Origin of the sequence: Chryseobacterium vaccae, assembly GCF_009602705.1 — a bacterium.
Taxonomy (GTDB): domain Bacteria; phylum Bacteroidota; class Bacteroidia; order Flavobacteriales; family Weeksellaceae; genus Chryseobacterium; species Chryseobacterium vaccae.
Genome location: NZ_VSWH01000001.1, coordinates 1,730,144 through 2,191,516 on the forward strand (window position 1 = coordinate 1,730,144; position 461,373 = coordinate 2,191,516).

The 461,373-nt window shown below is 37.3% G+C and carries 436 protein-coding genes, 2 tRNA genes, 1 pseudogene and 2 riboswitches (2 of these 441 only partly in view); of the genes and pseudogenes, 204 read left to right on the top strand and 235 right to left on the bottom strand.

The window, feature by feature from the left end; all coding sequences use genetic code 11:
* From FW768_RS07725 to FW768_RS07740, 4 genes are all read left to right on the top strand, one after another.
* Positions 1–378 carry the 3' portion of an SH3 domain-containing protein gene (locus FW768_RS07725; RefSeq protein WP_153394293.1) on the top strand. It extends 333 nt beyond the left edge of the window, so the window shows 378 of its 711 coding nt (coding positions 334–711); the start codon falls outside the window, past its left edge; it ends in the stop codon at positions 376–378.
* A gap of 14 nt (positions 379–392) precedes the next feature.
* Positions 393–1,025 (top strand): hypothetical protein, encoded by a 633-nt coding sequence (locus FW768_RS07730; protein ID WP_153394295.1) that lies wholly within the window; start codon positions 393–395, stop codon positions 1,023–1,025.
* 242 nt (positions 1,026–1,267) lie between these two features.
* Complete coding sequence (locus FW768_RS07735) at positions 1,268–2,080, top strand: hypothetical protein (RefSeq protein WP_153394297.1); 813 nt, start codon at positions 1,268–1,270, stop codon at positions 2,078–2,080.
* A 73-nt stretch (positions 2,081–2,153) separates the two neighbouring features.
* A complete protein-coding gene (locus tag FW768_RS07740; protein WP_153394299.1) occupies positions 2,154–2,525 on the top strand; it encodes a hypothetical protein in 372 nt (123 codons plus the stop codon).
* Between the two features lie 54 nt (positions 2,526–2,579).
* On the opposite strand, the gene FW768_RS07745 is transcribed toward FW768_RS07740, so the two are convergent.
* Positions 2,580–3,692 carry a 5-(carboxyamino)imidazole ribonucleotide synthase gene (locus FW768_RS07745; protein ID WP_153394301.1) on the bottom strand — a complete coding sequence of 371 codons (1,113 nt, stop codon included), beginning with the start codon at positions 3,690–3,692 and terminating at the stop codon, positions 2,580–2,582.
* A 40-nt stretch (positions 3,693–3,732) separates the two neighbouring features.
* Complete coding sequence (locus FW768_RS07750) at positions 3,733–4,284, bottom strand: DUF1543 domain-containing protein (protein ID WP_153394303.1); 552 nt, start codon at positions 4,282–4,284, stop codon at positions 3,733–3,735.
* 85 nt (positions 4,285–4,369) lie between these two features.
* Between FW768_RS07750 and FW768_RS07755 the strand changes: the two genes are divergently transcribed.
* Together FW768_RS07755 and FW768_RS07760 are read left to right on the top strand one after the other, a co-directional pair.
* Positions 4,370–5,200 (top strand): sulfite exporter TauE/SafE family protein, encoded by an 831-nt coding sequence (locus tag FW768_RS07755; RefSeq protein WP_153394304.1) that lies wholly within the window; start codon positions 4,370–4,372, stop codon positions 5,198–5,200.
* Positions 5,200–5,583 carry a DUF1634 domain-containing protein gene (locus tag FW768_RS07760; protein WP_062696585.1) on the top strand — a complete coding sequence of 128 codons (384 nt, stop codon included), beginning with the start codon at positions 5,200–5,202 and terminating at the stop codon, positions 5,581–5,583. The genes FW768_RS07755 and FW768_RS07760 overlap by 1 nt, the downstream gene beginning before the upstream one ends.
* A gap of 2 nt (positions 5,584–5,585) precedes the next feature.
* Here FW768_RS07760 and gloA2 read toward each other — a convergent pair whose 3' ends face one another.
* Together gloA2 and FW768_RS07770 are read right to left on the bottom strand one after the other, a co-directional pair.
* Positions 5,586–5,963: an SMU1112c/YaeR family gloxylase I-like metalloprotein gene (gene gloA2, locus FW768_RS07765; RefSeq protein WP_153399835.1), complete on the bottom strand. Its 378-nt coding sequence runs from the start codon at positions 5,961–5,963 to the stop codon at positions 5,586–5,588.
* 115 nt (positions 5,964–6,078) lie between these two features.
* A complete protein-coding gene (locus tag FW768_RS07770; protein WP_153394307.1) occupies positions 6,079–6,531 on the bottom strand; it encodes a nuclear transport factor 2 family protein in 453 nt (150 codons plus the stop codon).
* A 152-nt stretch (positions 6,532–6,683) separates the two neighbouring features.
* Between FW768_RS07770 and FW768_RS07775 the strand changes: the two genes are divergently transcribed.
* Positions 6,684–7,739: an endonuclease/exonuclease/phosphatase family protein gene (locus FW768_RS07775; protein WP_231128656.1), complete on the top strand. Its 1,056-nt coding sequence runs from the start codon at positions 6,684–6,686 to the stop codon at positions 7,737–7,739.
* 88 nt (positions 7,740–7,827) lie between these two features.
* Positions 7,828–8,535 (top strand): hypothetical protein, encoded by a 708-nt coding sequence (locus FW768_RS07780; RefSeq protein ID WP_153394310.1) that lies wholly within the window; start codon positions 7,828–7,830, stop codon positions 8,533–8,535.
* A gap of 87 nt (positions 8,536–8,622) precedes the next feature.
* On the opposite strand, the gene FW768_RS07785 is transcribed toward FW768_RS07780, so the two are convergent.
* Positions 8,623–9,909 (bottom strand): adenylosuccinate synthase, encoded by a 1,287-nt coding sequence (locus FW768_RS07785; protein WP_153394312.1) that lies wholly within the window; start codon positions 9,907–9,909, stop codon positions 8,623–8,625.
* 179 nt (positions 9,910–10,088) lie between these two features.
* Between FW768_RS07785 and FW768_RS07790 the strand changes: the two genes are divergently transcribed.
* The 3 genes from FW768_RS07790 to FW768_RS07800 are packed head-to-tail and all read left to right on the top strand — an operon-like array spanning position 10,089 to position 12,978.
* Positions 10,089–11,333, top strand: a complete 1,245-nt coding sequence (locus FW768_RS07790) for an AAA family ATPase (protein WP_153394314.1) — start codon at positions 10,089–10,091, stop codon at positions 11,331–11,333.
* 8 nt (positions 11,334–11,341) lie between these two features.
* On the top strand, positions 11,342–12,010 hold the full coding sequence (locus FW768_RS23485; RefSeq protein ID WP_185151951.1) for an HNH endonuclease: 669 nt from the start codon (positions 11,342–11,344) through the stop codon (positions 12,008–12,010).
* 35 nt (positions 12,011–12,045) lie between these two features.
* The gene (locus FW768_RS07800) at positions 12,046–12,978 is read left to right on the top strand and encodes an alpha/beta fold hydrolase (RefSeq protein ID WP_153394316.1); all 933 of its coding nucleotides are present in this window, start codon (positions 12,046–12,048) and stop codon (positions 12,976–12,978) included.
* Positions 12,979–13,472: 494 nt separating this feature from the next.
* On the opposite strand, the gene FW768_RS07805 is transcribed toward FW768_RS07800, so the two are convergent.
* Together FW768_RS07805 and FW768_RS07810 are read right to left on the bottom strand one after the other, a co-directional pair.
* A complete protein-coding gene (locus FW768_RS07805; RefSeq protein ID WP_153394318.1) occupies positions 13,473–14,177 on the bottom strand; it encodes a LytR/AlgR family response regulator transcription factor in 705 nt (234 codons plus the stop codon).
* Positions 14,174–15,196 (bottom strand): sensor histidine kinase, encoded by a 1,023-nt coding sequence (locus FW768_RS07810; protein WP_153394320.1) that lies wholly within the window; start codon positions 15,194–15,196, stop codon positions 14,174–14,176. The genes FW768_RS07805 and FW768_RS07810 overlap by 4 nt, the downstream gene beginning before the upstream one ends.
* A 144-nt stretch (positions 15,197–15,340) precedes the next feature.
* Between FW768_RS07810 and FW768_RS07815 the strand changes: the two genes are divergently transcribed.
* Positions 15,341–17,503, top strand: coding sequence for an outer membrane beta-barrel family protein (locus tag FW768_RS07815; RefSeq protein WP_153394322.1), 2,163 nt, complete (start codon positions 15,341–15,343; stop codon positions 17,501–17,503).
* A gap of 678 nt (positions 17,504–18,181) precedes the next feature.
* On the opposite strand, the gene FW768_RS07820 is transcribed toward FW768_RS07815, so the two are convergent.
* Positions 18,182–18,976, bottom strand: coding sequence for a S24 family peptidase (locus tag FW768_RS07820; RefSeq protein WP_153394324.1), 795 nt, complete (start codon positions 18,974–18,976; stop codon positions 18,182–18,184).
* A gap of 101 nt (positions 18,977–19,077) precedes the next feature.
* Between FW768_RS07820 and FW768_RS07825 the strand changes: the two genes are divergently transcribed.
* The 10 genes from FW768_RS07825 (at position 19,078) to FW768_RS07865 (ending at position 25,099) form a co-directional block, all read left to right on the top strand.
* On the top strand, positions 19,078–19,299 hold the full coding sequence (locus FW768_RS07825; protein WP_062696596.1) for a hypothetical protein: 222 nt from the start codon (positions 19,078–19,080) through the stop codon (positions 19,297–19,299).
* Complete coding sequence (locus FW768_RS23830) at positions 19,296–19,430, top strand: hypothetical protein (protein ID WP_262885774.1); 135 nt, start codon at positions 19,296–19,298, stop codon at positions 19,428–19,430. The genes FW768_RS07825 and FW768_RS23830 overlap by 4 nt, the downstream gene beginning before the upstream one ends.
* Before the next feature lie 22 nt (positions 19,431–19,452).
* Positions 19,453–21,510 (top strand): hypothetical protein, encoded by a 2,058-nt coding sequence (locus FW768_RS07830; protein WP_153394326.1) that lies wholly within the window; start codon positions 19,453–19,455, stop codon positions 21,508–21,510.
* A gap of 19 nt (positions 21,511–21,529) precedes the next feature.
* Positions 21,530–22,456: an AAA family ATPase gene (locus FW768_RS07835; protein WP_153394328.1), complete on the top strand. Its 927-nt coding sequence runs from the start codon at positions 21,530–21,532 to the stop codon at positions 22,454–22,456.
* Positions 22,453–23,085, top strand: a complete 633-nt coding sequence (locus FW768_RS07840; protein WP_153394329.1) for an ATP-binding protein — start codon at positions 22,453–22,455, stop codon at positions 23,083–23,085. The genes FW768_RS07835 and FW768_RS07840 overlap by 4 nt, the downstream gene beginning before the upstream one ends.
* The gene (locus tag FW768_RS07845; protein WP_062696600.1) at positions 23,082–23,291 is read left to right on the top strand and encodes a hypothetical protein; all 210 of its coding nucleotides are present in this window, start codon (positions 23,082–23,084) and stop codon (positions 23,289–23,291) included. Before FW768_RS07840 ends, FW768_RS07845 begins: the two co-directional genes overlap by 4 nt.
* 153 nt (positions 23,292–23,444) lie before the next feature.
* Positions 23,445–24,074: a DUF3164 family protein gene (locus FW768_RS07850; protein ID WP_153394331.1), complete on the top strand. Its 630-nt coding sequence runs from the start codon at positions 23,445–23,447 to the stop codon at positions 24,072–24,074.
* Positions 24,075–24,083: 9 nt separating this feature from the next.
* On the top strand, positions 24,084–24,413 hold the full coding sequence (locus FW768_RS07855; protein WP_153394333.1) for a hypothetical protein: 330 nt from the start codon (positions 24,084–24,086) through the stop codon (positions 24,411–24,413).
* Positions 24,414–24,525: 112 nt separating this feature from the next.
* A complete protein-coding gene (locus FW768_RS07860; RefSeq protein ID WP_153394335.1) occupies positions 24,526–24,810 on the top strand; it encodes a hypothetical protein in 285 nt (94 codons plus the stop codon).
* A gap of 85 nt (positions 24,811–24,895) precedes the next feature.
* Positions 24,896–25,099, top strand: coding sequence for a hypothetical protein (locus FW768_RS07865; RefSeq protein WP_062696604.1), 204 nt, complete (start codon positions 24,896–24,898; stop codon positions 25,097–25,099).
* 3 nt (positions 25,100–25,102) lie between these two features.
* On the opposite strand, the gene FW768_RS07870 is transcribed toward FW768_RS07865, so the two are convergent.
* A complete protein-coding gene (locus FW768_RS07870; RefSeq protein WP_153394337.1) occupies positions 25,103–25,642 on the bottom strand; it encodes a hypothetical protein in 540 nt (179 codons plus the stop codon).
* Between the two features lie 220 nt (positions 25,643–25,862).
* Here FW768_RS07870 and FW768_RS07875 point away from each other — a divergent pair, with 220 nt between their 5' ends.
* From FW768_RS07875 to FW768_RS07960, 18 genes are all read left to right on the top strand, one after another.
* Positions 25,863–26,321, top strand: a complete 459-nt coding sequence (locus tag FW768_RS07875) for a CHAP domain-containing protein (RefSeq protein WP_153394339.1) — start codon at positions 25,863–25,865, stop codon at positions 26,319–26,321.
* A gap of 1 nt (position 26,322) precedes the next feature.
* A complete protein-coding gene (locus FW768_RS07880) occupies positions 26,323–26,844 on the top strand; it encodes a hypothetical protein (protein WP_153394341.1) in 522 nt (173 codons plus the stop codon).
* A gap of 86 nt (positions 26,845–26,930) precedes the next feature.
* Positions 26,931–28,091, top strand: a complete 1,161-nt coding sequence (locus tag FW768_RS07885) for a DUF2586 family protein (RefSeq protein WP_153394343.1) — start codon at positions 26,931–26,933, stop codon at positions 28,089–28,091.
* An 8-nt stretch (positions 28,092–28,099) separates the two neighbouring features.
* Positions 28,100–28,537, top strand: a complete 438-nt coding sequence (locus FW768_RS07890; RefSeq protein ID WP_153394345.1) for a hypothetical protein — start codon at positions 28,100–28,102, stop codon at positions 28,535–28,537.
* Between the two features lie 18 nt (positions 28,538–28,555).
* Complete coding sequence (locus FW768_RS07895; protein ID WP_062696610.1) at positions 28,556–28,963, top strand: hypothetical protein; 408 nt, start codon at positions 28,556–28,558, stop codon at positions 28,961–28,963.
* A 181-nt stretch (positions 28,964–29,144) separates the two neighbouring features.
* The gene (locus tag FW768_RS07900) at positions 29,145–30,980 is read left to right on the top strand and encodes a hypothetical protein (RefSeq protein WP_153394347.1); all 1,836 of its coding nucleotides are present in this window, start codon (positions 29,145–29,147) and stop codon (positions 30,978–30,980) included.
* Position 30,981: 1 nt separating this feature from the next.
* The gene (locus FW768_RS07905; RefSeq protein WP_153394349.1) at positions 30,982–31,614 is read left to right on the top strand and encodes a DUF6046 domain-containing protein; all 633 of its coding nucleotides are present in this window, start codon (positions 30,982–30,984) and stop codon (positions 31,612–31,614) included.
* A complete protein-coding gene (locus FW768_RS07910; RefSeq protein WP_153394351.1) occupies positions 31,595–32,593 on the top strand; it encodes a hypothetical protein in 999 nt (332 codons plus the stop codon). The genes FW768_RS07905 and FW768_RS07910 overlap by 20 nt, the downstream gene beginning before the upstream one ends.
* Positions 32,593–33,084 carry a hypothetical protein gene (locus FW768_RS07915; protein ID WP_153394353.1) on the top strand — a complete coding sequence of 164 codons (492 nt, stop codon included), beginning with the start codon at positions 32,593–32,595 and terminating at the stop codon, positions 33,082–33,084. Before FW768_RS07910 ends, FW768_RS07915 begins: the two co-directional genes overlap by 1 nt.
* Entirely contained in the window at positions 33,081–33,305 is a 225-nt protein-coding gene (locus FW768_RS07920; protein WP_153394355.1) for a hypothetical protein, read from the top strand. Before FW768_RS07915 ends, FW768_RS07920 begins: the two co-directional genes overlap by 4 nt.
* A gap of 1 nt (position 33,306) precedes the next feature.
* Complete coding sequence (locus FW768_RS07925) at positions 33,307–33,600, top strand: hypothetical protein (RefSeq protein WP_153394357.1); 294 nt, start codon at positions 33,307–33,309, stop codon at positions 33,598–33,600.
* Positions 33,590–33,889 carry a hypothetical protein gene (locus FW768_RS07930; protein ID WP_153394359.1) on the top strand — a complete coding sequence of 100 codons (300 nt, stop codon included), beginning with the start codon at positions 33,590–33,592 and terminating at the stop codon, positions 33,887–33,889. The genes FW768_RS07925 and FW768_RS07930 overlap by 11 nt, the downstream gene beginning before the upstream one ends.
* Position 33,890: 1 nt before the next feature.
* Positions 33,891–34,790 (top strand): nucleotidyltransferase, encoded by a 900-nt coding sequence (locus FW768_RS07935; protein WP_153394361.1) that lies wholly within the window; start codon positions 33,891–33,893, stop codon positions 34,788–34,790.
* A 1-nt stretch (position 34,791) separates the two neighbouring features.
* Positions 34,792–35,331: a hypothetical protein gene (locus FW768_RS07940; protein WP_153394363.1), complete on the top strand. Its 540-nt coding sequence runs from the start codon at positions 34,792–34,794 to the stop codon at positions 35,329–35,331.
* A complete protein-coding gene (locus FW768_RS07945) occupies positions 35,321–36,139 on the top strand; it encodes a phage baseplate protein (protein ID WP_153394365.1) in 819 nt (272 codons plus the stop codon). Before FW768_RS07940 ends, FW768_RS07945 begins: the two co-directional genes overlap by 11 nt.
* A 132-nt stretch (positions 36,140–36,271) precedes the next feature.
* Positions 36,272–38,293: a hypothetical protein gene (locus tag FW768_RS07950; protein ID WP_153394367.1), complete on the top strand. Its 2,022-nt coding sequence runs from the start codon at positions 36,272–36,274 to the stop codon at positions 38,291–38,293.
* A 37-nt stretch (positions 38,294–38,330) separates the two neighbouring features.
* Positions 38,331–40,595 (top strand): hypothetical protein, encoded by a 2,265-nt coding sequence (locus FW768_RS07955; RefSeq protein ID WP_153394369.1) that lies wholly within the window; start codon positions 38,331–38,333, stop codon positions 40,593–40,595.
* Positions 40,596–40,615: 20 nt separating this feature from the next.
* The gene (locus FW768_RS07960; RefSeq protein WP_153394371.1) at positions 40,616–40,957 is read left to right on the top strand and encodes an LPXTG cell wall anchor domain-containing protein; all 342 of its coding nucleotides are present in this window, start codon (positions 40,616–40,618) and stop codon (positions 40,955–40,957) included.
* A gap of 385 nt (positions 40,958–41,342) precedes the next feature.
* Here the strand turns inward: FW768_RS07960 and msrB are convergent, their stop codons facing one another.
* The 5 genes from msrB to FW768_RS07985 all read right to left on the bottom strand — a co-directional run bounded on the left by msrB (position 41,343) and on the right by FW768_RS07985 (position 44,644).
* Positions 41,343–42,440 carry a peptide-methionine (R)-S-oxide reductase MsrB gene (gene msrB / locus FW768_RS07965; protein ID WP_153394373.1) on the bottom strand — a complete coding sequence of 366 codons (1,098 nt, stop codon included), beginning with the start codon at positions 42,438–42,440 and terminating at the stop codon, positions 41,343–41,345.
* Between the two features lie 19 nt (positions 42,441–42,459).
* Positions 42,460–42,906 carry a DUF417 family protein gene (locus FW768_RS07970; RefSeq protein WP_153394375.1) on the bottom strand — a complete coding sequence of 149 codons (447 nt, stop codon included), beginning with the start codon at positions 42,904–42,906 and terminating at the stop codon, positions 42,460–42,462.
* Between the two features lie 79 nt (positions 42,907–42,985).
* Positions 42,986–43,258, bottom strand: a complete 273-nt coding sequence (locus FW768_RS07975) for a hypothetical protein (protein ID WP_153394377.1) — start codon at positions 43,256–43,258, stop codon at positions 42,986–42,988.
* Between the two features lie 13 nt (positions 43,259–43,271).
* Positions 43,272–43,826 carry a sigma-70 family RNA polymerase sigma factor gene (locus FW768_RS07980; RefSeq protein ID WP_153394379.1) on the bottom strand — a complete coding sequence of 185 codons (555 nt, stop codon included), beginning with the start codon at positions 43,824–43,826 and terminating at the stop codon, positions 43,272–43,274.
* 26 nt (positions 43,827–43,852) lie between these two features.
* Complete coding sequence (locus tag FW768_RS07985; protein WP_153394381.1) at positions 43,853–44,644, bottom strand: hypothetical protein; 792 nt, start codon at positions 44,642–44,644, stop codon at positions 43,853–43,855.
* Between the two features lie 110 nt (positions 44,645–44,754).
* On the opposite strand from FW768_RS07985, the gene alaS reads away from it, so the two are divergent.
* From alaS to FW768_RS08010, 5 genes are all read left to right on the top strand, one after another.
* Positions 44,755–47,358: an alanine--tRNA ligase gene (alaS, locus tag FW768_RS07990; RefSeq protein ID WP_153394383.1), complete on the top strand. Its 2,604-nt coding sequence runs from the start codon at positions 44,755–44,757 to the stop codon at positions 47,356–47,358.
* Between the two features lie 198 nt (positions 47,359–47,556).
* Complete coding sequence (locus tag FW768_RS07995; RefSeq protein WP_153394385.1) at positions 47,557–49,044, top strand: PhoX family protein; 1,488 nt, start codon at positions 47,557–47,559, stop codon at positions 49,042–49,044.
* 66 nt (positions 49,045–49,110) lie between these two features.
* Entirely contained in the window at positions 49,111–50,928 is a 1,818-nt protein-coding gene (locus FW768_RS08000; protein ID WP_153394387.1) for a cytochrome-c peroxidase, read from the top strand.
* A gap of 160 nt (positions 50,929–51,088) precedes the next feature.
* Positions 51,089–53,503: a hypothetical protein gene (locus FW768_RS08005; protein WP_153394388.1), complete on the top strand. Its 2,415-nt coding sequence runs from the start codon at positions 51,089–51,091 to the stop codon at positions 53,501–53,503.
* A gap of 15 nt (positions 53,504–53,518) precedes the next feature.
* The gene (locus tag FW768_RS08010) at positions 53,519–53,755 is read left to right on the top strand and encodes a hypothetical protein (protein ID WP_153394390.1); all 237 of its coding nucleotides are present in this window, start codon (positions 53,519–53,521) and stop codon (positions 53,753–53,755) included.
* A gap of 161 nt (positions 53,756–53,916) precedes the next feature.
* Here the strand turns inward: FW768_RS08010 and FW768_RS08015 are convergent, their stop codons facing one another.
* Both FW768_RS08015 and folP read right to left on the bottom strand, forming a co-directional pair.
* A complete protein-coding gene (locus tag FW768_RS08015) occupies positions 53,917–54,780 on the bottom strand; it encodes a leucine-rich repeat domain-containing protein (protein WP_153394391.1) in 864 nt (287 codons plus the stop codon).
* A 190-nt stretch (positions 54,781–54,970) separates the two neighbouring features.
* Positions 54,971–55,840: a dihydropteroate synthase gene (gene folP, locus FW768_RS08020; RefSeq protein ID WP_153394393.1), complete on the bottom strand. Its 870-nt coding sequence runs from the start codon at positions 55,838–55,840 to the stop codon at positions 54,971–54,973.
* Positions 55,841–56,136: 296 nt separating this feature from the next.
* On the opposite strand from folP, the gene FW768_RS08025 reads away from it, so the two are divergent.
* The 5 genes from FW768_RS08025 to tpiA all read left to right on the top strand — a co-directional run bounded on the left by FW768_RS08025 (position 56,137) and on the right by tpiA (position 61,286).
* Positions 56,137–56,700 carry a DUF1599 domain-containing protein gene (locus FW768_RS08025; RefSeq protein ID WP_153394395.1) on the top strand — a complete coding sequence of 188 codons (564 nt, stop codon included), beginning with the start codon at positions 56,137–56,139 and terminating at the stop codon, positions 56,698–56,700.
* Between the two features lie 6 nt (positions 56,701–56,706).
* The gene (locus FW768_RS08030; RefSeq protein ID WP_153394397.1) at positions 56,707–57,816 is read left to right on the top strand and encodes a BT_3928 family protein; all 1,110 of its coding nucleotides are present in this window, start codon (positions 56,707–56,709) and stop codon (positions 57,814–57,816) included.
* 139 nt (positions 57,817–57,955) lie between these two features.
* The gene (locus FW768_RS08035) at positions 57,956–58,306 is read left to right on the top strand and encodes a TerB family tellurite resistance protein (protein WP_153394399.1); all 351 of its coding nucleotides are present in this window, start codon (positions 57,956–57,958) and stop codon (positions 58,304–58,306) included.
* A 26-nt stretch (positions 58,307–58,332) separates the two neighbouring features.
* Positions 58,333–60,456 (top strand): S9 family peptidase, encoded by a 2,124-nt coding sequence (locus FW768_RS08040; RefSeq protein WP_153394401.1) that lies wholly within the window; start codon positions 58,333–58,335, stop codon positions 60,454–60,456.
* A gap of 71 nt (positions 60,457–60,527) precedes the next feature.
* Positions 60,528–61,286, top strand: a complete 759-nt coding sequence (tpiA, locus tag FW768_RS08045) for a triose-phosphate isomerase (RefSeq protein ID WP_153394403.1) — start codon at positions 60,528–60,530, stop codon at positions 61,284–61,286.
* 249 nt (positions 61,287–61,535) lie between these two features.
* Here tpiA and FW768_RS08050 read toward each other — a convergent pair whose 3' ends face one another.
* Positions 61,536–62,798, bottom strand: a complete 1,263-nt coding sequence (locus tag FW768_RS08050; RefSeq protein WP_153394405.1) for an esterase-like activity of phytase family protein — start codon at positions 62,796–62,798, stop codon at positions 61,536–61,538.
* A gap of 246 nt (positions 62,799–63,044) precedes the next feature.
* Positions 63,045–63,234, top strand: a riboswitch (cobalamin riboswitch).
* Between the two features lie 79 nt (positions 63,235–63,313).
* On the opposite strand from FW768_RS08050, the gene FW768_RS08055 reads away from it, so the two are divergent.
* Positions 63,314–64,438 carry a T9SS type A sorting domain-containing protein gene (locus FW768_RS08055; protein WP_153394407.1) on the top strand — a complete coding sequence of 375 codons (1,125 nt, stop codon included), beginning with the start codon at positions 63,314–63,316 and terminating at the stop codon, positions 64,436–64,438.
* 140 nt (positions 64,439–64,578) lie between these two features.
* Here FW768_RS08055 and clpP read toward each other — a convergent pair whose 3' ends face one another.
* Both clpP and dnaG read right to left on the bottom strand, forming a co-directional pair.
* Positions 64,579–65,265: an ATP-dependent Clp endopeptidase proteolytic subunit ClpP gene (gene clpP, locus FW768_RS08060; RefSeq protein WP_027373257.1), complete on the bottom strand. Its 687-nt coding sequence runs from the start codon at positions 65,263–65,265 to the stop codon at positions 64,579–64,581.
* Positions 65,266–65,387: 122 nt separating this feature from the next.
* A complete protein-coding gene (gene dnaG, locus FW768_RS08065) occupies positions 65,388–67,370 on the bottom strand; it encodes a DNA primase (protein ID WP_153394409.1) in 1,983 nt (660 codons plus the stop codon).
* A 210-nt stretch (positions 67,371–67,580) separates the two neighbouring features.
* Here dnaG and tsaE point away from each other — a divergent pair, with 210 nt between their 5' ends.
* The 8 genes from tsaE to FW768_RS08105 all read left to right on the top strand — a co-directional run bounded on the left by tsaE (position 67,581) and on the right by FW768_RS08105 (position 74,799).
* The gene (tsaE, locus tag FW768_RS08070; RefSeq protein WP_153394411.1) at positions 67,581–67,988 is read left to right on the top strand and encodes a tRNA (adenosine(37)-N6)-threonylcarbamoyltransferase complex ATPase subunit type 1 TsaE; all 408 of its coding nucleotides are present in this window, start codon (positions 67,581–67,583) and stop codon (positions 67,986–67,988) included.
* A gap of 70 nt (positions 67,989–68,058) precedes the next feature.
* Positions 68,059–69,252 (top strand): alanine dehydrogenase, encoded by a 1,194-nt coding sequence (locus FW768_RS08075; RefSeq protein WP_153394414.1) that lies wholly within the window; start codon positions 68,059–68,061, stop codon positions 69,250–69,252.
* Complete coding sequence (locus tag FW768_RS08080; protein WP_153394415.1) at positions 69,252–69,623, top strand: hypothetical protein; 372 nt, start codon at positions 69,252–69,254, stop codon at positions 69,621–69,623. The genes FW768_RS08075 and FW768_RS08080 overlap by 1 nt, the downstream gene beginning before the upstream one ends.
* Before the next feature lie 109 nt (positions 69,624–69,732).
* Positions 69,733–70,503: a histidine kinase gene (locus tag FW768_RS08085; RefSeq protein WP_153394417.1), complete on the top strand. Its 771-nt coding sequence runs from the start codon at positions 69,733–69,735 to the stop codon at positions 70,501–70,503.
* Positions 70,481–71,191, top strand: coding sequence for a LytR/AlgR family response regulator transcription factor (locus FW768_RS08090; RefSeq protein WP_153394419.1), 711 nt, complete (start codon positions 70,481–70,483; stop codon positions 71,189–71,191). The genes FW768_RS08085 and FW768_RS08090 overlap by 23 nt, the downstream gene beginning before the upstream one ends.
* 214 nt (positions 71,192–71,405) lie before the next feature.
* Positions 71,406–73,688, top strand: a complete 2,283-nt coding sequence (locus FW768_RS08095; RefSeq protein ID WP_153394421.1) for a cation:proton antiporter — start codon at positions 71,406–71,408, stop codon at positions 73,686–73,688.
* Between the two features lie 82 nt (positions 73,689–73,770).
* Complete coding sequence (locus FW768_RS08100; RefSeq protein ID WP_153394423.1) at positions 73,771–74,259, top strand: hypothetical protein; 489 nt, start codon at positions 73,771–73,773, stop codon at positions 74,257–74,259.
* 6 nt (positions 74,260–74,265) lie between these two features.
* Positions 74,266–74,799: a hypothetical protein gene (locus FW768_RS08105; protein WP_153394425.1), complete on the top strand. Its 534-nt coding sequence runs from the start codon at positions 74,266–74,268 to the stop codon at positions 74,797–74,799.
* Positions 74,800–74,911: 112 nt separating this feature from the next.
* Here the strand turns inward: FW768_RS08105 and FW768_RS08110 are convergent, their stop codons facing one another.
* The gene (locus FW768_RS08110; RefSeq protein WP_153394427.1) at positions 74,912–75,556 is read right to left on the bottom strand and encodes a hypothetical protein; all 645 of its coding nucleotides are present in this window, start codon (positions 75,554–75,556) and stop codon (positions 74,912–74,914) included.
* 655 nt (positions 75,557–76,211) lie between these two features.
* On the opposite strand from FW768_RS08110, the gene FW768_RS08115 reads away from it, so the two are divergent.
* The 4 genes from FW768_RS08115 to FW768_RS08130 all read left to right on the top strand — a co-directional run bounded on the left by FW768_RS08115 (position 76,212) and on the right by FW768_RS08130 (position 79,718).
* Positions 76,212–77,054, top strand: coding sequence for a prephenate dehydrogenase (locus FW768_RS08115; protein WP_153394429.1), 843 nt, complete (start codon positions 76,212–76,214; stop codon positions 77,052–77,054).
* A gap of 157 nt (positions 77,055–77,211) precedes the next feature.
* Positions 77,212–77,484, top strand: coding sequence for a DUF2089 family protein (locus tag FW768_RS08120; RefSeq protein ID WP_153394430.1), 273 nt, complete (start codon positions 77,212–77,214; stop codon positions 77,482–77,484).
* Positions 77,485–77,494: 10 nt separating this feature from the next.
* Positions 77,495–78,076 carry a YIP1 family protein gene (locus FW768_RS08125; protein WP_153394432.1) on the top strand — a complete coding sequence of 194 codons (582 nt, stop codon included), beginning with the start codon at positions 77,495–77,497 and terminating at the stop codon, positions 78,074–78,076.
* A gap of 4 nt (positions 78,077–78,080) precedes the next feature.
* Entirely contained in the window at positions 78,081–79,718 is a 1,638-nt protein-coding gene (locus FW768_RS08130; protein WP_153394434.1) for a serine hydrolase domain-containing protein, read from the top strand.
* Between the two features lie 107 nt (positions 79,719–79,825).
* Here FW768_RS08130 and FW768_RS08135 read toward each other — a convergent pair whose 3' ends face one another.
* The 6 genes from FW768_RS08135 to FW768_RS08160 form a co-directional block, all read right to left on the bottom strand.
* Complete coding sequence (locus FW768_RS08135; RefSeq protein ID WP_153394436.1) at positions 79,826–81,247, bottom strand: L-serine ammonia-lyase; 1,422 nt, start codon at positions 81,245–81,247, stop codon at positions 79,826–79,828.
* 114 nt (positions 81,248–81,361) lie between these two features.
* On the bottom strand, positions 81,362–82,027 hold the full coding sequence (locus FW768_RS08140) for an alpha/beta hydrolase (RefSeq protein ID WP_153394438.1): 666 nt from the start codon (positions 82,025–82,027) through the stop codon (positions 81,362–81,364).
* A gap of 150 nt (positions 82,028–82,177) precedes the next feature.
* Positions 82,178–82,804, bottom strand: coding sequence for a YceI family protein (locus FW768_RS08145; RefSeq protein WP_153394440.1), 627 nt, complete (start codon positions 82,802–82,804; stop codon positions 82,178–82,180).
* Between the two features lie 78 nt (positions 82,805–82,882).
* On the bottom strand, positions 82,883–83,449 hold the full coding sequence (locus FW768_RS08150) for a YceI family protein (protein WP_153394442.1): 567 nt from the start codon (positions 83,447–83,449) through the stop codon (positions 82,883–82,885).
* A 147-nt stretch (positions 83,450–83,596) separates the two neighbouring features.
* Entirely contained in the window at positions 83,597–84,646 is a 1,050-nt protein-coding gene (locus FW768_RS08155; RefSeq protein ID WP_153394444.1) for a glucokinase, read from the bottom strand.
* A gap of 114 nt (positions 84,647–84,760) precedes the next feature.
* Positions 84,761–85,324 (bottom strand): hypothetical protein, encoded by a 564-nt coding sequence (locus FW768_RS08160; RefSeq protein ID WP_062696656.1) that lies wholly within the window; start codon positions 85,322–85,324, stop codon positions 84,761–84,763.
* A 450-nt stretch (positions 85,325–85,774) separates the two neighbouring features.
* Here FW768_RS08160 and FW768_RS08165 point away from each other — a divergent pair, with 450 nt between their 5' ends.
* Complete coding sequence (locus FW768_RS08165) at positions 85,775–87,151, top strand: DUF1800 domain-containing protein (RefSeq protein WP_153394446.1); 1,377 nt, start codon at positions 85,775–85,777, stop codon at positions 87,149–87,151.
* Positions 87,152–87,177: 26 nt separating this feature from the next.
* Positions 87,178–88,362, top strand: a complete 1,185-nt coding sequence (locus FW768_RS08170; protein WP_153394448.1) for a DUF1501 domain-containing protein — start codon at positions 87,178–87,180, stop codon at positions 88,360–88,362.
* A 750-nt stretch (positions 88,363–89,112) separates the two neighbouring features.
* Here the strand turns inward: FW768_RS08170 and FW768_RS08175 are convergent.
* Positions 89,113–90,498, bottom strand: a complete 1,386-nt coding sequence (locus FW768_RS08175; protein WP_153394450.1) for an RtcB family protein — start codon at positions 90,496–90,498, stop codon at positions 89,113–89,115.
* A gap of 379 nt (positions 90,499–90,877) precedes the next feature.
* Here FW768_RS08175 and FW768_RS08180 point away from each other — a divergent pair, with 379 nt between their 5' ends.
* The 3 genes from FW768_RS08180 (at position 90,878) to FW768_RS23490 (ending at position 92,893) form a co-directional block, all read left to right on the top strand.
* Positions 90,878–91,210 (top strand): HopJ type III effector protein, encoded by a 333-nt coding sequence (locus FW768_RS08180; protein WP_153394452.1) that lies wholly within the window; start codon positions 90,878–90,880, stop codon positions 91,208–91,210.
* Between the two features lie 43 nt (positions 91,211–91,253).
* Positions 91,254–92,267: a helix-turn-helix transcriptional regulator gene (locus FW768_RS08185; RefSeq protein WP_153394454.1), complete on the top strand. Its 1,014-nt coding sequence runs from the start codon at positions 91,254–91,256 to the stop codon at positions 92,265–92,267.
* A 488-nt stretch (positions 92,268–92,755) separates the two neighbouring features.
* Positions 92,756–92,893 (top strand): hypothetical protein, encoded by a 138-nt coding sequence (locus FW768_RS23490; RefSeq protein ID WP_185151952.1) that lies wholly within the window; start codon positions 92,756–92,758, stop codon positions 92,891–92,893.
* Between the two features lie 176 nt (positions 92,894–93,069).
* Here the strand turns inward: FW768_RS23490 and cobC are convergent, their stop codons facing one another.
* Genes cobC through cobT form a run of 3 tightly spaced genes read right to left on the bottom strand, consistent with a single transcriptional unit; the run spans position 93,070 to position 95,396 of the window.
* On the bottom strand, positions 93,070–93,624 hold the full coding sequence (cobC, locus tag FW768_RS08190) for an alpha-ribazole phosphatase (protein ID WP_153394456.1): 555 nt from the start codon (positions 93,622–93,624) through the stop codon (positions 93,070–93,072).
* The gene (locus tag FW768_RS08195; RefSeq protein WP_153394458.1) at positions 93,609–94,391 is read right to left on the bottom strand and encodes an adenosylcobinamide-GDP ribazoletransferase; all 783 of its coding nucleotides are present in this window, start codon (positions 94,389–94,391) and stop codon (positions 93,609–93,611) included. The genes cobC and FW768_RS08195 overlap by 16 nt, the downstream gene beginning before the upstream one ends.
* A complete protein-coding gene (gene cobT / locus FW768_RS08200; RefSeq protein ID WP_153394460.1) occupies positions 94,392–95,396 on the bottom strand; it encodes a nicotinate-nucleotide--dimethylbenzimidazole phosphoribosyltransferase in 1,005 nt (334 codons plus the stop codon).
* 295 nt (positions 95,397–95,691) lie between these two features.
* On the opposite strand from cobT, the gene FW768_RS08205 reads away from it, so the two are divergent.
* From FW768_RS08205 to FW768_RS08265, 13 genes are all read left to right on the top strand, one after another.
* Positions 95,692–96,444: a nucleotidyltransferase domain-containing protein gene (locus tag FW768_RS08205; protein WP_153394462.1), complete on the top strand. Its 753-nt coding sequence runs from the start codon at positions 95,692–95,694 to the stop codon at positions 96,442–96,444.
* A 1-nt stretch (position 96,445) separates the two neighbouring features.
* On the top strand, positions 96,446–97,120 hold the full coding sequence (locus FW768_RS08210) for a hypothetical protein (protein ID WP_153394464.1): 675 nt from the start codon (positions 96,446–96,448) through the stop codon (positions 97,118–97,120).
* A 10-nt stretch (positions 97,121–97,130) separates the two neighbouring features.
* Positions 97,131–97,760 (top strand): hypothetical protein, encoded by a 630-nt coding sequence (locus FW768_RS08215; RefSeq protein ID WP_153394466.1) that lies wholly within the window; start codon positions 97,131–97,133, stop codon positions 97,758–97,760.
* A 14-nt stretch (positions 97,761–97,774) separates the two neighbouring features.
* On the top strand, positions 97,775–98,419 hold the full coding sequence (locus tag FW768_RS08220) for a hypothetical protein (protein WP_153394468.1): 645 nt from the start codon (positions 97,775–97,777) through the stop codon (positions 98,417–98,419).
* Positions 98,416–99,147, top strand: coding sequence for an ATP-grasp domain-containing protein (locus FW768_RS08225; RefSeq protein ID WP_153394469.1), 732 nt, complete (start codon positions 98,416–98,418; stop codon positions 99,145–99,147). Before FW768_RS08220 ends, FW768_RS08225 begins: the two co-directional genes overlap by 4 nt.
* A gap of 137 nt (positions 99,148–99,284) precedes the next feature.
* On the top strand, positions 99,285–99,941 hold the full coding sequence (locus tag FW768_RS08230; protein ID WP_153394471.1) for a hypothetical protein: 657 nt from the start codon (positions 99,285–99,287) through the stop codon (positions 99,939–99,941).
* Positions 99,942–100,095: 154 nt separating this feature from the next.
* Positions 100,096–100,226: transfer RNA gene (locus FW768_RS08235), tRNA-OTHER, on the top strand.
* Positions 100,227–100,328: 102 nt separating this feature from the next.
* Positions 100,329–101,705, top strand: coding sequence for a TROVE domain-containing protein (locus FW768_RS08240; protein ID WP_153394473.1), 1,377 nt, complete (start codon positions 100,329–100,331; stop codon positions 101,703–101,705).
* A 76-nt stretch (positions 101,706–101,781) separates the two neighbouring features.
* Positions 101,782–102,492 (top strand): tunnelling fold family protein, encoded by a 711-nt coding sequence (locus FW768_RS08245; RefSeq protein WP_153394475.1) that lies wholly within the window; start codon positions 101,782–101,784, stop codon positions 102,490–102,492.
* 138 nt (positions 102,493–102,630) lie between these two features.
* Positions 102,631–102,912 (top strand): hypothetical protein, encoded by a 282-nt coding sequence (locus FW768_RS08250; protein WP_153394477.1) that lies wholly within the window; start codon positions 102,631–102,633, stop codon positions 102,910–102,912.
* A gap of 122 nt (positions 102,913–103,034) precedes the next feature.
* A complete protein-coding gene (locus FW768_RS08255) occupies positions 103,035–104,273 on the top strand; it encodes an ATP-binding protein (RefSeq protein WP_153394479.1) in 1,239 nt (412 codons plus the stop codon).
* The gene (locus tag FW768_RS08260; RefSeq protein WP_153394481.1) at positions 104,249–106,507 is read left to right on the top strand and encodes a helix-turn-helix domain-containing protein; all 2,259 of its coding nucleotides are present in this window, start codon (positions 104,249–104,251) and stop codon (positions 106,505–106,507) included. Before FW768_RS08255 ends, FW768_RS08260 begins: the two co-directional genes overlap by 25 nt.
* Complete coding sequence (locus FW768_RS08265; protein ID WP_153394483.1) at positions 106,482–107,540, top strand: nucleotidyltransferase domain-containing protein; 1,059 nt, start codon at positions 106,482–106,484, stop codon at positions 107,538–107,540. Before FW768_RS08260 ends, FW768_RS08265 begins: the two co-directional genes overlap by 26 nt.
* Before the next feature lie 378 nt (positions 107,541–107,918).
* On the opposite strand, the gene FW768_RS08270 is transcribed toward FW768_RS08265, so the two are convergent.
* Positions 107,919–108,263 carry a TfoX/Sxy family protein gene (locus FW768_RS08270; RefSeq protein ID WP_153394485.1) on the bottom strand — a complete coding sequence of 115 codons (345 nt, stop codon included), beginning with the start codon at positions 108,261–108,263 and terminating at the stop codon, positions 107,919–107,921.
* Positions 108,264–108,427: 164 nt separating this feature from the next.
* Here FW768_RS08270 and FW768_RS08275 point away from each other — a divergent pair, with 164 nt between their 5' ends.
* The 7 genes from FW768_RS08275 (at position 108,428) to FW768_RS08305 (ending at position 118,882) form a co-directional block, all read left to right on the top strand.
* Positions 108,428–108,943 carry a DUF2975 domain-containing protein gene (locus tag FW768_RS08275; RefSeq protein ID WP_153394487.1) on the top strand — a complete coding sequence of 172 codons (516 nt, stop codon included), beginning with the start codon at positions 108,428–108,430 and terminating at the stop codon, positions 108,941–108,943.
* Between the two features lies 1 nt (position 108,944).
* Entirely contained in the window at positions 108,945–109,148 is a 204-nt protein-coding gene (locus tag FW768_RS08280) for a helix-turn-helix domain-containing protein (protein ID WP_045494476.1), read from the top strand.
* Positions 109,149–109,285: 137 nt separating this feature from the next.
* Entirely contained in the window at positions 109,286–110,158 is an 873-nt protein-coding gene (locus FW768_RS08285) for an ABC transporter ATP-binding protein (RefSeq protein ID WP_153394489.1), read from the top strand.
* A 2-nt stretch (positions 110,159–110,160) separates the two neighbouring features.
* Positions 110,161–113,334 carry an ABC transporter permease/M1 family aminopeptidase gene (locus FW768_RS08290; RefSeq protein WP_153394491.1) on the top strand — a complete coding sequence of 1,058 codons (3,174 nt, stop codon included), beginning with the start codon at positions 110,161–110,163 and terminating at the stop codon, positions 113,332–113,334.
* A gap of 544 nt (positions 113,335–113,878) precedes the next feature.
* Positions 113,879–114,319, top strand: coding sequence for a MarR family winged helix-turn-helix transcriptional regulator (locus tag FW768_RS08295; RefSeq protein WP_153394492.1), 441 nt, complete (start codon positions 113,879–113,881; stop codon positions 114,317–114,319).
* A gap of 5 nt (positions 114,320–114,324) precedes the next feature.
* A complete protein-coding gene (locus FW768_RS08300; protein ID WP_153394494.1) occupies positions 114,325–116,733 on the top strand; it encodes a TonB-dependent receptor domain-containing protein in 2,409 nt (802 codons plus the stop codon).
* 82 nt (positions 116,734–116,815) lie between these two features.
* Positions 116,816–118,882, top strand: a complete 2,067-nt coding sequence (locus tag FW768_RS08305; RefSeq protein ID WP_153394496.1) for a M13 family metallopeptidase — start codon at positions 116,816–116,818, stop codon at positions 118,880–118,882.
* A 78-nt stretch (positions 118,883–118,960) separates the two neighbouring features.
* Here FW768_RS08305 and FW768_RS08310 read toward each other — a convergent pair whose 3' ends face one another.
* Positions 118,961–121,201 (bottom strand): polyribonucleotide nucleotidyltransferase, encoded by a 2,241-nt coding sequence (locus FW768_RS08310; protein ID WP_153394498.1) that lies wholly within the window; start codon positions 121,199–121,201, stop codon positions 118,961–118,963.
* 449 nt (positions 121,202–121,650) lie between these two features.
* Between FW768_RS08310 and FW768_RS08315 the strand changes: the two genes are divergently transcribed.
* Positions 121,651–123,072, top strand: coding sequence for a sugar MFS transporter (locus FW768_RS08315; RefSeq protein WP_153394500.1), 1,422 nt, complete (start codon positions 121,651–121,653; stop codon positions 123,070–123,072).
* 413 nt (positions 123,073–123,485) lie between these two features.
* On the opposite strand, the gene rpsO is transcribed toward FW768_RS08315, so the two are convergent.
* Complete coding sequence (gene rpsO / locus FW768_RS08320; protein WP_062696685.1) at positions 123,486–123,755, bottom strand: 30S ribosomal protein S15; 270 nt, start codon at positions 123,753–123,755, stop codon at positions 123,486–123,488.
* Between the two features lie 173 nt (positions 123,756–123,928).
* On the opposite strand from rpsO, the gene FW768_RS08325 reads away from it, so the two are divergent.
* The 5 genes from FW768_RS08325 (at position 123,929) to FW768_RS08345 (ending at position 127,405) form a co-directional block, all read left to right on the top strand.
* Positions 123,929–124,480: a pyruvate decarboxylase gene (locus FW768_RS08325; protein WP_153394502.1), complete on the top strand. Its 552-nt coding sequence runs from the start codon at positions 123,929–123,931 to the stop codon at positions 124,478–124,480.
* 312 nt (positions 124,481–124,792) lie between these two features.
* Positions 124,793–124,942 (top strand): bacteriocin-like protein, encoded by a 150-nt coding sequence (locus FW768_RS08330; RefSeq protein WP_153394503.1) that lies wholly within the window; start codon positions 124,793–124,795, stop codon positions 124,940–124,942.
* Between the two features lie 38 nt (positions 124,943–124,980).
* On the top strand, positions 124,981–125,145 hold the full coding sequence (locus FW768_RS08335; protein WP_153394505.1) for a hypothetical protein: 165 nt from the start codon (positions 124,981–124,983) through the stop codon (positions 125,143–125,145).
* A 171-nt stretch (positions 125,146–125,316) separates the two neighbouring features.
* Positions 125,317–126,639 carry a magnesium transporter gene (mgtE, locus tag FW768_RS08340; protein WP_153394507.1) on the top strand — a complete coding sequence of 441 codons (1,323 nt, stop codon included), beginning with the start codon at positions 125,317–125,319 and terminating at the stop codon, positions 126,637–126,639.
* A 22-nt stretch (positions 126,640–126,661) separates the two neighbouring features.
* Positions 126,662–127,405: an ABC transporter substrate-binding protein gene (locus FW768_RS08345; RefSeq protein WP_153394509.1), complete on the top strand. Its 744-nt coding sequence runs from the start codon at positions 126,662–126,664 to the stop codon at positions 127,403–127,405.
* Positions 127,406–127,662: 257 nt separating this feature from the next.
* On the opposite strand, the gene FW768_RS08350 is transcribed toward FW768_RS08345, so the two are convergent.
* On the bottom strand, positions 127,663–128,112 hold the full coding sequence (locus tag FW768_RS08350; RefSeq protein WP_153394511.1) for a GAF domain-containing protein: 450 nt from the start codon (positions 128,110–128,112) through the stop codon (positions 127,663–127,665).
* Positions 128,113–128,125: 13 nt separating this feature from the next.
* Complete coding sequence (locus FW768_RS08355) at positions 128,126–129,553, bottom strand: TonB-dependent receptor (protein WP_153394513.1); 1,428 nt, start codon at positions 129,551–129,553, stop codon at positions 128,126–128,128.
* Between the two features lie 54 nt (positions 129,554–129,607).
* Between FW768_RS08355 and FW768_RS08360 the strand changes: the two genes are divergently transcribed.
* Positions 129,608–130,375: an MBL fold metallo-hydrolase gene (locus FW768_RS08360; protein ID WP_153394515.1), complete on the top strand. Its 768-nt coding sequence runs from the start codon at positions 129,608–129,610 to the stop codon at positions 130,373–130,375.
* Between the two features lie 67 nt (positions 130,376–130,442).
* Positions 130,443–130,522: transfer RNA gene (locus FW768_RS08365), tRNA-Leu, on the top strand.
* Here FW768_RS08365 and FW768_RS08370 read toward each other — a convergent pair.
* On the bottom strand, positions 130,476–132,050 hold the full coding sequence (locus FW768_RS08370) for a recombinase family protein (RefSeq protein ID WP_153399837.1): 1,575 nt from the start codon (positions 132,048–132,050) through the stop codon (positions 130,476–130,478). The genes FW768_RS08365 and FW768_RS08370 overlap by 47 nt on opposite strands.
* 19 nt (positions 132,051–132,069) lie before the next feature.
* Positions 132,070–132,231 (bottom strand): hypothetical protein, encoded by a 162-nt coding sequence (locus tag FW768_RS23495; RefSeq protein ID WP_185151953.1) that lies wholly within the window; start codon positions 132,229–132,231, stop codon positions 132,070–132,072.
* Positions 132,232–132,868: 637 nt separating this feature from the next.
* On the opposite strand from FW768_RS23495, the gene FW768_RS08375 reads away from it, so the two are divergent.
* Positions 132,869–133,312, top strand: a complete 444-nt coding sequence (locus tag FW768_RS08375) for a JAB domain-containing protein (protein ID WP_042719913.1) — start codon at positions 132,869–132,871, stop codon at positions 133,310–133,312.
* A gap of 256 nt (positions 133,313–133,568) precedes the next feature.
* Here FW768_RS08375 and FW768_RS08380 read toward each other — a convergent pair whose 3' ends face one another.
* From FW768_RS08380 to FW768_RS08430, 11 genes are read right to left on the bottom strand one after another with little or no spacing between them, the layout of a single operon-like run.
* A complete protein-coding gene (locus FW768_RS08380) occupies positions 133,569–134,021 on the bottom strand; it encodes a DUF3872 domain-containing protein (RefSeq protein ID WP_042719912.1) in 453 nt (150 codons plus the stop codon).
* A gap of 12 nt (positions 134,022–134,033) precedes the next feature.
* Positions 134,034–134,594, bottom strand: a complete 561-nt coding sequence (locus FW768_RS08385) for a conjugal transfer protein TraO (RefSeq protein ID WP_153394517.1) — start codon at positions 134,592–134,594, stop codon at positions 134,034–134,036.
* 1 nt (position 134,595) lies between these two features.
* The gene (traN, locus tag FW768_RS08390) at positions 134,596–135,498 is read right to left on the bottom strand and encodes a conjugative transposon protein TraN (protein WP_123263123.1); all 903 of its coding nucleotides are present in this window, start codon (positions 135,496–135,498) and stop codon (positions 134,596–134,598) included.
* Positions 135,499–135,513: 15 nt separating this feature from the next.
* The gene (gene traM / locus FW768_RS08395) at positions 135,514–136,812 is read right to left on the bottom strand and encodes a conjugative transposon protein TraM (RefSeq protein ID WP_153394519.1); all 1,299 of its coding nucleotides are present in this window, start codon (positions 136,810–136,812) and stop codon (positions 135,514–135,516) included.
* A 3-nt stretch (positions 136,813–136,815) separates the two neighbouring features.
* The gene (locus tag FW768_RS08400) at positions 136,816–137,043 is read right to left on the bottom strand and encodes a hypothetical protein (protein ID WP_134197423.1); all 228 of its coding nucleotides are present in this window, start codon (positions 137,041–137,043) and stop codon (positions 136,816–136,818) included.
* A gap of 52 nt (positions 137,044–137,095) precedes the next feature.
* Complete coding sequence (gene traK / locus FW768_RS08405) at positions 137,096–137,719, bottom strand: conjugative transposon protein TraK (protein WP_042719908.1); 624 nt, start codon at positions 137,717–137,719, stop codon at positions 137,096–137,098.
* Between the two features lie 13 nt (positions 137,720–137,732).
* Positions 137,733–138,725 (bottom strand): conjugative transposon protein TraJ, encoded by a 993-nt coding sequence (traJ, locus tag FW768_RS08410; RefSeq protein WP_123263120.1) that lies wholly within the window; start codon positions 138,723–138,725, stop codon positions 137,733–137,735.
* Between the two features lies 1 nt (position 138,726).
* A complete protein-coding gene (locus FW768_RS08415) occupies positions 138,727–139,359 on the bottom strand; it encodes a DUF4141 domain-containing protein (RefSeq protein WP_123263119.1) in 633 nt (210 codons plus the stop codon).
* Positions 139,360–139,380: 21 nt separating this feature from the next.
* On the bottom strand, positions 139,381–141,891 hold the full coding sequence (locus FW768_RS08420) for a TraG family conjugative transposon ATPase (protein WP_153394520.1): 2,511 nt from the start codon (positions 141,889–141,891) through the stop codon (positions 139,381–139,383).
* Positions 141,888–142,220 (bottom strand): DUF4133 domain-containing protein, encoded by a 333-nt coding sequence (locus FW768_RS08425; RefSeq protein WP_042719906.1) that lies wholly within the window; start codon positions 142,218–142,220, stop codon positions 141,888–141,890. Before FW768_RS08425 ends, FW768_RS08420 begins: the two co-directional genes overlap by 4 nt.
* 10 nt (positions 142,221–142,230) lie before the next feature.
* Entirely contained in the window at positions 142,231–142,536 is a 306-nt protein-coding gene (locus FW768_RS08430; RefSeq protein WP_042719903.1) for a DUF4134 domain-containing protein, read from the bottom strand.
* Between the two features lie 185 nt (positions 142,537–142,721).
* Here FW768_RS08430 and FW768_RS08435 point away from each other — a divergent pair, with 185 nt between their 5' ends.
* Positions 142,722–143,696 (top strand): PDDEXK nuclease domain-containing protein, encoded by a 975-nt coding sequence (locus FW768_RS08435; protein WP_153394522.1) that lies wholly within the window; start codon positions 142,722–142,724, stop codon positions 143,694–143,696.
* A gap of 33 nt (positions 143,697–143,729) precedes the next feature.
* Here FW768_RS08435 and FW768_RS08440 read toward each other — a convergent pair whose 3' ends face one another.
* From FW768_RS08440 to FW768_RS08450, 3 genes are read right to left on the bottom strand one after another with little or no spacing between them, the layout of a single operon-like run.
* Positions 143,730–144,347, bottom strand: a complete 618-nt coding sequence (locus tag FW768_RS08440; RefSeq protein WP_153394524.1) for a hypothetical protein — start codon at positions 144,345–144,347, stop codon at positions 143,730–143,732.
* A gap of 9 nt (positions 144,348–144,356) precedes the next feature.
* Positions 144,357–144,752, bottom strand: a complete 396-nt coding sequence (locus FW768_RS08445) for a DUF3408 domain-containing protein (RefSeq protein WP_042720019.1) — start codon at positions 144,750–144,752, stop codon at positions 144,357–144,359.
* Positions 144,753–144,756: 4 nt separating this feature from the next.
* Positions 144,757–145,524, bottom strand: a complete 768-nt coding sequence (locus tag FW768_RS08450) for a ParA family protein (RefSeq protein ID WP_153394526.1) — start codon at positions 145,522–145,524, stop codon at positions 144,757–144,759.
* Positions 145,525–146,155: 631 nt separating this feature from the next.
* On the opposite strand from FW768_RS08450, the gene mobA (FW768_RS08455) reads away from it, so the two are divergent.
* From mobA (FW768_RS08455) to mobC, 3 genes are all read left to right on the top strand, one after another.
* Positions 146,156–146,590 (top strand): conjugal transfer protein MobA, encoded by a 435-nt coding sequence (gene mobA, locus FW768_RS08455; RefSeq protein WP_153394528.1) that lies wholly within the window; start codon positions 146,156–146,158, stop codon positions 146,588–146,590.
* Positions 146,587–147,840 carry a conjugal transfer protein MobB gene (gene mobB / locus FW768_RS08460; RefSeq protein WP_153394530.1) on the top strand — a complete coding sequence of 418 codons (1,254 nt, stop codon included), beginning with the start codon at positions 146,587–146,589 and terminating at the stop codon, positions 147,838–147,840. The genes mobA (FW768_RS08455) and mobB overlap by 4 nt, the downstream gene beginning before the upstream one ends.
* Positions 147,841–147,966: 126 nt before the next feature.
* The gene (gene mobC / locus FW768_RS08465) at positions 147,967–149,967 is read left to right on the top strand and encodes a conjugal transfer protein MobC (RefSeq protein ID WP_153399839.1); all 2,001 of its coding nucleotides are present in this window, start codon (positions 147,967–147,969) and stop codon (positions 149,965–149,967) included.
* 52 nt (positions 149,968–150,019) lie between these two features.
* Here mobC and FW768_RS08470 read toward each other — a convergent pair whose 3' ends face one another.
* Positions 150,020–150,865, bottom strand: coding sequence for an RteC domain-containing protein (locus FW768_RS08470; protein ID WP_042720015.1), 846 nt, complete (start codon positions 150,863–150,865; stop codon positions 150,020–150,022).
* Between the two features lie 46 nt (positions 150,866–150,911).
* Positions 150,912–152,615, bottom strand: coding sequence for a helix-turn-helix domain-containing protein (locus tag FW768_RS08475; protein ID WP_153394531.1), 1,704 nt, complete (start codon positions 152,613–152,615; stop codon positions 150,912–150,914).
* Positions 152,616–152,892: 277 nt separating this feature from the next.
* On the opposite strand from FW768_RS08475, the gene FW768_RS08480 reads away from it, so the two are divergent.
* From FW768_RS08480 to FW768_RS08490, 4 genes are read left to right on the top strand one after another with little or no spacing between them, the layout of a single operon-like run.
* A complete protein-coding gene (locus tag FW768_RS08480; protein ID WP_042720013.1) occupies positions 152,893–153,129 on the top strand; it encodes a hypothetical protein in 237 nt (78 codons plus the stop codon).
* Between the two features lie 13 nt (positions 153,130–153,142).
* Positions 153,143–153,310, top strand: coding sequence for a hypothetical protein (locus FW768_RS23500; protein ID WP_185151954.1), 168 nt, complete (start codon positions 153,143–153,145; stop codon positions 153,308–153,310).
* An 18-nt stretch (positions 153,311–153,328) separates the two neighbouring features.
* Positions 153,329–154,849 carry a DoxX family protein gene (locus FW768_RS08485; protein WP_153394533.1) on the top strand — a complete coding sequence of 507 codons (1,521 nt, stop codon included), beginning with the start codon at positions 153,329–153,331 and terminating at the stop codon, positions 154,847–154,849.
* 25 nt (positions 154,850–154,874) lie between these two features.
* On the top strand, positions 154,875–155,147 hold the full coding sequence (locus FW768_RS08490; RefSeq protein ID WP_153394535.1) for a hypothetical protein: 273 nt from the start codon (positions 154,875–154,877) through the stop codon (positions 155,145–155,147).
* 33 nt (positions 155,148–155,180) lie between these two features.
* On the opposite strand, the gene FW768_RS08495 is transcribed toward FW768_RS08490, so the two are convergent.
* The 3 genes from FW768_RS08495 to FW768_RS08505 form a co-directional block, all read right to left on the bottom strand.
* The gene (locus tag FW768_RS08495; RefSeq protein WP_153394537.1) at positions 155,181–157,673 is read right to left on the bottom strand and encodes an alpha/beta hydrolase family protein; all 2,493 of its coding nucleotides are present in this window, start codon (positions 157,671–157,673) and stop codon (positions 155,181–155,183) included.
* On the bottom strand, positions 157,673–159,022 hold the full coding sequence (locus tag FW768_RS08500; protein WP_231128658.1) for a RagB/SusD family nutrient uptake outer membrane protein: 1,350 nt from the start codon (positions 159,020–159,022) through the stop codon (positions 157,673–157,675). Before FW768_RS08500 ends, FW768_RS08495 begins: the two co-directional genes overlap by 1 nt.
* A gap of 82 nt (positions 159,023–159,104) precedes the next feature.
* Positions 159,105–162,098 (bottom strand): SusC/RagA family TonB-linked outer membrane protein, encoded by a 2,994-nt coding sequence (locus FW768_RS08505; RefSeq protein WP_153394541.1) that lies wholly within the window; start codon positions 162,096–162,098, stop codon positions 159,105–159,107.
* A 643-nt stretch (positions 162,099–162,741) separates the two neighbouring features.
* Between FW768_RS08505 and FW768_RS08510 the strand changes: the two genes are divergently transcribed.
* Entirely contained in the window at positions 162,742–162,963 is a 222-nt protein-coding gene (locus tag FW768_RS08510; RefSeq protein WP_153394543.1) for a helix-turn-helix domain-containing protein, read from the top strand.
* A gap of 183 nt (positions 162,964–163,146) precedes the next feature.
* On the opposite strand, the gene FW768_RS08515 is transcribed toward FW768_RS08510, so the two are convergent.
* The 4 genes from FW768_RS08515 to FW768_RS08530 are packed head-to-tail and all read right to left on the bottom strand — an operon-like array spanning position 163,147 to position 170,240.
* On the bottom strand, positions 163,147–164,784 hold the full coding sequence (locus tag FW768_RS08515; RefSeq protein ID WP_153394545.1) for a type I restriction-modification system subunit M: 1,638 nt from the start codon (positions 164,782–164,784) through the stop codon (positions 163,147–163,149).
* Positions 164,785–164,791: 7 nt separating this feature from the next.
* Positions 164,792–165,946, bottom strand: coding sequence for an AAA family ATPase (locus FW768_RS08520; RefSeq protein ID WP_153394547.1), 1,155 nt, complete (start codon positions 165,944–165,946; stop codon positions 164,792–164,794).
* A complete protein-coding gene (locus FW768_RS08525) occupies positions 165,947–167,245 on the bottom strand; it encodes a restriction endonuclease subunit S (RefSeq protein WP_153394549.1) in 1,299 nt (432 codons plus the stop codon).
* Positions 167,238–170,240, bottom strand: a complete 3,003-nt coding sequence (locus FW768_RS08530) for a type I restriction endonuclease subunit R (protein WP_153394551.1) — start codon at positions 170,238–170,240, stop codon at positions 167,238–167,240. The genes FW768_RS08525 and FW768_RS08530 overlap by 8 nt, the downstream gene beginning before the upstream one ends.
* Before the next feature lie 508 nt (positions 170,241–170,748).
* Here FW768_RS08530 and FW768_RS23505 point away from each other — a divergent pair.
* Entirely contained in the window at positions 170,749–170,889 is a 141-nt protein-coding gene (locus tag FW768_RS23505; protein ID WP_175550400.1) for a hypothetical protein, read from the top strand.
* Positions 170,890–170,957: 68 nt separating this feature from the next.
* On the opposite strand, the gene FW768_RS08535 is transcribed toward FW768_RS23505, so the two are convergent.
* The 4 genes from FW768_RS08535 to FW768_RS08550 form a co-directional block, all read right to left on the bottom strand.
* On the bottom strand, positions 170,958–173,045 hold the full coding sequence (locus FW768_RS08535; protein ID WP_153394553.1) for a type IA DNA topoisomerase: 2,088 nt from the start codon (positions 173,043–173,045) through the stop codon (positions 170,958–170,960).
* Between the two features lie 20 nt (positions 173,046–173,065).
* The gene (locus FW768_RS08540; protein WP_153394554.1) at positions 173,066–174,514 is read right to left on the bottom strand and encodes a DUF3945 domain-containing protein; all 1,449 of its coding nucleotides are present in this window, start codon (positions 174,512–174,514) and stop codon (positions 173,066–173,068) included.
* 98 nt (positions 174,515–174,612) lie between these two features.
* A complete protein-coding gene (locus FW768_RS08545) occupies positions 174,613–174,894 on the bottom strand; it encodes a helix-turn-helix domain-containing protein (protein WP_002980966.1) in 282 nt (93 codons plus the stop codon).
* Positions 174,895–175,300: 406 nt separating this feature from the next.
* On the bottom strand, positions 175,301–176,557 hold the full coding sequence (locus FW768_RS08550; protein WP_153394556.1) for a tyrosine-type recombinase/integrase: 1,257 nt from the start codon (positions 176,555–176,557) through the stop codon (positions 175,301–175,303).
* Positions 176,558–177,308: 751 nt separating this feature from the next.
* On the opposite strand from FW768_RS08550, the gene FW768_RS08555 reads away from it, so the two are divergent.
* From FW768_RS08555 to FW768_RS08575, 5 genes are all read left to right on the top strand, one after another.
* On the top strand, positions 177,309–178,064 hold the full coding sequence (locus FW768_RS08555; RefSeq protein ID WP_153394558.1) for a hypothetical protein: 756 nt from the start codon (positions 177,309–177,311) through the stop codon (positions 178,062–178,064).
* A gap of 9 nt (positions 178,065–178,073) precedes the next feature.
* The gene (locus FW768_RS08560) at positions 178,074–178,832 is read left to right on the top strand and encodes a hypothetical protein (protein ID WP_153394560.1); all 759 of its coding nucleotides are present in this window, start codon (positions 178,074–178,076) and stop codon (positions 178,830–178,832) included.
* Between the two features lie 2 nt (positions 178,833–178,834).
* On the top strand, positions 178,835–179,632 hold the full coding sequence (locus FW768_RS08565; RefSeq protein WP_153394562.1) for a hypothetical protein: 798 nt from the start codon (positions 178,835–178,837) through the stop codon (positions 179,630–179,632).
* 292 nt (positions 179,633–179,924) lie between these two features.
* A complete protein-coding gene (locus FW768_RS08570; protein ID WP_153394564.1) occupies positions 179,925–180,359 on the top strand; it encodes a transposase in 435 nt (144 codons plus the stop codon).
* Positions 180,349–180,711, top strand: a complete 363-nt coding sequence (locus FW768_RS08575) for a helix-turn-helix domain-containing protein (RefSeq protein WP_231128659.1) — start codon at positions 180,349–180,351, stop codon at positions 180,709–180,711. Before FW768_RS08570 ends, FW768_RS08575 begins: the two co-directional genes overlap by 11 nt.
* Before the next feature lie 201 nt (positions 180,712–180,912).
* Here FW768_RS08575 and FW768_RS08580 read toward each other — a convergent pair whose 3' ends face one another.
* Positions 180,913–181,689, bottom strand: a complete 777-nt coding sequence (locus tag FW768_RS08580) for an XRE family transcriptional regulator (protein ID WP_153394566.1) — start codon at positions 181,687–181,689, stop codon at positions 180,913–180,915.
* Between the two features lie 61 nt (positions 181,690–181,750).
* Here FW768_RS08580 and dinB point away from each other — a divergent pair, with 61 nt between their 5' ends.
* On the top strand, positions 181,751–182,893 hold the full coding sequence (dinB, locus tag FW768_RS08585; protein WP_153394568.1) for a DNA polymerase IV: 1,143 nt from the start codon (positions 181,751–181,753) through the stop codon (positions 182,891–182,893).
* A 7-nt stretch (positions 182,894–182,900) separates the two neighbouring features.
* Entirely contained in the window at positions 182,901–185,951 is a 3,051-nt protein-coding gene (locus FW768_RS08590) for a DNA polymerase III subunit alpha (RefSeq protein ID WP_153394569.1), read from the top strand.
* A gap of 1,800 nt (positions 185,952–187,751) precedes the next feature.
* Here the strand turns inward: FW768_RS08590 and FW768_RS08595 are convergent.
* Positions 187,752–189,107, bottom strand: coding sequence for a cbb3-type cytochrome c oxidase subunit I (locus tag FW768_RS08595; protein ID WP_153394571.1), 1,356 nt, complete (start codon positions 189,105–189,107; stop codon positions 187,752–187,754).
* On the bottom strand, positions 189,097–189,525 hold the full coding sequence (locus FW768_RS08600; protein ID WP_159102985.1) for a c-type cytochrome: 429 nt from the start codon (positions 189,523–189,525) through the stop codon (positions 189,097–189,099). Before FW768_RS08600 ends, FW768_RS08595 begins: the two co-directional genes overlap by 11 nt.
* 363 nt (positions 189,526–189,888) lie before the next feature.
* Here FW768_RS08600 and FW768_RS08605 point away from each other — a divergent pair, with 363 nt between their 5' ends.
* From FW768_RS08605 to FW768_RS08625, 5 genes are all read left to right on the top strand, one after another.
* Positions 189,889–191,376 (top strand): MFS transporter, encoded by a 1,488-nt coding sequence (locus tag FW768_RS08605; RefSeq protein WP_123263097.1) that lies wholly within the window; start codon positions 189,889–189,891, stop codon positions 191,374–191,376.
* 30 nt (positions 191,377–191,406) lie between these two features.
* Positions 191,407–192,738, top strand: a complete 1,332-nt coding sequence (locus FW768_RS08610) for an MFS transporter (protein WP_123263096.1) — start codon at positions 191,407–191,409, stop codon at positions 192,736–192,738.
* Between the two features lie 21 nt (positions 192,739–192,759).
* Positions 192,760–193,230: a hypothetical protein gene (locus FW768_RS08615; RefSeq protein WP_147367556.1), complete on the top strand. Its 471-nt coding sequence runs from the start codon at positions 192,760–192,762 to the stop codon at positions 193,228–193,230.
* A gap of 4 nt (positions 193,231–193,234) precedes the next feature.
* A complete protein-coding gene (locus FW768_RS08620; protein ID WP_153394573.1) occupies positions 193,235–194,521 on the top strand; it encodes an alginate export family protein in 1,287 nt (428 codons plus the stop codon).
* A 161-nt stretch (positions 194,522–194,682) separates the two neighbouring features.
* The gene (locus FW768_RS08625; protein WP_050009576.1) at positions 194,683–195,120 is read left to right on the top strand and encodes an RrF2 family transcriptional regulator; all 438 of its coding nucleotides are present in this window, start codon (positions 194,683–194,685) and stop codon (positions 195,118–195,120) included.
* 10 nt (positions 195,121–195,130) lie between these two features.
* Here FW768_RS08625 and FW768_RS08630 read toward each other — a convergent pair whose 3' ends face one another.
* The 30 genes from FW768_RS08630 to nrdD all read right to left on the bottom strand — a co-directional run bounded on the left by FW768_RS08630 (position 195,131) and on the right by nrdD (position 222,256).
* Positions 195,131–196,933 carry a hypothetical protein gene (locus FW768_RS08630; RefSeq protein WP_153394575.1) on the bottom strand — a complete coding sequence of 601 codons (1,803 nt, stop codon included), beginning with the start codon at positions 196,931–196,933 and terminating at the stop codon, positions 195,131–195,133.
* Positions 196,933–198,186 (bottom strand): hypothetical protein, encoded by a 1,254-nt coding sequence (locus tag FW768_RS08635; protein WP_153394577.1) that lies wholly within the window; start codon positions 198,184–198,186, stop codon positions 196,933–196,935. The genes FW768_RS08630 and FW768_RS08635 overlap by 1 nt, the downstream gene beginning before the upstream one ends.
* Before the next feature lie 13 nt (positions 198,187–198,199).
* Positions 198,200–198,820 carry an ATP-binding cassette domain-containing protein gene (locus FW768_RS08640; RefSeq protein WP_042721887.1) on the bottom strand — a complete coding sequence of 207 codons (621 nt, stop codon included), beginning with the start codon at positions 198,818–198,820 and terminating at the stop codon, positions 198,200–198,202.
* Positions 198,817–199,500, bottom strand: a complete 684-nt coding sequence (modB, locus tag FW768_RS08645; protein ID WP_042721886.1) for a molybdate ABC transporter permease subunit — start codon at positions 199,498–199,500, stop codon at positions 198,817–198,819. Before modB ends, FW768_RS08640 begins: the two co-directional genes overlap by 4 nt.
* Positions 199,501–200,301, bottom strand: a complete 801-nt coding sequence (gene modA, locus FW768_RS08650) for a molybdate ABC transporter substrate-binding protein (RefSeq protein WP_123263091.1) — start codon at positions 200,299–200,301, stop codon at positions 199,501–199,503.
* 103 nt (positions 200,302–200,404) lie between these two features.
* Positions 200,405–200,629 (bottom strand): hypothetical protein, encoded by a 225-nt coding sequence (locus FW768_RS08655; RefSeq protein ID WP_042721885.1) that lies wholly within the window; start codon positions 200,627–200,629, stop codon positions 200,405–200,407.
* Between the two features lie 24 nt (positions 200,630–200,653).
* A complete protein-coding gene (locus tag FW768_RS08660) occupies positions 200,654–201,106 on the bottom strand; it encodes a hemerythrin domain-containing protein (RefSeq protein ID WP_042721884.1) in 453 nt (150 codons plus the stop codon).
* Positions 201,107–201,162: 56 nt separating this feature from the next.
* Positions 201,163–203,406: a nitric-oxide reductase large subunit gene (locus tag FW768_RS08665; protein WP_042721883.1), complete on the bottom strand. Its 2,244-nt coding sequence runs from the start codon at positions 203,404–203,406 to the stop codon at positions 201,163–201,165.
* Between the two features lie 24 nt (positions 203,407–203,430).
* Entirely contained in the window at positions 203,431–204,147 is a 717-nt protein-coding gene (ric, locus tag FW768_RS08670) for an iron-sulfur cluster repair di-iron protein (RefSeq protein WP_042721882.1), read from the bottom strand.
* Between the two features lie 65 nt (positions 204,148–204,212).
* Positions 204,213–204,653, bottom strand: a complete 441-nt coding sequence (locus tag FW768_RS08675) for a c-type cytochrome (RefSeq protein WP_042721881.1) — start codon at positions 204,651–204,653, stop codon at positions 204,213–204,215.
* Positions 204,654–204,671: 18 nt separating this feature from the next.
* A complete protein-coding gene (locus tag FW768_RS08680) occupies positions 204,672–205,235 on the bottom strand; it encodes an SCO family protein (protein WP_042721880.1) in 564 nt (187 codons plus the stop codon).
* Between the two features lie 16 nt (positions 205,236–205,251).
* Positions 205,252–206,073: a formylglycine-generating enzyme family protein gene (locus tag FW768_RS08685; RefSeq protein WP_153394579.1), complete on the bottom strand. Its 822-nt coding sequence runs from the start codon at positions 206,071–206,073 to the stop codon at positions 205,252–205,254.
* Positions 206,074–206,143: 70 nt separating this feature from the next.
* On the bottom strand, positions 206,144–207,178 hold the full coding sequence (nirK, locus tag FW768_RS08690) for a copper-containing nitrite reductase (protein ID WP_042721878.1): 1,035 nt from the start codon (positions 207,176–207,178) through the stop codon (positions 206,144–206,146).
* A 122-nt stretch (positions 207,179–207,300) separates the two neighbouring features.
* Positions 207,301–207,732 carry an RrF2 family transcriptional regulator gene (locus FW768_RS08695; protein ID WP_153394581.1) on the bottom strand — a complete coding sequence of 144 codons (432 nt, stop codon included), beginning with the start codon at positions 207,730–207,732 and terminating at the stop codon, positions 207,301–207,303.
* A gap of 79 nt (positions 207,733–207,811) precedes the next feature.
* Complete coding sequence (locus FW768_RS08700) at positions 207,812–208,768, bottom strand: DUF438 domain-containing protein (RefSeq protein WP_042721876.1); 957 nt, start codon at positions 208,766–208,768, stop codon at positions 207,812–207,814.
* Between the two features lie 115 nt (positions 208,769–208,883).
* Complete coding sequence (gene moaCB / locus FW768_RS08705) at positions 208,884–209,789, bottom strand: bifunctional molybdenum cofactor biosynthesis protein MoaC/MoaB (protein ID WP_042721875.1); 906 nt, start codon at positions 209,787–209,789, stop codon at positions 208,884–208,886.
* 3 nt (positions 209,790–209,792) lie between these two features.
* The gene (locus FW768_RS08710) at positions 209,793–210,233 is read right to left on the bottom strand and encodes a molybdenum cofactor biosynthesis protein MoaE (protein WP_153394583.1); all 441 of its coding nucleotides are present in this window, start codon (positions 210,231–210,233) and stop codon (positions 209,793–209,795) included.
* Positions 210,220–211,314 (bottom strand): ThiF family adenylyltransferase, encoded by a 1,095-nt coding sequence (locus FW768_RS08715; RefSeq protein WP_042721873.1) that lies wholly within the window; start codon positions 211,312–211,314, stop codon positions 210,220–210,222. The genes FW768_RS08710 and FW768_RS08715 overlap by 14 nt, the downstream gene beginning before the upstream one ends.
* Before the next feature lie 14 nt (positions 211,315–211,328).
* Positions 211,329–211,562, bottom strand: coding sequence for a MoaD/ThiS family protein (locus tag FW768_RS08720; protein WP_042721872.1), 234 nt, complete (start codon positions 211,560–211,562; stop codon positions 211,329–211,331).
* A complete protein-coding gene (mobA, locus tag FW768_RS08725) occupies positions 211,552–212,142 on the bottom strand; it encodes a molybdenum cofactor guanylyltransferase (RefSeq protein ID WP_120231272.1) in 591 nt (196 codons plus the stop codon). Before mobA (FW768_RS08725) ends, FW768_RS08720 begins: the two co-directional genes overlap by 11 nt.
* A gap of 12 nt (positions 212,143–212,154) precedes the next feature.
* On the bottom strand, positions 212,155–213,351 hold the full coding sequence (locus FW768_RS08730; RefSeq protein ID WP_153394585.1) for a molybdopterin molybdotransferase MoeA: 1,197 nt from the start codon (positions 213,349–213,351) through the stop codon (positions 212,155–212,157).
* Positions 213,352–213,366: 15 nt separating this feature from the next.
* A complete protein-coding gene (locus tag FW768_RS08735) occupies positions 213,367–213,969 on the bottom strand; it encodes a molybdopterin-dependent oxidoreductase (RefSeq protein WP_227942458.1) in 603 nt (200 codons plus the stop codon).
* Positions 213,970–214,051: 82 nt separating this feature from the next.
* A complete protein-coding gene (gene moaA, locus FW768_RS08740) occupies positions 214,052–215,050 on the bottom strand; it encodes a GTP 3',8-cyclase MoaA (protein ID WP_227942459.1) in 999 nt (332 codons plus the stop codon).
* Positions 215,034–215,315, bottom strand: coding sequence for a DUF6755 family protein (locus FW768_RS08745; RefSeq protein WP_153394586.1), 282 nt, complete (start codon positions 215,313–215,315; stop codon positions 215,034–215,036). The genes moaA and FW768_RS08745 overlap by 17 nt, the downstream gene beginning before the upstream one ends.
* 23 nt (positions 215,316–215,338) lie before the next feature.
* Positions 215,339–215,860 carry a QcrA and Rieske domain-containing protein gene (locus FW768_RS08750; protein WP_042721863.1) on the bottom strand — a complete coding sequence of 174 codons (522 nt, stop codon included), beginning with the start codon at positions 215,858–215,860 and terminating at the stop codon, positions 215,339–215,341.
* A gap of 10 nt (positions 215,861–215,870) precedes the next feature.
* Positions 215,871–216,446: a 4Fe-4S dicluster domain-containing protein gene (locus FW768_RS08755; protein ID WP_042721862.1), complete on the bottom strand. Its 576-nt coding sequence runs from the start codon at positions 216,444–216,446 to the stop codon at positions 215,871–215,873.
* A 14-nt stretch (positions 216,447–216,460) separates the two neighbouring features.
* Positions 216,461–218,692 carry a molybdopterin oxidoreductase family protein gene (locus tag FW768_RS08760; RefSeq protein WP_042721861.1) on the bottom strand — a complete coding sequence of 744 codons (2,232 nt, stop codon included), beginning with the start codon at positions 218,690–218,692 and terminating at the stop codon, positions 216,461–216,463.
* Between the two features lie 11 nt (positions 218,693–218,703).
* Entirely contained in the window at positions 218,704–219,759 is a 1,056-nt protein-coding gene (locus tag FW768_RS08765) for a hypothetical protein (protein WP_042721860.1), read from the bottom strand.
* Positions 219,760–220,005: 246 nt separating this feature from the next.
* On the bottom strand, positions 220,006–220,476 hold the full coding sequence (nrdG, locus tag FW768_RS08770; RefSeq protein ID WP_042721859.1) for an anaerobic ribonucleoside-triphosphate reductase activating protein: 471 nt from the start codon (positions 220,474–220,476) through the stop codon (positions 220,006–220,008).
* Positions 220,463–222,256, bottom strand: a complete 1,794-nt coding sequence (gene nrdD / locus FW768_RS08775) for an anaerobic ribonucleoside-triphosphate reductase (protein WP_153394588.1) — start codon at positions 222,254–222,256, stop codon at positions 220,463–220,465. Before nrdD ends, nrdG begins: the two co-directional genes overlap by 14 nt.
* A gap of 547 nt (positions 222,257–222,803) precedes the next feature.
* On the opposite strand from nrdD, the gene FW768_RS08780 reads away from it, so the two are divergent.
* Positions 222,804–223,721, top strand: a complete 918-nt coding sequence (locus tag FW768_RS08780; RefSeq protein WP_262885796.1) for an oxidoreductase — start codon at positions 222,804–222,806, stop codon at positions 223,719–223,721.
* Between the two features lie 368 nt (positions 223,722–224,089).
* Here the strand turns inward: FW768_RS08780 and FW768_RS08785 are convergent, their stop codons facing one another.
* From FW768_RS08785 to pckA, 8 genes are all read right to left on the bottom strand, one after another.
* A complete protein-coding gene (locus tag FW768_RS08785) occupies positions 224,090–224,530 on the bottom strand; it encodes a Rid family detoxifying hydrolase (protein WP_120231278.1) in 441 nt (146 codons plus the stop codon).
* Positions 224,531–224,593: 63 nt separating this feature from the next.
* Complete coding sequence (locus FW768_RS08790; protein WP_120231279.1) at positions 224,594–225,502, bottom strand: alpha/beta fold hydrolase; 909 nt, start codon at positions 225,500–225,502, stop codon at positions 224,594–224,596.
* A gap of 116 nt (positions 225,503–225,618) precedes the next feature.
* Positions 225,619–226,440 carry an alpha/beta fold hydrolase gene (locus FW768_RS08795; protein WP_153394590.1) on the bottom strand — a complete coding sequence of 274 codons (822 nt, stop codon included), beginning with the start codon at positions 226,438–226,440 and terminating at the stop codon, positions 225,619–225,621.
* A gap of 211 nt (positions 226,441–226,651) precedes the next feature.
* Positions 226,652–227,479 (bottom strand): helix-turn-helix domain-containing protein, encoded by an 828-nt coding sequence (locus FW768_RS08800; protein WP_120231280.1) that lies wholly within the window; start codon positions 227,477–227,479, stop codon positions 226,652–226,654.
* Between the two features lie 579 nt (positions 227,480–228,058).
* Positions 228,059–228,628, bottom strand: a complete 570-nt coding sequence (locus FW768_RS08805; RefSeq protein ID WP_231128661.1) for a class I SAM-dependent methyltransferase — start codon at positions 228,626–228,628, stop codon at positions 228,059–228,061.
* Between the two features lie 133 nt (positions 228,629–228,761).
* Complete coding sequence (gcvT, locus tag FW768_RS08810) at positions 228,762–229,862, bottom strand: glycine cleavage system aminomethyltransferase GcvT (protein ID WP_153394594.1); 1,101 nt, start codon at positions 229,860–229,862, stop codon at positions 228,762–228,764.
* Between the two features lie 4 nt (positions 229,863–229,866).
* Positions 229,867–230,247, bottom strand: coding sequence for a glycine cleavage system protein GcvH (gcvH, locus tag FW768_RS08815; RefSeq protein WP_153394596.1), 381 nt, complete (start codon positions 230,245–230,247; stop codon positions 229,867–229,869).
* Positions 230,248–230,265: 18 nt separating this feature from the next.
* The gene (pckA, locus tag FW768_RS08820; RefSeq protein WP_153394598.1) at positions 230,266–231,861 is read right to left on the bottom strand and encodes a phosphoenolpyruvate carboxykinase (ATP); all 1,596 of its coding nucleotides are present in this window, start codon (positions 231,859–231,861) and stop codon (positions 230,266–230,268) included.
* Between the two features lie 161 nt (positions 231,862–232,022).
* Here pckA and FW768_RS08825 point away from each other — a divergent pair, with 161 nt between their 5' ends.
* Entirely contained in the window at positions 232,023–232,601 is a 579-nt protein-coding gene (locus FW768_RS08825) for a hypothetical protein (RefSeq protein WP_153394600.1), read from the top strand.
* 17 nt (positions 232,602–232,618) lie between these two features.
* On the opposite strand, the gene FW768_RS08830 is transcribed toward FW768_RS08825, so the two are convergent.
* Both FW768_RS08830 and FW768_RS08835 read right to left on the bottom strand, forming a co-directional pair.
* Positions 232,619–233,338, bottom strand: a complete 720-nt coding sequence (locus FW768_RS08830) for a YoaK family protein (RefSeq protein ID WP_153394602.1) — start codon at positions 233,336–233,338, stop codon at positions 232,619–232,621.
* Between the two features lie 80 nt (positions 233,339–233,418).
* Positions 233,419–234,456 (bottom strand): PLP-dependent cysteine synthase family protein, encoded by a 1,038-nt coding sequence (locus tag FW768_RS08835; protein ID WP_153394604.1) that lies wholly within the window; start codon positions 234,454–234,456, stop codon positions 233,419–233,421.
* A 319-nt stretch (positions 234,457–234,775) separates the two neighbouring features.
* Here FW768_RS08835 and FW768_RS08840 point away from each other — a divergent pair, with 319 nt between their 5' ends.
* On the top strand, positions 234,776–235,456 hold the full coding sequence (locus FW768_RS08840) for a Crp/Fnr family transcriptional regulator (protein ID WP_153394606.1): 681 nt from the start codon (positions 234,776–234,778) through the stop codon (positions 235,454–235,456).
* Positions 235,457–235,680: 224 nt separating this feature from the next.
* Here FW768_RS08840 and FW768_RS08845 read toward each other — a convergent pair whose 3' ends face one another.
* From FW768_RS08845 to FW768_RS08895, 11 genes are all read right to left on the bottom strand, one after another.
* Positions 235,681–236,871 carry a DUF3570 domain-containing protein gene (locus FW768_RS08845; protein ID WP_153394608.1) on the bottom strand — a complete coding sequence of 397 codons (1,191 nt, stop codon included), beginning with the start codon at positions 236,869–236,871 and terminating at the stop codon, positions 235,681–235,683.
* 24 nt (positions 236,872–236,895) lie between these two features.
* Positions 236,896–237,123, bottom strand: a complete 228-nt coding sequence (locus tag FW768_RS08850; protein ID WP_153394610.1) for a DUF4266 domain-containing protein — start codon at positions 237,121–237,123, stop codon at positions 236,896–236,898.
* Between the two features lie 40 nt (positions 237,124–237,163).
* A complete protein-coding gene (locus FW768_RS08855) occupies positions 237,164–238,090 on the bottom strand; it encodes an FAD:protein FMN transferase (RefSeq protein ID WP_153394612.1) in 927 nt (308 codons plus the stop codon).
* A gap of 6 nt (positions 238,091–238,096) precedes the next feature.
* Complete coding sequence (locus FW768_RS08860) at positions 238,097–238,543, bottom strand: thioredoxin family protein (RefSeq protein WP_153394614.1); 447 nt, start codon at positions 238,541–238,543, stop codon at positions 238,097–238,099.
* Between the two features lie 70 nt (positions 238,544–238,613).
* Positions 238,614–239,003, bottom strand: coding sequence for a hypothetical protein (locus FW768_RS08865; protein WP_100375373.1), 390 nt, complete (start codon positions 239,001–239,003; stop codon positions 238,614–238,616).
* 41 nt (positions 239,004–239,044) lie between these two features.
* Positions 239,045–241,552 (bottom strand): cation-translocating P-type ATPase, encoded by a 2,508-nt coding sequence (locus FW768_RS08870; protein ID WP_153394616.1) that lies wholly within the window; start codon positions 241,550–241,552, stop codon positions 239,045–239,047.
* An 88-nt stretch (positions 241,553–241,640) separates the two neighbouring features.
* Entirely contained in the window at positions 241,641–242,105 is a 465-nt protein-coding gene (locus FW768_RS08875; protein WP_153394618.1) for a heme-binding domain-containing protein, read from the bottom strand.
* A gap of 28 nt (positions 242,106–242,133) precedes the next feature.
* Positions 242,134–243,288, bottom strand: coding sequence for an efflux RND transporter periplasmic adaptor subunit (locus tag FW768_RS08880; protein WP_153394621.1), 1,155 nt, complete (start codon positions 243,286–243,288; stop codon positions 242,134–242,136).
* A gap of 2 nt (positions 243,289–243,290) precedes the next feature.
* Positions 243,291–247,634, bottom strand: coding sequence for a CusA/CzcA family heavy metal efflux RND transporter (locus FW768_RS08885; RefSeq protein ID WP_153394623.1), 4,344 nt, complete (start codon positions 247,632–247,634; stop codon positions 243,291–243,293).
* 133 nt (positions 247,635–247,767) lie between these two features.
* Positions 247,768–248,154, bottom strand: coding sequence for a hypothetical protein (locus FW768_RS08890; RefSeq protein ID WP_185151955.1), 387 nt, complete (start codon positions 248,152–248,154; stop codon positions 247,768–247,770).
* Between the two features lie 67 nt (positions 248,155–248,221).
* Positions 248,222–248,608 (bottom strand): hypothetical protein, encoded by a 387-nt coding sequence (locus FW768_RS08895; protein ID WP_153394627.1) that lies wholly within the window; start codon positions 248,606–248,608, stop codon positions 248,222–248,224.
* 93 nt (positions 248,609–248,701) lie between these two features.
* Between FW768_RS08895 and FW768_RS08900 the strand changes: the two genes are divergently transcribed.
* The gene (locus FW768_RS08900; protein ID WP_153394629.1) at positions 248,702–249,022 is read left to right on the top strand and encodes a cyclic nucleotide-binding domain-containing protein; all 321 of its coding nucleotides are present in this window, start codon (positions 248,702–248,704) and stop codon (positions 249,020–249,022) included.
* A 169-nt stretch (positions 249,023–249,191) separates the two neighbouring features.
* Here the strand turns inward: FW768_RS08900 and FW768_RS08905 are convergent, their stop codons facing one another.
* From FW768_RS08905 to FW768_RS08915, 3 genes are all read right to left on the bottom strand, one after another.
* Entirely contained in the window at positions 249,192–250,034 is an 843-nt protein-coding gene (locus tag FW768_RS08905) for an SDR family oxidoreductase (RefSeq protein ID WP_196782924.1), read from the bottom strand.
* Positions 249,973–250,398 carry a YybH family protein gene (locus FW768_RS08910; RefSeq protein ID WP_050009546.1) on the bottom strand — a complete coding sequence of 142 codons (426 nt, stop codon included), beginning with the start codon at positions 250,396–250,398 and terminating at the stop codon, positions 249,973–249,975. The genes FW768_RS08905 and FW768_RS08910 overlap by 62 nt, the downstream gene beginning before the upstream one ends.
* 112 nt (positions 250,399–250,510) lie before the next feature.
* Positions 250,511–251,404: an AraC family transcriptional regulator gene (locus tag FW768_RS08915; RefSeq protein ID WP_153394633.1), complete on the bottom strand. Its 894-nt coding sequence runs from the start codon at positions 251,402–251,404 to the stop codon at positions 250,511–250,513.
* Between the two features lie 481 nt (positions 251,405–251,885).
* Here FW768_RS08915 and FW768_RS08920 point away from each other — a divergent pair, with 481 nt between their 5' ends.
* Complete coding sequence (locus FW768_RS08920) at positions 251,886–253,070, top strand: chloride channel protein (protein ID WP_317163056.1); 1,185 nt, start codon at positions 251,886–251,888, stop codon at positions 253,068–253,070.
* Positions 253,071–253,383: 313 nt separating this feature from the next.
* Here the strand turns inward: FW768_RS08920 and FW768_RS23980 are convergent, their stop codons facing one another.
* The 4 genes from FW768_RS23980 to FW768_RS08935 form a co-directional block, all read right to left on the bottom strand.
* Positions 253,384–253,473, bottom strand: coding sequence for a hypothetical protein (locus FW768_RS23980; protein ID WP_368811048.1), 90 nt, complete (start codon positions 253,471–253,473; stop codon positions 253,384–253,386).
* A 32-nt stretch (positions 253,474–253,505) separates the two neighbouring features.
* Positions 253,506–254,897 carry a glycosyl hydrolase 115 family protein gene (locus FW768_RS08925; RefSeq protein ID WP_394349973.1) on the bottom strand — a complete coding sequence of 464 codons (1,392 nt, stop codon included), beginning with the start codon at positions 254,895–254,897 and terminating at the stop codon, positions 253,506–253,508.
* A gap of 720 nt (positions 254,898–255,617) precedes the next feature.
* Positions 255,618–256,043, bottom strand: coding sequence for a transposase (locus tag FW768_RS08930; protein ID WP_153394637.1), 426 nt, complete (start codon positions 256,041–256,043; stop codon positions 255,618–255,620).
* Positions 256,044–256,174: 131 nt separating this feature from the next.
* A complete protein-coding gene (locus tag FW768_RS08935; protein ID WP_153394639.1) occupies positions 256,175–256,480 on the bottom strand; it encodes a helix-turn-helix domain-containing protein in 306 nt (101 codons plus the stop codon).
* A gap of 377 nt (positions 256,481–256,857) precedes the next feature.
* On the opposite strand from FW768_RS08935, the gene FW768_RS08940 reads away from it, so the two are divergent.
* Positions 256,858–257,523, top strand: a complete 666-nt coding sequence (locus tag FW768_RS08940) for a LuxR C-terminal-related transcriptional regulator (RefSeq protein WP_153394641.1) — start codon at positions 256,858–256,860, stop codon at positions 257,521–257,523.
* 321 nt (positions 257,524–257,844) lie between these two features.
* Here the strand turns inward: FW768_RS08940 and FW768_RS08945 are convergent, their stop codons facing one another.
* Positions 257,845–258,822 (bottom strand): hypothetical protein, encoded by a 978-nt coding sequence (locus tag FW768_RS08945; RefSeq protein WP_153394643.1) that lies wholly within the window; start codon positions 258,820–258,822, stop codon positions 257,845–257,847.
* A gap of 258 nt (positions 258,823–259,080) precedes the next feature.
* Here FW768_RS08945 and FW768_RS08950 point away from each other — a divergent pair, with 258 nt between their 5' ends.
* Genes FW768_RS08950 through arsB form a run of 4 tightly spaced genes read left to right on the top strand, consistent with a single transcriptional unit; the run spans position 259,081 to position 261,611 of the window.
* Positions 259,081–259,407 (top strand): ArsR/SmtB family transcription factor, encoded by a 327-nt coding sequence (locus FW768_RS08950; protein ID WP_153394645.1) that lies wholly within the window; start codon positions 259,081–259,083, stop codon positions 259,405–259,407.
* A 57-nt stretch (positions 259,408–259,464) separates the two neighbouring features.
* Positions 259,465–259,938, top strand: a complete 474-nt coding sequence (locus FW768_RS08955; protein ID WP_153394647.1) for a DUF6428 family protein — start codon at positions 259,465–259,467, stop codon at positions 259,936–259,938.
* A gap of 12 nt (positions 259,939–259,950) precedes the next feature.
* Positions 259,951–260,562 (top strand): low molecular weight phosphatase family protein, encoded by a 612-nt coding sequence (locus FW768_RS08960; RefSeq protein ID WP_153394649.1) that lies wholly within the window; start codon positions 259,951–259,953, stop codon positions 260,560–260,562.
* A gap of 20 nt (positions 260,563–260,582) precedes the next feature.
* Positions 260,583–261,611, top strand: a complete 1,029-nt coding sequence (gene arsB / locus FW768_RS08965; protein WP_153394651.1) for an ACR3 family arsenite efflux transporter — start codon at positions 260,583–260,585, stop codon at positions 261,609–261,611.
* A gap of 623 nt (positions 261,612–262,234) precedes the next feature.
* On the opposite strand, the gene FW768_RS08970 is transcribed toward arsB, so the two are convergent.
* The 4 genes from FW768_RS08970 to FW768_RS08980 all read right to left on the bottom strand — a co-directional run bounded on the left by FW768_RS08970 (position 262,235) and on the right by FW768_RS08980 (position 264,166).
* Positions 262,235–262,651 carry a PIN domain-containing protein gene (locus tag FW768_RS08970; RefSeq protein WP_196782925.1) on the bottom strand — a complete coding sequence of 139 codons (417 nt, stop codon included), beginning with the start codon at positions 262,649–262,651 and terminating at the stop codon, positions 262,235–262,237.
* Positions 262,644–263,099, bottom strand: a complete 456-nt coding sequence (locus FW768_RS08975; protein WP_185151956.1) for a helix-turn-helix domain-containing protein — start codon at positions 263,097–263,099, stop codon at positions 262,644–262,646. Before FW768_RS08975 ends, FW768_RS08970 begins: the two co-directional genes overlap by 8 nt.
* Positions 263,100–263,210: 111 nt before the next feature.
* The gene (locus FW768_RS23835; protein WP_262885775.1) at positions 263,211–263,339 is read right to left on the bottom strand and encodes a hypothetical protein; all 129 of its coding nucleotides are present in this window, start codon (positions 263,337–263,339) and stop codon (positions 263,211–263,213) included.
* A 131-nt stretch (positions 263,340–263,470) separates the two neighbouring features.
* Positions 263,471–264,166 carry a VIT1/CCC1 transporter family protein gene (locus tag FW768_RS08980; RefSeq protein WP_153394654.1) on the bottom strand — a complete coding sequence of 232 codons (696 nt, stop codon included), beginning with the start codon at positions 264,164–264,166 and terminating at the stop codon, positions 263,471–263,473.
* A 166-nt stretch (positions 264,167–264,332) separates the two neighbouring features.
* Between FW768_RS08980 and lgt the strand changes: the two genes are divergently transcribed.
* On the top strand, positions 264,333–265,169 hold the full coding sequence (gene lgt / locus FW768_RS08985) for a prolipoprotein diacylglyceryl transferase (protein WP_153394656.1): 837 nt from the start codon (positions 264,333–264,335) through the stop codon (positions 265,167–265,169).
* A gap of 296 nt (positions 265,170–265,465) precedes the next feature.
* Here the strand turns inward: lgt and FW768_RS08990 are convergent, their stop codons facing one another.
* The 4 genes from FW768_RS08990 to FW768_RS09005 all read right to left on the bottom strand — a co-directional run bounded on the left by FW768_RS08990 (position 265,466) and on the right by FW768_RS09005 (position 268,577).
* Positions 265,466–266,170, bottom strand: a complete 705-nt coding sequence (locus FW768_RS08990; RefSeq protein ID WP_153394658.1) for a LytR/AlgR family response regulator transcription factor — start codon at positions 266,168–266,170, stop codon at positions 265,466–265,468.
* Positions 266,151–267,224: a sensor histidine kinase gene (locus FW768_RS08995; protein WP_153394660.1), complete on the bottom strand. Its 1,074-nt coding sequence runs from the start codon at positions 267,222–267,224 to the stop codon at positions 266,151–266,153. The genes FW768_RS08990 and FW768_RS08995 overlap by 20 nt, the downstream gene beginning before the upstream one ends.
* Before the next feature lie 83 nt (positions 267,225–267,307).
* Positions 267,308–267,697, bottom strand: a complete 390-nt coding sequence (locus FW768_RS09000) for a DoxX family protein (protein WP_153394662.1) — start codon at positions 267,695–267,697, stop codon at positions 267,308–267,310.
* 124 nt (positions 267,698–267,821) lie between these two features.
* On the bottom strand, positions 267,822–268,577 hold the full coding sequence (locus FW768_RS09005; protein ID WP_153394664.1) for an SDR family oxidoreductase: 756 nt from the start codon (positions 268,575–268,577) through the stop codon (positions 267,822–267,824).
* Positions 268,578–269,377: 800 nt separating this feature from the next.
* Between FW768_RS09005 and FW768_RS09010 the strand changes: the two genes are divergently transcribed.
* Positions 269,378–269,806 (top strand): cold shock domain-containing protein, encoded by a 429-nt coding sequence (locus FW768_RS09010; RefSeq protein WP_153394666.1) that lies wholly within the window; start codon positions 269,378–269,380, stop codon positions 269,804–269,806.
* A gap of 129 nt (positions 269,807–269,935) precedes the next feature.
* Here FW768_RS09010 and FW768_RS09015 read toward each other — a convergent pair whose 3' ends face one another.
* From FW768_RS09015 to queG, 8 genes are all read right to left on the bottom strand, one after another.
* The gene (locus FW768_RS09015) at positions 269,936–271,381 is read right to left on the bottom strand and encodes an efflux transporter outer membrane subunit (RefSeq protein ID WP_153394668.1); all 1,446 of its coding nucleotides are present in this window, start codon (positions 271,379–271,381) and stop codon (positions 269,936–269,938) included.
* Positions 271,362–274,484, bottom strand: coding sequence for an efflux RND transporter permease subunit (locus FW768_RS09020; protein WP_153394670.1), 3,123 nt, complete (start codon positions 274,482–274,484; stop codon positions 271,362–271,364). Before FW768_RS09020 ends, FW768_RS09015 begins: the two co-directional genes overlap by 20 nt.
* Positions 274,485–274,508: 24 nt before the next feature.
* Positions 274,509–275,597, bottom strand: a complete 1,089-nt coding sequence (locus tag FW768_RS09025; protein WP_153394672.1) for an efflux RND transporter periplasmic adaptor subunit — start codon at positions 275,595–275,597, stop codon at positions 274,509–274,511.
* A gap of 58 nt (positions 275,598–275,655) precedes the next feature.
* Positions 275,656–275,952 carry a hypothetical protein gene (locus FW768_RS09030; RefSeq protein WP_153394674.1) on the bottom strand — a complete coding sequence of 99 codons (297 nt, stop codon included), beginning with the start codon at positions 275,950–275,952 and terminating at the stop codon, positions 275,656–275,658.
* Between the two features lie 475 nt (positions 275,953–276,427).
* A complete protein-coding gene (locus FW768_RS09035; RefSeq protein WP_153394676.1) occupies positions 276,428–276,889 on the bottom strand; it encodes an SRPBCC family protein in 462 nt (153 codons plus the stop codon).
* Positions 276,890–276,899: 10 nt separating this feature from the next.
* Positions 276,900–277,553: a murein L,D-transpeptidase catalytic domain-containing protein gene (locus tag FW768_RS09040; protein WP_153394678.1), complete on the bottom strand. Its 654-nt coding sequence runs from the start codon at positions 277,551–277,553 to the stop codon at positions 276,900–276,902.
* 6 nt (positions 277,554–277,559) lie between these two features.
* Entirely contained in the window at positions 277,560–278,237 is a 678-nt protein-coding gene (locus FW768_RS09045; protein ID WP_394349958.1) for a TIGR02117 family protein, read from the bottom strand.
* A gap of 357 nt (positions 278,238–278,594) precedes the next feature.
* Complete coding sequence (gene queG / locus FW768_RS09050) at positions 278,595–279,539, bottom strand: tRNA epoxyqueuosine(34) reductase QueG (protein WP_153399843.1); 945 nt, start codon at positions 279,537–279,539, stop codon at positions 278,595–278,597.
* Between the two features lie 243 nt (positions 279,540–279,782).
* Between queG and FW768_RS09055 the strand changes: the two genes are divergently transcribed.
* The 3 genes from FW768_RS09055 to FW768_RS09065 all read left to right on the top strand — a co-directional run bounded on the left by FW768_RS09055 (position 279,783) and on the right by FW768_RS09065 (position 281,419).
* Complete coding sequence (locus FW768_RS09055) at positions 279,783–280,082, top strand: rhodanese-like domain-containing protein (RefSeq protein ID WP_153394682.1); 300 nt, start codon at positions 279,783–279,785, stop codon at positions 280,080–280,082.
* Positions 280,083–280,109: 27 nt separating this feature from the next.
* On the top strand, positions 280,110–280,727 hold the full coding sequence (locus FW768_RS09060; RefSeq protein WP_153394684.1) for an HD domain-containing protein: 618 nt from the start codon (positions 280,110–280,112) through the stop codon (positions 280,725–280,727).
* An 83-nt stretch (positions 280,728–280,810) separates the two neighbouring features.
* Positions 280,811–281,419, top strand: a complete 609-nt coding sequence (locus FW768_RS09065) for a hypothetical protein (RefSeq protein ID WP_153394686.1) — start codon at positions 280,811–280,813, stop codon at positions 281,417–281,419.
* Positions 281,420–281,423: 4 nt separating this feature from the next.
* Here the strand turns inward: FW768_RS09065 and FW768_RS09070 are convergent, their stop codons facing one another.
* A complete protein-coding gene (locus FW768_RS09070) occupies positions 281,424–281,750 on the bottom strand; it encodes a hypothetical protein (protein WP_153394688.1) in 327 nt (108 codons plus the stop codon).
* A 40-nt stretch (positions 281,751–281,790) separates the two neighbouring features.
* Here FW768_RS09070 and FW768_RS09075 point away from each other — a divergent pair, with 40 nt between their 5' ends.
* From FW768_RS09075 to FW768_RS09085, 3 genes are all read left to right on the top strand, one after another.
* Positions 281,791–281,973 (top strand): DUF5522 domain-containing protein, encoded by a 183-nt coding sequence (locus FW768_RS09075; protein ID WP_007842321.1) that lies wholly within the window; start codon positions 281,791–281,793, stop codon positions 281,971–281,973.
* A 1-nt stretch (position 281,974) separates the two neighbouring features.
* On the top strand, positions 281,975–282,502 hold the full coding sequence (locus FW768_RS09080; RefSeq protein WP_153394690.1) for a DUF4136 domain-containing protein: 528 nt from the start codon (positions 281,975–281,977) through the stop codon (positions 282,500–282,502).
* A gap of 215 nt (positions 282,503–282,717) precedes the next feature.
* Positions 282,718–284,250, top strand: coding sequence for an endonuclease (locus FW768_RS09085; RefSeq protein ID WP_153394692.1), 1,533 nt, complete (start codon positions 282,718–282,720; stop codon positions 284,248–284,250).
* Between the two features lie 305 nt (positions 284,251–284,555).
* Here FW768_RS09085 and FW768_RS09090 read toward each other — a convergent pair whose 3' ends face one another.
* The 19 genes from FW768_RS09090 to namA all read right to left on the bottom strand — a co-directional run bounded on the left by FW768_RS09090 (position 284,556) and on the right by namA (position 301,960).
* Positions 284,556–284,924, bottom strand: coding sequence for a hypothetical protein (locus tag FW768_RS09090; protein ID WP_185151957.1), 369 nt, complete (start codon positions 284,922–284,924; stop codon positions 284,556–284,558).
* Complete coding sequence (locus FW768_RS09095; protein WP_153394696.1) at positions 284,911–285,471, bottom strand: LemA family protein; 561 nt, start codon at positions 285,469–285,471, stop codon at positions 284,911–284,913. The genes FW768_RS09090 and FW768_RS09095 overlap by 14 nt, the downstream gene beginning before the upstream one ends.
* Positions 285,471–286,256, bottom strand: coding sequence for a hypothetical protein (locus FW768_RS09100; RefSeq protein WP_153394698.1), 786 nt, complete (start codon positions 286,254–286,256; stop codon positions 285,471–285,473). Before FW768_RS09100 ends, FW768_RS09095 begins: the two co-directional genes overlap by 1 nt.
* A gap of 123 nt (positions 286,257–286,379) precedes the next feature.
* On the bottom strand, positions 286,380–287,033 hold the full coding sequence (locus tag FW768_RS09105) for a hypothetical protein (protein ID WP_153394700.1): 654 nt from the start codon (positions 287,031–287,033) through the stop codon (positions 286,380–286,382).
* A 17-nt stretch (positions 287,034–287,050) separates the two neighbouring features.
* The gene (locus FW768_RS09110; protein ID WP_153394702.1) at positions 287,051–287,404 is read right to left on the bottom strand and encodes a hypothetical protein; all 354 of its coding nucleotides are present in this window, start codon (positions 287,402–287,404) and stop codon (positions 287,051–287,053) included.
* 23 nt (positions 287,405–287,427) lie between these two features.
* Complete coding sequence (locus FW768_RS09115; protein WP_153394704.1) at positions 287,428–288,288, bottom strand: hypothetical protein; 861 nt, start codon at positions 288,286–288,288, stop codon at positions 287,428–287,430.
* 79 nt (positions 288,289–288,367) lie between these two features.
* Positions 288,368–291,211 (bottom strand): OmpA family protein, encoded by a 2,844-nt coding sequence (locus FW768_RS09120; protein ID WP_153394706.1) that lies wholly within the window; start codon positions 291,209–291,211, stop codon positions 288,368–288,370.
* Positions 291,212–291,214: 3 nt separating this feature from the next.
* Entirely contained in the window at positions 291,215–291,715 is a 501-nt protein-coding gene (locus tag FW768_RS09125; protein ID WP_153394708.1) for a DUF4280 domain-containing protein, read from the bottom strand.
* A gap of 2 nt (positions 291,716–291,717) precedes the next feature.
* Positions 291,718–292,755, bottom strand: a complete 1,038-nt coding sequence (locus FW768_RS09130; RefSeq protein WP_153394710.1) for a hypothetical protein — start codon at positions 292,753–292,755, stop codon at positions 291,718–291,720.
* 17 nt (positions 292,756–292,772) lie between these two features.
* Entirely contained in the window at positions 292,773–293,813 is a 1,041-nt protein-coding gene (locus FW768_RS09135; protein ID WP_153394711.1) for a LysM peptidoglycan-binding domain-containing protein, read from the bottom strand.
* Positions 293,814–293,841: 28 nt separating this feature from the next.
* Positions 293,842–294,801: a DUF2931 family protein gene (locus FW768_RS09140; protein WP_231128662.1), complete on the bottom strand. Its 960-nt coding sequence runs from the start codon at positions 294,799–294,801 to the stop codon at positions 293,842–293,844.
* A gap of 76 nt (positions 294,802–294,877) precedes the next feature.
* Positions 294,878–295,159: a hypothetical protein gene (locus FW768_RS09145; protein WP_153394715.1), complete on the bottom strand. Its 282-nt coding sequence runs from the start codon at positions 295,157–295,159 to the stop codon at positions 294,878–294,880.
* Positions 295,156–296,616 (bottom strand): phospholipase effector Tle1 domain-containing protein, encoded by a 1,461-nt coding sequence (locus FW768_RS09150; protein WP_153394717.1) that lies wholly within the window; start codon positions 296,614–296,616, stop codon positions 295,156–295,158. Before FW768_RS09150 ends, FW768_RS09145 begins: the two co-directional genes overlap by 4 nt.
* 12 nt (positions 296,617–296,628) lie before the next feature.
* Complete coding sequence (locus FW768_RS09155; protein ID WP_153394719.1) at positions 296,629–296,799, bottom strand: hypothetical protein; 171 nt, start codon at positions 296,797–296,799, stop codon at positions 296,629–296,631.
* A gap of 1 nt (position 296,800) precedes the next feature.
* Positions 296,801–298,732: a type VI secretion system Vgr family protein gene (locus FW768_RS09160; RefSeq protein WP_153394721.1), complete on the bottom strand. Its 1,932-nt coding sequence runs from the start codon at positions 298,730–298,732 to the stop codon at positions 296,801–296,803.
* Positions 298,733–299,064: 332 nt separating this feature from the next.
* Entirely contained in the window at positions 299,065–299,469 is a 405-nt protein-coding gene (tssD, locus tag FW768_RS09165) for a type VI secretion system tube protein TssD (protein WP_153394723.1), read from the bottom strand.
* Between the two features lie 172 nt (positions 299,470–299,641).
* Positions 299,642–300,463 (bottom strand): tetratricopeptide repeat protein, encoded by an 822-nt coding sequence (locus FW768_RS09170; protein WP_153394725.1) that lies wholly within the window; start codon positions 300,461–300,463, stop codon positions 299,642–299,644.
* Positions 300,464–300,493: 30 nt separating this feature from the next.
* On the bottom strand, positions 300,494–300,772 hold the full coding sequence (locus tag FW768_RS09175) for a DUF2752 domain-containing protein (RefSeq protein WP_153394727.1): 279 nt from the start codon (positions 300,770–300,772) through the stop codon (positions 300,494–300,496).
* Positions 300,773–300,907: 135 nt separating this feature from the next.
* Positions 300,908–301,960, bottom strand: a complete 1,053-nt coding sequence (gene namA, locus FW768_RS09180; protein ID WP_153394728.1) for an NADPH dehydrogenase NamA — start codon at positions 301,958–301,960, stop codon at positions 300,908–300,910.
* A 103-nt stretch (positions 301,961–302,063) separates the two neighbouring features.
* On the opposite strand from namA, the gene cdd reads away from it, so the two are divergent.
* The 3 genes from cdd to FW768_RS09195 all read left to right on the top strand — a co-directional run bounded on the left by cdd (position 302,064) and on the right by FW768_RS09195 (position 306,321).
* A complete protein-coding gene (cdd, locus tag FW768_RS09185) occupies positions 302,064–302,546 on the top strand; it encodes a cytidine deaminase (protein WP_153394730.1) in 483 nt (160 codons plus the stop codon).
* Positions 302,547–303,214: 668 nt separating this feature from the next.
* Positions 303,215–303,390: riboswitch (cobalamin riboswitch) on the top strand.
* 32 nt (positions 303,391–303,422) lie between these two features.
* On the top strand, positions 303,423–305,264 hold the full coding sequence (locus FW768_RS09190; RefSeq protein ID WP_153394731.1) for a TonB-dependent receptor plug domain-containing protein: 1,842 nt from the start codon (positions 303,423–303,425) through the stop codon (positions 305,262–305,264).
* A 13-nt stretch (positions 305,265–305,277) separates the two neighbouring features.
* Positions 305,278–306,321, top strand: a complete 1,044-nt coding sequence (locus FW768_RS09195; RefSeq protein ID WP_153394732.1) for a YncE family protein — start codon at positions 305,278–305,280, stop codon at positions 306,319–306,321.
* A gap of 90 nt (positions 306,322–306,411) precedes the next feature.
* Here FW768_RS09195 and FW768_RS09200 read toward each other — a convergent pair whose 3' ends face one another.
* The 12 genes from FW768_RS09200 to gldB all read right to left on the bottom strand — a co-directional run bounded on the left by FW768_RS09200 (position 306,412) and on the right by gldB (position 319,650).
* Positions 306,412–308,757, bottom strand: a complete 2,346-nt coding sequence (locus FW768_RS09200) for a hypothetical protein (protein ID WP_153394733.1) — start codon at positions 308,755–308,757, stop codon at positions 306,412–306,414.
* Positions 308,717–309,754 (bottom strand): hypothetical protein, encoded by a 1,038-nt coding sequence (locus FW768_RS09205; RefSeq protein WP_153394734.1) that lies wholly within the window; start codon positions 309,752–309,754, stop codon positions 308,717–308,719. The genes FW768_RS09200 and FW768_RS09205 overlap by 41 nt, the downstream gene beginning before the upstream one ends.
* 132 nt (positions 309,755–309,886) lie before the next feature.
* Entirely contained in the window at positions 309,887–311,308 is a 1,422-nt protein-coding gene (locus tag FW768_RS09210) for a CCA tRNA nucleotidyltransferase (protein ID WP_153394735.1), read from the bottom strand.
* Positions 311,309–311,354: 46 nt separating this feature from the next.
* The gene (locus FW768_RS09215; protein ID WP_153394736.1) at positions 311,355–311,699 is read right to left on the bottom strand and encodes a nuclear transport factor 2 family protein; all 345 of its coding nucleotides are present in this window, start codon (positions 311,697–311,699) and stop codon (positions 311,355–311,357) included.
* A 105-nt stretch (positions 311,700–311,804) separates the two neighbouring features.
* Complete coding sequence (locus FW768_RS09220) at positions 311,805–312,353, bottom strand: L-threonylcarbamoyladenylate synthase (RefSeq protein ID WP_153394737.1); 549 nt, start codon at positions 312,351–312,353, stop codon at positions 311,805–311,807.
* Positions 312,354–312,706: 353 nt separating this feature from the next.
* Positions 312,707–313,213 (bottom strand): DinB family protein, encoded by a 507-nt coding sequence (locus tag FW768_RS09225; protein WP_153394738.1) that lies wholly within the window; start codon positions 313,211–313,213, stop codon positions 312,707–312,709.
* A 75-nt stretch (positions 313,214–313,288) separates the two neighbouring features.
* A complete protein-coding gene (locus FW768_RS09230; protein WP_153394739.1) occupies positions 313,289–313,747 on the bottom strand; it encodes a GNAT family N-acetyltransferase in 459 nt (152 codons plus the stop codon).
* A gap of 74 nt (positions 313,748–313,821) precedes the next feature.
* Entirely contained in the window at positions 313,822–314,961 is a 1,140-nt protein-coding gene (locus FW768_RS09235) for a cystathionine gamma-synthase (RefSeq protein WP_153394740.1), read from the bottom strand.
* Positions 314,962–315,075: 114 nt separating this feature from the next.
* Positions 315,076–315,402 carry a gliding motility protein GldC gene (gene gldC / locus FW768_RS09240; RefSeq protein ID WP_153394741.1) on the bottom strand — a complete coding sequence of 109 codons (327 nt, stop codon included), beginning with the start codon at positions 315,400–315,402 and terminating at the stop codon, positions 315,076–315,078.
* A 25-nt stretch (positions 315,403–315,427) separates the two neighbouring features.
* Positions 315,428–317,629, bottom strand: coding sequence for a thioredoxin-like domain-containing protein (locus tag FW768_RS09245; protein WP_153394742.1), 2,202 nt, complete (start codon positions 317,627–317,629; stop codon positions 315,428–315,430).
* A gap of 6 nt (positions 317,630–317,635) precedes the next feature.
* Positions 317,636–318,538 carry an ABC transporter ATP-binding protein gene (locus tag FW768_RS09250; protein ID WP_153394743.1) on the bottom strand — a complete coding sequence of 301 codons (903 nt, stop codon included), beginning with the start codon at positions 318,536–318,538 and terminating at the stop codon, positions 317,636–317,638.
* Between the two features lie 134 nt (positions 318,539–318,672).
* A complete protein-coding gene (gene gldB / locus FW768_RS09255) occupies positions 318,673–319,650 on the bottom strand; it encodes a gliding motility lipoprotein GldB (protein ID WP_153394745.1) in 978 nt (325 codons plus the stop codon).
* Positions 319,651–319,705: 55 nt separating this feature from the next.
* Here gldB and FW768_RS09260 point away from each other — a divergent pair, with 55 nt between their 5' ends.
* The 7 genes from FW768_RS09260 (at position 319,706) to FW768_RS09290 (ending at position 323,717) form a co-directional block, all read left to right on the top strand.
* Entirely contained in the window at positions 319,706–320,344 is a 639-nt protein-coding gene (locus FW768_RS09260) for a leucine-rich repeat domain-containing protein (RefSeq protein WP_153394747.1), read from the top strand.
* A 10-nt stretch (positions 320,345–320,354) separates the two neighbouring features.
* Complete coding sequence (locus tag FW768_RS09265; protein WP_153394749.1) at positions 320,355–320,879, top strand: GNAT family N-acetyltransferase; 525 nt, start codon at positions 320,355–320,357, stop codon at positions 320,877–320,879.
* Positions 320,880–321,416, top strand: coding sequence for a GNAT family N-acetyltransferase (locus tag FW768_RS09270; protein WP_185152046.1), 537 nt, complete (start codon positions 320,880–320,882; stop codon positions 321,414–321,416).
* A 12-nt stretch (positions 321,417–321,428) separates the two neighbouring features.
* On the top strand, positions 321,429–322,223 hold the full coding sequence (nadE, locus tag FW768_RS09275; RefSeq protein ID WP_153394753.1) for an NAD(+) synthase: 795 nt from the start codon (positions 321,429–321,431) through the stop codon (positions 322,221–322,223).
* A gap of 84 nt (positions 322,224–322,307) precedes the next feature.
* Positions 322,308–322,814, top strand: a complete 507-nt coding sequence (locus FW768_RS09280; protein WP_231128663.1) for a ribonuclease domain-containing protein — start codon at positions 322,308–322,310, stop codon at positions 322,812–322,814.
* 82 nt (positions 322,815–322,896) lie between these two features.
* A complete protein-coding gene (locus tag FW768_RS09285) occupies positions 322,897–323,418 on the top strand; it encodes a matrixin family metalloprotease (RefSeq protein WP_153394755.1) in 522 nt (173 codons plus the stop codon).
* Positions 323,415–323,717 carry a barstar family protein gene (locus FW768_RS09290; protein WP_153394768.1) on the top strand — a complete coding sequence of 101 codons (303 nt, stop codon included), beginning with the start codon at positions 323,415–323,417 and terminating at the stop codon, positions 323,715–323,717. Before FW768_RS09285 ends, FW768_RS09290 begins: the two co-directional genes overlap by 4 nt.
* A 486-nt stretch (positions 323,718–324,203) precedes the next feature.
* On the opposite strand, the gene pafA is transcribed toward FW768_RS09290, so the two are convergent.
* Entirely contained in the window at positions 324,204–325,847 is a 1,644-nt protein-coding gene (gene pafA / locus FW768_RS09295; RefSeq protein ID WP_153394769.1) for an alkaline phosphatase PafA, read from the bottom strand.
* A gap of 96 nt (positions 325,848–325,943) precedes the next feature.
* On the opposite strand from pafA, the gene FW768_RS09300 reads away from it, so the two are divergent.
* From FW768_RS09300 to FW768_RS09345, 10 genes are all read left to right on the top strand, one after another.
* Complete coding sequence (locus FW768_RS09300; RefSeq protein WP_185151958.1) at positions 325,944–326,729, top strand: DUF6896 domain-containing protein; 786 nt, start codon at positions 325,944–325,946, stop codon at positions 326,727–326,729.
* Between the two features lie 44 nt (positions 326,730–326,773).
* Positions 326,774–327,166 (top strand): VOC family protein, encoded by a 393-nt coding sequence (locus FW768_RS09305; RefSeq protein ID WP_153394770.1) that lies wholly within the window; start codon positions 326,774–326,776, stop codon positions 327,164–327,166.
* A gap of 7 nt (positions 327,167–327,173) precedes the next feature.
* Positions 327,174–327,707, top strand: a complete 534-nt coding sequence (locus FW768_RS09310; RefSeq protein ID WP_153394771.1) for a GNAT family N-acetyltransferase — start codon at positions 327,174–327,176, stop codon at positions 327,705–327,707.
* A 154-nt stretch (positions 327,708–327,861) separates the two neighbouring features.
* Positions 327,862–328,107, top strand: coding sequence for a hypothetical protein (locus tag FW768_RS09315; RefSeq protein WP_153394773.1), 246 nt, complete (start codon positions 327,862–327,864; stop codon positions 328,105–328,107).
* Between the two features lie 192 nt (positions 328,108–328,299).
* Complete coding sequence (locus tag FW768_RS09320; protein WP_153394775.1) at positions 328,300–328,896, top strand: hypothetical protein; 597 nt, start codon at positions 328,300–328,302, stop codon at positions 328,894–328,896.
* Between the two features lies 1 nt (position 328,897).
* Positions 328,898–329,146, top strand: coding sequence for a redox-active disulfide protein 2 (locus tag FW768_RS09325; protein ID WP_153394777.1), 249 nt, complete (start codon positions 328,898–328,900; stop codon positions 329,144–329,146).
* A 134-nt stretch (positions 329,147–329,280) separates the two neighbouring features.
* Positions 329,281–329,541 (top strand): hypothetical protein, encoded by a 261-nt coding sequence (locus tag FW768_RS09330; RefSeq protein ID WP_153394779.1) that lies wholly within the window; start codon positions 329,281–329,283, stop codon positions 329,539–329,541.
* Between the two features lie 21 nt (positions 329,542–329,562).
* A complete protein-coding gene (locus FW768_RS09335; RefSeq protein ID WP_153394781.1) occupies positions 329,563–330,285 on the top strand; it encodes a YwqG family protein in 723 nt (240 codons plus the stop codon).
* A gap of 288 nt (positions 330,286–330,573) precedes the next feature.
* Positions 330,574–331,491, top strand: a complete 918-nt coding sequence (locus tag FW768_RS09340) for an alpha/beta fold hydrolase (RefSeq protein WP_185151959.1) — start codon at positions 330,574–330,576, stop codon at positions 331,489–331,491.
* An 87-nt stretch (positions 331,492–331,578) separates the two neighbouring features.
* A complete protein-coding gene (locus FW768_RS09345) occupies positions 331,579–333,300 on the top strand; it encodes a S41 family peptidase (protein WP_153394784.1) in 1,722 nt (573 codons plus the stop codon).
* Positions 333,301–333,794: 494 nt separating this feature from the next.
* Here FW768_RS09345 and FW768_RS09350 read toward each other — a convergent pair whose 3' ends face one another.
* The 3 genes from FW768_RS09350 to FW768_RS09360 all read right to left on the bottom strand — a co-directional run bounded on the left by FW768_RS09350 (position 333,795) and on the right by FW768_RS09360 (position 337,607).
* Complete coding sequence (locus FW768_RS09350) at positions 333,795–334,721, bottom strand: malate dehydrogenase (protein ID WP_153394786.1); 927 nt, start codon at positions 334,719–334,721, stop codon at positions 333,795–333,797.
* 117 nt (positions 334,722–334,838) lie between these two features.
* Positions 334,839–335,390, bottom strand: a complete 552-nt coding sequence (locus FW768_RS09355) for a biliverdin-producing heme oxygenase (protein ID WP_153394788.1) — start codon at positions 335,388–335,390, stop codon at positions 334,839–334,841.
* A 27-nt stretch (positions 335,391–335,417) separates the two neighbouring features.
* Positions 335,418–337,607, bottom strand: a complete 2,190-nt coding sequence (locus tag FW768_RS09360) for an ATP-binding protein (RefSeq protein ID WP_153394790.1) — start codon at positions 337,605–337,607, stop codon at positions 335,418–335,420.
* 369 nt (positions 337,608–337,976) lie between these two features.
* Between FW768_RS09360 and FW768_RS09365 the strand changes: the two genes are divergently transcribed.
* From FW768_RS09365 to FW768_RS09390, 6 genes are read left to right on the top strand one after another with little or no spacing between them, the layout of a single operon-like run.
* Positions 337,977–339,026: a linear amide C-N hydrolase gene (locus FW768_RS09365; RefSeq protein ID WP_153394791.1), complete on the top strand. Its 1,050-nt coding sequence runs from the start codon at positions 337,977–337,979 to the stop codon at positions 339,024–339,026.
* Positions 339,027–339,050: 24 nt separating this feature from the next.
* Positions 339,051–340,208: a porin gene (locus FW768_RS09370; protein WP_153394793.1), complete on the top strand. Its 1,158-nt coding sequence runs from the start codon at positions 339,051–339,053 to the stop codon at positions 340,206–340,208.
* A 20-nt stretch (positions 340,209–340,228) separates the two neighbouring features.
* Positions 340,229–341,659 carry an anion permease gene (locus FW768_RS09375; RefSeq protein WP_153394795.1) on the top strand — a complete coding sequence of 477 codons (1,431 nt, stop codon included), beginning with the start codon at positions 340,229–340,231 and terminating at the stop codon, positions 341,657–341,659.
* A 16-nt stretch (positions 341,660–341,675) separates the two neighbouring features.
* The gene (locus FW768_RS09380) at positions 341,676–342,332 is read left to right on the top strand and encodes a succinate dehydrogenase cytochrome b subunit (RefSeq protein ID WP_153394797.1); all 657 of its coding nucleotides are present in this window, start codon (positions 341,676–341,678) and stop codon (positions 342,330–342,332) included.
* A 12-nt stretch (positions 342,333–342,344) separates the two neighbouring features.
* Complete coding sequence (locus FW768_RS09385; protein WP_153394799.1) at positions 342,345–344,261, top strand: fumarate reductase/succinate dehydrogenase flavoprotein subunit; 1,917 nt, start codon at positions 342,345–342,347, stop codon at positions 344,259–344,261.
* Between the two features lie 12 nt (positions 344,262–344,273).
* Positions 344,274–345,023, top strand: coding sequence for a succinate dehydrogenase/fumarate reductase iron-sulfur subunit (locus FW768_RS09390; RefSeq protein WP_153394801.1), 750 nt, complete (start codon positions 344,274–344,276; stop codon positions 345,021–345,023).
* Between the two features lie 128 nt (positions 345,024–345,151).
* Here FW768_RS09390 and FW768_RS09395 read toward each other — a convergent pair whose 3' ends face one another.
* Both FW768_RS09395 and FW768_RS09400 read right to left on the bottom strand, forming a co-directional pair.
* A complete protein-coding gene (locus tag FW768_RS09395; RefSeq protein WP_153394803.1) occupies positions 345,152–345,925 on the bottom strand; it encodes a cyclase family protein in 774 nt (257 codons plus the stop codon).
* A 343-nt stretch (positions 345,926–346,268) separates the two neighbouring features.
* Positions 346,269–347,282 (bottom strand): nucleoid-associated protein, encoded by a 1,014-nt coding sequence (locus FW768_RS09400; protein WP_153394805.1) that lies wholly within the window; start codon positions 347,280–347,282, stop codon positions 346,269–346,271.
* 250 nt (positions 347,283–347,532) lie between these two features.
* On the opposite strand from FW768_RS09400, the gene FW768_RS23515 reads away from it, so the two are divergent.
* The 4 genes from FW768_RS23515 to FW768_RS09410 all read left to right on the top strand — a co-directional run bounded on the left by FW768_RS23515 (position 347,533) and on the right by FW768_RS09410 (position 348,714).
* Complete coding sequence (locus FW768_RS23515) at positions 347,533–347,694, top strand: hypothetical protein (protein ID WP_185151960.1); 162 nt, start codon at positions 347,533–347,535, stop codon at positions 347,692–347,694.
* Positions 347,695–347,698: 4 nt separating this feature from the next.
* Positions 347,699–348,055, top strand: coding sequence for a DUF7674 family protein (locus tag FW768_RS09405; protein ID WP_153394807.1), 357 nt, complete (start codon positions 347,699–347,701; stop codon positions 348,053–348,055).
* Between the two features lie 81 nt (positions 348,056–348,136).
* On the top strand, positions 348,137–348,268 hold the full coding sequence (locus FW768_RS23840) for a hypothetical protein (protein WP_262486735.1): 132 nt from the start codon (positions 348,137–348,139) through the stop codon (positions 348,266–348,268).
* A 50-nt stretch (positions 348,269–348,318) separates the two neighbouring features.
* Complete coding sequence (locus FW768_RS09410) at positions 348,319–348,714, top strand: DUF7674 family protein (RefSeq protein WP_153394809.1); 396 nt, start codon at positions 348,319–348,321, stop codon at positions 348,712–348,714.
* A 289-nt stretch (positions 348,715–349,003) separates the two neighbouring features.
* Here the strand turns inward: FW768_RS09410 and FW768_RS09415 are convergent, their stop codons facing one another.
* Entirely contained in the window at positions 349,004–349,693 is a 690-nt protein-coding gene (locus FW768_RS09415; protein WP_153394810.1) for a hypothetical protein, read from the bottom strand.
* A gap of 36 nt (positions 349,694–349,729) precedes the next feature.
* Positions 349,730–350,869: a TlpA disulfide reductase family protein gene (locus tag FW768_RS09420; RefSeq protein WP_153394812.1), complete on the bottom strand. Its 1,140-nt coding sequence runs from the start codon at positions 350,867–350,869 to the stop codon at positions 349,730–349,732.
* A gap of 220 nt (positions 350,870–351,089) precedes the next feature.
* On the opposite strand from FW768_RS09420, the gene FW768_RS09425 reads away from it, so the two are divergent.
* The 5 genes from FW768_RS09425 (at position 351,090) to FW768_RS09445 (ending at position 358,574) form a co-directional block, all read left to right on the top strand.
* Positions 351,090–351,605 carry an RNA polymerase sigma factor gene (locus FW768_RS09425; RefSeq protein WP_153394814.1) on the top strand — a complete coding sequence of 172 codons (516 nt, stop codon included), beginning with the start codon at positions 351,090–351,092 and terminating at the stop codon, positions 351,603–351,605.
* An 82-nt stretch (positions 351,606–351,687) separates the two neighbouring features.
* Positions 351,688–352,953, top strand: coding sequence for a histidine-type phosphatase (locus tag FW768_RS09430; protein WP_153394816.1), 1,266 nt, complete (start codon positions 351,688–351,690; stop codon positions 352,951–352,953).
* A 104-nt stretch (positions 352,954–353,057) separates the two neighbouring features.
* The gene (locus FW768_RS09435; protein WP_153394818.1) at positions 353,058–353,879 is read left to right on the top strand and encodes a FecR family protein; all 822 of its coding nucleotides are present in this window, start codon (positions 353,058–353,060) and stop codon (positions 353,877–353,879) included.
* Between the two features lie 83 nt (positions 353,880–353,962).
* Entirely contained in the window at positions 353,963–356,953 is a 2,991-nt protein-coding gene (locus tag FW768_RS09440) for a SusC/RagA family TonB-linked outer membrane protein (protein WP_153394820.1), read from the top strand.
* A gap of 4 nt (positions 356,954–356,957) precedes the next feature.
* Positions 356,958–358,574, top strand: coding sequence for a RagB/SusD family nutrient uptake outer membrane protein (locus tag FW768_RS09445; RefSeq protein WP_185151961.1), 1,617 nt, complete (start codon positions 356,958–356,960; stop codon positions 358,572–358,574).
* Positions 358,575–358,655: 81 nt separating this feature from the next.
* On the opposite strand, the gene FW768_RS09450 is transcribed toward FW768_RS09445, so the two are convergent.
* The gene (locus FW768_RS09450) at positions 358,656–359,621 is read right to left on the bottom strand and encodes a hypothetical protein (protein ID WP_153394823.1); all 966 of its coding nucleotides are present in this window, start codon (positions 359,619–359,621) and stop codon (positions 358,656–358,658) included.
* A gap of 138 nt (positions 359,622–359,759) precedes the next feature.
* Between FW768_RS09450 and FW768_RS09455 the strand changes: the two genes are divergently transcribed.
* Positions 359,760–360,128: a hypothetical protein gene (locus tag FW768_RS09455; protein ID WP_153394825.1), complete on the top strand. Its 369-nt coding sequence runs from the start codon at positions 359,760–359,762 to the stop codon at positions 360,126–360,128.
* A 73-nt stretch (positions 360,129–360,201) separates the two neighbouring features.
* On the opposite strand, the gene dnaK is transcribed toward FW768_RS09455, so the two are convergent.
* Positions 360,202–362,103 (bottom strand): molecular chaperone DnaK, encoded by a 1,902-nt coding sequence (gene dnaK, locus FW768_RS09460; protein WP_153394827.1) that lies wholly within the window; start codon positions 362,101–362,103, stop codon positions 360,202–360,204.
* 475 nt (positions 362,104–362,578) lie between these two features.
* Between dnaK and FW768_RS09465 the strand changes: the two genes are divergently transcribed.
* The 5 genes from FW768_RS09465 to FW768_RS09485 all read left to right on the top strand — a co-directional run bounded on the left by FW768_RS09465 (position 362,579) and on the right by FW768_RS09485 (position 373,343).
* Positions 362,579–364,129 carry a T9SS type A sorting domain-containing protein gene (locus FW768_RS09465; protein WP_153394829.1) on the top strand — a complete coding sequence of 517 codons (1,551 nt, stop codon included), beginning with the start codon at positions 362,579–362,581 and terminating at the stop codon, positions 364,127–364,129.
* Positions 364,126–367,830, top strand: a complete 3,705-nt coding sequence (locus FW768_RS09470; protein WP_153394831.1) for a DUF5977 domain-containing protein — start codon at positions 364,126–364,128, stop codon at positions 367,828–367,830. Before FW768_RS09465 ends, FW768_RS09470 begins: the two co-directional genes overlap by 4 nt.
* Positions 367,831–367,838: 8 nt before the next feature.
* On the top strand, positions 367,839–371,378 hold the full coding sequence (locus FW768_RS23670; RefSeq protein ID WP_231128664.1) for a DUF6443 domain-containing protein: 3,540 nt from the start codon (positions 367,839–367,841) through the stop codon (positions 371,376–371,378).
* A gap of 10 nt (positions 371,379–371,388) precedes the next feature.
* Positions 371,389–371,913, top strand: coding sequence for a hypothetical protein (locus FW768_RS09480; RefSeq protein WP_153394833.1), 525 nt, complete (start codon positions 371,389–371,391; stop codon positions 371,911–371,913).
* Positions 371,914–372,317: 404 nt separating this feature from the next.
* On the top strand, positions 372,318–373,343 hold the full coding sequence (locus tag FW768_RS09485; RefSeq protein ID WP_153394835.1) for an outer membrane protein assembly factor BamB family protein: 1,026 nt from the start codon (positions 372,318–372,320) through the stop codon (positions 373,341–373,343).
* A gap of 392 nt (positions 373,344–373,735) precedes the next feature.
* Here FW768_RS09485 and FW768_RS09490 read toward each other — a convergent pair whose 3' ends face one another.
* The 3 genes from FW768_RS09490 to FW768_RS09500 all read right to left on the bottom strand — a co-directional run bounded on the left by FW768_RS09490 (position 373,736) and on the right by FW768_RS09500 (position 376,153).
* On the bottom strand, positions 373,736–374,971 hold the full coding sequence (locus FW768_RS09490; RefSeq protein WP_153394837.1) for a T9SS type A sorting domain-containing protein: 1,236 nt from the start codon (positions 374,969–374,971) through the stop codon (positions 373,736–373,738).
* 197 nt (positions 374,972–375,168) lie between these two features.
* Positions 375,169–375,531 carry a hypothetical protein gene (locus tag FW768_RS09495; RefSeq protein ID WP_153394839.1) on the bottom strand — a complete coding sequence of 121 codons (363 nt, stop codon included), beginning with the start codon at positions 375,529–375,531 and terminating at the stop codon, positions 375,169–375,171.
* 157 nt (positions 375,532–375,688) lie between these two features.
* Positions 375,689–376,153: a hypothetical protein gene (locus FW768_RS09500; protein WP_153394841.1), complete on the bottom strand. Its 465-nt coding sequence runs from the start codon at positions 376,151–376,153 to the stop codon at positions 375,689–375,691.
* A 173-nt stretch (positions 376,154–376,326) separates the two neighbouring features.
* On the opposite strand from FW768_RS09500, the gene ppk1 reads away from it, so the two are divergent.
* The 12 genes from ppk1 to FW768_RS09560 all read left to right on the top strand — a co-directional run bounded on the left by ppk1 (position 376,327) and on the right by FW768_RS09560 (position 391,752).
* Positions 376,327–378,399 carry a polyphosphate kinase 1 gene (ppk1, locus tag FW768_RS09505; RefSeq protein ID WP_153394843.1) on the top strand — a complete coding sequence of 691 codons (2,073 nt, stop codon included), beginning with the start codon at positions 376,327–376,329 and terminating at the stop codon, positions 378,397–378,399.
* On the top strand, positions 378,396–379,280 hold the full coding sequence (locus FW768_RS09510) for a Ppx/GppA phosphatase family protein (RefSeq protein WP_153394845.1): 885 nt from the start codon (positions 378,396–378,398) through the stop codon (positions 379,278–379,280). Before ppk1 ends, FW768_RS09510 begins: the two co-directional genes overlap by 4 nt.
* 301 nt (positions 379,281–379,581) lie before the next feature.
* Entirely contained in the window at positions 379,582–380,235 is a 654-nt protein-coding gene (locus FW768_RS09515; protein WP_153394847.1) for an NAD-dependent epimerase/dehydratase family protein, read from the top strand.
* Complete coding sequence (locus FW768_RS09520) at positions 380,232–380,384, top strand: hypothetical protein (protein ID WP_153394849.1); 153 nt, start codon at positions 380,232–380,234, stop codon at positions 380,382–380,384. Before FW768_RS09515 ends, FW768_RS09520 begins: the two co-directional genes overlap by 4 nt.
* 137 nt (positions 380,385–380,521) lie before the next feature.
* Positions 380,522–383,560 (top strand): choice-of-anchor I family protein, encoded by a 3,039-nt coding sequence (locus FW768_RS09525; protein ID WP_153394851.1) that lies wholly within the window; start codon positions 380,522–380,524, stop codon positions 383,558–383,560.
* A 171-nt stretch (positions 383,561–383,731) separates the two neighbouring features.
* On the top strand, positions 383,732–384,559 hold the full coding sequence (locus tag FW768_RS09530; protein WP_153394853.1) for an SIR2 family NAD-dependent protein deacylase: 828 nt from the start codon (positions 383,732–383,734) through the stop codon (positions 384,557–384,559).
* 90 nt (positions 384,560–384,649) lie between these two features.
* Complete coding sequence (locus FW768_RS09535) at positions 384,650–385,033, top strand: DUF3060 domain-containing protein (protein ID WP_231128665.1); 384 nt, start codon at positions 384,650–384,652, stop codon at positions 385,031–385,033.
* A gap of 147 nt (positions 385,034–385,180) precedes the next feature.
* Entirely contained in the window at positions 385,181–385,588 is a 408-nt protein-coding gene (locus tag FW768_RS09540) for an HYC_CC_PP family protein (protein ID WP_153394857.1), read from the top strand.
* Positions 385,589–385,660: 72 nt separating this feature from the next.
* Positions 385,661–387,046 carry a TolC family protein gene (locus FW768_RS09545; RefSeq protein WP_153394859.1) on the top strand — a complete coding sequence of 462 codons (1,386 nt, stop codon included), beginning with the start codon at positions 385,661–385,663 and terminating at the stop codon, positions 387,044–387,046.
* Between the two features lie 13 nt (positions 387,047–387,059).
* Complete coding sequence (locus tag FW768_RS09550; RefSeq protein WP_153394861.1) at positions 387,060–390,212, top strand: efflux RND transporter permease subunit; 3,153 nt, start codon at positions 387,060–387,062, stop codon at positions 390,210–390,212.
* A gap of 11 nt (positions 390,213–390,223) precedes the next feature.
* Positions 390,224–391,309: an efflux RND transporter periplasmic adaptor subunit gene (locus FW768_RS09555; protein ID WP_153394863.1), complete on the top strand. Its 1,086-nt coding sequence runs from the start codon at positions 390,224–390,226 to the stop codon at positions 391,307–391,309.
* Positions 391,310–391,317: 8 nt separating this feature from the next.
* On the top strand, positions 391,318–391,752 hold the full coding sequence (locus FW768_RS09560; RefSeq protein ID WP_153394865.1) for a hypothetical protein: 435 nt from the start codon (positions 391,318–391,320) through the stop codon (positions 391,750–391,752).
* A gap of 124 nt (positions 391,753–391,876) precedes the next feature.
* On the opposite strand, the gene FW768_RS09565 is transcribed toward FW768_RS09560, so the two are convergent.
* Both FW768_RS09565 and FW768_RS09570 read right to left on the bottom strand, forming a co-directional pair.
* Positions 391,877–392,125, bottom strand: coding sequence for a NifU family protein (locus tag FW768_RS09565; protein ID WP_002977212.1), 249 nt, complete (start codon positions 392,123–392,125; stop codon positions 391,877–391,879).
* Between the two features lie 42 nt (positions 392,126–392,167).
* Positions 392,168–393,277: an Mrp/NBP35 family ATP-binding protein gene (locus FW768_RS09570; protein WP_153394867.1), complete on the bottom strand. Its 1,110-nt coding sequence runs from the start codon at positions 393,275–393,277 to the stop codon at positions 392,168–392,170.
* Between the two features lie 164 nt (positions 393,278–393,441).
* On the opposite strand from FW768_RS09570, the gene FW768_RS09575 reads away from it, so the two are divergent.
* Positions 393,442–393,897, top strand: a complete 456-nt coding sequence (locus FW768_RS09575; protein ID WP_153394869.1) for a hypothetical protein — start codon at positions 393,442–393,444, stop codon at positions 393,895–393,897.
* 429 nt (positions 393,898–394,326) lie between these two features.
* Here FW768_RS09575 and FW768_RS09580 read toward each other — a convergent pair whose 3' ends face one another.
* A complete protein-coding gene (locus FW768_RS09580; RefSeq protein WP_153394871.1) occupies positions 394,327–396,669 on the bottom strand; it encodes an outer membrane beta-barrel family protein in 2,343 nt (780 codons plus the stop codon).
* A 102-nt stretch (positions 396,670–396,771) separates the two neighbouring features.
* Between FW768_RS09580 and FW768_RS09585 the strand changes: the two genes are divergently transcribed.
* On the top strand, positions 396,772–399,573 hold the full coding sequence (locus FW768_RS09585; RefSeq protein WP_153394872.1) for a GH92 family glycosyl hydrolase: 2,802 nt from the start codon (positions 396,772–396,774) through the stop codon (positions 399,571–399,573).
* Positions 399,574–399,846: 273 nt separating this feature from the next.
* Here the strand turns inward: FW768_RS09585 and FW768_RS09590 are convergent, their stop codons facing one another.
* From FW768_RS09590 to FW768_RS09605, 4 genes are read right to left on the bottom strand one after another with little or no spacing between them, the layout of a single operon-like run.
* The gene (locus FW768_RS09590; RefSeq protein ID WP_153394874.1) at positions 399,847–400,854 is read right to left on the bottom strand and encodes an AAA family ATPase; all 1,008 of its coding nucleotides are present in this window, start codon (positions 400,852–400,854) and stop codon (positions 399,847–399,849) included.
* On the bottom strand, positions 400,851–401,528 hold the full coding sequence (gene pnuC, locus FW768_RS09595) for a nicotinamide riboside transporter PnuC (protein WP_153394876.1): 678 nt from the start codon (positions 401,526–401,528) through the stop codon (positions 400,851–400,853). The genes FW768_RS09590 and pnuC overlap by 4 nt, the downstream gene beginning before the upstream one ends.
* Before the next feature lie 9 nt (positions 401,529–401,537).
* Positions 401,538–402,254 carry a phytanoyl-CoA dioxygenase family protein gene (locus FW768_RS09600; RefSeq protein WP_153399849.1) on the bottom strand — a complete coding sequence of 239 codons (717 nt, stop codon included), beginning with the start codon at positions 402,252–402,254 and terminating at the stop codon, positions 401,538–401,540.
* A 5-nt stretch (positions 402,255–402,259) separates the two neighbouring features.
* On the bottom strand, positions 402,260–403,510 hold the full coding sequence (locus FW768_RS09605) for a dicarboxylate/amino acid:cation symporter (RefSeq protein ID WP_153394878.1): 1,251 nt from the start codon (positions 403,508–403,510) through the stop codon (positions 402,260–402,262).
* Positions 403,511–403,731: 221 nt separating this feature from the next.
* On the opposite strand from FW768_RS09605, the gene FW768_RS09610 reads away from it, so the two are divergent.
* From FW768_RS09610 to FW768_RS09625, 4 genes are all read left to right on the top strand, one after another.
* The gene (locus FW768_RS09610) at positions 403,732–404,214 is read left to right on the top strand and encodes a BON domain-containing protein (protein ID WP_153394880.1); all 483 of its coding nucleotides are present in this window, start codon (positions 403,732–403,734) and stop codon (positions 404,212–404,214) included.
* 6 nt (positions 404,215–404,220) lie between these two features.
* Positions 404,221–404,640 carry an SH3 domain-containing protein gene (locus FW768_RS09615; RefSeq protein WP_153394881.1) on the top strand — a complete coding sequence of 140 codons (420 nt, stop codon included), beginning with the start codon at positions 404,221–404,223 and terminating at the stop codon, positions 404,638–404,640.
* A gap of 98 nt (positions 404,641–404,738) precedes the next feature.
* A complete protein-coding gene (locus FW768_RS09620) occupies positions 404,739–407,519 on the top strand; it encodes a TonB-dependent receptor (RefSeq protein ID WP_153394883.1) in 2,781 nt (926 codons plus the stop codon).
* A 426-nt stretch (positions 407,520–407,945) separates the two neighbouring features.
* Positions 407,946–409,805 carry a CocE/NonD family hydrolase gene (locus FW768_RS09625; protein ID WP_153394885.1) on the top strand — a complete coding sequence of 620 codons (1,860 nt, stop codon included), beginning with the start codon at positions 407,946–407,948 and terminating at the stop codon, positions 409,803–409,805.
* Between the two features lie 407 nt (positions 409,806–410,212).
* Here FW768_RS09625 and FW768_RS09630 read toward each other — a convergent pair whose 3' ends face one another.
* The 5 genes from FW768_RS09630 to speB form a co-directional block, all read right to left on the bottom strand.
* Positions 410,213–410,821 (bottom strand): alpha-ketoglutarate-dependent dioxygenase AlkB family protein, encoded by a 609-nt coding sequence (locus FW768_RS09630; RefSeq protein WP_153399851.1) that lies wholly within the window; start codon positions 410,819–410,821, stop codon positions 410,213–410,215.
* 285 nt (positions 410,822–411,106) lie between these two features.
* The gene (locus FW768_RS09635; RefSeq protein WP_153394887.1) at positions 411,107–411,877 is read right to left on the bottom strand and encodes a leucine-rich repeat domain-containing protein; all 771 of its coding nucleotides are present in this window, start codon (positions 411,875–411,877) and stop codon (positions 411,107–411,109) included.
* 21 nt (positions 411,878–411,898) lie between these two features.
* Positions 411,899–412,513, bottom strand: coding sequence for a prealbumin-like fold domain-containing protein (locus tag FW768_RS09640; RefSeq protein WP_153394889.1), 615 nt, complete (start codon positions 412,511–412,513; stop codon positions 411,899–411,901).
* Positions 412,514–412,869: 356 nt separating this feature from the next.
* Positions 412,870–413,712, bottom strand: coding sequence for a bifunctional helix-turn-helix domain-containing protein/methylated-DNA--[protein]-cysteine S-methyltransferase (locus FW768_RS09645; protein ID WP_153394891.1), 843 nt, complete (start codon positions 413,710–413,712; stop codon positions 412,870–412,872).
* Between the two features lie 73 nt (positions 413,713–413,785).
* Complete coding sequence (gene speB / locus FW768_RS09650) at positions 413,786–414,643, bottom strand: agmatinase (RefSeq protein WP_153394893.1); 858 nt, start codon at positions 414,641–414,643, stop codon at positions 413,786–413,788.
* 214 nt (positions 414,644–414,857) lie between these two features.
* Here speB and FW768_RS09655 point away from each other — a divergent pair, with 214 nt between their 5' ends.
* A complete protein-coding gene (locus FW768_RS09655) occupies positions 414,858–415,517 on the top strand; it encodes an HAD family hydrolase (protein ID WP_153394895.1) in 660 nt (219 codons plus the stop codon).
* 223 nt (positions 415,518–415,740) lie between these two features.
* Here FW768_RS09655 and FW768_RS09660 read toward each other — a convergent pair whose 3' ends face one another.
* From FW768_RS09660 to FW768_RS09680, 5 genes are all read right to left on the bottom strand, one after another.
* On the bottom strand, positions 415,741–417,135 hold the full coding sequence (locus FW768_RS09660) for a type III PLP-dependent enzyme domain-containing protein (protein ID WP_153394897.1): 1,395 nt from the start codon (positions 417,133–417,135) through the stop codon (positions 415,741–415,743).
* A 122-nt stretch (positions 417,136–417,257) separates the two neighbouring features.
* Positions 417,258–418,133 (bottom strand): tyrosine-protein phosphatase, encoded by an 876-nt coding sequence (locus FW768_RS09665; RefSeq protein WP_153394899.1) that lies wholly within the window; start codon positions 418,131–418,133, stop codon positions 417,258–417,260.
* Between the two features lie 89 nt (positions 418,134–418,222).
* Positions 418,223–418,870 (bottom strand): thiamine diphosphokinase, encoded by a 648-nt coding sequence (locus tag FW768_RS09670; protein ID WP_153394901.1) that lies wholly within the window; start codon positions 418,868–418,870, stop codon positions 418,223–418,225.
* Positions 418,860–419,429 (bottom strand): cob(I)yrinic acid a,c-diamide adenosyltransferase, encoded by a 570-nt coding sequence (locus tag FW768_RS09675; RefSeq protein ID WP_153394903.1) that lies wholly within the window; start codon positions 419,427–419,429, stop codon positions 418,860–418,862. The genes FW768_RS09670 and FW768_RS09675 overlap by 11 nt, the downstream gene beginning before the upstream one ends.
* An 86-nt stretch (positions 419,430–419,515) precedes the next feature.
* Positions 419,516–420,100 (bottom strand): hypothetical protein, encoded by a 585-nt coding sequence (locus FW768_RS09680; protein ID WP_153394905.1) that lies wholly within the window; start codon positions 420,098–420,100, stop codon positions 419,516–419,518.
* Between the two features lie 184 nt (positions 420,101–420,284).
* Between FW768_RS09680 and FW768_RS09685 the strand changes: the two genes are divergently transcribed.
* Entirely contained in the window at positions 420,285–420,776 is a 492-nt protein-coding gene (locus tag FW768_RS09685; protein WP_153394907.1) for a DinB family protein, read from the top strand.
* A 201-nt stretch (positions 420,777–420,977) separates the two neighbouring features.
* Here FW768_RS09685 and FW768_RS09690 read toward each other — a convergent pair whose 3' ends face one another.
* From FW768_RS09690 to hemB, 4 genes and pseudogenes are all read right to left on the bottom strand, one after another.
* Positions 420,978–421,931, bottom strand: a complete 954-nt coding sequence (locus tag FW768_RS09690) for a helix-turn-helix transcriptional regulator (RefSeq protein ID WP_153394909.1) — start codon at positions 421,929–421,931, stop codon at positions 420,978–420,980.
* Positions 421,932–422,015: 84 nt separating this feature from the next.
* Positions 422,016–423,743: an ABC transporter ATP-binding protein gene (locus FW768_RS09695; RefSeq protein ID WP_153399853.1), complete on the bottom strand. Its 1,728-nt coding sequence runs from the start codon at positions 423,741–423,743 to the stop codon at positions 422,016–422,018.
* Between the two features lie 515 nt (positions 423,744–424,258).
* A pseudogene (lptB, locus tag FW768_RS09700) lies at positions 424,259–424,984 on the bottom strand (LPS export ABC transporter ATP-binding protein); the annotation flags it as partial.
* Between the two features lie 173 nt (positions 424,985–425,157).
* Positions 425,158–426,147, bottom strand: a complete 990-nt coding sequence (hemB, locus tag FW768_RS09705; RefSeq protein ID WP_153394913.1) for a porphobilinogen synthase — start codon at positions 426,145–426,147, stop codon at positions 425,158–425,160.
* 119 nt (positions 426,148–426,266) lie between these two features.
* Between hemB and FW768_RS09710 the strand changes: the two genes are divergently transcribed.
* From FW768_RS09710 to FW768_RS09720, 3 genes are all read left to right on the top strand, one after another.
* Positions 426,267–426,617 (top strand): T9SS type A sorting domain-containing protein, encoded by a 351-nt coding sequence (locus FW768_RS09710; RefSeq protein ID WP_153394915.1) that lies wholly within the window; start codon positions 426,267–426,269, stop codon positions 426,615–426,617.
* Between the two features lie 225 nt (positions 426,618–426,842).
* Entirely contained in the window at positions 426,843–427,754 is a 912-nt protein-coding gene (locus FW768_RS09715) for an ABC transporter ATP-binding protein (RefSeq protein WP_153394917.1), read from the top strand.
* A gap of 4 nt (positions 427,755–427,758) precedes the next feature.
* The gene (locus FW768_RS09720; protein WP_153394919.1) at positions 427,759–429,069 is read left to right on the top strand and encodes an ABC transporter permease; all 1,311 of its coding nucleotides are present in this window, start codon (positions 427,759–427,761) and stop codon (positions 429,067–429,069) included.
* A gap of 288 nt (positions 429,070–429,357) precedes the next feature.
* Here the strand turns inward: FW768_RS09720 and FW768_RS09725 are convergent, their stop codons facing one another.
* From FW768_RS09725 to FW768_RS09765, 9 genes are all read right to left on the bottom strand, one after another.
* Complete coding sequence (locus tag FW768_RS09725; RefSeq protein WP_153394921.1) at positions 429,358–430,026, bottom strand: porin family protein; 669 nt, start codon at positions 430,024–430,026, stop codon at positions 429,358–429,360.
* Positions 430,027–430,049: 23 nt separating this feature from the next.
* Entirely contained in the window at positions 430,050–430,922 is an 873-nt protein-coding gene (gene sucD, locus FW768_RS09730; protein ID WP_002977143.1) for a succinate--CoA ligase subunit alpha, read from the bottom strand.
* Between the two features lie 91 nt (positions 430,923–431,013).
* Entirely contained in the window at positions 431,014–431,916 is a 903-nt protein-coding gene (locus FW768_RS09735; RefSeq protein ID WP_153394923.1) for a UDP-3-O-(3-hydroxymyristoyl)glucosamine N-acyltransferase, read from the bottom strand.
* A gap of 67 nt (positions 431,917–431,983) precedes the next feature.
* A complete protein-coding gene (gene efp / locus FW768_RS09740) occupies positions 431,984–432,547 on the bottom strand; it encodes an elongation factor P (RefSeq protein ID WP_153394925.1) in 564 nt (187 codons plus the stop codon).
* A 15-nt stretch (positions 432,548–432,562) separates the two neighbouring features.
* Entirely contained in the window at positions 432,563–432,949 is a 387-nt protein-coding gene (locus tag FW768_RS09745) for a hypothetical protein (protein ID WP_153394927.1), read from the bottom strand.
* A 29-nt stretch (positions 432,950–432,978) separates the two neighbouring features.
* Positions 432,979–433,773: an acyl-ACP--UDP-N-acetylglucosamine O-acyltransferase gene (lpxA, locus tag FW768_RS09750; RefSeq protein ID WP_062701872.1), complete on the bottom strand. Its 795-nt coding sequence runs from the start codon at positions 433,771–433,773 to the stop codon at positions 432,979–432,981.
* A complete protein-coding gene (locus FW768_RS09755) occupies positions 433,774–435,171 on the bottom strand; it encodes a bifunctional UDP-3-O-[3-hydroxymyristoyl] N-acetylglucosamine deacetylase/3-hydroxyacyl-ACP dehydratase (protein ID WP_153394929.1) in 1,398 nt (465 codons plus the stop codon). It lies immediately after the preceding gene.
* Positions 435,164–436,195 (bottom strand): UDP-3-O-(3-hydroxymyristoyl)glucosamine N-acyltransferase, encoded by a 1,032-nt coding sequence (gene lpxD / locus FW768_RS09760; protein ID WP_153394931.1) that lies wholly within the window; start codon positions 436,193–436,195, stop codon positions 435,164–435,166. Before lpxD ends, FW768_RS09755 begins: the two co-directional genes overlap by 8 nt.
* 72 nt (positions 436,196–436,267) lie before the next feature.
* Entirely contained in the window at positions 436,268–437,494 is a 1,227-nt protein-coding gene (locus FW768_RS09765) for an HD domain-containing protein (RefSeq protein WP_153394933.1), read from the bottom strand.
* Positions 437,495–437,894: 400 nt separating this feature from the next.
* On the opposite strand from FW768_RS09765, the gene FW768_RS09770 reads away from it, so the two are divergent.
* From FW768_RS09770 to FW768_RS09780, 3 genes are all read left to right on the top strand, one after another.
* Positions 437,895–439,538 carry a S41 family peptidase gene (locus tag FW768_RS09770; protein ID WP_153394935.1) on the top strand — a complete coding sequence of 548 codons (1,644 nt, stop codon included), beginning with the start codon at positions 437,895–437,897 and terminating at the stop codon, positions 439,536–439,538.
* Positions 439,539–439,669: 131 nt separating this feature from the next.
* Positions 439,670–441,214, top strand: a complete 1,545-nt coding sequence (gene porX / locus FW768_RS09775; protein WP_153394937.1) for a T9SS response regulator signal transducer PorX — start codon at positions 439,670–439,672, stop codon at positions 441,212–441,214.
* A gap of 343 nt (positions 441,215–441,557) precedes the next feature.
* Positions 441,558–442,322, top strand: a complete 765-nt coding sequence (locus tag FW768_RS09780) for an exodeoxyribonuclease III (RefSeq protein ID WP_153394939.1) — start codon at positions 441,558–441,560, stop codon at positions 442,320–442,322.
* 68 nt (positions 442,323–442,390) lie between these two features.
* Here FW768_RS09780 and FW768_RS09785 read toward each other — a convergent pair whose 3' ends face one another.
* The 18 genes from FW768_RS09785 to FW768_RS09870 form a co-directional block, all read right to left on the bottom strand.
* Positions 442,391–442,762, bottom strand: a complete 372-nt coding sequence (locus FW768_RS09785) for a septal ring lytic transglycosylase RlpA family protein (protein WP_153394941.1) — start codon at positions 442,760–442,762, stop codon at positions 442,391–442,393.
* A 992-nt stretch (positions 442,763–443,754) separates the two neighbouring features.
* Entirely contained in the window at positions 443,755–444,486 is a 732-nt protein-coding gene (locus FW768_RS09790; protein WP_153394942.1) for a hypothetical protein, read from the bottom strand.
* 23 nt (positions 444,487–444,509) lie between these two features.
* Entirely contained in the window at positions 444,510–445,142 is a 633-nt protein-coding gene (locus FW768_RS09795) for a hypothetical protein (protein ID WP_153394944.1), read from the bottom strand.
* A 372-nt stretch (positions 445,143–445,514) separates the two neighbouring features.
* The gene (gene rimO / locus FW768_RS09800; RefSeq protein ID WP_153394946.1) at positions 445,515–446,816 is read right to left on the bottom strand and encodes a 30S ribosomal protein S12 methylthiotransferase RimO; all 1,302 of its coding nucleotides are present in this window, start codon (positions 446,814–446,816) and stop codon (positions 445,515–445,517) included.
* 95 nt (positions 446,817–446,911) lie between these two features.
* Positions 446,912–447,457 (bottom strand): dTDP-4-dehydrorhamnose 3,5-epimerase, encoded by a 546-nt coding sequence (gene rfbC, locus FW768_RS09805; RefSeq protein ID WP_153394948.1) that lies wholly within the window; start codon positions 447,455–447,457, stop codon positions 446,912–446,914.
* Positions 447,458–447,466: 9 nt separating this feature from the next.
* Positions 447,467–448,429 (bottom strand): MraY family glycosyltransferase, encoded by a 963-nt coding sequence (locus FW768_RS09810; RefSeq protein WP_153394950.1) that lies wholly within the window; start codon positions 448,427–448,429, stop codon positions 447,467–447,469.
* On the bottom strand, positions 448,429–449,334 hold the full coding sequence (locus FW768_RS09815; protein WP_153394951.1) for an NAD-dependent epimerase/dehydratase family protein: 906 nt from the start codon (positions 449,332–449,334) through the stop codon (positions 448,429–448,431). Before FW768_RS09815 ends, FW768_RS09810 begins: the two co-directional genes overlap by 1 nt.
* 3 nt (positions 449,335–449,337) lie before the next feature.
* The gene (locus FW768_RS09820) at positions 449,338–450,150 is read right to left on the bottom strand and encodes a glycosyltransferase (protein ID WP_153394953.1); all 813 of its coding nucleotides are present in this window, start codon (positions 450,148–450,150) and stop codon (positions 449,338–449,340) included.
* A 4-nt stretch (positions 450,151–450,154) separates the two neighbouring features.
* Positions 450,155–450,886, bottom strand: coding sequence for a glycosyltransferase (locus FW768_RS09825; RefSeq protein WP_153394954.1), 732 nt, complete (start codon positions 450,884–450,886; stop codon positions 450,155–450,157).
* Entirely contained in the window at positions 450,876–451,946 is a 1,071-nt protein-coding gene (locus tag FW768_RS09830) for a glycosyltransferase family 4 protein (protein WP_153394956.1), read from the bottom strand. Before FW768_RS09830 ends, FW768_RS09825 begins: the two co-directional genes overlap by 11 nt.
* Entirely contained in the window at positions 451,946–453,109 is a 1,164-nt protein-coding gene (locus tag FW768_RS09835) for an EpsG family protein (protein ID WP_153394959.1), read from the bottom strand. The genes FW768_RS09830 and FW768_RS09835 overlap by 1 nt, the downstream gene beginning before the upstream one ends.
* Positions 453,110–453,113: 4 nt before the next feature.
* A complete protein-coding gene (locus tag FW768_RS09840; RefSeq protein WP_153394961.1) occupies positions 453,114–453,959 on the bottom strand; it encodes a glycosyltransferase family 2 protein in 846 nt (281 codons plus the stop codon).
* On the bottom strand, positions 453,956–454,681 hold the full coding sequence (locus tag FW768_RS09845; protein ID WP_153394963.1) for a hypothetical protein: 726 nt from the start codon (positions 454,679–454,681) through the stop codon (positions 453,956–453,958). The genes FW768_RS09840 and FW768_RS09845 overlap by 4 nt, the downstream gene beginning before the upstream one ends.
* Positions 454,671–455,927, bottom strand: a complete 1,257-nt coding sequence (locus FW768_RS09850; RefSeq protein WP_185151962.1) for a flippase — start codon at positions 455,925–455,927, stop codon at positions 454,671–454,673. Before FW768_RS09850 ends, FW768_RS09845 begins: the two co-directional genes overlap by 11 nt.
* Before the next feature lie 12 nt (positions 455,928–455,939).
* Positions 455,940–457,016: a GDP-L-fucose synthase family protein gene (locus tag FW768_RS09855; protein ID WP_153394966.1), complete on the bottom strand. Its 1,077-nt coding sequence runs from the start codon at positions 457,014–457,016 to the stop codon at positions 455,940–455,942.
* Positions 457,017–457,022: 6 nt separating this feature from the next.
* On the bottom strand, positions 457,023–458,081 hold the full coding sequence (gene gmd / locus FW768_RS09860) for a GDP-mannose 4,6-dehydratase (protein WP_153394968.1): 1,059 nt from the start codon (positions 458,079–458,081) through the stop codon (positions 457,023–457,025).
* A 76-nt stretch (positions 458,082–458,157) separates the two neighbouring features.
* Positions 458,158–459,156 carry a mannose-1-phosphate guanylyltransferase gene (locus FW768_RS09865; RefSeq protein ID WP_153394970.1) on the bottom strand — a complete coding sequence of 333 codons (999 nt, stop codon included), beginning with the start codon at positions 459,154–459,156 and terminating at the stop codon, positions 458,158–458,160.
* Between the two features lie 3 nt (positions 459,157–459,159).
* A protein-coding gene (locus FW768_RS09870; protein WP_153394972.1) for a GumC family protein crosses the window boundary here: on the bottom strand, positions 459,160–461,373 show its 3' portion. It continues 150 nt past the right edge of the window; 2,214 of the gene's 2,364 nt are visible here — the last part of the coding sequence; its start codon lies beyond the right edge, outside the window; it ends in the stop codon at positions 459,160–459,162.

A 461,373-nucleotide genomic window follows, 5' to 3' on the forward strand; every position in this document is an offset into this window, starting at 1 on the left:
AAGAATATAAAAGTGGAAATTATTGCCGAACCTTTCAGCTACAAAGAAAATAAAAAATATTTCTCTTCAAGCAGACGGGACATGCAACTCACAGACCTATACAAAGGAAAGCCTGTCTGGGGTACTGATGGAACCATTCCGCGGACACATTATAAATCAATTACGGTTAAAATTGGGAATAGTACGGTTGAAATCCCTGCTGCAGAAACAGAAAACCTCTTCAATGTTAACACTGAATTCACTGAATGCTATTTTGATTCTGAAAATGAAACCCTCTACATCAGCATGGTCAATTCGGATGGAGCCGGAGGATATGCTGTCCTTTTCAAAATAGAAAAAGGAAAATATAAAGGAAAAACGGTGATTATGCCGTTCTAAAAAATAAAAAAGCCATGAAAATCAACACATTATTAATTCCCTTGCTCGCTTTTATTTTATTTTCGTGTAAAGAGAAAAAAGAACCTGTTAAAAATGAGATTTCCGCATCTTCTGTAACAGATACTTTAGCTTCAGAGCAGCCCGCAGAAATGCCGGATACAACCAATACAAAGAAAATTGAAAGTAAGTCTTTTCAGGAATCGAAAATGGAGGCCGATACGTTAACTGCTGATTTTCATTTCGATAAATTTCCTTCAGCCAGCTATAAGTTCACCAAAAAAGCTAAACTGGATTTCTCCAGAGATAAAAACTTTTATGATTTCAGAACAAGGATAAGGGAGGCCTATGCATCGCGCACTCCCGATTTCGCAAGCTACTATATCACGGTTATTTTTGGTTGCGGAACGAGCTGCATTATGGGAATGATGATGGATGTTCGGGATGGAAAAATTTATGGTCTTCCCCTTGGAGAAGAAACCTCATGTTTGTTTGCGGATGACAGGGCTATTTTTGATCTGGACAGCAGGCTTTTCATTGCCAGTATCTGCCGGGAATCTAATGAGGCCGAAAATGTCTATTACAACGCTTTTGTATGGAATGAACAGAAGAAAGTTTTTGAAAAGGTGGATGAAAAAGATTTTAAATAGACCGGGTTCGGGCTGAGTAATAAAGCAAATTTCATCAATAGAATGTTTCCAGGATTAAAATATTGCTGTTTTTTGGAAACGCAAAACCTTATATTCTTTGTGTTTAATTTTTTGAAACGCAAAGTTTGATGATTAATGCTGTAGATTGTAGGAAGAGATGCATTAACCATATGAATCAGACCAGCATAGAAGCTTTATCTTTTATCATCAATTTTTGTATTTTAGTCCATAAAAAATAACCTATGAAACAGATAGCCGGAATTCTTTTGATCATCATGTCGGTACTTATTTCTGCACAGGAAAAAAAATATTCGGATCAGGAACTGAAACAGAAACTGGACTCTATCAAAGCAGAAGGAAACCTTTTGTTTTCTCATGAAAATGCATCATGGCATTCCGGGGACCTCATCAGCCAAAACAAATCAGTAGCAGGATCTGTGGGAACTTATCTCACGTATAAAGTTCATGACACGATAAAAACGGTTTTCCTGAACAGAGAGCAAAGTCTTGTTCTTGCGGAATATTCTTTTAAAAATAATGGAACAAAGCCTGTAAAAGAGAATTTCCGGCAGAGAAAGCTTAATAATACAGAATCAGGTATCAATAAAGTACGAAATACCATCATTCCACAGCTATCCGATCCCAAATACGAAGTAGGTGTTCCTGAGGGCTATAATCTGAATATCATTATTCTTCCGCTAAATGAAAAGTATAAGGTATATTTAATTCCCGGAACCTCTCAGAATGGGATCATTCCATTTGGAAATGACTATTTATTCATAACAGACGGGGAAGGTAAAATCCTTTCAAACCAGAGGTTCCATTCAAGATTAATTCCTGCGATTACCCAAATGGAAAACGGAACTACTTCTGTTAAAACTACCCACAGTCATTTAAAGACCAATCCGTTTATTTCTGCTACGGATATCTGTACGTTTAAACTCTATGCACCACTGACAAAAATGGAAGAATTTTCTGTCTATTCGCCTGCATTGGGTACGTATATGACTTATAATTATAAAAAGGATTCTCTTGAAAAAACAAAAAAACCCTAAATCTGGATGCTGTATAGAATACCAGCATTAAAATCAATAATGCCAACCAACTCTTAACAAAGAAAAAGCCTCAATGAAGAAGATCCTGCTTATTTTCATTTCAATCATTGTATTGATTGTGATTTCCTTTACTATTTACTGGAACCTGCCGATAAGCATAACCAGACATTCCGATATTGAATACGGCAACAGCCTCATTCAAAACGTTGAAAACTATAGGAAATCCCACCATAAATTACCGGAAAACAATGATTGGGAAACACTGGAAAAATTGGGATTCAAGCCTAATGACTTGGGAACTCAGCCAGATTATTCCTCTGATGGCACAAGCTTCTACGAAATCACTTACCTGGACAGCTTCGATGGCCCCTACTTAATCTGGAATTCTAATGAAAAAGAATGGAGCATTGATTTTCCTAAACTTTTTAAAAAGAAAAATCGTTAAATATAGAAAGAGCTGCAATGATTCATTACAGCTCTTTTATTTTGATGTGAATTGTTATTCAGCAATCACTTTTACCATTCCTTTTACTTTTACCAGTTTTTCCATCAGCTCTTCTCTGGAATCGGCCAGAACATTGATATGACCCATTTTTCTGCCCGGTTTGGTTTCTGTTTTCCCATATAAATGGACGTAGGTTTCGGGTAATCTAAGAACCTCCTCCATTCCCTGATATACCACTTTTCCGGCGTGTCCGTCTGCTCCTACAAGATTCAGCATTCCGCTGTACGTAATGGCATCGGTATCTGCTAAAGGCAGGTTTTTCACTACTCTGTACATCTGCTCAAACTGGGAATTGGTATTTCCTTCCTGGCTCTGGTGGCCGGAATTATGTAATCTTGGAGCCGTTTCATTCACCCATACTTTTCCTTCCTTATCCAGAAATAATTCAATGGCGAAAAGCCCTGGTGAGTTGACAGCATTCAGAAATTTTTCTGTAATTACATCAATCTGATTTTGAACATCCTCAGTCAGAAGAACCGGGCAGACGTTAAAATCCAGCAGGTTCAGTTTAGGATCAGCCACCATTTCCGTTACGGGGAAAATATTGGTTTCTCCGCTTTCATTTCTGGCAACAATTACAGAAAGTTCTTTGTCGATGTCTACCAGGTTTTCGATCACGGAAGGTTCTTTCCACAGATCCTGAAGATCATTTTCTGTTTTGATGACCTGTACACCTTTTCCGTCATAACCTCCGGTATTTATTTTCTGAACGAATGGCAGAGGCATCACAATCTCTTCGTCACTATTCCACACCACCTGGAATTCAGGGCTTGGAATATCATGGGTTTTATAGAATTCTTTTTGAAGGATTTTCTGCTGAATAGTTTTGATAATGGCTGCATTCGGGACTACTTTTATACCCTGTTTTTCAAGTTCTGCCAGCGCATCAGCATTTACGTGCTCTATTTCAATGGTCACTACCTCTTTATCTTTTCCGAAATTCAGTACGGTTTCATAATCATTGAAATTTCCCTGAGTGAAATAGGAGATATTATGACATGGGGCATCGGAAGCCGGATCCAGCGTATAAAATTCGTCATCGTATTTCAATGCACTCTGAATCAGCATCCTTCCCAACTGTCCGCCTCCTAAAATTCCTATTTTCATTTTTACTTTTATTTTTCTATTAGATTTAATTTGTGCAGGTCTATTGAATTTTATCAATTTTAAGATAACCCAATCCCATCGGATTTTCCTGATTTTCTTCTTCAGATTGGGTCAAAACAATGGAATATTTTTCTTTCATTTTCTCAGGCAGGATGTCACTGACATTGAAGATATCATCAATATCAACGCCGTGCTTATCGTCAATATGACTTACAGCACCCTCAAAACCCATTGTTGCATAAAATTCGGTAGCTTTTGCTCTTTTCACAATCTCCCCCATTGATTTTCCTACCATCAGATGCTGTTCATGAAATTCTTCGAAAAAACCTTTTTTATATCCGCCCAGATTAAGGAAGTACAGCTGATCTTCTGAAGATTTTTCTCCTTTTTCAACAATCTTTACTTCATATCCATCTGCAAATTTTACTTCCTGATAACAGTCCAGGTGGATCTTTCCTTCTGCTTCTTTCCAGAATTCTTTCATATCAGGCACAAGATCCTTAAGGCTTTCCGCTATTCCGAAAAAAACATCATGCTGCTCGATATTTCTGCCTTTAGGTGTGGCACCGAGGATAATATAGAATAATTTCATTTCAGTTTTCATGCCTACAAAAATACGTCAAATTTATCTTTTTTAAACGTTTGGCAGAGTACGGCAATAGTTTTATATTTGTAGCATGTCAGAAATCATCATTCTCTTCCTCGGCGCCATTTCAGCCGGGCTTTTAGGTTCACTTACGGGTTTAGGAGGAGGAGTTATCATTATTCCTTTATTGACGCTGGGTTTCGGCGTTCCTATGCATTATGCTATCGGTGCTTCTTTAATCTCTGTAATCGGAACTTCATCCGGTGCTGCGGTAGCTTTCGTGAAAGAAGGTTTTACCAATATGCGAATCGGAATGTTTCTGGAGATCGCTACTACAGCGGGAGCTATTATCGGGGCTTTGGTTTCGGGAATGCTTAATCCGAACACCATTGGGATTATCTTTGCCAGCATCCTTTTGTTAACGGTTATTTTAAATCTTAAAGGAAAGCCGGATCATCAGGAACCTTTAATTAAAGGAAGCCTTGAAGACAAACTGAAGCTTTACGGGACTTTTCCTGATAAAGGAGTTTTGAAAAGCTATTCAGCAAGAAATACCGTTCCTGGATTTTTGATGATGATGTTTGCAGGAGCGATGTCCGGTCTTTTGGGAATCGGTTCGGGAGCTCTGAAAGTTCTGGCTATGGACAACATGATGAAACTGCCGTTCAAAGTTTCTACAACAACCAGTAATTTTATGATTGGTGTAACAGCTGTAGCCAGTGCCCTGATTTATTTCCAGAGAGGTGAAATCATTCCGGTAATTGTAGCCCCGGTTCTGATTGGTGTGGTAGTAGGAAGTTTCATCGGATCAAAAACCCTGATGGTTTCCAAAACCAAGAAATTAAAGGTATTTTTTGCCATCGTAATTACGGTGCTTTCAATCTATATGATGTATAACGGGATCAATAAAAGCTTCAGATAATGAAAAAGAATTTTACAGATGTGGATCTGAACCGTTCGGTAGGAAATCTTCTGAGACTGGGCGTTATTTTGTCTGTGATCACTTCATTGGCCGGCTTTATCAAATTATTCCTAGAGGGCTTTAAAATGCCTAAGAAATATACCAGCCTTGATATAGGTACTTCCTCTGAAAAAGTATGGGGACATTTCTGGAACTCTTTGTGCAAAGGAGAAGGGATGGCTATCATTCAGCTGGGAATTCTTCTGCTGATCTTTACGCCTTTAATGAGAATTATCTTCGCTCTGATCGGGTATTTAAAAGAAAAAGACTACGTATATGTAGTCATTTCCTCTATTGTATTGGCCATTATGGCGGTAAGCTTTTTTACGGGATACGCTCACTAATTTTACATTTCATAGAACTCCAGCGGAAGCTGGTCCGGGTCCTGGGTAAAGAAAAACTCTTTTCCCGTATATTCGTCAATACGGATTTCTTCACAGGGAAGTCCTTTTGAAATGAGTTCCTGTCTTTTGTTTTCTACATTTTCTACAGAGAAAGCCAGATGTCTTAGTCCGCATGCCTCCGGGCGGGAAGCTCTTTTGGGTGGATCAGGAAATGAGAACAGTTCTATCACATAATGATCTCCTATAGCCAGATCCAGTTTATAGGATTGTCTTTCTTCACGGTACACTTCCCGGATCATGTTTAAGCCTAAGGTTTCAGTGTAGAATTTTTTTGAATTTTCATAATCCGAACAGATTATGGCAATATGGTGAATCTTCATATTCATTAGAATGTTTTAAATTTTTCTTTCAGGAGCTTTCCGTAAAGTTTTCTTAGTTTCCGGTCGACTTCCTGTGCTTTCATTGTCTTTCCTATTTTTGCGGATTTTACGGTGATTACCGTTCCTTTATTTCCTTGCAGCTATCTTTTCTTCTCGTATCAATAAGATATTGGATTTTCCAGCTGTTGTCCTTCTGTTTTACGAGTTGAAAACTATTGGCTCCGCAATGAGTAAACTTTTCTCGGTAATAAAAGGAATATGGTGTAAATACGCTGGCCAGCATTCCATCTGAATGAATAGCTTCAATCTCAATTCTTTCATCAATACTTCCTTTTGGAATCTTTACAATGGATGAAATAAAATTTTTGATTTCTTCACTTTTTACCGTACCATCCTTGGTGATCGTCTGAAGAACAGCAGTATCTGTAAAAGCAGACTGTATCAGGTCTGCATCTGCGTTCTTCATACCCAGAAATAAATTACGGATCGGTTTTTCTATCTCCTGATTTTGGTTTTGTGCAAGACAGAACGTGCTCAGTACTAATGTTACAGCGGCCAGTTTACTCATAATCGGTTTAATCTGATTCAATAAAAGTAAAAAAATATTAGAGATTATTAAAATTAACAAAGTTTAAAATATAAAGAGGCTGAATTTATAATTAAATAATTTATTTTTATCTGTTATTTATTAATATGTGGGGTATTTATTTATTTTTAACAGTGCTTCTGATATTGCTGACGCTGCTTCCCAAAATTCAGAATTCACACTGGGTATTCAGGGTTCCGGAATTTGGTAAGATTCAGATCACCTATGTTATACTTATTACGTTTATTTTAGGTTTCGGACTGAAAGAGCCGCAGTATTTTTTATATTCACAGGGACTTTTGATCCTGATGTTTGTTCATCATGGGGTTACTCTTATCAAATATACTCCGCTTTACCGTGTAAAAAAATACAGACAGCACAGCCTGCCTTCGGAGAAACTTCATTTTGTCTCTGCCAATGTTTATCAGTTCAATAAAGAATATGACCGGTTTATCAGACTTATTGAAAAATACCGCCCGGATGTTTTTCTTACGATGGAAAGTAACGGTGACTGGGAAAAAGCAATGAGGGTTCTCGAAAAAGATTATCCGTACCAGCATAAAGTAACGCTTGAAAATACTTACGGAATGCACTTCTACTCTAAAATTGAAATTAAAAATGCGCAGACCCATTATTTTGTTGCGGATGATATTCCGAGCATTGAAGCACATTTAGAAACTGAAGACGGATTTTCATTTGTATTTTTCGGAGTTCATCCACCGCCACCAAGCCCTACGGAAGAGGAAACCTCAAAAGAAAGAGACGGTGACCTTCTCAGTACGGCAAAAAGGGTGAAAAACCTTCATAAACCCGTTATTGTTGTTGGGGATTTTAATAATGTAGCCTGGTCGAAGTCCTCTATCCTATTCAGAAAAACGAGCGGTTTAATCGATCCACGAATCGGACATTCCTTCGTTTCTACTTTTCATGCCAGGTACCGTATGCTGAGATTTCCGATAGATTTGATGTTCCATAGCGAAGATATTTTTATAAAAGAATTGAAAACACTGGAAAATTTCGGTTCAGATCATCTTCCGGTGTATTGCGAATTTTTCATTGATCATCATAATGACGAACAGGAGGAACTTGTAGAAGAAGCCACTTCCGAAGAAAAAGCAGAAGCGGAAGAAATGATACAGGAAGGAAAAAAAGAAGACGGAAACCGGGATGAAGTGGTAACGGAAGACTGATCTGTAATCCTGGTAAAAAATACAGAATATTTCTTCGGATAATCATGAATAATTTTTGTATAATCGTGCTGAAATTAATAGCCGACGTATGAATCTTATAGACAATTTAAAATCAAATGCTTTTATAGAATTTGCTAAAGAGCATTCTACCCTCATTATTGCTATTCCTTACATTATCGGAGGTCTGCGCCAGTTATTCAGGCTTCTTAGCATTTCATTTGATCTGATTATTTTCTTCTCTTTTACCCAGCTTTTAATAGACGGGATCATCACGATTCTTAAAATGGTTGTATTATTATCCTATGTACAGCTCTATAAGTCCTTTTTAGATAAAAAAACCAACTCCGGCGAGCTAAAAGCCCTGAAGCAATATAGTATTATCTTAGGCTGCTTATTTGCTGGAGTCGTTGGAACTGTCATCTATTTTAAAACGGTTGTCGGAAATCTTCCTTATGCCCCTGTATTCCAGTTCTCCGTATTTCTTTTGTTAATTCTGCTGTCTATTAATCTTGTTATTTCATTAAAAGGCAGCCCTTATAAAGGCGCGGGATATTCTATGATCTTTGTCTTTCTGGTATTTATTCCAATGCCTGTTTCCTCAACGAATCATATTGACAATATAGACACTTTATCCAACAGTCTGAAGACGGAATATAAAGATGCCAAAATAGTATATTATAATGATCAGTATTTGTTTTATAAAATCAATCCTAAAGATTCAGCAGATAAAATTTTAGTCGTGAAAATTGATAAATTATTTGATGATGTGATATATAACGGGCAGAAAGAAAAGTAATATTTTTCAGTTTATTATAGCTGGTCCTCATAAAAAAAGCCGTTTCACAAATGATGAAACGGCCTTTTAATTTTATATAAATTATTTTTAGAATAATTCTTTTCTGATGATATTCTGACTTCTTTCAGGACCTACAGAAACAAGATATACGTTGATTCCTAAGTATTTCTCGATAAATTCAATGTATTTCTGAGCATTATCAGGAAGTTCATCGTAGCTTCTTGCTTTCGTAATATCTTCATTCCAACCCGGAAGTTCTTCATAAATTGCTTCGTAATCGTACAATTTTGTAGTAGAAGAAGTGAAATAATCGATAATTTTTCCGTCCTCTGTTTTGTAGTGCGTAGCGATTTTCAGAGTTTCAATTCCGGTAAGAACATCAAGTTTAGTGATCACAAGATTGTTAATCCCGTTAATCATACAAGCGTGCTTTAAAGAAACAAGGTCTAACCATCCTGTTCTTCTTGGTCTTCCGGTTGTAGCCCCAAATTCACCACCAATCTGTCTGATCTTTTCTCCCAGTTCATTATCCAATTCAGTAGGGAAAGGTCCGTTTCCTACTCTTGTACAGTAAGCTTTTGCTACCCCGATCAGGTTCTGAAGTGATGTAGGAGGAACTCCTGCTCCTGTACAAACCCCTCCTGTAGATGGAGAAGATGAAGTAACATATGGATACGTTCCGAAATCAATATCAAGCATTAACGCCTGAGCTCCTTCAAACAATACATTTTTCCCTTCTTGGATTGCCTCATTCAGTTCCAGTTCCGTATCAACGATTCTGTCCTGAAGCTGTTTTCCGATCTCCAGAAATTCGTTGTAGATCTCTTCAACATCCAATACAGGTTTTCCGTAATATTTTTCAAAAAGAGAATTCTTAACTTTTAAGTTTTTCTCAATTTTTTCTCTTAAAATCTCTGGATTCAAAAGGTCAACCATTCTGATTCCAACTCTTGCTATTTTATCTTCGTAGCAAGGTCCGATTCCTTTTTTAGTTGTTCCGATCTGAGTTCCGCCATGTTCCTCTTCACGGTACGTGTCCAAAAGAATATGGTAAGGCATGATGACATGCGCTCTTCTGCTGATAAAAATGTGGTCAGTTCTCAAACCTTTGCTTTCGATCTGGCCAACTTCTTTAATAAAAGATTTAGGGTTTACCACTACTCCGTTCGCAATGATACACTTCCCCTTGCACTGCAGTACCCCCGAAGGAAGAAGGTGCAGAACAAATTTCTCTTCACCCACATAAACCGTGTGACCTGCGTTGTCTCCTCCCTGGAAACGAACTACATAATCCGATTTAGCCGATAAAACATCTGTGATTTTTCCTTTACCTTCATCTCCGTACTGAAGACCTACAACTACGTAAGTTGACATATTTTACTTTTGTTTTTAGATTCATGCAAAATTACTCTGAAAAAATAGGGTGAGCAAATTATGAGGGAAATTTATTTTTGAGCGGGGTGGAAATCATATGGTTAAAATTTTCAAATTCAAGTTAATATTATCATCTTATATTTATTTATATTTGATCTTTACACGTATTTTACTAAACCATGATAGAAAATTACATTACTAATATTTTTGTTAAAGAATCTATAAATATAAGAGATTTCAATATTCCCCTTTCAGAAAACAAGAGACAACATCTTATACTAACAGGAAAGAATGGTAGTGGAAAGACAAGCTTATTATTAGAGATAAAAAAATACATTACCCTAATAGATGATGGCCAATTTATGCGTTTAATAAATGATAAAGACCATTATAAACACTTAAAAGAACAACTTGCTGATCCGAACTTCAACGATAGCACTCTTCTTACCCATAGAGCTGTAAATAACTATGAAATATTACAAAAATTAGCTGGTGGAACAGAAATTAATTTTTCAGGAACAACAAAAGATTTAATTACCAAATCTGAGAGCGGTAATTTTATTTTAGCATTTTTTGACTCTAAAAGACATACTCGATTAAATATACCTACAGGAATTAATAAAGTTGAACTTAATAAAAAATACTCAATAACCGAGCAAGTAAATCTAAATTTCATTCAATTTATAGTAAATCTAAAAGCTGATCGCTCATTTGCAAGAGATGATAATGAATTAGATACGGTTGAAAAAATTGACAAATGGTTTAATGACTTAGAAAATAGATTAAAATTAATATTTGATGCTGAAAATTTAGAGCTGAGATTTGACAGAAAAACTTATAATTTTGATATTATTATCAATAATCTCGAACCCTTTAATTTTAATACTTTATCTGATGGATATTCTTCTATAATAAGTATAGTTACCGAGCTACTTTTAAGAATGGAAGCTCATCAGGCTAAATTTTATGATTTAGAAGGTATAGTTATAATTGATGAAATTGAAACACATTTACATGTTGATTTACAGAAGAAAATTTTTCCATTTTTAACTGATTTTTTTCCAAAAATACAATTTATTGTTACAACACATTCACCATTTGTACTGTCTTCTATTTCAAATGCTACAATCTGTGATTTAGAAACAAGAATCATAACAACAGATTTATCAAGCTATTCGTATGACACATTAATTGAGAGTTATTTTGGAATAGATAAATATTCCGAAGAAGTTAAACAAAAAGTACTTGATTTTGAAAATCTAATTTTAAAAGAAGAGTTATCTTTTTCTGAAGAACATCACTTAAAAGAACTTAAAAGCTATTTTGATCATTCACCTAAATATCTTTCAAATGAGCTAAGAGTTAAATTACAAGAAATTGAATTAAATGCAATTTTAAAAAATAAAAAACGTAAATCTGAATAATTAAGATTATGATATATTTTGAAAAATCACAGCCAGCCCCCGAATGTCTAAATATTGAAAAAAATAAAGCTAGTGGTGACTATAAATGTGGAGATGTATTGAACAGAATTAAAAAAGATTTTTTTAACAAATGTTACATTTGTGGATATAAAGAGCCAACAACAATAAATGTAGAACATTTTAGGCCACATAAAGGAAATACAGAATTAAAATTCAAATGGGAAAATCTTTTTTGGTCCTGTGGACATTGTAATAATATCAAGCTTGATAATTATGATAATATTATTGACTGCACAGATATAAATGAAAATATTGAAGATCGTATAAAAATAACTATGAAACCTTATCCAAAAGAGTTTGTTGTTATAGAAGCTTTAGATACTAATTCCTCTACATTGTCTACCACAGCTTTACTCGAAGCTGTTTTTAATGGTACAACACAACTAAAAACAATTGAAGCTGGTAATTTAAGAAATAAAATTCTAGAAGAAATTGGAGATTTCCAAAAATATTTAATAAATTATTATTCTGATGGACTCATTGAAGATGAAAAGAACTTTTTGTTATTACACATAAAGAAACATCTCAGAAAGTCTTCTAATTTCACATCCTTTAAAAGAGCAATTGTAAGAGAAAATAAAATTTTAAAAGAGGATTTTGAACAATATTTTGATTAATAACTTTAGTTGATTCCAAGTAAAAAATATTTGCAATGAATTTTCAAAAATCAGCATTTCTACCTTCCAGAATTAGTAATGAACCTCAACTCTTCCACACCCTCTTCACTCCGGAAGCTATTCCCGTTAAAGCCACCTTTCTCATCATTCATGGTATGCAGGAGCACAGCGGAAGATATGCTGAAATAGCAACTTATTTTGCAGACCGCGGATTTGCTGTACTCACCTATGATCATTTGGGACACGGCAGATCAGTAAAGGACAAAATGGACATTGGATTTTTCCAGCTTAACGGACCGGATGAACGGCTGATTGATGATGCAGAAACAATGGCAGATTACCTTCATCAGCAATACCCGGATATTCCGCATTTTGTTTTAGGCCATTCCATGGGTTCATTTGTAACGAGATGTCTTCTTCAAAGGGCAAGCAATAAATTTACAGGAGCTGTGATCACCGGAACCGGAGGCCCTTTGGCAGGAATCAGCTTAATAAAGGGGTATCTGTCGTTAGCCAACAAAATAGCCCCTCATCATCCAACTTATCTCAACACTCTCTTCAGTAAGGTTAATAACAGTCATTTTAAGAAAGATAAAGATTTCAGTGATACAAGCTGGCTCAGTTTGAATCCGGCCAACAGAAAAGCATTTACAGAAGATGAACTCTGCGGAATTCCTTTTACCAACAATGCGTTCTATGCCCTGTTCAGCATTTACAAAAAAGCCACGGCAAGACATTGGGCAGATTCCATTTCCAAATCCTTTCCTCTTTTACTGATCAGCGGACAGAACGACCCAATCGGAGATTTTGGAAAAGGAGTGATGAAAACCGTTAATAACCTGAAACGGGACGGATTTACCCATATCGACTACAAGCTTTACCCGGAAATGCGCCATGAAATCCTGAATGAAGAGATCAAAGAAAAAGTTTTTCAGGAGATTTATGAATGGTTTCTGACATATTTATAGTTTTCAGGCTCGAAAATTGAGCAAATAACGTATTTTTTGTAGAAGTTTTGGCTAAAGCCAGAGAATTGGATTTTTATTATTAGGCGGACTAAAGTCCTATTGAATAAATTCTGCGGAATGGAAAATGTTTATCTATTTTTTCGCTCGCAGATTTCGCTGATGACGCAGATTTTTCAAGTACAAAAATTCGAGAAAGCTGTAGAATTTGTAAAAAATTTAAGTTGTATTGATAGGACTCCCTACATTTTTTGAAACGCAAAGATTTCTATGTTAATACCGCGGATTTTAGAAAGCAAAGGACAGGATCAACGAAGTTGATCCGATGAAGCTGATGGCTAGCCTTCGGCCTGTTTTTGATTCTTAAAATAATAGGTTACAACCCAAAAATTGCTGAAAATCTTTGATTTTCTAGCGCCTTAAAAACAGTACAATGGCTAAAACCCTTGCGACGTTGCGTTAAACCAACAAAAAACCTAAGCTATCCTGGACAACTATCACATCCCATTACTCTCAATCCAGTCAGAAAAAGGTTTCCGGTAGGTCTCTCCTACAGTTACAAAATCCAGGTTCCTCATCTGAATCCTGTTTCCTTCAATAACCTTGATTTTATCTGTAGCAATAATATAAGACCTGTGAATCCTCATAAAACAATTTTCCGGCAGTTTTTCCAGAATATCTTTCATATTTTCCAGCATCATCACTTTATCATTGACCGTGTGGATCCGGATATAATCTTTCAGACCTTCAATATAAACTATCTCTTCAAAAGCTATTTTATAGTATTTACGATCAGCTCTGACCAACAGATATTCTGTCTGAGGACTGGGCGCAAAAGCCTGCTGCCACTGGATAAACTTTTCTACACTCTGATAAAAACGGTTAAATACAATCGGTTTCAGTAAAAAATCAACAACATGAAAGTCAAAAGCTTCCAGGGCATATTCCGCATAGGCGGTGGTTACGATGAAATTGTGATTTTTATTGAACATTTTCATCATTTCGATTCCTGTAAGTTCCGGCATCTGGATATCGATAAAAATAAGGTCTATACTTTCCGATCTAAGGATTTTCATCACTTCATACACATCGCTTCCGGCGTAGATTACGTTGAGAACCCCGGCTTTCAATGCATAATCGTTCAAAAGCCTTACAGCAAAAGGTTCGTCGTCCAGGATAATACAATTGATTTTCTGTTTCATAGTTGAATGTGTATAGAAGCTTTAAATCTATTCTCAAAACGGTCGGTTGTAAGTTTATATTGACCCGGATACAGCATATCCAATCTGTTTTTCAGGTTATCCAGCCCAATTCCGCCTAATTTATCTGTTTTTTGCTTCCCGATGGTATTGATGACTTCAAAATTCAGGTTGTCAGCATTTGCTTTTATTGTAATTTCAATAGGATCTTTATCTGAATAAGCCCCATGTTTTAAAGCATTTTCTACCAGAGGCGAAAGGATATATGGCGCAATACGGATCTTTCCGTCTTCAACAGCATCTGTCCATTGAACAATATTATTTTCGTAATGTCGTAACTCTTCCAGTTCAATATAAGCTTTGATATAATCTATTTCTTCTGACAGCGCAATATGATCTTTCTGAGCTTCATAGGTTGTAAAACGCATAATGCTGCTCAGTTTTTCAATGGCGGAAAGAGATTCCGGCGACTGAAAATGCACCATAGAATAAATATTATTCAATGTATTAAAAATAAAATGCGGATTGATCTGGGCTTTAAGAAACTTGATCTCTGTATTTTTCTGTTCCTCCAGAATGATCTTATTATATTCCAGAAGCCTGATTACATGGATTACCAGCCATAAAAATGAGCTGAGGATAATAGGACGTGGACTGTACAGCAGATTATCAGTCAGATAACTTCCAAGAGCGGGTTTTGTATAATTCGTTTTTCCAAACCACCAGTCAGTCAATACCTGCTCAATGGTAAAACGGGCCAGTGCAAAAAACAGATAGGAAATGATTACTCCGGCAATAAGCTTCGGCCATTTGAAATCCTTAAAGATCTTAGGCATCACCAGGCTGTAATGAAAATAGAAAGTCAGGATAAAAACTACGGCATAAGTTTTAAGGAACAGATCAATTTCTGAAATCTTCAGATAATAGACAGTATTGCCTACCACTACAAAATACAGGGTAAGAATCCAAAACAGAATATGCAGGCCGGCTTCTGTTTTCTTATTCAGATAGAGTTTCTCCATTCCGGTTACTAATTTTTTGTAAAAATAGTCTTTTAAAAAAGAGATCTGCACCGGGTTCGTAGATAAAATTCCGGGAAACGTCGATAAAAGTAGCATGACGCAGAGCAAAGAAGCAGTTTTGCAGTACAATACATACAAAAACCTATGAAATCTCTATTAATACCCGCCTTTATTCTTCTCTCTATATACAGCATCAACGCTCAGGAAAAAGAAAAAACAGGTGAGACAGCTTTGGAAGCTGTTGTCATTAAAAACCGTAAAAAAGTTATTGAAAAAAAAGTGGACCGAATGATCTACTATGTGGAAAATTCTGCAGCTTCAACGGGAGGAAATGCTCTTGATGCACTGAAATCCGCTCCATTGGTAAGAGTACAGAATGAATCTGTTTCCATAGTCGGCAAAGGTGAAGTGCTTGTGATGATTGATGAACACTTACAGAGAATGCCGGAAAGTGAACTGGCCTCTTTTTTAAAAACCATTCCTTCTGATAATATCAAAAGCATCGAAATTATTACTGCTCCACCCGCAAAATATGAAGCTGAAGGAAACAGCGGAATCATCAATATCAGATTAAAAAAAGCCAGAGATAATTCATGGAATGCAAGCGTCGGAGCCAATTATACCCAAAGATATTTTGCAGGAAGCAGCCTTCAGGGAACATTTGGCTATAACCGTGACAGATTATCATTGCAGGCATCTGTTTATACGGAACAGCAAAAACTTCGTTCTTTTTCTGAAAGCCAAACCTTCTACCCAAATGAATTATGGATGATGAATCAGACAAATACTGACAAAAATAAAAATACGGGATTAAGCCTTGGTGCAGACTACAAACTCTCTGAAAAATGGATCTCCGGAGTAAAATATCTCGGAAGCTTTAACAGTGAAACCTCTTCCAGCTCTCCCCTTACTTCAAGGATCAATTATCAGACTATGAATCCAGAATCTTTCATTACATCTGATGTTAATGCTTCCAATAAACCAAGTACCCATACTTTCAACTGGTTCAATACCATCAAAGCAGACAGCACCGGAACCGTTATTTCTACAGATTTCGATTTCTTTCAGTATAAGAAAACCGACCGCAGGGATTTTGACGGCAGAGAACTCAATGCAGGATCTCAACCGATTCCCGGCACCTATTTTTCAGCATTGAATACCAATATCAACCAAATTCGCAATTATTCCGGGAAAGCCGACGTGGAAACCAAACTTTCCTGGGCAGATCTTAATTTCGGAGCTCGTTTTTCATATACAAAAACTGATAACGACCTTACCGTTTATGGAAGAGAGACCGGAATTTCTGTTTTGAATACCGATCAGTCCAATACATTCGTTTATAAAGAATACAATGAAGCCGTGTATGCATCTTTAAACAGAAAATTCAATGACCAATGGGAAGCAAAATTCGGTCTCCGAGCTGAAGCCACCCAAACCAAAGGACTTTCCGAAAATACAGGCCGTACAGACAAAAATGATTATATCAAACTGTTTCCTACTGCTTATGTAACCTATACTATCAATAGCAACCATTCCCTTTCCCTGAATTACAGCAGAAGAATCAGAAGACCAGGCTTCGATTACCTGAATCCTTTTGTAGTTCGCACCAGCCCGTTCTATTATTCTGAGGGGAATCCATATCTTAAGCCGTCTATTATTGATAATCTGGAATTTACTTATGTTAAAAGACAGCAATGGATTTCCTCTCTTTATTACTCCAAAGTTTCAGATTTCGGACAGGCATTATCTATTCTGGATGGAGAAACCAATATCACCAGAAATACTCCGGTGAACTATGCAGATACCTATCAGATCGGGTTTTCCTCCTCGTATAATTTCAACAAACTGAAATGGTGGAACAGCTTTACAGGATTTAATGTGAATTATCAGAATGTAAAATCCAAGGTTTCTTTCGCCGAATCAATCGATGGGTATAATGCCTATTTCTACACCAATAACGAATTTACTTTAAATAAGAATAAAACGGTTTCTCTAAGTGTAAATTATGCATTACAACTTCCGGGCAGGTACCAGATCTTCCATATTTCTACGATGAATATGATGGATCTTGCTGTTAAGTTTTTATGTTTAGATAAAAAATTATCTGTAACTGTTGCAGCAACCGATATCCTTAACGGCCGGAAACCTTTGATCTCTTATCAATCAAATGGTATCAATACCAATATCAGGAATAATAATTATACCCGGGGATTCAGAATATCCCTCAGCTACAGATTCGGAAATAATAACATGAAAACCAAAGACAGAAATTTCGGGAATGAAGACGAGCGGAACAGAATCAATTAATAAAGGTTAGAAATAGAAAAAATCACATAAGTTCTTGAAAAATCTACGATTTTTATTACGCGTCAAATAAAAGAATCTGCAAAATCTGCGAGAAAAAAAACACCAAAGAGTTTTTAGAGAAATCCTTTATGTTAGATTGTAGAATTTATTCAATAGAGATGGACTTTAGTCCGCCTAAATAATAAAAATCCAATCCTCTGGCTTTAGCCAAAACGTCTATAACAAATAGGTCATCCGCAAAATAAGTAAGAATATCTACACTCACCAGATTGAAATGTCCATCATAAAAATCACCATCTAAAGCTTAATAAATTAAATATCAAAACCTTAACCATAAAAACTCAATAACCACTGATTTTTTCCAAATGCCGGATTTCATTCACAATGTATCCAAAACAGAGAAAGCGCCTTAAGGCGCTTTTATATTTTAATTCCGAATAAACAGGGACTACAAAGGGAATTCAAACGATATACCCGGCTAAAAACAATCCGGAATAAATGTTATAAAAAGCACAAAAACCGTTGCATGGACACTTGGATGGACATCTGCACGGACATTTCTACGTTATTCCAACCAGATTAACCAACCTGTAAAGCCTGAAAAACAATCCATATTGTTGAAAAGCAAAGATTCAGAACCCTTTAGGGAATTCTGAAACAAATAAAAAAAACTGAAAATCAATTACTTATATTTCTATTAGTTTTTAAATACTGTATTTCTGCTTCCAGATCATTCAAACGGTCATAAAACTCTGCAGGATCCGGTAGGTTGAAATTCAGGTGAAGCTTTACTTCCCATACTTCTTTTATTGTACTAGGATGGATATTCTGCGTAGGATAATTACGTCTGTTATCTGATTTACAGATCAGGTTATCATATTTTTTGATTCTGTTCAGGCATCTTTTAATAAGACCGTCTTCAATTTCATTCGAAACAATAGCATACAGCTTGTTATCACTGATATCATGAATCCAGTCGTCCACAAACTGGGCAACTACGTGTGTACGATCGGGAAGCGTAGGAAACATGGAATGTCCTTCAATTTCAAACATCCTGAACACCCCGTTATTAAGGTTTGGAAGCCGGAACGTAGGTAATGATTTAATGAAATTAGGATCATTATATCCCTGAAGATATCCGGCCTTCAGCTTGTTGGGAACAAGGGCAATATTGTCCCTGTTATGAGAATCTACCGTTATTACCTGCGGAACCCTGTGGTAAAAATCAGACAGCAGAGCAGCCTGTTCTTTTTTATCTTCTTTCAGCATTTCTCCTTCACCTACAATAAGCCATTCGAAATTTATTGCGAGCGAAGTGCATATTTTTTCGATGACATTGAATTTAGGCTCTGTTCCATTGATATAACTTCTTATATTGGATTCATTTACCCCTATCATACCCCCGAAAACAGAATTATTTCCGTTAGCGAAGTAATCAACAAGTTGTTTTATCCGAAAATTTATTCCATTCATAATCAATAATTTGAATCTTGATTCGAGAAATTTTTCGAGTTTCCGTTTGGTTATTCGTAAAACTTTACGATATTTGTCCCGTACAAAAGACAAACATGATAATGAACAAAACTACTAAAAAAAGAACATATTACAATACAGAGATCTTAAATATTCTGATGAAACGTCATGACTGTTCCATTGACTTCATTCGTAAATCTTTGCGCGGTGACAGAGTGGGAGAAAAATCTGATGTTTTAAAGAAGGAATATAATATTTTTTTAAGGAAAACCGAAGAAGCTATTAATAACGAAGCCCAATCATTAAAAAATAAAATACCATGAAAAAAATACTTCAGACCCTGTTCTGTCACAAAAAGATAGAAGTGATAGACGCCAAAACAGGAAGAAAAGAAATTGCTACTTACAAAATAATACTAGGAATTTTCTTTAAGATCAGTTACCAACCTCAGTAAAACAAACAAAAATAACGATACCATGCCGATCCACTGGGGCAATATACTCGCAGTAACAAAAGATGAACTGGTTCCGGCATATTTCAGCACATTAGATGCTCTTCAGAAGAAAATCCAGCGGTACAGGGATCTGCCTTTCGGAATTAAGCAGGTCAGAAAAGGAGGAAACGGCCGCCAGATGCTCATTGACTTTGATTCGCTTCCCAAAGAAATACAGGATAGTCTTGGAGATCCGCGCAAAATGCAGCATCCCATGATCTCTTTCTTTCAGTTTGATCCGTCTGCGGTTCGTTATTATACCGATTTCAGATTTGAAGACGGCACCCCCTTAAAAGAAAACTTCAAACAGGAATACATCACTAATGCAAGCGTTCTCCGTGCTGCAGAAAGACTGAAGCAGGCAAGGCTTGAGGAATGGAAAAAGCTCAAAAAAACATCAGGGCGAGGGCTTATGCCTTCCATCTGCACCGATATTATAACGTTCAATGAATATCTGCCGAAACTTTTTAATACAGAACATAGCATTCCCGCATCATACAGGGCATTTGACAGGATATGGAAACCGTTTTTCAATACCTATGAAAACGGAGGCTATAACTACAGCTGCCTGATCTCCGGAAAACTGAAAAACCAGAACAGGAAACTGATGACCGATGAAATGATTGCACTGCTGAACGATATGTTTGCCGGACAGGATTATAAACCTTCAAGAACACAGATTGCCTCCCAGTATCAGGCTTTTCTGAACGGAGAACTGGAGATCATCTCCAATGAAACCGGTGAAATGTATGATCCGACAGACAGCAGAAAATTCAAAGAAATATCAGACAGTTCCATCATTGCATGGCTAGGAAAGTGGGAAAATAAGATAGGAACCTATGCCAGACGTTCAGGAGACCGCCAGAAACTGATGCAGGAATTCATCCCATGGCACAAGCTGGCTAAAATCAAAGAAGCAGGAACATTGATTTCGATTGATGACAGACAGCCGCCGTTCATGTATGACAAAAAGAGAAACCGGGTGTGGTTCTATATGGGAATAGATCTCGGTTCTGAAGCCTGGACATGCTGGGTACACGGAAAAACCAAGGAAGGAATCATCACAGAGTTCTACCGCCAGATGATCAGGAATTATACAGAATGGGGGTTCAATCTTCCTTTAGGATTGGAATGTGAAAGCTCACTGAACAGCAGTTTCAAAGATACATTCCTGAGAAACGGAGCGATGTTCGACACAGTCAATATTTATGCGAACCGGGCCAGATCCAAAGCCATTGAAAGAAAATTTGAAGAACTGCGGTACCGACACGAAAAAAGCAGACTGGGATGGATGGCCAGACCTCATGCCCGGAAAGAAGAAAATCAAAAGAGCGCAGATGAAGAAGTCATTATTCCGTACGATGACATTGTAGACGGCTCTCTGAACGACATTGAAATATGGAACAATTCACCTCATTCCATATATAAAGACAAAACAAGATGGGAAGTATTCTGTGAGATGCAGAACAAAAACACCCGTCCCACCAACTGGCAGGCACTCCTGCCCTACCTGGGAAAAGAAACAGTATCAAGCTGTAACGCGGGGATCATCAACTTCAGAAATACCACGTATGTTTTGGGACTAGACGGTGAAATTGTTTTAGGAGAAGACCTGATCAGGCTGATGAAGTATGTAGAAGGAAAAGAATTCAGAATATTCTGGCTCGATGGAAATGATGGAAGCACGCTAAAAGCCATGATCTATTATGAAGATATGATGCTCTGCGATATTGTTCCACATCCGGAATATTCAAAATCAAAGCACGAAAGAGGTGCACAAGGAGAAATCAACAGAAAGATGATGTCTGCCTATGAAAATACAGTGAATGCTTTCATGGCCCATCAGAAAAGAGAAATTGAACAGATCACGGTGATAGACAACCGTAAGAAAGTAATTAACAGCAAGTTTCAGATTCCAGGCAGAAAAAGATACAGGCAGACAGAATCGATTCCGGAGGAAATTCTTTTCAAAGAAACCCAGGAATATCACTACAAAGAAACAGAAAGTACTGCAAGAAGCTGGAAATCAAACTTCAGATAACAGACACAAAATAGAAAATATGGAGATCAATAAAGAATTAAAATACCAGATCCGGGAAGCGATGATGAAATACCGGAAGAATTTCGGAGGAACAGATGCTGCTTTTGCCCAATCACTAAATATAAGCAACTCAATCTACAGCAGAATTAAAAAAGGAGAAACAGAAAAAATTTTATCAGCCGGAGAATGGCTTCACATCGGAAGAAAATTCCGAGTAGACCTTAATAAGAACAGCTGGAAATTTGCCAGAACCGAGGTGTATGAGCAGATGTACGAAAGCTTCATCTTCTGCCAGAAATCAAAAACATCCATGATCCTGGTAGACGACTGCGGCATAGGGAAAACAGAATGCGCTAAGGCTATTATTTCACAGATGAAAAACGCGTTTTACATAGACGCCTCACAAACACATACCAAAGTAAGGTTTATCCGGCAGCTGGCCGTTGTTTTAGGATGTGGAACAAAAGGTAAATACCATGAAGTTCTGGAGAATGTAAAATACGCCCTGAACGTGCTGGAAAATCCATTCATCTGCATTGATGAAGCCGGAGACCTTGAATACAGTGCTTATCTGGAATTAAAAGGAATCATGAATGACACGGTAGATAACTGCGCCTGGTTCATGATTGGGGCAGATGGCCTGAGAGCAAAGATTACCAAAGGAATTAACAACCACAAAGTAGGATTTGCCGAGATATTCAGCCGCTTTTCTGACGATTTCGTCACTCTGGTTCCGAAAGGCCCGGAAGACCGGAAGAAATTCTACACCAAGCTGATTGGAGACGTAGCCTATGTAAACCTTGATGATAAAACAACCGTGAATGAAGTCATCAGGAGCTGTATGGTAAAAATAGACACGCCCTACTCTACCCGCAAAGGTCAGGAAGACGGAAAGATCAAATCATTAAGATATCTAAAAACCTTAGTAAACGTAAACAGATTATGAGATCCATATCAGTAAAACAGGCCCTGTCCATCGTCTTTAAACAGTTTGAATTTACCGGATTATGGCAGAAAGCTTTCGGACAGCCGGAAACAGCAGGATTCTGGTACCTGGGAGGTGCAGAGAAAAACGGAAAAACCACCTTCGCTATGATGCTGGCCAAATATCTGGCAGAATTTGGAAAAGTATTGTATGTATCTGCTGAAGAAGGCTTCTCCAAAGACATTATCTCTGCAATGGTTGCTGCAGGATTATCCGATACCGACAAAAACTTTAAGCTCCTGGATTATATGCCCTGGGATGAATTAAATCAAAAGTTTGAATCAAGAAAATGCCCGAAGATCATTTTTATAGACAACACGACGGTTTACCGTGACGAAATCACCAGGAAAATGGTTCTCGAGCTTAAAGAAAAGCACAAAAACAAGCTCATCATTTTCGTGAGCCACGAAGAAAAAGGACTTCCGGACAGTGCGCTGGGAACTGTCTGGAGAAAACTATCCAAGATCATCATCCAGGCGGAGGGCCTGAAAGCCATTATCTCAGGAAGATGTCCCGGCGGAACATTAAATATCAACAAAGAAAAAGCCAACCTCTATTGGGGAACAACAATTGAAAACCAACAACAATGAATACAAGAGAAAACCTATTAACCATCGCGCTGCAGTATGACAGCTACGGAGAAAAATACCTTACCGATTTCGACAGAATGTTTATCCATAAAGAAATCAGCTCTATCTGGAACGAATCAGGATATGTAGTTCCGGAAGACGTAGAAGGAAAGATTCAGATCAAACTCAGAATTATTAACCAGCTCCAGTGGGAATCGCCCTACTAAGAGAGGGGAAGCCGGGAGATGGAAGAAGGAAGAGCTGCTCGTCAATAGTTATAACTAAAAGAACTTCCAGCCTCCATCTCCCCTCTTCCAGCCAGAAATAAAAACCCATTATTAAAACCAAAAACAATTCATTAATCACCAAAAACAAAAAATATGATCACCGAAACATTAAAAATAATGACCATTGAGGAACTTGAAGCAGAGCTTAATGCAAGAAAACAGAAAGAAGCCCAAAAACGCGAGCAAAAGCGTACCCAGTATGAAAGCCTGAAAAAATCTGTTATCAGCGATCTGGCCACAACGGCAGACCATCTTTCCGCACAGATCCAGGACTTCAAGACCAAAGCCTTTTCAGATCTCGGTTCTCTTTTCGACCTGCTGAAAGATTACAGCAAAAGACATCAGGATGGAAAGGGAAACTTCAAAATTGAAGACGAAAATTTTAAGATTCAATATAAAAGACAGGGAAAAGGTGTTTTTGACGAAAGATCCCATCAGGCAGAGAGACACATCATAGACTTTCTAAGCTCGAAATATGAAGGAGATTTAGATACCAAAGATCTCATCATGTCCCTTCTGGAACGTAAAAACGGAGCGCTGGACATTCTTCTGGTTCAGAAATTATACAGCATGGAAGACCGATTTGAAGACGAAAACTGGAAAGAAGGAATCAGGCTGCTAAAAGAAAGCTACAGTTTCTCATTAAGCAAAGATTACATCTCTTTTTTCAAGAAAAACGAGAATAATGAATGGGAAGGAATTAATTTAAATTTCTCCTATTAAAAAGCTGAAATGAAACTTCTTCTATCCTTAGATAACAGTAAGCTCAGCGTTCTCAACAGCAGCATGCAGATCCTGGATATGCTGAACATCAACACTCAGCCCAGGAATCTGAAAAGCAGCATCTCCATCTGCATGGAGCTCAGAACCCAACTGCTGCAGAAAGCTGTAAAAACAAGACAGAAAGACAGATCTTTCATCATTAAGCTTCCTTATTATAAAGCCGATGCCCTCTGGCATTTCCTGAAGGAATATGAGATCTACTTTCCGGACGATTTCGGAAGTTATGAAACCAACGCGGTCCTGATGATGAAAAATGAACTTCACAGGCAGTTGCAGTAAAAAGCTTTCAATAACCTGATCTAAGCTGGATGAAAGCCGGAAGAGGGAGACTGGAAGTTATTTTTAGTTATCATTACAGACGGTCAAGATAAAACTGAAAAGTTATTCTTTTATGACTTTCATAACTTCCTCCATCCAGCTTCCAGCATCCAGCCATTTAACCTTTAAATTCAATAACATGATCAAAATAAACGGTCACTGGTACAGCAGTACCGAAGTAAAAGAAGCCCTTGAAAAGAAAGGATACACAATAATCACTCTGGAAATAAGTACAGAACTAAGGGATTACCCTCAGTATGAGACTTATGCACTGATAAACAGACAAGATCCAACCGTTTTGAACACTTTAAAAAGTGTGGCCCTAAAGGAGTTCCAAAAGAAGCCTCCGTTACTCTAAATACCAAAAGCTATGGGCATCCATAGCTTTTTTTGTGACCGAAAATCGGCTTGACTTGTACAAAAAGACCCTTTATTTTTGCCTTATGTCTTACAACAATAAAAATTACATCAAACGTGCCCGGTACATTATAAGTGTTTATAATGCACATAAGCACGCCGATGTTCCGGATACCAAAATCGTAAGGCATACTTTCCCGAAATACAACATTCACCTCTCCTACAGGCAATGGATGAACATCAAAGGAATGGTGATTCCCAAAGAGGAAACCCAGCTTACCTTATTCTAAATTCTAATTATCTTCCAGCCTGGCAAAATGATAACGTTTGATTTCCGCCAGCGTTTCTTCAGGATTGGCCGATACATCCTCATACTGCGTCGTAAAGATCAGTTCTCTTACTTTAAACCCAGCGTGTTGCTTGCTTGTACTTTTCACCATCGTTCTTGAAAATGGTGAGAAATAATCTTTGCTCCAGCCCTGAAGCGCTTGATACAGCTTCTGCTCGATTCTTAAAAAATCAAACCCTTTTTTCCTTTCTTCAACCGGAATCCCGTGCCATGTCGGAAATTCATCATTCGACACGAGCTGAAAAGATACCGGAACATTTCCCAATTGCCCGTTTGCTGACATATCGGAATAAGATGCTTCGGGGAAATCCACATCATACATGGCCTCCGGAAAATCAATAAATAAAGCAGGATAAGTTACCGTGCTCTGTATACCATTGGCAAGCTGTCCCAGCTGCTGATCGATATGCTGAATCTCCGGAACCTCCTGGGCAATTCTTTCCTGAAGGTCTAATAATAACTGTACATAAAAATATTCTTCCATAAGTAGTAAATTATAGTTTATCAAATTAGTTTCTGTTATGGAATAGTTTCATTTAAACAGGTTATATTTTCTTCCCGTCTACACTATTTCACAGTACAAAATTGAGCTTTAAACAGGGCATTTTAAAAAAGTTGTGCAATCCTTGCACTCTTATTTTCAAACCGTTGCAGGATGTTAGAAATTTGTACTCACAAAACAAACACAACACTTAATTATTAATATGGATTCACTATCTGCAACCGCATTAAAAGTCGCTATTACCCAAATAGGACAAGAGGAAAAACCTCAGGGATCAAATTGGGGAATCCCTGTTAAAACCTATCTGGCCTCAGTGGGAATTAATTTCCCGGCAAGCTGGTGTATGGCTTTTGTGTACTGGTGCTTCAATGAAGCTGCAAGACAGAATAAAACCACCAATACAGCCATAAGAACAGGCGGAGTTTTATACGCATGGAATAACGCTCCCAGAGAAAAGAAATCCTCAAAGCCTTCTGTTGGATCAGTATTTATCATGGACTTTGGAAAAGGCCTGGGCCACACAGGTTTCGTTGAAAAGTTCGACTCCCAATATATCTACACTATAGAAGGAAATACGAATGACAACGGAAGCCGCGAAGGCATTAAGGTCTGCAGAAGAAAAAGAACATTAACATCCATCAAAGGATATATACAATATTAGAATGAAACAATTCATGTTCTTCATATCGTTATTTTTTGTTTCGCTGGTTCAGGTTTCCTGCCTTAACAGGAAACCTCAGGAACCGGTGATCATCGAAAACACGAAAGAAGTGGTAACTGTGGTTAAAGACACCATTTTCAGAACAGAAGCAGACAGCACCTATTATCACGCGCTGATAGAATGCATCAACGGAAAGCCGGTTCTGAAAGAATCTGAATTCAATAAAAATATAAGCCGTAACGGAAATACCTCCGGAAGCGGCCTGCTGACACCGAAAGTATCCATTAATGAAGGAAAATTATCGGTAGAATGCTATAAACAGGCACAAGAGTCATTTAAAACATGGCGGGAAACCTATATCAAAGAACACGAGAAAACACCAATTTACATTGAAAAACCTATATACAAAGAAAAGGCTTTGTCATGGTTTCAGGAAACACAGCTATGGCTCGGAAGAATCTTTCTTGGTGTACTCGCCCTGTTCGCTCTTGTCCTCATCATCAGATGGAAAAAGATCATGTAAATACCATTTAAAAATAAAAAATGAACAGAAAAAGGATTTCTGATTCAAAAAATATGTACAACAACTTTTTAAAAAATAAGTAAAAAATGTCACAAGGAAATGGAACACCAAAAGTAAAAGCGAATGTGGCTTCAGGCAACTTACTACGTCAGATTCAGGTAATCGACGGCGTTGCAGGAATCGTGGGAACAGCTTACAAAGAAACCAATATTGGTCATGTAAAGACTGTTTACTCACCGGAAGACGCTAAAACCAAAGGGTACACTGAACAGGACGAACCGTTCTTGTTTCAGGCAATCAATGAATTTTATCAGGAGCTTGGGGGAAGCCAGGAGCTGTGGATCTTAGGAACACCAGCCGCAACAACAATGGAAGACGCCGTTAAAAGCACCAACGAAGCAGGCGTAAAAAAACTTCTTACCGCTTCCAATGGTAGAGTAAACTTAGTAGGAGTTTGCAGAAAGCCGGATGCATCTTACGTTTCTCCTGCAGGATTTTTAGACAAAGACGTTGAGAAAGCGTTATTAGCTTCTAAAATATTAGCTCAGTACCAGCAGTCCATCAACAGACCGGTAAGGTTTTTAATTGAAGGGAGAGTAAAAGATGCCTCTGCAACTCCTGTTTTTGAGCCGAAATCTGCGAACAATACATTTGCAGGAGTGGTTCTTGGAGGATCAAAAGATGACGGTTCTGCATCTGTAGCTTTGGTTCTGGCAAGAGCTTGTAAATATCCTGCTCACGTAAAAATCGGAGACGGACAGAACGGAGCACTAAGCATTACAGAAGCGTATATCGGAGAAGACAAAGTAGACAGTATTCCGGTTGAAAAATTAGATCTGCTTACCGAGGCAGGTTTCATTACTTTCCACACCAGAGAAGGAGCTGCAGGTTATTATTTCAGTGTAGATAAAATGGCTGGTTCAGATGACTTCAGAACATTGGTTCACGGAAGACTGATTGACAAAGCACAGAGAATTTCTACCGCTACAGATACTCCATTCCTGGAATCTTCCATCAGAATGGCTGCAGACGGAAGACTAAATGAAGCAGATGCTGTTTACCTGGAAGAGCTTACAAGAGCCCAGCTATTGAACAACATGGCAGGACAGATCAGCGGAGCGGAAGTATTGGTCCCGTTAGACCAGGATTTAATCAACACAAACACCCTTGAAAAACAAATTCAGATCCAACCGTTAGGCTATATGACCTGGATTGTACTGAACATGGGTTTAACAAAAACAATTTAATTTAAAACATGGCTAATATTAATATTACATCATCAGAATGCGCATGGGCTCATTTTGAAGTGAAGGTGTTATCAAAGGTAATCAAAGGACTTAGAGGTTTCAGTACAAAAAAGACTGTTGAATCAGAACATATCTACGGTTCAGGAAACGAGCCTATTGATATTTCGAAAGGGAATGCTAAATACGACGGAAACATCAAACTTTTAGGTTTCGAAGCAGATGCATTGAACAAAGCGGCAAGAGACGCAGGTTACGATGATATCACTGAGGTTCCTCACGAACTTATCGTAATCACAATTTCTTACAAGAAAAAAGCTTCTGACAAAGGAACAACCATTGTTACTTCAGGAGTTCAGTTCACAGAAGATGGTTTCGAAATGGAACAAGGGGCTAAAAACAGAGAAGTTACCCTTCCGTACATCGCAATGAGCAGAAGAATTGTATAATCAATAAAACAAAATAAAATGGCAAACGAAAAATTACAGGAAATTTTCAATAACAGAAAATCTAAAGAAGAAAAAAAGACCCAGGAAACCAAGAAAAGTGTAGTAAAAGACCTTAGCCCTTTTGAGGCAAGATACACTGCTAAAAAGCTTGATGAGTGGAAAAAAGAGTACGGCAACAGAGACCTTATTTATTTGAAGGTGGATGACTTCCTTGCTGTTCTAAGACCGCCTAAAGCAGATGATCTGGGTGATTATCTTACGGCTATTGGTTCCAACGGAATGAGTAAAGCTGTAGCGATGATCGTAGAACAGCTTTGGATTGAAGGAGATTATCAGCTGATTGAAGATGAAGACTGCTTCATCGCCGTGTTCTTACAGATGAACAACATTCTGGAGAGCAAGAAGGCCGACTTTTTTCGCGCTTAGTGAAGCAGGTCGGAATTCATTCTCTGATAAAAAGACCGAAGGAATAGAGTTCCTGATTGTTTTTGGAAGTATGCAGTTTGGAGCCGATGCATTAAAGAATTGGGGTGATGAAAAGTTTTTCTATCGCACCGGAATAGCCTTAGAAATTTGGAAAAAACAAGGCGAAAGAAAATTTTAAATTATGAACAATCTTACTAGTTTATCAAATTTTATTGATAATATAAATACCATCCTTGGATCGCAGTTAAACAGCTTCGCACATACTTTTTTTACAAAAGCAGATATAGGAAAAGCTATAACAACCGTCACCAATGATATCGCGGCCGGTTTTAGCAGAATAAAACAAAATGTAAATAATGCTTTTAATAAAATCGCAAATTTCAATCTGATTGATGGGATCAAAGATGTGTATGGAAAAGTCCGGGATTCTATCTCGTCAAATTACAACAAGTTTAAAGACTACATGAAGATAAAGCTGGGAGTACCAGGTTCATCTGCATCTTCAGCAGCTGCATCTGCACCAGATGCATCACAAAGTGGCGGAGGCGGAGGTTTCCTCAGCGGTGCCATGGGAGCTTTGGGAGGTGGGCTCAAACTAGTGGGTGATGCCGCACTAAACCTTCTCAAAAGTGGTGCTTCAGCAGCAATTTCCGGAGCAATGCAGAAAGAAAAAGATGTTGCCGGACTTTCCGGTCTTTTAGGAAAAGGAGGCGCTACCGCCGCTTATAAAAACATCAATTCCGATTCTAATAATACGGCATACGATATGACTACATTATTAGAAGCCAACAAAGCCCTTATTTCTGTAGACGGAGATGCCAAACGTGCCAGAGAGGAAGTAATGAACCTTGCTAACGCTGTAAGTGCAGCAGGTGGTGGAGGCAGTGAACTTGTGAGCCTTTCTGAACAGATGAAAGAAATCAAAAGTGAAGGTGTAGCATCCAGCGACCAGCTTAAAAAGTTCGGAGCTGCAGGTATCGATATATACGGAGCACTATCATCTTCCACAGGTAAAAGCATTGAGCAGCTGAAAGGAATGAATATCACTTATGATATGTTATCAAAGTCGCTTGCTGACGCCAAAGGAAAAGGAGGAATGTTCGAAGGCGGCCTTGAATCCCAGAGCAATACGGTAGAAGGGAAATTAGACATGATCAAAAAAACGTCTACCAGCATGCTTACAGAAATCGGAACCGCTTTCATGCCTCTCATATCGCGTGTATTGGATATAGGAGTTAACCTGGTAAAAGGTTTTGAACCTTTAATGACATTGGTACAGCCCTACATTGACACTATCGTGGGAAGCCTGGGCTCAGCTCTGGATTTCATCCTAAATCTCGGAGGTGAAACCAATGCCTGGGGAGGGTTTGTGGCAACAATTCAGGAATATTTCTCTATTGTCTGGAATACACTGGGAAGTGTTTTTGATGCTGTCTGGAGTATTGTTTCAGGACTTATTACCTGGATCGCAAACAGTGAAATGATCAAAGATGTCTTCGCTGCCGTGTATGGAATCTTAGGAGTTGTCCTGAAGGCTGTAGGATGGCTGGCAGAAGCACTCAAATGGGTTTGGAATAACGTCCTGACACCTATTCTGAATGGGATTGAAAGCGCTTACCGATGGGCGAAAGAACTGATCACCGGAAAAGAAATCAAAGTTACCAAAACCAATGAGATCAAAGCCAGTGCAGACCTTGCCAATGGGATGAAAGCAACAGATGCTCAGGTAAAAGGTTTTATGACATCGAAAGGGCCGGCAAAAACAGATCTTACCGCAGCAGGAAGACCAACAATCAACAGAAGTGAGGACACCAGAAGAGACAATGCTGCCAAATCCAGAGAAACCGGAGAAACCGTTTCCGGAGGAGGGCAGAAAACCATCAATATCACGTTGGGTAAATTCTTCGATACCATTCAGTTCAACACTCTGAATTCCGGAGAAACATCCGACCAGTTAGAAAGTATAGTAATGGAATGCCTTGGACGTGTTCTATATAACGGAGCAAAAGTAATGTAAGATGCAGACAGTTTTTGATTTACAAAATTTATATAAATCCTATTTTTCAAGGGCCCCATTCAACATTCCGGGTTCCGTCGGGGATACAGAAAATATCAGAATTTCACAAAACAGCAACAGGAATAAGATTCATAACAGCAAAAAAGATATTCCTTTCAACAAAGAGGGAGCGTATGGCAAGGATATCTGGTTTCCTGTTGAATTCAGAATCAATGGAAATATTGGCGGTTCCCTCACTATAGATGCCTGTACTGTTGCGGTAAACCTCAGCAAGACCATTGTGAAAACTGCCGTAAGTGAAAGGAAAGGAACTGTAAAGGAAATGTTCAATATTGATGATTACAAGTTCACCATCAGAGGTTTTCTGATTGATAAAAGCAGGAAAGTTCCGGAAGATGATATTGAAAAGCTCAAAGCTATTTTTGAAACAGACCTTCCTGTAACCCTTCACGGAGGATACCCGGAAATGTTTTTAGATAAAAGCTGCCGTGTAGCGATTACCTCTCTGGAATTCCTGGAAACACAGGGAAAAACGCATTGGATAAGACCGTTTAACCTTACCTGCGAGAGTGATTTTATTGCAGATGTAAAAGACTTAGAAGTACCAAAGAAAAATGCTAACACTAACCAGTAACATCTCTATTGCAGATGAAAAAAATGTAAAAGCCAGTAAGGTAACCTGGAAAAGCGAAGTAGGATCTTTTATTGACTCATGTACAATTGAACTTCCCCGTATCAGTTATCTGAAAAACGATAAAGTACAGACCCAGGACCTCAACAAAGAGCGTACAAGCAGTGATAGAATGGGTTATGCTTTCAAGGAAGGTGATAAAGTAAGTGTCTATTTAGGTTATAATAAAGCCAATAAAAAACGCTTCGAAGGCTTTGTGAAGAGAGTCAACATGGGAATTCCCGTGAAAATAGAATGCGAAGGGTATGGATACCAGCTGTATGAGACCATGTTCAGCGAATCCTACAGTTCCGTAACCGTCAAAAAGCTGCTGGAAGACCTTACTAAAAAAACAGACATCGTTGTTTCCAAAGAGATACCGGATATTCCGCTGAAGAATGTAAGATTCAAAAACGTCAACGGAATTAAAGTACTGGAATGGCTGAAAGACGAATGCAAGCTCGCGGTCTATTTCAATATGAACGAAATCTTCGTAGGAACCCTTTACGGGAAAGTACAGGAAAGGATAAAGGCGAGAATAGGCTGGAATACGGTAAAAGACGATGAATTCCAGCAAAAGAAAGTCGATAAAAGTACCCGGATTGTCATCAAAGAGAAAAATGACAAAGGAGAAGTAAACAAAACAAAATCTGACCAGGAGAAACCAACCAGCGAGAAAAGCCTGAAAGTAAAAGCCGGAATTCCTGCCCAGTTTTTAAAGCAGATTGCCAACCGTTTACAGACCAAGGAAAATTACAAAGGCTATGAAGGAAATATCACCCTCTTCCTAGAACCTTATGCCGTAAAAGGAATGGTTCTGGAGCTTGAAGGAGGAATGTATCCCGACAAAACCGGTGAATACTTTATTGAAAGCGTAAGCGGTGAGTTTGGGGCATCAGGAGGAAGACAGACGGTAACATTAGGATTTTTAATGCAGAAATAATGGCAACACCAGAATATATAAGAGAAGGTTTAAAACAGATCGCAAGCTCACACGCTCCGGCGGTAAGCAATATTGCACAGGTAAAATCGGTAGATGAAGGAAAGGCAATATGCATTCTGATTGATGAAGACGGCCAGGAATATATGGATGTAAGGCTCCGCCCGGTGCTTACCGGCAATAAAAGCTTTATCCAGATCCCAAAAGTAGGAAGCTATGTGCTGGCCGTAAGAGTGGAAGATGATGATGACTGGATGGTGATTGCCTGTGATGAAGTAGAGAAATTCTACTGGACAACAGGAAACACCAGCCTTGAACTGACCGACAGGATTCACATGGAAGCCAACGGAAAAAACTTCGCCAAGCTCGTGGATAAGCTTTTTGATGCCATCCAGAAGATGGCGTTCACCACCAACTACGGTCCTACCATCAATCTGATCAACCTTGCGGATTTTGAAAACCTTAGAAATGAATTTAAATCCCTTTTAAAATGAGTTTAAGCGCAGCAGAACCAATACTTATCAGCGACCTGCTCAAAATTATGGAAAAAGAGTCCGCTGAACAGAATGATGCAGGAGCATCAAGAACCAGAATTGCCCAGAAAATGGCCGAAGCAATAAAAAAATTTGTAGAAGCCGGACAGGTAAAAGTAATCGTAAACACAACGGGAACGGCAACCGCCCAAACCGGAACAGGAACAGGAAACATAACATAATATGCCAGTAGATATTCTTTTAGATAAAAATTTTGAACTGCAGTTTGCAGAAGGAGACTTCGCTTTTGGTGAAAGCACTTATGAACACCAGAAAGCCCTGCTTTTAGCAGATAAAGGAGAAATCAAGCTTTTCCCTAAAAACGGAGTCGGGGCAAGAAGGTACCTGGAACATGCTGCTCCTGATGAACTGGCCAGAGAGATCCGCCAGGAATTCTTTGCCGACGGAATGAATGTACAGAAGATAAAAATTGATGAAAACCTTGAAATAGATATAGAAGCAGATTATGGAGATTAAAGTATTAAACAGGCAGTCAATTTTAGATATCTCAATACAGTATACAGGAGACGTTCAGAAATGTTTTGATATTGCCATAGCCAACGGAAGAGCTGTTTCCGATCTTCTGACTTCCGGAACACAACTTATTATTCCGGATAAATTAGAAAAAAATATTGATGTAACCAACTATTACACATCAAGAATGATAAAGCCCGCAACAGGGACAACATTAGAACAGGAAAACCAGTTCCCATCCTTAAAAGGAATTGGTTACATGCAAATAGGAAACACCTTTAAAGTAAGTTAAGATGAATAAAACACTTCAGGAAATAATTAATCAGATTTTACAGCTTAAAAATGAAAATCCGGGTCTGCAGGGCCTCAATACATCTTCCAGAACCTCTTTCTGGACCAAAATATTTGAAACTGTAGGCTTTGTGATCTGGAATTTTCAGGAAGCCTGTAAACTTCACCTCAAAGAAATTGGAACCCTGATCCAGGAACAGAAAGTTCCCACATTAAGATGGTACAGGAACCAGGCGCTGAGATTTCAATATGGTTTCAGCCTGCTTCCGGACAGCGATCAGTTCTCCCCGACGTATGAGAATGCCAGCGGAAACGATGTGGTAGCCAGCCAGGAAGAAATTGACCAGTCAAAAGTCATCAAATATGTGGCCGTAACGAAAGCGCCCAACAGCTCCAAGATCTCCATGAAAATTGCTACCGAAGAAAATGAAGAAATCGTTCCGGTGAGTAACGAAATCAAAGACGCTTTTACCGCCTATATCGAAGAAATTCAGGCTGCCGGAGACAATATTGTTATTGTGAATTACAAACCGGACATCTTAAGACTGCAGTTTAAAATCTGCTATAATCCGGGCGTTCTTCTGCAGAATGGGATGAGTATCCGCACCTCCAGATTTCCGGTTCAGGACGCTATCAAAAGGTTTTTAAAGAACCTACCCTTCAATGGAGAGCTGAGTGTTCAGAAACTTGAAGCTGCCATTTTAGCCGTAGAAGGAGTTACGGATCTGTTAAACAAAGAAGTATCAAGCAGATGGATAGAAGCCGGAGCACCGGGATACGGAAATTTCCAGCCGATAGAGATCAGCAGAATTCCAAGCTCAGGAAGCTTTACCCTAAAAGACCCGGATACCCAGCAGGAAGACTGGAGCGGTATTGAATATCTTAATTATCAAGCACAATAATATGAATGATAACTTATTTAATATCAATTTTAAAAGGCTTGCCAACTGGTGGCTTTTTACATTCTGGAGAACAGGATCGGTCCTGAACTTAATGTCTGTCTTAATCTTTTATATCGAAGAACTGTATATAGAATTCGGAAGGGAGAGAAAAGACAATATCAGAAAAATGAAGTACAACTATCAGAAGTTTTCACTTCAAAGTATTCTGAATTACAACCATGACCGGGCAAAAAATCGGATCAAAATCATAAAAGCGGTCCAGCATGATGGTGTTTATGTTTACACTGAAGGAGAAACCAATAATCTAAGTGTAAATGACCCGAAGAGGAAATGGCTTTTCGGAGACGAAAGACCCCTGTACCTCTGGACAGAAGCAGAACTGTACAGCGAGTATGATTTTATCGTAGAAATACCGGTAAATGCTGAAAATCCGAATGTCTCATTAATTAATATAGATCAGCTGAAAGCAGATATAGACTTTTACAAACTGCCTTCTAAAAGATATCAAATAAAAACAAAAGAATATCCAAATGAAATATAATTTCAAATTTTTACAAACAGGCGGTGTGCCTTTAACCAATGACCTGATGGCCACCATTGAAGAGGCTTATGAAATCTTTGAAGCATTGGGAGATCTTGCCGGAGACAAAACAATCCTGTCGGGATGTGATGTTATAGGAGCCAGTGTAAACCCGGGCATTGTAGCCATAGAAGGTAAGCTTTATTATTTTGAAGGAGGGCTTTACTCCCCTACCGCTACCGTATATGTACACACAGAAAACATTTCAAAAATATTTGAAGACCAGTTTCCCAAAACATTAATCGAAAAAAGAACGGTAAAATTTGGTACTGGTACTGTAAGCTATAACTGGTCTGAATTTGTAAAGCTGGAAACCCTTAAAAACATCCAGATCAAAGTCAATAATACTGCGACCCAGATAGATGTTTCTGCATTAACGGCAAGAATTGCAAAACTGGAGCAGAAAACCGCACCTTTCATCAACGGAGGTATTGTCATAGCATGGAGAAAACCTGTCGCTGAAATTCCTGCAGGCTGGAAAGAATGTCTGGATTTCAGAGGAAAAACCATTGTAGGCTGGAATCCTGCCGAATTTGAATTCCAGAATCTGGGTGGCGAAATAGGTTCAAAAACCCATACATTAACCATTGATCAGATGCCGAGACACTCGCACCAACACTATTGGACTATAGGAAGCAGAGGAGCCAGCGGCACAGGAGGAACGCTGGTAGATGGTAACAGAAGTACCTCTGAAACCGGAGGGAACCAGCCTCACAACAACATCCAGCCATCCAGAATCGCTATCTACATAGAACCGAACTTCCAGTAATCCAACATCAATTACCCTTTAAAACCTGTACAAAAGTATATTTTACCTGACAGGAAATATGTTTTTAACAAGAAAGTATTTCCGGATCATCTTTAAGATCAGTAAACCTTTTGACTATAATTCAACTGAACAATGAAAATACCTTTAAACCAGATATTCAGCTATTTTGAAACCGGAGACTTTCCTACACAGGAACAGTTCCAGGCAGCATGGTCATCGTTTTGGCATAAAGATGATTCCATCCCTGCAGACAAGGTCACCAACCTTACCAATACACTACAGAATAAAGTAGATAAATCCGTGTATGAGCTGCATCTTTCCGATCCGGAAGCCCACGCAGCGGTTTTAGCTAAAAAAAATGCAGCCAATCTTTCCGATGCAGATAAAGAAGCATGGAAAACAGCCCTGGATGTGGGACAGCTTCCGGACAATATTGCTACAGTAGACAGTGATCCGCTTATCGGAAATGTATATACAAAATCTCAATCTAAAGATTTATTCATGATGATTGATGACTATGTAAACAATGACGGAAAGATTACCGCGGATAAACTGGAATCATTGGCACTGACTAGGATTTTTAAGGTAAATGAATATTCCCTTCAGGATTTTGTCAATAATTCTCATCTCTACCAGTATGAAGAAAGCGATCTTATTGCAATCCCTTCTGCAGACTGGAAATATACCCTGTATTTTTATATCGGCGGTGAAAAAACAAACGTTGAAAACTACCTTCCAACCGGCTTATCCAATGTAACCATAGGAATGGTGGAAGGCTTACAGAATGTCCTGAACACCAAAATGGACAAGCCCACTGCTTCAGGAAACTATATCGCTTCTCTTCTGAACGGAGCAGTCACCTGGAAAGCAGTCAACCCTGCCTCCAACTACCTTCTGTACTGGAACGGAACTGATTTTAAAGAATCAGGTGTTTTCCATAATGCCGGTAAGCTTGGAATAGGATTAACAACCCCTGCTGAACAGTTGCATTTAACGGGAAGAGTGCGAAGTACAGGGTATATTTTAGAGGACAATAATGAAACGGTCAATAATCAGATTACCGCCTTCAACAGAAGCCTTTTATTCACAAACAGTGTGGGAATCAAAAAGACCATTTTAACCAATGAAGATCTGCCGTCTGAATTTTTGAAATTGCCTGCAAAGCTCACCAAAGTTCAGAAAGAACAATTTGGAATCGATTGGAATAACCAATACTCCAACGGAAATCTGAATGTATATGGGCTCACTCCTCCTGTTATTAAAAATGATCATATTGTCAGATACTTTGTGTTGCAGGGATTAAACCTCAATGTCAATCCGGCATTTACTTCCATTAAATTTATACCGGCCGGAAATGCTATCGGAACAGGCGAAATTGAATGTTTAGGATTCCAGACTTTTGCCAACGGATTATCGATGATTGTTTCTGTGTATGGTGATTCTCTACAGTCCGGCAATAAGTATAATCTGGTCATAAGAACAACTAATCCAACGGTCCAGGTACATAGAACGACAGGCTCCATCAATGTTGTGGATACCATCAACAATATTGACATCAGCGGGCTTAAATGGGAAACCAAATCGTATACACCGGAACAGGAAGGAAATATATTTAACATGAACGGAGGATTGTTCAAGTATAATTCAAGCCCCAACAATAAAGCGTATGCTTACGAACCCAATGTTATTGTAGCAAGTGCTAAAAGTGATATTGTTTTTGAAGCCAACACCAACTTTTATATGGAAATGAATATGGCTCTTTCAACAGTGGGTCCTGCTACCGTCAATGAGGCGTATGATTTTTATGGTTACCTGGGTTTAATTCAAAAAAGTATCCCTTTAACCTTAGCAGATAATTCATTTTTAAGAGTAATAGGTTCAAGTTTCAGAAGTGGCGGCTACGAATCTGTATTGGTTTGGAATAATACTTCATCCCTTACTACCAAAATTGAGCCGGGTGCTGCAGTTCTCAATGCCAATATTATTATCATGAGACAAGGAAATGTTTATACTCAGTTTGTAACCGTAGGCAGTACCTCCATCATTCAGTCCATTACATCTACAACAGAAGCAGTTTCCTTATCACTAACTGCATCAAACAGTTCAAAACAGAAAACCATTAGCGGATCTGTTGTTCAGGCTTTTACATTTTAAGCAAAATATATAAGATCATTATTCAATTATAAAAATTATGTCAATCCCATTAAATACTATATACAGCTACTTTGAAACCGGAGACTTCCCTACTCAGGAACAGTTCCAGGCTTCATGGTCTTCATTCTGGCACAAAGATGAATCTATACCAACCAGCAAAGTGACAGGTCTTGAAAATCTGTTGCAAAATAAAGTAGATAAATCGGTATATGAACTTCACCTTTCAGACCCTGAAGCACATGCCGCGTTTTTAGCTAAAAGAAACGCATCCAACCTTTCCGATTCCGATAAACAGGCATGGAAAACAGCTTTAAATGTAGGTGAACTTCCCGAGAATGTTGCCACAGTAGACAGTGATCCGCTTATCGGGAACGTGTATACAAAGACCCAGTCAAAAGACCAGTTCATGATGATTGATGATTATGTAAACACTGAAGGAAAAATTACCGCTGATAAACTGGAAGCACTGGCATTGACCAGAATCTTTAAAGCAGCAGAAGAAACCCTTGATGACTTTATCAACAGTTCTGATGCTTATCAGTATGAAGAAAGTGATATCATTGCCATCCCGCACTATCCGGAAATAAGAGAAAACGGTCCCGATCCGGTTCTAATCCCTGAACCTCAATACACCCTGTATTTCTATATAGGAGGCGATAAAAAGAATGTTAACAACTATCTCAATACAGGAGTTTCTACGGTATCCATATCAATGGTAAAAGGACTGCCGGAGCGTTTAGACAGCAAAGTGGATAAACCGTTAACAGACGGTATTTACCATATTGAAAGAAGAGAGGGGGTTACTTCTACAGTACTTGCTACCGCTGAAACACTGACATCAGTGATGAACCGTAACAATTATGCTCCCAAAGGAATTTCCTTCACTGAAGAAACAGAAGGAACCGGGCAACCTGGTAAAGATGCCGTTTTAAGAGCCAATCCGGCAACCTATTCATTTTCCTTTGGAAATATCAATCCTGCCCATACCGGAGTATACAATATTGCCATTGGGTATAATAATATGCCAGCCATTACTGATGGTTCATCCAACACGGCAATAGGGCATTTTGCGGCACAGGGTCTTACCACAGGAGGAGCCAACGTTGCCCTGGGACTTGATTCAGCGAAAGGACTTACCACCGGTGACGATAATACCTTAATAGGGGTATCAGCAGGATATGGCATTGAAGGTGGTTCAGGAAACACCATGCTCGGAAAATGGACCGGATGTAATATCAAAGGAAATAATAATACCTTCCTGGGTTATCAGGCCGGCCTGAACTGGGGTAAAGGAGGAAGCGGCAAATGGTCCTCCAACATTGTCATCGGAGCCAATACCACCGGACATCCTATGGGAGTCTGGGGTGAAAATAGTATTATTATCGGATCCAACCTGGAATTGAATGGACAGCAGTACAATAAATTCATTATCAATAACTTCACTGCAAAAGATAATAATTACTACAAAACCCACTTCATTGAAGGAAACTTTGCAGACAGATGGCTGAGGTTTGATACCAGCTTACAGGTATTGAGAATGCCTGCAGCAGATGCTTCCTATACCAAAAATATCGTAGCAAGACCGGATGGTACATTCGGAACTGAAGATAAAGTAAATTATATCCCGTTAACAGGTACGATTCCGGGGAGACCAATTAATGGTTCTCTTGAATTTTCAAATGAATCCATAGGAATGTTATACTGTGGCCCTTCAGTAATTAATGTTAATGATGGACTCATTTCAATGACCACGCAAAATTCAAATGTTTCAGTCACCGCTTCTAAAGCCTCCATGTCAAATGGTTTCAAATCTATTGATATTGACAGCAGTAATTCCCATATTGATGTAAAATCTGATCTAAGAGGCCCCGGATTATTAGGAGCAGACTATTATGGTTACAACTATGAGCCTAACTCTTTTGTTCAGAAACAATGGGTAGAGGAGAAACTTGAATATGAATATGCAAGACCTTACAAAGTATACACCGCCCTTATTCAATTTACTGACAACGGAAATTTTGACCCTGTATTCCTTACTCTTGAGAATACAATTGGTGATATCGAGTGGAAACAAGATTCAGAAGGCAAATACCTCGGAACCTTTAAAGAAGAGCATTACGGAAACTGGTGGCTCGACAGTAAAATAAACAATTTTGATAAAGATCTTGTAAGCTGTCGTACCAAATCTTTAGATGCAAGAACCATTTCCCTGGATATTTTCAGAATGCTTGATTTCCGTCCAATAGGAATTTCTGGGAATGTAGGTCTCATGGAAATCCGCCTTTACACCGCAATGAGCTAACAACAAATAAATAATATTATATGAAAGAAATACTAACCGAACATTTAAGCACCTTTTTAGGACTTCTGGCTACAGGCCTGGCAGGATTCGTTTTCGGAAAAAAGAAAATGAATGCCGAAGTCGCTGGAATGGATGCCGACAATGAAGGAAAAGAAATAGAAAACGCCGACAAACTGGTCAAGCTCTACAAAGATGCCCTTGACGATCTTGCCGGGCGTTACGAAGTAAAATTTAAAGAATTTTCAAATCTGGCAGAAAGAAAAATCAAGCTGCTGGAAGAAGAAATAAACATACAGAAACGCATCAACGATCAGCTAAAAACTGAGAATGCCAAACTGAGATCAAAACTTAAAGAAAATTGAATTATTAAAAATATCCTGTAATTTTTTTAGTAATACTGCCATGAGACACCCGAAAGGGTGTTTTTTGGTTATATGAATTAAAAACAACCCAATCTTTTTCTCTGAAAAAAAAGACATTTGGAAAATCATTTCCGGCATCTGGTATTGCCGTCCGTAAACAAACACAGTCCCGAAGAGACGGCTTAACACAGGACAGGAAAAATTCCTGTCCATATCCCGTCTACATTTTAGTGAACAGGATCATTTTTAGCAGAGAATTCCAGGTCTTGAATTTTTGTTTCTTTTGTTTGGCTACGTCGAATCTTCGATTTCAAGACAAAAGAAATTAAAAACAAAAAAAGGATGAATCCTAAAATTCACCCTTCCACTTTTCATTTATTTTCTATTACTTTTTATCCAGCAAAGGCAGATATTCCCCGTACCCTTTCTGCTCCATTTCAGCTTTTGGAATAAACTTCAGGGAAGCACTGTTGATACAATAACGGAGACCGCCTTTATCCGCAGGACCATCTGTGAAAACATGTCCCAAATGAGCATCTCCGGTTTTACTCCTTACCTCTACCCTGTCCATTCCGTGAGAACGGTCTAGTTTTTCATCAATCAGCTTTTTGGTTATTGGTTTAGAGAAGCTTGGCCATCCGCATCCTGATTCAAACTTATCCGTAGAAATAAATAAAGGTTCTCCGGTAGTAATGTCTACATAGATTCCTTCACGGGTTTCATTCCAGTATTCGTTCTGGAAGGGTCTCTCCGTTCCGTTTTCCTGGGTCACATTATACTGTTCTGCGGTTAATTTTCCTTTCAAAGCCTTTTTATCCTGCTTCTGGTATTTTGCTTTTGGAAGCGGATTGGCTTTTTTAGCCATTTCAAAAAGTCCTGGTTCAATATGGCAGTATCCACCCGGATTTTTATCCAGATAATCCTGGTGATAATCTTCTGCTTTGTAGAAATTTTTCAAAGAAATTGTTTCTACCAAAATAGGTTTACTGTAATTTTTAGCCAGCTTCTGAACCTCATCTTTTACCACAGCTTCATCAGCTTTGTCGGTAAAGTAAATTCCGGTTCTGTATTGGTTTCCTCTGTCATTACCCTGTTGATCTTTACTGGTAGGATCAATGGTTTTAAAATACAAATCAATGAGCAACTTAAGATCTACCTGCTCGGGATCATATTTTACTTTTACAGTTTCTGCAAAACCTGTGGTATGGCTTACCACTTCCTCATACGTTGGATTTTTGGTATTTCCGTTGGCATAGCCTACCTCCGTTCCTACCACTCCTCGAATCTGTTGAAAAAAGTGTTCGGTACCCCAGAAACATCCTCCGGCAAAATAAATCTCTCTGACATTTTTATTATCCATAATTTCCTGATTTTCTTTCTCTTTCATTACTACTTTGGGCTTTCTGTTGTTAAAAAACCCGGATCCTGCAGCAAAAACTGCAACCCCCAGAATAATTCCGAGGACAATCAATATATTTTTCATTTTTTTCTTTTTATCCATTTTATTGTTTATTGCTTATAATCATCAGGCCAAATCCTAAAAGAACCAGATCCTTCAGAATAAAGAAATCCGTGACAGGAACTCCGTCCACTGTTTTCCATATACCCGGTGTGGTAAACAGATAACTTAATGTAATCAGGAAAGTTACGGTCATTCCAATGCCTGCATACTTACGTAACAATGCAAATTTCACACTAAATATCAATAATAGGGCAATGATAATTTCTATTATTCCGATAGTGTTTGACACTGCCTGAACGCTCATAATATCATATACGAAAAAACTAAGAAAATGGTTTTCAACCAAAGGTTTGATAGCGGCGGCTTCTGTAGGAGTAAACTTAAAAATTCCGATCCAGAGCAATATAAGCGATGCCCCGAAAAGAGAAATATAATAACCTGTCTGATACGTTACAGATTGACTGTTGAATTGTGATGTTCCGTTCATATTTTTAGGATTTTGAATGATACTTTATTATTTTCAAAAGTATAGTCGGAACAGATTCAGAATCCTGACAATTATTTTTCTAAAGATCTAAATTTTTAAGAACTTTTTCTTTAAAATACTGAATTTCAGAATCATTTATTTCATCACTTTCTTTCTGAGCCAGCTTTCTTTTTAAAATATCATCTAAAATCTTAAGTTTCGATTCATAAGCCCTGCACCATTTACAGATCTTCAGGTGCATAGAAAGCTGCCAGTTTTCCTTTCGGGAAATGGTCCGCGCATTTCTTTTCTCCATCAGCATCGTAGCGGTACTGCATGGAAGGAACAAAATATGAATAAATTTTCTCAACATGTTTCAAGTATGGTTATAAGTTGGCAAACCAGTTCAGATCCAGACATTCTCTCAACTGCATTCTGCTTCTTTGAAGGATCTTCCACAAATTAGTCGTAGAAATTTGTAATTCCTGACTTACCTCGGGGGCTTTTTTTTCCTGAAGATAATACATTTTCAGCGGAATCTTCCACCTGGCGGGTAAATTATCAATACAACTTTCCAGTATTTCATTAAAATCTTGGGCATCCAGAAGTTCAGGTTCCTGACCTGAAACATTCCAGTCATTTAAAACTCCGTCATTCCTCCAAGAACCTGTTTCATCAAAAAAATGATCCAGGCTGATCTGCGGTTCTGATTTATACTTTTTGCGATAAAAATCAGCAGCTTTTCTGTTCAGGATAGCCATAAGCCAGGTTATTGGCTGACTTCTCCCCTCAAAAGAATCATAGGACGAAAATGCAGCCAAAAAAACGTCCTGAACCATATCCTGAGCATCCTCTTTATTGGATAGCAGATAGAAGGCCTTCTTCAAAAGTGGTCCGGAATATTGGTCTATCCAGTTTCTGAGCACTTCATCTTTCGTCATTTTTATTTTTATATCAGATCCCGGGATTATATTTCCAATTTTAAATCATAATACCTTAGAGTATGCATAGGCAAGCCATCTTCAGCAATTGCCGGCAGTACTTTCTTATTCTTATAATATGCTTTCAAAGCACTTATTACACTCATATCAAGAAAAAAATCATTGGAAGACATATACATCTGCTTTACGAGAAACTCCCCCTTCGTAGTAACACCGTAAATAAGGGTGAGAGGTCTTACTCTTGAAGAATCTGCATCCTCTGAAATCCCTTGAGAAGATATTGCATTCGCAACATGCTTCTTTCCACAGGTGTTGAGTTCATCCGGATTATCGGCAAACTTTTCACATCCGGGAAAAACATGATACCTTTTCATCTTTTTCTTCTCGTCATATACCGTGTATTTTTGAAAGATACCAATGCCTTTATTATATTTCACATACGAAGCGTTGATCTTATCTATCGCCTGAGTATAAAAAAGTGCCGACACTTTCTCATCTCCCTTTACTTTGATAGCAATTTTATTCTTTTCAAAGCTCCTGTACTGAATCAGAAGTAATGAATCCGCTTTTAAAATTTTATTCTCTATAGGATTTTCCGGGGATAATGATGACATTTTCCCGGAAGTTCTGGTTTCCATTATTCTTCTTCCCTCATCACCTATTGACAGGATTTTCAAAATAGCATTCACCGTCTTTTCTTGATTTTTTAAACTTGTCTTTAATCCCGGATCTTTCACAGAGTTGATCTCATTAAACGAAAATATAGTCTGGGCAAAAGAAAAATTGAATAGTAAAATAAAAAATAAAACGGGTCTCATTAAATAGCTTTAAGAAATCAAATATATAAGAATCGTTAGTTTCAACAAAGGTTTTTTTTCTTTAAATTTGCATCTTATCATAAAATTGATTAAAAAGCAAAGCAATACATATGACATCACAAGAGATACGTCAAAAATTTTTAGATTATTTTAAAAGTAAAGGCCACCTTATCGTTCCTTCAGCTCCAATTGTGCTGAAAGACGATCCTACCCTTATGTTTTCCAATTCAGGAATGACGCAGTTCAAAGATTTTTTCTTAGGCTATAAAACGCCTACCGCCCCAAGAATTGCCGATACACAGAAGTGTCTGAGAGTTTCCGGAAAGCATAACGACTTAGATGATGTAGGTAGAGATACCTATCACCATACTATGTTTGAAATGTTAGGAAACTGGTCTTTTGGGGATTATTTCAAAAAAGATGCTATTGCTTTTGCCTGGGAATTACTGACGGAAGTTTATGGAATTCCTAAAGAGAATTTATACGTAACCATTTTTGAAGGTGATGCTTCAGAAAACCTTGACAGAGACCAGGATGCTTATGACTTCTGGAAATCCCATATTTCTGAAGACAGAATCATCAACGGAAATAAAAAGGATAACTTCTGGGAAATGGGAGAAAGCGGACCATGCGGACCGTGTTCAGAAATTCACGTTGACCTGAGAACTCCGGAAGAAAAAGCTAAAGTTTCAGGGCTTGAGCTTGTCAATAACGACCATCCGCAGGTAGTGGAAGTATGGAACCTGGTTTTCATGGAATTCAACAGAAAAGCAGATAAATCCCTTGAAAAGCTTCCTGCACAGCACGTAGATACGGGAATGGGCTTTGAGCGTCTGTGTATGGCGCTTCAAGGCAAATCGTCCAACTATGATACCGACGTATTCACTCCGCTTATTGCTAAAGTGGAAGAACTTTCTGGAAAAAAATATACCGGAATTTTAGAAGATGAAAAAGACATCGCGATCCGTGTGGTGGTAGATCACATCAGAGCGGTTGCTTTTGCTATTGCAGACGGACAGCTTCCTTCAAGCGGAGGAGCAGGATATGTGATCAGAAGAATCTTAAGAAGAGCGGTTTCTTATTCTTATCGATTCTTAGATATAAAAGAACCTTTCCTATATAAACTGGTGGCTGTTCTTCAGGAACAGATGGGACCATTCTTCCCGGAAATCGATAAGCAGGGCAAGTTGGTAACTGAAGTGATCAAAAGTGAAGAAGAATCCTTCCTGAATACCATTGAAAACGGATTGGTAAGAGTTGAAAAACTGATCCAGCAAACCATTGCCGACAACCAGAAAGTATTGCCTACACCGGAAGTATTCGAGCTGTATGACACCTATGGATTCCCTGATGATTTGACAAGAATTATTGCAGAAGAAAAAGGACTGACCATTGATGAAGAAGGCTTTAATGCTAAAAGAAAGGAACAGCAGGACCGCTCCAGAGGAGGAGATGCTAAGAAAGTATACGACTGGGTAATACTGGAAGAAAAACCTGAAGCATTTGTAGGATACGACCAGCTTGAAGCAGAAACCTATATTACGAGATACAGAAAAATAGAAAATAAAGACGGAGAATTTTACCAGGTGGTATTAAGCAACTCTCCATTTTATCCGGAAGGCGGAGGCCAGGTTGGAGATAAAGGAGTTCTGGAAAATGCAACGGAAAGCTTCGAAGTACTGGAAACCAAAAAAGAAAACGGACTGATTATTTCACTCCTCAACGGTCTTCCTAAAGATGCAGGAGCAGTTTTCTATGCTAAGGTAGATGTTACTGACAGAAAGAATTCCCAGGCTAACCACTCTGTGACCCACCTTTTACACGAAGCGTTAAGAGAGGTTTTAGGAACTCACGTAGAACAGAAAGGTTCTTATGTGGGGCCGGATTATCTGCGTTTCGACTTCTCCCACTTCAACAAAATGACGGAAGAAGAGTTGGCATTAATCGAGCAGAAAGTAAACCAGAAGATCAAAGATAGCATTGCTTTACAGGAATTCAGAAGTATTCCTATTCAGGAGGCTCTGGATAAAGGCGCAATGGCTTTATTTGGTGAAAAATACGGGGATAATGTAAGAATGATCCAGTTCGGAAGTTCAAAAGAACTTTGTGGAGGAACTCACGTAAAAAACACCAGTGAGATCGGTCATTTCAAGATCACTTCCGAAGGTTCTGCAGCAGCAGGAATCAGAAGAATTGAAGCGATTTCCGGAGATGAATCTGAGGCATACTTCAAAAATTTAGAACAACAGATGCTGGAAATTTCCCAGTTACTGAAATCTAAAGATGTCGTAAGATCCATTGAAAAGCTGATTGAAGAAAACGCTTCCCTTAAAGCTGAAGCAGATGCTCTTAAAAAAGAAAAAGCGAAAGGTGAAATCGGAGAATGGAAAAACGCTTACGAGCAAAAAGGCAACAAGCAGCTTCTTGTGAAGAAAACTTCCCTTGATGCAGGCTCTGTAAAAGACATTGTTTTCCAGCTGAAAAGAGAGATCCCTACTTCAGTAACGATCATTCTTTCCGATGCAGATGGTAAACCAATGATCACCGTAGGTGTTTCTGACGACCTTGCAGCAGATTATCAGGCCGGAGCTATCGTTAAAGATCTTGCAAAAGAGATCCAGGGCGGCGGCGGTGGAAATCCGGGCTTTGCAACAGCAGGCGGTAAAAACCTTGACGGGCTGGAAAATGCCTACCAAAAAGCATTAACTATCTAAGGTCACAGATCTTATATCATACAATAAAAAAACTTCTGAAAATTTTCAGAAGTTTTTTTTTATTTATAACTGTTCTAATTATTGACTTTACCTTAACAAAACATTATGCAAACTTAAACTAATAGTTTTCTCTTCTTAAAATATAATTCACAATAGACCTCTAGTTTTGCTTCAAATCGAAATTCAAAAAAAGTAAGTATGAAAATGAACAAAACTATCGGAGTCTTATTGTTTGCTGCTGCCGTATTTCAGGCTTGTAACGATAATAATGAGGACAATCCCTCAGAAGGAAATGAACCTATAAATTCTAACATTAAAATTGAGAATTTCTCTCAGGAACCGGCTTTTGTTTTCGGAATGCCAGGTTTTGAAAATCTGAACATCACCACCCTGATTTCAAGTTCTGATGTCCTTTCCGGATCTCCAAACTTTGTTTTTGCAGGCCAGCCGGACGGAATGGGAATCATGAAAGATCCTAATTCCGAGGGGTACCTGATGATCACCAACCACGAGATCACCCAATCCGTATCAAGAGTATATTTAGATAAAACATTCAGACCTTTCAAAGGAGAATATATCCTGAACGGAATCGGAGGGATGACCAGATTATGTTCTGCAACGCTTGCCACCCCAGAAACACATGGTTTCAGTGCATTCCTTACCGCAGGAGAATCTGGTGAAGAAAGTATGGTGCATGCGCTTAATCCACTGGCTCCGGCCTCCCAGGCTTCCGATCAGAGCAGGGTAAAACCGGCTTTGGGAAAAGCTTCTATGGAAAATGCAGTACCCCTTCCTAAAGATATCTCAGGTGGAAAAACCTATATCATGATTGGCGAAGATCAGTCCTACTCTTCTTCACATCAGTCTGCCGGACAGCTGATCATGTATGTTTCCAACACACCGGGAGATTTAGAAAACGGAAAACTGTACGCTTTAAAAAGAACCAACAACAATTATACGGAAACCGATATGGTAAAAGGAAGTTCTTACGATGTAGAATTCGTGGAAATTCCTAATGCTAAAAACCTTACAGGCGCACAAATCAACCAAAAGAATATTGACAATAATGCCATCCGTTTTTCAAGAGTGGAAGATGTTGATTATAGAAAAGGAGCAGGAAAAGGAAGAGAAATCTACTTTACAGCTACCGGTGAATCTTCAGATGGTGTAACCCCTAAACCAGGTTTAACGATGTGGGGAAGAGTCTACAAACTTGTCCTGAATGAAAGCAATATGCTGGCAGGAAAACTGGAAGTAGCAGCAGAGGGAGATTCCAATCCTGGAAATAACCTGATTAATCCGGACAATCTTTGTGTAACGGAGAACTATGTTTATATTCAGGAAGACGGTGATTCTTATTATACAGCCGCCGCTCACGATTCTTATATCTGGCAGCTGAATATCGCTACGAAGCAATACAAACCGTGGCTGAATATGAAGCACAACAGAACAGATTCAGCGTGGCAGACAGCCTACAACCAGTCAGGAAACCTGCAGAAATTTGGTTCATGGGAATTTGGTGCAATGGTAGACATCTCAAATATCATCGGACTTCCGAATACCTTTGCAGTTAACATCCACTCTCATACATGGCAGAAAGATAAATTCAAAAATGCAGACGGAGCCGGTGTTAATACCAACAAAGAAGGCGGGCAGATCGTTATCATCAGAAACGTAGAGAAATAACTATAACCTATTCAATAAAAATAGAAGTATCAGCGGAAAATCTTCCGTTGGTACTTTTTCATACCTATGAAAATCTTTTCAAAATACCCTATTCTTTTCGCTGTATTCGCAACACTGATCTTTTTTGTACTCTGGCAGTGTAAGAACGATAAGCACCAGCCTGTGAATGAAGACATGGCTGCCGTAAAAAGTGAAATCCTGAAAACCAATGCGGCTTTTGAAAAACAGATCAGTGAACTGCTGGTTCTTATTTCCAAAAATGCCGATGAAAAAATGCTTCAGGAAAAATTTGAAGCCCTCAGAAAAACTTATAAAAAAATGGAATGGGCGGTAGAATATTTCCTTCCTCATTCTGCAAGATTCATCAACGGGCCTGCCCTTCCGGAAATTGAAATGGATGAACATACAGAACTGGAACCGGAAGGTCTTCAGGTACTGGAAGAACTCTTTTATCCTTACACCACAGAGAATAAGGAAGAAACCATCCGTCTCCTGAAGAAACTGACCAACAAAAGCAATACGATAAAGACTAATTTCCAGACGATTTCCATCAGTAAAGATCAGATTTTTGATGCGGTACGACAGGAAATTTTCAGAATTTCAAGTTTAGGGATCTCAGGATTTGACACCCCGGTTTCAGGAACGTTTTTAAAAGAAATGCCCTACGCTTTGGAAGGAATCCGGCTTACCCTGAAACAAATTTCCACGGAACATTCTAAAGACAAAGCTTTAAAAGATCTCAATACAGCTATCGATTCAGCGATTGCCGTTCTGAAGAAAAATACAGATAAAAATACTTTTGATTATGTGAATTTTATTCCGGACCACCTGAACAAAATTTCATCTTTAATGCTCGAGTTTAAAAAGCAGGAAAGCATTCCGGACATAGAAGTTACGTCAGCATTAAGTAAAAATGCGCCTACTTTTTACTCTAAAAATGCATTTGATCCGAATGCCTTCACACCGGGAAAAGAATTCGCTTATTCGCAGGCAAAAGCAGACTTAGGCCAAAAGCTTTTTAATGATAAAATCCTTTCCAATAATAATGACAGAAGCTGTTCCACCTGCCATATTCCGGAAAAAGCCTTTACAGACGGATTACCCAAATCGTTGTCATTGGCCAATTCAGAATTACAGCGGAATGCTCCTTCACTCAATTATGCAGGGTTTCAGCATGGGCAGTTCTGGGATATGCGGAAAGATGATCTTGAGGGTCAGAGCTCTGATGTCATTTCCAACAAAGAAGAAATGCACGGTGACCTGAATGTGATCCTTGGCAAGATCAACAAAGACCCGAAATATCTTCCTGAATTCAAAAAAATATTCAAAACGTCAAAAGCAGAAACCTGGCAGTTACAGAATGCACTGGCAAGTTATATCCGTTCATTGGCTAAATTCAACTCGGATTTTGATGAATATATGAGAGGAAATACATCGGCCATGACCGAAAACCAGAAGCAGGGTTTCAATCTTTTTGTGGGGAAAGCCCAGTGTGCAATCTGTCATTTTGTACCATTGTTTAACGGAACCGTTCCTCCAAATTTCAAAAAAACAGAACAGGAAGTATTGGGAACAGCAGTGAACGGCAACAATAAAGCATTTGATCAGGATCCCGGCAGAGGAAAGTTCCATGAAACGGTAGCTTCTCTTCAGCATTCGTTTAAAACACCTACGTTAAGAAACATCAGCAAAACAGCTCCATATATGCATAACGGAGGCTACCAGACGTTGAAAGAAGTCATGAATTTCTATAATAAAGGCGGTGGAAAAGGGTTCGGATTTAAAGTAGAAAATCAAACTTTATCAGATACCCCTTTGAATCTTACAGATAAAGAAATTAATCAGATTATTGATTTCATGGGGGCTTTAAATGATCGTTACTAATTTCGGGAATTCGATATCAATTTAACAACAGTTCCTATATATTACTGATTGATATCCAACTTGTTTTTACAATCAGAATATTAGATTAAATCAATGTCATAACAAATCATAAAAACTTTTCCAAAAGGAGAAATATTATTACTTTTGAACTAGTTTTTGCATGAAAAGGTTTTTACTATTATTGTTTTTTCTGATGTATTTCTTTGGTTATTCACAATCAAAGATTAAAGTCATAGATGAAACTGACCGTAAGCCTGTATCCAATGCAAAGGTATCCTGCGGCGGCAAAATTCTCGGCTATACCAATGTTCAGGGAATACTGGAATTCAACGCATCCTGCAACACTATAGAAATTGAAGCGGAACATTATCAGAAAGAAACCGCCACTGCAGAAAATGATATGGAAGTTTCGCTGTCGAAAAAAACATCTAAAACCACGTCTATTGAGGAAGTAGTGATTGAAGACAGAAGTGATCCGCGAGCTTTGGAGATCCTTAAAAAAGTGAATAAAATGTTTAAAGACAATTCACCTAAAAGTCTGGATTCTTACACTTTCAAATCTTACGAAAAAGTTTCTCTGGATATTGATGAAGACAGCATTACCCAATTCAGTAAATTCTTTGATGATGCCAATCTTTTCAAAAGAAAAAGAGAAAAAGATTCATTGAATAACATTTCTGCAAGGCAGATTTTTTCCAAAAGCAAACTCTTCTTATGGGAACGAGCTCAGGAATTCATCTATTCAAAAAAATACGGTGAAAAAATCAATATCCTGGACAACAGAATTTCTGGTCTTAAACAACCGATGTATGAGATGATCGCCATCCAGCAGAGCAACAGAGATAAGGTTCCGAACCAGATCAAGCAGGAAAACAGAGGCCTGTACAGGTTCTTTCTCTCTGATACCATCGAGGTAGACGGAAGAAAAACTTTTGTCATTAAGTTCCGTGAAGTGAACTACAAAAAGCAGGATAAAAAACGAAAATACAACGGTGCGATCTATGTAGATACAGAAACTTACGGGATACAGAAGATTGAAAATTTCAGCAAAAATAAAAATGACGGAATTATTACGAGTACCTGGATTTTCTATAACAACAAGTGGTTTCTGGCTCAGGAAAAGGTAAAACTGCGGATGAGCAAAATGGCCATGGAAGAGGATGATAAAGAGAATCCAGAAAATAAACCTGAAAAAAAAGACCGGAGAAGTTTCGGAACTTACGCCTTTCTCACCTCTACCTATTTTGATTTCAAATCGCCTGTAGAAGAAGATCCCAAAAACTTCAGGGGCTATACTTTCTCAGTAAAAAATGCAGATGGACAATTGCTGGACCGCTACAGAACAGATCCTCTTACCGAAAGAGAGCGTAATACCTACACCACGATCGACAGTCTGGGCAGAAAATATAATATCGACAGCAAAGCCAGAATTCTGACCGGACTGATCAACGGACAGATCAGAGCGGGAATCGTAGATTTTGCAGTGGATGAAATCGTGAATTATAACTTGTATGAAGGCTTCAGACTTGGATTGAAGGCCAAGCTGAATGAGACTTTTAATCCTTATTTCTCCCCGGATTATTATTTTGCTTATGGTTTTAAAGACGATAAATGGAAATACGGAATCGGGCTGGATATGAAGACCACACTGGATAAAAATTCATTCTTCAGAATTGAATATTACAATGATGTCACCTCTTCCGGAGAGTTTTACAGAAGGTTGTGGAACTTCAAAATGAGAACGATGAATTACGGGAATAACATCAACAATGATAAATATTACCATTTCAGAGGAGCTTCCCTGTCTTATCTGAATGATGTAACCAACGGATTAACCCTCGTTTTTGCCGTAAAGAGAAATATTGAGGAAGCTAAATTCGACTATGAGTTCAGAGGAAGAGGTGCTGCATTTGATAATTTCAATACCTTATTCACCCTAAAATATTCTCCGAATTCCACGAATATTATGACTCCTCAGGGAAAATCCATCATCGATCAGAAGTATCCGGAGCTGTATTTGAATTATGAACAGAGTTACAAAGCATTGGGTGGAGATTTCAATTACACCCGTTTCGATGCCCTGTTTGTGCATAACTTTAAAACCATGCTCGGAACTACAGGTTTCAGGCTATACGGAGGAATCGTTTTAGGAGAAGCCCCGATCTGGAAACATTTTACCATGAACGGACTGGCCTCTCCGAGAAAGGATTTCAATTTCAACCTCACCTCCTATCTTGGCTTTGCCACACTGGAAGGCGGAAAATATTACAATGATAAATTCATCGCGTACTATTTTACCCATAAGCTTCCTCTATACTTTAAGAGCTTTGGGCAGAATATTTCCAGCTTCGATTTTGTACTGCGAGGTACTATCGGTGATATGAAACATCCGGAATACCATCAGTTCAGATTCAGAAAATTAGACCATTTGTATCAGGAAGTAGGTCTGGAATGGAATAACTTCTTATCCAGTTACTTCAATTTAGGACTATTTTACAGGGTCGGCTATTACACCACTCCGAATTTTAAACAGAATTTTGCCATCCAGTTCAAACTCAAATTATTAGAATTTTAAACATATATAACAGAAATGCAATCAATCGAAATAAAAGCAGAACAGTTTTTTGAATTATTAAAGCTAAAAGATACTTCTATGTGGGCTATTTTCTCCCAGATGATCGACGGAAATGAAAAAGAAATTATCTTTCTGGATAATGACGACAAAGTGCTTTTTAATTATGTACTTCCCTCAACACCTGAAAAATTGGAAGAAGACAGAAAAGAATTCTCAAAACAGTTTGCGGATAAACTGGCTGATCTGAATTAACAATTACCTTCTTAAAGGATGAATGAAAAAACGCGCCAATCCGGTGCATTTTTTTCGTTTTATAATATTGAATTTCAAAGCTTTGTGCAGTTTTAAAAACCTAACAGGTCTTGAAGACCTGTTAGGTTTTTATTTAAGACATTCATAGACTTTTTTATTTACTAAATCACCAAATGTTTTTGCCCTTTTTGTACAGATAAATTAAAAAGCTCAAGATGTGAATTTAAAATATCAACATCACACTTCGGGCAAATGGTTTGTGGCTTTACTTTTCCTGTTAACTTAATGATATTTTCGTTACAAACCTTACATTCTTTTAAGTTGTCAAACTTATCTGAATCTGTATGATATGGTTCAAAATCATAACATTGGGCATTTGGGAGAGCACCTTTTAAGTACGCTATTTCTTCTACTTTAAAATTGATTGCTAAGCCAAGCTTTTGTAAGTTTTTGAGATTGGCAATTAAAAGCAAATTATTTTTATTAACTGAAACATTGTGCAAATCCAATCTGAAAAGGTTTAATTTTTTTAAAAAATTTAAATTTCCTAATTTAAAGATACTCGAAACCCCTCCTTCAATTCTTAGATTATTTAAGGTCGTGAGATTTTCTATTTCATCATAATTAACCAATTTTTTATTATTTACTAAAGACAGATATTCTAAATGAACAAGGCTTTTTATGCCTTCCAATGACTCCAGATTACCAAACCCGTCAATATCCAAATAAATAAGGTTTGGAAATTTTGAAAGAAAATCTAGGGAAGAACAATCATCGCAACTTATCATTAAATGCCTGACTGATGGAAGTAAAGGAAAATCTTTAATTTGTTCATTTGTAATTCTAAAACATTTTATTGTTTCGATTGACTTAAAATTAGAAAGCAGATTAATGTTATCTGAATTTCTATTCAGACAAATTCCTTTTACGTTTTGATCATAATCTGTAATTTTCAGATCATAATTAAATGAAGATATAGAATTGTGAATATAATCTCCGTATTCAGTTATTTTATATTTTTCCATAATTTTTATTAAAATGAGCGAAATGCGGGCTGTATTAAAGACAAACTCAATTTCGGTCGAACCTAGCCGACATTTTTTTCATCAACTAAATTAATAAAAAAGGTGAGTGGAAAAATAGCCGCAACAACTTCTGTCTAAACCTAGCAGGTCTTCGAGACCTGTTAGGTTTTTATTTAAGCGCATTCATACACTACGATTGATTTCTCAAAAATTCATCCACTGTTTTTTTAGCTTCAGCCACATCATGCACTCTTAAGATTTTAGCGCCCTGTTCCAAAACTTTCCGATGAAGCTTTTGGGTTTCCTCATTAATATCTAAGGGTGATTTTCCGAGAGGCTTATAGATAAATGATTTTCTGGAAATTCCTATCAATAAAGGAAATTTTCCAAATCCAAGATATTCTGTCTCGCCAATCATTTTCATCTGGTCTTCCACTGTTTTTCCAAAGCCGAACCCGGGATCAAGGATAATATCTTTTACACCTCCCTTCAACAGTTCATCTGTTTTTTGAGAAAAATAACGATTTACTTCCAGGGTAATATCTTCAAATTTGATCTTATCATGCATCGTTTCATAGGACGGGTTGATGTGCATCAGAATATACGGAAGTCCTGTTTCTGCTGCTGCATCAAACATCTTGTCATCATACTGCCCGCCGGAAATATCATTGATCATATCAATTCCTTCATGATAACCAAACTTCACAGTTTCTGCATAGAAAGTATCCAGAGAAATCAACGCTTCCGGAAATTCTTTTTTAATTTGGGAAATGATGTTTCCCAGCCTTTTTATTTCCTCTTCACTGCTTAAAAATTCCGCATTCGGACGGGTGGATTGCGGGCCGATGTCGATTATTTCAGCACCTTCTTTCAGGAGTTTTTCGGTCTGTTTCAATGCTGTCTCTTCAGAATTAAATTTTCCTCCATCTGAAAAAGAATCTGGCGTAAGATTCAGAATTCCCATAATCTTTGGAGTATCCAGCTGTACCAGACGGCCGTTGCAATTGATTGAAAAGGTTTGAGGATCTAACAACTGAAAGGTTTGAGTGGTTGAGAGCATTGAATCGATGATTGATAAATGATTTTAAGTACTGCAAAAATAGTGATTTTACAGAATTGCATTGATCTATTGATTTAAAATATCTACAGCCTAACGGTATGAAATATAAATCTTCACAATCATCAACAGGAAGTCCAACCAAAACCTTAAACTCTAAACCTTGAACCTTGAACCTTGAACCTTGAACTTTGAACTTTAAACATTACCTACACCTTCACTCCTGCTTCTCCACTCTCCAAACCTCTCCGTTTTCAAACCCGAAACTAATTCGTATATTTGAAAGATTAAGAGAATTTATGTCAGAAACATCAGTACAGTTCGGAAAAGTTATTAGTGAGTGCCGTAATCTTTTCAGCAAAAAAATGCAGGATTACGGAGCAGCATGGAGGGTTTTGAGACCCAGTTCTATTACGGATCAGATTTACATTAAAGTCAACAGAATCCGCACCCTGCAGATGACTGATAAAAAAATGGTGGATGAGAGTGAAGAAGATGAATTCATTGCCATTGTAAACTACTCTATTATCGGACTGATCCAGCTTGAAAAAGGCCTTTCCAATGATTTTAACGAAAACAGAGAAGAGATCATCGCTCTTTACGATCAATATGCTCAGGAAGCACTGGCCTTAATGGAGCGTAAAAATCATGATTATGGTGAAGCATGGAGAGATATGAGAATCACTTCCATTACCGATCTTATTTATCAGAAAGTATTAAGAACAAAGCAGATTGAAGACAATCAGGGAAAAACCATTGTCTCTGAAGGCTTGGATGCCAACTATTTCGATATGCTGAATTACGCTGTTTTCTGTCTGATCAAATTCTCAGAAAAAGAAATGAATACTGAACCCAAAAAATAATTTGATATGCTTAAAGGTTTATTACGTTTTATTGTTGCTGTGATCTTCATCCTTTCAGGTTTTGTAAAGGCAGTGGATCTGGTAGGTTTTTCCTTCAAAATGGAAGAATATTTTTCACCTTCCGTTTTCAACATGCCTTTCCTTGAAAAATTTGCGCTGCTGTTTTCAATTATAGTGGTCATACTGGAACTTTTCCTCGGATTTATGCTGTTGCTTAAAATAAAACTTAAATTTACTCTTTCAGCATTAATTGCTCTTTGTATTTTCTTCGGATTCCTTACCTTTTATTCCGCTTATTTCAATGTGGTAACGGACTGCGGATGTTTCGGGGATGCTGTGAAATTTACGCCGTGGCAAAGTTTCATTAAAGATATTGTTCTTCTGGCAGGGCTGATCCTTCTGTTTATCCTGTACAGAAAAGAGTTCAGGAAAAAAGATGAGTACAGCAGCACGCCTCAAAAATCTTCCGGAAATTTTAAGTATTATATTCTGGGAATCTTCTCATTGATCATGATCTATATTATGGCTCAGGGCATCATGCATGAACCGATGATTGATTTCCGTGATTATAAAATAGGAACCAACATCAAAGCGGAAAAAGAAAAGATCAATAAAAATCCGTCGGAATACAAAACATTTTATTCCCTTAAAAACCAAAAGACCGGAGAAACAGCCAATGTAGATCAGGACGACTACATCAAAGAAACAAAATACTGGGCAGAAGGTTCCCCATGGAAAATAGAGGAAGGAAAAAATAAATCTGTCCTGATTAAAGAAGGCTACAAATCTGAGATCGCAAAATTTAAAATTGATGATCCTGCAGGAATGGAACTGACTGAAGAAATCATCAATGCTCCTAAAGCAATTCTTGTCTTTTCTTATCACCCGAAAGATGTACCTGCCGATCTTCTTCAAAAAACAGAAGCTAAAGTAAACGCACAAAAAGGGGTTGTAATCTACGGAGTTTCTACTCTTCCGAATACTTTTAAAACCATTAAAAATACCCTGATGGACGGAACAGCAATCAAAACCATCGCCCGAAGCAATCCTTTCGTACTGGTATTGGAAAAAGGAAAAATTGTAGACAAACAGCCTGCAAAAGACTATATTAAATAAAGAAGTGGCTGTCAATCGTTAATGGTTAATAGTGAGTTTTGAAACAATTAATTTCCTATAAATTGACCATTCACTTGCGAAGCAAAATTGACTATTCACGATTAAAAATCAACTATCAAATTAAAAACATACATTAAGAATGCAAAAATCAAATAAATCTATCGCCGGTTATCACCTTTTAATGATCCTTTCCTCTGTAGACGGAGAATTCGCCCCTGAAGAAGGAATGCTTGTACAGCAGTATCTTGCAGACGAGTTTCCGTTCAGAATGAATCTTGACAATGAGCTTGAAACCCTGGCTTTATTACAGCCTGAAGAATGGAAAGATCACTTTGAATTTCACGCACGATGTTTCCACGATGATTCTACAGAAGATGAACGCTTAAAATTTGCTGAATTTGCTAAAACTCTGATCAAAGCTGATAATAAGGTAACCGATGAAGAGCATACGTTCTACAAACTTCTGAAAAACCTGTGGAATATCGCATAGACTGACTCCAGAAACCAAAGTATATCATGAAAAAATTTTATTTAGCATTAATCGCAATAAGTTCGTCTATGCAGGCTCAGAAATTCCCTGCCCTTAAGGCACCCGTTGCCGAAAAACAGGAACATATCCGGGAGATTCACGGTGACAAGGTCAATGACCCTTATTACTGGATGATCGATTACTTCAAGAAAGGAAAAGATTCCACCAAGGTCGTTGACTACCTGAAGGCAGAAAACACCTATTGGGAAGGGATGATGAAAGATACAGAGCCTTTCAGGGAACAGCTTTTCCAGGAAATGAAGGCCAGAATCAAGGAGAAAGATGAATCTGTACCGGTTTTCAGAAACGGATATTATTATTATACGCGCACGGAAGCAGGAAAACAATACTACAAATACTGTAGAAAAAAAGGCAGTCTCAGTGCTCCGGAAGAAGTTGTTCTGGACGTAGATCAGCTTGCAGAAGGACATTCTTATTTTGCAGCAGCAGGGTTTAGCATCAGCCCGGATAATACCAAGCTGCTTTACGGAGTGGATGATGTTTCCAGAAGGCAGTATAAATTGTTTTTAAAGGATCTTACTACAGGAAAAACGACAGATCTCGGCATTAAAAATACCGGAGGTTCTGCTGAATGGGGGAACGATAACAAAACCATTTTCTATTCCGCAAATAACCCTGTTACCCTTCTATCCGAAAAGATCAAAAGACATACTTTGGGAACAGATCCCGGCAAAGATGTAACGGTTTATGAAGAAAAAGACAAAACCAATTTCATCTCTGTCTATAAGTCTAAAAACCAGAAATATATTCTGATTCATTCCGGAGCGACAACGTCTTCTGAAACCAGGTATCTTGATGCCGATAAACCGGACGGAACTTTCAAAGTTTTCCAGCCAAGGATGAAAAATGTTCTGTATACAGTTACACCTTTGGAGGATAAATTCCTGATCAGAACGAACAAAGACGCCCTTAATTTCAAGATCGCCGAAACTCCTTTAGACAAAACCGGAGCCGAGAACTGGAAAGATTTTATTCCTCACAGAAATGATGTTCTGATGCAGGGAGTAAGTGCTTTTAAAAACTATCTTGTTTTCAGTGAAAGACAGAACGGTCTTACCCAGCTTATTATTTTCGACAGAAAGACAGGTAAAAAAGAACCGTTGAAGTTTGACGAGCCTGTTTACACCGCTTCAGCAGCTGAAAACCCGGAATATAATACAGATAATTTCCGTTTTGGATATACTTCCATGATTACTCCTTCTTCCCAGTTTGAACAGGATTTGAAGACAGGAAAGAGAACCCTTCTGAAGCAGCAGGAAGTTTTAGGCGGCTATAATAAAGAGAATTATACTACAGAAAGACTTTTTGCAACGGCAAAAGACGGAACTAAAATCCCGATTTCCATTGTTTATAAAAAAGGATATAAAAAAGACGGAAACAGTCCGCTACTGCTTTATGCTTACGGTTCTTACGGAAGTTCCATGGATGCCTCTTTCAGCAGTACAAGATTAAGTCTTTTAAACAGAGGTTTTGCTTTTGCTATTGCTCACATCCGCGGAGGTCAGGAAATGGGAAGACAATGGTATGAAGACGGAAAAATGATGAAAAAGAAAAATACATTTACCGATTTCATTGATGCCGGAGAATATTTAGTAAAAGAAAAATATACATCCCCTAAACACCTGTATGCCCAGGGCGGAAGTGCCGGAGGTTTGCTGATGGGAGCTATCGCCAATATGAAACCGGAACTATGGAATGGAGTGATTTCACAGGTTCCGTTTGTAGATGTCATCAACACAATGCTTGACGAAAGTATTCCGCTTACCACCAATGAATATGACGAATGGGGGAATCCTAACAACAAAGATGCTTATTTCTATATGAAATCCTACTCTCCGTACGAAAATATAGAAAAGAAAAAGTACCCTAACCTTCTGGTAACAACAGGGCTTCACGATTCGCAGGTACAGTATTTTGAGCCAGCCAAATGGGTAGCCAAACTGAGAGATATGAAAACGGATAAAAACGTACTGATGTTGAAAACCGACATGAAATATGGCCATGGCGGAGCTTCAGGAAGGTTTGATTATCTGAAGGATCTCGCCTTGGTGTATGCGTTTATGTTTAAACTGGAAGGAATTAATAAATAAGAAAACTCCCACAGATTTTGCAGAATTATTGTGGGAAAAATATAAGAGTAAATAAATCAATATATAAAACTATGAGAAGAAAAATAGTTGCAGGAAACTGGAAAATGAACAAAAATGTAATTGATGCACAACAGTTGATGATTCAATTACTGAGCTATAAAAACAACAATGCCACTAATTGTGAAATATGGATCGCTCCGCCTTCTTTATATCTGATGATGGCCAAAGATGTCTTTGAAAAGGATGAGATCGGAGTATTTTCCCAGGATATGAGTGCGCATGAAAGCGGAGCTTATACAGGAGAGGTTTCTGCAGATATGTTAGAGTCTATTGATGCCACCGGATCTTTAATCGGACATTCTGAGAGAAGACAATACCACGGTGAAACCGATGCACAGTGCAACAAAAAGGTAAAGCTAGCTCTTGATAAGGGTCTTATTCCTGTTTACTGTAACGGAGAAACATTGGAGCAGAGAAAAGCAGGCCAACACTTTGATGTGGTAAAAAGCCAGACTGAAGAAGCCCTTTTCACACTTTCTGCTGACGAGATCAAAAAAGTAGTCATTGCTTACGAGCCGGTTTGGGCAATCGGAACCGGGGAAACAGCTACTCCGGAACAGGCTCAGGAAATCCATGCACACATCAGAGGGATCATTGCAGCAAAATACGGTCAGGAAGTTGCTGATGAGGTTTCTATCCTTTACGGAGGTTCTGTAAAACCGGATAATGCTAAAGAAATTTTCTCACAGCCGGACATTGATGGTGGGCTGATTGGAGGAGCAGCTTTAAAATTAGAGGATTTCTCTAAGATTATTGAGGGTTTTAATTAATATTGAAAAATAGGTTTGGGTTAAAGCCAATGGTTTTTTTAATAGCGTGAAGAGGATAAAGCCCTTTTCTATTGAATTGATTTATGATTAACCAGATCAAATGGTGTAAAAACAGCAGATAATATCTGTGAAATTTGTGGGATCTGCGGGGAAATAATTATAATATCATTTCTATTGAACTACACCCAATATACAACAACAAAAACGGCGGAATCTTCGATTCCGCCGTTTTCTTTTAAAAAAATCTAATTATTGAATATCGACTATATACATCGTTCCTTTGTCTACTTTCCCGGTTTTAGGAAGAATTTTGGCTTTTGGGTTTCCGTTTCCGTCATCTAGGATTCCGAAATCATCATCATTGAAAACAGCAAGTTTATTATTTCCCAGATAAACAATCCCTTCAAACTTATCATGTTCATAGCCTAGTTTGGCAACCAAGTCTACGGCTAGTGTTTTGGTTACGGGCTTTATTCCTGCGATGGTAATTTCATTCCATGTGCTTTGTTCCAGCGTTTTGTTGTTGATCTTCATTCCATCTACAGCAGCAACATCAGATCCGTTTACATCAGAAGCATCTGAGAGACTGATCCTGTATACTTTCTTCACACCGCCCTGCGAACCAAAGTTTCCGTCTCTTTCGATGACAAGAAATTCCGTGTTACTGATCGCTGTTATGTCACAGACAGAATCCGAAGTTCCTCCGTCCTGTTTATATAAAAACTGTTTTGTTTTCCCTGTGGCAATATCGAAAGTTACAATTCTGGTTAAAGTGGTATTGGTAGCCAGGGCTTTTGTAGGAACATACATCGTTGATTGAATGGTTCCTACCAGTGTTTTCCCGTCCGGAGTAATACAAAGTCCTTCCATTCCTCTATTTGCTCTCCTTTTGGCTAAAACAGCTGGCAGTTTTCTCGGTCCCGTATTAACGCCTATTGGGCTTATCCTTTCCATTTCCACTCCTTCTGCACTGTAATGGACAATATGCGGTCCATATTCATCAGAAACCCAGAAAGTACCGTCCGCAGCAGCTACAATACTCTCACTGTCCAGACCGTAATTATCCGTTCCTAAAACATTTCCGTTTACATCGTAAGCGGTCTCGCCTGTACTTCCCATCCCCGCAGGATTTGGAAGCCCAGTGATCGGTTGACCGGAAGGATTTTTCAGTTTAATGTATTTAATGACCTCGATATTTCCATCAGCATTGATCTTAAAATGCATAATGGTTGGAGTGAAATCCGGAGCCGGAAATTTTTTCCCGTTCAGATAATCAGTATTGGGACCACGGTCTGTGATAAGATAGAACTCACCTTTTCTGCTTGGATGGGCTGCTGCACCCGAACCAAAACCTCCGTTAATCACATCTACCCCATTTATGGTAGCCAGTTTGGAAAAAGGAAATTCCTGAGGAAGTTTAGAATAATTAATATCCTGGCTGCTTACATTGTCATCATCTTTACATGATGCCATAGCAATAAGCGCCAAAGCAGAGATCAGCAGTTTTTTCATGTTTACTTTTATGGCAGCGAAAATAGACAACAATTGTAAACTGATCTTGAATACAAGAATAAATATACTTTAACAATAAAGCTCCTAAGGTTAATTTATTTTAAACAGAAAAAATATCAGAATAAAATCCAAACTCACCAATTCTTTATTAAATCTAAAAATCATCATCCCAAACATCCTTAAACTATCAAACAAAGTGTAAAAATTCAAAATAATTCACAAAACGACATCAAAAATGTACACCCTATATTTGTAACGGTTTAAGGCTGAACCATTGTTCATTAAAAGGGAACCAAGTGAGAAGAATATTCAATTCTTGGGCTGTACCCGCAACTGTAAGCTGTTTAAACAGGAGTACACTGTGCCACTGGATCAAAATCCGGGAAGGCGTATTTCTGATGCAAGCCAGGAGACCTGCCTTACCCCATATTCATCAGAGACAGAGTATTTGAAGTCATTCATTTCTTTTTTCTGAGGGAAAGTTTCGGGAATAAAACTTTTAATTTAATTATATCATGAAAAAAATCTACTTTTTTTTCCTGCTGCTTTGTATGCAGCTCCTGTCGGCCCAGTTTACCGAAAACGACATTAAATTCTGGGTAGGAACCGGTTCTAAAAAAGCCTATTTCATTGCTGACTTCAATGATGATGACAATCCTTCCTCCTATGCCTGGGGATACCGTTTTGACTCGGATGATCTTACCATGGAAGACCTCATCGGAGCTATTGCAGCTGCAGAACCTAAAATAGAAGTGGAGATTCCGTCCGGATTCCTTTACAGCCTGAATTATAACCATCACGTACCAAGTCCGGATGATTACTGGTCTACATGGTCAGGGCCTTCTGCTGAAAATATGACACTTAATAACGGCGTGAACGGAGATCCGCTCGTCAACGGTAAATGGTACGGGGCCTCTTTTGGATATGGGTTTACCGATAATACACCTCCACTCTCCCATCCATCCCCTCCTGTTGCCGCTTACAATTCTGCCTGGTATACTACCTCACAGATCACCAACTGGATCGGAACAGGAAGCAATTCAAGCCTTGTGATTATTGATTTTGGTACCAACAATTCAAATGGTTCTGCCCATTCTTTTGTTTTCGGAATCAAATATAACGGAAGCATTACTGCTAAACAGGCTCTTCAACAAATTCAGGCTCACGCTTCCTATTTCAATTTCACTTCAAATGGAGGGCAGATCGCCTCTTTATCTTTAAACAATCATTCAGGAATACCTTCAGGAACAAATACCTGGAAGCTTTTCAAAGGAAAAGATCTTTCAGCATGGAGAAGCCAGACTTCTTTGTCACCAACTCAACTGAGCAATAACGAATGGCTAGGTTTAAGCTTTGGACAAAGATTACCGTTTACCCCTACCGAAGCATCACAGGAAGTTTTAGGTGTTTCTGATGCTCAGAAGAAGGCATTCAGAATTTATCCGAATCCGGCAAGTGATTTTATTCAGATAGAAACAGCAGATGATATAAAAGAAATCAATATTTATTCGGTTTCCGGACAGAAAGTTCTTACTTCGAAAGCTTCAAAAATTGATATTCAGTCTATGCAATCCGGTGTTTATTTGATGGAGATTAAAACTTCAAAAAATACTACGGTTCATAAGCTTATCAAAAAATAACGTGAGTGCGCTTAACAAAAACCTAACAGGTCTCGGAGACCTGTTAGGTTTAGAAAACAGCACAAAACATCAAAATTCAACGATATAAAACAAAAAAACGCACCGGATGGGTGCGTTTTCATTTATCCTTTAAGGGAAAATTATTTTTTCTCTGTAGATCTCTGTAAAACCTCATCTACCATTCCGTAGCCTTTAGCTTCTTCAGAAGTCATCCAGTAATCTCTGTCAGAAGATTTCTCTACCCATTCGTAAGTTTGTCCTGAGTGGTGACCGATAATTTCATAAAGCTCCTGCTTTAATTTCAACATTTCTCTAAGGTTGATTTCCATATCAGAAGCTACTCCCTGTGCACCTCCTGAAGGCTGGTGAATCATTACTCTTGAGTGCTTAAGCGCAGAACGCTTACCTTTCTCTCCGGCAACCAGAAGAACAGCTCCCATAGAAGCAGCCATTCCGGTACAGATTGTTGCTACATCCGGCTTGATGATCTGCATGGTATCGTAGATTCCTAACCCTGCATAAACGCTTCCGCCCGGCGAGTTGATATAGATCTGAATATCTTTTGAAGGATCTGCACTTTCCAGGAATAAAAGCTGTGCTGTCACGATGTTGGCCACCTGGTCATCAATCCCTGTTCCCAGGAAAATAATTCTGTCCATCATCAGACGTGAAAAAACGTCCATCTGGGCAACGTTTAATCTTCTTTCTTCCATAATATATGGCGTAAGATTGGTTGGACCATACATTCCCATATACTGATCGGTAACCAGACCGTTATTTCCTAAATGTTTTACAGAGAAATCTCTGAATTCTTTTTTAATGTCCATATTTCTATTATGTATTATTATACTATTTTTTCAAAGTTTAAATTACAACTTTTATTCCTAAAAATTTATAGGACTTTTTGTCACAGAATGCCAGTTGTATATTCTATAATCTGCTACTCCTATTATTTTCTGCGGTTTCCGTAAATTCCTTTGATCGGAGAATATTCTATGATTTCACTTAACTTCATTGAAGCCTGTTTCAGTAAAGTAATTTTTTTGATGAGTTCAAAATATTTTGTTTCATCTGTACTGCTGAAATGATCAAGTTCATTAGCCGTTTCTTTTATTAAATAATCAATGTACCTGTATTTGTGAAGCAGGATATCACCTCTTACCTGATCAGCAATTTTGTCGCCGTAATTGGGAGGATAAATATTTCTGGAAGCCCAGTTTTCAAGATCATCAAGAGGCATCAGGGCATCTACAACTTTAGAGGTGATTTCTTCATCCATAAAAGAAACAAAAAAGTTTCCGCTTCTCAGCTCGTCTTTCTGAATGCCTTCCCTCACCTGATTAATGATGATCTCATTGCCTTTTACCAGAAATTCGTAGTGTTCATCTTCGAAATGATGAAGAATTTCTTCAATCACTGTGATCTGATATTCTTCGTTTTTTTCGTCTTTCCTTTTTAAAACAATATCACCAAACATCAGCATATGATCCACCAGTTTATTTTCCATAAACAAAACATCAAAAAGGAAAGGATCACCTCTTTCTTCATCCAGAGGTACAATCTCCATTTTGGGAACCACCTTTTCTTTCTGTTGCTGAACATGTTGGTTCTGATTCTGGGAAATCTGTTTCTGCACATCCAATTCGTTGAACAAACTTTGCTCAGATAATCCGAATTTATTGGAAACCTCTTTCAGATAGACCTCTCTTTTCAGCGCATTCTGTACAAAGGAAACTGATTTTACGATGTTCCGGATGGCTTCGGCTTTTTTGATGGGATCATTTCCGGCATCTTTCAGCAGGATCTCAGCTTTGAAATCGATGAAATCCATCGCTTCGTTTTCAATGAACTTTTCTACATAATCCTGCGGATGCTTTCTGGCAAAAGAATCGGGATCATCTCCTTCCGGAAACAAAAGTACCCTGATGTTCATTCCTTCTGTCAGAAGCATATCAATACTTCGGAAACTGGCTTTAATCCCGGCATTATCCCCATCAAAGAGGATCGTTACGTTTTCCGTAAGCCTTTTGATAAGCTTGATCTGCTCAGTCGTCAGAGAAGTTCCGGAACTTGCCACTACATTCTCTATTCCAGACATATGAAGCGAGATCACATCCATATATCCTTCCACCAAAAGGCAGACGTTTTTCCTTGAAATAGCCTGCTTACTCTGATTCAGTCCGTAAAGAACATTGGATTTGTGGTAAATCTCAGTTTCAGGGGAGTTGAGGTATTTGGCGGTTTTAACGTTATTCTTTAAAATCCTGGCGCCAAATCCCAGTACCCTTCCTGAAAAGCTGTGAATAGGGAAAATAACCCTTTCCCGGAAACGGTCAACCCCTGCGGGTGTATTTTCCGGAAAAATGGATAGTCCGGATTTTTCAAGAATCTCTTTGGTATATCCTTTTTCCAGCGCATAGGCCGTAAACGCATTTTTCTTTTCCGGTGAATATCCCAGCTGGAATTTCCGGATCGTATCATCTTTTAATTCACGCTCTCTGAAATAAGATAGACCAATGCTTTTTCCTTCATCAGAATCCCAGAGTATATCCTGAAAATAGGCATTGGCCACTTCATGGATCTTATACAGCTGGTCTCTTTCAGACTGGGCATTTTTAGCTTCTTCGGAAAATTCACGCTGATCTTCTTCAATCTCAATTCCGTATTTTTTCGCAGCATGGCGAAGCGCTTCAGGATAAGTGAAATTTTCGATCTCCATCAGGAAAGAAATAGCTGTCCCTCCTTTTCCGGTAGAGAAATCTTTCCAGATCTGTTTACTGGCAGAAACTACAAAACTCGGGGTCTTTTCATCGTGAAAAGGACTGAGCCCTTTGAAGTTAGACCCAGCTCTCTTCAACTGAACATACTCTCCTACTATTTCTTCTACCCGTATCGTTGAGAAAATTTTATCTATGGTCTGCTTGGAAATCATAGTGTAAAATTAAATATTTAGTTTGAAGAAAAAAAACTTCCCAAAAAGTAACACGAGGCAACTAATCCATAAAGTGATTAAAAAATAATTTTACAACTTTTCATCGGAGAACCGGTCTGAAGTATTTTCAGGCCGGTTTTTGTTTTGCTGGTAATTTAGAATTAAATTTGCAGTGTCGGGTTAACCTGTATTTTTAAATTTAAATCCATCATGAATTACACCATACATACCATTGAAGACTGGCAGAAAATTGTTGAAACCATTGTCCCGGAATTAAAGCATAACATCTTTCTTTTAAAGGGAAATCTGGGAGCAGGAAAAACCACTTTCACTCAGTTTCTGCTTAAAAATCTGGGAAGTAATGATGAGGTTAATTCTCCAACCTACTCCATCGTGAATGAATACAACACCCCAAAAGGAAAAGTGTATCATTTTGACCTGTACCGTCTGAAGAATATTGAAGAAGTGTACGATATTGGCATCGAGGAGTATCTGGACAATGCTTTTCTGTGCATTATTGAGTGGCCGGAAGTGTATGAAGAAGAGCTTTACGGGCTTAATTATCACACAATGAGCATCATCAATACAGGTGATGAAAGAGAAATCACATTCGATTAAATATTGTGTATCTTTGCTTATTAATTCAATGGTAAAATAACGATCTGTAAGACCTAATTTAATTTAAAGAATGAGTACTACAAATATTTTTACTCCTTTCACTGAAGAAGAGCTGATGCCGAAAGAGGAAAAACTGGAGGTTATAAAAAAAGGGAAACAATTCAGTATTGGGATTCCTAAAGAAACCTGTCTTAATGAGAGGAGAACCTGCATTACTCCGGACGCGGTACAGGTATTGGTAGAACACGGCCACGAAATTATTATAGAAGCCGGTGCCGGAGAAGGCTCTTTTTTTACAGATCTTCAGTATTCTGAATCCGGAGCAAGGGTTACCAATGATCCAAAGGAAGCATTCGGACAGGATCTTATTTTAAAAATCAATCCTCCTACTGAGGATGAAATTGATTATATGAAACCTAATACGTATCTGGTTTCAGCACTTCAGATCAACCTGAGAGATAAAGATTATTTCTTAAAGCTTGCAGAGAAAAAGATCAATGCCATTGCTTTTGAATTTATTGTAGACGAATATAAACAGCTGGCTTTAGTACGACTGGTTGGCGAAATTGCAGGAACCGTCTCTATTTTATATGCATCGGAACTGCTTGCCCTTTCAAACGGTTTAATGCTGGGAGGAATTACTGGAGTAAGACCTGCGGAAGTGGTTATTTTAGGAGCCGGAATCGTGGGTGAATTTGCTACCAAAGCAGCCATCGGACTCGGCGCCAGCGTGAGGGTTTTTGATAATTCCCTTTCAAAACTGAGAAGACTTCATACCCTTGTTGACAGCCGCGTTCCAACTTCTATCATTGATCCTAAAGAACTCAGCAAAAGCTTAAGACGTGCCGATGTAGTAATCGGGGCCCTTCCAAGACTGAATATGACGCCTATTGTTACAGAAGATATGGTAATGAATATGAAGAAGGGCAGCGTCATTATTGATATTACTATTGACAACGGTAAGGTCATTGAAACTTCTGAGCTTACAACGATGGAAGATCCTTATATCATCAAACACGGTGTCATCCACTGCGGACTTCCGAATCTTACCTCAAGAATGCCGAGAACCACCACGAAAGCGATCTCCAATTTCTTCCTTTCCTATATTCTTAATTATGATGAAGAAGGCGGTTTTGAAAATATGCTGATCCGCAAAAATGAAATGAAGCAGAGTTTATACATGTACAAAGGAAGGCATACGAAAAAGATCATCTGTGACCGTTTCGGACTGACTTACCACGATATCAATCTTTTAATTTTCTAATGAAAAAACTGAAATTCTACCTGATAGGCCTTGTTCCGGGGCTCGTTATCGTATTTTTTATATTAAACAAAAAAGGAGCAAGCTGCAGCGGCTATCTGCCTAACAGCCGTGTTATTGCAGAAACTCTGTCCAAAGATTTCAATTATTCTGAGAACTTTAAGACCGAAATGAGTACTTATAAGATTGACGAAAAGTTTATCAAAGACAGCATCATTACCAAAGGAAAGGTTGATTTTGACAGAAGCCACGCACAGAAAAAACCCTGTCCTGATTATGTCCTGACCTATCCTGAAAAGAACCCCGTATACGAGATCACTTTTGAAAAATGTGAGGAAAATGCTACGCTGAACAGTCTGAAAAAACTTAGATAACTATTCTTTAAACGGCAGAAAACAACTTCCGGACAGGAAAAAGTCATCTTTATTCTTTCACATAGTAAGCCTAACTTTTTTAATTTTGCATTACGCTAAATAACTATTTATGGAAGGCAATTACTACATGATCCACGATTATCTGATATTCATTGGAGTATTTGCTATTTTCTTTTTCCTGACCGTAAGCATTTATCTGTTCAGCCAAAACAGCAAGATCAAACAGCGAAATACAAGACTTTCTGAAACGAATAAACTTATTGAACAGAAGCTGAATGAGGTTCAACTGGAGCATATCGGCACCAAGCTGAATCCGCATCTGTTTAAAAACATCCTCAATTCCGTTCAGTCACATGCCTATCAAACATATATGTCTCTGGATAAACTGGCGAATGTTCTGGATTATATTTTATACGAAAGCAACAACAAATTCGTCAGCCCGAAAGAAGAACTTAATTTCGCATTGAGTCTCATTGAGATCAATAAGATCAAAATCAATCCTCTTTTTGATTTCAGGATCAAATCCAGGATCAACAAGTCTGATGCGGTATATGAAGAGAAAGTTTTTGCCCCGCTGATTTCTGTGGACCTTATTGAAAATGCATTCAAACATACTGATTTTCTGGCACAGGATTCTTTCATTTCGATCTCTCTGGAGCTTGAAAACCGGATTTTCACGATGAAAGTCAGTAATAAAGCATCTTTAAAAAATATATTGGAAAAAGAAAAGAGCGGCTTTGGAAGCCAGTCTCTGGATCAAAGGCTGAAAATGATCTACAGCAATTTTTATCAGCTTGAAAAAAGTTCAAAAAATGGTATCTTCACCGCAGAATTAAAAATCAATTTAGGCGAATTCCATGATAAAATGCGTTATTCTTGATGATGAACTGCTGGCCATCAGCTATCTGAAACTCCTGTGTGAACAGATTGATCATGTAGAAGTGGTAAAAGCATTCATTGATCCTAAGGTATTTTTAAATGAAATTAGCAGCATCGACTGCAATCTCTGTATTCTGGATATTGAAATGCCCGGAATGACGGGGCTTCAGGTAGCCGAGCTGATTTCCGATTCCAAAAAGATCATTTTCACCACCGCTTACAAGGAATATGCTGCGGAAGCTTTTGACCTGAATGTGGTAGATTACGTAAGGAAACCTATCAAAAAAGAAAGACTGATCCAGGCCTTTGAAAAAGCAAAAGAACTCATCTCTGTACCTCTTAAAAAGGATTTTATAGAATGGAATACCAATATCGGAAAAACCGTCATCTTTACGGAACAGATCGCCTACATCAAAACCTCTGAGATCGACAGCCGGGATAAAGACATCATCCTGAATGACGGAACGGCAATCGTTCTGAAAAACCTCAGCTTTAAAACCCTGCTGGAAATGCTTCCTGCCAAAGACTTCGCTCAGATCAATAAAAAAGAAATTATTGCACTCTCTTCTATCAAAGTATTTTCCACCAACGAAATTATTACAACCATTCCTACTGAGGGAGATCATTTTCTAAAGCTGCCAATTGGAGAAGCCTATAAAAATTCATTAATGGAACTCTTTGGAAAGTAGATTACCTTAAAAAAGATCAACATTTATTATTGATAACCTTCATAACTTCCCTCTTCCAGCTCCCAGCTTCAAAGCGGTATTAATCAGAAATCCTTATCCCGAACTGAGATCAAATAGATTTTATTACATTTTTTGGAACATTCATTACATTTTCAAAAGAAGCGTATCTAACATCAATATATTCTTATCAACTTTGCATTAAAATATTGGAATCATGAATTGGGGGAAATACAGAAATTTAATTTTTTATATCGCAACTATAGCCTTTTTTTCCTGTCTGATGTACTTTTTCATCATAGAAGGTCAGACGTTGGAAATCAAGGAAAATATTGTTACGAAAACAAACACAGGCTCTACATGGGATAATTTCCAGGAGTCTTTCAAAGCTAATCTTCACCATCCGCTGGCTCTTCTTCTTGCCCAGATTGTCACTATTATTATGGTAGCAAGACTTTTCGGATGGATTTGCATGAAGATCAAACAGCCCAGCGTAATCGGTGAAATGATTGCCGGAATTGTTCTGGGACCTTCCCTTTTAGGGATGTATTTCCCGGAATTCTCAGCTTTTCTTTTTCCTAAAGAATCATTAGGTAATCTTCAGTTTCTCAGTCAGATAGGCCTTATCCTCTTCATGTATATTGTAGGTATGGAACTGGACCTGAGCGTATTGAGAAAAAAAGCACATGATGCAGTAGTCATCAGCCATGCCAGTATTATCATTCCTTTTGCTTTGGGGATCGGGCTTTCCTATTTTATTTACCAGGAATTTTCACCGGATGGCATTCAGTTTACATCATTTGCCTTATTTATAGCCATTTCAATGAGTATTACCGCTTTTCCGGTACTGGCGAGGATCGTTCAGGAGAGAAATCTTCAGAAAACCAAGTTGGGAACCATTGTGATTACCTGTGCCGCGGCAGATGATATTACAGCATGGTGTATCCTTGCAGCGGTAATAGCCATTGTAAAGGCAGGATCTTTTACGAGTTCCATTTACGTGATCATCATGGCCATTGCTTATGTATTTTTAATGATTAAACTTGTAAGACCTTTCCTGAAAAGAGTCGGAGATCTTCAAGCCGGAAAAAATACCATCAGCAAACCTATGGTGGCCATTTTCTTCCTGACTCTTATTCTTTCTTCCTATGCTACTGAAGTAATTGGTATTCATGCTTTATTCGGAGCTTTTATGGCCGGAGCCATTATGCCTGAAAATGCTAAATTCCGTACTCTTTTCATTGATAAAGTTGAAGATGTGGCCTTAGTGCTTCTTCTTCCACTGTTCTTTGTATTTACAGGCCTCCGTACACAGATTGGGCTTCTGAACGACAGCCATCTGTGGATGACGGCAGGATTGATTATTCTGACTGCCGTAGTCGGGAAATTTGCAGGAAGTGCCCTGACCGCCAGATTTGTAGGGATCAACTGGAAAGAAAGCTTGACGATTGGTGCCCTGATGAATACCAGAGGATTGATGGAGCTCATTGTCCTGAACATAGGATATGATCTGGGCGTTTTAGGCCCTGAGATCTTTGCCATGCTTGTGATTATGGCTTTGTTTACAACATTTATGACCGGGCCGGCCCTTGATTTCATCAATTTTGTTTTTAAATCTAAAAAAAATACGGACGAAGAAACCCATGACAAAAACGAAGCAAAATACCGCGTATTGCTGTCATTTGATAAACCTGAATCCGGAAGCACTCTTCTGAAATTAGCTCACGACTTTACCCATAAAATGAACGGCAATAAGAGCATTACGGCTATGAATATTGCTCCGGTTGACGAAATGCATGCCTATGATATTAATGAATATGAAGAAGCCCAGTTCAAAAATGTCATTGAAACCTCACATGACCTGAAACTGGAAGTCACCACTCTTTTCAAAGCTTCCACCGATATAGAACATGACCTTACCAGTATTTCCAATAAAGGAAATTATGACCTTCTCCTGATTATGCTGGGCAAATCGATGTATGAAGGAAGCCTTCTGGGAAGACTGCTTGGTTTTACCACAAAGATCATTAACCCTGAAAAGCTTCTGAACACGGTAAAAGGCAAAGGAAATATTTTCAACAACTCTCCTTTTGACGATTTTACGCTACAGATTCTGGACAAAACCAATATTCCGGTGGGAATCATGGTAGAAAAAGATTTTACTTCTGCCGATAAGGTTTTTGTTCCGATCTTTAACCTCAGCGATTTTTACCTTCTGGAATATGCTAAAAGACTGATCAACAATAACAATTCTCAGATCATTATCTTGGATGCTGCAGGGCAGATCCGCAACAATATCGAGGTAAAAGAACTGATCAGAAGCATTGAACAGGTTGCTCCTAACCACATCACTTTATACAACGAAAAAAAGATAGAGAAAGAATTTCTGAATGGCCAGGACCTGATGCTGATCAGCAGCAAAAGCTGGAAAAACCTGATTGATACGAAAAGTCTGTGGCTGTCGGATATTCCTTCAACATTGATTATTTCCAATCCATAAAACAGAACAGTTCATTAGTCCATATCTTCCGGATTCAGTATTGTGATTAAAAACAGCTATATTTATCGTTCCAAAACAATATATGCTGATCAATACTGAAAACGGAACTGTAGAGCTGGCAGCATTCAATACCTTCCTGCAGAGGAGGATGCTGCTGGCACATCTGCAGCAGACTGACTTTTATAAATCCCGCTATCATAATATGTGGGATGTGAAAACGGGATACTTCTGGTATTATTTTAATGCCATCTCTGTTGAATGCTCCCAACTCAGTTTTCAACTCTGCTTCCTGGAAGACCGTCTGGAAAGTATTCACATGAATACCTGGGAAGAGAAGGATGCTAAAACCTGGGATGAATGGACTGAAGAAAAAGAAATGCAGGTATTCTACCGGAATAATAAGTTCCTGTCCAAAATCCTTGAAATACCCCCTACCCGCAAAAGCAAAACACCTTACCCGCAGTGTACGTTTCATTTTTCGTGGGGAAATGTCTGGTCCGTTTATGATCCCCGAAGTGCCAGCAGTATTATGGGAATCAGCTATAATGAAGAAGTAACCCCGATAAAATAGATTAATATGTGCCAATATGCCATGATAGCCTACAAACCGCATTACGCATGTTTCAGCTGTCAGAAAACCTTTAAACGTCGTCTCCTGAAAGATGTAGACAGGGATGCAGAAACTTCTACGGAAGCCAGATGCCCGGAATGCGGCGAACTTATGGCCAGTATGGGCAAGGATTTTAAATCTCCTCCAAAAAATGACGATAAAAAGTGGCAGCATATACGCAGTTTGTATACGGTAGGAATTACTTTTCATTCCTGTGGATGTTCCGGCCCCGGATATATTCCCAATGATAAAGAAACCACTATTTCTTACCTGAAACAGATTCGTTCCGGCTATGAAGAATCTTTGGTTTTCTGGAGAAACAGGACAGAGCCAGAGAGTAAAGAAGAACGCATAAAAGACTACCAACGAAACTGGCATCAATTATCCGTTGTAAAATCCAATGCGGAAAAGCAGGGAGTAAGCAATCATGAGGGAATTGACTACTGGATTAAAAGGATCCACGAAGTGGAAGAACGGATAAAACTTGCTGAAAAAATGTAAGGATATAATCAATGTAACAATTTAACAATGTAGCAGTTTACCAATTCTTTGATTTTCTCAAACCAGGAATGATACTTCTTAAAACCCATTGTTATATTCTCAGACTGTTACATTAATCCCTTAGTTTCAGAAGTTTCTCATATAACTCAGAAATCCGTTTTTGTTCTTCAGAAATATATTCACTGCTGAACGATGTTCCACGACTTTCAGTGTTTATGATATAGATGAGGTTACCCTTTTCAAAATAATTACGGCTTTCGGTTATTTTTGATTTCTTAAAATCAAAGACTTCCGTATCATTATTTTCTTTCATCGCTTTTTCATTATAATACAGCGGGCGGTTGTAATGATAATTTTTTTCGAAAACAAATGACAGTTTTCCATCCAGGAGATAATATTCGATAAATAGCTGCCCCATTTCTCCATATAATCTTGCCGTAATCTTTTCAATTTTTCCTTTCTGTTCATAAAATAAGGCCTCTCCGCCTTCAGCAGATTCTCCTTCTATATCTCTTTTTTGAACTGTTGTCCATTTCTTGATGGAATTAATTCTTTTGAAATTGGAGCGGATAGGTTTCAGGCGGTCTTTCAAATATTCATTACGTTCAATATCATTTTCGTTGAAGGCTTCTTTGATTTTTGCTGTATCTGAATGGATTGACATTTTCCATACTGCCCTTTCAGTATATTCTTCCGCATGCATCAGGCTGAAGCTTCCGGCTGTTATCAATAATCCGTAGAAAATACTGTTTTTCATATTTTGATGTGTTTCGATACAGAAAGTCCCGTATTGGTTTATGCAAAGCTAGTAAAAACTTCTGCTCTGCTATATACTAAGTTAACAGATGTAAAACCGGAAGATTTATTTCTATGGATGCCTTAATTATTTTTTATTGCCACGAATAGACTAATTTTCCATGATGGTAGCGCAGATTTTATACTTCTCCTAAACTTTTATTGGTTTTCAATATATGCTGATTTTAAAATCTATAAAGTTTGATTTGATGTGATTATTTCCCGCAGATCTCACAGATCTTTGCGAATATATTCATCTCGCATTCTACAGATTTTTAAAAACTCTTATGTGAACTTCTTTAAACTTAGAAATCACTAAAGTGTAAAAATCTTTTGTGTCTGTTGTGGTTAAAATAATTTCCCACAGATTCCTCAAATTTCACAGATGTTTACGGTATTTTTTTCTCAACAGATTTTACAGATGACCCAGATTTTTGCACAGCAATACATAAAAAAATATTCCAGATTTGAAAAATATTTTATACCTTCGCTTTGTGAATTTCAACAACGAAACATATTATTATAGAATTTTTGCCTCAGATCTGGGATAGGGATTCTTATGAACATAACTTAAAACCTCGTCCTGGACGGGGTTTTTTTATTTTAAAATTTAAACGATGAAAATAAGTATTATAGGCGCGGGACTGATTGGAGGTTCAATGGCATTGAAGTTAAGAGAAAAAGGAATCGCCAGCTTTATTTACGGAATTGATCATAACCAGCAGCACATTAATGAAGCACTCGAGCTGAAAATCATTGATGAAGGAGCAGATCTGGAACAGGGCGTTAGAAATTCGGACCTGATTATTATAGCTGTCCCTGTGGATGCAGCCCGGAAGCTGCTGCCAGGTGTTCTGGACCTCATCTCAGATCATCAGACGGTAATGGATGCAGGTTCTACAAAAGCAGGAATTGTGAATGCAGTTAAAAATCATCCGAAACGCTCAAGATTTGTAGCCTTCCACCCAATGTGGGGTACCGAAAATAATGGTCCGAAATCTGCCATTGCTGAAAGTTTTTCAGGCAAAGCCGGAGTAATCTGCAATAAAGAAGAATCTGCGAATGACGCTCTGGAAACTGTTGAGAAAATAGTTGAAGCGCTTGATATGCATATGATTTACATGGATGCAAAAGACCACGATATTCATACCGCTTATATTTCCCATATTTCTCACATTACATCTTATGCGCTGGCCAATACCGTGCTTGAAAAAGAACGTGAAGAAGAAACCATCTTTCAGCTTGCCAGTTCAGGATTTTCCAGTACCGTACGTCTTGCAAAATCCCATCCTGAAATGTGGGTTCCGATCTTTAAACAAAACAAAGAAAATGTTCTGGATGTTCTGAATGAACACATTACACAGCTCAGAAAATTCAAATCTGCATTGGAAAAGGAGAATTATGAATACCTGGAAGAACTGATCAGTAACGCCAACAGAATCAGGGGAATATTGAGATAATCTATGGAAAAATCATTAAAGGGCAAGCTTGTAAATTCAAAGATTTGTCCTTTATTTTTTGGCTTCAATCTTTTATATTTCAATATTAAATTTTAATAAAGTTAAAAAATACTTTAATTTTATTAAAATTATTATTACTTTCGTAAAAAAATAATTCATGAAGCTCCCTATTATCTGCCCGAGTTGCGAGCATACTTTAAATGTAAGCCGGATGAAATGCCCCAGCTGCCAAACAGAGGTAAGTGGCGAATACGAACTTCCAGTACTACTTAAACTCAACCGTGAAGAGCAGGAGTTTATCCTCAACTTTTTTCTTTCCAGCGGAAGTATCAAGGAAATGGCCAAACAAGCCGGATTGTCCTACCCTACCATGAGAAATAAAATGGATGATCTTATCACCAAAGTCGAACAGCTAAAAACTAATTCCTAAACCGATTGTTATGAACTGGAAAACCATTTTCAATCCTTTTGAAAGATTTGATGATAAGCAGATTCTCGTAGCCGGAATTTTGACCGTGGTAGCAGCAATTTTGACCGGATATTGGACGGATAGTTTCTTCAGCAGCATCTATAAAATCAATAGTCTGGAAAAAACTTCCCTACAGGCCGTAGCCATTCCTACCCTTACAAGCTTTGCTTTGGCGATATTGATACTCTTTATTCTGGGTAAAATACTGAACGGCAAAACGCGATTTATAGACATCGTCAATACGGTCTTAATATCCCAGATGGCACTCGTTGTTTTACAGGCTGTCTCCCAAATTCCATATATTGATAAGGCTCAGGAACATATGATCAGTTATCAGACTAATCCTACAGGAGCATTCCCCGTATTCGATTTTATAGTCATGATGTCTATGGCATCCTTTGTCATCGCTGTTCTTATCTACAGCATTACCGTGTATTACAATGGCTTTAAAACAGCCACCAACTTAAAAAAATGGCAGCACATCGTTCTTTTCGGAGTGGTATCGCTCATCATGATCATTGTCTGTCAGATCTTAACTGCTAAATACTTATAACCTTATGAAAACCAAATTATTATTAGTGCTTGTTTTTTTAGCACAGCTTTGTTATGCCCAAATTGAAGGAACCTGGTATGGTGAAGTCGATCTTCAGATTAAGAAATTACCAGTTATTTTAAAGATTAAAAAAACGGCGGACGGGTATACTTCACTCCTTAACAGCCCTCAGCAAAGTAAAGATGACATCAACGTTGACCGTACTTCTTTCATCAATAATGAACTGAACTTTGAAATAAAGAAAATCAATGCTACTTATAAAGGTACTTTTCAAAACGATCTTTTTGAGGGCATCTTCATTCAAAACGGCAAAACCATCCCTTTACATTTTTCCCGTGATCCTAATTCATCCAAAGGCAAGAACATCTCTTATCTTAAAGGAAAAGCCATCAATGCTGAAAAGCTTAATAAATTTCTGGATTATATCGCTCAGAAAAATCAGGGAATCGGAAGTGTGTCTATTTTCAGAAATGGGATTCAGGAATATCATAAGGATTTTGGCCAGCAGCAGGTAAAAAATATCACGTATGACAAAAATACACAGTATCATATCGGTTCTATCAGTAAACTTTTCACGTCAGTACTACTTATGCAGCTTGTAGAAAAAGGAAGGCTGGACCTTAATGAAAAACTTTCTAAATTCTATCCCGAGATTGCCAATTCCAAAAACATCACCATCCGTCAGATGCTGAACCATACCAGCGGACTTGGAAATTATATCTCTGCTGGAGCAGAGGGCTGGCTTATAGGAAAAGCTGTTGGAGATAAAGCTATTATCACTGCTATCAAAGATCAGGGACTTCATTTTCAGCCCGGAAAGGGGATTAAATATTCCAATTCTGCCTATTTCCTTTTAAGCAGGATTCTTGAAAAATTATATAATGGAAAGCCCTATCATGAGATCTTAAAACAAAACATTATTGAAAAAGCGGATATGAAATATACTTTTTCAGTAATGGATAACCCTCAAAATATCTTCAAGCCTTATAAATTCACCAATGACAACTGGGAAGAAATCCCGGATTTTGATTTCAGAAACTGTATTGGTGTAGGAGATATTGTTTCTACCACAGAAGATATGAATACCTTCATCGATGCTCTGTTTAATGGAAAGTTTATTAAAAAGGAAACGTTGGATATGATGACCTCCAATAAGAAAGAGTTGATGTTTGGAACCGGAATTATGAAGCCGCCGTTCTACAATATTATTTCTTATGGACATGGCGGTGATACCTACGGCAGCCACTCTATGCTGAGTTATGAACCTACAGATAAGCTTGCTTTCGCCATTACGATAAATGGAGAGCGTTTCGTGCACAACAACCTTTATATTGGGATTTTAAATATCCTTTACGGACAGGATTATCAGTTTCCTCAGTTTGAAGAGGATAAAAAGACCTCGGAAACAGATCTGTATTCAGGCAGCTATACTTCAAAAGAAGCTCCTCTGGATCTGAAAGTCTTCACCAAAGACGGAACTTTATATGCCCAAGGATCCGGGCAACCAGAGTTCCCACTGACTTATACAGAAAAAAACAAATACAAGTTTGATGAAGCTGGCATTACGATTGTATTCATTCCTGAAAACAGCCAGCTGAAACTGATGCAGGGAAAAAACACTTATCTCTTTAATAAAAAGTAACCCGACGTTTTTAAATAGTGGTTATACATATTAATCTATTCAGAATAAAAAAATCCTTGGACGAAATCATGTCCAAGGATTTTATATTTTAAACGATATGCTTTCTATTAACATTCCGGTACATTCACCGCAATGGCCAGCCCGCCTTCTGAGGTTTCCTTAAAACGGTCACTCATTGATAAGGCGGTTTCCCACATCGTCTGGATTACTTCATCCAGGGTAACTTTTGCTTTCGTAGGATCACTTTCCAGGGCAATATTAGCTGCTGTAATGGCTTTAATCGCTCCCATTGTATTTCTTTCGATACACGGAATCTGCACCAGACCTTTGATCGGATCGCAGGTAAGTCCAAGGTGATGTTCCATCGCAATTTCTGCCGCCATCAGTACCTGTCCCACACTTCCTCCCAGAATTTCGGTAAGTCCTGCGGCCGCCATAGCAGATGAAACCCCGATTTCAGCCTGACAACCTCCCATCGCTGCTGAGATTGTTGCATTCTTTTTAAATAATGTTCCGATTTCCCCGGCAACCAGGATAAATCTCACAATATCATCCTCACTGATAAAATCTGTAAATGCCTGAGAATACATCAGCACAGCCGGAATAACACCACTGGCCCCGTTGGTAGGAGCAGTAATGATCCTTCCGAAGCTGGCATTTTCTTCATTCACGGCAAGGGCAAAGCAGGCAATCCATTTATTGATATTGGTAAAGTTTTCTTCTGCATCTACCACCAGCTTAAACCATTCATCAAGGTTTTTGTAGATTTTATCTTCTCCCAAAAGCTTTCTGTTGATTCCCGCAGCTCTTCTCGTAACATTAAGTCCTCCCGGAAGAATACCTTCTTTATTCACACCTTTGTAGATGCATTCTTTAATCTGCTGCCAGATGTATAAAGCCTCCTGTCTGGTTTCCTCCTGTGGCCTCCAGCTTTCCTCATTAATGAATATGAGATCCGAAATTCTTTTCAGTCCCAGCTTTTCACAGTACTTAACAATATCCGAACCATGATGGCAAGGATATAATGTACGTATACACTGCTTTTGTATTGAGTTTTTTTCCTGGCTGGCAATAAAGCCTCCGCCTACAGAATAAAAATCCTGAACAAGCTCGGTTCCGTCTTCAAAAACAGCCCTGAAGATCATTCCGTTCGGATGAAAATCAAGGGATTTATGCATATTTAAAACCAAATGATAGCCGTAAACAAATGGAATTTCTTTTTCACCACCCAGATTAAGGATTTGAGTGGTCTTGATATGGTCTATTTTCTCATCAATTTTTGAAGTATCAATGGTCTTGAAATCTTCACCATTTAGCCCAAGCATCCCGGCAATATCTGTTCCGTGCCCGATCCCTGTTTTAGCCAGTGAACCAAAAAATTCAAGAAAAACTTCTTTAACTTCTGCTATTGATCTTTCTCTTTTTATAATTCTGATGAATGCAGACGCCGCATTCCATGGCCCCATCGTATGCGAACTGGACGGGCCTATTCCTACTTTAATAATCTCAAAAACCGATATTGATTCCATAAGTGATTCTTCATTTTCCTCGAAAAACAAAGATACATGATAAATCCTAATAAAGTTGATCTTATATTAATGAACTATGCATAAAACAAGAACTTTGAGAACCGATAAAGACTTTTAATGAATATTATTCTCTATCACTTCATCAAATATTTCATTTAATATTTTAGAAACATCTTTGGGTTTGGTGGCAGGAAATAAATGGGTTCCGCCTTTGATGACATAATCCGGTTTTGAATAGCGGATCGGAAAAACAATATCTTTGTCACCCAGAATCTGGATTACTTCTGGATTTTCTTCAAATTTCCACTCTGAAACCTTTTCTACAGACCATTTCAAATAGTAAGGATCTCTTACTTTGAAATACTGAAGGATCTTAGGATTTTTAGGATCAAAAAGCTTTCTCACCACAGAATATACATTGGCCGCTTTATCGTTGAATAAACCTACCGGCAATATTCTCGGGATCTTTGTAACCTCCCCGGTCCTGATAAACCTGGACTTTTCTTTATCTGATTTGATGCTTCCCAGGATCACTACTTTTTCAGCAGGTTTCAGCTTATTGATCTCCTGAACCATGATTCCCCCGAAGGAATACCCTAACAGACAGAAAGGCTCAGAAGGATCTACTTTCTCCGCCATTCTCTGTACATAAGAATCAAAAGGTTCATTTTTTTCAGGGATGAGCCAGTCTATAAAAATCAATTCACAGTGCTTGGGAAATTCCAGCCTTTCCAGTACTTTAAAATCGGCACCAAGCCCGCTTACTATGTAAATTTTCATACGGCTAATTTATAAAAAACATGATAAAAAATCAAAGGTCTGCCAATTCCGGGCCATAGTATTTCGTGTCATTCAGGATCATCTCAAAAATAAAAAAAGAGCAGTTCATAGAACCACTCTTTCTGCATTATCAATCGTTATTTCTTAAGTTTATTTTTTCTTTACAGGAACTCTGTTTTCGTTATCCAGTTTTTCCGTAGAAACTCTGAACTGGAAATCCATTTCGTTCTTGATGAAGTAATCTTTCAGTGAAGACTGGTAGAATACTTTGAAATCTCTTCTGTTCAAAGAGAACTTCGCAGATTCTATTACTACAGTAAACTGAGTTACATATACATTGGCAGGGAAAGTAATGGTCTTTCTTACCCCTTTAATGGTAATATCTCCGTACACTGTTGAATTGTACTCGCTGTTTGCTAAAGGAATAATTTTAGTCAAGTGAAATTTCGCGATCGGGAATTTCTTAACCTCGAAGAAATTAGTGCTTTTAAGCTCATTAGTCAGTTTGATCTGATCTTCTTCAGAGACATCTCCCGCCATCATGCTTCTCATATCTATAATAAACTCTCCGTCTACAAGAACCGTTTTATCGAAATTGAATTTCCCGCTTTTCAGCTTTACCGTTCCTGAATGGGAGGAAGTTTCCGTTTTTACAACTTTATATCCCCACCATCTGATCTCTGATGAGGTTACTTTCGATACCTTATCAAATTTCTTCTGGGCAAAAACAAATGATACACTTACGCACATCATAGCAAACAATAGTAATCTTTTCATTCTTTTTTATTTACAATTCAACAAAAATAAAAAAAAGTGTAGAACTTCTACACTTTTAACAATCTTTTTTTGATTAAATTATTTAGCAGTTACCTTTACGGTCATATCAATATCATCTTTCACAAAAACATCCTGCATAGAAGACTTGTACGCTACATCAAATTTCTGTCTGTCGAAAGAGAATTTGTTGGAAACAAGACTTACTGTTCCATTGCTGTAGGTAATTTTTGCAGGGAAGCTTACAGCATTTGTTTTTCCTTTCACCGTAAGGTTTCCTGTTACTAATGAATTGTAAACTTTATCGTTGTTTTTCTTTACGGAAGTAATTTTGAAAGAAGCTGTAGGGAATTTTTCAACTTCAAAGAAGTCACCGTTCTTAAGGTGCCCGTTCAGTTTCTGCTGATATTCTCCGGAAAGGTCTGTTGCATTGATAGAAGTCATATCCAAAACAAAACTTCCTCCTACCAGCTGATTTCCTTTCATCACCATTTCTCCGGATTTTACTTTTATGGTTCCGTCGTGAGAGCTTGCCTCAGATTTTGCGACTTTGTATCCCCACCAGTGGATATCAGAAGTTACCACTTTCTTTGACTGTCCAAAAGCTAAACCACCAGCTAAAACGGCTAACAAAAATATTTTTTTCATTTGAATAAAGTTATTTACTTATTTAATATTGCAAATGTAGCCAACTTATCTGATAGATTTCATTGATGTATATCAATAAGAACAATTATTTTTATGAATAATATCATCCCATAAAAAAACTCCGGAAATGATCCGGAGTTGTCTATTTTAATTTTGATAATAAGCAGTGTACAATGCGGCTCCTTTTAATGCCGTATGGTTCTGTTTGATCAGGTAGATTGGGGTGTTTTTAAGCATAGCCTCCATCTTATCACTGATCTTGAATTTCTCATAGAACTTGGTTTTGTCTATGTATTCTCTTACCGTCTGTGGAATATCTCCTGAGATCAGCAGCCCTCCGGTAGCTTTAAGCTTAAGGACAAGGTTATTAGCTTCTCTCGCCAGGAATTCCAGGAAAGTATCCAGTGCAATTCTGCAGATCAGTACATTTTCTTCTACTGCAGCTTTATACAGCTCCTGAACAAAGTTTCCTCCCGCCAGACGTTCAGCCAGCCATTCCGGTTCCGGATGTCTTTTAACGTCTCTCAGGAATCTGTAAATATTGAAAAGACCTGTTTTGGACAATACATTTTCCCAGCTTACGATACCGTAAATATTATTTAAAAACTGGTAGAATTCTACTTCTACATTGGTTCTTGGTGAAAACTCCGAGTGCCCTCCTTCCGTAGCAAACGGTCTCAGAAATTGGCCGTCAAAAAAATATCCGGCTTCTCCCAGTCCGTTTCCGGGTGCCAAAATGGCAACATTTCCTTTTTCAAGGTGTCCGCTGGTATAGATAGGTTCAAGATCGCTGTCTTCAAGAAGTCCCATTCCATAGGCAGAAGCTTCAAGATCGTTCAGCATATCCCCTTTTTCGAACCCGAAATCTCTGGTGTATTCTTCAATATCCAGATCCCAGCCCAATCTTGCCGGGCTGCTCTTTCCTTCGATGACAGGTCCTGGCACAGCCATTGACAAACGCTGTACATTATTTAACTGATTATCCTGAATAAATTTTCTCAGGATATCGGAAAATGACGCATACTCTTTAGTTGTATACGTATTCTGAATTTTTATCTCAAGACCTCCGTTACTGGAAACAAAATAGCCTAAGATGGTCATATCTTCACGGAGGCTGGCTCCAATGATAGAAACATTATCATTATTACTGTTCTCTACTCCTGGTAAATAAAGCGGAAATTTTGGATTCAAAATCATAACTTCAAATTTTATCAAATATAATAATAGTTTTCGTAAATTCTCTATGGAACAAAAAAACCTTTTCACAAAAATGAAAAGGTTTGGTTAATAATTGTTTATATATAAATCTAACTACTTTCCTAATGGGATATTGTATCCGAAGCCAACTCCGATATTCCCCACATTATAGTCCTGTCCGGCAAGATCGCCTTTATCTCCTACAAAAACCTTCTGGTATTGTACAAAGAAATTCCAGTCTCTGTTGTGATATCCGATCTCAGGTTTGATATAAAAACCTCCGTCAGGTCTGTCAACACTACTGTTGGAAGCCACTTTCTTATCGCCTACCAGAAATCCGTACCCTAAATCTGTTCCGAAATAGAAACCAGTCTGCTTAGGATAGATTCTTACTAAAGCTCCCACAGGAATTACCCCAACATCATTATTATCGTACCCGTTGTTATTTTTTGAAAAGTAATGGGTATATCCGGTGGCAATACCTAATCCGAATCCTGGAGTAATAAGGTTTTGGTAGGATACATCCACACCAGCAGCTGCGGAAAGATTATCTGCAGGAACTGCTAAACCAGCATTGGCTCCTACTTTAATCATATTATTCATTTTTGAGTCCTGCGCGCTTGCGATACCTGCTGTTAAAATTCCAGCTAACAATATGGCTTGTTTTAACATTTTCATAACTCTAATTTTTTTAAATTTTACTAAGCAATAGGATGTAAAAATCATGCCAACGGAAGTATTTCTCATTATTTTAACACTTAAAAAAAATTTAATTAAATGAATTTCAATGTGTTAAATTATTTTAAAAATTAAATGATTGTTTAAGAGAAATGGATGCCGGAAAAGGAGGATGGAAGTTTATTTCACAATCATGATTTCTTTGAACCTGATGATGAGAAATTGATCATAGCATTTTGTGTATACAGAATAAGATAAAGGATGGGAACCTATTCCTTGATATTTATGTTAAATATATAAAGTATTTAAACCTACTTTAATCTACATAGTTTTTCAGGCTTCTCAAAACTTTCTTCTTCCATCTTCCTGTCTAAAATACTACTCTCCACTTTCGCCCGTTATCATTTTAACCTTTTTGCTTCAAAAACATCAAAACATAAACTTTCTCAAATGGCTGATCCATTATTAAATCATAAACATCTTCTCTGGCGCGCAGGCTTCGGAACCGGTCTCAACCAGATTGAGGATATGAAGAATAAGAGTATTAAGACGCTCACGGATGAACTTTTCAAAGAAGAAACTTTCACAGAAGTAATTTATGATACGCCTGATCCTGATTTTACAGCCAATATGGACAACCGCCTACCTGAAGAAAAAAGAAAGGATTTACAACGCATCAACAGGGAGCAGAACAACGAGTTGAACCTCAATTTTCTTGATAAAATGGTCAACAGTCGTGAGCAGCTGCGTGAAAAGATGGCTTTTTTCTGGCACGGACATTTTGCCACAAGAGTAAATAATCCGAAATTTAACAAGAAACTTCTCAATACAATCAGAAAAAATGCGCTGGGCAGCTTTAAAGATCTTCTTTTTGTTGTAAGCAGCTCTCCTGCCATGCTGAGTTTTCTCAATAATCAGCAGAATAAAAAGGATCATCCCAATGAAAATTTTGCCCGCGAGGTAATGGAACTTTTTACCATGGGCAGAGGAAACTATACCGAGCAGGACATCCGTGAAGGGGCCAGAGCCTTTACGGGATGGGGATTTGATAAAGAAGGGCAATTTAAAGAAAGAAAGCAGCTTCATGACGAAGGAAGCAAAACTTTTTTAGGAAAAACGGGAAATTTCAGGGGTACAGACATTTTAAACATCATTCTTGAGCAAAAGGTAACTGCCCGCTTTATTACCACTAAAATCTATAAGTTCTTTGTGAATGAAAATCCGGACAATAAGATCATCGACACGCTGAGCAATGATTTCTATAACTCCGGCTATGATATAAAAAAACTCATGCATGCTATATTTTCAAGCTCGTGGTTTTATGATAAAAAGAATATCGGGAACAGAATAAAATCTCCTATAGAGCTTATGGCCGGCATGATGCGGATGCTTCCAATGCATATCCAGAATCCGGAAAACCTCATCATTTATCAGAAACTTCTGGGGCAAATGCTGCTCTACCCTCCCAATGTATCCGGATGGCCGAATGGCAAATCATGGATAGACAGTTCTACCCTTATGCTGCGGTTGCAGATTCCCCAGATATGGTCAGGATTAAGACCTCTGGAATACAGTCCAAGACAGGATGATGATATTGACATGGGCATGAAATCCCGTGAGACAGCCTTAAATAAAACCTTTAAAAATCCTAATATTACGATTGACTGGAGTAGTGTAGAAAAGGCTTTTGCCGGTAAAAATTGTGAAGATTATCTGATTCAGAATTCAGGAACTCTTGATATGGCTTCGGTAAAGAATTTTTCAGATAAGAGTATAAAAATGACAGTGATCAACCTGATGTCTACACCGGAATATCAGTTAATGTAAGGTATTCATAACCAAAATCAAGAAGTATGTTAATTAAAAGAAGAGAATTCCTCAAAATAAGTTCACTGGCCGCAGCTTCACTGATGATGCCTGATTTTTTAAAAGCAATGACACTTGACGGTGCATTGGAACAGAATCAGAAAATCCTGATCGTCCTTCAGTTCACAGGCGGTAATGACGGTTTGAACACTATTATTCCAATAAAAAATGATATTTATTTCAGGGAAAGAAACAGCATCGCTATCAAAGATTCTCTGACACTGAATGATGAAACGGGAATTAATCCCGCCCTTTCTTATTTTAAAGAACTTTTTGATAACGGTGAACTTTCTGTAATGAATAATGTTGGCTATCCTGAGCCTGATAAGTCCCATTTCAGAAGTATGGACATCTGGCATTCCGCAAGCCGGAGTGATGAGTTTCTGGAAACCGGATGGATAGGCCGTTTTCTGGATGAAGAATGTTACCGCTGTGAACATCCTACCCAGGCTCTGGAAGTAGATGATATGCTGAGCCTGGCCCTGAAAGGCGAAAATAACAAAGCTTTCGCGTTCAAAGATCCCAAAAGGCTCTATCAGACCAGTCAGGAAAAATATTTCAAGGCTTTGTATGACCACCATCATGAAGATGAAACGGTTTCTTATTTATATCAAACACTAGGTTCCACTATCAATAACGCCGACTATATTTTTGAAAAAAGTAAAGCTAAAAAAACGGATCAGATCTATCCTGGTTCACAGTTAGGAAAAGATTTCCGGACTGTAGCTTCTCTGATCAAATCTGATATCAACACCCAGGTATATTACCTTTCTGTAGGAAGTTTCGATACCCATGTTAACCAGAATGAAAGACAAAAAAAGCTGTTCATCGACATCAATGAAGCTGTAAAATCTTTTGTAGCCGATATGAAAAGTAACGGACTTTTTAACGATATTCTTCTGATGACCTTCTCGGAATTCGGCCGCCGTGTAGCCCAGAATGCCAGCAACGGAACCGATCACGGAACCGCCAATCAGATGTTTTTTATCAGCGGCGGGCTTAAGAAAAAAGGACTTTTAAATGCTCTCCCCGATCTTCAAAAGCTGAATCAGGGTGATCTGATTTATACAGAAGATTTCAGAAAAGTGTATGCTACCATTCTGAAAAACTGGCTTAAAGCAGACTCTTCCAAAGTGCTGGGCTGGAAAAACGGAGTTTATGATTTTATCTGATGATTTTTAACGTTGATTGATCTAGTTTGTTGGATTTGAGCCAGGACGCAAGATTATTTTTACATTCTACATGGACATAAGAGCGATTTTATCTCCGATAAAATTTCATAGCGTTGATTTTTGTGGGAATAAATAGTTTCCCACAGATTGCCCCAGATGGCACATATTTTTATGGATTAGGCGGACTAAAGTCCAGCTGTATTGAATAAATTCTACAGAGTAGCATGAAAATTTTTAATTAAAAACTCTTTGATGTTTTTTTGTCTCGCAGATTATGCAGATCTATTTTCAACATTAATAAAAACCGTAGCTTTTTTTAAAGCTTAAGTGAACTTATATGCATAAAGTTTTTTAAACTTATTTTTACTAAAGTATGAAAAATTTCATTGCCACGGATACACGAATTATTTTATTAGGGCATTAGGGGAATAAAAAATATCGCAAAGGCTTTATTATTAATACTGTTGATTTTAGGGAGCAAAGAGCAGAATCAACTCCGTTGATTCGATGAAGCGGACGTTAAAAAATGTGATTTAATATCTCCAGATCTTCATAAAATCTGCATAATCCTAGATAAACATTTTCATTCAGATCTGCTGAAAATCTTTGATTTTCTCGCGCCTTAAAAACATCATGATAGTTTAAAAACATTGAGAAAATCTAACAAAAATAAACCTTACAAACCCTTAAAAGGATCCATAAGGTTCACATGGTAATATTATTTACTGACTTACAATCAGATCTACAAGCTTATGCTTTTCTATATTTCTTTTTATTCTTCCAAGGTGCATTTTTACCAACATCGCCAGCCATGATACATCCGTATGGCATCACCTCATCCAGTACTTCACACAATTCGTATTCCTCGATCTGTGCTCTTACATTTTTAGCACTTTTATAGGCACTTGGCAGCTCGGAAATATCAATTTCATTGGAGAAGAAACGGATATCAAGTCCTTTGGTTTCTTCTTCGAAAATTTCTTCCGTTGTCTTATGGGCAAGAGATCTTTTATGCTGGCTTCTGCTAAAGTTTCTTCCGGCTCCATGCGGGGCAAATCCAAGGTTTCTTTCATTGGTTTTTCCCTGAACAATCAGTACCGGTTCTGCCATATTCAGCGGAATCAGTCTTGGTCCTGTAATATCCGGCATAAATTTATCATCCAGCGGAGTGGCTCCTTTAGCATGATAAAACAGATCTCCATCCCTGAAAACGAAATTATGCTCGTTCCAATATCTGTTTTCTGTCTCAGTTTCCAGTTTGTTCAAAACCGCATCATGAATGGAAGTATGGTTTTCTTTCGTCCATTTTCTGATTAGCTGCAGGGCTTCCCAATATTCCTTACCTTCTTCGGTATCGTAAGGAATCCATGCGTTTTCTCTTAGTGTTTCAGGAGAAATTTCCAGTCTGAAACGGTTGGCCACCTTCATTCCTTTATCATATAATGCAGCCCCCGGAGCCCTGGAACCGTGATGGGTAACCAACATCGTATTTCCTGTATTTTTAGAAATTCCGACGAACAGAAAATGATTTCCGTCTCCCTGTGTTCCCATATGAGAACGGGCGATACTAATCAGTTTTTCATCATTCAAGAACTCATTTTCTCTGAAAGCATCCATCAGTTCCTGAGACATTGGCATCTGCTCTCCTCTCGGTCTTCCTCCATATCCGAAATGCGTCACGGAATGCGCGGCATCCAGCACTTCTTTAGGATCAGCTTTACCAAAATCCGTAAGCATTACAGAACAACAGATGTCCGCGCTATGGAATCCGGGATGAATCGCGTTTTTAGCGACAACCACTCCTCCTACCGGGATCTGACCTTCAGGTCCTGTAGGACAGGCATCCGGCATAATAGCTCCTGCCGTTAATGTAGGCGTTTTCATCAGGACGTTCATGGTTTTGATGACTTTCTCTACATTATCGTTCTCACTTTCATGTTCTGCTCTGATATTGATCACAAAATCTTTCGGTGCATCATGAAGCGGAATCAGGTCTGGCTGCTTAAACTGTTCCAGATATTGTTTGGTCTGGGTTTCATCCAGATTATTTTCATTGATATAAGCAATGGCCTCTTTAAACCATTTTGCTGGTCTATACCCTAATTCAATCAGTTCGTTTCCTGTAATTGTATTCATTTTATTTGGTTTTTAATTTTTCAGAGCCTTATCTGTCTTCATTTTTGGTTTTATTATCCTATTCAGGCAAAGCTGCTACAATTTATTGTTATTCATTTCTATGTAACCCTGGTGAGATTCGAACTCACATTCCCGATTGGCATTGAGGCTGTAAATACGCTTCCCTACTTTTCTGAAAATTTCGGTGCATCTGTAAACTCTACCCATTAGTCCGCGCAGGTCTAACCGGAATATCCTCAAACTCTACGAATACGTAAATTTTTCCGTAGGCTTTTCCTTTTAAGCTACAAGGTCATTTTGATGATGCAAAGTAACAACACAAGTACGCAATAATTGTGCGCAGATGAAAAAATTTAATTATTTTTGAAAAAAAATATGCATGTTATCAGAAATAGTAAAAAACAACCCAGAGTCTATTCAGTTCAAAGAAGTTATCGCTTATATTGACGAGCATTATGATTTTACTCCTACTGCATTTAAAAACGGAAACACAATGAATGAGGCCGGACAGAACAACAGTTCGTGCAAAGTTTTCAGTTTTGCAAAACTTCAGAAACTATCCAAAGAACAAACTCTTCCACTTTTTGCAGAATTCTACAAAGAGGATGTTTTAAAAAATCCCGAAGGAACGGACCACCAGAACATCAGAAACTTTATGGAATATGGATGGGACGGAATTGTCTTTGAAGGAGAAGCCCTGAAAGAGAAGTAATGATAAGATAAATTCTCACTCACCCTTTTAAAAACGTACAACCATGTCATCCAATAAAAACGCACTGATCCGCTATAAAACGCTGGATAAATGTTTAAAAAACAAGTACCGGAAATACACTCTGGAAGATCTTATCGACGAATGTTCCGAAGCCCTTTTTGAGTTTGAGGGGAAAGAATCTTATGTAAGCAGACGTACTGTTCAGCTCGACCTTCAGAATATGCGCAGTGAGAAATTCGGATATGAAGCGCCAATTGAGGTATATGAAAGGAAATATTACCGTTACAGCGATCCTGAGTACAGTATTCATAATATTTCAGTGAACGAAAGTGATCTGAAAGCCATGAACAATGCCATACAGATCCTGAAGCAGTTCAAAGATTTTTCAATGTTCAAAGAGATGAACGGGGTGATTCAGAAACTGGAAGATTCGATTCATTCCACCAGCCAGAAATCCATTATCCATCTTGATAAAAATGAACAGCTGAAAGGTCTGGAACATATTGATATTCTTTACGAAAGCATTGCCAATAAAAAAGTTTTAAATATTCTGTACCGCAGTTTCACAGCAAAGGAATCCAGCAGTTACCTTGTACATCCGCAGTTATTGAAAGAGTTTAACAACCGATGGTTCCTCATCTGCATCCATAAAGGCAAAATATATAACCTTGCTTTGGACAGAATGGAAAAAATAACCCCGGAAGAAGATCTGCCTTATATTGATAAAGATCTGGACGGTGATGAATATTTTAAAGATATTGTAGGAGTGACGGTTTCTGAAGGTATGGCTCCTAAAAACGTCATTTTCTTCGTCGACTCTTCCAATTCTCCTTATATAAAGACCAAGCCTCTGCACAAGAGTCAGGAAATCATCAGCGAAACAGAAGAGGGCACATTATTTAAAATTTGTGTTCAGATTAACTTTGAGCTGGAAAGACTGCTGCTGGGTTTCGGAGAATCTCTGATTGTTCATAAACCCCGGAAGCTGAGGTTGAGAATGGAGGAAAAGTTTAAAGCCGGATATGGAAATTATAAAAATCTGGATATTCCGGATTAAAACGGATAAGCTTTGAATCTGCAATTATTTTCTCAGCGGATTGACCTTACTATTAAACCTTATAGTTCCTTTTAAGGATTTGTAAGGTTTATTTTTTGGGATTTTCGCAAGGTTTTTAAACTATCATGATGTTTTTAAGGCGCAAGAAAATCAAAGATTTTCGGTGTGCTCATCTCCATAAAAAGTCTGTGTCAAAAGAATCTGCAAAATTTGCGAGAGAAAAAAGCTGTAGAATATATTCAATAGAGGTGGACTTTAGTCCGCCTAAATAATAAAAACCCAATCCTTTGGCTTTAGCCTAAATTTCTACAGCAAATACGCCATCTGCACAATAAGCGAGCGAATAAAATATGGATTAAGATCTGTGTCATCTGGGGTAATCTGTGAGAAACCATTAAGCCCAATAAAAGCCCTGCCCTACAAAGCCGATCTCAGGGAAAATAAAAAATGGCTTAGAAATTGTATTTACTTACCTATAAAATAACACTATGAAATCAAGAATATTTAAAGCCCTGATTGCTATTATAGCTCCGATTGCTATAGAATATATTGTAAAGAAAATATCAGAGAGATTTGATAAAAAAGAAGGGGAAAAACCAAAGGAACCCAAACAGATTACTGCTTAAACAAAGGTAGTTAAAATTTAAAATTGTTGAAAAGAGGTTGTCATATATTGAACAGCCTCTTTTTTTCTGCTGACGGTATAAATTATAAGTAATGAAATAATGAGCAATAAGTAATACCCTTTATTTTTATTAATTACAGGCTTAAATTCTTACAAATTTTCCTGACTGTTTTACTCCTACAAATTCAGTCCTTTTACAGAAAAGTATCCGTCTTTCACCTCAATAACGGTTCTCTTTCCGTAGCCGATCTGCAATTTAAACATATTATCTAACGGGAACAGAAGAATTACCTGCAGGATGAGCCGTATTACGCCTGCATGGGTTATCAAAAGGATCTTATCTCTATCTTCAACAGCGGCAAGTTCATTCCAGAAATTGATAACACGGGACTGCATTTCCAGAAGATTTTCACCTTGTGAAGCTTTTACGTGAATAAAATCTTCATACCAGGGATTGATCTCTTCTTCCGGAATTTCTGTCCACGGTTTCATTTCCCAGGTTCCGAAATTCATTTCGCGCAGTCTTTCATCTGTGGTATAATTCATCTGAAGATACTCTGCTAAAAGGGTACACCGCTGGGAAGGACTTGAAATCACCCTGTCAAAGTTTCGCTCCAGCTTCAGATTCTTAAAATCTTCAATATAGTTTTCCTTTAAAGGCATTTCTGCAAATCCATAACATAAGTTCGACGGATTTTCTACTGCGGTATGGCGGATCAGATGAATTTCCATACAATCATTGTTCCAAGGTAAAACAAAACTTCGCTCACTTGCTGTACAGATCCAAGGCAGTCTCCTGTATAACCGCCGATGTGTTTCTTAAAATACCAGCCCATACAGATTTTTCCAATATATGCCAATACGAATGCCACAATCAGACGGGGATCCGGAATCAGGGCAAAAGCCACTAATACACTGAAAAAGCTCACCAATAAAGATATTCCATTCAAAGGCCTGTTGGCCAACGGTTTTGATTTGCTGACATCAATATCCGTCACATATTGGTGGGTATAGATCATCGTTCCTGAAATAAAGCGGCTGGCCGTATGAGCAAGAACAATAATGCTGAATGTCGGGATCAGATCCATGTTTCCCAATGCTTTGATACTAAAAAACTTCAGAGAAAATAACAGTATAATTCCTACTGCCCCATAAGCTCCTACCCTGCTGTCTTTCATAATGGTGAGGATCTTTTCTTTTCCGTAGCCGCCTCCGAAACTGTCACAGACATCCGTAAAACCGTCTTCATGGAAAGCTCCGGTAAGCAGAACACTGGAAATCATCATCAGGACAATGGCAATATCCAGGTTAAAAATATGATAGGAAAGATAGAGGACAACAGCATTGATAAGCCCGACCAGCAGCCCTACCCAGGCAAAATATTTCTGCGACTGGTTCATAATTTCCCCGGAATACGGAATCTTGAACGGAACCGGAATTCTCGTAAAGAACATCAGGGCCGTTGCAAAATAGATCAGTTCGTTTTTTACCGCTTTCATTTATTCTTTATTTGAAACATGAGCATCTTCAAAACTTGACATTTCATTCAGAAAATTCACAGCACTTTGTATCAATGGATAAGCCAGTGCACAGCCTGTTCCTTCTCCCAGGCGCAGGTTAAGATTTAACAGTGCCTTCTGCTCCAAAAGTTCAAGAAGCTTCTGATGGGCATTTTCATCGCCGACATGACAGAAGATACAGTTTTTCAGGATCTCAGGATTCTTTTTCGAGACTGCTGCTACAGCCATACTGGCGATAAAGCCGTCCACCATGATAAGCATATTCTGTTGAAAGGCTTCTTCCACAGCTCCCATCATCTGTACAATTTCAAGTCCGCCAAAAGTCTGTGCCACCTCATCAGCCGTTTGAATATGAGCATATTGCTGTAAAACTTCGGATAAAATATTGATTTTACGTTGAAGCTGTTCATCATCAAGCCCGGTTCCTCTTCCTATACAATCCGCTGCGGGAAGATCAAAAAGCCTGCTCATCATCAATGAAGATGCAGAAGTATTCCCTATTCCCATTTCTCCGAAACCAATGATATTACAGCCCGTTTCAGCAATTTCCAATACCACGGCTCTTCCGTTTTCCAGAGCCTGGAGATATTCTTCTTTTGTCATAGCTGGCTCTTCAAGCATATTACGGCTGGATTTTCTTACCTTTTTATCGATCAGTTCAAGCCCTTCCGGAAAATCGAAATTCACTCCGGCATCCACAATCTTGATCTCTATTCCCTGGTGTCGGCAAAATACATTGATAGCAGCCCCGCCGCTCAGAAAATTCATCACCATCTGATACGTTACTTCCTGCGGATAGGCACTCACTCCTGCCGAAGCAATGCCGTGATCCGCAGCAAAAACAACCATGTGCGGATGTAAAAGCTGAGGTGAAATAGTTTTCTGAACCATTCCTATTTTATGAGCAAGAGATTCCAGATGTCCCAATGCTCCTAATGGTTTTGTTTTGAAGTCTATTTTATGCTGAAGTTCGGTGGCTAACATAAGTATAAAGTTGGATTTATTCGTGAAAGTGCAATATTAGTGAAATTGGGGAGGTTTTGGGGTAAATATGATGAGCTTTTGTTTTGAAAAAAAAGAAAAAAGAGAAAAGATAATAGACGAAGAGATGATAGATGGATAGATAATAGACATTAAGATTTAAATGATAAGATTTTATAGACCGGCTGCCTGCACCTATTACCTATTACCTATTACCTATTACCTATTATCTATCATTTTCCGCCTGCGCAAAAAGACTACGCACTCTCCTCTTTACTTTGCCATAAAATTAAAAATAATGACACCTAAAATACTAGAAAAAATAAAAGAAATAGAGAAAGAACGCAGTGTGGAAGTACTTCTGGCTGTAGAATCAGGAAGCAGGGCCTGGGGTTTTGCCTCTCCGGACAGCGATTATGACATCCGCTTTATCTACCGTCATGAAAAAGATTGGTACCTTTCACCATGGGATAAAGATGAAACTATAGAATTTATGACCGAAGATGATCTGGATGGTTCCGGCTGGGACCTCAGAAAGACATTTCATCTGCTGTTGAAGTCGAATGCGGCTTTACTGAGCTGGTTTTATTCTCCGATCGTGTATAAAGAGAACAGAAAGTTTGTAGAATTATTCAGACCTTTGGCCGATGCCTGTTTTTCTCCGATAGCGGTTTCCTATCATTACCTGAGCATGAGCAAAAAGTATCTGGAAGCGTGCAGAAGTGATGAAGTAAAACTGAAAAGCTATTTTTACTGTCTGAGAACTGCGCTTACAGGAAAATGGATCATAGAAAGAGGAACGGTTCCTCCGGTTCTGTTCAGTAATCTGCTGGTTCTCACTGACGATCACACCCGAAGAAAAATAGAAAATCTTGTTTCTTTAAAAGCGACAAAAGGAGAATCCTATTACCATCCGAACGATTGGGAACTCTTCGGATTTCTGGAAAAAACAATTCTTGAAAATGAGGAAAGATCCAAAAACCTGGCTGGAGGAAAAGCAGATAAGAGTGAAATGGAAAGGGTTTTCAGAGAAATACTAAAAATAAGGTAACATGAAACTATTTCAATGGTTCAGAAAAGAAAAAGCAATGAAAAATAACAATACAGGATCTGGAATTCAGACAGGAAAAAATAACGACAATGTACCACCACATCCTTTTATTGAAAGATGTAAATACCTCAGAGAGGAATATGGATTGATTGTTCCTGATGTTTATATTTCATTTTTTACCCGGCATAAGGTATCAGAAAACAATTTCAGGTACAAATGTCTTTGGGATAATGAGATTTATGAAAGGGTATTTTATACCAAAGAATTTATTTTGTATGCTGTAAAAAGATATACGGAAATTCATGGCGAGCAAGCTGATTATGCCCATCTACAGGAAATTCTGGATGAAGCCCATTATGAATTTATCCTTAAAGAGAACAGGTTTGCAGCAGATCATATGGATATTTCTTTCATCGATCAATGCTATGAAGAACTGGAAAGAAACCAGGACTACCTTATGATAGGAATCGAAACCTATGCTGATTGCGGCGGTGCTGAATATATGATTATGACCAGTGATAAAAAAGGATATAGAGGAGGAAGCTATCATGGTATGTCTGAGGATCTGGATATTAATGGCATTACAATTACCTATGAAGTCCTGAATTATTATGGAACAGTTGGTGAAACCATTATAAAGGAACACTCATCTGCCAGGAATAACCAATCCTATTAAATAAAAAACAATGAAATTATTTCAATGGTTTAAAAATATGAGCGAGGAAACTCAAAATGTCCGGAGAAAAAAAGAATCCGAACCACCTCATCCTTTTATTGAACAATGCAGAGTTTTAAAAGAGGAATTCGGATTGGTAGTTCCTCCATCTGCTATTGACTCTCTGGTACGTTTCAATCTTCCAAAAGATCATTATTATTACAGTCCGTTCTGGCATTTTGATAACGATCACCTTGAAATATTTTTCACTGAGAAATTTATTGAACATGTTATAAATCGGTATCAGGAAGTACATGGCAGAGAAGTAGATTTAGCCCAACTTCAGGATTTACTGGATGAGATGAGGTATGAATTTAACCTGAAAGAAGACTGTTTTGATAACACTATTCAAGATTCGGGTTTCATCAATCAATGTTACAGAGAATTCAAAGATTCTGGTGAAGAACTGATTATTACGCTTGATTTCGATTTCCAAAATCTTGTTCTTACCACTGAACTGACAGGACAGGTCGGGCAGGATTATCCGGGTTTAAATACCTTATACAGAACGACTGCCGGAATCAGATATGAAGAGCTTCAGGATTACCAGTCGCTTGAAGAAGTTATCCGAAAAGTCCGGAATCAGGAAGGAACCTCCTAATTTGATTAAAAATAATGAAAGAATTATCACACAGAGCCTTAAATTTTCTGAAGAAGACCGAAAGGAAAAATGAACTCTGTATTGACAGAAAGCTGATTGAAAAGCATTTATCAGTATACCCTGTTAAAAATCCTTCGGAAATCCTCAGGTTTAATGAAAACTTTTCAGGGGTTACCATTGAAGGAGTTACCATGAGTATCTTTACTTCCAAACAAATCAAAGAACACAAAGGAGTGAATACTTATTATTGGGATGATGAAGTCTTATTTGCGATTGGTGATGATATCTATCTTTCCGAAAGTGGAAAGGTTGCATTTAGAGACTGCGGATGTGAATCTTATGATTTCTTTTTTTACTCAGACAGCTTTGAAGTTCTCATAGAACATCAGGCTTTTTGGGAGGAATTCAGGTATTATAAATATCTTCCAGCTCTGGCCTATGAGATCACCTGTGACATTCATATGATTTCAGAATATTTTTCAGATTATGAAGAAATTGAAGAATACTCCGATAGCTATCATTATCTTTGGAAAAACAGTCTGAATCTGGTTCATGCCCGGCTTTTTCCCGAAGGATGGTCTATTTACATTGACAGTCTTTCAGAAAATGCCCGCCATGAATTGATTTCATCATTAAAATCAGAAAACTTAATACCATGAAAAATATAATCGCGCTTTCTCCCATGTACACGGAAGACAGCAACAATCTGAAAAAAGCATCCCTCAACTCTCCTTATGAGCTGAACCGGTTTAATGCCCAATGGAAGGTTCCGGAAGAATTCCGTTCTGATGTCATTGGCGTATACGGAGAAGATATTTATGCAGAGATTGTTGCCGGGCAGTGCGGACTGACCCTTACCAAACCGGATGATGACTGGATGGTTCATATTTCAGAAGAATTTACCCAACGGAAAATTTCCTACGGCCGGCTGAAAGACTTTACAGATCTGGAAAACATTTTCATCAAATGTGCAGATTTTAAAAGCTTTAAAGCAGGGGTTTATGATAAAATAACTGATATCAAGGGTTTTGACACCGTTGACCCTGAAAGTACCGTCTTTATTTCGGAAGTGGTGGAATGGGAACTTGAAGTGCGATGCTTTGTATTGAACGGGAAAATAAAAACCCATTCGTCCTATTGGAGGAATAATACTTTTGATACCAATCCGCTTTCTGAAACAGAAGAGCAGGAAATGTTCTCATTTTTTGAGAAATTCATCAGACAATACGCCTCTACCCTTCCCAAAGCGGTTGTTCTGGACTTTGGAATCATTCAGGGAAAAGGCTGGGCTCTCATTGAAGCGAATCCCGCCTGGTGTTCCGGTTTATATGCCTGTGATGCAGAAAAAGCCCTGGAGGTGATTGTGGAAAGCAGTATTAAACATTAGAAAAAACCATTAAGAGAAATGAACGTTTTAAGTCAATAAATATGCTGTAACAGCAGCGATTTTAATTTTTAACGGATTCATGATCTTAATGGTTTCCTTTTATCCGGTCCTTTTGTATTTTAGTGGAAAATATAAATATGAAATACCTTTCCATTCTATGGATCTTTACCCTGCTTTTATCCTGTATCGGAAAGGAAGGGAATAAAAAAGATCTCCAACTTACCGCCCCACACCAGAAAACAGTGGCTAAAAAAGACTCAACAGTATCTGCAGTTCCTGCAACTACAAAAATTCCAAAAGACAGCCTGAATGAAGTTATGCAGGAAGATGATATTCTCTTCAACGGTAAGCTGAAAAGATTCTTTTCCCTCAATGATTTTGAAAAAGTATTTGGAAAGGCAGACAGCATTAAACTGATGTCTGAAGAAGCACCCTGCACCTATATTTTTGAAAACCCTGACGGAAGCAAAGATATGAACGACCGGTATCTCTATAAAAACGGTTCCCGTTTTGAAAACACTCAAAATAAAGTTGCGGTAGATGAATTCAGGTTTCTTAATGGAAATTATATCCTGTACAAAGGCATTAAAATTGATACCCGGACAACTCTTAACGATCTGAAGCCCATTTTTCCTAATGCCATCAGAAATATCGGCACACTGGATGTGTATGAAGAAGGTAAATTCCAGGTGATACAACTCAGGGAAGACCATGAAGGAATTTCAGACGGGCATCTTAATTTATTTTTTAAAAACAACAGGATCTTTTTTATGCACTGGTGGTTTCCATGCTAGCTGCCCTCAAATCCTAGTAACAACAGGTATTTTTCTTTTATCAATTATCAATTGAATTTCGGTTAAAGCAAATATTTTTTGAAAAAATTTCAAACATTTTTCATTACGCAAAAACATTGCGCATTACCCTCTTTACTTTGCATCATCAATAAGGAAGGCCGTAGCTCAGTTGGGTAGAGCAACGTAAACATACTTTATTAAATTTTAACCCGTGAAATGGGTGTGATGATAAAGTTACTTCGCTTCGTAAGCCGTGGGTCGCCGGTTCGAATCCGGCCGGTCTTCCTGATGATGAAGCGGTGTGAGATTAAGGTTACTTCGATTCCCAAAAAAACACCTTAATCAATGTTTAACCGCTTCTTTTTTATTAATGCAAAAACTAATGGTATGTCAAAATTTAACACAAGAAAAACAGGATTCGAATCTGGTATTATTGCCGGAAAACTGACTGATACAGCAGGAAAATATTCTGATTACGAGCTGTTGAGAAGAGTAACCCTTGCCAATATGCTTTTCGAATCAGATTATTATCAGTCTGCCGATGAGATCATGAATCAGATTGAGGATCTGTGTTACAGAGTAGACGGAGAACAGATCATTGAGCTGGCTCTGGAATGCCGTTTCGAACAGAAACTGAGACATACTCCTCTATGGCTGCTTATTCTTGCTCATGAAATTCACGGAGTTCCCGTAAAAGATGCTGTGGCTAAAATTGCCAACCGTCCGGATATGACTATGGATCTTCTTCAGATGCTAAAGGCAAGAAATGGTTCATATAAAATGTCTAAATCCATTAAAAAAGGTCTGGCCAAAGCTTTTGATCAATATGATGAATACCAGATCGCCAAATATAAAAAAAGTAACCTGGAATTATCTCTGGTAGATGTTGTCAATCTGGTACATCCGAAACCAACTGCCCAAAATGAGCACGCTCTGAAAGCGCTTATCGAAGATACTTTACAGCCTGCCAATACATGGGAAGCAGCTCTGTCTCAAGGTGCTGATAAAAAGGATACGTTTGAGAGAATGATTGGTGAAAAAAGTCTGGGTTCTCTGGCGATCCTGAGAAACCTAAGAAATATGACCGAAACAGGAGTTTCAAGACAGACTATCAAAACAGCGATCTCACAGGTCAGCAGCAACTGGCTTACCCCACTGAATTTCCTGGCTGCCCAGAGAAATGCTCCCGATTTCACGGCTGATATTGACGAAGCTATGAAAAACTGTTTTGCCCAGGAAAAAATTCAAGGAACAACCATCCTGGCGATTGATGTTTCCGGAAGTATGGGACAGGTCACTTCTTCCCAGTCTAAATTTTCAAGAATGGATCTTGCTTTTACCATGGCAGCCGCAGGTTCTTATATTTTTGAAGATATGATCCTAGTATTCACCGCCGGAAACGATGGTAATAGAAAAGGAAAGCATATGCTGTGGAGCAATGGTAAAGGTCTTGGACTTTTCAACAGCTATCAGCAGATTTACCAGGAATTAGGCGGAGGTGGCATCTTTACCTATCAGTTATGTGAATGGCTGAAAGAAAAAGGATATGCAAAAGATGCAGAAAGGCTGGTGGTGATCTCTGATAGCCAGGATATCGATGCGCATTACGGACTGGACAGAAAGCCGGACACCTCACCTTATAAAAATTCATATATCATTGATATTTCAACCCATACCCACGGTATAAAAACAGGAAACTGGACCGCAGAGATCAATGGATGGAGTGATAAAGTATTTCATTATATTAAGGCTCTGGAAAATTAAGATTTTCCGGAGCTTTTTACACGAAGCACTTTACCTATTTTTAAGTGAAAACTTTATGCAAAAAACTAATCAACTCATGAACTATAAAATCATCTGTAACGAAGAAAAATTAAAGGAATTCATTGAATGGCTTCCGGATCTGAAACCTAATGAACACTATTATGTACAGCTTCTGGCCCGGAAAAAATACAATCCGGAAACAGGACTGAAAGCTGATAAAGCCCAGTTAAAACGTTTTACAGCAACCAAAGAAATGCTTCTTCATAAAATCAGGCAGCTTGAACTTCCTCTCGGTCTGTATGAATCCGGCGGAGTTGGGGTTTCACAGGATAATCTTGCCGTATACATTACCCCGAATCCAAGGGATCTTCATAAAGCTTCCCTGCTTCTGATGCGGGAAATTTCCGAAAGGCTGATCCGTAATGATAATGCCATCAATCCTCATACCCTGTCTTTAAACCTCATCCAGACCTCCACATCAAGGAAGGTTTTCTTTGACCTGGATATTGATTTCAGAACCGGGGATCATCAGAAGGTTATTGATCAATTCAGAGCTGATATAGAAAATGTCATCAATGCGGATTGTCTTACATTTATCAAAACCTATGGCGGACTGCACTGCCTCATCAAAACAGAAGCTATCGGAAAGGAATATCAGAAAAGCTGGTACCAGAAGGTTTCACAGCTAACCTGTGATCACTATGAAGTAACGATGAACGGTGATAATGTGCTTCCTATAGCGGGTTGCATCCAGGGAATTGAGTTTTCACCTTATTTTTTAAATTAAACTGCTATGTGTGCATCCGGCAATGAAATAAAATTCTGCACCTGTGTTGAGGGTAGTATTGATGAAATAAAAAACATTTATATCTGGACTTTGAGCAGGTATATAGGATCAAAAGAATCCATGAGGCGGGGAAAAATTATGATACCTGTCAAAGATTTTGAAAATGGTATTTCTGCGGAAAATATCATATCAAAGTTGAATACGGAAAATATTTTCGATTTCGAATATACCGCTCAGGAAAGAGATACATTACACATCAGTTTTAATGCTGATACCACAGCAGAATATAAATATTTCAGCCTGATATTCCGGGATGAAAGATGGCGGGAAGGAAGAAATCCTTTTTTCACAAGCATTAGTAAAAAAATAGCCAGTGGTGAAATAAAACTCATTAATAAAAAAGAAATAAGGGAAGAATAGTTGTCATCTACGGCTCATAACCATTCATATTTTCATTCAAAAATTATAAGATGCAATTATCGTACGATAATTTTGTCGTATGATAAATTTATCGTACCTTTCTGATACCAAACATCCATATCATGAAAGAATTTTTTCCTCTTACTCCTTCAACAGGGACTTTAAAAGACGAGCAGATTATAGGCAGAGAAAAAGAGATCTATAATATTCTCAGAGCCTTAAGTGTACAAAGTATCACTCTGGAGGAAATGAGAAGAATGGGCAAAACCCTTCTTCTTAAAAAACTGGTTTATCTGTGTAACCACAATAAGGTTCCTGACCAATTTAAAAAGGAAAACTTCAAAGCCATTTATTTTTCTCTGCAGGGACAGCAAAATCTGGGCGAGGTTATAGATAAACTGATACAAGGCTTCAATGGTTTCAAAAAATGGTATAAGATAGACCTGGCCAAAACCGGAGAATTTATAGCCAAACTGGTAAGTTCCATCAAAGTTGATGTTTATGGAGCTGAATTTTCGGTTAATCTGCCGGAATATCAAAGAAGCTGGAAGAAAATCTTTTTTCAGACCTTAGAAAATGTGGGGGAAAATTTACAGAAAGATAACAGCAAGCTTATTCTGATATTGGATGAATTACCCATCATGCTGTGGGAATGGTATCAGGCAGGAAGACATGCAGAAGTTACTGAATTTCTTGATATTCTCAGAGAACGAAGACAGGAATTGGAAAACAAAGGCTTAAGATTTGTTTACTGCGGCTCCATTGGCATTAAGGTTATATTACAGACTTTAAGGAGAACATTGAATTATACCGGAGAACCCACCAATGATATGAGAGAGTTCAACGTAACTCCTTTTTCAGAAGAAGAATCCTCGTTCTTAATGGAATGCTATCTTCTGTCCGGATATACGATTGATACACGAAAAAAAGCGGAAATCTTTAAGTTGATCCATGAATTATGCGATGGACTTCCTTTTTATATCGCTCATCTGTTTCTTATCATTCAGTCGGAGTTTAATCTTGAGGTGAATGAAGACAATATACGAAAGTCCCATCATCTGATTTTAAATGACTCTTCCTATCAAAAAGCATTTAAACAGCTTACAGAACGTCTTGTAATCTATTACAAAGATGATTCAAAGCTCATGAGCAAAGTCCTTTCACTTATTTCGAGAGCAGACCATCCGGTTCCAGAATCAGAAATTATTACCCAGATAGATGCTGAAGATGAAAAAATTAAAAATATTCTGGAAATCCTGACGGAGGATCACTACTTTATTAAAACAGCAGGCAGCGATGGAAGAAAATACGGTTTCAAATATAAAATTTTCAAAGAATGGTGGAGAATAAACAAGGCATAAATACGGTACTTTCATTCGGAGCGAAAAGTGTAAATCCTGAAATACTGGAACAACTGCTTACCGGAAGAGCCGCAGCAGCCGATTTTTTCGAAAATAAAGTCGATGCGATTGTAAAGAATAACAATAATCAGTTCTGGCTTATTATAGGACAGCGGGGAATGGGGAAAACCCACCTGATGAGCGTTTTACACTCCAGGATACAGCATTATGTAAAGGAAGGAAAGCTTAAGACGGCCTATTTTGCCGAAGAAGAATACGGGGTAGACAATTTTTTTGACTTTCTGCTGAGAATCTTAAATTCCTTTATTAAATGGTATGAGGAAGATCAAACCTTTTTACAAAAAGAACTGGAAATATTACAGAATACGGCAGCTTCCAGACAATTAAGCTACCTGGAAAATATAATCAAAACGTTTACAGCTCAAAAGCCACTTCTTATTCTTGCTGAAAACTTCGGGGATATTCTGGAACAGATGGGCAGTGAAGAACAAGGCAGGTTAAGAGCATGGCTTTATGAAAATGATAACATCAATATTATAGCCACCAGCCAGTCCATTAGTGATGATTTCGACAGAGAGGACCGTCCATTTTACGGTTTTTTCACCTTGTACTATCTTAAAAACTTGTCTTTCGAAGAAACTTATTCTTTTTTACTTTCTTTAGCCGAAATAGAAAAGGATGAACCCCTTATCAACCATTTAAAAACAAAAGGAAAGCCTCAGGTTCGTGCTATCTTTGATCTGGTGAAAGGCAACCACCGTCTGCTGGTTACTTTTTATCATTTCCTTAAAGCTGACACCCTGGCCAAAGTATCAGAAAATTTCATTAAAACCATCAATGATCTGAAGCCCTACTATGAAACTTACATCCGGTATCTTCCACCCCAGCAGCAGAAAATTTTACGGTACATTGCATTATCCCGGCGTCCCCAAAAAGGAACCGAAATATCCAAGAACTGCTTTATAGAACAAAAATCGTTAAGCAAGCAGCTAAGTGAACTTTCCAGAAAGAAGCTGGTTGATGCCATTCCTGATCCAGCTGACAGGCGCAATAAGTTTTATGACATCACCGAACCTTTACTCAGAATCAGCATTGAAGTGGGTGAACATAAAGAGGGAATTACATCTTTATTTATAGATTTTCTGGCGTATTACTACAATATTGAAGAGCTTGACAAAAGGAGCAAAAAGTTTAATGAACTTCTCCAGCACTGCAATGAAAAAGATCAGAAAAATATTTTATACGAAATCGAAGCTATTCATAAAGCATTGAATATAAAACAGGAAAAGCTGGATGCTATTTTTAATGAGCTTGCAGAATTAATTCAGAGAGAAGATTTCAAGAAAGCTGAAGAAGTTTATTTTACCAACCTGTCTGAAAACAGGGATGAATTGAACCTCCTTATTGCCATCTATTTACACAACGCCCATAAGTACGAAAAAGCAATCAGTTATTTCAGAAAAGTTAACGTTAATAAAAAGTCTTTTATTGCTTTGAATTCAACAAGCATATATAACTATTATACAGGATTTACCAATTCTTTGCTCAACTTATTTTTCACTACTGATGATTACCCATTATTACAGAAAGCCATTGAATTAACAGAAACCATGTACAAAAAACATGGAATAATGAGTCATGAATATGTTATGGCGAGAACAGCAATGGCAAAAAGTTTATTTGAAAACAATAAAAAATCAGAAGCAGAACCTATTGTAAACCATATCATTGATTTAGAATTCAACAGCTACTCAAATGAATATAAGTACCTGATCCTTGAACTGGTTTATGATTTATGGAACGGAGAAGAAAAGAAATTCACCTCCGAGTATCTGAATTATATAAAATCACTGTCTATAAAAGAAAGAATTGAGATTTATTCAAAATTAACCAGAAGGCCGCATTTCAAAATATTTTTCTTACTTTCTGCTACCATTGAGGAGGATATTCAAACAGGTGACCTGAATGAAATTCTTACGACCTGGATCACCAATATCCTGAGCTATTCAAACAGTCTAAAAGTAGATGAATTGATATATTTACTAGCATTCACAGCTAAAAATATTGAAAAGATCCCTGAAATGGCGATATTGGAAGCATATACCCTTCTTTACAGAGAAGTAATCATTAATAAAAACAACTCCGCCCTTTACGAGCTTCCTAAAGAGCAAAGAGTTTTCTTTGAACAAAAAATCCTTAAACACCATCATGACTATTCAGGATCTGAAAAATAAAAACCTTATTCTCCTTGAAACCATTTCCGGAAGCCGTGCTTTCGGATTAGCTACCGAAAACTCGGATACAGACATCCGGGGTGTTTATTATTTACCGAAGAAAGACTTTTTCGGACTGAATTATATTCCGCAGATTTCCAATGAAACCAATGATATTACGTATTATGAAATCGGAAGGTTTGTAGAGCTGCTTCAAAAAAACAATCCCAATATTCTGGAAATTCTGGCAACGCCTGAAGATTGTATTCTGTATAAAGACCCGCTCATGGACCTTCTTCAGCCTGAAGACTTCCTGTCTAAATTATGCAAAGACACCTTTGCGGGTTACGCTATTTCACAGATCAAAAAGGCGAAAGGGCTCAATAAAAAGATTCTTAATCCTATTGAAAAAGAAAGAAAATCCATCCTTGATTTCTGCTTCATTCTTGAAGGAGAAGGCTCTGTTCCTCTGAAAAAATGGCTTGCGGAAAACCATCTGCTTCAGGAAAACTGCGGACTGACCAATATCGGAAATACCAAAGGAATGCACGCCCTGTTCTATGATGAATCCGGTAATTTGGACTATAAAGGAATTATCCAGCATGAAGAAGCCAACCAGGTTTCTCTTTCATCCGTTCCGAAAGGTGAAAATCCTAAAGCTTACCTCTTCTGCAATCTGGACTCCTACTCTACTTACTGCAAAGATTACAGGGAATACTGGAAATGGGTTTCCGAACGGAATGAAGACCGTTACAACGTTAATCAGCAGCACGGACAAAATTACGACAGTAAAAATATGATGCATACCATCCGTCTGCTTCAGTCCTGCGAGCATATCTTTAAAACCGGAAACGTAAAGATCCGGGTAGATAACCGGGATGAGCTCCTGGACATCAAAGCCGGAAATCAATCCTATGAAAGCGTGATGCAGAAAACAGAAAATCTGATCACTTCTATTGAACATTATTATTTAACATCCGGTCTTCCCGACTTTCCGGATCTGGAAAAAACAACGGATATTTTAATAGAAATCAGAGAGAAGTTATATCAATAACAGCTGGAAGCTGGAAGAGGGAGGCTGGAAGTTACTTTTGAAACTTGTTTAAACTTTTTAGCAGGACATTAAAAGTATAAAATAAGTCTGCTAAACTCATTTTAAGCTTAACCACAAAAGGAACAAAAGTTATTTGCACGGATATTAGAGATGATAAAAGTTCTCAAAAGAATAAAAATCAACTCCTAAAGTGTTTAAAATAAGACTTTTGTGCCTTTTGTGGTTTAATAAAAAAGTTTAAACAGCTTTTTGGTTATAATACCAAAGGTGGGCATTAAATTAACTAAAAAAGTGTCATTCATTATGACCTTCATAACTTCCCTCTTCCAACTCCCAGCTTCCTTTCTCCCAACCCAGGTTAAATAGTGAAAAAATTCCTCACTTTTTCTTTGAAGATTTAGCCAGTGGATTATATTCAAGACAGATTTTCATCCAATATTCAAAATCATCAGGCTTCTGAAAACCGATCGGTTCCACATAACAATACTCTTTAAGCTGCTTTCCTCTCATAATCATGGGGAGAAAACCTGCTTTCTCTGAAACCTCCTCTTCCAGTTCCGGGTTATAGCGGCACATCAGATTATCATGGCTGATGTTGATGCACATTTTTCCGTTGACCAGAAAAGCCAGACCACTGAACATTTTTTTCTCTTCAACCTCAATATGTTCTACAGCAGCAAGCCATTCCCTTACCCTGTCTGCCAATTCAATATTATAAGCCATGCTCTTATTTTCTTATTTAAAGTTAATTAAAAACAGCCTTCAGGACAATCTTTCCTCGCTATTATTTTATTAGAACTCCTTTTCAGGATAAAATTTTATTTAAATTAATTATTGTTTTACGATAATTAATTATACATTTGCAATATCAACTTATGTTTATTGCCATGAACCAGACTAAAATTATTTCGAAGATTCTGTATTACATCTGTCTTATCCTTTCGGGTGGGTATCTTATTACAGGTGTATATTCAGGATTATGCCTGTCTACAGGTTTTTCTGTTACTCCTTATAAAGATGGGAAATTTCTTCATATTAATTATCCCTTTACAGAACAGCCTTATTTGAATATTGAAAATAATTATTCCTATATTATTTTCTCTTTCTTACTGGTTTTAGTTTCCTATGGAATTTTTTTCTGGCTTTCCGCTAAAGTTTTTAAGGTATTTTTCCAGGACAAACTGTTTACAAGGGGAAATATCCTTCAGCTTAAGAGATTTTACCTGTATAATATTTTCGTCCCGCTTCCCATAGTGATTATCGCGAGTTTCTTTGTGGAAGTGGAAAGTATGATCTGGGGTCTGGTGTTTATTCACTTTATGCTTGGAATTTTCTGCCTGTTTCTTGCGAATATCTTTAAGCAAGGGCTACATTTGCAAAACGAACAAGACCTATTTATATAACATGCCGATTATAGTCAACTTAGATGTAATGCTTGCCAAAAGAAAAATGCAGAGTAAAGAACTGGCAGAAAAATTAGGCATCACCCCCGTGAATCTGTCCATCCTGAAAACAGGAAAAGCGAAAGGTGTTCGGTTCGATACCCTGGAAGCCATCTGTAAAATCCTCGAATGCCAGCCGGGAGATATCCTGGAATACAAAGAATAATTTCTAACCCTGGAAATTGGAAATTGAAAATGTAAATATTTTCTGAATAACTCCTCAGGTTCTCCTGCATCATCAACTCCATATAAATAGCAGCCTCAAAAGACCTGCCTGTCCTCCTATTACCCAAACTCAAACTTATGAATACTTTATCCATCAATCACCTCAGCCTTACCTACAAAAATGGTTTTCAGGCAGTAAAAGACATCTCTCTGGAGATACAGAACGGAATGTTCGGGCTGCTTGGTCCGAACGGTGCCGGAAAATCTTCGTTAATGAAAACAATCGTAGGACTTCAGAAACCGACTTCCGGAAATATCATTTTCAACGGAAATGATGTTGCCAAAGATCCGGATTACATCAAGAAGAATCTGGGATTTCTTCCACAGGACTTCGGAGTATATCCTAAAGTTTCCGCGAATGATCTTCTGGAACATATTGCGGTTTTAAAAGGGATTACAGACCGTTCCGAACGTAAAAATCAGATTTTAAACCTGCTTGAAAAAGTCAACCTTTCAGACTTCATGAAAAAGGAGGTTCACACTTTTTCAGGAGGAATGAAACAGCGTTTCGGGGTAGCTCAGGCCCTTTTAGGAAATCCAAAGATTATCATTGTTGATGAACCTACAGCCGGTCTGGATCCTGAAGAACGCAACCGTTTCAATTCCCTTCTGGACGATATCAGCCAGGACGTTATCGTCATCCTTTCCACTCATCTGGTAGAAGATGTAAGAAACCTCTGTTCCGAAATGGCCATCATGAATCATGGGCAAATCCTGAAGCAGGGAAAGCCTTCCGAATTAATTTCCGGACTGGAAAACAGGATCTGGAGCAAACCCATCAGTAAAAATGAACTGGAAAATTACCAATCCAGCCACGAAGTGATCAGCAGACAACTCATAGAAAGAGAACTGCACATCACCGTATTCTCCCAGGAACAACCTAAGGACTTCTACCCTGTAACTCCTTTACTGGAACACGTTTACTTCCATTCCCTCACTCAAAAAATTTAGCTATGAACACCTTATTTTTATTTGAAGCCGGACGCATCATCAAGCACTGGCCAGCCTATCTTATATCCCTGATCCTGATCTTTCTGGGTATTTTCTGCGGCAGCCAGTTCAACCTCTCTGCCGGAAAAGGAATTTATCTGAACTCGGCCTATACAACAGGTTTTATGATTGGAATGTTAAGTCTTTCCATTATATTTTTTGCGGTAATCTATGCTGTTCAGATGCTTTTCAAAGATCAGGATTCCAGGTTTGACCAGGTACTTTTTTCATTTCCTTTGACAGAAAGAACCTACCTGAACGGAAAATTCGCAAGTTATTTTGGTCAGACTTTTTTTAGCTTCGTGCTCCTGATCATAGGATTTATAGCAGGCCAGATGACCCGCTCCGGAAGTGAAATACAGCCGGGATTCAATCTGATGTACTCTCTTTATCCATTACTGATCTTCGGAATGCTGAACAGCTTTCTGGTCTGCAGCTTTCTGTTTTTTGTCTCGTTTACCTCAAAGAAAAAGCTGATGACAGTAGCAGGAGGACTTTTGCTGTATGTGTCGTATATGGTTGTCCTGATCTTTTCCAGATCACCGTTTATGGCGGGTAGCCTGCCACAGTCGCCGGAAGCCCAGCAAATCTCAGCGCTTCTGGATCCCTTCGGATTGTCTTCTTACTTTTTTGAAGCCGGAAAATTCTCTGTTGATCAGAAAAATACATTGCTTGTCCCATTCACTGGATACTTGTTATGGAACAGAATCCTATTTATGCTTATTTCCGGGGCATTCCTGTTTTTAACTCATCGTCTGTTTTCGTTTAGTAATGCCTCAAAACATGGAAAATCAAAGAAAATCACCCCAGTTTTACCGGAAAAATCAAAAACATTTATTCCTAATCCTGTTATTTCTTCACAGCATTTCGGCCGTGCAGCTTCTTTTAAATCTGTCCTTTCTTACGCGAAAATTGACCTGATCTATCTTTTTAAAAGTATCGTTGTTCCTGCTGTTGTGATCCTGTTGGTGTTTGCAGTCGGAATGGAAATGTATGCCGAAATCGAAAAGGGAATCCGTCTTCCGCAGAAATATGCAGGATCCGGACTGATGGCGACAACCATTTCAGAAAACTTTCATCTCTTCGGACTGATCGTAGCAGCTTATTTTATCAACGACCTGTATTGGCGAAGCAGCTCATCGGGATTTTCACTGATTGAAAACAGTACTTTCCTTTCCAAAAACAGGCTTGCCGGGCATTTTCTTTCTATTTCAGTACTGATCTTCTTTTTTACCATTGTTCTGGTTATGGAAGGAATTATTTTCCAGGCCGTTTATAACTATCTGCATGTTGACTGGAATGCTTATCTCGGTGTTTTCCTGTTCAATACATTTCCGGTTATTCTTTTTTCAGCATTCATTCTGCTGGTTAATAACCTGATCCGGAATAAATTTATTGCCCTGGGAATTTCTGTTCTGGCAGTTTTCATACTGGCCGGACCGGTTTCCGGGAAACTCATTCATTATCCTCTTTTCAGGATCTTTTCAGATTTCAAAGGAACTTACAGCGACTTTAACGGATATGGACCCTACGCAGCTTCGTTTGCAGAAAGACTGTTATTCGGAGCCGGGATGATCATTGTTTTATGGGGCATGAATCAATGGATAAAAACCAAAAAGCTCAATACTTTATCGTTTATCTTCACTGCGTTAATACTTATCTCAGGGATCTGGACCGGGATGACTTTTATGAAAGGCTATATTCCTGAGAATAAAGAAGAAAATATTGCCAGCTCCGTTCAATATGAAAAAAAGTTTCACCCATACGAAAATCTGCCTCAACCGGAAATTACTAATGTTACGACTGAAATACAGCTCTATCCTTCTCAAAATTCATATCAGATTACAGGAAGATATACACTTGTCAATCTATCCGGAAAACCCATTAACAGAATCCTGATCAATTTCAATTCAGATTTGAAAACAGAATCAGCCCTTTTAAAAACAGAATCCGAAACCATAAAAATTATGGATACAGCACCGGAAATCCTTCTGAAACATCCTTTACAGCCTGGCAGTACAGCTTCTCTCGATTTTCAACTGAATTACCGCTGGTATGCTGTGAATGGCCACCAATCTTTCAATGCAGTCATAGATGATGGTTCTTTTATGAGAATCAGCAGATATTACCCGTTGATAGGTTATCAAAAAAACTATGAAATTCAGGATGAGCATTTACGGAAAAAGAATAACCTCGGAAAACTGATTCCTCTGAAAAAACCGGAAGCTCCCGAAGTTTTTAAAAATGATTTTATCGATCTTGATATGACTATTTCAACCGAAGCGGGACAAACTGCTATCGGCACAGGGGATCTGGTAAAAAAATGGAAGCGTTCAGGAAGAAGCTATTTTCAGTATCATGTCAACAAGATTCCATTCAGATTTGCCATTTCATCTGCTTTTTACCGTGTGAAAACTATTCAATATAAAGGAATTGCCATCAATCTCTTTTATCATGAAAAACATTTCGAAAATGCAGATCATCTTCTCAACAATGCCAAGCTCACTCTAGATTACTGTATTAAGAATTTTGGAAAATATCCTTTTAAAACAGTGAATTTTGCAGAAATTTCTTCTTTCACCAAAGGTTTTGCCGCAACTGCTTATCCATCCGCTGTTTTCATGCCTGAAGATATGGTTTTCCATGCCAATATTCACGCTGATAAAGAACAGGATGTTATTAATGAACTTGCCGGACATGAGCTGTCACATTTATGGTGGGGAAACAGCCAGATTAACCCCGACGAAAGAGAAGGTTCTGTTATGCTTACAGAAACTCTGGCTATGTACACTGAAATGATGCTTTATAAAAAAATGCACGGCAGGGAAAAAATGAAAGACAGGCTTAATGTACATCAGCAGATTTATGATAATGAAAAGGGACTGTTTGAAGACCTGCCAATTTACAGAGCTACGGGAGATACTCCTCATATTTCCTATTCCAAAGGTGCTGTAGCCATGGTAAAACTGAGTGAGCTGATTGGTGAAGATAAAGTAAATACTGCGTTAAAAAACTTTTTACAAAATAATCGGTACCCCAAGAAACCTTCTTCGCTGGATCTACTCAATGAATTTTATAAGTTTTCTCCTGATGCTGCGACTAAAAAGAAGATTGATGCTTTATTTAAAACTATATAATGAATGAAAAAATCTGCGAGACAAAAATCTCCGCAAACATGAGTGGAATCTGTGGGAAACTCAAATTTCATCAATATGATACTGTATTTTTTGGAACGCAAAGTTCAATGCATAGGCAGTTTTGATTTTAAGGAAGCAAAAGTCCAGAATCAACTCTGTTGATTCGATGAAGCGGTGGATTGGCCTCCGGCTGTTTTAACTCTTAAAGTAATCCAGAAAAGTTGCCGAAAATCTTTGATTTTCTTGCGCCTAAAAGCATTATAATAATTAAAATTCTTGCGCCATTGCGCGAAACCAACAAAAGATTCGCTTTATCTACAAAATCACAGAAAAATCTCCACAAATATCTGCTTAATCTGCGAAATTTTCGAGAGAAAAATATGCAAATATTATACAAAAAACCAGCTGTACCCTCATCATACAGCTGGTTTTTCAATTATTACAAAAAAATATTTTCATGTTTCTGTAACAAAATAAAAATACATTTTACTAATTAATTGATATATCAATAATTGATAAGTCATTTTATTTAAATTTTAAAATCATGGAGAAATTAAATTCAATTATATTCTACAATATCGATAAAGCAATCAGGTCTTACAGGAATTACGCGCAACGCCAGCTGAAAGCCCACGGATTTACCATTACCATCGATCAGTGGCTTATTATTAAAGCTGTTCTGGAAAACCCGGGAATTACCCAGAATGAAATTGGTGATCTCGTCTTCAAGGATAATGCTTCAGTGACCAGAATTATAGATCTGCTTGTAAAATCGGAATATGTAGTACGTAACATTCATCCTGAAGACCGCAGAAAAACCAATCTGCAGGTGACCGACTCCGGAAAGAAAATCATTAAAGATGTTCAGAAAATTGTTGAGGGTAACCGAACCAAAGCACTGGAAGGCATTAGCAATGAGGAAATGGAAATAGTGAATTCAGCGATGCTCAAAATTTCAGAAAACTGTCTTAACGCTAAAAAATAAATACCATGACCCGAATATTCTTACTCTTATTAACCTGGATCATAATATTGATGAGCTCCCTGCTCTCTGCCCAGACCTTACAAAATTATTCTCTTTCCGGAACTCTCAGTTCTGAGAAACCGGAACAGTTGGAAATCAACTTATTCAGCCCGGACAATAAACTGATCAAAACCGAAATTGCAGATTCCGGCGGAAAATTCAGCTTTAACGACCTTAAAGCGGGAAACTATCAGTTAAAGATCAGTAAAAACGGTACCGAAGTCTATCAGTCCGGTGATATTGCTTTAACTGAGAACAAAATACTTTCTTCTATTGACCTGAATGTAAAATCCATTGAAGGCGTTACCATCACAAAGGCAAAACCATATATTGAGAGACAGGACGGAAAGATGATCCTGAATGTTGAAAATAGTATTGCCAGCACCGGAAATTCTGCATTTGAAGTCCTGGAAAAAGCTCCGGGTGTGAATGTAGACAGCAACGATAATATCAGCCTCCGCGGAAAAGGAAATCTCCTGGTACAGATCGATGGGAAAAATACTCCCATGACGGGAACCGACCTGGCAGCTTACCTTCGCGGCATTCCCTCTTCTACTGTGGAAAAAATAGAGTTTATTACCAATCCTTCATCTAAATATGATGCAGCTGGTACTTCCATCATCAACATCAAGCTTAAAAAAGATCAGAGAAAAGGGACTAACGGAACCGTTTCAACGTCTCTAGGAACCGGAAAATTTATCAAGAACAATAACAGTATCAGCCTTAACCACCGGAATAAAAAGCTGAATATATTTGCGAATTACAGTTTTGCTTATCGTGAATTTTACAACCACCTGAAGCTTGACAGAAATTTTTATGAGGACGGTGTTTTTCAAAGAGCCTATGTACAGGACAATTTCCTGAAACTTAATTTCAGAAATCATATCGCCAGAGCCGGAATGGATTATTATCTGAACGACAAAAATATTTTAGGTTTTTCCGCAGGATTTGTAAGTAATAAATTTGATCCTAAAGGGGATAATTCAAGCATTGTGCTGGGCAATAATTATCTCCCTGAAAGTAATTTCACTACCAAAAACCGTTCTCATGACCATTGGAAAAATATTTCTTTCAACCTGAATCATAAGTATACACTGGATTCACTAGGTTCGGAGCTGACTACCGATTTCGATTATATTCATTACGCCAACACTTCTCTTCAGAATTTTGAAACAAGGACTTATTCAGCTGGCGGAAACAGCCTTGACATTCTACAGGGTGATATTGGCGGGAATCTTAATATTTATTCCTTAAAATCCGATCTTTCCAAAAACCTGAAAAATGACTGGAAAATTGAAGCGGGAGCTAAAGTAAGTTTTGTAAAGGCAGACAATGATCTGAAATTTTTTGATGCCAGCTCAGGAACTCCTGTCTTGGATGTAAATAAAACCAACCATTTTATTTATGAAGAAAATATCAATGCTGCTTATGGAAATGTATCGAAGAAATGGGAGAAATTCAGTGCTATTTTTGGACTGAGAGCAGAAAATACGAACGTAAAAGGAACCCAGCTGACTACCAATCAGGTCAATAAAAAGAATTATACCCAGCTTTTCCCAAGTGCTGTATTTTCTTACAATATGACGGATAAGAGCAGCCTGGAAGTCAATTTCAGCAGAAGGATCACCAGACCAAGCTACAACCAGCTGAACCCTTTCAAATTCTATCTTGATCCTACTACCTACAGAGCCGGAAATCCTGATCTGAATCCACAGACCACGATGAATTATGAACTGACCTACAGCCTGAGCAATAAATATTTCGCTACTTTAAGCTACAGCAAAACCTCCGAAAATATTACGGATGTGATAAAACCGGTAGTAGAAAACGGAAAAAATATTACCGTACAAACCAATGAAAACCTAAGTTCAGCCTCTTATTACGGACTTAATCTGATTGCTCCGGTAAAATTAACGAAATGGTGGGAAATGAATAACAGCGCCAATTTTTACTACGGATCTTACACCGGAAATGTTTCGGGAACCCAGATTAACAATAAAGGGAATTTCACTTTCAACCTTAACAGCATCAATTCATTTAAATTAGGAAACGGCTTTACAGCTGAGCTTACAGGTAATTACAGAGCGAGGGAAGTTTATGCGTATATGGATGTTCAGCCTAACTGGTATCTGAATATCGGAGCTCAGAAAAAATTCAGCAATAACAGTACGCTGAAGCTGGCTTTCAACGATGTATTCTTTACCAGCAATCCGAAAGCACAGGTGGTTTTCAATAATTACATAGAAAATTTTGTAGTGAAAAGAGACAGCCGAGTGGTAACGCTTTCCTACACCTACAATTTTGGTTCTGCGAAAAACGGACAGCCAAGAAAAACAGGCGGTGCGGATGATCTGAAACAGAGGATCGGAGCATAAAAAGAATAAAATTTTCTATTCAGCATCAACAACTTAAAGGCAACTAAGGAAAAACAAAATTTAACGATAAAAAAACAGCACTATGAAAAAACTTAACATCACCCTACTGGCTATGGCAACATTCTTAGCCTTTGATATGGCCAACGCCCAAAAATCAGGGCCTAATGCCTCAACAGTACGAACTACAAACAATGATCCCGGATTGGATATGTCCTTCATGGATATGTCGGTTCGTCCACAGGATGATTTCTACAACTTCGTGAATGGAAAGTGGATGAAAACAGCCAAAATTCCTTCTGACCGTTCAAGATGGGGAAGCTTTGACCAGCTCAGAGAGAATACGGATAACAATTCTATTTCTATTTTAAATTCGCTTTTAAAAGACCAATTTGCAGACGGAAGCGAAGGTAAAAAAATCCAGAACCTGTATCTCACGTATATGGATATGGATAAAAGAAATAAAGACGGAATCTCTCCTTTAAAAGAAGATGTATCTAAAATTGACGCCATTAAAACCCTTGCAGATCTTAATCAATACCTGACTGCAGCAACAAGACAGGGTAACAATCCTCTTTACGGCTGGGGAGTAAGCGCTGATCTTGCAGACTCCAAAATGAATGCGGTTTATCTTGGAAGCGGTTCATTAGGATTGGGTCGGGATTATTATCAGAAAAATAACGAAAAGAATACTGAAGCCATAAAGGAGTATACAAAATATGTGGCTTCAATGCTGAATGTTCTGGGCTACAAAAATTCTACTGAGGCAGCCGGAAAAATTGTTGATTTTGAAAAATCCATCGCCAAAACTCTGCTTACCAATGAGCAGATCCGTGATGTTAATCTTCAGAATAACCCGAAAACCATGGCGGAACTTTCTGCTCTGGTGAAGAATACAGATCTTCCGGCATATCTTAAAAAAGCAGGGGTACAGACGGATAAAGTGATCATCGGGGAACTGAATTATTATAAAAACCTCGATCAGCTTCTTGTTCCTCAAAACATCAATATCATCAAGGATTATTTAAAATTCAACCTATTGTCGGGAAATGCTTCTTTCCTGACGCAGCAGCTTGATGAAACAAAATTCAATTTTTACAATAAGTACCTCCGTGGCCAAAAGGAGCAGAGAGCTCTTAACAAAAGAGGTTATGAACTGATTAATGGCAGCCTGGGTGAAGCTTTCGGAAAATTATATGTTGAAAAATACTTCCCTGCCGAAGCGAAAGCTCAGATGGAGGAACTGATCGGTTATCTGAAGAAAAGTTTTGCACAGCACATCAGCAATCTGAGCTGGATGTCTTCCACTACGAAGGAAAAGGCATTGACAAAGCTTAATAAATTCACTGTAAAAGTGGCTTATCCAGACAAATGGAAAGATTATTCCAAACTCAATATCCTGTCTGAAACCCAGGGTGGAAATTTATACAAAAATCTTCAGAACATTTCAGGATGGCAGTATCAGGAAGCCCTTGATAAAGTAGGTAAACCGGTTGACAAATCCAGATGGACTATGTCTCCGCAAACGGTGAATGCATATTATAATCCGCAAAACAATGAGATTGTTTTCCCTGCTGCCATTCTTCAGCCCCCTTTCTTCAATCCGAAAGCAGATCCTGCGATTAACTTTGGAGGTATTGGTGCGGTGATAGGACATGAAATCACCCATGGATTTGATGATTCCGGCGCCCAGTTTGATGCGGAAGGAAATCTTACAGACTGGTGGACACCTGAAGATAAAGCCAATTTTGAAAAAGCCACAAAATCTCTTGCCGCCCAATATGACAAGTATGAACCGGTAAAAGGAACTTTCGTGAACGGAACCTTTACGAATGGCGAAAATATTGCAGATCTGGGAGGGGTAAACATTGCTTACGATGCTCTTCAGATGTATCTTAAAGATAAGGGAGCCATAGAAAAGATCAGCGGCTATACGCAGGATCAAAGATTCTTTCTGAGCTGGGCTACGGTTTGGAGAACGCTTTACACGGAACCGGCTTTAATCAACCAGATCAAGACCGATGAGCACACGCCGGGAATGTACAGAGCTTTCGGACCTCTAGTGAATACCGAAGCTTTCTACAAAGCATTTGAGTTAAAATCCGGGGATAAGCTGTATAAAAATCCGGAAGAAAGAATTAAAATCTGGTAAGCGATTATTTCCGATTTTGCGGAATCATAAAACAAAAAAATCCCTCAGTGTGAGGGATTTTCTTATATAGAATTAATCTTAAGCTTCTGTTGAAGGGTTTTGGTCTTCCGCAGGTCTTTCAGCTTGTGGCTTTTGTCCTTCCGGTCTTCTTTGTCCGTCTGGTCTACCCTGTCCTTCCTGTCTTGGTTTTCCTTCCGGTTTTGGAGGTCTTGGTAAAAGAACTTTTCTTGAAAGCTTCATTTTCTTACGGTCATCATAACCCATGAATTTTACTTCTACTTCATCACCTTCAGCATATGGAACTTTGTCTAAACGAGCCCATTCAATTTCAGAAATGTGAAGAAGCCCTTCCGTACCTTTAGCAATAGCCACGAAAGCTCCGAAATCCATTACTTTCACTACTTTACCATTGTATACTTCTCCTACTACAGGAACGAAAGTAATTTCGTTGATCTTCGCTACAGCAGCATTGATCTTTTCTCTGTCTGTACCTGCAATTTCGATACGTCCGATTTCTCCGATTTCTTCGATAGCGATAACCGTATCTGTATCTTTCTGCATCTGCTGGATAATTTTTCCACCAGGCCCGATTACAGCACCAATGAAGTCTTTAGAAATCTCCATTACCACCATTTTCGGAGCGTGAGGCTTCACATCAGCTCTTGGTTCAGAAATAGTTTCCGTGATTTTATTTAAGATGTGTAATCTTCCGTCTCTGGCCTGCATCAAAGCTTTTTCCATGATATCCATAGAAAGTCCCTGAATTTTGATATCCATCTGACAAGCAGTGATCCCGTCTGCAGTACCTGTTACTTTAAAGTCCATATCTCCAAGGTGATCTTCATCTCCTAAGATATCGGAAAGTACAGTGAATTTACCGGATTTTGCATCTGTAATCAATCCCATTGCAATACCTGAAACAGGTTTTGTAATCTGTACCCCTGCATCCATTAATGCTAATGTTCCTGCACAAACTGTTGCCATTGAAGACGAACCGTTTGATTCTAAGATATCAGAAACAATTCTGATGGTGTATGGATTTTCTTCAGGAATAACTGCCTGTAATGCTCTTTGAGCAAGGTTTCCGTGTCCTACTTCTCTTCTTGAAGTTCCTCTTAAAGGTCTTGCTTCACCTGTAGAGAATGGCGGGAAGTTATAGTGAAGGAAGAATTTTTCGTCGTGCTGCGAAATTACGCTGTCTACCATGTTGGCATCTTTCACAGAACCCAGTGTTACAGCAGTCAGAGACTGAGTTTCACCTCTTGTAAAGATGGCTGAACCGTGAGCTCCCGGAAGGTAGTCAATTTCTGACCAGATAGGACGGATCGTCTGAGGATCACGACCATCAAGACGGATATTGTCTTCAAGGATCATCTGACGCATTGCTTCTTTCTCTACGTCGTGATAATATACTTTTACGAAAGGCGTTACTCTTTCCAGCTCTTCTGCATTATCAGCATATTGAGCTAAGAATTCTTCACGAACCGCTTTGAATTTCTCACCTCTCTCTTCTTTACCAGATGGAGTTCTTGCCACCTCATATACTTTATCGTAAGTTTCTTTCCAAACTTTTTCACGAATTTCTTCATCGTGATCTTCGTGAGAATATTCTCTCTTAGGGAAAGCTTTTCCTACTTTTTCTGCTAATCTCTCCTGAGCTTCAATCTGCTTTTTAATTTCAGCATGAGCAAAATTAATCGCTTCTAACATTTCCTGCTCAGAAATTTCTTTCATTTCTCCTTCTACCATTACGATTGAATCTTTAGTAGCTCCAACCATAATATCCAATTCAGAATTCTTTAATTCTTCATAGCTTGGGTTGATAGAAAGCTGCCCATCAAACCTTACCACTCTTACTTCAGACATTGGTCCGTTGAAAGGGATATCAGTAATGGCAATTGCTGCAGAAGCTGCTAAACCTGCCAAATCATCAGGAATCGCTTTTCCGTCATAAGAAATTAAAGAAATCATTACCTGAACTTCAGCGTGGAAATCTTCAGGGAAAAGTGGACGTAATACTCTGTCTACTAATCTCATGGTTAAAATTTCCTGATCTGAAGGTCTTGCTTCTCTACGGAAGAAGTTTCCAGGAATTCTTCCTCCTGCATAGAATTTCTCTCTATAGTCTACCGTTAATGGTAAAAAATCTACTCCGGGATTAGCTTCTTTATTGGCTACAACAGTTGCTAAAAGCATTGTTCCGCCCATTTTTACTACCACAGATCCATCAGCCTGCTTAGCCAGTTTCCCTGTTTCAATTGTGATTTCTCTGCCGTCTGCAAGAGTAATCGTTTCTGTAAACGCTTGAGGTATACTCATAAATTTGTCGTCTTTATACTCCGTATTGAGTATGAATTAATATTTAAACTCTTTAAATTTTCGTCTGCAAAGGTACTATATAATAATGATATATTAAATTTTCAGCTTCAAAAAACCTATGCTACATGGTAAGATTTCATGGATCAGTTTTCTCAAAAACATAAAAATTTCATGCTAAGAATTAGACTTAATGATCATTATGGGGCAGGAAAACCTATTTTTTCAAAGATTATTCATGATAAAATCCGGTCGTTTTCGTATTATTGTCTCAAAAAATGTAAATATAGTTTTACGAAGCCAAAACCATGTCTGTAATAGTATAAAACACTGGAAAAGTTGCAAAAAAACAGGAGACAGCCTTATCTTTGCCCTGCTTCTCACAAAAATATGCTGCAGACGAAAAATCAACTGAACAGGTTTAACAGACTTTTCATATTAAATAAATGTTTATGATCAATAAAGAAGTACAGCCGCAGAACAGAAATTATACTGTTCCGCTGATCACCATCACCCTGCTTTTTTTCATGTGGGGATTTATTACCTGCATGAATGATATTCTCATTCCGTATCTAAAGCAGCTTTTTAAACTTACCTTTTTCGAATCGATGCTGGTACAGTTCTGTTTTTTCGGAGCTTATTTTATCGGATCATTGATTTATTTCCTGATTTCCATTTCCAAAGGAGATCCCATTAACAAGTTAGGGTATAAAAAAGGTATTTTATTCGGGATACTTCTGGCAGCTTTAGGCTGTGTATTATTTTATCCGGCCGCTACTTTTTCCTATTATCCACTATTTCTTGGGGCTTTATTTATTCTCGGACTAGGGTTTACAGTCCTCCAGATCACGGCCAACGCTTATGTATCTTTATTAGGAAGTGAAGAATCGGCGTCCAGTCGTCTGAATATGACTCAGGCCTTCAATGCATTCGGAACAACGATCGCTCCGGTACTTGGAGGACACCTGATCTTTGAGTTTTTCTCAGCTCCGGATGGTTCATTCAGTGCCGTAGCCACAAGAATTCCTTACCTGATCTTTGCAGGAATACTGCTTTTGGTAGGTCTGCTGATCTCCAGAGTAAAGCTGCCTTCTTTCCAAATGGGAGAAGAAGAGATTGTAAAAGGCTGGGGAGCATTGGAATTCAGTCATCTGAAATTTGGTGTTTTTGCCATGTTCTGCTATGTTGGCGGTGAAGTAGCTGTTGGAAGTTTTATCATCAGCTTTCTGGAACAGCCTCAAATCATGGGCTTTAATGAAGTGGTCAGTAAAAATTATCTGGCTTTATATTGGGGTGGTGCCATGATCGGGCGTTTTCTTGGCGCTATTTCTTTGAATCAATCATTAAGTCAGGAGAAAAAAGCCTTTTATATGCTGGCAGCAGCGGCAGCAGTATTCCTGGTGATTTTCAGTATTGTCAATCTGAGTTTTGCACAGATCAGTTTCTTCCTGGTATTCATTGTTCTTAATTTCATTGCTTTCTTTGTTGGTAAAGCAGCTCCTGCAAGAACACTTTCCATATTTGCATCAGTGAATGTCCTTCTGCTGATCTCTGCCATGGTGAACCACGGTGAGCTGGCGATGTACAGTATTTTAGGAATAGGAATTTTCAACTCCATTATGTTTTCCAATATTTACACTCTGGCCATTTCAGGATTAGGAAAATATACCAGCCAGGGATCATCTTTAGTGGTTATGGCCATTCTGGGAGGTGCTATCGTTCCAATTCTTCAGGGATACCTTGCTGATCAGTTCGGAGTGCAGCATTCATTTATTATTCCGGTATTCTGTTATCTGGTTATTCTGGTATTCGGAATTTACTGTACGAAATACCTCGGTCATGTTCAAAGTACGGAAGCAAAATCCGGTCATTAGAAAATCAGTCATAAATAAATATAGAAAGCGAAATACTTAAGGGATTTCGCTTTCTTTTTAGGTGCTTACTAATGATTTTTTCTCATGGATTTTACTTGTTTTATTAAGTTTTTTTAAAGCCGGAGGATTAAATGTTTATGATTTAGGCGGATAAAGTTCACCTCTATTGAATAAATTCTACAGAGTTACATGAACGATTTTTACCAGATAGTCTCTTTGATTTTGCTGATTGAGCTGATTCTTTTTGCTGATAACCAGATAAAAATCGTAGATTTTTAAAGAACTCTTGCGTGCCCGCAGATCTCACAAATACACGGACGTTTGTGAACACTTTATTGTTGAAACAGGAGGGATCTGTAAAACAAAAAAGCAACCTCTTTCGAAGTTGCTTTGTTTTTGAAAATCTTTATAGACTATTTTCTTAAACCTAGTTCAGCGATGATCGCTCTGTATCTTGCGATATCTTTATTTTTAAGGTAATCTAGTAATCTTTTTCTTTTACCTACCAATTTAACAAGAGATTTCTCTGTGTTAAAATCTTTGTGGTTACCTTTTAGGTGACCTGAAAGGTGGTTAATTCTGAAAGTGAAAAGTGCAATTTGTCCTTCAGCACTTCCTGTGTCCTGTGCAGATTTTCCGTGTTTTGCGAAAATTTCCTGCTTTTTTTCTGTTGTTAAGTACATTCCAATATTGTTTAATGATTATTATGTAACGGGTGCAAAATTACGACTATTTTCCGATTCTGCAAACATTATTGATTTCATATATCAAAATTGATAGAAAAAAATGTTAAAAATTTCTTAATAAAGTTTATGTCATCCCATTAAAAGGCAGTAATTTTGCATACGAATTACAGATGAAAAAAATTATATTTTTTACAGCAGTCAGCACTTTTTTATTAATCGGCTTTACTTCAGTGAAGGCGCAGAAAAGCAACAACGACAAAACGAAAAAGGTTTTATACTTTAATCCCGAGGTAGAACCTGACATTGACGAAATCAAAGAACCCACCAATCAGGCTTTTTTCAGCGCTGTTTCAGACAATTTCAGCAACAGAAAAAACAAAATGCTAAGAGCCGGTGTACAAATCCCTTTTGATACCATTGAAAAACAAACCATCACGGATTATTGTGTCAACAATGACGCTGATTTTGCGGTGGTTCCAAAAGTAAAATATTTTAAAGTCGGTATCGGTAAATATGTATTCTCCAATCAGGTTGTTGTCAGCATGAAGCTTTTTGATGCTGTAGGAAATCTTGTAACAGAAACAGATTATGATACCTATCGTAAAAATATGCGGCTTCTCGGTTCTACTGAAAACTCCATTAAAATAGGAACAGATGGTGCCATTAAGGGGATCCTTAAAAAATTACGTAAGCTTAAATACGCTGAGGGAGTAGAATTGTAATTGGTTTAAAGTTTTATATTCAATGTTTAAAGTTGGACGGTCCTTCATAGTACGTTATTAGTATCAATGGTCAATTCAGCTGCGCTGGTCAATGGTTAATTTTATAACCATAAAAAAATTCACTATTCGCTATTCACCTTTGGCAATTCATATTCAAAATTCTTTTAGTTTTAGTTCATCGTTCATCCTACGTTAGACCTCTTATTTTCCAACAAACACTCGCAACCATCTGATTTATAGTTAAATATTTTCATAAAACAGTGAATAATAAAGTAATTTTTCTTATTTTAGTATGTCCATAATCTAAATCATATGAAAAATTCAAACCTAAAGAAAATCACGAGAGATCAGCAGAAACAGATCAACGGTGGGGCTCTCAAAAGATGCAGTGAAACCGTACCCTGCACTGTAGGATGGTGCTGCAACAGTGTATGTAAACCATATATCTGCATTGAAGCCTGACATTTTTGTTATTATTCATCATTTCAAATGGAATAGTCATGAAAAATCTTAAAAAAATCAACAGAAAAGGACTGCTGCAAATCAATGGTGGCGGTCCCATCAGGAAATGCCAGACCCATACACAGTGTGGATTCGGGGAATGCTGTGAAGGCGGCCAGTGTATGCCCTCCCCTTACCCTTTATGCGGACCTATACTGGAATAATACCAGATATTTTGAAATTTAATTTTTTAACATCCGTTCCCGCGGATGTTTTTTTATTTTCCAATACATTGTTATAACGAATGTTGAACTTTAATTAATCCTTAATTTTATCACTTTGTTGCCCAGTTTTAAAAATTTGAATTATTTTTGCATATCCAAAAATTTCACGTTTTGAATTCCAGAGACGAACTTATCTTAAATCCTGCCGATATTGCCGAAACTCTCAGCGGACTTCCTGCTGACGAGAGGCTGCTGGCATTTTTGAAGGTTCCTAAGGAGTATAAAGCAGAAGTTTTTTCTCATCTTGATCCGGACTTTCAAGAAGATACCATCAGAAGTATTGGAAGCGATGATGTTTCTGAGATTCTGAACGCCATGACGCCGGATGACAGGACTTCCCTTTTTGAGGATTTTCCCGACGAGCTGATCAAGTACTCTATCAACCATCTTAATCCACAGGAAAGAAGAATCGCTTTGAAACTTCTGGGCTACAACTCAGATTCCATTGCCCGCCTGATGACCCCTTATTACATCCAGATCCGTAAGGAATGGACAGTGAAACGATGTCTTCAGCAAATTAAAAAGGTAGGAAAAAGAGTGGAAACCATGAACCACCTGTATGTGGTAGATGAAAGAAACCGTCTTATTGACGATATTGCTTTAGGAAGCCTTCTTTTAGCCGAAGAAGATACCCTGATCTCTGATATCACCGATAATCATTTTGTAGCCATTACCACCACTACTTCCAAGGAAGATGCCGTAACCTATTTTGAAAAGTACGACAGAACTGCATTGCCGATTATTACGGAAGCCGGTGTACTGGTAGGTATCGTAACTATTGATGACATCCTCGATCAGATTGAACAGCAGAACACGGAAGACATCCAGAAATTCGGGGGGCTTGAAGCTTTGGACCTTCCTTATACCCAGACTTCTCTCATAGAAATGGTCAAAAAAAGAGGAACCTGGCTGATTATCCTTTTCTTCTCTGAAATGCTTACCGCTTCGGCGATGGGATATTTTGAAGATGAGATCCAGAAAGCTGTAGTATTGGCTTTATTTGTTCCGTTGATCATTTCCAGTGGAGGAAATTCCGGTTCTCAGGCAGCTACCCTGATCATCAGAGCCATGGCGCTTCAGGAAATAGGATTAAAAGATTGGTGGTATGTAATGAAAAAAGAGATCTTTACCGGACTTTTCCTGGGTGGAATTCTTGGAATCATCGGATTTTTAAGAATTATGGTCTGGCATGAAGCAGGATTTTTCAATTATGGGCAATACTGGCCGTTTGTAGGACTAAGCGTGGGCGTTTCCTTGGTGATGATTGTACTTTGGGGAACACTTTCCGGTTCTATGGTTCCTTTTATTCTTAAAAAATTAAACCTTGACCCTGCTACTTCTTCTGCTCCTTTTGTGGCAACTTTAGTAGATGTAACGGGGCTTATCATTTATTTTTCTGTAGCCGGACTTTTCCTGACCGGAAAACTTTTGTAATTTAGGCAGACAAAGTCTGATTATGAAAATTGTTTCTCTTGTTCCTTCTATCACAGAAGCATTGTTTGATCTGGGCCTCACCGAAAATGAAGTTGTTGGCAGAACTAAATTCTGTATTCATCCACAGGATAAAATAAAAGATGTAACCATCATTGGTGGAACAAAAAACATCAATATTGAAAAAATAAAATCTTTACAACCTGACCTGATCCTTGCCAACAAGGAAGAAAATATCAAGGAACAGGTAGAAGCTTTAATGGATGATTTCAAGGTAATGGTAACCAATGTTGAAACTATTGAAGACAATTATTATCTCTTAAAAAACCTTGGAAAACTTCTGAACCAGGAAGAAAGAGCTCAACTTTTCAATCTTAAAATCTACGATATTCTCAATCAGTCAAAACTTGATACTCCGGTAAAGGCAGCCTATCTTATCTGGAAAAACCCTTATATGACTATTGGTTCTGATACTTTTATTCATAAAATCATGTCCGAAATCGGTTTTGAAAATATTTTCAAAGATAAAACCCGCTATCCTGAAATCAGAACGGAAGATCTGGCAGATGCAGATGTGATTATGCTGTCTTCAGAGCCTTTTCCATTCAAAGAAAAACATATTGAGGAGCTGAAAGCATTTTACCCTGATAAAAAGATTATGATTGTAGATGGGGAAGCCTTTTCATGGTATGGAACGCATATCGCTAAGTGTGAAGCTTATTTTAAAGAATTAATAGAAGAAATCCGTACAGTACAGAACTTATCCTGAAATTTTTATGTTTCCACAGCTTTTGAGGATGCTTCCGATTTTCAGCTCAATGGTTGGTAAGTGCAAAGCCACAAATTGTTTTTTATTGCTGTGGTATAAGACACCTGGATTTTATCAGAGATAAGATTTTATAATGTTGATTTTTGTTGAATATTATTTCCCACAGATTTTGCAGATCTTACTCAGTACATGTTATGCATACAATAAAAAAGTTCCGATTGGTGGACCGGAACTGTATGTTGATATTTATTCTGTTTTTACAAAATTTTGGAAACTTCGTTGCAAAGCCATTCTAAGAGTTCCCGGTCTTCGGCTGTAAACGGATTGATCTTATGAGAATCAATGTCGATCTGACCAATGTTTTTCCCGTCTTTGAAAATAGGAACTACAATTTCTGCTTTTGTATCAATTGAACAGCTTAAGTAATTACTTTCCTGGTGAACATCAGGAACTACAAATGTTTCATTGGAAACAGCAACCTGCCCGCAGATCCCTTTTCCGTAAGGAATAATGATATGATCGGTAGGTGCTCCTACGTAAGGTCCTAAGATCAGCTCATCCTTATCTCCGTTTTTAAAATAAAATCCGGTCCAGTTGAAATAGGAAATCTCCTGATCCAGCAGGTGACATACTTTCTGCAGTTTTTCTTCTGTATTATGCTTGGGACTTTCAAGAATGGACGAAAGTCTTTTCTTTAATTCTGACATTGTATTGATGTTTTTAAGAGAATTGTTTTAGGGAAAGTTCTTCTTTGTATCCGAACATTCCACGGTCTTTTATCATTTCTGCAACGCCATCAGGAACCTGGTTTTCCCAGCCTTTGACACAGCATGCAATTTTTCTTAATATTTCTCTTGAATAGATCTCTAAAAATTCCGGATTGTAGTTGGTAATATCTACGATACGGTTATTATGTTTGAAATATTTATAGAGTTCTTTTAAGTTTTCTTCTACTTTAAGGTTAGATGCATCAAGCAGTTCATGGGTTTCAGGATCTTTATACGGATACAGATACACTCTCATTCCGTTTCTGAAGAATTTCCCGAAAGCCTCCAGAATTCCACCCGACATATCTTTGTAATACTTTTCATCAAATACCATCAAAAGGTTGTTTACGCCCATCGCAACACCAATATCTCCTGTAGTGTAAGAAGCAAAGTAATCAATCAGTCTGTAATATTCTGAGAAGTTGGAAATAATAACGGTATATCCTAATTTACCGAGGATATCTACCCTGTCGAGGAAATCCCGTTCGTCAATATCCCCGTCTGCCCTAAGGTTTGAAATGGTGATTTCAATAAGTACTTCTGTTTCTTCATGGGTACAGGTGGCATCTTTCAAAAACATATCCAGACCGTTCTGAAGCATATCGATATTTACTTTTGTAACGGGTCTGAAACTTCCTCGTACCGCAAATATGTTTTTCTTGTACAACACATCGGCAGGAAGCATATTATTCCCCTCGGAATTGAAGATCACAGCATCTGTCATCCCGTTTTTAACGAGCTGCAGAGACATGAGCCTGTTGTCTACATAAGCAAACGCAGGGCCGTTGAAATCGATCATGTCAATTTCCAGATTATCTTTTGCGATATCGTCGTATAGAGACTCGATCAGGGTTCTTGGATTATCAAAATAATTGAAGGCACCAAAAATAAGATTTACTCCAAGATTCCCTAAAGTTTCCTGTTGTAAAGTAGCATCATTTTCCTTGAATTTCACATGGATCACGATCTCGTTGTAATCTTCATTTTCTTTTACCTGAAAACGGATTCCTACCCAGCCGTGGCCTTTGATGGTTTTATCGAAATTGATCGTCGTTACCGTATTGGCATAGGAAAAAAACTTTCTATTGGGATTATTTTCCCTTGAAATACGTTCTTCAATTAATGCTACTTCATAACGCAGCATTTTACGAAGTCTGTTCTGGGTAACATATCTGTTTTTTACCTCTTTTCCGTAGATCGCATCACTAAAATCTTTGTCGTAAGCAGACATCGCTTTAGCAATTGTACCAGAAGCTCCCCCTGCTCTAAAAAAATGTCGAACGGTTTCCTGTCCTGCTCCAATTTCTGCGAAAGTACCATAAATACTAGGATCTAGATTAATTGTTAATGCTTTTTGCTTAGGAGTTAATTTCTGATACATTAGGACGTCAAATTTTTCGTAAATTTACCAAAATTAAACCAACCTCAAAAGAAAATGAAGTTGAAATTTTTAGGAACCGGAACTTCACAGGGTGTGCCCGTCATAGGCTGTACCTGCGAAGTATGCACTTCCAAAAATCCCAAAGATCAACGTTTCCGCTCTTCTGTGATGATCACTACAGAAGAAAATAAAAAAATCCTGATCGACTGCGGTCCGGATTTCAGGCAGCAGATGCTGATTAACCATGAAAACCATGTGGATATTGCACTGATCACCCATGAGCATAATGACCATGTAATCGGGCTTGATGATATGCGTCCGCTGATCTTCAAAAGCGGAAAAGATGTTCCTCTTTACTGCTATCCAAGAGTAGCCCACGAAATCAAAAACCGTTTCCCTTACGCATTTGCTGATGTAAGGTATCCCGGTGCACCTGCATTTGAGCTTCATGAAATCGAAAACCAGCCTTTTCATGTTCTGGATACGGAAATCACTCCTGTTGAGGTGATTCATTATAAAATTACGGTCTTCGGATATAAATTTAAAAAGCTGGCTTATATTACAGATGCCGGTTTTATTTCAGAGACAGAAAAGGAAAAGTTAAAAAACCTGGATGTGCTGATCCTAAATTGTATCAGAAAATTTGATCCGCATCCTGCCCATTTTATCCTTCCGGACGTGATCAATCTGTTTGAGGAGCTGAAACCTAAACAATTATTTTTAACCCACATCAGCCATCACCTCGGACTGCATGATGTTGAAGATAAGCAGCTTCCATCCGGAATGCACCTTGCCTACGACGGACTGGAAATTGAATTTTAAAAATTTTCCTCCAAAAAGCTTTCGGACATTAAAAAAAGTTTCTATATTTGCACACCGATTTACAGCAGCCCAGGTGGCGGAATTGGTAGACGCGCTGGTCTCAAACACCAGTTCTTAGGAGTACCGGTTCGATCCCGGTCCTGGGTACAAGACCGGAAAGAGGTGATAATTCACTTTCTTTCCGGTTTTTTTTCGTGCCTAACTCATTGTTTATCTGATATATATAAGAGAGCAAAACATTGGGCCGGGTGGTTCGATAATGATTTTTTGAAAATTGCAATTTTTCAGGAAATATCGAACCAATTATTTTACGTTTTACCTCGATATCCCCATCAGTATACACTTTCCCGAGGTCTACTAGGTTCGATAATGCTTGGTCTAGTAGTTTTTGAAAATCTATTTTCTTATTATCTTTTCCTTTAGTTAATTTAGCTTCGAGCTTTTCAATTTGCCTTTTACAGTCGGTCTTAATTTCAAGATAATCTTCATCATCAATTACCTCCTGCATCAGTTTATTTCTTGCCTGTTTCAATCTGCTGTTTAAACGATCTATATCTAATAGAATTGCTTTCCTTTCTTTTGGGGGATTATTGATTAATTTTTCAAAATTTCGCTCCAGCACCTTTTTCAAATAATTTTTTATAGATGCACGCATTTCCAATGACTGCAATATCTCTAAAAATTTAGAATTTAGAATTTCAGATTTGTAACGGTATGAACACGGAGACTTGCAATGGTAATAATAATATTTATTTCCCGAACGTCCCGTAGATGCACTACCGGTAACCAAATGACCACATTCTGGACAAACTAGAAAACCTCGTAACGGTAAATTATCGTCAGACAATATTTTTACGTTGGGTCTGGCTGGATTGACATTTCCATCCATTATACATTGAACTTTTTCGAATAATTCTTCACTGATCAAAGGCTCATGAATACTTGTAACAAAATGAGCCTCCTCTTCATTGAATTGTTCCACGTAAATTTTCCCACAATATGCAGTATTGCGTAAACTAGCAAGAAAGGCACTTATCTTAACTGACTTTCCTTCCTTTCTGTTCATCATATCCATTATCTGGCTCGCTGAATATACGCCTTTGGACATTTCGTTAAATGCCCACTGCATGTTAGAAGCTTCCGGTTCCTTCGGGGTTACATACTTTTTTCCATTCTCCGTTATTCTGTTAACATAGCCGTAAGGTGCCCTTCCCATTAATCTGCCTTCTTTTTTAGCACGGCGCATTCCATAATAAGTATTCAAAGCGCGCCTGTCGTTTTCAACTTCTGGCGCAGCAAGATATATAGCCAACATCATTTTATTTTCTGGAATTGAAAGATCTAAAGGTTGTTCAATGGCCTGCGGTTCTACGTTAATTTTCCTAAGTATATTAATCATTTGATAAGCATCTCCAGCATTCCTGCTGAAGCGATCCCATTTTGTAAAAAGCAGCAGATTTGTTTTTGAGCTTTTTCTCTTAAGTGTATCCAATAATTTGATCCACTCTGGTCTATTAAAGGTCTTTGCTGAATAATCTTCATAAATGATTTGACCAATTGTAATGCTATTGTTTTCACAGTAACGTTTCAATCGTTCCTCCTGATCTCTTTGCGAGTATCCCTTATCTGCTTGCTCATCAGTTGACACACGAATATATAAGTCGGCTTTTTTCATATATAAATCTTAGAAAATATTATTGTTCTAAAAAATTCTCAATTGTAATTTTTAAGATCATCGTCAGAAAGCTTAAAATATCTTTCGCCTCTTCAATGCTTAACTCAGTTCCCTCCTCTTCTTTAAAAATTTTGATAATCTCCTCAACGGTTATATTACTAATTTCAACTTTCTTCTTCATACCAATACTTTTTAATAAAAGTATTGGACAACTGTTCTGAAAGTAAACCCAGACACTTATCTGATGTATTTGGCTTTTAAATATAAATGTGTGACGCTTAAAAACACCTAAAATCAAGCGAAACACTTAACATCCACCATCAGGTAACAAAAATTTTATTTGCAAAAGATGTGATTACGTTTAAATTTATTTTTTAAGTGCAACAAGAGAAAATTGATGCAAAGAAATTCATCATTCTTAGATTCAACTAAAATACAAATAAAATCAACAATGTTAACTTAAACATTTATTTCATATACAAAAACAGGTTATTGACTGTTATTAGACTTAATATTTTCCATAATAAAACCGGTAAAAAGGCAGCTAAGGTATTGTTGTCAGCCATCTGCTAATCCCACCAAAAGACTACGGCATAAACGGTTTCCTCCCTGAAGGTACCCTCCAATTATTCCGTTTCCTTTTGGTTTTTATTCTTTGTCAACACTTCATATCTGCTTTCTTTTTTCCGGTTTTTCTTTTGAAAAATATTCAGCGAAGCCTGAAAGGCTTTAAGGAATAAGCTGGGGAAGGGATGGGAACATATCTAAAATATAACAGGTACGGGAAACTCAAGTCTCTGCCGTACAAGAGCAATCACATGGATTTTAATATTGTCAATGAAATAAAATTAATCTACTCACGAAAAGGAAATTCTGAGAAATTAATAAGCTGTTCACGTGCTGCCGTTGATGTATTTCGTCAATACTTTGACTCTGATGAAATAGATTATAGAGAATCATTCTTTGCATTGTACCTAAATCAGGCAAACAAAGTTTTAGGTATCAAGAAAATATCTGAATCCGGTATTACCTCAACAATAGTTGATGTAAGAATTATTATGCAAGCAGCCCTATTGTGCAATGCAACTGCCATTATAGTAGCACATAATCACCCCTCAGGAAATTTAAAACCCTCAGCGGAAGATTTAAAAATTACTCTGAGCATAAAAAGTGCATCAGAATTTTTAAATATTAAATTATTAGATCATTGTATTTTAACTTCAACAGATTATATGTCGTTTGCCGATGAAGGACATCTTTGAATAAGTTTTACAATTACTAGAATAAGCGACAATTCTTCATTGTCGCTTATTTAAAATTTGACGAAAAGACAATTCCTTCCCTTGGTCGGAAAAGTCTTTTCGCGCATCTTGAGGAGTAACCCTATTGAAAAATTAGCTTAGATCAATTTTCTCAAAAAGGTTACAGGTAAATGGTAAGGTTATCCGCTATAACCTTATATGTAAAAACAAAAGGCCATTTCTGATGAAATAGCCTGAAATTTTAAATGATGATTTCTTATAAAGTTCCTATACTTTGAGGATTAAACTGGAAATTCACTTCCTGCTTATTACCCATATTATCCGAAATCCAAATATCAAAACTTTGAGAGACTGAAGATTCGGAAGTATAGTATAATCTGAATTCCTTTTTACTTAGTGGATAGAAATCATTAGGGACAAAGGATGGATTGTCAAATAACCGCAAACTTCCAACCCCTTCAGACTGAAAATATCGTATCGAGTAAGTAGTACCCGCATAATTCCCACCCGGAATAATACGGCATCTGATCTCTATAGTTTCACCTTTAGAAATGTATTTCTGAACAGGCATCACCTCTACCTCAAAAGGAAAATTCTGCTGAATTTCCAAATTATCCTTCTCACATGATTGTATAAGTAATAAGATCATCACTGGAATGATGAAACACCCTAACAATAATTTAAATTTATGATTAAGTATATATTGCATTTCATATTATTTTTAAAAATTACATCTTATTCCAACACCAAATAGAGCATGTAACTGCGCCATCTGACTATTTTTCAAATAGCGAAGTTGTCCGTTGACCAGAAAGACCAAATGCGGTGTCAGATAGCTTTCAATAGACAACTTACCATTTACTCCATAAATAAAGTTATCTGTTACAGTAAGCATTGAACCGTCATACAGCAATTCATTGCCTTTATTAATCTGTTCATAACCTGCCAGACCGCCAATTCCCAAATTAAGATTGACATTTCTCATAATATCCCCCCATATATAAAAACTGTATCCTCCATTGAACAGAAACATTTCTATCGGGATTTCGTAGTTGGCATACTCATGATAATTTCTGCTATATTCTGCCAGCCCAAACAAATAATTCCCGTTCTTTCCATAAGAAATAAGCCCTGCTGTTAAAACATAATTTTGTTTTTTGGGAGAACTAGGATATATAGAATAGGATATTTCAAATCCTTTTTGCTTCGGAGTCATCTGCTGTGCAAATGACTTTGAACTCACTGTTAAAACGAAAAGCATTGCTATCAATAATCTGTTCATCTTAGTTGGTTTTAAAATTTAAACTATTGATCGGTTTCGCATGGATCAGTTCCTTATTCTCAAGCTGAATTTTTTGGTGCCGTCCTCCGTTTCTTTCAAGAATTTCAATCTCCAAAACCTGATCCTCTAACAAAGTGAATTGCTCCAGTAAATAAACTCCTATAAGATTGGAATGGCGAGTTGCAGTCACAGAAGGAGTGTAAACTCTAATTGGTTCCAACAACTTATCCTGAATAACGGTTCTCTTTAAATTCTTCTTATCTGCAATTTTAAAATTGATTAAATCAATATGATAAGCTATATTGCTGCTGTTATCAACCTGTAAGGTAAAGTAGAATTTATTGTCACTCACGTGTAATGCACGGACAGAAAACTGAATACCGAAGCTCTTTGACGCAATATGTTTAATGGTTTTTCGGCTCTTTCGATACAGGCTTTCCATAATCAATTCTGTAAGTGATGAAGAGCTTCCTTTGAGATCTTCAAAAAGTACATCGGTTGAATATTCCCTTTCAATGCTTCTCTGCATCTTGACAAGATCGTAACTGAGGATATCAGGATATGCACTGTAAAAGACATCAAAACTGTAAAATTTTCCATCTTCTGTAATGACTGAAAAATTGGTTTCTTCTTCAAAATCCCTGACGGCCGACTTAACCCGAAGAACATTTCCGATAGGTTCTGCTTTATTAGCAACCAAAAGATCGCTTCCCAGATCAACGTATTTAATTGTGGAAGGAAAAATCACATGAGTGGTTTTACTGTAAGTCACTTGCATCCTGAAAGGTTCCAGCTTTGCCCCTTCCAATGAAACATAGGTCATCACGGAATCCTGACCAAATGCTCTGCTTATAAACAGCAGAAACAGAATAATGAGAATATAACGGCTCTTTAGTGTATTCATTTTTTAATTTTTTGATTAATTATTTTTGGGTACCAGCAAGACCTGATGGCCTGCTTTTACAGTTACTTTTAGCTGCCGCACCCTTTTTTGAAAATAACCAGACAACCCTTGTACAACACCCCTGCTTAAATCGGCAGCAACCTGCTGTCCTGCTGATTGGGTCATCATAATGTTGGTACCGGAAGCCTGGCTCATATTGGCAACAACATCGCTGACCGCATTTTGCTCCGGTGAATACGGAACATATAACCCCAATTGCCCATCATTATCGTAGATATTGATTTCTACAGGATAGACGCTGCCTTTATATTGAATGGAGGATATTGTTAACTGAAGTCGCCCACCCTGAAATTTACCTGAAGCGATAAGCAAACTACCCGGAGGAAGTTCTGTACGCCCTAGCTGCAACGCCTCTATCAGTCTTATGGATAGTGTACTTTCATTGACTATGGTCTTAGTCTCATAGATAATACCTTGTATCGCATTTTTAGATTGACCTGAAATTACAGTCTCATTTTGAGCATTATAAAACCTATTTTGATTCAAACCTGCAACAAAAGCACTGTCTGACATCTCTCTGTATAATGAGGAAACAATATTGGAATATGCAGGTCTTACTGAAGTCAGTTTAACTTTCTTTTCAGTAGATTTGTTAGGCTCTTCTTTTGGTGCAGACTCTTCCTCTCTTGGAGTTGTCGGAAGGTATTTGGCTGCCATCTGATACGATTTTTCCATTAGTTCTAACTGATCGTTCATTCCAAGACCTGCTGGAATAGGGTTGTTCTGCATCGCCTCATTTTTTAATCTTGAGATTTCTTTCCTTAGATTATTGACTTCCTGATCATCTCTGCCATAGAAAGAACTCAATGTCTGCTGTGCACTGCGATAACTGTTTATAGCATTCTGATCGGATTGTTGAAGAGTACTCTTATTAGATATTAAAGCAGAAGTATTCCCATTCGAATTTAAAGTACTCTGGTCATTCCAATAGTCCGATAAAGTGGTTATTGTATTTCTTTTCTCTTCATTTTTTTGCTCCAAGAGTTGTTGCTCGTAAGCCTTTTGCTTATCCGACTGCAACTGTCCATCCTTTGCTTGTGGAATAACGGCATTAAAACCTGCTTCTTCAACTAGGGTATTATTGGATTTTGGTTTAAAAATAAGGTAAAAGCAAGTTGCGCAAATGGCAGCCATCAGGAAATAAAAAACCGGCTTCTTCACTTTCTCCCATTGGGCTTTGGGATGGTCACTCAATTCATTGGAATTTTGAGGAAGATCATTTTCTGTGATTTTAATTTTATCTGAATCTTTCATGCTCTATTTTTTTGTTGGTGAGTGTACTATATCATAATATCCTGATCCTTTTCCGGTAGTCTTCTTAGAAATTCCGTCAATATGATTGATAGACATGGTATTCCTTCTTTGACCTGTCGAAATAAAGACGTTGATAATGACAATGATTGTTAGAAGAACATAACCACCAAAGAAAACTTTGGTTAACAATCTTTGCTTCGCTATAGGAAGAACCTTCCAATGATTTTCCATCTTTAAAACATAATGTTCGATTGTATCTCTTAATTTTTTCATTACGGTCAGGTTAGCGTTCAACAGTTTCTACATCTTTGTTTTCAATCACGTTGAATTTTTCTATCGTAAATCCCTGTGGATTGCTGTCAGACCGTACGGAGTTCACCAGTGAGCAGTTCGTGACCAAATTTCTGATGGTAAGATTACTGGATCTGATAATAAACTGTCTGGCATAAGTTTTTACGGCGTAGGGATAACTGTCGAAGTTGGCAACAACACTGTCCACTTCAATCCTCTGCTGGATATTACCGGAAATGATTCTGTTATAGTATCCTTTCTCCTGGAGGTCCTTGTAGTAGTTAAATGCGGATTGGTCAGCCAAATTAAAAGCCCTTTTCACATTACTTTCAATCGCATTCTTATCCGGAGCTATCGTGAAGAACAATTCATGAAATCTTCTCACATGCTCCCTAGCTTCAACCGGTCTATTGATCGACATATCCTGTGAAAGTGCTACCATCAATGATTTACCGTTATCCAGCACATAAATCTTCTGACGCTGCTCTTCGGCAAACTCGTAGGATTTAAATACCACCACGCCTACAACACCAAAACACAACACCACAAAAACAAATGTAAATAATCGGATCTGCTTGAAACTGCTCTCAATATTTCTTAAAGTTTTAAATTCCATAGAACTGTATTTTTTATTTTAATAATCTTCCCGAAATATTACCTGTTGCAGAACCTGCTGCAGCGCCCGCAATATTACCCGACTTTGTAGCGGTCTGGTTCACATTACGCATGAAATTGCCTGCTCCTCCTGCCTGTATCACCCAGCCTGTAACCGTTGGTACTGTAAAATAGCCGATGATGCCAATCACCATATAAATAATATAAACCGTATTTGAAGTGTCAGGAATAAAAGTGGGGTCAGCAAGCATCTCTATATCCCGTTCCAGAATAAGGGCCTGGATCTTCGCCAGAATGGCACTGAATATATCGGCAACAGGAAGCCACAAATAAACACTGATATATCTTGTCAGCCATTGGGTCAGTGTGGTCTGAAAACCATCCCAGACGGAAATCGCAAAGGCTATCGGTCCCAGGATTGAAAGAACGATCAGAAAGAAGGTTCTGATGGTATCGATAACCAATGCTGCTGACTGAAAAAGGATTTCAAGAAACTCGCGGAAACCATCTCTGATATCTTTCTTGATCGCAAACATTTCTCTTTCGATATACATTCCTGACATCGTGACCAAATCAGATGGTGACCATCCAAGTTCTTCCAGTTTTTTGTCAAACTCTTCATTAGAAATCAAATAAGCCATCTCTGGATTTCTGAGCATGGCTTCCCGCTCTAAAAGATCTTTTTTCTGCTGTAGTTCATTCATATCCAATACCTGGTTTTCCAACATTGAATGACTTCCCTGAACAATCGGACTCATAACGCCATTTAATCCTCCTAATACCAATGTTGAAAAAAAAATAATGCAGATGCCAATGGCAAAAGGTCTCAGCATTGGAAACAAATCGATGGATTCCGCACGGCTCAATGACTGCCAAACTTTTAATGCCACATAGAATAAAGCGCCTAATCCTGCGACTCCTTTTGCTACAGCAGCCATATCAGCGCACATCGGCATCATTTCTTCATAAACGGAACGCAGTACTTCGTGTAAATTGTTCGGTTCCATCTTACCAGTATTTTTGATTGGAGGTTCCGTAAAGATCTAACACCCTTTGGGTGTTGTTCTGTTTTTTTGCCCTCAGATAGCTTACTGAAATATTCTTATTGGTATAGTAGCGTACAAGATTATGATATGCTTTCACTTCTTTGTACACTCGATCAATAACATCCATTCTTTCTTTGTCGTTGAGGGACAGGCCGTTGGATGAGATAATTTCTTTGAGTTCTTTCAGCAGCTCCGTGCTCTCCGTCAAAAGAGCAGAATAACCATTCGCAATAGATGCTAATTCCTGCGCATTAAAGTTGGGGTCATTGAGCATTTTGCCGAAATTATTGACATACATTTCAGAAACATCACCCACTAAAAGAACAGTTTGCTGGACCTTTCTGGCATCTTTTACCAGATTATTGACAGCTTTGAGCTTATCATAATACTCTTTACCCTGCTCGTACACCTTTTTGACCTCGTTGAAGTTCTTAACAACGTTGGACACCGTTGACGAAGTCTGTACAATTTCGTTGGCAGAGTTCAAAATACCTGATGCCAGATTAGCTGGATCAGTCACTACAAATTGTGCTTTCGCAAATGTTACGGTAGCGAAGAATGCTACCATTACTGTTTTAATGATTAAATTTTTCATTGTTATAAAATTTTAAATGATTTAATGGTCTTTTGTATTCGATTTGATTCTCTTAAGAGATATCCTCCTGATGGCATGTTCTACATTACCGTCAAGTTCTGATGCAAGATTCATCACTTCCATTTTTTCAGTTTCTTCGGTGGTATAAGCCAGATATTCCTCACTGGACACTTCAGTGGCATAGACCGCAGAGTGCGTTCCGCCTAATCCTATCCAAACCTCTTTGTACAGTCGCTTTGGATCATTGTTCATATTAATTGAAAGAACCTGGGATTTTTCTTTATCAGTCAATCCGAGCATTGCCTGGATATCATCGAACTTGTTCATGTACTTCCTTTGGTCAAGAAGAATCTTACAATCCGAATTGTTAATGATACTTTCTTTCACAATCGGTGACTGGATAATATCATCGACTTCCTGCGTCACTACTATGGCTTCCCCGAAGAATTTCCTTACCGTTTTGAATAAATACTTGATGTACTCCGCCATTCCTTCTTTAGCAATCGCTTTCCATGCTTCTTCAATTAGTATTAGTTTTCTAATTCCTTTAAGTCTTCGCATCTTATTGATGAAGACCTCCATAATGATAATGGTAACTATTGGAAAGAGAATTTTATGATCTTTAATAGCATCGATTTCAAAGACAATGAAACGTTTTGATAAGAGGTCCAGCTGCTTTTCCGAATTGAGCAAATAGTCATACTCCCCTCCTATGTAGTAAGGTTCCAACACATTGAGAAAGTTCGCAATATCAAAATCCTTTTCTCTGACCTTTTTTCGCTCAAGTACTTTCTGATAATCCTCTTTGACAAAGTCATAGAATCCATTGAAAGAGGGTTGTTGTTCGTCGGATTTAATCTTTTCGATATAACCGCTTACTGCATTGGATAATGCCACTTCCTCAGAACGGGTCGGTGGTTCATCATCTCTTTTCCAAAGCGTTAAAATCAAGGTTTTAATACTCTCTCTTTTTTCGATATCAAAGACGCCGTCATCAGTATAGAATGGATTGAAAGCAATGGGATTATCCTCTGTATAGGTAAAATAAACCCCGTCCTCTCCTTTGGTTTTTCCTTTAATCAATTCACATAATCCCTGGTAGGAATTTCCGGTATCAACCAAAAGAACATGAGCACCCTGTTCATAATACTGACGCACCATGTGGTTTGTAAAGAAAGACTTACCGCTGCCTGAAGGTCCGAGGATGAACTTATTCCGGTTGGTAATGATCCCTTGCTTCATCGGCAGATCAGAAATATCCAAATGAATCGGTTTTCCGGTCAGGCGATCTGCCATTTTAATACCAAATGGTGACGGTGAATCCTGATAATTGGTTTCCTCGATAAAAAAGCACAATGCAGGTTCAATAAACGTGTAGAAACTTTCTTCACTTGGAAAATCTCCTGCATTGCCCGGAATTCCAGCCCAATATAATGTCGCTGTATCGGTAGTATTATGGCGGGGCTTACATTCCATCAATGCTAACGCACTGCCTGTATCATTCTTTAACTGCTTTAGCTCATGAGGATTGTCAGACCACGACATCACATTGAAATGAGCACGTATAGACTGTAAACCATAAGAATGGGCTTCATTCAGATACTTTTCAATCCACTCTTTATTGATCTGATTGGCTCTGCTGTATCTTGCGAGTGAATGCATTTTCCTTGCGGATCTTTCAAACTGCCTAAGATTTTCATCACTGTTGTCAATGAACAGATACTGGTTGTATATATGATTGCAGTTTAGTAGAAGTCCCACAGGGGAAGCAAATGACAGCAGACAATCACTGCGGTCCGTACTCAACTTTTCATAACGGCTGTGTGATGAAACAGTGCCTGGCAAATCTTCAGTGTCAGACAACGTATGCATACTAATACGGTTGTTACCAATCCGCATTTCTTCAGATCCCAACTTAATGTCCTGCAATGAGGGATTGGCTTCACGAGATAAAGTGAGATACTGTTCCAGTAAACCTGAGCTTTCTGAAGTTCCTGATATCTCATCTTCATTTATTCTTTCGAGATGGATATAACCGCTGTCATTCATTATCCGTTCCAACTGGTCCACAGCTTCTAGAAATCGATGAATAACTTCCTTGTCCTTAATCTCTTTTGGAATCAGCTTACCTTTGCACAGAGATGAAAAGTTGCTCTGCATCCTCATTCTCTCCTTACTGGTTTTCGTAATGAACAGATAGCAGTAGTGATTCAAAAAAGTTCTCTCATTGAAATGCCTTTCAAATGATTTGGAAAGAAAACTCTGGTCTTCCCTTGAAAGATCAGGATTGTAGTTCTCTTTGATAAACCAGTCCTGCTTGTGAACCACGGTAAAATCCGGAAGCGTCTTGATAGCTTTGAACCATGCGGAGTGCATCGCTTCATACTCAGCGGAAGCAACGGTAAACAGTTCCGGAAGTTTAACTTTAAAGCAAACCGTAACGTCAGCGTCCTTTGAAATGATACAGTCATTTTCAATGGCTAACAATGGAAATTTACTTTCCAAAGTTGCAGCTTTAGAAGAATTTCTCATACACCTGCATTTTTAGGGTTAGCTTTTAGATACCGGTAAATACTCTTACGGCTAATGATGTACTTAGGATGCTTTCTGCGTGCACCCAATTTCATCAAGCCATGTTCTCCGTATTTTCTGTTCAGCGCAAAAGTCTGCCAGATGAGAAGTCCACTAATGGATCCCCCTATAATGAGACAGAGATAAGTATTGACACCAGCCATATACATAATCATGACAAAGATCAGCACCCCCAGCAAGCCACCTGCGAAAATAAAAAGGTACTGTGCTTTAAGACCCTTAAATTCTACTGTCCTCCCTATTCCTTTATTAATATGATAGGTTTTCATAATCATCATTTTAAAGGAAGAATGAGCGAAGAATTGTCGCTGCAACAATTAGGAAGATACATGCTCCAAACCAGCTTGCAGCAGTTTTACTGGTGTCTGGATCACCACTGCTGAACTTGTTGTAAACCTTTACACCTCCGATTAGCCCAACTACAGCACCGATAGCGTAAATTAATTGGGTAGCGGGTTCAAAATAAGAGGTGACCATCTGTGTTGCCTCATTGATTCCCGCGGAACCATTACCCTGGGCAAAGACACCACTTACAAGCATCAGGCTTAGACCTAATACCAGAATTTTTTTTCTTTGTCTTTTCATAATGAATAGATTTTTTGATTATGAAACCCGCACTTTACGGGCTTGATGACAAAGATGTCCGGGTCTTAGTACTAAATAACAGGAATGGCAGTGGATGGAATCTTTTGGCTGTTAACAAACCGTGTGCTGGTCAGAATTCCTGTATAATTAATTGTAAATTTGTAAGGAATTTCAAAAATTAAATCATGGATAAAAGGTTCACGGATATTATTGAGCTCATCAAACAGTCTCGTAACAATGCGATAAGAAAAGTCAATGAGGAACTCATCGATCTATATTGGAATATTGGTGAGTATATCAGCAAAAAGGTTGAGCTGAGTGAATGGGGACAATCAGTGGTCAAAGAACTGTCTCTATATATCCAAACCAATGAACCGGAGATCAAAGGATTTTCGGATAAAAATCTTTGGAGGATGAAGCAGTTTTATGAAAGCTATAAAGAAATTCCAAAAATCTCAACACTGTTGAGAGAAATAAGCTGGTCTCATAATCTAGCCATATTCTCCCGATGTAAATCGATCGAAGAAAAGGAATTTTATATTAAGTTGACCAAACAGGAAAATTATAGCTTTCGGGAATTAGAGAGACAAATATCCAGCAGCCTTTTTGAAAGAACCATGATCGGAAATTCAAAACTCTCAACAGTGTTGAGAGAAACCAATGCTGACATCGCCAATACATTTAAAGACAGCTATGTATTTGACTTTTTAAATCTACCAGAAACATTCAACGAAAGTGATCTCCAAAAAGGTCTGATCGAGCAGATGAAAAATTTCATTCTGGAATTAGGACGGGATTTCCTTTTTATCAGCGAAGAGTACAAAGTACAGGTCGGCAATTCGGATTTTTACATCGATCTTTTATTCTTTCACAGAGGACTGCAATGTCTGGTGGCTTTTGAACTAAAAGCAGATAAATTCAAACCGGAACATTTGGGTCAGCTTAATTTCTATTTAGAGGCATTGGACAGAGATGTCAAACGTCAGAATGAAAATCCAAGCATCGGCGTCTTGCTGTGCAAAGACAAAGACAGTGAAGTGGTAGAATATGCTCTCAGCAGAAGCTTATCTCCAACAATGGTTTCTGAATATAAGACTCAACTTCCTGACAAAAAGGTTCTGCAGAAAAAGCTGCACGAATTGTTTGATAACAGATCTTAATTGAAACTTCTTAATAACAAAAGGGGAATTTGCCTAAACAAACTCCCCAATATCGAAACCTTCAACACCATCTTTGTCATTGGAAGCTATTCCTTCACCCTCATTCGAAATGCTTTGACTTAACAAATTAGCAATACGCTTCGAAGCACCTCCCAATGAATTTTCCAAAAGATCAAAAAGCTCGGTCCCATGAATTTTTTGAATTGTAGCAACTGCTTGTTGTTCTAAGTCAGGTTCCAGCATTTCCATCTGTAGCAGCTGACCCGCAGTACTCAATTCCTGAAAGGTAACCCCCGTAGCAAGCCCGCTTTCGACATTGGAGTCCTGATATTTCCAATCTTCTTCCTCCTGCTCCCAATCATCCTTGATTAGAATATCATCAAGATTTTTATTCTGAATTACATCAGCGGCTTTCCCGTTTCTGGTTTCTGAATCAAAATTATATTCTGTTAATGAAGTACATTCAAGGTGGCTTTCAAGGGCTTCAACTGGCCAACCTTGTCTTTTTATTTGCTTGGTAGCTCCCATTATCGATGGAGGGCTTTTCTTAGTATTGCTACTATCTTTCGCACGAACATTGACTGGGAATCTTCTGTCTAGGAGAATTAGAATGATAGTGATTAATAAACCTATAATGATTATTTTTTCCATAAAATGATATTAAAAGATTGGACGGTATTTATTATTAAAATCATCAGTGATTTCCTTTTCAAACATTTCAAAATGATACGCCAGTATATTATCCAGATAAGCATACAAAGGTATTTGGTCGTCTGCAATAATCTGAATAATACGTGAGAGACGTTCGTGATACTCCGAACGGATATAGATACTTTTATCACCCCGCTTAGTCATTGTGTGGTGGGTCAGAAACTGCTCGACATAGCTTAAATCTGATGTTTTTTTATTCTTTAATTTATTTTTTGTTTCACCTTTCTCCTTTGGAGAATCATCAGTTTTTGAAAGAACTTCCTTCTTAGGACTTCCTGCCATAATGGACATTAGATATTGTTCATCTATCCCCTTATCATCATTGTTTTTTTTTTCATATTCCATAGTCTTATAGTCTTACAATTCTTAAAAATTCCTCTATGAACTTATCCAGCCTGCATTGAGTCGACAGCTTAGGATCTGCAGGCAGTAATGTTGATCTGAAAACCGTTTTTGCTGTCAACTCACCTTCTTTCCGAAATCTTTTACTGTCTGCAATCGTTGTTTCCATAAGCTGCAGCCCTAAATCTGTAACCACCTTACTGTAATTTTTGTACAACATCGTTTTTTCTCTTCTATCAACCTGATTCCAAAATAAATGAATACTTTTAATCCCCGTTCGATTTTCTTTCATCAACACATTCGTCAATACATCAGTGAAACTTAGGGTACTCTCCAATACGACACGGTCCGCGGTAATAGGAGAAAAAATGTAATTGACATTCGTCAAGGTTCTCAGAATACCTGCCGTATTAACGGTGCCGGGTAAATCTAAAAAGATGACATCGGGTACAATCTCTGAGCCGTTAACATAAGCTTCCATTTCTTCTAAAACCTTATCGGTTTTACTCTGGAAAATGGGATACGCTTTTTTATTGATCGTCGTAAACTGTTGGTGAGCCATCTTTTTAAAGATCTCATTCTGCATCACCATTTTCAAATCTCTTTCTCTCATCTGCAGTAAACTGTACTGCGGAAAATCACAGTCAAATACTGCGACCTGATAACCTAACCGGTAATGAAGAAAACTTGCTAGAAGTGATGTAAAAGTGCTTTTTCCTACGCCTCCTTTTTGAGTGGAAAATGCAATAACTGTGGGTTGTTTTTTTGTTTTCATTTTAAATGAATTTTAGTTAAACCTAATTTGAAAGGATGAAGGACAGCAAGCCTTAAGCAATAGTGACTGCATGCTGTATACTTTGCTATCAAGAGTGTTGACGAAGATTCCTGACAGATATATTGGATTACATCAGTACTGAATGATTATTGTCTTTACTTCTATCCTGGCAGATTAGCTTTCTTACTCCTATCTCTCACGAATGATATCAAGACGGCTGGCATGCCGGACTGCAAGAATGCAGGATTTCAACAATGCAGGATGTCCATCACCTCTGCCTTATCAATGTCCTGCCCTCCATCTGTTGCAAATGAAGAACATTTCTATTTCAGTGCTTATCTAATGGTAGTTCTTGGCAGCACACTTCCTTCTTTGGCTTTGTCTACAATACCGTTTCTCTAATTGATTGTGGTTTACTTTGTTTCAGAAGATTGAGGAGTGTTTTGAAATGGCAGTGTCTGATAGTATAATGCCTTAAATCTATTCTATTAAAGATATTTCCTTTCACCCGAAAGGGGCAAGTTATGTTTTGAGTGCCTCATAACCTTTTTGTGCCTCAAAACTACTTGCCCTGGCTGGGGCTATAAAACCACTCCGAAGTCGTGATTTTCTTAACTTTAAATTGGATGATATGGAACCAAATAAAAACAATAAAGGAGGACGTAAGCCCAAGCTGAACCCAAGTAAAAACAGGTATGTATTTAGACTTACTGATGAGGAAAATATAATGTTTTTAAAATTATATGAGGCTTCTGGAATGAGTAACAAAGCAAAATTTATTACAACAATTTTGTTTCAGAAAGAATTAAAGATTGTAACAGTGGATATTGCAACAATGGATTATCATACCCAACTCACTAAATTCTTTTACCAGTTTCAATCGATTGGAAACAATTATAATCAGATTGTAAAAATTTTATATCGAAATTTTACAGAGAAAAAAGCGTCTTTCTATCTCTTTAAACTGGAAAATCACACCAAAGATCTAGCATTAATTTGTAAAAAGATTATAGAGCTCACCAAAGAATTTGAGCAAAACCATATTCAAAAAACTTCTGAAAAATGATTGCAAAAATTGGAAAAGGTGAAAATCTATGGGGTGCCCTTACCTACAATCAACAAAAAGTTGACAACGAAAATGGAACGGTTTTATTCACTAATAAGATTCCTGATTTGTGGGACCATCCTTATTCTGTCAGATTTTTTCATCAGTACTTTGAACCCTATCTGATTGCCAATAATAAAACTGAAAAACCGGTAAGACATATTTCCCTAAACCCTGACCCCAACGATAAGGTTGATGACAAAATTTATAGAGAAATGGCTCAGCAATATATGCAGGAAATGGGGTACGGTAACCAACCTTATGTAGTGTTTAAACATACGGATATTGACAGGACTCACATTCACATAGTCACCACTTGCGTCCAGATCGATGGGAAGAAAATATCAGATCGCTATGATCATTCTCGATCGATGGAAGCCTGTAGAAAACTGGAGAAACAATACAACTTGAAAGTTACTGGTGCGAATAGAAATTTAAATCAAAGCTCTATTTTTAAACCTGTAGATTATACTAAGGGGAATATCAAAACACAATTATCCTCGATACTACGACATATGCCTCAAACTTACAGCTTTCAAAGTATAGGTGCTTATAGGGCTTTACTTTCTCAATTCAATATTTCCGTTGAAGAAGTTAACGGAGAGCTTCACGGAAAAATGAGAAAAGGAATGGTCTATTTTGCTACGGATAAAAATGGAAAAAAAATAAGCAATCCTTTTAAATCATCCCTTTTTGGTAGGCATGCAGGAGTAGAAAATATTCAGGAGCTCATTGAGAAATCTAAAGTGAAAATGAAAAATGATCCATTAAAATTCATTCTTAAAAGAACCATTGAAACAGCAATCAGTACCAGCAGAACTGAAACTGCATTTAAAAAACAACTGCTTGAACAGGGAACCGCTACGGTCATACGAAAGAATGATGATGGAAGGATTTACGGAATTACATTCATAGACCATAACTCCAAATCTGTTTGGAATGGTTCACAGTTAGGTAAAGAGCTTTCAGCCAACTCATTCAACAAACTATGGCATGAGATAGAAACAAAACCTGAAGCCAGTTCATACAATAGTTCTAATAATGACATATCATTTGAAAAATCTTCAGAACATTTCTTCAGCAATAACAGCTACGAAGGAGTTCACGGATTCTTTTCCAGTTTATTGTCCTCAGATACAGATAAGGATCACGAAGAGCAAATTTTTGCGTCTCAAATGAAAAAGCGAGAAAGAAAAAGAAGAAAAAAATAATATTCTTTTCCAAGATGCTACCCTTATAAATATGTCCTAAGAGCCAAAGCCAGCCAACAGATGCTTGCAACGGCGCATTTATAGTTGAGAATACCTAATCCTGTATTTATGCCTCTAAAATGTGATATGCAGGGTGAAGACGATTTAAGAGGGCTTGCCAAAATCATGGCATTTATGCGAGCGGTCAGCATTATTGTAGTATTAATGCATCTGTATTGGTTTTGTTACGGATTTTTTGCACAGCGACAATGGACACTGGAACTCGTCAATAAGATACTTTATAATTTTAACAAAACAGCAGGGTTATTTTCTCATGCCATTTACTCTAAGCTCTTCGCTATTATATTGCTAGGTTTGAGTTGTCTTGGTACAAAAGGCGTAAAGAATGAGATAATCACCCGGAAAAAAATTAGTATCGCTTTTTCTATTGGTTTTGTCCTATTCTTTTTAAACTCAATTATTTTACAACTTGATACCAGCTTTACAGCTGTACTTTATATTCTATCTACCGGCTCCGGATACATTTTACTGATGCAGGCAGGAGTCTGGACAGGCCGTTTACTGAAAACGAATTTGATGACCGATGTTTTTAACAATGAGAACGAAAGTTTTCAACAGGAGACTCAATTACTCTATAACGAGTACTCTGTTAATCTTCCAACCAAGTTCTATTATCAGGGAAAGTGGCATCAGGGATGGATTAATGTGGTTAATCCGTTTCGTGCCACCATTGTCTTAGGAACCCCGGGCTCAGGAAAATCATACGCCATTGTCAACAACTATATCAGACAGCATATCGAAAAAGGATTTTCGATGTACATCTACGATTTTAAATTTGATGATCTGTCTACTATTACTTACAATCATCTTATCAATCATTTCGATGCTTATACAGTAAAGCCGAAATTCTATATCATCAACTTTGACGACCCTAGAAAAAGTCATCGTTGTAATCCCTTAAATCCTAATTTTATGACGGATATATCGGATGCGTACGAAGCTGCCTACACCATCATGTTAAACCTTAACAGAAGCTGGATACAAAAACAGGGCGATTTCTTTGTTGAGAGTCCTATCATACTGCTAGCTGCCATCATATGGTTTCTTAAAATTTATAAGAACGGCAAATACTGCACTTTTCCACATGCTATTGAACTGTTGAACAAAAAATACAAAGATGTTTTTACGATATTAACATCTTATTCTGAATTAGAGAACTACCTCTCTCCTTTTATGGATGCATGGCAGGGCGGTGCACAGGATCAGTTGCAGGGGCAAATCGCGTCTGCAAAGATTCCTTTGTCAAGAATGATCTCACCACAATTGTATTGGGTAATGACTGGAGATGATTTTTCTTTAGATATCAATAATCCTGAAGAACCCAAAATATTGTGCGTAGGAAACAATCCGGATCGTCAGAACATTTATTCTGCCGCGTTAGGATTGTACAATTCAAGAATTGTTAAGCTGATCAATAAAAAAGGACAGTTAAAGAGTTCTGTGATTATTGATGAGCTTCCCACTATTTATTTCAGAGGCTTGGATAATTTAATTGCAACTGCCAGAAGTAACAAAGTTTCTGTATGTCTCGGATTTCAGGATTTTTCCCAATTGGCCAGGGACTATGGGGACAAGGAAAGTAAGGTTATTCAGAACACAGTAGGAAATATCTTTAGTGGGCAAGTGGTTGGAGAAACAGCAAAAACCTTATCTGAACGTTTTGGAAAAGTACTCCAGAAAAGACAAAGTATATCCATCAATCGCAATGATACTTCAACCTCCATCTCTACCCAATTGGACAGTTTGATTCCTGCTTCGAAAATCTCAACCCTGACACAGGGATTTTTTGTCGGTGCTGTATCAGATAACTTTGATGAAAGGATTGATCAGAAGATCTTTCATTCGGAGATTGTTGTGGATACAATTAAGCTTTCTCGGGAGGCGAAAGACTTTCAGAAAATACCAAAGATCCGATCTTTCACTGATATAGACGGAAATGATCTGATGCAAAAACAGATTGAAGAAAATTACAAAGGAGTCAAGGCAGATATTCTTAGCATTGTCACCAATGAGATGGACAGAATAAAAAATGATCCCGGCTTACAGCACTTAATGAAAAATGATTAAATAGTGAAACCTCAAATACCAAACGATTTGAGGTTTTTATTGGGTATTTATGTTACTCAGCATCATTGTTCATAAAATATTGATTCAAATTATCACTCACCAATTGAAGGAATTTGGTTGGTCCCTGTTTTCGGTTACGGATTTCAAAGATGGTTTTATGAAAATTACCCAAATCGCAATCCAATGACTTTTCTGTAAATTTTATGACCTCGCTTAACTCGATATTACCACCGTTAAAACAACGCATCTGGTAAAGCGCATAGATAAGCTCTATAAGACCGACCTTTGATCCCGACCAGCTAAGAGGAGAAAATACTTTTGCAGTAAAGTTATCATTCGAACTTTCAATTTGCTTTTTTAAATACTGATCAAATTGCTGATTGGAAATAAATCTGGCGATCATATGATCGTGGGAAGTTGTAAAACTTGGATCATAGTTATAAAACCCGGATGATAGCTTCATCTTCAAATCATAAGAATTACGGACAAATATTTTATGATCAAGATAGGTCGCTTCTCGTTTATAGTAACTGTAAAATTCAGAATGCTCCAAATAAAAGTTTTTCAATTTTTCCTGTTCTGCTTCATAATATTTTTTTAAAGTCTTATTTCCGGCAGCCGGTTTATGAGATTCAATATCCAATACTGCAGAATAATAAATAAATTTTGAGATAAACTGCGGTTTCAGTTTTTTAAAAAACAATACCTCTTCAGCAATGTGATCAAAATGGTGGTTTGAAACCAGAAGTTTTAATTTCCTTATCGACTCATCAATAATAAGTAATGCCTTTTCCGAAGTTTTAATCAGATCATTTCCGTCAGTGTTGACTTCGTTAATCTTTAGATCCAGATCCTCTAATAATTGTGAAGTTCTTTTAAAAATAGTTTTTGTTACCATGTCCTTTTTTCAGAAATTTACAAAAATTACCTAAAGCATTACATAATCAACTAATACCCAGCTCCTTTTTCCGATTCTTTATATAATCAGTAGGTCTTATCCCATTGATATCAAAGAACAGATTTGAAAAGTTCTGACGTGCAGCTATACCGCATTCTTCGGCCAATGCTTCGATAGTATAGTTTAAATATTTACTGTTGGTATTAAGTAAGTTAGTGATATAATTGATTCTCAGTTCGGCCATGTATTTATTAAAATTCATCCCTTTTTGTTCATTGATATAAACCGAAAGATATTGGGAATTGGTTCCCAGCTTTAAAGCAATACTTTTCTGCGTAATCCCTTTCTTTCTGAAATACTGTTCCTGCTCAAACTTCTGAAGCTTTTCTTTTATTTCTAAGGCCATTTCCGGGGTAAGAGAAGTCTTTCTTACAGGGAGCTCTATCATTTCTTCTCTTAAAACATCATTGATATTATATTTTCCTTCAGTAATTCTCTTTTGGAGAAGCTGATATTGCTTTTTAATCTTTTGATCTCTTCGATGCCGGACAACAAAAAAGCCAAGAATTACACTTCCTGAAGCAATCAGCATCTGAGCAAATACTATTTTTTTGGTACTGGATCTCTCGATTTCTTCTTTTGCATCCATCAATGTACGTCGGTCAAAATCTTTATGAAGTTTCAAAGATAAATATGGAAAATCTTTACTGATTAAACTATCTGCTTTTAAAAGCTGATTGGTATAGTACAGCTGCTTTTCGACATTCTTATCTTTATAATGATCAATAAGATAGTGATAACTCTTATACACCTCAGGAAGTATAAAATCATGTTTGTTGAAAATAGAGTCTATTTTGTTATAACATCCTGTAGCCCTATTTATATTATCCTGCGCTTCATAAGTTTTACCCAGGTAATAATATACTACAGAAGCCCAGGCGAAATCGTTTCTGTTAAGAATAGTGGGTAAAGATTTTTGCAAGTAATCCCGAGCACCAACATAATCTTTATTATGAAATCTGGAAATTCCGATGCATTTGAGAAAATAGCTTTTTTCCAATGCAAAATCGCTATTATTGGCGGTTAACCGATAACCCAACATACTTAAACTGTCGCTCTTGTTAAAGTTATTCAGATATCTGTTAAGTACGGTCAGTTGATGTAAGCAGTTGAGATACGCCTTCCCATAATTAAACTTTTCATTTTCATGATGGTTTTCATTCAACTTTGGCCTGTAAAATGAAATACATTCAAGAAAATGTTTCATTGCGTCATCATAATAGCCCAAATGACTTTTTACAATTCCTAAATGATAGAGAACTTTATACCGATGGTACTCATCTTTTGAACCTTTTGAGTGGGTATAGGCTTTAATATACTCATTTAAAGCTAGCTTAAATTTTTTTTGATAAAAATAATAGATGATTCCCTTACTTAGATACTCTTTACTGATATCATCTTGGGTTCCATGCTTTAAGCTGGCAGTAAGCGCACTATCAGCATACTTCATTTTGTTTTTAAAGTCAAATTGTCTCGCATCTCTATACCCTTGAATCAGCTTTGAAAAATTATTTTCGTTTTTTGCTTTCTCAATGTACAGTTTTACATAGGGCATTGCATGAACGTCATCTATTTCCATTTTTTCATAATGCTTTCTAATTTCACTGAAAGTTTTTTCCTCTTTGTTTTGTGAAAATAAAAATTGTGAAAAAGTAGGAAATATGATGAGAAAGTAATAAAACTTTTTCATAGCCTGATATTTAGAACCTCACTATCTCAAAAATAAACATTTATGTTTTAAATAAATCAAAATTCAATGAATTAAATAACAGAAAGACAAAAATCCTGTAAAACATGCAAATACAACCACTTAAACTCAGATATTCTAATGTATTAATTTTAAAATTGAGACGTAACAATTTTAAAATAGAGCCATATAACAGTTTTTTTTAGCTTAAAAGCCGGATAATTTTGACAACAGAATTCTAATATAATCCGGCCGGGATAACCAAATTAAAATTATCAAAATGAAAAAGTTTATCCCATTTTTTAGCATAATGATCGCAACAGTTTGTCTACAAAACTGTACCCATCGAGATGAAGATATGATCTCAAATAGTGAATATATTGAAAAATCAGAGTCCACAATAAATGGCTTAGTAATGAAACAGGATTCTGCTAAATCTATAGAAGTAATTGAAGATCCTGGAACAAAAGACCCTCCTGTCAGGGACGGTGATAATTGGCGGCTTACTCAGGATTAAAAAGCAAAAAACTATGATTTCCCATACTTCCATATCAGTTACTACTGGCGTACCATGTCCAAAGAGTGGCATCTGGGAAAGTGTGGGGAATTTCAAAACAACCGTAGCCCTATTTAAGGGTGAACCGATGCCTGAATATTGCGGATGGAAAATCAGATGGAGACTGGTTCAGGTCTGTTAAACCCAATAATAACAAGCCATGAAAAACTTCCAAACTATCTTTATCAAAACTGTTTCCTGCTTTTTTATTCTATTGTTTGTTTATGCAAGTGTGAGCAAATTGTTAGATTTTGAAAACTTCCAAGTTCAAATTGCTCAGTCACCATTACTTAGTGCTTATGCAGGTGTTATTTCTTATGCTGTTATTATTGTAGAATTAATTATTGTACTGTTATTAATTTTTCCAAGCAGTAGATTGATTGGATTATACTTATCAACTGCTTTAATGTCAGCATTTACGATCTATATATTTCTCATTTTAAATTACAGTGAATTTGTTCCGTGCTCATGTGGAGGAATCTTAGAAAAAATGGGATGGACTGAACATCTGATTTTTAATATTCTTTGTGTAATTATGGGAGGTTTATCAGTTCTCACCACCGAAAGAGCAAATCACAAGACTACCCGTAAAACAGCATTAATCTTAGGAATTTCCAATATGTTGAGTTGTATCCTCGTCATTGTCTTGTTTTTCAAGTCAGAACACATCATAAAACAGGAAAACAATTTTACCAGAAGGTTTCTGATGCATCCTATTTTAAAAATAAAAAGTATGGATCTGGAGAACCATTCATTTTATTTTGCCGGTGCTAAAAATGAGGAGCTTTACTTAGCTAACCGAAGCTTACCTCAAAATATATTAGCAGTTGATTCACTTTTAAAGAAAGCTGTAAATACTAAGATTGATCTGGAGCTCAGCAAATATCCATTTAAAAAAATAGAGATTAAAGTTAAAGATCATAATTATTATATCTATGATGGAAATGTTCCCATCATATTAAAAGGCAAATTAGGTGATACACAAAATAAAGTCATCAGTTTGAATGATGCATTCTTTAGCCAGCTTGAAATTATTGATAGTAATAAAATTGTCATACGTACTCTTTCATCTCAAACCAAAAGTTTAATGCTGGGAACCATTTTAATCAATAACAATGGTAAAAATTTTGTGAAACTGTATCCTAATCTGCTTGAAAAGCAAATAGACGGTGTTTTTGATTCTGACGGTTATCTTTCAGCCGATCCTATAAAACCGACTGTCAGCTATATTTACAGTTATAGAAACCAGTTTCTTGTAATGAACCATTCCATGCAGCTTATTCACAGATGGAGAACTGTTGATACGACTAAAATCGCACAGATTAAAGTAACTCCGCTCTCCAATGGAAAATCTAAAATGTCTAAACCTGCATTAAAAGTCAATGGACATGCAATCGTATACAGAGGACTCCTATTTAACCCTGCTCAATTAAGAGGAAGGCATGAATCTTTAAACAGATGGCAGGAAAGCAAAGTCATCGACATCTATAATACTGCATCTCAGGAATATATTGGCAGTATGTACATCGACAATATTAAAAATAACAGCATGTCAGATTTTAGAGTTACCGACGAGCATTTATACGCAATTGTTGGAAATCAGCTGGTACAATATAAACTTACCCAGCCGCTGAAAAAACATTTCAAAAACGGGGAAGCCGAAAACCGTGTTTCAGAGTAGGCAGCAAATCAAATATTTTTTTATTATGAAAAAAATTCTTTTTCCTGTTATCCTGGTAGCACTGGGAACAGGGTCAGCTTTTGCCACCATGTTGGCAAAGAAGAGTACACGAGCTTTAGAGCCGGCTTACAGAATTGTTAGCTTGGGCGGTGGTCAGTTCCAATGTGAGGATGCTGATCAGGAATGCAGCAATATCGTTTCCGGTGATGTCTGTGAATGGGCATTGGACGACAGTGTTGAACTGCATAGAATCGGTTCAGGCACGATGTGCGGAACACCGCTTTATAAAATTCCTTAGTGCTTTATTGTATTAAGTATTAGATCAGGGACGCTATTCAGTGTCCCTTTTCATTTCTTTATCAATCCATCCTATATCTTTCCGGCTTTTCAGGTGATAGTCCCACCACTCTATGATTTTAGTATTAAGATCCTTGATGTCATCGGAATTTTTCCTGATCGTGTGTTCCTGCTTTTCATACATCAGCACCACCACCTTTTTTCTGTTTCTTAATAGTCCCATATAAAAGCCCATGGTTTGCGTTGGCGGAATATTCGTATCCTTCTTCCCCGCCCATAGCAATACCGGTGCATTCACTTTCTCAATAAAATTGATAGGATTATTTCTGTAATACAGATCCTTATCTTCTGAAAAAGGAATTCCCATTGAAAACTGCCCGGTTTCAAATCTTGAATAGTCTGCTATTTTAAACAGTTCATTAAATGAAAAGTAAGTATTCATAATGTCACTTAGACCTGCCCCCGAGATATAGGTTGCAAACCTTTCTGAATGGGTAGCGATAAAGTTGGTCTCATAACCACCGAATGAGTGTCCTGTTAAACCAATACGCCTGAAATCAATATTGACATTTCCCTGAATCGCATCCAGTCCGGAATGAACACAATCAAGCGCCGAAATTCCCGGACCCCTGTCATCTGAAACAATATCTGGCCGAAAAACCATGTAATCGTTCTCAAGCAATAGGCGGATATTGAATCCACTGGGTCCCCAGGCGGGATACAGGTATTTGTTGAACTCATCATGCTGAATACTGTATACCTGTACCACCAAAGGATATTTTTTTGTCTTGTCGAATTTAATGGGATAATATAGAACCCCTTTCAGATACTTACCTTCACTATTGGTATATGAAATAACATCCTGCTGTAGGTCTATAGCTTCTTTATCATGAAGGTTGGTTGCATAAAGTATCTTCTTTTGACCTGATGACTTGCTTTTGCTGTACAGCTTTGGAGAAAGGTTGTAGTTTTCTTCGATCGAATACATTAAATCATGCCTATCCTTATACGAGAACATTTTGATCCTGTTGCTGCTGTACGGCAGCATTTCTTTGAGTTTACCTTTATCATAAGAATAATATCCGGAATCATTATGGTCTTCTCTCCTGATATGAAGCATCAACGGTTGAGACATTTCAATAGTTCGTTGTGTTATCTTAAAAGATTCCATCTGATGAATCATTTTTCCAGTGTATTCATGAAAGCTGATTTTGCTGTTCTCTTGCTTGAAAACTGTTTTTACCACACCTGTTTCCAGATGATAGCTGATCAGTCGGCCTCCTCCTGTAAAGAGTAAGCTGCCATCGGGCAGAAAGATCGGATAGCTCAGTGTTGTATTATAATCAATAATTTTTTTCTGCTCTAATTGATGATCGTATACCATCCATTGATTCTTATACATCAGAAATCCAATGGTGTAACGACCACCCTTTCCTATTACCATTTCTGAAGCATTCTCAAAAACAAGTTCAAATTTATTTTCGAAAAGGTCATATCGGTATATATTCAGGCTTCGGAATCCCCGGTAATCATTATCCTCTTTGGCATTATACGTCCAAAAATAGCGTGGATTGTCTGTCGCTATATAGACCTGCATTGATTTGGGAGAGATTGAATGAATTTGATTGTTTTTAACATTCCATAGGCTATACTGATGATCGGTCCATTCTTGGTCCTTATTACGCAGATACTTGTCTCCCCCATACCATATTTCTAGTTTTTCTATTTTCTCAGGAGTTTTCTTGACGGAAATATCAATCAAAAAAGTTTCGGAATGACCTGCTTCAGTTACTTTAATGCTTTGGGCTTCTCCTAGGCTGATCTGGTCGTTATAAAACAGTTGTCCGTCTGATATTCTTAACAATCTTGCCCTGATCTTTCCATTGGAATCTGTTTTTTCTTTTTCCTTTAGGACAATAAATCTCTCTGATTCTAAAAGATCCATCGCAACAATGTTAGCTGCAGTAGAATAAAGCAGTTTCATAGCGCTGCCATTCCATTTCAATATTTTATGAAATCCTCCACTTTTAGCAAGAATATAAACCTGTCCTTGCTCCGAAATAGTATAGTTCAATGTTCCTGCCTCATCGTGACGCACTTTTCCTTGGGAATTATAAATTTTCAGGTTTTTATCAGTACCCAATATTACATATTGCTTCAGGGGTTCATTGGCGTTGCAGCGCTGTACACTACCATAAATTTCTCTTTTTTTTGACTTCAGATCAATGAATTCAGCCCTGCCCGGTCCTGAAGCAAAAACAGCATGATTATTCAGAAAACTGATGTTGCTCTTTTTTAAAATGGTATCGGATGGGCTTACTGCTGATTGACGGTCAAACACAAAAACTGAATCAGAATTATTCGCGTACATTTTGGTCAGCAAAACGAATCGCTGATCATCGGATACTTTCATCTGACCAATCATTGTTGAGAACCGTGACATCCACTGGTCCAATTCCTTAATCGTTCTCTGCGCTTTATAGCAATGCAGAGAACACAGCAGAATAATAAAACAATACACTCTCATTAATAACCTAAATTTTGAGGATTCAGATGGGTATTGAGCAGCAGTTCCTGTTGTGGAAGAGGCCATACTTTATGCTTATCTTTCCAGTTGGGCTTAGTCTGCTGTAGTTCATTAAGCTTTTCTGCTCTTTTCAAATCAAGAAAGCGATGTCCCATTTCTGTAAAAAACTCTTTTCTGTTTTCATTAAGGATTTCTTCAAGAAGCTGCTGTTGTGTAACAGCACTGCCAAGCAATGGCTGTCCCGCTCTTTGTTTGATCGGATTAATAAACGGTAAAGCCTCCGTCGTTTTATTTTGCTGTGTCAGAGCCTCTGCCAAAAGCAAATAAGCTTCTTCAAGTCTGAAGACAATGGAATTTTCTGTGGAGTTGGCAGATCTTGCTTTGTATTTTTCTGCTCTGTACCAGGTGTTACCCCCTACAGTAACCACTCCCATCCAATATTGCTTGCGAAGGTCTCCATTCTGAAATGAGCTGACCAAAGATGCGGAAAGCGCCATAGAGGTCGGAGCAACATTAGCAAAATAGTAAATCGTTGCTTCCCTTACCGCATCCCCATTGTTTTTAGGTCTGAGCTGCCAGATAATATGGCTGCCATTTTTAAGAAAGACCTTAGTAATATCATTTTGAAACTGATAGAGCGGACTCTGAACAACTGTTTTCAAGGTGGCTTCTGCCTCCATCCATTTCAGCTGCTGCATCTGAACCTTGCCGAGAAGAAGCTGCGCTGCTTTTTTATTGATATAGATGCGTTCATTATGACGGTAGGTATCGGAAAGCAGTTCAATAGCTTCTTTTATATCAGATTCAATTCTCATCAACACTTCTGCAGAAGATGTTTTTGAAATGCTCTGATTGATCATGTAATTGGTTGTCACAGGATACGGAATATCCCCGTAAACCTGCTGAACGTAGAAAAAGAGTAAAGAACGGATGACCAGGGTCTCCCCTTTTATCCTTGCTTTATCAGCTTCCGGAATATGATGCGCCCCTTCCAGCCCTTCGAGTATGGAATTGCTGACATATATTTTCTGATACGCATTATTCCAGAACGAACTTACAAACTGATTGGAATCAATCTGTGTATTATTGGACAGTTCAGGCAATCCATTGGTGGCACTGACTGCATAGTAGGTCAGGTCATCAGTGTAGAGACCCAAAAGCCTTCCGCTTTGATCACCCGTAACAGGCGATGATTCCCACAATCCGGCATACAATCCTGATAATACTGCGTTGGCAGTCTGGGTATCACTGAAGACGGTTTCTGACAGTATTTGGTTGTCAGGTAATTCCACTTCAAGAATTTTTTCACACGATACGGCGATGCTCATCAGATAAATGAGCGCTGCCATTATTATAATATTGAATATTGATTTCATTGCTTTTATATTGGATTAAATAATGTGACGGTCTTCGGTTTCCGTTAAGTATTCATCACAGCGTAAGCTGAATACCAAATGAGTACGTTTTCAAGGGAGGCAGGAATCCAAATGTGGTCATCTCGGGATCAATTCCAAAGAACTTCGTCCACGTCAAAAGGTTCTGCCCCTGAAAATAAAGCTTGACTTCCCTGAAAACACCTGAATCCAAAGAAAGATTATAGATAAGCTGCACATTTTTAAGTCTTATAAATGAAGCGTCAGAAACACTGGCATCACTATTTTGAAACAGGCTGTGCGAAGAATTAGACGTGGAGCGGTACGGCATATAAAGTCCGTTGGGATTCGTAGGCGACCATACATTCAATGCCTCTACTGGGAGATTCGCCATGATGCCCGGAGAAGACATTGCTGAATTATAGTTTCGGCTCTGTTGCTTTACAAACTGCAGCAAAAAAGACAAGTTCCAGTTTCGGTAACGTAATTCATTGCTTAGTCCTCCGTAAAACTGCTGTCCAAGGTTTCTGATTACCTGCCTGTCATCCGGTGATGCGATCTTTCCATCGCCATTGAAATCGGTAAAATCATAGACCAAGGTATTGGGGTTTACCCCCTGAAGCTGGTAGAGTTTAACAATGTTCACAGGCTGTCCGATAACATAGGTATTGGCATAGGATGAACCTTCAAGTCCCGGAAAGGAAATCAGCTTGTTTCGTGGAATAGTGATATTGAATGAGCTACTCCATGAAAAATTTCCTTTACTGATAATTTTGCCACTGGCCTCAAATTCAAGTCCTGTATTCTGAATGACTGCATCCAGATTAGCCAGTACACTGCTGAATCCCGTTACCGAGGAAAGCTGGTAGCCTACCAGTTGATTTCCGGAACGGTTTCGGTAATACGCAGCGCTTAGATTAAGCCTGTTGTTAAATAGCCCCAATTCAAGAGCGACTTCTGTTTTAACGGTTCTTTCCCAGCTGAAATCAGGATTGTAAAGTTTTGTTGGAGCCAATCCGGTGCTGCCATTATAGATGAGGTTGGCGGTGGCAAACGTATCCAGGTATTGGTAATCCCCGATATTATCACTTCCCGATGAACCATAACTTGCTCTCAGCTTTCCAAAACTGAGCCATGAGATGTTCTTCATAAAGTCTTCTTCCGAAAACAGCCATGCTGTCCCAATGGCACCGAATATTGCATATTTATTATTCGGACCGAATCTGCTGCTGCCGTCTCTTCTTCCTGTAAGATTAAGGATATATTTTTTATCGTACTGATAGTTGATTCTGCCGAAAAAAGCACCGTATCGGTATTCAGTACTGATCTGGTCAAGGACGACTTTATTGATTGCAGCCCCTATATTATAGATTAATGCATTACTTTCAAAACCTGATCCCTGAATTTCACCCCGGTCTGAAACATCTCTCTGATAGGTCCCTCCCACCAGTACATCAAATTTATGGTTACCTGTTTTGTACATCCAGCTTATCTGTGGCTCTATCACCATAGACAGTCTGTTCTGATTGGATTTTGAAGACATCGAATTGAGGGATGTTGCTCCTGCAGAAGGACTATACGCCGTACTCGGACGAAGTGACCATTCTTCAAAAGTCTGATAAGTCAAGCCACCGTTGAGCTTAAGCTTAAAGTTTTTAAAAGCTTCATATTCCATGCTGATGTTGTTAAGGAATTGCAGATTGTTATTGGAATAAGAGTTCTCAAAGGCAGCTGCGGGATTCGTAAACGTATTGTTCTCCCAGTTAAGGTTACCTTCTGAATCATAGAGAGCAGGAGCATTGGGAGCCAGAATATACGACTGTCTTGTTGCATCAGAAGTAATCAGGTTATTGTCTGTTGCTGTAAAAATATTCGATGAGTTGAAACTGAACTTCCTGTCAGCAGACCTATGGCTGATATTTCCTGAAATGGTATTGGTTCTGTACCTGAAATCCCTGCCGAACACCGTGGTTTGTTCGTTATGACCAAGACTGAGCAGGAAATTGGTATTTTCGCCTCCCCCACTGAGTGACAACTGGGTATTAGACAGGGCGGCATAATGACCAATCAGTTCTTTTCTCCAATCCGTATAACGGTTGGAATCCCAGGTTCCATTGATGTCATAGGCATTAGCGGGGTAGACAGAGATATTGCTGTTGGCGAATGCCTGCTTTCTCATATCAAGATACTGAGCAGTATTCATCATTTTAAGGTTTGAAATGGCATGGCTCAGGCCATATGAAGAGTTCAGGGTCAGTTTTACCTTTCCCCTTTTCCCTTTTTTGGTGGTCACCAGTACCACTCCGTTAGCACCCCGTGAGCCATAGATAGCAGTAGCGTCCGCATCTTTCAGGATCTCGAAACTTTCAATATCGTTAGGATTGATACTATTCAGCGGATTGATGTCTGCATTGGGAAGGATACTTCCAGCATAGGAGGAACTGATTCCCGTACCCACGGGAACACCATCAATAATATAAAGTGGCTGATTGCCATCGATTACAGAATTGCTTCGAGTTCGAAGGCTATTTCTGCCTCTGATCTGAATATCAAATCCACCCCCGGGAGTTCCTGAATTTTGGGTGATACTGACTCCTGCCATTCTTCCCTGTGCTGCTGACAATACATTGGTCACAGGCTGATTTTCTATATCTTTTGCTGAAACTTTGACGATACTACCGGTTCTTTCTTTGTCTTTAACCTTGTAGTAGCCAGCGTTGAGAATAACTTCTTCGATTCCCTTTACTTTGTGTTCTAGACTGATATTGACGACGGTCTGATTAGTGAGTGTAAATTTCTCTTCTGCATAATCAGGATGTCTGAACAATAGGATGGTATTTTCTGCTGAAACCTGTACTGTATAGGTCCCGTTGTTGCCGGTCATGGTTACCTGGTCACTACCCTCTTGGGAAATTACGACTCCTGAGAGTGGTTTACCTAATGATGTAACGGTACCGGAAATGGTGCGTGTTTGGGCTTTTGTGGTGATGTTTACAGCGGTAAACATGAGCCCAAAGAAAATACCTCCTATATGGTAATAGGAATTTTTCATAGATTTGTAAAGGTTTTTAATTTTTTAAAAGATTAATTACTGAACTACGCTCTTTCCCGTTGGTCTCCAAACTGTATGGGAAGGGGCTTTTTCCTTTCTTCTGATTTTAAGTTGAGTAGTTTTTTTGATTCATTTTGTAGATAAAGACTTTCCTGATGCCCTTTGGTATGAAAAAGGACTGGTGAGGTTCTATAGCAGTGACCTTAGGGCACCGGAAAGAATTTAATATAAATGAATCTGTGTTCCCGTGTAAGCTTTTTAAAGCCGCAATAGGTTGTACACTCCTATTGTATCGTGTAGTCTGATACTATTTTTGAAAGCGGGCTTAGATTTTTATGTAGAGATGGGCGAACTGCATTGAAAAAAGACGGCGTGGGTACTCTACATTATCCGATCCGGGGTACTGGTATACCTTACATGCAGATAAGAGAGCCCACGCCTAGGTCGTGAGCTTAGTACTTATCATCTCGCATGTTAAAAATTACCAGTTTTCGAATCGAGATTCTAAGCAATAGCTTCTATATTCTTTGAAGTATCGCAAAGTTACATTTTCTGTAACCTATTTTACAAATATAATAAAAAATACCTACAATTCGGATTTAAGTCCGAATTATTTCAAATAATATCGTTTTTATTTGTTATTATGAAAATTGCAAATAGAAAGATTGTTGAGTTTATAAGGGATAAATGGGTTATTCCTATGAACAATAATAGTCAATTTGCTACTGAAAATAATATTGACGAGAAAACTGTTAGAAGAATCAGAGAAGATGAAAATTATCAAATTAGTTTAGTTACTATAATGAGAATATGCGAAGCCAAAAATATTAAGATATCCAAATTCTTTGAAATGGTTGGACTTTAAAGAAAAATAGAAAAATCCTGACATTGTCAGGATTTTTCTATTTTTCTTTACTATTATCGTATTACATTCAAAATAAAATCAGAGCAAAAATTTATTGTATATAATAGAAGAGGCTGAAAGAACTAATTATCTGTGCCTCAATACTACAAACTAACGAAAGACAAAATAGTAGGAATTATTTCATCATATTTCATCTAGGCCTAATTCTCTGAGAAAAGAATTATGCAAGTCGGTAGCTTTTTTAATTTTTGAATTGATTCCATTTGGTCCGTTTAGTTTTTTATTAACCTCTTTCAAATCAATTTGCTTTTCTGCTTCCGATGTACTCACATATCGTGTAATATTTAGATTGTAATCATTTTTAGCGATTTCTTCCAAAGATACTCGTCTTGAATAGCGATCTTCTTCCAATCGATCTCTAAAAGTATCAACAATTTTTTGAACATCATCGACACCATGATTCTTTATATCTCTTAAGAAATTTTGACGTTTACCTTTTCCGTAATGTTCACTAGCATTTATTATTAAGACATCATCTTGCTTTTTACATTTCTTCAACACAATAATACAAACTGGTATTCCTGTAGAATAAAACAGATTACTTGGCAAACCAATAATCGCATCAATGTTATTATCTTTCACAAGCTTCTTACGGATGCGTTCCTCAGCACCACCACGGAATAAAACACCATGAGGCAAGATGATAGCCATTGTGCCTTGTCTGTTTAAATAATGAAAACCATGTAACAAGAAAGCAAAATCTGCGGCTGATTTTGGAGCTAAACCATAACCTTTAAAGCGAAAATCTTCAGCCATAGCTTCTGAAGCATCCCATTTTAGACTAAAAGGAGGGTTAGCAACAACGGCATCAAACTCTATTTTTTTTGCTGGATTGGGTTCGCTTAAAATATTCCAATCATTCTTTAACGTATCACCATGAAAAATCTCAAACTCATTTGTCTTAACGCCATGCAGAAGCATATTCATGCGAGCTAAGTTATAGGTAGTGATATTTTTCTCTTGTCCGTAAATTTGTCCAATCGTACCGCCTTCGTTTACAATATTTTTACGCACGTTCAACAACAAAGAACCAGAGCCACATGCAAAATCAATCACTCGATCCAAATTCTTTTTACGTCCTAGACTTGGCTCTTGGCTGTCTAAAGTAACAATCTCTGATAAGATATCTGACAAACGTTGTGGCGTATAGAATTCTCCCGCTTTTTTGCCAGAGCCTGCGGCAAACTGCCCAATCAAATACTCATAGGCATCGCCTAAAGCGTCACTATCAGTGCTAAAGCCGGCAATACCTTCGGCAATTTTAGTAATGATTTTACATAGTTGTTCGTTACGAGCTTCGTAAGTTTTGCCTAATTTATCTGAATTAAGATTAATTTCTGAGAATAAACCTTGAAATTCACCGCTAAAACTTTCGTTCTCGATATGTTTAAAACCGTCTTCAAGTTCATTTAGTAAATCATTGCTTTGTGTACGTGCCAACTCATAAATACTATTCCATAAGTAATTAGGCTGAATCACATAATGCATTTTTTTACGCATCGTTTTCTCAAAGAAAGCGACATCTTCTGCATTTTCATCGTACCACACGGCTAAAGGGGTACGATTATCGCCTTTTGCTAATTGTGGATAATCCCCACGTAATTCCTTAGCAGCAGCTTGCTCGTAATTAGCCGATAAATAGCGCAAAAATAAAAACGAAAGCATGTAATCTCTAAAGTCATCTGCATTCATCGCACCGCGTAAGTCGTCTGCTATATTCCAAAGGGTTTTACCCAGTTCTTGTTGTTCTTTTTGTGTCATCTCTTTTTTATTTTCCAGTTGCTATTTCTGCAACGGGCTGCTCAATTAATAATTCTGGAAGTTCAAATTGATATTTGTCGTAAAACGCGTTAAATATTCTTTTGAATAAATCCCTGTTATCATCACCCATTTCCCTAGGTTCGTAAATAGAATACTTACCATGGCTCAACAAATTTAAGGCACGTGCAAACAAAACATCATCATCGACACCATATATACATTTTGAAAAATCATCATATCCAAAAAATGTAGCCGTTTTTTCTAAAACACTTCTTAGCATATTGAAATGATAAGTATTAATTTTGCCTGAATCTACCACTTGCTTTAATTCTGATAATATGGCAACATGATGAAAGAAAGGCGTATCATCTGTAGCTCTCATAGTATGACCTTCTTCACCATTTTTATGTAAAAAATGTTTAGCTGTTTTATGCTGTCTCAATTCATTGCTCATCACATTAAAAAACAATGCGTGATGCGATGAAATAACAACATTTACCTTGTCTTTTGCTTTTTTTATTAAATGAGCCAAGTCACTAGCAACAGCAATAGCATTGTTGTCGTCTAATGAAGAAATAGGATCATCAATATAAATATTTTTTACCCAATTATAAGATTCGTGCCCTTCAATTACCAATTCACAAATTGCCAAAAAAAGACACCAAATAAAAATATTTTCCTCTCCGCGGGAAACTTTGATGTGATCTATTTTTATTAATTCAGGTTCGCCAGAATCAGGATTTTTGTAATTAGGATTTTTAACTTCTTTACTAAAGACAACATTCCACTTGTCATAATCTATTTTGAAGTCAAAACTTGCATAACGTTCTAGATAAGCGAAAATTCTTTCCTCTAAGGCTAGATCTTTTAATCCAGAGAAAAATTTAGATTCAGCATTTATTTTAAGTACTCGCTCTGTGTCGTTATCTAAATCATTGTCCCATGAAAATAGATCTTCCGTATAGGCATTAAAATATAGCGTATCCGCACCGGGGGTTTTCTTCCTTGTTTTTGCGTAATCTTTAAACTCCATGGAAAGGCGTGTTTTTCCTGTACCATTGTAAGCGTACAGCAAAACAAAATCATGATTGTTTAAGTCATCTCTCAAACGGACAACCATTTCTCTGAAGGTTTTATAATGGTAATATTTCGTTGCACTCATTTAACTCTCTATTTTAGGGAACAAGCCTTGCATTAAGCCTTTTTTATGTTCTTTCAATGTTTCTATTTTTTCGCGTTGTGCTACAATCAATTCATCAACTGATGATAATACTTCGGCTATTTTTTTTTGTTCTTGTATTTCTGGTATTTTAACAATAAATTTTCTAATATTTTCCATTGTTAAAGCAGGTTGAGAACTTGAAGAAATATAACCTGCTATTTCATTTTTTTTAAATGTATCATTATTAAAATACTGTAGAATAAACTGTGGTAAAGCAATAATTTTATTGATTCTTATACGTGCAACATTCGGTGCCAAATAAAATTTATCATTTTCAGGTATCAACGCTACTTCTCCTATTGTACCAATATAAGTAAACATTAAGTCATCAATATATAGTTTACTTCTACTAAGCATAGATAAATCACTATTGTCAATATATTTAACATCGTCAAGGCTTAAACTATTATTTTTAATATTTAATCCTCGTAACGCTATAATGCTACCTTTGTTTTCATACTTAATATGTTTTGTAAATTCATAACCAGCTAGTTTAGAAACATCGGCAAAATCCCCAAGTTTCTTCTCTCTCCAATCACTATTATTCTCAAACTCAGGAAAACGGTATTTCGGTTGTGTTTCTTTTTCTTTCGGAAAGAGGTTTTGCATTAAGCCTTTTTTATGTTCCTTCAAGGTAGTAAGCTTTTCCTCGTACCCTTCAATCACATCATCTAAACTACTTAAACAAGCAGCTATTTTTTTTTGTTCAGCTATATTTTTTGGAATTGATAACTTGAGCTCTACAACTTTAGTTTTAGATATATTGTATCTTGTGACACCTTGTGCTAATAGAACAACTGCATTTCGATATTCATTATTCTTAAATAAATATTTTGAGAATAAAATGTTAGGGAATTTTAAATCTAAAGGCCTTAAACCGAAACAAAAACTGTTTAAATAAGTATCGTTATGCGGCTTTTTATCAATTACATTTGTGTAACCAACTTCATTAGCTGTTTCTGAAGATGTTGTAATCAAAATATCACCATATTCAACTTTATTTTGATTTTCACTAGCATTAATGTTTACCAGAGGACAATCTTCAATCGATATATTGCCACCATCAAAAACTTGCTTATAAGTTATATAAGGTTTACCAGCTCCGAAATCATTTCCTGATTTCCCCGATAATCCCGTATACGATTGCATTAAGTCTCCAATTTTATATTTTTCCCAACTCCCATCATTTTCAAACTCTGGAAATCTATATTGAGGTATTAAATTATTCTTGCTATTCATATGCTTTCAATCCTGCTATTTCTTGCCCTTCGGCCAGTTGTTTTAAATAGGGCACTAAATCTTCCATTAATGCCAATTCTTTTTGTGCACGGGCCTTCCATCCTAAATCCAAGTGTTCGGTAAGGTCGTTTAATTTTTCACCATCAAATACCTTTCTTAGCATAATTAATTCTACAAAAGGTTTTAAAAGCTCTAAAGGAATTTCGTGTTTTGTTGCCACAGCAATTAATTGGGCATCTTGCTGTTGTTGCTTAAACGCTTGGTACCCTTCTCGAATCTCTTGCTCATCGAGGGCTTCATCCAAAGGTAATTGATTAATATAAGCAATCATCAAATCACGCTCTTCTAATAAATTCGCGCTAGAGCTCAATAAACTTATCAGCTTCTCCTTAGACATTTTTTGCTTTTTAGGATCGCGTTGTGTGTATTCGGCAATCAAGCTCATGATATAGTCATAATCAATCAAAGAAGACGAAAATAATACAAATTCAAAATCCAATTGCTCAGCTGGTGATTCCTCTGGCTTATTTTTTCCCTTTTGGGCTTCGCGTAATTGCTGAGCCGTTTCCAAGTACATTCCCTTAAAACCACGCAAGGTATCTTCGGGCAATACCGTTTCTATCTGTTGCGTTTGAGCTTCATCTAAATCAGTATACTGTTCCAACTGTGTTTTTAATCGTTGTACTTCTTTAAACTTTTGCAAGAATTCCACACGCGCAGCTTCACCTCGCAGGTTACTTACTTCATCGGGTTTACAAGCTAAACCATGCAACGCCATAAAATCGCTTAATTTACTTACAGCATCTTCGTATTTTTCAATGACCACAGGGGCTTCATCCACCAACCATATTTCGCGGGCTTGTTTTAGATCACCGTCTGAGAACCTTACAATTGCAGTATCAACCGAATCCTTTTGATTTCGAAAATCCATGATATTACCATACGGCTTGGTATCATTCAATACACGGTTGGTTCTAGAAAATGCTTGTATTAGGCCGTGGTATTTTAAATTTTTATCTACATATAACGTATTTAAATACTGTGAGTCAAAGCCTGTCAATAACATATCTACCACGATAACAATATCAATCTTATCTTTATGCGGTACATCTTGGTTACTGTATTTTTGACTTTTGATACGCGCTTGTACATCTTGGTAATACAAATCGAACTCGTTAATGCTATGATTAGTCCCATATTGATGGTTGTAATCTGCTATAATCGATTTTAAAGCCTCTTTTTTTTCATCAGGATCGACTTTGTTGTCTGCCGCTTCTTGTATTAAGTCTTCTTGCAACTGCTTAATATCTGCTGCATTCTTCTGTGAATTAGCCTCTCCACTCTGGGCAATTGCTTGTGCTGGAGGCGAAAAAACGCATGCAATATTTAAAGGACGGTAATCTTCATCTAATGCCTTACGTTCTGCTTGTAGTTCTTTAAACAATTGATAGTAGGCAATGGCATTATTAATTGAAGCCGTTGCCAATACCGCATTAAATTTACGTTGGTTGGTTGCCCCATCATGTTTTTCAAGAATAGCATCAGCTACCGCTTTACGAGCGCCCGCTTCGGTAATCAATTCTTTTGCAACGCCATCTGCTTTAAAATAATCAATATGAAAGCGTAAAACGTTCTTATCATCAATAGCATGGGTAATGGTATATGCGTGTAATTGCTTCTCGAATATATCTTCGGTAATCTGATAACGTCCCTCTCCACCATCAATTTTTTTATAACTTGCATTATCTTCAAAAATCGGCGTACCGGTAAACCCAAATAATTGAGCATTTGGGAAAAACTCTTTTATAGCTTTATGATTATCTCCGAACTGCGAACGGTGACATTCATCAAAAATAAATACTACACGTTTTTCTTTAAGCGGAGCTAAACGCTCAGCGTAATTATTTTTATTCTTAGGATCGAGAGCAATACCTAATTTTTGAATAGTAGTTACAATAACTTTATCGGCATAATCGGTAGATAATAAACGACGGACTAAACTTTCTGTATTGGTATTTTCCTCAACGCTTCCTTCTTGGAATTTGTTAAACTCCAATCTTGTTTGTCTGTCTAAATCTTTACGATCTACCACAAATAAACATTTTTCTATGTTTGGATTACTCTTTAATAGTGTAGATGTTTTAAATGAAGTTAATGTTTTACCAGAGCCTGTGGTATGCCATATGTATCCATTACCACGGTTTTCATCAATACAATTTACAATGGCTTCAACTGCATAAATCTGATAAGGACGCATTACCAATATCTTTTGCTCCGTTTCAACCAATACCATATAGCGACTAATCATTTCACCAAGCGTACACTTCGCTAAGAACTTAGATGTAAATTTATCTAAAGCCGTTATTTTTTTATTCTTATCATTGGCATATTGATAAATAGGCAAGAATTGCTCATCAGCATTAAAAATAAAATGCTGATTGCGATTATTAGCAAAGTAATACGTATTACTGCGATTACTCACGATAAATAATTGCATAAAACACAGCAACGAGTTTTTATATCCGTTACCAGCATCGTTTTTATAATCCACGATTTGTTGCATAGCTCTTCGCGGGCTAATCTCAAAAGTTTTAAGTTCTATCTGTACTAACGGCAATCCATTTAATAGTAAAATAACATCATAACGGTGGTTGCTATCTTCGGTATTCATCCGTAATTGATTGATGACTTCAAAATCATTTTTACACCAATCCTTGATATTGACTAAAGTATATTGCAAAGGTGTACCATCTTCTCTATAAAAGGTATTACGATTACGTAACAATTTAGCAGCCTTAAATTCATCAGGCTGTATAATTTCTTCTTTTAAGCGATTGAATTCACTATCGTTTAATTTTACACGGTTAAGTGCTTCAAACTTTTCTTTGAAGTTTCTTTCCAGACTTTCTCGATTCCTAATATCCGGACGATAAGTATATTTCTGCTCAGTTAATTGCTTAATTAAATCATCTTCAATATGTTGTTCTTTGGTCATGTTTATTTAATCTGAGTAAACGTTTTAACTTTCAAATATACAACTAGCAACCGAAATAGGAAACGTCAATACTTGATAATAAATAAAACTTTGATCATTTATTCCATGTCATAGCCATTAGATATTATTGACTTACATTTTGAATCATTTCTATACAAAGAAATAGGTAAATTGATTAGCAAAATTAACGCAAGAAATATTTTATGAATAAAATGAGAAAATGAAATTGTTAAAAACTTCCTGATAAGGATGCAGCAAAAAGATAATAAATCCAATCCATCCAATGCTTTTGTTTAGTTTTATACTGGATTAAAGCTGTCTACCTATGCATTAATCCTATTAATAATGAATGTTCTTTTGTAAAGTCTTTCATCAAATTTTTTTTCTCTATCCGGAATAATGCCATTTACGGCTTTCCGTAATGAAAATGATGACCAAAAATTTACTTTTGATCTGGTATTAATCTGTTTTGATATCAAAATAATTATTAATTAATCTTTATTGTACTATGAATGCAATCGAAGCAATCAAGCCTGGGCCTAAGCCTAAAAAACCGGATGGAGAACCTGACAGAAGAAGAAGGGTAACACCTCCCAATCAACCGAAGCATCCAAAGCTAAAACCTCACGAACACGAAAAAGGGGATTAGACTTGGATAAAATGTAAAATGAAGAAGCAGCTCATTGGCTGCTTCTTCACATTATTATTTTCTTTAAATTAATTAGTGTTTCCAAATTCAAATGATGTATTAAAATCATTTTTTAGAATGATAAAAGCATCAAACTTTTTACCGCTTTTGCTCTTCATATTCTTGATGAGTGATGTTTTGTTTTGAGTTAATAGTAAAGTTATATCTGTAATACTAATTTGTACTCCGCATATCATTCTAAAGAGAATCCAATTGCATTGTTCATCGGGGCATTTAACGATTTTATCCTTGATAATAAGATGATGTTGTTGGCATTTGGGGCAATTGAGTTGTGGGATGTTTTCTTGGGGAATATGAAGTGATAAAAGTTCGCTGGTTATTTCTGTTGTGTAGTCTTGGATGTCGTTCATGAATTGGTCTTTGTTGAGTTCACCTTTTTCAATTTTATCTAATGCCATTTCCCATTCTGCGGTCATTTGGACATTGGCTATTTTTTTGTCTTTGACAAGGTTGTAAACCTGTAAACCTTTATCTGTAGGATGCAACGTTTTGCTTTTCCTGATAATATAGTTTCTGCTGAGCAGAGTTTCAATAATGGAAGCTCTGGTGGCTGGAGTTCCGATGCCGATATTGGAGAGTGCTTTTTGTTCTTCTTTATTTTCAATAGATCTGCCTGCGTTTTCCATCGCTGATAAAAGGTCCGCTTCTGTATAAAGCTTGGGAGGTTGCGTTACTTTTTCCAATAATTCTGTTTTAGATATTTTCAGCTCATCTCCGACTTTGAATTCCGGAAGTTCAGTAAGGGCTTCATTTTTATTATTGGAATTTTCATTGTCAGATAGAATTCCTTTGATGGCTCGCCAGCCTTTGCTGAGTATTTTTGATCCCTTGATTTGGAATTCATAATGATGTACTTTGATGGTGATGTGGCTGACTTGCTTTGTACAGGCATGGGATAGGGATTCCAATAAGCGGTAAGCAATCATCTCATAAATGGCTTTTTCAGTAGCAGTAAGTGCGGATGGAACTTTCGTAGTGATAAGCAAACCGTGATGATCCGTCACTTTTACATCATTGACGATCCGCTTGTTGAAGTTCCCGAATTTTAAAGTCGATACAGCCGTTTTGAATGGGTCGGATGTATTAAGGATTCTGACCAGCTCAGGAATTTCAGGCCATAAATCTTCAGGAATATACTTGCTGCCGGTTCTGGGATAGGTAATAAATTTCTTTTCATACAAGCTTTGGGCAATCTGTAAAACCTCATCGGCAGAAAGGCCAAGCTTTCTGTTGGCTTCTTTCTGTAATTCTGTGAGATCAAAAAGTAAGGGAGATTGCTCCTGTACTGTTGTAATAGATACATCTTCTACAAAAGCTCTTCCCTCCCGTTCTATGGATTTTTGGATTTGTTCTGTCTGCTTTTTTTCTTCCCACTGTAATTGTGAAATACTGGTGAAGTCCGTATATTCTTTTCTATGGCTCAGCTGGATTTGAAAATACTTTTGCTTGGTGAAGTTTTGATGTTGCAGGAATCTATGACAGATGAGAGCAAGCGTTGGTGTCTGCACTCTGCCTAATGAATAAACGTCTTGGTTTCCGGCGATAGTTAATGCCTGGGTAGCATTGATTCCTACGAGCCAGTCCGCTTCACTTCTTGCTTTTGCGGCCTGATACAATCCATCAAAGGCATCGCCTGGCTGAAGGTTTTTAAATCCGTCCTGTATTGCTTTTTCTGTAAGGGAACTGATCCATAGTCTCTCAAAAGGTTTGTTGCATTGTATGTAGTGATAGATATAGCGGAAGATCAGCTCTCCTTCCCTTCCTGCATCTGTTGCCACAATAATACTGCTGCATTGATTGATGACTTGTTTTATGGTGTTGAGTTGTTTTAAAGCGAAAGGATCAGGCTCATAGCCGTTTGCTTTCTTTAGTTTTTTAGGAGTCAGAATAAAAGGGTCTGGAAAGATAGGCAAAGAGGTTTTGTTAAAGCCTTTTATACCATAATCTTCCGGCATTCCCAATGCGATCAGATGTCCCAATGCCCAGGTGACACAATATCCGTTACCGGACAAGTAACCGTCTTTTTTTTCATGAGCTCCTAACAAATGTGCAATTTCTCTTGCGACGCTCGGTTTTTCTGCGATGATTGCTTTCATATCATGGATTTAAATGATTATTATAGTTTTTGTCCCCTTGGTTTTCTAACCTTTTTTTGCTGATCTTCCTGCTGTTGATTGGCAGGCTGCTGCTGTTTTGATTCTAAAGGCTCCTTTACATTTTTAGTAGCTTCATTGGTTTTACCCTGGGTGTTAACCGCGGTTTGGGTGTTGTGATCCTCTGTAGGTTTTGCCTCTTTAAGTTTATTAGGATGGGTAAAGGAGAATTCGGTTTTGGAGGTTTCTTTGTTGAAGGTAATATACCCCTGATAGGCTTTGCCTTTGGCATCCGTAAGGCCGTCAATATAAATGGTTTGCCCGGCTTTGAACTTTTCATACTGGGAATCGTCCAGTTCTTTTCCTCTGAATACTTTAGGTGCTTCTTTATCTGTATGCTGAGTTTGCTGTTGGTTATGATGATATTGACTTTGTTGTTGATTCTGATTATTATTGAACAGAAATTCCACATAGCGCTTATCCGCGTTGAATTGTACGGTGGCATCGAAAAGCTCACCTTTTTTAGAGGTCATGCCTTCAAGATATAAAGGTTTTCCTTCCAGTAAGATTTGTTTCTGATGTTCATTGAGCCTAATTCCTTTAATTTCATCAGGAATTTTCATGTATTCCGCTCGATAGGCAACCAGTTCATTGGTGAGACGATCACGGCTGATGACTGATGGAATGATTTCATCGGTTTTAGGATTGACCAGATCCACTACCCTGCCCATATTCCCGGTTTCTTTCAGGTTCTTTTTGTCTTCATCACTGAACTGATGACCTAAGAATTTATTATTGAGGTTCGGCTCTTTGCGGATGCCATGCAAATGAACAGCAACCTGTCCTGTATCTCCTGTCTGAAGGGAAAGCCTGACATCCATCTTGCTCACTGCCGTTCCCAGATTAATGGTGATGGGAATTAATGTATTGGTTTTAAAACCTCTGAGTAATGAATCCATAGCGTTCATCTTTTCAAGCTTCTCCTGATTAAGGCCGAATTTCTCCATCGTTTTCCAGTCGATCTGTTCAGGCTGAAAACGATATTCCTGATTGTCTGTGTTGTTGTCCATTGTATTTTGATTTTTGGGATTATTATTGTGTTGAGGTAAAACTTCGTAGTCTTTCAGCTTTTCTTTTTCTTCGGGGGATGCCTGATCAACATACTTCTGAAGATCCTTGGCGGTATTGACAGCATCATATTCTGAAACCTTGAAAAAGTTGAAATGCGTGGGGTTTTTAAGCTGCCGGTAAAAGTTGGAAAAGAAATTGGAGAACAGATCGCCGTGTTTATCAACCCTGATCAACTGCTCATTATCCTTTTTTTCTTGTAGAGGAACCTTTTGCAGATTCCCATCCTGATCAATTCCTTTAACCATTTCAACCTGGTTGGTATGAATGTTCAGCACTATCAAAGTGTCTGTTGATGGTTTGAATCCACCAGATTCCTGTGAATTTATCAATTCATCTTCCATTGTATTTTACTTAATGGAACGAAGGTATAGGCTTAATTAAGTGACTCGTAAAGATTGGAATGGTGATGAATGATTTGGCGGTGGATGTCTTGCTACTATCAAGAGTTTAAACACTCCCGGATCAATTGATGGACATCAGAAAGCTTATAATACAGCTTTCCGCTGATAGTATAGTAAGGCAGCTTTTTATCAGTCCGGTACCGCTGTAATGATCGGGAACTTATTTTTAAAAGCTGTAAAACATCCTGGTTATCCAGAAGCTGCTCTCCGTCTACTTCTATAAATCTGGATTGGTTCTTAAGCATCTGTTCTTTCAGTAGGTCAAATCTTTCCATAATTCTCTCCATCCAGGCTATAAATTCTGTTCTTTCGATATTCATAATGGTGATTTTTATGATTATTGGTGATGTAAAATTGAACAAGAGAAATCATATAAAATCACTAGTTTTTCGTAGTAACGAAAAGATTTTGTTTTTTTAATGTTAAAATTTATTTCCAGAATCTAATTATATGACAATGAAAGCCTCGTGGATAGACAAGAAAAAGAAGGTTTTGAAAAAGACTTAAGAGTGGTTAAAAAAATATGATAGCCTATCAGTCCCCAGCATGAAATTTCATGTGGGGTTATAGTTTTATTCTTCTCAATTTATATACACCTGTGAATCAGGAATGATACTATTGAAAAATCAGTAATCAATAAGACATTTTCAGCCGTCTGCAAGTAAAATGCTGATTAGATTGCTGTAAATATTAAATTAAAGAAGATTGCTTCCTCCAATTATTGAGTTAACTGGCGGCCATGCCTCCAAAATAACTTTCCTTATATGTTTTGTCAAAATAGTTACCCAAACTGATAGTATGGCTTTCATCTACAGGATTAATATATTTCATAAACATCTGCTCTGTAGTATGTCCGGTTGCCTGCATTAGTAAAGGAGTGGGAATTTTCCCATAAAAGTTAGTTGCAAAACTTCTTCGCCCAATATGACTGGTGAGTGCTTCCCATTTTTCAACTATTAATTTTTTTACCCTGTGCCCTACACGTTTTACCGCATTTACAGACTCATTGAGCTGAGCAATCCGGCCAATTTGTTTAATATGGTTATTGTATTTTGTAGCGGAAAGTTTTATAGGAAAATTATTTTTATACCGTTTAATAATTTCTAAAACAACAGGATGTATGGGCAGCAGGATCTCTTTTTTTGTTTTTTGCTGGATGAAGGAGATACACACCCGGTCATTCACTTTCTTCATTTGATCTGAATTAAATTTCATAAAATCTGAGACTCTCTGACCGGTATAGCAACTTATAAGAAGCCAGTCTTTGGCAGCCTGCAGCTCCCTTGGGACTTTAACCTTTCCTATTTTCATCACTTCCTTTTCAGTAAGATTTATGACGATTCTGTTTTGCCTCTCCCGTCTTATATCCAATTCCCTGACAGCAGTTCTTATACCCTTTCTTTCAGCGAAGTTTAGAATTGTTTTAATAAAATGAATAGTTCTGTATATAGTGTTCTCACTGTAAGCCTCTTCCTTTCCAAAAGAAATAAATCTTCTGATAAAATCTCCATCCATACTATTTACGTACAGTCTCTTAGCTGTAAAACCTTCAAACCTCTCAATAAGGTTAAAAAATACCTTGTATCTTTTGTAAGTTGACTGGCAAATGTATTCTTGTTTTGAGGAAATATACATATTGATAAAACAAAGCAGTGAATCTTTTGGATAATCCTCTTTCTCTTTACTGCAGAGATTTTTTATTTCTTTGAACAGATATCTTTGTGAAGAAAGTTTTCCCTTAGACCGATCTTCTTCAATACACTCTGCTAACCGTATTTTCAGAGCATCTAGCTTAGTATTAATTTTTTTATAGCACTTCAGGTAAATATTATTGGGACGTTGTTTTTTACTGTCCCAATCTTCCTGGCAGATTCTCAGCGGAGTTTTGAAATTGAAGAGCGGCTGACCCGATTGATTTTCAATTTTTAAATGAATAGATTCTTTTGCCAATCCACGATCAGAAATGAAAAATTTAAAAGTCATTGCTAGAAATATTAGGTTAATTTCCAGCTAATATAAATCAAAAGGTAGTCCTGTTTAGACTACCTTTCACTTACAAATATATAATAAATATTTTACTAGGCAAACAAAATTAACTTTTTGCTTATTAATATTTTAACTGGATTAAGAATGTTTTTTGTTAAAAATTACACATTATCACAAATAACTAACATAATTCAATTACAACAATTACTCATTTATGAATAAACTCATATGCAGATATATATCATAAAAAAAAGTCTAAACAGGACTACTTTATGTAAACACACATGAAATTAACACAACAACCTAAAAAAATGGAAAAATTTTTATTATTAAATCCCCGACTCTGCCCGATAGAGTCTTCTCAAACTGAAATGAATGTCTCCATTCCAAATCTTATTTGGATGAAAAAAAAGTATAAGCTTATTTGGGACAGTATTAGCTAAATACATACACACTTACCGACACGCTTCATTCACTTAATAAATATTATTTATAAGTTTTTACTGTGGCGGGTGCGTTGCTCTACAGCTTTTGCCCGCCAATTTTTAGAAATAATGAAAACGTATTAATAACATACAATTTATAAAATTTCCCAAAAAAGTGATTTAATATAATATTTAAGCCCCTTCTGGTTTCCCTCAAATATGCCACTATCACAATACACAGGTGATGAGAAAGAAAGGGGCTTATTTTTTATATGTGAATGGCACATTATGTAACAAAATCAATCTTTTATAAAAATAGGATTATGAAAAAAAAACTTATTTTAATCTTGGCTATTAATAGCCTCAGTATTAGCGCACAGCAAGGAGGAGTTGGCATTGGGACTACAAACCCGGACCCATCCGCTGCTCTGGATATAACTGCTGCCAATAAAGGGATTCAACTTCCACTCGTTGCACTCACTTCTACTCTAGACATAACAACAGTTGCCAATCCTAAAACAGGATTTATTGTTTACAACACAGCTGCAGCCGGGACAGGGAATACTTCTGTTACCAAAGGCCTGTATGCCTATAATGGAACGGTATGGGAAAAAATGTGGTCGAAACAGGAGGTAAAAACCGAAGTTGCAAAAATTCCATTTATAACCCCTGTTTTTGCGGCAAGTAATATAGCAGCCTCAGGAAGTATAGCAGCCGGTACAATTACAAATCTCACATTTAATACTTTATACAAGGATTTTCCGGTTGGTGCTCAGGGTAGCCCGGCTTATACAGGATACAGGGTACAAACTGCAGGTGGATATGTAATTTCCTTTAATGTGGATATAAGAAATGTCTCCGGGGACACCAATGGAGGGGCTATGGTTTATGTACAAAAAAACGGAGTCAATATATGCAGCTATGGAACAGATAAACGATATCAGTTCGGAGGTGTATCAAGTACCTGCAGTGTAAAACTGGTAGCCAATGACCTTATAACATTCAGGGTACAGTCTTCTAATGCCGCATATCAGATTACAAACCCTAATGTTTCCATTTCCAAAATATCAAATAACTAAATCAATCTTATGAAATCAAAACTTCTCATCTTATTTCTGGGATTAATGGCCATTATGAATAATGCCCAGATGGTGATAGGATCAGCCAATGTTTCACAATCAGCCATTTTAAAACTCGACTCCAACAATAAAGCACTAAGGGTTCCAAGTTTATCTGTGACGGATAATGCTGATGCAGCAAGTCCTATTGCTTCTCCGTCAACAGGCGTAATGTTTTATAATTCCAATTCAAATACTGCCAGCGATATCATTAAAGGAATAACCTATTGGGGAAGTGATAATAAATATCACCATCAGGCAAATGCAACATCAACTGATGATATTATCGCAACTGCAAATATTCCTTTGCTAATCTTCAGTGCTGCTGTTGGTCAAAAAGCCACTGTCCCTGTAGGGTCTTCCGGAGGAGGAGCCTATACCACTCTTACCCTCATTCCTTCAGAAATTGTCTTCGATAAATATTCCGGATGGATTACTGCCACAAGCCAATATAAAATCCCATCGAATGGAATATATATGCTTGAGTTTATTTCTGAAATGTCGAATACAGGAAACATTGGAGGAACTACTATTCATGATATATTAAAAGGGACTACTTCACTTGTCAGCGCATTTGGAAGGGATAACTTAATCAACAACAGGATGTACACTACCATAATCAGCACCCAGAACTTAACTTTAAATGACCTTATGACTTTTAAATATATCTATACCGCCAATAACTACAGAATTGAATCCGGAACAATCAACATTTATAAATATCAGTAATTATGAAAAAACAAATTATCTATATATTATACCTGCTGTTTATTTCTTGCAGCATATCGATAAAGTCTCAGGTAGGCATAGGATTAAACAATCCTGATACCAGCACAATACTGGATGTATATAGTACCAATAAAGGATTACTAATTCCAAGAGTCCAATTACTGGGAACCGATGATATCACTACAATTTCTGTAACATCCTCAACAAACTCGCCGGAACAAGGCACTTTGGTATATAATCTTTTGAACAGTGGTACCTCTCCCAATAATGTATTCCAGGATACATTTTATATTTGGACAGGCACCCAATGGGAAAGCATTGGAGAGACCGCCGATGTTCATACAGAAATAAACAATAATAATCTGACCAAGGTTTTATTTGCCGGAAAACCGGCAGTGGTCGCTGCAACCTATACAATGCCTAACTATTCAGCCTGGACTACAATGAATTTTACAACAGAAAATGTGGACATAGGAAATATTCATAGTGGTGGAACATTTACAGTGCCAGCAACGGGCCTGTACTCATTTTTTGGAGATGTCTCTTTACGATTATCAAGTACTAATGGTAACTCTAAGGCATTTGGGGCCCGGATTTTTAACAGTACAACCTCTACAGTATTGGCTATTTCATATTATGGAACAGGGGCAGGAGGTGCACAAGGAGATATGCCATTGTATTGGATGGGTAACTTAACCGCCGGGGACCAAATTCAGGTCCAATACAGAATGAGAGCAGATAACTCAAGTACATTGTCTACAGCCACTGTTTCCAGTATAACTGTAAGAAAACATTTTTAAAATAATCTTAATCATTACAATTTTCCTTTGGAATCTTAAAAACACAAATTAATCATAAATAATATGTAAACAGACCTAAAATTCATTCATTATTTGCATTAGCCCTGGAAATAGAGTGTGGATTAATGAAATCGTTTCAATCAAACATATTTTAATTAGAATGAAAGGTAAAATGAGAGCATAGGATAGATTTATTTGATAGAAACGGGAAAATTTAGATATGCTCACAATTAAAATTAATTGAAATGTGGATGTCAGGCATGTTTTATTAGTTAATAAATAACTGTAAATAATGAATTTTAAAAAGATATACATAGGGAAAATGATTAAAGAAAAAGTTATAGAAAATGAGATAGATATATCTCGTATCTGTAACTTTTTCAAATTTTCGGCAGGAGAAATTGAAAAAATGTACGAAGCCCAAAGTTTGGACTGCGAAATCCTTTTGAAGTGGAGCAAGCTTTTGGAATATGATTTTTTTAGAATATACTCCCAGCATTTGATTCTGTATTCTCCCTCATCTAAAGGGAAAGTAAAAACATTAACAACAAAATCTTCCCTTCCAAAATTCCGGAAAAATATTTATACCAAAGAAATAATAGATTTTATTATTGAGCAGATAGAGGCTGGAGAAATAACAAGAAATCACGTAATTGAAAGGTATAGAATTCCCAAAACAACTTTATTTAAATGGATTAATAAATATAAATCCAGTAATGAAAAATAAAATCCAAATTATGATTTCAAAAAAAACTACTCCAAATTATAAACAGATTTATACTGATATAATCAAGATTAAGTTTCCGGAAAAAAAGGAAAAATGCATTTCCCTGCTTAATAAAGCTGATTTATCCCAAATAGATATTATAGAACTCAACAATATAATTTTTGAGAAGCAGGATAAAGAAATAGAAAAATTTAATCAGAGACTTCGTTCTTATGATCTCGCTTCAATTCAAAAAATTCTTGATTATCAGAAGAGATACAAATATAATAATAGCCAACTGGCACATCATTTTGGATTAAGCCGAAATACAGTTACAAAATGGAAAAAAATGATTTCTAAACATCATGTTTAAGTGCAATAGCCTATTAAATTTTATTTTTAAGTACATCAGCTTCTTTCCTGAACATCAGGTAAACTTAACGGGATTATTTAACTTTAAATTAAAATATTTATATTAGCAGTATCCCACATTATGGGATTTTTTTCATCATTTGTGTTTTTTGAGCTTCCCTTCGGGGAAGTTTTTTGATTATGCTATGTACTCAAAATAAATTCAATTCTTATCTCCCATTTTTTCTTTGATCTGTTTGATATCGGTTTTAATTTCTGTAATAAAGTTTTGAATATGGTGTTCCGCAAATTCATCAGGCTCATATTCTTTAGTATTAATACTACAGGCAAATTCCCAGATCTCTTTAATTTCAGATAATGGTATTTTATAAGGCTCATAAAATTGATTGTCAGCCTTCACCCATATACCATCTGCTTCATGAAACTGAAACCTTTTATAACTGATACCATCATTGGTGGTAATGAACACATACGTTCTGTCCGTTTTCAGGTCCGAAAGGTTTTCTACATATTTTCCCACGATATAGGTTCCGTTCTTATAGGGGGGCATTGAATCTCCGTCAGCCGGAAATGCCCTGAACTTACCCCCTTTTAGAAAAGGTAATGATATGGTCTCCAGACTTTCTATGTATTCCGGATCTCCATAGCCATTCAGGTAGCCCATAGAAGCTTTTTGGGGAATAATCTCAATCTGATTGTTTCCATCCTGATCAATCTTTATAGGCAGAACGATTCGATTGTCAGGAAGCTCCATGAGTTCCTCTATAGAAAATTTTCTGACATCTACAGTCAACAATAAGTCGATGCTTATGTTATAGAATTTTGAAATTCTAAGCAATATTTCAATAGGAGGTTCTGTTCTGCCATATTCATAGGCGACATATCTGGATCGGGTAAGAAATAATAGATCTGCCAGTTCTTGCTGAGTCATATTTTTCTTTCCTCTCAAAAACACGATGTTATCAGAGAATTTTGACATTGTTACAATTTTAGACAACAAAAATACAAAATTAGTTTCAAAACGTGACTAATTTTATCACATGGAAAGAGCAATTGTACATATGGATCTGGATACGTTCTTTGTTTCCTGTGAAAGGCTGAAAAACTCTGAACTGGAGAAAAAGCCTATCATCATAGGAGGTGGAGATCGTGGTGTAGTGGCGTCCTGCTCTTATGAAACCCGCTTTTTCGGAGTCAGAAGTGCGATGCCGATTAAAATGGCTCTGCGGCTGTGCCCCGAAGCCAAAGTAATTAAGGGAGATATGGAAATGTATTCCAAAATGTCCCATATGGTAACAGAGATTATCCAGGAAAAAGTTCCTGTTCTTGAAAAAGCAAGTATTGATGAATTTTATCTTGACCTTTCCGGAATGGACCAGTTTTTCGGATGCTATAAATGGACCCATGAAATCGCAGAAAGCGTACAGAAAAACACAGGATTACCGATAAGTTTTGCTTTATCTACCAATAAGACCGTATCCAAAATCGGAACCGGGGAATCAAAGCCAACCGGAAGGTTTGAAGTCAAACAGCATGACATTCAATCATTCTTAAACCCGCTTTCGGTAAAGAAAATTCCTATGGTCGGCGATGTGACCTTTCAGCTGCTCTCTAGACTGGGGATCAGAACGATACAAACGCTTTCAGAAATGCCTGTTGATGTGCTTAGGCAGCTAATTGGCAAAAATGGAAATGAACTCTGGAAAAAAGCACACGGAATTGATGAAACCCCTGTAGTTCCTTATTCAGAACGAAAATCCATTTCTACAGAAGATACTTTTGCTCAGGATAGCATCGATATTCAGGGTATTCAAAGTATACTCTCAGGAATGGTTGAAAAACTCTGTTATCAGCTCCGGGCAGAGAAATGGCTGGTATCGGTAGTGGTGGTAAAACTCCGGTATTCCAATTTTGATACCGAAACCAAACAATGCAGAATTCCTTACACCTCAGCTGACCATACCCTGCTCAGGTATGTTTTAGAACTCTTTAAAAAAGTATATACCAGACGTATGAGAATCAGGTTAGTTGGAATAAAGTTTACCGGACTGGTTCACGGGTGCCATCAAATGGATCTTTTTGAAGATACGGAAGAGTTGATATCTCTGTATCAGACAATGGATAAAATCAAGAACAGGTTTGGAACTTCAAGTGTAGGAAGAGCCTCAGGTTTATTAAAATAATTACAACATGTTTCTGAATTGTCATTCTTATCACAGCCTTCGGTATGGAACCATTTCTATTAAAGAACTGGTTGATCAGGCTGTTCGTTTTAATATTAAAACCCTGGCTCTTACAGACATCAATACCATTACCGGGATCTATGATTTCTATAAGCTTTGTCAGGATCATAAGATCAAACCGATCATCGGAGTGGAAATACGGGTTCAGAATGAACTGTATTATATCTGCCTGGCGAAAAATCAAAAAAGCATTGCAGAAGTCAACAGGCTTTTAACCGCATACAACTGTGAAGACATTGAAATTCCTAAAGCCAATCCTGATTTTACAGATACTTTTGTTATTTACCCACTGGAGAATATTCCTGAAAAATTAGCAGATCATGAATTTATAGGCATCAGACAGAACCAGCTCAACCTTTTGATTCAACCGGAATTAAAACAATTCATTCATAAAATGGTTATTCTTCATCCGGTTACCTTTACAACCTCTGAAGAATATGAGCTTCATAAAATACTAAGGGCTATTGATCACAATACCTTGATCAGTAAGCTTACAGAAGCTGATTGCTGTAAGGACAACGAAATGTTTACTGATAAAAAAGAGCTTCTGGCTCAATTTTACCATGAGCCACAGATTATTGAAAATACAAAGTATATTGTTAATAGCTGTCATTTTGATTTTGATTTTTCAACACCTAAAAACAAAAAGCATTTCACTGACAGCAGGGAAAATGATTTTGAGCTTTTAAAACAGTTAGCCTACCAGGGACTTTCAAAAAGATACTCCGAGGATAACCTGCAGGCAAAAGCAAGAGTGGATAAAGAGTTAATGGTTATTGAACAGCTTAATTTCTGTGCTTATTTTCTCATCACCTGGGATATTATCCAGTATAGCAACCGGATGGGATTTATGCATGTAGGAAGAGGCAGCGGTGCCAATTCCATTGTTAGTTACTGCATCGGTATTACTGATATATGTCCTCTCGAACTGGACCTATATTTTGAGAGATTTTTAAACCTCAACCGTAAAACACCTCCAGACTTTGACATAGACTGGAGTTGGCAGACCAGAGATATCATATTGGAATATATTTTTGATAAATACGGAAAAGACTATGTTGCCTTCTGCGGGACCAATGTTGAATTTAAATACCGTTCTATTTTCCGGGAAGTAGGAAAAGTTTTCGGACTTCCGAAAGAGGAACTGGATATGCTTGCAACAAAACCGATTCAGGAACATGATACTAATTCGGTATCCAGGCAGGTTCATTACTACGGAAAATTGCTGGAAAAGTTTCCTAATCAGAGAAGCATGCATTCCTGCGGAATTTTGATCTCAGAAGAGTCTATCACTAACTATTCCGCTCTCGAAATGCCACCCAAAGGTTTTCCAATTGTACAGTTCGATATGTATACCGCCGAAGAAATTGGCCTCGAAAAATTTGATATCCTCTCACAGAGAGGTTTAGGTACCATTAACGACACTGTAAAACTGGTTAAGGAAAAAAGAGGAATCGATATCGATATCCGCGATACTTCTCTGTCAAAAGATGAAGCCAAGTGCAATGAATTCTTAAGCTCTGGAAAAACCATCGGCTGTTTTTATATTGAATCTCCAGCCATGCGGGGATTACTCCGCAGGCTGAAATGTGACAATTACAAAGTCCTGGTAGCCGCCTCCTCTATTATACGCCCGGGTGTTGCCCAAAGCGGGATGATGCGGGAATATATTTTCAGGCATAACAATCCCACAAAGTTTGAATACTTCCATGAGGTTTTTGAAAAGGAATTAGGAGAAACCTATGGCATTATGGTCTATCAGGAAGATGTTATTAAAATTGCCCTGCACTTCGGAGGATTATCCGCTCCCGATGGTGATGTGCTAAGAAGAGCCATGAGCGGCAAAGGCCGTTCTTTATCTGCATTACAGAAAGTAAAAGATAATTTCTTTGAGTCCTGTAAAAAGCTGGGACATCCTGAACAATTGTCTATGGAAGTATACCGCCAGATAGAATCCTTTGCAGGCTATTCATTCTGTAAAGCCCATTCTGCTTCCTATGCCGTTGAAAGCTATCAGAGCTTATACCTCAAAGTCTACTATCCCATCGAATTTATGGTTTCCGCTATCAATAACGGTGGAGGTTTCTACAGAACCGAAGTCTACATTCATGAGGCCAGGATGTCGGGAGCTGCAATTCATAATCCCTGCGTCAATTTAAGTAATTATCAGACAACAGTCTATGGTTCGGACGTTTATTTGGGATTGATGCATATTGAAAGACTGGAAACAAGGTTAGCACAACTGGTCCCTGAAGAAAGAACCCAGAATGGAGAGTATACCTCTCTTGAAAACTTTGTTAAAAGGATTCCTATCGGCATCGAAACATTGCAGATTCTAATCTTTATCGGAGCATTCCGCTTTACCGGAAAACAGAAGCATGAGCTGCTCATTGAATCAAGATTTCTTCTTGGAAATAATAAAGTTGCTTTCAGGCATTTGACTTTACTGGACGAACCTCAGAAAGATTATCAACTTCCCACAATAGAAAGAAATCCATTTGAAGATGCTTTTGATGAAATAGAAATATTAGGATTTCCTGTTTCTTTCAGCCCTTTTGATTTATTACAAACCCGATACAGAGGTTCTGTTTTGGTAAAAGATTTATTGAAGTTTCATAAACATCAGGTTAAAATGCTGGCCTATCTGATTTCAAGGAAGCATGTTCCTACCAAGAAAGGTACAATGTACTTCGGAACCTGGATTGATGCTGAAGGACAATATTTTGATACCGCTCATTTTCCAAATTGCCTTGAAGAATACCCTTTTCAGGGCGGTGGCTGTTATCTTCTATTGGGAACCGTAGAGGTCGATTTTCATTTTCCTACTGTTACCATTCATAAAATGGCCAAAATGCCTTTTATTCCGGATTCAAGATATTCAATGGATAAAGAGAAGTCATTGGAAGCCCAACGTAATTTGCATGAGGATGTCAGTATGACGTGGCGCAAGCCATATCCACAGGAACATGAGATTGGATTGCCAAGGCAAAAGATGTAGCATCCGAAATTACTAAAAAAAGATATCTTTAATTATTTTCAGTATTTATCTAGACTTCTCTTAATAAAAAAAGGAGTTATCTTTCGATAAGCTCCTTAATTTAAAATAACTATAAAGTATTAGTGAGAAGTAACATCTAATAAAGCCGGTAGACTCTTATCCCAACCGCCACCAAGTGCCTCTATACACGGCAACACTTGCTTTCAACTGATTGACCTTTTTTCCAACCAGTTCAAATTTATTGTACAAATCTAAATTTATACTTACTTTTGTACAATGAAAGATTAGGAAGAATTGAAAAGAAAATACTGGAGATTTCCCCGGAACAATTAAACAAAGAGGGCGGAAGCAATTGCATTTATTTTACGGCTTTCGACGATGTTTTATCGTTAGGCGTATAGGAAAAGAACGAATTGATCAACCAAATGACGAGGGAACGAAATATCTATTCCCAAAACCTAACCCGGAGAAGGATTACATTAGTGGATAAATAAGACTGCAAGGTTCAACCACTCATTTGGGTATATTGCAAACTCAAAATCGACAAGATGCCTATCTTGTCGATCAACTAATAACAATAATCGAATGAATGGATGAAAATCTTTTCCTATGGTTCGATTTCCTGGCGAAATTACAAAAATTTGAGTAAAACTATGCTTTCCACAGCCTTTCATTTCGGCTTCCAATTTATTTGGAATTATCATTATACAGGAAACAGCAAATAAAAAGGCTAAATTTCACCGGTATGGCCAATGCCTTTGTGAAAATGATCCGTCTAATCGTTTAGCAATCCGTACCATACCATAATGAAAGTCTATATATCAGAACAAGAATCATCACCCGAGACAGCTTTCGGCATTCTTATCCTCGATAACTTTTATCAGTTGCGGAAACATCGATATAGAAGATAGTATTCCGGCAGCGATTTCCAACAGGCTTTCATCATCGTAGTCTACTCATTCCCTTATTATCCTTACGCTTCATCTTTGGTATTTTTCACTAGACCAATGCTCCCAGAAAAGAAAATTAAGCCAAGAAAACCAACGACACCCAAAGTAGTGTAGCCTGGCTTTTATTGATGAGCTCATACCCCGAGTATATTAAACCAACGATGCCAAGAACTGTCAATATGGTTCCAAAAATTCTTTTAACGTTTATAGCTTTTTATTTTAAGGATATATTGGATGTTAATCAATTATATTTTTATTGATAATGCTTGTCTACTATATGCTTTAAGTCAATCCCTTGTTTAATTTGGCTCAAAAGAACCAAATCATCGATAAAAGTGTTTGAAGATGAACTCTTTAGGGTCAAAGAACCGACATTTGAAGATCAATTCTTTGTTGTTTTTTCCGCCACGTAATCATCTCGTCTCAATTATCCGCCTGTATTTAATATATGATTATGTTGATTCAAAATTTTGGACAAAATCGCTCATAGCAGCTTTTACAGTATTTTTTTAGAGGCCTGTATAAAATAGCATTATATCCGTAGGAAACTCCTTTCTTCACGATTTAAACCTACCTCTAATAATATAAGAAAAAATTAGTATGATTTCTAAAGTTTTCTAAAACAAAATCTAAAGCAAGAAAGAGGATTGAAACAGCTATTTTCAAATGAGGAGGACAATCTCAATCAGTAATATTTTGCGAAATTATTCCACACGCGATTACTAGAACTGTTTCCCCAATAACAGCTGTTATAATGATCCAATATATAATTTTTTCCATTCAAAAGAAATCTGAACAAAATAAAACTAAACTTAATCTAAATACACACCTGACTAATTTTAATAAATGTCTATTTAATGTATTTATTTTCAAATTGTTTGCCATACAGTTTTCTAGCTAGTATGACAATGATGTGGCCGATCATTGGATAGATTATAATACAAATCCCTATGATTAAGCCAGTTCCAAATAAGCCAAATATAATATGTAAAACTTGCATAGAATCCTGAAACATACCAAAAGAGATCTGATCTGAAAAGTAAATCCATTTTGAACGTTTAACTCCCATCACCAGCAATATAAGCCAAAATCCTAAGAATGAAGCATTAAAGATCCGGCTTCCCAGAAAAATAGTCTTTTTAACTTTTGGTCTCATTCCTTTTACAATTTCCAGGATAAAACTTACAGAAGACAACAGAATAGTGGTATTAATCCCGATGATAGTTCCCATAGAATGAGCCACCGTAATGTGTGTTCCATGTGTAAAAAGATTAATGGCAGGAATGGAAATCAACAATGCTAAAAACAGGTTCAGAAAGATCCATAACTCTGATAACATCAGCATACGGTAAGATACTGAAAACTGTTTCTTACTTTGTGCCGGAATATCTTTTTTCCAAAGATAGATGATTCTTAGCAGGATGATCCATTCCGTCATACTGATGATATATGCTAAATAACGGATCCATTCTGCATTCGGAACGGGATAAATGTGATGTGCCCAATTGAACATCACATTAATAAGACCGAGGAAGAAAAAAAAGAATCCCGTTTTTGAATGGCTGTAACCTGACTTTCCACTGTTTCTTTCCATTACATACATAGAGGTACCGTATACCAACATATTCCATGCCCCTACATAGGCACCGCCTGCTTTCCACTGCATCGTAAGGTTTTGAGTATAGTGTTCTCTGAAGTAAGGCAGGATCCAGAGGTGAGCTTCTGTAAAATGAAAAATCATCAATACGATTCCCGTTCCCCACATCCAGTAATATACAGGCCAACGGGAAAAAGTACGCCACATCACACGAAAATAATAAATTCCGAACAAGATCCATCCTAAAAGAATAGGTACATAGAAACCATGAGGAAATTCAAGGTATTCTTTTCCTTCAAATTTCTTGAATATATAACAAGCCGCTATCAATATACCCGTAAATGTAAAGACCCAAAATTGCCACTTCATAATCCCTGAGCTTGTCTTATCATTCTGGATATACCACATGATCCCGCCAATAGCTGTCATAAAGATCCATGAAAGGGCAAAAAGAGTATGTAACGGCCGAAGAACAGTAAATGGAAATATGGTTTTAGCAAAATCCGGAACCGCATACTGTACACCAGATAAAAAACCAACAAAAAGACACAGTACCAGGCTCAGCAGCCCGATCAGTATATAATAGAAAGGATAAGCGTTATTTTTCATTTTTTACTTTTTGTGGATAGTCTACCCATCCGCCATAATTGATCACAGCATTCTGCGTTGGATAATACCCCGTTCTATCAACTTCTTTTAAAAATTGTAGGATCTGGTCCTGCTGATCAGGCGAAAAATCGAATTTGGGCATGGATTTGATCCCGCTGATCATCATTACCTTTAGATATTCATCACTTTTATCAGGCCTGGACATAACATTAGTAAGATCCGGGCCTAAATATCCCCCCAGACCATACAGTTGATGACAAGCATTACAATTATTTTCCAGCCACAGTCTCTCACCGTTCAAGGCTTTTTCTGAAAGCTTAAAATCACCGTAATCTGCCTTTTCAGTATAAATTTCTCTATTGTAGAATGCGTAGATGAAAACCATGAAAAGAAAGATGCCCGCGTAGTATTTATTCATCTTCATTGATATTATGTTGTATGAATCTAAGTCTGTAGTGATCTCCAAATAAAACATTCTTCCTATTGGGGACGTTAGGAGCCGGGATCTGCCGGAATAAGGCTGAGTAAAAATGTGTACTTTTTTTCTGCTTCTGAACATATAGGATAATTTCCATCCGCGTAATACTCCTCATAATGAATATTTTAATTACTTGAAATGATGATAATACAACCTCGAATCATATACTCCATTGATCGCTTTATGTATAGAATAACATGATTTATGACACAAAAATAGAAAAAAAATCTATAATAAGACAAAAATGTCTTATTTATAATATCTTTGTGCAAGTAAACTAGATTATTAAAAAAAACCGAAACAATGAACGCAAATTTATCTTCCGCCCACAGAATTCTGTTTCTGAATACTTTGGCATTTACGATCTGTTTTGCCTGTTGGACTTTAAACGGTGTTTTAGTTACTTATCTTGTTGACAACAATATTTTCAACTGGTCTGTGGTAGAAACAGGCTGGCTTTTGGGAATCCCTATTCTTTCAGGCTCTATCATGAGACTTCCCTTAGGGATTTTAACAGATAAATATGGAGGAAAACCTGTATTCTCAACTTTACTTTTACTTTGCAGCATACCTTTATTTTTATTATATTTTGCAGATTCTTATTGGATCTATTTGTTATTAAGTGTCCTATTCGGAATGGTGGGCACAGCATTTGCCGTAGGTATTGCCTTCACTTCTGCTTGGTACCCGAAAGAATGGCAGGGACGTGCATTGGGAATATTCGGAATGGGAAATGCAGGAGCTGCTCTTACTACATTTTTTGCTCCTACTCTGCTCAATTATCTATCTGCTGATGATCCGGAAAACGGATGGAGAATGCTTCCCATCATCTACGGAATTACGTTAACGATCATCGGATTTATATTCCTGTTTTTTGTTGAAAATAAAAAAGCAGCAGTTCAGAACAAATCAGTAAAACAGCTTCTTAATCCTTTAAGCAAAATCAGGGTTTGGCGATTCGGTCTGTATTATTTTCTGGTATTCGGCCTGTTTGTTGCTTTCTCACAATGGTTATTGCCTTATTATGTAAGTGTTTACCAAACTTCATTGGTTTTAGCAGGACTTCTTACTTCCGCATTCAGTTTACCGAGCGGTGTGATCCGTGCATTTGGAGGCTATCTCTCAGATAAATTCGGGGCCAGAAAAGTCATGTACTGGGTACTCTATTCTTCTCTGGTCTTAAGCGGATTATTGATGCTTCCTAAAATGGAGATTTTGACACCGGGAAAAGGAATCACTGCAAAAAAAACAGGAACAGTTCAATCCATTGAAAAAGATAAGATTATTCTTGATAACGGAGAATTCAGCATCAGTTCAAAACCTGAAATACCTCAGCAAACCTCTGTATTACCCAAATCATTTTCATGGCAGGAAGTTTTGGTAAAACACAATGAAAAAGTACAGAAAAAACAACTTTTAGCACAGGGCGTTACCCTCATCAAATTTGAAGCACATATATGGGTTTTCTCCATTCTTGTCATTCTTATTGGCATTATGTGGGGAATCGGTAAAGCGGCCGTCTACAAACATATCCCTGAATACTTTCCGAATGAAGTGGGTGTTGTTGGTGGAATGGTAGGGCTTATCGGTGGTTTAGGAGGCTTCATTGGACCTATCTTATTTGGTTATCTCCTAGATTTTTCAGGATTATGGACCAGCTCATGGATTTTCGTGTTCCTGGTTTCAGCCATATCTCTTTTCTGGATGAATACAATAATCAAAAAAATGACACATAAAGAAGCACCACACATTAAGGATAGAATTGAACATGTCAATTGCAACAAAGATTAACATTAAACCCAAAAATAAACAACTAAAAAGATGAATGACTCACATTGGCTCACCAACTATGACTCTTCCAACGAAGAATTCTGGAAACGCAGCGGCAAAAAAACAGCATGGAAAACATTGACCATTACGACTGCGGCTCTCACCTTATCTTTCGCGACCTGGTTTTTATACAGCGTCATCGTTATCAAACTTCCTCACATTGGCTTTCAGTTCACAGATGACCAGCTATTCTGGATGGGAGCAATGCCCGGATTAGCGGGAGGGCTTCTAAGAATTGTCAATACATTTCTAATTCCTATCTATGGTACCAGAAAGGTAGTTTCTGTCAGTTCACTCATCAAGATCATTCCTGTGGTCATGCTTGGATTTGCCGTTATGAATCCTGAGACATCCTTCACTTATTTTATGGTGATTGGATTCTTGTTGGGAATCGGTGGTGGAGACTTTTCATCTTTTATGCCTTCAACATCCTTATTTTTCCCGAAAAAAGAAGCCGGAACCGCACTCGGTATTCAGGCTGGAATCGGTAATTTTGGAGTAAGCCTGGTACAGTTGCTTTCACCACTTGTGATCAGTTTAAGTATCTTTTCATTCATGGGGGGTGGCGAGATCATTGTGGAAACAGGTAAAACCATCTACTTGGAAAATATTGCGTTCATCTATGTTATTCCACTATTTATCATTGGAATCTGGGCATGGTTCTCATTAAAAAGTATTCCGGTAAAGGCATCTTTCAAAGAGCAATTGGACATCTTCAAGGATAAACATACCCTGTACTGTACAATGACCTATATCATGACCTTCGGGATTTTTGCAGGGTTTTCGGCATCCTTCCCTATGATGATCAAAAACCTGTATGTTCCTTTAGACAAAAACCTTGATCCGCTACAGTTTGCATTTTACGGACCGCTTATTGGTTCAGCATCCAGAGTGATCTTTGGAAAAGTTGCTGATAAGATCGGAGGTGCATTACTTACACAGGTTACCGGAATAGCATTGATCATCCTGATTTGCAGATTGATTCTCGGAGGATATTTAACACCTACTTCTCCCGATCAGTTCGAGGGTTTCCTATTTATCGTTTTAGCCATCTTTTTCTTCACAGGAATTGGAAATGCAGCAACGTTCAAGCAATTCCCAGTCATTTTCTCAGATTCTCCGAGAAAAGCAGCCGGAGTTATAGGCTGGACTGCAGCAGTGGCCGCTTTCGGACCTTTTGTGTTCAATGTTTTGATCACACAATCCAGAATGATGACAGGTGATTCAAGGCTCTTTTTCTGGTTTTTGGTAGTGGGTTGCGTAATGGCTACAGCTGTCAACTGGCATTTCTATACCAAATCGGGATGTGAAAGACCTTGTTAATAATAAAAACTTAAAAAAAAAATGAAAAAAAACCTCATGTTACTGATGATGATGATGATATCCATCATCCTGAATGTTGTTCTGGTCTATAAATTCTTTTATCAGGGCGAAAAAGTGATCATTAAAAAAGACAGCAGATCCGAGATAAAAATGACCAAAGAAAACCGTGAATATGTGATGGCAGAAATGCGGGGTTTCTTGGAAAGTGTACAAAAGATCAATGACGGAATTGCTAAAAACGATCCCAATATGGTCGCCGGTGTTGGTCAGCAATCCGGAGCCTGTAAGATAAATACCATTCCTCAGGGACTGGTAAGATCTTTACCCTATGAGTTCAAACAAATGGGCTTTCATACCCATGAACTTTTTGATGTAATGTCAAAAATGGCCAAGCAAAAATACGACAGACAGGAAATTCAGGTGAAAATGAATGAACTTCTCAACAACTGTGTTGCTTGTCATCAAACTTATAAAATAACCGCTGAACCTTAATGAAATGTTTAAGAACAAAATTACTTTAGGCATTTTAAGCCTCGCTTTCGGATTGGCCAATGCACAAATGGATAGTCTGAAAATGAACATTGATCTGCGAACACGAGCAGAACTGGATAATGGAGCAAGAACCCTCATTCCAAAAGGGAAATCTGCAGAGACAACTGTTCTTTCCCGTGCTCGAGTCGGAATAGATTATTATTATAAAAACCTGGAAGTTTACCTCAGTGCACAGGATGTAAGAACATGGGGAGAAACAGCTTCTAATACAGGAAAAAATCAGAACTTCACCATTCATGAAGCCTGGGCAAAATATCAGTTTTCAGGCCAATTTTCTTTGAAACTAGGGAAACAGATTCTTTCCTACGACAACGAACGTTTACTTGGGACATTGGATTGGATGATGCAGGGACGAAGTTTTGAAACTTTGAAAGGTATTTATACCCTAAGTCCGAATTCTAAAATCGAAGCTGCAATCACCTACAACAATGATGATAATGATACCAATGATTTGTCCGAAAAAGAGATTTACAGCATTTCGGAGGGTGGAGAAATCACAAAATCACTTCAGGTTTTGCATTATCAATTTACCGGAAACAACAAATTCCTATTCTCAGCCATCGCTCTGAATAATATTTTGCAAAATCCATCAGGTACCCATTATGATATGTTGACAATGGGAATCAATGCGAAAAAATATTTCGAAAACATCGGTTTTTTCGGTTCAGCATATTATCAAACGGGTAAAAACACAAGCGCTCAGATCAAGTCTGCTTATCAGTTTTCAATCAATTCAGATTTTCTGATTCATCCAAAGATTAATATTGTTGCCGGGACGGAATGGCTTTCCGGTAGGAGTTATGATACTTATTCCGGAGAAAACAGATCGTTCAGCCCTTTGTATGGAACCAATCACCTGCATAATGGGTTTATGGATTATTTTTATTTTGGAACGAGCCATTTTAACGGTTTCGGGTTGAATGATTATTATCTTAAATCTACTTTTAAGTTTAATTCTAACTCCATAATTACGGGTAACCTGCACATTTTCACTACAAACGGAAAACTGGGTGAGAATAATCTGGAAAAAAAATATTCATCTTATTTAGGAAGCGAACTGGATCTGGTTCTCATCCAAAAATTCTGGAAAGTGATCACGGTAAACCTAGGTCATTCCTTTATGTTTGCAAGTGACAGTATGAAAGTCCTTAAAAATGTTTCAGAACCAAAAGATCTGCAAACGTGGACGTGGCTTGCTCTGAAAATTGCGCCTAATTTCAAACTGAAATAATTTGTCTTGATCGATGAAAGTCATTAGAATTTTAGTGGCTTTCATTTTTTTAAGCTTCACTTCAACTTTATACCAAATATGAATCTCCTAAAATCTATGGTTTCGGCGAGGTTTTTGTATTTTTACAACCAAGTTAGTAGTTTAATCATTAATAAGAATAAATGTTGATATTTTCGAATACATGTCAGTATGCAATAAAAGCATGTATTATACTTGCCATTGAAAGGCGGAAGATTGGGATCGCAGATATTTCGGAAAAAATAGGCACCCCTACCCCTTTCACTTCCAAAATTTTACAGCATATGACCAGAAAAAAACTGATTTCTTCAGGAAAAGGAAAAGGTGGTGGTTTTTATCTCGATGATGAACAATTTGAGAATCTGACAATCAAAGACATCTATGAAAATTTTGAAGGTAAGGAAGTTCTTACCTCATGTCTTTTAGGGTTATCCTTATGTAATGGGGAAAATCCCTGTCCCATTCATCACCTTGCTGTTGCTGTAAAGGAAAAAGTGATGATCATGTTCCAATATAAGATCAAAGATCTGAAAGATCTTGGAAGTGTAATGAAGCTGATGAATGAACCAGGAGTATTTTAAATTCTACAGCTTATAACTGCGGAATCTGGATCTGATCAATTTTTGATCTGTATGATTTCAGTTCAGAAAAAATACGGTCTACTTTTGATCTGAAATAATTTGTATGGGCAAAAAGATCTTCATAATAAGCAATTCCTTTCAGTAAATTAGCTTTGAAGCTCTCCCATTTTTTCACCTGAGATTTGGTGATCTCTTCAGAAAAATCGGCTATTTCGTTTTTAAGATGATCCACATACAGTTTCAATTCGTTGATAAAGACATTTGGACGGCGTTCATCCGGCAAAACATTTTCGTATCCGTAAATATGGCGAACCATTTCCGAAAGTGAAAGTTCTCTGTCGAAAAAGCTAAGATTAGGTCCCGGGCAAATAACAACTCCCTGTTTCTCACCTTTTGTCGGCAATCCGTGTTCCAGATAAGCGGAATTGACAAGACCTACACAAAGGCAGGATTTATCGGTGATATTTTTTCTGCTTTTTTCGTATTGTTTATCTGTAAGATTTGCTCTGTTATTTTCCAGCTCATCCATTTTGATATCCTGATATTTTTTTGAAGCGGTACAGGTTCCTTTCGGATCAAATTCTTTGCTTAAAGCCAAAAGTTTTTTAGGACATGAACTCCCGAACTTACTTTTTGCTATATTTTTTTCCTTGATGATCTCATTGCTTGTTCCTTTGATTGTATTGAACGGAACTCCCAATGGTGATATGTTGCTCAGATAGAAGTCTTCTTCTTTTCCTTTCACCAGAAGATCTCTTGTTTCCTGATCGAGAGAAGTAGCTTCCGGAACCAACAAAAACGGAGAACCCCATCCTACACTGTCTGCATTATAATTTGAGAGAAGAAATTCGTGTTCTTCAGAAGTTCCTACACCGCCTTGTACAGAAATTTTAATGTCTAAAGGCTCGGAAGGAGCCGTTTTACTCTTTTGTTTCAATGCTTCGCTCCATAAAGAATATGCCGAAAACTGGAGTTCACTCTTTTTTTGTTTGAATTCCTCCATGATTGGACCCATCAAAAGTCCGTCCGTAGCAAAAGCATGACCACCACAATTCAAACCGGATTCTATTCTGTATTCCGAAACCCAAAGTCCTTTTTTTGCAAGAAAATTTCCCTGGATCATCGCTGAACGGAAATCACTTACCTTGATGATGATCTTCTTTTTCAGTTCTCCGTTTTCATTAGGAAAAAAGTGTTCAAATTCCTCCAGATAGCTGTATAATCTGGGATTCATCCCTGCTGAAAACACTACAGATGAAGACAGTTTACTCTTCGCAAAACCACGCAGAGAAGCATGGGCATCATTATAAATCGTAGGAAGCTGTACATCCTTCACGAAGTTGTCCTTATCTACTTTGGTCATGATGTTGACATCAATTTCGCCCGGAAAAAGGTTTTCATCAATGAATTTTTTAATGTCTGCTGCGAGATCGTTTTTCTTATCGAGAATGTTCTGTAATCCTTTTTTGAAATCGGAAGTACTCGGCAACATTCCGATAAACTGTTTTAAGCTTTCTGTGTTTTTGGTAATTTCTTCTTTAAAATCTTTACATTTTTTCGTAACAATATCATCCATCATATCCAGATATGCCGTGATTCTTCTCGCTCTGTGATCTTCCGATTTTATGGAAATGGCAGAATAATCAAAATTGAATTTCTTACTGTAAAAATCTCTCATTCTTTCCACGATCTCATCATCGATAATAGACACTACGGAAGAAATTCCAAACTGGGCAACACGGATCGGACTGTCTATGGTATAAGCCAGTCCCATTACAGGAATATGAAAATTGTGTACTGGTTTTTTGTTCATTATTTATTAAATTGGTTTAGATTGGTATTTTTAAATTCTTTATTGATGTAATTCTTTATTCTTAAAGCTCTGATAAACATCCCGATCGAGATCATAATGACCACCGAAGCAAAAAGCAGCCAGTATTTTGCACTTAAAAATGGAATGTAAACGATGGAAAAGAATCCCGAAAGTCCCAAAATAACCTCATTACATATGATCCCGAAGATCATGATCACAATACTGGTCTGAAGGAATTTGTTGATCTTGATATTTTCCAGATGCAGCATTTTCCAGATCAGGAAAAGACTCACTCCCATCAGTAAAACTAAGTGCAAATACCCGATCACGATATTGATATTGCTGAAAGCGTAAATTCCCAGTTCAGGAATTGCCGATAAGATCTGAAGAATGAATTTTCCTAAAAATGCAAAGCCTACAACCACAAGAAGCCATTTTTGTATGACATGCTGTTTTTTGAATAGTTTGGTTTGCTCGAACCATCTCCAAAGTTTAATTGCTCCTATAATCTGAAGGATAGAAATCACACCGAAAAAGATGTGAAGGAGCTCCGGCATATCTATCCATAAAATGGAAAGTCCATATCCGAAAAAACATCCAACAGCCAATAAGCGGAAAATGGTTTTATTCAGTTTTTCCTGAATTTGAACGCCGTATTTTTTCAGGGAGATCAAAAACAAACCTATGGAGGAAAACAGGAAAAATCCGTTATACTGAAAATGAAGATAAAAATAGGTAGAAGCTCTGAACAGCACATCGAACTCGTCTTTCCTTGCCGAAAAATATCCCAACCCGAAAATTCCGATCGCCGACAATGTAGCAAAGAATGCTCCTGACTTCAGCCAAATGGTTTCAGGATTCTTATTTTTCCTAAGATCAATCAGTAAAAATAGATAATAAGCAAAACCGGTAAATAAAGCTACTGAAGAAAACACGATGGAAAGCCAGAAATACCCTCCATAAAGAAAAGTAATCAGCATTCCGTATGAACCGATCTGATTAAAAATCTGCAAAAACTGATACTTTGAAACGGCAATTCCAGCATCACTTTCAGTCAGGTATTTCGTAACAAAAAGATAAATCGCTGCCGAAACCCATCCGTAAAATGCAAAATGAGAATGCGATTCCTGCATGAATTTATGAGAAAATCCCGGAAGTGAAAATGCGAGATTATACCTCATCATAACACCGACCACCGATACTATGAAGAAATTGAACAGGCAAAGCTTCAGCCAGAAATTAAAGTTTTTCATTACTACATTATTTTCATTTAATCATCAATTTTCTACACGGAAAAGCACTGAGTTCCTCTTCGCTATGATTGGTCATAAAAACCGTCGCTCCATTATTTTGATGTTCAACGATCTCCGTCATCATTATTTTTCTCATTAAAGGATCCACTGCGGAAAGCGGTTCATCAAGGAGAATGATCTCAGCATCCTGAACCAAAGCTCTTGCCAATGCAATCCTCTGCTGTTGCCCTCCTGAAAGTTTTGATGGGAAAACATTTTCAAAGTTTTTAAGGTTAAATTTTTCCAGTAAACGATCGATTTTTTCAGTGTTTTTTTCCTTCTGTGCAAAAGTAATATTCTGTCTTACCGTCATATTCGGAAACAAAGCATAATTCTGAAACATCAATGCTGTATTACGTTTTTGCGGAGGAAGAAAAATCCGGTTTTCAGTATCCAATACCGTTTCGTTGTTGATGTTAATCACCCCAAAATTCGGAGTAAGCAATCCTGCCATGATCTTAAAAAACACAGTCTTTCCAATCCCCGAATCTCCGGAAACGTGTATAATCCCACCTGTTTCCAGCTGTTCATTAACCTCTAACATTTTACTTCCCGAAGAGGTAAAAATCTGATGTTTTAGGTGGATCTCAATCATCGGAAAGTTGTAAAGTTAATTTTGCGGTTAATACTGTAAATCAGAAGCAAGATTAAAAAAGACAGTATGAAAAGGACAAATGCATACTTATTGGCTGCTTCAAAATTAAGTGCCTGAACCTGATCGTAAATAGCCACTGAGGCAATTCTTGTTTCCTTCGGAATATTTCCTCCCACCATGATCACAATCCCGAATTCCCCTATACAATGCGCAAAAGTGAGCGCAATAGCTGTAATAACGGAAGTCTTTATATTGGGGATAAGCACGCGGAAAAGGGTAACCAATTTTGATTTTCCCATCGTGTAGGAAGCTTGTCTAAGTTCATCAGGCAACGCTGAAAATCCATTCTGTAAAGGCTGGATCATAAACGGAAGGTTAGCAATAATACTCGACACAACAATTCCATTGAACGAAAAAGCCAACCGGACATCGAAACATTCCTGAAGATATTTCCCGAACGCATTTTCCGGACTGAAAGCCACCAAAAGATAATATCCCATTACGGTAGGAGGCAGTACCATTGGCATACAAATAAGAGTTTCCAGAACAAATTTCAGCTTGAAACGGGAATAGGTGAGCCAATATGCCACAGGAATTCCTATGATGATCAGTATCAAAGTGGTCACCAATGCTAATTTTCCTGTTAGGAATAATGTGTAGATAAATTCCTGATCTAGCATTTAGTGTCGTATTTCAGTTTGGTATCCGTATTTTTGCCAGATCTGTGCTGTTTTTCGGCTTCTTATAAAATCAAAGAACTGCTTGGCTTCTGTCTGTTTTTTTCCTTTCAGCAGGATGCCGCTTTGTGGGATTGAAGCTGCTTCGTTCTCCGACAAGAGATAATAATTCCCTTTAGCTTTCATTTCTTTGCTCATAGCTGTAGAAAGGGCTATAAAAGCGAGATCAGCATTCCCTGTAGCGGCAAATTGTGCAGCCTGACCAATGTTTTCCGCCCAGACTATTTTGTGTTCGATCTTTGGATAGATTCCTGTATTTTTCAAAGCCTGAACGGTATTTTTCCCATATGGAGCCAATTCAGGATCAGCAATTGCGATTTTTTTTATTTCGGGGTTCAATGATGTTTGCAAACCTTCTGAAAGATCAAATGCCGAGCTCCACATCGCTACTTTTCCTAATGCATATATTTCGGCTTTACCGAAATTCCTGTTTTCGTTTTTAATTTTCTCTATGAAAGAGGAATCTGCGGAGAGAAAGAGATCAAAGGGTGCTCCATTGACGATCTGCTGAGTCAATAATCCTGAAGATCCGAAGGTAAGTTCTATTTTTTTACCGGGATTTTCCGTTATATAAAGTTTTTTTAATTCTTCCAGAACATCTCTGAGGTTAGCCGCTGCTGCAACAGAAACAAATGAATTTTGTGTGCTATTTTTCTGATGGCCAGATTCTTTTTTACAGCCAAAAAAAAGTAACAAAGTGAAAATGGTAAAAAATAAATGTCCGAATCGAATCAATCTGTCCATAAGTAGCACGAAAAGAAAGATTTATAATAAGACTTTCTTATCTCTTTTCAAAGATAAGGGTATAAGTTGAATTATTCAAATAACATTTCGTGAAAAATGAAGATTAATCCAGTTTTTTCAGGGTCATGCATTTTTCTTTTTCTCCTGTTTTTATCACAGAAATGTCAACATATTTTACCAATCGTTTGCTTGCCAATTCAAACTCTTTTGCCTTTTTATCAGCATATTCGTAGGTATACCCTACTCCCATCACCACTTTATGGCCGTTGCAGATCCCCATTGCCAAATAGAGGTACTCGCCTATTCCTGCCTGTTTATAAGTAGTCATACTGTTTAAAATTAATGATAAAAATCATTTCCAGAACTGATCCGGATAGTTGTCCTGCTCTTTCTGATGGATAAGGCTCAGTTTGTTTCCTATTTCCGTCATTTCATCATCTGATAAATGGTTTTCCAGATGTGGAAAATACATTCGTTCTTCAAAACGTATATGCCCGCTCAAAGCATCTGCAAAATCTTCTAAAAGTCTGGGATTCTGAGATTGATTCACAGTATTAATCAGCTTTCTTATTTCAGAATGTTCTTTCTGCATCTGAAACTGAAGGCTTTCATTTTCCGGTTCCGGCAATACGGTATCCTCTATTTCAAAATGTTTGCTCAGGCTTTCCTGCCAAAAATAGTTGATATATTTTTTGATCCTGTCGTAAGTAATATTCTTTCTAACCCCTTCACGGATCTTCCAGCTGCACAACAATCCGAAATGATGATCTCTTGATAGTGGTACTAAATTTTCATTCCTTTTCATATCTTCAAATTTTAAAAAGAACTGCCGCCTTTCAGCAGCAGCTCAAGTTGATTATATTATCTCTTTTCTTTTAATGACCATCCTGTTTTAAGTCCGATAATGAAAATGACGATCAACAGTTCTCCCACAGCAAGCAACACATCCCCGGGAACGCGCAGCCAGCGTAAGGTATGCATCATATCGGTTTGCATGAATTCTGCGGAACGGGCATACCAATATCCTTCTTTAATAGATGCAACAGACTGCATGATGCCGATAGGAAGTAAACTGATGGTAACCATGACCAATAAGCCGATGTTGGTAAGCCAGAATGCCCATCCAATGAGTTTATCATTCCAGTGCCTGTCCGGATACAATCCACGCAATACAAACATCATCAATCCGATTCCTAAAATTCCGTACACTCCGAATAATGCAGCATGACCATGTACAGCTGTTGTATTCAAGCCCTGAATATAGTATAGCGCAATCGGCGGATTAATCGCAAATCCAAAGATCCCTGCTCCTAAGAAATTCCAGAAACACATAGCAATGAAGCAGTAGATCGGCCATTTGTAAGCTCTGATCCATTTTGTGGATTTACTGATCTTATAATTCTGCCATGCTTCAAACCCAATCAATACCAACGGAACAATTTCCAATGCACTGAATGTAGCTCCTAAAGCCAATACTGCGGTAGGTGTAGCACTGAAATACAAGTGGTGGAATGTTCCTAAGATACCCCCTGCAAGGAAAATAATGGTAGAGAACAATACGGCATTGGTAGCGGATTTTAATCCTAATAATCCCAATCTTGTAAATAAGAATGCTGCTACAACGGTTGCAAATACTTCAAAGAAACCTTCTACCCAAAGGTGTACGACCCACCATCTCCAATATTCGGCAATTGCCATGTGTGTTTGTCTTCCGTACATTAATCCTGCTCCATAGAACAATGCGATCGCTACTGCAGAAAGCGTGAATAAAAGTAGTAAATGTCTGTTGGCATCTTTTTTCTTCAAGGCAGGTAATAAGGCTCTGATCATCAATACCAACCACAAAATAAGCCCAACCAATAGTAAAATCTGCCATACTCTACCCAATTCTACATATTCGTATCCGGAATGTCCCCAAAGGAAATTATCAACATAACCTAATTTCTGCATTACTCCGAACCATTGTCCTGCCAATGAACCTAAAACCACGATCAGCAATGCCCCGAATAAAACATTCACCCCAAGTACCTGATATTTTGGTTCGTATCCTGAAACGGCAGGTGCAATATATAATCCTGTTGCCAACCATGAGGTTGCAATCCAGAAAATAGCCAGCTGAACATGCCAGCTTCGGGAAATGGATTGTGGCAGGATCTCATCCAGCGGAAATCCATAGAAAGCACTTCCTTCTACCCCGTAATGTGCGGTAACTACCCCTGCAAGCATCTGAACCAGGATCAGAAGAGCAACAACCCAGATATATTTTAACGTAGCCCTCATGGAAGGAGTTGGCTTCATATTTCTTAAAGGATCTTCCAACGGAAGTTTCTCGCTGAGTTCTTCTTCTTTATGACGGGCATGATAAAATACAAGTAAACCTACACAACCCAACAGCATCAGGACACTGAAACCTGACCATAAGTGCAATGAAGGCGGCGGAATATTACCGATCATCTCATCATGAGGCCAGTTATTGGTATATGAAACCTCATCGCCGGGACGATCTGTGATACAAACCCACGCTGCCCATGAGAAGAAGGCATTCATTTTTGCCATTCTTTCGGGAGTCTTCACTGTATTTTTCGGAATAGCGTATTGATCTCTCAGCTTTGCCATTTCCGGATCATCCATGAATATTTTTGCATAATACTTAGCCAGTTCTGCCTGTACTTTAGCACGTTCCGGACTGATCACAATGGTGTTTGTGGCTTCGTCCAACGTATTTTTGCGGATTTCTTTTTTCAGAAGAACCTTGTATTTCGCCTGTTCATCGTCGGATAAATCTTTATAAACTTTTCCATCTTTTTTAGCCAGTTCTTCCAGAAGAAGAAGTGATTCGCGGTGAAGATAGTCGGCACTCCAGTCAGGCGCGATGTATGCTCCGTGTCCCCATATACTTCCAACGGTCTGTCCCCCGATAGATTGCCAAACATTTTGTCCGTCTTTGATGTCCTGTCCGGTTGCTATAATGGTACCATCTGTAGTTACAATTTTGTCGGGAACCGGCGGAATCTTTCTGTAGATCTCCACGCCATAGAAAATAAGTACCGCAAAGGAACCCAGAATGACCGCCGTGAGCCAGATCCATAATTTTTTAGGTGTCATATACTCAATTTTTAATGTTGTACTTTACTGAAATTCTTTTTCCAGTTTAATTGCTTTCGGGAAAAGGATGTTATTTTCCAGATGAATGTGCTTGTGAAGATCATTTTCAAAATCCTGAAGCATTGAGAAAGTTACTCTATATGTGTTGCAGGCATCAGCCGGAGGAGTGTATTCATCAGTAAGTTCTGCAATCTTTCTCAGTCTTTCCCCTTCTACGGTGTGTTCATGCTTCATCATGTTCACCGGATTTTCCACTGTTCCGAATGGCGGCTGTGGAATTGCACTTCCGTCAATCTGTGCTTTAACCATGTTTTTAATGAATGGGAAAAGCATAAGTTCTTCTTTCTTCATGTGTGCTCCCAGATCCTGTGCAGAAGCATCAAACAGCTCTCTGATCTCAAACAGTTCGGGATGACTTCCACCATGTACCTTACAAAGCTTGTCTAAAAATGCCTGAAGAACAGGTGTTTTCTCTTCCACGTAGCGGTGATGTGTCTTCTCTACATAATCTGCGAGTAAATCTAATGGCCAACTGTTGAAATCAATAGAATTGTCATCTCTTTTTGAAAGGTTTTCTATTTCTTCGTAGATGGGTTCTGTATCGATCTTTCTGTTTTCGCAGGCTTCTTCGATGGTTCTGCCTCCTTTGCAGCAGAAATCGATTCCGTACTTTTTGAATATTGCAGCAGTTCTAAAATCTTCCGCCACTATTTCGCCTATAAAATCTGTCTTTATATTCATAATTTAATACTTTTTTATCTTTTATTGTTTTAAAATTTTTTTGTTTTTTTTAAGGATTTATATTCTTATGATTTTTTTAATGAAAGAATATATTTTACCATTTTCTGTGCATTTTCTTTACTCATTCCGGCATGTGGTGTCATAGGAATATCTCCCCAAACGCCTTTACCTCCGTCAATGATTTTCTGTGCAAGCCGATCAATATCTGCTTCTGTATATTTAGCAGCCACTTCCTGATAAGCAGGACCTACTAACTTTGAGTCTAGCTTATGACAACCAAGGCAGTCTGTACCTTCCACCAATGATTTTCCTTCTGCAATTTCAGCTTCAGGACCGCTTGCTGCAGCTGTGGATGTAATCTCTGAAGAGTCTGCCGGTTTAGGTTCATCAAGCATTATATTGGATTCTGTAGCGTTTGTTGTATCTGTTGCTACTGTTTCTTTTTTGTCTGAACAAGCGGTGATGCTAAGTGATAACAGTAATGCTGCTAATAATAATTTTTTCATTGTTAAATACTTTTCGGATTATAATTCTAATTGTTTTTTGATTTCTTTTACAAGGGCTTCATTATCATTTCCTAAGCCCTCTTTCTGGAAAGCGAGTATTCCTTCTTTAGAATAGACACTGATGATATTGGAGTGAGAAAATTCTATCGGTGAAATTTCTTTATACTTCACAGCCATGATATTAGCCAATTCCCTTGTTTCTGCTTCTGTACTTCGGATGAAAGTCCATTCATCATCCTTAAATTTATTGATTTCCATATAGGCTTTCATAACTTCCGGCGTGTCTGTTTCAGGATCGATAGAGATCAAAACATATTGGATGTCATCACTGTCTACTTTTCCTACCATTTTAGAAATGTTTCTCATTTCATCAGCCAGTCTGGGGCAAGCCGTTTTGCATGAGGTAAAGATCATGGTGGTAACAATTACTTTTCCCTGGAAGTCGGAGAAGGTTATTTTACTTCCGTCCTGTTTTTCCCATTCAGAAGCCAGATTGTATATGGAATCAGGTTTCAAAGGTTCGTTTTTTTTGCTGCAGGAGAATAAAACCAGTGCCAACAAAAAATATAATAGACTTTTCATTTTATTTAAACTTTAATTAATCTTTCGCACATCTAAATCCAAGGTTGTTGAGACAGTAATCGGCTTTCAAGCTTCCTCTGAGTGCATACCGGACAAATGCCGCATAATTTCTGAGATCCGCTGATGTAACTGCCGCGCCTGCACAGAACATAGATTCGTTGGTGGTATTATCTTTTCTGGATTCCCCGCTCATCATCACCGAATTGAAATCATAGGTCCATTCCCACACCATTCCGTACATATCATAAACACCGTAATAATTAGGTTGTGAATGCTTTACAGGCTGTTTGCTTTTTTCTTTTTTCTGATAGGATTTCAATATAAATTCTGTAAACTCCGGCTTTTGGGAAGCATCTTTGGAATCTCTGTCCGCAAGTGCTGTATATTCCCATTCATCTATTGTCGGAAGTCTTTTCCCTACACTTTCGGCATACGCTTTTGCGGCATACCAGGAAACATTGGTGACAGGCGTTTCCGGACCTAAGTTTTCAGGAATTTCAAAATCGCTCTTCCAGTTTTTCAGATAGGTTGTATCTGCATATAGTCTTAGGATCTTACTTTTGGCCCATTGGGGATTTTTCTTCAGGAATTCGAGATATTCTCCATTGGTAATAGGACTTTCGTCAAGATAAAATGTTTTAACTTTTACGATTCTCCCTGAATCTTTACCAATAAAGGCTTTATACGTTCCCCCATCTATTTTTACCATTTTTTTTGAGCTGGAGACTTTGTTCGGATGGTGTTGAACGTGGGGCTTCGTATCAGAAACATCGCGGTGACCGGAACAGGAAACCTGACTGATAACAATTATAAAAAATATTACTAATACACCTTTCATGATTTCCCTTTTTATAATCCCCAATGAGACCTAAGTAATAACACCCTTTCAACTATATATTTACTTTAATTTAATTTTTCTTATAAATGGCCGGATTTTCAGGACCCGTCACTTTTATTTTTCCCAAAGCTCCTTTATTGAATGCTCTGAAAATGGCATGGTCTACGATCACATATTCTCCCGGAACGGTTGCTTTAAATTCTACGATTGTAGCTCCTCCCGGTGGAATCAAAGTAGTTTGTACATCTTCATTGATCTTGCTTCCTCCTTCTATGTATACTTTGTCAAAGATCTCACCGATAACGTGGAAAGAAGAGGTAAGGTTGGGTCCTCCGTTTCCTACATAAAAACGAACTGTTTCTCCAACTTTAGCCTGAAGTTCCCCTTTACCTAGCAAAGCACCTGTATGTCCGTTGAACACTACATATTCAGGATGTTCTGCAATGGCTTTGTCCATATCAAATTCCTGTAATCCTTTATCCCCGAATTTTCCTTTGGTGTAGAAATCTCCTTGCATGATGTAAAACTCCTTGTCTACTTTCGGTAAACCTCCTTCCGGTTCGATAAGGATCAAACCGTACATTCCGTTGGCGATATGCATTCCTACAGGTGCTGTTGCACAATGATAGACATACAGTCCGGGATTTAAGGCTTTAAAATTGAATACTTTCTCTGTTCCTGGTGCTACAAATGTGGCTTCTGCTCCTCCTCCGGGACCGTTCACGGCATGAAGGTCTATGTTATGAGGAAAATTGCTGTTTTCATTGTTTTTAAGGTGAAGCTCGATCTCATCTCCTACTCTTGCGCGGATAAAACTACCGGGAACTGTTCCGTTGAATGTCCAGAAGTTATATTGCGTTCCATCTGCCAATTCACCGACTTTTTCAATAATTTCCAGTCTTACAATGACTTTTTTGGCAGCTCTCTCTCCTACAGGAGCAGGTACATAAGGCGGAGCAACCAGTTTTTGTTCTTCTGATGAACCGTCTGTAGCTATTTTTTCGGCATCCGCTGTTTTATCTGTGGCAGCGGATGGATTTTGTTTGCATGAATTCATACTGATGAACGCAGACAAAACGGCAGTGATGAAGATGGATTTTTTCATTTTGATTGGTTTACGTTTTTTGGCTTAAAATAATTTTATTCAATTTAACAAGATATAAATACCTTTTAGTGTTTTATTTGTCACTGCTTAAAACTTGATTTTAATTGATTCTGATAAATATTTTATTTTTTTAAAAAAGTCAGTTTCAAATCTAAGTTCTTGACAAACATTCTGATCTTGGAGTTTTCCAGCATATCTCTTATTTCTTTACGGATATGTTTGAAATCATTATGGATAGGACAAGGATGATCTTCCGAGCATTCTCTGAGTCCTAAACCACAACCTGAAAAAAGTTTGTCTCCGTCTATCTCTCTTACAATATCTGCTATAGATTGCTCGAAGTTATTTTCATCCATATAAAAACCACCGTTGGGTCCTTTTGCAGATTGTACAAAACCTTTTCTGCTGAGTTCCTGTAGTATTTTGGCAATGAAATACTCCGGGGAATCTATTCCTGATGAAATATCTTTGATCCCTACTCTGCTTCCGTCCTTGGACTTCTGCGCGATGAAGATCAGTGCACGAATGGCGTATTCACAGGTTTTAGAAAACATTTGTTATTTTTATATTACAAAGATATATATTCGAATTTATATAAAAGAGTTTTTGGTATTTTATTTTTCATGATAATTATCACTCCCATTCCAAAAGTCTTCTTTCTCCCTCGATCTTTTTGATCCCCGAAATATCCTGAGACATTTCGATAACCCCTCGATAGTTCTTCTGTGCGTCTCTTACGGCAAAATATCGTACATAGATTAGCTTGTCACGATAATTGAACCAGAACGATGCTTCATTTTGCTCTCCTTTTCTGAAAGCTTCCAATATTTTCAGAACGGTATCCACACTTTTCGGAGGATGGCAAAAACGCACTTCTCTTCCGATAATTCCTGCACTTCTCGGGAAAACACGAATGTCTCCACGGTTATAGAAAATCACTCTGTCGTTTTCATCCACATAGGTAAGATCCAGCGGCAATGTTCTGAATAAAAGATTCACCTGTTCCACTGTCATATATCCTTCATCAAAGTGTGATGCATTTTCATCAAAACTAACATCGGTTCTTATGGTTTTATCTTCGGAAGGATGTACATACTGCTCTTCTTCCGGATATTTTGCGGGTGGCTGACTCAGCATCCAGCCGATTTCATCTTCGCCTTCTCTCATTTTTATCCATTCTTCATCGGTAAGGATCTCCATTGCATTCGGGAAGAGAACCATTTTTTCCACCTGCATCAGATTTCTTAAGTTCTGACCCGCATATTCTATGTTTTGTTTTGCGGAATCCAGATCTTTTTCTTCAATATTTTTTCTGATGATCCTGAAAATATCCCGGATCGTATCATGGAAAGACCACATATTTCTGGAAGGTCCGGTCCACCTTTTTTGCTCCAGAAAAGGAAACAGTTGATTTTCTTTTCGCTCAAATCTCCTCTCAACGGTTGACAAGTGGTTGAAAAGGTTATAAAATTTCTGAAATTCTTCCTTCGGATCTGTTTGAAGCAATTCTTCCAGTAATGTATCGATCAGCTCCTCTTCCACCAGATAAGTGTGAACGGGATGTCCTGCTTTTAATTGATTTTTATCCATTTTAGTTTTAATAGAATATTAATACCTTTTTATCTTTTATAGAACAAAGGTAAGATTTCAACTTCAATTAAAAGAGTTTTTTATCTTTTATTATACTGATTTTTATCAGCAATCTTTAATGCTTTCCGCCGTTCAGTATTTTATAGATGTGCAGAATCCCCGGGAATATAGAATCCATCGACTCTTCGGCTCCTTTTGTTGAGCCTGGAAGTGCGATCACCAGAGTATCACCGATCATCCCGGCAAGACTTCTCGATAACATCGAATAAGGAGTTCTTTGCTGACCATAATTTCTGATCGCTTCGGCAACTCCGGGAATTTCTCTGTCCAACAACGGACGAACAGCTTCGGGAGTGACATCTCGTTTCGAAAGCCCGGTTCCGCCTGTAATCATTACCAACGAGATTCCGTCTTCTGCATACAGCCTGATCTTGCTCTGGATCTCAGCAATTTCATCAGGAATAACCACATAATCATTAATGTTTACCTTATTTTTCTCAAGGGATGAAATAATGGCTTTTCCTGCTTTATCTTCTTTTTTACCTTCAAAAATACTGTCCGAACACACAATTACAGATGCTATGATCCCTTCACCGGAATCTTTGATATCGGATTTTCCGCCTTTTTTCTCAAGCAGCCTGATGTTTTTGATCTCAATGTTTTTATCGATCGGTTTCAGCATATCATACATGGTAAGGGCAACGATTGAAGCGGAATGCATCGCCTCCACTTCTACCCCGGTTTTATAGATCGTATGAATTTCTGAAGTGATATGAATATCCAAATCCATGATCTCAAACTGAATAGAGGTATATTCTATAGGAAGCGGATGACAGTCCGGAATAACATCACTCGTTTTTTTGGCTGCGAATAAGCCTGCTGTTTTGGACATTTCAAAAACATTTCCTTTCGGAACTTTTTGATTCACAATAGCATCGATCGTCACCTGTGAACTGACGCTGACAACGGCTTCTGCAATAGCTTTCCTGAGTGTATTTGTTTTATGTGTGATATTAACCATACTTTATTGTTTATTTTCTTTCCAGGAGTGAGATTTATCCTCCAAAATTTCTTTTCCCCACAACGGAACTTCCTTTTTGATCCTGTCCACCATTTCGTCACATGCATTGATGGCTTCCTTACGATGTGGAGCTGAAGTAAACACAAAAAGACAGATCTCCCCCACTTTGATGTTTCCCAATGAATGATAGATGTGAGTGCAGGTAAGTCCGTATTTGGTTATGATCTCTTCACGGATTTCATGGGCTTTTTCCACTGCCATCTCCTGATAAGCTGTGAATTCTATAGATTCAACTTTCTTATCATTGATTTTGTCTTCCCGAACCTGACCCAGGAATATGCTATGACCACCAATACTTGTTTTTACCGTGTGTTTAGCAATACTTTCGGCAACGAATGCAGGATCAATAGGACCTTTTATAAATATATTCTTAATTTTTTTCATGATAAACTGATTTTGCTCCGGTCGGAAAATGCCTGATCTCTTTTTCCGGAAAATAAGTTTTTGTGATCTCCACCGCTTTTTTGCTTCGGATTCCTGAGGCGCAAATGAAACAGATGTTTTGATAGGATTTTAATGATTGTAAATGTTGTTCAAGTGATGCCAATGGAATTTCCAGAGCGTTTAAAGCTTTCAATCTCGGTTGTTCTTCAGTTTCTCTTACATCAATAAGAACACTGTTTTTCTGATTCAGAAATTCTTCTAAAGCTGAATGCGAGCTGATGTCATCACCTTTATGGATATTACAGAATACATCATAATTGAAATTTTTGAATTCCTCTATGGTTTTCGGTCCTGATCTTTCTTTATTTTCAGTAAAAGTCATTTTCAGAGACTGGTAATTTTTGGTATTAAAGATCAGTAACTCATGTACCAAAACCTCATCTGAGCCGATCAGCAATTTGATGACTTCATTAGCCTGAAAAGTACCAATAACGGATGAATGGGACGGCAAAACTCCTGCTTCATTACAGTTCGGAACTTCATTAGGATTTGGCGGTATCGGAAAAAGATCCCGGTATTGTGTCACCGAATTTACTTTTTCAACATTGAAAACCGCCACTTGACCTTCATATCTGAAGATAGAAGCATACACCAAAGGTTTTTTCAAAAGAAAACAGGCATCATTCAATAAGTATCTTGTCGTAAAATTATCGGTACAATCTACGATCACATCAAAATTATGGATCAATGATAGAACATTTTGTGTGGTGACCAACTCCTGAAAAGCGACTATTTCGGTTTCAGAATTCATGGTATTCAAATGTTCGAAGGCTGCAACGACTTTTGGAGTTCCCACATCTTGCTCGTCATATAAAAGCTGACGGTGAAGATTGTGCAGATCTACTTTATCAGAATCTGCTATTCCTATCACTCCGATTCCTGAAGAGACCAAAATCTGGAGAACAGGGCATCCCAATCCGCCTGCTCCAACCACTAAAACTGATGAACGGGCAAGCTTTTCCTGTGCTTCAACCCCAAAATTCGGAAGTATAATCTGTCTGCTATATCTGTTTATATTCATGGTAATGTATTTTTTTAACCTCCTGAGTAGGGAGGTAATAATGCAATTTCTGCTTCACCTGAAATCAAGTGCTGGTTTTCTGCTTTCACTCCATTCACAACGACTAAAAAAGTAGTTTTCCCCAATTCAGGAAATTTTTCGAACAATTGCGATCTGAGTTCAGCAACACTGGCTGTATTGTGCAATGGAAGATCATATTCTTCTACTTTAAAGATGTCTGTGAGTTTGCCAAATATTTTAAGTTTCATCTGTCCTGATTTTAAGTAATTCTAATTTATTTATCATACGTTCTGCCTCCCAAAAGCTTTCCGGTGTATTGATATTCAAAAACTGTGGTCTAAAGGATTCATCATACTGAATATAATGAGCATCTTGCTGTTCCAGAAATCGGGTCATTCTCAGGCGGTCATTCTTAATTGAATTTGCTAAAACATCAAGAACCACATAAGGATAAATGCCTAAAACCGGATATACTTTACCTTCACATTCCGCGATACTGATCTTATTTTCTGCTCTTCTTTGAAGAATATCTTTCATCAATTCCGTAGAAACAAAAGGCATATCGCAGCTACATACGAAAATATCTTCCTGACAGTGCTCTAAAGCAGACCGAATTCCTTCCATAGGACCTTTTTGCTCATATCGATCCTTAATCACATTCATTGGAACAGGATCACCTGAACGGTTTCCGGAAATAAAAACCTCATCGAATACTTTCGCCAAATTATCCACAACATGTTGTATCATCGTTTTTCCACTCATCTTCATGAGGGCTTTATCCTGTCCCATTCGGGAACTTTTACCACCCGCTAAAACAACTGCTTTCATTTCTGATCATTTTCAAATCCTCCAGATCTTTATTTTTTCACCAGGATTTATTTTGGTTATATTTTCAGGAAATTCAACCAGACAGTTTGCCTGTGCCACAGAATTCATTTTGTATGATTCCTGACCATTGAGGATATGCACTTTTCCCTGGGAATACCAAGCTTTTAAAAACTGTGTCTGCTCACTGCTTTTTTTCATTACGAAAGATTCTGAAACCGCCACATCCTGACTTTCATTAAGGTTCTTTCTTCCGAAACATCCCAGTACAAACGGTTTTACATACTGATGGTAACAGGAAAATACAGATGCTGGATTTCCCGGTAACGCAAAAACAAATTTTTCGTTAAATTTCCCGAAGAATAAAGGTTTTCCTGGCTTTTGTCTTACTTTATAAAACAATTCCGTAACACCCAGTTTTTCCAGAGCAGGTTTTACATAATCATAATCTCCCACGGAAATTCCGCCTGTAATCAGTACAATATCTGCATTTTCAAAGGCTTCTTTAATCGCAGAAAAAGTTGTTTCTTGTCTGTCTTCGGCATGTTTTATGAAGGAAAATTGATGATTGATCTCCGCTAAAGCAGCCTGTAAAGTGTATGTATTGGAATTGTAAATTTCTCCATCGGATAAAGTTTTCCCAACTTCCACCAGTTCATTGCCGGTAAAAACAAGACCGATCTTTAACCGTTTATAAACCTTAACTTTTTCTATTCCAAATCCTGCCAGAAATCCGATCACTGAATGATTGATAAATGTGTTCTTTTCCACAATCACAGTTCCTTTCTCGGTTTGTGAAGCTTTGAGACGGATATGGTCCCCTTTTTTAATTTCATCTGTATTACATTGGATATAATCTCCGTTGCGGACTACTTTTTCCTGCATCACCACAGTATCTATACTTTCCGGAACCTTTGCCCCAGTAAAGATCCGTACAGCTTCTCCTTTACCTAAAATAGGGTCATTTGTTGAAATTCCTGCAGGAATTGTATTGGTAACTTTTAATTTGGTAGAATCTTTCAAATCATCAAAACGAAATCCATACCCATCCATCGCAGAATTATCGAAAGACGGCACATCTAAGGTCGCCATGATAGGTTCTGCCGTATAAAAACCCAAAGCTTCCAACAGAGGCAATATCATATTCTCTGTCGGGAAAATATGGTTCTCTATGATTTCTCTGGCTTCAGAAACACTTATGTATTGATTCATTCTGATCATGCCTTGCTATTGCACTCTTGTTACTTCTATGCTTTTCAGCCATTTTACGTGACGAGGACCCGTTTTGGTATCAGACAGACTCACGAGGATCATTTCGCCTTTTTCTTTCAGGGGGTTTCCGTTCTGTTCAAATACTACATACACTTTATCTCCAGTAGGGTTATTGAACAATTCTGCCCATGAAAAGGTAGCTTTGTAATCATCTGAAGCTCTTGCAACAATGTAGAAATTCCTGTCTGTGTGATCCTTCTGTGCAATTTTTGCCTTTTCCACAATTTCTGTAAGCAGAACACCTTTAGTAGATTCTATATGACTTTTGGATATCCCCGACTGACAGACAATATCAAAATCTTTAATTTCCTTTACATTCATTTTTTTCAAAGAATCTACAGTGAGTGTCAAGGGCTTAACGACATCTCCCATTACGGTTATCTCTTTGTTTACATAGATCCAGTCATCATCATCGTGCTTATGATTTTCTTTTTCCGAAATGTTTTCTGAAATATGAGCCATACTTTGCACTTCAGGTTTTGCTGCTTCAGGTTTACTGCATTGCAACATTGGGTAGGTCATCGCTACCACCCAAATGAATTTTAAAAATTTTCTCACGGTTTGATTTATTAGTGTTTAAAATGATTACAGTTTTTTAGTTATTATTAATTTTTGTTTTTATTTTTTTCCAAATATAAAACTACCCGCCGATTTTTATCATACTCCGATTAACAATTGATTGATTTTTTACACTTCCCATTTCAGAAAACTGTCCACCTTTCTCTTTATGCTTTCTGGTGATGCCTAATTGAATCAGTTCCAGAAGGTCTTCTTCGTTTCTGAAAGCCTTCAGCAAATCAAATTCATCCGCTCCGAAAAGACAGTTTTTCATTTTCCCATCTGAAGTGATCCTGATTCGGTTACAGCCAGCACAGAAAGCATTGCTCATGGTAGAGATCAGTCCGAAAACTCCTTTGCTTTCTTCACTAATCCGGTATTTTCTGGATGTATCATTTTTCTGATCCGTTATTTTTTCAAACGTAAAGTGCTGTGAAACCAAATCAAGCATTTCCGCGACCGGAATCACTTTTGCTTTTTCCCAAGAATTTCCGGTGAATGGCATAAATTCTATAAACCTCAACTCTATCGGATAATGATGGGATAAGGCAATGAATTCCGGGATCTCATCATCATTGAAACCCCGCATTACCACCATATTCAGTTTTACATTAAACCCTCTTCTGATGCTTTCTTTGATATTGTCCCAAACGGGTTGAAACAGGTCTCTTTTGGTAATGTATTTAAACTTTTCGCGATCCAGAGAATCAATACTGATATTGAGATTTTTAACGTTACATTCTTCCAGCGCATCAAAATACTTATGAAGCAAAACCCCATTGGTTGTAACTCCTGTATTGACATTTAACTTGGAAATCTGTCGGATGATATTTTCAAAATCATGTCTTACCAAAGGTTCTCCCCCTGTGATTCTGATCTTGTTAATCCCATAATGATGAACAAAAACCCTTGCAATTTCGAAAATTTCGCGGCTGCTCATCAGTTCTACGGATGATGTACTTTTGAACGGTTCATCGGGCATACAGTATAGACATCTGAAATTACAGTTGTCCGTAATGGAAAGCCTCAAGTAATCGTGTTTTCTGCCAAAAGAATCAAGCAAATCAATAGGCATTGTCATTCTCCTCTTCTGATTTTTTAATCTGTCCTGTAGGAATATCCGGTACATATCTCAAAAAGAAAAGTGTACACAGAAATATAATCATTGATCCAATTGCCGAATAGGCTGCAAAGTCCAGGTTTTCTTTATCCAAAGCCTTGTTGATCGTTCCAAACAAAAGCCACATTTGCAGACTTACCAGCAGAATATAGACGCTGATAATGGCAACAAGCATTTCATTGATTCTGAATGTTACTTTTTTAATAGGTTTCTTTCGTACTGACATCTCGGTAATTTTTTGTGTTGAACTTATCCGTGGCTTTCTTCGGTTTCTTTTTCAAAATCCGTCACATATATTTTATCCTCTTTGATCACGACCTTTAACTGCGGAAGCGGTCTCGGTGGCGGTCCCTGAATAACAGATCCGTCATCCGGATTGAAAAACCCGTGGTGACAAGGGCATTCGATCAGCTGTTCATTATGATTGTATAGCACAGAACATGACAAATGGGTACATTTTTGTTCAAAAACTTTCCATGTATCTTCTGCGAGACGGATAAGCATATAGGGATTACGATGATCTTCATTGATATAGAACGTTCTCATTCCTCCCACCTGTAGATCGGTCGTTAATCCTATAAAATAGGGTTTTATTTCTTTCTCTTTTCTGAAAAAATTAAACAATGGAACGGCTACATTGGCAAATGCCAAAGTGCCTGAGAAAAAAGTGATCAGTTTGATGAATTCTTTTCTGGAAACATATGCTGCCTCACGTTTTTTAATAGGAAAATCGGCTTTCCAGGCGGGGATTTTTTTATGATTTTCTGACATGTTAGTATGATTAAAAAACTTTTAATTCTTCGCTGCCTTTCGGCATCATTATATTTACTTTTGTATTTACGACTTCTTTCCCGAAAATAAAGCGGTTCACAGGTGTGCTGTTCGGTCTTTTCTTCGCTACATTCTCTCTGGTATCAAAGGTTAAGGCCCCACTGGGACAAACTGTTGCACACATAGGTTTAAGACCCGTACTGGTCCTGTCGTAGCACATATTGCACTTCATCATTAGCATCGCACTTTGATCCGGAATCTGCGGAACTCCGAACGGACAACCAATAACACAATTCGCACATCCGATACATTTTGATGTATCTGCGGTATGCACAATACCATATTCATCTTTTGTAATAGCATCTGCGGGACATACATTCGCACAAATGGGATCTTCACAATGCATACACACCTGCACGGTGGTCTGAACAGTTTCTGCCCTGTCTACATAATGAATATGAATCATCGAGGTTTCTCCGTTAGTCTCACATTCTGCACAAGCCATCTCACACGAGTGACAGCCGATGCAGCGCTGCATATCAACGAAGAATTCCATATCATTAAATTTTTCAAACTGTTCCGCCATAATCTTTTTAAAATTTAATATTGAATATCTCTACTTTGGTTAGCCAATTCTTTTGAATTTTCTCCTTTTTTACGCCCTGTTTTCTCCAATTTGCAGGCACAAACTTTAAATTCCGGTATCTTTGAAACAGGATCTAAAGCATCAATGGTCAACTGATTGACAGAATTCACACCGCCCCAGTGATAGGGGATGAAAACAGTATCTTCCCTGATTGTTTCCACCACATTTGCAGGGAACAAGGCACTTCCTCTTCGGGTAGACACTTTGATCAGGTCATTTTCCTGAATGCCATATTGTGCAGCCAATTTAGGATGGATCTCAAGTAATGGTTCTGGATAAATATCTACCAGCTTTCCAATTCTTCTTGTCTGTGAACCACTTAAATACTGACTTACTACTCTTCCTGTTGTCAATACAATCGGATATTCTTCATCCGGCTCCTCCATTGGTTTTTTGTATGGAGTCGGATTAAAATGTGCTTTTTTATCATTTGTATTGAATTGTCTATCTTCCCAAAGTCTTGGAGTTCCGGGATGTTCTTCACTAGGGCAAGGCCAGAAAATCCCCAGATTTCTTTCTATTCTTCCATACGTGATTCCGTAATAGTCTGCCGCACTGCCTTTGGAAGCTCTTCTAAGTTCATTGAAGGTTTCTTCGCTGTTTTTATAGCTGAATTTATCGCCTTCACCTAATCTTCGTGCCAGTTCCATAATGATTTCGCTGTCACGCTTAGCTTTTCCCGGAGGATCTACCACAGCTCTAATTCTAATCACTCTTCCTTCTGCCGATGTAGTGGTTCCTTCTTCTTCTTCCTGCAAGGAGCCTGCAAGAATTATATTGGCGTGACGTAAGGTTTCTGATAAAAAGAAATCGATTCCTGCATAGAATTCCAGTTTTTCCAGTGCTGCACGAACGTTATTGTTATTCGGTAAGGAAACCAATGGATTGAAACATATCGATAATAAACCTTTGATCTCTCCACGATTGATGGCTTCAATGATCTCATAAGCACTCAGGCCTTTTCCCGGCATATCTTCTTCTTTGATGCCCCAAATATCAGCAACAAATCTTCTGTGTTCTGGATTTTCAATGTCTCTGTTTCCGGGAAGCTGATCACATTTATGACCATGCTCTCTTCCGCCCTGCCCATTTCCCTGTCCTGTAATCGTTCCGTAACCGCAATACGGTTTCCCGATCCTTCCGGTTGCCAACACCAGATTGATACAGCTGGAAACATTCTGAACACCTTTAGAGTGATGTTCTATCCCACGGGCATGCATCAAAAAACTGGTTTTAGCTTTTCCCCACATTTCTGCAGCTTTGTAGATCAGTTCTGCAGGAACACCGGTTACTTCTTCTCCCCATTCCAGAGTACAGTCTTTCACGGCTTCGGCAGCTTCTTCAAATCCTGAAGTGTGATTATTGATAAAATCATGGTCGAGCCAATTGTTATCAATTAAAACTTTCAGCATAGTATTGGTAAGTGCTGAATCTGTTCCCGGTTTAATTGGCAAATGGATATCTGCAGTTCTTGCAATCGGGATCTGACGCGGATCTATCACTATTAATTTTGCTCCGTTATCGCGGGCTTCCCAGATTTTATGTGTTAAAACAGGAAAACATTCGCTTACATTGGCTCCAGTAATGATGATTACTTCTGCATGAGCCAGATCAGCCCAACTGTTGGAAGATCTATCCATCCCAAAAGCTTTTTTATTTCCTGCTCCGGCACTTACCATACAAAGGCGGCCATTATAATCAAGGTTGGCAGTTTTCAGAGCGACACGGGCAAATTTCCCTATCATATAGCTTTTCTCGTTGGTAAGGGATACCCCGGAAAGCATAGCAAAAGAATTTTTTCCGTATTGTTCCTGGATTCTTCTAATCTCTTTCACCACTACGTCATACGCTTCATCCCATTCGATCGGAACAAAACCTTTTCCATCCACTCTTTTGTAAGGTGAAAGCAAACGATCGGGGTGATTGTCCTGCATATATCGCTGAACTCCTTTCGGACAAAGTCTTCCTTCATTGAACGGAAAATCATTCCAGGGTTCAAAGCCAACAACTTTTTTGTCTTTTACTTTTAGTTGAATTCCACACTGCAAACCGCAAAAACAACAATGCGTTTTTATCAATGCATCGGGATTTTGTGGATTTGATCGTACAGTTCCTTTGTTAGGATAGTGTTGATGTGGGCCAAATATATTGATGATCTCGTCAGCTGATACGGGTAATTTTGCCATTTTATTCTATTTTAACCAAAATATTTTCCTGATTCTTGTCTTGCTTTAAGGTGCGCTTTGGCTAGCATTGCTCTTTTTCCTTCGGGGCTGTAATCCAAATAGCTTTTGCCATCTTCGCGTACTAAATCAAAGCCCATTTTTTTTGTGATTTCCTTCAGGTCATCAATATGCATTTTTGTGGTGTATTCGTCGCCTGTATGCGGACAAACCTGCATTCCCCTTCGTTTTCCTTCAATTTTATAGATATTTGCTCCCACTTGTGCTGGTCGCTGAAAGATGTGAAAGAACTTTCCAAAAGGGATCCACATAAGGAACATAGCTACCGTAATGGCATGGGTAATAGCCATAAACTGACTCATTTTTCCTTCGAGATAGGTATAATCAAACCAAATTCCCAATCCTGTCACAGAAACAGCTACCAATAAGATCAAAGGAAGCCAGTCTCTTTCAAACCATTGGGTAGCGATAAGACCTTCATCCACGAATCTTCTGTGCATCATAATGAGACAACCCACGATAACCATGATCGAGGTCCAAACCAGAATATGGAAAAAGAAAACGGCTATGGCAGTATCGAGAGGAAATGTCATCACAATAAAGCCCATCATATGGGTTTCATACTGATCTATGGTTCCTGGTTTTAAGGTGAAGTGCAGCCATCCAAATGTAAGTCCGAATGTGACCATAAATGAGATTAGACATCCTGTAGCTAAAAGGAAATGTCCTAACCAACGCGTTTTACCTCTTGGAGCGATGAATTTCTGAAAAATGATGTTACGAACAGATAAACGGATCACTTCTTTTACATAAACCGGGTAATCTTTACTGAAAATAAATTCCCAGGTACGCTTCCAGTATTTCTGTGTTGCCGGACGCTGTTTCCATACCGAATGATGATAGACAACTCCGAAAGTCATGCTGATCGTTCCGAAGAAATAAATGATCAAAGCGGCATCAAAATTCTGTAGATTTACCGATCCTATTACCGTAACGGCAATGACCACTAATGTGGCAATGATGGCATTAATAAATGCTTTTTTATTGATCTTTGTGAAAATGCTGAACATCTGTATAAGTTTTTAATGGTCATTCACTTAGTTGCATGCAGAATTAATCTCTGTAACAAAGATACAGTAATCAGATATTAAAATAAGACAAAAATATCTTATTTTAATTCATTCAAAATAATTTTTGAAGAATACACACCATATTCAACTGAAAATCAAATATTTAATACAAACATGATTTACATCATAGATCTAAAATCCAATCTAGATCCATAAAAAAGTACTGTAAAACAGTACTTTTTCGATTTATTTATTGTTAAGGAAATAGCCATTCAAAATCCTTCCCGTGGTGAGATCTTTTAATACCTGATTGGTGCTTATGCTGTTAAGTCCTCCCAAGTCTGCGATCCACTTCCCTGTTTTTAAGTAATCCAGATTTTCCAGTAAAATCGGATGTTTCCTTTTCATTTGTTTTTCGTTCAATCCGGTATAAAGACCGACTTTTAGCTTTTCTCTTTTTGTCATGGAAATCAGAGCAATGAGTTCAGAATCTGCCCATTCCCCACCCATAAAAAGAACACAGGTAATCGTTTTTTTATATTTCGTGATTAAATTCCGAAAAATATCATGAGTAAGCTCTGTTCCGTTTTCAGGATTCCACAGATGTTCTGAATGGCAACCTTCACACGCTAATTGACAGCCTGTAATGGTAAGACATAGTGAAACCTCATCAGGAATTTCCTGCAGAACAATATCATAGCTATCATACTTCAGCATTCCCGTAATATCTTCTTTTTTCTTCTTTCTGGCGATCTTTAGAGAAGTTGGTGACTTTTTTCAGATAACCGATCACACGTGTAGCGTAATCAATATCATCAGATTGACATTCTGTACAGTGATCCATCGTTTTTTTGTTGATATAACCGCAACTATTGCAAACCGTCACTTTTATATTGAAGCAGAAATAATTACATCCTGTATACGCAGCCACATTCAATAGTTTTTTAAAACCTTCCTGGGTAGGATATTCTTCAAGATTGCAATGATAAGCAGAGCCTCCGTCAAGATACTGTATATACTCGTTTCCGTGAAGGAAGAATTTATCGATTAGGTTTTGGCTTTCATCTTCAACAATATAGAAGTAAGAATTGTAGCAGTCTCTCGGAACGTACAGCCAGTCTTCTTTATCCCATTTGGCATTTTTTACACCCAGGTTTTCGGCAGGAACAAATTCTGTATTGAACATATATCCATATTTTTCTTTGGCTTCTTTATTTTTCGTAAAAATCAGTTTAAGATTTTCATTGATGAAGTTTTTGTAGCGCTCATTATCTGAAATTTCAATGCCCAGAAATTCTGCAGCTTCCACCATTCCGTTGATCCCAATGGTAAGGAACTGTTTGTCAAGAGAAATGAAACTCGCATCGTATACCGGAAGCATTCCCGCATTCTTATAATCCTGAATAAGACTTCTGAAAGCCACTTGATATTTATGAATATTATCAATCATTGTCTCTAACGGAATTTCTTTCTGATAAAGACGATTCATATTGATGGTGATTACATTGATGCTTCCTGTAGATACTCCTCCTGCCCCCAAAGAATAGCTGAATGTATTGTCTGATATTTCGTTTCTCAGTCTGCAACAACTTGCCAGAGAATCAGCGTTTTCGGACTGATAAATGAAGAATGAATTTCCTTCGCTCAACTCTTTTGAACAGAAATCTGCAAAGGCCTCATCATAGACTTTTTTGTCCCTAGTGAGCATTGCTGCCGTAATTACAGGGAATGTGAGTACTGCTTTGCAACGTTCTTTATTGAACCATTGCATGAAAAATTGCTGAAGTCTGTCCAAAAAGAAATAATCAGGCTTGCTTCCATCAGGAAAAAAGAATGTTCCGAACATTGAATCGAAGTAAGGTCTGTCGTACAAGGAAATATTCCAGAAAACGGACTGGTAACCGCGGGCTGCAGCCGGCTGATTGATAGCGTATACAACGTGTTGAAGCTCATTTTCAATCATTTCGGCATGTGTTTGAATATAATTTTCACCAAAATCTTTTCTTGCAAAGTGATCGAAATACAGCAGAAATTCCACGGTCGCCACAGCACCTGCGAATTGTGAAGATACTGAAAAAAGAAAATTCACAAAGGAGCCACAGAAACTGCCCAAATGTTTGGGGGCTTTAGACTCACCACCAAGCTTTGTCAATCCGTCCAAAAGCAACGGATACATGGATACACTTACACAGTATGGTTTTAGACTTGTTTCATCATGAACATAGATTTCATGTTCTTCCAACTGTCTTATATATTCTTTGGCAAGGCTTGCTCCAAAGAGTTCTTCTATCTTATTACCAATAAGATTGCGATTGATCTGGATGTTGATATCTTTGTTCAATTCTGCTTCCATGGTTGCAATATTTTTGGTGGAAACATTCGCGTTCGAGTCAAATATTGCTCCACTTGCGGCATTTTGAGATGCCAAATAGTTTTCAATGAAATTGCATTTGCTGGCCAACTGTTGTTCTGTAAGTCTTGTGAATTTGTTTTTCATAATATTCATTTAATAAGATATAAAGATGTTAATGTCTTTTATTTAGATAGAAGAAAGTTACATTGCCAAACAGGAAAATCCAGTAAAAATGAAACAGACTTCCAAAATCTATTAACAAAAATATAAAATAGTTTTACATACTCTCTATAAAAATACAACTATTTTCATTAGATAATTTAGTAAAATTTGCATCCTTTAGATTCGATCTGTAGATATTATTATTAAAAGAATTTAATTTAAAGTATAACTAGTGTGTTAATAAACCAATCTTATAGAAACATCCATTACAACGTAAAAATAATCCATTTTTAAAGACCTTGTAAAGATCCAACTTTGTAACAGATAAAATTGATAAGTAAAACCATAAAATTTATACAAAATGTCTGTTTCTGATTTATTTAAATCCCTCACTTTTCTGCACGGTTCGCCGATGAGAAACCGTTTTATGTTGGCTCCCCTGACCAGTCAGCAAAGTGATTTTGATGGTACAGCCTCCAAATACGACCAAATATGGATGGAACAATTGGCAAAGGGCGGCTACTGATTAATCCAAACCAGCGCATCTACAGTAGAACCCGGAGCCATTGCATTTGAACGGCAGTTGGGAATTCACAGTGATAAACATTTACCTGGATTAACGAAAATGGCAACAGCTATTCGTGGAGGGGGAGCTTTATCGGCTGTACAGCTTCATCACGCTGGACACCGAGCCAAACCAGAGTTTGGAGGAATTCCGGCTCCTGCATCAAGCAAAACATTGAAAGATATTAAAGCAATCTCAACCGAAGACGTGGAAAGAATTCGTGACAGTTTTATTGAAGCGGCAAAAAGGGCGCAATTATCTGGTTTTGATGGCGTTTCTGTTCACGGTGCTTTTGGTTGGATTTTGTCTGAATTTCTCTCACCAAACCTGAATGACCGAACCGATAAATATGGAGGAAGTATAGAAAACCGGGCACGATTCACCATTGAAGTGATTGAAGGAATTCGCAAAGCTTGTGGAAATGATTTTCAGATTGGATGGCGCTTGTCGATTGAACGATACGGACTTCGTTTGGAAGAATTACGTGAAATTACCACCGAAATTTTTGATAAAGAATTGATTGATTATCTGGATTTGGCACTTTGGGATTCGGCTCAGCTTGTAAGGGAAGGAAGTTTTAAAGGCAAAACGATGTTGAGTGTTTTTACAGAGCTTCCAAGAAAAGGCGTTCGCCTGGGTGCAGCCGGAAAAATTATGAGCGCACAGCGGGCCGGAGAATTACTGGATGAAGGTTGTGATTTTGTGTTGATTGCCAGAGCTGGAATCCTTCAGAGGGATTTTCCGCTTCAGGTAAAAGCGAATCCGTTGTATGACAGTCCACAGTTGCCTGTAACAGCCGGTTTTCTTCGTGAAGGCGGACTGAGTGAACGTTTTATTGAAACGATGCGAGGCTGGCAAACTTTTGTAAAACCCGGATCATAATAAATTTGAATTTTACTTTGAGCGAACTTTTTAACTAAAGTTCGCTTTTCTATGAATATTAAAGGACCAACTAAAAAAAATCTCCATTACAAAGTAGAAATGATCCATTCTTTAGCGTACTTTATTCCCACATCTTTGCAGTGTAAATTAAATTTTTATACAATGAAAAAGACAGCAATTATTATTCTTTCTGACCCAAAGTCTGGATCGGAAGAAGCTTTTATCAAAACCCACCTTTAAACAAGTAATTATCTTCTGATATGACGATATTATTTTTTTCCATTAACATCTTATTGTCGGGGGTTCACTAGTTATTTTATAACTATAAACATAATCTTAATATAAATCTCATAAATCTATCAAAACAATTAGTTTTTCTGAGTGGCAATGCATTCTATTTCGATGCTTGCATTTCTTGGTAATGACTTTATCTCAACTGTACTGCGTGCCGGAAAGCGGTTTTTGAAATAATGATTATATATCTTATTTACTGTTTCAAACTGTTTCATATCAGTAATGAATATGGTGGTTTTGACAATATGATCAAAATCGGAATGATTGTCCTTGAGAATAGTTTTTAAGTTTTCAAAAATCTGTACTATTTGTTCTTCAAAACCTTCTTTTAAGCGGTTTGTTTTTGGATCTATTCCTATCTGGCCCGATACAAACACTAAATTTTCATAGCTGGTTGAATGGCTGTAGGGACCTATGGCTTTTGGTAAATCCGTATGTTTTACTGCTACAATCTGTTTATTTGTACTGCATGACAACAATGTCAGGGCTAAGAAAAGTAATATAAATCTGTGCATTTTAATTCATTTAATATTAAAAAAGAGGTTAGCTTTTTAGACTAACCTCATACTATAATTATCCTATTTTTTGATGAAGTTTAATAATTCGGTATTAAATTTATCCAACTCTTCGATGAACAAGGCATGACCGCTTTTTTCAAAAGGAACTAAAGTTGAGTTTTTAAGCAAAATATTCATTTGTTCCGCAAGATCATAAGAACAGATTTTATCTAACTTACCGTGTAAGATTAAAGTAGGAATTGTTATTTTCTTCAAATCATTACGCAAATCGCTATCTCTCAGAGTTTTTAATCCTTCAGCCATTGCATAAGGTGATGCCTGAGCCTGAATGCCTCCCAACCAAGCGCCATGACCTTGAGAAACGCTGGTCTCATTGGCTGGAAATATCTTACCGAATGTAGCAAATAATTCTGGACGGTTAGTGTTGTTCAGATTGATCAAACCATTAACATCTTCTTTAGTCCACAGGCCATAATTAAAGTCTGCACGTTTTGTCCAGATCGGTGCTGCCGCTCCAAATAATGCCATCTTGGAAACGTGGGCAGCATTGTATTTGGCCACATAGTGAATCACTGTAGCGCCACCCATGGAAAATCCGCCGATAGTCGCATTTTTAATATTCAATTTGTCCAAAACAACCTTGATATCATCTGCAAATACATCATAATTATATTTGCCTCCCGGCTTATCAGATAACCCGAATCCTCTTAAGGTGATACCAATCACACGATATCCTTTTTGAATAAAATCGGCATACTGATATTCGTACATGGCATCACTCAAGGGCCATCCGTGGATCAAGACAATAGGTTCTCCCTCACCAAGGTCGGTCACATGTAGTTTCACATTTTTCTCTACTTCAATATATTCTTCTCTGCCATAAGATGCAGGCGTTCTCTTCGTTTGTGATAAAACTGTATTTGAAATTAATGTTGTAAATAATACGACTGCTAAAATTAAATTTTTCATGTTTCTTTAAATATTTATTATTGTTGTTATTTTGACACTACAAAGTTGCTCTTATTCCTCAGGCCTTCCAATGGACGGCTTTCGCTTTGAATTGTACTTTTTGCCTCTCTTGATTTCTATTCTTTTATAAATGATAGGATATCCTTATTGATTACATCAGCATTGATGGTAGGCATGCCGTGGGAGAAGCCCGGATATATGATCAGCTTGCTGTTTTTCAAAAGCTCAGCGGCTTTAACAGCTGTGGTTGCATAAGGCACAATTTGATCATCGTCACCATGCAATACCAACACAGGTATTTCTACACTTTTTAGATCTTCAGTAAAATCGGTCTCCGAAAATACTTTGATACAATCATACTGCGCCTTGATACCACCCATCATTCCCTGTCTCCACCAGTTGTCCTGTATTCCTTTTTTAATAACCGCATCTTCCCTATTGTAACCATAGAACGGAACTGTAAGATCCTGGTAGAACTGTTGTCTGTTATGACGTGTATTATGGCGGATATCGTCAAAAACTGCAAGTGGCACCCCTTCCGGATTATTGGTATCAGCAATCATATAAGGTGTAATTGCGCTGATCAAAACCACTTTGGATACCCGGTCTTTTCCGTTTTGGGCGGCATACCTGATCGCCTCGCCACCACCTGTTGAATGCCCTACATGGATAACATCCCTTAGATCCAGGAACTCTACCAGTTCTGCAACATCAGCTGCATAAGTATCCATGTCATTTCCCTTATAGGTTTGAGTGGATCTTCCGTGACCTCTTCTATCATGGGAGATTACTCTAAATCCTTTTTCAAGGAAAAACATCATCTGAGCATCCCAGTCATCGGATGATAATGGCCATCCATGGTGAAAAAATATCGGCTGTCCTTCACCTAAATCTTTGAAATAAATTTCTGTTCCGTCTTTTACTGTAAACTTGTTCATGTCTTTACTATTTAATGTTGTTTTATTTTGACATTGCAAAGTTGGGGTAAATTCAGGGGCCTATCAATGGATGGTTTTCGCTTTGAATTGCACTTTTTCCCCCGACGAAGGTTATTTGGTGTTAGATAGCATTATCTACAGTTCGAAAGGGTATAATAATGCAAAAAGCACAACCCAACAGGTTGTGCTTTTTGCATTATTTGATAACGCTCTATTTAAACTGTTTTCTAAAGTTCGTTGGTGATATTCCGGTATGTTTTGTGAAAAAACGGACAAAGTACGCATCGTCCTCATAATTCAGGCTGTAGGCAACTTCTTTCACATTCATGGTGGTATGTGCTAAAAGGCGCTTGCTTTCCAGAATTATCCGGTTTTTTATAATATCATTTGGCGTTTCTTTACTGACCATGCTTATTTTTTTGCTGAGGTTCTTTGGTGTAATACAGAGCATGTCAGCATAGTCGGCCACAGTGTGATGCGTTTTAAAATGCTGTTCAACCAATTTGCTGAATTTCCGCAAAAACTGTACGTCAGCCTGTTGCACGCTGTCAGATAATTGGTGCTGTTGCTTCCAGATCCTTGTCGATTTTAATATAATCAGTTTTAACAATGTTCTCAGCATCTCTTCAGTACTAGAATCTTCGTTCCCCAGTTCGGACTGAATATCGCTTATGATCTTTTGGATCTCAACAGACTGCTCTTCGTTTAAACTGATAAAAGGAATCTCAAATACATTATTGTATAAAATACCATCGCAGGCAACTTCATGATCGTGAATTTCTACACAATAAAAATCTTTGTTAAAATGCATCAGCTGTCCACCTATAGTTTCACAGGGCTTTAAAATCACATGTGGATTAATAAACAATAAGGCATCGGTTTTCATGGCTATCTCCTGAAAGTCGACCTGGATGATTGCATTTTTTGGGATAAACAGGACTTTAATATGCTCGTGTATTTTATTCAGGGAATCGTTCTGAGCCGAGGTTTTGCTGAATTCCAGCTTACCAAATTTCTTATATGAAAATTCTTTTATCATTTAATGATTTAAAAGATTATTATGTAGATATCTTTAGTCAAAAACTCTGCTGTAAAAATAGATAATAAAATATCAAAAATGCGATAGTATTTCGTGTTTACTCAACAATGCAAGATGTTTTAGTTTACATCCAGCCAATTAATGGACATTAAATAGATTATTTCACTGTAACATTGCTCATTTACACACCATTGACCAGGTACTATTACCTTTTGCATACAAGTAATGGTTTATCTTTTTTTACAATATAGGTAGCAAGTTCGGAAGCTCTAACCTTGCCAATATTTTTTGCGAAATGATTTTTTCGTGTCGGAACGAAAAGTACTTCATCTACTGTCAGGATAATAGTTTTTTTGCCTTCCAACTGATATATTTAAATATAGCTTCTAGCACTTATACGAAGGAATATAATACCGTAACTATACAAACTGGAAAAAGTATTACTGCAAAAGATTACAGTAATACTAAAAAAAATACATAATATTCAGACCTATGTATTCTGCCGGCAAATAAGATTTCTCAATATTGCCATTTTATTTTTCTTTGATACACTAAATATTGTTCAGGAGTATTTCATTTTTACATTACTTTTTCCCAAAAATTCAATAATTTATCACAGGCGGTATCGATTAAATTAAAGCTATTGGGAATTTCATCCCACTTACTCCAATAGGTAACCAACCGAGTTCCTATGGGTGTTGCATCAAGCTGTTCTCTCACATATGCTGAATAATCGTAGTATAAATCTCTATCATGAATAATTGTATCATCAATTGAGCATGACGTATCTATATTTTCATAAAAAGAATTAAAAAAATAGAATGCTTCGTACTCTAAAAAGGAGATTTCTTTTATGTTTAAATTAATAAAATCAACATTAGATATATTATGTTTATCGGCTATTTTTTTTGATATTTTAGTTAGGGATGCCCTTTGTTCAACTCCGTAGAATATCCCATCTGTAGAAGCTGCCCCTACGAGACAAAATTTACCTGCTCCGGATCCTATATCCAAAACTTTTCTATCGGTATCATCAACTAAGTATTTAGCAGCCATCTTAGCAACATCAACAGGAGTCCAATGACGTTGTGACAAAGCTTTTATATGTTCTGGATAGATCTCATTAAAAGTATTATCATCAATATCCATATTTAATTTAAGGTATTCAAAAATCATCCTATCATTTCGTTATACTCTTCACAGGTTAAGAATTTATTTTTACCAATCACGGGTAAATAAAACAAAATCCAACAATTAAAAAAATTGATACAATCGGATTAAGCTATTTTACATTAATAAAAGGAAGAGCCACTATTATTGCTTTAGTCGGTTTATTTCTAATATTAATAAAAATTTCATTTCCTGCAGCTGAATTTTCAACGGAGATGTATCCCATCCCAATTGCTTTCTTAAGGGTTGGTGACATTGTTCCGGAAGTAACTGTTCCTATGATCTCATGGCTCTCATTCCAAATTTCGTAGCCATGACGAGGAATTCCTTTATCAGCCATTTCAAACCCTACCAACTTTTTGGATACTCCTTTTTCTTTTTGGATTTTTAAAAATCCACTATGAACAAAGTCTTTATTAAATTTAGTAATCCAGCCTAGTCCAGCTTCTAAAGGAGAAGTATAATCATCAATATCATTCCCATACAAACAGTAGCCCATTTCCAAACGTAATGTATCTCTGGCTCCTAAACCTATAGGTTCTATTCCTTCTTCTTTTCCAGCTTCAAAAAGAGCTCCCCATACATGGGCAGCATATTTATTTTCCATGTATATTTCAAATCCTCCTGCCCCTGTATATCCTGTGGAAGATACTAAAGCATTAGGAACACGAGCCAGTTCACCGATGGTAAAGGTATAATATTCCATGTCTTTTAAACTGATATCTGTCAATTTTTGTAAAACCTTCTCTGCTTTTGGTCCCTGAACCGCCGATAATGAAATAGAATCTGAAATATTGCTAACTTGTGCATCAAAGGAATTCTGTCCATGAATCCAGTTCAGGTCTTTTTTTATATTTGATGCATTAACGACCAATAAGTAGTCATCCTTACTGATCATATATACTAAAAGATCATCAATTATTCCTCCGGTATCATTAGGCATACAACTGTACTGTACTTTTCCCGGAAAAAGTTTTGCTGCATCATTGGAAGTAATTTTCTGGATTAATGACAAGGCTTCTTTTCCCTGTATCAGAATTTCCCCCATATGAGAGACATCAAATACTCCCACATTATTTCTTACAATTTCATGTTCATGGTTTATACCCCTGTATTGAACAGGCATTTCATAGCCTGCAAAATCGACCATTTTTGCTCCAAGCAGATGATGCGTTGCATTAAATGCTGTTTTCTTAATTTTTACTGTTTCCATCCTGTTATAAACCAATTAAGGAAACATATGATTCAGCTTTCAAGAGTCCCTCTGAATCAGACATATTATTAATCTTTATTTTAATCATCCATCCCTCTCCATAAGGGTCAGAATTTACAAATTCAGGATTTGATTCCAATTTCGGATTGATTTCTAGTACTTCACCTGCGAGCGGCAAAAAAAGATCTGATACTGTTTTCACTGCTTCAACTGTCCCAAATATAGCATGTTGTTGTAAATTCTCTCCAAGAGTTTCAATTTCAACATATACAATATCCCCCAATTCACGTTGTGCAAAATCAGTTATTCCAATATATGCAATATCATTTTCTATTTTCACCCATTCATGGTCTTCAGTATACAAAAGGTTTTTAGGAATTTCCATTTCTATTTGCTCTTTATTTTAATTGATTTTTTTTTGAATAGGCCCCCCTTCTATAATTTTATTACTGGCAAAAGATTCAAACTCTTTAAAGTTCTCCGTAAATTGATTAGCTAGATGTAGGGCTTTTTTATCATATTGAGATGGGTCTGCCCAAGTATTTTTAGGATTCAGGATTTCAGAAGGAACACCTTCACACTGTACAGGCATTTGAAGACCAAAAACAGCATCACTTATAAAACTTACATTTTCGAATTTGTTTTCTAATGCAGCAGTAATCATAGCTCTCGTGTAAGACAGTTTTATACGTTCTCCTACTCCGTAAGAGCCTCCTGACCAACCTGTATTAATCAACCAAACGTTTACATTATTTTCATTCAGCTTTTTCCCTAAAAGTTCAGCGTATTTTGTAGGATGAAGGGGAAGAAAAGGTTTTCCGAAGCATGCTGAAAATGTGGTCTGTGGTTCAGTAATTCCATCTTCGGTTCCGGCTACTTTTGCCGTATATCCCGAAATAAAATGATACATCGCCTGCCCAGTTGTTAGTTTTGAAATCGGAGGCAGTACACCAAAAGCATCACAGGTCAAAAAGAAAATATTATTGGGAATACCTCCAACAGAAGGATGGATTGCATTATCAATAAAGTCGATCGGATAAGCAGCTCTGGTGTTTTCAGTGACAGAAGTATCATCATAATTAACAATGTCTGTTCCCTCAAAAAACCGTACATTTTCAAGCAAAGTACCTGGACGAATCGCAGCGAAAATCTGAGGTTCTTTCTCTTGACTTAAATTCACACATTTAGCATAACATCCCCCTTCAAAATTAAAAACATTGTCGTTATCCCATCCATGCTCATCATCTCCTATTAATTTTCTGGCCGGATCTGCTGAAAGTGTCGTTTTTCCTGTTCCGGAAAGTCCAAAAAACACAGAGGTATCTCCATCCTGGCCAACATTGGCTGAACAGTGCATTGATAAGACTTGTTTCTCATGTGGAAGAATATAATTCAATACCGTAAAAATGCCTTTTTTAATTTCACCGGTGTATGCACTTCCTCCGATAAGAATGATTTTTTTTGTGAAATTGATAATCGTAAAATTATGCTGACGGGTTTTATCAGTTTCAGGAACAGCTTTGAAACTTGGTACTGCAAGGATGAGCCATTCGTGTTTAAATACTTCAAGCTCTTTTTCATTAAGCCTTAAAAATAAGTTGTTGGCAAATAAGCTTTGCCATGGATTTTCAGTAATAACCCTGATATTTAAACGATATTCAGGTTTTGCACAAGCATAAACATCTTTAACATAAATTTCACTTTCTGAAAGATGAGCAACTACACGATTATATAATCGGTCGAAATCTTCAGGCAAAAACGGATGATTTACTTCTCCCCACCAAATCGAGTTTTGGGTATTTTCATCTAAGACTACATATTTATCTTTTGGGGAACGCCCCGTAAACTCACCAGTATCACAAGCCAGTGCCCCTGATTCTGTTGTAATACCCTGCCCTTTTCTTAAGGTTTGCGAAATTAACTGGGCTTCTGATAGATTCCAAAAGATCTCTTTTGAGTATAAAATTCCGATTTCCTTTAAACTTTCCAAATGATTCATTTCAAGATCACCTTTTTACTTTCAGGCAAAAGTAGTCTCTTTGTGAACAAAATTTAATGATCTACATCTTTCCAAAATTTGATTTAAGTCAAACTTTCAGATAATCAAAATAACGTACTTTAATAAGAATTTTTCACTAGATTAATCTCGAATTAAGATCAATGATACATATAAAAGAAGAACTTGCACAAACAGGATTCAGTATTAATCCGTTAAGCCATATTATTAAAAAGAAACAAGGAAAATCAGATTTTAATACATTAGAATATTTTTGTATTTTATTTGTACTTGATGACCTTACCATTACTATTGAAGATCAAACTTATTATGTAAAAGGAAACAGTGTTGTTTTTATGGGACCTCATAAGACGCTCTCATTTAATGATTATAAAAGACAAGAAATTTATATGGTTTCTTTTTCCTCTCTTTTTTATGAACATTATTCTAATAACCCTGTTTGTTTATATTCGATCTTATTTTTCAATTCAAGAAGCAATATTTTTATTTTCCCATATGCTCATGCACCCAAAAATATGATAAGATATTCATTGATAGACCGACTTTTCAATTTTCAAAGTAAAAATAAAAAACTCTTTATTTCTGCAGTTTATACAACAATTGAATCCTTAATTCTTGATGCATCATTAGCTCTCAATAATAGAATAAAAAATACAGCTGAAACCTCAGAAAACAGTACTGATATATTAACTTCTTTCAATATGAAAATTAGCCAAAACTAGCTTTCAAAGGAGCTCATTCATCTTAATTTTCTTTTTAGCACATAATATCTATATAATATTCTATCGTACCAGATGACGAAAAAAAGTACGCCTACAGAAAACAATAATGTATTTAAACGAAAGGCTTCGTAAATAAAACCTCCTGTTACACCTCCTGAAAAGAAACATAGTACAATTACAATTTTTAACATAATACTTTTTTTTAGGTGGTTGTATACAATTCCCTTACGGTAAAAAAACAATTTCGACATTTCAATCCCTAAGTCAGTGAAAATACCTGTAAGATGTGTCGTTCTTACAACTGATTGAGATACTCTTGTAACTAAAGAATTCTGCAATCCCATTGCAAAAAGTAAAAGACAAGCAATTGTATTCGGACTGATTGCTATTTTTAAATCAGCTGATAGTCCAATGAAGCACAAAATAAAAATTTCTATCAGTAAAGGAATAAGATGAGATCGTATTTTTCTGAACCCGGATACAAATTCTACCAGAAGGCTCGAACAGAAAGCTCCTAGCAAAAAACATGCAATAAATAATAGGTAGACAACAGCTGCATAATAATCTTTCAGCACTACTTCTTCAGAAAAAAAAGCAAAATGCCCAGTAATATTCGTTGTTAATACTTTAATTGATAATACTCCAACAATATTAACTGTCCCTGCAACAAATGAAAGAAGTGATGCTAATTTAAGATTATGAAAATAAGTTCTGTTTTTTCCTCTATGTCTAAACATATCTACCCTAATTTTAACAGTTACAATAAATACTTCAATATCTGTTACAGGATTCTCTCAAAAAATCGTAAACTTTCCTTTTATTTAATGAATTCTATTTTCGATACTTCGTTATAATTATGAACACAGTTGTTGACGAATCCCTGTTCTGCCATCCATTTGTCGCTATACACTTTGGTAATGTATCTTGAACCATGATCAGGATATATTAAAACAACGATATCGTTTTCAGAAAACTCATGAGATTGTGCATATTGCATTAATGCCTGAGTAACTGCTCCTGTAGTATAACCTCCCATAATTGCCTCTTTTAAAGCTATTTCACGGGTTCTGTAAGCAGACATTTCATCGTTTACTCTTACAAATTCATCTATTTTATCAAAAAGCAGGGCAGAAGGGATTAAATTTTTTCCCATTCCTTCGATCTGATAAGGGTGAACATCTTCTTTATGAATCTCACCTGTCTCATGATAGCTTTTGAGAATAGAACCATCGGCATCAACACCGATCACCTTGATATCAGGGTTTTTCTCTTTCAAGAATTTTGCTGATCCCGATAAAGTTCCACCAGTTCCAGTGCAGGCAAAAAGGTGAGTGATCTTACCTCCTGTCTGCTCCCAAATTTCAGGTCCGGTAGTTTGGTAATGGGCATCAATATTTAGCTCATTAAAATACTGATTGATGTAAACTGAATTTGGTGTTTCTGAAGCGATTCTTTTAGCAACTTCATAATAAGATCTTGGATCATCTGCTGGAACATTGGCAGGACATATATAAACTGTAGCTCCAAGTGCTTTCAGATAAGCTATTTTTTCCGGCTTTATCTTATCACTTACAGCAAGTATACATTTATATCCTTTAATGATGCAGACCATTGCAATAGAAAAACCTGTATTTCCGGAAGTAGTTTCTACAACTACAGAATCTTCTTTTAATAAGCCTTTTTTCTCAGCGTTTTCTATAATGTGAAGTGCAATTCTATCTTTAGTGGAATGTCCAGGATTATATGATTCTAACTTGGCATAAACGGTTGCAGGAATATCTTTTGTAACAGTATTAAGCTTCACCATAGGAGTGTTTCCTATTAGGCCAAGGATATTATCGTAAACATTACTCATTATTTGTTATTTTCAATAAAAAACAACTGGATAAATAAAAGATTAAAAAAATTTAGCTATATCAGTATGTATATGAAGAGTACATGTTTATTATTTATCCAGTATATTTGAAAAGTCGTTATATAATAATTTATCTCTAGATTCTTCATTATATTTGGTTCATTTCTTAAAAAAGACTTTCTTTCCCATTTCAAGAGCAATTTTCTTACTTTTGCAAAAATAATCTGTTTAGAAAGAAAACTTGGTGATTTAAGTAGGCTTAAAATGTGATTTAGGTTAAATTTTGAGTTCTTTTTCAATATTTAAGAAGTAAAAAATTATGATTTCAAAATTTATTTTTAATAATCAATATCTTTTTAACGAGCTTCCTGAGTATGATAAAAATTTACTCGTCACTGCGATGAAAAGTAAAAACTACCGTAATCATGAAGCTATATTTACAGACGGTACAAAACCCACCGGTATTTACTATTTAAATGAAGGTAAAATAAAGAAGTACAAGGTAGATAATGATGGCAGAGAGCAAATTATTTACATTTACAGTTCGGGGGAATTTTTCGGATATTCTGCTATTTTAAGTAATGAGACTTATGGAGATACCACATTAACCCTTGAAAATTCTGTAATCTCATTTATTTCAAAAGAGGATTTCTTACACATCCTTGATCAGTCATCAGTTTTTTCAAGACTATTACTAAAGTCCCTTAGTCACGAGTTTAGTGTCATGGCCAACCTCATGGCTGTATTATCACATCGAACCGTTAGAGAACGGGCCGCTCTCAGCTTATTGATCCTTCATGATAAATATACATCTAACGAGTCCAAGGAAAATGTTTTTATCACGCTATCCCGAATTGATCTAGCCAATATGGTGGGAACTGCAAGAGAAACATTAGCCCGTATTCTCAATGATTTCAAGCAGGAAAAACTAATCAAAATTGAAGGACGTAAAATTCGTTTAATCAATATTGAACAATTAGTCCGTATTGCCAATTTTTAAAAGACTATCTGCTTTTAGTATTATTTAAGCCATCAACGAAAAGAGATTTACCCTATTTTTGAAATAAAATTTGGTAACTATATAGATTTTACTTTACATTTTTTTACCCAATCGCCTAGTCAAGGTAACAAATAGCCAAAAGGCGCCACTTGTTTTAAGTAGCGCCTTTTTCAATACACATCTTAATAGGAGTTTAATCTTGATTATTATAACCAGAAAAGATTTTATTTGAATCTCAGGTTTAATGAAATAATATCTGATTTCATTCCAACAGATTTTGTATAATGCCCATATCTGATTTCCAGCATATTCAGCCTTTCCACTCCAAATAAACCATTTTTCGGACTGATTCTGATTCCTGCTCCATAAAAGTGACTGTCAAATTTTGAAAGATCGTAATTACTCGTATAAAAGTCATCAAAAGCAGTATGCTGCTGATAAGGCGCAAAATATTTAGCTGCTGTCTGAGAATAATATCTGTAAAACGGACTTACCGAAACAAAAGGCGAAATTTTCACCGGTGTTTCCAGGCTGAATGTATTGGACTTCAACCCCCAATCGTCGGTATAATAACGATAATACGCTCTCAGAATAACTTTATCCCCCAGGAAATAATTCGCTCTTACCCCCAAAGGAATTTTAAATCGTTTATCAGGCAAAGCTTCCTGATGAACTGAATTGTCCGCAAAGTAAACACGATGGAAAGGCAAACTTAAATATCCTGTCTGCTGAACTCCATCCGCCAAAAATTCAACCTGAAAATTCTGGTTAATGATCTGTGAATAAGACAGGGACAGTGCAAAAGTATTTCTTCCGCTGGTTCCGTAGTTTTCGTGTTCCCCTCCTGTGCTTCCATTTGTTCTAAGCTCAATCGGGGCAATCAGTTTTACCTGATCGAGATAAGCCTGAAATTTCGCTGTAAACTCTCCCATTCTATTTTTTGTTTTTTGCGAAAAGCCGATATTGGCGCCATAAGACTGATAATCAAACTCTGTTGAAAACGAAACTCCAGCCATTAAAGTGGTTCCCTTCGTATCATTTTCCCGACTCCAGCTAAGAGCAGGATAAATTCTATTGTCTGCACGGGAAGCGGATGAATTGGCCTTTAAATCTATCATATCGGAAGAAGCAGATGTATAATGATCTATCCCCACGCTGAAATTAAATTTATTTTTTCTGGCTTTTTTATCATATTTTACCATTGTTACATCAATGGTATTAGAAATGTCAGTTAATTTTTCTGTTCCTATTCCGCCCGTAACCGCCGAGTTATTTCCATCCTGCTTATAATAACTGGACACCAAATTAGCTTCATCAAAACTAAGCTTTTTAGGCTGTTCATTATTTGAGTTTTCCTGTGCTTTTGCGTTGAAAATTCCGAAAAGAGCGAAAATGCTTATTATAATTTTTTTCATTTTAAATCACACTTAAATTTTACTTTAATTACAGCCGCATCCGCCTCCTACTTTCCCTGCATTAGCTCCCGAAGAACCTTCTCTGTAAGATTGAAAGCTGAGTTCTGTTTTTTCAATGGTTCTGTTTCCCAACACCATTTCAGCATCATTAAGTTTATTTTTTTCATATTCTTTTACGGTTGTGCAAGAATGCATCGAACCAACCAGGAAAATAAAAAAGCCTGTTATTATTATTTTTATAAAATTTTTCATTTGAATTGAATTTGTTTTAGTTATAAAATGAAATCTAACTTCATTTTAAATTAATATTTTGAGAGGAATATATATTGTCCTGATCATCGATAATGATGCATTCCAGATGATTGATCTGGTTTACCATATTAAGTGACGCATCAATTCCCATAATGCTTACAGGAGTTGCCATTGCATCAGCAATTTCTGCATTAGGACAAAAGATGGTAACACTTTTCACCCCCGAAACAGGCATTCCTGTTTTGGGATTAATGGTATGAGAATATTTTTTCCCATTGATGACCACGAATTTTTCGTAATTCCCAGATGTTGCTACCGCCATATCAGTAATATTCATGTAAGAAAATGGCTTTCCGGCGTTATCAGGATCAGCAATTCCAACCGTCCAAGGTTTTCCGTCTGCCTGATTTCCCCAGGCTGTTAAATCCCCTGATGCATTTACAATTCCTGATTCTACACCTCTATTCTGAAGAAGTCTTTTTGCCATCTCCGCTGCATAGCCTTTCCCAATTCCCCCAAAACCTATTCTCATTCCTTTTTCTTTCAGGAAAACTGTTTGATTGTGATGGTCAAGAATGATGTTATGATAATTAACCAATTTCAGATGTTTTTTGATCAGTTCAGGATCAGGAAGCTGTTGCATCTGCCGGTCAAAATTCCAGAAGCTTTTGTCGATTCCACCGTAAGAAATATCAAAATATCCGTCTGTAATTTTACTGATTCTCAAACTTCTTTCAATTAAACCAAAGATTTCCCCATCTACTTTCACAGGCTTTATCCCTGCGTTTTTATTGATAAAATGGGTTTGGCTTTCGTCGTTGAAAGTAGTTAAAAGTCTTTCAATCCTCCGAATTTCGTCAATAGCTGCATCAATATGCTGATTAGCCAAATTTTCATTGTCACTTACAACGGTAATTTCAAAAGCGTTCCCCATTAATTTCTGAGATCTTTTGAACTCTCTCAACATATGATCTTATTTATTTTGGTTTTCTTTAATATCCCGTACTTCTTTAATGAAAGCTAAAGCATTTTCAGATGGAAGTCCCTCCCAGCTTTTCAAAACCTTTCCCTCTGAATTCAATAAAAGGGTGTAAGGAAAAAGTCCTTTCGGATTATATTGATCAGCAAGCGATGCATTTTCTTTTTTCAATTCCGGAGAAAGCTGATTCTTTTTGTTTCTTGGAAAATCTGCATTGATGTAAACAGCGATATTTTCTGTTTCCAGCTTTTTAAATTCATCGGTTTCAATGATATTTTTATGAAGTTTGATGCATGGAATACACCAATCTGAACCTGAAAAGTTCAGTAAAATAAGTTCTTTATTTTGGGACGCCAGTTTTTTGGCACTTTCCAAACGACTCTGTGCGTGAATGCCAACAGCGAATACAACCATTAATATGGCTGAAAATAGTGTTTTCATTATTTAATTTTTATAATGATTTTAGAGAATAATGATGTTGCTTGATTGTAGATCAATCAAATTAAATAGATTATATAGACAAAGATTTCGGTGGTTCCCAGACCGATCCTGTAAATCCTTTGTAACAAAAATCTTCATCTTTTGAAGGAATTTTATGAGATTGTAATGGTCTGAAACTTTCAGCTTTTGCTTCAAAATAAAAGCCTGGGTGAATCGTGAATATCAAAGTTAATGGTGCAGAATGAATTACAAACGGCAGTTTCTGATCTTTACCATAATCTCCATCTTTAACAGGATTTTCATAATGGGTTTTCAGAAACGCTGTAAGAGACATTTCCGGATTCAACTTTTTATGTTCCCAATAATGTTCTATCAAAGTCGGAATTTTCAACAGCTGATATACTTCAGTTGTTGAAATTAAATACAGTGACAATAACAGTATGGAAATCAATTTTTTCACAAATCAAAATTATAAAATATTTTATTAAGAATGATTATTTTTTATTTCCTTTCCAAAAGCCTTTTTAGAAGCTTATAGATCTCAAACCAAAGCACAGAAACTGCAGCAGTAAGGAATGTTAATCCTAATTCTTTTACTGTAAGAGGCGCTACACTAAAGAATCCTGATACCGGCTTCACATATAGAATAACAAACAATAATACAAGAACCAACGCGGAAATCCCTGCTAATAAATAATTGCGATTTTTAAAACTTTCAAAAATACTGTAATGGAAAGATCGATTTACCAAACTCAGTAAAATATTCGCAAATATTAAAGTACTGAACACCCAAGCTCTTGTTGTAGGCTCATCATTCCCCAGGTGGACAGAATGTTGATATATCCATAGTATTCCTGCTGTGATAACCAATCCCTGAATAATACTTACCATAAGCTCTCCCCAGTTCAGAAATGTATCTGTAAGCACTCTTGGAGGCCTTTGCATTGCATCTTTTTCAATAGGCTCATTTTCATATACAATAGAACAGGTAGGTCCCATTACCAATTCAAGAAAAATAACGTGAACCGGGGTAAATATGTGAGGGAATACCCATCCCAGGAATAAAGGCAAAGAAACTGTAAGGATAATGGGAATATGAATAGAAATAATATATTGAACAGCTTTTTTGATATTGGCATAAATTCTCCTTCCCGCAGCAATTCCTACTACCAGCTTTTCAAGATCATCATTCGTAATGACGAGTGCTGCTGCTGATTTGGCAATTTCGGTTCCTTTATTTCCCATTGCGACTCCTATATGGGCCGCTTTTAATGCAGGTCCGTCGTTCACTCCATCTCCCAACATGGCCACTACGTTACCCTGTGCTTTCAGCGCATTCACCACTTCAAGCTTTGCTTCAGGAAACATTCTTGTAAACAGAGTCGTTTTTTCAGAAAGCTTCATTAAATCCTCTTCTGAACTTGCGGTGACGTCACTCCCATTAACTGCAGGAGCATTATTGATAATCCCGGCCTGCAATGCAATAGCCTTTGTGGTATCCGCATTATCCCCCGTAATTACCTTTACCTTAATCCCTGCATTATAAATATGCTGAAGCACTTCTTTTATTTCTTTTTTAGGAGGGTCATAAAATGCTGTCAGTCCTAAAAATTCAAAACTAAAATCCTGCTGGTTTTCAGGGAAATTATTTCCTTCGAAATGAGATTTGGCAACTCCAAGAACCCTATATCCCTGTTCACCAAACTCTTTTACGATATTTCTGATTTTATTTTTTTCATCTTCTGAAAGCTCAGAAACAGTAAGGATTGCTTCAGGAGCACCTTTTGCCGCAATAATTCTCTCTTTTTGTTCATTTTCAAAAAGATGGGTCATCATAGGAGGTTTTCCTTCCAACGGATATTCATGAAATAACTGATAATTTTTTCTGTCGTCAGAATCCTGAGTCTGCTCATAAATCTTATGTAAGGTTATTTCCATCGGATCAAACGGAACTGGCTCACTGCTCCACATCGCATAATCAATAAGTTCATCAAGCTCTTTTGTCTTGAAATTCTCTTGTTCATAAATCGTATCAGACTTATAATCATAAAGATGCTTTAGCTGCATTGAGTTTTCGGTAATTGTTCCCGTTTTATCCGTACATATCACTGTAACACTTCCCAACGTTTCAACAATACTGCTTCGTTTGATAATAATTCCTTCCCGCATCAGCTTCCAGGCTCCCAAAGCCATAAAGGTGGTAAAAGCTACAGGAATTTCCTCAGGAAGTACAGACATTGCCAAAGTCAAACCACTTAATAAGCTGGTCACAAAGTCTTCTGTTTTAATATAGCTGAAAACACATACCGCCATAAAGATCATCAATCCAATAATCGCCATACCTTTTACAAAATTCCGGATCTGGAGCTGTAAAGGAGATATTTCTTCCTTTATCCCCAGTATAGACTGCCCTATTTTTCCTACTTTGGTTTCTTTTCCTATTTGCTCTACCTCAAAAACTGCAAGTCCGGAAACAGTAATTGTTCCGCTATATACTTTATTATCTTCTGATTTGCTGTCTTTAAAAACAGAGAAGCTCTCCCCTGTAAGTGAAGACTGATTAACGGAAAAATCATTGCTATGTACAATAGTACCATCTGCATTGATCAGATTTCCTTCTTCGGTAATACAGAGATCTCCCACAGCAATTTCAAAAGTGGGTATTTTAATAATCTTTGAATTTCTTATGACCGTACTTAAAGGCTCGTTCAATTTTTCAAGTTCTTCCAGGGCCTTTTTACTTCGGCTATCCTGATAGAAAGAGATAGCCGTAACTCCTATTATCGCAACCAACATAAATAAAGCCTCACCATAGTCACCTATGATTACATAGATAAGTGAAACACATATCAATAAAATAAGCATGGGTTCTTTCAGAATATCAATAAGCATATCTGCCCATGTTTCTTTTTTAACCGCTTCCAGCCGGTTATATCCGTATTTTTTTCGGGAAGCTTCCACTTCCGCTTCTGTAAGACCTTTGAGATTTTCAGGGATATTGTAATTCATGTGAAATGGATGTAGTATTAAAATTACTGAATGTTTTTGTCATAACAGAATAATATTGATGATTTTAATTATTAGATGATTTTAATTATTAATTGATCTCCTTTTTAACCTGAATCACCCATTTTTCTATTTCCGATTTATCCGTAGAAGATAATTTTGCATTATGATGGATTATTGTATACGAACTAAGTGGCATTTCTCCCTCTTTAACGGTTTCGACAATTTCATCTAATTTCTTCAATTTTTTTTCTTTAGTATAGGTATTAAATTCATCAAAATTCAAATGCCTCTTCCCTGAATTGACGTGATCTGCCAACCACCATTTTACCGGCTGTATATTACTATACCAGGGATATGCCGTATTATTAGAATGACAATCGTAACAGCTTGTTTTTAATAAGCCCTGTACGTGGGATGACACCTGATAATGTTTTTCAATTGCATTTTCAGAAGGAGTGGCTGATATATTCTTATCAGTATCAAAAAATTGGATAACGATGAGAAACAGAACTATAAAGCCTGCTCCTATTTTTATTAAAGATGATGTTTTCATAATTTGTATTTATCTATAAGTTCTTTTATTATTCATCTGCAGTGTTCTTAAGTTTCATAAGAAGGGTATAAGCATTCTTGGTGACAATTTTCTTATTTTTAAAATCATCGGTATTAAGTATCTGTATGAACCCGTTCTCTGTTTCACCCAATGTTACAGGTGTCAGGCGGTAGGTACGTGTTTTCTCTTCCACAAAAACAAAGCTTTTTCCTTCAAAATTGACAATGCTTTCTTCAGGAACCGCATTGGAAAAAGAGGTACTTGTTTCTATTTCTGCATTCATATACATTCCCGGTACAAGGCTCTGGTCATATTTTTCAAAATGACAGTGTACTTCAGCCATACCTCCCGGGTTAACATCCTTACTGATCAGAATAATCTCTCCGTAATATTTCTTATCAGGAGCTGCATTCGTGTAGGCCGTAAACCGTTGTCCCATTTTGAGGTTTCCAAGATCTTTTTCATATACTTTAAGGTTAAGATGTATATCATCCGGATTGATGAGTTCAAAAAGGACATCCGAAGGATTTACATATTTTCCGATATTCACATTTACTTTACTCACAAACCCATTGATGCTGCTGTAAACCGGAACGCTTTTTTTAATATTCCCGGAATTCAGCGATGCTGGGTTAATATTGATAAGGCGGAGCTGCTGTGCCAGGGAGTTCATCAGGATTTTCTGGCTGTTCATTTCAGACTGGGCTTGTTGCATAACTTTATCACTGGTAGCCTGACTTTGATTAAGGGTTTTCTGACGGTTGTAGTCCAGTTCGGCAAAATGCATTTTAGACCTTGCCATTAAATAATCCTGCTGAAGCTGGATAAACTGCGGGTTTTCAATAACGGCAATCACCTGTCCTTTTGAAACCGGCTTTCCTGGCAACAGACTGCTGGATTTGAGATATCCGCCCAGTGGAATACTTACTGAAACCAGGTTTTGCGGAGGAACATCAATCATTCCATTAAGCTTTAAAAGCGAAGATATCTTCTGTAAAGAAAGGGTTGTAGTTGCTATAGGAGCATTTTTTAATTGGGCTTCAGTAAGCGTTACTACGTTTTCATCTTTGGAAGAGACTGCTGCTGGTACCGGCTCCGTTTTTCCATGGTCTTTACACTCATAAAACATGAGCAGTCCTATTATTGGCAGAGAATATGATATGATTTTAAATTTACGTTTCATTATTATGGGTTTAAAGTAAGATATTCCAATTCTATAGCACTCTGATTCAGTTTCCAGACTGCATCGGTATAACTGTTTTTTAAGGTGACTGCCTGGTTGACCAATATTACAAATTCGAGGTAGTTGATCTCTCCGGCAAGAAACTGTTTTTTAGCTGTTTCAGTGATAACATCAGCGTTTTTAAGTTCTGCGCTTTCATAGCGGGAAACAATGTCAAGATTAGCCTGATAAATCCCGGATGCTTTTTTACGCTGATTCTGCAGGTTGAATTCCATATTGGAAATATCATTTTCAGCAACAGATTCTGCAATTTTAGCAGCCTGAATTCTGGCTTTCTGTCCGCCTGAAAAAACAGGAACCGAAACACCCAGCTGTACGGAATGAAATTGTGGTGCAGAGCCGTACACTTTGTCATCCGCACCCGTTCCTTTAAAACTGTTAAGATTGTAAGCAAGCTGCAACCCCGGAAGCAGCTTAGCTTTTTCAAGAGCTGTCTGCTGTTCGGAAACTTTTTTCTGCTGCTGCAATACCTGGATTACAGGATGTGAATTAAGCTCTTCTTTAAGTCCTCCGCTAAATAACTTTTTATCTTCAGGAACAAAATCTGTTTCAGTATTCAAAAGCCATTGCAGCTGATATTTCAAAACTGAAAGCTCCTGATTCAATTGCTTCAGCTGGATTTCAATAGCAGATTTCTGGTTGGAAGCAGTTGTTTTTTCTAAAATATTACTTTCTCCTGCTTTCAGACGAATGCTTGCTTTATCCAGAAAGTCGGTATACAGCTTTAATGTTTCCTGCAGAAGCTTTTCTTTTTCTTTCCAGTAGAGAATATTATAAAAAGTAAGGCTTACGGCTTTCTTTAGCTCATATTCTTTAAGGGAAACATTCAGCAGAGACTTTTTCCATTCTTCCGTATAAAGATTCTTTTGTTTTTTATATACAGTAGGAAATGCTATATTCTGAGAAATACCGAATTTCATATCTGTCAGGGCACTGTTGATTTGGCCATAATCCATCGTAACTCCTGTCTGAGGAATATCTGATGATGATCTGATAAGTTCCTTTGAATACTCAGATTTTAATTTTTCATTTTTAATAATCCGGTTATTTTTCAAAGCTACATCAACGGCTTCCTCCAAAGTAACAGGGGTTTGGGATTTTACTTCAAGTCCAATAAAACAGAATAAAAATACCAATACGGAAGCTATATTTCTGTTTTTCATTTTTTTCATTTTGATTCCTTTTTCAATATTTACATAAAGCAATGGTAAAACAAACAGAGTAAGGAAAGTTGCCACTATTAATCCTCCGATAACAACTGTAGCCAGTGGCCGCTGTACTTCGGCTCCGGCCCCGTTACTCAATGCCATCGGGATAAAGCCCAGCGAAGCAACAAAGGCAGTCATAAGGACCGGGCGGAGACGTGATTCTCCTCCGTCAATAACAATTCTTACAATATTTCTCATTCCGCTTTTGTAAAGACGGTTAAACTCAGATATTAAAACAATTCCGTTCAGTACAGCTACTCCGAAAAGCGCAATAAATCCTACTCCGGCACTGATACTGAAAGGCATTCCTCTCAGAGCCAGAAAAAATACTCCTCCAATGATGGAAAGAGGAATTGCAGTATAAATAAGTAAGCTTTCCTTTACAGATTTAAATGCAAAAAACAGCATTACAAAAATAAGTGCAAGTGCAATAGGAACCGCAATCATGAGGCGCTGTTTGGCATTGTTGAGGTTCTCAAAAGATCCTCCATAGGTCATATAGTAACCCGTAGGGAGCTTCATTTTCTGATCTACTTTTCCCTGCAGCTCTTCAACAATGCTTTGTACATCCCTGTCCTTTATATTAAAACCTACAACAATTCTTCTTTGGGCATTTTCTCTCTGAATCTGGTTGGGACCATTCTTCACTTCCACTTTGGCAAGCTGAGACAGCGGAATCTGATTTCCAAAAGGTGTGGGAACCAAAAGATTCTTAATATCGGTAACATTTTTCCGGTCTTTGGTATCCAGGCGTACTACCATATCGAAGCGTTTTTCACCTTCAAACACCAGCCCTGTACTTTGTCCGGCAAATGCCGTATTGACAATTCTGTTAATATCTGCAACAGATAGGTGGTACTGGGCAATTAAAGGGCGGTTGTATTCTATAATTACTTGAGGCATCCCGGAAATAGGTTCGATGTAAAGATTCTGTGTTCCTTCAACAGTTTCTATAATTTCACCAAGTTTCTGAGCATTCTGGGCAAGAACATCCAGATCATCACCAAAAATTTTCACTACTACATCCTGTCTTGCTCCGGTCATCAATTCATTAAAACGCATCTGCACAGGATATTGAAAGCTGGCTGTAATTCCGGGTACTTCCTGAAGCTGTTTCCCCATTTTATCCGCTAATTCGGGAAAAGTAGAGGCAGAGGTCCATTCTTTTTTATCTTTCAGGATAACCATCATATCCGAAGCATCCATCGGCATTGGGTCTGTAGGCACTTCCCCGCTTCCGATCTTTGTAACGACCTTCTGCACCTCAGGAAATCGGGATTTGAGAATGTGTGCCGCTTTTTGGGTACTCTCAATTGTTGTGGTCAAATTACTTCCCGGAAGCACTCTTGTGTCTACGGCAAAATCTCCTTCTTCAAGGGAAGGAATAAATTCACCTCCCATTTTGGATAAAATGAAAACGGCTGTTATAAATAAGACTGCCACTACCCCAAAAACTATTTTAGGTACTCTGAGAAGTTTGAGCAAAACTGCAAGATAGATCTTCTCTACCTTTTTCATCATTCTGTCTGATAAAGTAGGTTTATTGCTTCTTTTTCTCAGCAATACCGCACTCATCATCGGAATATAGGTCAATGAAAGTAAAAATGCTCCAAGCAGTGCAAAAGCTACGGTCTGTGCCATGGGTTTGAACATTTTCCCTTCAATTCCCTGCAGGGTAAGAATTGGCAGATAAACAATCAGAATAATAATCTGTCCAAAAACAGCACTGTTCATCATCTTTCCGGCAGAATCAGTAACTAAAGCATCCATTTCTGTTTTGCCCACAGAAAATACTCTTTTGAATTTTGAATTATGGGTAAACTGATGCAGAACAGATTCCACAATAATAACTGCCCCATCAATAATAAGCCCGAAATCCAAAGCCCCAAGGCTCATAAGGTTCCCGCTGACTCCAAAAAGGTTCATCATGCAGATCGCAAACAGCATAGCCAGTGGAATTACTGAGGCTACCAAAAGCCCGGCGCGGACATTTCCTAAAAACAGGACCAGTACAAAGACTACGATCAGGGCTCCTTCAGTAAGGTTCTTTTCTACCGTTCCAATAGCATTATTTACCATTTTGGTACGATCCAGAAAGGGTTCTATGACAACTCCTTTAGGAAGTGTTTTCTGAATCTGGGTAATTTTTTCTTTTACATTTTTTATAACCTGATTACTGTTTTCACCTTTAAGCATCATCACCACAGCTCCTGAAACTTCTCCCTGGTCATTAAAGGTCATGGCTCCATAACGGGTGGCAAAACCTGGTTTCACTTCAGCAATATCTCTTATGAACAGAGGAACAGTATTTGTTTTTGTTGCAATAGAAATATTGTTGATTTCTTCAATACTTCCTACCAAGCCTTCACTTCTGATGTATAAAACGGTAGGCCCTTTTTCAATATAGGCACCTCCGGTATTCTGATTATTTGCCTGTAACGCATCAAATATATCATTGATCGTTATTCCATAGGCATTAAGCTTGTCTGGATTTACGGCAATCTCATACTGTTTCAGCTTACCGCCAAAACTGCTGACTTCCGCTACTCCCTTTACTCCCAGCAGCTGTCTTCTTACAACCCAATCCTGGATAGTACGAAGCTCTGTGATATTGTATTTTTTTTCATATCCCTTTTCAGGTCTTACGACATATTGGAAAATTTCGCCAAGTCCTGTAGAAATGGGACCAAGCTGGGGATTTCCTATTCCCTGTGGGATAACAGCCTGTACCTGCTGGAGCCTTTCAGCAACCTGCTGCCTGGCCCAGTAGATATCAACATCATCTTCAAAGACAATGGTGACCAGCGATAGTCCAAATCTGGAAAAGCTCCTGATTTCCTTTAATCCTGAAATATTATTGTTGGCCTGTTCTATAGGAAAAGTAACAAGCCGTTCTATATCTGTTGCACCAAAAGACGGGGCCATTGTAATAATCTGTACCTGATTATTAGTGATATCCGGAACAGCATCTATAGGCAGTTTGGTGACCTGATAGGAGCCTATTCCGATAAGACCCAGCATCAACAATGCAATAATGAGTTTATTCTTTACAGAAAACTCAATGATTTTTGTAAGCATAATGATTGATTATCTTAATTATTGTAATGAAATTCTGGTATCCTAAAACGTAACCCCAAGTATCTACATTTCATGTAAACACCTATAAGGAAACAGAATACCTTCCCAATCAAAAAATGACTGAGAAAACAGATTAAGATTGACAGAATCTTGGCGGCTGCCAGATAGAATTGAGGATTTCTTTATTGTAAAGAGCACTCTTATAAAAGACCTTTTTGATCTCGATAGGGCTAAATACTTTCCCTATACAATGAAAATCTAAGGAAGGATTAATAGTGAAAACCACAGATAACAGGTTTGCATGTGAAACAAAAGGCAATTTCTGGTCCTGATCGTGGTCACTGTCTTTCACAGGATGATCATAATGAGTCTTCAGAAATGCAGTAAGTGACATTTCAGGACTCAGATTTTTATGCTGAATATAATGCTCAATAAGAAGCGGCATTTTCAAAAGCTGATACAGTTCGGTTGTAGAAACCAAATAGAATGATAATAACAATATGGAAATCAGCTTTTTCACAATATCAAAATTATGAAATATTTCATTAAGAATGATTTTAAATAAAAGAATGAGAAATTGTTTCGGCTTATATTAACTTATAAACTGCATTCTTATTGAGATCGGTACCATTGATCTTATTGACATAAAGAGCTTTGTGAAAATTAGAAATGGCGGCTTGATAATTTTTCTTTTTCTTAAAATAAAGTCCAATGACTGAGTAATTAATCATCATAGACTGATCGTCCAGAAAATTTTTAGCTTTTAACCGCATCGATGCCATCGCATAACGATAAGCCGAATCTACATCCAGCTGAGAATAGATATTGCTGAGATTGGAATAGTTTAAATATTGAAATCTCTTTTGCTCTTCAGTATTCTTAATCTCGCTTCCACTCTGTACTTCTTCAAATACCTTTTTGGCAGCATTTCTGGGTTCGTTTTTGTCTAAGTAAATGTTGGCAAAACTGCTCAAGACGTTTGCCTTTGCATAAAATATTTTCTCACTTTTCGGATTTTCCTTTTGCAGCAGGTCATATGCGGAACTTAAATAACTTATTGCTTTATCATGAAACCTACTATTTATAACATTGAAGCTTATGAAGACACCGAAATACTGATGATTTCGCAAGAAGGCATTAAAGAAATGACAAAAGTTACTGCTTTCAATGAATTGACAAAACGACTGGACATGAACCACGGAATTGCAATGCAAAACCGCGTTAACAATGCAATTAGCCTGCCTGCAGTTGAGCGTTACAATAATCTATTTAAAACTCATCCTGCATGCATCGTATCTGGGAATTACAAAAGAAACTTTGAGCCGTATCCGAAAACAAAAATAATTTTCAAAATCTTAATTAAACCATTTCCTGATTTCCAAAGGTGAAACTTTGCTTTTGACTTAAAAACTCAAAACAATTCTTCAAGCTTAATCAAAGTTTCCTAGAAAATATTTTCCATAAAGTTCAGCTTACCATTTTAATTAAAAATGCAGACCAACTAGATCTGCATTTAAATTTTAGAATTATCGAAAGCTAAAGTATATACTTAAAGGTTTAGCTTTTAAATGTTTCAAGTGCCCAATCCTCAAAAAGTACCTGACCAGCGGAGTACTGACCAGCGGGGACTAAAAGTGAAGTAGGAACAACAAAATGCATATACTTATTTTCATTGTCTATAATCACTTTTTTATCCTGACCGGTAATTTGAATATACTCAGAGACAAAAGCCTCCATTTTGCCTCGTCTTGGTCCTGCAATTTCAATGGTGTTATTTTTAGGTTCTTCCAAAGAAAATTGTACTATGAACTCGGCAACATCATCAAGTGCAATTGGTTGATAGTCTAAGTTCGAAACAAAAACTTTATCCCCTTCTCCCTGAACTTGGATGATGGCTTCCACATGTTCGTGAAATTGTGTTGACCTAATTATAGTGTAAGGTATACCTGAGTTTTTAATAGTATCCTCTTGAAGTTTTTTTGCTCTAAGATAACCGATTTCCAATGCATCATCTGTTCCTACAATTGATAGAACGATATGATGCTTAACACTAGCATTCAATTCTGCTTTGACAAGATTTTTTCCCGCAGTCTCAAAAAATTGAAGTGCATTTTCTCCTTCGGGAGAAGATGAATTTGATAGATCGATTACTATTTCAGTTCCGGTCAATGCTTTCTGAAGCCCTTCACTAGTAAGGATATTTACACCTTGTGATGACGAACCAATTACTACTTTATGACCAAGTTTTTCCAATTTGTTAGTTACAAGCCTCCCTGTTAGACCTGTACCCCCTACTACTAAAATTTTCATATCTGATTTATTTAATATTGTAAAGTTTTTAAAATAAGCTACGCACTTGAACACCAAAGGGATTTTCAAACCAATATCTCCAATATCCATCGGTTCCTCTTTTAGCATAATCATTAGATGTTCCTCGCATACATATTTTTTCACCATTATTCGCAATACCTGCTATATTCCAGTCCAAGATTAGTGATGCTAGATTACCATCTACATAAACATTCCTTGTTGTAATTTTGATTGGCAATCCGAATTTAAAGAAGCAGTCCAATTCTCGCGCAATCTCCAATCTTCCTCTCCGAGGCTCACCGTTATCATTAATAAAGATTGCATCTTCCTCATAGAAACGAAGCATAGTCTCCGTATGGAAAGAATTCATATGAGCAAGAAAAGAGTCGACTATTCCCTCGGGAGTTTTTGACAATGAGAATAATGAGCTTTCAACAAAATTCTGTCCAATCATAAGACTTAAATTTTCTTTAGAAGTAATTTTTTTGTCTTACAAAATTGAGCAATTGGCATATGCAACGCCACTCACAAATTAAGGTAAAAGGTGGACAAAATAAGGAACAATCTTAATGATCTAAGGTTTGGTCTGAGTTTTCAGCGTATTTCTTCCGATATTCACTTGGCGAGCAACCTGCTTTTTTACTAAACAGCCTGATGAAATATTTGGTATCTTGATATCCTAGCTGATAGGAAATTTCCTTGATGCTTATTTCCGTATAGTAGAGCAATCTTTGCGCTTCATTCATCACTTCCTTTTGTATATGTTCGGAAGCGGATAAACCGGTTACTTTTTTTACTGTATCGCTTAGATGTCCAACAGTTATATTAAGCATTTCTGCAAATTCAGATGGACGCTTTATACTCCGGAAATGTGATTTTACAAGATTCCTGAATTCCTTCGTGAGACTGATAGAACGTAGACTGATACTTTCGGAATTAATGAATGATTGGCGTTTGTAGCATAAAACTGCCTGTTCAATAAAAGCTGAAAGCAATGGTTCTTCAACTTGCCTGTAAGCGCTATCGTTCAGATCTTGTAATTTCATCATTGAATCAAAGATTGTTCTAAACCAATCACGCTCATTATTGGAGAGAGCGATAATCAAGGTTCCCTCTAACAAATTATCCAAACTGGTTTGTGCCGTTCTACCGATATGACGGCTTTCAAAAGACAAATAACAACCGGTTGCGCTAAGAGTCTCTAGAATCTGATGAACTTGTCCAGGAGGAGAGATAAAAAGTGTCCCCACCGGCATTGTTAAATGCTTAAAATCAAATACAACTTCAAGCTGATCAGCTTCAATTAGCATGCAAGTATAATGGTCGTGCCTGTGGGGTGAAAGTGCTTTTATAATACCTGGTGTAGATCCGTTCCAAATACCAACAGCAATCCCACTGCTGTAATCCATTCTATTTAATGTAATTGAATCGTTTTTAGGCATAACAATTTCTTTGTACAACTAATTTAGTTTTTCTTTATTTAATAGTGTGTATTATTCAAGACTAAAATTAAAGAAGCTAACTAAATGTGCAATTTTACATCCGTCACAAAATTAAAAAACATCCATTTTTAACAGTTATCTAAAATTCCAACGTTGCAAACAGACAGAATTGATAACTAAAACAAAAAATTAAGTATATCGTTGCCTTGATCGGTTGGACCTTCAGTTTATGAATCAATGAATTATTTAAATTTCATTTGGATTGTTTAAATAAAAGCATGATTAAACTATAATAAAAACAGGTAGTATATAGTAACAAGCAACTTTTACTATTTCAAAAAATAACCATTACCTTTACATCTTCTTTAAAACTAAAATAGTTATGCAAGGCAATACAGCGTACAGAAAGAAAATAATAAGATCCAGCTATGTCAAATTAATCGGGATATCTATTATCGTTAGTATTATCTGTTGTCTTATATCTTATACCTTAAAACATTTGACAGGACAGGTACAGGAATACCTCTTTGAAGAAATTATAACCACGGAAAACAAATTGTTAATCTTTTTACCAAGTGTAGGCATTACAGCAATCTATTTCCTACGTAAATATTTCTTTCAGAACAGAAAAAATAAAGGAATTAAAGAAATATATACAACCCTGGAAACAAGAAAGGATCATCTTCCTTTTTTTAAAATACCTTCTCATTGCATTAATGGCTTTTTAACGGTGATTTTTGGAGGATCTACAGGAGTCGAAGTATCAACAGTAGTTGCCACCGCAACAGTTGGTAATCAGGCCTACAAACATTTGCATAGTGCATGGGCCTACAAAACGGAGCTGATATGTGCAGGTATTATAGCGGGTGTAACCGTACTCTTTGGAAGTGCGTTGGGCGGTTTTCTATTTGCATTTGAAGTTATTGCACGTAAATACAATAAAACCTTACTGATCAGTGGAATAAGTTCGATGATTGTAGCTCATCTATTTGTACATTTTTATGACTCAAATCCACTATTTACATTTAAGGTACAGGACTGGCGGTGGCAATCCATACCTTTTGCTGTGATACTAAGTTTAATCGGAGGTATATTTGCCCTTTATTTTACAAAAATTGTCATCTACGCAAAAACTTTTTTTGGTGGGATTAACAACAATTTCATCCGCGTAAATTTAGGTGCCATAACTGTTGGGGTATTTATATTTTTTCTTCCGGCTTTATATGGTGATAGTTATCACGGACTTGGTAAAATCCTCGAATGTAGTTCGTACGACATTGTTAATCTCGCATATTTAATTCCTCTGGTTTTGCTCATCTTCATAAAGCCATTGGCGGCTTCCCTCACTCTCGGCGCAGGCGGTGACGGCGGTGTATTTGCCCCGAGTATTGTTACAGGTGCATTTTTAGGGGTATTTTTTGCCCAATTCTGCAACCATTATTTAGGTACCCATCTTGTGGTTATTAACTTTGCGTTATTTGGAGCCGCTGCCATGCTTTCCGCAGCTATTCATGCCCCTCTTACTGCCATGTTTATTATTTCCAGTATCGTACCGTCTGGATATCTATTGCTGTTTCCTTTATTCATCAGTAGTGTTATTTCTAAAATACTGGCAAAGAAAATCTATCCTTACAATGTGTATACTTACAAAGAATTTTCAAGCAGCCCGAATGTAGTAAATTGATTAAAAGTACCGTACGGTATTTAAATATAACAAATCATAACAATAAAATCTTTTTTGTTTATATTGGATTATTACATTTACTAAAAAAGTAATTTGCAAAAAACTTTACAACTAGAAGTATTTAAATATTAAAATCGGAATTACTAATTCCTTTTTGATTTGGCTCAAACGAAGGAAATCATAAATAAAAGTGTTGGAAGATATGCTCGTATGGGGAGCACAAATAGACAAACGGCGCCAAGTGAAGAAGGATGGCGCCATTTAACTTAAATCTTAGAAAGTTTCTGAACTATTAGAATAAACCATCAGTTAATCAATTTCTCTCGGGCGCTCCAAGATAACTTGGGTACTTATCATTAGGGTTAACTATAATACGCTCCAATACGACTTCAGGATCGATCATATAAATTTTCAAAGTATGAATACCCGCTTTTTTCACATCCAGTGCTGCATCCAGCAACGCTGGTTATCAAATACTTCAGTACGGCGGGGCTTTTCACGGGAAATTAGAGCGTAATTATGACCGAAATCCGGCAGTGGTTTGAGGTTTTTTGAACGGCTGAGATTCTCAGCTGTATACTCTTTAAATTCATCGTGGTATCCCTTTCTGGCATCGAGTATAACAGGGTCACCGTTATCAATAGAAACCGCTATTCTTAATCCGCCGCCCGGGTTGATATCCTGAGTTGGTAGAATTCCAAGCAATACTGTTGTGGAACCGGACTCAGGCAGAAAAATCTGATACTCCAATCGAGGTGTCTTTTCAGGGGTTGAGCTTGGTGCTGTTGTAGGATAAATACCCATACAGGCTTCAGCTCTTCCCAAGCCAGGCAATACGATCCATTCTGCATTATCACCTGCTATCTTTAAACTGAATTTATTCGCGGGAATAGAAAACTCACCGGAAAATCCACCATAATAATCAGTTTTGCCTGCTGGTGTCACTTTTTTCAACGTATTTATAACTACCGGTACTTTAGTATTATTCTGATTAATTTCAATCAAGCCGCTTCCTTTGCCTTCAGGAGCTTTTTTCCAGTCGATATCTACATATAGGCGTTGTTCGGTTTCTGTGCTTCCTTTAGCATTACTTAATCTGATCCACGGTTTATCCGCTTTGGCTGTAAAGTTTAGTAGCCCTTTTCCACGGTTAAAGATGTCGATATAATAATGCTGCTTGTCAAGAATGTCAAATTGGGGCAGCTCTGCTTTTCCTTCTGTTCCTGGCCAAGCATTTGTACTACCTTCCACTGCAACACCCAATGAAGGTGAAGCCAACAGGGTAACCTCATCAAGTGGAGGCAAACTATTCTCCTTCGGCATCGACCAGTGTTGGTAACCCAAATGTACGTCGCTCATCATATTTTTCCATTTGCCGCCAGCAATAGAATCATTGTAACGGGTGCTCAGTTTTTTATCCAGCTCAAAAAGTTCGCGGGCACGATTGGCATAATCATTAGCACTTACCCGACCTTGCTTAGCATAAAGATTATTACGTCCTGCTGCCAGATAAATCTCTGCCACACCAGCTGAAGCTTTAACAGGATAAAGCACTAGTTGATAATAAGCATCCAAAGCCTCTTTCGGCATTTCCTTTTCCAAAGCTTCTGCTCTTGCGGTAAGATCCTGCCACCTCTTTTGTACCTTTTCGGCTTCGTGGTAATTGACAAAACTGAAAATACTCGGATCCTGTACTTCCGGCTTTCTCATCAAATTATATTTTGAATATTTTGATACTAGCTCTGCAATTTCTGCAGCGTGTTCTTTTCCGAAAATTCCAGTTGCCCAATCGGTCATGTAATCAGAAGTTTGATTAGCGGAGAGCAGTGGTTATACTGTCGATTTGTTTTTTTGTGGGATTTTCCTGAGAATAAAAAAAAACAGTACTAAAGATAAGAAACAATAAGAATAATTTTGTTTTCATTGTTATTAATTAAATAGTATAAACAGCAAAAATTTATTTTACTTTATGGTATAAAATTAACAAATATATTAAATACAGGTTGTGCGAAGAAAGTGAAAATAAATAAGGATACTGATAGATAGCCATTCACCTTTTTTCTTTTTTCAAGCCTTTTTCCAAATCTTCCATTAAATATTTCGATATTTATTTGGTTATGATTAAAAGACCGCAACAGCCAAATAAACACTTACTATTTAAATACTAATTTCTAAAATTTTCGCTTATTAAATTACATTAAACAAAAAGTTTAACAGAATTTGCTTGATAAAATGGTGGGCTATAATTCATTTTTAATTTGACTTAATCTAACCAAATCATCTATAAAAGTGTTTGAAGATACGCTCGTTAAGGTCACTTGACAGGATTATGTAATTCTACAATTCTTTCCAAATCTTCTACCAAATGTTTCGTTATCTCTTCGGTTATGGGTACAAAAAACCTCTGAAATCTTTTGATTCTCAGAGGTTTTTGATTTTTAGGGGATCAAAAAGGTGATTAAATTTTTTAAAAGAAAAATTTGTATTCCAGAGTCTTAGTATATTATTTCATTTAAGATTATAGCATCAAGAGATCATCTTTATTGTTTAAGAATCCAAATTTGAATACTTACGAATCCATTTATAAAGAGTAGTTTTAGGTATCTTATAAGTACTTACTACTTCAGGTTTTGACATTTTGCCACTGTCTATCCTTTCTAAAATGAATAATATCATTTCTTTAGTATAAATATTTTTTCTAAAGACAGGCGTGTTTATTCTTTTGATATCGCTCCCCATATTCCTTTGTGGGGAAAATAAAATAAGATGCTGAGAGTAAAGTCTAAAAAAATCGTATTTCAATAGCTTACTCCACTTCAATAATAATTCTGTAGAAAGATGTTCTTGATTGAACATTTCTTCTATTTCTACAACAGGTTTACTAAAAAATGTTGAAATACGGGAATACTCTATTTCATTTTTCACAATTTCACTCTTAATCAAAGAACCAATATGTATATTTTTAAAGTTCATGGCATAAATTGACTTAATTATTTATTTTTGAATACAATCCTAATAAGTAACCTAAATAATACTTGATCGTGTCTATATTATTTTTATTTTTTTCATCATGTTTTTTTAATTTGTTAGATCTACACTTCTCCTTAAATCTTATATTTTTTCTTCCAGGCAGCTACTGTATTCCTACTCAATTTAAAATGCAATGCTAATTGTGAATTATTAAGTTTTTCTTCTCTTTGATACTTTAACATTTCAAATATGCTTTGCTTATCGTAAGATTTATGTTTTTGATCATTAAATTTATTGTTTGGAAAAAGTACATTATTCAATTGAATAATATCTAAGCTATTCAATGTTTTTTTATTAAAAAAATCTTGGCATTCATTCAATTTTAAAGGGAATTTCTCTGAGATCAAATCCGTATAAATCTTCTTATAATCAGGGCACATAGGTCATTTTTTTCATAGAGTAATTCATAGTTATTAGTTTTTAATATATACTCGATTTTGTGTTTTTACAGTACAGAAATACTATGCGCAAATATATTTCAATAAGGTATTTCATGAAATAACAGATATCTGTCATTTTAGAAAATTACACATTTGAAGAGCATTACTGTAAAGACTAAATTAACCTAAAAATTCATCCCTATTTTCTAAATTTGTTTTTATTATTTCACTAAATTTAATGTACATTATTTTATAAAAAACAACAAATCATATGAAAAAAATTCGCCCTATTAGTACTGATGAACTGATCAGTTAAGACACAAGGGAAATATTATAATTTTTTTGAAGAAAAAATTAAGAGTATTGCAGACCATGCTATGAGTATATATTTTTGGATTCTCCTTAACCGATCGGAAAGGAAAATTGAAATGGTAAGTGAAAATATCGAACAGTTTACTCCTACTAAAAAGGAAGACTGGATTCATAGTTTTGAAAATCATTTCTACATGGAGTTGTATCATCCTGAAGACAGGGATTATTTAAATGCGGCTTTTCAGTTTGCTGAGAGAACACGTTTAAGTTTAGATAATTCCAAAAAAGAAACATTAAAATTTAATTTTTATGGAAGAATGATTGATCGGAATAATCAATACCGTATGGTTATGATTAAATCAATAGGCCAATATATTAATGATAAAAATGAAATAGAAGCCTCTTTGGTTGTGATTTATGACATCTCTCATTTTAAAATTCCTAACCTTCCATTATTTTCCGTCATTGATGACAGTAATAAAGAAACACGATATTATAAATTTATTGAAGAAAATATTCAAAGCATTGAGATTGACGTTCCCAAAATAAGCACAAGAGAAAAAGAGATTTTAGATCTGATGTGCCAAGGCTACAATACCCCTCAGATTGTTTTAAAATTATCAATATCCTATCATACAGTAGAAAATCACAAAAGAAATCTTCGAAAAAAAACCAATACAAAAACATCATCTGAGCTCATTGCATTTGTCATGATTCACAACTTAATGTAATAAAAAATTGAAAATAATTTGAATATACATCCTCTATTTTCTAATCTTACATATACAAAGTATCAGCTTTAAAATTAAAACTGATATTACATAGTTTCGTCAATCTATTTGAACATTTTCATAGTGTACATGTTATATTTTCTTCATCGCCTTATTGTAACTATAGTACCCGCTATGCTGTAAATTCCTTGGAAAAATTTTTCCATATTGATAAATCTGAATTCCATCCGGACTACCCAACCTACAATATCAATTTATATTTTCGATTCGAGTGGTTAAAAAAGTGCTTGAACCTATATGTATATTGAATAGTTTTTATAATCAATTTAAACGCTGTGCAGTAAAATAAAAATAATAGTTGACAGCATCTCTGGTAGCATGCCAAGTACAGTTGTGCCACTCTCCATTAGGAAAGGTGATCATGGCATTCACATACTCTGCTCGATCCATATCTGCACCGAAATCATCATCTCCATCAATGTTATAACTATAATAATAACCAGGTCCGGCAATAGTGGTATTAGCTCCATCAATATATCGGTTGTTTGTTGAAAGAGAAGAAACACTATATGTAATTGGAGCAGAAGTAACATTACAGAATTTGGGAGCTACATCTCCATCGAACGCAGCTTCCAAAAAATCCATTCTTAACCCGTTGATATGAATAAATTTTGCCTGGTCAACAGCATTGGAAAGTTCATAAGCAGATTTTCTATTGGTAGTACCAGTATTGGTCACTGCTCTCCCGGTCATTATATTTCTTGTTCCTCCATTGGCTGTAAATATGTTAGCAGGTATCACCACCCTAAACGATTTAATGGCACCTGCCACAAAATTATTATCATTGGAGACGGTAGTTTGTTGAAAAATATCCCATAAAGGAGCAGTTGTCACATTATTTGAATTTTTAATAACCATGACCGATTGTCCTGATTTAATAGTAATGGTGTTGCCCGTGGAAGCGGAACCGGTTTGTATCAACTGTGTACCATTTCCTTTGATGGTGACATCAAAAGAAGATGTATTTTTAATATGATACACTCTTCCATAAAATGAATTTTCTACTACATCTGCTACCACAGCATCAGGAAGGGTAATGGTAACAGTACCAGAAGCACCTACTACATTCACAAATTGATCAGTAATGGTTAAGTTAGTATCCACAGCTACCGACTTATAGTTCCCAGCATATGAACCATTTACAGTCAATGTACTATTAGAATTTTCAGTATTAATCCCGACTTGCGAATACATAATAGAGGAGACAAGAAGAATTCCTATTCTAATAATTTTTTTCATAGCATCATTGTATTTATTTATGCTACAAATTTACCTGGTATCAGTCTTTCAGAAAATAACAGATCTCTGTCATTTTTAATGTAATTCACTATTACAAAAAAGAAAATATTTTTGTTTTAGAAAATTAAAGTAACTGTATAAAGTTGAAAGGTTATAACTAATCCTGTATTACAGGCATGATATTGAAATTAGAAAAAACCAAATAAATTTTCCATTTCAAATATTTAATCGTAATATTGCGATATAATTATTCTAATCATGGGAGTAACAAAAACAGATCACTTTACAGATCAGCAAAACAAGATTGCTGTTATTGCAAAAGCATTAGGACATCCTGCCAGAATAGCGATTATTGAATATCTGCTAAAAGTAAATACCTGCATTTGTGGGGACATTGTTAATGAGCTTCCTTTAGCGCAGGCAACCGTCTCTCAACATTTGAAAGAATTAAAGAATGCCGGTCTTATCAAAGGGAATATCGAAGGAACTGCCATTTGCTACTGTATTGATGAAAATACTTTTGGAATCCTGAAAGATTATTTTTCAAATATAATTCTGACGACTACAAATCAGAAATGCTGTTAAGGCATTTTTTTAAATACATATATCGCAATATTGCATTTAACCAATAAATAAAAATTGATGAAACTATCTGAAATCAAAGAAATTTTACCAACATTAGAAAATGTTGAGTTTCAATTAGAAAACGGAGCTTTTGTTCCTGAACATTTTCATGTTACAGAAGTAGGAACTGTGACCAAACACTTTATTGATTGTGGTGGTACCATCCGCAATGAAAGAGTGGTTAATTTTCAATTATGGAATGCTGATGATTTTGAGCATAGGTTAAAGCCTGGGAAGCTTTTACATATTATCAGACTCTCGGAAGAAAAATTAGGTATTGAAGATGGTGACATTGAAGTTGAATATCAAAATACCACAATTGGAAAATATGATTTAAAATTTAACGGGAAACATTTTGTTCTTAAAAATAAAACAACAGCCTGTTTAGCCCAGGATGCCTGCGGGATTCCTGCAGAAAAGCCAAAAGTAAACTTATCCGAACTTTCTACTCATCAAACTTCTTGCTGTACTCCAAATTCCGGATGCTGCTAAATCATATAAACTATGTATCCGAAACTATTACAAACAATAGACATACTAAAAAATCAGGAAATCAGTGCAGATAGGAAATCCACATTAGCACCATTGGTTGATTTTATTCAAAAAAGATTGGAACAGCAAAAAGAAGTAATCCTTAACTTTATTTGTACGCATAATTCAAGAAGAAGCCATTTGTCACAAGTTTGGGCACAGGCTGCAAGTGTTTATTATGATATATCGAATGTAACCTGTTATTCAGGAGGAACAGAAGAAACGGCCCTATTTCCTAAAGTTGTGGAAACTTTGAACGAACAGGGACTTTCAATTATAAAAATTTCCGATACGGAAAATCCAGTGTATGCTATCAAATTTGATGAAGACAGACACCCAATCATAGGTTTCTCTAAAAAGTATGACAGTTCTTTTAATCCAACACATGGTTTTGCTGCAATTATGACCTGTTCTCAGGCAGACGGTGGCTGCCCTTTTATTGCAGGAGCTGACAAACGTATTCCTATCACTTTTGAAGACCCAAAAATTTCTGATGGTACCCCTGAACAGACGAAGATATATCATGAGAGAAGTTTACAGATTGGTACTGAAATGTTCTATGTCTTTTCACAGATAAAAAAATAAGAATTGATAAAATAAACGTAATGCAGCCCAAATTAAAATTTCTGGATAGATTCCTTACTCTTTGGATATTTTTAGCGATGTTCCTTGGGATAGCTCTGGGATATTTCTTTCCTAACATTTCTGAAATCACAAATTCTCTATCCGTAGGAACTACAAATATTCCATTGGCGATTGGTTTAATCGTAATGATGTACCCACCATTAGCAAAGGTTGATTATTCACTGTTACCCAAAGTTTTCCAGGATAAAAAAGCAATTGGAATTTCTTTAGTATTGAATTGGATTATCGGGCCAGTTTTGATGTTCTTATTAGCCATTCTTTTCCTGAAAGATGAACCCGATTATATGATTGGTTTGATTCTTATAGGTTTAGCAAGGTGTATTGCAATGGTATTGGTATGGAATGATTTAGCTAAAGGAAACCGCGAATACGGAGCATTGCTAGTCGCTCTAAACAGTATATTTCAGGTATTAAGTTACAGTTTTATGGTTTGGCTCTTCATCAATGTTTTACCCGAGAAACTAGGATTGGCTAATTTTAATGTAACGGTATCAATGGGAGATGTTACAGAAAGTGTTCTGGTATATTTAGGTATACCGTTTTTAGCAGGCTTCTTAACCCGTTACTTTTTAACCAAGCTAAAAGGTTTGGAATGGTATAATAGGAAGTTTATTCCTGAAATATCTCCGCTGACTTTATATGCACTTTTATTTACGATTGTCCTCATGTTCAGCCTTAAAGGTGATAAGATCTTAGAGTTACCATTAGATGTTTTAAAAGTAGCTGTACCACTAATAGTGTATTTTGTACTCATGTTCTTTGTTAGTTTCTTTATCAACAAATCCTTTAATATTCCTTATGATAAAAATGCGTCCATAGCCTTTACAGCAACAGGAAATAATTTTGAATTGGCGATTGCCGTAGCGATTGCTGTTTTTGGAATTCACTCTCAACAGGCATTTGTTGGAGTAATCGGACCATTAGTAGAAGTTCCGGTTTTGATATTGCTTGTAAGAATAAGTTTATGGTTAAAAAAGAAATATTATTAATGCCATTGTATAATGGAAGCTTCTCTGATTTCGCTTAAAATTTATCCCTAAATAGTGAATTTGTTTCACAAAACCTCATCAACCAGTTAAATCGTGTAAAAAATATTTTTCACAAGTAAAATATCTTAAAAAATTGAATGAAAAATCCAGTAGTCCCAAAACTTCTTCCTCATTCTTAACAATTAGACACAAACTGATTTTCATTGGCTTCTAGTAATTTTTAAAGGTATAAAGATACAAGTATTACATCTGTTGCACATTTTAAATGATGTTTACTTTAACTCTTTGTAAAAGATTAATTTAAACATCATTCGGATTAAGGAAGTTAAGATTAATGGCTGGAAGATAAAAGAAGGAGACTGGAAGTTATTTTTAGTTATAGGCACCACAGTAAAATCAGGTTATCATAAAAAAATAAAAATAGAATGACACTTATTATTAATTACTTCTCTTTCAGCTTCAAACCTATCTAAATCAGAAATTTGAGGCTATTGAAGAAGCTCAGCTGCTTTTTTAAGACCACACTTCATTAATATCTCTAAAACTTCTTCTTTTGTTTTTTTGGGATTTTTAAGGTTTAAAACCTGTTTTTTGAAAGCAGATTTCACTAATGCTGTATCTTCCTATAAAATCTGAACAATAAAATCATCAGGGTGAATAACTTTTACAGGATATTTTAAAATACTTTTGGAAGGAAAATCCTTTAAATTAAAAGTTAACAGAAAATTGGCTCCACTATACAGAGCGGCTGCTAAAACATGGCGGTCATCTTTATCTGGAAGTTCCAAAGCATCAATTAATTCTCCATAATCATTTACATCAGCTTCGGGAAAAGCAAGATTCATAGCACTTATGGCTTTCTCCAAACTGGTTTTATTTAACTCAGGTCTGTTTTTAAGAAGATTTCTTACCCATTCTTCGTGAATAGCCGATGTCCATTTAGGTTCAAAACCACCTTCAGAAGCAATATAAAGTAAAATATCCCGCACAGGAGCAGGATAGAGTACATTAGCATCCAGTAAGGCAATTGTTTTATTCATACCCAAGATTCAGATCCTGTGCCTGTTTTGTAAGAAACTTTAACTGCTTTTCACGTATTTCCTTTTGCTTTTCCTCATAATTTTCAAGATCTTCCAATTCAATTCTTCTATGGGTTCCAACTTTAAAAAAAGGGATATCACCTCTTTCTAAAAGTTTGATTAAATGTGGACGTGATATTCTCAATAGGTCAGCAGCCATTTGGGTAGACAGCCCTTTATGGGAAGGAATAACTGCAACCTCCAAGCCCTCTGCTATATTTGACAAAATACTTTTAAATAAGACAAATGCCTGCTCAGGGATCTGAATCTCTTCTTCATTGTATTTTAGTTTTACAGTTCCTCTTTTATCCTGTTTCCTTACCTGTTTGATACTGGTACGTAAAACGGATAAAGAAGTTCTTGCATTTTTCCGGTCTTCTTTTGTAATTATATTCTTAACACCTATCATTTTGATTTTAAAACACATACAAATATAACAAATAAAATATTCGAAACAAACGAAATAAACGAAATATTATTTATTCCTAAGTTTAATTTGTTATATTAATTAACAAGGCTACTACTTGATCACTTCACCAGCACCTTCAGGTGAAGTAGTAGGCTTCGGATCTTCAGTATACACTAAAGTCCCGCCTTTGATTGTCTTTAATCTAATTTGTTCAATCTTTTTGTTTTCCAGGTTTTTCATTATAATCAATTTACTGTCCGTCAAAAATAACAAATATTCTCATTGACGTACCTCTTGTTCATCTGTTTCCTAGCCGTAAACTTTACCTCCGGCGTATGATTTTCAACCTTTAACAAAATCCGACAGCCATTTCACGACACACTCACTCCAAAAAAATGTCCTACCAATGCGGTCATTCCCATTGCTACCGTTCCCCAGAAACAAATCCTCAGTATTGCGGGAGCTATTCTTGATCCTCCGGTTCTGGCTGAAACAGCACCTAGAAGCATCAGGAATACAATAGAAAATCCATACTGGAAGTAAACCATCTGTTTAATGGGTGCCAAAAGTGAGACGGCAAAAGGTAGTAAAGCCCCTACTGCAAAAGAAATAAAGGAAGCTCCTGCGGCGTGTAAAGGCTGTGCTTTGGTAATTTCGTTGATTCCCAATTCATCTCTGGCATGGGCCTCCAGAGCATTATGCTCAGTAAGTTCTGTGGCAACTTTCATCGCTGTTTCTCTACTGAACCCTCTTCTTTCGTAGATCTTCGCCAGTTCTTTAAGCTCAATTTCAGGCATCTCTTCCAGTTCTTTCTTTTCTCTGTGAAGATCTGCTTTTTCTGTGTCTTCCTGGGAACTCACCGATACATATTCTCCGGCAGCCATAGACATTGCTCCGGCAATCATCCCGGCTAAGGCAGCCAGAATAATGGTATTCCTTTCAGGTTGTGCCGCTGCCACACCAATCACGATGCTGGTTGTAGATAAAAGTCCGTCATTAGCCCCTAAAACGGCAGCCCGAAGCCACCCTACTCTGTTGACGTAATGTTTTTCTAATTGATGATACATAACCGGAAATAATATAGGTTCTATCAAAAATAAGAAATGATTCTTCCGGAATCAATATAAATTAGATGTGGATAAAACCTTTTCTATTCAAAAATTCATATTCTTTCACTGTAACCACGCAGAAATATCTTTCTATCTTTGCCTGAAATTTCAACAATCACTATCAATGAATTTACTGTACATTAACTGGGATGTAGATCCCGAGATTATCAACATATTTGGATTTCCTCTTAAATATTATGGTTTATTATTTTTCGCAGGACTTGTTTTGTGCTATATGATCTTAAAAAAGATTTATAAAGAGGAGAAACTCAGCAATCAGGCTCATGAAGCCCTTTTTTCTTACGCTGTCATTGGTATTCTGGCAGGGGCAAGATTGGGACACTGCCTGTTTTATGATTTTGATTACTATTCCCAGCATCCGCTTGAAATTATCCTGCCTATCCAAAAGGGACCGGACGGAGCTTACTTCTTCTCCGGATATGCGGGACTGGCAAGCCATGGCGGAGGAATCGGGCTGATCATCATGCTTCTTATTTATGCCAGAAAATATTCTATTAAGTTTATGAAAATTCTGGATATTATTGCGATTGCCACCCCTCTGGCCGGAGGTTTTATCAGACTGGCCAACCTGATGAATTCTGAAATTATCGGAACTCCTTCCAATGCTCCCTGGGCATTTATTTTCCGCAGAGTAGATGATATTCCAAGGCATCCTGCCCAGCTTTATGAAGCCATTTCTTACTTTTTGATTTTCTCTTTGGTTTATTTTATTTACAAAAAAGGAATGTTCAAAGTCGGAAAAGGTTTTTATTTCGGAATAAGTTCACTACTGATCTTCGTTATGCGACTGCTTATTGAGTTCATCAAAGTAGATCAGGTGAGTTTTGAACAGGGAATGAGCCTGAATATGGGCCAGCTTCTAAGTATTCCTTTTATTCTTCTGGGACTGTTTTTTGTGATCAAAAGCATCCGGGATAAAGATGAAATAAAGGTTTCATAATCCGTTTATGAAAAAATAACATCATTATAAAAAGCCTCCGGAATGACATATTCCGGAGGTTTCTGTTATAACTTTTAAAAAAAATGGCTTAAGAACTTACAGATCATTAAGCCAAGTGTATTCATCAGTCGAATACTAACTCTCCACATTCATATCTTCTAATTATTGCTGGTCAAAGGTGTTACTTACTCTGTTTCTTTAACCAAAAGTAGATCTTCTGTACAAGCTTTGAAAAAAACATCTATCAATTGATCTTAGCCATCTACCAAATTCATCAGTCTGAATCTTAATCAATTTTATTTGAAATCAATAAAAGGCTTATACGTTCTTCCTACCGGCAGTTTTTTACCATTTACCTGCATCATGGCGGAAGTTTTCACTTCTACTTTAGACTTAGAAATAATATAAGATTTGTGAATCCGGATGAACGTTTTCGGATCCAGGCTTTCTTCTATTCTGCTGAGCGGCATTTTCACGGTAATTGTTCCCGCTTTTGTATGAATATGGATATATTCCCGTAAGCTTTCGATGTAAAATATATCATTCAAAATGATTTTGATTTGTTTTTTCCCGCTGCTGATAAAAATATGATCACGGTCTGCAGCTTCCAGAAGCGCTTCTTCAGCACTGATCAGGTACTTGAACTTTTCCACCGCTTTCACAAATCTGTCATACGGAACAGGTTTCATCAGATAATCTACAATATCAAGCTCATAGCCTTCCACTGCGTACTGATGATAGGCCGTCGTAACAATGACAAGGGGTGGATCTTTCAGTTTTTTCAGAAGATCGAAACCTTTTACTACCGGAAGATGCAGATCAAGAAACATCAGGTCAATAGAATGTCTTCCCAACAGAGTTCCTGCATATACAGCATCTGCGCATTTTCCTATAAGGTGGAGGTCTTCGTCTTTATTCACGAAACTTTCAAGAATATCAGAAGCAATCGGTTCATCTTCAACAATGATGCAATTGTATTTTTTAGTGGCCGGATGTGTCATTCAAATCAATAGTTAGGTGTACAATGTAATGGTCTTTTTTATCTTCAACAACCAGAATATGCTTTGGATAAAGCAGTTCAAGCTGTCTGCGGATATTTTTCAACCCTATTTTAGTAGAATTGCCATGAGGTTTTTCCTCTTTTGAATTTTCAATACGGTAATGGAAGATCCCGTCTTTCAATTGAATATCAATATGAATAAATTTCTGTCCGATACTCTCCGAAACACCATGTTTAAAAGCATTTTCTACAAACTGTATCAGAATAAGCGGCGAAATTTCCTGTAACGGGCGGTCTACATTTTCATGAAAACTGACTTCAAGGTCATAATGCCGGATCTGCTGAATCTGGATAAAGTCACGGATATTATCTACCTCTTTTTCAATAGAAATGGATTTTTTGGCTGCTTCATAAATATTATACCTCATCACTTTGGAGAGCTGCAGAATGACTTCAGGGGTGCCATCCGCCTTTTTAAGGGCCATTCCGTAAATATTATTAAGGGTATTGAATAAGAAATGAGGATTAATCTGAGCCTTCAACATCGTCAGTTCCTGATCCAATTTTTCTGTTTTCAACTGGGATAGCTGTTCTTTAAGAAGATTCTTCTGTCTGGTAATTTCAACCCCGAAAACCAGACCTACCATAAAAATAAGATCCATAAATGAATTGAAAGCCACCAATCCATTGATAAATCCTGACGGTTGTTTCCCGTCTAGTGTTTCAATGGCTCCGTAGATATGAGGATAAATGATATAATGGGTAAACAATCTGTGAGTAAGTACAGCCAAAACAATCATAAGAAGATACAGAACCGGCTTCAAAAACCTGTTCAGTTCTATCTTCTCATATAAATAAAGCAGTGAATAAGCCAACGGAATTTTAACCAAAAGATACCCCAGCTCCAGAACCAGTGTATTCTGAAGTCTTACCTGCCACTCTAAACCAGGAAACTGATACCTTGACCAATAGAAATCCAGATACACTTCCAGAATATAATAGAGAATCCAAAAAAGCAGATGGACATATAATTTTGATTTTATGTAGGGTTTCAAATCTGTGATGATTTATAATGCAAAATACTATCTTTCAATGAAAAATAAAAATAGAATAGCTATCAAAGAAACGTATTCGTCTATCAATGGTGTCTTTTCTTTTCAGTCGGACATTCAGAAAACATTAACTGTAAAAAGCTGCATATAAGAAGTACATTGAATTCAATCCCGTTGGTTCCGCCTCCTACTACAAACCAGCCATTCTGCCAGTGAACATAATAAATCCCGAAAATAAAGATCAATATATTACATACAGCTACGGGCCTGATGAATGAATCTACCCAGATTAAAGCTACAGAAGCAAGATGAACAAGCTTTATCATCCATGCCAAATACAGTCCAAAAGGACTGAAACCGATAGTATCTAAAAAAAGAAGTCCAAAATTACTGACATCACCGCTAAAAATAGAAATAACACTATGCATCAGCAGAATAGCCGAAAGACCACACCGGAGAAAGAAATACTTTTTCATGAAACCAATTTAGAAAAATCATGAAAAAAACTGACTGACAGCGTATATCAACAGCTGACAAGTGTATATAAAAAATGGATAACCGAACACTCAGTTATCCACCATCCATTATTTCGAAAATAAACTATCTGGTTGTATAGCCGCCGTTGGCAAAAATAGTCTGACCAGTGATCCACCACCCGTCCGTTACCAGAAATTCAACCAGAGGGGCAATATCCTTAATATCGGTAAGCCCACCCAATGCTGAAGCTGATTTATGATAGGCTACGGCATCGTCTGTTTCCTGGCCATAGAAAAATGGAGTATCCATTGGACCAGGAGCAACTGCTGTTACTGAAATTCCTCTACTTCCAAACTCTTTAGAAGCAGCTCTCGTGAAATGCTCTACCGGTGCCTTTGCTCCTGCATAGGTAGAATACAATCCTGTATAAGCTGCCAGCAAAGAAGTCACAATAGTGCAGATCTTTCCATTATCATTCAATTTTTTTCCGGCTTCCTGTAAAAAGAAATAGGCTGATTTTGAATTGACATTGAACATGGTATCATATTCTGCTTCAGTAGTTTCCGCAAATGGTTTTTTAAGCACCATCCCTACTGTATTGATCGCAATATCTATTCCTCCGAATTGAGAAACGGTTTCATCAAAGAATTTTGCGATATTGTCTACCTGGGTAAGATCTCCCTGAAATAAAAATGCCTCAGCCCCCAAAGCCTGAACTTCAGCCAGTGTTTTCTCACTTTCCGCCCTGGAACTTTCACTGTTATAGTGAATAGCCAGTTTTGCTCCTTTTGCAGCAAAATCCCTGCTTAACAGTCCACCTAAATTTTTGCCTCCTCCGGCAATTAACACTACTTTTCCTTTAACATCTTGTGTTGACATTGTATATTGTTTTATGTTACTGGAACAAAGATGGATAATGAAAATAAATCTATCATGGTGAATCTTTCGGAAACTACAATTCATGGTGAACGCTCTATAAAACTGGTCAAAAAATAAAAAGTATTCACATTTTTTTGAAATTAAAAAATGCTCCTATATCCCACTACATCACAGAAAGATACACTTATAAAACACTATAAAAACAGTATATTCCCAGACTGAACAAAGGACAAAATTCCAGTATTTGTGAACTTTAGGCATAACATTTGCTGCTAGAAAAAACATATTATGAATAACACCACTTCATTTTTATAATATATTATTTTCCACAATCCTCAGCATGCTGGGGATTTTTTCTACAACTAAATCTATTATTTTCGGACTGAGAACATCGCTTCAGCCTTTGAAAGCAGGTTCTAAAGATGTAAAATACAGGGAAACACAGGATCAGGACCAGCAAGGCCCGTTTAATTCAGAAAATATATTTTTGATAATCAAATATTTAAAACGGTGTCATTCATTTTATTATTCGTACCTTTGTACAAATTAGTAAGCAGGAAACTGCCTTCGCTTTCTGTTGTGGTTTAAAATACCTCTTTTTTCTTTCAGTTTTTGCTTTTTCAGCAGCTGCATTTTTAGCTTTTGATTCTTGTATGAATGATAGGATTTCAGAGTACTGAACCGGATGATTAAGAATCTTATACAAAAGACGGAACAAAAAGCTAGCGGCAGAATCAACAACGTTTAGGCAGACTAAAATAACTTATATTAACCCGGAAACTAAATACTAAAAATAATTTATGGCAGACTCTTTTTCTAAAAAAGAAAATTTTAAGAAAAAAATTCAAAAACAAAAAGAAAAGGCGCTAAGACGCGAAGAACGTAAAACGAACAACAACAAAGGTAAAGAACTTGAAGATGTTTACATGTATGTAGATGAATTCGGAAGACTTACCTCTACGCCACCTGAAGGAAGACAGGAGGTGAACCTTGATGAGATTCAGCTTGGTGCTGCTCCTATTGTTGAAGAAGATCCTCGTAAAACAGGAATCATCACATTCCACAGCGAGAAAGGATATGGTTTTATTACTGAAGATAAAACGAAGGAAAACATATTCTTTCACAATAACAGCTGTACAGAACTGGTAAAAAAAGGAAACAAGGTTTCTTTTGAAAAGGAAAAATCTCCAAAAGGTTTTTCAGCCGTTAACATTCAGATTGTTAAATAATCTTTTAACCAAAAACAGACAGCCTTATCAGGCAAATCCGTTTTTAATATACTACAGAAGCCACCTTTTCAGGTGGCTTCATGCATCGTAAAAAAAAGTAAAAATTAACAGATTAGATATTAATCTGCATTAGTCCAGCTTTCCGCCCAATGCCTTAAACAGCAGAACGTTATTTCTGGTATTCTGATGCTGAAACTGAAGCAGGTCCAGTTCAGCAGTCAGTTTGCTTTTCTGAGAATTAATCAGTTCAAAATAATTGGCATAGCCTGTCAGATACAAATCATTGGAAACCTCTACTCCACGGTCAAGAAATCCTACTTCTTCAGACTTCAATTGTAATACCTTCTCATAGATCTTCGTTTGTTTCAGAATCGACTGCAGCTCGTTAAATGCCGTAGTAATGCTTTTCTGATAATTTAAAAAAGCGATCTCCTGCTCTTTACCGGCTACATTAAATTCATGCTTTAGCTGGCCTTTATTAAAAACAGGAACCATAAGCCCTCCCAACAGCTGTCCCGCGAGTGATGCAGGCCTGAAGAATGTTCCGGCAGAAAAAGCATTCAACCCAAAACTTGCTCCCAGATCTATTTTAGGATAAAAGGCAGCTCTTGCCGCTTTTGCATCAGCCTGGGAAGCTTCCAACACATAATAATTCGCAGCTACATCTGGTCTTGAATGAATTACAGCTTCTATATTGATATCTTTATTCAGGATTTCCATATTGGTAGGCATCAAAGTTTTTCCCCTTTTTACGCCGCCCCCATAACTTCCCGTCAGCGTTGTAATCGCCTGCTCCACTGTAACGATCTCTACTTTGATATGTTCAATCTCAGCAAGCCAGTTGTTATTCTGAGCCTTAAACTGCTGCACCGCCAGCTCCGTTGCTTTTCCTACTTCTCTTTGGGCAAGAACAATCTCGAACGCCCTTTGCTGAAGCTTATAGTTCTTCTGATAAATAGCCAGCCGGTTATCCAAAGCAACCAACTGATAATAGAGATTCGCAATATCGGTAAACAGTTCTACCTGCAGCAGTCTTAAACCTTCAGCAGAAGCCAGATATTTCTTCTGGGCAGACAGCTTTTTATTTTTAAGCTTTCCCCATGCATCTATTTCCCAGCTGCTTCTTGCCCCCAGCCAGTAATTCGGAGTGAAATCACGGTTAATCTTCTGATCCTCCGCAATATTGGGTGAAAGGTTTGTATCATAATTTCCAACCCCTTCCATCGTATATTTTCCATAACGGTCCCCTGAAGCTGCCGCTCCTATTTCAAGAGAAGGAAGAAGATCCATTTTTGATCTTCGGAGAAAGCTGTTGGCAATATCTACCCGCTGCTGAGCAATCTGAAAATCAGGGTTGGCTTCTATTACTTTTTCAAAAAGTTCCTGCAATTGAGGATCTGTAAAATAAGCCTTGAGATTGATCGGTTGAAACTTATCTTCACTATTTTCAGTCTGGACAGCTTCACCCGGCAGGGTTCTGGCTTTTTTAATATCAGCAACGTTCGGAACAGCACATGAGGTGAGTGCCAACATTGTGATTCCATATACTATAGGTTTATGATTTAATCTTTTCATCTTTCTTCTTATTTTCAAGTTTCGCAAAGAATATATATAACCCCGGAATGATCACCAGTCCGAAGATGGTTCCGATAAGCATTCCTCCTGCTGCAGCGGTACCGATGGAACGGTTTCCTACCGCTCCGGCTCCCGAAGCAATACACAACGGAATAAGCCCTGCTACAAAAGCAAAGGAAGTCATAAGGATCGGACGTAAACGCTGTTTCGCTCCTTCAATAGCTGCCGGAATAATATCATACCCTTCTTTATTTCTGGCTACGGCAAATTCTACGATCAGAATGGCATTTTTTGCCAAAAGTCCGATCAGCATGACAAGGGCAACCTGTGCATAGATATTATTATCCAGCCCTGTCAGGACCAGCGCGATATAAGATCCGAAAATACCAGTCGGAAGGCTTAAAAGCACCGGCATTGGAAGCAGGAAACTTTCATATTGTGCTGCCAGCAGAAGGTATACGAATAAAAGACAGATCAGGAAAATGTAAACCGTCTGATTTCCGGAGAGGATTTCTTCTCTCGTCATTCCGGACCATTCAATATCAAAACCCCTCGGAAGCGTTTCCTTGGCTACTCTTTCTACAGCTGCAATGGCATCACCGGAGCTGTACCCATCAGCAGGTTCTCCGTTGATCATCGCTGACATATACATATTATACCTCGTCAGAACTTCAGGTCCATATACTTTTTCAATGGTAATGAAGGTTGAAAAAGGGACCATTTCACCTTTGTCATTTTTCAGGTATAAATTCAGGATGCTTTCCGGAGTATCTCTGTGTTCCGGACTTGCCTGTACCATTACTTTATACATCTGACTGAAACGGATAAAGTTGGTGGCATAATAGGACCCCAGCATCGTCTGCAAAGTAGACATCGCATTATCTACCGAGATTCCTTTTTTAGCCGCCATATCATAATCCATATTGATCATGTATTGCGGAAACGTAGCATCAAAGCTGGTGAAATTATTCTGCAGCTCAGGAGCTTCATTCAGTTTTTTTACAAAATCTTTGGTGATTTTATCCGTATTTTCAATAGTTCCTCCGGTTCTGTCCAGCAAACGAAGTTCAAAACCACTCGTATTTCCGAATCCCGGAACGGTAGGCGGTGCAAAAATCTCAATCTGGGCATCAGCAATACCTTTTGTCTTGTCAGAAAGTTCTGTGATGAGATCATTGACTGAAATATTCCTTTCTTTCCAGTCTTTAAGGTTAATCATGGCCATTCCGTAAGAAGATCCCGCAATTTCAGTTACAATACTGTATCCGGCAAGGGTGGTTACGTTTTCTACGCCTTCAATTTTTTTGGCGATAACTGTTACTTCGTCCAGAACCTTTTCTGTTCTTTCAACCGTAGCTCCCTGTGGTGTGGTAACGCTTACATACACCATTCCCTGATCTTCCATCGGGATAAATCCGGTGGGAAGAAACCTGCTGGTAATTCCTGTCAGAAGCATAAATAAAAAGAGTAATCCAAAGGTAACTACTGTACGGGTGGCAAATTTTGAAAGGATACCTACATAACGGTCCGTTAGTTTTTCAAAACCTTTATTGAAACTCTGGAAAAACCTGTCAACAACCGTTTTCTTTTTATCGTGGCTGTGAGGTTTCAAAATAATGGCACAAAGTGCAGGAGTAAGGGTTAATGCATTTACCCCCGATATTACAATACTTATGGCCAGTGTCAGTGAGAACTGACGGTAAAATACTCCTACCGGACCATCCAGAAATGCTACCGGAATAAATACTGCTGACATCACAATGGTAATCGCCACTACTGCTCCTGCAATTTCTTTGGTTGCACTGATTGTAGCTTCCAACGGCATCATCCCTTCCTCCATCTTCACGTGAACGGCTTCAACAACGACAATCGCGTTATCCACCACAATCCCGATGGCAAGAACGAGAGCAAATAAGGTCAATAAATTTACTGAGAAATCCAGCATACTCATAAAAGCAAAAGTCCCTATCAGTGCCACAGGTACGGCAAGAACCGGAATCAAAGTGGAACGCCAGTCCTGCAGGAAGATAAATACCACAATTCCCACCAGAATAAACGCTTCGATAAGCGTAATCAGTACCGCACTGATAGAGGCATCAAGAAATCGGGAAACATCATAAGCCATGTTATATTCCATTCCGGGAGGAAAAGAAGTTCCTTTCAGTTCTTCCATTTTGGCCTTTACGCTTTCAATCACTTCGGATGCATTGGAACCGGGACGCTGCTTCATCATAATGGAGGCAGAGGGTCTTCCGTCTGTTTTTGAAACCATTCCGTAATTCATCGCTCCAAACTCTACTTTTGCAATATCTTTAAGCTTGAGAATGGTTCCGTTGACATCTGATCTGATCGGAACCTCTTCGTATTGCTTAGGTTCAAAGAATTTTCCTTTGTATTTAATAACGTATTGCAGCTGGCTGGAAGTCTTTCCGGAGGTCTCTCCTACTTTTCCCGGTGCTGCCGAAATATTCTGTTTCTGCAAAGAACCAATTACTTCGTCTGCCGAAATATTGTAAGCAGCCATCTTCTGCGGATCCAGCCATACCCTCATAGAGTATTCTTTCTGACCCATAATTTCTGCCCTTCCTACTCCGTCAATACGTTTCAGCTCCTGAAGTACGTTGATATCTGTAAAGTTGTAGATGAACTGCTCATCCTGACTGGGATCTGTGCTGGTAATATTAAGGTACATCAGCATACTGTTTACCTCTTTTTCAGTAGTTACCCCGGCCCGGATTACTTCTTCCGGAAGTTCATCGAGGATAGTGGTTACCCTGTTCTGGACGTTTACTGCTGCTACATCGGGATCCGTTCCCACTTCAAAGAAAACCTGAATCAGGGTAAGCCCGTCATTGGAAGTTACCGTTGACATATACGTCATTCCGGGAACCCCGTTGATGGCCCGTTCTAAAGGAAGCGCCACCGCATTGGCCGACACTTCGGCATTGGCTCCTGTATATTTTGCGGTTACCGTTACAGAAGGTGGTACAATATCAGGAAACTGAGTGATCGGCATTTTCATCAATGCCATGATTCCCAACAATACGAATACAATGGAAATAACCAACGAAAGAACCTTTCGTCTTATAAACATTTCTACCATGGTAAGTTGATTTAAAGATGAAGGTTAATATTTCTTTTTGATTTTAATGATATCGCCGTCTTTTAAAGACTGTGTTCCTTCATAAATGATCACGTCTCCTTTTTTAAGACCGCTTTCCACCATATAAGAATCTCTTAAAGTGGTTCCGATCTTAATGCTGGTCATTTTTACTTTATTCTGCTTATCCACGACAAATACATAGGTTTTATCCTGAATAGAAAATGTTGATTTCTGTGGGATCAGGATGGCATTATCCTGCTGTTCGGAAATAATAAGCCTCCCTGAAGTACCGTGCTTGATGAGACGGTCCGGGTTTGGGAAGAGTACTTTATACCGGATGGAACCTGTAGTTCTGTCGATTTCTCCTTCAGCTGTTTTTAAGGCTCCGTTGAACTGATAATTGACTCCGTTCGGAAGGGTAAGCTCAATTTTCTGATGGTTTCCGATCTTATCATTGGCCAAAAGTTCAAAGTATAAATTCTCCGGAATAGAAAAGTAAGCATAAACTTCGTTAAGCTGTGAAAGCGTGGTAAGCAGGATTCCGTTTTCTACAAGACTTCCGTCTTTGTGTGGAATTACATCAATCACGCCGTCAAAAGGAGCTGTAATTTTTGTAAAGCTTATCTTTTGTAAAACGGTTCTTCGTTCAGCATCAGCATAGGCGTATTTTGCTTTGGCTGATGAAAGTTTAGCCTTTACCATTTCCAGCTCATTATTGGCTACAAATTTCTTAGCATGAAGGCTTTGAATCTGCTTCAGTTCTACCTCTACAATGCGTACATCAGCATCTGCCTGCTTCAGAGCAGCATCTGCTTTCAGCAATTCCATCTGCAGTTCGGCATCATTGATTTTGAATAATGGCTGCCCCTGATGCACAAACTGGCCTTCATTAACATAGATATGCTGGATAATTCCTCCTATCCTGGAACGGATATCCACATTTTTCTTGGCCTGAATATCGGTTACGAACTGGTTATTCACAAGAGTATCTTTTTCTTTGATTTCCAGCACGGGAACTTCCTTCTCTTTATTTTTGTTTTTTTTGTTGTCTTTACTGCATGACACAGCGAATAATATTGCAAGAATGCAAATTATTACGTTTTTAGAATACATCTTAAGTTGTTTAAGTTATAAAATTTCGTTAAAATAAATTGGTTTTCAATAACTTAAACTAGTACAACTGGAGAAGATGGAGAAAGGATTTGACACCGCAGATGGATGAAACGGCAATATCCGGGAGCGTAATTTTTGAAGTGATTTTTTCAATTGCTGAGAAGTCACCGGATGCTTCATCAATTTTGCGGGCCGCATTTTTTACAATTTTAGAAACTGCAGACACGGCATGGGCATTCATATCCGTTTCTTCGTAAAAATCGAGGATATGAACATTGCCTACCTGAGGTACACATGGAACATTCTGCAATGATTTTTCTGCCCATTTCGAATTGAAAAGGGTAAAAACCAACATGAAATAAAAAAAGATAAATGACTTCAGGCCTGCCATGTCAAAAGAATACTTAGTTTTTCAGTAAAAACAATAGTTCTGCAAAATTATGGATTTCAGACGAGGTTCACGGTCTTTTAAATGTTAAAAAAACTTAAACAATGAGAGTTTTACCAGAAAAAACTTTGAGGGTATTCAAAAGTCTCATTTTAAGAGATTATGTGTATGGGAAAAATCTTTTAGGCACAAAATATTTTAACACTTTGATTTTTAACAAGTTCACATAAGCTCTTTAAAAATCTACGATTTTTATTGGGCTGATTAAAAAAATCTGCGTGATCTGCCCAATCTGCAGGCTTTTAAAATATCCACAAACATCAGCGTAATTTGTGGAATCCGTGGGAAACTTTTAAACATACAAAATACTTCACCATTTATTTAAAGTTGAAAAAATGAACACCATGAATTCATTTCATCTTATCTGAATTTAATTTCAGAATTATTTTTCTCCAAACATTTTCTCCAATACCTGATAGCGGTAATCAAAGATCTGTTTCAGTTTATTTCTTACCATAAGACGGTGGGCTATATTTCCAAGAAATCCCATTGGCAATTCATAATCTATAGTATCTTTCATCAATACTCCTTTTTCATTCGGGATAAATTCATGATGATGATGCCATAGTTTATAAGGTCCTTTTTTCTGAAAATCGGTAAAACTTTTTTGAGGATCTACCTGAATGATCTCGGTCTGCCATTTCATTTTAATACCCAATAAAGGGGAAACGTAATAGTCAATGAGCATTCCTTCGTAAATCTCATCATTTTCCATTGTGGTGATTACCGTAAAGTTCATATCTTCCGGGGTGATCTCTGACAGGTTATTGGCTGAAGAGAAAAATTTCCAGGCGGTTTCCAGGCTGCAGTTAAGCTGCTGTTCTCTGTAAAAGCGGTGCTTCATTGTTTTTTATTTACTGATAAATCCACATTAAAACGGGTTTTCCGGCTTTCTGCAGCATAGGGTCAATTTCTTTCATGGCATTATTGGAAATGGTGGGACATCCCCAGCCCTCCGGAGAACCTTTCGGAAATACGTCTTCATCACTCATCAAATCCCACGAATGAAAGACAATGAAGCGTCTCAGAGCATTGTTGTTGGTTTTTTCAAGGCCGTGCATCAGGTATTTCACATTAATTCCCCAATTGCTGTACCCTCTTTCTCCAAGCTTATATTTTCCCAATGCGGAAAGATGGCTTCCATCTTCATTACTGAACTGTGGATTGGCTTTAGACCCATCAGCACTCCAGGAATTCGTACCACATCCATGCCCAACCAGATATTGTTTTGAAATAGTTTTATTTTTAAAATCCCAGACAAAAAATCTTTTGATCCCGGAATGCAGGCTCATATCGATCAGGATACAGAAATCTGTATTCATCTTCGTCGCGGTGCAGAATCTCAGGGCTTCTTCTGCTTTGGCTGCTATTTCAGACAGATCAGCTTCCGGCTTTTTTTCAGTCTGAACAGTTGATTTATCTGTAACATTTTTTACCGGTATAAATTTAGGCTCATTACCGCAGGAAAACAGGAGAAAAACACTGAAAATTACAAGCAGAAGCTTCATTTGCCGTTATTTATAATGGCGGAAAATTCCAAAATCGGTTGGGGTCCACAGGGCGGCTTTCTGTCCGGCTGCTTTCAGAGCATCGTTTGACCAGGTATTGCAGGTATACAGGAAGCTGTACGTTCCTTTAGCATCGTAGAATGCGTCGTTATCATCATAAACCGCATTGGTAGGAATCAGGATGAAGTTTCCGTTCTGATCTCTGTCAAATTTATCTTCTACGAATTTCACCAGATCCTTATACTGGTTTCTGCTGATCATGATCATTTTGCAGTCATCCCCTTCTTTCATCGTTCTGTAATAAGTGCAATGCATGGCTGACTCACTCATCCAGAAGGCGGCTTTCACGGCTGTTGAGAACTTAAGGTCGGCCCAGGTGGGTGTATCAAGGTAAAATCCTTTATCCCCCCAGCCTATTCCAATATAGCTGTAATCTGTTTTTTTCGATTTAATATTATTGAAAGGAATTTTCTGGCTCCAGTCCTGCAGATCATTTTTCACAGGCATCACAATATCGGTGTGCACGCCGTTGGTATAAATATAGATGGGAATAACCTTTTCCTGTCCGTCATTTTTGGCAGAAACGGATATAAGCGGAAGCGCAAGGCCTAATGCAACATATACAATTATAATTCCCAAAATTACGCCTATGGTTTTCAGGACATACATTAATATCATTTTCACAGTCATGTTTTAATAAAATTTAATCTATAATTTTCAGTAAAAGTATTTGTTTTAATCCGAAAAATGAGTATATTTAGTTACGAAATATTCACAAATATGCGTAAAAACACTAAATCACAAAAAAGATTTAAAATAAGAGTAAAAACAGCTCCTAAAAGAGTACAAAAAAAACGTTGATTTTCTGTGGGACTTAAGTCTCCTGAAAGTCAATTTTTCTTTTTAGGAAAGATGTTATAAAGATTCTTACCGTATTAAATCTAACCTCTTTAAGACTGAAAACTTAAGGAATGGACGATTATCCTTTTAGATTTTGGAACCTCAAAATTCCAGACGAGGGAACGTCCGCTGCAATCCAGGCTAATTTTTATCTGAATATTTTTCAAGGAACTCAATATTTCGCTTGAGACCGGCAAATTTGGTCCTTTTCACAGGTGATTTTCTGAAGATTCCGGAGAATATTTCCTGGGTAATTTCCTTCCATTCTTCTTTTTTGAAATTTTTCAAGGCTTCATTGGGAGCAAATCTGTTCTGCTGATGAGGCGCAGAAAACCGGTTCCACGGGCATACATCCTGGCAGATATCACATCCGAACATCCAGTCTTCCATTTTATTTTTAAAATGATCCGGAATTTCATTCTTCAGTTCTATGGTGGCATAGGAAATACAGCGGCTTCCGTCGATGATCTTTTCAGATACAATGGCATCTGTAGGGCAGGCATCAATACATTTCCTGCATGTTCCGCAGTGATCCGTCACGGCATGATCCGGAACAAGTTCAAGATCACAGATAATTTCTGCCAGAAAGTAAAAAGAGCCGTTCTGTTTGGTGATGAGGTTTGCATTTTTACCAACCCAGCCTATTCCTGATTTTCTGGCCCAGCTTCTTTCCAACACAGGTGCTGAATCCACAAAAACCCTGAATCCGAACTCGCCTATTTCTTCCTGAAGTTCTGCCACCATTTCACGAAGAATTTCTTTAACCACTTCATGATAATCTTCTGCATAAGCATATTTGGAGATCTTATAGTTCTCCAGTGCAGAGATTTTTTCTTCAGGGAAATAGTTATAGGAAAGTGAGATGACGGATTTGGAGCCCTCCACCAGCAGCCTTGGATCTAATCTTTTGTCAAAATGATTCTCCATGTACTTCATCTCGCCATGAAAATTATTTTTGAGCCATTTTTCAAGATTGGGTGCATCTTCTTCCAGGAAATCAGCTTTTGAAATACCGCAGTTCTGAAATCCAAAACGTTCTGCTTTAGATTTAATCAGCTGTGAGTATTTTTCGGCACCGGTGTTCAGGATTTCCACTTTGCAAAATTAATATTATTTTATCAATGTTCAATTGAATAAGAAACTGTTGGAAATGCAGATTTTTTTGGAAACGCAAAGATGATTTATAGGCAATATCGATTTTTAAGGGACTAAGAACAGAATCAACTTCGTTGATCCGATGAAGCGGATGAATATTTGGATGCAGTAGAAAGTTTTCAGAAAAAATTGTGTATTTTCGTTCATATTTTTAATATTTAAAATTAAACAGTTATGTCTTTAATAGAAGTAATACAATCAGGAAATTATGAACTAATTGATGTTCGTGAGCCAATGGAACTTGAAATGGACGGGAATATTGAGGGAGCGAAAAATATTCCTCTTGGTGAAGTAGAAGATAGAAAAGAAGAAATCTTATCCATTGAAAAACCGGTGATCTTATTCTGCAGAAGTGGTAACAGAAGCGGAAAAGCATTGGAATATCTTAACGGCCAAGGCCTGAAAGACGGTCATAACGGCGGAGGCTGGGCTGAGCTAAAAGCAGTATTGGAAGCAAATCAGGGAACTTTTTAAAAGTTCCTTTTTTTATCTTAATGAATCATGGATCTGAAAAAAACATTTGAACAGCTCTCTCTTTCTTTTACAAAAGATAAGAACCTTATCAGCTCTTGCTGGCAGGAAATTGATGTTCAGTATTCTGAAAAAGGCAGACATTATCATCATCTTCTTCATCTTGAAAATATGATTCATGAACTTGAAACTGTAAGAGACAAAATCTCCAGTTTTGATGAGATTCTGTTTTCTGTATTCTATCATGATGTTATTTATGATGCTTCTTCAAAGTCCAATGAAGAAAAAAGCGCAGCATATGCTGTACTAAGGCTTGAGAAATTACAACTTTCTCAGGATAAAATTTTAAAAATTCAAAATCAGATCATTGCTACAAAAACCCATCAGAAATCTGATGATCATGATACCAACTATCTTCTGGATGCTGATCTTTCTGTTTTGGGGAAAGATCTGGAAACTTATCTCGATTACAGCCGGAAAATCCGTAAAGAATATTCTATCTATCCTGATTTTCTCTATAAGCCCGGACGAAAAAAAGTGCTGAAACATTTTCTGGAACTTGACGGGATCTTTAAAACAGAAGAATTCAAAAGCCTATATGAAACTCAGGCTATAGAAAATATAAAAGCCGAACTTCAGATGCTTTAATTCGTTGAAAGTAACTTTTTTAGCGGGATCAGGAATCAGAACTATTTTGTTGTACATTAGTGTAAACAAAAATATGACCCACCATGAAAAAGTTCTATCCTATTGGCATTATTTTTATCATTGCAGGATTATCAGCCGGTATCCTGTATGCGTTTTTAGGGAATCCTTTTGGTTCAAAATCTGAATTTGATAAGGTGGATCAATCCAATGACAAGATCATCAGTATGTTCAATGCACAGGTTGACCAGCAAATCGAAAATCATACGCAAAGTACGATGTATCCCGGATATATCAGTGAAAGCCGTCAAAATACAATCAATTATTTAAAAACCATCAAAACTATTGAAAGTTATGCCCGCTATGGCGTACAATCAACCCAGCCCAGAAACTATCTTGAACTTAATATTACATTTAATGATGGTACGGCAGCCCGGGAAGTATATACGGGGCATTCATGCTCGGGATATATGAGCCCTTGCCTGTTGATGAAGGTAGAAATGAGTGATGGAAAAGCAATTAAAGTGTATACCAACGGACAGGAGAAAAAAGGTTCTCCGGATTGGATCATTCCGGATCTCAATCTCATGATAGAAAAAGCGATTTCTTATGATATGGGCAGAAACCGGGACAGCTATTTCGCCCCTGAAAAAAAGCAGCAGGATTTTGACAAAGAATGGGAAAACAAGAAATAAACCGTTACAGGTATTTTCTGAAATTCCAGAACTTTCTTTTTTTAAGGTAACCTAAATCACATTCATTAGTATAAGCTTCTCTTTCAAATGAAATTCTTCTGTAGGCAAGATAGCCGTCTTTTAATCTGAAAAACCAGTAGTAATATTCAATAACATAGACTATATAAAAGAAAATGATCAGCATCTCCATCTGCTGTCTTAAATGGATTTTTTCGTGATTGATAAGTATTTTATTTTCCTTATCTTCGGGTTTCCTAATGAAGATAAAGGGAAAAAGAGCAATGCCGTTAATTTTAAGTTTTTTTAATGGCTTTTGGCATACAATTATCATATAACAAATATAAAGTTTTTTTGACTTAGAGATTTAACTTATGGCCCATTATGACATCAAAGAAGGTGAAGACTTTTACTATAATGAACAGGGGTACAAGGTTTTTACAGAGAAATTCCATCTGAAAAGAGGATATTGCTGTAAAAGCGGCTGCAGACACTGTCCTTACGGGTACGATAAAAAGACTGATACATTCATAAAAAACGATAAAAAAAATAAATAAAATGAAAAAATATATTTTTATTTTGTTAGCATCGGCTTCATTAGCCCTTACATCGTGTAGTCCTTTCCAGGTACGTTCAGATTATGCTGAGACTGCAAATTTTACTACGTATAAAACGTATAAAATAAGAATTGACGACCTGAAATTAAATGACATTGATAAAGACAGGGTTCTGAATGAACTGTCGAGACAACTTCAGAGCAAAGGTCTTCAATCCGGAGAAAATCCTGATCTGATTGTTAATGTAAAAGCCAACCACAAAAAAGTCACTGATATTACCAATAATACTCCTTACGGGATGTATGGATGGGGCGGACCTTTCGGATGGGGTGTTGGCATGAGCAGAACATGGACCAGCAACTATAACGAAGGGGCAATCATTGTAGATCTTATTGATTCAAGAAGTAACAAACTGGTATGGCAGGGAATCGGAAGCGGAATTTCTGTAGATTCTCCAAAAGCTAAACAGAGACAAATCCCGGAAATTATGGCTGAGATTATGAAGAATTATCCGCCACAGAAAAAATAAGTTTCAATTTATTATGATATATAGCCGGTACATTTTTTTGTACCGGTTTTTTGTTTGTTATTGTTGTTATTTCTAAACCTAACAGGTCTTTGAAACCTGCTAGATTTTACGTATTATTCTCAGCATATAAAATAAGAAGGCTGTTCATTCAAAATTAACGGTAATGTCATTTTTTATTCAATGAAATGTAGTAATCTTACGGAAATTTTATTGATATGAAAAAAATCATCTTATTCACTGTAATAGCGGGGTTTGCCAATGCCCAGGCTCCTGCAGGGTATTACAATTCAGCCAGCGGATTGAGTGGAGCATCGCTGAAAACGGCATTAAGCACCATCATTACCAACGGGCATCAGGACAAAGGTTATAACGGTTTGTGGACCGGCTACAAAACCACTGATGTTGATAAAAATTATGAAAATGACGGCTCTATCATGGATATTTATTCAGAGAAGCCAGCCGGAACCGATCCTTACAAGTATACTCCGGGAACTAACCAATGCGGAACTTACGGAACGGAAGGCGACTGCTACAACCGTGAACATATTGTTCCTCAAAGCTTATTCAATCAATCGGCGCCAATGGTTTCAGATATTCATTTCATTCGTGCCACTGACGGAAAAGTGAACGGAATGAGAAGCAATTATCCTTTCGGGAAAGTAGGAACGGCAACATTTACTTCGAAAAACGGTTCTAAACTCGGCAGTTCTGCTTCTTCAGGCTATTCGGGTACTGTATTTGAACCGATTGATGAGTTTAAAGGGGATGTAGCCCGTATGATTTTCTATTTTGTAACCCGCTACCAAAGCAAGCTTTCTTCATTTTCTTCAGGGAATATGCTTGGAAACACCACATTTCCGGGGCTTCAGACCTGGGAGCTGAATGTTCTTCTCGCATGGCATAATCAGGATCCCGTTTCTCCGGCAGAAGTTAACCGAAATAATGCATCCTATAAATATCAGGGAAACAGAAATCCGTTTATTGACAATCCGAATTATGTGAACCTGATCTGGGGATCTTCCAATCCGGGAACACCTAATCCTAATCCTAATCCTAATCCTAATCCGGGAACAGACTGTATCAACGAAACATTTGAATCAATCCCGGCAGCCAATGCCTCTTACACAACAAGAACATGGACAAACGGAGGTATTTCCTGGACCGCCACAGATGCCAGAACGGATCAAACGATTAGCAATAAAGCTATTACGGTGAGAAATGGTTCTTTAACTTCAGGCAGCTCAGCCAATGGAATCGGATCATTAACGGTAACTACCCAATTGAAATTTTCAGGAAGCAACGGAAACTTAGACGTAAAAGTAAACGGAACCACTGTTGGAACAGTTCCTTACAGCACAACCGCAACTACAACAACAATCAGTAATATTAATATTTCCGGAAATGTAACGGTGAGCCTGGTTAATAATTCTTCAGGCAACAGAATTGCTATTGATGATCTGAAATGGACCTGCTATTCAGGAACTTCCAAACAAAGCAGAACGTCTTCTTCTGATGTCCCTATTCAGGAGCTTCAGGTTTACCCTAATCCAATTTCAGGACAGGAAATCTTTGTGAAAGGAAATGTTCAGAATATCAAAAAAGCAGAAATCTATAATCTTCAGGGAAGACCTCTTCAGACTATTGACCAGCCTTTTAAAAACGGGAATTCTATTAGAATCAAAAACCTCGGACAAGGGGTTTATTTATTGAAACTGGATCAATCAACATTGAAATTTTTAGTAAAATAATTTTGAATACCATATTATAATGAGACCGGTTAAGCCGGTCTTTTTGTTTTAATGATTATGGAATGTTTTGGTTGTGAACGGGCTGAAGCCCGTTCCTATTGAATAAAGATTACCTTCTTTCAAATGAGATTACCCTAACAGATTCATTCCTTGTTTTTGGTTTTTCCACAAAATCTTTGATTCATAAAGAGGGATGGATATATGATGGGCTAAAGCCCATCTTTATTCAATAAAGATTGCCTTCTTTCAAATGAGATCACCTTGAAATGTTCATTCCTTTTTCTGTTTGTCACACAATTTTTAATTCATTTTTTTGTCTTGATTGTTTTCCCCCAATCCGTAAACATTTTATTAAGCGTAGATGTATTTACTAGTGAAAAGGTGAGCATTCCTATGAAAATGACCAGCCAGCAGTAGGCGAGTTTAATACCGTTCTTATCAGTGGTGAGGAAAAGAACAAATATGGCAACAGCTCCCAATATAAAGGTAAAAAGCAGCGTGTAATACAATGCCTGAATGAGGTACATATTCACTTTCAATTTTCTGAATATCCAGGCTATGGGTATCAGGAGTACGGCCAATATCAATGGCAGGAACATAGCGGCAAAAATTACAGTTTCGGGATGCTCTGTCAGTTCCTGTTCCAGCCCGAAGAAGGTATTAAAACTGAACATTTTCATAGTGTTTTTCTGAATCAGGGATTTCCAGCAGGGTTTTATTTTTGTATCCGAACAGTTTAGCAAAGATCACATTGGGAAATTCATGAATCCCGATATTGTATAGGTTAACGCTGTCGTTAAAGAATTCTCTGCGGTCTGCAATTTTATTTTCAAGTTCGGTGATTCTTTTCTGCAGCTCCAGAAAATTATTGTTGGACTTCAATTCCGGATAGTTTTCAGATACCGCGAAGAAAGATTGAAGAGCTCTTGAAGTTTCATTGGCCAATCCTGTCTTCTGATCGGAATCTGTAGCATTTCTGTAAGAAGATCGGAGCTCTGTCAGGTGGGTAAGAATTTCTTTTTCATAATTCATATAGCTTTTGGCTACATTGACCAGATTGGGGATTTCATCTGCTCTCTGTTTCAGAACGACATCTATATTACTGTAAGCTTTTTCGATATTAAATCTGAGCAGAACCAGCTTATTATAAATATTGATAAAAAAGCTGATCACGGCGATCACCAGGAGTATTGAAAATGCTATTGCGGTAGTCTGATTCATTATTGTAAAAGTATATAAATAATCATTATGATCACGGCTGTACAGGTAAACATGAAAGACCTCAACAGGGGCTGATATTTATTCCAGATGGTAATTCCTGATGCGGAAGTGATCCCTAATATTTTGTAATGATCATCTTTTTTGATGAAAGTCGTTCCGTCTTCAGCATCGGCATATCCTACCAAAAGCATTTTCTGCCCGTTTTTCAGAAGGGTTTCTGTGTATCTTTTATTATTGCCTCGGCTTACATTGGTTTCTGCCAGAAGGATGAGCTCTATGCCTTCCGGTTTTATGTCTATCATTCCGGTATCATCCTGTATCCGGAAAGGATTACATTGGGTTTCGCGGTGAATGGTTCTGTATGAATCTTTCCCGTCCGAATCTCTTTCAATGTCTTCTATAGTATAATAATATCCTATACATTCTTCACCATCTACCGGAGAAATAAGTGGTTTATCCATCATCAGTGTTCCTTCAATTTCCACAAGACCCTTAGCCAGCGATTTTATTTTTGACGTAGGCAGAGAAGCCTGAAGCCTGAGAAAACGTTTGGCAGGTGTAGGCTTCATCAAAACCAGTGCGATGAAAACAAAAAATGCCAGAGGAAAAAATACAAACAGCTGTTCTGCGTAGGCATCATAATTCTGGGCTATGTTAAGCATTACGTGATGTAAAGGCATCTTCTCTTTAAAAACTACAACCCATAAAATAAAATAGATCAGACAGAGCAGAAGGACTGCAAAAATTGCCCATCCTATATATGATACTTTTCTTTTGTTTCTCATGGTTATGTTATCATTATCCGCTGAATATTTTATACCACAGACAGAAAGTTTAAAAATACGTTTTATTTCAAATTAAAAGATTCTGAATTTTCATTAAAAAACAACAGGAAAAGTCTGGTTTTATTACTGTTTCAGATAAATAATGACCACACAGCCTATATTAATCAGCAGAATCAGCAATCCGAAGTATGCAGATACAGATATTCTCTTTTTCATGGTTTGTTCTGTGGTATAAGAGAACAGTAAACAGGCGAAAAATGCCGATATTCCTGTAAAAATACTTCCAAAAAAGAACATGATCCAGTTGAGATCGATGGCATTGGCGCTGTTTTCAGAGCTCTTATCAGTGATCTGAAGGTGCTGCCCGATCTTCGGTGGATTATTCTCTGCAATATCCAATGTTTTGGTTACTTTATTCCCTTCTCCATTGGTAAATTCTACTTCAGGAAAATATACCGGTTTATCGGAATAGGAAGAATTACGGAAGTTCTGGCTTTTGACCATCTCCTTTTTATAGCCGGTAACAACTGCTTCATATCTGTTTTCGCTTAAAGTTCTGTAGCCCTTTTCCCAGAAAAAGCTGTACGACAACACGAAAGTAAGGCTATTGATCACAACCATGATCAGGCATACAAAAAAAAGAAGAAATCCTTTTTCCAGGATACTTCCCTCTTTCTTATCTCTATTTCTGACCCGGATTACCTTACTGAAAATTCTATATCCTGCGTATACAGAAAATAGGGTGATTATGACAACAAAATATCCGAAAAAAGTCATAGGATTTTACTTTCTCTTTATTTCTGTTTTACGAATTTATTTTCCACTCCTTCGAATACAATGGTCAGCGTATCATTTTTAACAGCATATTTTACTTCTGTTTTTTCACCGGTTTCTGTTTCCGTAATGATCACTTTCCCGTTTTCTGTTTTGTAAGATGACTCTGTGGTATGCTTCATCTTTCCTTCTCCGGTATGCTGAATATATTTTCCGTCTTTGGTAAATTCAAGTACGATTTTCTCCACTGCATTTTGGGTTGTGGATTCTTTAACCTTTCCTACCCATTTGCCAGTAAGTTCTGTATCCTCTTTCTTTTGAGAACAGCAGGTTAAGGTAATCAGACAGCTAAAAATAATCAGGATCTGCTTCATTGGGTTTTCTATGGGTATTTTGTTTAATAAATCTCAAGTTTTGTCTTTCCTTCCGTAAGATAAAAAGAACTGCTGTTGAACATGGCTTTTGTTTTCCCTCCTACTTTATACAGTCCCCAGAGCACACTTCTGTGCTTGAGCCTTGGATCTGTACTTTTCTGGATGAATCTTGCAAATTTTCCGTCTTCACTGATCTCTGTATCGTAAGATTCTGCATCCTGCATTTTGAGGGTGGAGTTTTTATAAACCTCGGTCAGCTCGTTCCAGCCAATATTTACAGTACTGTCATTGTATTCTGAAATATACTGGTTGCTCATGCTTGGATAAACAGCTCTGGCTAGCCCGTCAATATCTTTATTTTCGTATAAGCTTTTAATCTTGCTGTATCTTTCTTTTAATTCTTCGTTAAGCACCTCATTCCCTAGTTTTTTCAGACTCTTATATTCTTTGGGCTGATCCAGCTGATAGGGAACAGCCGCTTTAAATTCAAAAGTATATTCGTAAGGTTTGATGTTATAATCAGTATTCTTCACCAATGCCTGGCTTCTGTGCATGATTACTTCTTTTCCCGGAGCGTCATGTTTTTTGTTATCAAATTCTTTAACATTGATTTCCAGGAATGCATGATCAGGACTGTCGCTATATATTTTATAGGTAATTTTCTGCACTCCCGATCTGAAAATACAGTGATTAATACTTACCGAAGTACTAACTGATTCTTCTTCAAAATTTCTGTAAACCGGCAGCCCGTTTACAAAGATTTCGGCATTGCCCATATTCTGACCGATCTCTATAAAATATCTAGGCTCATAGTCATAGTGTTTTACTTTTCTGGTGATCTCTTCTACTATATTTTTTGAATTAATTTCTATCTTGTTTTGCATGTTATCTTTTTTTTGTGAGCAATTCAGGCTGAAGGTAAGCATCAGCATTAAAAATATCAGTCTTGAATACTTCATCGCATTAAGTTTTAAGCAGGTATATCTTGTATAAGGTGATGGTCTTTTCTTTAAAAATAGTGAATGATTTATCTTCTTTGTCTTTATCCGTATCTGTAGAGGTTTCCCAATCAATACCCAGCTGTTGGTTTTTCACCTCAGATTTAAACTTATATTTTCCTTTCAGTCCGGAAAAATACAGGCTGTTGTCTACAAAGAAACCTCCTTCATCTTTCCCGTACTGCTGTACAATTCCAAAGGAACAGTCTATCTCTAATTTCGCCTCCAGTTTTACCTGTGTTTTTAAAGGGGTAAAGCTAAACAATTCTTTATAGAAAATACTTTTCACTTCTGCTTTTCCTCTTACATACTGGCCAAAAGCAACGATTCCCTTCGCCTCATCGTAGTAGTTGCCTGCCTGTTTGGAGAAGGAATAGGTTTTCGTAAGGAAGTTGTATTTTATATTTTGTTCAATACTTATCGCTCCAATGATGCTTACTGAGAATGAAATATTGGTTGTTTTATCTTCATAGGTTCCTTTAACTTTGTCTCTGATTTCTTCAAAGTCTTTATGTTTTGTTTCAGGGAGCTTATCTTTTAAGGTTTTATCCGTTACATAATCCAGAAGGTCTTTACCTACAAGTTCATATTTTACTCCGATCAGAGGATCTATTTTGATTCCTGCTTCAAAGATCATGGCTACTCTTCCGTCAGCCTGTTTGTAATAATACAGTCCGCTTTTGTATGCCATGGATGGGCCTACCAGTTCAATGGAGTCGGGCAGGCTTTCTATGGCTTTCATTGCTTTCTGTACGCCTTTCGCCAGTTTTTTAATTTTCTTCAGCTTACTGATACCACTTCTTCCTCTGGTAAGAATCAGGATGAGAATTTCGATAACGATCTGCAGACATACGAAACCGAACATGGCTATACTGGTGGCATATTTGGTGTATTTGGTCTGGGTTATAAAATTCACGGTGGTTCCTGTCAGGCTGAGTGCTGTTCCTTTTTTTTCCTGGGTACGGTTGTGAATAGCGTGTAATCCCGCTTCCAGCTTTTGGGCTTCGGATTTTATATAGTCCAGAAGAACCTGTTTTGCCATATAATCCACAAGCGTTACGGAGGTTCCTAAATAAACCCTTTCGATGAAGGATTCAAACTCTGTTACAAATCCTTTCTGCAGGTCTACGCTGTGGTTGTGGAAGAAATAGTCTTCCTCGAAATCGTATTTTCCGTGGGCCAGCCAGACAATATCCGGGTAGGTTTTTACCTGAAGGGTAGGTTTGTCTTTCTGAGGAAAATAAGTACAGCTGTTGATATAGAAATAATAGCTTTTATGCATTGAGGAAAAATAATTGATGTATTTTCCAAAATACTTAAGATAGTTTGGGATAAAATCACTTCCTATATCAGCGTTTACCGGATAAACGACTGTATTTTTAGCTTCAGTTTTTTTAGGAAGTCCGGCCTCCTGAATAATGATTTCGTCTTTATGGGTACTTCTGCAGCCTTTTCTTTCTTTATTTACCGCACTTACGGTAAGATTTTTTGTTTTACCTGCAAACGGAGCTATGGTTTCGAAAATAATAGGGGCATAATTATTTTCATAATAATTGAAACGGATCATTGCTCTTCTGTTTTGCTGATGCTGTGCTTCGGTAAGTTTTGTTCCTTTATGAATTAACTGGCTTTCCCCATGTCCGTGGCATTTAAATTTGGAAGATCCCAGCCCGTTGCTTTTCATGAAATTCATGACGGCTTCTGATCTGTCCTGCGACAGTTTCAGGTTGTAATCCCCGGGACCTCTTTCATCCGCATGACCGTCAATAATGATCTGGGAATGCGGGTTGGACTTCAAAAGGGCAACCAGAGAGTTTAGCGTTTTCTGTGCATCTGCTCTTACAGCGCTCTTGTTAAAATCGAAAAACACAAAATGTTTCTGTTCCAAGGGTGTTGTTCCTACTGCTTTGATCTTGGATTTTCCATCTTCAAACACGATAAACTCATCGGTCTCATTGATTTTTATTTGTTTGAATTTACAGGTTCCTACCCTTGAAATATCTGTATTTGGCTGCCCGATGATTAAAGGGGTCTGATTGGACGGTGGTGTTTTAACAACCGCTTTTACCGCATTTTTAATGTTCAGGTATTTTCCGTGCCTGTCGTTTCCTGCTTTATCTTTGAGGTAGGTTCCGTTCTTTCTTTTAATTTTCACATAAAACTCCTCATTTTCCTGAATATATTTGATGTATGCTTTCCATTGTGATGTATTGGGAATTTCAAGATTGATCTGTCCGTCCTTTACTTCCACATTGTATATGGTACGCATTTTATAATCGCCGCTCCACATTTCATTGTGAACCTCTACGGTTACTACTTCCCCATTAATCCCCTCTGTATCAGCATGAAAATGAACAATCTCTCCGTAGGACACTCCAAAATTCTTGCTGTCGGTATTCCTGATATTCGTTCCTCCTCTGGTTTTACTCCATTTGCTGGAGGTAATAAGCGGATTGCAGAATCCGGCAATCATCAATCCTGTAAAAGCCACATCCGGTTTCCCTGTCATACTGGCTTCCACATAATAAGTATATCCGCAGAGACGCTTGGGAATTTTGTATGAAAAATATTTATCAGTCATGCAGTGAAGACGTTCCACAATATTTTTCCGGTCCTTATCCAGCACCATCCAGTAGAGTTTTCCTTTCTTCTGGTCTTCTGTAGTGTCTTTATGCCATTCTTTGATATAGAAATGTGCCTTTTTATCCGCAGGAACACATACCCATTTATCCGGTCCGAACCGGGAGTTCGAATTATTCGCCTCATTGGGCATCGGTACAAATTTTATTTTTTTTATTCCTTTCGCCATCGCTTATAATTTTGGGGACTCTCCTGCTTCCACTCCTTCGTGGGTAGGTTCTTCTTTATACATTTCATCGGAACTTACAAGCGGATTGATCTGTTGCTGTACGTCTTTATCTGCATTTTTAAAGTTCTGCTGGCTGGCTTCTGCCCTTTGGCCATGATCAATGATTTCGATACAGGGTGTTCCGGCAACCGCACAAATGGCTTTACTTTTTTCTAAAATAATGTGTCCTCCATTGCTGAGTTGTACTTTATCGTAGAAATCCTGCCATTCGGTGACCATGATCTTACATGGTGGCGGCGGACCTCCGTTTTTGGTACAGTTTCCGAAGGTATTTTTTTCGAAAGTAGCTCCTCCAATCTCTTTGGTGGTTACAATAAGCTTTTTGGACCCGTCTTTATCATTGGCGTATTCTTTCTGATGGGTAAGTACTTTGAGCTTATCGGGAGCCTGCCCGAACTGGCATTTGCACATAGCGCCCTGTACTACAATATGTTGTTCTGCCATGCTTAAAATTCTTTAGTGGAAATTAAAACCCGGGTCAAATAGCTGTTTCCGAATTCCAGACGGACAAATGAGGAATTCATCTTAAAGGTAACCACAGTAAGGGCACTGGAGGTGTTTTCGTCTACTTCTACCGAAGTCTGGTAAAGACTGGCATTATATCTTGCAAACTTATCCCTGCATTCTGTGGGCGAACTGCTGTTGAACACCAGTCCGTATGGTAATCCAGAAACCGCTTTATCCCCAAAATATTGCAGTCCATAATATTCAGTTCCATCGGTCATATGTCCGTAGATCAGGTTAAAATCATCGAAGTCCCAGCTACTCTGCGTTCCGTTTTTACAGCTTTCGCAAGACATCTGGCTGGATTTTATCTGTAAAAGTTTGGTAAATACAGCTTCTGATGCCGGCAGGGAGATGAACTGTTTTTTATTGAACAGATTCTGCAGTTTTTTGGATGCTATTTTCTTTTTTGGTGTGCTTTCTTCTATAACAAAATCCGAATCGTCTGCTGCTACGGGTTCTGTTGCAGCAACGACGGAATCAGCAACATATGCTGCTGATTCCTGAGCTGTTTTATCACTTAACAGGAATGCTTTGATCTCTTTTTCCAGAAGGCCTGTTGATTTGGTCTGCTTTACATCCACCTCTTTCTTCGACCAGTTGTCCGGAACAACTTCCTGAAGGGAAATACTGACTTTCGTACTTTTGGAAGACAGCTTTTTCATCGTTATATTCCAGGCAGCATGACTAATGAATTGTTTGGGTTTTGCCCCGCTTTTCAGAGCAAGAATCAGATAAGGATTCTTTTTTCCTGCTTCATCTTTAAGATTGTAGAGGTCAACTGAGGTGGAGAAATCGGTATCTGATGCAGCTGCTCCTTTAACATCATCTTTTGTAAAGTCATTGCTGAAATTAAAAATGAAGTTTTGTAAGGTCTCAATATTTTTAGGCACTGTAAACTCTGTTTTCTGCCCGAAATACAAACTGAAACACAGGATTGAAACCAGTGTAAGTAATCTATTGTTGAATTTTGTTTTCATATTATTTTGTTTATTTTTTATTCTGTTATGGCGGCTATTTCTACGGCTATTTTCTTTTCCTGTTCAAGTTTTATATCACATTCCAGGTAAATGGATTCTGCCAGTGTTGTCTTTCCGTTCAGGAAATAATGGAGTGTGATACTTCCGTCATGATTCATTTCTCCCTCGTCATCAATGATTAATGAAAATGGTGTTCCGGCTATAAAATCATTGACAGACCGTTCATCATTCAAAATCCCTCCTCCTTTTATCTGGATGAGATCATATTCGTCTTTCAGAGGATCTGTTTCAAGCTTTATTCCGAAAACAGGTTCCATCACATTATCAACTACCGGAAACGTTTCTGTTATTTCTGTTTCATATTCTTCTCCGAAGCGCTGATAGATCCCGAAGAATAAAGTTCTCAGGAAATAATCATTTTTCAGATACAAGCCGATGGCATCAGGTTCATCAACAATATATTCTATCTTTTGACAATACTGGTCTACTGTTTCTCCTTCAAATAATTGGTATACCTCTTCTTTCACGGCGGGCCATCTTTCTTTGAATACGGAGAGGTTTTCCACTGCATTGAATTTTCCCTGTCTGTCTGTACTGATTTGCAGCGGATAAAGCACTTTGGATGTTTTATAAGCCAGCAGGTCTGCAATTTCATTCACTTCTTCTTCATTCAGATACAGAGCGGAAGTTCTGTCAATTTCAAAAAAATGCAGCTTGTTCTCAGTTTTCAGCCATCGTACAGAAGTTTCATATTTTAATTCACTTCTACGGCTGCCGTTATCAATGGTAATGGCAGCTGCATATCTCTGGAATGAATGCTCAGGCTGAAATAAGAGTGTATTTCCCGGACCAAACTTCACAAGGCTGTTTTTATCAGCAACGGCTGTTCTGGGAAGGAAAAGTTCTTTCTGACTGGTAAGCCCGATCAGGATCATATCTTTTACCTCACACTGATTGTTGTGAAACAGCTTCAAAGCATCTGCATCCATGCCGTAAAGCGACGCGATACTCTGTAAGGTTTCATTTTTCTGAATGGTATGTCTGTTAAACTTCTGCATAAATTCCCTGAATCAGACGGGTATTCTTTTATTTTGGTTCATATTTTTTAGTCTTCCACATATTCTCCATATCAATCTTCCTGATCTGGATATCTTTACCATTCTGCCTGAACACCAGCTTTCTGTCATTCAAATCTTCATTCATTTTAAGGATAATTTCAATGGGCTGATTTTCATCTGCATTTTTAAACAGAGAGAAAATTTCATCTTCATCAAAATATTTGACTTCAAAAACAGTTTGCGTCCCGTCTTTAGCTTCAAACTGGTAAGAAATAAGGCGGGGAACGGCTCTTTCTTTAATAGGATTTTCAATAACGGACTGATTGAACAATGTTTCTTCTTCCCCGTTATACATTTCCATGGTCACATTTTTCAGAACATGTCCCGGAATCTCTGTTTTTGTTTTCCAGTTGTATTTTTTCCTGTACGTATCCCAGATTCCGAAAGGGATGCCTTTGGCTTTCATATTTTCATACGCTTCGGGTACAGAACTGCTCACATTAAAATATTCCTCCTGTGAAATGGTAGGATTTCCCGGAACGTAATCTTTCATGGCAACAGTAGTTTCTTTCGCCTGGAATCTGCCTATTTCTACCTGCTGATCGTTTCCGTACAGCCATACAACAGCCACGCCTCCCGGAGCCAGCCCAACCACAACGGATGAATAACTTTCTTTCTCATTGGTTCTCCAGTTGACTGTACCTTCTTTAAAGAGTTTTTTAATCTTGTCTACGGGAAGGTCCCAGTTTCCTTTATAAAATTTATTTTCCAGAAATGATGCCCAGGTTACTTCCAGTCTCACCGGAACTGCTTTAAGGTCTTCTCCCTGGGTATGAAGAGATCCACTGTAGCCCCAACCTGTATGTGACACTCCGGAACAGGGAATGTATACGTTGTTTCCGTCTTCAAGAAAAAGATGGCCCTGATAAATGTTCATCGGGTATAGTAAAGGTGAGCTTTCCGTAGGAAGCCATTGATATTTTTCCATTTTATTTTGGCATGAAATGAATGAACTTATAAAAATCAATAAACTAATAATACCTGTTTTCACGTTCATTGTTGGTTCAGTTAAAATAATTTCGATGAGGTAATATAAAATATAAAGCCAACATAAACAGCAATATCACAATATTACTTATTACTTTAGCTCTGTTCTTTTTATACAGCCAGAAAAAGGTTTCCAGAAAAATGTAAACCCATACGGCAAAAAAGACATACAACGGAATTTCGTCTATGTCATAAGTCTGTCCTTTAAATCCGCTTTCGGCAAACATGAAATAGAATGCCAGATAAGGGATCAGCAAAAGGATAAGTCTGAAAGCGATATGTTTTATAGGTGTTTTCATGAGTGGGGAGCCATTCTACGCCACCGTCTTACCTGCAGCTTATTTTTATCCAGTGTATAATTGGGTTTGTATCCAACAGCTCCGAATTTTGAATTCCAGTGCAGATACCTGTTCCTAAGATCCATCAGTATGTTATGATCTGCAACAATCCTGTTGAAATTTGCCACACTGATCTTCTTCAGGGCTAACTGTTTCCTCATATCTTCAATCTGACTGTTGGTATAGTAAACCATTTGTGGAGCAGTTCCATTGATATATTCATCCAGTCTTTGTTTCACTTTGGTCAGATCAAGAGGATAATAAGGATCTTCTTTCCCGTCAGGAATTTTATAATTAATGCTGAGATTAACAAGATCAATGGTATCCGCATAATTTTTATTCACCAGCTCACACATGATGTGCAGTGGAATAAAGCTGTACCGGTTGCTGATCTTTTCTCTGGTGATATAGGTTTCAAGCCAGTAGTTAGGGCGTGTCACCTCCTCTTTTTTAAACCATCCCTGTGCAATAAGATTATTCAGATCATTATTCAGGATCTTTTTGTATTTATCATTGTCCAATCCGTCTCCCGGAGTATTGTCAAAATCCATGATCTGCCTTTCCTCCCTCATTTCATGGGTATAGCAGCCTCCGATATCAGAGTGTACCCCCGGCAGATAGTAATCTGTTCCTCCAGCCAGCTGTGTTCTGGTAAGCATAAAGTTTTCTCTGTGCTCGTCCGATGCTGCCAGATGAATAATCTTTCTGGCTTTAAGCGTGTTCAGGTTCAGTTCTCCCACGTCATTGGTAAAATCCGGATCTATGGTTGTTTCTTTTGCATTGGGATCATAGGACGAAACAGTATCATAAATCCCTAAAAATCTTATTATTATAGCGTTATATTCTATTTGGCTTCTATCGAGAAGGTTTCCAAGGATTCCGTTTTTGGGTTTAGTCTGCGTTACTTCAAATACGAAGTTTCTTGCTGCGGCGGCTCCTCTGCTGAAACCGAACACATCAAGAGTAATGGTGTTTACTTCATATCTGCTCTTCAGCTCATTGACCTTTTCAGCAACTCTCCGGCATCCTTTTTCAACTTTTGCCCTGATCCCTGTACTTCCGGCGCCATAAGCGACTCCTTTATGGTTCAGTTTTTTATCACTGTCTGATCCCAGGTCCTCTGTTCCGATTCCTTCGATATAAATCTTGGCAACATTGTTTTTCCGGTCTTCTTTATAGCAGGTTTCTTTTCTGGCTACATTAGACAGATCATTGGTGTAGCTGTCATCTTCTTTATTAGACTGTTTTTTATAGACTTCTTTTTCGCTGGCTGTAGGTGTATGGCCTGGTTCATTTCCTCCAGCTCTTGTATTGGTCCGGTTATTCTGGGTACCATCAAAAAAAATCCCGATGCGGATATCAATCTGCCCTTTTCCCGGTGGTGAAGGTTCGTAATTTCCAAAAACTACATTCGACATAGATTCTGTAATTTATTTGTTTCCATGAGACATGATTTTCTTGTTGCTTGCCAGAACAAGGTTTGCTTTTCGTGCCTCTACATTAATTTTTTTTGCAATTTTTTCAACCTTTTTTCCAACATTCAGATGATAGGTATCTTTAACGGTTACCTTGATGTTGGTTGCTGTTTTGATGATCGCCATATCAGAAAAGTTTTGATTTTTCAGCGCTGTTGAATTCTACGATCTTCCCACTCTGCATGGTCATATTTTCAAGCTCGCTGAACATGGATATTTCACCTGCTATCTCATTGGAAGTCTCGGATTCTCTCTTGAATTCTTTTTCTACAAGTTCTGTCCTTGTATCTGAAGATTCCCTGATATCGCCTGAAGCAGTCTGTTCTATATCTTTTCCTGCCGTAGAGCGGATATTTTCATTGGCTGTGCTGGTAATGCTTGCGCCAGCATCAATTGAAATTTCTTTTCCTGCTGTGATGCTTACATTTTCTCCGGCATTCAGAGTAAAATTTTTAGGAGCTTTTACGCTGATGTTTCCCTGTCCGTCCATAAAGAAGGTATTTCCGCTGGGATCCAGGATCTTTACACTTCCTTCTTCATCATTCATCAGAATTCTGATTCCGCTTCTGGTCTGTATCGATTTCAGGTGGTTATTGATTCCGCCTCCTAAGCCTATACCACCGTGGAACATTCCTCCCATCACGAACGGCCTGTCCGGATGGCTGTGAACGAAATTCACCATCACCTGATCTCCCACTTCCGGAATGGCAACATAGCCTCTGTTCTGGGTAATCTGATCGGTTCCTCCTGCATCAGGGCTCATCATTCTGATAAAATGGGTGGTATCATTCGTCTGCCAGTCAAATCTCACCTGTATTCTTCCCTGTCCTTCAGGGTCGGTATTGGAGATGACAACAGCCGTCTGTGGTTCTGCTTTTGGAGTATTAAATTCAGGTCTTGGAAGGAATCCTGTATCGGCTGCAATTCCTGAAAAACTTCCGTGGTAATGTCCTATGGTATCAATTTCATGTTCAGATTCTGTGATCATGATTCTTGTAAAATAGGATGTTTCATTGGAATCAGGCTTCCGCATCTGTACATCAGCCACACAGCCTGGGTGCAGGAAAGGCACTGTGGTATTTCCTGATATGGAAAAAACGTTTACAGCTTCACTTCCTGAGGCACTTTTCTGAGAGTATTCAACATCGAGATGAGTGCTCGCTTTGATTGGAGCCACCCTAAGTGCCGGTGTTTTATAAATGCTGTTGTTGTGTTCATAGGCAGTCTTTGCCAGGTCGCCCACATGCTGTACAGGTGTTGCACCGGAGGTAAGCTTTTCATCTCTGTTACTGTTATAGCCGTAGAACTGAGGTTTGGTGTGTACTGCTTTCAGATCTACTTTAATATCATTGGCATTGCTTCCATAGGTCAGCATGATCGGCTTATTCTGAGGCGGAAGTTTCCCAAAATGAAGAACTTCTCCGTCATAATAAAACTGTTCGCCATAGGCTTCTGCCATTCTTGCCAAGTAATTATAATGGGTTTCATCGTACTGGCTGCTATAAATGATCTGAGAGAAATTGTTAGCCTCTATTCTGATGTCAAAACGGCTTTTATCAATCCCCTGCCTGATGATTTCTTCAGCAATAATTCCCATATTCACAGGCTGGCTTCCTCCGAAACTCTGAATATGGGGAGCACCGTCTAACAAAACAGTCGGACTGTATCCTGTAAGTACGATATTTCCGAGGCTCATTTTTTCCTGGCTGAATCCTACTCCGGTAATTACACCTACAAAGGTTCTTTCAGGACTGTTGTCTATATCTTTATAGGAAATAACCGCTGTAAGGCGTTTTCCAAGGAATTTATTGGCATCTTCCAGAGAATGGGTCTGCCGGTCTCCCAAAGTATCGTGGGCTAGTGTAAGGGTAAATTCGTGATGGCGTCTGGTGCTTTGTTTAAGCTTAAAATGCTTGTAATATTTAATGATCTTACCTTCTATCACAAGAGAAAGCTTTACCAGACGATTAATACCTATATGATGATTTTCGGATACTCCGTCTGCATTTTGAGCGGGACGGAATGATGATCCTCTTGATTTTTCAGGTGTAATTGACATATTTTGTTTTCTATCGGTGATTTGTTTTTTTTAATTTGATAATTTTTCAATTATACTGGAATTCCTGCAAGTCCATAAAACGGACCAAACCCGAAAAAAGGGCTAATTTTTTTTATCATTAATCTCAAAGATAAATGAGAATTAATAATAACATGGTATTTTTAATACGAACAAAACGGTTCCGTCTATTTCTTAAATATAGATTCCTGTAGCATTCTGCTTACCCAGCTTTGGACATGATTTCCTAAAATACCATAAAAGAGATCTTTGTATCAGGGGAAAAAAGACCGTCTTTTCAGGGACAGTCTCTTTATATTTTGGGATACTCAGGACTAGCTTAAAGGCCAGAATCCTTCATAATATGCACTACCGTAAATAATGCTTTCTGCACTTACGATAAAGTTGATCAGCATATTATTGCTGTCCAGTGCATCAAAATCTACTTCATGCTGGATCACATATCCGTTTTCCCACTTCAATGAGATCAGTGTTCCTTCTTCATGAGATTTATTGAATGTAATTTCTCCGTTTGTAGGTTTGTATTTGCTGTTCAGCAAACTTTCCAGAATATCAGATTTTTCTGTTGCCTCTATCGTTACTTTAATAAGAGCATTAGACGGATCAGAAGCTACACGGCCTGAAACATCCGTAGATCTTGATACACTGTAGTTTAGTTTTAACAATTTTTGACCCTCGCCACCATTGAATTTTAAGATTCCTCTTGAATTTCCTGCCATATTCTTAAATTTTTATCTTTCTCCTGATGATGCTGTATTCATCAGATTCGGAAGCAAAGATAAAATTCAGGTTCTAATCTGAAAAGTTTTTAAGTGAGAGTTTCGTAAATTGTAGTAATTCTACGATTTTTCCCTTGGTTTTGGCTGGAAAAACCGAAAGATGAAGACCCGGCTATTTACTAAAAAATGCCTCAGTATATTCATAAGTAACCTCTGAGACCTGATAAGGGAACATTTCATACAAAGAGTTTCCTTCATTGAAAGAATATCCTTCTTTAAAATTTTTCTCTGACTCCCTAAATAATTTTTCCGCTTCTTCTTGTTTATTCATTTTAGCCAATGCCAATGCTTTATAATATTTAGCATCTGCAAAATTTTTGTAATGCAATAGTGACGCATTGAGATATTCTATTGCTTTTGAATAGTTTCCGGTCTCATATTCTATAATTCCCAGATAAAACATTTCATAGGGATTTACAATATTATGCTTTTTTCCGAAAGCAGCTCCCTTTTCCATATATTGTTTAGATAAGCCGAATTTATTGAGCTGCAGACAGCATAAAGCCATCCAAAAGGAATAGGTATGATCCATAACAACACCGTCCTGATTGACTTTAGACAGTTCTTCAAATTCATGTAAAGCTTCCAAGTAACTTTTTTGGAATATACATTTTATAAATGCCCTGTATTCTCTATAATGGTTTGTTGTATCCAACTCAACAGCTTTATCCAGATAGGTCATTCCCAGTTCATATTTTCTCTGTTTGAATAGAGGCATTGCTTTCTGCTGCCATAAAAAGGCTTCTTTGGGCAGAAAAACGAGAATAGAATCCAGATACAGTTGATGCTGAACAGAAAACAAAGCCACCTTAGCATCTTCTTTTATCAGATTCAAAACTATTTTCTTTTGGGTATCATCCAACCCTTTCATCATGTTCCCGATTTGTGAAAATAATAATGCCGGAAACAGAATTAATACAAGAAGAATTTTCATAATGATGTAATTAAAACCTCAGCAATACAATTAATGATGCTTATAAACATACGCAGCAATGATAATAACCAGATTAACGGCTGCCATGCTCATTAAGGTGGTACCGTATTTTCTTTTCCGGTCAATAAAACTCAGACCTAGCGTAAAAAAGAACATCAGCAAAGTATATATTGCTGGATAGGTGTGAAAAGCTTCAGAAAATTCTCCCTGAAATACCAATGCGGCTGCTCTCTGGGCCCCACAGCCCAAACATTCAAACCCCAGATATTTTTTGATGGGACAGGTCAGCATAAAGTCTTCTATGTTCATATCATTTCCATAGTAATTAAAAAAATCTGCGTAATCTGCCCAATCAGCGAGCGTAAAAAATCTCTCGCTGATCTGCTGATTTTAATATATACCGAGCTTCTGTTGAAAAGTTTTCCATCGGTTTTTCATCTCCTATCAGGAAGAAATTTTTGCTCTGGAATATTGATGCGGAAAAAAACATTCTTCTTTCATTTCAAAAGCTCCCTGTACTGCGATGTAAGGGTTCCTCAAGATCTCCCTGGCTACAAATATGAGGTCTGCTTCTCCTTTCTGAAGAATTTCTTCAGCCTGATCCGGTGTGGTAATTAATCCGACAGCACCAGTTTTTACTTCAGCTTCATTTCTTACCTGGGAAGAAAACGGAACCTGATACCCGTTAAAAACAGAGATTTTCGCTCCATGGATATTTCCTCCGCTGGAAACATCAACAAGATCAACAGAATGTTCTTTTAACACTTTAGCCAATTGAACGCTGTCTTCAATATTCCAGCCATTTTCTGCGTATTCGGTTCCGGAAATCCTGACAAAAAGAGCCGTATTTGCGCCCAGTTCTTCATTCACAGCGTCTACGATGTCTACTAAAAACCGGATTCTGTTTTCAAAACTTCCGCCATATTCATCTGTTCTTATATTGGAAAGCGGTGACAGAAACTGATGGATCAGATATCCATGCGCTCCATGGATTTCTATGATATCAAAACCTGCTTTTACCGCTCTTTTGGCAGCCTCTTTAAAATTCTGTACCTGCTGTTTAACCTCATCAGTAGTCAGAACATGAGGAATTCTTTCTGAAGGATGATAAGGAATCGGGCTCGGAGCCAGCGTTTCCCAACCTTCTTCAAGAGAAATCTGCTGATTATTCCATGTTGAACCTTTTCTTCCTGCATGGGCCAGCTGGATTCCTATTTTACTTTCTGAATGGGTATGAACAAAATCAACGATCTTTTTAAGCTGGTCTACCTGTTCATCATTCCATATTCCTATACATTTATTGGTGATCCTTCCCTGTGGCTCTACTCCGGTAGCTTCTACCATGAGCAGTCCTGTTCCGCCCTGCGCCCTGCTTCCGTAATGTACAAAATGAAAGTCATTGGCCAGTCCGTTTTCACAGGAATACATGCACATTGGTGACATCACCCAACGGTTTTTTACTTCAACGTTTCTGAATTTTATTGGTGTATAAAGCATTTTAATCTTTTGAATTTCAGGTTAATGATCTAATGAGCAAAAAATATTGCCCACCTGATTAAAAAGAACTAATTTTAGCCCCCCTTTTTTAGTCGTACAATATATGAAAAAAGACCTACAGATCAGTTACGAGTATTTTAAAAACAGCAGCGAACTGAGCGATATTGAAAAAAAATTATTCGAAAGAGCCAAGCAGGCCCGCGAAAATGCCTACGCACCTTACTCCCAGTTTCTGGTAGGCTGTTCCGTACTTCTTGAAAACGGAGAAATCTATTCGGGTAACAACCAGGAAAATGCAGCCTTCCCATCAGGATTGTGTGCAGAAAGAACAGCACTTTTCTGGGTAGCCGCCAATTTTCCGGATGTTAAAATAGAAAAGATTTTTGTAGTGGGCGGACCTAAGGAATTTCATGAGAAAAATCCTCCGATCCCACCATGTGGAGCCTGCCGTCAGAGTTTAATAGAATTTGAAACCAAACAGAACGAAAATATAGAACTTTATTTTTCAAGTATGAACGAGGAAGTTTTTAAAGTACATGCGATTAAAGATTTGCTTCCGTTTTATTTTGATTCATCGTTTTTGTAAAAGCTGATAAGAATTTCAAAATCTGGATGGAAGATCTGTTGTTTTTTGCCACGAATTCACTAATAAAGTATCTGTATCTGTGGCAATAAAACTTTTTTAACCACAAAAGATTTTACCGCTTTCATATGAAAGTTTAAAGCTTTACCTATAGAAATTCATTTAAATTCTTGGTGAAAAACCTGATCAATCCGAGAAAATTTCACGCTCGTAGATCATCTGGTTTTGCAGATTTTTAAAGTATCGCTTTTCAAAACCTTCATACATATTGTTCCCACAAATCTCACAGATGACGCAGATCTTTTTCTGGAAAATCTGTGCAATCTGTGGGAAATCTAATTTGTATTACTTCTTTTGATATTTTTTTGTCACGCAAAGCCTTATTCTGGATCCTTTTGATTTTAGGGAGCTAAGGATGGAATCAACTCCGTTGACTCGATGAAGTGGTGGATTAGCCTTCGGCTGTGTTAGCTCTTAAAATATTTGATTGTAAAACGGATGAAAATATTTGATTTTCTTACACCTTAAAACACGATAATAATTAAATTTATTACGATATTATATCAAACCAACAAAAAATTTACGTAATCTATGGGATCTGATAGAATTCTGCCTGTTTTCCCATTTATCGTTTCATCTTTCTGTCCTGTTGTCCAATACATTTAAAAACTTATCTTTGCAAAAATTTTGGTTTCCAGCATATTGGAAATAATAGGGAATTGGGTGAAAAACCCAAACTGTCCCCGCAACTGTAAATCGCAATGAGAGTTTCTGCAACAAACCACTGTTTATACGGGAAGGTGCAGAACGCGAAAGTCAGGAGACCTGCCAGAATACTAACTAAAAACAGATTGCTTTCGGAGGAAAAGTGAAATTAGTATGGATATAAAAAGATCTTTATTACTGCTTTGTTCGTCATATGGCAGCTTTCTTTTAGGACAGGAGAAGGCCATTGATACCATTTATGTATTTGACAACCAGATGAGCAAAGTTAAACTGTTTCATCACGTCAATACGATTACTCCAAAAGATATTGAGAAGAATTCCACTAGTCTTTCTGAGCTTTTACGGTTCCAGTCACAGATTTATATGAAGGAGAATGGCCGTGGTGCTGTTTCTTCACCGTCTTTTCGGGGAACGAGTGCCGGCCACACAGCTTTTGTATGGAACGGAATCAACATCAACTCTGTTTTTTTAGGACAAGGGGATGTGAATAATATTCCGCTTTATGGCTATGACCAGCTTGAAGTGAAAGCAGGAGGAGGAAGTGTACAGTATGGAAGTTCTGCCATTGGCGGCAGTATCCATCTTAATAATAATCTGGAATTCAACAGAGGATTTGGGGCTTCCTTATATTCGGAGGCTGCTTCTTTCGGGACTTATAATAATTTTGTCAAAGCTTCTTACAGCAATGAAAAATTCAGTTTCAAAGCATCGGGCAGCTATGTGATCAGTGAAAATGATTATAAGGTTCCAGAATTTGTAACAGGAAGTTCTCCCTATAATAATCTCAACGGAAAATATTACAATACGGCCTTTAATATTGGGGCTTCCTATAAGATTGCGGACCATCAGACCATTTCATGGCAGAACCAGATCTTCGATGCGTCCCAGCACTACCCTATTTTTGAACCTAACGGAAATAAGACCAAATACAACGCTCAGACTTTAAGAAGTCTTATCTCCTGGGATATTAATACAACGAATCTTTCCAATAGTTTAAAGGCTTCTTATACGGAGGATAATTTCCAGTATTTCGGGGATATTACCCGTCCGAAAACGAGCGGAGCCGAAGGAAAAAATTATATATTCAAGAACGATTTCAATTATTTTATCACTCCAAAGATCAATATCAATGCGATTGGGGAATTCCAGATCAATAAAGGGGAAGGTTATGAATCGGGATTGGATAAGGTCAGTCGAAATGTGGGATCTATAGCAGGTATTATCAGGTATTTTACAACAAAGGATCTCCGTTTTGAAGCCGGTGTAAAGCAGAATTTCATTGAGGATATTTCTTCTCCGCTTCTGTATTCCTTTTCAGGAAAATGGAATGCTTTGAAATGGTATCATGCCGGGATAAGTGTTTCCAAAAACTTCAGATTCCCATCATTTAATGATCTTTACTGGCAGCCCGGCGGAAACCGTGATTTAAAACCGGAAACTTCCATCAACCTCGATATGAACCATGAGTTCCTCTTTGGTAATTTTAAAGTTACCTTGAGTCCCTATTATATGGATATTAAGGATTATATCAACTGGCTTCCGACTCCTTACGGATACTGGGGAGCTTTCAATACCTACAAAGTTGAATCTTATGGTCTGGAAACACAGGCTTCATTCCATAAAAACTGGGGCAAGCACGGGCTAAGACTGAATGCAGGATATACCTATTCTAAATCGGTGAATAAAGAAACCCAGAAACAGATGATGTATGTTCCTTTACACAAAGCTAACGGAACAGCGGAATATCAATATGATTTCCTTAAGGTGTATGTTCAGGGGCTTTTCAACGGTCTTACCTACACGAGTACGGATGAAAGTAAAGCAACATCGCTTGATCCTTATTTCATCCTAAATACCGGAGTTTCCGCAACCTTCCTGAAAAAATATACTTTAGGGGTTAAAGTCAATAATCTTACCGATACTGTGTACCAGACGGTATACTATTATCCTATGCCTAAGAGAAACTACAGTATTTACGCAACCATTAATTTTTAAAACTGAAAATATTATGAAACTACACAAACTTTTATCCCTCTTTTTTGCTTTTACCCTGCTTTTGGGTATCTCTTCCTGTAGCAGTGACAATGATGAGCCTGAAGCATTCTACGGAAACGGCTTTCTGATTGCTAATGAAGGTAAATTTCAGTCTCCTACAGCAGAAGTAACGTTTTTAAGTGCAGACCTTAGTACTCAAAAGGACAATATTTTCTCTTCCAGTAATGGAGTAAAGCTTGGTGATGTTCTTCAGAGCATTACTTTCAATGGTGACAACGCTTATCTTTTGTTAAATAACTCCAACAGAATACAAATAGTTAACCGGGGGAGTTTTAAAGCAAAAGGTGAAATTACCACAGAACTTGTTGCCCCTCGTTATATGGCTTTTGCCAATAACAGTATTTATGTAACCAATGATAAGTTCGGAGGTGATAAATATGTAAGTGTTTATAGGATATCAGACCACGCTTTCATCAAAAAAATCCCTGTTACTGCGGGTGCTGCTGAAAGAATTGTAGAGGCTGGGAATAAGATTTTTGTACAAAATGCTTCGTACGGATACGGAAATAAGATCACTTATATCAATACTTTCACGAATGAAGTTCAGGATGTTATTGAACTTCCTAACGGAAATATCACTAAAATGATTGCCAACGACCAAAACGTTTATGCTGTTGCTGCAGGTACTACAGATTCTTATATCTATCAGATCTCCAATACAGGATCTGTAACGAAGACTACCACTTTAACAGGTATTGCAGACGCAAAGAACCTTGAGATCTCAAATGGTAAGTTTTATTTCAGCTCCGGAACTAAAGTTTATACCATGGATATGGCAGCTACCACAGCTCCTACTTCACCATTGTTTACTGTTGCCAGCAGTGTTGATCCTTATTCTGATCTTTACGGATTCAGTGTAATCAATGATAAGATTTTCACTTCTGACTCCAACGGGTTTACGGCGGGTAGTAAAATCGTTATTTACTCTGCTACTTCAGGAACAATTATTAAGACACTGACTGGTGGGTTAGGTTCTAACGCACTATATTGGAACTAAGAAAATAATACTTCGGTATTACTATAAATTTTATTTTTTTTCATCATTTGTGTTTTTTTTCCGGCCGCTTCTTCGAAGCGGCCGGATTTTTTATCTTCTGGCTTTAAAATACTCTGCAAAGGAATCACAACCGCTTATCATATCGGAATAGTAATCACCATAATTATGGGCCAGATCCTGATAATATTTATTTTTCTGAAGTCTTTCCTCTTCATATCCTTCAGGAGCGTAAAAATAGTCTACGGCTTCCTCCTGTTTAAAATCCAGTTTATAGTTTTCACATCGGCCCTGCATCCTCAGGCAGAGTGCTTTGAACTTTTCTGTTTTAGCCTGTTCCAATGCTTTTCCGTAATAAAATTTGGCCAGATTTGCGGTATTGAACTCTTCATTATCTTCACGAACGGAAATGTTTCCTGATGAACTCAGGCTGTACCTTGTCATCATCCAGGCATTTCCGTATTGTGACATATTATAATAGCAGTTGGCGATTAAAAAGTAATAGTAATCACGGTCTTTTTCATTGATATTTTCTGCTTTGCCTATATATTCTATCAGCTTTTTGGTAATACTGATTTTATTAAGTCTGAATTTTTCTTTTTTATCAATAAAATCCGGGGTGTATTTCAGTTCATAGAAAGGATTTTTGGCAAATATTTTACCGGCCTCCTTATTATCTTCTTTTTCTCTTTCCCAGAGCGCAAACTGTCCGTCAAAATAATCCTCACCTAATTTCTGGAAAACAGTGAGGGCAGGCTGAAGTTGATTTTCTCTAATGTATTTGGTTCCCAGCAGATCATAAAGCTCATTCATCTGGGTTTGTTTTAAAGGATGATATTCCCGGTAAAAGGGATCTTCACTTTTATTGAGTGTTTCTGCTTTGCTGAGAAAACTCTTCAACTCTCCGGAGGTATACACCGCATCAAAGTAATCAAAATAATCTGCATAATAATCTGTAAAGGTCTTTTTGGTATTTTTGAGAGATTTATAGAAAACAGAAAAATAGTCATTCTGATGGCTGGTGTCCAATGAAACGTATAAAAAGGCGGCATCATCGGTATTTCCCAGATATTCCAGTTCTCGGCCCAAAGCAAAAATAAAATATTTGTTGTGCTTATTTCTAAGCAGGATCTTTTTTGTTTTTTCAGGGATTATAGCTTTTCCGGGCTCCTGCCAGGCAAAAAGGTTAAGGGTTTTGATCAGTTCCAGATTTCCCCATATTTCACTGTTTACCGGAAGGATTTTTTCAAGTCCCGCAATTTCATTAAGGCTGCCTGAGTAATCCCGGGTCATAAGCATGAGTTCAGCTTTTACAAATTTCCAGAATTCCGGGTTTTCTACTTTGGAAAGGTCTGCAGCGTTGATAAACTCCAGGACTTTTCCGGCATATTCACGATCTGTTTCAGTTCTCTTTAAGATCCTTTGTATAGATTGACTTTCAGGATCATTATCGCTGGTAAAGTAATTTTGTCTTATAGCCGGCTCAAACAGGGAGTAATAAGGGGTATAAATCCAGTCTTCCAATTTGCTGGTTTCTCTTAGAAGCAGAAAACTCAGTCCTTCAGCTCCGGCGTCTACAGCATACATTTTTTTCAGGTTCTCCAGATTTTTTTCCGGATTGTAAATCCCATACATGAGAAGAACTGCAGATTTTTCAGCATTATTTTTTGCATATTTCAGGGTTTCTTCCTGAGAAAGTTTGGAAATAAAAAGCTGCCATGCCACGAAACGTTTTGCAGGAGACAGCGCAAACACTTTTGCTAGATAAAGGTTCTTTAATCCCGGATTGTCTTCTGAGACTGCTTTAAAGTAAAGAGCCCAGACATCAATAACCGTATCTGTTTTATCTACAGAGAAATATTGATCGTAAATTTGATTAAGGGTTTTCATTTCTCCCTGATAAAATGAGAGTCTTACAGCCAGGAAAGCATATCTCTTCCTGATTTCCATATTCCGGCTGCTTTTGGCAAAGGACACCGCTTTTTGAATCAGATCTTTTCTCTTGATATTGGCTGTTTTATCATTCCTTTCCCAAGGATCATCCTGCCAGGTATTGAAATATTCACAGTTTTTTGCGAACTTCAGATAATTCAGGGCCTCCGTATCTTTCTGGATGTAAAGGTATTTCAGAAAAGTATTCTTCCTGTCCGGACGGATATCAGAATAGCTGTAATTATTAAGAACGTCTTCTATATCTTCCAGAGAAGCTTTATTTCCGCAGTATTTCCTCCACAATTCTTCGTTATCACGAGTGTCTGCTCCTACTTCAGGTTCTGCTGTAAAACCTAACGCCGAATAATAAAATGAAGCATAGTTCCGGTAAGGAAAGTTCTTCGGATTTAAAAAGGAAAACCGCAAATCCTCACCGTAAGGATAATACCCGCAGGCCGTGATGATGCTACTTAGCAAAACGGCTATAAAAACTGCTAATTTCTTCATCGGTGTAATTTTTCAACTGGTTTTCGTCTAAATGGAACAGGGTTACCGTGATATTCTTATCGAATTTCACATGCTTTTTAATCAGTTCTATAGCCTGATTGATCTTATCTGTGGTTATTTCTTCATATTTTATTTTGTCGCCAATCCTAAGATAAGTCTGGTAATCCATCGCGGTATCTTTAGTCACTTCATACCACATCGGTTTTACAGATTTCAGGCTTTTCTTCAGCTGATTTCCGTTGTATATGATACCTGTAAAACGGTTATTCTGATAAATCTGCATCCATGAATACACAGGCAGGGCAATGTCCAGATGCAGAGGATACTTTTGGGTACCGTCCAGATAACTTTCCAGCTCTTTCAGGTCAAGGATTGAGTTTTTTGATTTGTCTTCAAGCGGATTGATAAGATTATAACACATTAACGTTACTTTATCTACCGGAGGAACTCCCATTTTATCAGGGTATTTGTATGGATAAAGACGAAGGGTGGCAGAGATCTGTTTTTTAGAGAGAGGCTTAAGCTTTTTCAGGAAATAGAAATAATTATTCTTTGTGGATTCTGTCCAGTCGCAATCAATCTGAATTTCTGAAACCTGTAGTGAATCCATTTTTTCCTGCGCATATTTATCGACAAGATAGTTGACATTATCTGCCAGCTGATCTAGCTCTTTTTCACTGCTTTTCTGAAAAACAATATTTTTAATATAGACTACCGGAATAACCTCGTAGCCTGCTTTTTCTCCGTTGCAGCAGGTATAATAACTATAACTGGTTTTGGAAACCGGAAAGTTTCCCATCGCTTCACTATAATCTACCTCAAAGAATTTTACATACAGTTTTTTGATGTCCTGATTTTTCAGAATATCTTTTTCTTTTTCAGACAGGGAATAGCTATCGGATTTCCAGTAGTAGAAAGCCTTTTCAACGGATTCTACTTTGTTTTCACAAGAAATCAGGAAAAGAACCAGAGATAGGAATAAGAATATATTTTTCACCAATAGATTGTTTTAAAAATAATACACTGTTGAATTGAAATGTTTTTACAAATGTAATTACAAAATCAATTCAACAGTGTATTATTTCAATCTATAATTGATAAAAAATTAAGATTTTTTAAGAATTTATTTTCAATTGATCTGAAGTCCCAGTTTTTCAGCTTCAGCGATGACAAATTTTTCAGCTTCTTCCTTGTCGTTCAGAATTTCACCTTCCAGAATAGCTTCTTTTACTTTTTCTTTAAGAATACCAATTTCGCGGCCGGGTTTAAGATTAAACATTTTCATAATCTCTTCTCCGGTAATCGGCGGCTGGAAGTTTCTTACCTGATCTTTTTCTTCCACTTCTTTGATCTTAACTGCTACATATTCAAAGTTTCTCTTGAATCTCTCCTGCTTTTTAGAATTCTTGGTGGTGATATCAGCTTTGCAAAGTGTGAAAAGGTCTTCCAGATTTTCTCCGGCATCAAACAACAGCCTTCTTAATGCAGAATCCGAAGCATCATCCGTGATTAATGCAATAGGGCGGGACGAAAGCTTAACCATTTTCTGAACATATTTCATATCACTTCCTAATGGCAGCTTCAGTCTTTGAAAAAGAGTTTTCACCATTTTCGAGCCTAAAAATTCATGTCCGTGAAAGGTCCAGCCTGTTCCTTCTACAAATTTCTTAGTGGGCGCTTTTCCTACATCATGCAGAAGTGCCGACCAGCGTAACCAGAGATTATCCGTATTTTCAGAGATATTGTCTACCACTTCCAGGGTGTGGTAAAAATTGTCTTTGTGGGTCTGCCCCTCAACTTCTTCCACTCCTTTCAGTTCGATAAGTTCGGGAATAATGAGCTTTAAAAGGCCTGTCTGCTCCATTAATCTTAATCCTACAGACGGTTTTTGAGACATCATGATCTTATTGAATTCCACCATAACCCTCTCCATAGAAACAATTTTGATCCTTTCGGCTTCCTGCTTTATCGCTTCTAAAGAATTTCCTTCAATTTTGAAATTAAGGGTGGAAGCAAAACGTACTGCTCTCATCATTCTTAAAGGATCGTCTGAGTAAGTCTGTGCAGGTTCCAAAGGTGTTCTCAAGGTTTCTCTTTCCAGATCACCAATTCCATCAAAAGGATCTACCAATTCACCAAAATTATCCTTGTTTAAAGAAATCGCCATGGCATTGATGGTAAAGTCCCTTCTCTTTTGGTCATCTTCAAGGGTACCTCCTTCTACTTCCGGTTTGCGGCTGTTTTCGGTGTAGCTTTCTTTCCGGGCTCCTACAAATTCCAGTTCAAGATCCTTGTATTTGATCATGGCTGTTCCATAGGTTTTGAAAACAGAAACTTTTAATTTAGGATCCAGATCCTGAGCAACCGTCTGAGCCAGCTCAATACCGCTCTGCTCTGTTACAAAATCAATATCGGTAGATGCTTTTCTTTTCATTAAAAGATCACGGACATATCCCCCAACGATGTACACCGACTGGTTATTTTTTTCCGCAGCATCAGAAATTATTTTAAATAATTTTAAATTTTTATTTTGAGTAAGATTAATTTTCATCGTTTATATAATAGATCATCTGTGTCCTAACCCAACTTTCGTTCTGTTAGTCATAATGAGCATACATTTTGTTAATTTTTCCTTCTTCATTAAAAAACATGACCTCAACTGCATGTTTATCCATAATAGATTTATAGAACAATGCTACTGAATTGACACCCGCCGTAGGCTGTATTAGCTCAAAATGAAGATCCGGAAATTTATCCCGTGCCTTTTTCCAGTATTCACGGACTGCTTCTTTTCCTTTGAGTGTACTTTCTTTTCCTCCTGTAGCCATAGCAATCATTGGTGTACTGATTTCGATGTCTTCAGAATAATGAGACAATATATCATCCAGATCGTGAGAATTCCAGGCACTGATCCATTCTTTAGCAAATTTTTGGTGGTTCATTGCGTAACTTTTATCAGTTGAAGTTTTGCAAAGATAGAATTAAAAAAAGAAATCCTGCCAATCCGGATTGGCAAGACTTTAAAACTCTTATTGTTTTGTGCGGGTTTATTCGCGTAACACTTTTATCCTGTTATCGCTCCAGATCTTGATGACAGAAGATCCCGAGTATTTTGAAACTTTCTCACGATCCTCTTCCACTGCATAATCCACCATACTGATAATCTCCGGTGAAATATCTGAAAATTTCAAAGGGCTCTTATCTCCACTGAAATTAGCCGAAGTAGACACCAAAGGTTTATTCAGTTTTGTAATCAGTTTTTTACAGAAGTCATTTTTTACCAGCCTGATTCCGATACTACCATCCTCCGCGAGTAATTCTTTCGGCAGTCCCCTTGGCTTTTCATAAACAATGGTTACCGGCTTTTCACTCAGGTCAATAATTTCCCAGGCCATTTCCGGAACATCCACTAGGTCCTGAAGCCTCTTTTCGGATTCCACCAGAATAATCATGGATTTGTTTTTCTCCCGTTTCTTAATATCAAAAATTTTGTTAACCGCCTCTATATTGGTAGCATCACAGCCAATCCCCCAAATGGTATCGGTAGGATAAAGAATGGTTCCGCCGGATTTTAATACGTCTATAATATGTTCCATAATTCTGTAAAATTCAAACTGATGATAAAGGTAGAGAATCTGGTGGTTTCGGGCCAAATTTAATTTGGGAAATTGGTTGGATGGGTGTTTTTTATTTATTTTTTATTTAAGCAGGCTGAAGCCCGTTTCTATTGAATAAGGAAGTCATTTTACAAATCTAATTTTTATTATTTGTTTTAACCTATTTCATTTATTCTGTTAAAAATAAAACAAATTAAAGCCATTCTATTGGATGCATATATTTACGTGGTATCCTTTAATCTAATTTAATTATTCTTGTTGATATTCAAAAAAAATAAAACGGGCTTCAGCCCGTTTCAAATTGATTTATTATTTACCGTTTATTTTAATCTCTATTTCAATCCCGGTAAATATCTTTCCTTAATAATCTTCAGGTGATGGTAGTTGTGTCCGACAACCAGTTTTCCGATTGTTTCTACGGAAATTTCGTTTCCGTTGGCAATACCTGTATTGTTTAAAACAGATGGTTCGAAGGTTTCCATCATGATCTGTGAGGATTTCCTTACCAATTTATATTCTTCCATTAGAGATTCCAGAGTTCTTTTATCCGCGTAAGAATTACCGGCATACAATTCTTCATCAAAACCCGGAAGTGATGCTTTTTCTCCTCTTGCAAAAGCTAACATTCTGTATTGAAATACTCTTTCGCAATCTGATAAGTGCAGTAAGAGTTCTTTTAAAGACCATTTTCCTTCGGCATAGGCAAAATGGGATTGCTCTTCAGTAAGGTCTGAATATAATGCAATGGTTTCTTCTCCTGATTTTTTTAATTCTTCCAGCCAGTCTCCCGCAGGAATCTGATCTAAATATCGTTGAATGTATTTTTGAAAATCTGTCATATTTTGCTTTTGATTTTTATATAAAAAGTGTTTTGAAATTGAGTTACAAATTAATAAGCATACAATTATTACTCATTACCTATTCCTCATGGTATTGGTCCATTCGTAGAAATTTACAGAATCATATCGTTCAAAACCGCACGACGGATAAAGCCGGTTTCCTACATCGTTTGACTTTCCGGTTTCAAGGAGCATACCACAGGCATTTGATGATCTGCAAAGATCTTTGGCGGCTTCTATCAATTCTTTGGAATAGCCTTTCCCTCTATGGTTTTCATTTACATAAAGATCGTTCAGCAACCAGTAACGCTGCATTCTTGTCGATGAAAATATAGGATACAACTGAACAAATCCGGTTAATATTCCATTATCTCCGACTACAAAAATTTCAGAATCTTCGTTTTGAATTCTTTCTTTCAGGAAGTTTTCAGCGGCAGGAATATCAGATTCTTTATGATAAAAAATCCTGTACTGGTCAAATAGTGCTGACAACTGTTCAAGATCTTCAAGGGTAGCTTTTCTTGTATTTTTCATATTTATTCTGTGATGGTGTTTAATAGCAAAAAGAGAGTTTCAGCGAACTGATCCTCTCTTTTTTGATATCTATTTTAAGAAAAAGCTTTTTCTAAATCTGCAATCAGATCTTCTGCATCTTCAATTCCTACGCTTAAACGAACAAGGTCATCTGTGATTCCCAATTCTGCACGTTTTTCAGCTGGAATGGAAGCGTGTGTCATCAAAGCAGGGTGGTTCGCAAGAGACTCTACTCCTCCTAAAGACTCTGCCAGTGTAAACACTCTTACTTTTTCAAGGAATTTAATGGCATCTTCTTTTTTACCTGATTTAAATGTAAAAGAAACCATCCCTCCGGATTCTTTCATCTGGGATTTTGCCAGTTCATACTGAGGGTGAGATTCCAATCCCGGATAAATTACTTTATCTACTGCAGGATGGGTTTCCAGATATTTCGCTACAGCAAGTCCGTTATCAGAATGTCTCTGCATTCTTAATGCCAGTGTTTTGATTCCTCTTAAAACCAGATAAGAGTCGTGAGGTCCTAAAATACCACCGCTTGCAAACTGAATGAAGTGAAGTTTTTCTCCCAGTTCAGCATCTTTGGCAATAAGTGCTCCGGCGATTACATCCGAATGTCCACCCAGATATTTTGTAGCGGAATGCATGACGATATCTGCTCCTAAATCAATCGGTCTCTGAATGTAAGGAGTAGCAAAAGTATTGTCAACGGCAACCAGAATGTCTTTTCCTTTTGCCATGTCAACAACCGCTTTAATATCTACTAGCTTCATCAGCGGATTGGTAGGTGTTTCCACCCAGATCAGTTTTGTTTTATCGGTAATGACATCAGCAATTTTAGAAACATCATCAAAATTCACAAACGTAAATTTCAGTTGGTATTTCTCAAAAAGTCTGGTAAACATTCTGTAAGTACCTCCGTAAAGGTCGTCTACAGCAATCACCTCATCACCGGGGTTTAACAGTTTCAGAACACAATCAATAGCTGCAAGACCAGAACCGAAAGCAAGACCTCTCGCTCCGTTTTCAATGCTTGCCAGAGAGTCTTCCAAAGCCTGTCTTGTAGGGTTGGCAGCTCTTGAATATTCGTATCCGGAATGTACTCCCGGGCTTTTCTGTGCAAATGTAGAGGTTAAAAATACAGGTACATTAACAGAACCTGTAGCAGACTCATGATGCTGCCCTCCGTGAATTACTTTTGTATTAAAGTTCATATGTATATAATTTGAAAATCTGAAAATGAGTTAATTTGAAATAAAGCAGATACTGATCAGCATTTTAAATAATCAATTTATTCTATCGTAAAATTAACTCGTTTTCAAATTGTTTTACATTTTGATAGCTGATTTTACTGCGAATTCTTCTGCGATCTGCTCTATCCATTGGGCAACATCTTCTTCACCAGTTGCTCTCTGATAGGTATTTCCTAAAGAAACTAAGATCTGGTGAATAAACATCTTCATCTGGTCTACCGGCATTTCTTTAGTCCAAAGATCGATTCTTAACGCTTCCATTGCTTTATCATCCCATACAGAGATCATGGTAGCCTTAGTTTCTTCCTTTTCCACACCTCCATCCTGAGCGTTCCATGTAATATTTTCAGGAATGTGGTTTTCATCCAGCTCTACATCTATCGTAATCTGAGTTTTTCTCATATCAATCTAAAATTTTTCTGCAAAGTTAATACTTCTTTAGCTTATCTAAAATTTCTACGAAATTATCTTCATCAGGAAAAGGCGTATTAAAATTAAAAATCTTTCCTTCCGGATCTACAATGATAAACCTTGGAATAGACTGAATTTTATACTGACCCATAAATTTCTCAGCATTGGTAAGCCAGAACTGCGGATTATTGGATTTCTTGGTTTTAAGATAATTCACCCATTTTGATTTATCCTCATCAAGACTGATGGAAATAAACTGGATGTTATCAGCATATCTGTACTGATGGCTTCTGGTTTCAAACACCGGACGGATCTGCTTACACGGCCCGCACCATGTAGCCCAAAAATCAATCACCACATACTTTCCTTTATATTTTGAAAGATTCTGGGTTTTCCCTTTATCGTTTTCAAGAACAAGATCAGGAAATATGGCGCCTTTCTGCGACCTGTTAATTCCGTCAAGTTTTGAATAAAGCATGTGCTTATAATCCGTATTCTGTATTTTATTGATCTCAGCAGCAAAAAGTTTATTTCTTGCCAGGCTGTCAGACTGAAGTTCAATATTTTTTGAAAGATGTTTTGATAAAAGCTGATCTTTTGAAATTCCTGCAGGAAGCCGGTCTATTTTGACAAAAAGAATACTGTCCGCATTGGAAGCCTGATCAGCATCGGTAAGCATCATATCCAGCTTATACTGAAGATAATTATCGTTTTTGCTTAAAAGCGGGCTTGGCTTCTGAATATTATTATTCAATTCATCAAGGAAAGGTTTCGGAGGGGCAAACTTAGGATCATTCCATGAAGTCATTTTTCTGTAATTATTGATTTCATTGAGGTATTCAATGGCCATCAGCTGTTTTCTGTAGGTTTTATAATCATCCGAAAGGGCATTATTTTCCGGGTCTGCAAAAACATCCAGAATTCTTTTGTTTTCCTTCCAGTCGGATTCTGCCAGTTCATAAAACTTCTCAGGATCATTATTATAATTCTGCTTTTCCAGTGAATATCCAAATTCATACCCGAAAGAATTCTCTGTATTCTGATACTTCTGATCTGCTTTTCTGTTGGAATTAACGTAGGACACCATTTTGGTACTGTTAAGTCTGATATCAAAATCAAACCAGTCTCCGCTGCCCATGAAAATATTGGTCTTTTTATTTCCTATTTCCAGAATATATTCGCCTAATGGAAGCTCTTGTGAAGTAGTCCAGCTGAAGGTATTATTCTTCACTGCCGCAGCCCCTATCTTTTTATGGAAATCTTTAGAATAGATACGTACAGAATCGATCTTCAGATCAGTCTGCAGTTTTCCATTGATCACCACTCCTTTGTCACTCCTTTGATAGGCTCTTGGTTTCTGGAAAACATACAGAAATCCTCCTGTAATAATCAGAAATACAGATGAAACAATAATCTGTTTTTTATTTCTAAGAAAGGCATTTTTGAATCCTTTCTTGCTGTACCAGAAGTACCCCAATATAAGGAAGACCACCATCCAGAAAAGGCTAAGATATTCCGAATAGGAAATAAAACTGTTCAGTTCTCTCACTTCCACAGATTTTGAGAAGATATACAAAGAACTGTAAGGATTAAAGAAAAAAGACTGTTTCTGTATCAATGAAGCGATGTTCGAAGCCAGTCCCAGACAACCGATCAGAAACGACCAGATAAACCCCGGAAATACCACCGAAACACAAAGCTGTAATGCTGCAATCCCTAAAACAGTTATGAAAACCCTGATGATAGTCTTAATCATCCATACCCAATCCAGATTCAACAGTTTTGCAGGATTCGGGTGAATATAGTAATCTATGGTTGACATGATGATGCTGAAACCAAAATAAGAGAGAATACAGATGAGACTCATCAGAATCAACACGATATATTTGGCAAAATAAAGCTGAAATCTGCTTACCGGTTGGGTTTCCATCAGCTGCCAGCCATTGTTTTTATGATCAGTCTGGGCAATTCTATTGGCGGCAATGATCACAAATACAAGCAATATAAAAAAGGTAAAAGATTTAATGGCATCTCCGGTGATAGCGTCTTCAAAAACAGAATACGGAAGCTCTCCTTCCACCACAAATTCTGACTCAAAAAATCCTGGAATGAATCCCAGTAAAGGAATCAGACCTCCTAAGATGATGGCAATATAAGTAAGTCCCAGTCCTTTTGTTTTCAGCCATTCGATATTGATCGCGGTTATTAATTTTTTCATCTGTTATTAGTTTTTAGTTATTTCCATGAACCAGTCCTCAAGGCCTGCACTGTTTTTAATTTCAAAAATTTCAGCATTTTTCTGCACCAGCATTCTGACAAGAGCAGCAATGTCTTCTTTTGATCCGGCTGTGATTTCTATGGTATTTTCATCAATTTTCTGAGGTGAATAATTTTCCGGAATTTCACTGATGAACTGTGATGCATGATTCAGCCCTATTCTGATATGATCGTAGCGGTAAAGTTCATTCAGATCTTTAATGCTGCCTGTGAAGCGTATTTCGCCATGTGAAATAATCGCAAGATGGGTGATCATTTTTTCAATTTCCTGAAGCAGGTGGCTTGAAATAAAAATGGTTACGCCTTCTTCCCTGTTCAGTTTGATCAGAAGTTCCCGCATTTCCAGCATTCCATTTGGATCAAGTCCGTTTACCGGTTCATCAAGGATGAGAAGTTCGGGTTTCCCCAGGAGGGTCATGGCGATAGAAAGTCTTTGTTTCATTCCCAGAGAATACCGTTTCATTTTCATGTTCCGGCTGTCCCAGAGGTCTACAAGGCGTAGAACTCTTTCACATTCTGCTTCCGGCAGTTCTCTTAATCTGGAGATCACAAGAAGGTTTTCCCATCCCGAAAGATGGTCATAAAAGGCTGCCGTGTCAATCAGACTCCCTATTTTATTGAATCCATCAGGATAAAGGTCTGATAATTTCTGATCAAAGATTCTGATCGCTCCGTTTTCATCAGGAATGCTGCCGATCAGCATTTTCATAGTGGTGGATTTACCGGCTCCGTTGGCTCCTAAAAAGCCAAAAATGCTTCCTTTCGGAACCGAAAGGTTAATATTTTTAAGCACCGGTTTGTTTTTAGAGAATTCAAAACTCAGATTTTGAATCTGTATCATGTTGTCCATGGGTGTATTTCGTTTGTAACAAAAATACAATTAAAACGGTATTATGCAATACAAAGTAGTATGTTTTTTAAAATTTAAATATGAAAAAGCCTCCAGAATAGTTCTGAAGGCTTCTGATTTTTATTGTGATTACTTTATTTAGGCTTATATCCTGATTCGTTAAATATTTTGGTAGCATCAAGCTTTAGGAAATCAGCAAGTTTAGTTTCAGGTTTCTGTTTAAAGTAGGATTTACAGATCTGCCATCCGGTAAATATTCCGATCTGTGGCGAAGAAACATTATCAATCTCTGTATAAAATTTCGAGAACGGGCCCGGTGTAATAAAACGTTCAACTAATCTCGGATCATCACCAAAGATCAGATTTCCTTCCACGAAATAATTCCAGATATTGGCTTCATTGGCTACTGCCCACTCGTATTGTTTCTGGGTGTAATTCATTTTCAGATAATCAGGAGTATCTGGAAGAAAAGCGTCCTGAATCATCATTATTTTACCGTTCAGGATCACCTGATCAATGAATTTCTGGTGATCAGGAGATTCTGTCACAATATTTTCAGCAAAGATCTGTGAAACTTTAGGAACAATATTCTGCGGGTTCATCGATTTCTGAAAATACAATTCCAATCCTTTATAATTTGGATTTCCATCGCCCATGAAGCCTGTAATATCAATGAACAGCTGATTTCCTTTTGTATCATAAATAATAGGATCCTGAACCATCTGCAGAGCGGATGAAAACAGATATACTTTAGGACTTTTGAACTGCGGGAAATAATATTTGATATGGGAAAACAAATCCTGAAGCTCTTTCTGAAGCTTAGCCTGATCTATTTTTCCAGCAGCTTCTTTATAGATCTTTATTTCCTCTGCATCGGCTCTTCTCTTCTCAAAATCAGCATCGGAAACAGTCCCCTGGAACCATGGAAATTTGGTTTTAAACTGGTCCAACGGAATTTTTACATCATAAAATTCTTTGGAAATATCTGTGATGTCTACTTTCTCAGCAGTTTCTTTTATTTCTACCTTCCACAGATCTCCGGATTCTTTTTTGCAGGAATCCAATGACAGAATTAAAATAGAAGAAAGCGCAATAAATCTGAAAATCTTCATTATTTTTACATGAAATTTAAGGACACAAAAATAAGGATTAAAAAGACAATTGGTGATGAATTTTAAAATATTTGCAACCCTCGGCCTGATTATTTCAGGATTTTCTTTTTATAACAGCCAAAAACTGCATTGTAAGGATCCCAATCTGGAAAAAGCAGTGCTGGAAAATTTTGATCTGAATAAAAACGGAAGTCTGGAACAGCCTGAAGCCGACCAAATCGTCAATCTGTTTCTGGCTCAGAAGAATATCACCTCAACCGATGACCTGGCTCTTTTTAAGAATGCTAAAATGATTGTTCTTGACGATAATGCAATTCCTGCCATTTCTATAAGCGGAATGGAGCATCTTGAGCTGTTTTCATGTACGGGATGCAAAGTATCATTATTCAAAGCTGAAAATCTTAAAAAACTAACCGCCTTATACCTTGACAACAATCTTCTGGAGAATATTTCGTTAAAAGAAACCCCGAAAATTGATCAATTAACTTTATCTTTAAATCAGCTAAAAACAATAGATATAACACCCCTCAGGAATCTGAGAAAACTGAACATCGAACACAACAGGATCCAGAAGCTTGATATCTCCGGAAATTCTTTACTGCAAACGCTTAACGTTGGAGGAAACGGAATGAAAGAAACGGGTATCAGGAAAGGAATTAAAACAGATGTAACCATTTTCGGAACTGAGGAATAAACAAAATACCATGAAAATAGAAACCCAACGATTGATCTTAAGGCCACTGGAAGAGACTGATGCAGAACGAATGTTTCTGCTTGATTCCAGCCCGGAAGTCATGAAATATATCGGTGTACCGGTACTTACAGAAGTGAGCGAAACCATAGACGTTATCAGATTCATCAGAAATCAATATACTGAGAACGGCACCGGACGGCTGGCTGTGATTGAAAAAAAATCCGGACTTCTGATCGGATGGAGCGGTCTTAAACTGCTGACCGAACCTATCAACGGTTACAGTAATGTTCTGGATCTCGGTTATCGTTTTCTTCCTGAAACATGGGGAAAAGGCTATGCCGTAGAAGCTGCAAAGGCATCTCTGGATCTGGGATTTAATGAGATGAATGCTGAGATTATCTACGCTCATGCCCATTCAGGAAATGAAGCTTCCAATCACATTCTGAAAAAATTAGGCTTTGAAAAAACAGGAGAATTCACAGAACCTGATGGAGTCTGTAACTGGTATGAATTAAAACGCGAAAAATATATTTAAATCATGTTAACCATAAGACAGGAAGAGGAAAAAGACTATAGGAAAGTGTTTGAACTTACGGAAGAAGCTTTCCGCACGATGGAACAAAGTGATCATCAGGAGCACTTTCTTGTTGAACGATTAAGGAAATCTGATGCCTTTATCCCGGAACTTTCCCTGGTTGCAGAAAATGAAAACGGAGTGATTGCCGGGCATATCTTATTCACCAAAATCAAAATAGAAAATAATACAGGGTCCTTTGATTCACTGGCGCTGGCACCTGTTTCGGTAAAGCCTGAATTCCAGAACCAGGGTATTGGAGGGCAGCTTATTCTTTTTGGCCACCTTATTGCCAAAGAACTGGGGCATCAATCTGTTATCCTCATCGGACATGAAGATTATTATCCTAGGTTTGGTTACGAAAAAACCAGTAATTTTGGAATTTCTTTTCCGTTTGATATTCCTGAAGAAAATGGCATGGCCATAGAACTGATAGAAGACGGATTAAAAAATGTAACAGGTGTAGTAAAATACCCTAAAGAATTTGGAATAGACTAAAAAAATAAATTAATGCAGACACAAAAAGTAATAGATCATATTGTAGGCTGGCTGAAAGATTATGCCGTAAAAGCAAAAGTAAACGGGTATGTAATAGGAGTTTCAGGTGGTGTGGATTCAGGAGTGGTATCAACGCTGGCAGCCATGACAGGTTTAAAAACCCTTCTGATTGAAATGCCGATACGCCAGAAACCTGATCAGATAGACCGTGCCTGGGAGCATATGAATGATCTGAAATCAAAATTTCCGAATGTAGAGGCCATGTCTGTTAATCTTACACCTGCTTTTGAAGAACTTTATAAAACATTCGATGTAAAAGATGATCTGTATCCGAATGAAAAGCTTGCTTTCGCCAATACAAGATCCCGTCTGAGAATGCTTACCCTGTATTATTACGGACAGCTGAACGGGCTTCTGGTATGCGGAACAGGAAATAAAGTGGAAGATTTCGGAATCGGGTTTTATACCAAATACGGGGACGGCGGTGTAGATGTCTCTCCTATTGCTGATCTTTATAAAACCGAAGTGTATACCCTTGCCAGAGCACTGAACCTGGTTAAAAATATCCAGGAAGCAATTCCTACAGACGGACTTTGGGATGTAGACAGAACAGACGAACAGCAGATTGGCGCTACCTATCCTGAACTGGAAAAAATCCAGAAAGAATACGGAACGAAAACAGCTGACGATTATGAAGGACGTGACAAGGAAGTGTTCTTAATATTCGACAGGATGCACAAAGCAGCAAGACATAAAATTGATCCTATTCCGGTGTGTGATATTCCGGAGGAATGGAGAAACAGCTAATTGTATTTACCAATATAACAATGTACCAGTTTACCAATATATTATTATATTGCCAGACTGGTACATTGTTACATTAATCATATTATGAACAGTAAAATAAGATCGGTATTATTCATGTGTCTCGGACTTCTTTTCGGAATGTCTGTGATGTACATTTATAAGAACTTTATTGAAGGCAAGAAAGAGAATAAAACTGAAACGGTAAATTATGGAAGTGCTGCAACAGAAGAGCAATATAATGCAGGAAATTCAACGGAACAGGTTTCCATTGACCAGCTTACGGAAGAAAAAACAGTCATCAGCTATGTGAAGCAAAATCACAGGCTGCCGGATTATTATATCACTAAAAATGAAGCCAGACAGCAGGGCTGGGATCCATCCAAAGGAAATCTCTGCGATGTGCTTCCCGGAAAAGCTATTGGCGGAGACAAGTTTGGTAACCGCGAAAAAAGACTGCCGGAAGGTGAAAAATATTACGAAGCTGATGTGAATTACCATTGTGGAAGCAGGAATGCAGACAGGATTATCTTTACAAAAAATGGTGATGTTTATCTCACCAAAAACCATTATAAAAGTTTTGAAAAGCAGTAAGATTTACAGCCTGGGCCTTTTGTTTTTCCTGATATTTTCATGTTCGGAAAAAAACTCCCCAGCACAGACAGATAGATCGCCCATGACTATTCTGATACAGCCTTTCAGAGACATCAGTTCAAAAGAAGTGACCATTGCCGCAGAAGGAATCAGAAAGATCTATCCTAATATCAAGGTTCTGGACCCCATTGATTTTCCTGAAAATGCTTACTATAAAGAAAGAAACCGCTACAGAGCTGACTCTACGATTAAGTTTCTGAATACCCAAACGAAGGAAGGTTTTGTAACAATTGGTTTGACTACCAAAGATATCAGTGCAACCAAAGGAAAAGTAAAAGATTACGGAATTATGGGACTCGGCTACAGACCGGGAAAAGCCTGTATCGCCTCAAAATTCAGACTGAATAAAAAGAATGCAGACGAACAGTTCTTTAAAATAGCCATTCACGAACTCGGCCACACTCAGGGACTGAAGCACTGCCCTGAAAAAACCTGCTTCATGAGAGATGCAAAAGGAGGAAATCCCACAGATGAAGAAACGGATTTCTGCCCATCCTGCAAAACTTTTTTAATCCATAAAAACTGGAAATTCAATTCAATATGAAGACAATATATATAGATTTTACAGACATCGGTGATTATGAGGATTTTTATGCTCAGCTGAAAGAAAAAATCACCCTTCCGGAATATTTTGGAGATAACCTTGATGCTCTTTCTGATGTTATTACCGGAGAACTGGAAATGCCTCTCCACATCGAATTCGTTAATATGACTGTAGATCAGCTTGAGATCTTTGAAGATCTTCTGACTACTTTGGAAGATGCCGAAGATGAGGTAGAGGATTTCAGCTTCACCTATTATCTGGAGCAGTATGAAGATGAGGATACGGAAGATGAAGAATAAATTCAGCAGTATTTAAACTGAAAAAATTATAGTGTCGGTGAGTATTTTACAACAAGGTAAAAGCTTACTGACATTTTTTTGTTTTAAAATATTGAGAAAATTTAGACTTTGGCTAAAGCCAATGGATTGTTTTTATTATTTAGGCGGAATAAATTCTACAGTCTAACATAAAGGTTTTCTTTAAAACTCTTTGGTATTTTTTTTATCTCGCGGATTTTGCAGATTGAGCAGATCTTTTTAATTAACCTAATAAAAATCGTAGATTTTTAAAGAGCTTAAGTGAACTTCTATTTACAAAGTTTTAAACCTAAAATAATTCTTAAGTACTAAATTTCTTTTCCTTTGTGGTTAAAAAAGTTTCCCACAGATCGCTCAGATTTCATGGATTTTTGTAGATATTTTTTATTTCGAAGATAAGGCAGCCCCTTTATTTAACGCATACATTGAAAAAGGCTGTCTCATTTTTGAAACAGCCTCTTCTTTATTTTATTTACTAATAACTTCCGTAATTGGATTTCCTATGTTTCCGCTTGGGAACTGGATCTTCAGTAAAGAAGAAACCGTAGGCGCAATATCCGTCATGTTATATGCTTTATTACTTTCTCCATGTTGGATTCCCCAACCCATAAAGATCAGCGGAATATGGGAATCATAAGAATTCCATACGCTGTGTGTTGTTCCTGTTTTAGAATACGGAGGCAGCATAGAATCACGGGAGATCAGCTGAACATCACCGCTTCTCTGCCTGTTGATTCCGTTGATAATTCTCTGTTTAATCGGCTCCGGGATACTTGACTCCTGAACTTCTTCTACAGAAACGGCATATAAAACACTTGGGTCTTTCTGGATTTCTTTGATCGCGAAATCTCTTACATCATCCAGCTCCAGCTTATTATCACTCAACAATTTTCTGTCGAAATAAACCTGGTAGTTATCTACAGCATTGATCAGTTTATCTACTCCGAATTTATCCTTCAGCTTTTGGTTCACATCCTTCTCCATTCCTTCCCCGAAGAAACCTGTCGGGATTTTATGTTCTTTCAGGAATCCTACTGAATGTGCTCCACCATGGTCTGCAGAAAGGAAAACGGTATATTCGCCCTTCCCTACTTTTGAATCCAGGTAATTGAAGAACTGTGCCAGATCCTGATCCAGTCTTAAATAAACATCTTCTACTTCAATAGAGTTTGGCCCGAATTTGTGCCCCGCATAATCTGTAGAAGCAAGATTCACCGTCAGGAAATCCGTGATATTGTCAGCACCCAGCTTTTCTCCTTCCACAGAAGCTTCAGCAAGCTTCAGGGTTAGTGTATTTCCAAATGGTGTATACCGGATATTATCTTTTTTAGTTTCATAATCTTTGGCAAGATTAGTGTACGGGAAAACAGGTGTTTTTGAGCTTCCCAGAAGTCCTTCCCAGGAAGAATTATCCGGTGAACTTTCTGTATACTGATTAATCGGAAGCAGTGTATTCCAACCATTTGCTACAAGTTTTGCAGGTAAATTCTGTGCGTTGAAAGACTTCAGCCATTGAGGCAGATCATTCATATACCATGTACTGGTTATAAAGTTCCCGGTACTGTCATCAAACCAGAAAGCTCCGTTCGGAGTGTGGCCTGCGGGCAGAATGGAAGCTCGGTCTTTCAGTGAAACACCGATTACTTTTCCCTGAAAGTTGGTTGCCAGCCTTAATTCATCCGTTACCGTAGTAGACCAAAGATTTTTGGGTGAATGACTTCCTATTCTTGTATTGGTTGTTCCCACCGGTTGAACGCTGTCATCTGCAGTACAATATACTCCTTTTCCGGTTTCCTTATCTGTCCAGTCATTTCCTGCAATACCGTGGATGGCCGGAACAGAACCGGTAAAAATACAGGTATGCCCTAAAGCAGTAATGGTTGGAACATAGTTGATATGAACATTATTTAATGAATATCCTGTATTCAACAGCCTTTTAAAGCCGTCTTTTCCGTATTTACTGTAATAGCGGTAAAGATAGTCCCATCGCATCTGGTCTACCACCATTCCTACTACTAATTTGGGTCTTGGTACCTGAGAATTGTTCTTCTGAGCATTGATTGTAATTACGGACAAAAAAGCTGCCGCCGCAATTGAAATTTTCCTAAACATCCGGTAAAATTTTTATTGAGCACAAATTTACAGGTTTTGAAAGTTTTGGAGTGTGAAATTTTATTTAAATTTGACCTCATCACCGAATTAAATACTTTGGAAAGGACAATTCATATAATATCCGCTGCAGCGCCAGACCAACTTCCTGGTCTTGATGAGATTTCCAATATTCCCCGGCAGAGAAAACTTAAAATAGTTTTTGAAGAATCCGTTCGCCATTTAAGAAAAAGCTATGGTGAAGATTTAGAGAAATTACTCCCCGATTTTCAGATAGCCATCCATAATACAGAACATGAAATAAATATATGTAAACTTATTACCTATGAAGAAATTGAAAAAAATCAACTATTCTTCCTGCAATGTGCCAAGGATTACAGAAGTCTCGGGACAGCATTAATCACCCGGCTTATAGAAACAAAGAGAATAACATTAAATACTGATTTCCCTTTTCTTAGCCTGAATAAATTTAAAAACATCCGGAGAAACTATTCCGGAAAAGTTGATGATTGGGATTATTTTTTTCACGGCTATCACTGTGGTTTTCAACATAAAAAAACAAAGCAGAAAATAGAAGTTCCTTATATGTTTGGAATGGAATTCGGAGACTTGGATCCTTATTTTTTTAGCATTTTTATTAAATCAACTCCCGAATATCAACCTTTACCTATAGAGATTTTTGATGACTTTGATGATGGGAAAAAGATTCTTGATGTCATGCTCAGTCTGGGGTATCTTGAGAAAATCCATTCCAATATTGAACACTATTCCGGAACTGTAGTAAAAGATCGGGATAAGGTTGATATTAAAGTTTTCAATCCTGAGACAGATCTGGTAAAATCTCAATCAAAGTTATCAGGATTATTCAGTTTTTTAAAGTTTTAATCAGATGAATAATTTCCATATCATTAACAAAAATCATCCTCAATATGATCCAATTTAAATACGTTATTTTATACGTGGAAGACGTTGAAAAATCAATGAATTTCTACAAAGACACCTTTGATACTGAAATAAAATTCATCACCCCGGAAAAAGATTACGGAGAACTGATTACCGGAACGACTAGTCTTTCCTTTGCTTCTGTTGCACTGGCCGGATCTAATATTAAGCAAGGATTTTTAACTTCCAGAGCTTCAGAAAAACCTTTCGGAATTGAACTGGGATTTGTAACCGATGATGTGGATTCTCTTGTAAAAAAGGCTATAGATAACGGTGCCATACTTTATGAAGATGTTACTGTAAAACCTTGGGGACAGACCACTGCTTACATCAAAGATCCGGATCATTATCTGGTGGAAATCTGCACAGAAATTCAATAACAAGAGTATGGAAATAAAAAGACTGGAACAACTGACTGACAATCCAACATTAGACTGGGGACATAATGGTTATACCACAGATAAAATTCTTTCCGTTTCTTCCATTGAACATGCTGGTTCTTTTGAATTTATTTTGAAAGAAAAAACAATTCCCTATACCAAAATCTGGGAAACCAGCTCCGGTGATATAGAAGAGCTTAACGAAATTATTGAAAAAGGACATTCTTTCGGAGCTTATACAGATGGAAAATTAACAGGCTGGATTATTGGCGAACACAGAATCTGGAACAACAGTTTTTACATCGAAAATATTCTGGTTAGTGAAAAGCACAGAAGATCCGGAACCGGAATCTTGCTGATTAAAAACATTGTTAAGGAAGCCCGAAACCTCAACTGCAGAATTATTGAACTGGAAACCCAGAATACCAATTATGCTGCTATCCAGTTTTACAGAAGACTGGGCTTCAGCATTACAGGACTGAATACCAGGCTGTATGAAAATACGGATGAAACTGCTGTATTTATGACCCTCGATTTATAATAAAGCCCTATTCTGAAAAATAATAAGAAGAACAGACATGAATTAAAATCCACTGTATCAAAATTTAATGATCACATTCTATTAAATCCCACACATGTGTATTAAATATTTTTTTTGTATATTAGTAATCAGCAAACTAAAAATATTAATGACCATGAAAAATCGAAAAAAATTAACAAGAAAGCAACTGGAATTCATTAAAGGAGGCGATAATCCGTATGCATTTTGTGATATAAACGGTGAATGTCCGCCTACAGCAGGAATTTATTATTGCAGTGATGGTGTTTGCTACAGCTTTAATCCGGGCAGCAATCCTGGAGGGGGCGGTGGCGGAGGTGGCTGCAGTGAGCCTCAACGCCTGTGTATGCCATGGGAAACAGGCTGTGGATGTGTATATTAATATATAAAGTATTGTTAGATAAATACAAGGGGGCGGTTTTTACCGCTCTTTTTTGTTTACCATCAATAAAAAATGCATCTTTGGAAAAGTAAAAAACTAACTTCATGAAATTTATTTCCTTTTTTATCACTATAAACAAATTATCTTTTAGCTTTAGAGAAGGGCAGAGTAATCAATACATCTATTAACAGCATGAGATATTTAGAAAAAATTCAGGGCCTTCTTCCCCTTGGTTATTTATATCTGATCGTACTGGGTCTTTTAAAGGAAAGCGTAATGTTTTACCAGCTGGATATTAATATTCTGAAATATTCATCGCTCACAGATATTCTGATAAGTCCTGTAGCCGATATGGTGACCAATCCTATTCTGATTGTGATGATCCTTCTGATGATCCTTCTTTTCTTTGGCTTTCAGGTTCTTCTGATTAAAAACAGCCACAAAAACTGGGTCCAGAAATTATTGAAAGGTTACAGGATCAATGTAGATCCGGAGAAAAAAGAGCTCAGAAAAGCTATGATCCCTGCATTTGTATTACTTGTAGCTCTGGAACTGCTTTCATTATTTGTAGGCCTGGGAATTGGTGGTGGAAACCGTATCAAAAAAAGGCTGGACACCCAGAATCTGCGCTATAATTATAAATTAACCACCGGTTCGGATGCTCCTGCCGAAATTTATATGATTGATATTAACAGCAGCTATTACTTTTACGTTAAAAAAGGAGAAAAGCAGATCAGAATAGCACCGGTTAGCACTATCAATAATCTGGAAATTATTAAGAAAAAATAATATGAAAAATAAACACTTTACCGAATATACGGATGAAGAACTGATCAGTAATGAAAAGAAAATCAAGGTTCTTACCATTATGCTCGCTTCCTCCATGATGGTTTTATTTTTCACCTTTATCGTTCTGGTGATAAAAAAAGGCTTTAATCCGATCATGATTATCCCGATAGGCTTACTTCCTTTGTTGATCGTCAATATCATGAATCTGAAAAATCTGAAAAAGGAGAAAGAAAGACGGGGACTTCATTAGTTTATTGCTTTAGCTTCCTACCAATACCATGAAAAACTCATCTCTATCAAGGCTTTATTTTGTAATTCCGGTAAATATTCTTTATTTTTAGGCTCTTCTGTAAGCTGCTCTGCTATGGAACAAATACAAATTTTATGAAACTGGATGACATTAAGCAGGAAGCTCTTCTGTTCAAAGCACGGAATATATCTGAACTTTCGGATAAAATAAAGGAACTCAAAGATAAAGAAGTATCGTTTTTGGGCTTGGTTTATTTCATTCAGCACAACCAACAGCTTTCACTCTCAGAAGCAAGAAAAAAAACTCTTGAGCTGGATCTCTGGACTGAAAATGAAAAAGCAGAAATAGAGGGTTACCATGATCTGATGATGAGGGAATTTCAGGAAGAAGATTAACCTATAATCAACTACCAAAATATGGATAGACGAATTCAGGAAATAAAAGACAAAATTGAAATACCCGCCACAGAATTTATCACCGGAGGGTTCAGACCGGAAAATACCATAGAAGAATGCTGGATAGGGCGTGTCACCGCTTATGCAGAGCACGAAGAAATTCCTTTAGACCAAAACGGGGATCAGATGATGCCCCTGCTTCAGCTATACCTTCCCGACCAGCCATTCGTTCCTGAACCTATCAGAGATACTAAACTGCTCACGGTCTTTATCACTTATGACTTTCCTGAACCTCTTGAAAAAATGGGCGTTAACTGGATAATCCGGGAATATAAAAATTCAGAGGAATTCGTTATTAAAGATCTTAAAAATCCTGAATCTTACCTGAAACCTTTCCCACTTCGTTCACAACTGGTCCCCAAAGATGCTCCGCTATGGGATGGCGGCGGCCTTGAAGATCTTCCCGATGATATACAGCAGCAAATCATTAACCTCGAAAAAGAAGGTGTTATTGGAAGTTATTTTGATATCATTGAACATTGCTACAGCACAAAATTGGGAGGTTATCCTTCTTTCTGCCAGCCAGGCATCGGAATTAAAGATGGTTTCGGAAAAGGGTTTGAATATGTTTTCCAGATTTCATCAGACGGAAAGGCGGGACTTAATGTCATTGACAGCGGAAGCCTGATGTTTGCAAAAAACAGCAAAACCGGTGAATGGAGTTTGTATTATGATTTTTATTAATCCTCTCTATTAAATCTGTTATTTTAACCTTGGGTTAAGAAAATAAGATAAAAGGCTGGAAAATGAAAGAAAAGAGGCTGGATGTTATTTTTAGTTATATAGGCACTGAAAACTGCTGTAAAATCAAATTAACACTCATATTATGGATGGCCTTCAGAACTTCCCTCTTCCATCTCCCAGCTTCAAACCTGCATCAATCAGATATTCTTATTCCGAATTAAGGTTATTTTATTTTTAAAATCTTCAGCATTTCAGTAATAAATGTCTATTCCAGATTGTTATTACTTTATGAGAACTATTTATTTACTCTTCTTCCTGGTTGCATTTAACACTACAATTCCAGCGCAGAACCGTAGTGCTGAAGGCTTTTTCGAGACCTCAGATCATATCAGGATCAACTATAAAGTTTCCGGAAAAGGGGAAACCTGTATTTATATTCCGGGAGGTCCGGGACAGGGCTACAGCTCTTTTGAGCTTCTGGGCGGAAACAGTCTTGAAAAAAATATGAAAATGGTCTATATGGATCAGCGCGGTTCCGGAAAGTCTGATCCGTCCGGGAATTATCATCTGGATGTTATGGTACAGGATATTGAGGAACTCAGAAAGCATCTGAAACTCGATAAGGTTTACCTTCTTGCCCATTCTTTCGGAGGAATTATCGCAGTTAATTATGCTAAAAAATATCCACAGCATATCAAAGGCCTGATCCTGTCCAATATTACCCTTCATTTTCTCAATGATGAATCTTTAAAAGAACAGATTGAATATGGAAACAGTCTCCTTGGACTGCAGAATACAACAGTTCCGAAAGACAGCCTTTCCTCTGAGCTTTCAAAAATAAGCAGCCAGCTGAGAAAGAAAAGAATCGGATATAAATTCCTCACCGATGATATCGAAACCATCAGACAGACGGACAAAATAGATTCTCTTCATCCCAGGATCATCGATTTTGGAATGGCTGTCATCTCAAAACCCAAAGAATTCCCGGAATATTACTCGGATTATACAATGCTTACCAAAGAGATTACTATTCCTGTACTTGTTATTACCGGAAAAGAGGATAAAGCTGTCGGAACACAGCATTATAAAACCTTTCATTTCCCGAATCAGAAGACGGTTTCCATAAAAGGAGGGCATCTTTTGTATTATGAGAAGAACAGGGAGTTTACGCAAGCCATTTGGAATTTCGTCAACCAGCAGAAATAATATCTTCCGTATGTTTTTATTTTGCGTAATATCTGAAATTCTATTTACAGAAAAAGCTTATCTTTTCCATCTGTAAATTAGTTAGGTATGAAAAAATTCACTATTCTTTTTCTGGTTATTATTCATTCATTAGTTTATGGTCAAAAAGATCAGTATCATTTTTTCTTCAAAACATGGAATTTCTTAAAATATTATCACTCAGACATTGCAGGCGGCAAAATTAATGCAGACAGCTTATTTCTGGCAACCGTTGGAAAAGTGAATTCCCAATCCGATATCAACACCATTATCCATCTTTTATCGGAAAATTTAAATCATACTTTCTCCAAAGTTCCTGTCTCTGACCATGAAAAAAATATATTGTCTGTTAATCAGGATTTTGGATGGTTTCAGAAAAGTAAAAAAATCAGTGCTGAAAACAGATTATTTCTTAACAATGCTTACAGTCGTCGGTTTATCGCTGATCCTTCACAAAAAGAAAAAACAGCTGAAGATAAAAGCACCTACTCATTTGCCAAGGACGAAAACCTTCCTCTTCCTTACCGTTTGCTGATCATGGCTAAGATACAAGGTTCCATTGACTATCTTTATCCGCATAAATATCTGATGCCTAAAAATTCTGAGGTTTATTTTACCAATCTGGTAGATCAGACTGTTCAATGTGCAACGCGAAAAGATTTTGAGATCATTATGGCCCGTGCAGCCGCTAGAATGGAAGACACTCATTCCTTCCAGTTTTATGAGCAGCTGAATTATAAAAATGAAATCTACCACCGTCTATATTATCCTCCTTTTGATTATGCAATTTTTGATGACCATATTCTTGTCACTGATCTTATTTTCCCTGAAGCCTGCTCCATGGCTAATATTCATACTGGCGATAAAATAACAGAAATTAATGGCAAAACCATCCGTCAAATCATTAAAGAAAAACAGGAACTGCTTTCCACATCCAATACAGAAACCCTTTTGTATATGCTATCTGATTATCAAAGAAATCTGATATGGCCGAATGATCATCAACAGAAAGAACTGAGGATCCAATCAAAACAAAAACATAAAACATTTATTTCAAATACTGATTTTATCAATTTCAAAAACAAGGAAGATCTCGCTAAAGCCACAGAATATATAAAAAGAAAAATCCAGACAAAAGACCATTATAAAATCAATCATAAGGATATTGCCTATTTTAAAATCAATGATGTATTCTCTCTTACAAACGACATTCCTGATGATAAGCTTGATGAGCACATGGAAAATATTTTTAAAGAAGCCTCATCCAAAAAAATCATGGTCTTTGATATGAGAGGCTATCCGGACTGGGGTGGATTTGTATTCAATTACGTTTATCAATATTTCTCCCCGATAGAGAACCATTTTGGACTATACTACAAACCCAATATCAACAACATCGGAACATATATTCCCATCAGCTATAAAGAATTTGGTCACTATTACAACGACATTAAAAATAAAACAGTTCATCCTTATCAGGGAAAAGTTTTTCTGATCGTAAATCCTGACACCCTGAGCATGAGTGAATGGAACACGATGAATCTGCAAAATATCTTTCCTCAGGCCATTACCATTGGCCAGAAAACCGCCGGAGCCGATGGAGACATTGTAACAGTACCGCTCTATGCAGGATACAATCTCGTATTTACAGGAAACGGTATATTTTATTATGACCATACCCAGACTCAGAAAGTAGGAATAAAAATCAATGAATTGATTCGGTATACTGATGATGATGTTATTCAGAAACGGGATCTGGAACTGGAAAGAATTTTAAAAGCATTGAAATAATAGTTTTTATAGTTGGGATTCGGCGCGGCCTGCGGCCGCGCCGAATCCCAACTATTTGGTAAACCAGATCTACACCATTGAAAAAAATCTAAATTAAAGACAAAATGGAATAACAGGGAATGATCAATTGACCTAGGAAGCAGGAGCGTCAAAAAAATTGAGATTGAATCCGTTAAAAAATTTCCACTGTCTGAGCATAGCTGAGATTTGGCCCTGAAGAAAAACCGTTTGATCCATGCGAGTTTGGAAATTTTAGGAGTCAATTTCAATTTCTAGCAGATGATTCCAGTCTTGAATTTTGTATACTTTTTCTTGAAAAAAAGTATACAAAAAAATAGTTCTCGATTCTCTACTAACTCTATTTTTTTCTTTCAAGCCTAAGCTTTACACTTGATTCTTTTTTCTGACTCTTAGTTTTCAAAACAAAACAGACTGTCTCTCATCGAAACAGTCTGTTTTTATATTTAAACCTCAGCATAAAGCTGGTTTGTAAATTAAAATTTCAAATCTCCATTCACCTCTCTCACCGCATTAGCAGCCTCAGCGAATTTCAATTGCTCTTCAGCAGTAAGGGTTACGTTAACGATTTTTTCAACTCCGTTAGCTCCAATGATAGCAGGAACTCCTAAGCAGATATCGTTTTGTCCGTACTCTCCTTCAAGCATTAAAGAACAAGGGATCATTTTCTTCTGATCGCAAGCGATAGCCTGAACCATTACAGAAACAGCTGCACCTGGCGCGTACCAAGCTGAAGTTCCTAATAATTTAGTAAGGGTAGCTCCTCCTACTTTAGTTTCTTCAATTACATATTTCTGCTGCTCATCATCTAGGAATTCAGTTACAGGAACTCCGTTTCTTGTTGCTTTGCTTAATAATGGAAGCATTCCTGTATCACTGTGTGCCGCAATTACCATACCGTCAACATCAGAGATTGGAGCTTCTAAAGCTTCAGCTAATCTGTACTTGAATCTTGCAGAATCTAATGCACCACCCATTCCGATGATTTTGTGCTTAGGAAGACCTGAAGTTTTGTGTACCAAATAAGCCATAGTATCCATTGGATTAGAAACTACGATGATGATTACTTCGGGAGAATGTTTTACTAAGTTTTCAGTAACTTCTTTCACAATACCAGCGTTGATACCGATAAGCTCTTCTCTTGTCATTCCCGGTTTTCTTGGAATACCTGAAGTAATTACGGCTACATGCGAACCTGCAGTTTTGCTGTAATCTCCTGTTGTTCCGGTAATTTTCGTATCGAATCCGTTAAGCGATGCAGTCTGCATCAAATCCATTGCCTTACCTTCAGCAAATCCTTCTTTAATGTCTACTAAAACTACTTCTGAACAGAAGTTCTTCATTGCGATGTATTCCGCACAGCTTGCTCCTACAGCGCCTGCACCTACTACAGTTACTTTCATATTGTATACTTTTTTTAAATTATTTTTTTAGTTAAGTTTAAAAATTGAAACTCCCAAATTTAACAATTCCTGAAAAAATGGGCAATTTTTCAGGAATTTAATTAGGCTTCAATATCATTAATTCACGTTTAGTAAAAACGTATAGAGTTTTTTGGCTCCAGAAAGCACTTCATTATAGTTTTCTTCAGCAACTTCCGTGTCAAGAACCTCTTTGAAATTTTTCCACATCGGTCCGGTATTTTCCTGATAACATCCGAAGAAATTGAAAGTAACCTCATCAAAACCTTCCGTTTTGGAAAGCTGTTTAGCAATTACATTGCCTCCCAGCGTAGAACCTTCAATAACATACATTGCTCCTAATGCTTCGTGTTCATTATCAAAATGGAGATCGTGGAACGCTGTTTTATTTTCCAGAGAAAGACTTTCAAGATCCTTTTCAATAAGAGGGAGCTTCTTTCTATTGCTTAACTGAAGCTTGTCAGCATACTTATCAGAAAGGCTGCTGAATATTTTATCTTCACTGTGAAGAAGCATCAGGTAATTGGAGCTGATGATCTTTTTATAATCTTCCAGTGTAAAGGTTTTATTAAAAATTTTTTCAGAATTGAAAAGTTTCTCCGCAGCATCGTGGTATTCCGCTGTATTTTGTTTAAGATATTCTGATACCATCCATAAAGTTTTTAGGGTTTCTCAAATTTAAGGTTTTTTGAACGTTAAAATGAAAGAAGTACCCTCTTTATTGCTTTTATAATCTATATTTCCTCCGATACGGTTCATAATACGGTGTACAATGGAAAGTCCTACCCCGTTTCCTTTGAACTTTTTGGCGTTATCCATTCTGTTGAAAATCTTGAACATTTTATGCTTTTCCTCTTCAGGAATTCCGATACCGTTATCAGAAATCCGGTATACCACAGTTTGCTCATCTTCCGTTCCTGCGATTTCCACTTTAGGATGATCTTTGTGGGAAGAATATTTTACAGCATTATTGATGATATTAAGGAACACCTGATGAAGCATGGTTTTATCAGCAAGCACATCGGGACATTCCCCGATAATGATCTCACTGTTCGGGCTGTCAAAAGTGATCTTAGCATTTTCAGAGATCTTTTCTATCGTACGGGCAGGCTGAAGTTTTTCCAGCTGGATTTCACTGTGCTTGGCACGGCTCAGCTGAAGGACATCATGCATCATCTCCGCCATATTGTCGATTTCCTCAATAATGGAGTTCAGTTTACTTTTATTCTTCTCTGTTTTCTCAAAATTGGAAAGCAGCATTTGGGCATTTAGTTTCATCACCGTCAAAGGGGTTCCCAGGTCATGAGAAATGGTATAAGAAAAGCTGTCCAGCTCTTCGTTTACTTTTCTAAGCTGATTATTCAGTTCCTTGATAGCGTTGTATTGCTTATGGGAGGTTTCAAGAATCACATCACGTACGGCCTTTACCGCGATAACATCCCTGGAATTCCATCTTTTCGAATTTCCTTTAATGTTTTCCGTAAAAATATGGAAAGAAGTTCTTGGAGAAACCATCTGCCGTTCTTCTCCGTTCTGTGTAAACACACTGACATTTTTCTCAGGATTTCCTGCCCAGTTGATATGTTCATCAAACTCTTTCCGAAACCATATCAGCATCTCTCTTTTACTCCTTTCAATAAAATAAATAATAATTCCGGCAGCATTTCCATCCAGCTCCAGGTCATTCCCGTGGTCTTTCAGAAAGCTTCTGCTGACATACATGCTTCCTTCTGTGTTCTCCAACGCCCAGTCAACAATATTTTCAATCGTACTACGGCCGGGAACTGTTCCAGAAGTTACCGTTTCTCCTTCTGAAGTAATAGCAAGTCCATCAGCTTCAGGAAGATTTCTGATCTCTGTTTTATTGTCAATCAGAGAGTCAAACAAATGATTATGCTTTAAAAACTCTGCTTTCAGCTGCGATGACTTCTCATTCAGCTCAAGGCGATAGTTCAGTTCATTTTTAGATTTAAATGATGAATAGGCATTAGATGCCAGTGCCGTGAAAATTCCTGCCTGCACACGGTCTTCAAGATCAATATGTTTAGGCTCCGAATTCTGACAGGTTACAAGCCCCCAAAGATGGTCATCAATAATAATGGAAACACTGAAACTAGAGGAGGCACCGGAGTTTTTAATATACTGTCCGTGAATTGGCGACATCCCTCTTGAAGCAGCATAGGTCAGATCAATATGTTCCTGGGTTCTGCTCAACAAAGGGACCGTTTCTGCATATACATTGCTGAAAATCCTCTTCCGTTTCTTTAAATAGAGTTCTCTTGCCTGTTTCGGAATATCAGATTCCGGATAATGGAGACCAAGATAACTCTCCATATTTCCGGTTTCCCTTTCCGCAATGACCTTTCCTGAACCATCCATCATGAATTTATACACCATCATACGGTCATAGTTCACAATCTTAGAAAGAGTGCTCAGCAGCTGATCCCAAAGTTCCTGTTCATTGTCAATCACATAGAAATTATCGTACTTGTTTGAAATGCGTTTATTCGGGTTATCCAATACTGCTTCAAATTCAAAAAAAATGTTTTCCCCGTTTCTGAAAACAGAACAATGATATTCCTTTCCGTTGATGAATACTTTGTCAAAATGAGTTTCATTCTCTCGTCTTGTAAAGTCCTGCAATGAAACATAAATATCCGATTCTATAACAGGTCCGAAGATTTCCGGAAGGTCAATAAGTTGCCTGTCAAAAAGCTCTTCTGCGTTTTCGATCCTGAATATATCCGCAATATTGTTACTGAAAAAAGTGATGGAATGAGATCCTGCGTCAATGCCAATCAGATATCCAAAACTTTGTATATACCCAGGGATATGGATGGGTTCCTCATGACACTCTACAAAATTCATATATATTTTTGATCTATCAAATATAACGTTTTTTTTAAAGACATATTATTTTTGTGGTATCAAATCTCAACATGAGCACAAATACACCAACTCCCATAAACACAACCCATTCAGTGCATTGAATTGCCACTCAGATACCTTTTGATTTTACCATTTATAAAAGGAATTAATTAAAAAATACGGAAAATTTCTCGGAATTCCAAGAACTATGATTCATCACATGAATTTTACATTAATAAGTGAAATAATTAAGTTAATTAAACAAAATTTATTAAATTTATATCACCAAATAACCATTACACTTAAAAATAATTGAATTTTTTATCATATTCTCAATAAAAACTTCATTTAACTTCAAATAATATTACTATGAAAAAGTTCCCTTTCATTATTCTTACCCTGATTCTTTTATCAGGAACCTGGAGCGGATACGAAGCCTGCACCAGAGTTGTCTATAAAGGACCCGATAACACAGTCATTACCGCCCGTTCCATGGACTGGCGCGATGAGATTCCCGGCAATCTGTGGGTATTCCCAAAAGGAATCCAACGCAGCGGTGAAGTCGGGCCTCTATCCTTGCAATGGACCTCGAAATATGGAAGCGTTATCAGTTCTTCCTGGGACATCACCTCATCAGACGGTATGAATGAAAAAGGCCTTGTGGCTAATCTGCTCTGGCTTGGAGAATCCCAGTACCCGACCTTTGACCCCAAAGGAAAACAGAAAGGTCTGGCGATTTCCCTCTGGGCCCAATACTTCCTTGATAATTTTGCAACAGTAAAAGAAGCGGTAACCCATATGAATACCAATCCTTTCATCATTGTTAGTGATTATATTCCCGGAACCGAAAGATTTGCAACCGTACACCTTTCTCTGTCTGATGCTTCCGGAGATAATGCTGTCTTCGAATATATCAAAGGAAAACTGGTCGTACATCACGATCCGAAATATACCGTGATGACCAACTCTCCTGTATTTGAGGAACAATTGGCTTTAAACAACTACTGGCAGGGAATTCCGGGAACAGTTATGCTTCCGGGAACCAACCGGGCCGCAGACCGTTTTGTAAGAGCTTCTTATTACATCAATGCAATTCCGAAAACAAGTGATCCAAGGACAGCCGTAGCCAGCGTGTTCAGTGTCATCAGAAACTGTTCTGTTCCTTATGGCATCACTTCAGAAACAGAGCCTAATATTTCATCCACAAGATGGCGTTCCGTTTCCGATCAGAAAAACCTGGTCTATTATTTCGAAACGGTATTTACCCCTAACACATTCTGGGTAAACCTCAAAGATTTCGATCTAAGCTCAAAAGGCAAAGTGATGAAACTTGACTTGGGTAATTTCCAGACCTACAACGGTAAAGCCAATAAAGATTTTAAGGAATCCAAGCCTTTCAAATTCTTAGGACTTCAATAATTATATTCATTAAACACAAATACTATGACCTTTTTTTCAACACAAAAAAGAAGCCTGGTGTTTTGTGCTCTATTGGCCGGTTTATCAGCCTGCGCACAAATCCCGGACTCTCTGCAGACTGCCCAGCAGGAAGATAATGTAAAGTATCCGCAGCTGCAGATCAAAGGACTTTTCCAGGCCCGTTACCTGGTAGGAATGACCAAAGATGTCGATGTAAACGGGCTGCACCATGCCGACGGATCGGGAACCAGCAACAATTTTATGCTGAAGTATATGAGGGTTCAGGTACGTGCTCAGATCAGCAAACGGACAGAAGTCGTAGCACTTGCCAATCTTGCAGATTTTAAAAACGATCCCAAAAGCAGAGTGCTTGAAAATGCCTACCTGAAATACACTTTCAGTCCCAAATTAGCATTTACTGTAGGACAGTTCAGACCGTGGTTCGGTATTGAAGAGACCTACCCTATTGACATCATCAAGTCTTTAGACTGGTCCAATCAATACAGCGAATTCGGAAAACTGGGATGGACAAGTTTCCAGATCGGGCTTTCTGCCACCGGGCAGCTGAAACTTGGTGAAATACCCTTCCAATATGCTGTGTCTGTCGTGAACGGAAACGGAAAAAACCAGATCAATGATAATGACAACGGCAAACAGTATTCTACAAGACTGGTTTTCGGGCTTTCAAAAAAATACAACTTCAATGTCGGACTAAACGGTGGTATCGGGGAAGTTTTCAGTCAGAAAGTATATGCTTTAGGCGTTGATCTAAGCTCCATGATTCAATTTGATCCAAGATGGAGCCTTGATATGCAGCTTGAAGCCAAACAGGCTACCAATCATGTTCTGTACAACACGCTGGATCCTGAAACCAGACCCTCCAACCCGGACCAATACCTGATCCGCGGCGCTTATTTTCTTCCCAATCTTAGGTATGAGATCAATCATAAAAACCTCAGCGCTTTTGAACTTTCCTGCCGGTATGAATACCTTGATACCAATTTCAGGATGAATTCAAACCCGAGACAGACGATTACCCCGATGGCCGGACTGGAATTCCTGAAAAACTATGGAGCAAGAATCCAACTGGGGGTACAGTTTGACCGTTACAAACATCAGGTGGACAACACTTCGCAATACAACAACAATCTATTCATTGTTCAGGTACAGAGTAGATTTTAACCACTTAAATATTCAGCATCATGAAAGAAATTAATATCAGAAATGTAGCCATAACGTTTATCGTTGCATTGATTATATGGTTTATTCCTGTACCGGAAGGTGTTACCCAGGATGCCTGGCACCTTTTTGCCATTTTTGCGGCAACTATCCTAGGAATCATTCTTAAAGCAGCCCCAATGGGAACCATGTGTATGATGGCTATAGCCTTTACAGCCCTAACACAGGTGGTAGCCCCCGGAGATGCCGGAAAATCAATTACCAAAGCACTTTCCGGATTTGGAGATAAAGTGATCTGGCTGATCGGGATTTCCTTTTTTATTGCCCGGGGATTTATCAAAACCGGACTGGGGAACAGAATTGCCTTCCTGTTCATCCGGATTTTTGGGAAAAGTTCATTGGGATTAGCTTACGGACTGGGATTGGCAGATGTATGTCTTGCCCCTGCCATTCCGAGTAATACGGCAAGAGGCGGCGGGATCATCTACCCGATCATGAAATCTATGGCCATCAGCTTTGATTCTGTTCCGGAAAAACCGGAAACCCACAGAAAACTAGGCTCTTTTTTAACACTGAACAGCTATTATATGAACCTCATCGCCTCTTCCATGTTCCTGACGGGAACTGCAAGTAACCCGATGTGTCAGAAATTTGCAGCCAATCTCGGAATTAACATTACTTGGATGTCGTGGGCCGCGGCAGGGTTCCTTCCCGGATTGGTGGCATTCTTTGTGGTTCCGTTGGTTCTATATAAATTATATCCGCCTGAACTTAAAAAAACTGGGGACGCCCCTAAAATGGCGGCTCAGAAATTAAAAGAAATGGGACCGATCTCCAGAAATGAATGGTTGATGCTTCTTGCCTTCTTCATTCTTCTTGCCCTATGGATATTTGGTGCATCCCTTTCTATTGATGCTACCACAACAGCATTCATCGGACTTACTTTATTGCTACTCACTTCAGTACTGACCTGGGAAGATGTAAAAGGTGAAAAAGGAGCATGGGATACCATCGTTTGGTTTGCCGTTTTGGTGATGATGGCAAGCTCTTTGAATGAGTTAGGCTTCATCGGCTGGTTCAGTGACCTGATTAAGGTTAAAATCGGCGGATTAAGCTGGCAGGTTGCCTTTCCGGTGATCATTGTGGTGTATTTTTTCAGCCATTATATTTTTGCCAGTGCTACAGCCCACGTGGCAGCGATGTATGCCGCTTTATTAGGCGTAGGTGTTTCTCTGGGAATTCCGCCAATGCTTTTAGCTATGATGCTTGGTTTCATGGGATCTGTGTACGGGGTTCTTACCCATTACGGCCACGGCCCGGCTCCGGTATTCTTCGGAAGCGGCTATGTAGACCTTAAAGTCTGGTGGCTGAGAGGCCTTGAAATAGGAATTGTTCTGCTTATTATCTATATGGCCGTTGGTGGTCTGTGGATGAAAGTTTTAGGATATTATTAATCATTAAATCAAAAATATGCTGTCAACATTGTTAAGAAAAATGCTGATGTGTCTTACAGGACTTTTCCTGTGTTTTTTCCTGCTGATTCATTTTCTTGGAAATCTTCAGCTCTTTCTTCCGGCCGAGCGGGCGCATCTGCAATTCAATGCTTATTCACATTTTCTGTCGGGAAATATCCTGATCAAAATCGTTTCCTATGTTTTGTATGTGAGTATTATTCTGCATGCCGTGGATGGACTGATCATTACTTTAAAAAATAAAAAATCCGGTGGAAATTACCGTTCTGAAAACCGGGGAAGAGCCAGTAAGTGGTATTCCCGCAATATGGGAATTTTAGGAACTTTTGTTCTGATTTTCCTGGTAATTCATTTTCAGAATTTCTGGTACGTGTACAAGTTTGGGAATACACCATTGGATGCCAATGGAAATAAAGACCTGTACATTCTGGTGGTTACTGTTTTCAAGGAATGGTGGTATGTCATCATCTATGTGTTATCGATGATTGCACTCTGCTACCATCTTATCCACGGAATTTACAGTGCTGCAAGAACTCTGGGTCTGTACCATCCTAAGTTTGTTAAATGGTTTCAGACAGCAGGAACAGTTTATTCGGTTATTATCTGCCTGGGATTTGCCCTGATGCCGGTATATGTATTTTTTACTGCTCACTAAAACAGACCAATCATGATTTTAAATTCAAAAATACCAGAAGGCCCGCTGGAACAGAAATGGGCTTATTATAAAAAGAAAGCAAAACTTGTTAACCCTGCCAATCGCAAGAAACTGGATGTCATTGTCGTGGGAACTGGTCTTGCCGGAAGTTCTGTGGCTGCATCTCTTGGTGAAATGGGTTATAATGTGAAGGCATTCTGTTTTCAGGACAGTCCGAGAAGAGCCCATTCCGTTGCAGCACAAGGTGGTGTAAACGCAGCTAAAAACTATAAAAACGATGGCGACAGTGTTTACAGAATGTTCGTTGATACTTTAAAAGGCGGCGACTTCCGAGCCCGTGAAGCCAATGTCTACCGTATGGCAGAATGTTCTTTGAATCTCATCGATCAGGCTGTTGCCCAAGGTGTTCCTTTCGGAAGGGAGTACGGTGGTTATCTTAACAACCGTTCTTTCGGAGGGGTACAGGTAAGCAGAACGTTTTATGCGAGAGGACAAACCGGACAGCAATTGCTGTTGGGAGCTTACCAGGCATTGATGAGACAAGTCGGAAAAGGAAGCGTACAACTGTATTCCAGACATGAAATGCTTGACTTAGTCGTTATTGATGGCAAAGCAAGAGGAATTATTGTACGGAATTTAGATACCGGGGAAATTGAAAGACACGCTGCCCATTCTGTCATATTAGCAACGGGAGGTTACGGCAAGATTTACTATCTGTCGACTTTAGCGATGGGATGTAACGGTTCTGCCATCTGGAGAGCCCACAAAAAAGGAGCATTAATGGCTTCACCAAGCTGGATTCAGGTGCATCCTACTTCTCTGCCACAATCCGGAGATTATCAGTCTAAATTAACGTTGATGTCTGAATCTCTCCGTAATGACGGGAGAATCTGGGTTCCTTTGAAAAAAGATGATAACAGGCAGCCTAATGATATCCCGGAGGATGAAAGAGATTATTATTTGGAACGCAGATATCCTGCTTTTGGGAATTTAGCCCCTAGAGATATTTCATCCCGTGCTGCCAAAGAAAGAATTGATGCAGGCTTCGGGATAGGACCTTTGAAAAATGCCGTTTATCTTGATTTTTCAAAAGCAATAAGGGAACAGGGAAAGGACAAGATTATGGAGAAATACGGAAATTTATTTGATATGTATCTTAAAATTACCGGATATGACGCCTATAAGGAACCGATGATGATCTCTCCTTCTGCCCACTTCTCTATGGGCGGACTTTGGGTAGATTATGAGCTGATGACTACTATTCCCGGGCTTTTTGCACTGGGAGAAGCTAATTTTGCAGATCATGGTGCGAACAGACTAGGTGCCAACTCTCTTCTTCAGGCTTCTGTGGATGGTTATTTTATTGCTCCTTACACGATTGCCAACTATCTGGCCGATGAGATTCACACCGGAAAAATTTCTTCTGAGACACCGGAATTTGAAGCTGCAGAACAGGCTGTTAAAAATCAGATCCAGAATTTTATGAATATTAACGGAACCAAAACGGTTGACTATTTTCATAAAACATTGGGAAAACTTCTGTACGATTATTGCGGACTGGCCCGAAATGAAGCAGGCCTGAAATACGCCATTGAAAAAATCAGAAAGCTGAAACAGGAATTTTACAGGGATGTAAGGGTTTCCGGACAGGGAGATAGCATGAACAGTGAGCTGGAAAAAGCCGGCCGTGTGGCGGATTATTTTGAAATCGGGGAACTGATGTGTTATGATGCCTTAACCCGTAATGAATCCTGTGGAGCCCATTTCCGGGAAGAATTTCAAACTCCGGACGGAGAAGCCCTGAGAAACGATACTGAGTACCAGTTTATCTCAGCATGGGCCTGGACAGGTGAAAACAGTGAACCTGAACTGATTAAAGAACCGCTGGTTTTTGAAGAGATCCAGCCAACGGTAAGAAGCTACAAATAAAAACAAAAAATTATGGATTTACATCTTAAGATATGGAGACAGAAAGACAAACAAAGTGAGGGAAAACTGGTCAGCTACGACCTTAAAGGATTAAATCCCCACATGTCTTTCCTGGAAATGCTGGATACTTTAAATGAAAAGCTGATCACTGAAGGCAATGAACCTGTAGAATTTGATCATGACTGCCGGGAAGGAATCTGTGGACAGTGCGGTATGATGATTAACGGAATCGCCCACGGTCCTTTAAAAAATACGACCACCTGCCAGCTTCATTTACGTTCTTTCAAAGACGGGGAAACGATTCTGATTGAACCTTTTCGTGCTGAAGCTTTTCCTGTAAAAAAAGATCTGAAGGTAGACCGTTCTGCTTTTGACCGGATTATTTCCTCAGGCGGATTTGTGTCTGTAAACACGGGACAGGCTCCAGACGCCACTGCCATTCCGGTTACGCACCAGACTGCTGAAGAAGCTTTTGATTCCGCGGCATGTATCGGATGTGGTGCCTGTGTAGCGACCTGTAAAAACGGAAGCGCTGCTCTTTTCACCTCAGCAAAAATCACGCATATGGTATTGCTTCCTCAAGGTAAAGAGGAAAGAAACAACCGTGTGATGAATATGGTTGCCCAGATGGACAGTGAGATGTTTGGACATTGTTCCAATACGGAAGCCTGCGAAATGGAATGTCCACAGGGAATTTCTGTCCTGAATATTGCCAGAATGAATTATGAATACAGCAGAGCTCTGTTTTTCAGGAAAAAATGATCATGCTGATAGTATTTATCTGAACCATTAAGGTTCTGCTAAGAGTTAAGGTTAATTAAGAGAAAGATAAAGGGTAAAATTGTGGATTATAAATTTGCAGTTTTACCCTTTGTTTTTTTATCTTTTAACTACGGATTGATCATAGCCACTACTCTAGCCGGAGCGGCAGATCCACCTACAATTTTTAACGGAAATACGCAGACTTTGAATCCGGAAGGGGGCAATGCACTAAGATTGGTCAGCTGCTCCATATGAAGGTATTCTTTTTTGATGCCTACGCGATGAGCTTCCCAGAAAAATTCGGGATCGTTCATTTCTTTTGCTTTTCTGGCCATGTATTTTAGAGGAAGATCCCATCCCCATTGGTCTATTCCCATTACTTTGACTCCCTGATCAATCAACCATTCGGTAGCTTCACGGCTCATTCCGGTTCCTTTTTCGGCAAACTCCGGAGTTCCCATCAGTTGATCACAGTCAGTTCTGATCAGGACAATATTGCCCTGCTGAATGGTAATTCTGTTTTTATCGAGATCTTTTTTAAGATCGTCCACGGTAATGGCAACGAAATCCTCTTTATGGCTGCAGTCGATCACAATTCCATCGCCATAGCACCAGTCCAATGGGATCTGATCAATAGTTTTAGCCGGTTTTCCTTCCACTTCGGGTCCGTAATGCCATGGAGCATCAATATGAGTGGTTGAATGAAGTCCCATGTTTTTTATCTTATCATCTGCCCATCCTGTCCAGTTTTTAGGAAAGAGCTTAAACGGAAGGTTTAAAGCCAGACGGATCAGCCAATGTGATTTTTTATGAGACTTATGTTTGATCTTCACTCTCATAAACCAGGGATCACCTGCGTTGTACTGAATGGGTTTTGAAAGGTCTATTATAGTTGTTTTCATCGTATGATATTATCGCGAAATTACAAAAAAGACAGACTGGAACTTTAATTAAAATACGAAATTAGAAAGAGCTCTATTTTCTGCAACGGTTGCCTTTATGGTTTGCTGTAATAGTTTCCCATAAATTTCTCAGATAGTACAGATCTTTGTGAGTATTTTTCTCTCGCAGATTCCGCGGATTGGGCAGATTTTTTATTTATTGCGGTTTTACAGATGGGCTGTATAGGTTTAGGCTAAAGCCAATGGATTGGTTTCATTATTTAGGCGGACTAAAGTCCGCCTCTATTGAATAAATTCTGCAAATTATATGTAATTCTTCCTGACTACAGGTTTCCATTTTAACTTATACTTCTTTATCAAAGTAAAGTCTATAATATTTCCCTTTGTCATCTTCTCCAGTTTCTATTTTCTGACGGTCTCCGTGGATATAGATGTGGAAATTTTTGTCCAGTTTGATAATGCTTTTGAAATGGCGCTGTGTTTTTTTTACTGCAGCTTCACTGATTGGAAATTCTTCAGCAATATTGATCTGCATATCCTGTTCGTAATCTGTTTTGAAGTTGACAAAACTTTCAATTACATGCTCATCACCCAGTACTTCATTGGCAAAATCGTCCAGTTTGAACTCTTCTTTCTCTTTAAAGAAATTAATTGATTTATTAAGGAAATCGGCCTGGTCGGCTTTAGAAACTTCAAATTCCTGCGGAAGCTGTTTCGTGATATAATCTTTGTAGACCATTAGGGCTTCCTGGGTGTGGAAATACTCATCGTCACGTTGTTTTACTTTCAGAAAGTCTTCAAACCAGTAATACATATCTCCGTTTTTATTGTTGTCTACCACAGAAAGTACATATCCGGTATCTTTATGATTATTGTAGATCAGGGCAGCCTTATCAATTTTAGACAGACCGATTCCCTGGTCTTTTTCAATGTCGAAAGTTTCTTCCAGAGGATTAATTTTCAGGAAAGATTCTCTTTTCTCTGTTTTAAAGATTCCGATCTTATCCACTTTATCCGGACGGTCGCTCTCCTCTTCAAAGTAAACAATGAACAGTTCCCCGCTCTGTACTCTAGGGTTTTCCGCTGCCTCGAAAAGATGTTTGGCAATATTCTCAGATTCCCAAAGAAATTTGGCTTTGTCTTCAAAGATTTCAGACACCGCACTGTAAACCGGGTTATTGACTAAATAGGTATCGCTGTAAAAGTGGAAAGTTTCTTCTGATTTAAAAGATCCTAAAAAGTAATTTTCCAGCAGTTCTGCCATTCCTTCCTCAAGCTTCAGCTCTTCCTGGGAAAGCGTTAACGAATCTCCGTTGATTTTATTTCCTACTCTGTGTACTATTATTTTTGAAAACATGTCCTGAATATTTTGGACTGCAAAGATAGATGGTTTGAAGCGAAAAGCAAAAGACTAATGAGAAGACAGCAAAATTTACGGTGTATAGCTTTCATTCGTCTCATTTCGATAAAAACCTTATCATTTTGACAGTATTTTCCTGATTAAACACCTCATCAAAAACAACACATATTATTAAAAATCAAATAATTACATTAAAAACCTATTCAAAGGTACAGCGTTGGCATCATGGTTTTCAAAACATAAACCTATGGACTTAAAGACTTTAAACCGGATTGACAAACTAAGAAGATTAAAAAGCAGGGGACCAAAAACTCCGGAGTGGCTGAAACCTTACCATCTCCTTTTCATGGCTTTCCTTGCTGTTTTCATCATGGGTGCAGTCCTTAAATTAATAGAACAAAATCATTAGTAATATGAATTATTCAGATGCCGCCCAGGAGATTACAGAGATTCTTCCTGATTTTGAAAATCAACTTGCAGGTTTTATGCCTCAGAACTCCCACAGTGTTATCCGCACTTTTACCGAATGCATCAAAAACATGATCAGACAGGATGACAGGAATCTTATACCGGAATGCCTCCGGAAGATGAGCAGAATTTACACAGACGGAGATGCCGCATTAAAAAATGCAGTTGAAAATATTTTCATCTATTCTCTGGACAATTTTACAGCATTCTGTACCGGGGAATACAGAAATGTGATCTTTAGTCACATTTCACAGGACCTTCAAAAGTGCTATACCAGACAAATTTACAGTCACGGAGTATAGCATTTTATTACATTTTTCATCCGTTTCATTACAAAGTGTTTAAATTAAACAAAAATTAAAACAACTCACAATCAATAGATTATGAAAAACAAAATCAGAAAAATTTCAGATTGGAAAACATGGAAAACCACGACCAACAGGCATAATTCCGAGATATTACTCACTCACATCGCAGTGATTGTCGGGGTCTTTATTTTTGCGGCCTGTCTGTAAATTTTGGTATACATTTCGCTGCAATAATAAGTGTTTGAAAAATCTTAATTATGATGAAAGTACCAATGCAAACTATTAATCAAAAAACAGCTGTTGAATACTTAAAATTTTTCTATCCTCCACTCCGAAACGAGATCACTCAGTTATCCCTTCAGGATAATTTTGCAGGGGTGATTCAGGCAACAATCAATTACCTGAAAAATCTGCTTCAGGAATCGAAAATCAATATCATCGCCCATCATATCAAACTGATGGACATGATCTATAAGAATGGGAATTCCTATGTAAGAACGATGATTGAAAACCTGTTCGTAAGATCATTTGAAAGCTTTAAAAAGCATGCTAAAATTGCCCACTGGAAACTTCTGTACCAATATATGCCGGTAAGCTTCCAGATCATTTATAATGAGCAGCAGAAGCAGGATGAACTATTCTTTAAGAAATAATTTAATTTGTCAATAGAACTCCTCTGGTATTTTTACCAGGGGAGTTTTTTTTAGAGGCTGGAAGATGGAAGAAGGAGACTGGAAGTTACTTTTAGTTATAGATAGCGAAAACCTCTGTAAAATCAAATTAGCTAAAAAAAGGGCAATCTATTATTGATGACCTTCAGAACCTCCCTCTTCCATCTCCCTGCTTCCAAGCTCTATAAATCAAAAGTTCTTATCCCGAACCGAGATTATTTTACTAAGAGCCTACTGCTAAAAAAAGAGGGCAATCTGATGCATGGAAGCTTTATATCCGCAGTTCAGCTAATGAAATTTTTAAAGGCAGGTATTCAACATCTTTACGTCCTTTGATTACCATATTCTCACCTTCCAGATTTATGGATTTATAGATTTCAAGGAAAAATTCTATTCCATGCGCCGTTTGATCTATATTCTTTTCAAAAATAACAGTACCATCCTGCTCCAGGGTAAGTTTTGAATACATTCCCTCTTCTTTAAAAACAATCCAGACAGAAGCTCTGATCTTTTGTCCTGATAAAACGATTTCGGTATCTACTACTCTGAAATCAGGGTTAAGTTCCATTGCAAGTCCTTTGTGGTAAGCATAATCAACAGCTTCAGTCAAATCTTTATTCTTCATCAGTTGAGCCGAATCCTTCAAATACTGACATCCGCGTTCCCAAAGAAAGACACTTTGTCCGGACCAGCTAAGTTTCATGAACTCATCCTGATCAAACAATCCATAATACTGTAAGTCGCCGCCAGAATAATAGGGTGTATTTTTAGGTATTACAGGAAATAATTCATATGTTTTTTCTGTATTGAATTCAAGATTGATGAATGGAATCTTTTTTCCATTATATTTTTCATTGAGAAGACGATTCAATAACGTTCCTAATCCGAAAAACTGTCCGGAAAGATGCTGAATCCGTTCAGATCCGTCTCTGAACCAAAATAATGTTCTGCCTATTTTCATGATAATTTGTTTCTTATTTCATTACAATTTTGAAAATTACTTCCCAATCAGCTTTTTTAATTCTTTTTCATCCGATAATCCGGTAGAAGCTGATAGTATTTTAAGATTATGATCAACCAGAACAGTATACGGAATGGCCTGATTGAGTCTAAAATGAATTTGAAGAGCTTCCTTCTCAGCACTGTTATTGCTTATGATCAGCTGTTTCCAGTTCATTTTTTCTTCTTTCAAGGCTTTTTGCCAGGCTGCTTTGTCTGTATCAATAGAAACGGAAATCAATTCAATTTCCTGTCCGTATAAGGAATAGATTTTCTTCAGCATCGGGATTTCCTGTCTGCAGGGTCCGCACCAGCTTGCCCAGAAAATGATTAAATGTTTTTTGTAGCTCTTATCGGCAATTTCTCTTTTTACTCCGGTATGATCTTCAAGCAGAGGAAGAGGAATATTGTTTTCGTTAAATCTTTTTTTGTTATAGGTTTGAAGTTCCTTATACATTTTACTTTGTGTAATTTCCCCCTTAAAAGATTTCAGAAAATCGTCTACCTGCTGTGCAGAAAAGCTGTTCTTATTTTCGTTGATTTTATTCAATAAATGAAACGAATAAGGATATTTGATTATTTTTTCCTTCACCGTCTGAGCGGCTCTTTCTTTAATCTCTTCAAACAGATCAGCATCCACATTAAACAGAGCCTCCGTCTGTTTTCCGGCAGCAATTTCAGGGACGGTTACCAGTTTATAGCTTTCCGAAAGCTTGATATTTTTGGGAACAAAGTCTTTGAATTTACCATTAATTGTGATTTGCGGATCATTCATAAAAAACTGGGATTCCCATTTTCCGTTCCTGTATTTTGCATGGGTGGGAAAACTAAAAGCTCTTAAAACTCCTTTCTGGTCTATATGATCCAGCCCAATATAACTGGGAACTTCCTCTGCTTTCCACTGATGGGTTAACTTAAAATTACCTCCTTTCGTTTTTACGCTATCAATTCTTTGAGAGGGGTTGCCTTTATAGATATATAACATTCCGTCTGGCAGATTGGGAATTTTGCCCTGGATAATGGTTTCTTTTTCTTTCTGAGCACATGAAATCACTGAAAGTACAATACAGAAAACAGATAATAATTGAAACCCGAACAGTAAACGTAAAACTATAGGAATAGTTTGTAAAAATTTCATGGAATTAGTTTTTGATTTACACCCTACGAATGTAGTTATTTTCCGGTTATTAATTCACTTTTAACTCCAGGAAGCATTATCAGCATAAATAAATTCAAAAAAAATAAAATATTCATTCCATAATGTACAATCATTAAATACTTTAGACGATTTTAATCAAATTTGGTCATTTTTGTTATATTTGAAAACGTTACCTGTTAAATAAGTACCGTTTTTTAACTTGGATTCTTTATTTGAAAAATTATATACCGGCTATAAGCATCAGGTCTTTTTTTTCGTGAAAAAATATGTTCACGGGCAGGATGACATTGAGGATATTGTTCAGGATATTTTTGTTCATTTATGGAAACACAGAGATTCTTTAGGTACGAATACAGATGCCATTGTTTACAAAACAGCCAAGCAGGAAATTGCCAATTTTTACAGAAAAAATAAGCTTTCTTTTACCGACCTCAACGAAGCATCTGTTCCGGATACCGAAAAAGAAGAATATGATGAGGAGGAATCCGGAAAACATCTGGAACAGATTAAAAATTTACTGGATCAGGTTCCTGATAAAAGCAAATCATTCTTCCTGAAACATAAAATTGAAGGACAGAGCTATTCCCAGATTGCCGAAGAACACAGCATTTCTAAAAACGCTGTTGCCAAGCACGTGAATAAGGTACTGAACCTCATCAAAACTCACCTCCATTTCTTTTTTTCGTTATTAATTCTCATAAAAAAGTTTTTTTAGGGTTGACGATTCCGGATTTCTGCGTAATACTATACAGCAGGCAATTTTTTTGCCGCTTGAAGAATCCGAAAAATAATTCATCATGAGAAAAACGTTATCCTTTCTTTTTTTACTTTCAGCTGCTGTTTTCTATAATGCACAAACTACTAAAGAAGAGATCACTTCCGATCTGAGAAACACAGGCGGAGTTTATCTGGCCTACCCTACTCCTACTCAAAAATTGACGGCAGTTCCTTCCGGATATCAGCCGTTTTACATCAGTCATTACGGCAGGCATGGTTCCAGATGGCTGATCAATGAAAAAGATTTTTCCGGGGTAATGGGTATCCTGAAAAAAGCAGCAACCAATAATGCATTAACGGAAACCGGAAAATCAGCTCTTCAAAGGCTTGAAAAGATCTGGATACAGGCTGAAGGACACAACGGAGATCTTACCGAACTCGGCGCATTACAGCATAAGCAGATTTCACAGAGAATGATCAAAAATAATCCGCAGGCTTTTGAAGGCAATGCCATTGTGACCGCCAAATCCACGGTGGTACCGAGATGTATTCTCAGCATGGCTTATTTCTCCAATGAAATTATGGCCTACAATCCTAAAGTGAACCTCACCATGGAATCTTCGGATAAGTATATGAAATATCTTAATCATCATACGAAAGAATCTATTGATTTTCGTGCAGGAGATAATTTCTGGCAGGAGGAAAAGAGAAAATTCAGACAGGATCATTTCCAGACCGGAAGATTCATCAAAAATCTCTTCAATAATGAGGACTATATCTATAAAAATATAAATCCTGAAAAGGTAATGGAAGCATTTTACTGGATAGCGAGTGACATGCAGAATCTGGAAACTGATATTTCTTTTTATGACCTGTTCACCAAAGACGAAATTTTCAATATTTACCAAAGCGTCAATTATCAGACGTATGTGAATGACGGCCCTTCACCATTGAGCAAAGGCCTGGTAAAGAACAATGCCGCTCCATTGGTTAAAAATATCCTTGCTGAAGCTGATGATTATATTAAAAACAATAAAAAAGGAGCTTCTTTACGATTTGGCCATGATGGGAACATTATTCCACTGCTAGCTTTCCTGAATATTGAGGGAATGAACAGAGAGGAAGCAGATCCCAAAAATGTTTATAAAGTCTGGAATACTTTTCAGGCAGCTCCAATGGCCGCCAATTTACAAATGATATTCTACAGAAATAAAAAAGATGATATTCTGATAAAACTGCTTCATAATGAAAAGGAAGTGCATATTCCGGTTCAGACTGACAGCTTTCCATATTATCATTGGCAGGATGTGAGAACGTATCTGGAAACACTTACTAAGTCTCTATAAAAAATTATCAAATTGAATATCAGTGTTTTAAAAAATAATATTCTCAAAATTAATTTTTCAGGTTGACGATTTAAGATTTCCGCGTAATACTAAATAAGACTATTATGGAAGACCAAAATTTCAGACATAACTGGGAAGAAACCTCCAGGGAAAACCAGAAGATCGATAACCTTACGGATGCTCGTATCAGGGCAGGTATTGAGCGTAAATTAAAATCCCGTAGAAATAATTACAGAAAATTATACTGGACTGCCGCCGCTGCAGCTGTACTCATCGGAATCTTCATGACGTGGAATAACCCGTCTCCTGTATCTAAAGAAACGGTCAAAACACAATACTATTCCAGCTCTGATTATACCAAAACAATCCATCTGCCGGATGGGAGCCATATTGTGCTGGAACCTCACAGTACGCTTGTTCTTTCCAATGAATTTGGTAAAGAAGACAGAAAAATCACTTTTATCGGTAAGGCTACTTTTGATATTGCCAAGGATAAAGCCAGACCATTCCGTATTAATGCTAAAGATTTTGAAGTTCAGGTTTTAGGAACGAAATTTTTCCTGGATCAGACAACCGGCAGCCAGAAAGTGGAATTGTTTGAAGGAAAAGTAATGATCAGCCATCATGGAAAGACCACCTATTTACTGCCTAATGAAAGCTGGAATCAGAAAGCTGAAAATAAAAAGCAGACCTATTATGCTGCTGATTCTAAACGGGATTTTTCTTTTGAGGACGATAATTTCGGAACGATTATCTCGGAACTGGAACAGGTATATCATATAAAAATCCGTTATCCGAAAGAATATGAAACCAAAAAGATAAGAGGCTCTTTCTCCGGAAATCTGGATGAAGTTTTATCTGCCGTATGCTATCCTTTCAACCTTAAAACGGTAAAAATATCAGATAAAGAAATAGAATTACAATAAAAAAAGCACCGATAATTGGCGTTATCGATGCCGGATTAACTCTTAAACTCGCGAAAGTCTAATTAAGTTTAACTCCCAAATTTATGAAAAAAACAATAATATCCATTGTTTTACTGGTTTCAATCGGGACACCTGCTCTTCATTACGGGCAAAACAGGACCTCTCCGGCTACTCAGCAAAAAGTAAACCGGGTACCCATTTCCAAAGTTCTTGACAAACTCAGCAAAACATCAAAAGTTCAGTTCCTGTATTCCAGTTCAGATTTCAGGGATGTTCTTATTGATGAGAGCAACATCAATTACTCATCTCTGGAGCAGTCTCTTACTTACCTTAAGAAACATTATCCGCTGGAATACGAAATAAAGAACAATACAGTTATTCTCCGCAAAACAGCGGCCCGAAAGGCAATCGCTCAAAATTCAGAAAACTTTTCTGCGTCCGATACTTTGGCTATAAAGGAGAAAAAAATTGATGAAGTAGTCATCATCGGATACGGAAAGGTAAAGAAATCGGATGCCACAGGTTCACTGACTACGGTAAAAATTGACAGTGAAAACAACGGAAGCCCAGTTTCTGCACAGGATGCACTGGCAGGAAAAGCTGCCGGGGTGAATATCATTTCTCCCGGAGGAGCTCCCGGTGCCGGCTCTACCATCAGAATCAGAGGAGGTTCTTCCCTTTCGGCCAGTAATGACCCGTTGATCGTTATTGATGGAATTGCCATCGATAATTCCTCGACTTCAGGTTCCAGCAACATCCTGGGAATGATCAATCCGAATGATATAGAAAGCTATACCGTTCTTAAAGATGCTTCTTCCACAGCCATCTACGGTTCCCGTGCTTCCAACGGAGTGATCATTATTACCACCAAAAAAGGAAGTAAAAAGACCAGATATCAGTATTCATCAAACACCAAGGTGAGCTACAATCCCAAAATGCTGGATGTTCTGAGCGCTGATGAATACAGAAGCTTCATCAAAAATCAATATGCAGGCAACAGTACAATTATTAATGGCCTTGGTGCTTCCAACACTAATTGGCAGGATGAAATCTACCGTACCGCGGTGAGTAATGATCAGAATTTCAGTATGACGGGTGCTGTTAAAGAAATTCCATATCGTTTATCTTTAGGCTATACCAATCAGGAAGGGATTATCCGTAAAAATGCCTATGAAAGAATGAATATGAGCCTTGCCCTGAATCCTTCTTTCTTCAATAAACACCTGAACGTTAACCTGAATTATAAGCCAAGTATTGAGAATAATGATTTTATTTCCAATCCGGCAAGTGGTGCAGCGTCTTTTGACCCTACCCGTCCTGTGTACAGCAATTCTTCTCCATATGGATTAGGCTATTTTATCTGGACAGATGCTTCAGGGAAACCGATCACTCAGGCCGGAGCGAATCCTGTTTCTGTTCTTGATCTGCGAAAAGATGAATCTAAAGTGATCCGTCACATCGGTAATATCCAGATGGATTACAAAATTCATGGATTTGAAGATTTAAAACTGAACGTCAACGCGGGTTTTGATATGCTGAAAAGTGACGGGGACGTATTTGTTCCGGACAATTCCCCGCTTTCATGGACTTCTATCGGAAATGATGGTCAGGGGCTTATAGAAGCGTATACCCAGAAAAAGAAAAACCTTCAGCTGGATCTTTATGCCGATTATAACAAAAGTATCGGAAGCCATAAAATTAATGTGATGGGAGGTTATTCCTGGCAGAAATTCTGGAAAAGCTATGATGACAACCAGACGAATCTTACGGGATCCAAAATTTACCGGGATATTGTTACCAAATCTGAGTATTATCTGGTTTCGTTTTATGGACGTCTGAATTACAGCTTCAAAGACCGTTATCTTTTCACAGCGACACTAAGGAATGACGGTTCTTCCCGTTTTTCTAAAGAAAATCATTGGGGGCTCTTCCCTTCGGCCGCTTTTGCATGGAAGATCAATGAAGAAAGTTTCCTGAAAGACAAGAATATTTTCTCTGATTTAAAACTGAGATTAAGCTACGGAAAGACCGGCCAGCAGGATATTGGTGGTGATTATGAATGGATGCAGACCTACACTTTCAGCCAGTCCAATGCGATGTATCAGTTTGGGAACCAGTTTTACCAGACGATTCGTCCAAATGGTTACGATCCCAATCTGAAATGGGAAACCACCTCTACCTACAACATCGGTCTAGATTTCGGAATCCTCAAAAACAGGGTTTCCGGAACGGTGGAAGTCTATAAAAGAACAACGGATGACCTTCTGAACAAAATTTCTGTGGCTGCAGGTTCCAATCTTACCAATATGATCTATACCAACATCGGCTCAATGGAGAATAAAGGGGTTGAGCTTACTTTAAATACCATTCCTGTAAAAACGGATAACTGGCAGTGGAATCTGGATATGAATCTTTCTTTCAATAAATCAGAGATCACTAAACTTACCCTAGTGGACAGTCCTGATTATGGAGTGAATATCGGGAACGTTTCGGGGGCTACCGCAGGAACCATCCAGGTTCATTCAATCGGATACTCTCCTTACACGTTTTATCTGTATCAGCAGGAATATGATGCCAACGGAAAACCCATTGAAGGAAAGTATAAAGGTGGCCTTGTAAAAGATAAGAGCCCGATGCCGAAGTCTTACCTTGGTATTTCCTCAAAAGTAAGCTATAAAAACTGGTATTTAGGATTCAACGGTCATGCTAATTTTGGAAATTATGTTTACAACAATGTGAAATCTAAGGATTATAAAACAAAAGCTTATTCAGGAAACGGAACGTACAGCAATCTTTTGAGCTATACAGCAGAACAGGGATTTGACAACCTGCAGCTCTACTCGGACTTCTTCCTTGAAAAAGCATCGTTCTTCAGGATGGACAATATCACTTTGGGACACAATTTTAAAAACATCAGCAACAAGTTTGATCTGGGAGTGAATTTATCCATGCAGAACGTATTCGTCATCACCAAATACAGCGGACTGGATCCTGAAGTCTATCTGGGAATTGACAATAATATCTATTCAAGACCACGCTCGTTCCTTTTCGGGCTTAATGTTAACTTTAAATAATATCATGATGAAACGTTTATATATACTACCGTTTATACTCCTTCTTTTTACAGCAGGCTCATGTGTTAATGACTTAGACACCGCTCCTATTGATCCTAATATGGTAACCGGGGAGCAGATCTACTCCAATCCTGCAAATTACAAAGGTGTTCTTGCCAAATGTTATGCTGCATTATGCCTGAGCGGGCAGGAAGGTCCTACCGGAGATCCAGATATGGGTAATTTTGATGAAGGCTACAGTTCATTCATCCGTCTTGCATTTTATATCCAGATCCTTACAACCGATGAAGCGATTATGGGTTCACAAACCAACGGTCTAAGACAGCTTGCCACCAATACCTGGGATCCCAATACGGCTATTTTGAACGGATATTACGCAAGATTGTACCAGATCATCGGATATACCAATGAGTTTTTAAGACAGACTACCGAAAGCAAACTTGCGGAAAGAGGCCACACTGATCCGGATTTTAAACAGCAGGTGAACTATTTCCGTGCTGAAGCCCGTTTCCTGAGAGCTTACTCTTACTGGGTTCTTCTGGATACCTATGGAAAAGTCCCTTTTGTAACCGATGCTGATAAACTGGATCCCCAGTTTCTGCCTAAACAGATTTCCAGAACGGATCTGTATGCTTATGTTGAAAATGAACTTAAAGAAATTGAAACCACCCTTCCCACATCCAATGAATACGGGAGAGTGGACAAAACCGCTGCTGATTTCCTTTTGTCAAGACTTTACCTGAATGCCCAGGTGTATACAGGTTCTCCTCAATGGACAAAAGCTGCTGAATATTCGGAAAAAGTGATTGGAAGCCACTACAGCCTTTCACCGAAATATCTTTACAACTTCCTGGCAGATAATAATACATCTCCTGAGATCATCTGGTCCCTGAATATGGATGGTATCCACTCCAAAACCTATGGAGGAACAACGTTCTTTGTACTGGCACAAACCGGAGGAACCATGCTTACTTACCTGAATATGGGTATTGCCGGAGGATGGGGAAATATCCGTGTTCGTCCGGAATTTGTCAACAAGTTTCAGGCAGCAGATCAAAATTTCAGTACTTCAGATCCTAATGCTTTCACTAAAAATGACAGCAGAGCATTGTTCTTTAATATTGGTCACAAAAAAGATATTGCTGCTCTTCCCGGAACCTTCCAAGACGGGTATGCTTTTACCAAATGGAGAAACGTTACCAAAACCGGAACTGCAGGTTCTGATGCGGCCTATGTAGACACCGATTTCCCGATGTTCCGTCTTTCTGAAGCTTACCTGACAGCAGCTGAAGCCTATTTAAGAACAGGAAATACTTCTACTGCCCTTAATTACGTGAACATAGTAAGAAACAGAGCCTATAACAACGGAAACGGAGCGATTACCTCATCTGACCTGAACCTGAATTTTATTCTGGATGAAAGATCAAGAGAACTTTCATGGGAGCTTGTCAGAAGAACTGACCTGATCCGTTTCAATAAGTTTACCGGAGCTGATTATACCTGGAGCTGGAAAGGAAATACCCAGACAGGAAAAGGAATTGCAGAAAAGTATAACATCTTCCCGCTGCCTTCCGCTGATATTACCGCCAACCCAAATCTGAAACAGAACGACGGTTATTAATACACATTAACATTTCATAATAAAGACACCTGGTTATCCGGGTGTCTTTTTTTGTAGAAATTATTCTGTACTGGACTAAATTTATCTGTCACAATTAGCCGTAAATACAGGATTGGGTAGCTTTTTCACGGTTGTCTGTGGCTGTGAAGTTCCTGCGATTCTGTCAAATTTCATCAGAACATCATTGTTATGGTAATCTTTACTGTTATAGTTCAGTTGTTTTGCCGGGACAGACGGATTTACATATACATTTTTTACTTTGTCATACTTATAGCTTTCCAGACTAATTTCCCTGTCCATATCATCATGGGTATTATAAGCGTTGTTGACTAATTTATAATCTGCAGCAAAAGCCCGGTTGAAAGCCCCTTCTATAAATTTCAGTTCTTCTTCATTAGGAAATGCTTCTTTGATTGTAGATTTTTTGAAAGGCTTTCCTGAATCATCATCCGGATCAGATAAACCATTTTTTGTTATTTTAAAAATAAAATCATTGTGGTACAGACTGTCCTGCATATGCTGAACGATAAAGTCATTATAATCTTCTGTTGGGAAACTGTACATCAGCTTCGGTATATCAACACCTCGTCCATTCTCATTGTTTTGCTCTTCCAGTAATGTAATGGCTGTAGGTTTTTCTTTGAAAACATGAACATTAGGATAGTCAAAACAATTGGCATTTTCATTAAAAAGCGGCTGCATTTTATTGGGAAACTCACCTACTACAATTCCATTACCGATACCATCTCCCATGAAACTGATGCGCATTCCTGCTTTAATAGAAGGGTTTTTCCTTGCATAGACATAAAATTTGGCATCCGGATTTTGGGGTTTTAAATAAAGATGATCTTTTTCAATACTCCAAGTTCCTTTTATCAGTGTTCCGTAAGCCATGACCAGAAAGGTTTTGTTTTTGTTGATGACAAAAGCGGCCCCTTTAGCCTTATAAACCCCGTCGATATTTTCAGCATTTTTCTGAGCGTAGATCAGAGTACAGTAAAACATCATCAAACCTGCAAGCATTCTGCTAAAATTCAATTTCATCATATCAATATTTTGATAAAGATCGGGAAAAAAAGTTGAAAATGGTTTTTTAAGACTCATAATCATTATAGTTATTTATATCCAATTTAGATATTAAAAAAAATGCCATACATTCGCGGAATCAATCAAATATTTTACGCTATGAATAAAATTATTTTACTTTCAGCTTTATTATTTTCCTCTTTATCATTTTCCCAGCAGCTTACGGGTGTAGGATTTCAAAAGGATGAAAATGAATCCTGGGCTATTCAGGTTGATCTCTCCTCAAAACAGAATGTTTCCGTTTCTTATCCAATACTGGGATGCTCCGGTAAATGGGTTCTGATTAAGGAAGAAGCTAAAAAAATCCTATTCAAGGAAGTAATTGAAGAGGGATTAGATAAATGCATTCCAACCAGCTTTATTTCTTTAGTGAAAGATGAAGTGTCTCCAACCGCTTACAGGTTTTATATTTTTGAACAAAAAGAAAGTAAAGTTCCTTATGCTATCGGGGTTCTTGAAGAACAATAAAATACAAAAAACCGCCGTATAACTCATTTATACGGCGGTTTGCTATTTATTGTAAATTGATTTTAATCAATCATTATTTCACCTCTTCGAAGTCTGCATCTTGTACATCCTCACCTCCAGCATTGTTACCTCCAGGGTTTTGAGCTCCTGCACCCGCATCAGCACCTGGCTGTTGACCAGCTGCGTACAATTCTTCAGAAGCGGCCATCCAAGCTGCATCTAACGCTTCAGTTTTAGCTTTTACGTCGTCAGCATTTTTAGCTTCGAAAGCTGTTTTCAATTCTGCGTGAGCTGCTTCAATAGCTGCTTTTTTGTCAGCAGAAAGTTTTTCACCGAATTCTTTCAATTGCTTTTCAGTCTGGAAGATCAATCCGTCAGCTTTATTGAAGATCTCAACTTCTTCTTTCTTCTTAGCATCAGCTGCAGAGTTTTCCTGAGCTTCTTTCTTCATTCTTTCAATTTCTTCGTCAGAAAGACCTGAAGACGCCTGAATTTTAATCGTCTGCTCTTTACCTGTTCCTTTATCTTTAGCTGATACGCTTAGGATACCGTTAGCATCAATATCGAAAGTTACTTCAATCTGAGGAACTCCTCTTGGTGCTGGCGGGATATCTGTAAGATCAAATCTACCAATTTCTTTGTTATCGTTGAACATGGATCTTTCTCCCTGTCCTACTCTGATGCTTACTGCCGGCTGGTTGTCAGAAGCAGTAGAGAATACTTCAGATTTCTTCGTTGGAATGGTAGTATTCGCTTCAATTAATTTAGTGAATACAGATCCCATTGTTTCGATACCTAAAGAAAGCGGGGTAACGTCAAGAAGTAATACGTCTTTTACATCACCTGTTAATACACCACCCTGAATAGCTGCACCAATTGCTACAACCTCATCCGGGTTCACTCCTTTAGAAGGTTTTTTACCGAAGAATTTTTCAACTTCTTCCTGAATGATCGGGATTCTTGTAGAACCTCCTACCAGGATTACTTCGTCGATATCTGAAGTAGATAAACCTGCATCTTTTAATGCTTTAGCAACCGGCTCCATAGATCTTCTTACAAGATCTGCAGATAATTGCTCGAATTTAGCTTTAGTTAAAGTCTTCACTAAGTGTTTAGGACCTGTAGCTGTAGCTGTGATATAAGGAAGGTTGATCTCAGTCTGTGGAGAAGAAGACAATTCGATTTTTGCTTTTTCAGCCGCTTCTTTCAATCTTTGAAGAGCAATGGCATCAGTTTTTAAATCTACTCCTTCTTCAGCTTTGAACTCATCAGCCATCCAGTTGATGATCACATCATCAAAGTCGTCACCTCCAAGGTGAGTATCACCGTTTGTAGACAATACTTCAAATACACCGTCTCCTAAATCAAGGATAGAGATATCAAAAGTACCACCTCCAAGGTCATATACCGCGATTTTCTGATCTTTATGGTTTTTATCAAGACCGTAAGCTAACGCTGCAGCTGTAGGTTCGTTGATGATTCTTTCTACTTTAAGACCAGCGATTTCACCAGCTTCTTTAGTAGCCTGTCTCTGTGCATCATTAAAGTAAGCTGGAACAGTGATTACCGCTCTCGTTACTTCCTGTCCAAGATAATCTTCAGCCGTTTTCTTCATTTTCTGAAGAGTCATTGCAGAAATTTCCTGTGGAGTATATTCTCTGTCGTCAATTTTTACTTTTACGGTATCATTCGGTCCTGCTACTACTTCGTAAGGTACTCTTGAAATTTCCTTAGCATCTTCTTTAAAATGAGTTCCGATAAATCTTTTGATAGAGTATACAGTTTTCTTTGGATTCGTTACAGCCTGTCTTTTGGCAGGATCTCCTACTTTTCTTTCACCATCTTCTGTAAATGCTACGATAGAAGGTGTTGTTCTTTTACCTTCAGCATTAGGAATAACAACAGGGTCTTTACCCTCCATTACAGCAACACAAGAGTTGGTTGTTCCTAGGTCAATTCCAATTATTTTACTCATAATATTTTTAATTTTTCTAATTTTTATTTTTTAATTTACACTCTCAATTTCTCAATATCCATACCATTCAAAAAAATATGACAAAATGACACAATAAAAATAAAACCCCGATACAATCGGGGTTTATTTGAATTAATACTGGAAATATTTTCATTTTATTTTTTACAACATCTGTCTTTCTTTCCCTATATAATCAGAGAATAATCTTTCTTTAATATATTTATTATGCAGATTCAGTCAATTTCAACAAAATTTCCTGATCTATATTCTATTATTAATTAAAAAATATTTTTTTCAGAAAAAAACACGACAAGTTTTGTCGTTTCATAGAAATACATTTACAAAACAGACACTTATGATTGCATAAAAAACACCATGAAGTGACAAAATTCATAATAATTCTTATTAATAGGGATTTAATATATGCTAATAAATGTTAATTTTGTAAACATGTAATAAAAAAAATAAAAACCAAATGAGAAAACTCTACATGAGTACATTAATGATATGCACGGTCCTGAGTATATCAGCTCAAGAAATTCTCTGGCAGAAAGACCTCAAATCCTCCACTCAGGATTTCCTAAGCCAGATTACCACCACTATCGATCAGCAGTACCTGATTACCGGAAGTTCCATTCAAACGAAAGATCAACAGTCAGTTGCTAACAGCCAAAAGCAAAACAACGGCTACGATTTCCACTTGGTTAAACTCAACCAGCAGGGAGAGCAGGTCTGGGAAAAATACCTTTCAGGACAAAACCACGATTATCTTTCCGCTTCTGTTTCTACCCAAGAAGGTGGATTTTTAATTGCAGGAACCTCCTATTCCGGAAAAGGACTGGATAAAAAAGAAGAATCCAAAGGCGGATCAGACCTCTGGCTGGTAAGATTGAATGAATTCGGGGATGAATTATGGCAGAAAACTTTAGGCACCGCCTCTGATGAAGAAGCCAGAGCGGTCGTTCAGACTACCGACTTAGGGTTCTTTGTGGCAGGCAACGTTCAGAACTCATCCAAAGGTTATGGCTCTAAAGATGCCTGGATCATCAGACTCGATAAAGATGGAAAAGAACTTTCTCAGATCATTTTAGGTGGAAAAGGACTGGATGAAATAGAGAAAATGATCCCGACAAAAGATGGTGGTGTCCTAATAGGGATTTATTCACGAAGCTCAGTTGGAGGAAACAAGAAAACTGAAAACTCGGGAGAAGGTGATTACTGGATGGTGAAGCTTGATAAAACGGGAAAAGTAGAATGGGAAAAGAACTATGGAGGCAAGGGTGATGATCATTTAAGAACTCTTGCTTTAACATCCACGGGCTATGTTATTGGAGGAGAATCCAGATCAGAGAGATCAGGCAATAAAACCGTAGGCATAGAAGAAGGAACCGATCTTTGGCTTGTCGCTTTAAACGAAAGAGGAGAAGAACAGTGGCAGAAATCCTACAACTTTAAAAACCGGGATATTCTGATGGGGATGAGTGTGATTCATTCAGCGGATGATAAAACTTCCAAAGGAATATTACTTGGCGGTTACACCCAGGCAGAAGGCAGAATAGAAAAAGATGATGAAACGTTCTGGATGCTGTATCTGGATCAGGAGGGCAACGAACAGTGGAGAAAACACATCGTAGGAGAAAACCGAAAGAAAGAAGAAAGACTTTCAGATATTAAACTCAATAGAGATGGTTCTATCATTCTTGCCGGCACTAGTGCAGAGGAACTCGGAAAAGAGAACTGGAAGATAGTGAAACTGGGCGACAGTCAGCTGGATAAGCTCATCGAAAAACAGGACATCAAAATTTATCCGAATCCGGTCTCCGATTATGCTTACATAGAAATAGGTATGCAATTCCAAAATGCAGATATTTTGGTGTATGACATGGGTGGAAGACAGCTTCAGACGGTGAAAACTAAGAATAAAGTGACTAAGATTAATACCCAGCCACTGGTTCAAGGGGCTTACTTGGTGGTGATCAAGACGGATACGAATAAAATAGCGAATGCAAAACTGATAAAGAAATGAAAAAAGTAACCATTTTAATTGCAACTTTATATACTATTGCTGGATATGCTCAGGCTAATTCCCCTATCATACAAAATGCTGTCAATAATACTGCTGCTCAATCCCCTAATGCAGCAGCTTTATTCAGATATTCAGAAATTCCAGTTTCATTATATACAGGAGTTCCCGACATTAATATTCCACTTTATACAATAAAAGAGGGCGATATAGAGATTCCTATATCAATCTCTTATCATGCAGGAGGAATAAAAGTAAATGATGAAGCTTCATCCGTGGGGCTTGGATGGTCATTAAATGCCGGAGGAAGGGTATCTCAAGTTATCACAGGAAATAATGATTTTAATTCATACGGATATTATTATATTTATCCTAAAAGTGCCACTGGCTATATAGGATCAATATCCGGATGTCCAACTCCTCCTTGGAATAATAGTACTGCGGTACGATCTTTTTACTCTAACAATTTTCGATTAATAACAGATCCTAATTATAACACACTCTATACTGAATATGATTTTCAACCTGATTTATTTTTAATTAATCTTCCAAATAAGACATATAAAGCTTATTTGGATATGACAAAAACTACTCAAACCGACTATCCCAAATTTGCTATAGCAGAACAACCTAATATTGATTTTAAGTTAATCCCAATTTCAGGAGGTTATGCACCCAGTTCTAATGGAAATAATAAATTTAGTGTTATTGATGAAGCTGGTTTAAACTATTCTTTTGATAGTGTTCAAGAGATTACAACACCATTGATTGGAACGTATATTACTGGAGCCTCTCAATATTTATCTAAAATTGAAGATACTAAAGGTCGGAAAATCAACTTTTATTATACAGAGAAAATGTATGCTGATAGATTGGCAGGATGTAGAACAACAAGGTATAATTATACTTATCCACCTAATGACCCAAACAATCCTCATTTTACAAACACTTCTCCAGGTTTGACACAATGTAATAAACAAACAGTTGGTGAAAGCTTTATAAAAAAAATAGAATTTTCGAATGGATGGATTGAATTCAGTTGGGAAGATAGAGAAGATGTTAATAAATCGAAAAAATTATCTTCAATCAAAATTTATAATAATTATAGATTAGTAAAACAGTATGATTTTAATTATGATTATTTTATTTCAAACGACAATCTTGATACAAACTCATTAGCAAGCTGGCTTGAAGCATCAAATAATAAAATATTTACACATAGGCTCCGATTACTTGGGTTAACAGAGTCTTTAACTAATGAAAAATATACCTTCGACTATAATTCAACATATAATTTGCCTAATAAGATAAGCTTTTCTTCTGATTTTTGGGGGTATTATAATGGGCAGAATAATAGTGATAGTTATATACCAGATCCTGATAAATATATAAAGGGGCAAAACCCTTTTATAGTTAATTCGTTCAATCAAGATCAATCAGGATATTGGTATAATGCTAGTGCTTATTCTTCGTTTCCTGAACCAGATATGCGTCATATTAACTTTACAGTGGATGGAAAACATTATTTAGCTGATAGAAGAGCCTCTGTACATGCACTTGCAGGTATTTTAACAAAAATCAATTATCCGACCGGAGGAAAAACAGAGTTTGAGTATGAACTTAATACTTTTTCAAATTATCCTATACAATCTCTTTTGGATAACCAGGCTACGGGTACAACACGTGATTACAGTTATGGAGGTGGGATAAGAATTAAAAATATCATAACTACAGATAGCCCAGGAGTGCCCCCTTTAATTAAAAATTATATTTATGATGAATTGAACAGTAATGGGACAAAATTTGTTTCTAATGGTAATTTATCCGAATTTCCTAAATTTTATGAAATAGAAAATAGATGCTACATTGTCAAGGGAGGGTCTACTAGACAAATTCTCTCCAATACAAGTTGCCCAGATATTTATACTCCAAATGTAGGCTCTCCTGATCACCCATTTAAACTTTCTGTCTATGAAGGAGGGCAATCTCAAGGATTATCTACATTGCCTCAGGGAGGGCTTGTCGGATATTCGAAAGTAACTGAACAAATTATAGGGAAAGGAAAAACGGAAAGTTTTTTTACTAATAATTATAATTCTAGTTGTTTAAGTATGATTCCAAGAGGATTATCATTAAATATAGGTAATGGAAATAAAATTAATGAACGATATTACGATAATAATTCTTTAATAAAAGAAGTAATATATAATTATAGATTCAATTATCCGGATCAGCTGAATACTTATTTCATTTCTGGAGCTGTATTGGAGCCTGTAACTAAATTTACACCTGAATTTAGTGGGGCACAAGATAATTATCCTTCATTTGGAGGACTTATACATAGTTATTCAATAAATCTTTATAAATCTTTATTAGAATCCACAACTACAAAAGAATATTTTCCTGCAGGATCAGGCACTTTCACAGAAACAAAAACTTTCAATACTTATAATAATAAATATTTGCCAAGTACTCAAAAGACGGTTTATCCTGATACCTCAATAAGCGAAATAGCTTACAACTATGCTCAGGAGAAAGGAAATCAACTGATGATTAGTAAGAATATGGTGGGGATTCCATTAGAGACTATTACGACAAAGAGTCTTAATGGAATTACGAAAACAACTTCCAAACTAGAGACTATTTATACCTTCTCATTACCAGATTCTCAAACAGGAAATTTTGTTCTGCCAAAATCCATTATTTCCTATGATTTAGCAAACAGTAATAACTCTGAAACGGAAATAACTATGGATAAATATGATTCTGGTAATCTTGTACAATACACAAACAAAGCCGGCATATCCGTTTCAGTTATTTGGGGCTATAAGGGCAGATTACCAATTGCAAGGATCGAAGGTGCAAAATATAGCGATGTAGCTCCATACGTCATTGATATTATATCAAAATCTAATGATGATGCCTTAAATCCCAGTAAGGAAAACGCTTTATTAACAGCACTGGATAATCTGAGAAAAAATGCTAATCTAGCTAATTATCAAATCACAACATATAGTTATGACCCTCTGATTGGTGTAACCAGTATTACTCCTCCATCTGGAGTAAGGGAGTATTATAAATATGATGTAACTAATAGGCTGGAGAAAATTGTTGATGTAAATAATAAGATATTGAAAGAGTTTAAATACAAATATGGTAGTAACCCAGCTGTCATCTATACCAATTCCGAAAAAAGCAAAATATTTACTAGGGCGACGTGTACGGGGAATACGGTAGGAGGCTCTTATACTTATGCTGTTCCAGGTGGCGTATATACATCTAATATAAGTCAATTAGCAGCTGATCAAAAAGCACTGGACGATATTAATGCAAATGGCCAAAATATGGCAGATCAAAATGGACCATGTATGCCTATAATACCTTGTAGTTTCACGTTCTCACCCACTTTAGGCAGTCCGCAATACAGCTATAATGCTACAACAACAGTGAATGGAACAGTAAGATTTTATCTTTCGTTCTCAGGATATGGTATTTGGCAGAATTGGTCTGGAGGTATAAATATTGGAAAGGTAGGACCGGCTTGCGCTCCTTCAGTTGATCGAATAATTATGTATAACGAAGGTGGTCGACAATGGCGAATTTATATTGATACTTCCGGAAATTGTACAGCAAGTCTGATTTCAGGCACGGTTGATCCGTCTTCACAGAGTCCATTAAATTTTAATTTCCAATATCAAAAATAAACACAAACATGAAAAAATACATCATCCCGATAGGTACCCTGCTGCTCTCAGGTATAGCCCAGGCTCAGCTTACCGATACAGAAAATTACGTCCAGTCCAAGACCTACCTTGATTATAACGGAACCCAGCCTTCCAAAACATTAGAAACCGTTCAGTATGTTGATGGTCTTGGAAGGCCCAAACAGGTTGTTAATGTAAAAGCTTCTCCTCTGGGAAGAGATGTGGTTACCCATATCACGTATGATGAGTTTGGAAGGCAGATTAAAGAATACCTTCCCATTCCCCAGGCAGGAACCTTAAACGGTGCTATTGTTCCCAATCCACTGGCTAATGCTTCAAGTACACCTTATGGCTCAGAAAAGATCTATGCTGAGAAAGTCCTGGAAAACTCACCTTTAGACCGTATTCTTGAACAGAAGCAGGTAGGAACAGCATGGGCAGGAAAACCTGTGAAATTTGAGTATGATGCTTCTGAAGACGGGGACGTAAGGAAATATACCGTCACCACGACCTGGGTAAACGGAGCTACCCAATCAGAGTTTAGTTCTGTAGAAAGCTATGGTGCTGCACAGCTGTATAAAAACACAATTATTGATGAAGACGGTAATAAGACCATCGAATTCAAGAATGGAAAAGGCCAGGTTATTTTAGTCAGAAAAATACTCAACAAAATCAAAAATACAGACACCTACTATGTTTATAATGAATATGATCAGTTGGCTTTTGTTCTCCCGCCATTAGCTTCCGGAGCGGCATCGCTGGATGAAGCCACGCTCAAAAATCTTTGCTATCAGTACCGTTATGACGGTAGAAACCGTTTGGTAGAAAAGAAACTTCCGGGTAAAGGCTGGGAATACATGGTGTATGATAAATCAGACCGTCTGGTCCTTACCCAGGATGCGAGTTTAGAGCAGAAAAACGAATGGCTGCTTACCAAATATGATTCTTATGGCAGGGTTGCTTATACCGCAATTATTGCAGGAGGCAGCAGAAGCAGCATGCAGGCTCAGGCAGGTCCTAATTTAATTGTGGAAAAGAGGCATACCACAGGATTTACTCAGGACGGGATGCAGGTGCAATATACCAATGATTATTTTAATGCTCTTAAAAAAGTTCTGAGTGTTAATTATTATGATACATATCCCCAGTACAGCTTCAATCCTTCTTTTCCAACATCTATTGAAGGAGAAACTGTTCTGACTGATACCCCTTCCTTAGATGGAAGAAGTACCAAAGGTCTTGCTGTGATGAGCCTGGTGAAGAATATTGAAGATGATAACTGGACCACAAATTACTCTTATTATGATACCAAAGGAAGAGTGATCGGAACCCACTCGATTAATCATTTAGGAGGCTACACCAAAACAGAATCTAAGCTTGATTTTGCAGGAGCTGTTCAAAAAGGTGTAACACGGCACAAAAGGCTAAGCACCGATACCGAAAGAGTAATTACAGAAAATTTCACGTATGACCACCAGAACAGGTTACTCGTTCATAAGCATCAAGTAGACAGTAATCCGGAAGAGATTCTGTCGCAAAACAGCTACAATGAACTCTCCCAATTGGAAACCAAGAAGGTTGGAGGAACTAGTGCGGGATCACCATTACAAACCATCAACTATCAGTATAACATCAGGGGCTGGATGACACAAATTAACGATCCTGCGAATTTGGGAAATGATCTGTTTGGTTATAAAATCAATTACAACCAAGTTGAAGGAATGGAAACCCCGAACAGTAACTATAGCACCTTAAAAGTAAGACCTAAATTCAACGGAAATATTACGGAAGTATCTTGGAAAACTTTAACGGAAGAAAATGAACCATTGAAAAGATACGGCTATGTTTATGATGGATTAAACCGTCTTTCAGCAGGTTTTTACCAGAAACAGGGTAATGAAACGGCCAAAGAATATTTTGAAATCCCGGAATATGACCTGAACGGAAATATCACCCGACTGAAAAGATCAGCTGCTCTCCAGACAGGAAATACAGCTGCTGTTGTGATTGATGATTTAAGATATGATTATACAGGCAATAAGCTGACTAAGGTGACCGATGCTCAGCAGAATTCATCAGGCTATCCATACCTTGCCAGCCCCGGAACAATTGGGTATGACAATGATAATGGCGACGGAAATGGGAATATGACCAGTCATCCGGATAAAGGCATTTCTTCAATTCAGTATAATTATTTAAATTTACCCAAACAGATTACCCAGAATGCTCAGGTGACCAACTTCATCTACAGGGCAGATGGAGTAAAAGTAAAGAAGTTCTTTGGAGATATAGAAACCAATTATCTGGATGGATTCCAGTATAAAAGTACCAAGCCATCAGAAGCAGGAACAGGTGGAATTATATTACCTGATCCAAATGAAGTTGCGGAGATGAAACTCAGAATCATTCCTACCTCAGAAGGTTATTATGATGCACTTAACGGTCAGTACATTTATAATTATACCGATCATTTGGGTAATGTAAGATTAAGCTACACGGATACCAATAAGGACGGATTCATACAGCCAAGACAATACCGTTGGGTGCAATGTGACGGACCTTGGAACCCTTTAAATCCACCCAATTGTATTGATGGTTGGAAACCGGGCGAGATTGTGGAAGTGAATAATTATTATCCTTTTGGATTGCTGCATAATTATACAGCAACAACGCAGAATGCTTATCAGTATAAGTACAATGGCAAAGAGCTGCAGGAGACGGGGATGTATGATTATGGCGCTCGTTTTCTTATGCCTGACATAGGTCGTTGGATATCGCCAGATCCTTTGAGTGAAGAATATAGAAGATGGTCGCCATACAATTATGCAGTAAATAATCCTGTTAGATTTACTGATCCGGATGGAATGAGTGTATATGACATTATTGGAGTTACTAAACAAGATGCCCAAAAATTTAAAGCAGATATTCATAAAGTTTTATCAGATAGTAAGTTTGCAGGAGTTATAGCATTAATAGATGTAAAAGGAAAATCATTTAACAAAGTAGATGCAACTGCATTATCTACTGCTTTAAGTGGAGTTAATATTTCAAAAGATGAACAGGCATACATTGATACAATTGTAGGGGCAATTAATGATTCCAAAGTTCATACAGTTGAATATTTATCATTGGGAGATACTGTATCTTCTGCTGGAGGAACAGCTCTTAAAGATCACATGAATAAAGCACAAGCTGGAGTTGGAGATAAATTAGTTCCAGATGTAAGTAATGTTAAAGCAGACCTTATAAATGGTATAGCTGGGGCAGGATTTAATGTTCCTACTGCAAAAGGTTCACATTCAATTATTGTGGAAACTGCATCTACTACTTCAGAATCAAGGGCTGAAACATCAAGCCATGAAGTTTTAGGACATGGTATACCATCAGCAAAAGGGTTATCTCATACTGTAAATAATACAAATGCAATTAGAATGTCTAATTTAGTGCGAAGGATTACAGGAAGTACTGAACCACCAAGAGATGGAACTAACCCACCTCATGCAGGAGGAAAAGTAACTAATGAAAATGATTTACCAATAAGTCGATAAATTAATTATTATGAATAAAATATTTTTTTACTCTCTTCTATTTCTATTTACTAATTGTGCTTCACAAACACAATCATTAAAAAATACAAGTAGAGAATATCTTCAAAAAATAATAGATAAGGAGTTTTCTAATGAAGGCAATAATAAGATTTTAGTATATGCTGTTGATGATAAGTGGTATTTGATTATTAATGATAAAGATTCTTATTATGAAGAATTTTATATAAAATCTGATGGGAATAAAATTATCAAAGAAAAATTAGACAAAATCAATAAGCCTAATTCAATGTTAGATAATGCTTTTGATTTATCTAATTATAAATATGATTATATAGATTTTTCTTCAGAGGGGTATAAAGATTATAAATTAGCACAAGGCAATAAAACATATTTTTGTGTTATTGATAAAGAAAAATATTATGGAGAATTTAATCTGTCTGTAATTGTAGACCCTATACCCATAGATAAAAATTTGAATAAATATCTTATGACTAAATTATTAAAAGAAATATCCAACAACAAACCCGCTCAATGAGCGGGTTTTACATTTATAAAATGCTTTGCAGTTTAGTTTGTTTAAGGAACGCATCCAGAAGAGTGTAGACGTGTTGTCCCCCAGCTGGCGCAAGCGTCACGCTTGTGCCATGATGGAATAATAAAACCACAGCATCCGTGGTGGTTTTTATATACAGGTTTAGGGAAAACCTCTATATTTACCAGTACAGAGACCATCTAGGCAACGCAAGGATGAGTTATACCAAAAACAGCGAAGGCGCTCTTGAAATAACGGATGTAAACAACTATTATCTTTTGGGCTTGAACCATATTGAAACACAGACAACTAAAAGATGATTGGGAGGTTATTTTAATTAAATCCGTTCCAGCCTGGGAAAATTTCAAAAAAAGCTCTGTAACAGTACCTCAAATACAACGTTATCCATGATAAATAAAATCACAATAATATTAATGTTTTTATTTTCTTGCAAAGAAACAAATATTAATCACCATTTAGAGCGTCATGCTCTTATTGCAAATATTGACCCTAAGAATAATTTCCTTATTTACTCTTATTGGAAAGATACGGACTATGCAATAAAAATCGAAGATTTAAAAACAGATAAAATACTTTATTCTTTTAAAATCAAAGACAATTCTTTTACAGAACCTAAAATACATAATAATAAAATATGTTTCCCTGAATCAAATGAAAGTTTCATTTGTATGGATTATAAAAGAAATATCATACTCTGGAAAATACAAACTAAAGGCAGAGTCAGAGAGTTTCAGTATGTAAATGATGATATGATTATAGCCAGTATAGATTCATATGGGATAGTGGCCATAAATTCAAATTCAGGAAAAGTAATGTATGAACTATTATTACATGCAGATCAAAATTGTAGTATAGATAATGCACCACGTCCTATTACTTATGATGATAATCATTTTTATCTTGCAGATTTTAATTGTAATTCAGTTGCTGCTTATGATATTTTGTCTGGGAAGAAAGTTTGGAGTGTTAATAGAAATTCAGCAGCCTTATCAAATTTAATTGTAGCAGGAAAGTATATTTTTGTCGGAAGTAACGATAATTACAAAACTGGAGAAATTATACTGTTAGAGGCTAAAACAGGAAAATTAGTCTATCAACATGAATCTAAATTTGAAATAATGTGTAATCCTATTCATTATAAAAATAAAATATACTATTATACATATGACTCTAGACTGAATGAATTTGATATTGAAAATAGAACATCTAAGATTATCTATAGTTTCAGTAAAGAAGATGATATAAGTGGAAGTCAAATCTATCCATTAGATAATTTCCTTTATTTTCAGGATTTAAGTTTTAATTTAAATAGAATCGATTTATCTACTTTAAAAAAAGAATTTATAGAAAAATCTCCGAAAGGTTTATTAGGGGTATATAAAATTAAAAACGAAATCAAGTTTGTTTATTAATGAGGGATTGTGACTAGTCCTGAAAAAAGGTTTAATGACTCGGTGGTAAGTATTAAATTCTGTAAGAAACACTAAAAGTGGGTATTTTCACAAAGATAATAGTAAGATACTTTATTATGGTAAAGATATAATCACCTTATAGCGCACAAAAACATAGTAATTATGAAGGGTGTTAATCCTTGCATAATATAAGGGAACAAGTGCCACAGTTCATTTCCCACCTCGTTGCGCAAAGTCTCTGACTTTGAGCTGATAAAAATAAAAACCACCCTAACAACGGTTTAATCTTTACTTGGTTTGCGTTATAGAATAAGCAACAATGAACCATTCAAAACAAAATAGCCTGTTTCAAAAACGAAACAGGCTATTGCTTTTTTGGGATGAACTTTTATTTATTTTTTGATAAATTTCATAGACTTAACAAAGTCCTTGTTATTATAAGTTCTTACGTAATATACTCCGTTAACAAAATCTTTTACATCAATCTTATCAGTTTCATTTTTAATGAAAGCTTTTTTTACCAATCGTCCTTCAGCGTTGAAAATTTCAACCTCATTGATAGGAGCCAATGGCGATGCAATTGAAATATACTGAGTAGTAGGGTTAGGGAAAAGGTTAATTGAATTTGCTTTTTCTACATCATTTACAGATAAGAATGAACAGGCATTAGAATTTAATAGACTCGCTCTTGGGCCTAACATGGTATTGGATGCAATTGTTTTCTGATCATTGGAAAACATCGCCATTTCAAAATCTGATACATAATCCATATAATTCATAAACATTGCTCCATTCGCAGACGTCGTACAGGTATACTGGTTATCTGGAAAAGAAGGAAAATCCTCTGTAAAATAAGGTCCGTTTGTAGCTGGTGTATCAGCACATCCATCATCGTTATCAGGTGTCCCGCAAGCACTGTCATCTTCACCCCATGGATGCAGTAGTCCAAAATAATGTCCGATTTCATGAGTAGCTGTTCTACCACCGTTATAAGGTGCTTCAGCGGTTCCTGTAGTTCCAAAGTACTTATATCCTATGGCAAGCCCATCAAGCGGTTGACCGGCTGCATCTGGTAAATATGCCCACCCAAGATAAGGGTTCGCCATATCTCCTACCCAAATATTCAGGTACTTTGTAGGGTCCCAGGCTAAAAGTCCTGCTGCCTTATAATAGTTATTACCGAAATTAAAATTTGAAGCAACAGACTTTCTTTCAATACCATTTGTAGCTGCTCCAGTTGGGGTTTTTGTTGCCATACAGAATGCCAGTTCCATATCTGCAGCAAAAGGTTTGAAAGCAGCCGGAACTACTGAGTTAAAGTCAGCATTCATTTTTCTGAAGTCGTTGTTAAGTACAGCAATTTGAGATGCAATCTGTTCAGCAGTAATATTCTGAGTTTCATTTTTATACAGAACATGCACTACAACTGGAATGGTAATAACTGTCTGCCCGTTCTTTCCTACTGTTGTATTTTTACTTGTAAGATAATTTCTCAAATCGGCTTTCTTTGCCAAAGCTTCTGGATTTTGAGCGAAAAATTCCTTCATTTTAGCACTAGTCGCACACGTTCTCTGAGCGTATATGTTAGCCATTAAAATACTGACTGACAAGAGTAAAAGTTTTTTCATGTAATTTAAAATATAATCAACAAATATACACTTTTAACAAAAAAGCAACAATAAAATATTGATGTAACAAGTAAAAATATAAACTTACCTTTTAATAATAGATTAATAAAATATATTTTATTCTTGGCTTTTATATCATTCCGACTTATCAATAATTATTCTCTTAGCTATGCTTTATGGTATAGCCTCTTATGATCCTAAGGCTCTACAGCAAGCAGATAAACAGAACATTGCTCTCCATCCTGAACCAATATCTTACTACCTTCAATTTTCACTTCCTGTTTATAGCTTCCATATCCCCCTCCCATTTTGAACGCCTGTATAACTTCAATAATAAGGCGCGATCTCTGTAGATACAATACTCCATAAATGGTGGAAGTAGATTGTTTTGCCAGCAGCTGCTTTGCTTTCACCTCATTCTCAGCATAAAATTTTTCCACGGTGCCATTTCCATTAAAAACAAGATAATCTTCATAATGTTTAGTATCTGAACCCCGGCTTATCTCAAGCTTGGGAGGGATAATATTAAATTTGCCTTTTGTTATATAAGTTCCTTCCATAATATACAGTTTATCAAAATAGATCCCTGGAAAATTTATGGTTATGAAATTTTCTACCTTTTTTAAAAGCTTGTTATGAATATGTTCCGACGATTGACAGGAAAAAAGAGAAAAGAAGGTAAGAAACACAATGACAATTTTCTGTTTTATCATGATATTAATAGTCTTTAGATTTAACGTATGTTTTGATGTATCCCTTTGTCTGGGGCGAAGGAAGAACCTCCCCTATTATAGTATCATTCTTTATAGATAACTTTTCCCGGGACAGAAACTTTCCGGCCTGTACATGTTTCAACTTCCATCTCATTTCTGATTTTTCATTATTGATACAGTAAGCTCCTTCCAATGCATCTTTGCCCGATTTTTTATTCAATTCAACCACCCGGCCGTTTTTGTAAAATTTCAATCCCTTTTTCAGAGACTTTACCCCAACTGTATCTGATCTGGAGTTGAGCCAGTAAGATTTTCCATCTATTGCGATCAGGTGATAAACAGCAGAAGTGTCTATCAGCTTATAGGTAGAGCTGTCATTGCATAAAATGGTTTTCCGTTGCCCTCTTGCTGTACAGCTGATGCAGATCATAATCATCAACACGATATTCCGTAAAATATTTTCTGTCATATGAAAGGATTTTATTCATATTAAATATACAAAAAACCTCTGACTATCAACACGATTGCAACATCCCGACTGAATTAATTCACTATCATATAAAAATTAACCAAAGTTTAATCTAATCCATAGGGATTGAAACTTAACGATTTATTATTTTTGATAAAATATACACATTCAGAATGTCAGTACACTTTAATCCACGAGATATTACATGGCTTGCCTTTAATGAAAGGGTTTTACAGGAAGCCATGGACGAAAAGGTCCCTTTACATTTAAGAATACGTTTCCTCGGAATCTTTTCCAACAACCTGGATGAATTCTTCAGAGTGCGTGTTGCCGGATTAAAGCGGGCCATGGATTTCAAGGAAAAAGTGATTGCCGAATCATTTTACCAACCGCCGTCCAAAATTTTACAGCGGATCAATGACATTGTCATCAGCCAGCAGCAGAATTTTGACAAAACCTGGAAAAATATCCAGTCTGAAATGGCTGAACATAAAGTATATATCAAAAACGCCAAAAACCTGACAGCTAAACAAAAAGAATTCGTCAGAACCTACTTTGATGAAGTTGTGGAATCCAATGTGATCCCGATTCTTCTTCATGAAAATACACCTATGCCCTATTTAAGAGATAAAAGTCTCTATCTGGGGGTTGCCATGAGAAAAAAAGACTGGCAGTATTCCAGTAATTATGCTATTATTGAGATTCCTTCCCGATTTGTAGGACGATTTGTGCTGTTACCTACAGAAGATCCGGAAGAAAAAAATGTCATGCTGCTTGAAGATGTGATTACCTTCAACCTTCCGCATATTTTCTCCTATTTCGGGTATGATGAATTTTCTGCCAACGCTTTTAAAGTGACAAAAGATGCCGAACTGGATCTGGATAATGACATCCGCACCAATTTTGCAGAAAAAATAGAAAAAGGACTGAAAAACAGAAGAAAAGGAAAGCCTACCCGTTTTGTCTTTGATAAAGATATGGATAAAGCTCTGCTTGAACTTCTGATCAGAAAACTGAGCCTTTCCAAAAAAGACAGCATTATTCCGGGGGGAAAAATTCACAATTTCAAACATTTTATGGATTTTCCTGATGTCTTTGAAAAGTATGAAAAACCGGAAGAAAGAACTTCATTTACCCATCAGGCCTTTGAACATGGCGAAAGGGTGACAGACGTCATTTTAAAACAAGATGTACTTCTTTCCTTTCCTTACCATAAATACAACCCGGTAATTGATCTCCTCCGTGAAGCTGCCATGGACCCAGACGTAAAATCCATACAAATTACCGCTTACCGTATGGCCAGCAGCTCCAAAATCATCAATGCGCTGATCTACGCAGCAAGAAACGGCAAAGAAGTAACGGTAATGCTGGAACTACAGGCAAGGTTCGATGAAGAATCTAATCTGGAATGGAAAAGCATGCTGGAACCGGAAGGAATAACCGTTCTGGTAGGTCTTCCGAATAAAAAAGTACATGCCAAGCTTTGTGTCATCAAGAAAAGAGCCCACAACAAAACCATCCAGTATGGCTTTATAAGCACCGGAAACTTCAACGAAAAAACAGCAAGGATTTATGGTGATCATTTATTATTGACCTCCGACCGTGGTATCATGGCAGATATCAACAAAGTTTTCAATGTTCTGAAAAAACCAAAAGAAGATTATCTTCCTGTCCTGAAAACCTGCAAAAGTTTATTGGTCTGTCCTCAATTTATGAGGGAAAAAATCATTCATCATATAGACAAAGAGATTGAAGAAGCCAAAGCCGGAAGACGTACCGAAATTATCGTTAAAGCCAACTCGGTTAGCGACCGTTTTTTAATTGAAAAACTCTACGATGCCGCAAAAGCAGGTGTTGTGGTTAGAATGATCGTAAGAGGAATCTATTGTGCTGTTAATCAAAAAGATTTTAAAGAAAAAATAAAAGCGATCAGCATCGTAGACGAATATCTTGAACACGCCAGAGTCATGTATTTCTATAATAAAGGAATGGAAGATATATACATCTCCTCTGCCGACTGGATGACCAGAAACCTCGACTACAGGATAGAAGCCGCTGCAAAGATCACAGACAAAGGTCTGAAGAAGGAATTAAAAGATATTCTGGACATTCAGTTGAGAGATAACGTAAAAGCTCGTATTTTAGACAAAAAATTGAGCAACGAGTATGTAAGGAATGATAAGAAAGAATGCCGTTCTCAAATAGAAACCTATAAATATTTAAAAGCTAAAACAAGCAAAAAATGAAGATCGCCGCGATAGACATAGGAAGTAACGCCGCAAGACTTTTGATCAATGAAGTAAAGATCAACAATAAAAAACCTGAATTTATAAAATTAAACCTCCTGAGAATCCCTCTAAGGCTGGGAATGGATGTTTTCACTTTAGGAAAAATAGGAAGTGAAAGAGAAAAAATGGTCATCGATTCTATGAAGATTTTCAGCGACCTGATGAAAATCTATAAAGTAGACCATTACAGAGCCTGTGCTACCAGCGCCATGCGCGATGCCTCCAACGGCAACGAAATTATCAAGCAGGTGAAAGAAACTTCAGGCATCAATATAGAAATCATTTCCGGAGACGAAGAAGCCACCCTGATCTACGAAAATCATGTAGCAGAAGGGCTTGACAAAGAATTCGCCTATCTTTACATTGATGTTGGAGGAGGTTCTACAGAGCTCACTTTTTATGAAAACGGTAAAATGATCTATGAAAGATCCTTCAATATAGGAACAATCCGCCTTCTCAACAATCTGGTTACTGCTGATAACTGGACGGAAATGAAAGAAGCAATCAAAGAAAATATTACCAGTAAAAAGCCCATTGTAGCCATCGGTTCGGGAGGAAACATCAATAAAGTTTTCTCCATGAGTAAAACCAAAGACGGTAAGCCAATGTCTCTTTCTCATCTTAAAAAAACCTACAAAGAGCTTAATGAACTTTCTGTAGAAGAAAGAATGACCAAGTACAACCTCAGAGAAGACCGGGCAGATGTTCTCGTTCATGCATTAAGAATCTTCAATAATGTAATGTCATGGGCAGATATCAGCAGGATTTTTGTTCCTAAAATTTCAGTAGCAGACGGACTTATTCACAATATCTACAGTCAGCTGCACGATAAAAAATAATTTTCACCCATACCATTATATTGAAAACCAGTCTTGTTTCGGCTGGTTTTTATTTTTGTTATCAGTAAAAAAATCTGCCAATCTGTGAAAGAAAAAATACACAATCATCAGTGAAATTTGTGAGATCTGCGGGAAAATTAATACTAAAAATTCGCGCATCCATAGCAGCGCTTCCTTTTTAATATTTTTTATGCTACAAAACAATCATATTCAGTGAAACATATTTAAAAGAGTATAATTTTTGATATTCTTTAAAGTAAAAACAGATTGTAAAACGTCAACATAATATCAACAGCTAGAAATGAACCCAATCAAAATAATTATCACAGGTGTTACAGGAATGGTAGGAGAAGGTGTTTTAATGGAATGTCTTGAAAATCCTCATGTTTCTGAAATTTTAAGTGTAAGCAGAAAACCGTCCGGCAAAAAGCACGCAAAACTTAAGGAATATATTATCCCAGACTTTTTAGCTATCGATCTTCATGATGAAACCCTGAGAGGTTATGACGCCTGTTTTTTCTGTGCCGGAATCAGCAGTGTAGGAATGAATGAAGAAGAATATACCAAAATTACGTATGATACCACCCTTCATTTTGCTCAGGCTGTGCTGAACCAGAATCCTGAAATGGTTTTCAACTATGTCTCAGGAGCCAGCACCGACCAGACCGAAAGCGGAAAGATCATGTGGGCACGGGTAAAAGGCAGAACCGAAAATGCATTAAAAAAGCTAGGATTCAGGAATGAATTCAACTTTCGTCCCGGATTTATGAAGCCTGTTCAGGGACAAATTAACATAAAATGGTTTTTTAAGCCTTTTATTTGGTTTTTTCCTATTTTTTTACCGTCAAAATCATTAACTTTACACGAAGTAGGTAGAGCAATGATCAATGCCGTACACAGAGGGTATCCTACATCAACTTTGGAAATTAGGGACATTAAAAATTTAGCTATATGAGAGAAATGTTAAAAAGAATAGTTCTGGTTATTTTTGTACTCTTGGTTCTGACTGCAGTTTCAGGATTCTTCTATATGCAGAAACACCCTTTGGAGGGCAAAACACCAACACAGAAAACTTTTAATTTCTCAGGAAAGCAAACAAAATAAACCAAAAACCGGGAAGACAAATAATGATTTCATTTTTTGCATTTAAGGAAACCATTTATTAAACATTTCTTAAAGTTCCCTTAAAACAACTGCAGCGTATAAAGTTCATTTTTGCATACATCTAATGCAAGTAAAAAATGATCAACAACTACCTATTAAAAGGTTCTGTTATTGCCGCATTCTTCCTACAGAGCGGACTTTCAGGACAGACACTTGTTCATTACTGGAACTTTAATAACAGTACTACAGAAACATCCATTACAACACCATCTTCCTCTTTAACAGGAGGATCCCTCGCTGCTATTACCGGAGGAACCAGTCTGATAGACTTTGCCAACGGAACAGGGCAAAATTTCAATACAGAAAATCTGAATGCCAGAAACGGAGATCCTTCAGGAACCCACCTGAGATTTAACAATCCCATTGGAGGAGCATTACAGTTTAATCTTCCCACAACAGGATACAATAACATCATTGTAAAATTTACAACCAGAAGATCCGGACAGGGAGCTGGCACACAAATCTGGTCCTATTCAACAGACGGGACAACTTTTATTCCGTATCAGAATATTAATCCTCAGGATACCAATCCGCAGCTGGTTACTTTTGATTTTTCTACCATTTCAGGAGTTTCCAATAATCCGAACTTTAAATTAAAAGTAGAGTTCTCTGCCACCGGAGGCGGAACAGGAGGAAATAACCGCTTTGACAATTTCACCGTAGATGCATCCCCGGTTGGAGGTATTGATACTACTCCACCAACGGTTACTTATCTTCCCACAAATAATACCAATAATGCATCAACAACAGTCAATCCTACCCTATCTTTTAACGAAAATGTAAGACTGAAAGATAACTCCGTAATCAACGATTCTAATGCACAAAATCTGATAGAATTCCGTTTAGGAAGTGCTTCAGGTACATTCGTTCCCTTTACAACAGCTTTCAGCAATAACATCATTACCGTTATCCCTTCATCCGGACTTATACCGGGTCAGACTTACTACCTGGCTCTTAAACCCAATACTGTAGAAGATTTCAGTGATAATGCTGTTATAACAACTACTGCCAGCACGTTTACGACAGCAGGAACCTCCGTTTCCTTGGATAAAAATTTTATAAAAGTTAATGAAAATGCAGGAAATCTTGCTTTCAAAATCAATATAAACAATCCTTCGGCAGCATCTGTAAACCTCGTGGTAAAGCCTGCTCCGTTCAGTACGGCAGACAGCAATGATTTTACATTAGCCAGCCAGACCATCAATATTACACCGGGAATGACCAATTATACCGTCAATATCCCAATTATCGATGATACCGTGGAAGAACAGCAGGCAGAATACTTTGTCGTAAGCCTTGAAAATCCTTCCGGTGCGTCAATTTCAGGGGATAATTCTGCAACGATTTATATTGTAGATAATGACAAACCTGCTCCGGTTCCTTCCGGACAGATCCAGCTGAACTATATCGGAAGCTTTGATCCTTCCGGAAACAATAACAGCTCTACGGAAATTGTTGTCCACGATCCTTCCACACAAAGATTATTTACAATCAGTTCTATTACGGATGTGTTTGACATTCTTGATTTCAGTACACCAACTACCCCTTCCGTAATCAGAACAGTGAATATGGCACCCTACGGAGGTATCACCAGCATCGCTGTAAAAAACGGAATTATTGCAGCCGCCTCTCCTAATACCAATCCTCAGCAGAATGGTTCTGTTGTTTTCTTCGATATTAATGGAAATTTCCTGAAACAGGTCACGGTAGGCGCACTTCCGGATATGATTACCTTCACTCCCGATGGGACAAAAGTAATTACAGCCAATGAAGGTGAACCTAATGACGCTTATACGATAGATCCGGAAGGAACCATCAGCATCATTGATATTTCAGGAGGTATCGGAAATCTTACACAGAGCAATGTGACCACTCTTAACTTTAACAGTTTTGATTCCCAAACCTCAGCTTTAACAGCCACTGGTCTCAGAAAAGTAAGAACCAACAACACCCTTTCTCAGGATCTGGAACCGGAATATGTGACGGTAAGCAGCGACAGCCAGAAAGCCTGGGTTTCTCTTCAGGAAAACAATGCCATGGCTGAGGTTAATCTTACCACAAAAACCATCACAGGAATCTGGGGACTGGGTAAAAAAGATATGAGCCTTCCGGGCAACGGTTTTGACGCTTCCGATAATAACGGAGAAGTCCTGATTGCCAACTGGCCTGTAAAAGCCTATTACACACCTGATGCCATTCAGAATTACAAAGTTGGAAATACCCATTATATTGTAACCGCCAATGAAGGAGATGAGAAAGATCTTTCCGGATATAGCGAAAGAACAACAGTAGGAGCCAATAATTACACCCTGGATCCGATATTGTTCCCGCAGGCATCGGTTTTAAAAGCTTCTCATAATTTAGGAAGACTCAGAGTGTCCAGTGCAACAGGAAATACAGACGGAGATTCAGATTTTGAAGAAATGGCCGCATTGGGGGCACGTTCTTTCTCCATTTTCAATACAGATACCAGACAACTGGTTTATGATAGTGGCGACCAGTTTGAAAGGTATATTGCCGTCAATCATCCATTGATTTTTAATGCGGATAATGAATCCAACGGAGCCAAGAACAGAAGCCGCGCCAAAGGTCCCGAGCCGGAAGGTGTAGCATTAGGAACGATCAACGGGCAAACTTACGCTTTTATTACGCTGGAAAGAACCGGAGGAGTGATGGTCTATAATATCACCAACCCTGGCAGTCCCGTATTTACAGATTATAAACATTCCCGTCTGACTTCTGCTTACGGAGGCGATAACGGCCCTGAAGGGATTATCTATATTGCTCCTGAAAATACTACAACCGGAAAAGGTTATGTCATCATTGCCAATGAAATCAGCGGAACACTGTCCATGTATGAGGTAGCCACCTCTCCTACTTTAGGAACCGGAGAAATTAAAACGGAAAAAGCAACGTTCAACGTGTTTCCGAACCCTGTGAATAAAGGAAATACATTATATTTCAACAGAAAACAGGATTACGAGTTGTTTGATATGTCCGGAAAAATGATAGGTAATGAAAAAAATGCTCTCACCATAGAAACCTCTAACCTTTCTACAGGAGTTTACCTGATAAAAACTTCTGAGGGACATGTGAAAAGGGTTATTGTAAAGTAATTAATGGAAGCTGGAAGAAGGAAGTCGCAATTGAGCCTGTGAAATTATGATCGTTATCCTGATCCGGATTGAGGTAAAATATCCGTTCACCAGATACCGTAAAAGTCCCGGAATAGTCCGGGATTTTTTTATTGTTGTTAAATTCATTAGTTTTAGGCTTTTATCATTTCCATGAAAGAACAGTTAGAGCATATTATTCATCAGTCTTATCATAAAGAGAGACGTAATCTTTTCACCTTCCTGACCGGTGCGGGCATTTCTTCAGACAGCGGAATTCCTACCTACCGCGGATCAGACGGAATCTGGGTGAAGGGAACCCGTTTTCATAAGCCAGAAGAATTTGGGACATTGAGATATTTCAGACAACATCCGGAAGAAGTATTGCAGTATTCCCTGTTCAGAAAAAAGATGTTTGAAAATGTGGAGCCCAATGAGAGTCATTTCGAACTTGCTGCCATAGAAAATATGCTTCAGGATAGATTTCACCTGATTACCCAGAATATTGACAATCTTCACCGCCGTGCCGGAAGCCAGAGAATTTATGAGATTCATGGAAACAACAGGGAAATTAAATGTTCCAACGGATGTAAAACAATTGTGAATCTTCCTGAAGAAATTAAAGGTAAAGATATTGATGAAGACCTTACGGAAAGGGATAAAGAACTGCTGACCTGCCCGGATTGCGGTCACTGGATGCGCCCCAATATCCTGTGGTTTGATGAATATTATGATGAAAAGACCAACAAAAGATTCAGTGCTCTGAAAAAAGCAAAAAATAGTGCCATTCTTTTTATCGTAGGAACTTCCGGGGCCACCAACCTTCCGATAGCCATCGCTGAAACAGCTTTGAAATACGGAGCCTTTATTGTAGACATTAATACCGAAGACAATAATTTCACTGAATTGATCCGGAATAAGAAAAACGCAGTAATCATCAGGGAAAAATCAACCGATGTTTTAAAAGTTATCAAAGAAATCCTTAAAAATATTAACCTGTAAGCTGTATAAAATTTAACTTTTCCTTGACACAGGCCCAATAATTTAATGCTTATATTTACCCATACCAAATTCAAAATGAAAATGAAAAATATGAAAACATTAAGTGTTCTGGCTTTTTTGCTGATAGGAACAGGAACCGCTTTTTCACAGTCCAGAAAAACAGAATCTTCAAAAGGCATGGAACAGTCAGACAATGATAAAAAGATCCAGGTAGAAGGTGTCGGACATAAACTCAACTATACCCTTAAGGACGGAACAGTAGAAGTGGAAGGAGCTGACAATACGGTAACGGTGAAAGGAAGTGCCAGAAAGATCTCCGTTTCCGGAACAGGAAACACTGTATACATTGACAGGGTAGATAAAGTAGCCCTGGAAGGAGGCAATAATACCGTTTATTATAAAACTTCAGGAACAAAATCAGGAAAACCGGATGCCTCTCTTACAGGCGTAGGAAATAAGGTAGTAAAACAATAAAATATAATTAAAAACAAGGCTTGGACTGATCATCTGAGCCTTTATTATTTAAAGGAGCTATAACGTGTTCTTTTCCTGATAAGTATAAACTTCTTCCATAATTCTATAACACCGCGGATGATATTCAGGCTAATTTTATCCCGCGAAATGAAAAGAGTTTTTCACATACTATTTCTTCTCCTTTATATTGTGGTGTCTTCAGGATTTACTACAAGCAAGCATGTCTGCAAAGGAAATTCCAGTGAAATACATGTAGGACTGAAAAACCTTTCTGATCTGGACTGTCCGAAATGTAGTGCCAATAAAGAAAAAAATCACACCGGATGCTGTAAACTGGAGGTAAAAAAAATCTGTAAAGAAGATAACCTTCCCCATTCTTATAAAAATGCTCCTGTAAAGTTTTTATCAGATTCCATTCCGTATTATAATTTAGGAACTGTATTTGATAATGTTTCTGCTCTTGATCCGGAAAACCACACTTTTTATTTTGATCCTTCAAAATACCATCTCAACTACCCTTCCCTTTTCATCCTTCACTGCGTTTACAGAATTTAGAATAGATTGAATCATATGGTATCATCCCCTTACCGGGAAACTATTTTTCAATATTCATTCTAAATCTATCTTATGAATTTATCATTTAGAGCACTCATCCTGTGGCTGGGCTGCCCTGTTATTACCTTTGCTCAGCAGACGAGCTTAGAGGAAATCCTGCACAGGGCTGAAAAAAATTACCAGTCTATTCAGAAAAAAGAAGTGCATATTCAGGCTTCCAACGAAAGGCTTAAACTTCAAAAAACCTATTATTTACCGGAAGTCACTCTGATGGCTCAGCAAAGTTTCGGAACCATCAATGCTTTGAACGGACCTATGCATAATTCAGGAGGGCCGGGAATTGCATCAACTTCAATGCCTTTGGCAGATCAGAACTGGAATTCTGCATTCGGAAGCCTGTATCTGGCCAATATCAACTGGAACGTTTATACTTTCGGGAAACTCAAAACAAAAGAACAGCTGGAAATTGCTGATGTTGAGGTTCAAAAATCAGACCTTCAGCAGGAAATTTTTCAGCATCAGATTAAAACAGCTGCGGCCTACTTTAACCTTCTGGTCAGTCAGCGACTCGAAAACGTACAGCATGAAAACCATAAACGATCGGAAGTCATTTATACCATTGCAAAAGCAAGGGCGGGCAGTGGTCTGATTCCTGAAGTGGATGCTTCCCTGGCAAAAGCAGAAATGTCAAGTGCCCAGACTTCCATTATCAATGCCAATGATCATGTTCTGGAGTACAATAAAAAACTGGCCGATCTTTTGGCCGAAGATTTCACCGATTATCAGCTGGATCATTATTTCAGTAAAAATATTCCTTCCATAAAAGAAAATTCTTACTCGCTGCAGGATCACCCAAGTATTTTATTCATCGATCAGAAGATCAATAAAAGCCGACACCAAGAAGCCCATTTGAATACGATGGGGCTGCCGTCGCTTTCGCTTTTCGGAACATTTCAGGGACGTGGTTCCGGTTTCGGTTCCAACTATGTTCAGGATAACACCGCTTTTTCTTCGTCCTATTTAAAAGGCGCAGGAGTTGACCGGATGAATTATATTGTCGGATTCAACCTAAGCTGGAATCTTACTGATTTTTACAGAAATACATCAAGGGTTAATGAACAGAAACTGATGACCAAAGCCCTGGATTATGACCATCAGCTTCTGAAACAGGAACTGACCAGCCAGCAGCGTCTCGCCGAAACAAAATACAGCAACGCACTGGCAAAAGTTACAGAGGCTAAAGTACAGATGGAAGCCGCTTCAGATGCCTTCCGCCAGCAGAAAGCTTTATATGAAAACGGTTTAACCACCATTGTAGACTTCACCCAAGCCTTGTATATTCTGAACCGTGCCGAAATCAATTTTGAGATTGCACAGAACAATTCATGGCAGGCTGTTGTGCTTATCGCAGCTTCGGCAGGTGATATTTCAGTCATTACAAAAGCAATTACCCACTAACAAAAAATCAGACATGAATCTTATAAAGTTTGCCTTACGCAGACCGATATCTGTTATGGTATTGGTACTGGGTCTGCTGTTCTTCGGAATTAAAGCAGCCAAAGATGTCAAAGTAGACATTCTTCCGGAAATGAACCTGCCGGTTGTATATGTTGCCCACTCCTTCAACGGTTATACTCCGCAGCAGATGGAAGGTTATTTCACGAAAATGTATGTGAACATGCTGTTATTTACCAACGGCATTAAAAGTATAGAATCTAAAAATACCCAGGGATTAACCCTCATGAAAGTCAATTTCTATGAAGGAACCAATATGGGGGAAGCCATTGCACAGATTAATGCGCTGTCTACCCGTTCACAGGTATTTCTTCCGCCCGGAGCGCCACCGCCATTTATCATCCGTTTTGATTCTTCTTCACAACCGGTAGGACAGCTGGTTTTCCGGAGCACTACCAAAACCAATAATGAACTTCAGGATATTGCCAATTTCAACGCTCGTCCTTTTCTGATTGCTATTCCAGGATTGACTACTGCCCCTCCTTTTGGAGGAAGCCCGAGAACTATAGAAGTAAATGTAGATCCATACAGGCTTCGTGCTCACAATTTATCTCCGGAACAGGTTGTGGAAGCCATTAGCCGGAATAATATTACCTCTCCTTCCGGGAATGTATACATTGGAGATACCAATTATCTGACTCCCACCAACAACACGGTAAAAAAAGTGGAGGAACTGGGAGATATTCCCCTTTTTAAAGGAACAGCAGACAATGTATATATCCGTGATGTTGCCACTGTAAAAGACGGGGCCGATATTGCAACAGGCTATGCTCTGATCGACGGAAAACGTTCTGTATACATCAATATCGCAAAAGCCAGTAATGCATCAACCCTGGAAGTTGTCAACAAACTGAAAGAATCACTTCCGAAGATCCAGCGGAATATGCCTGATGATGTGAAGATCTCTTACGAATTTGACCAGTCTGTTTATATTTCAAGTGCTTTGAAAAGTTTAGCAGTAGAAGGTATTCTGGGAGCTTTACTAACCGGGCTTATGGTCATGCTCTTTCTGAATGACCGCCGGGCTGCCCTCATTGTGATCATGACAATTCCTATATCCATTATTTCAGGGGTATTGTTTTTAAAATTATTCGGGCAGTCTATTAATATTATGTCTTTATCCGGCCTTGCTCTCGCCATAGGAATTCTTGTAGATGAAAGTACGGTGACCATTGAAAATATCCACCAGCATTTCGCAATGGGTAAAAGCAGAGCACAGGCTGTATGGGATGCCTGCCGGGAAATTGCATTTCCGAAACTGCTGATTATGCTTTGTATTCTCGCTGTGTTTGCTCCTGCTCTAATGATGAGCGGTATTCCGGGATCGCTGTTTATGCCTTTGGCCATGGCAATCGGTTTCTCCATGATTGTTTCTTTTATTTTATCCCAGACCTTTGTTCCGGTAATGGCCAACTGGATGATGAAACATGATCCTAAGGCCTGTGGAAATCATCAGGAGAACTGGTTTACCCGTTTCCGGGATCGTTTTGCCGGGTTTCTATCCTCTCTTATGAAAAGGAGAAAGATGGTGGTAAGCCTGAGCCTTGTCATTATTTTAGCCATTGGAGCCGGGCTTTACCAGATCACAGGAAAAGATGTGCTTCCGTCGGTCAATTCACGTCAGTTTCAGGTACGTATAAAAGCAGCTGAAGGAACCCGTATTGAAGTTACAGAAATTAAAGTCAAGAAGTTTCTGGAGCATCTGAAAAATAAAGTAGGAAAAGATAATATTGCCATTTCTTCCGTATTCATCGGACAGCATCCATCAACCTTTGCTGTAAGCCCGATCTACCTGTACAATGCAGGTCCGCATGAAGCTTTAATGCAGGTTGCTTTGAAGAAATTCAACGGAAATTCTGATGAGCTTAAAGATGAACTGCGCAGCTATTACAAAGAAAAAATGCCGGATCTTCAGATTTCTTTTGAACCTATTGAACTGACTGAAAAAATATTGAGCCAGGGAGCCAATAATCCGGTTGAGATCAGGATTTCAGGAATGATGAAAAAGATGAACAGAATGTATGCCGATAAGCTTCTAGCTCAACTGAAAAAGATTGAATATATGCGTGACCAGCAGATTCCGCAGTCGATGAATTACCCTGCTCTGCAGATCAATATCGACAGAACGCGTGCTGCCCAACTCGGACTGGATGCACAGGATATCGCCAAATCGCTGGTTACTGCCACGGCATCGACACGATACACCAATAAGAATTTCTGGGTTGGCGGTATGATGGGCATTGCCTATGACGTACAGGTGCAGACGCCTCAGAATATCCTCAACAGTAAAGAGGAACTGGCTAATCTTCCTTTGACTAAAAATTCAGACAGACCTGTTTTAGGAGACGTTGCCTCCATTACCTCAACCAAAGAATTAGGGGAAAGTTATAATCTGGGAACGATGGGATATACTACTGTTAGTGCCAATATTCATAAAACTGACCTTGAACAGGCTTCAAAAGATGTCAAGAAAGCGATTGAATCACTTGGTGAGCTACCGAAAGGAGTCAATATTGAGGTTTCAGGAATGGTTCCTGTATTGAATGAGACCATGTCCAGCCTTTCTTCCGGGCTGCTTATTGCTGCAGCTGTTATTTTTCTGATGCTTGCGGCAACTTTCCAGTCTTTCCGTGTATCGCTGGTGATCCTTACAACCGTTCCATTTGTGATTGCCGGATCTCTGGCGCTGCTTAAACTCACCGGATCTACTCTGAATCTACAGTCGTATATGGGGCTTATTATGTCCGTGGGGGTTTCTATTGCCAATGCTGTTTTACTGATCAGCAATGCAGAAACGCTCCGAAAATCTACCGGTAATGCCTTAGAAGCAGCTATTGAGGCTGCCAGACTTCGTATCCGCCCCATCATTATGACCACGCTGGCTATGGCTGCAGGAATGCTTCCGATGGCGATAGGTTTCGGGGAAGGAGGTGATCAGGTTTCTCCACTCGGCAGAGCCGTGATCGGAGGGCTTATTTTCTCTACTTTTTCGGTATTGATAATCCTTCCGCTTGTTTTCGGATGGATGCAGCAGAACGCCGGAACTGTTTCACCTTCACTGGATCCTGAAGATGAAGAAAGTATCTATTATTCTAATTCCCAATCTTAATTTTTACATCAATGAAAAACATTTTATATATAGCCATCACCCTAAGTTTAAGTAGTGTCTCTGTTTCCTGTAAAGAAGAGAAAGCAATGACTAAAACTGAAGAAATGAAGCCGATGATGATGCAGAACCTGGAAACAGTAGAAATCAAAAAAACTAATCCCAAAGTGGAACTGAAGCTTGCAGGAGAACTGGTTCCTGATCAGGAAACTGCCTTATTTGCAAAAGTACAGAGCTATGTAAAGAAGATCAATGCTGATATCGGAACATATGTGAATGCCGGGCAGGTTCTTATGGTTCTTGAAGCTCCTGAAATACAATCTCAGGCCGCCAGTGCCAAAGCAAAATGGCAGGCACAGGAAGCGATTTATGCTGCCACAAGGTCAAGCTACGACAGAATGTTCAGAGCCAATGAAACCAAGGGAGCTATCGCCAAAGATGCCCTTGATCAGATCACTGCCCGAAAACTTTCAGATGAAGCCCAGCTGAACGCAGCAAGATCGGCTTATCATGAAATTCAGGATATTAACCGGTATCTGGTGATCCGTGCCCCTTTCAGCGGGGTCATTACCGAGAGAAATGTGGATCTTGGAGCTTATGTAGGGCCTATGGGCGGAACTCCGCTGATGGTGATACAGAATACCTCTAAATTGCGATTAAGTCTTTCAGTATCGGAAGCCAATGTTCCTTATCTGAATGTGGGCGATACCATTTCATTCAGGGTGAATGCTATTCCTGAAAAAAACTTTAAAGCCAGGATCTCCCGAAAGTCAGGTTCTTTAGATCTTAAGCTTCGTTCAGAGAAAATTGAGGCAGACTTTATCAATCATTCCAAGGAGCTGAAACCGTTTATGATCGCTGAATCATTGATTCCTTTACAAAATAAGGAGGCTACATTTTTTATCCCAAGATCTGCCGTGGTAGAAAGTAATATGGGGGTTTATGTGATTAAAAATGAAAACGGAAAGGCCAAATTCATTCCTGTAAAGAAAGGAAGAGTTCTGAATGATACCGTTGAGGTTTTCGGCGAACTGTCGGAAGGGGATAAAATCATTAAAAAAGGAAGCGAAGAAATTGTAGAAGGAATATCCATTAAATAAGATCAAAAATGAAAACAGTATTAAGAAGCACATGCATTATTTTTTTCAGCACGGCTGTTCTATACGCCTGCACCAATGAAAAATCTCAAAACAAGGTTCAAGAGAGCCAGCCTGAAAGAGTTCAGAAAGCCCAACCTGCTGCTTCCGGAAAGTATGTAAAAGGAAGTCAGGTTCCCAATGAGACAGTCTGTATGGTGAACAATGCTTATATGGGTAAAAAGCAGATTGAAGTTCCCCATGACGGAAAAATCTATTACGGCTGCTGCGAAATGTGTGTAGAACGTATTCCGAAGGATAAAAGCGTAAGAGAAGCCATAGATCCTTATAGTGGAAAAACAGTGGATAAAGCCAATGCTTACATCGTAATGGTTAGTGATGAAGGTGAGGTAGCTTATTTTGAGAGTGAAGACAATTATCAGAAGTTTTTAGAACAGCATTCATAGTTATCTTTTCTGATTATTTTTCGGTTCCGGGCGTCTGCGACGCCCGGAACCTCCTTATTATACAGCTCAATAAAAAAGACAGACTTTTAAAAAGCCTGTCTTAGCAATATATCAGATATGATTTTTACTCTACATTGATTACTTTTTCAATTTCCGGAGCATGTTGTTTGATGGTATTTTCCACGCCTAATTTCAGGGTTGAAAAATTCAGTGAACATCCGGAACAGTTACCCAAAAGCTTTACAAAAACCTGATTATCCTTCACGTCAATAAGCTCAATATCACCTCCGTCTTTATTCAAAAACGGCCTGATGCTTTCCAGAGCTTCCATTACTCTTGTTACTGTATCTTCGTGTGTTATGTTTGTTTCCATATTTTTTGATTCAATTCGGTTTTTCAGGTGTCCTGAAAATAATTATTTTTTTGCTTTCGGCGAGCATCCTGCCATTGTGGTGATTTTCACCGCTTCTGTAGGAGGAAGACTTTTATTTCTTTCCACTAAGCTTTCTACCATTTTTCTTGCTGTATCTGTGTAGATATCAGCAATTTTAGAACCTTCCTGAAGGGCTGCGGGTCTTCCTACATCTCCAGCTTCTCTGATGCTCTGGATCAAAGGAATCTCTCCTAATACCGGAATTCCAAGATCTTCTGCCAGATATTGTGCTCCCTGGTTTCCAAAGATATAATATTTATTGTCAGGAAGTTCTTCCGGCGTAAAATACGCCATATTTTCGATTAATCCAAGCACCGGAATGTTAATACTTTCCATCTGGAACATCGCAATTCCTTTTCTTACGTCTGCAAGGGCTACATGCTGAGGTGTACTTACGATTACAGCTCCCGTTACCGGTACTTCCTGAATAATGGAAAGGTGAATATCTCCTGTTCCCGGAGGAAGGTCAATCAGTAAGAAGTCAAGTTCTCCCCATGCAGCATCTCTGATCATCTGATTGAGGGCCTTGGAAGCCATCGGGCCTCTCCATACCACGGCCTGGTTTGCTCCTGAGAAATATCCGATAGAAAGCATCTTTACTCCGTAGTTTTCTACAGGTTTCATCAGATTCTTTCCATTGACTTCTACAGAAATCGGTTTTTCACCTTCAGTGTCAAACATCGTCGGAACGGACGGACCGTAAATATCAGCATCCAATAGTCCTACTTTAAAGCCCATTTTGGCCAAAGTAACTGCCATATTAGCTGAAACCGTAGATTTTCCTACTCCTCCTTTTCCGGAAGCAATAGCAATAATATTCTGAATTCCCGGGATCTGCTTGCCTTTGATCTGACTTTGCTGGATCTCACTCGGCTCCGGAGAAACAATTTTAAGTTTTAAATGAACCTCTTCTCCAAATTCACTGGCAAAAGCCTGTTTCATGGCTGCTTCCAGCTTTTTCTTTTCGTGCATCGCAGGTGAATGAGCCGTCATATCAATGTAAACATCGTTACCCATGATCTGAAGGTTATTCACCAAATCGTCTACTTCTATCTCTTTAAGGAAATCTTGAACCTTTTCTTTCGTCAACATACTAAATATAAATTGTTCACAAATTTACGCATTTTTTCGATAATTTAGAATCAATAAAATCTATAACCCAATGTGATAAATAAGATAAGTATCATATTATTCCACTCCATTTCGTTAACTTCATCCTGAAAACAGAAAACCTCATCATTACAAAATCACAATCTATGTCTTCACCATCTTATCCTTCCAAATATGCTGCCCCAAAAGATCTTTTTACAGTTGGGAGCACCCGTTTTAAATGGTATGATCTGGCCACTAATCCGACAGACATCTCTCAACAGGACCTCCAAAATGCACGGATATGCATTGAAAAGGCGGGTGAAAATTTTCAGACTACCGACGATCTGGGATTTGTCATTATGCATCGATGCGGCCAAAACTATCTTCTGCTCGTCTGTACATGGAGAAGTGAAAACGAACTCTGGGAAAGCGTTTATTATGACGGATCCGGAAAATTTGAGATCTGGGACCGCAATAAAACCCATCTCCCTACCTACTGTGTCTGGGAAATGGGTATCGTATACCATGAATCCCGGGCATGGAAAAGTTTTTTAGGAACAGACAGGAATGAAAACAGTAAACAGGATTATTTGAATGATTTTTTTGAAGGAGAAGTATAAATTCATAAAGTTGCCTCATGTTGGAAAACGCAAAGTCGCAAGGCTTTCTTGAATATTGCGATGTGTATTAAGGCACGAGAAAATCAAAGATTTTCAGCCAGTTAAATTCCATATTTACAATAAAAAAGCCTGTGCTATCTGAGGGATCTGTGGGAAACTTTTTTTACCACAAAAGATTTTACACTTTAGTGATTTTTTAAGTTAAAGACTTTACGCATAGAAGTTCACCTAAGTTTCTGAAAATATCCGATTTTTATTGGAATGAAAATAAATCTGCACAATCTGCGAGACAAAAAATACCAGCAAAAATTTCAACTAAAAACCGTTCAATGTAGCCCGTAGAATTTATTCAATAGAGGTAGACTTTAGTCCACCCCACACAACCTCATAAATAAACATTCATTCGGCTTTAGCCAAAATCTATCCATTTTAATTCGCCCTGTATTTCTCATCAAACTTCACATTACGATCCGCTCCTTTTACCTTCTTGTTTCCGAAAGTATAAGTTACTGATAAAGTAAGTCTTCTTGCATCATAATAATTATTGTAATAATGAGTTCCTGTTGTATAATAAATTTCTCCCCTGCTTCTTGACTGTTTAAAAATATCTGAAACAAACAAATTCATCTGCAGACTTCTTTCCATAAGACTCAGCTTAAGCCCTGAAGTGAAATTCCCGGCAAAATCCATGTATACATTTCCGGAATTGGAAGGCAGGCGGAACCAGTAATTGAAAATAAGCTGTATTGTTTTACTTTTATTAAGCGACAGGTTGTTCTGAACATTAAAATCATAACTGGTTCCTTTACGGGAGGCAGCATCTGTAGCATAAACCTCTGTATTCATATAAGACAGATCTACAGAATAATTGGCTTCCCAGAATTTAAAGAAGGTATCAGAATAATTTAGAGAAACTCCCATGCTGTTCTGGTTGTAAAAATTAGCAAAAGTGCTTATCCTGTTTTCACCCTGAAGATTAGCTAACTGGTCGAATGCATCTATCGTTCTCTGATAATAAGCTGATGCAGACAGTTTCCCTTTATAAACGTATGAAAGCTCAAAGTTGTGATTCACGGACGGTTTCAGAAGCGGGTTGCCTGTAAAATAAGAATTCACATTAATATACCAGCGATAAGGATTGATGGCACGGAATCCCGGTCTGTTGATCCTTTTAGAATAATTCAGGCTAAAGGTATTATTTTCGTTGCTTTTATATGTTACATACGCCGTAGGAAAGAACTTTCCGTAAGAATTTTCAGTCTGTTGTCCGGAGGTCAAAGAATTCCCGTTGATCGTGGAATATTCATAACGAAGCCCCGCTTTAGCAGACCATTTTTCGCTGAACTCTTTTTCAAAGCTGAGGTAAGCAGCATAATTTTTTTCATTATATTCAAATACATTACTTTTTACAGGATCTTCAACATAGTTCCCGTTGAGCAGATCCAGATAGGCAATATCAGAATTGTTATCAAAATTGGTGAACTTTACTCCGGCTTCTGTCTTAGCGAACTTATAGGGTAACGTAAGATCGGCCTGCCCTGAATAAATTTTATAATCCACGGTAGAAGGTGTTCTCACAACAAAACTTTGTCCTGAACTTTCCGTAGTAATGAAATCTATTGTACTTTCCGGAATATTGGAAAAATAATTTCCTGTGAAACTCAGCTTATTATCCTGTTTTCCGAATTTAAGATCATAATAAGCGCTTACTGTCTGTTGCTTGCCTTTAGAACGATGCTCCGCGTAGGTCGTCAGAGTGTTAGTATGATTTCCATTCTGAAAATAGTCTGAACGGTTATCAATATCCATATTGGAATGCCCAACTCCATAATCATAGATAAGCCCGATGTTAGACTTTGTATTAAGCTGATAATCCAGGCTCAGATTCGCCCCCAACCCATCTCCAAAATCTCTTCTGTCATCGGAACTTTTCACCCCTTCCACTCCTTCCATTCTGTAATTTTCAAAGGAATGTTTTTCATATTTGGATTGTCTTAATTTTAGTGATGAACGAAGCTTTTCATTCTGATAATTAAGGGTTGCACTGTTGGAAGTTCCGGTATAGGTCTGCTGCTGAAGGCTTGTAGTAAGGCTTCCATTCCAGCCCAGATTCTGATTTTTCTTCAGAACAATATTAATCAGTCCGCTGTTTCCCTGTGCTTCATATTTAGCAGGAGGCGTTGTGATCACCTCAATTTTTTCAATATTCTCAGATCTCAGGCTTTTAAGATAAGTTACCAGTTCGCTTCCGGAAAGGTTCAGCATTCGTTCATTAACCATCACGGCTACTCCACTTTTTCCTACAATCGAAATCCCTGAGTTGTCATCCACCTTCAGTAAAGGAGTTGTTGCCAAAGCTTCGGCACCATCCATTCCCTGTGAAGCCACAGAATTTGATACGTTAAAGATCAGACGGTCCGCTTTTCTTTCGATCATTTTTTTTCTGGCGGTGAGGGTAACTCCTTCAATCTGCTTTTCCTGCTTTTTATCAATAGAAAAGTCCTTCTTCATATCACCATTTACCGTAATATCAGATGATAACATTTCTGCTCCATCCTGTATAAGCCTGATCGTATAATTTCCATTTTCGGGAAGCTTCAGTTTAAAATTTCCTTTTTCATCTGAAATAGCGGTTTGCTTCTGTTCTCCTTTTGAAGCAATGATCTCAATATATGAAACGGTATTTCCTGTCTGGGTAATTTTTCCTGTAATCTGCTGCGAGAAAGCAAAAACCGGCAAAAGAATGAGTGCCGAAAGTAATATTTTTTTCATATATTCTATAGTAGTAATTTTTAGTAAGACAGTCTTACTCTTCCTTTTATTACATTTTGTTCTGCTGTTTTTTCAATATATTCGCTGACATAAAATTATGATATGAAAAAAAGCCTTGCTGTATTGTCTTTATTCATTGCACAGATCATTTATTCTCAGAATTATGCGCAATATGTCAACCCATTCATAGGGACGGGGGGACATGGCCATACTTTTCCCGGAGCGACGGTTCCTTTCGGAATGGTTCAGCTTTCTCCGGATACCAGAATAGATGGGAGCTGGGATGGCTGCAGCGGCTATCATTATTCAGATTCCGTGATTTATGGCTTTTCTCATACCCACCTCAACGGAACCGGAGTTTCAGATTACGGGGATATTATGCTGATGCCTACGATGGGAAATCCAAGCCTGAACAATAAAGACTATTCCTCAAAATTTTCTCATAAAAATGAAAAAGCGGCGACAGGATTTTACTCCGTTAAATTAGATAAGAACAACATTGATGTACGCCTGACCACCACCCAAAGAGTCGGCTATCACGAATATACCTTCAACAATTCAGGTAAAGCTAATATCATTCTGGATCTCAACCATCGTGACAAACTTCTGGAGGGTGAAGTGAAGATCATTGATGATAAAACCATTGAAGTCTTCAGAAGAAGTGAAGCCTGGGCAGTTAACCAATATGTATATGCCAGAATTGAATTTTCAAAACCCATGAAAATTTCAAAAAAAGAGGTTAACGGAAAACAGGAAGATCAACTTTTCACAGGAACAAAACTGGCATTGGCCTTCTCTGCTGATGTAAAAAAAGGTGAAAAGATCAATGTGAAAGTTGCGCTTTCCCCCACAGGCTATGAAGGTGCAGGAAAAAATATGCTGTCAGAAGGAAAATCCTCAGATTTTGAAGCCATAAAGAAACAGGCAGAAACAGACTGGAATAAAGAACTTTCAAAAATTGAAGTAAAATCTGATGATAAAGGTAAATTATCCGTATTCTACACCGCCATGTATCATGTTTTCACCCAACCTAATATCAATATGGATGTGGATGGAAAGTACAGGGGCAGGGACAACAAACTGTATACAGTAAAAGATTTCGGCTATTACACGGTATTCTCACTTTGGGATACCTTCAGAGGCGCGCATCCGCTGATGACTTTAATCGACAGAAAAAGAACTGCTGATTTCATCAATACCTTCATTAAACAATATGAACAGGGCGGAAAGCTTCCGGTATGGGAACTGGCTTCCAACGAAACGGAATGTATGATCGGCTACCATGCTGTTTCTGTTATTGCCGATGCTATGGCTAAAGGAATTAAAGGATTTGACTACGAGAAAGCATTCGAAGCCTCTAAAAATTCTGCCATGCTGGATATTTTCGGCCTCAATGCTTACAAACAGAACAATTATATCAGCATTGATGATGAACATGAAAGTGTTTCCAAAACGGTGGAATATGCCTATGACGACTGGTGTATCGCCCAGATGGCTAAAATTTTAGGTAAGAAAGAAGATTACCAGTATTTCATGAAACGTTCCCAGAACTGGAAAAATCTTTATAATCCTAAAACCGGTTTTATGCAGCCAAGAAAGAACGAAAACTGGCTGGAACCATTTGACCCAAGGGAAGTCAATAACAATTATACGGAAGGAAATTCCTGGCATTATTCCTATTCGGTACAGCAGGATATTCCGGGACTGATTTCAGCCCATGGCGGAAAAGAAAAATTTGAACAGTTCATTGATGCTATTTTTGCAGCATCCGATAAAACGACAGGCAGAGAACAGGTGGATATTACCGGACTGATGGGGCAATACGCCCAGGGAAATGAACCTAGCCACCACATCGCCTACCTGTACAATTATGTAGATAAACCTGAAAAAACAGATGCAAAGATCCGATATATCCTTGACCATTTTTATAAAAATACCCCGGACGGACTGATCGGAAATGAAGACTGCGGCCAGATGAGCGCCTGGTATATCTTAAGCTCGATGGGTATTTATTCTGTTACTCCGGGTCTTCCGGAATGGCAGACCACTACCCCTTATTTTGACGAGGTTACCATTCATCTGGAAGACGGAAGTACAAGGGTTATCAATAAAAACACAGGAAAGGCTGAGCTTAAAAAGCTGGGATTTGAGAATATCCCGCAAACAAAAGATTTTAAATATACCCAGCAGACCGCTTCTCCTGTAATATCTTCAGACAGGATCTTTGATTTTTCAGCAAAAGTAGAAATCACCCCGCTGAATCCTGAAGACAAAGTATATTATATGACTCTTGATGAAAGTGATGCCAACAAAAGAAAAACATTCTCAACCTACAAAGGTCCTTTCACCATAAGTAAAACCACCCAAGTTCAAGCCTTTGCGGAAAGAAAAGGAGAAAAAAGCTCGGTAACGACTGCCGTTTTTAACAGAAGGCCTAATTATTGGGATATTTCAATCAGTTCAACACCTACCCCACAATACGCTGCCGGCGGAAAGCTGGCATTGATTGACGGAATCAGAGGGGATGTTAACTGGAGAAAAGGCGAATGGCACGGGTATCAGGGACAGGATTTTGAAGCTGTTATCGACCTGAAATCGCCACAGCAAATTACTAAACTATCTTCAACTTATCTGCAGGACAGCAGATCATGGATTCTGATGCCTAAAAAAGTAGAATATTACGCCTCCATCAACAATAAAGATTTTATTCTTCTGAAAACGATAGACAACACTATTGATCCAAAGGATGAAAAGGTACAGACCAAAGATTTTGAAACAGAGATTCTTCCTACTGAAGCACAATACATCAAAGTAAAAGCTTATTATTTCGGGAAACTTCCGGAATGGCATCAGGGAGCAGGCGGTGAAGCTTATATTTTTATTGATGAGATTTCAGTAAAGTAGTCACAGACTTTTCCCTGTGTTAATCATAGGAATCTTTTGACAAACTTTTTAAACCACAACAGACACAAAAGATTTTGACACTTTAGTAGAATGAAGTTTACTGCATAAAAGTTCACATAAGAACACTTTAAAAATATACGATTTCTATTTATCATAGAATAAAAAAATCTGCTCAATCCGCATGATGAGCGAGACCATAAAAATCTCTTCTAAAAATGATCCCTATCAAACCTTATAGGTTTTTGAAACCTATAAGGTTTAAACAACACAATATCAAATTCCGGAGCCAAAATAGTTCGAGTATTTTCTGAATTCCGAAAGTACATTCTCTACCTTCCGGATTCTTTCTTCAAGGCTTCCTGATAACAGGATATAAGGAATATTCCGTTCTTTAAGGTCCGCAATAATCTGCTTCTGAAAGATTTCCCTTTTCTGGTCACCGCTTCTGTCCCAGGTATCATCATAAGGAATATCAATATCACACAGGAAAAAAAGATCGTATCTTTTATAATTCAGATCTGCGGTTTTTCTTAAAAAATCAGGAGCTTTTCCATGATAATCCAGAGCAAACATATAGGTGGTAATAGCATTGGTATCTACAAAAAAGTACTGATTGGCATTGGCTATTTCACGGTCTTCAATTTCGATATGTCTTTTGGCAATCACATCAAAATCTTCAAAACCGATCCTCCGGTCAACATGATGTTCCGTCCAGTATTCTCGTCCGTATTCGGGAGCGAAAGCAGTATTGAATTTCTTAGCCAGTGCTTCCGTAAGGGTAGATTTCCCTGAAGACATGGCTCCCAGGAAAACAGCTTTTGTGATCAGATCTTTGTATACAATACTGCTCACATAGTCTTTATAAGCAAAACAATTTTCCCGTATTTTCGTTGCAGAAACCGGAACAACTGTTCTCGCTTCATCCACCCTCCGGTCTACAGCATTCAGAGCTTTGCTTACATGATCTCCGTAAAATTCACTGGAATAAAAATGGGTGATTTTTCTGCCGTTAAGCATTTTGATAATGTACTCCTCTTGTATGATCTCAAACCACCTTTCATTGGAGTAGCCGTCCGGACCGTCCCAACATTCGATTACTTCAGCCTGTGGATAGAGATTTCTGATCCAGCCTGCCCGGATGTGCAAAGGAGTTTCGATAACATCGGTATCATAGATCAGTACTACCAGTTCATCTACTTCACTTAACGCAGTATCAAAAACAAACTGATGTCCTTTGTGGAACGGCGCATATTTTCCTAATGTAAGTCCTGTTTTTTTCATTGTTTTTCTTCTTTACTCCCTTTATTCCAATTGTAATACCCGTATACTGCATTGATTAAAAAGGCCGACCACATGGCTATCATCATGATTCCGCTTTCACTTCCGTCCAGGGTTCTTATAATCCAGATGATAACAGTAACAATATTTAAAATAATGTACAATAACCATTGTTCTTTATAGCGGAGAATCATCAGAATGGTAGCGGTAATTGAAATGATGGTAGACATCCCGTCCAGATAAGGAGTGTTCTGCCCTCTTACCGCAGACAGCAAATATCCCAGAACAGCGCAGCCCAAAGCTGTAAGAACGAAAACCGCCAGCAAAGATTTCAACTGAAGGGATTTCATTTCCACAATATCATTTTTTATATGCTTTTTCCACATAAAATAACCGAAAATATTCATCGGTAGGAAAAATATCAGATAAAGCCCGAGTTCTCCGAACAAACCGTTCTGATAAGCTACAAAAGCATAGGCGGCCGTATTTAAAGTTCCAATAACATAGTTCCAGATACTTCCTTTTGCAGCCAGTACTACACATAAAATTCCGGACACCAGCACAAAGAAATTAAGCCAGTTATCTTTATTAATAACGGCAATTCCGATACTGAGCAGTGAAAATGAAAGAAGCCAGATGATTTCAAATGGCTTCCATGATTTTAAAATATCGTTCATTATTTTTTATTAATTCAGTCTTTCCGACCAACGCAGTTCTTCCGGAAGTTCCATATCAGAAAATTCAATATGAATCACTCTTCGCCTCCTGCCGTCGTTAGTCCGGTTGGAGCCGTGAAGAATAAGGGGTTTCATGATCATAATTCCACCTTTTTTCACGCTGCATATCTCTTCAGTTTCTGTAGCCCAGTCAATGGTTTCCGGTCTGTAAATTCCTTTGGCATGTGATCTGGGAACAACTTTCAGAGCTCCGTTATTTTCATCGGTATCATCCAGATGAATTCTGATGGTAAAGATGTTTTCCAGAATCTTTAGAGGAGGCTGTACTGCAAACTGATTCTTTTTTGTGGTCCAGGGTCCAAATCCGTCAAGCTCCAGTTTTTTATCCACCGAAATAGTCAGATCCTGATGATAGGCTACATACCAGTTTGAAGTTTCAGGTTTATCAAAATAAATGCTTTTCACAGCAATATATTTTTCTCCGAAAATTTCTCTAATAACGGTTTTAATACGGTTATTGAAGATAAGATCCTTTACTTCGGGAACTTCTTTTAAAAACTGACGTACTGCAAAAAGATCATCCGATTTTCTAAAATTTGAATTGGAGGTATCTGTATTCAGAATTTTCTCGCTGATTTTTTCAATTTCCTCATCAGAAAACAGATCATTGATTACGGTAAAACCCTTTTCATGAACATCTTCTTTATGGCGTTGAAGCCCCATCATATCCATTACACTTCCTGCGGTGTATTTTCCAGCTGTCCTTCCCATTTGGAAACAGCAGAAGTGGCTAATGCATTTCCTAATACATTGGTCATACTTCTTCCCATATCACAGAAATGGTCGATAGGCAGGATAAGGGCAATTCCTTCAGGCGGGATTCCAAACATGGAACATGTTGCCACAATAATTACCAGAGAAGCTCTCGGAACTCCGGCAATCCCTTTTGAGGTAAGCATTAATACTAAAAGCATGGTAATCTGCTGTCCCAATTCCATTTCAATTCCGTAGATCTGGGCAATAAAGATGGAGGCAAACGTCATATACATCATACTTCCGTCCAGGTTAAATGAATATCCTAAAGGCAGAATGAAAGACACCACCCTGTTGTTACATCCGAATTTTTCAAGCTCTTCCACCAGTTTCGGGAAAACGGCTTCTGAACTTGTTGTAGAGAAAGCGATTAGCAACGGAGCCTTGATTCTTTTAATTAATTCAAAAAGACGGTTCCCAAGAATTAAGTATCCTACCAGTAAAAGTACCATCCATAGAACAGCTAATGCGAAGAAAAAGTCTCTGAGATAAATTGCATACACCTTGAATATTTCAAAACCATTCACGGCTACTACAGCAGCAATCGCTCCCAAAACCCCAAGCGGTGCAAACCACATGATGTATCCAACCATTTTCAGGATGGCGTGAGCAATAATATCAAAAAGCTTCACCACCGGCTTTGAATATTCTTCGCCCAGATTCGCAAGCGCAACTCCGAACATAATGGAGAATACTACAATCTGAAGCACTTCATTGGTAGCAAAGGCTTCAAATAAACTTTTAGGAATCATATGCTTTACAAAATCTTCCATAGAAAAACTTTTACTGCTTTTCAGAAGATCTTCTGCTGCTGCGGCATCCTGAATCGGCAGTTTAGTCACGTGTCCCGGCTCCAGCCAGTTCACAAGGACCAGTCCTATAAAAAGGGAAACCAGTGATGCTGAAATAAACCACAGCATGGCTTTCGTTCCTACTCTTCCGATCATTTTGATATCACTCATCTTGGCAATCCCTACAACAAGAGTAGTAAATACCAATGGTGCAATAATCATCTGTACCAGCCTGATGAAGACCGTTCCCAGCAGTTTTATGTTTTTGGAAAAAGGTTCGGCACTTTCAGGATACTGTATGTGTACCACACCTCCGATTCCTACTCCCAAGATAAGCGCAATAATAATGCCTATAAAAAGTTTATTTTGTCCTTTCATATATATTGTTCAATTGCCACAAATATAATAGTTTTTGAATTGGCACAAGATTTTGTTCTATGCGGGTTAAGTTTGCTTTAATTTTATGATCCATTAAAATTAAATTCCTGGTTTAGAAAATATTGCAAAAAATTAATAAAACATTTATTGAGTTTTTATTCTTTTGGTACAAATTTTATTATTACATTTGATTGTATTAATAACATTAATAAATATACAATATGAAAAAAACTATCGCAATGGCTGCTTTGGCTATAGCTGTATCTTTCGGCGCAGTTTCATGTAAAAAGAAAGTTTCTGATGCTGATCTTCAGACTCAAGCTACAACAGTGGTAACTTCTAATCCCAATGCTTCTGTAGAAGTAAAAGAAGGTGTAGCCCACTTAAGCGGAACTTTCGCAGACCCGCAGTCTAAAGATGCCATGATTGCTAAATTAAAAGCCATCAACGGAATCAAGGAAGTAATGGACATGGCAACTGTAGCAGCACCTCCTGCACCGGTTGAAACAACTGCTGCTGTAGATCCTGCGGTTCAGAAAAAAGTTCAGGATGCTGTTAAAGATTTCCCTTCTGTAAAAGTAGAGGTTGTAAACGGAGAACTTACTCTTACAGGAAATGTTTCAGGCCTTCAGGCAAGAAAAATCAAAGAATCAATCGACGCTTTGAAAATCGGAAAGTATAACAATAACCTAGTTGTAAAATAATTTAAGATGAGTACATTACAAGATAAATATTCAAGCGTAGTTTCAGCAGCTCAGTCTGCAGGAATTTCAAACCTTCAGGTTCAGGAGCAGGACGGTATCCTTTATGTTTCGGGAAATGCTTCCAATACAGCAGCAAAAGATGCGGTATGGAATGCTTTAGGAGCTATTGATTCTACCTATTCAGCTTCAGATATCAATATTGACGTACAGGTTGCAGGACTGGCTTCAGGAGCATCTTTAACGGTAGCTACAGAAGAATCTAACCTAAACATCAGACAGGAGCCGTCTACAGAGGCTGCTGTTGTAGGAAAAGCTGCAAAAGGTTCTTCAGTAACTCTTATTGAGCAGACTTCTGATGACTGGTGGAAAGTAAAAACAGATGACGGCCAGGAAGGCTATGCTTATTCAAGATATTTAAGAGCGTAATTTTTAAAAAAAGTTAAACTTTAACAAATATTTGCCAAACATCTCCGAAAGGGGATGTTTTTTTATACTTTTACGCCTTTAAAAAAAAGCGATTAACCATGAAGAAATTATTATCGGTGCTGATGCTGGCATGTACGGTTCTGATGTTACATGCCCAGAGCCTGCATATTGACGGAAAAGTATCAGATCCCGACAAAAAAGCCGTAGAAAATGCAACGGTTTATCTCCTGAAAGAAAAAGATTCATCCATTATTAATTATACGTCTACCAATAAAGAAGGTAAGTTTTCCCTGAAAACTGATGCTGTGAATGAGCCTTCTTTTTTAAAAATTGATGCTGATAAGCTTCAACCCTATTCTAAAAAACTTGAAAAAATAAGTCAATCCCTGACATTGGGAGATATAGAACTGGAAAAAGGCAAAGTAACGAGTATTGATGAAGTAAAAATCACCGCTTCTCCGGTAAAAATAAAAAAAGACACTATTGAGTTTAATGCTTCTGCCATCAAAGTACGTCCCGACAGTAAAATTGAGGAGCTTCTGAAGCAGATTCCCGGTGTAGAAATTAACAACGAAGGAAAAATCACGGTAAACGGAAAGGAAGTAGATCAGATCATGATCAATGGAAAACCTTTCTTTGATAAAGACGGTAAAATTGCCCTTCAGAACCTTCCCGCAGATATTATTAAAAATATCCAGTTTACCACTACCAAATCCAAAGAAGAGGAACTGAGCGGAAAGACAGCAAAATCAAATAACACGACTATTAATTTTAATATTGACGAAAAGAAGAACAAAGGTCTGATATCAAGGCTTACCGTCGGATACGGCTCCGATAAACGGTACGAGGGCAGCGCTCTTTTAAGCTACTTTAAAAAAGACACTAAAATAAGTTTACTTGCCGCTTCCAACAACATCAATTCCCAGGGATTTTCCAATGATGAAGTTTTTGACAGTATGGGACACGGCCGTAATTCATGGCTGATGCAGGGAGGATCTGTTTCCACCGTAGGAAATACCACCTATTACACTTCTGGTGGGAATACTAAAGGGATACAAAAGTCAACAACGGTAGGATTCAATTATAGTGACAAACTTGGAAAAGATGCTGATCTGGATACGTTCAGCTTAATGTACGGAGATTCTGATCTGGAAACAAGATCTAAGGTTTCAAGAACTACCCTTCTTCCGGAATTTACGCTGAAAACCAATTCTGAAAACAGCGGCGAAAGTGAAAATAAGCAGTACAGCTTCGATACTTCAGCGAAAATCAAGCTGGATTCTCTTAGCAGTATTTACATTTCACCAAGATTTAACAGCTCCAGAACTTTCAGCTTTAATAATTCAAGATCATCTACTTTCCAGAACAACAGTCTTCTGAACGAAAGTGACGCATATACCAGTACTGAAACGATAAACAATTCCTTCAATCCTTATATTTATTTTTCCAGAAAATTCAGTAAAAAAGGACGTTCCCTGAGTGCTAAAATGAACAGTGCCATCTCTGAATCAAGAAGGGATAACCTTAACCGTTCAGAAACGGTATTTTTTCAAAACAGTAACGTAACCACTCCGGTGAATGACAACAGGAATCAGCTTGCAAAAAACAGGAACCAGAGCAATGAATATAATTTCGGACTGGGATATTCTGAACCGATTTCAGATTCACTATCCGTTAATTTTGAATTGAACTACAGCTCAAAAATAACCCGTGATCTGAGAGATGTTAATGATTTTGATGCCGCTACCGGGCAATATACAGACTATAATACTTCCCTTTCCAACAGCATGAGGCAGAAAATCAACAAGCTAACTCCTGAACTTACTTTCAGCCTCAATAAAAAGAAAGTAAATATCTGGGCTTCTCTGAACCTTGATGTTTCGGATATGAATGTTAATTCCGTTTTCAACGGACAGCAGTACAATCTTCAGAAAAGTTTTGTTCTTCCGGGCTATAATGTCAATCTTAATTATGAGCTTTCTCAAAATAAAAGGTTAAGCTTCTATCATTATGCAGATTTCAACATTCCCGGCGCAGAGCAGCTTACCCCTTATGAAGATACTTCTAATCCATTGGTGACTTATACGGGTAATCCCAACCTTAAAAATACCTGGACCAATAACAGCTACCTGTATTTCAATAATTACAATATGGTAAAAAATATGAGTTATTATCTGAATATCGGGTTTACGTACAGGGATAATGATATTATTAATTATTCAAAGTATGACAGTGCAGGGAAACAGCTTGTTACGTACGATAATATAAGTGGTAATAAAAATATCAATGCGGGAGCCGGTTTCAGCAAAAGCTTCAAATGGAAAGAGAATAAAGTGACCATCAGCCCAAGGTTCAATATGCAGTATAACTTCAATAAAGGGTTTATCAACGGACAGCTCTTTACCAGTGATTCATACAGCATCAATCCGGGGCTGAATCTTACTTATGAAATTAAAGACAAGGTGACCATTAAACCATCATACAGACTTGGATATAATTTTTCAAAATACACCAATTACAGTATCGACCAGATAAATACTACCAGCCAGGCCCTGAAGCTGGAACTGACGAATTATCTTTTCAAGAGCAGGCTGGTTTTAGGAAATGATTTTGAATACAACACCAATTCTAATATCGCTCCCGGTTTTAAAAGAGATTTCTACTTCTGGAATACGAGTTTAGGATATTCTTTCTTCAATAAACAGTTTACGGCAAAAGTAAAGATTTATGATGTTCTGAACCAGAATCAGAGTGTAAGAAGAACGATTTCCAACGCTTATTTTGAGGACCGTGAAGATCTTATCCTGAAACGCTATGTGATGTTTTCCATCAGCATGAAACTGAATAAATTTGCAGGAAAAAAAGCACAGGGAAAATAACTCCCTTATCATATTCATTCAATGGCCGGAATTTTTCCGGCTATTTTTTTTGAATTGAGCCCTTAATTATTTTAACCACAACAGGCACGAAAGATTCTGCACTTATTTTTAAGTTAAATGCTTCCGTATATAAGCTCACTTAAGGTTCTTAAAAATCTACGATTTTATAAAAGATCTCCACTATCTGCTTGATATGCGAGATAATAAAATATCCACAAGATCTATGCGATCTGAGGAATCTGTGGGAAATTCAATTTGTATGGAAAACATTTCAATCATTAAAATTTTTGCGACTTTGCGTTAAACCAACAAAAGACATTAACAAAATATGGAAATATTTTACGATGAATTGATTTTCAAAGAAGAATTATCTGATAAAATATCAGAAAAGCATTTTTATTTCTAAATTAGCCGCAAATTTTATGTATGAAGATTCCGGTTTCAATTTTATTCATTTTTCTTTTCATTTTTGGTAATGCCCAAAACAAAGATCAGAAAGATACTTTTGTAAAAGATAATTTCACTAAAAAGGAAGTTTACATCCCTATGCGTGATGGAACGAAGCTTTTCACCGCCATCTATATTCCGAAAGATATTTCTAATAAAAATAAATATCCGTTCCTGATGCAGAGAACCTGCTATAGTATTGCTCCATACGGGGAAAATGAATATAAAGCTAAAGTGGGACCTAACTCATACCTGATGAAAGACAAATATATTTTCGTGTATCAGGATGTCCGCGGAAGATATATGAGTGAAGGAACATTCACCAATATGACCCCTCAGGTAGACCGTAAGACAAAGAAAGATGTGGATGAAAGCACAGATACCTACGACACTATTGAGTGGCTTTTGAAAAATGTAAAAGACAATAACGGTAAGGCAGGTCAATACGGAACTTCTTATCCTGGCTTTTACACTGCTGTAGGAACACTGGCGCAACACCCTGCTTTGGTTGCCTCTTCTCCTCAGGCTCCGATTTCTGATTTCTGGAATGATGATTTTCTTCATAACGGAAAGTTTATGCTGGGGTATTTCAAAACATTTCCTGTTTTCGGAGTACAGAAAACAAAGCCTGAAAATAAAGCATGGTATACAGATTCTATGATTAAAGCCACTTCGGAAGACGGTCTTAAATTTTACAGAGACATGGGAACTTTAAAGGATGGGTATGAAAAGTATTATAAAGACAATTTCTTTATGACTGAAATTATGAGCCATCCCAATTATGATGAATTCTGGCAGAAAAGAGGCCTGCTTCAACATTTAAAAGATATAAAACATGCGGTAATGACTGTTGGAGGCTGGTTTGATGCAGAAGATCTTGCAGGTCCTTTAAATATTTATAAAACGATTGAAAAGACAAGTCCGAAAGCCAAAAATACCATTGTAATGGGACCTTTCTCACACGGAGGCTGGTCGCAGGAACAGGGAAAACATTTCCACCACCAGACATATTTTGGGGACAGCATTGCTACCTATTATCAAAAAAATGTTGAAACTAGGTTCTTCAGCCATTATCTGAAAGGAAATACTAAAGAAGATGCAGGACTTCCTGAGGCTTTAATGTATGATACGGGCTCCAAAGGATGGAGAGAATTTACATCTTATCCTCCAAAAAATGCTCAGAAAATCAATTTTTATTTAGCAGGAGGAACATTGAAAAAATCAGCAGGACAGGGCTATTCAGAATATTACAGCGACCCGAACAATCCTGTATTAAGCTCTGATAACCTGAAAGATTTCAACGGTTTTACCCCAAGAAATTACATGTCGGAAGACCAGAGATTTGCAGAAGGCAGACCTGATGTACTGACCTTCACAACCGATATTTTAACGGAAGATATTACTTTCGGAGGTGAGATCATGGCCAAACTGAATGTTGCCTCTACTTCTACTGATGCTGACTTCGCTGTAAAGCTGATTGATGTTTATCCTGAAGATTTCAAACCGAAAGAAAAGAAAGATGGTGTAATCTACGGAAATTACCACCAGATGGTAAGAAGCGAAATTATGCCGGCAAGATTCAGAAATTCTAAGGAAAAAGGAGAAGCACTGGTTCCCAATCAGAAAACCGCTGTGAATTTCAGGCTGCAGGATGTAATGCATACCTTTAAAAAAGGCCATAGAATACAGATTCAGATCAGCAGTACTTGGTTTCCCCTGTTTGCTTTAAATCCGCAAAAGTTCCTTGAAAATCCAAATTTTGCAACAAAAGAAGATTATACGAAAGCATTCATTAAAGTCTATGATGACAGTTCTATTGAAGCTGATATTCTAAAATAAACAATTATAAAGGTGGCTGAGATTTTCAAAGCCACCTTTTTTGATCTGTTGTTAAATTTTGGCTAAAGCCAATGGATTCATTTTTATTATTTAGGAAGACTAAAGCCCCCTCTATTGAATAAATTCTACGCTCTACACTGAATGATTTTTAGTAGTGATTTTTGTTGGTATTTTTATTGTCTCGCGGATTGCGCAGATTTATTTTCAACATTAATAAAAATCGTAGATTTTTAAAACTCTTATATAAACTTTTATCCATAAAGTTTTTCAACTTAAAAATTACTACAGTGTAAAAATATTTTGTATCTGTCGTGATTTAATATTTCCCACAGAATACACGAATTATATTGATGTTTGGGGATATTTTTTATTTTGTAGCTGACTAATATTATACCGAAACAGGGTCATTATTCTTCAATGGTTCTGAATGTAAGATTTACTCTTGGTGTTTTTATTTTTGTGGTGGGTGGAAGGCGATGGAGCCAGTTTTCCTGGGTTATTCCTTTCATTACAAGCAGGCTTCCGTTTTCCAGGAATATTTCTACTTTTTCCTTTGTTGTTTTATGTTTAAAGAGGAACTTTCTCTCTGCACCGAAAGTCAAAGAAGCGATGGCTCCGTGTTTTTTGAGGTCCTTCTCTCCGTCGCTGTGGTAGGCCATCCCTTCACTTCCGTCATGATATAAATTCAGGAGACAGGAATTGTAGGTTTCACCTGAAATTTCCTCACACTTTTGTTTCAGTTCCAGTAGTTCAGGAGTCCAGGGTTGGGCATATTTTGTCCGTTTGGAATAGGTATATTCAAAAGCTTTTTCACCAAACCAGGCTACTTTTCTTTTGGTTAAAATCAGTTTTCCGAAAATTACCGCTTCATCATTTTCCCATGGAATCTGGTTAAACAGATAATCGTAAAAGGCATCCGATTTTTCTTTAGAAAATACTTTTCCATAGTAATGAACAGTTCCGTCATTCGGAAGGATATTTAAGGGATATTCTGATAGTTCTTCGAACAGGCTCATCATAATTCAGGAAATTTAGTAATGGTTTAATGTATATATGATTTTTGCACCATTATTATTCATCTTCACTCTGATGATGAATATCATATTCAATAGAAACCAGGCCTTTACCATTTGTAATTTTAAAATTCATTGATCTTTACTCTAATCTGAAGATTTCCAGATTTTAAAGGTAAGATAAAATACAAATACATGGGTAGTTTTCTGACAAATGAATCATCAACAGAAATAGATTTCAGCTTGTCCAAGAATGGCTGCCAGCCCAAATTTTAATATACTTCCGGGCTACCATTTACATTCTTTCAGGTTTATAAGCCCACTGGTATTTAACTGGGTGAGAAAGCTTCTCCGCCCTATCCCTTCACAGTTAAGGGTCTCAAGTGCACTAAGGCCTGTTACATTAACTTTCCGTAAAGGATTGTCATTAAGGTTAACAGATATGAGTTGGGTAAGGGTTCTCAAATCAATTTCTTCTATCAGGTTTTTATTGAGTTTCAAATCTTTCAACTCTGGTGAACCATTGGCTTTGAAACTGGTAATTTGATTATCCCATAGCCATGCCTTAACCAACTTAGGTGTATCATTTAGATCAACCCTTTGTAACTTATTCCAGTTGATATCAATTTCTCTTAATTTTGTAAGCCCGTTTAAATCAATGGATGATAATTGATTGTTATCTAAAGCAAGAATCTCCAGGTTTGAGCATCCCTTTAATTTTATCTGGGTAATTTCATTTCTGAAACCATAAATAAATTTTAGGGTTTTCATGCCTTCAAGATCAACTGTTTTTAGTTTATTCTCGTAAAACCCGAGATCTTCCAGACTGGTAAAGTTTTTGATTCCTGCCAAAGAGGTAATACCAGCCTTAACCACATACAATTCTTTGACGTTCGCCACTTCTGATTTTTGAATGTTCCCATCTTTATTGGTATCGAGGCCTAATTCAATCAGCGCATCTTTAAAATTTTTATCCGGGAATGATATGGTTTGCGCTTTCACATCAACAGCGGCACAAACAAATACCAAATTGACAAGAACGATATATAGTAATTTCATTTTCTGCATTTTTATTAATTTTTATCTTGCCATGTTTACCTTAATTACCTTACGATCACCCGCCACCTCAACAAATTCACCTATTTCTTCTTCAAACCCCCTTGAACTATACTGTGTTTCTGTTGGTACATAACCTCCTCCCATTTGTTGTCCAAGCATATTGTAATTCGCAACAACAGGTCCGGACTGTACCTGAGAACTCGTTACTTTTTCCCAGGCAACCCAACTCACGATATAGTATTTCCCTGGTTTTAAATTAACAAATTCAAAATTGCCTTTATCATCCAAGGTTTTCGTTTCTATTTTTGCCATAACCGCTTCTTTTGTCAGAGCCGCCTGCTTTCTTTTACTGTTATATTTTTTCCGCAGTTCTAAATACTCCAAAAGATGAGGCGTTACAGGAAAGAGCAAAACCTTATCCGTATAATGCGGATAATTGGTATACCCTCGTTTTTTAAATGAAACATTCCCCTGAATAGTATTGGTTCCTTCTTCAAGCATTTTATATGCTTCCTGTTTATTGAATTCTGCTGTGGGAAGAACATATTCTATTTTCTTTTGTGCCCTGGCCATAAAGGAAAACCCAAGCAAAAAAGCAATAGTTCCCCATAAATACTTTTTTATACTGTTGTTCATGATAGTAAATTTACTGATGTTAAATTACTTAGAAATCAATCAGTAGAAAATACCTAAATTTAGCTATTTTTATATAAAATCCTCATTCTCAGATTAGAGACACGTTTCTTAATTGTATGCTTTTGATTAATGGGATTGATTGTATAGGCCAGTTTGGGATAAGGTTTTCTATTTACAGAGCTTGGAAGCTGGTAGATGGAATAGAGAGGTTCTGAAGGTCATCAATAATAGATTGCCATCTTTTTTAGCTAATGTGATTTTACAGAGATTATCAATAGGTATAACCATGAGTAACTTCCAGCTCCCTTTTTCCGGCCATTAATACTAGTTTTCTTAGCTCGAACTCTCAGGTTATTTCAGGAATATAGGTGTGAACTTTCCCAGCCCACAATAAGTTGTTTTCTATCACTTCCCCATTTGTAGCCTCCGATGTTTCCTGTAGACTGAATCACCCGATGACACGGAATAAGAAAGGCTACCGGATTATTGCCGATTGCTGTTCCGACTGCTCTTGAGGCTTTTGGATTTCCTATTTTCTCTGCCAAACTGCCGTAAGTAGACAGTTTTCCCATAGGAATGGTTAATAAACTTTCCCAAACCTTAAGTTGAAAATCGGTGCCTTTTAAATGGAGTTTAATGGTGTTGAGCTTTGTCCAGTCTTTATTGAAAATAGACAGAGCATTCTGCTGAAGCGCATCTTGTTTTTCAAAAAAAGAAGCATTGGGAAATGTATGTTTCAAATTCCCCAATGCTGTTTCTTTATCGTCTTCAAAAGCCATATAGCAGATCCCCTTTTCCGTAGAAGCGGTCATTACAGATCCAAAAGGACTTGGAGAAAAACTGTAATTGATGCTGAGGCTTTTTCCGCCGTTTTTATATTCTGCCGGAGACATTCCTTCTACCTTCACAAAAAGATCATGCAACCTGCTTGTGCTGGAGAAACCTGTCTCAAATGCAGTATCGAATAAACTTGCTTTTTCTTCCTTCAGTAAATTTTTAGCATGTTCAAGACTGATGAACTGCAAAAATTTTTTCGGACTTGTCCCTGCCCATTCCGTAAATATTTTCTGAAAATGAGCCGGGCTCAGGTGAACTTTCTCTGCCACTTCATCCAAATTAGGCTGAAGCCTGAAATTGCTTTGGATATATTCTATCGCTTTGGCAATTCTGTTATAATCAATCTGATTTTGTGTGGACATAATATTTTGCTTTTATTTACCTCACAAATTTCCAAAGAATATACGGCTGAAAAAATCCGATTCCTGCGGAATATTAGTTATTGTTATAAATATCGTTGTAAGCAAGCATTTTATAATATAGCTTCGCTGCCAGGAAAGCAGTTGGTTTAGCCATTGGAGAATCCATTAATTCTACAATATCAAAAGCTACCACATTACATTTTTCAAATACTTTTCTTAACAGTTCCAATGTTGGATACCATGCTAATCCACCTGGTTCAGGAGTACCTGTAGAAGGGGCAATTGAAGGATCAAAAGCATCAAGGTCAATTGTGATATACACATTCCCTGAAACTTTTTCCAACACATCATTTACCCAATTTTCATTGTTAGCAATCTCGTGAGCAAAAAATACTCTTCCTTCCGGCAGATATTGTGCTTCTTCTGCATCCATAGAACGGATTCCCACCTGCACCAGGTTATGTTTCTGATTTGCTTCAAAAACAGCACAGGCGTGGTTGGAAGTAGAACCATGGAACTCAGGACGTAAGTCTGTGTGAGCATCCAGCTGAAGAACCGTTAAATTTTCAAATTTCTCTCCTACTGCACGGATAGAACCAATAGAAACAGAGTGCTCACCACCAAAAAGAGTGAATACTTTACCTTCGTTATTCAAAAGCTCTTTTGTTTTCTGATAAACCGCCTCTGTCATCGCTTCAGGACTAGAATCTTCAGAAACTTCTCCTGCTAAATAAACTCCCTGAAGATAAGGTTCTGTCTGTGTTTCAATATCATAAAGCTCCATATTTTCAGAAGCATCTAAGAATAATTCAGGACCTTTATCTGCTCCTTTTCCCCATGTGGAAGTTCCGTCATAAGGAACCGTTACCAGCATTACTTTCGAGTTCTCTAACGTTGCGTTTTCTTCAGGAATTCCTGCGTATGTTCTCATGTTTTATTTAAAAATTTAAATGATAAAAATTGAAATATTTACCGCAAAGATACAAAGAAAAGTGATGGGTTGAAGTTCAGAATTTAAGGTTTAAGGTTCAAGGTTCAGAGTTTAATGTTTAGAGTTACAGCTTACAACCGATCTATCATCTTTCTATCTGTCCTCCCCTTTCCTCCTACCAAATAAATACCTATTTTTGTGCAAAACTCAGAATATGTCCTTAAAAGCTGTTCTTTTCGATATGGATGGGGTGATTGTAGATACAGAACCATTGCATAGAAAAGCTTATTTCAAAACGTTTGATGAACTGGAAATCGCTGTTTCCGAAGACCTGTACACCTCTTTTACCGGAGCCTCTACCAAGAGAGTCTGTGAAACATTGATTCAGCAGTATCATTTACCTCATACCCACGAAGCCATTGCGGCCATCAAAAGGGCTCATTTTAAAGATTATTTTGATAACGATGATGAGTTTGACTTAATTCCCGGGGTAAGAGAACTGATTATGCATTACCATGAAAACGGGGTTAAACTGATTCTTGCTTCCTCGGCAACAATGACTACCATCAATATGGTTTTTGAAAAATTCGGACTTGAAAAATACTTTAGCGGAAAGATAAGCGGTGCCGATTTAAAAGAATCCAAACCTCATCCTGAAGTTTTCCTATTAGCCGCTGAAATGGCTGGTGAATCCACTGAAAGCTGTATGGTTATAGAAGACTCCACGAACGGAATTCTTGCCGCACACAGAGCAAAAATCTTCTGCTCGGCCTACAGAAGTCCCCATTCCAAAAATCAGGATTACACATTGGCTGATGTTGTGGTTTCTGATTATGAAGACCTTCAGATTGATAAAATTTCAAAATATTTTTAAGTAACCCAAGTTCGGTCAATGAATTTATTATAAATGGCTGGGAGATGGAAGAAGGAGGCTGGAAGTTACTTTTAGTTATGGCTGAAAACCTCTTCCATCTCCCAGCTTCAAAACTCTATAAATTAAAAATTCTTATTCCGAACTGAGGTTAAATAATAAAAAGCTCTCAACATTTTTGAGAGCTTTTATTTTGTATCTATTTTGGCTAAAGCCAGCTGATTTATTATTTATATCCAAGAAGTCTTAAAACGTCTTCCGGTTCCTGTTTTTCACGGAAAATTTCATACTGAAGTTCTCCGTTTTCATCTTTCTGGATCAGGACGTGTCTTGGCTGAGGCATCAGGCAGTGGTGTACTCCACCGTATCCTCCAATGGTTTCCTGATAGGCCCCTGTATGGAAAAACCCGATATAAAGAGGCTTCGTATCACTGAAAACAGGAAGATAAATGGCGTTGGTATGCTGTTCAGAGTTATAATAATCATCAGAATCACAAGTTAATCCACCTAAAAACACTCTTTCATAAGTATCTTCCCATCTGTTCAGCGGAAGCATAATGAAGTGTCTCGAAATAGCCCACGTATCAGGAAGTGTGGTCATGAATGAAGAATCAATCATATTCCATTTCTCTCTGTCGTTCTGACGCTTCTGGGAGATAATCTTGTATAGGTTCGCACCACTCTCCCCAACGGTAAAGCTTCCGAATTCCGTATAAATATTAGGTTCTTCTACCCCTTCTTCCTCACAGAATTTTTTGATCTGAGATACAATCTCTTCTACCATATACTGATAGTCATAATCAAAATTCAAAGAAGTTTTAATAGGGAAACCTCCACCAATGTTCAGGGAATCCACTTCCGGAGCAATCTTCTTAAGACGTGCATATACACGAAGACATTTATACAATTCGTTCCAATAGTAAGAAGTATCTTTGATTCCTGTATTGATGAAGAAGTGAAGCATCTTCAGTCTTGCGTTAGGATGTTCAGCAATTTTCTGGCTGTAATAAGGGATAATGTCCTTATATCCGATTCCTAATCTTGAGGTATAAAATTCGAATTTAGGTTCTTCCTCAGACGCAATTCGGATCCCGATATTAAAAGTTGAATCAATACTTTCCGTAAGTTTATCCAGTTCACGATAATTATCTAGGATCGGAGTAATGTTTTCAAAACCACTATTGATCATATCTGAAATCTTGGTCAGATAATCATCTGTTTTGAAACCGTTACAGATCACTTCAATATCTTTGTTTACCTTTCCTTTATTGTAAAGAGATTTTACGATATCCATATCGTAGGCGGAAGACGTTTCTATCGAAATATCGTTTTTCAGAGCTTCTTCAAGAACAAAATTGAAATGACTGGACTTGGTACAGTAGCAGTAGGTATAATTCTTTTTATATTCGGTTTTCTCAAAAGCTTCCTTAAACCAGCTTTTCGCCTTCTGGATATTTTGAGAAATTCTCGGCAGGTAGCTAATCTTTAGCGGAGTGCCAAATTTTTCAACGACTTCCATCAAAGGAATATCGTGAAATAACAAATTGTTCTCAGAAACATTAAATTCTTCAGTAGGAAAATATAATGTCTGATCAATAAGTTCCGAGTACTTTATTTTCATTTCTAAACAAGTGAATTAAGAAATGCAAAATTGCTAAAAAAGTTTGATTTTTAAGCGTTAAATTTATTATAATTTTCTATAATCCCCAAAACACCGTATCCCGAAAATTTCTGCTCTGAAAATCAATAGGTAAACTTCTCAATATATTTTTTTCTTTTATCTTCGGAAATACCCAGAACCTCTTTTATATACACATCCGTTGACCCATATTTTTTATTGATCTGATCAAATGCACTGTCTAAATATCTTTTTTCTACCCAGCTCAGTTTTTCCAGCACCTGAATATCCATCTTCGGATAGAGAAAATGGAGGGTATAGGCAAGATCTAATCTTTTCCTCACAAGGCTTTTCCTATAGTTATTGGATAAAAGATATTCGTTGTAAATGGTCTGTTTATCAAATTTCAAAATAGTCAGAATCAAAGCGCTAACAATTCCTGTTCTGTCTTTTCCGGCTGTACAATGATAGAGAACCGGCTGATCAGACTCCATGATTTCGGTGATGATTTTTCTGATGATTTCAGGATTTTCAATAACGTATTCCTTGTAGAAATCCATCATTCTTTTATCTGCATCAGAACCATTCACTTTTCCTTTTAACACCAGTTTTTTGGCCTGATCCAGCTGATCGCCCTCATCTTCAAAAGCTGAATAATTTTTATAAATGATTTCATCCGGAAGATGATCTGGTTTCTGAGCAATTTCTTTGGAATTCCTGAGATCAATAACATCTTTTATTCCCAGTTTCTTAAGTTGTTCGAAAGAGTTTTTCTTAAGCTTATGAAGATGTCCGCTTCTGTATAACAGGCCTTGTTTTAAAGTTCTTCCCTCTGTATTTTTGATATTTCCGGTCGTCCTGAAATTGACGACTTTTTTTATATTAAAACTTTTTTCAGTTCCGATAATTCCATAATCCGGGTTCTCAAAATGCTGTGTTTTACAGGAGAAAACACAGAATAATGAAACCGTGAAAACTGATATTTTGATTAATCTATTCAATAGTTTTTAATAAACTTCTTTAAGCTTTTTAGCAGGATATTAAAGTATAAAATAAGTCTGTTTAAATTCAGTTTTAAGTTTAAACAGCTTTAATATATCTTTGGATAGTCTATCTCATTAATTCCCACAAAAAATAACACATCCCCTGATTCATATTCTACAGAAACCTCATCTTCAATCGCAAAATTCCGGGTTCCTATTCTTGAGGTAATACTTAAACTTCCATTAGTCAAAGGCCAGTTGAGCCCTTTGGTTGTGATATTGTTTACTAACGGAAAAGGATAAAGTGAGATCATTCTGTTTTTTACTCCTTTCAGTTTAAAGTTATTAGAAATAAAGTAATATTCCGAAAATTCATCATAAAATCGGATCTTCATCTGGTCTTTAAATGTATAGGCTACCGTAAGATTCCCAAGGAAATGATCCTGTTCTCCGCCGCTGCCTCCGAAGACATCAATCTCTGAAAAACTTTTTTCCAGGATAATTTCTAATGCCTTATGAAAATCTGTTTTGTCCTGATCCAGTGTATGGATAAATTTCCCTTCGTAAATATTTTCATCTGATCCGGAATGTGAATCAAAATCACCGGAAATAAAATCCAGCTTATCCAGAGGGAAACCCATTTTTTTCAAATAATGAAAAGCTCCGTCCGTACAGGCAATCAGCCCATAATTATTTAAGTCCGGAAAAGATTTTGGAGCGTCTCCGTTAATGAAAAGTAATGCTTTATCTTTCATTCGGGTTCCAGTATTCTTCCGGTTCGTTATTCAGTTTGGAAACATATCTCGCCAAAACAAAAAGGTAGTCTGAAAGTCTGTTCAGGTATTTGATCAGCTCAGGACGAACCTCTTCTGACTCATTTAAGAAAACAAGGGAACGTTCTGCTCTTCTGCAGATAGTTCTTGCTGCGTGTAAAAATGTTGCTGATTTTCCTCCTCCGGGAAGGATAAAATATTGAAGAGGTTCCAGTTTTTCATCAAAAGTATCCATCCATTGCTCCAGTTCTTCAATTTCTGCTTCAGAAATAATTAATGGCAGGCGCGATTTTCCGTTAGCCAGCATAAGTTTATCAACCGGTGTAGCCGCTTCTGATCCTACGGTAAAGAGATCAAACTGAATTTTCTTTAACTGCTTCAGCACTTCTTCATCCTGAATATGACTTTTAGCAATCCCTATGAATGAATTCAACTCATCTATATTTCCGTAGCTGTCCACTCTTGCACTGGCTTTGGATACTCTTGTTCCGCCGTATAAAGCGGTTTGGCCTTTATCTCCTGTTTTTGTATAAATTTTCATAGGTACTAAAATACCTTTTTTTGCAGAATGTAAAAAGGATTCGTGCAAAAAGAATGACCGGTAATCTGCCTATGCTATTGTCATCGTTATTTACTGATTTCTACGTATTGTATAACAGTCTGGTTTTTGGGATTATAGATAATGGTACTGTTGTGAGGAAACCTTTTCAGCTTATAGTATTCTATATTTTTATCATTTTTGATATCTTCAAGGAAGCTTGTATCAAAGGTATTTTCGGGAAGAAATTTAGACATAAAATTTATTTTATCAATAATGCTCTGCCCATCAATTTTACGGGCTGTTTTATCAGATTTGCTTTCATCAGTGGAAGGTCTGCTTTCCAGAAAAGGGAGCAATACTGCCAGATCTGACTTGTATTTAAAGATATAGCCTTCAGAACCGTTGGGAAATTTGAACTTCTTTCCACTGTCTTCCGTTACGATTGCTTTTTCTGCCCCGGGAAATACTTCATTGAACTTTACATCCTGCGAGTTGGTTAAAGAATTAATAGATTCATTTACCGTTTTCTTCACAGTTTCTTCTACTGCCTGCTGTGCTTTCTGCTGCACGGTTTCTGTTGTTTTCTGAACAGTCTGATCTATTTTTTCTTCTATTTTATTACAGGATACTAATAAAAAAACAGGAATAACTGACAAAATATACTTCTTCATTTTTTAATTCTAAATTGGAATTGATTTTTTTATGACTACACTTTCATACCTAACGCAAAAATCGGTCCGCATATTTTTAAAGAAAATAAAAATATTTTTCACCTTCAAAAACACTACTGACAAACTGTTGTCATAACCCTGTCTTACCTTTGTATCAACAATAACAAACAAAAACGATACAATTATGACAACTACAGCAACAGCCACAAAACAATTCATGTCATCTGAGCAATTATTAGAGCACTGGCAGGGGCACAGAAACCTGACAAGAAGAGTAATCGAAGCTTTTCCTGAAAAGGAATTATTTGAGTTTTCAGTAGGAGGAATGAGACCTTTTGCCAAATTAGCCGTAGAACTGATCAGTATTGGCGGACCTGCCCTGAAAGGAATCATTGAAAAAAATATGGAGGCTTACAACGAAGAAGGTTTCAATCCTAAAACAAAAGAAGACCTCTTAAAAAAATGGGATGAAGAAACAGAAGTAATCAACCAATATTTCAGCCAGATTACAGAAGAGCGTTTTCAGGAAACATTCAATCTGTTTGGACAGTACGAGTTCCCGGTATATCAGAACATCCTTTATTTTGTAGACAATGAAATCCACCACCGCGGACAAGGGTATGTTTACCTGAGAGCTTTAGGAATTGAACCTCCTTTCTTCTGGGAAAGATTCTAGGATCATAAAAGGGAAGGCGAAAAGTAAACGGGTTGGTAAAACTGTTTATTCTTCAATAATAATCATATCAAATTAAACTGCGACAAAACTCATTTTATGGTTCTTCCTGCCGCTTTACGATTTTGCCTTTTCCTTTTTCATCAAATATTATTCAGCTAAATCATTATTGCCTTAAACCTCAGCACCTCTGTGTTGGGGTTTTTATTGATGCTTAACCGAAATTCTGGTAACAAGATCATTTATTTTTAGTCTGAGGCTGTCCGGTTCCAAAACAGTGGCATAATCGGCAAACGTGATCAGCCAGCGAGGGAATCCTTCTTCAATCCATTCTGTTTCAAAAGTCAGTTCCACTCCATCTTCTCTTTCTGCTTCTTCGGTTAGACCATAATATCTTTTTGAATTGACCAGATGTCCCATAATTTTTTTATCAACCAAAAGCTTCACTTTGGTCTTATTTCCATTTCCGTTTTTTCTGTAATCATTGATCTGGCCGTATTCCTGCAGAAATGGTGTCTGGGTTTTTAAGATCTGAAGAATCCTGTCAACACGGAACTGCCTGAAATCTTTTCTCAGCGTACAGAATGCCATAATGTACCAGTAGTTGAATTCAAAGAATACTCCTACAGCTTCAATCGTTCTGTTGGTAACCGTTGAATCTACTGTTTGATATTCAATGATCAACTGGGTTTTATCAGCAATACTTTCCAGGATCGTGGGCAGCACATTTTTAACATGATCCTCTGCCCCTGCATGATGGCTGAAGACATCGATCTGTTTTTCGATATTCTGAATCAGGTTTTTATCCGAATTTCTTAATACGGAACGTACTTTCACCATCGCTGCCTGATAATGATTCCCCAAACTCTGATGGGAAAATTTCTGCATCAGTTTTTCAGCAGTGATAAAACTTAATACCTCTTCTTTGGTAAACATAATGGGTGGAAGCTTATAGCCGTCCATCAGGGAATACCCGTTTCCGGCCTCCCCAATAATTGGAATTCCTGCATTTTCCAGAGTTTTCACATCACGGTAAATCGTTCTGATGCTGACATCGAATTTTTCAGCCAGATCCTGTGCCCGGATCATCGGCTTCGATTGTAATTGCGTGAGAATAGCTGTTACCCTGTCGAGTTTTTTAAGATAGTGATCGTTCATAATTGCTCCGGCAAATCTATTATTCTTTTTGGTCTTCAGCGGATAAAATCAGTCATTTTTTTTAAAATTTCTGATCAGGATCTGCTAATTCTCTTTATAGGTGTTCACCAGCTTATCAAGATTCAAACTTCTGGCTGATGCATCAAAAATTTCCCGGTAGGTTCCGTTGGCTATTACGAGTTCATCATGAGTACCGCTTTCCACCACTCTTCCTTTTTTCATTACATAAATTGTATCAGAATCCAGGATCTGGGAAAGTGAATGGGAAATAATGATCACAGTACGACCTTCTTTAATGGCATCCAGTGAGTTTTTGATCTGTTCTGTAGCAATGGCATCCAGACTGGCGGTAGGTTCGTCAAGAAAAATAACCGGAGGATTCTTCAGAAATAACCGGGCAATGGCAATTCTCTGCTGCTGCCCTCCTGAAAGCTGTGTTGCATCATGCTGATAACCGTCCGGAAGATCCAGAATCTGATCATGCAGGTAAGCTTTTTTAGCGGCTTCCTGAATTTCTTCAAAGCTCGCATTCATATCTCCATATCTGATGTTGTCTTCAATGCTTCCCTGAAAAATATGATTTCTCTGGAGCACCAGACCGAGATCATTCCTCAGGAAAGTATTGTTATACTCATTTAAATTCACTCCATCCAGCAGGATTTCTCCGGAATCGGGAAGGTAAAATTTACACAAAAGATTGATTACAGTTGACTTTCCTGCACCGCTCAGTCCTACCAATGCCGTAGTTTTCCCGTTTTCAAATTTCATGGAAACCTCATGCAGCGCTTTTGTACCATTCGGATAGGTGAAATCCACATTTTTTAATTCGAAAGTTCCTTTGATTTCTTTTTCTATAAAAGTTCCGTTCTGTTCAGTTTCATTATCAGCATTCAGAATGTCGAAATACCCTTCCGCATAGATCATGGCATCATTCATATCATCATAAATCCTGTGAAGCTGGCGGATTGGAGCCGAGACGTTATTGAATAACATAATGTGAAGCATGATCGCGCCGATGGTCATCTGCTGATCCAGTACCAGATACACCGTCAAAAGAATAATCAGAACCACTCCAAACTGTTCGATAAAGGTTTTTAATCCATCGTAAATAAAGTTGGTTTTCCGGGTGAACATCTGGCTTTCCATCAGTTCCATCTGAAGGTCATACTGTTTTTTACCTTCAAATTTTTCACGGACAAAACTTTTAATGACCATAATTGAGTTGATCAGATTCAGAAGTCCTGAGGTTTTCCTTTCTCTCTGATTTCTTAGCTGGCGTCTCACCCCACCCAGTTTTTTGGCCTGCAGTGAGCTAATATAAAAATAAATGGGAACAATGATGGTGGAAACCATTCCTACATAAACATTCTGCATATACATAATGATGAGGGCAATGATGGCATTGGAAAAAAGCGGGAGAATATCAATGAAGAAATTCTGAACCAGTTTTGTCAGACTTTCAATGCCGCGGTCTATCCTGATCTGAAGTTTTCCGGATTCGTGATTTTCATCATTAAAATAAGCTACCTTGTATGTAAGAATCTTATCAATCGCTGACTGTGCCAGAACGGAACTCACATTGATCCTGATTTTTTCACCATAAAATTTCTGTCCGAAATTGATGAAAATATTCAGTAACTCCTTTCCCAGTAAAATAACAGAAATCACAATAAGAATATGAATTCCTTCCGACATCGGATGGGGAAGATGGGTAAGATTGGTAACCTCATCCACCGTATATTTCAGTACAATGGGATTGACCTGTGCCGCCAAAGCTCCCAAAAAGGTAAGAAATAAAGTTCCATAGATCATTAAACGGTAAGGTCTGATGAAAGGAACAAGCTGTTTATAAATTCCGAATAAAGTAACTGTTCTGTTAAAAGGTTTTGCCATAGAATGTATGTTAACTGAAAAACGTACCGTTTCTGAGAGAAAAGGTACGTTTTATTCTATTTTTCAGCAAATGATCTGCTTTTTTTAACAGTCAAATTTTATCCTTCGTAGAAATATGTGGTCAGGTAATGCAGTTCCGGTCTGCTGGCAGCTTTGGATTCTGCTTCGGCTTGTTCCAGAGAATACATGGCTGTTAACTCTTTTCTTTGGAAAACAAAAGAGTTGTTGGCATTTTTATCAACTACATCATTGAAGATATGTTCAATCTCTGAATTGCCTAATGAAGCAAAACCGATGTCTTCAAAACCATACATTAATCTTAGATCATCAAACTGGCTGAAATTGTTATCTACAAACCCCTGTAACTGGGTTTTAGAATCAAAATTTCCCGCCCAGATATTGTAAATATATTTTTTCTTCTTTGGTTTGTCCAGAATACTCTGATAGACGAAGTTTTCTCCAAGATAAGCCTCTCTTACCTGCGGATCATTGGCCAGATCTTCAGGAAGTCCTTCTTTCAGGATCTTGCCTTCAAACATAATGTAGGTTTTATTTGTAATGGCCAGGGTCTGCTGTACATTGTGGTCGGTAATAAGAATTCCGATATTTTTATCTACGAGACTTCTTACGATCTTCTGAATATCTTCCACTGCAATGGGGTCAACCCCTGCGAAAGGTTCATCAAGAAGAATAAAGTTCGGGCTTGTAGCGAGACATCTTGCAATCTCGGTACGGCGTCTTTCTCCTCCGGAAAGAAGATCTCCGCGGTTTTTACGAACGTGCTGCAATGAAAATTCTTCAATCAGCTCATCACATTTGACCTGCTGTTCCCGCTTTGAAAGCTTGGTCAGCTGTAAAACGCCCATGATATTTTCTTCTACAGACAGTTTTCTGAAAACGGAAGCCTCCTGAGCCAGATATCCGATTCCCTTTTGGGCTCTGCGGTACATGGCATCTGTGGTGATCTCCTGTTTATCAAGGAAAATTTTTCCTGAAGTAGGCTTAACCAGTCCTACGATCATATAAAACGAAGTGGTTTTTCCGGCTCCGTTCGGGCCTAATAAACCAACAATTTCTCCCTGTTGAACCTGTACAGAAACGCCTTTTACTACTTTTTTAGGACCATATTCCTTGATCAAATTTTCTCCTCGTAAAATCATAGCGCAAATATATAAAAGTAAACTAATAAAGTAAACTCCTTTAGTAACATTTAAATTCACCAAAGACAGCATGATGGAGTATCATCTTAGTCTTTCCTCTTTATTCAATATTGGACTGAATAGAAAAAACACCTCAAAACAGAGGTGTTTTTAATTGTATATGCAGTTATTGCCTATTTATTTAAAATCATGGCCGCTTCTTTGGCAAAATAAGTGAAAATCATATCTGCTCCGGCTCTTTTGAAGCAGGTAAGACTTTCGATAATCGTTTTGTCATTATCCAGCCATCCGTTTTGTGCTGCTGCTTTCACCATGGCATATTCTCCGCTTACGTTGTAAACAGCAATTGGAAGATCAATAGCTTCACGTACTTTGGAAACGATGTCCAGATAAGGAAGTCCCGGTTTGATCATAATGATGTCTGCCCCTTCTTCAATATCTTTATAAACTTCGTTTAATGCTTCGCGGGAATTGTGGAAATCCATCTGGTATGTTTTCTTGTCTTTCGGAATCTCCATATTATCTTTCGGTGCACTATCCAGAGCACTTCTGAACGGTCCGTAGAATGAGCTTGCATATTTTGCGGAATAGCTCAGAATCCCTACATCGGTAAATCCGCTTTCCTCTAAAGCTTCACGGATCACCTGTACCCTTCCGTCCATCATATCACTTGGTGCCACAATGTCAGCTCCTGCTTCTGCGTGTGACACAGACATTCTGGCTAAGGCATCATTGGTGGCGTCATTGATGATTTTTCCGTTTTCTATAATTCCGTCATGCCCGTAAATGGAATAAGGATCCAGTGCTACATCAGGCATTACAATCATTTCCGGAATAGCATCTTTAATCGCTCTGATGGTTTTCTGCATCAGTCCGTCTTTGTTCCAGGCTTCTTTTCCGGTATTATCTTTTAAATGTTCGGACACTTTCATGTACAGATTGACAGATTTCACCCCCAAAGAAAATAATTCCTTACATTCTTTCACGGTCAGATCGATGCTCCTCCTGAAAATTCCTGGCATCGACGGGATTGCTTCCTGCTGGTTTTCGCCCTCCATTACGAAGATAGGCATTACAAAATCATCCGTTGTAAGAATATTTTCTCTTACTAAACTTCTGATAGATTCATTAATTCTAAGTCTTCTGTTTCTTGAATGTATCATTTTGGAATACTTTTTGAATAAGTTTATGCAAATTTACTACAAGTTCAATAAAAAACTATTGCATGGAATTGTAGAATTTGTTATTTTTGTTTTAATACATTCGAGAAATTATAATATTGATGAAAAAACTTTTACTTTTATTTATATTTTTAGGCACTTTTGTTGGTTTTTCCACCAATTTAAAAGCTCAGTTGAGAGAGCCGGGATCCCTATCACAGAAAGCTGATGATGGTGTACTGGTTGCTTATCCAAATCCTGCTAAGGATTACCTGCTGATTAAAGCTAAAGATTCTTCCCTGAAGATCAAAAGCGTAACCTTTTATTCTATTTTAGGAATGCAGGTGGCCAGTTACAGTGTCAACATGAATTCAGGGGAAATCAATATTGAAAAATTGAAACCCGGAAAATATTTGATTCGCTATATTTTAAGCGATAATACCCAAAAGGTAACTCAAATTGTAAAACAATAAAAATTTAAATCCTGATAATCATCAGGATTTTTTCTTTTGCATTCATTCTGTTTTAATAATTCCGTAACTTACGGAACTTTTGTAGAATTAGGAATAAAAATTGAGAACAAGGCAGAAAGTTTAATCTAAAACCTGATTAAAAATTATATTTACCACAAATATTTATATAATTTTCCCAGTTTTTCAACTTCCTTTTTTTATACACTCATTGTAAAAAACAATTTAATGCTAAAAGCTGAACATATCAGAAAGACCTATAATGCAGGAAAAAAAGTAGCATTGGATGATTTCAGCATCCATGTTCCGAAAGGCAGCATTTATGGTCTTCTAGGTCCTAACGGAGCCGGAAAAACTTCTTTCATCCGTATTATCAACCAGATTACCCAGGCCGATTCCGGAGATATCTGGATCAACGGAGACCGCCTTAACCCCAACCACATCAGAGACATTGGTTATATGCCTGAAGAAAGAGGGCTGTATAAGAATATGACTGTTGGAGATCAGCTTCTCTATTTCGGGGAACTGAAAGGGATGAGCAAAAATGATGCTCTGAACGAAGCAAAAAAGTGGTTTGATAAGCTGAATATCGATCAATGGTGGAAAAAGAAACTCTCTGAACTCTCCAAAGGAATGGCGCAGAAGATTCAGTTCGTAGTAACAGTCCTTCACAGACCTCATCTTCTGATTCTGGATGAACCGTTTTCTGGTTTTGACCCTGTGAATGCCAATCTGATTAAAGACCAGATCATTGATCTTAAAAATAACGGAACGACCATTATTCTTTCCACCCACAGAATGGAAAGTGTGGAAGAAATGTGTGATTATGTGGCTTTGATCAATAACTCAAAAAAGATTATTGACGGAAGAGTTTTTGATGTCAGAGAGAAATTTAAAAAGAATATTTTCGGAGTTACGCTTTCGGAAGTTGATGAAACTAAGTTTGATAATTTCAAAACTCAATATGAAATTTTCAATTTCTCCAACGAAAACAATCTGGTTTCTTTCGAGCTAAAAAATGAAAGCGGACAAAACGATATTCTGATGGATCTTGTACACATTGGAAAAGTAAGATCTTTTGATGAAAGAATCCCAAGTATGAATGAAGTGTTTATTAATGCCGTAAGTAACCATTCCTAATTTTATGAACAATATTTTTTTAATTACAAAAAGGGAGTTTCTTACGCAGGTTAAGAAAAAATCCTTCATTATACTAACGCTTCTGGCCCCTATTCTTCTGGCTGCCTTTGGTGCTGTAATCGGACTTATGTTTAAAGCCAATGAATCTCACAGCGTAATTGAAGTCGTGGATAAAAGCGGACTGTTTAAAGATCAGCTTAAATCCAATGACAAGCTCAATTATGTATTTGTTTCTGCGGCAGATGAAAAATCAAAGATTAATAACCTGAAAGACAATGAATCTCTGGATGGTATTCTGATCCTTCCGGAATTAACCGGACAGAATTACGATGAGCTTCAGAACAGTTCAAGACTTGTTGTAAACAGTAAGATAGGCTTTGATACGAAACAAAAGATTGTCTCTGACATTACAGATGTTATCAAAAAAGAAAAGATCAAGCAGCTGGGTATTCAGGAGACACAACTGAATGATCTGGACAAGGGCTTTACTTTAAAGACCATTAATGTTTCTGAAAACAATAAGGAAGATTCTGATCTTGCTTTTGGGGTAAAGAGTGGGCTAAGCATCCTTCTGATGTATGTTACCTTTATGTTTATCATTATTTATGGAGTAAGGGTGATGAGAAGTGTTCTTGAGGAGAAAAATAACCGTGTGGTAGAGATCATTATTTCATCAGTGAAACCTTTTGAGCTGATGATGGGTAAAATCCTTGGAGTAACACTTGTTGCCCTGACCCAATTTGTGATCTGGATCACCATGTCTGTCATCGGAGCATTGATTCTGAATACTGGTTTTTCTTCCATTCAGAAAAATATTCCGGGTGGCAGTGAGGAAATTGCCAATAAACTGGATTTTGCACAGATTGCCACTCAGGTTTCCCACAGCCTGCTGGAACTGAATTTCCCGCTTATCATTTTTGTATTCATTGTATTTTTCCTTCTGGGATATATTTTTTACAGCTCTATTTATGCTGCCATTGGTTCTGCCGTGGATAATGAAACAGAAACTCAGCAGTTTACTTTATTTGCTATTTTACCACTTTCTTTAGGAATGTACGGGAGCTTTTCTTTAATGAATAATCCTGATGGTCCTCTGGGATTCTGGCTGTCTATTATTCCGTTTACTTCCCCGGTAGCGATGATTGCAAGGATACCGTTTGGTGTTCCGGCCTGGCAGATTGCCTTGTCTATTGCATTATTGCTGGGAACAACGGTTTTTATGATCTTTTTAGCCGGAAAAATTTACCGTGTGGGGATTCTGATGTATGGTAATAAAGCCACGCTGAAGGAGATCTGGAAATGGATCAAGGGATAAAAGAGATCAGTTTTAAAAGAATATTATTTTATCTTTAAATAATTTAGATTTAATGCCAAGATTTATTTATAGGCAATGTTGATTTTAGGGAGCAAAGATGGGAATCAAATTCGTTGATTCGATGAAGCGAGTGGATAAGCATACATCTTTATAAGCCCTACTTTATTACCTTCTTAATTTCCTTATAAATTGGGTATAAAAAACAAATTAACTAAATCTCCTATATCGAAATAAAAAGTCCCGGAAATTAAAATTTCCGGGACTTTTTTATGGTGAATAATTATTATTCTATTTGAAGATATAGCTTAAGCTTACGCCTAAAACCTGCTCAGATTTCTTTTTATTGGTTCCTCCTTTTTCTTTGGCAAGATCAGGATAGGTATCTGAAAGACCTAAATCATATCTTAGGGTTACTTCAAGCTGTCTTTTGTAACTGTAACCGACTCCTAATCCCAATGCGAAATTGAAGCTTGATGCTTTTCCGCTTACTGCAGGGTACAAAGGGTCTGTTACATCTGGATCATAGTAAGGTCTGTTTGCCGGAGCATTTTTAACGTTCTGGTTTAAGAGAAAGTTAAATCTTGGTCCTATCATTCCGAAGAATTCCGATTCAGCTTCTGAAAAGTATCCTTTGAAATAAACAGGTACGCTCAGGTAATTGTTGGCATATACCGCATCATAACCGTCCTTTCCTTTAGCTTCTTTATCTTTTCCGGTTTCTCCCGCACCATAGTACGTTACTTCCGGCTGTAAAAAGAACTGGTTGGCCTTTCCGATCGGGATAAGAGCTAGAGCTCCACCCTGAAATGCAAATCTGGCACCAGAAGGGTTATGGGCATTCCTTACACGGGAATAGTTACCTCCGGCAGTGACACCAAATCTTGTGCTTCCAAAATCAATCTGGGCAAAAGAAAGGGTTGAAACAGCCAAAGCAGAGGTTAATAAAAGTTTTTTCATATTGTATTGGGTTTTGTAGCTTATTATCCAAGGATTTTTGCAACGGTAGCACCGATATCAGCAGGAGAATCTACAACGTTGATTCCGTTTTCTCTCATGATCTCCATTTTAGCCTGAGCTGTATCTTCAGCACCTCCTACGATAGCACCAGCGTGTCCCATTGTTCTTCCTTTAGGAGCAGTTTGTCCTGCGATAAATCCTACAACCGGTTTAGTAGATCCGCTTGCTTTGTACCATCTTGCAGCTTCTGCTTCAAGACCACCACCAATTTCACCGATCATTACAACAGCTTCAGTTTCAGGATCGTTGATGAATAATTCAAGAGCTTCTCTTGTAGTTGTTCCGATGATTGGGTCACCACCGATACCGATAGCAGTAGAAATACCGTAACCAGCTCTTACTACCTGATCAGCCGCTTCATAAGTAAGGGTACCTGATTTTGAAACGATACCTACTTTCCCTTTTTTGAAAACGAATCCTGGCATGATACCAATTTTAGCTTCTTCAGAAGTAATGATTCCCGGACAGTTAGGACCGATTAATCTGCAGTCTCTGTCAGCGATATAAGATTTTACTTTTACCATATCTGCTACAGGAATACCTTCAGTAATACATACGATAACTTTGATACCTGCTTCAGCAGCTTCCATAATTGCATCAGCAGCAAATGCAGGTGGTACGAAAATGATACTTACGTTAGCTCCAGCTTTTTCAACAGCGTCTGCTACTGTATTGAATACCGGCTTTCCTAAGTGCTCAGATCCTCCTTTTCCCGGAGTAACCCCACCTACTACGTTTGTTCCGTATTCAATCATCTGACCAGCGTGGAAAGTACCTTCGTTCCCTGTAAATCCTTGTACAATTACTTTAGAATCTTTGTTTACTAAAATTGACATTTTATTGTTGTTTTAATTTATTTAAATATTTTATTAATGCTCACAAATTTACTTAAATTTCTTTGATTTTGGATAAAACCTTCGGAATTGTTTATTTGAGATTTCTCAGTTTTACCTCTTTTTTAAGATAACCTTTAAAATCTTCTGCAAACATCCCGATATAGGTTCCTTTTTTAAGGTCCCGGTTCACTCCGGTCTTCCCAAGAATGACAGATCCGCTTTCAATGGTATTACCGGAAGCTATGCCTACTTGTCCCCAAAGTGTTACCTCATCTCCAATGATACAGCATCCTGCTACTCCAACCTGTGAAGCGATCAGACATTTTTTCCCGATCACGGTATCATGTCCTATCTGAATCTGGTTATCTAAAACTGATCCTTCTCCTATGATGGTAGAATCTGTAACTCCACGGTCAATGGTACATCCATTTCCAATCTCTACATTATTTTCAATGATTACATTTCCTACGGAGATCAATCTATCAAAATTACCATTCAGTTTTCTGTAATAAAAGGCATCTCCACCCAGTACAGTATTGGACTGGATGATTACATTATCACCGATTACCGTTCTGTCTCCTATAACTACATTAGGAAATATCAGCACATTGCTTCCGATCGTCACATTGTTTCCGATCACAGCTGAAGAGTGAATCTTCGTTCCCTCTCCTATTTCAACATCATGAAGCTCTTCTTTAAAGTTGTATATTCTGGTAAAGTGTGTGTTGATTTTATTAAAGTCCCTGAAAGGGTCATCAGACACCAAAAGTGCTTTTCCTTCCGGGCATTCTACTTCTTTATCAATCAGGATGATTGTAGCTGCGGAATGTAAGGCTTTATCGTAATATTTAGGATGGTTAACAAACACAATGTCTCCCGGTTTCACTCTATGAATTTCATTGGTTCCCAAAACTTCAAAGTCTTCAGGACCAATGAATGTAGAGCCTATTAAATCTGCTATGGTTTTAAGTTTCTGTGGAGAATGGAATTTCATAACAATTGATTTTCTTATAAAACAAAATTCGGACTGCTGATGCAAACCGAATTTATGTGGATTTTTATTATTTTACTCTTTCTAAGTAGCTTCCGTCTTCCGTGCTTACTTTAATTCTGTCACCTGGTTCGATGAATAAAGGAACCATTACTCTCGCTCCTGTTTCAACGATTGCGTTTTTAAGGGCGTTGGTTGCTGTATTTCCTTTTACTCCCGGATCAGCTTCTATAACATCCAGATATACTGACTGTGGAAGTTCAGCAGAAAGAGGAGTTTCATCAACTTCTTTCAAAATGATTGTTACTTCTTCACCAGCTTTCATAAACTGAGCGTTTTCAATCATTTCTTTGTTCAGGTATAATTGAGAGAAGTCATCATTATTCATGAAGTGGAATCCGTTTTCATCATCATAAAGATACTGGAACTTTCTGGTGATTACTTTTACTTCTTCAATTTTGTGTCCTGCAGAGAAAGTATTATCGATTACTTTACCGTTGGTTACTGATTTTAATTTGGTTCTTACAAAAGCAGGTCCTTTCCCAGGTTTTACGTGAAGAAATTCAATTACTTTATAAATATCATTGCTGTACTCAATGCACAGCCCTTTTCTGATATCGTTACTTGTTGCCATTAATGTATATTATTCTTATTTTGTTTTAAAAATAGGTACTTGTACCTGCATAGTGCCTGGTCCTTGCTGCCCCACCGGATTCACAACTTTGCCGTTTGGCGAAATATATGAACCATTAGTCGTATTGTTAAACATTGTGTTATTTTGGTTCAACTGATTCACATTATTCTGAACGTTTGAATTATTCTCATATTTTTTAAAGTATGAATCGTTGTTCATGCTTTTTTTCAAAGCATTATTCACATTGCTTTTGGCAATACTGTCATTTTGCAGTGTACGGCTTTTTTCTATAGTCTGCTTCTTAGAAGACGAATCTTCTGTTTTAGCATTTGACGGTTTAGTTTCCTGCCCGGCTACGATAGCTGAGAACAAAAAGGATAGTGTTAAAAATAAATTTTTCATAAGTGTGTAGGTGTTTTTATTGTTCTATTTTAGCTGCTTTCTTTACCAGTTCCGTATCCTTTTACAATTCCTCTCGGAGAGTTTTGGATAAACTGTAGAATTTCGTCTCTTTCAGCGGTAGGAAGCATTTCTTTTTCAATGTGAGAAATAGCCTGAGAAACGTTCATTTTCATCTGAAAAATAGCTCTGTAGATCTTTTGGATCTCAAAAATCTTCTCATTGGTGAAGCCTCTTCTTCTTAATCCTACTGAATTAATTCCTGCATAAGACATAGGCTCTCTCGCTACTTTTACGTAAGGTGGAATATCTTTTCTTACCAGGGTACCTCCGGAAATCATGACATGCTTACCAATTTTGCCAAACTGATGAACAGCACTAAGGCCACCCATTACGGTATAATCACCGATTTCTACATGTCCGGCAATACCGCAGCCGTTAACAATGATCACGTGATCTCCTATCACACAGTCATGGGCAATGTGCGAAGTAGCCATGATAAGGCAGTTGGCCCCTATTTTAGTATATCCTAAGGCTTTTGTTCCTCTGTTTACGGTAACACATTCTCTGATTGTAGTATCATCTCCTATGATTACCTGTGTATCTTCGCCATCAAATTTTAAATCCTGAGGGATTGCAGAGATTACAGTTCCGGGAAAAATCCTGCAGTTTTTTCCTATTCTGGCTCCATCCATGATGGTAACATTAGGACCAATCCAGGTTCCTTCTCCGATTTCTACGTCCCCTGCAATTGTAGTAAAAGGTTCTACAATAACATTTTTGCTGATTTTCGCACGTTTATCTACGGCTGCTAATTGATGGATCATTTAATCAACTTTATTTTTTGCAACTTGAGCCATTAGCTCCGCTTCTACTGCCACTGTATCTCCTACATATCCGTATCCCTGCATATGAACGATACCTCTTCTGATAGGTTCTATCAATTCAATTTTGAAAATAATAGTATCACCAGGAACTACTTTTCTTTTGAATTTTACTTTATCAATTTTAATAAAATAGGTAGAATAATTTTCAGGATCCGGAACGCTTGCCAGAACAAGAATACCCCCTGTCTGAGCAAGAGCTTCTACCTGAAGTACTCCCGGCATTACAGGTTCTTTAGGGAAATGTCCTACGAAGAACGGTTCGTTCATCGTTACATTTTTTAACCCTACTACATGAGAATCTGAAAGTTCAAGAATTTTATCAATCAATAAGAACGGAGGTCTGTGCGGCATAAGCTTCATGATTCCGTTGATATCAAAAACCGGTTCTTTAGTCAGGTCAAAATCAGGAACATTTTTCTTTTTCTGAAGTTTCCACTGACGGTTCAGTTTTTTAGCAAACTGAGTGTTTACATAATGGCCAGGTTTGTTGGCAATTACTTTTCCTTTTATTTTAACTCCTGCCAGGGCAAGGTCACCTATCACATCCAGTAATTTGTGTCTTGCAGCCTCATTAGGGTAGTTTAAAGTTAAGTTATCAAGAATTCCGTTCGGTCTGATAGATACATTGTCTTTTCCGAAGGCTTTTTTCAGCTTTTCTGTAGTTTCAGGAGTAAGATCCTTGTCTACATATACAATAGCATTAGAAATATCTCCACCTCTGATCAACCCGTGATCCAGAAGCATTTCTAATTCATGCAGGAAGCTGAATGTTCTTGCCGAAGAAATTTCGTCTTTGAATTCTGAAATATTTTTAAGGGTAGCATTCTGGGTTCCCAGTACTTTGGTTCCAAAATCTACCATGGTTGTTACTTCATACGTATCTGAAGGAATAATGGTAATTTCTGATCCGGATGCAGGATCTGAATAATTCAATACTTCTTTCACCACAAGATATTCTCTGGCTACATTCTGTTCTGCTATTCCTACGCTTTCAATAGCTTCAACAAAGAATTTTGAAGATCCGTCCATAATAGGAGGCTCGGAAGCATCCATTTCCATGATAGCGTTGTCTATATCACATCCTACTAAAGCAGCTAACAAGTGTTCGCAGGTTGTAATCTTTACACCTAATTTTTCTAATGTTGTTCCTCTTTCTGTTGCTACAACATAATTAACATCAGCTTCAACCTGAGGATGCCCCTCAAGATCTGTTCTTACGAAAACAAAACCTGTATTTTCTTTTGCAGGTTTAATGGTAAGTTTTACTTCTTTACCAGTATGAAGGCCAATTCCAGAGAGTGTTACTTCTTCCTGGAGTGTTTTTTGCATATCACTCATTAGTATTATCTTTTGAGGTATTCTCAAGATTATTTATTCTCTTTACAATTTCAGTGAAATTTCTGAAATGAACATAGTTTCTAAGATAGTCATTATAGCTGATCGCAGGGGATCCGTACAAAGTTTCTTTATCATTAACGCTTGAATTCACACCACTCTGGGCCTGAATTTTAACCTGATTTCCTATTTTGATATGGCCTACAACACCAACCTGTCCGCCAATCTGGTTCCAGTCTCCAATAGTGGTGGATCCTGCAATACCAGCCTGAGCTGCAATCACGTTGTTCTGCCCTATTTTCACATTATGGGCAATCTGGATAAGATTGTCAATTTTTGTTCCTTTTCCGATAATGGTAGAACCGATAGTAGCTCTGTCTATACTACAGTTTGAACCAATTTCCACATCGTCTTCAATAATTACATTACCTAGTTGAGGAATTTTTTTGAATCCTTCCGGTGTAGGCTGGAAACCAAATCCATCACCCCCGATTACCGTGTTGGAATGAATTACACAGTTATCCCCAATGATACAGTAGTCATAAATCCTGGCACCACTGTCTATTTTACAGTTTTTACCAATTTTTACTCCTTTACCAATATATACATGCGGATAGATCTGAGATCCTTCACCGATTTTTGCTTTTTCAGAAACATAAGTAAATGCTCCAATATAGGCTTTGTCACCAATCACTGCAGTATTGTGGATGGAAGAACCGTTTTCAATTCCTTCTTTTCTTCCCTGCATTTCCTGATACAGATTCATTAAGATCTGAAAAGAGAGATAGGCATCCTTTACCACAATGAGGGTAGGATTATAAGTATTATTAGCCAGAAGCTTTTCCGAAACAATAATAACAGAGCATTTTGAGGTATCTAAAAAATGAGAAAATCGATCTTGTGCTATAAAAGAAAGATGTCCCGATTCTCCATTTTCAATTGGTGAAACCCCTGTAATAACCGCACTTTCGTCGCCTATTATTTTTCCGTCGATAAAACTTGCAATTTGCGAAGCTGTAAATTCCATATTCTGCAAAGATAAGAAATTCTGTAATTCGCAAACATTTTTTGGTTTTCGGAACGTGAATTTTAATAATATTTATGAAATTATCCGGGAGAGATCTCTTGGAAAGGTCAAAATATACCGTTTAGTCTTGTTTACCATCAACCCTGATAAAAGCTGGTCCTGGGATTCTTCTAACCGTATTTTCATTCCGTCTTTCTGCAGTAGATAAATGGGCTGTTTTTCGGTATCATAAGGCAATAGTTTTCGTTTAATTTCATGCACAAGCTCTTTTCCATTATCAATTCCGAAAAATTCATTAGTTTTTTTTATTTTTTCTTCAATAAATTCCGCTTCAAACGGGTGAGATGAAATAACGGTTTTCGGAAGGTTTCTCTGGGTTACACATTTACACCAGTAGGAAAGAATAAAATCGTCGGCACCCTGCCACAGTTTCATGGCCTGAATCACATCGTTATCATCAAGTTGGGTAAATCTGTAAATATCTTCATCAGTCGCTGCGCTTTTTGCGCGGTATAGGAAATACTTCAGATTTTCACCCGCCGGAAGATCAACCCCCTGTGAAACAAGATATTTTGCCCGCTCCAGGATCTTTACTAAAAGAAATTCAGCTAAAGCCGATGTTTTATGATAGTACACCTGCCAGTACATAAACATTCTTGCGGTAAGAAAATTTTCAATGGAATAAACACCTTTTGCATCAATTACCAATTCCCCTTCCTTACAGACATTCATCATCGAAATAATTCTCTGGGTATTAATATTCCCTTCTGAAACTCCTGTAAAAAAGCTGTCCCTTTTCAGATAATCCAGTCTGTCTACATCCAGCTGGGATGAGATCAGCTGATTGAAAAACTTTCTGTGATATTTTCCCTGAAACATTTCAATGGCTACTGACAACTGCCCGTTAAATTCATCATTTAGTTTATTCATCAGCAACAGTGACAGTTTCTCATGATGCCAGTCATCCATCAGCATACTTTCCAAAGCATGAGAAAACGGACCATGACCGATATCGTGCATCAAAATAGCCAGCATCGCCCCTTTTTCTTCCTCATCAGAGATCTCCACTCCTTTTTGTTTCAGAGTTTCCAAGGCTGTAAACATCAGATGCATAGCTCCTAAAGCATGATGAAATCTTGTATGGGTGGCTCCCGGAAAGATCAGATTCAACAGTCCGGTCTGCCCGATTCTTCTGAGTCTCTGAAAATAGGGATGTTCAATAACGTCAAATAAGATTTCGTAAGGAATTTTAATGAAGCCGTGAACCGGATCATTGATGATTTTAAGCTTGTTCTGCATTGGAAACGTCGATATTAGTAAACAAAGTTAGGGATTTTAATTTTTAATTTTGATTAATTTAGCATTAACAACGGACCGAGTTTATCCACGTCTGTTTTTATTATTGAAGATTATCTGAGCAGGTAGAAGAGAAACTATCTATTCATTGCCACAAATACCTGATTTTATTGATTAACTGTATAGGTTTTGGCTAAAGTCAATGGATTATTTTTTTATTATTTAGGCGGACTAAAGTCTACCTCTATTGAATAAATTCTATGGATTGAATTACCAGGCCTTTCATGAAGAGAGCTTTGAAGATTTTTATTGTTGTGAAGATTTTTCAAAGAATATGAAAGATGTTTTTGTATTATGTATGGGTAACATCTATCTTTATGGTTTTAATAACTTATAGCCTTTAATGAGAAAACGTTCGCTTTTCGTCCTGATTTTCACTGTACATTTTTTTTCTGCCCAGATGTTATCTGAAACCGAAAAGCTGGAATCGCTATGCCGGGTCTGGGGGTTTTTAAAATATTACCATCCCCATGTTGCGAAAGGCAATCTTGATTGGGATCAGCAGCTGCTTAAAAAAATAGATGAATTGGAAACGGTTCAGGATAAAGCCCAGTTAAATAGCCTGTACTTTCATTGGATTAACAGCCTTGGAAAAATTGAAGAATGTAAACAATGTTCAAAAACGGATAAAAGCAAGACTTATTTCCTTAAAAATTTTGATCTAAGCTGGGTTCAAAATCCTGTTATTTTTAATGAACAAGTAAGCCGGCAGCTTCTTTATATTGAAGCCAACCGAAATACCGGCAACAATTATTACATAGGAAGGTCCGGCAGAAAAGGATTTTTCAGAAATGAAGTTTCTTACGGATCAAAATATACCTCGAAATATATCAGTCTTCTGGAACTTTTCAGATACTGGAATTTTGTAGAATATTTCTTTCCTTATAAATATGAAACGGATCAGGACTGGAATGATGTTTTAAAGGAAATGATTCCAAAATTCACCCATGTAAATAATGATGAAGATTATCACCTGGTCCTTGCCGAACTGGTTGCAAAAGTAGATGACTCCCATGCTTTTTTATTTTCACCATTGATCACTAAAAACCTTTACGGAAGAAAAAAGCTCCCTGTGGAATACCAATACGCAGAAGGAAAACTGGTGATTACAAAAATTAATAAAAATTCTTTTAACGAAGAAACTCCGCTGCAAACCGGAGATGTCATTTATAGTATCAATGGACTGACGATTCCGCAAACAGTCAACAAACTCGGGAAATATATTCCCGCTTCCAATTCCTGGGGGAAGATTTTGAAAATGAGAAGTTATTTTCTTTTAACCAACGAAGACTCCCTTACTGTCAATCTTGAAAGAAACGGACAAAATATAGCTCTAACAGCAAAAACATATCTTCTTAATGCTATCACCAGAGAAAAACCTTCCCCTCAGGAAAAGTGGAAATTTTTGGACTCAGATAAAAAAACAGGGTACGTTCATATGGGAATCATTGAAAAAAGCGACCTTGATGATATGTATAAAGAGCTGCAATCTGCCTCTTCTATTATTTTTGACCTCAGAAATTATCCGAAACAGACCATCATTCCTCTCAGCCGGATGATCCTTCCGAAAAGAACACCTTATTACCGGTTCAATTTTCCGGAAACTTATTATCCCGGAAAGTTTTATACTGCAGTCAACAGCATCGGTAAAAAAAATTCTGATTATTATAAAGGAAATGTTGTAGTTTTAGTAGATGAAAATACCCAGAGCCAGGCAGAGACCACCGCAATGATGTTTAAGCAGCATCCGAGGGTAAAGGTGATAGGAAGCAATACGTCGGGAGCCAACGGTGATATTACCATGTTTAAAATTGCCGGGCTGGACACGTGTTTTTCAGGACTGGGAGCTTATTATCCAGACGGAAGAGAAACACAGAGAATAGGCATCGTTCCTGAAATTATTGTAAAGCCTACGGTAAAAGGTATTCAGGAAGGAAGAGATGAAGTTCTGGAAAGGGCTCTGGAATACATAAAGACCGGACGTTAGTAAATGGAGAGAGCGATTATACCCCCTCTATTTTCATTTAACTAATATTTAACTTTTAATCTTTTGATTTTGGGAGATTTTAAAAGGAATTGGTCAACATTTTGATAGAATAATCATGTAAAAAATAAATTATGTCGGAAAAGATATTATGGATAGATGATGAAATAGATTTACTAAAGCCCCATATCGTATTTTTAGAAAAAAAAGGTTATCAGGTAACGCCTGTTAACAATGTTAATGAGGCTCTGGAACTTATGGATTCAGAAAAATTTGCATTAACATTAATTGATGAAAATATGCCCGGAATTTCCGGACTGGAGGCTATTCCTATGATCAAAGAGAAAGATAATGCTCTGAAGATCGTTATGGTAACCAAAAGTGAAGAGGAACATATTATGGAAGAGGCTATCGGGTCGCAGATTGCAGATTATATTCTAAAGCCTGTAAACCCAAACCAGATTCTATTATCATTAAAAAAGAATCTTCAGCAGGAAAATCTGGTGGAGCAAAAAACAATTTTACAGTACCAGCAGGAGTTCAGAAACCTGTCTATGGAACTTTCTTACCTGAGAACCTATCAGGAATGGGCAGAATATTATAAAAAGATATTAAGCTGGGAGATTAAGTTTGATAAGGTAACAGACAATGAATTTGCCGATCTTTTACAGTCTCAGAAAGAGGAGGCTAACATTCAGTTTGCTAAATTCATTGAAAACAATTACACAGACTGGCTTACTGATTCTGACAAACCCATTATGAGCCACACACTTTTCAAAGAAAAAGTAAAGCCTGAAGTAGAGAAAGAAAAAGTTCTTCTGTTAATGGTGGATAATCTCCGTTATGATCAGTGGAAGGTTATTGAACCTCTGTTTACAAAATATTACAATAAAGTATCAGAAGATTATTATTACAGTATTCTTCCTACAGCAACACAATATGCAAGAAATTCATTCTTTGCCGGGCTGATGCCTTCTGAAATTGAAAAACGTTTTCCGGACAAATGGTTCAATGATAATGAAGAAGGAAATAAAAACGAATTTGAACGTGATTTCTTAGAAGATCAGATGAAACGAATTGGACTGGGCTCTAAGTCTATGAAATATCTTAAAGTCCTGAATGCGGATTTTGAAAGAAAGATCTACGATGATTTTAATCAACATAAAAACAACGACCTTCTGGTGATTGTTTACAATTTCATTGATATTCTTTCTCATGCCAAAACAGATAACCATATTGTAGACCAACTGATCCGTGATGATAAAACATTCAGATCTCTTACCTATAACTGGTTTGAAAATTCTTCTTTGCTGAAGATCGTTAAATTAGCTGCAGAAAACGGGTATAAACTAGTGATCACTACTGACCACGGAACTGTTTACGTTAAAAAGCCAAGCAAAGTTGTAGGCGACCGTGAGACTTCTACCAATATCCGTTACAAAACAGGGAAAAGCTTAACGTATGATGACAGCGATGTATGGGCTATCACCAATCCGGAAAAGCTATTCCTTCCTAAAGGAAATTTAAGCTCGAAGTATATTTTTGCCAAAAACAATATTTTCCTGGCTTATCCTAAGAATTATAATCACTTTGTGAATTATTATAAAGAGACCTACCAACATGGCGGAATATCACTGGAAGAGTGTATTATTCCGATCAGTATTTTAGAACCCAAATAGTTTTTTTCATAGTTTATTTAATTTTGGGTCTGAGGGCGGAAAAAAATCGAATGATTTTTTTCCGCTTCTTTTTTTGCCATTACTTTTAATAGTCTGTCAGAGTTCCTATCTTAGCAGAAGACAATGTTTATTTTTTCGCTGACGTATAAAGTTCCTGAACACAATGATTTTCCGGAAAAATATGATCATTCAGGAGATTTCCCTTCCGGAAGAAAAGAGCCGAGAACAGGTGGTATTATTCTTTGTAATGCCCTTTTTATATTCATCAGACAGCGGATTATAATATTGTGGAATTTATTCCTTCTAAATATGATGAACATTTTAAATTTTTTATAAAAGACGCATGAAGTTAATTACCTATAATGTCAACGGAATCAGAGCAGCATTTACCAAAGATTTTTTAGGCTGGCTGAAAACCGCTGATCCGGACATCATCTGTATTCAGGAAAGCAAAGCAGGAAACGACCAGATTGATATTGAAAGTCTTGAAAAATTAGGCTATCACAGTTATTGGCATTCCGCAGTAAGAAAAGGCTATAGTGGCGTGGGAATTGCGTCCAAAATCAAACCTTCTCATATTGAATACGGATGCGGAATAGAAAGCTATGATAATGAAGGCAGAATTATACGCGCAGATTTTGACGGTTACTCTGTTATTTCCGTGTATGTTCCTTCTGCCAGCAATATTGAAAGACTGGATTTTAAAATGCAATTCTGTCATGATTTTCTGGCTTATATCAAGGAATTAAGAAAAACCATTCCGAATCTTATTATTTCGGGAGATTTTAATATCTGTCATCAGGCGATTGACATTCATGATCCGGTTCGCTTAAAGAATGTTTCAGGCTTTCTTCCGATGGAAAGGGAATGGATGACCAGTTTTATAGAGGAATGCGAGCTGATTGACAGTTTCAGGTTTTTCAATAATGAACCGGACAATTACACCTGGTGGAGTTACAGGCAAAATGCAAGAGCCAATAATAAGGGCTGGAGACTGGATTATAATTTTGCTACTTATTCTTTAAAAGATAAGCTTTCGCGTGCTGTGATTTTAAAAGAAGCCGTACACTCTGACCACTGCCCTGCTCTTCTGGAGCTTGATGTATAAAACAAGGAATAAGGTTACATACAAAAAGCCAGCTGAATCAGCTGGCTTTATTAATTTAAATCATAAATTTAGTCGACAATTTCATATTCAACCGGAATTGTACCGTGATCGATATCTCCGATTTCATCGAACGCTGCTTTAGAAATATCTAAAGCTCTTGACGCATGGAAAGGTCCTCTATCATTAATCTTCACTATTACCTGTTTTCCATTGTTCAAATTGGTAACTCTAACGTTAGTCCCAAAAGGAAGCGTTCTGTTTGCAGCGGTAAACTTTGAATTATCAAAGATCTCTCCGCTTGCTGTTTTTCTACCATTAAACTTATCGTGGTAGTACGATGCATAACTTGTTTTTTTCGCATCTGAGGCATTATTCGTAAATGAATAAACTCCTAAGGTTGAAATCATCATTATGATTACGAGAATGAATCTTTTCATCATCTTGAATTTTATTGGTTTTGACGGAGCAAAAGTATCAGGAATCTTTTAAAGTCCATAAGCGATTTGTTAAAAACCGTTAACTAAAACCAAAATATATGTTAACAATCTCTGTAACTTCCTATGATTAGGTCTTTTAAACAACACTGTTAAAAAATGTTAAAAAAAATACCAAAACGTTAATTTAATTAACTAATTCATGCATAATTTCAAAAAACAATATTTTTAAATAGTTGAAAATCAATAATTTATAAAACAGCCGGAAAAGTAAAATAAAAAAATATAAAAAGCACTGATGCCGATTATGTTAAATTTTAAGTTCATTCATAGGTCTCTCAAAATCTAGGCGAAACAGCATTATCACAAGGGATCAGAGCAGGATAGCCTTTCAAGAGCCTGTTCTTTTTGACAGTTTTAGGTCTAAATTTAACAGGTTACAACCATTCTATTTTATATATTTAATTCTTTTTCAGGAATATATTCGAATTGGTTCATTTAAAACTATCGTCATTCTGACCAACTTATTCATCTGCTTATAGATCTTTTTAGGCTGATCAAAGATAATATGTAGGATTAAAATTTCCATCTTATGGTTATATATCTTTTAATTGATGCTGTTTAGTCAAAATAGAAACCCAATCAATCCAATTGCTTAGGAAAGTCGGGAGGGGCTCCCTTTTATATAAAGCATTGTTTAGGAGCTACAAATATCCCATAGCATCAAAATGTGTTTAGATTCCCTAAGTCGTGCTACCGATAACACAGATGCACTAATTTACATCCAATAAAAATGGACTATATAAAGTTGGGGCAAATAATTTTTTATTAATCACTAAGAGATCAATAAAGCTGCTTCGCTTCTCTTTGAAATACAGGCTCTTTTTTATTGCTTTGTTAAGTTTACCCTTACTTAAGAACTACGGTCTAATAACCTCTCTAAAACAAAAAAACCAATGAGCTGCCTCATTGGTTTTTATATATATCATTACTATTGATTACTTAGTATACTCTACAATATAATCATAACTTCCTGAAGGATATACTACAGACATACTAGGAGCTCCTGTAACGAAGTTTCCTGTTGTTTTGTCATAAGAATATACGCTATTTGCATAAACATTATTCGTTCCTGCCTGGAAAATAGTTATTCTGTATAAGCTTCCTGTAGATGGGATTACAATAGCTCCTGACGGGAAAGTAGGTGCTGTTGATGTTCCGTTAGCACTAAATGTACCTTTTCTTGCATATACCGGAGATGCAGCAATTGAAGTATTGGTTAACGTTTCAGCTGTAGTGATATTCACTTTCGGATCTCCTGCGATTGGTAACCATCTCCCTGTTGAAGTCGCATAGCTGTTAGCTGCGCCACCCGTAGGATTAGAGAAATAATAGTATCCAGGAGTAACAGCCTGTCCTCCAACACCAGAACCTGAACTAGGAGTATTACCTGTAGCAGAGTTATACACAATCATCCCATCATAAGCAGTAGGGAAAACTCCAGCATTTGTTGTTTGGGTAGTAAATACAAACGTTGTAAGGTTTGTTCTAGGGAAAACAATTCCTTTACCATTACCCACAGAACCATTAAATAAAGGAGCAGACGCATCCAAGAATGCAGATTGTCCAGGAATAGTATTGCTAATTACGTTATTCGATTTAATCTGAGCAAAAGAACTTGCAGATGCAACGATTGCTGAGAACAATATGGTTTTAATATATAGTTTCATAATGTGTCCTTATTTTAAATTAATTATAATGAATTTAAGCTGTACCAGTTATTTCCATCACAAATATATTCCATAGCAACTCCGTTACCAAGAGGGGCTCCGGCAGATGTAGAATGAATTCCGGTTACACTAAATCCTGTACCATCAGACACAGCATTGATAAACATAATACTTTTTCCATTTGTCTTTGTAAGCGTAGACAGATCAAATGTAGTATTACTGGTTACTACAATAGCATTACCTAAATCAGCATCAGAAATTGTATTTCCTGTTTGTGTTCTTACAGTTCTACCTGTTGGCACAACTGCTCCACCACCGATAGGTTTCCATTCAGGAACTACATTATCGAAGTAGTAAAATCCAGCACCAGTAATTTTAGCTCTTCTTGAACCTGATCCTGTTCCTGAAGTAATGTAAACAATTGCTCCGTTCTGAGCAGACGCGTAAGTACCGGATGTGTCATCTTTTGCAGCAAGTTCTGCAGCAGTCATTCGGGGAACTAATAATGCATCGGGTCTAGAATTATCTGCAGTATTGGCTGCTACATCCAATGTTGCTGAAGGTGTGGTGGTATTAATACCTACACGGCCCTGCTGTGCTTGGGAAAACGCCGAAAGGCAAACGAGCATTGTCGCTGTTAATAAAAATTTTTTCATAAGTTTTTAAAGATTTTAATTACATTATTTTCCATCAATATTTCCAAATGGAAGATGCATCCCAACTTGTGCCCAACGTCTAGCCTGTTTAACAATTACTTTAACTAACTGTATATCAACCTATATTATGAGTTACCGTATGAAAGCATTTGATTTTAAAATATTGCTTTATTGCGCAAATTTAAGACATAATTTTCTAATTTATACATTTTATATAAAAAAAATAAATTATATATCTATCAAACAAGTACAATTTACTATAAAACAACAAATTACAAGAATTAAGTATAAATTTAAGTATGTTAAATTTTATTAATCTTTTAAGTAATTGAGCAATTGATTATTTTTCCTAAAGTATTATATTTTAATTAATTAAATAAGTTCTCCGTAGAGGTCAAATTCTTCCGCAGAAGTTATTTTTACCATCGCAAATTCACCTATAGAAATATAAGTATCTTCTGCAGAAACCAGAACTGTATTATCTACATCAGGAGAGTCATATTCTGTTCTTCCAATGAAATAGTTTCCTTCTTTTCTGTCAAAAATACATTTAAAGGTTTTTCCTATTTTTTCCTGATTTTTTTCCCAAGAAATCTGTGACTGAACTTCCATGATTTCTTCTACGCGCGCTTCTTTTACTTCCTGTGGAATATCATCCTCCAGCACATAAGCACCCGTATTTTCTTCATGGGAGTAGGTAAAACATCCAAGTCTGTCAAATTTTTGTTCTTTTACCCAATCTTTCAGCTCCTGGAATCTTTCTTCTGTTTCTCCGGGGTATCCTACGATCAATGTTGTTCTGATCGCCATATCCGGAACTTTTTCTCTGAATTTTGCTAAAAGAGCATTCGTTTTTTCATGGGTCGTTCCTCTTTTCATAGACTTCAATAAATCAGAATTGATATGCTGAAGAGGAATGTCGATATAATTGCAGACTTTAGGTTCTTCGCGGATGATATCCAGAACATCTTCAGGGAATCCGCTAGGGAAAGCATAATGCAAACGAATCCATTCGATACCTTCTACTTTCACCAATTCTTTTAAAAGATCTCCAAGTGCGCGTTTTTTGTAAATATCCAATCCGTAATAGGTAAGATCCTGAGCGATAAGAATCAATTCTTTTGTTCCTTTTTTAGCCAGTTTTTGAGCTTCTGTTACCAGCTTTTCTATTGGTGTAGAAACGTGACCACCTCTCATCAAAGGAATAGCACAGAATGAACAAGGTCTGTCACAACCTTCTGAAATCTTAAGATAGGCATAATGTTTCGGAGTAGTTGTTAGCCTCTCTCCTACCAGCTCGTGCTTGTAATCTGCACCAAGGTGCTTCAGTAATATTGGAAGATCTCTTGTTCCGAAATACTGGTCTACATCAGGAATTTCTCTGATAAGATCCGGTTTGTATCTTTCGGAAAGGCATCCTGTTACAAAAACTTTTTCAACTTCACCTCTGTTTTTGGCTTCTACATAATCAAGAATAGTATTAATTGATTCTTCTTTTGCATTATCAATAAATCCACATGTATTGATTACCACGATATCTCCGCGATCTTCATGTACCACCTCTTTCCCATTGGCTTTCAGCTGGCTCATTAAAACTTCAGAATCATATACATTCTTGGAACATCCAAGTGTAACCACATTGATTTTCTTCTTCCCTACAGATTTTGTGCGCATCTTTTTGATTTTGAGTGTGCAAAGATACGAAATATTAAAGGAGTATTGATTAAAAAATAAAAACCACCTCAGGGAGATGGTTTTCAATATTATATCTAGAAGTTACCTTCAGCGAAAAGGGGCAAAGTTTTGTCTTTTTCTGAAAGTTGTACTACCTCTAAAGGTAATTTCCAGTCGATGTTCAGTTCCGGATCATTCCAGATTACGCTTCCTTCCGATTCTTTATGATAAAAATTATCACATTTATAAGAAAAAATGGCTGTTTCGCTTAATACGGAGAATCCATGAGCAAAGCCTCTCGGAACATACAGCTGAAGTTTATTTTCGGGAGTAAGTTCTACTCCAAACCATTTCCCGAAGGTAGGGGAATCTCTGCGAAGATCAACAGCTACATCAAAAACTTTTCCTTCAAGACATGATACCAGCTTAGCCTGTGCATGCTCGCCTTTCTGTAAATGTAAGCCTCTTAATACACCATAAGAAGATTTTGAGATATTGTCCTGAACAAAATGTCCGTTCATTCCGGTAAGTTCTTCAAATTTCTTTTCGTTGTATTTTTCAAAGAAGTAGCCTCTTTCATCTTCAAAAATTGTAGGTTCGATGATGTAACAATCTTTTAAGGGAGTTTCTTTTATTTTCATTTTTTATCTCTATAAATTATATTCTTTTTTTAAGCTCCATTTTAATCCCAAATAGAGTGTTCCTGCCGGGATAAATATAATCAAAATAACCGCCCAAACCGGAAGTTCTGAATGAATTAAAAATATATTAACAATCAGCTGAGCTACAGCATACACTGTACTTACCAATAAATGTGAAATTTTTTTCTCGTTGGCAAACAGCTGATAAAGGTGTCTTCTATGGGCTTCAAAAATATTTTCTTTTAACAGGATTCTTTCAATGATTGTGAGAACGACTTCCATTCCGTAGATGGCCAGCAGCAGGATGAATTTGTATTCTCCGGTTCTCATGATCAGAAGAGCAATAAGGCCTATGACCCAAAAACCAATTCCCATACTTCCTACATCTCCCGCAAAACATTTGGCTTTTTTCCTAAAATTGAAGAACAGAAATACCAGGCAGGCTAAAACAGGATATATAATAAAATCATTATCTGTGAACTGAATCACCTCCTGATTGATATAAGCCAGGGAAGCCAAGGTAACAAGGCTATACATCCCGGTCATTCCATTAATTCCGTCCATAAAATTGTATGCGTTCAGGGTACCGATTATAATTATAAATAATACCGGCCATACCCAAAAAGGCATCAAAGTAAATGCTCCTGTGAAATATAGCAACAGGATCACCGAAATAAAATGAACAAGCAATCTTATTTTATTCGATAATGTTCTGATGTCATCAATGAAGCTTATGGTACATATTGCAAGAAGACCAAGACCGAATGACCAGTAATTTTCAATCGCTGAATTCAAATTAAATAAACAGAAAACAATGAATGCAACAGGAAAGATAATTCCCCCACCTCTTAAAGTAATCTGAGTATGGGCACTTCTGTGGTTTGGTTTGTCTATAATGTTGTATTTATCGGCTATTTTGAAGTAGATCAAAATTGAGATAAATAAGATCAGGGTGACGAGTATATATTCCATTATTTTTTAAAACTTTTGATGGTCAGTTCTAAACCTTCTCTTGCCGTTAAAGGCAATTCATCAATTTCTAACGCGTTTTTTATCTTTTGATTGGATACCAGTAAATTATTAGTCAGTTTTTTTAATTTTTTTGTATTCAATGGAATCGGTAAAAAATCTCCACACCTTGCAATTGCTTTCACCAGAAACCTGGGAAGACTGATATTGGGAATCTTGAGATTTTCAACTTTTTTAATGACTTCAATAATTTCGTTGGTAGCAACAGTTTCATCATCTGCAATATGATAAATACCGCTGTTTAAATTATTGTATTTCTGAATGATCTGTTCTATGTAAAAGATAAAATTGCCGATGGAGATAAAAGATCTTTCATTGTTGAACGAAGCCAGCGGATAGGGAATTCCTTTTGAAATGATTTTATACAGCAGTCCCAGGTTTCCTTTATCGCCCGGCCCGTGAACCATTGGCGGGCGGATAATAATCAGTTTTTTACCCTCTGGCAAGTATTGTTGTAACAGCCATTCTTCAGCTTTTCTTTTACTTTTTCCGTAAAGAGAAACAGGATTACACTGATCTGTTTCCAGTAATGGTTTAACAGACTCAAACTCTTCCAGTGCAGCCAGTGAACTGATATGAATGAATAATTCCGCATCTGTTTTTTTGAAAGCTTCAAATAGGCTCTGAGCCAGATCAACATTGGCAAAATAATAATCTTTTTCAGTTGCTGTGCCTTTATGGTCGTGTGCTTTTCCCACAAGATTAATGAAAATTTTGGTTTCTTCACTCAGGTTTTTCTCCCATTCAGAGTTTCGTAAAGAAATCTCCTGAACATCAAAATTCTGCTGTAAAGATTTTACTAAATTTTTGCCAATAAAGCCTGAACTTCCAAAAACGGCTATTTTCATAATTTATCTCAGTAGTTTTTTGTATAAGAAGGTTAAAATAGATTTGGGTAATATTCTGAGTGGTAATTTTACAATTCCCGATACTAAAAATTCCTTTCTATTAATATAATTTATTTCTCTTATTTTTGATAAAAATGCCAATTCTTTTTTTAGGTAAGACCAACCACTCCTCCTGCCAATCATATTATTTCCTATTCTAAAATGAAGCAGAGGTTCTGAAATATTTGCAATTTTAAATCCTTTATGTAACATTCTAACCCAAAGATAATAGTCCTCAAACAATGGCATATCTTGGTACGATCCAGCCTCAATAACAGCTTTCTTTCTAAACATCACAGTAGGATGATTCAGAGGATTTCTAAATTTAGAAAACTTCAATAAATCTTCAGAATTTACTGGCAAATTTCTAAACTGATTTAGGTCTCCAGGAATTAAATTAAATTCCTGTATCCCAGTACCTATAACACTAATAGAAGGATTTTTAATTAAAAACTCTATTTGTTTTTTAAATCGATCTTGATAGCAAATATCATCTGTATCCATTCTTGCTATAATATCATACAAAGCATGCTTAAGTCCAGCATTGAGAGCTTTTCCCAAACCCACATTAGCATCTAGGGAGACAATTGTAAATAAATCACTATATTTAGTACAATATATTTCTATACATTCATCCAACTCTTTTGTTAGTTTACCATCTTTGACAAGAATAATCTGACTAGGTTGGAGAGAATTATTTAGAATACTATCTAATGCTTTTTCTAAAAATTCAACTTTTTCTTTAAAATATACCGAAATCAAAACCGAAAAATCCATACCATTATATTTTAAAAATTAATCTCTTATAAATATCAAATAAAAATTCGGCTCTGTATAGTAATTTATACATCCAAGAATTTCTACTTACTCCTGAAACATTATTTGTATGTTGTCTATATAGCACAAATGATTCTTTTATAAATTTAATTTTTTCGGGGTGCTGATACGCCCATAAAATGCCAATCCAATTATCATGTAGTAGAAGTTTTTTTGGAAAAGGCAGTGCCTGTTTTAAGACTTCTTTTTTAAAGCACATACAACAGCCATGAAAAGGCATTTTTTTCATCATTTTATAAAAAGATATATCGATAGGATTTTCTTTCAAGAACTGTAATTCACTTACCTTACCTTCATTATCAATAATATCATAATTTGTAAAAAGAATATCGTATGTTTTTAGGTAATGTAAACATGTCTCAACCTTATTAGTCTTCCATATATCATCTTGATCAGCAAGAAAAATGATATCACCTTTAGCATATGACAACGCATTTTCAAAGTTTTTAGTGACAAGAAAATGCCTAGAATGCTTTCTATTATTGCTTTTAATATTCTGTTTTAAATGAATTCTATTATCATTTAAAGTTTTTATTATAGCTAATGTATTATCTGTGGAACCATCATCAGAAATAATGAGCTCATCATTTGAAGATAATTGATTCAGAATGGATACAACTTGTTCTTTAATGAACCTTTCTCCATTGTAGGTAGCCATACAAACACTAATCATCATTCAAAATTTTTTTAAATTTAGAAAATGCTTCTGCATTATCAAATTTTTTAATATGTTCATATCCTTTTTGGGCTATTGAATATCTGGTTTCGCTATTTTTAATTAATTCAATAATATTATCTGCCATACTTTTAATATCACCGGCTGGGCTAACTTTAGCGGTAGAATTATCTATTGCCATAGCTTGATATCCTTTGTTATCAGTACATACTATAGCACATCCACATTGCATAGCCTCACCTACGGTTAATCCCCAACCTTCTTCAATACTTGTTCCAACAAAAATGGCCGCATCATTGTAAAGCATTCTTAATTTTTCTTTTTCGGGAATTCTATAATAATTATATCCTGTAGGGAGATTTACTGGCTTCGGAAAAGTTCCAAATAAATTTACCTGTAATTCTGGTATTTCTTTTTTTACAAGGTCTAAAGATTTAAATCCATTTGCAACACCTTTATTGGGCGAAGTATGATAAAGCATTAAAACATTTGTATTTTGCCTGCTTTCCACAGGAACATCAAGATCAAAAACATTAAAATCAAATCCGTTTTCTACCAAATAAACTATTTCATTATTTTTTTTGATCAGTTCCATAAGCCATTCCGAAATAGTAACTTTTTTCATATTAAACTTCCATGTCTCATGAACCATATCATTCCCCCATTTCCAGTTTTCATAGCCCTGTATAAAATAGATTTTATCTGAATTTTTGCATTTGAATTCATTTAGATAATAAGCCGTTTCTATACTTGTACAAATATATTTATCTGCTTTTAAGATCCTCCGTTCTTCTAAATTCCAATTAAAATATAGTTTTATACTTCTATCAAGATCAAACCAGCCATAGGGTCTAAAATCACCAATTGTTTTAAAATAAATATACCTAGCTAGAGATTTTATTTTATTCTTAAAACTCTCTTTTCCAAAAAGACAACTTGAACCATATACTATAGAAACTTCATGTCCTTCCTTCACAAAATAATTCGCGTATTCATAGATAATTTTGTGCCCACCGATTGGCTTTTTGCCGTGTCCAGGCAATAAAAACATAATATGCATTAGTCTAAAAGTTTTCTATAATAAAACTCAATGATTTTAGTTCTTTCTTCAAAACTAGTTATTCCAAAAATAACATTATCATACTTGTTAAGTATAGGAGTATTTGTAAGTACTAATTTACTAACAAAAACTACTAATAAAAAATTAACAATCAGTATTCTATTGATCTTAATTCTGTTAAATAAATACATTAACGGAAATAATACACACAAGCTAAATGAAAACAATGCCGAAAATCTTGCTCTAAATACCAATACTTCTGAAAAATATAAGGTTGAAAAGCAGTACAAAAAAAATAGGTTTACAAAAATCAAATTATTTTCATTGATATTGATAATTTTTTTATAATTTTTAAAAACCCAATAGAGAGGAATTAATATATATAAAACCCCAAAAGTTATACCGGAAGATTCTGAAGTAATATAATGATCATTTTTTTTAGCAAACATTCCTCCAAGAAAGCCTGCCATTGCATTCGTAATAGTATTTAAATAATGGATCTGGAAAAAATAAATTATTAGTCCAATAATGGTAAATATAAAATATACTTTCTGATTATTTTTATGAATAAAAAAATAAAGCGGGAAATAAAAAATCGCAGAATTATGAAATGACAACCCCACAAGATTAATCAACATGAAAGGTAAAATTTTTCTTTCACTAATATATTTAATAGACAGCAGAAAAAGAAATATGGCTTTGATATTTCTAAGCATATTAATTTCTATTTCGCCACAGAATACAAAATATATAGTCAAAGCAAAAATAAAATATCCCTGACAATATCGTTTAATAAGTATTCTAAGTAAAAGAAGATCAACAAGAGAATTTACAAAGGAATAAAATATATAATTATCAGAAAATGTTTTAATAAGGGAAGTGAACACTAAAAAGCCAGGTTCGTAAGTAATGGTTTTGAATGTTTTTAGCGAGAGCTGGTTTATTGGAACTATATCTCTGTATAAATGTGTATAAGATATCCAGTCACTTGCTACATAACCTCTTAATCCGAAGAAAAGCAGAACTAAAATAAAGGCAAAGTTTCTTAGTTTATTTCTGGAGATAATCCTATCAATATTCTTTTGTTCTAAAATTGCACAGGCAAATAAAATTAAAAATATGAAGACGTAGGGAATACTATATTCTATACTGCTAAATTTCATCACATCATTTATTATTATAGAATTTCATTAAGTCAGGAAACAAAACAAATAAATGAGTAATAGTAAAAGACTTTATGGCTTTACCAAGAGAATAATGCCTTTTTAAAAATGAAAACCGCATAAACGGGTCATCTCCAAGTGGAGTATAGAGATTTTTAAACCTTTTTCTTAAAGAATTTTTTTTATCATAGCATGCTTCAATCTTTTCATGATCTTCACACTCTCCTACATAGTCTTTTGATAAAACAACTTCTAAATTCTGTTTTATTGCTCTTAATCCATAATCATAATCTCCAATTGCATGCCAGAATGTGCTATCCAGCATTCCGATTTTTTCATATACATATTCCGGAACAAAAACAAGATTACCATTCATCCATTCAATCTTTTGCAGAGTTCCATCCGGGTCCAAATTAACAGTTTGTCCTTTCAGTCTCCCTCCATAAGTTGTACGATTAGTTGCTGCAGATTTAAATGCTCCGCTTATAACTGCCTTATTATTTTTCTCTTCTGATTGGTTAATAAGACTAATCAATGAGTTTGGAAAAATATAACTATCATTATTAAGCCAAAAATATCCATCGTATTTTTTTTCTGATTTTTCAGCATACTTCCAGGAATTAATCATTCCTCTACACCAAAACAAGTCTCCTGTACCATCAAGTATTTTTACAGAAGGAAATAGCTTTCCAATAACTTCTTTTGTATTATCGGTTGAATGATCATCAGTTAAAATTATATCAAACTCACAATCCGGGCATAGAGCTATTGCCTCTTCAAGCTGTGAGAGACATTTTTTTGTAAAATCAATCCGATTAAAAACAGTTAACAATACTGCAAATTGTTTCATTTTAAAAAGTTTTTTAAATAAAAATTTTTAATCTTAAAAATAAGTAATTGTATAATATTATAGTTTTTGGTATATTCTTTCCCCGTAGACCCCGATATTCCTTCGATAATAACAGTTCTTTTCAAACCTAAAAAAGGGAAGCCTTTTTTATTCATATCCTTTATCTGTTCTGCAAGTAAATGTTCAAAATACATTCCTTTTGAATCATTAATATTTTCTTTTCTTTCTACAAAGGACTTCAAAAAATTATAATTACTTATAAAGAAATGAGAATATGCCTTATCTTTCTTCCACGTCATTTCAGCCATAATATAATTCTTATTCTCAACAGGAAGATCTTTAATGAGATTATTTAAGTTGATTACACATAACCTTCCTGTAATTTTAATGATATATGCTTTTTCATTTTTTAAAAAATAAGAATTTTGTAATGCATGTTCTATAATTAAAGCTTCACCATAACCTTTTCCTAAAGCTTTATCAAAATTATTGCCATCAAATGTCAGATATTCAATTCTTTCATTTTGTAAAAAAACAGGATCAATATTAAATAAAGTATTTTCAACTATTAAAATCTTATGATCAGTAGTATTTAAATAATAGGTAATTGCATTGTAATATTGTTTTATCCTTGTATTTTCATCATTAATCTTAGTAAAAGACATACCTGCCGGATTTACGCAACAAGTAAGAAGTATAATGATATCTTTTTTATGATTCATGTAGCAAGTTACTTTTCTTTATTGTAAATAACAATAAAATAAATATAATAATTTCTGTAAGTGTAGCACATATAACCGCTCCATTTTCTTTAAATATGATAACAAGAGGAGCAATAAAAGTTAAACTAAACACACAACCTATCATAACTATATTAAGCAGCTTCTTTTTCAAGCCAAATGTTATAAAAATGTTGATAGCAATAACACCATTAATTACAGAAAATAGAGGCAATAGTACCGAAAACCTTAACACTTCAGCTGATTTCATAAATTCTCCAGTTTTAAACATCAATGATATGATTAAATCAGAAAAATAAAAAATCCCAACTCCTAATACTAAACATATTACAGCAATTGCATAAACGATTTGATTTACAAATTGCAAACATTTTTTCTTCGAAGTATTATAGTAAACATTTACTCTCGGAAAAACAACTTGTGTAACGGAAGAAAGCAGTGCTATCAAAGCTCTTATAATTTTATCTGCTGCGGAATAAATTCCTACAGAAGTATTACCAGCAATTAAGCCTAAGATTATTGTATTAGTTGTTGTATAAAGATTACTAGAAAGACTGGTTGCAAAAATATGCCAGCTATTAGCAATTTGTTTTTTAACACTTTTAATGCTGGGCCTGATAAAGATTACTAATCTCAAGTAAAATAATAAAGCCAGACTTAAAATGGCAGATAAAAATGTTGATAAAACCTGAATTAACAGAGCTAAATTATAATCAGAAACTTTTTTCACCAACCAGAAAGTTATTAAACACATTACAACTCTTGGAATAGTATTAATAATTGTAATAAAGCCCATCTTTTCAGTTCCTTGAAAAAACCAAACAGGAAATAACACTGCAGATACTACATTAACAAAGCTTATAAAAAAAAGAGTACTATCTTCTCTAAATCTCCCAAACAGGAGTAATATTGCTCCAAAGACAATAAAACTGATAATAAGCAACAAGGACTTTGCAAACATTGTATTCCAAAATGTTTCACTTATTTTAATTTTATCTCCCAAAGCATCTGCAATTTCTTTTGTTGATGAAACATTAAAACCAAAATCGGTAAATAATGTAAAATATGCAACAAATGCTTGGGCAAACATAATTCGTCCAAAATTTTCTGATCCTAATACTGTTCCTAAGTACGGAAATAAAAAGAGAGGAATAATATAATTTGCAATTTGCAATACAAAAAGATACGAAAAATTTTTGCGAAGGACTTTATCAGAAAGAAGTTTCAATTTAATAAATAATTATTTAATACTCTTTAAATACCAGTTATAAATCTTATTAATTCCATCTGTAATTTCAATACGATTCTTCCATCCTAATGAATTTAACTTTGATACATCAACCAGTTTTCTCATTGTTCCATCTGGTTTAGAAGCATCAAAAAGAATATTTCCCGAAAATCCTATTTCCTTAGCAATCAGGTAAGATAGATCTTTTATTGACAAATCTTTCCCGGTTCCAATATTGATATGGGTGTTTCTTATCTCTTTTTTATTGGAAATAAGATCTGCAAAGTCTATATTTTCCATTAAGAAAATACAGGCATCTGCCATATCTTCACTCCATAAAAACTCCCTCATAGGTTTACCTGTTCCCCACAATTCTACTCTGTCTTTAAATATCCCGTATTTTGACAACGTTTTTTCTATCGTCTCATTAGTGTCGGCTCCTGAAACAGACTCTACAGGTCTTTTATGTAAATCATTCCGAACGGCATCCCAATCGTCATTCATTAATGAATTAGCTAAATAAATTTTCCTGATCATTGCTGGTAAAACATGGCTTTTTTCCAGATCAAAATTATCATTAGGACCATACAGATTAGTAGGCATTACCGAAATAAAGTTCGTTCCATATTGGATGTTAAAGCTTTCACATAACTTTATTCCAGCTATTTTAGCAATAGCATAAGGCTCGTTAGTATACTCTAATACATCTGTAAGAAGTTCATTTTCATCAATAGGCTGATGGGCTTCTTTAGGATAAATACATGTACTTCCTAAAAAAAGAAGCTTTTTTACGTTATGTTTATATGACTGGTAAATTACATTCTGCTGAATCTGGAGGTTATTGTATATAAAATCCGCCCTGTAAGTATTATTTGCCATAATTCCTCCCACATACGCAGCTGCCAAAAATACATATTCAGGTTTTTCTTCTTCAAAGAATTTTTGTGTAGCTTCTGCATCCATCAGATTGAGTTCTTTGGAAGTTCTCCCGATCAGATTTGTAAATCCATTTTCAGAAAGCTGTTTCCAAATTGCAGAGCCTACTAATCCTTTATGCCCTGCTATATATATCTTACTATCCTTTTTCATTAAATACTAACGTTTTTTTACATATTCCAGGTCATGTTTTACCATAATTTCTACCAATTCATCAAATGATGTCTGTGTTGGATTCCATCCTAACAGTGTTTTAGCTTTTGTAGGATCACCTAAAAGCTGTTCAACTTCTGCGGGTCTGAAATATTTTGGATCAACTTCAACCAAGATCCTGCCCGATTCCGCATCTATTCCTTTTTCATCAATATCTGTCCCCTCCCAGCGAATTTCTATATTTGCCACTTTAAAAGCTTTTGTAATAAACTCACGCACCGTATGCATTTCACCTGTAGCAATTACAAAATCTTCGGCCTTATCATGTTGAAGCATAAGCCACATACATTCTACATAATCTTTTGCATATCCCCAGTCTCTTAAAGAGTCTAGATTTCCCATATAAAGTTTTTCCTGAAGCCCCTGTACAATCCTTGCTACAGCCAATGTAACTTTTCTGGTCACGAAGTTTTCTCCCCTCCTTTCACTTTCGTGATTAAATAATATTCCGTTTACGGCAAACATATCATATGATTCTCTATAATTCTTGGTAATCCAAAAACCATATTGTTTTGCTACTCCGTAAGGGCTCCTTGGATAGAATGGTGTAGTTTCTTTTTGAGGAACTTCCTGAACAAGACCAAATAATTCAGATGTTGAAGCTTGGTATATTTTAGTTTTCTTCTCCATTCCTAAAATTCTTATGGCTTCTAATAATCTCAATGTTCCAACAGCGTCTGTTTCGGCTGTATATTCAGGTACATCAAAACTAACTTTTACGTGACTTTGAGCAGCCAAATTATATATTTCATCAGGCTGGGTAAGTTGTATGATTCTCATTAATGAACTAGAGTCTGTCATATCACCATAATGAAGGTTTACCAGCCTTGCCTGATGCATATCCCTCACCCATTCATCAAAATAAAGATGTTCTATTCTGTCTGTATTAAAAGATGATGAACGACGAATAATTCCATGAACTTCATATCCTTTTTCAATTAAAAATTCAGCCAAAAAAGATCCGTCCTGTCCTGTAATTCCTGTGATTAATGCTACTTTTCCCATATTTGTATTCTAATTCCTTTTATATTTGTTTCTGATATTATTATAAATCATAATTTATGTAGGTCTATTCTAAAAATTATGTTAGTGTAGATCCTGATTTTTCTAAATTTTCATATATATACTTAACATCCTGAGAGTTTTCTTTATTTAAAACCAATATTACATCTCTAGTATCTATAAGTATTGAATTTTTCATTCCTATAAACTGGGCAAACTTTTTTTCGTCCCCGATATACATATTTCCGTGCTCATCAACCGGGTGTCCATTTCTTAGAAGATAATCATATAATGAATCAAAAGCCCCTAAATCTGACCAAAAAAAGTCTGATTTAACCATTTTGATTTTTTTACTTTTTTCCATAACGGCATAGTCTATACTTTTGGAAGGAATTACTTTCATTAATTCTTCTGATATAGATGCATCTTCATTTCTATTTTCCCAAGCAGTTTTAGCCGTTTTGAATATTTCAGGATCATGAAGAAGCAATTCATCAAGCATGACACCTGCTTTAAAACAAAACATTCCACTGTTCCACATAAATTTTCCGCTTTTGACAAATTCAATAGCAGTTTCTCTGTTGGGTTTTTCCCGAAATCTTAATACTTCTCTTCCTTCATATTCAATATAACCATATCCCGTTTCAGGCTTGTCTGGATTAATTCCAAAGGTTGCAATGTATCCTTCTTTTGCAAGGCTTAAAGATTCATTGACAGCTTTCTCATAAAAGCTGTCTCCGTCTATTATATGATCTGAAGGAGTCACTAATAAGATATCTTCTCTATCGGCAGCAAAACACGCTAGAGCAATTGCGGCGGCAGTATTTCTTGGTAATGGTTCTGTAATGGACAAAACGGGTTTATCCATGTCTTTCAACCATTTTTCTCCAATTTTAGAATTTTCAGAATTTGATATAACAATTAAGCTTTCAACAAATCTCTTATTTCTATTAATTGTCAGACTGAACAAAGAATCTCCTTGAAAGATTTCAAGATATTGCTTAGGATTATGTTTTCTAGATAATGGCCACAATCTGGACCCCACCCCTCCACTTAAAATGACATTTTTTATGGACATTCTTTATTTATTAAGTATTTTTTGCCACCATTTTTTTTCTTCTACAGTATATCCGTAACCATATTTATTACCATAGCCAAAATAATCTTTACTAACATCATTTAGAACAAATCCTGTATTCTTAATTTTCTGAGAATCTATATTTCTATTGGCAAAATCAATCAATGTTTTTTCGGTATATTGGGATCTTGTTACATAGAGTGTGGCATCTGCCAGCTCTGCAAAAAGTAATGTATCTGTAACCAACATTAAAGGTGCTGTATCTAAAATAATATAGTCATATTTATGTTTTAGTTCCTCAATTAATACTTCATATCTTCCGTTGGTAAGAAGCTCTGTAGGGTTTGGAGGAATACTTCCTGAATATATTACATCCAAATAAGGATTAAATGTTGAAACATGAATAATTTCTTCAAGTTTAGTTTTATCAGAATATAAATACTCTGTAAGACCTGAAAGCCCCTTTCTAGCTTTATTATATCTCTGAAGTTGAGGATTTCGTATATCAGATCCAATAATAATAACTTTTTTACTAGGAGTTGCTAATGTAAGGGCCAGATTTACGGAAACAAAAGTTTTCCCTTCTCCCTTCACTGTTGAAGTAACAAACACAACTTTTGCTTCTTTTTTCTTTGGTAGCATAAAATTCATATTTGTAATAAGAATTCTAAATGCTTCTGCCAAAGGAGAAATATCATTAACTTTCACCAATTCATCCTGTCCTTTGTTTAAACTTGGAATCTCACCAATTATTGGCTTACCATGTGATAATTTTTCCAAGTCATGTTTAGATTTTACTTTATTGTTAATTAATTCTTTTATATATATATAAATGATAGGCGATACGATTCCCATCAACAAAGCAGCCATTAAAAAAACTAATTTTTTAGGAGCCACAGGTTTGGGAGATGCATATGCATAATCTACAATTCTTGCTTTATCTGCTGTTACTGCAAGGGATATTGCTGTTTCTTCTCTTTTTTGTAATAAAATTAAATATAAACTTTCTTTGATCTGCTGCTGTCTTTCTATATCTCTGAATAATTTCTCCTGTTCCGGAATCTTAGAAATCTTGGAAGAAACTTTTTGTTGCTCAGCCAGATACTGATTTTTCGCAAGCTGCAAACCTGTGCCATTTTTTCTAAGACTTTCAACAACAGAAGCTCTCAAAGAATTGATTTGTTTATTAAGATCAATTACTATCGGGTTTTGAGGAGTTGCGCTTTCCAGTAATCTGTTTCTCTCCAGTACTAGTTGATTGTAAGAACTTATACTTCTAACTGCTTCATCATTTTGCAATCCAACATTTGTAGGAAGCACTTCGCTATTCCCTTGTTTAGACATATAGCCTATTAAAGCATTTGTGAGATCAAGTTGAGCATCAACTTCTATTTGTTTTGAACGAGCTTCTGCTGAACTTTCTAAACCAATTTTAGCTTCAGTTACCAGATCTGTAATTTGATTTGAAGATTTAAATCGTTCTTTTTTATTTTCAACTTCACCTAAATCATTAGCAATGATATTTATTCTTTCATCTATAAAATCTCTCGTACTTGCAGATTCAGAATTTTTATCTTTAATAGCATCATTGTTATATACGGTTACAAGTTTATTTAAAATATCTTTTGCCTTATCTGTATTTGGATAATTTAATGAAAGTACAATAACCGTTGCATCTTTATCTGCAAGACCAACATTCAATATTTTTTGTACTCCATTTACAGCACCTTCTAATGTAGAATAAGTAAAATTTAAGTTTGATAGTTCTCCTGCTTTATCTTTATTAAATTTAGGATTTTTTAAAAACATGATATTCGCATAAGGCAAATTTACAGTCTTGCCAAACGATGTTTGAATATCTTTTGGTAGTTCTTCAGATGATAAAGTAAGTATGTTATTTGAAATTTTAATAAAAACAGGTTCTTTTGGTAAATCGGCAAGTGGTTTTTCGTTGATAACCTTTATAATGAAGGGACTTGTATCTTTGTATAGTTCTCTTGATGAAAAGCCTTCTCCCTCATGGATTGTTGTGTATAGGCCAAGAGAAGTAACAACATCTGTCATTAGCTTTTTTGACTTGAAAATTTCAATTTCATTTTCAATACTGTTTGTACCCATACCCCCAATTCCAGATAAGTCCTGTAATACGCCAAAATCACCACCGACAGTAGGAGTTTTTTTAGCATCTTTAATCAAAACAGATGATTGAATGCTATA

Coding starts and splice junctions, on each gene's coding strand:
- FW768_RS07730 (WP_153394295.1), top strand. CDS start 393: ATGAAAATCAACACATTATTAATTCCCTTGCTCGCTTTTATTTTATTT.
- FW768_RS07735 (WP_153394297.1), top strand. CDS start 1,268: ATGAAACAGATAGCCGGAATTCTTTTGATCATCATGTCGGTACTTATT.
- FW768_RS07740 (WP_153394299.1), top strand. CDS start 2,154: ATGAAGAAGATCCTGCTTATTTTCATTTCAATCATTGTATTGATTGTG.
- FW768_RS07745 (WP_153394301.1), bottom strand. CDS start 3,692: ATGAAAATAGGAATTTTAGGAGGCGGACAGTTGGGAAGGATGCTGATT.
- FW768_RS07750 (WP_153394303.1), bottom strand. CDS start 4,284: ATGAAATTATTCTATATTATCCTCGGTGCCACACCTAAAGGCAGAAAT.
- FW768_RS07755 (WP_153394304.1), top strand. CDS start 4,370: ATGTCAGAAATCATCATTCTCTTCCTCGGCGCCATTTCAGCCGGGCTT.
- FW768_RS07760 (WP_062696585.1), top strand. CDS start 5,200: ATGAAAAAGAATTTTACAGATGTGGATCTGAACCGTTCGGTAGGAAAT.
- gloA2 (WP_153399835.1), bottom strand. CDS start 5,963: ATGAAGATTCACCATATTGCCATAATCTGTTCGGATTATGAAAATTCA.
- FW768_RS07770 (WP_153394307.1), bottom strand. CDS start 6,531: ATGAGTAAACTGGCCGCTGTAACATTAGTACTGAGCACGTTCTGTCTT.
- FW768_RS07780 (WP_153394310.1), top strand. CDS start 7,828: ATGAATCTTATAGACAATTTAAAATCAAATGCTTTTATAGAATTTGCT.
- FW768_RS07785 (WP_153394312.1), bottom strand. CDS start 9,909: ATGTCAACTTACGTAGTTGTAGGTCTTCAGTACGGAGATGAAGGTAAA.
- FW768_RS07790 (WP_153394314.1), top strand. CDS start 10,089: ATGATAGAAAATTACATTACTAATATTTTTGTTAAAGAATCTATAAAT.
- FW768_RS23485 (WP_185151951.1), top strand. CDS start 11,342: ATGATATATTTTGAAAAATCACAGCCAGCCCCCGAATGTCTAAATATT.
- FW768_RS07800 (WP_153394316.1), top strand. CDS start 12,046: ATGAATTTTCAAAAATCAGCATTTCTACCTTCCAGAATTAGTAATGAA.
- FW768_RS07805 (WP_153394318.1), bottom strand. CDS start 14,177: ATGAAACAGAAAATCAATTGTATTATCCTGGACGACGAACCTTTTGCT.
- FW768_RS07810 (WP_153394320.1), bottom strand. CDS start 15,196: ATGGAGAAACTCTATCTGAATAAGAAAACAGAAGCCGGCCTGCATATT.
- FW768_RS07815 (WP_153394322.1), top strand. CDS start 15,341: ATGAAATCTCTATTAATACCCGCCTTTATTCTTCTCTCTATATACAGC.
- FW768_RS07820 (WP_153394324.1), bottom strand. CDS start 18,976: ATGAATGGAATAAATTTTCGGATAAAACAACTTGTTGATTACTTCGCT.
- FW768_RS07825 (WP_062696596.1), top strand. CDS start 19,078: ATGAACAAAACTACTAAAAAAAGAACATATTACAATACAGAGATCTTA.
- FW768_RS23830 (WP_262885774.1), top strand. CDS start 19,296: ATGAAAAAAATACTTCAGACCCTGTTCTGTCACAAAAAGATAGAAGTG.
- FW768_RS07830 (WP_153394326.1), top strand. CDS start 19,453: ATGCCGATCCACTGGGGCAATATACTCGCAGTAACAAAAGATGAACTG.
- FW768_RS07835 (WP_153394328.1), top strand. CDS start 21,530: ATGGAGATCAATAAAGAATTAAAATACCAGATCCGGGAAGCGATGATG.
- FW768_RS07840 (WP_153394329.1), top strand. CDS start 22,453: ATGAGATCCATATCAGTAAAACAGGCCCTGTCCATCGTCTTTAAACAG.
- FW768_RS07845 (WP_062696600.1), top strand. CDS start 23,082: ATGAATACAAGAGAAAACCTATTAACCATCGCGCTGCAGTATGACAGC.
- FW768_RS07850 (WP_153394331.1), top strand. CDS start 23,445: ATGATCACCGAAACATTAAAAATAATGACCATTGAGGAACTTGAAGCA.
- FW768_RS07855 (WP_153394333.1), top strand. CDS start 24,084: ATGAAACTTCTTCTATCCTTAGATAACAGTAAGCTCAGCGTTCTCAAC.
- FW768_RS07860 (WP_153394335.1), top strand. CDS start 24,526: ATGACTTTCATAACTTCCTCCATCCAGCTTCCAGCATCCAGCCATTTA.
- FW768_RS07865 (WP_062696604.1), top strand. CDS start 24,896: ATGTCTTACAACAATAAAAATTACATCAAACGTGCCCGGTACATTATA.
- FW768_RS07870 (WP_153394337.1), bottom strand. CDS start 25,642: ATGGAAGAATATTTTTATGTACAGTTATTATTAGACCTTCAGGAAAGA.
- FW768_RS07875 (WP_153394339.1), top strand. CDS start 25,863: ATGGATTCACTATCTGCAACCGCATTAAAAGTCGCTATTACCCAAATA.
- FW768_RS07880 (WP_153394341.1), top strand. CDS start 26,323: ATGAAACAATTCATGTTCTTCATATCGTTATTTTTTGTTTCGCTGGTT.
- FW768_RS07885 (WP_153394343.1), top strand. CDS start 26,931: ATGTCACAAGGAAATGGAACACCAAAAGTAAAAGCGAATGTGGCTTCA.
- FW768_RS07890 (WP_153394345.1), top strand. CDS start 28,100: ATGGCTAATATTAATATTACATCATCAGAATGCGCATGGGCTCATTTT.
- FW768_RS07895 (WP_062696610.1), top strand. CDS start 28,556: ATGGCAAACGAAAAATTACAGGAAATTTTCAATAACAGAAAATCTAAA.
- FW768_RS07900 (WP_153394347.1), top strand. CDS start 29,145: ATGAACAATCTTACTAGTTTATCAAATTTTATTGATAATATAAATACC.
- FW768_RS07905 (WP_153394349.1), top strand. CDS start 30,982: ATGCAGACAGTTTTTGATTTACAAAATTTATATAAATCCTATTTTTCA.
- FW768_RS07910 (WP_153394351.1), top strand. CDS start 31,595: ATGCTAACACTAACCAGTAACATCTCTATTGCAGATGAAAAAAATGTA.
- FW768_RS07915 (WP_153394353.1), top strand. CDS start 32,593: ATGGCAACACCAGAATATATAAGAGAAGGTTTAAAACAGATCGCAAGC.
- FW768_RS07920 (WP_153394355.1), top strand. CDS start 33,081: ATGAGTTTAAGCGCAGCAGAACCAATACTTATCAGCGACCTGCTCAAA.
- FW768_RS07925 (WP_153394357.1), top strand. CDS start 33,307: ATGCCAGTAGATATTCTTTTAGATAAAAATTTTGAACTGCAGTTTGCA.
- FW768_RS07930 (WP_153394359.1), top strand. CDS start 33,590: ATGGAGATTAAAGTATTAAACAGGCAGTCAATTTTAGATATCTCAATA.
- FW768_RS07935 (WP_153394361.1), top strand. CDS start 33,891: ATGAATAAAACACTTCAGGAAATAATTAATCAGATTTTACAGCTTAAA.
- FW768_RS07940 (WP_153394363.1), top strand. CDS start 34,792: ATGAATGATAACTTATTTAATATCAATTTTAAAAGGCTTGCCAACTGG.
- FW768_RS07945 (WP_153394365.1), top strand. CDS start 35,321: ATGAAATATAATTTCAAATTTTTACAAACAGGCGGTGTGCCTTTAACC.
- FW768_RS07950 (WP_153394367.1), top strand. CDS start 36,272: ATGAAAATACCTTTAAACCAGATATTCAGCTATTTTGAAACCGGAGAC.
- FW768_RS07955 (WP_153394369.1), top strand. CDS start 38,331: ATGTCAATCCCATTAAATACTATATACAGCTACTTTGAAACCGGAGAC.
- FW768_RS07960 (WP_153394371.1), top strand. CDS start 40,616: ATGAAAGAAATACTAACCGAACATTTAAGCACCTTTTTAGGACTTCTG.
- msrB (WP_153394373.1), bottom strand. CDS start 42,440: ATGAAAAATATATTGATTGTCCTCGGAATTATTCTGGGGGTTGCAGTT.
- FW768_RS07970 (WP_153394375.1), bottom strand. CDS start 42,906: ATGAACGGAACATCACAATTCAACAGTCAATCTGTAACGTATCAGACA.
- FW768_RS07975 (WP_153394377.1), bottom strand. CDS start 43,258: ATGTTGAGAAAATTTATTCATATTTTGTTCCTTCCATGCAGTACCGCT.
- FW768_RS07980 (WP_153394379.1), bottom strand. CDS start 43,826: ATGACGAAAGATGAAGTGCTCAGAAACTGGATAGACCAATATTCCGGA.
- FW768_RS07985 (WP_153394381.1), bottom strand. CDS start 44,644: ATGAGACCCGTTTTATTTTTTATTTTACTATTCAATTTTTCTTTTGCC.
- alaS (WP_153394383.1), top strand. CDS start 44,755: ATGACATCACAAGAGATACGTCAAAAATTTTTAGATTATTTTAAAAGT.
- FW768_RS07995 (WP_153394385.1), top strand. CDS start 47,557: ATGAAAATGAACAAAACTATCGGAGTCTTATTGTTTGCTGCTGCCGTA.
- FW768_RS08000 (WP_153394387.1), top strand. CDS start 49,111: ATGAAAATCTTTTCAAAATACCCTATTCTTTTCGCTGTATTCGCAACA.
- FW768_RS08005 (WP_153394388.1), top strand. CDS start 51,089: ATGAAAAGGTTTTTACTATTATTGTTTTTTCTGATGTATTTCTTTGGT.
- FW768_RS08010 (WP_153394390.1), top strand. CDS start 53,519: ATGCAATCAATCGAAATAAAAGCAGAACAGTTTTTTGAATTATTAAAG.
- FW768_RS08015 (WP_153394391.1), bottom strand. CDS start 54,780: ATGGAAAAATATAAAATAACTGAATACGGAGATTATATTCACAATTCT.
- folP (WP_153394393.1), bottom strand. CDS start 55,840: ATGCTCTCAACCACTCAAACCTTTCAGTTGTTAGATCCTCAAACCTTT.
- FW768_RS08025 (WP_153394395.1), top strand. CDS start 56,137: ATGTCAGAAACATCAGTACAGTTCGGAAAAGTTATTAGTGAGTGCCGT.
- FW768_RS08030 (WP_153394397.1), top strand. CDS start 56,707: ATGCTTAAAGGTTTATTACGTTTTATTGTTGCTGTGATCTTCATCCTT.
- FW768_RS08035 (WP_153394399.1), top strand. CDS start 57,956: ATGCAAAAATCAAATAAATCTATCGCCGGTTATCACCTTTTAATGATC.
- FW768_RS08040 (WP_153394401.1), top strand. CDS start 58,333: ATGAAAAAATTTTATTTAGCATTAATCGCAATAAGTTCGTCTATGCAG.
- tpiA (WP_153394403.1), top strand. CDS start 60,528: ATGAGAAGAAAAATAGTTGCAGGAAACTGGAAAATGAACAAAAATGTA.
- FW768_RS08050 (WP_153394405.1), bottom strand. CDS start 62,798: ATGAAAAAACTGCTGATCTCTGCTTTGGCGCTTATTGCTATGGCATCA.
- FW768_RS08055 (WP_153394407.1), top strand. CDS start 63,314: ATGAAAAAAATCTACTTTTTTTTCCTGCTGCTTTGTATGCAGCTCCTG.
- clpP (WP_027373257.1), bottom strand. CDS start 65,265: ATGGACATTAAAAAAGAATTCAGAGATTTCTCTGTAAAACATTTAGGA.
- dnaG (WP_153394409.1), bottom strand. CDS start 67,370: ATGATTTCCAAGCAGACCATAGATAAAATTTTCTCAACGATACGGGTA.
- tsaE (WP_153394411.1), top strand. CDS start 67,581: ATGAATTACACCATACATACCATTGAAGACTGGCAGAAAATTGTTGAA.
- FW768_RS08075 (WP_153394414.1), top strand. CDS start 68,059: ATGAGTACTACAAATATTTTTACTCCTTTCACTGAAGAAGAGCTGATG.
- FW768_RS08080 (WP_153394415.1), top strand. CDS start 69,252: ATGAAAAAACTGAAATTCTACCTGATAGGCCTTGTTCCGGGGCTCGTT.
- FW768_RS08085 (WP_153394417.1), top strand. CDS start 69,733: ATGGAAGGCAATTACTACATGATCCACGATTATCTGATATTCATTGGA.
- FW768_RS08090 (WP_153394419.1), top strand. CDS start 70,481: ATGATAAAATGCGTTATTCTTGATGATGAACTGCTGGCCATCAGCTAT.
- FW768_RS08095 (WP_153394421.1), top strand. CDS start 71,406: ATGAATTGGGGGAAATACAGAAATTTAATTTTTTATATCGCAACTATA.
- FW768_RS08100 (WP_153394423.1), top strand. CDS start 73,771: ATGCTGATCAATACTGAAAACGGAACTGTAGAGCTGGCAGCATTCAAT.
- FW768_RS08105 (WP_153394425.1), top strand. CDS start 74,266: ATGTGCCAATATGCCATGATAGCCTACAAACCGCATTACGCATGTTTC.
- FW768_RS08110 (WP_153394427.1), bottom strand. CDS start 75,556: ATGAAAAACAGTATTTTCTACGGATTATTGATAACAGCCGGAAGCTTC.
- FW768_RS08115 (WP_153394429.1), top strand. CDS start 76,212: ATGAAAATAAGTATTATAGGCGCGGGACTGATTGGAGGTTCAATGGCA.
- FW768_RS08120 (WP_153394430.1), top strand. CDS start 77,212: ATGAAGCTCCCTATTATCTGCCCGAGTTGCGAGCATACTTTAAATGTA.
- FW768_RS08125 (WP_153394432.1), top strand. CDS start 77,495: ATGAACTGGAAAACCATTTTCAATCCTTTTGAAAGATTTGATGATAAG.
- FW768_RS08130 (WP_153394434.1), top strand. CDS start 78,081: ATGAAAACCAAATTATTATTAGTGCTTGTTTTTTTAGCACAGCTTTGT.
- FW768_RS08135 (WP_153394436.1), bottom strand. CDS start 81,247: ATGGAATCAATATCGGTTTTTGAGATTATTAAAGTAGGAATAGGCCCG.
- FW768_RS08140 (WP_153394438.1), bottom strand. CDS start 82,027: ATGAAAATTTACATAGTAAGCGGGCTTGGTGCCGATTTTAAAGTACTG.
- FW768_RS08145 (WP_153394440.1), bottom strand. CDS start 82,804: ATGAAAAGATTACTATTGTTTGCTATGATGTGCGTAAGTGTATCATTT.
- FW768_RS08150 (WP_153394442.1), bottom strand. CDS start 83,449: ATGAAAAAAATATTTTTGTTAGCCGTTTTAGCTGGTGGTTTAGCTTTT.
- FW768_RS08155 (WP_153394444.1), bottom strand. CDS start 84,646: ATGATTTTGAATCCAAAATTTCCGCTTTATTTACCAGGAGTAGAGAAC.
- FW768_RS08160 (WP_062696656.1), bottom strand. CDS start 85,324: ATGAAAATGTTAAAACAAGCCATATTGTTAGCTGGAATTTTAACAGCA.
- FW768_RS08165 (WP_153394446.1), top strand. CDS start 85,775: ATGGCTGATCCATTATTAAATCATAAACATCTTCTCTGGCGCGCAGGC.
- FW768_RS08170 (WP_153394448.1), top strand. CDS start 87,178: ATGTTAATTAAAAGAAGAGAATTCCTCAAAATAAGTTCACTGGCCGCA.
- FW768_RS08175 (WP_153394450.1), bottom strand. CDS start 90,498: ATGAATACAATTACAGGAAACGAACTGATTGAATTAGGGTATAGACCA.
- FW768_RS08180 (WP_153394452.1), top strand. CDS start 90,878: ATGTTATCAGAAATAGTAAAAAACAACCCAGAGTCTATTCAGTTCAAA.
- FW768_RS08185 (WP_153394454.1), top strand. CDS start 91,254: ATGTCATCCAATAAAAACGCACTGATCCGCTATAAAACGCTGGATAAA.
- FW768_RS23490 (WP_185151952.1), top strand. CDS start 92,756: ATGAAATCAAGAATATTTAAAGCCCTGATTGCTATTATAGCTCCGATT.
- cobC (WP_153394456.1), bottom strand. CDS start 93,624: ATGGAAATTCATCTGATCCGCCATACCGCAGTAGAAAATCCGTCGAAC.
- FW768_RS08195 (WP_153394458.1), bottom strand. CDS start 94,391: ATGAAAGCGGTAAAAAACGAACTGATCTATTTTGCAACGGCCCTGATG.
- cobT (WP_153394460.1), bottom strand. CDS start 95,396: ATGTTAGCCACCGAACTTCAGCATAAAATAGACTTCAAAACAAAACCA.
- FW768_RS08205 (WP_153394462.1), top strand. CDS start 95,692: ATGACACCTAAAATACTAGAAAAAATAAAAGAAATAGAGAAAGAACGC.
- FW768_RS08210 (WP_153394464.1), top strand. CDS start 96,446: ATGAAACTATTTCAATGGTTCAGAAAAGAAAAAGCAATGAAAAATAAC.
- FW768_RS08215 (WP_153394466.1), top strand. CDS start 97,131: ATGAAATTATTTCAATGGTTTAAAAATATGAGCGAGGAAACTCAAAAT.
- FW768_RS08220 (WP_153394468.1), top strand. CDS start 97,775: ATGAAAGAATTATCACACAGAGCCTTAAATTTTCTGAAGAAGACCGAA.
- FW768_RS08225 (WP_153394469.1), top strand. CDS start 98,416: ATGAAAAATATAATCGCGCTTTCTCCCATGTACACGGAAGACAGCAAC.
- FW768_RS08230 (WP_153394471.1), top strand. CDS start 99,285: ATGAAATACCTTTCCATTCTATGGATCTTTACCCTGCTTTTATCCTGT.
- FW768_RS08240 (WP_153394473.1), top strand. CDS start 100,329: ATGTCAAAATTTAACACAAGAAAAACAGGATTCGAATCTGGTATTATT.
- FW768_RS08245 (WP_153394475.1), top strand. CDS start 101,782: ATGAACTATAAAATCATCTGTAACGAAGAAAAATTAAAGGAATTCATT.
- FW768_RS08250 (WP_153394477.1), top strand. CDS start 102,631: ATGATACCTGTCAAAGATTTTGAAAATGGTATTTCTGCGGAAAATATC.
- FW768_RS08255 (WP_153394479.1), top strand. CDS start 103,035: ATGAAAGAATTTTTTCCTCTTACTCCTTCAACAGGGACTTTAAAAGAC.
- FW768_RS08260 (WP_153394481.1), top strand. CDS start 104,249: ATGGTGGAGAATAAACAAGGCATAAATACGGTACTTTCATTCGGAGCG.
- FW768_RS08265 (WP_153394483.1), top strand. CDS start 106,482: ATGACTATTCAGGATCTGAAAAATAAAAACCTTATTCTCCTTGAAACC.
- FW768_RS08270 (WP_153394485.1), bottom strand. CDS start 108,263: ATGGCTTATAATATTGAATTGGCAGACAGGGTAAGGGAATGGCTTGCT.
- FW768_RS08275 (WP_153394487.1), top strand. CDS start 108,428: ATGAACCAGACTAAAATTATTTCGAAGATTCTGTATTACATCTGTCTT.
- FW768_RS08280 (WP_045494476.1), top strand. CDS start 108,945: ATGCCGATTATAGTCAACTTAGATGTAATGCTTGCCAAAAGAAAAATG.
- FW768_RS08285 (WP_153394489.1), top strand. CDS start 109,286: ATGAATACTTTATCCATCAATCACCTCAGCCTTACCTACAAAAATGGT.
- FW768_RS08290 (WP_153394491.1), top strand. CDS start 110,161: ATGAACACCTTATTTTTATTTGAAGCCGGACGCATCATCAAGCACTGG.
- FW768_RS08295 (WP_153394492.1), top strand. CDS start 113,879: ATGGAGAAATTAAATTCAATTATATTCTACAATATCGATAAAGCAATC.
- FW768_RS08300 (WP_153394494.1), top strand. CDS start 114,325: ATGACCCGAATATTCTTACTCTTATTAACCTGGATCATAATATTGATG.
- FW768_RS08305 (WP_153394496.1), top strand. CDS start 116,816: ATGAAAAAACTTAACATCACCCTACTGGCTATGGCAACATTCTTAGCC.
- FW768_RS08310 (WP_153394498.1), bottom strand. CDS start 121,201: ATGAGTATACCTCAAGCGTTTACAGAAACGATTACTCTTGCAGACGGC.
- FW768_RS08315 (WP_153394500.1), top strand. CDS start 121,651: ATGATCAATAAAGAAGTACAGCCGCAGAACAGAAATTATACTGTTCCG.
- rpsO (WP_062696685.1), bottom strand. CDS start 123,755: ATGTACTTAACAACAGAAAAAAAGCAGGAAATTTTCGCAAAACACGGA.
- FW768_RS08325 (WP_153394502.1), top strand. CDS start 123,929: ATGAAAAAAATTATATTTTTTACAGCAGTCAGCACTTTTTTATTAATC.
- FW768_RS08330 (WP_153394503.1), top strand. CDS start 124,793: ATGAAAAATTCAAACCTAAAGAAAATCACGAGAGATCAGCAGAAACAG.
- FW768_RS08335 (WP_153394505.1), top strand. CDS start 124,981: ATGAAAAATCTTAAAAAAATCAACAGAAAAGGACTGCTGCAAATCAAT.
- FW768_RS08345 (WP_153394509.1), top strand. CDS start 126,662: ATGAAAATTGTTTCTCTTGTTCCTTCTATCACAGAAGCATTGTTTGAT.
- FW768_RS08350 (WP_153394511.1), bottom strand. CDS start 128,112: ATGTCAGAATTAAAGAAAAGACTTTCGTCCATTCTTGAAAGTCCCAAG.
- FW768_RS08355 (WP_153394513.1), bottom strand. CDS start 129,553: ATGTATCAGAAATTAACTCCTAAGCAAAAAGCATTAACAATTAATCTA.
- FW768_RS08360 (WP_153394515.1), top strand. CDS start 129,608: ATGAAGTTGAAATTTTTAGGAACCGGAACTTCACAGGGTGTGCCCGTC.
- FW768_RS08370 (WP_153399837.1), bottom strand. CDS start 132,050: ATGAAAAAAGCCGACTTATATATTCGTGTGTCAACTGATGAGCAAGCA.
- FW768_RS23495 (WP_185151953.1), bottom strand. CDS start 132,231: ATGAAGAAGAAAGTTGAAATTAGTAATATAACCGTTGAGGAGATTATC.
- FW768_RS08375 (WP_042719913.1), top strand. CDS start 132,869: ATGGATTTTAATATTGTCAATGAAATAAAATTAATCTACTCACGAAAA.
- FW768_RS08380 (WP_042719912.1), bottom strand. CDS start 134,021: ATGCAATATATACTTAATCATAAATTTAAATTATTGTTAGGGTGTTTC.
- FW768_RS08385 (WP_153394517.1), bottom strand. CDS start 134,594: ATGAACAGATTATTGATAGCAATGCTTTTCGTTTTAACAGTGAGTTCA.
- traN (WP_123263123.1), bottom strand. CDS start 135,498: ATGAATACACTAAAGAGCCGTTATATTCTCATTATTCTGTTTCTGCTG.
- traM (WP_153394519.1), bottom strand. CDS start 136,812: ATGAAAGATTCAGATAAAATTAAAATCACAGAAAATGATCTTCCTCAA.
- FW768_RS08400 (WP_134197423.1), bottom strand. CDS start 137,043: ATGGAAAATCATTGGAAGGTTCTTCCTATAGCGAAGCAAAGATTGTTA.
- traK (WP_042719908.1), bottom strand. CDS start 137,719: ATGGAATTTAAAACTTTAAGAAATATTGAGAGCAGTTTCAAGCAGATC.
- traJ (WP_123263120.1), bottom strand. CDS start 138,725: ATGGAACCGAACAATTTACACGAAGTACTGCGTTCCGTTTATGAAGAA.
- FW768_RS08415 (WP_123263119.1), bottom strand. CDS start 139,359: ATGAAAAATTTAATCATTAAAACAGTAATGGTAGCATTCTTCGCTACC.
- FW768_RS08420 (WP_153394520.1), bottom strand. CDS start 141,891: ATGAGAAATTCTTCTAAAGCTGCAACTTTGGAAAGTAAATTTCCATTG.
- FW768_RS08425 (WP_042719906.1), bottom strand. CDS start 142,220: ATGAAAACCTATCATATTAATAAAGGAATAGGGAGGACAGTAGAATTT.
- FW768_RS08430 (WP_042719903.1), bottom strand. CDS start 142,536: ATGAAAAGACAAAGAAAAAAAATTCTGGTATTAGGTCTAAGCCTGATG.
- FW768_RS08435 (WP_153394522.1), top strand. CDS start 142,722: ATGGATAAAAGGTTCACGGATATTATTGAGCTCATCAAACAGTCTCGT.
- FW768_RS08440 (WP_153394524.1), bottom strand. CDS start 144,347: ATGGAAAAAATAATCATTATAGGTTTATTAATCACTATCATTCTAATT.
- FW768_RS08445 (WP_042720019.1), bottom strand. CDS start 144,752: ATGGAATATGAAAAAAAAAACAATGATGATAAGGGGATAGATGAACAA.
- FW768_RS08450 (WP_153394526.1), bottom strand. CDS start 145,524: ATGAAAACAAAAAAACAACCCACAGTTATTGCATTTTCCACTCAAAAA.
- mobA (WP_153394528.1), top strand. CDS start 146,156: ATGGAACCAAATAAAAACAATAAAGGAGGACGTAAGCCCAAGCTGAAC.
- mobB (WP_153394530.1), top strand. CDS start 146,587: ATGATTGCAAAAATTGGAAAAGGTGAAAATCTATGGGGTGCCCTTACC.
- mobC (WP_153399839.1), top strand. CDS start 147,967: ATGCAGGGTGAAGACGATTTAAGAGGGCTTGCCAAAATCATGGCATTT.
- FW768_RS08470 (WP_042720015.1), bottom strand. CDS start 150,865: ATGGTAACAAAAACTATTTTTAAAAGAACTTCACAATTATTAGAGGAT.
- FW768_RS08475 (WP_153394531.1), bottom strand. CDS start 152,615: ATGAAAAAGTTTTATTACTTTCTCATCATATTTCCTACTTTTTCACAA.
- FW768_RS08480 (WP_042720013.1), top strand. CDS start 152,893: ATGAAAAAGTTTATCCCATTTTTTAGCATAATGATCGCAACAGTTTGT.
- FW768_RS23500 (WP_185151954.1), top strand. CDS start 153,143: ATGATTTCCCATACTTCCATATCAGTTACTACTGGCGTACCATGTCCA.
- FW768_RS08485 (WP_153394533.1), top strand. CDS start 153,329: ATGAAAAACTTCCAAACTATCTTTATCAAAACTGTTTCCTGCTTTTTT.
- FW768_RS08490 (WP_153394535.1), top strand. CDS start 154,875: ATGAAAAAAATTCTTTTTCCTGTTATCCTGGTAGCACTGGGAACAGGG.
- FW768_RS08495 (WP_153394537.1), bottom strand. CDS start 157,673: ATGAGAGTGTATTGTTTTATTATTCTGCTGTGTTCTCTGCATTGCTAT.
- FW768_RS08500 (WP_231128658.1), bottom strand. CDS start 159,022: ATGGCAGCGCTCATTTATCTGATGAGCATCGCCGTATCGTGTGAAAAA.
- FW768_RS08505 (WP_153394541.1), bottom strand. CDS start 162,098: ATGAAAAATTCCTATTACCATATAGGAGGTATTTTCTTTGGGCTCATG.
- FW768_RS08510 (WP_153394543.1), top strand. CDS start 162,742: ATGAAAATTGCAAATAGAAAGATTGTTGAGTTTATAAGGGATAAATGG.
- FW768_RS08515 (WP_153394545.1), bottom strand. CDS start 164,784: ATGACACAAAAAGAACAACAAGAACTGGGTAAAACCCTTTGGAATATA.
- FW768_RS08520 (WP_153394547.1), bottom strand. CDS start 165,946: ATGAGTGCAACGAAATATTACCATTATAAAACCTTCAGAGAAATGGTT.
- FW768_RS08525 (WP_153394549.1), bottom strand. CDS start 167,245: ATGAATAGCAAGAATAATTTAATACCTCAATATAGATTTCCAGAGTTT.
- FW768_RS08530 (WP_153394551.1), bottom strand. CDS start 170,240: ATGACCAAAGAACAACATATTGAAGATGATTTAATTAAGCAATTAACT.
- FW768_RS23505 (WP_175550400.1), top strand. CDS start 170,749: ATGAATGCAATCGAAGCAATCAAGCCTGGGCCTAAGCCTAAAAAACCG.
- FW768_RS08535 (WP_153394553.1), bottom strand. CDS start 173,045: ATGAAAGCAATCATCGCAGAAAAACCGAGCGTCGCAAGAGAAATTGCA.
- FW768_RS08540 (WP_153394554.1), bottom strand. CDS start 174,514: ATGGAAGATGAATTGATAAATTCACAGGAATCTGGTGGATTCAAACCA.
- FW768_RS08545 (WP_002980966.1), bottom strand. CDS start 174,894: ATGAATATCGAAAGAACAGAATTTATAGCCTGGATGGAGAGAATTATG.
- FW768_RS08550 (WP_153394556.1), bottom strand. CDS start 176,557: ATGACTTTTAAATTTTTCATTTCTGATCGTGGATTGGCAAAAGAATCT.
- FW768_RS08555 (WP_153394558.1), top strand. CDS start 177,309: ATGAAAAAAAAACTTATTTTAATCTTGGCTATTAATAGCCTCAGTATT.
- FW768_RS08560 (WP_153394560.1), top strand. CDS start 178,074: ATGAAATCAAAACTTCTCATCTTATTTCTGGGATTAATGGCCATTATG.
- FW768_RS08565 (WP_153394562.1), top strand. CDS start 178,835: ATGAAAAAACAAATTATCTATATATTATACCTGCTGTTTATTTCTTGC.
- FW768_RS08570 (WP_153394564.1), top strand. CDS start 179,925: ATGAATTTTAAAAAGATATACATAGGGAAAATGATTAAAGAAAAAGTT.
- FW768_RS08575 (WP_231128659.1), top strand. CDS start 180,349: ATGAAAAATAAAATCCAAATTATGATTTCAAAAAAAACTACTCCAAAT.
- FW768_RS08580 (WP_153394566.1), bottom strand. CDS start 181,689: ATGTCAAAATTCTCTGATAACATCGTGTTTTTGAGAGGAAAGAAAAAT.
- dinB (WP_153394568.1), top strand. CDS start 181,751: ATGGAAAGAGCAATTGTACATATGGATCTGGATACGTTCTTTGTTTCC.
- FW768_RS08590 (WP_153394569.1), top strand. CDS start 182,901: ATGTTTCTGAATTGTCATTCTTATCACAGCCTTCGGTATGGAACCATT.
- FW768_RS08595 (WP_153394571.1), bottom strand. CDS start 189,107: ATGAAAAATAACGCTTATCCTTTCTATTATATACTGATCGGGCTGCTG.
- FW768_RS08600 (WP_159102985.1), bottom strand. CDS start 189,525: ATGAATAAATACTACGCGGGCATCTTTCTTTTCATGGTTTTCATCTAC.
- FW768_RS08605 (WP_123263097.1), top strand. CDS start 189,889: ATGAACGCAAATTTATCTTCCGCCCACAGAATTCTGTTTCTGAATACT.
- FW768_RS08610 (WP_123263096.1), top strand. CDS start 191,407: ATGAATGACTCACATTGGCTCACCAACTATGACTCTTCCAACGAAGAA.
- FW768_RS08615 (WP_147367556.1), top strand. CDS start 192,760: ATGAAAAAAAACCTCATGTTACTGATGATGATGATGATATCCATCATC.
- FW768_RS08620 (WP_153394573.1), top strand. CDS start 193,235: ATGTTTAAGAACAAAATTACTTTAGGCATTTTAAGCCTCGCTTTCGGA.
- FW768_RS08625 (WP_050009576.1), top strand. CDS start 194,683: ATGTTGATATTTTCGAATACATGTCAGTATGCAATAAAAGCATGTATT.
- FW768_RS08630 (WP_153394575.1), bottom strand. CDS start 196,933: ATGAACAAAAAACCAGTACACAATTTTCATATTCCTGTAATGGGACTG.
- FW768_RS08635 (WP_153394577.1), bottom strand. CDS start 198,186: ATGAAAAACTTTAATTTCTGGCTGAAGCTTTGCCTGTTCAATTTCTTC.
- FW768_RS08640 (WP_042721887.1), bottom strand. CDS start 198,820: ATGATTGAGATCCACCTAAAACATCAGATTTTTACCTCTTCGGGAAGT.
- modB (WP_042721886.1), bottom strand. CDS start 199,500: ATGCTAGATCAGGAATTTATCTACACATTATTCCTAACAGGAAAATTA.
- modA (WP_123263091.1), bottom strand. CDS start 200,301: ATGGACAGATTGATTCGATTCGGACATTTATTTTTTACCATTTTCACT.
- FW768_RS08655 (WP_042721885.1), bottom strand. CDS start 200,629: ATGACTACTTATAAACAGGCAGGAATAGGCGAGTACCTCTATTTGGCA.
- FW768_RS08660 (WP_042721884.1), bottom strand. CDS start 201,106: ATGAAAAGGAATGAAAATTTAGTACCACTATCAAGAGATCATCATTTC.
- FW768_RS08665 (WP_042721883.1), bottom strand. CDS start 203,406: ATGACACCTAAAAAATTATGGATCTGGCTCACGGCGGTCATTCTGGGT.
- ric (WP_042721882.1), bottom strand. CDS start 204,147: ATGAATATAAAGACAGATTTTATAGGCGAAATAGTGGCGGAAGATTTT.
- FW768_RS08675 (WP_042721881.1), bottom strand. CDS start 204,653: ATGAAAAAATTATTATTAGCAGCATTACTGTTATCACTTAGCATCACC.
- FW768_RS08680 (WP_042721880.1), bottom strand. CDS start 205,235: ATGAAAAGTCTATTATATTTTTTGTTGGCACTGGTTTTATTCTCCTGC.
- FW768_RS08685 (WP_153394579.1), bottom strand. CDS start 206,073: ATGAAAGGTGTATTAGTAATATTTTTTATAATTGTTATCAGTCAGGTT.
- nirK (WP_042721878.1), bottom strand. CDS start 207,178: ATGAAAAAATCCATCTTCATCACTGCCGTTTTGTCTGCGTTCATCAGT.
- FW768_RS08695 (WP_153394581.1), bottom strand. CDS start 207,732: ATGTTTTCTAAAACCTGTGAATACGCCATTCGTGCACTGATCTTCATC.
- FW768_RS08700 (WP_042721876.1), bottom strand. CDS start 208,768: ATGGATAAAAATCAATTAAAAGCAGGACATCCCGTTCACACTTATCTG.
- moaCB (WP_042721875.1), bottom strand. CDS start 209,789: ATGGTTAATATCACACATAAAACAAATACACTCAGGAAAGCTATTGCA.
- FW768_RS08710 (WP_153394583.1), bottom strand. CDS start 210,233: ATGAAAAAAATTAAGAATATATTTATAAAAGGTCCTATTGATCCTGCA.
- FW768_RS08715 (WP_042721873.1), bottom strand. CDS start 211,314: ATGAATATAAACAGATATAGCAGACAGATTATACTTCCGAATTTTGGG.
- FW768_RS08720 (WP_042721872.1), bottom strand. CDS start 211,562: ATGAAACTTAAAATATTTGGCAAACTCACAGACATCTTTAAAGTAGAA.
- mobA (WP_120231272.1), bottom strand. CDS start 212,142: ATGAAAGCAGTTGTTTTAGCGGGTGGTAAAAGTTCCCGAATGGGACAG.
- FW768_RS08730 (WP_153394585.1), bottom strand. CDS start 213,351: ATGAATCAATACATAAGTGTTTCTGAAGCCAGAGAAATCATAGAGAAC.
- moaA (WP_227942459.1), bottom strand. CDS start 215,050: ATGACAATGCCTATTGATTTGCTTGATTCTTTTGGCAGAAAACACGAT.
- FW768_RS08745 (WP_153394586.1), bottom strand. CDS start 215,315: ATGTCAGTACGAAAGAAACCTATTAAAAAAGTAACATTCAGAATCAAT.
- FW768_RS08750 (WP_042721863.1), bottom strand. CDS start 215,860: ATGTCAGAAAATCATAAAAAAATCCCCGCCTGGAAAGCCGATTTTCCT.
- FW768_RS08755 (WP_042721862.1), bottom strand. CDS start 216,446: ATGGCGGAACAGTTTGAAAAATTTAATGATATGGAATTCTTCGTTGAT.
- FW768_RS08760 (WP_042721861.1), bottom strand. CDS start 218,692: ATGGCAAAATTACCCGTATCAGCTGACGAGATCATCAATATATTTGGC.
- FW768_RS08765 (WP_042721860.1), bottom strand. CDS start 219,759: ATGTTCAGCATTTTCACAAAGATCAATAAAAAAGCATTTATTAATGCC.
- nrdG (WP_042721859.1), bottom strand. CDS start 220,476: ATGCTGAAGTATGATAGCTATGATATTGTTCTGCAGGAAATTCCTGAT.
- nrdD (WP_153394588.1), bottom strand. CDS start 222,256: ATGAAAAACAAATTCACAAGACTTACAGAACAACAGTTGGCCAGCAAA.
- FW768_RS08785 (WP_120231278.1), bottom strand. CDS start 224,530: ATGCACAGATTTATATTACTTTTCTTAGCCCTGACATTGTTGTCATGC.
- FW768_RS08790 (WP_120231279.1), bottom strand. CDS start 225,502: ATGAAAAATTTAATTTTAGCAGTCGTATTATTTACAACATTAATTTCA.
- FW768_RS08795 (WP_153394590.1), bottom strand. CDS start 226,440: ATGAACAAGTTTACAGTAAAAGACGGAACAGAAATTTATTTCAAAGAT.
- FW768_RS08800 (WP_120231280.1), bottom strand. CDS start 227,479: ATGATAAAAGAATTTTCATATAAGAAATTTGGTAAGCTGGAATTCAGC.
- FW768_RS08805 (WP_231128661.1), bottom strand. CDS start 228,628: ATGGATATTGATGATAATACTTTTAATGAGATCTATCCAGAACATATA.
- gcvT (WP_153394594.1), bottom strand. CDS start 229,862: ATGGAAACAGTAAAAATTAAGAAAACAGCATTTAATGCAACGCATCAT.
- gcvH (WP_153394596.1), bottom strand. CDS start 230,247: ATGGAAATTCCTAAAAACCTTTTGTATACTGAAGACCATGAATGGGTG.
- pckA (WP_153394598.1), bottom strand. CDS start 231,861: ATGAATCATTTGGAAAGTTTAAAGGAAATCGGAATTTTATACTCAAAA.
- FW768_RS08825 (WP_153394600.1), top strand. CDS start 232,023: ATGATACATATAAAAGAAGAACTTGCACAAACAGGATTCAGTATTAAT.
- FW768_RS08830 (WP_153394602.1), bottom strand. CDS start 233,338: ATGTTTAGACATAGAGGAAAAAACAGAACTTATTTTCATAATCTTAAA.
- FW768_RS08835 (WP_153394604.1), bottom strand. CDS start 234,456: ATGAGTAATGTTTACGATAATATCCTTGGCCTAATAGGAAACACTCCT.
- FW768_RS08840 (WP_153394606.1), top strand. CDS start 234,776: ATGATTTCAAAATTTATTTTTAATAATCAATATCTTTTTAACGAGCTT.
- FW768_RS08845 (WP_153394608.1), bottom strand. CDS start 236,871: ATGAAAAAAATTATAATAAGCATTTTCGCTCTTTTCGGAATTTTCAAC.
- FW768_RS08850 (WP_153394610.1), bottom strand. CDS start 237,123: ATGAAAAATTTTATAAAAATAATAATAACAGGCTTTTTTATTTTCCTG.
- FW768_RS08855 (WP_153394612.1), bottom strand. CDS start 238,090: ATGTTGAGAGAGTTCAAAAGATCTCAGAAATTAATGGGGAACGCTTTT.
- FW768_RS08860 (WP_153394614.1), bottom strand. CDS start 238,543: ATGAAAACACTATTTTCAGCCATATTAATGGTTGTATTCGCTGTTGGC.
- FW768_RS08870 (WP_153394616.1), bottom strand. CDS start 241,552: ATGAATTACAATATCCCTGAAAATCTCAAAGGTCTTACAGAAGCGGAA.
- FW768_RS08875 (WP_153394618.1), bottom strand. CDS start 242,105: ATGAAAACATCATCTTTAATAAAAATAGGAGCAGGCTTTATAGTTCTG.
- FW768_RS08880 (WP_153394621.1), bottom strand. CDS start 243,288: ATGAAACGTAAATTTAAAATCATATCATATTCTCTGCCAATAATAGGA.
- FW768_RS08885 (WP_153394623.1), bottom strand. CDS start 247,634: ATGCTTACAAAAATCATTGAGTTTTCTGTAAAGAATAAACTCATTATT.
- FW768_RS08900 (WP_153394629.1), top strand. CDS start 248,702: ATGAAACCTACTATTTATAACATTGAAGCTTATGAAGACACCGAAATA.
- FW768_RS08905 (WP_196782924.1), bottom strand. CDS start 250,034: ATGGATATTGGAGATATTGGTTTGAAAATCCCTTTGGTGTTCAAGTGC.
- FW768_RS08910 (WP_050009546.1), bottom strand. CDS start 250,398: ATGATTGGACAGAATTTTGTTGAAAGCTCATTATTCTCATTGTCAAAA.
- FW768_RS23980 (WP_368811048.1), bottom strand. CDS start 253,473: ATGATCGATCCTGAAGTCGTATTGGAGCGTATTATAGTTAACCCTAAT.
- FW768_RS08930 (WP_153394637.1), bottom strand. CDS start 256,043: ATGAACTTTAAAAATATACATATTGGTTCTTTGATTAAGAGTGAAATT.
- FW768_RS08935 (WP_153394639.1), bottom strand. CDS start 256,480: ATGTGCCCTGATTATAAGAAGATTTATACGGATTTGATCTCAGAGAAA.
- FW768_RS08940 (WP_153394641.1), top strand. CDS start 256,858: ATGAGTATATATTTTTGGATTCTCCTTAACCGATCGGAAAGGAAAATT.
- FW768_RS08945 (WP_153394643.1), bottom strand. CDS start 258,822: ATGAAAAAAATTATTAGAATAGGAATTCTTCTTGTCTCCTCTATTATG.
- FW768_RS08950 (WP_153394645.1), top strand. CDS start 259,081: ATGGGAGTAACAAAAACAGATCACTTTACAGATCAGCAAAACAAGATT.
- FW768_RS08955 (WP_153394647.1), top strand. CDS start 259,465: ATGAAACTATCTGAAATCAAAGAAATTTTACCAACATTAGAAAATGTT.
- FW768_RS08960 (WP_153394649.1), top strand. CDS start 259,951: ATGTATCCGAAACTATTACAAACAATAGACATACTAAAAAATCAGGAA.
- arsB (WP_153394651.1), top strand. CDS start 260,583: ATGCAGCCCAAATTAAAATTTCTGGATAGATTCCTTACTCTTTGGATA.
- FW768_RS08970 (WP_196782925.1), bottom strand. CDS start 262,651: ATGAATAAAACAATTGCCTTACTGGATGCTAATGTACTCTATCCTGCT.
- FW768_RS08975 (WP_185151956.1), bottom strand. CDS start 263,099: ATGATAGGTGTTAAGAATATAATTACAAAAGAAGACCGGAAAAATGCA.
- FW768_RS23835 (WP_262885775.1), bottom strand. CDS start 263,339: ATGAAAAACCTGGAAAACAAAAAGATTGAACAAATTAGATTAAAGACA.
- FW768_RS08980 (WP_153394654.1), bottom strand. CDS start 264,166: ATGTATCATCAATTAGAAAAACATTACGTCAACAGAGTAGGGTGGCTT.
- lgt (WP_153394656.1), top strand. CDS start 264,333: ATGAATTTACTGTACATTAACTGGGATGTAGATCCCGAGATTATCAAC.
- FW768_RS08990 (WP_153394658.1), bottom strand. CDS start 266,170: ATGACACATCCGGCCACTAAAAAATACAATTGCATCATTGTTGAAGAT.
- FW768_RS09000 (WP_153394662.1), bottom strand. CDS start 267,697: ATGAAAAAGTATTTCTTTCTCCGGTGTGGTCTTTCGGCTATTCTGCTG.
- FW768_RS09005 (WP_153394664.1), bottom strand. CDS start 268,577: ATGTCAACACAAGATGTTAAAGGAAAAGTAGTGTTAATTGCCGGAGGA.
- FW768_RS09010 (WP_153394666.1), top strand. CDS start 269,378: ATGGCAGACTCTTTTTCTAAAAAAGAAAATTTTAAGAAAAAAATTCAA.
- FW768_RS09015 (WP_153394668.1), bottom strand. CDS start 271,381: ATGAAAAGATTAAATCATAAACCTATAGTATATGGAATCACAATGTTG.
- FW768_RS09020 (WP_153394670.1), bottom strand. CDS start 274,484: ATGGTAGAAATGTTTATAAGACGAAAGGTTCTTTCGTTGGTTATTTCC.
- FW768_RS09025 (WP_153394672.1), bottom strand. CDS start 275,597: ATGTATTCTAAAAACGTAATAATTTGCATTCTTGCAATATTATTCGCT.
- FW768_RS09030 (WP_153394674.1), bottom strand. CDS start 275,952: ATGTTGGTTTTTACCCTTTTCAATTCGAAATGGGCAGAAAAATCATTG.
- FW768_RS09035 (WP_153394676.1), bottom strand. CDS start 276,889: ATGAAGCACCGCTTTTACAGAGAACAGCAGCTTAACTGCAGCCTGGAA.
- FW768_RS09040 (WP_153394678.1), bottom strand. CDS start 277,553: ATGAAGCTTCTGCTTGTAATTTTCAGTGTTTTTCTCCTGTTTTCCTGC.
- FW768_RS09055 (WP_153394682.1), top strand. CDS start 279,783: ATGTCTTTAATAGAAGTAATACAATCAGGAAATTATGAACTAATTGAT.
- FW768_RS09060 (WP_153394684.1), top strand. CDS start 280,110: ATGGATCTGAAAAAAACATTTGAACAGCTCTCTCTTTCTTTTACAAAA.
- FW768_RS09065 (WP_153394686.1), top strand. CDS start 280,811: ATGAAAAAGTTCTATCCTATTGGCATTATTTTTATCATTGCAGGATTA.
- FW768_RS09070 (WP_153394688.1), bottom strand. CDS start 281,750: ATGATAATTGTATGCCAAAAGCCATTAAAAAAACTTAAAATTAACGGC.
- FW768_RS09075 (WP_007842321.1), top strand. CDS start 281,791: ATGGCCCATTATGACATCAAAGAAGGTGAAGACTTTTACTATAATGAA.
- FW768_RS09080 (WP_153394690.1), top strand. CDS start 281,975: ATGAAAAAATATATTTTTATTTTGTTAGCATCGGCTTCATTAGCCCTT.
- FW768_RS09085 (WP_153394692.1), top strand. CDS start 282,718: ATGAAAAAAATCATCTTATTCACTGTAATAGCGGGGTTTGCCAATGCC.
- FW768_RS09090 (WP_185151957.1), bottom strand. CDS start 284,924: ATGTTCAGTTTTAATACCTTCTTCGGGCTGGAACAGGAACTGACAGAG.
- FW768_RS09095 (WP_153394696.1), bottom strand. CDS start 285,471: ATGAATCAGACTACCGCAATAGCATTTTCAATACTCCTGGTGATCGCC.
- FW768_RS09100 (WP_153394698.1), bottom strand. CDS start 286,256: ATGAGAAACAAAAGAAAAGTATCATATATAGGATGGGCAATTTTTGCA.
- FW768_RS09105 (WP_153394700.1), bottom strand. CDS start 287,033: ATGACTTTTTTCGGATATTTTGTTGTCATAATCACCCTATTTTCTGTA.
- FW768_RS09110 (WP_153394702.1), bottom strand. CDS start 287,404: ATGAAGCAGATCCTGATTATTTTTAGCTGTCTGATTACCTTAACCTGC.
- FW768_RS09115 (WP_153394704.1), bottom strand. CDS start 288,288: ATGCAAAACAAGATAGAAATTAATTCAAAAAATATAGTAGAAGAGATC.
- FW768_RS09120 (WP_153394706.1), bottom strand. CDS start 291,211: ATGGCGAAAGGAATAAAAAAAATAAAATTTGTACCGATGCCCAATGAG.
- FW768_RS09125 (WP_153394708.1), bottom strand. CDS start 291,715: ATGGCAGAACAACATATTGTAGTACAGGGCGCTATGTGCAAATGCCAG.
- FW768_RS09130 (WP_153394710.1), bottom strand. CDS start 292,755: ATGAAAACAAAATTCAACAATAGATTACTTACACTGGTTTCAATCCTG.
- FW768_RS09135 (WP_153394711.1), bottom strand. CDS start 293,813: ATGCAGAAGTTTAACAGACATACCATTCAGAAAAATGAAACCTTACAG.
- FW768_RS09140 (WP_231128662.1), bottom strand. CDS start 294,801: ATGGAAAAATATCAATGGCTTCCTACGGAAAGCTCACCTTTACTATAC.
- FW768_RS09145 (WP_153394715.1), bottom strand. CDS start 295,159: ATGAAAACACCTATAAAACATATCGCTTTCAGACTTATCCTTTTGCTG.
- FW768_RS09150 (WP_153394717.1), bottom strand. CDS start 296,616: ATGTCGAATGTAGTTTTTGGAAATTACGAACCTTCACCACCGGGAAAA.
- FW768_RS09155 (WP_153394719.1), bottom strand. CDS start 296,799: ATGGCGATCATCAAAACAGCAACCAACATCAAGGTAACCGTTAAAGAT.
- FW768_RS09160 (WP_153394721.1), bottom strand. CDS start 298,732: ATGTCAATTACACCTGAAAAATCAAGAGGATCATCATTCCGTCCCGCT.
- tssD (WP_153394723.1), bottom strand. CDS start 299,469: ATGGCAGGAAATTCAAGAGGAATCTTAAAATTCAATGGTGGCGAGGGT.
- FW768_RS09170 (WP_153394725.1), bottom strand. CDS start 300,463: ATGAAAATTCTTCTTGTATTAATTCTGTTTCCGGCATTATTATTTTCA.
- FW768_RS09175 (WP_153394727.1), bottom strand. CDS start 300,772: ATGAACATAGAAGACTTTATGCTGACCTGTCCCATCAAAAAATATCTG.
- namA (WP_153394728.1), bottom strand. CDS start 301,960: ATGCTTTATACACCAATAAAATTCAGAAACGTTGAAGTAAAAAACCGT.
- cdd (WP_153394730.1), top strand. CDS start 302,064: ATGAAAAAAGACCTACAGATCAGTTACGAGTATTTTAAAAACAGCAGC.
- FW768_RS09190 (WP_153394731.1), top strand. CDS start 303,423: ATGGATATAAAAAGATCTTTATTACTGCTTTGTTCGTCATATGGCAGC.
- FW768_RS09195 (WP_153394732.1), top strand. CDS start 305,278: ATGAAACTACACAAACTTTTATCCCTCTTTTTTGCTTTTACCCTGCTT.
- FW768_RS09200 (WP_153394733.1), bottom strand. CDS start 308,757: ATGAAGAAATTAGCAGTTTTTATAGCCGTTTTGCTAAGTAGCATCATC.
- FW768_RS09210 (WP_153394735.1), bottom strand. CDS start 311,308: ATGAAAATTAATCTTACTCAAAATAAAAATTTAAAATTATTTAAAATA.
- FW768_RS09215 (WP_153394736.1), bottom strand. CDS start 311,699: ATGAACCACCAAAAATTTGCTAAAGAATGGATCAGTGCCTGGAATTCT.
- FW768_RS09220 (WP_153394737.1), bottom strand. CDS start 312,353: ATGGAACATATTATAGACGTATTAAAATCCGGCGGAACCATTCTTTAT.
- FW768_RS09225 (WP_153394738.1), bottom strand. CDS start 313,213: ATGACAGATTTTCAAAAATACATTCAACGATATTTAGATCAGATTCCT.
- FW768_RS09230 (WP_153394739.1), bottom strand. CDS start 313,747: ATGAAAAATACAAGAAAAGCTACCCTTGAAGATCTTGAACAGTTGTCA.
- FW768_RS09235 (WP_153394740.1), bottom strand. CDS start 314,961: ATGAACTTTAATACAAAAGTAATTCACGGAGGGCAGCATCATGAGTCT.
- gldC (WP_153394741.1), bottom strand. CDS start 315,402: ATGAGAAAAACTCAGATTACGATAGATGTAGAGCTGGATGAAAACCAC.
- FW768_RS09245 (WP_153394742.1), bottom strand. CDS start 317,629: ATGAAAAAATTAATAACCGCGATCAATATCGAATGGCTGAAAACAAAA.
- FW768_RS09250 (WP_153394743.1), bottom strand. CDS start 318,538: ATGGACAACATGATACAGATTCAAAATCTGAGTTTTGAATTCTCTAAA.
- gldB (WP_153394745.1), bottom strand. CDS start 319,650: ATGAAGATTTTCAGATTTATTGCGCTTTCTTCTATTTTAATTCTGTCA.
- FW768_RS09260 (WP_153394747.1), top strand. CDS start 319,706: ATGAATTTTAAAATATTTGCAACCCTCGGCCTGATTATTTCAGGATTT.
- FW768_RS09265 (WP_153394749.1), top strand. CDS start 320,355: ATGAAAATAGAAACCCAACGATTGATCTTAAGGCCACTGGAAGAGACT.
- nadE (WP_153394753.1), top strand. CDS start 321,429: ATGCAGACACAAAAAGTAATAGATCATATTGTAGGCTGGCTGAAAGAT.
- FW768_RS09280 (WP_231128663.1), top strand. CDS start 322,308: ATGAACAGTAAAATAAGATCGGTATTATTCATGTGTCTCGGACTTCTT.
- FW768_RS09285 (WP_153394755.1), top strand. CDS start 322,897: ATGACTATTCTGATACAGCCTTTCAGAGACATCAGTTCAAAAGAAGTG.
- FW768_RS09290 (WP_153394768.1), top strand. CDS start 323,415: ATGAAGACAATATATATAGATTTTACAGACATCGGTGATTATGAGGAT.
- pafA (WP_153394769.1), bottom strand. CDS start 325,847: ATGTTTAGGAAAATTTCAATTGCGGCGGCAGCTTTTTTGTCCGTAATT.
- FW768_RS09305 (WP_153394770.1), top strand. CDS start 326,774: ATGATCCAATTTAAATACGTTATTTTATACGTGGAAGACGTTGAAAAA.
- FW768_RS09310 (WP_153394771.1), top strand. CDS start 327,174: ATGGAAATAAAAAGACTGGAACAACTGACTGACAATCCAACATTAGAC.
- FW768_RS09315 (WP_153394773.1), top strand. CDS start 327,862: ATGAAAAATCGAAAAAAATTAACAAGAAAGCAACTGGAATTCATTAAA.
- FW768_RS09320 (WP_153394775.1), top strand. CDS start 328,300: ATGAGATATTTAGAAAAAATTCAGGGCCTTCTTCCCCTTGGTTATTTA.
- FW768_RS09325 (WP_153394777.1), top strand. CDS start 328,898: ATGAAAAATAAACACTTTACCGAATATACGGATGAAGAACTGATCAGT.
- FW768_RS09330 (WP_153394779.1), top strand. CDS start 329,281: ATGAAACTGGATGACATTAAGCAGGAAGCTCTTCTGTTCAAAGCACGG.
- FW768_RS09335 (WP_153394781.1), top strand. CDS start 329,563: ATGGATAGACGAATTCAGGAAATAAAAGACAAAATTGAAATACCCGCC.
- FW768_RS09340 (WP_185151959.1), top strand. CDS start 330,574: ATGAGAACTATTTATTTACTCTTCTTCCTGGTTGCATTTAACACTACA.
- FW768_RS09345 (WP_153394784.1), top strand. CDS start 331,579: ATGAAAAAATTCACTATTCTTTTTCTGGTTATTATTCATTCATTAGTT.
- FW768_RS09350 (WP_153394786.1), bottom strand. CDS start 334,721: ATGAAAGTAACTGTAGTAGGTGCAGGCGCTGTAGGAGCAAGCTGTGCG.
- FW768_RS09355 (WP_153394788.1), bottom strand. CDS start 335,390: ATGGTATCAGAATATCTTAAACAAAATACAGCGGAATACCACGATGCT.
- FW768_RS09360 (WP_153394790.1), bottom strand. CDS start 337,607: ATGAATTTTGTAGAGTGTCATGAGGAACCCATCCATATCCCTGGGTAT.
- FW768_RS09365 (WP_153394791.1), top strand. CDS start 337,977: ATGAAAAAGTTCCCTTTCATTATTCTTACCCTGATTCTTTTATCAGGA.
- FW768_RS09370 (WP_153394793.1), top strand. CDS start 339,051: ATGACCTTTTTTTCAACACAAAAAAGAAGCCTGGTGTTTTGTGCTCTA.
- FW768_RS09375 (WP_153394795.1), top strand. CDS start 340,229: ATGAAAGAAATTAATATCAGAAATGTAGCCATAACGTTTATCGTTGCA.
- FW768_RS09380 (WP_153394797.1), top strand. CDS start 341,676: ATGCTGTCAACATTGTTAAGAAAAATGCTGATGTGTCTTACAGGACTT.
- FW768_RS09385 (WP_153394799.1), top strand. CDS start 342,345: ATGATTTTAAATTCAAAAATACCAGAAGGCCCGCTGGAACAGAAATGG.
- FW768_RS09390 (WP_153394801.1), top strand. CDS start 344,274: ATGGATTTACATCTTAAGATATGGAGACAGAAAGACAAACAAAGTGAG.
- FW768_RS09395 (WP_153394803.1), bottom strand. CDS start 345,925: ATGAAAACAACTATAATAGACCTTTCAAAACCCATTCAGTACAACGCA.
- FW768_RS09400 (WP_153394805.1), bottom strand. CDS start 347,282: ATGTTTTCAAAAATAATAGTACACAGAGTAGGAAATAAAATCAACGGA.
- FW768_RS23515 (WP_185151960.1), top strand. CDS start 347,533: ATGGACTTAAAGACTTTAAACCGGATTGACAAACTAAGAAGATTAAAA.
- FW768_RS09405 (WP_153394807.1), top strand. CDS start 347,699: ATGAATTATTCAGATGCCGCCCAGGAGATTACAGAGATTCTTCCTGAT.
- FW768_RS23840 (WP_262486735.1), top strand. CDS start 348,137: ATGAAAAACAAAATCAGAAAAATTTCAGATTGGAAAACATGGAAAACC.
- FW768_RS09410 (WP_153394809.1), top strand. CDS start 348,319: ATGATGAAAGTACCAATGCAAACTATTAATCAAAAAACAGCTGTTGAA.
- FW768_RS09415 (WP_153394810.1), bottom strand. CDS start 349,693: ATGAAAATAGGCAGAACATTATTTTGGTTCAGAGACGGATCTGAACGG.
- FW768_RS09420 (WP_153394812.1), bottom strand. CDS start 350,869: ATGAAATTTTTACAAACTATTCCTATAGTTTTACGTTTACTGTTCGGG.
- FW768_RS09430 (WP_153394816.1), top strand. CDS start 351,688: ATGAGAAAAACGTTATCCTTTCTTTTTTTACTTTCAGCTGCTGTTTTC.
- FW768_RS09435 (WP_153394818.1), top strand. CDS start 353,058: ATGGAAGACCAAAATTTCAGACATAACTGGGAAGAAACCTCCAGGGAA.
- FW768_RS09440 (WP_153394820.1), top strand. CDS start 353,963: ATGAAAAAAACAATAATATCCATTGTTTTACTGGTTTCAATCGGGACA.
- FW768_RS09445 (WP_185151961.1), top strand. CDS start 356,958: ATGATGAAACGTTTATATATACTACCGTTTATACTCCTTCTTTTTACA.
- FW768_RS09450 (WP_153394823.1), bottom strand. CDS start 359,621: ATGATGAAATTGAATTTTAGCAGAATGCTTGCAGGTTTGATGATGTTT.
- FW768_RS09455 (WP_153394825.1), top strand. CDS start 359,760: ATGAATAAAATTATTTTACTTTCAGCTTTATTATTTTCCTCTTTATCA.
- dnaK (WP_153394827.1), bottom strand. CDS start 362,103: ATGAGTAAAATAATTGGAATTGACCTAGGAACAACCAACTCTTGTGTT.
- FW768_RS09465 (WP_153394829.1), top strand. CDS start 362,579: ATGAGAAAACTCTACATGAGTACATTAATGATATGCACGGTCCTGAGT.
- FW768_RS09470 (WP_153394831.1), top strand. CDS start 364,126: ATGAAAAAAGTAACCATTTTAATTGCAACTTTATATACTATTGCTGGA.
- FW768_RS23670 (WP_231128664.1), top strand. CDS start 367,839: ATGAAAAAATACATCATCCCGATAGGTACCCTGCTGCTCTCAGGTATA.
- FW768_RS09480 (WP_153394833.1), top strand. CDS start 371,389: ATGAATAAAATATTTTTTTACTCTCTTCTATTTCTATTTACTAATTGT.
- FW768_RS09485 (WP_153394835.1), top strand. CDS start 372,318: ATGATAAATAAAATCACAATAATATTAATGTTTTTATTTTCTTGCAAA.
- FW768_RS09490 (WP_153394837.1), bottom strand. CDS start 374,971: ATGAAAAAACTTTTACTCTTGTCAGTCAGTATTTTAATGGCTAACATA.
- FW768_RS09495 (WP_153394839.1), bottom strand. CDS start 375,531: ATGGAAGGAACTTATATAACAAAAGGCAAATTTAATATTATCCCTCCC.
- FW768_RS09500 (WP_153394841.1), bottom strand. CDS start 376,153: ATGACAGAAAATATTTTACGGAATATCGTGTTGATGATTATGATCTGC.
- ppk1 (WP_153394843.1), top strand. CDS start 376,327: ATGTCAGTACACTTTAATCCACGAGATATTACATGGCTTGCCTTTAAT.
- FW768_RS09510 (WP_153394845.1), top strand. CDS start 378,396: ATGAAGATCGCCGCGATAGACATAGGAAGTAACGCCGCAAGACTTTTG.
- FW768_RS09515 (WP_153394847.1), top strand. CDS start 379,582: ATGAACCCAATCAAAATAATTATCACAGGTGTTACAGGAATGGTAGGA.
- FW768_RS09520 (WP_153394849.1), top strand. CDS start 380,232: ATGAGAGAAATGTTAAAAAGAATAGTTCTGGTTATTTTTGTACTCTTG.
- FW768_RS09525 (WP_153394851.1), top strand. CDS start 380,522: ATGATCAACAACTACCTATTAAAAGGTTCTGTTATTGCCGCATTCTTC.
- FW768_RS09530 (WP_153394853.1), top strand. CDS start 383,732: ATGAAAGAACAGTTAGAGCATATTATTCATCAGTCTTATCATAAAGAG.
- FW768_RS09535 (WP_231128665.1), top strand. CDS start 384,650: ATGAAAACATTAAGTGTTCTGGCTTTTTTGCTGATAGGAACAGGAACC.
- FW768_RS09540 (WP_153394857.1), top strand. CDS start 385,181: ATGAAAAGAGTTTTTCACATACTATTTCTTCTCCTTTATATTGTGGTG.
- FW768_RS09545 (WP_153394859.1), top strand. CDS start 385,661: ATGAATTTATCATTTAGAGCACTCATCCTGTGGCTGGGCTGCCCTGTT.
- FW768_RS09550 (WP_153394861.1), top strand. CDS start 387,060: ATGAATCTTATAAAGTTTGCCTTACGCAGACCGATATCTGTTATGGTA.
- FW768_RS09555 (WP_153394863.1), top strand. CDS start 390,224: ATGAAAAACATTTTATATATAGCCATCACCCTAAGTTTAAGTAGTGTC.
- FW768_RS09560 (WP_153394865.1), top strand. CDS start 391,318: ATGAAAACAGTATTAAGAAGCACATGCATTATTTTTTTCAGCACGGCT.
- FW768_RS09565 (WP_002977212.1), bottom strand. CDS start 392,125: ATGGAAACAAACATAACACACGAAGATACAGTAACAAGAGTAATGGAA.
- FW768_RS09570 (WP_153394867.1), bottom strand. CDS start 393,277: ATGTTGACGAAAGAAAAGGTTCAAGATTTCCTTAAAGAGATAGAAGTA.
- FW768_RS09575 (WP_153394869.1), top strand. CDS start 393,442: ATGTCTTCACCATCTTATCCTTCCAAATATGCTGCCCCAAAAGATCTT.
- FW768_RS09580 (WP_153394871.1), bottom strand. CDS start 396,669: ATGAAAAAAATATTACTTTCGGCACTCATTCTTTTGCCGGTTTTTGCT.
- FW768_RS09585 (WP_153394872.1), top strand. CDS start 396,772: ATGAAAAAAAGCCTTGCTGTATTGTCTTTATTCATTGCACAGATCATT.
- FW768_RS09590 (WP_153394874.1), bottom strand. CDS start 400,854: ATGAAAAAAACAGGACTTACATTAGGAAAATATGCGCCGTTCCACAAA.
- pnuC (WP_153394876.1), bottom strand. CDS start 401,528: ATGAACGATATTTTAAAATCATGGAAGCCATTTGAAATCATCTGGCTT.
- FW768_RS09600 (WP_153399849.1), bottom strand. CDS start 402,254: ATGATGGGGCTTCAACGCCATAAAGAAGATGTTCATGAAAAGGGTTTT.
- FW768_RS09605 (WP_153394878.1), bottom strand. CDS start 403,510: ATGAAAGGACAAAATAAACTTTTTATAGGCATTATTATTGCGCTTATC.
- FW768_RS09610 (WP_153394880.1), top strand. CDS start 403,732: ATGAAAAAAACTATCGCAATGGCTGCTTTGGCTATAGCTGTATCTTTC.
- FW768_RS09615 (WP_153394881.1), top strand. CDS start 404,221: ATGAGTACATTACAAGATAAATATTCAAGCGTAGTTTCAGCAGCTCAG.
- FW768_RS09620 (WP_153394883.1), top strand. CDS start 404,739: ATGAAGAAATTATTATCGGTGCTGATGCTGGCATGTACGGTTCTGATG.
- FW768_RS09625 (WP_153394885.1), top strand. CDS start 407,946: ATGAAGATTCCGGTTTCAATTTTATTCATTTTTCTTTTCATTTTTGGT.
- FW768_RS09630 (WP_153399851.1), bottom strand. CDS start 410,821: ATGAGCCTGTTCGAAGAACTATCAGAATATCCCTTAAATATCCTTCCG.
- FW768_RS09635 (WP_153394887.1), bottom strand. CDS start 411,877: ATGAAATTACTATATATCGTTCTTGTCAATTTGGTATTTGTTTGTGCC.
- FW768_RS09640 (WP_153394889.1), bottom strand. CDS start 412,513: ATGAACAACAGTATAAAAAAGTATTTATGGGGAACTATTGCTTTTTTG.
- FW768_RS09645 (WP_153394891.1), bottom strand. CDS start 413,712: ATGTCCACACAAAATCAGATTGATTATAACAGAATTGCCAAAGCGATA.
- speB (WP_153394893.1), bottom strand. CDS start 414,643: ATGAGAACATACGCAGGAATTCCTGAAGAAAACGCAACGTTAGAGAAC.
- FW768_RS09655 (WP_153394895.1), top strand. CDS start 414,858: ATGTCCTTAAAAGCTGTTCTTTTCGATATGGATGGGGTGATTGTAGAT.
- FW768_RS09660 (WP_153394897.1), bottom strand. CDS start 417,135: ATGAAAATAAAGTACTCGGAACTTATTGATCAGACATTATATTTTCCT.
- FW768_RS09670 (WP_153394901.1), bottom strand. CDS start 418,870: ATGAAAGATAAAGCATTACTTTTCATTAACGGAGACGCTCCAAAATCT.
- FW768_RS09675 (WP_153394903.1), bottom strand. CDS start 419,429: ATGAAAATTTATACAAAAACAGGAGATAAAGGCCAAACCGCTTTATAC.
- FW768_RS09680 (WP_153394905.1), bottom strand. CDS start 420,100: ATGAAGAAGTATATTTTGTCAGTTATTCCTGTTTTTTTATTAGTATCC.
- FW768_RS09685 (WP_153394907.1), top strand. CDS start 420,285: ATGACAACTACAGCAACAGCCACAAAACAATTCATGTCATCTGAGCAA.
- FW768_RS09690 (WP_153394909.1), bottom strand. CDS start 421,931: ATGAACGATCACTATCTTAAAAAACTCGACAGGGTAACAGCTATTCTC.
- FW768_RS09695 (WP_153399853.1), bottom strand. CDS start 423,743: ATGATCTATGGAACTTTATTTCTTACCTTTTTGGGAGCTTTGGCGGCA.
- hemB (WP_153394913.1), bottom strand. CDS start 426,147: ATGATACATTCAAGAAACAGAAGACTTAGAATTAATGAATCTATCAGA.
- FW768_RS09710 (WP_153394915.1), top strand. CDS start 426,267: ATGAAAAAACTTTTACTTTTATTTATATTTTTAGGCACTTTTGTTGGT.
- FW768_RS09715 (WP_153394917.1), top strand. CDS start 426,843: ATGCTAAAAGCTGAACATATCAGAAAGACCTATAATGCAGGAAAAAAA.
- FW768_RS09720 (WP_153394919.1), top strand. CDS start 427,759: ATGAACAATATTTTTTTAATTACAAAAAGGGAGTTTCTTACGCAGGTT.
- FW768_RS09725 (WP_153394921.1), bottom strand. CDS start 430,026: ATGAAAAAACTTTTATTAACCTCTGCTTTGGCTGTTTCAACCCTTTCT.
- sucD (WP_002977143.1), bottom strand. CDS start 430,922: ATGTCAATTTTAGTAAACAAAGATTCTAAAGTAATTGTACAAGGATTT.
- FW768_RS09735 (WP_153394923.1), bottom strand. CDS start 431,916: ATGAAATTCCATTCTCCACAGAAACTTAAAACCATAGCAGATTTAATA.
- efp (WP_153394925.1), bottom strand. CDS start 432,547: ATGGCAACAAGTAACGATATCAGAAAAGGGCTGTGCATTGAGTACAGC.
- FW768_RS09745 (WP_153394927.1), bottom strand. CDS start 432,949: ATGAAAAATTTATTTTTAACACTATCCTTTTTGTTCTCAGCTATCGTA.
- lpxA (WP_062701872.1), bottom strand. CDS start 433,773: ATGATCCATCAATTAGCAGCCGTAGATAAACGTGCGAAAATCAGCAAA.
- FW768_RS09755 (WP_153394929.1), bottom strand. CDS start 435,171: ATGAGTGATATGCAAAAAACACTCCAGGAAGAAGTAACACTCTCTGGA.
- lpxD (WP_153394931.1), bottom strand. CDS start 436,195: ATGGAATTTACAGCTTCGCAAATTGCAAGTTTTATCGACGGAAAAATA.
- FW768_RS09765 (WP_153394933.1), bottom strand. CDS start 437,494: ATGCAGAACAAGCTTAAAATCATCAATGATCCGGTTCACGGCTTCATT.
- FW768_RS09770 (WP_153394935.1), top strand. CDS start 437,895: ATGAGAAAACGTTCGCTTTTCGTCCTGATTTTCACTGTACATTTTTTT.
- porX (WP_153394937.1), top strand. CDS start 439,670: ATGTCGGAAAAGATATTATGGATAGATGATGAAATAGATTTACTAAAG.
- FW768_RS09780 (WP_153394939.1), top strand. CDS start 441,558: ATGAAGTTAATTACCTATAATGTCAACGGAATCAGAGCAGCATTTACC.
- FW768_RS09785 (WP_153394941.1), bottom strand. CDS start 442,762: ATGATGAAAAGATTCATTCTCGTAATCATAATGATGATTTCAACCTTA.
- FW768_RS09790 (WP_153394942.1), bottom strand. CDS start 444,486: ATGAAACTATATATTAAAACCATATTGTTCTCAGCAATCGTTGCATCT.
- FW768_RS09795 (WP_153394944.1), bottom strand. CDS start 445,142: ATGAAAAAATTTTTATTAACAGCGACAATGCTCGTTTGCCTTTCGGCG.
- rimO (WP_153394946.1), bottom strand. CDS start 446,816: ATGCGCACAAAATCTGTAGGGAAGAAGAAAATCAATGTGGTTACACTT.
- rfbC (WP_153394948.1), bottom strand. CDS start 447,457: ATGAAAATAAAAGAAACTCCCTTAAAAGATTGTTACATCATCGAACCT.
- FW768_RS09810 (WP_153394950.1), bottom strand. CDS start 448,429: ATGGAATATATACTCGTCACCCTGATCTTATTTATCTCAATTTTGATC.
- FW768_RS09815 (WP_153394951.1), bottom strand. CDS start 449,334: ATGAAAATAGCCGTTTTTGGAAGTTCAGGCTTTATTGGCAAAAATTTA.
- FW768_RS09820 (WP_153394953.1), bottom strand. CDS start 450,150: ATGGATTTTTCGGTTTTGATTTCGGTATATTTTAAAGAAAAAGTTGAA.
- FW768_RS09825 (WP_153394954.1), bottom strand. CDS start 450,886: ATGATGATTAGTGTTTGTATGGCTACCTACAATGGAGAAAGGTTCATT.
- FW768_RS09830 (WP_153394956.1), bottom strand. CDS start 451,946: ATGCATATTATGTTTTTATTGCCTGGACACGGCAAAAAGCCAATCGGT.
- FW768_RS09835 (WP_153394959.1), bottom strand. CDS start 453,109: ATGAAATTTAGCAGTATAGAATATAGTATTCCCTACGTCTTCATATTT.
- FW768_RS09840 (WP_153394961.1), bottom strand. CDS start 453,959: ATGAAACAATTTGCAGTATTGTTAACTGTTTTTAATCGGATTGATTTT.
- FW768_RS09845 (WP_153394963.1), bottom strand. CDS start 454,681: ATGAATCATAAAAAAGATATCATTATACTTCTTACTTGTTGCGTAAAT.
- FW768_RS09855 (WP_153394966.1), bottom strand. CDS start 457,016: ATGAAAAAGGATAGTAAGATATATATAGCAGGGCATAAAGGATTAGTA.
- gmd (WP_153394968.1), bottom strand. CDS start 458,081: ATGGGAAAAGTAGCATTAATCACAGGAATTACAGGACAGGACGGATCT.
- FW768_RS09865 (WP_153394970.1), bottom strand. CDS start 459,156: ATGTCCATAAAAAATGTCATTTTAAGTGGAGGGGTGGGGTCCAGATTG.